This window comes from Desertivirga brevis (assembly GCF_017355835.1).
Window position 1 is genome coordinate 1 of the sequence record NZ_JAFEWF010000006.1, and the last position, 461,373, is coordinate 461,373.

The window sequence follows — 461,373 nt, forward strand, 5'->3', positions numbered from 1 at the left end:
CCGCTTTTAAACAAGAAAAAAGGCACTTTTATATCTGATAACGGCGCAATTGTCTGCTCTTTTGTACCTGTATCCCTTCAATCATTAACACCAGATCTGCCCAGCTTAACTCCTGTCTTTTAGGTAAAGGAAAGCTGCCTTGTTCCAGGCGTTTGTAGTATAATACAAAGCCTCCGTGTTCCCAGTGCAGTAGCTTTATATGGGTACGCTGGCGATTTAAAAAAACGAATACATCTCCGCTGGTAGCATTTCTGTTCAGTTCAGAAACCACCAGACCGCATAATCCGTCGAAGGATTTCCGCATATCACAATAGCCCTGATAAAGGAAATAACGATGAGAGGAGTTCAGGCTGAACATTAAGCCAGACGGATCAATTCAGAAAGAACCGGAATATGGGAAGCATTAATCTTAAGACGTACTCCGTTAGGATAGATTACTTCAATGCTTTCTGATATTGGTTTAACCTGTGGCTTTAGTGCAATGAAGCCCGCACATGCATTTTCTCTGCTGCGTGCCACCCAATTAGCAAAAGTAGTTCGCTTTACTCCAATCTTTTCGCAATAAGCTTTTTGTGTTAGTCCACTCTCTTTCCATTGCTGCACCGCCTGGCGCATTTGTGCTACTTTCTTCATTGAGCAAAGAAACAGTAGATTTAGGTGCAAGTAAAGATGGGGTTAGCCGGGCGCTTACCTACCAGATACTTAGAAGACTTGTAGCAAGTTTGAAAGACGGTCATACCAATATTTATTTACCTAGGGATTTAAGAGCTCAATACTTGTCAACTTCCCCGATTCGATTAAAAAGGGTGCAAGGAAGAATATTTATTGAATCACTGCTAAATGATACTTTGATAGGTGCAGGACTTTCTGAACGGGATGAGGTTCTTGAAATAAATGGTGTGAACGTGATTGATTACGGAAGGCGGAATATTATGCCATATGTATCCACCTCAACCCAACAAGAACTACTAAACCGGACCTATACAAATGAATTGCTCTCCGGTTCGGAGGACGAAGCACTGGCTTCACCAGCCAACGGACAGTTTGAGGTACGAAGTTGTCGGGGCGGTATTTTAATCGAAATTAACAATGCATCATTAGCTGTACTAGGGTACAAGCCTGAAGAACTAAAGGGGAAAAAATTGTTGGATCTTCTATATGAAGACGATAAGAGCAATGTTCTAGCGGCTCTTCAGGATGCCGAAAGAGGGCTAATTGTTTCCCTTTTAACAAATAATTTCTACCATAAAGCTGGCCACATACTCACAATAGCCTGGACAATTACTTGGGATGAGGAGGAAGCTTGTGCCTTTTGTATCGGCCGCGATGACACAGACAGGTCCTTGAGCCTGGAGCAATTGGAGAAACAAAAAAGGATTCTATCATTCCCTAGTCGAAAATAGCTCTGAGTTGCTCACTCTACTGGATGCTGAAGGGAATTATCTATTCACGGGTCCCTCTTCTTTCAAGATACTGGGTTATCGTCCTGAAGATTTGCTGGGCAAGTCCGGATTAGATTTGATCCATCCTGAAGACTATCCACGGATTAGACAGCTTTGGGAAGGCTTTAAAGAAAAGAAAGCTGGCAAAGTGATTGATTATCCTATACGGACGGCTTCAGGGGAATGGATCTGGCTAGAGATAGTGGCTGCAATCATCTTGATAACAAGGATATTAGAGCGATTGTCTTAATTTCCAGGGATATTTCTGATAGAAAAGCAAAGGACCTGGAAATAGCGAAAAATCAGCAAAAGTACCAGTCCTTATTTGATCACCATCCGGATATGGTCTACTATCAGGATAAAGACGGTTACATTCTTGATACCAATCCAGTAAATGCAAGGATCTATGCAAAGTATGGTATCTCAAAGGAATCCGTGGTTGGTAAGCACGAAACTTTTTAAAGCTTTTTCCCAGGTCGATTCCTCAACTACCCGCCAGTACGGTGGTACGGGATTAGGACTTGTAATAAGTGAGCGACTTATTCACTTGATGAAGGGGAAAATAAGCGTTGAGAGCGAGGTTGGAAAGGGAACCACATTCTCCTTCACCATCATTGCAGAGCCGGCAAGATCAAAAAATGCCAGGGAGCAAGCTGATGCTGTTTTTCTGCCTGGAAAGAAATTGCTACTGATAGACGATAACTTCACCAATCGTTCTAACATGAAATTGATGCTTGAAGAATGGGGTCTGTGCGTCAAAACAGCCGCTTCTGGCAAAGAGACCCTCGATATTGTCAAAGCAGGAAATTCTTTTGATCTTGTGATGTCAGATTATGGAATGCCCGGTATCGACGGATCTGCCTTGATCAAAGAACTTAATAAAATCTCCTTCCGGTCACCAATAATCCTGATGGCTTCTGCAAGCGATGGACGATTTAAAAGGCATGAACAAGTATCTGGGACAATTTTATCCAAGCCTATTAAACCTGCTCAGGTTTATAAGCTATTGCAGCAATATCTTGAAAATGATATAAAGTCTTTAAAGTCCTCCGTTAAAAGTTCTGGAATATTGGATGAGCGATTTGCTGCTGAAAATCCTTTAAGAATCCTACTCGCCGAGGACAATCTGATTAATCAGAAATTGGCGGTAAGGATATTGAATAAGCTTGGATATCACCCTGATGTAGCAAACGATGGAGTAGAAGCACTGGAAATGCTCCCCAAAAAAGAGTATGATCTTATCCTTATGGATGTCCTTATGCCTAATCTCGATGGTTTAGAAACAACAAAGAAAATTCGTCGCGAAGGAAAGTATAGACCTAAGATAGTGGCAATGACTGCTAATGCCTATCCTGAAGACAAAGAGGCTTGTTTGGCAGCAGGAATGGATGGCTATTTATCGAAACCAATACAAATGGAATCTTTTATTGCAGCTTTAAAAGAAATGTCGAGGATAAATAACACCAAGCTATTTAAGCAATACTAAGTGTAATGCTAAAATAGCTTGGTAATTTTTAAGGTTTGGAAACAATCGTAGGTAGAGATGCTCTGTAACCTCCTTTCAATCAAAGAGTAGATGAGGTTACAGAGCACAACCTAAATGGATCTCTAGAACTCCCAACGATAGAATAAATTTGGAAAAATCCCTAGAGCCTCGTATCCATTCTTCACCTCCTGCTTCTCCTCATCATACCATTGACCTGTCATATAAGTTTTTCCTGTTACGTTGAGAATATCCAGGCCCGTACTCCAGTTACTGGAGGTCCGGTTCTTTTTATAGGCGATCTTCAAATCTGGCTTGAAGTAAAAGGCGTCCTTCAGGCTATATGGATTTTGGTGATCACGTACCGTATAACCTTTTAGTTTCGACTGCGCTAAATCAACAGGAGTAAAATGAGCAGGACCTCCTGCAACCATCTTCACGTTTAGCTGGATCACATTATTCTTTCTGCTACCTACCTGCCATTCTTTACCACCAGCAAACGTTATGAGATATTTGCGATCGAAGGCAGTAGAATGTTCGCGACCGAGAATGTCAGTGTATAGAGAGCGGAAGAGGGAGCCGGTCAACATATAATACGAGCCCTTGTTGAAAAAACGTTCAACTGTAAATTCCAGACCGTAGTTTTTACCTTTTCCCTGGTTGAAAAGCTGGTTGCCACTATAATTAAAGCCAGATGCATTGATGCTTGAATACGTCCCCTCATCATTAAATCCTACTGGTACATCGAACAGCGACTGATAATACGTTTCTGCCTTGAAGCGGACACGTGACGAAAGGGTCCAATCATAAGCCATCACTAAATGGTGGGCTTTACTTAAGTCTAGATTTTTATTAGCCAGACTAGTGCCGCCTGAAGCAGAAGTAACTTGAGTGAAATACGTTGAAGGTGTTTCTAATCGGCTATGCAGTCCGTAACCTGCTGAAATACTTTTGTTTGCAGAAACTTTTAAAGATGCACTCATACGTGGTTCAATAGAGTAGTTTCCGTTCAGGTTATACCGTAGGAAATGCAATCCTGAAACCAGAGTTAAAGCATTTGTGGGACGAAATTTCCACTGCCCAAAGGCTTGAACATAAGAAGAGTTCCCTTTGCGGTCTAACAACACCTCACGTTCTCCCCGTAAGGAATCGATGGAAACCATTACATAATTATTGAAATTGAGAAGGGAAACATCTCCTCCAAGACGAATAGTGTTTCTATTACCCAAACGATAATTCAAATAGCTGCTAAACCGGACAGCAGAATTGGTGAAACGCTCTTCATCCCGCAAGTGAGCGATATAGTCATTTGACAGGGAGTCTCCCCGATATGAATTCCTGCTTAAGTTGTATGATAAGCCTGAGTAGATATATCCATTTCTAATATTATGGGTATAGGTTATTCCTGTAATTGCTACCTTACTGTTAGTCTTTTCACTAAAGCGGTTGTACTTGTTCTCTTTCCAAATTGTAGAATCTTTCTCTGCAGGAGAATTGTTAGTACCGTCGCCACCAACACCGTAAAAGGTAACCATTCCTCGTTTCACCGGGAAGTTCATATTGAAGATCAAGTCCTGATAAGAGGGGGCGAGGGAAAGTAAGCCTGCCTTTTCTGCAAGCGAAAGCGATGAATAACGGTATTTTAACAAATAAGAAGCCTTGCTTTTAGCAGAGAACGGTCCCTCGGCTCCAGCTTCGATACCTAAAGTACCTACCTGGAAATTGTATTCGCTCTTGTCTGGATTTCCTTTACGCAGGCGGATATCGAAAATTCCCGAAAGAGCATTTCCGTACTCAGGGGCAAAGGCGCCAGTAGAAAAATCGGAATTTGCCAGTACGGAGCTCGTAATCATACTTATTCCACCAAAGCTGGAACCTTCCTCTGAAAAGTGGTTAGGATTATAGGTTTCCATCCCAGCGATACGCCAAAGTAAACCTCTGGAAGAATTTCCCCTGATGATGATTTGATTATCTACTGCGCCACCTGACTGTACACCGGGATATACCGCAACTGCCCTTGAAGGGTCGTCAACGCTTCCCGCGTAACGCTGTGTTTCCTCTACCGAAAACATCCTGCTGCTAACCAGGGCCATATCATTTAAAGGACGTTCTTTCGCCGCTTTTTTGTTCCCAGAGATCGTAATTTCCTTAAGCATTGTCAGGGCAATTTCCATTTCCACATTTAGGATTGTCTGCTTTCCTGCAGATATTTGAACATCGGACAGATCAACAGGGGTATAACCTACTTTGGTGATCCGTAGATCAATTCTGCCTAGCGGGATTTTCTCCAGCTGGTAAAAGCCCCGCTCGTCAGACCTGGTCGAGGCGTTTGGAATTTGCTTTACGGTAACGGTTGCATTATTAACGGGAGCTTTTGTTTCCTTATCAATTAGTTGTCCCTTTACAACTTGCAGCGTTTGGCTAACTGCTTTGCCTCCAGTAACAAGGCTTAGAAATGTAATAAGAAAAAGGCACAAGAATATTCTAGAGTAAGTGCCGGAGTAGGATAGTAGGGTCATTTTTGTCTTAAAATTTAAAATGAGACAAAGAGAATTGCTTCTACCCCTATTGATACGAAAATTTTTTAAAGCCTGTTTGCTGAAACATAAGACTAAAGAACACGTAACATGTTCCTAATCAGTGTAAAGTAAAAGTAATGAGAATAGTTTTTGGGACCGCTTTCTATGGTAAAATAGCATCTTTAAGTCGGCAGTGGATAGAAACCAAATTTTTTCACGTATGGTTTATTCCTCTGTTTCCAATAAGTTCAATTCTCGTTACCTCAAAGGAATTCAATAGTAGAGGTGGAATTGAATTACCACTTTCGAGGAAGAGCGTATGTGCTACCTATATGCGACTCGTCACCCTTTTGTTTGTGCTATGGTATGCGGCGCAAGTTACTGGGATTTTTAGCCTATATTATTATTCAACCAGGGAAGAAGCACAGGTTGCATACCTGTGGCTGTGTGGTAAAACATTACTTTCTATCGCAGCTTGCATCTATCTTTTCTTCTTTTTTGGAAAAACGACACCAGAGGAAGCTCTTATAAGAGAAAAAGTAGGAAGGGTTACTGGAATTTATGCTCTTCCAGAATGGTTTGATTTCATCACTGCCAAAGACAAATTGAGGACTTTTTGTATGAGTACCAAATGAAGTACCCTGATTCAGATTGGCAATCTGATCTGCAAAGCACTAAACCGGACCAGGAAAAGATCCCTCATCTATACGCCATCGCATTATTTAATTGTATGGTGTATGATCTGCCGGAAAATGAACAGCTTTATTTTAAAGCAGATAGTTTATACAAGCCTCTGGCTGAAGATAGGTAAGGATTAACCGGGTTTCAGAATCCCCTTTCAATTTGAAAATAGTGATTAGCCTGATGCTCAATAAATAAACTTCTCACATAATCGCTAGAACCGTATATCCCCTTTAGGTAAGTCTGGTGCTACCGAAGCTTCCTTCTCTGCAGGTTTTGAATCAGCTTCTTTCGTTTTTTCGGCTTTTCTGCGTAGCCAGGCTATTTTAGCAAGACTGAAATGGCCCAGGTAGCCCATATCATGGTTCACGTATACCGGCAGCTCTGTTTTTACCACATTTTTAGCTTCTTTTGATTCGTTAAAAGGCAGTTGCCATAAATTCAAAATTTCTCCAGGGCTCCACTGGACAGTATTTATTGTTTCCCTTCCCCCTTCAAAACCAGCTTTATAGGCATAGATCGACATACTAACTGCCACTAGTCTCCCTTCTGGCAAGGCCTCATCAAACACTACGGCGCCACCTTCAAAAGCTCGGTCATAAGTGATCCTTATTTCTTTAGCGGCAATATTACTATACACCCTCTGTTTAAAATCAAAAGCAATCACGAGCAATCGGATGCCATATTCTTCGGCGTAGGGTGCTTTAATGTCTTTCTTTGCCATAGGAGGAAGGTTTACAATAACTTTATTATCTTCACTAAGCTCAGCTGAAGGCCTTATTTTCAGAACTTTATCTAATGGAGAGTTATTGTTGAATTGAAACCCTTTTAAAAAGCTTAGATCGGCGTCGTGAATGTCTCTTTCGCCTATTTCTTTTGTAGAAGCAAAAACAGCATTTCTTACAGCCTTTGTAAAACGGTTGATCATACCTCCATCATAGGCTTTGTAAGCCCAGCCGAAAGCTGTTCGGATCACTCTTGCTGTACTGCTGCACATACCGAATTCTAAACTTGCTTCTTTAGAATTAAGTGTTCTTTTAGCTTTTCTTTTAGGCTTCGACTGAATTACCTTTATGCCTCGCCACATGCGATACACATTGGGGCCGATAGAACCGCGAATATTTCCTTTTTTATCAACTGTAGCCATAAGGGAGGTTTTTTTAGTTAAAAAATCATTACTTTTGTTTTACAAAATTAACCAGTAAGAGCCTGTCTGTCAATGAAAAAGAGAGTGATTCTCGTCACTTTTCTCTTATATCCCCCAGTATATAAATAAGTCGTACGGTTAACCCCCGGTTGAAGACTAGTGCTTACCATGTTCTGTATGAAAGCATTTAGAAACCAGGACAAGGCTTTATTTTGTCCACGTTATTATAGTAAAAGGTGGACTCAATATGGATTTAATCAGGATTCAATTAGGGCTCATACAGAGCCAGGCCAGAAGCAGGGGAGATTCATTGTACTACTCGGTGAGAGTAAATATTAGTTTAGTTAAAAAAGGAGAAATTGTGGTATCCTCGATTGAAGGGATACTTTTTGTATGAGATGAATTTTCAGGATTTCAATTACCGAAGGCGATTCATTTTTCTTCCAATATGGCGAGATTTTGATCCCGTTTCCCTATCTCAAATATAGGATTTTTTTGAATGAGTGAAGTTTTCCGCAAAGATTTTTCAACCAGATGGTGATGAAAATTTATCAAGGATGTGCTTTTTATTTTTTTAAAATTTCAGCAAACAATAAGCTCTTTTTTGACTTTAATAAGCAGTCTGAAACGCAGGCTCTTTTTTGTTGAACATCTACCAAATCTTCAGCTCAAATAAACCAAGTACTTAAAGGAACAAAAAAAGAGCCAAGTCAAGACCTGGCTCTACATCTACCTATGAAAAACATGTCCTCTTGGAAAGGACACCATTAGTACGTTTATTTGAGCTTAGAAGTTACATTGAATATCTAATAATAATGCAGGAAAGCACTAAGTTTAAGTTCTCGCCCATCGCCATCGAGGGATTGAAAATGCAGGCGGCTGAAAAAGAGTCAATTGTATTGATTGAATTGCTGAGCCACAAATCTGTTATAGAAGATTTGCTGGTGAGTTACTATTTCAAATCGAGAGGAAGGATTTATAATGTGCGGATCAATAAACCTGTTTTAGATGAGAATTGCAATGGCACCTTTAAGACAACCTATACAGTTGGGCACTTTAATGCATGTGCCGATGTTGACAGCAATGAAGAAGAGAGCATGCAAATAGCAATTAGCGCAGATTTGGATTCTGGCTCAGTTATACTTACCGGCGAGTATTTCCCTGAAAGGGAGCCTGACGAGATTTGAGAACAATGGAGCCTATAACTCCATTATATCTTCGTTCCAAAGCTCTGGTTTCTCATTGATAAAATCCTTCATCATTTCGATACATTCAGGAAGGTTCAGGTCAACTACCTCTACTCCATGAGATTCCATAAATTCCCTTGCTCCGCTGAAGGTTTGTGATTCTCCAACAATCACCTTGGGTATTTTGAATTGAACGATCGTTCCCGCACACATAAAACAAGGCATAAGGGTTGAGTAAATTACGGTGCCTCTGTAACTACCTATTCTGCCAGCATTATTAAGGCAGTCCATTTCTCCGTGAAGAATAGGATTATTTTCCTGTACCCGTTTGTTATGCCCCTGGGCTACAACGTTTCCATCCTTCACCAGCACCGAACCGATAGGAATACCTCCCTCTGATTGTCCCTTCTTTGCTTCTTCTATAGCTAATTGCATGAATTCATCCATCACTTGAAAATTTTAATAAGATAACAATTATACTGGTTAACAGGATAAAACTTTAAGGGTTGTAAAAAAGTTATATCCCTAAACACTTATGAGAGCACATACAGACGAAGAAATTTTAGAGAAAGCTGCCGCTCAAGAGAAGCGCCAGGATATGGTAAAGGATAATAAAGTAGACATTGCTGTTGATCTTGATGATGAAAATGGAACTTGTCATACTTACGTAGTTACATTTCAGCAGGAGAACGATAGTTGGAAGTGTTTACAAATTGAAGAACTAAGTTCCTTATGATCTAAGTAATAAGGTGGTTAGGAACATTAACAATCTGATAAGCCTTTAGCATAAAAAAAGCGGCACTGGGGCCGCTTTATTCATTCTATAAAAAGTAATTTTATATAAGTTCAACACTTCTTTTAACAAAGTCTGTCAGATCAGAACCTGTCAGTAAGCCTTGGGAAAGTAATGCCAGATCAAATGCCTGCTTTGCAAGTTTTTGCTGCTCCTGCTCATCCGTAGCTGAAACGATACGGGAAATAAGCGGGTGATTTCCATTAACAGCTACTTTATAGTTGTCAGGCAAGCTTCCATAGAAACTCATTCCTCCACCCATCTGAGCCATATCTTTCATCCTGCGCATAAATTCGTCTTGTGTGATATGCACAGGCAGTTCTTCAGGACTTAAGCTTTCTATCTCTACCTTCATGTTTGGTTTGGAAATAGTGCTTTCGAAGATGGTTTTTACTTTTGTAGTTTGTTCTTCGGTTAATACGTGTGCCGGAGCATCGTCTTTCACGATCAGCTTGTCTACTACATCCGAGTCAACCCGTTTTAAAGTCGTTTTCTCCAGTTTTTGCTCAAGGTGACTAATGAAGTGGTTGTCGATAGGCGAGTTCATCAACAATACATCATAATCCTTTTTATTTGCAGACTGGATAAATGCGTCTTGCTTTGCAGCATCAGGGGTATAAAGATAAACTACAGTGTCGTTTTTATCTGTTTGAAGTGGCTTTACCTTTTCCTTGTATTCTTCTAGGGTAAAGTGTTCGTTCTTTGTATTGGTTAAAAGGGTGAAGTCTTTTGCTTTTTCATAGAACTTCTCATCGCTTACAAAACCATATTTTACGAAAAGACCAATGTCCTGCCATTTTTCTTCGTAGGCTTTACGGTCTTTTTTGTATAGTTCTGAAAGTTTATCCGCAACTTTTTTAGTGATGTAGTTATTGATCTTTTTAACGTTGCTGTCTGCTTGCAGGAAGCTTCTTGAAACGTTCAAAGGAATGTCTGGTGAATCGATAACACCATGAAGAAGCATCAGGAATTCAGGCACGATATCTTTTACCTCATCAGTAATGAACACCTGGCGAGAGAATAACTTGATCTTGTTGCGTTGGAAATCAAAGTCGTTTTTAACCTTAGGGAAGTAAAGGACACCGGTAAGATTGAATGGATAGTCTACATTCAGGTGGATCCAGAATAAAGGGTCTTCGCCGAACGGATACAATTCCTTGTAGAATTCTAAATAATCTTCGTCTTTAAGCTCGGAAGGTGCCTTAGTCCAGATTGGGCTAGGGTTGTTGATGATGTTATCAACTTCTACAGAAGTATATTTTGGCTTACCTTCTTCATCTTCACCATCGGGCTCTGATTCGGTTTTTGTTCCAAATTTGATCGGAACTGGTAAGAATTTACAGTATTTTTCAAGGATCTCCTGAAGCTTAAATTTACTTAAGAACTCCTCGGATTCAGCGTTAACATAAAGCGTGATGTCTGTACCTCTTTCTGTGCGGCTTCCGTCGGTGATTTCAAACTCCGTGCTTCCGTCGCAGATCCAACGTGCTGGTGCAGCACCTTCCTGGTAAGATAAACTATTGATCTCTACTTTGTCTGCAACCATAAAAGCAGAGTAGAAACCTAATCCGAACTTACCGATCAGTTCGTTCGCATCTTTAGCTTCTTTGAATTTTTCAACGAATTCTGTAGCTCCGGAGAATGCAATTTGATTGATGTATTTTTTAATTTCATCAGCTGTCATTCCGATACCTTTATCGGAAATGGTAATGGTCTTTTTCTCTTCATCGAAAGAAACCTCCACCTGTAAATTGCCCAATTCGCCCTGGTATTGTCCTAATGAAGACAGACGTTTTATTTTCTGTGTTGCATCAACTGCGTTTGAAACCAATTCCCTTAAAAATATCTCATTATCAGAGTAAAGGAATTTCTTAATTATCGGGAAGATGTTTTCGGTGTGAATCGAAATTGTGCCTTTTTCTTGCATAGTTGTACTGCGATTAGATCTTATTTCGTCCTGTTTCCTCAACTGGTGTTCCAAACGTAATCAGATTGTCAAATTGGCAGAAAGGAATTCAATTAATTAAGTCAGGGATCTCGGAACCTGTCGAAGCTTCTTCTGTTTTTCGGCACGCATTTGTGTTCAGTGACGAAGATCAAATTGCATTTCAAATCTAAGTTTATACATTTGCGCCCAATTTAGGTCCCCGGTCATGCCGACCGGGGTTAAAAGGGAACTGGGGTGAGAATCCCCGACAGTCCCGCTGCTGTGTTCTCCATAAAACGGAATTCATTCTAGAGCCACTGTTACAAAAATGGGAAGGCGAATTTCCGGGAGTAAGTCAGAAGACCTGCCTAAATAATATAATATTCAGGGCTTTCGGGGATTGAAGCTATGAGTGATGGTACCCTTCGTGTATTCTCATTTGTATTTATTTACCTCCTATGCTCGTCACATGTATGAAGAGTAAAAAAATTGTAGTTGCTGCCGGCCTGGGGCTTGCACAACTCGCGCTATCAGTGCGCGCTTCAGCACAACGGGATTCATTACTGAAAGAGGTAGTTGTTACAGCTACGAAACTAGATCAGAAGCAATCTCAAACTGGAAAGGTAATCTCTGTTATTACGGCGGAGGTTTTAGGAAGAAGTCTGGGTAAGACCCTTCCGCAGGTTCTGAGTGAACAGGCCAGCGTTCTTATTCCCGGAGCACAGGGTAATTATGGAAAAGATAAGACATTATTTCTGAGAGGCGCAGGAACTGCTTACACACCAATCTTAATTGATGGGCTCCAGGTGAATGACCCTTCTGCTATCGGCGCAACTTTCGATCTCAGACTACTACCGGTAGAGCAAATTGAAAGAATTGAAATTTTAAGAGGGGGACAATCTACACTTTACGGTTCGGATGCGGTTGCCGGTATCATTAATATTATTACTAAAAAGGGTGGCTCCAGTCCTTTAAATGCTACAGTTACGGCAAGTTGCGGGAGTTTTGGTACCTACAGAGGAGCTGTCGCTCTTTCTGGCGCAAGCAGCAAGCTTTCTTATAATCTGAACTATTCGCACCTGCAGTCTGATGGTATCTCGGAGGCAAAAGAGGTTGGAGGTCTGCCTTTTGATTCAGACCGGTTCATACAGGATGGGGTTAACGCCTCTGTAGGCTATAATCTTAATGAGAAGTTCTTTTTCCGTCCGTTTTTTCAATACCAATATTTCGATTCACAGTACGATAGCGGCGCATTTAGTGATGTTGACGCTTCAGGTATTCATAACGTGGCTTATACTCACTTCCTTTCTACCGGGTTGAGTTCCACTTTCAAGTCTGGCTCGTCGAAAGTCACTTTGAACTATAATTTCTCCAACACAGACCGTGTCTATAAAAGCTCTTTCCCGGGGACTTACGAAGGCAATATGCATTTGGCCGACTTGTTTTTGAATCAGAGACTAAGCTCCAAAGTTCAGCTTTTGGCAGGAGTAGAAAACCGGTTCACACGGGTATTTCAGTCAGGTGCAGAAAAGGAAAGACCTGAAGCTAATCTGATCAGTGCCTATGGCTCTCTTTCTGTAAATAGCCTTGCTGATCACTTGGATCTGGAACTGGGAGGGAGAGCAAATAATCACAGTGAGTATGGAGCAAATTATACCTATTCGGTAACGCCTTCTGTCAACTTCTTTGATAATAAGCTGCGTTTATTTGGTACGATCAGTACAGCATTTAAGGCTCCTACCTTAACTGAGCTATATGGAGCCTTTGGCGCAAATAAAAATCTTAAACCTCAAAAAGCCGACAATTATGAAGCAGGTTTTTCTATAAAGCCTGCTACACGGTTCGAACTACGTGTTACAGGGTATGAACGTTACCTGAAGGATGCTATCGTATTTGGTGCTGCCGGATATGAGAATATTGCTATCGAAGACACGTGGGGAGCCGAGATTGAACCTACTTTCACCAGCAGATATGTCGATGTTAAAGGTTTTTATGCTTTTTTGAAAGGGAAGAGCTTTACAAGAACGGAGACCGGGGAGAAGGTACTTATCTCGGAGGATCTGTTAAGAAGACCAAAGCATTCCGCTGGTGTATTTATAGGATTGAAGCCTTCTCAAAAGATCTATACGAGCATCAACTTCAGGAATTATGGAAGAAGGGCAGATGCTTATTTTGATGATCAAACCTTCAATACTATTTCACTGCGGCAAAAGGCTTACCAGTTACTTGACTTGTATGGCGAATACAAGTACTCTTCAAAATTCAAACTTTTCCTAAACGTGAATAATGTACTGGATGAGGACTATCAGGAGGTAGCTGGTTATTCTACCATGGGAACGAATTTTATGTTCGGCCTCAATTACATAATAAAATAAATAGACTCCAGGGCAGGGCAACCTAATCCATCTGCAAAACTACTGTAAAACGAATCGTCCACAGGGCGATTCGTTTTTTTCTTTCAGGAACATCACACTTCAGTCCTTTGGCCTAATAATTGTATTTTCTTTTGAGACGAGGTACAAAACCTCTTTTATCTCGAAAAACTACGCTCTATGGTATTTAATGCGAAAAAAAATTTCCGGCTCAGGGAGGAGCAGGAAATTGTCAATGAGAAAGAAGTAATAGACAATCATAACGAAGATTTAGAATCAGGCGAACCCGATTATTATTCATTTTGGGACGATACCAATGAGAATGATGATTAACTGTGCGTGTTCAATAGCTGAAGTATCATAGCATGAAAGATACACGCAGTTTAAATTATCCAAACCTATTGGCACAACAATTGGTTATCCCTAATAAATCATCTAACTATAAAAAATATGGCAACTAATTTCAATCCAGAGCACTCAGAAGGGCCAGTGGCCAGAATGATCGAAGAGCAAACAGCAAAGCTTCCATCTGATTTATTTTTATGGACTGCAGGTGCAGCAATTGCAGCTTCATTAGTTTTGCAGGTTGTTGGCAGAAAACCTAAAAGTTTATTTGTTGGCCAATGGGTAGCACCATTCTTGTTACTGGGCTTATATAACAAACTTGTAAAACTTGAAGGCCACGAAGGCGCTTAGTTTTAAAATAAATAATCCGGACCTGGTGTCCGGATTATTTATTTATAAGATGTTCTATTTTATCTTCCCTTATACCTTTAAGTAAATCATGCACCTAGGTTACTATCCTCAGTTTGGCAAATTTCAATAATAGCTGCTTATTGCCCAATCCCTGAAAAAATATCGTTGCTTTAATATCTGGTCTTGAGCCTTCAAGGCTTATAACCTTTCCAAATCCAAAGCGTTCGTGTTCTACTTCCATACCTACTTGTAAATTACTGGTGTCTGATGGCGTGAATCCTTCTGAAGGAACGTGTGCTTTGGGAAGAATTGCAGTAGTTTTCGGTGGAGCGGTAGCTGGTTTTGGTTTAGAGAATACGTCTTTAGTACCAGTAGAAGGCTGTCTGCTCCAGGCAGAACGCTCTCCGTCAAAAAATGGATTTTCAGCAGATGCTTTTTGCTGCTGTTTAAAGTCAAGTTCCAGGAACCTTGCATCAATCTCATCAATAAACCTGCTGGGTTCACAGCTGGTTAAATTTCCCCAGCGATAACGTGAAGTTGCATAAGAAATAGTAAGCTTTTTCTCAGCACGGGTTATGGCAACATAGAATAAGCGTCGTTCTTCCTCCAGGTCCGACCTTGAGTTAAGCGACATCTGGGATGGGAAGAGATTTTCTTCCAATCCTACGATATATACATGCGGAAACTCTAGTCCCTTGGAGGAGTGGATCGTCATTAGGCTCACCGTATCAGCATTAGGATCCTTGTCGTTATCATCGTTGGTTAAAAGGGCAACATCCTGCATAAAGACATCTAATCCTCTTTCCTCAATGTCTTCGCGTTCGCTGAACTCTTTAATACCGTTCAGTAACTCCTGAATATTCTCGTAACGGTTTAAGCCTTCAACCGATTTGTCTTCATAAAGGTCTTTTAGCAATCCTGAATGCTGCGAAATATGTAAGGCTGCATCGTAAGCTGAATTGTTCTTAGCGAGCACCTGGAAACTTTGGATAAGGGTTCCGAAGTTTGCTACAGCAGTGGCGCTTCTTGGCTCGAGGTATTGCTGCGCATTAACTACAACTTCCCAAAGGGTAACATTATTTTTATCTGCCGCTACAATGATCCTGTCTACTGTTGTATCTCCAATCCCGCGTTTAGGATAGTTGATTACCCTTTTAAGCGCCTCTTCATCATTAGGATTAAATGTAAGTCTGAAGTAGGCAATAAGGTCCTTGATCTCCTTCCGCTGGTAGAAGGAAAGTCCACCGTATATTTTGTAGGGAATATTAAGCTTTCTCAAGGCCTCCTCCATTGCTCTTGACTGAGCATTGGTACGGTAAAGGATAGCGAAGCTCTTATACTTGAGGCCTTTTAAAGAACGCTCCTGCATTATACTTTCAGCAACGATCTTTCCTTCTTCATTATCGCTAAATGCACGGGCAATCTTGATACGGTCGCCTTCCTCGTTTTCAGAGAATACATCCTTTTTCAGCTGATTGGTGTTATTCGCAATAATGCTATTGGCAACGTTTACTATGTTTTGAGTAGAGCGGTAATTCTGCTCCAATTTAAACACTTTCAGATCTGGATAGTCCTTCTCAAAATTAAGGATGTTCTGGATATTGGCACCACGGAAGGCATAGATACTTTGAGCATCATCACCCACCACACAAATGTTTTCTGTAATGGCTGCGAGCTTTTTTACAATCAGATACTGGGAAAAGTTGGTATCCTGATACTCATCCACCATCAGGTACTTGAACTTGTTCTGATACTTGTACAAGACATCCGGGTGTTCACGAAGCAATACATTGGTTTTGAAAAGAAGGTCATCGAAATCCATTGCACCAGCTTTAAAACAGCGTTGAGTATAGGTAAGGTATATCTCACCTAGTTTGCCTCTGCCCGATGAAAAGTCCTCGGCCTGGATATGCTCATTCTTCATGTATTCGGCAGGAGAGATGAGGTTATTTTTTGCAGAAGATATGCGTCCGTAAACGAAATTTGCATTATATAACTTGTCGTCCAGCTGATACTCTTTCAAAATCGCCCTTAAAAGGCTTTTGCTATCATCCGTATCGTAGATGGTGAAGTTGGAAGGGTAGCCAATTTTTTCAGCTTCCACTCTCAAGATCTTTGCAAAGACAGAGTGGAACGTACCCATCCATATATTTTTTGCCTCGGGACCAACCACACTGGTGATCCTTTCCCTCATTTCCTTCGCCGCCTTATTGGTAAAGGTAAGTACGAGGATGTTGAAAGGGTCAACTCCCGATTTAATTAAGTGCGCAACACGATAGGTAATGACCCGCGTTTTCCCTGAACCTGCACCTGCTACAATCATTACCGGGCCCTTGATCTGCTCAACCGCGGCCCTTTGTGAAGGATTTAAACCTTTTAAATAATCCAAACCTGCTCCTTTTTTGAAGGGTGCTAAATTAAGGAATGAACGCCATTTATCCTGATAAAAAGAGCGCTTGTTTTTAAACACCTTATCAGCAGAACTGAAGGCTGCACGCTGCTGCTATGAAGGACTTGGAGGTGTGACTTAAGTTAAATACTTTTAGCACGCTGGACCTTATATTGCGCTTGGCTTAAATTTTGCGCTGTAAGATTAAAAGAAATGCTTATGATCAAATATATAACTTATGTGTGTTTGGCCGCAACAGTCGGCCTGTTCGACATGTGCGCTGTAAATCCCGTTACGGGAAAAAAGCAAATTGTGCTTATGTCTGAAGAGCAGGAGCTTGCTATGGGAAAAGATGCTGATCCTCAGATCTTGCAGGAGTACGGCTTATATGAAAATAAGGAGCTTCAGGATTTTATCAATCAGAAAGGGAAGGCGATGGCTGCTGTCTCTCATCGCCCCAATATCCAGTATAACTTCCGTATCGTCGATTCTGATATCCTTAATGCTTTCGCCATTCCTGGGGGCTATGTCTATTTCACAAGAGGTATAATGGCACATTTCAATGACGAAGCTCAATTTGCGGGGGTACTTGGTCACGAGATCGGACATATTACAGCCCGGCATTCGGTTATACAACAGAGAAATGCTACACTTAGTCAGGTAGGACTGATCGCTGGTATGATAATCGCGCCTCAATTGGGCGACTTTGCTCAAACGGCCTCTCAAGGGTTGAGCTTATTGTTCTTGAAATTTGGCAGGGATGACGAACGCCAGGCCGATGATCTGGGAGTAGAGTATTCATCCAAGATAGGGTATGATGCTGAACATATGGCTGGATTTTTCAATACTCTAGACCGTCAATCAAAGCAAGGTTCGGGAGAAGCACTACCAGAGTTTTTATCAACTCACCCAAATCCTGCCGGGAGAAATGCGGCAGTTGCAAAGGCAGCAAAGGAATGGAAATCCAAACTTGGCCTAAGCAATCCACAGGTGAACAGAAACGCTTATCTGAAAAGACTGGAGGGACTTATCTATGGTGAAGATCCACGACAAGGCTTTGTAGAAAGCAATGTATTCTATCATCCCCAGTTGAAATTCAAGTTTGGTATACCAGCTGGCTGGGCTACTCAAAACTCCCCTTCCAGGTTCCAGATGGCTCCTAAAGACGGTGGTGCTTTAATGATATTAATGCTGGCTCCGGGTAAAACACTACAGGAAGCGGCTGCGAATGTGCTTAAGCAATACAATTTAACAACAGTTGATAGCCGTGAGACCACTGTAAACTCTTTGCCAGCCTATGCGCTGGTTGCTGATCAAAGGCAAGAACAGGGTAATACACTGCGAACCTTATCTTACCTGATCCAGTACGGTGATACTATTTATCATCTTATCGGCGTTACCTCTGCAGCCGACTTTAATAATCGTGTTAACCTCTTTACTTCTACGATGCAAAGTTTCAGTAAACTAACTGATCCGGCAAAGTTGAACAAGAAACCGGAACGCGTGCATGTGAAGACATTGAGTCAGGCTACTACTTTTGAACAAGCTCTAAAAACCTACAATGTACCAGCAAAGCGCTATCAGGAGTTAGCCATATTGAACGGTATGGAGCTTAAAGATCGCTTGGAAAAAGGAACACTTATTAAAGTAGTAGGCGAGTAATTTTCAATACAAAGAGAATGCAGAGAGTTAGCACCTTCCTTATGTTTAGCGGCGATATGTGTGGAAAAGCAAAGGAAGCAATAGATCTATATACATCGTTAATTGCCGGTTCTGAAATTAAAAGTATTGAATACTTTGAAGCTGATGAAGGCGGCGGAAACGAAGGCGATGTGAAGCATGCAGTATTTACATTGGGAGGCCAGGAGTACCTGGCCTTCGATAGTGCTATGGGGCACAAGTTTTCCTTTACGCCCTCCATTTCTATCTATGTATCCTGCGAGACAGAGGAAGAGTTGGATAGACTATTCAAGGGCCTTTCTCAGGATGGCGCCATCATGATGCCCCCAGATAATTATGGATTTAGCAGAAAGTTTACCTGGATAGCAGATAAATACGGTGTCTCCTGGCAATTGAACCTTGCCTAAGTTTTAACAAGCGGTATAGAATTCCTCTTTTTCTGTTGTATGCAAACGTATAACTCCAGAAAGTACAAGGTTTACCAATATTTTCTGAGCTCTTCTTCTGCTTAAATTAAGCATCTGGCTATATTCTTTAGCTGTTATACGTTCATTGTTGTCTAGGTATTCAAGCAAGGATTGTTCTTTCGACGAATACTCGATCAGCACACCCTCTTCCTTTGACTCTCTTTTTAAAACGTCTACTACTATCTTGCTTGCGAGCAGACTTTTATCCTTTACCCGGATGTAAACCCACCATTTCTTGTCTTCTCCGAGGGCATAGTGTGGCTTGGTGTCGCTTTCTTTAATATCAGCTACCAGTACTATTTTATCGTCGATATATACTTCTTCAAAATAGGGTTCTATAGCAGGTTTGCAATAGAAGGTGCCCGCTTTCTGAAGCATGTACTTTTCTTCTTCTTCGGACTTAACTCCCTTAATATCTCCATTATCTAATACGCCCACTAATAGCTTTCCACCCTTATTATTGGCAAATGCTACCAGCGTTTTAGCTATTTTCTCACAGGAAGTGATAGTTTTTTTGAAATCAAGCGATACCCCTTCTCCTTCAAAAATCAGCTGTTTTATATGATGCGGTCTTAATCGATTCATCTGGTATTTAAATCTCCCAGTTCTTTAATTGTTTGATTTCCCCTGTAAATACCGGATATATACTTCGTTCTTTACAAGGGCGCAGAGTTGTTGCTCTTTGTCGTAAACCTCTATCGTGTTTTGCTGTAGCAGCTTTCCAAACTCACTTAATTTAGTACAAATATCTAAGATCTCTGCTTCTGTAATATTAATTTTAAAATAAAGGTCCTTATACGCAGGCTTTACAAATTCAATCTCTGAGCGTTTTACCCAGATTTTGGTTCGTATCCCTCTGTTAGCCAAAAGTTCATGAAATAAGATAGGATGAAAAGCATCTGTAGCGCTAAAGATAGAACCTCCGAATATTGAACGGTTGTAATTAATATTTAATATACTTTTTAAAATTTTGACCTCTACACCTGTAAATCCTTTTTCGAATTTTTTCACCCACACACGTTGCAGTAATAGGGGCGGATAAAATCGTAATAGCCATTTTAAGGTATTTTCGGAGACACGCATGCCAACGAATATCTGCATTTAAAGCTTAGAGTTGAAATTTTTGCAGTCCTAAAACTAATATTGGCATGAACGTTGAATCTATACTTAGAGATTTTAAATACATGCTTATGGAGACGAGATTTCTTAAAGTTCTATTGGTTGTAATTGCTGCTTCTTTCGCTAACGCCTGCAGCAGTGGTGGTAATCAGGGAATGAACGAAGCTGGGTCGGCCGACTCGGATTCGATGGTGAATATAGATACTCAGTGGGTGGATACAACAGGTGCAACTGCTCCTGGAGCCACAAGAGAGGCGATGGATTCAGGAAGTTTAAACCAGGATACTTCTTCAATGAAAGGTCCGGGTAAAGTGCCAGTACCTAGTCCTTAGTTAGATTTTAGACTACTGCTAGCTGTGCCCTTCTCCCTTGTTGGTGTAGTCACCAACAAGAGAATCGCGGCTATTACACCTTTTCCGTTTTCAATTTTATTCGTAGTTTCAGCCCCTCCAATTATGAACGTATGAGTAAAATTGATTCTTCCAGAAATGTTATCTTTCTTGTTATTGTTGCAGCTCTGGGCTATTTCGTGGATATCTATGATCTTGTGCTTTTTTCGATTGTAAGGATAGAAAGCTTCAAGGACCTTGGAATAGCCGACGACCAGATGCGCGTAATGGGGGAGTATGTGATCAACATGCAAATGGGAGGTCTGCTGATAGGTGGTATTCTTTGGGGAATAATGGGCGATAAATTAGGGCGTATCAAAGTTCTTTTCGGTTCTATCCTAATGTATTCCCTGGCTAATATAGCCAACGGTCTGGTTAACGATATCGATACTTATGCCTTCGTAAGATTAATTGCGGGAATTGGGCTTGCAGGAGAGCTTGGAGCTGGGATAACGCTGGTAAGCGAAAGCATGAGTAAAGAGAATCGTGGGTATGGGACCATGATCGTTGCAGGGGTTGGATTATTCGGAGCAGTTCTGGCTAATCAGATACATGAGATGTACGATTGGCGTACCGCTTATTTTGTAGGCGGGGGATTAGGAATGGTACTTCTGTTCCTAAGGGTTGGAACTTTCGAATCCGGAATGTTCAATGAGGTTGCACATAAGAAGGTTGAAAAGGGGAATGTGATGCTGATCCTGGGGAAACCAAAGAACTTATTTAAATATCTGAACTGTATTTTTATCGGAGCTCCTCTTTGGTTTGTTGTAGGTATACTGGTAACACAATCGCCAGAAATAGGTAAAGCCTTAGGCGCAACTGAGCCATTGAGTGCAGGTAAGGGCATAATGTATACTTATATAGGTATTGCTATCGGTGATATCTTCGCTGGCTTGCTTGCCCAGGCTACTAAGTCGCGGAAAAAAACAATGTTTGTCTTCCACATATTGTCCATACTTGCTATTCTTGTTTACCTGTCAAGCAAGGGTATGGATAGCACCAGATTCCTTTGGTTATGTTTGTTCCTTGGGATATCGGTAGGCTACTGGGCTACCTTCGTAACTATTGCCTCTGAACAGTTTGGAACTAATATCAGGGCTACTGTAACTACCACTGTACCTAATTTTGTGAGGGGTGCTTTAATTCCTATTACTTTCCTTTTCGAATTTTTTGTTGAGAAGTTTAACATTATCACAGCCGCGTATATCCTGACTATACTGCTTTCTACCCTGGCTTTGTTTTCTCTTAGTCAGTTGCGGGAGAGTTTTGGTAAGGATCTTGATTACATTGAACAGTAATATTTAGCATCTTTGTCGCTATGATTAGCAAAGAAGAAATTGCCGCAGACTATCAGGTGATCCAGGACGAGATCTGTGCAGGATTGGAAGCCCTGGACGGGGGTGCAACCTTTCAGCAGGAACTTTGGGAACGAGAAGGAGGCGGCGGTGGCAGAACCCGCGTTATTCAAAACGGAAACATCCTTGAAAAAGGAGGCGTGAACTTCTCTGCAGTTTACGGGCAATTACCAGAGGCTGTGAAAAAGTCATTCAAAGTGGAGGAGGACGACTTTTTTGCTACAGGTGTGTCTATCGTTATTCATCCTAATCATCCGCTTGTTCCGATCATTCACATGAATATCCGGTACTTCGAAATGAATGAAGATATTCGCTGGTTCGGGGGCGGTATAGATGTTACCCCTCACTACGTATATGAACAGGATGCTCGCTTCTTTCATCAGTATCTAAAAGAAGTTTGTGACCATTATAATCAGGAGTTTTATTCCAGGTTCAAGAAATGGGCAGACGATTATTTCTTTATTAAGCACCGGGAAGAGACAAGGGGGATTGGTGGAATATTTTATGATCGTTTGAATCCTAAGACTGCGGGAATTGGCTGGAGAAAGATCTTTGAGTTTTCAAAAGAAGTAGGACGATCATTTGTGCCTATTTATAAAGAGTTGGTTAATCGTCATAGAAATGAGGTTTTTACAGAGCAACAGAAGCAATGGCAATACCAACGTAGAAGTCGCTATGTAGAGTTTAACCTGGTTTATGATGCAGGTACCAAGTTCGGGTTAGAAACGAACGGTCGTATTGAATCTATATTAATGAGTCTTCCGCCACAGGCCAATTGGGCGTATAACTTCAAGCCGGAAGCTGGAAGTGAAGAGGAAAAAACATTGTCTCTACTTAAAAAAGGTATCGATTGGGCCTAAGAAATTTAAAAAATATTTTTGTTCAATAGCGGGATCTTCTATATTTGAAAATAAGACATGACAATTAACAAAGTAAATATCGCAGTAGTCGTAGCAGTGGCCATTAAAGCCAGCTGACGGGGAGCGTATTTATTTTAAACATACAGCAAAAGCCCGTCCCGAAAAGACGGGCTTTTGTTGTTTTAAGCAATTATGAAATTAACAGTAGTAAATATTAATCTTTCAGTAGCCATTATTGCAGTGGTTGTGGCTGTCGTGTGTCCATGGCGGGAGGATTGATAATTAAAAACTTTAATAGTCGAAGCCTCCCGCCAAAAACGGGGGGTTTTTTTATGCAGAAAAAAAATCAACAGAATCAATATGACAGTAGAAACCCCACACTATCAATTTGCGGAAAGGGTACAGCAGGTACCGCAATCGTTTATCCGTGAAATCTTAAAAGTAACAAGCAAGCCCAACATTGTTTCTTTTGCAGGAGGGCTGCCTAATCCTTCACTCTTCCCAGTGCAGGAACTGGAGAATTGTGCCGCAAAGGTATTTCAGAAGAGGGGAGCGCAGGTTCTTCAATATTCTGAAACAGAAGGTTATTATCCTTTACGGGAATATATTGCAGCTCGATATCATCAGAAGTTTGGCTTAAATATCTCAGTAGATCAAATCCTCATTACCAGTGGTTCTCAACAGGCTCTCGATCTTTTAGGGAAGGTGTTTCTGGATGCCGGTGACAAAGTCCTGCTCGAACGTCCGACCTATCTCGGCGCCTTACAGTCTTTGTCCCTCTTTCAGGCGCAGTTTGAAGAGGTGACTTTGCATAATGATGGGGTGGATCCAGACGAGTTTGAAGAGAAAATGTTTAATTGTAATCCTAAGCTCTTCTATTGCATCCCCAACTTCCAAAATCCTACCGGTCTTCATTATTCTGAAGAAAAGCGAAGAATGGTTGCAGAGATTTCCTCCCGTTATCCTGCAATGATCATTGAAGACGATCCTTATGGCGATATTTCCTTTTCTGATAAAAAAGCCCTACCTATTTATGCCCACCTGCCCGAGAAAACTATCCTGCTGGGCTCGTTCTCTAAAACCGTTGCGCCAGGATTACGGGTTGGCTGGATGGTTGCCCACAGAGACATTATCCGGAAGGCAACGATAATGAAACAGGCTTCCGATCTGCATTCAAATAATTTATCCCAGCATATTCTGTTTGAGTTCCTTTCTACCTATGATCTGGACCAGCAAGTATTTAAAATAGTTAAGCAATACAAATACCAGAGGGACGTGATGTTGAGTTGCATAGAGGAATACTTCCCGGAGAACGTTCAGTACAATCGACCTGAAGGGGGAATGTTTACTTGGTTAAGTTTACCAAGCACGACCCATGCACGCGATTTCCTTGCCAAAGCGATCGAGCAAAACGTCATCTTTGTGCCGGGCGATAGTTTTTATGCTTCATCTCCGGATCCCCAGACCCTTCGTTTAAACTTTTCAAACGTTAGCGATACTGCAATGAGAGAAGCTCTTAGGAAACTTGGAACAATTCTGGAATACACTAACTGGTGATATTTAATTGAGAAGAGTCGGGGTTTTCTGACTCTTCTCAATTATGACTTTATTGCAGTACTTTAATAAATTTCAATTTCAGTTTTTAGTATCTTTGCGCCTTGATTATGAGCAGGAAAGTAGCATTCTATACGCTGGGTTGTAAGTTAAATTATTCAGAAACTTCAACAATAGGGAGACAGTTTAAAGCAGCTGGATTTGAAACTGTTGAGTTTACAGATAAAGCTGATGTTTACCTGATCAATACCTGTTCAGTAACTGACAATGCGGATAAGAAATGCCGTAAGGTGGTTAAGGAAGCATTAAAGCATTCACCAAATGCTTATATCATGATCGTGGGTTGCTATGCACAATTAAAACCTAAAGAGATCTCTGAGATACCAGGAGTTGATATTGTGCTTGGTGCAGCTGAAAAGTTTCAGCTTATCGATTACGTTAAAGACTTTACTAAACAACCAAAAACCCTGGTTTTCAATCAGCCTATTGAGGAAGCTAAGGAATTCGTAGCTTCTTATTCTTATGGCGATCGTACCCGTACTTTTTTAAAGGTGCAGGATGGCTGCGATTACTCCTGTACTTTCTGCACTATTCCCCTTGCTCGCGGGTCAAGCAGAAGCGATACAATTGAGAATATTGTTAAACAAGCCGAAGAAATTGCGGCTTCAGGAGTTAAGGAGATCGTATTAACAGGAGTTAATATCGGAGATTTCGGAATCAGGGAAGGAAAGAGGGAAGACCGCTTTTTTGATCTTGTAAAAGCATTGGATGAGGTTGAAGGAATTGAGCGGTTCAGGATCTCGTCTATAGAACCTAATCTTTTAACCAACGAGATCATCGAGTTTGTTTCTACATCAAAGAAGTTTGTTCCTCACTTCCATATCCCATTGCAGTCTGGTTCTAATAAGATTTTAGGACTAATGAGAAGACGTTATCGCCGGGAATTATATGTAGAAAGAGTAGCGAAGATCAAGGAGATAATGCCGGATTGTTGTATCGGTGTGGATGTGATCGTAGGTTTCCCTGGTGAAAGCAGGGAAGATTTTATAGATACCTATAATTTCCTGAACGATCTTAATATTTCTTATCTCCATGTGTTTACCTACTCTGAAAGGGAGAATACTCCGGCAGCAGAAATGGATGGCAGCGTACCCGGATCTCAAAGAGCAGACCGTAGCAAAATGCTCCATATCCTTTCGGATAAAAAGCGCAGAGCTTTCTATGAAACACAAGTTGGAAAAGATGCGGTAGTGCTGTTTGAAGGCGATCATAAGGATGGAATTATGAATGGCTTTACGGAGAACTATGTAAAAGTAAGAGCTAAATACGATCCCGTTGCAGTTAATGAATTAAGAAGGGTGAATCTTACCGGTATTTCTCCAGAGGGCGAAGTGGAGGTTGTGGAGCTGCAGGAAGAGCTGCATCATTAGTAGGGGTGAGCTCTTAGCTGTAAGCTTTGAGCTTTCTGCTTTTCGCCTTGAGCTTTCTTCTTTGAGCTTTCTACTTTTCGCTTTAGGCTTTGAGCTTTCTTCTTTCTGCTTTTCGCTTTGAGCTTTCTGCTTTTCGCTTTCCCCTTTCCATTCTTTATCTTAGCCGCATGTTTCCTACGCTATCTTATTTAATAGAATACTTAACAGGTATAAACATTCCCTTGCCTATACAAACCTTCGGCTTTTTTGTAGCACTGGCTTTTATGGCAGGATACTGGGCTTTTTCAGAGGAACTTAAAAGGAAGGAAGCTCTGGGACTTATACATCCTTTTACTCAGAAAGTGAAAGTAGGGGAGCCTGCCACTACATCCGAGCTTATAGTTAACGCTGTCTTTGGATTCGTTGTTGGTTACAAGTTGTTATATGGGATTTTAAATTACTCTGATTTTGTAAATAACCCTCAGGAGTTTATTCTTTCAACAAATGGTAATTTCATTGGAGGCATTCTTCTTGCTGCTCTTTTTGCTTATCTCGCTTACTCGGATAAGAAAAAGAATGCGCTTGATAAGCCGCGAGTGGTAGAGGAAACCGTGCATCCATATCAGCTAATGAGCAATATGATCGTATGGGCTGCAGTGTGGGGGTTTCTCGGAGCTAAGATCTTCCACAATCTCGAATATTGGGACGATTTTATGAGAGATCCTATAGAAGGGCTTCTGTCTTTTAGTGGCTTAACGTTCTATGGTGGTTTAATCTGCGGAGGTGCAGCTGTATTATACATTGCTAATAAGAATGGTATAAAGCCCATTCACATGCTTGATGTTGGCGGTCCTGGAATGATGCTCGCTTATGCGGTTGGCCGTATTGGTTGTCACATGTCCGGAGATGGAGATTGGGGTCTTCCCACACCCTCTGCTAAACCTGGATGGTTGAGCTGGGCGCCAGACTGGGTATGGTCCTTCAAATATCCCCACAATGTGATCAATGAAGGAGTTCCTATTCCGGGTTGTGAGGGAAGGTTTTGCCATGAACTTCCGGTGGGAGTTTACCCTACGCCATTTTACGAAGTGATCATGTGTTTAATTCTTTTCGCTATTCTTTGGTCTCTCAGAAAACGAATTCATGCCGTGGGTCTTATGTGGTTCCTTTATCTGATCTTAAATGGCATAGAACGGTTTTTAATAGAACATATTCGTGTTAATTCCCTTTATCATGCATTTGGAATGGCTTTCACACAGGCGCAGCTTATTTCATTCATTATGGTTCTGACAGGAGTAATTGGCTCTATATGGGCTATTAATAATCATCGCAAAACCCGTATGGGCGGAAGCTTGCAAACAGAGGGTAAAAGAAATTAGCGGTTCTTTGCGACCGATGAACAGCAAATTAAATATTCTCAAAAAAAAACATCTATAGCATAAAAATGGATCTACAAAGTTTAACAACCGAAGTAATCGTACTGGCGAAAGAAGTAGGAGGTTTTATACGTGAAGAAGCACAAAAGTTTGACGCAGACAGCATAGAATACAAAGGATATAATAACCTTGTCTCTTACGTGGATAAGACTGCAGAAGAGAAGATCGTAGCAAGGTTGTCTCAGTTATTACCTGAAGCAGGATATATCACCGAAGAAGAGACAATAAACAAAAAGGGTGAGGTGTATAACTGGATCGTTGACCCTTTAGATGGTACTACTAATTTCATCCATGGCTTACCGATCTTCTCCGTCAGTATCGCTCTGGAGCAAAATAAAGAGTTAGTTCTGGGCGTAGTGTATGAAGTGAACCTTAACGAATGCTTCTATGCCTGGAAGGATGGCGGGGCATTTTTGAATGGTAAGAAGATAAAGGTTACTAAGAATACAGAGTTGAATCAAACGTTGTTGGCTACAGGTTTTCCTTACTATAATTTCGAGAAGGAAAATCAGTATCTGAATGTAGTGCGTGAGTTTATGCAGCAGAGCCATGGAATTAGAAGAATGGGTTCAGCAGCAGTAGATATGGCTTACGTGGCATGTGGCAGATTCGACGGCTATTTCGAGTACAATATTAATCTCTATGATATTGCTGCTGGCGTAGTGATCGTTCGTGAAGCAGGAGGGACAGCCTTTAACTTTGCCGGAGATGATGAGTTTTTCGTTTCCCGGGAAGTTATAGCGAGCAACGGCTTAGTAGGGGAGGCTATGAAAGAGGTTATTCAGCGTAACTTTAATGCTTAGCAAGCGGTATTTGTTATAGTAAAAGAGAGCTAGTCTTCGGGTTAGCTCTCTTTTTATTTAAAGACCTTCCTGTTTTTATTAAACAACTCTTGCAAGGGTAGCTGTCTGCTGATTTACTAGCTTCTGCAGGGGACCGCTTGCCATCATCTTCATCATCATATTCAATTCTGCCGATAGAGTAATCACGGCTTCGGTAGTACCATCATGCAGGTCGACCACTACCCATCGCATATCTACGTTAAAAGGAACATCTGCTGCAGGAACGATGATGATACTGCTGTTCTCAATACGATTTGAAATTTTAAGGGCAAGATTCGCCATTCCCTGAACCGTAAAATTGGCACTGTCTCGATCTGAAGTCCAGTTAGTGATACTATCAGGCATTAACTGCTTATGGTTGTTGAAGTCAGACAAGAATTGGTACACTGCCGAAACTGGTCTGTTAATTCTTACTTTGCTTTCAAAGACTGTCATCTTGTTTTTTCTATTAGATATTCAATAATCGGCCGAGGCTTTATAAAACTAAAAAGACCTATAAGTTTGACGCTTATAGGTCTAAAGACCGTTTTATTTTATTTGTTTTTAATTATGTCGTTTTTTCAAGGCTATTTCCCCATTCGTTAGGGTTGATACGCCATTTACGTAATAACTCCTGATCGGCGTTATTAATGTAACTGTTTTCCGAAGCAAATTGAATTAATGCCTCGTAATTAGAAAGGGTTGAGAACCTGCATTTAGCTGCCTTGAAATTCTCTGTGGCGCTGTCAAGTCCGTAGCTGAAAATAGCTACAAGTCCGGCAACATCACATCCAGCCTCACGTAGTGCGCTGACTGCCTGTAAACTGCTTTTTCCTGTCGATATAAGGTCTTCTACAATTACAACACGCTGACCTGCAAATACCTCACCTTCAATAAGACTTCCTGTTCCGTGTTCTTTTGGTTTTGATCTTACATAAGCGAAAGGAAGTCCAAGCTCCTGAGCAACTAAAACACCCTGAGGTATACCAGCCGTTGCTACTCCTGCAATTAGGCCAACAGAACCAAACTCTTCCTGAACAAGGGCAGACAACTGCTGACGGATATATGTTCTGATAGAAGGATGAGATAGAGTTACACGGTTGTCGCAATAAATCGGAGATTTAATTCCGGATGCCCATGTAAAAGGTTTGTTGGGTTGTAATTTAATTGCTTTAATTTGTAACAAAAACTCGGCAACTTTCTTTTCAGTCTCACTTTTGTTGATCATGGTGCAAATGTATAAAAACTATAAGACTTATATTAATGATACTCTCTTAATTATCGCTGATTTTGTGCCTGAGGGCATTGGAAGTTTTCAACAAATAGAGATCAATACGTTTGATTTTAAGAGCTTCTACAAGCTGGTTAAGACTATGCCTGCCTCTACTTATTTGATCTTAGCTAAAGATCCTAAAAAGGCGTTCCGGAAAATTCGTAGTTCATTTGGAGTTATTCTTGCAGCAGGGGGCGTAGTTCAAAACGAAAAAGATGAGTACCTTTTCATCTTTAGAAAAGGAAAATGGGACCTTCCAAAAGGTAAGCTGGACGAAGGCGAAAAAACTAAAAAGGCAGCAGTGAGGGAAGTTGAAGAAGAATGTGGCATAAAGGTTTCTAAGCTGGGCGATAAGGCTTGTAATACCTGGCATGTATATGAGGAGCGTGGTCAGATCGTTTTCAAGAAAACGGCATGGTATTATATGAAGGCTAAGAACCAAAAACTTATTCCTCAGCTGGAAGAAGATATTACCGACGCCCGCTGGATCGCTCCTGCAGATTTTGGAATCGTGGAAAGAAATACTTTTCCCCTTATCAAGGAAATTATTAATCTGTTAAAGGTCTGAAAATTCAGAGGTGTAAGTAAGTTTAGAGGTAGGGCAAAGCTTCTTTCGGAATAAACTTGCTTACATCTCCTTTATGGCGCAGTATGTCTCTAACGATGGTGGAGCTTATGGAAGAATAGCCTGGATTACTAAGAATAAATATGCTTTCTATGGACGGCTCTAATGCATGATTCATTTGTGCAATAGCCTTCTCGTATTCAAAATCTGAAACGGTCCTTATTCCTCTTAGCAGGTAAGTGGCTCCTGTCTCCCTGCAAAAGTCGATAGTTAAACCTTCATAGGTTTTTACCTCTACCGTAGGTTCGTCGGCAAAAACTGCTTCTAATATTTGGATCCTGGTTTCAAGCGACAGCATTGGTTGTTTTGTGCTGTTCTTTCCAATACCAATGATCACTTTGTCGAAAAGGGAGATAGACCTTTTTAGAATATCGACATGGGCAATAGTAACCGGATCAAACGACCCTGGAAATAAAGCTGTTTTCATGCTGCTAAAGGTAAAAGCTTTTTATGGGAAATTCCATTTTTTAAGTCGTTTCCTTCAGTTCGAAAAAGCTGAAGGAGGAGTAGCCGTATTTGCGCTGTTCTACGAAGTTAGGGTGGTTATCCAGCCTCTTTACAGTAGGGTGTTCAACAATTAAAAGACCTGAAGGATTAAGTAAGCCTTTTTTAAAAACTAACTCCGGTATCAGTGGTATCTGGGGTATGTCGAAAGGGGGATCTGCAAAAATTAGGTCAAACCTTTCTGTCTCCTGCTCAAGGAATTTAAACACATCCGCCCTGTTGGCTTTTATTGCATCCAGGTTATGCTGTTTAGCTGTATTCTTGAGAAAGTTATAGCAACCAGTATTTTTATCTACAGATATCACTTCCTTACATCCGCGTGAAGCAAATTCAAGGGAAAGGTTGCCTGTGCCGCTGAACAGATCAAGCACTCTGAGGTCTTCAAAATCGTACTGATTGATCAGGATATTGAACAATGCTTCTTTAGCCATGTCGGTTGTAGGACGGACCGGTAAATTAGCTGGAGGAGTTATCCGTATGCCTTTTAATTTTCCTCCAATTATTCGCATAAGTACAAATTGAAGAGAGTAAAGAACTGGTGCCCGGGCACGCCGCTAAAGGTATTACCTAACTTTGCAAGGCGGATATTGCTAGCGAAAGAGATCTTATTATAGTATTTCTCAACCCGTTTATATAACAGATTTTCTTTGTCAATGTCTCCGGCTAGGATCACTTCGAAGTCTGTTTCCGTAAGTCCGAGCTGTTGGAGGACGAACAGCAGATAATAATTGAAATCATCTGGGGAGTGCAATTGGAAGATATTATAGAAACGGACTAGATGATTGTCTATGATCAACAACTCGAAAGAAGAGTCATTGAACTGAAGAATAAGCTTCTCTCCCTGGTAATTGTACATCATCCCATCTATAAGGGGTTCTGCTTGAGAATAAATGTGCGCGTTCGGATAACTTTCAAACAATGTTTCAGTCAGCTCCTCCTGAAGAGCGAACGCATTTCTAATTTCAGCTTTTTTAATATGGTTCACCTGAACCTTATCAGAAGCATTCTTTGCAAACAGAGCTTTATAAATAGCGAGGTTGGACGCTGAGTAAAGCTCGTCTGGAATAAAGGTGAAATTGAACGTTTCTGTCAAAATCTTAACCGCTTTGTAAGGCTGCTTCAGGTATTCATTTTCCGATAGCAGCTCGTCGATAGTCTCAGTAAGGGACATGTCTAAAGAGGTATCGAAAAGTACGGAAACTTGTTTACTAGCGTTAATAATAGCATACGAAAGCCTTTTGGGGCTTACTTTTATCAGTAATTCAGACTGTTCGGCCTGGCTTAAATCGAAGTTATAGTCTTTAAGGTGAATCGTACCTATGTTATTCATTACAGCAAAACTAATTATTTAATTGTGCATTTTTACATTTCATGAATTTTGCATCGCTGCTTAACACTCAGTTTTCCAATACTCCTACCCAACAACAACTGGAAGTTTTCCAACAACTTGAACGTTTTGTACATTCTCAGGCTGGCGAGGAATGCTTTGTATTGCGGGGTTATGCCGGGACTGGAAAGACCACAATAATTGGAGCCTTAGTGAAAGCCCTTCCCCGGGCCGGTATGAAAACTGTATTACTTGCACCTACCGGACGGGCAGCCAAAGTGATCTCTAACTATTCGGGTAAAAAGGCTTTCACTGTTCACAAAAGGATTTACAGGAAGAAGTCGGCAATGGATTTAAACGGAGGCTTTGTGCTCGGGCAAAACGTGTCGGTTGATACTGTATTTATTGTTGATGAAGCCTCCATGATCTCAGACGAGTCCGCCGATTTTAGCAGTAATAGCCTACTTGCAGATCTCATCGAATATGTTTTTATGGGGGAGAACTGCAAATTGATGTTGGTGGGTGATACCGCTCAGCTGCCACCGGTAGGCTCTCAGAGCAGTCCCGCACTCGATGTTAAATATTTGAAGGATAACTTTTATTTGAATCTTTTCACCTACGAGCTTACTGACGTGGTAAGGCAGCAAAAGACTTCAGGGATCCTGTACAACGCTACAAATATCCGGGAGTTGATCAGGATGGAGCAGGAGCTTTTTCCACAGTTGAATGTAAAAGGCTATAGGGATATCTATAGTATGACAGGCGAGAAGCTCCCCGAAGGTTTGCATTATGCGTATGACAAATATGGAATAGAGAATTCCCTTGTCATTTGTCGTTCCAACAAGAGCGCAAACAATTACAATCAGCAGATCAGGAACAGGATATTGTACAGGGAGGAAGAGCTGACAGGGGGAGACTATCTGATGGTAGTTCGGAATAATTATTACTGGCTGCAACAGCAGAATGAAAACAATACTTCTTTTATAGCTAATGGTGATATAGCTAAAGTGAGGAGGATGCGGAATATAGAGGAACTTTACGGCTTTCGCTTCGCCAATGTAGTACTAGAATTTATTGATTACCCTGATGAAGAGCCTTTAACATGCAAGATCTTGCTGGATACACTTTATACTGAAAGTCCTAATCTCTCCGGGGCTGATAATTCAAGGTTCTATCACGCGGTAATGGAAGACTATGCTGACATCCCCGATAAGAGAAAGAGGCTGGAGGAATTGAAGAAAAACCCGTACTATAACGCTTTGCAGGTTAAGTTTGCTTATGCTGTTACTTGCCATAAAGCTCAGGGCGGACAGTGGGATGCTGTGTTTATAGACCAGGGGTATCTGACCGAGGAGATGCTGAACACAGACTTCTTAAGATGGTTATATACCGCGGTAACCCGCCCAACTAAGGAATTATTCCTTGTTAACTTCAGTCACAATTTCTTTAGTTGAAATTGATGGTGAAAGTAGTGCCCTGATCCGGGATACTATCTACCTCTATCGTTCCTCCCATGGCCACCACCTGAGCTTTGGTTATATATAGTCCAACTCCTTTACTATTGGTATTACTATGGAAGGTTTGGTAGATACCAAAAATGTTTTCGCCGTGCTTCTTAAGATCTATTCCTAACCCGTTATCTCTAACCTCCATAAATATGCGACCATTATTGGTGAAGGTCTTCACCGAAATATGAGGCGCTCGTTTAGTGCTCCTGTACTTTATTGCGTTAGTGATCAAATTTTGAAGAATACTCTCAAGGTAGCTCTTCGGGTATTTAATGGATGGGGCTTCTGAAAAGTCGTAGTTCAAGGTAACGTTGGATTTTTTAATATCCGCAGAAAGGTTTTTGACCACCTGACTGTAAACCTGCTTGAAATTCAGTTGTTCGTGCACAGCATAAGACTCGTGTTTACTACGCAGCATTTCGATAAGATCATCCAGCTTAACAATCAAGTTGTCTGCTACTTCTTTGATGATATCCATCAGGTTGTTCTTTTCATCTTCCTCCTCAGACTCCTCGTACAATTGAAGAAGAGCAATAAGGTTTACACCAGGCGACCGAAGGTCGTGAGAGGCCACATAGGCGAATCGTTCCAGCTCGTGATTCTGTTTAATCAAATCCTGACTCAAACTTTGGAGTTCACTCTTTTGATCTTCGAGTATCTGGTTCTTTTTTTCGACTTCCTTAAATAGCTCAGAGATCTTCTCCCGGTTCTGCACAATGCTGATGAGCGATGAAATAACTATGACCAGCAACACCCAATTACTAATTACAGAAAAGACCTGCGTTCGGCGGGTTAGCTTCTCTATGGATGCATTGTTTTTGCTTAGTTTTTCTTTCTCTATTGTCGTGATCCGCTTTATAATCTGTCGCAGCTCTTCCATTGTTTTTTGGCTGGAGATGCTTTGCACTTTTAATAGAGCATTTGCTGATTGTCCCTTATTGTGAAGAATAATAGTCTCCGCCAGTTCATCCCTTTTGATTTTAATGAATTGATTTAATCTAAGAAGGTTTTTGTGCTGGGCAGGATTATCTGTTAAGGCAGAATAGAGATTGAGGTAAACAGTATTTAAGCCTTTGTCGGCCTCCTTGTATGGCCGAAGGTAAGAAGTGTCGTTAGTTAACAAGTATGCTCTCTGGCCTGCTTCTGCATCCTTTATATTCTCCAGTAGGAAGTTGGTTGTTTCAATAACCTCGTAGGTTTTTCTCGACGCTTCGTAATTCCTTGCGTTCCTTGAGGATTGCATTAGAAAAAATATCGTATTCACTACAATGATGACAATTGTAGCCCCAATTAAGTAGTAAATGCTTTGGGCATTCTTCATAGTCAGGTTTATAGAAAGTGCGGGAGCTTTGTTTCGTAAGTTATTATAATTCCCATTGGGGCATAATATACGAACAATCCCGAGGAAGCCTCGTAATTATCTCACTATCGGCTTGGAAAAATGGTTAAGTTGATTGATCTGAAAGAAGTAACATGCCATTTCCTTTAGAAATGGCATGTTTAATTTAGTTAGTATATACCATTTTAATGAATGTAGACAACTTATCTTTCATTTCTCGTCTGTCTACAATAAAATCAAGGAAGCCATGTTCAAGAACAAATTCGGAGGTCTGGAAGCCTTTTGGAAGATCCTTCTTAATAGTTTCCTTAATAACACGAGGTCCTGCAAATCCTATTAATGCCCCTGGTTCAGCGATATTTATATCTCCTAGCATTGCATATGAGGCAGTAACTCCACCTGTTGTTGGATCTGTCATCAAAGATATGTAGGGGATCCCAGCTTTTGACAAAAGAGCCAATTTAGCCGACGTTTTTGCCATTTGCATTAAGGAAAATGCAGCTTCCATCATTCGGGCACCGCCAGATTTGGATATAAGCAGGAAGGGGATCTTGTGCTCTATACTATAATCAATAGACCTGGCGATCTTTTCGCCAACAACAGAACCCATAGACCCGCCGATAAAGCTAAAATCCATACAAGCAACCACAAGATCTGCCCCATTGATCTTTCCATGTCCTGAACGAATAGCATCATTCAAACCTGTTTTTGTATAGCTTTCGGCTAATCTTTCTGTATATTTCTTAGAGTCAGAAAAATTTAAAGGGTCTCCTGATTTTAGATTAGCAAAAAGTTCTGTAAACTGGTTATCGTCGAAAAGTATTGAAAAGTATTCTTTAGATCCTATTCTTAAATGGTAACTACAGTATTGGCAAACGTATTTATGTTCCACCTGCTCAGCATAATGCAATGGTTTCTTACATTGCGGACATTTATTCCAAATGCCATCAGGTGCTTCTTTTTTATCTTCCGTAGAAGTGAAAATTCCTTTTTTCTCTCTTTTAAACCAAGCCATGTCTTTGGAAATAAGCGGGTACAAATAAACGAATTTTTTAAGAAAAGGATAGTTTTATTATCAAGTACACAGAAATTTCTGATTTTGGTCACTTATACTAAAACTAAAATTTATATTTTCGGCTTTTAGTAAAGAGGAAAAAACAAATGAATCTAAAAAATTACAAAGGAGTACTTTACGGCGACGCTGTACAGGAACTATTTGAACAGGCGAAGAAACACCAATTCGCATTACCTGCTGTAAACGTTATTGGAACGAATTCCATCAATGCAGTAATGGAGACAGCAAAAGCTGTTAATTCACCGGTAATTATTCAGCTTTCAAATGGTGGTGCACAATTTTTCGCTGGTAAATCTCTTAATAATGAGAAGCTTGATGCATGCATCCTTGGAGCAGTTTCTGCAGCTCGTCACGTGCATTTGCTTGCCGAGCACTACGGAGTAGCTGTAATCCTTCACACAGATCATGCTGCCAAGAAATTACTACCCTGGATTGATGGAATGTTAGCTCATGGAGAGCGCTTCCACCAACAAACTGGTAAGCCTTTATTCTCTTCACACATGCTTGATCTATCTGAGGAGCCAATCGAAGAAAATATAGAGATCAGCAAAAAATACCTTGAGCGCATGAAAGCTCTAGGGATGACTATCGAAATCGAGCTTGGTGTAACAGGTGGAGAGGAAGATGGTGTAGATAACTCGGACGTAGACAGCTCTAAACTCTATACTCAACCAGAAGAAGTAGCATACGCTTATAAAGAATTAAGCACAGTTAGCCATAGATTTACAATCGCTGCGGCTTTCGGTAATGTCCATGGTGTTTATAAGCCAGGTAATGTGAAATTACAACCTGTGATCCTTAAAAATTCTCAGGATTACCTGAAGAATGAATTAGGTTTAGAGGCAGAAAAGCCGATCAATTTCGTATTCCATGGTGGTTCCGGTTCTTCTCAGGAAGAGATCAGAGAGGCAATCTCTTACGGAGCGATCAAAATGAATATCGATACAGATATGCAATGGGCATTCTGGGAAGGAATTCACGATTACTACGAAGCGAAGAAAGACTATCTTCAGGGACAAATCGGAAATCCTGAGGGTCCGGATTCTCCAAACAAAAAATACTATGATCCACGTGTTTGGTTACGTAAAGGCGAAGAAACTTTTGTTAAACGCTTAACTCAGGCATTTTCTGATCTAAACTGTTTAGATGTTAATTCTAAATTGTAATTAGTTTAAAATGATTAATCTAACCCCCGTTGATGCTCAACGGGGGTTATTTTTTGAACATACTTTAGAGAGAGGAGTTTTCCTACAACATATGCAAATAAGGTAATCCAAGACATCAACATGGAGAATAAAGAAATTCAGGTAATTAAGGTGAATAGTCAGGAAAATCTAGAGACCGTATTTGCTATTCGAAGGGAGGTTTTTGTAGAGGAGCAACATTGTCCCCCGGAACTGGAATGGGAATTTGAAGAAGAATCTGTGCATTTTCTTGCTACAGTAAGTTCGGAGCCAGCAGGGGCGGCACGATGGAGACAAACAGAAAAAGGGTATAAGCTCGAACGCTTCGCAGTTTTAAAAGAATTTAGAGGAATGGGAGTAGGGCAGAAGCTCGTTGAGGCTGTTCTTACAGATTTACCCTCAAATGCGGAATACGTGTACCTTCATGCACAAGTAACCGCGATGGGATTGTATAAAAAGCTAAATTTTGTGGCTGAAGGAGACTTGTTTGAAGAAGCTGGTATACAGCATTATAAGATGGTACTGAGCAAATAGCAATATTGGAAATAAAATAATATGCCTGACTTATTGCCAGGCATATTATTTTATTTCTAGAATACGGTTTGTCCTTTTTGGCTTTTTTCATACGGCTCTTCCTCTATAAGGGGCTTACGCTTAAATTTACCAATGATTAAACGGGTTCCTCTGTCTAAACTAAAGTAACTCCATACCCAGTTTACAAAAACAACAAGCTTATTTCTGAATCCAACAAGGGTGATCAAGTGAACGAACATCCATACAAACCAGGCGAATACACCTTGGAAGCGAATTTTACCTATATCAACAACGGCTCTGTTACGTCCTACTGTTGCCATAGATCCCTTGTCAAAATACTTAAACGGCTCCGGATCTTCATTGTTAAAGATCTTCAGGATGTTCTTTGCAAGGTGTTTCCCCTGTTGTACTGCTACAGGTGCTACTCCTGGATGTCCGTTCGGAAATCCTTCTGTTTGCATTGCAGCACAGTCGCCGATAGCAAAGATGTCTTTAAATCCGTCGATGCGATTAAACTCATCCACCTTAATTCTTCCACCACGCACTATCTTATCCTGAGGTATACCTTCAGGGAATGCTCCCTTTACCCCTGCAGACCACAAGACGTTTTTAGTAATAATGTCCTGACCGTTTGAAAGCTTGATCACTTCACCATCATAGGAGTTTAGCTTAACGTCAGTAAGTACTGTAACACCCATCTCTGTAAGGAATTCGCGGGCATGACTTTGAGATTGAGGAGACATCGGGCCTAGAAGAACCGGTGCACCTTCAACCAGGTAGATATGTACCTGAGAAATATCTAGTTCCGGATAATCTTTTTTGAGGACGTGCCTTTTCAACTCAGATAATGCACCAGATAATTCTACCCCTGTCGGACCTCCACCTACAACTACGAAATTTAGCAGTCCCGCTTTTTTTGCAGGATCTGTTTCAATCAGTGATTGTTCCAGATTTTGCAGTAGCATATTCCTAAGGTTCAATGCTTCCGGGATAGATTTCATCGGCATTGTGTAATGCTCCAGCTCTTTTGATCCAAAGTAATTGGAGTCAGATCCAGTAGCCAGGATCAGGTAATCATAGAAGAATTCGCCGATCGTAGTAGTGATTGCTTTTCTTTCCGGATGTATTTTCTTTACTTCTGCAACACGGAAGCTGAAGTTTTTCTGTCCCTTAAATATTTTACGTAATGGAAATGCGATAGAATCAGCTTCAAGTCCGCCTGTAGCAACCTGATACAATAAAGGCTGAAATGTATGATAATTATGCTTGTCGAGCATTAGTACCTGTACATCTTTGTCCCTTAGATTTTTTGCTAATTGAATACCACCAAATCCACCACCAACGATTACTACTTTAGGGAAATTTGTTGAAGTGTTTCTTATTTCCATTTTTAGAATTTACAAGAACCTAATATTATTATAACCTTGATAAAGCTAAAATGTTGTGAGGTTGTGAACTTCTCAACAAAATTTACTTTTTGTTATATTTTTTGCAAAAATACGGTTTTTCTGTTAATAAAAAAGGCCTTTGCATTTGCAAAGGCCTTTCTTGTTGAATTTAATTTCCTTATTGTTTTTCTAATACCGGTGCTTTTGCCGCTTTTTTCTCCCTGATTAGCTCTACCACAAAAGGAGTAGCTACGAATAGAGAAGAATAAGTACCGAAAATAACACCGATTAACATTGCGAATGAGAAGCCTCTAAGGATCTCTCCCCCAAAGATGAAGATGATGATCAATACGGCAATTACACAGATACCTGTAACAACAGTACGGCTTAAGGTACTATTCAAGGCATTGTTAATTACTGTTGGCATGTCTTCGTCTTTAGAATGATGCTGATCAATGTACTCTCTTACACGGTCAAATACTACTACTGTATCATTGATCGAGTATCCCATTACGGTAAGGATCGCAGCAATAAACGCCTGATCAATATCTAATGAAAATGGAACAATACCGTTTAGTAAGGAGAATAATGCAAGTAACACTAAAACGTCATGGGCTAATGCTACGATTGCAGAAACCCCGAACTGCCATCTGCGGAAACGAACAAAAATATACAGGAAGATAATTACGATAGTTGCAATTACTGAATAGATCGCAGATACTTTAATGTCGTGCGCAATAGTAGGACCTACTTTCTGAGCATCTTTAATCTCATAGTTCGGGCTGATCTTTTTCAAGCCATCGTTCAGTTTTTTGGTTACTTCAGCTTCAGCTTGCTCTGATGACTCATCCACGCGGTAAGACGTTGTAATCTTTACCTCATTAGCAGAACCGTAAGTTTTTACCTCCGGAGCTACGCCAAATTCAGCCTCTAATGCATTACGAACATCGCCTACTTTTGCAGTTTTATCAAACTCAACAAAGTATGAGCGACCGCCCTTGAAGTCAACCCCCAGACTAAAACCTCTAGTGAAAATTGATACTAAACCAGCAAGAATGATTATGCTGGAGAAAATATAGAATTTCTTTCTACCTGCAATAAAGTCAAACTTAGAATCTTTGAAAAGATTTTGAGTTGCTTTGATAGAGAAGCTAATATCCTGTTGTTTGGAAAGCATCCATTCGAAAATTAAACGGGTGATGAAGATCGCCGCGAATAATGAAGTAAGGATACCGATCATAAGGGTAGTTGCGAATCCTACAATAGGACCGCTACCAAAAATATAAAGGATTACACCGGTTAAGAATGTAGTAATGTTTGAGTCAAGGATAGAAGACATCGCTTTTCTGAATCCTTCAGCGATAGCTAGGCGAGTTCCTTTACCTTCGGCAAGCTCTTCACGAACGCGTTCGTAAATAAGTACGTTAGCGTCAACCGACATACCCAGGGATAGAACGATACCGGCAATACCAGGTAAAGTTAATACGGCACCTAGTGATGCAAGTACTCCGATAAGGAAGAAAAGGTTCACCAAAAGGGCAATGTTCGCCACCCATCCAGCTTTACTATAATATAGAGCCATGAAAACAAGGATCACAATAACCCCTGCAATAGATGAGATCAAGCCTTTATTGATGGATTCTAAACCTAAAGATGGTCCTACGACATACTCACTTGCAATTTTCGCTGGAGCAGGTAAACGGCCAGCTTTAAGAACGTTGGCAAGGTCTTTTGTGTCTTCAGGTGTAAAGTTTCCAGTTATAGAAGAACTACCGCCTGAAATTTCGTTTTGGACAGTAGGAGCAGAGTATACATAGTTATCCAGCACAATCGCCACAGCCTTGTTGTCTGCTTTGTTGTTAGGATCTCCCGCTGCGTCACGAGTAATACGAGCCCATTGAGAAGCTCCAACAGAGTTCATGTACATCAACACCTCGTTGTTACCTCTCTGGTCAACATCTGCCCGTGCATCACTGATCACGTCTCCCTCAAGAGCAGGACCATTGGTGAAACCAGATGTTTTTAAAGCATAAAGCTCAAATACTTTAGTCTCTTCGCTGATCGGCTTAACTGACCATAGTAACCTAACGTTTGGAGGTACAATAGAACGAACCGCAGGTGAATTGAAATATGAATTGATCTTTGCAGTGTCTTTTTGAGCTGCATATCCTACAACGGCACCTGGGCGAAGACCTTGCTGACCGTTTTCAGCCTGATACGTAGCAGGAGCTAGAACCGCAAACAGTGGATTTTGTCTTGCTTGTTCAGCCTGATTAACATTTAGCGAATCTTTTCCCTTAGTTGCTGCACCTTTCTTGTTCCCAAGGTTGGCAAGCTTTCCACCTGCACTTGCTGTATCAGTAGCAGCTTTAGCGGATGCTGTAGTATCAGCTGATTTTTGAGAAGCAGCGATTGTTTTATTAACGTTCTCAAGCAAAGGGAAGATCTCTGCGTTTTCGTAGGTTTCCCAGAACTGCAATTTGGCAGATCCCTGAAGAAGTTTACGAACACGTGGGATGTCTACACTTGAAACACCTGGAAGTTCAATTAAGATCCTGTTTGTTCCCTGTTGTTGCTGAATGTTAGGAGAGGTTACTCCGAACTTATCGATACGGGTACGAAGGATATTGAAAGACCTGTCGATAGCATCTTTCGCTTGGTTTTGCAAGAAAGATAGAACATCCCCATTGCTTGCATCAGGCTTTATAAATGCAGCATTTTCTTTAGTTGAAAAAATTGAAGCCAGCTTACCGTTTGGATTTAGCTTCTCATACTCCTGTCCGAACAGGGTAATGAAATCCGTTTGCGAAGACTTTTGTCTTTCTGTTGCGTTTTTTAACGCCTGGTTGAAAGCCTGGTCAGGATTGTTATTGGAAAGATTCTTCACCAACTCGGTTAAAGAGATCTCCATCGTAACGTTCATACCACCCTCAAGGTCCAAACCTAGAGGAATCTCATTCTCTTTAACTTTAGAATAAGTGAATTTAGTGAAGCCAAGGTTATACACCGGCTGGGTAGCCATAGAATCGAGATAGGCTCTTTCTCTGGCAGGATCCCCCTTTGCATACTCCTTTGCATCTTTTTCAACTTTGTTAGCTACCCACGTAAACGACAGGGCATATAAACACCCGATCGTTAATGCTATAGCTACGAATTTAATCAATCCTTTACCTTGCATTTTAGTTTAGTAATAATTATAGAATATCTTATTTGTTAATAAGCCTTTTTTTGATAAGACGGCAAATCTAACTAAATTTTTGTTTTATAAAATTGTTAATTCAGAAAATATCAGGGGTTGCGTTAGCCCTTTTTAAGGGTTAAAAAGGAATAGCTGAAATCAGTTTTTTCGTCGGGTTGATGATCTTCCCGCTCTACCTCCTGCCACTGATTATTATCTAATTCTGGAAAGAAAGTGTCTGCTTCAAAAGCCTTATCAATTTTGGTTAAATACACCTTGTTTAATATAGTTAGCGCTTGTCTGAAAATGTCCGCACCTCCAATTATAAAAACCTCCTCCTCACCTTCAGCAAGTTTGACTGCCTGATCAAGGGAATCGGCTGTTTCTGCATCCTGGAGGGTGTAGCCAGGATTTCTGCTAATAACGATATTTCGTCGATTTGGAAGAGCTTTTTCCATGCTTTCATAGGTCTTCCTACCCATAATTACCGTGTGCCCTGACGTTATCTTTTTAAAACGCTTAAGGTCTGCCGGGAAGTGTACCAGGAGCTTATTTTCTTTTCCTATGCCGTTATTGGCATCTACCACCACTACTGCCGAGAGTATCATTTAATTTTATTTTAATTAAGAACTGATTAGACGGCAACAGGAGCCTTGATATGAGGATGATGTTCGTAGTTCTCCAACGTAAAATCCTCGAACTTGAAATCGAAGATCTCTTTAACTTCAGGATTCAGTTTCATCAGAGGCAGGGGTTTTGGGTCTCTGCTTAGTTGAAGCCGGGTCTGCTCCAGGTGATTGTTGTATAAATGTGCATCACCCAAGGTATGGATAAATTCTCCTGGTTTAAGATTGCATACCTGCGCCACCATCATGGTCAGCAAAGCGTAAGATGCAATATTGAAGGGTACACCTAAAAAGATATCTGCACTTCTTTGGTATAGCTGGCAGCTTAGCTTTCCATCTGCAACATAGAATTGGAAGAAGCTATGGCAGGGGGGAAGCTTCATTTTGTCAACATCAGCAACATTCCATGCCGAAACGATAAGTCGCCTGGAATCCGGATTGTTCCTGATCTGATTGATCACCTGGGTGATCTGGTCTATATGTCTGCCGTCGGGGGTAGGCCATGACCTCCACTGGTAGCCGTACACGGGTCCAAGTTCTCCGTTCTCGTCCGCCCATTCATCCCAAATGCTCACGCCATTGTCTTTAAGGTATTTTATATTAGTGTCGCCCTTCAGGAACCAGATCAGTTCGTGAATAATGGAACGCAGGTGCAGTTTCTTTGTAGTTACTAGAGGAAAGCCTTCCTCCAGATTAAAACGCATTTGATATCCAAAAACGCTTATTGTTCCGGTACCGGTCCTGTCATGTTTTTGTGTGCCGTTTTCCAGCACGTGCTTCATTAAATCAAGATATTGTTTCATTTTTTTTCCTCAGCCCATGCCTGCAGCTTTTGCTTTTACTCCCAGGTGGTTTACCTTATCCCACAAAGAAAATGTATTTTTACGGTCCTGCGAAAAATTGATATAACATTTCTGTATTAGATGATAGTTTTCCCCAACGCTAAGATTAACATAGGTCTCAATATACTAAATAGACGAACCGATGGTTACCATAATCTCGAAACCGTTTTTTACCCGATCCAGATAAAGGATGCTCTGGAGGTAATTCAATCTGAGGAATTAAGTTTTACCGCCACGGGGATTGAAATTCCTGGCCATGCTAATGAAAATCTCTGTCTTAAGGCCTGGCATTTATTAAAAAATGATTTTGATATTCCTTCTGTTGGGATGCATCTGCATAAAGGAATCCCTATTGGCGCGGGACTAGGTGGTGGTTCTGCTGATGCCGCTTTTTTTATTCGTTTAATGAATGAGAAGTTCGAGCTGGGTTTAAGCTTAGAGAAGATGCAAGCCTATGCGAGGCAATTGGGGGCCGACTGCGCTTTCTTTATCAAAAACGAACCTGTCTTTGCTTTTGGCAAAGGTGATGAATTTGAGGAAGTTCTTTTATCTCTTAAATCCTACTATCTGGTTCTAGTAATGCCCCCTGTCCATGTTTCAACCGGAGAGGCCTACCGGGGTGTAAAACCGCAGAGCCCTGAAAGATCATTAAAGGAACTGATAGAACTACCGGTAGGGGAGTGGAAGTATCACATCAAGAATGATTTCGAAGCATCAATATTCAATAACCACCCTTCAATACGAGGTGTAAAGTCAGCCTTGTATGAAGCAGGAGCGCTGTATTCGTCAATGAGCGGCAGTGGAGCTTCTGTTTATGGAATTTTTAAAGAAGAAATTTCCTTACCTGAATTAGAGATAGGTAATCAGGTATTCTATAATATTTGACAAGGTGTCTGGACGGTATGGCCTGGCAGGCTACCGTCCAATCCTCATTAGCTAATATAATCCCGGTCTTCCTCACTAAGGGTGGAAGTCTTTTTTAGATAAGGAGCTGTTTCGTCTTCGTCCACCTCATCCCTATAAGTTTCTTCTGCATCATGTTTTGAAGCTTTACGTGAAGATCCAGATCTTACTATAAGTCCCAGAATAAACCCTGCAGCAAGCATTGAACCAAGTACCCCCAGCTTCGGAAACTTGTGTTCTCCAAAAAGCCAAAGGTTCATATCATCGGTGTTATTTACCAGAATAGCAGTGACTGCAGCTGTAATTATAATTATGAAAACCGTCTTTGCCCTCATCTTTAAAAACTATAAGTCGCCATGAATTCGAATATAGGATTTTGATTAGGTTTCTCATTCAAAAAAATAATTCTTTCGCCAATATCGAAATTGGGAAGATAAAATCTTAGTAAGTTCATATCAGCTCTTAATTCCATTCCAAAAGATTTCGGGACGAATTCGTTTCCTCGTTTCACATCCTGGAAGTCTGAGAAAAATCCACCTTTAATTCTTTTTATATAGGCTAGGGGACCGAGCTCCCAGTCGGGGTAGAAGATTGGAAATCGATAGTTGAGAAGAAGGGTGTTGTCGGGCCGGCTTGATGTTCTTGAAAAACCGAATCCTCTAATTCTTTGAATGTCGATCGTGTTGTTGTAATCGCCATTTGATTTCTGCCAGTTGAAGGCTGCCTGAAAAGAATGATTTCTGAACAACCCTGGGAAAAAGAATGAGCTTTTGAAGGTAAAAAGATCTCCTTTGAAAAAGTTCTCGAATGGAAAATGCCGGTAATCCAAAGTAATACTCTGGGCCCATTTTGGAGCGAGATCTCTTGAGCTTCTTATACTGGTTCTTCTTGCATAAAACTGATAGTGCATCGGGAATTTTATCTCTGTTGGCAATGCTTGGAAGGGACGATCAATATGATACTTCCGGGAGTAGCTGGTCCCGGTTCTAAACCCTGCACTGTACCCATAATTAAATCTATTGAAGTTGAAGGGGATTGTTACCTCTCCTTTGATTTCATGTTCCCGCCAGGTAACAGGTGTAGTTTCTCCCTTTCGATAAATAAAGCCAGCAGAGTTAGTGTAGTCAATGGAAAGAACAGGATAATACTTTTTAAATTCGATTCCCGCACCGTATTCACTCTTCTTTAAATTGGAGTTATATTGGTAATCCCCATAAACACCAACTGTATTTAATTTATTATCAGACCGCAGTTCCAGTCCTGTGATTCCGTCACCCGCAAGCGGATAAATGCTATGGAAATAGAACAAGTTTTTAAGCTGAAGATCGGAGTAGTGTTTCGAGCTGAATCTTTTGTCAGGGATGCTGTCGAATACATCATCTTCTCCTTCCTGGTAATATATAGGCCTGGAATAATCAACAAAGGTATTTTCTACTTTCTTAATGTTCTCTCCCATTTTCGGGTTCCAGTCGAGTGCAGAAATATCGTGTCCTTTGTAAATAAAATTGTTAAATAAAAGCCGCTGCCTCTGGGTATCAAAAGATGGATTAAAGGCTCCAAGTCTGGACGAGGTTATTTGGTAGATTTCGCCATTCGTATCTAAGCGGTACAAATTATCTAATCCGTTGAAATGTGCCTTAAAAACGATCTGCTCATTTACGTAAATTGGTTTTAGTATCTCTTGCAATTGTAGGGGGATCAATTGCCGGAAGACTCCTGTTTTTCTATCTAGCTCAAAGAGGGTCTTTCCAGCAGTTGCGATACCTACCATCACAAGTTTGTCTCCTGACGAATTGAAGGACGGCATCTGTAACATGTAGTTTTGAGGACTAGAATATCGTTTTATTTCTTTACCCGATTGGACGTCCAACTCTACAATAGAGATACGATTGGAATACGATATATCTACTGCTGCGATAACATCTGTCTGGGGAGAAATGGCAGGAGCAAACATTCTTGAGCGATGTGTTAGTTGTTTCGCTTTTCTCGTTTTTATGTCGTAAATATTAATGACGTTGAAGGACTGCTGTTGGTATCTGGATGACGTTCTGGTCTCGTCCCACACGACCTTTCCTGAGCTGTAGTTAAACCAGATATTTTCCTGATATCCTATTCTAAAAACCTTTTCTGATTTTCCAGTTTTATCCATTATATAAAAAGACGGAGTCTCGGCTTTGCTTTCCTTTAGAAACAAAATTTTCCCGTTTTCAAGAGCAGTGGGAAAATGAAAATGAGATGGAACTTCATCTGTTCTTTTATTTAATGAGGAATATGTATTCGAGTTGTTTTTATTAACCTGATCCTGCCATAGATCTCTGAGCTCAGACATAGTTGAGTCGTGCAGTTTTTTTGTTGTGAGACCTGTGTATTTTTTAATCGAGTTACTAAGGTTATAGGGGCGAATAGGGAAGGAGGCCATACGGGAAAACAGGCTATCCATAATTCCACCTCCCTTGTTCCGTCTTAGTTTTGAATTCATAAAATGTCCTAGCTGATAGTAGCCGGGTGTGAAATCTTTGTACGAACCAAAATAGTTTTTTGAATAGCTAAAGTTTCTTTTGTTTAACAGATTAGATCGAAGGTATATGGGCCATTCAGGCTGTTTTCCCCGGCCGGCTTTTGTTAAGGATGTTTCGATATTTACAGCGTCTCCCTCGTAAAACCAAGGTGGTAAGTTTATTCCAAAAACAGCTAATGCAAGTGTCTCGAAAACTGGTGAATTGTACCTTCCCGTGAGTTTGTCAAATTGTACTATGTGCCGAAGTTCATGTACTGCCAAACTGTTCAACCAATTTTGGAAATCGAACCCTTGTGAGGGCATTGTATAGAACTCGGATCGTCTTGGAGCTAGTTGTACAAAACCATTCGAAGTTGTGCCTTGGTTCTGTAGAATAATGCTTATTTTCTTTGGTTTTTTGTTTAAGGATTTGCTCACTCTGGAGATTATACCTTCGAATGTGTTAGCCATTCTTTGTGCTTCAATCTCAATGTCCAATGGGTAAATGATCTGAAAGTTTTCTGTGTTAATTTGTCGCCATTTTAGCGAAGGAGGGTTCTGATCCGCGGAAAAGACTTGAGAAAAAGTAGTTGAAGAAGGGTTTATTGAAATGAATGCTGTAAGTAGGCTGATTAATAATCTCTTATTTACCATTTATATAGGCGAATTAATGTTTTGCTAAATATATTAGTAATTCTTATTTCTCTTTGAAGTCTTTATCTAACTATTTACTTTTAATTATTATAGCTAATCTTATGATTTGTACCGAGTTAAAGTATTGTTTTAGGTGGCTTAAAGTAGAGTGTTGAGGATTTTTATCTCATAAACAGCTTCTTCTTTAGCGTATTCTAATATAAATACTAATTCTGTTACTTAATGTTTTTTCTGCTTCTTTTATTTGTTGAAATGTCTTTTGTTCTTAATTCTAAAGAATGTTTTGGTTGATATTATTAGCGACTAAATTTATCCAAGGAAAGCATATGTTGTTTGGGAAACGAAGTTGAATTAGTGGTAGTTTTTGTTAAAGTCATAGGCCCTAATTTAGGCTTTTAATAGTATATTTTTATTTGATTGTATGACTCTATTTTTGATGGAAACCTGACTTTTAGTCTGGCTTTTTTTATGTAAATGAAGGTTGTATTATGGTATTTTTATTCCTTTATATTACAACTTGTGCTTTCTTTTTTGAGCTGTAATTTAAGTAACGATTCGCGATTTTTGGTGCGTTAGATGGTCTTTACATCTCGAGATTTTGATATAGTTTTCCGTCTTATCATAGTGGTGTATCTCGTGTTATTTATTTGGAGAGTGATGATGCTTTTGGTTGCTTTTTCTTATCGTTTACTTATCTAATATTAGTTGGTATGTTCCTGAGATTTTCGGTCATTTAAGCGAACATTTATTCTGAGAGTAGTTGATTTTAGGCGATTTTATTTGTCTTGTATTTACTCTGATTCACTTCTAATAGTACTGTTTTTTTGTTTGTACCTCCGGCCTATACCAAGGATTTTTTGACTAACAGATCTAGGTCGTCTATTGCTGTATTTTGCTTCGCACTGCGCATTAGTTAGTTTGATATTTCCTACGGTCTAACGCCGTCATTAGTGTATGGCAAGTTATGGCTTTTGCAACTCCTTGAGCTTTCATGTCCCTTTTTATTTTTCGATATCTTAGTTGTTCAAAGCTAGATTAAATGGTAATGGAAAGGCCTATTTGAGATGATCAAATAGGCCTTTAGGACATGTAATATGTAGTGTAACTCTTTTCTTCCTTTCGTCTTTGGGAATTGCTTTTGTTAATCGAATAATAATGTTTTACGTTTCAGGATGGTTGAATGAACCTTATTTTCTCAATTGCTTTCTTAGGTATGGATACAGAAAGATGGAGCCTATTATTAGGACAGTACCTGCATAGAAACCAGTGCTCATTTGTTCCTTTTTACCGAAAATTAAAAACGCTATGATTATGCCATAGATAGGTTCGAGGTTTGTTATCAGTGCTACCCTGAAAGCTGACAGTTCTTTCATTACTGATACCCCTGCCACATAGGCAACTGCAGTACATAATATACCAAGAACGAGGAGGAAGAATAGGTCTTTTTCGTTTAAAAGCATTGAGCTATTGAAGCCTCCCGTAAATAGAAAATATAATGTAAGCCAGCACCATGCGCCAAAAAGTTCATAGAAACTTATAATAGCTGGTTGAATGGTTTTAACCTGCTTTGAGTTGATTATAGAAAATACGCTTGCAGAAAGGGCACTCGCCAATCCCGTTAGGATTCCTAACGTATATTGGTGTTCAAATTTGAATATCAGGTATATTCCCCCAATAATAAAACAGCCTATAAGTACCTCCAGTTTTGCTATTCTGGATCTGTTAATTAATGGTTCCAAAATGGATGTGAATAGTGTTATAGAAGAGAGGCTGACAAGCGTTACTGATACCGTTGATATCTTTATTGAATAGAAGAATAGGATCCAATGCCCACCCAGAATTAATCCGGTAAGAAACAGCTTTACGAAGCTACTTTGATCCACTTTTAATGATGTCCTTTTTATCCTAAACCAGATATAGATACTCAGGAAGGCAATGAGTACGCGGTACCACACCAGATAGGTTGCCGGTATTGAAATAAGAGCCCCCAGGATGCCCGTGAAACCCCATATAAAAACAGTAAAATGCAGCGTCAACAAACTCTTGTTGCGCTGCATTGCAGATCGTAAATATGTCATTATTATTTAGGCGCTTTAGCCAGAAGATAAAAGCCGAGGATGCCGAAAATAGTATTTGGAATGAATACGGCGATAATAGGAGGAAGTCCCCCTTTCAGGGAAAACATTGTTGAGAATTGTATAAAAAGGATATAAGCAAAGCTTAAAAAGATGCCGATACCTAGAGGTAATCCTATCCCTCCTCTAACCTTCCTTGACGATAAAGAGACACCCATCAGTGTAAGCACGAAGGAGGACAGCGGATATACGTAGCGCTTGTATTTCTCAAGCTGTAGAATCTCCATAATTCCCGTACCGCGGATTTTTTCCTGCTCAATCCTTGTGTTTAGCTGCTTCATATCCATAGCTTCATAGATATTGTCAAATAGTTCAAAGTCGACCGGCTTAACGTCAATATCTACCTGTTTTTTCTCGCCATATGTCATAGACTCCTTTAGGTCATTGATCTTACGCACAGAGTATGTTTCCAGGTGCCATTTTCTCTTTAAAGAGTCCCACACTATGCGCTCAGCCATTGTTTTCTCTACAAGAGAATCTCCTTTAAATTTTTCGAGAGAAAACTTGTAGCCTATTTTCTGATTGTTATCGAAGTTTTCAATGTAGATATAGGTATTCTTGTCAAGTTGCATGTGCGTATACATCTTGTTGTTTTCGCTCTTAGGATTGATGTACTTGTTCTCGAAGTCAATCTTTAGCTGGTTTGTTTCAGGGATGATAAAGAGATTAAAAACCAGTGTAATGAAGAATATGATAAAGGAAGATACGAAGTATGGCCAGAGGAAGCGGTTAAAGCTTACACCACCGCAAAGAATGGGAACTATCTCTGTTTGATCAGCCATTTTCGCGGTAAAAAAGATTACGGCGATAAAGTTAATAAGCGGAGAAAGGAAATTCAGGTAGAAGGGAATGAAGCCCGCATAGTACTGGAAGATGATCTTCGACAACGGAGCTTCGTGTTTCAAAAAATCATCAAGCTTTTCCGATACATCAAAAATCACTATCACCACAGAGAAAATAACCATGGTGAAAAAGAATGTACCTAAATACTTCCTGATAATATACCAGTCAATAAGCTTTATATATCTGTTCAGCATAACGTTATAGTCGCTGGGCAAGCTGCTTTACCATTTTGTTCTTCCATTCGTAGAACTCTCCAGTTATTATCTTTTCTCTCGCTTCTCCTACCAGCCAAAGATAAAAATGTAAGTTATGAAGCGTGGCAATCTGAGCCCCCAATATTTCTTTTGCTATCATCAAATGCCTCAAATAGGCTTTGGAATAGGTTAAATCGGAAAACAAGTCGCTATCTGCATCAATAGGAGAGAAGTCATTCTTCCATTTTTCATTCCGGATATTGATTATGCCCTGCTTTGTGAATAGCATACCATTCCTTGCATTACGGGTAGGCATAACGCAATCGAACATATCGATACCAAGGGCAATGTTCTCAAGGATATTAACAGGTGTACCTACTCCCATTAGGTAACGTGGCTTTTCGTGAGGAAGTATGTTACAAACAATTTCAGTCATTGCGTACATTTCCTCTGCGGGCTCCCCAACTGATAGTCCACCGATCGCATTTCCTTCGCGGTTGAAGGAGGCTATCACTTCCGCCGACTTCTCCCGCAGATCTTTGTATACCGATCCCTGAACAATTGGGAAAAGAGTTTGGGAGTAACCATACTTAGGCTCGGTAGCGTCGAACCTGTCGCAGCAACGCTGCAGCCAGCGGTGCGTCATATCTAATGACTTACTCGCATAGCGGTAATCGCATGGATAGGGAGTACATTCATCAAAGGCCATAATAATATCGGCCCCTATGATGCGCTGAATGTCCATAACGTTCTCAGGAGTGAATAGGTGCTTAGATCCGTCAACGTGCGATCTGAAAGTAACACCTTCTTCTTTAATTTTTCTAACTTCAGTTAAGGAATATACCTGATAGCCTCCGCTGTCTGTCAGGATCGGTTTGTCCCATCCGTTAAATTTATGAAGGCCTCCGGCTTGCTCTAGAGTGTTTAACCCGGGGCGAAGGTATAAATGATAAGTATTCCCTAAGATGATCTGTGCCTTTATATCTTCCTTAAGTTCCCTTTGATGCACTGCTTTTACAGAGCCAGCCGTACCAACAGGCATGAAAATAGGGGTTTTTATAGTACCGTGATCAGTAGTGATCTCTCCGGCTCTGGCTTTTGATAAATTATCGGTTGCCTGTAATTTAAATTTCATTTTAAGCTTGCAAAAATAGCAAAATAGCCTGGTCTTTAACTTCTAAAATATTTTGTATATGTAAAATGTTGTGTAAAAAACAGACCTTTGCACTTTCTTTAAATAGTTAAGCATTGGCTGATTATCTCTACTTTATAATTTTCGTTCTATTTCAAATTGCTTTCCTTGTTCAGCTTTATTTTTTGCTGGTTATACAGAAGCGCCTTGGCAATTACAAACGAACAGAGAAGCCTGATAGTACGCTTCCTGTTTCTGTAATTATTTGTGCCCGCAATGAGGAAAAGAATCTCAGAAACTATTTGCCTTTTGTATTGGAACAAGACTATCCCGATTTTGAGGTGGTTGTTGTAAACGACTGTTCGGTCGACGAGTCAGACCTGGTGTTGAGGGATTTCTCCCAGCAGTACAAGAATCTTAAAGTTGTGACAATTAATGAGCACACCCGATTTAAGCACGGTAAGAAATTCGCTGTTACTTTAGGTATAAAAGCTGCTTCCAATGAACATCTCATTTTTACCGATGCGGATTGCAAGCCTGCGTCTCCCAACTGGATAAGGAGGATGCAGGAGAATTTTGGTGGGGCAACGGAGATCGTTCTTGGCTTCTCACCTTATATGGTCAAGAAAGGCTTTTTAAATAAATTAATACGGTTTGAAACCTTTTTTACAGCACTTAATTACCTCTCTTTTTCTCTTGCCGGCAAGCCTTATATGGGAGTAGGCAGAAACCTCGCTTATACTAAGTCTTTATTCTTTAGAGGAAAAGGGTTCGCTTCTCACATGCATATTCCTTCCGGCGACGACGACTTGTTCGTCAATCAGAACGCCACTTCTCTGAACACTGTTATAGAAATAGATCTTGAAAGTCAAGTCTGGTCCGAGCCAAAAACCTCTTTTTCTTCCTATTTTACCCAGAAGATAAGACATATGGGAGCGGGTAAGGCTTACAAAGCAAGTCATAAGCGTATGCTTTCTTTTCAGGCAGGATCAGCATTAGCATTTTATTTGCTTCTGGGGATACTTGTACTGATAAATGCACAATGGTACGTAATACTTTCCTTCTTTTTAATTCGCTTTTTGGTGCAGATAATTATTTATACTCCTGTTTTTAAGCGTCTTAATTGTAAAGATTTGATTTGGTGGTTTCCGGCATTGGATTTGATTTATAATTTTTATATACTCGTCCTAAGCATAATTTCTTTATTTAAGAAGAAGATCAAATGGAAGTAAACCCGAACTTTTCGGCTAACGCGTTAAACGATTTCAATCTCGTAGGAAGGGCTAAAGAAGGCGATCAAAAAGCGTATGCCGAGCTAATGCAACGGTACAAAGATTCAATTTATTTCATGGCGTTGAAGATGGTGAACAACAAGGACGACGCGATGGATCTAACAGTTGAAACATTTGGGAAAGCCTTTGAGAATATTGAGAAATACAAGCCCGATTTCGCATTCAGTACCTGGCTATTCCGGATCGCCACCAACAACTGTATAGATTTCATAAGGAAGAAGAGGATTAATCTGGTGTCGATCAACTCCATGGTTGATGATGAAGGAGATGACAGGCCCCTACAGATAAAATCAGACACACTCAACCCGGAAGAGACCTCGATAAAAAAACAACAGCAAGAACAGCTAAAGATAATCGTAGATAAACTACCTTTGCGCTATAAGACTCTGATCATGTTGCGTTACTTCGATGAGCAGTCGTACGAGGAAATTGCACAGCAACTAGATCTACCTTTGGGAACAGTAAAAGCACAGTTATTCAGGGCAAGAGATCTTTTGTCAAACATTATTAACCGCAGGAAGAAAGCCCCAGGAAGTGACTTCTGATATTATTTTTAATTATTTCCCAAATTTAACTGACACACAGAAAGATCAGTTTAATAAGCTCGAAGAGCTATATACTTTCTGGAACTCCCAGATAAACGTTATTTCCCGTAAGGATATAGAAAGTCTGTACGTTCGGCATATCCTGCATTCCCTTGGAATAGCCAAAGTTATCGAATTCAAGCCAGGAGAAAAGGTTATGGATGTTGGTACAGGAGGCGGCTTCCCGGGTATTCCATTAGCCATTTTATTTCCGGAAACGTCTTTTCACCTTGTTGATTCTATTGGTAAAAAAATAAAGGTGGTTACTGAAGTTGCCAAAGCTTTGGGACTCGAAAATCTTAAAGCTTCTCATGCGCGAGCCGAACAGATCGATGAAAAGTATAATTTCATTGTTTCAAGAGCTGTTACGCAATTAAAGGACTTTTATCCCTGGATAAGAGGTAAGTTCGACAAAAAACCACTGAACAAATTGCCCAATGGTGTACTCTACCTTAAAGGAGGTGATCTGGAACAGGAGCTGAAAGAGTCTAAATTGAAAGATATCGAGCTGTACCCCTTGTCGAAGTACTTTAAAGAAGACTTTTTCGAAACGAAGTACGTCGTTTATCTGCCTGCTCAGTAACGTACTTAAAATGCCTGTTTTATCCTACTGTCAACTATCTCTTTTTTAGTTTCTCAACAAGTTGGGTTAATTCTTTGATCTCATCCTCACTGATCTCCTTCTCGTCGACTAGAAAGGACAGGAGGTGTTTGTAGGAATTATTGAAGTAATTGCTGAAGATCTTATCGAAAGCGAAAGTCTTATAATCCTTCTCTGCAATAAGTGGATAGTAAATGTGAGAACTTCCGTACACTTTATGATTTACAAAGCCTTTTGTCTCTAAAACACGTATCACTGTAGATACGGTGTTGTAGGCAGGTTTTGGTTCGGGCATCTCTTCTATAATATTTTTAACGATGCCTTCTTTTAGTCGCCATAGAATGCGCATTACCTGTTCTTCTGCTTTTGTAAGTTCTTTAATAGAATTTTTACTCTTATCTTTCATGCTGGAAATTAACCGAACTATAAAAGTAGTTCGAGTATATAAAGGTATAAACTATAGAAATAGTCCGCAAACTATTTCTATAGTTTATTTTGTGGATCTTTGTTTTTCAAACCTAATGTCTCTATTACAGCAAATCGCATTAACTCTAATTCCGGGGGTAGGATCTGTTAACTCTAAGCTATTATTAAAGCATTTTGGAAGTGTAGAAGAACTGTTCACAGCCAGCAAAGCGCAGCTAACTGCAATTCCCGGAATAGGCGAGAAGACGGCCCATAATATCTTCCAGAAGGAGTTTTTCAAGCGGGCCGAGAAAGAAATGGACTTTATTGAGCGGTACAAGATCAAAACATTCTTTATTACAGACGATGAATACCCTCAGCGATTGAAGAATTGTTATGATGCACCTGTTCTTCTCTACTATAAAGGAAATGCTGATTTGAATCATAGTAAGATCATCAGTATTGTTGGGACACGAAAGGCAACGTCTTATGGAAAAGAGCTGACGCAAAAGCTTGTTGAAGACCTGAAGAAGCATGATGTTGTGGTGACAAGCGGACTGGCACACGGGATTGACGCAGTTGCACATCGGGAATGTCTTAGAAATGAAGTGCCGACAGTAGGAGTAGTAGGGCATGGGTTGGATCGCATATATCCCGCTCAACATCGTAGCATGGCAGAAAAAATGGTAGCTTGTGGCGGGATACTGACAGAGTTCCTATCTGAAACCAATCCCGACCGGGAGAACTTTCCAAAGCGGAACAGGATTGTTGCGGGCATGGCAGATGCGACCATAATCGTGGAGGCAAGTGTGACCGGTGGAGCCCTAATCACTGCAGATCTTGCTAATTCCTATAACAGGGATGTTTTTGCCTATCCGGGGGATGTTAATCATGAATACTCGGCGGGCTGCAATCATTTGATTAAAACTAACAGGGCAAACTTGATAACAGGGATTAAAGATGTAGAGTACCTCTTGGGCTGGGTTGCAACGCAGGAAGCGGAAACGCCCAAGCAACTAAGTTTGAACCTGGCACTGGAGCCGGATGAAGATAAGATTGCCAGGATTCTTTTTGCAAAGAAGATGGCTGGAATAGATGAACTGTCACTAGATGCACAAATGCCGCAGAGCAAACTGGTAGTGGCCTTACTTGGTTTAGAGATGAAAGGGGTAGTAATAGGCCTTCCGGGTAAAATGTATAAGCTTGCTTGAAAAGGTAAAAGGCATACAACTCTTCAAAATGTTCCACGTTCTACGTAGAACATTCTCTTGAACTTCAATGATTTAATTTGTTGTAACTTCAGTGCTCTTTCATCTGCTTCTGCTTATCTTATTTAATCATCGCCACTTTTGGGAAAATCATATAGTAATTCCTTTCCGGTATCATAGCTGATCATAGCCCAGTCATCGAAGGGAAATTCAATGAGGATCAAACCGCAGGTAGGGATGTTCGAAATATAAGAGCCACTTAAACCTACAGCAAGATTGGTAATGCCCGGATTATGTCCGAAGAGAGCGATAAAGTCCTTAGTATTATCAAGCTGATTTACAATTTTGAGCAGGTCATTAGCACTGGCCTCATATATGCCCTCAATTTTCTCAATCTGTTCCTTGTCTATATTGAAGGTTTTTGCGAAGTATTTAGCAGTAGTATATGCTCGTTTAGCGGGACTGCTAACTAGATGTTCAGGAACAATATGCTTTTGCAAAAGCCTTTCAGCCATCTCCGGGGCGTTTTTATGCCCTCTATTGTTCAATGGCCTGTCGAAGTCAGAAAGCTTAGGGTCGTTCCAGTCAGATTTTGCGTGTCTTATAAGTAGTAGTTTCTTCATAAAATATTTAAGCAAAAAAATAGCCCGGAAGTTTCCCGGGCTGTAAGTTTATTAAAATTAAGTTTTGTTAGAATGCGAAACCGACAGAAATTGAGAAGACGCGATTCTTTATTTTTAATCCCTCAAGATCTTCTTCCGACTTTGCAATGTCTGCTAATCCGAGCCCGTAATTAACGTTAAATAAAAGGCCGTTATTCAATTCTATACCTCCAAGGAAGTTAAGACCGAAATCTCCTCTTTTGTATCCACTATCATCTCCAAAGAAGTCCGCCTCTTCTCCGTCTGCTTTAGCTTTTCCAGCTATACCTACAGCTGCATAAGGCCCAGCGCCAAGAAAAAGGTGGCCAAAACTTCCTGTAGGAAATTTTGCTACTGCATTTACAGGAATTTCCAAATACATTGCATTTGCTGTGCCACCTTCGTCTCCTTTTACCTTAAAACCTTTTCCTGATATACCTAAACCAGGTTGGATAGAAATCCTTTCGCTAACTCCTAAGTCCGCGAACCCAAAGAAATGGAATGACGTGTTTGAGGTCGGTGATAAACTCATGCCTTCTGCGCTCCATTCTTGGTTCGCAAAATTCACCCCCGCTTTAAGTCCAAACTTTGTTTGTGCGAATAGGCTTGAACCTGCAACCAGCATCATAGCTGTGAAAAATAGTTTTTTCATTTTTTAAAAGATATGTGATAATTAATTTAATTGTGAGCAATGTGGGAAACAAGACGGTTAGGCCTCGGAGAAGAAATTCCAAATTGAATCTCTAGATTTTGTTATTAAATTCATTGTGATAGGATTCTATTTCGGCTGCAAGTATACAAATTTATACCGATTCTGCATCCCCATTTGAATCGGGTAAGAAATAATTAAAATCCTGGTGTTCTGTTCCAATTAACACCACTAAAAATTATAGGAGAACACCTAGGGAAATTGAAAGTGCTCTATTTTTGGCAGTAAAGCCTGGTTGAACGGCATCACTTCTAAATGTATTAATCATGCCAAGTTCATATTCGATGTTTACTAAAAGGCCATTTTTTAGTTCAAATCCACCTAAAAAATTTAATCCCAAGTCAGGCCTATTATAAAGCCCTTTTTCATTAAACAAATTATTGTTACCATAAACGCCAACTTCAAACCCTTCTCCTTTAATTTTACCTGTTAGTCCATATGCTGTATATAAACCTCCCCCAGTATAAAATTTACCCAGCCTTCTAATGGGAAGCTTAATAACTGCATTAAGTGGAATTTCTAAATAGATAAGGTTTGTGGTGGCGTTTACAAATTCTATATGTTTTAGCCTGTTGCCTTTTCCTGTGATACTAAGCCCAGGTCGGATTGAAATATCCTCCAAAATTTTGATGTCTGCAAAGGCTTGCAAATTGAATGAAGTGTTCGACGATGGGATAATAGTTCGTTCCGGTCTAATTTTTTGTTTTGCAAAATTCACACCTGCCTTAAGTCCAAATTTAGCTTGCCCAAATAATGCTGTTCCTGAAATGGTAAATATTGTTGTGAAGCAAAGGCTTAGAATACTCGTCTTTAGGTTTATCATGATTTAATTGTGTAAGTTTTGGCTTCGCATTTGCGACTGCCAACCACTAATGTTGCGTATTTCTTGTTGTTATACCGACTCTGCAATCCCCTTCGAATCCTGTTCATTCATACATTTAAAATGCCCTAAAGGGCATTTCTTATATCCGATCTTCGAACACGGTCTGCACTTTAGACCTTTTACTTCAAAAATCTTCTGTTCATCTGTTTTGTACGGATACATTCCAAGTTCGGGAACAGTGTTGCCCCATACAGAGATAATGCGCTTGTTAAAGGCTGCTGCAATATGCATCAGTCCTGTATCATGAGTGATAACAGTCTCTGCTTCTCTGACTAAAAAAGCCGACTCATCCAAGGAGAATTTTCCACATCCATTAAATACATGAGAGCCACTTTCCCTGGCAATTTCTGCACCTTGCTCCATTTCATCTTTCCCGCCGAGAAGCACAAGTGGCTTGTCAATAAGACGACAAATTTCGACGATCTTGTGAATGGGAAGCCGTTTCGTGGCATGTTGAGCGCCGGTTACAAAAGCAACGTAGTTAATATGTGAAGGCGGAAGTAATTCTGCTACATTTCGTTCTTTTTCAAGAAAGTAGTCAAGTCCTTTACCATCATTTGTAACCCCAAGAGGAGCTGCAGCCTCAAGATAGCGGTCAACAATATGCTTATCTGGCATTTTGTTGATCTTAAAGTTGACCAGAAGCCACTTTTCAATATTCAGTTTGTTAAAGGCCGAAGAGCGGACACCAAGTTTAAACTTGAGAAGTCTTGTCCGAAGGTTATTGTGAAGATCAATGACGTAGTCAAAATTTTCTGCCTTTAATTCCTCCACGGTCTTAGCTAACGGCTTTTCCAGGAGGTGAAGTTTATCAATATAAGGATTGCTGCTTAATACAGCTTTGAAATTAGGCTTACTAAGAAAGTGGAGTTCACAACCAGGTAACTGCTGCTTAACGCAACGGATCACCGGTGTGGTAAGTACTATATCTCCAATGGAACTAAAGCGTATGATTAAAATCTTCAATTCTTAAATTCCTTTCTTTTGTTTGAAGTAAGATGATATCTCAGTTGAGTTCAAAGCATTTAAACAATCTGCAGCAGTAACACCTCCCTTTCGGGCTGCTAAAATACCGTATCGGGTGTCGTAGAACCCCTTCTTACTGTGCGCATCAGGATTTATCGAAAGTTTCACTCCTTTTTCAAGAGCGTATTGATGCCAGCGCCAGTCAAGGTCGAGCCGTAGAGGATTGGAATTTATTTCAATGATAACTCCGTTAGCAGCGCAAGCATCGATCACCTTTTTATAGTCAATCGGGTATCCGTTGCGCGTTAGTAACATCCTTCCGGTAGGGTGACCGAGTATAGTTGTAAATGGATTTTCAACAGCTTTAATCAGTCGGCTGGTTGCCTTTTCTTCGCTCATTTTAAATACGGAGTGAATAGATGCAACAACAAAATCGAAGCGGGCTAAAATCTCATCCGAGTAATCTAAGGAACCATCAAATAATATATCCGATTCAATGCCCTTAAAGATTTGGAAATTTTCAATTTTCGCATTAAGCTTGTCTATTTCTTCGTGCTGTGCTCGAACCCGTTCTTCGGTTAAGCCCTTAGCGTAGAAAGCAGATTTCGAGTGGTCTGATATACCCAAGTATTGCAGTTTGAGCTCATCCCTGCAAAAAAGAGCCATTTCCTCCAAAGTGTGCACTCCGTCGCTCCAGGTACTATGATTATGAAGACTGCCTTTAAGATCTTTCCACTCCACCAGTTCTGGCATTCTTCCTGCTGCAGCAAGGTTAAATTCAAATATACCTTCTCTTAGTTCAGGTTCAATATAAGGAAGACCAGCTTTAGCATACAATTGCTCCTCGGTGTCAAAACTTTTGTCACTTCCATCAAGACGGCTGAGCAATTCTGCATTATGTCCTTCAGTCCCTGTTAATAAAGCAAGGTTATAACTAAACGTATCAGGACTACAAAAATTAAATAGAACCTTTATTCCCGTCTCGTGCTCTGTTTCTAGCTTTTCAGGACTTTCTGCGAGGACTTTTAAACTAGAGATTTCCTCTATGGAGGAAATAATTCCAGAAGGATCTCCTGAGCCTATCAGAAAGTCAAGTCCATCAATAATTTCACATCTTCTACGGTAATCTCCCACAAAAGAAAGCTGATCAACTCCAGCAAGTCCGGTTACTTCTTTTATCAATAACTCAGCAACTTCTTCCACCTGGGCGTACAAGTATCTGCCATTACTCGCTACCTTAAACTCGATTGCCTTCCTGATCTCTTCTTGCGTTTTTAATCCAAAGCCTTTAGCTTCTATAAGGCGATTTTCATTACAGGCATAGTAAAGCTCACCGATACTCTCAATTCCAAGTTCTTTCCAGATCACAAGAACTTTCTTCGGCCCAACACCCTTAATGCCCATTATCTCAACCACACCTGCAGGCGTTTCATTGATTAAATCGGCCATCTCCTGGATAGTTCCAGTTTGAAGTAATTCGATTACTTTGGAGGCTGTGCTTTTTCCTAAACCATCAATCTTCTCAATTTCTTCAGGACTCTTCTTTGCTATAGAGAAGGGAAGTTTATCTACTTTGAAAGCAGCCGTAGCCAGCGATTTTACCTTAAATGGATTTTCTTCATGAAGTTCCATTAGTTGACTAAACAATCTCAGGGTTCTCGCTATGGTTTTATTTTCCATCGGTTCAAAAATACATATATCCCTCAATGTCCGCTTAAAAACATCTCATCTTCTTTTAGTGTTCTCTGAAGAATTCACACTTGTATAAAAAATCTAAAGCATGTTAAACAAAGCGGTTAAAGTTCTTCTCTTATTCTCTTTAATTTTTGCGGGACTATATTATGCAAAACCGTTTTTGTTCCCTTTTACCCTGGCCGCTATAATTGCCATGCTGTTGTTACCACTGTGCAAGCGTATCGAGGGGAAGGGCTTTAGCCGACCAGTTTCAGCCATCTTCGGCCTTTTAGTTTTAGCCGGTGTCCTCGCCGGAATTGTTGCTTTATTGATCTGGCAGATGTCGGATATTGCAAAGGACTTTTCCGAAATGCAAGGGAAGGTTTCTGATATGATCCACCAGGTTCAGCGTTTTATTCAGGCTAAACTAGGCATAACGGCGCAGGAGCAGAAGAAGCTGTTGCAGTCGTCGGGATCCTCAGGAGGAAGTATGAGCAAAGTGGTTTCTAATACTCTTGGCTTCGCTGTTGACTTTATTCTGGTTGTAGTTTACATTTTCATATTTCTTATTTCAAGGAGCCATTTAAAGAAGTTCCTGCTTAAAATTGTTCCCGATGACAAGAGGTTGATGGCGGAGAAAGTAGTATTTGATACTACTCTTGTTTCTTACAAGTATCTTTCAGGATTAACCATGATGATCATTATGTTATGGATCCTCTATGGTATTGGCTTTTCCATCGCGGGAATTAAGAACGCAATATTCTTTGCTATTTTATGTGGTATCCTTGAAATTATACCTTTTGTTGGCAATCTAACAGGTACGGCCTTGACTGTATTGATGGCTTTAACTCAAGGCGGCGGAGCTGGACTAGTAGTGGGGGTTATCATCACTTATTTTGTTGTTCAATTTGTTCAAAGCTATATTATAGAGCCTTTAGTGGTGGGAGCTGAAGTTAATATTAATCCGCTTTTCACAATAATAGCCTTGGTACTAGGAGAATTAGTTTGGGGAATTGCTGGCCTCGTAGTGGCCATACCTTTGTTGGGCATGCTTAAAATAGTATGTGATAATATAGAGGAATTGAAACCTTATGGGTATTTGATAGGAGAGGAAAAGAAGAAGCAATCGGGAAGTCAACCCTGGATGGAAAAGGTTAAAAAGATATTCAGTAAGAAAGGATGAGAAAGCGAAGCAGTAAGGAAAATAGAAAGCCCGGCAGTGGTTGCCGGGCTTGTAATGCAATTTATTTAAGGCTGATATCAAATGGCATTCTCGCTTGAATACCCTTTAGGTTTATCGTGGCCTTCAATTTCTCGTAATATTCGTATTGTTCTCCAAGTTCTTTTTTTGCGAAGTATACTCGCAGCTTATCCTCCGACTTGTCAAACAAAGCACTCAGACCATCTTTTTGAACTGGATACGATACAATTCTGTAATCAGTTATCTTGGCCATTTTAGCTGCAGATCGTACAGCGTCATCGATATTGCCAAGTTTGTCTACCAAGCCGATCTTTAGCGCCTCCGAGCCGCTCCACACACGTCCCTGTCCAATCTCGTTTACATACTGCTGTGTTTTCTTTCTACCTTCTGCAACGCGTTTTGTGAAGGAATCGTAAATGCGGTTCACTTCGTTTTGAATGATCAATTTCTCTTCCGGAGTAAGTGGTCTGGTAACAGTTCCAAGATCTGCATGTGTTCCAGTTTTAACTCCGTCGAAGGTAATTCCGAGCTTATCGTTGAAGAAGTTCTGCATGTTCGGAATAATTCCGAATACGCCTATAGAGCCTGTAATAGTATTTGGCTGTGCGAAAATTGAATCTGCTGCACAGGAGATATAGTATCCTCCAGAAGCTGCAAGGTCTCCCATTGAAACAACCACAGGCTTAACCTTCTTGGTTAAAACCACTTCCCTCCATATTACGTCGGAAGCAAGAGCGCTTCCTCCAGGGGAATTAACACGTAAAACAAGGGCTTTTACTTTATCGTCCATTCTGGCTTTACGAATAGCCTTGGAAATTTTTTCAGAACCAATGGTTTCGTCGTTTCCTTCTCCGCCTGTAATTTCTCCCGAGGCGTATACTACTGCAATCCTGGTACTAAAATCACCCTCTTCACCAGTATCATTTTTAATATAATCGGTCAGCGTCACAGATTTTACCTCTTCATCTTTCTCTATTCCGCTCCTTGATTTCAGCTCGTCAAGTACCTCGTCTTTATAGCGCAAAGCATCCACCAGTTTGAAGGCTACAGCATCCTTAGGACTTCTTACTTTTAGTTGATCAGCCATTGCAAATAGAGAATCCTTTTGAATTTTCCTTGCTGTTGCTATTGAACTTAAATAATGATCATACAATGAACCCAGGAAGGAAGTTACCTGCTGTCTGTTGGGCTCGCTCATACGATCAAGTATAAATGGCTCAACGGCGCTTTTATAAGTTCCAACCTTAATGATTTGCGGCTCTATTCCGAGCTTCTCCAAAGATCCCTTAAAGAACATCAACTGAGAACTGAAACCGGTGAATTCTACAATTCCCTCAGGATTCAGATAAACTTTATCGGCTGCTGAAGCCAGGTAGTAAGTGTTCTTTGTGTAAACTTCGCTGTACGCCAGAATGAACTTTTTTGATTTTTTGAAATCCAAAAGCTCGTTCCTTATTTCCTCTACAGTTGCATATCCTGCCTGCAGACTGCTCAGGTCAAGGTAAATACCTTTAATGTTATCATCAGTTTTAGCTCTTCTGATTGCAGCTAAAATATCATTTAATCCTACACTTTTACTTCTTCCAAAAGCATTGATATCAAGTTTGCTAAATGGGTCATCATGGCCGCGTTCAACGATCGGATAATCCAAAGGAATATGTAAAACTGAGTTGGCCTTAACCTCAACGTCCTCATCAGCCTGAGAGGCGACAGCAATGACAACTAAAATGAGGATAAGTAATATGGCAAAGAAGGAAAACAGCACTCCAACCATAGAGGCAAATGCCATTTTGAAAAAACTTTTCATCCGCGCTGAACTTATTTATTTGTGCAAGTATACGTTAGATATAGATATCTTTGAAACGTTACAACATATATAAGAGATATAAGGTTTATGCAGGAAGTTTATTTATTGCTGGGAAGCAACATAGGAGATCGCGAACAATTCCTGCATCAGGCTACCCTTCTTCTAACGCAAGAGATAGGAGCAATAACGAAGAAATCTTCATTATACGAAACAGCGCCATGGGGATTAGAGGAGCAACCTGAATATCTTAATCAAGTATTAGTTTTAGTAACAAAGCTTCAAGCCAGGGAGGTTTTGAAAGCAGCTCTGGATATAGAGAAAATCCTTGGAAGGGAAAGAATTGAGAGATGGGGATCAAGGGTAATAGATATTGATATCTTGTTCTATTCGGATGAAGTTATTGACGAGGCGGATCTAAAAGTTCCTCATCCTTACTTTCATTTAAGAAGGTTTGCAGTAGAACCAATGTTAGAGGTACAACCTGACTTTATTCATCCTGTATTAAAAAAATCAATAAAATCTCTAGCTTTGGAACTTAGTGACCAACTGTACGTACAAAAAATAAATTTTAATAATAATGGCTGAAGGAAATAATAAGGGTTTTGAGATCGACATGACCTATCTGAGCGATATCGCGGGAGGTAGCGAAGAATTCATGATAGAAATGATCGATATTTTCATTGAGCAAACCCCTCTTTACTTTGATCAATTGTCTGAAGCTGTTGCCAACCAGGACTGGAAATCGGTAGGAGATGTAGCGCACAAAATCAAGCCTACACTTGCTTTTATGGGCATCGAAGAAGCAAAGGACATTATGGCTGATATCGAGCGCAAAGCTCGTACTGAAGATAATGTTTCTGAAATTCCCGGAATGTTTGCAGATATAAACGCAAGATGTGAAGATCTGTATGATAATCTGAACAAGATCAAGAGAGAATTAGAGGCGAAACTGTAATCGCCTCTATTCTTTTGATAATATTCTACGCCTCCTTTTATTAATTTGATCAATAGGAGATTCCCCTTCATCCGAAGCTTTACCTGATTATCCTGAATTGTACGATTGATAATACTATATAAAGTAGTATAATGATCGGTACTGCGGCGAATTTAAATATCAGGATAGCCAGGATTGATGCCAGGACCAGGACATAACGCAGCATATTCTCCTTATAATTCAGGTTCTTGAATTTAAGGGAAATAAGTGGAAGTTCCATAACCAGGGAAAGGCTCATCCCCAAGCTGAAAATAAAAAGGAAAAAAGGGTTTAAAATATAGGCCTTCCAAAAAGGACTTGAATGAGCAATAATCAAGGGTAACGAACCGATAAGCATAGCATTTGCCGGAGTCGGTAAGCCTATAAAGTTCTCACTTTGTCTTTCGTCTACATTAAATTTTGCAAGTCGCAGAGCCGAGAAAATAGCAATTAGAAAGGCGGAGTAGCCGATGTAATTGCTTACGCCTTCAATTTGTTCTCCCTTCAAAAATAGATGATAAACGATAACTGACGGTAACACCCCAAAACTTACCATATCAGCCAGAGAATCGAGTTCTTTTCCAATATCCGAATATGCCTTCAAAAAACGAGCGACTGCTCCGTCCAGGAAGTCGAAAACCGCCGCCGCCAAAATCGCATATGCTGCATAAATCAAGTTTTCATATCCTTTAACAATTAGTGAAGAGTTAAAGGCGAAAACAATTCCCAAACAGCCACTCAGCAGGTTCAAACATGTTATGGCATTAGGTATATGTTTTTTCATGTGTGGAGCATAATCATACACAACAAAAGATAAGGGTACAATTTTTAACACTGTACCCTTATCTTTTGTTGCTATATCTAGCCTTATTAACTATTCATTGAAACTAAGAACTCTTCATTGCTCTTTGTACCTCTCATCTGTCCTAACAAGAACTCCATTGCTTCCTGAGAATTCATGTCAGCAAGGTGATTTCTTAGGATCCAAATTCTTTGAAGCGTTTCTCTGTCATGAAGAAGATCATCACGACGGGTACTGGAAGCTGTAAGGTCAATAGCAGGGAATATACGTTTGTTAGATAATTTTCTATCCAACTGAAGTTCCATGTTGCCAGTTCCTTTGAACTCTTCGAAGATAACCTCGTCCATCTTAGAGCCTGTATCAATAAGAGCTGTTGCCAGAATAGTTAAAGAACCTCCATCCTCTATATTTCTTGCTGCTCCGAAGAAACGTTTCGGCTTATGTAGTGCATTTGCATCAACACCACCAGACAGGATCTTTCCAGAAGCAGGAGCCACAGTATTGTACGCACGAGCCAAACGAGTGATGGAGTCAAGAAGGATAACAACGTCATGACCACATTCTACCATGCGTTTTGCTTTCTCCAGAACGATATTGGCAATTTTTACGTGACGTTCTGCTGGCTCATCAAATGTAGATGAAACTACCTCTGCCCTTACGCTCCTTGCCATATCAGTCACCTCTTCAGGTCTTTCGTCAATCAGCAATATAATAAGATATACTTCCGGATGATTTTTTGCTATTGCGTTAGCAACATCCTTTAGTAACATTGTTTTACCTGTTTTAGGCTGAGCTACGATCAATCCACGCTGACCTTTACCAATTGGTGTGAACAAGTCCATTATCCGGGTTGATTGATTACCAGTGTCGGCATACAGGTTCAGACGTTCGGTAGGGAATAGCGGAGTTAAGTAGTCAAAAGGCACGCGGTCTCTAACCTCAGCCGGTACACGTCCGTTAATGGCTTCAACCCTTACCAATGGGAAATACTTTTCACCTTCTTTAGGAGGGCGAATGCTTCCTCTTACGGTATCTCCTGTTTTCAGACCAAATAATTTGATCTGTGACTGGGAAACATAAATATCATCCGGAGATGTAAGATAATTGTAGTCAGATGATCTAAGGAAACCATAACCATCAGGCATGATCTCAAGAACCCCTTCATTAACAATTACATTATCGAAATCAAGGTTTGTTGCAGGAGGTTGAGGAGCAGAAGATTGTGAAGAAGAACTGTAGTCAGAACTACGGTTCTCTCTTTCCTGACTGCGTGGATAACCATTATTCACGCTTCCATTAGCAGCAGGAGTTACTACTCTTCTTTCTATCCTTACACGTTCCCTTACCGGAGGCGCTTCTTGCTTAACTTCTTCAGCTGCTGGTTCTTCAACCACTTCTGCGGCAGCAGGAGCTTCCTCTGCAGGAGCATCAAATAATGTATTTTCTGTTTTACTTTCGCCGGGTGCTGATGCAACGGCTTCTACCTTCGGTTTAACTGAACGGGCGCGTTTTTTAGGCTTAGCTTCTTCTTCTTCAGGAGCTGATGTTTCAGCAGGTGAACTTTCAGGAGAGTCCTCACGTGCAGCAGCAATAAGCTGTTGTTGTTCTTTAATTTTGGTAATTAGTTCTGCTTTGCGTAATGAATCGGCATCCGCAATACCATAGGTTTTTGCAATCTCACGAAGCTCAGAAACAAGCTTATCGTTCAATTCAATAATTTCTCCCATTTATTTGAAATATTATTTTGGATTTTTTATCAGTAAGAATTTATCAGCATCCCAAGGGAAAAGAACTCGCAAAATGATTAAACGAAATTTCCAGTGATTTTTCCCTTCCGGATTGGAAGATAAAATTGAGATAACGCTACAATTCTACTGTATTAATTTGATAATAACAAAATTTAAAAAAAGTTTTTATCCGCGTAAAGGTTTTTCATTTACTTTGATCTGAAATTATGAAACGACAAGAGCTTATAGACCAAATCAGAGAAAAACAATCCTTTCTGTGTGTGGGGTTAGATACTGATATAAACAAAGTCCCCAAACATTTGCTTGAATTTGAAGATCCGGTATTTGAATTTAACCGGCGGATCATAGATGTAACGAAAGATCTTTGTGTTTCTTATAAAATCAACACGGCTTTTTATGAAAGTCGTGGCATTAAAGGTTGGGAGAGTCTAATTAAAACCTGGCAGTATCTTCCCAAAGATACCTTCAGCATAGCCGATGCCAAACGCGGTGATATCGGTAATACTTCTGAAATGTATGCGCAAGCATTTTTCAACGAACAATCATCGGGCATGAGCTTTGACTCAATCACAGTGGCACCCTATATGGGCTCTGATTCGGTAATGCCATTCCTCAATTTTGATGATAAGTGGGTTATCCTTTTAGCACTGACCTCTAATAGTGGAAGTGCAGATTTTCAAAACCTGACAGATACTGAAGATGTACAACTTTTTGAAAAAGTTATACAAACGGCCAACCAATGGGCTGGAGCTGATAAATTAATGTATGTGGTAGGAGCAACACGTGGAGAAAAATTTCTTGAAATCCGGAAGCATGCTCCTGATAATTTTCTGCTTGTTCCTGGCGTGGGAGCGCAGGGGGGAAGCTTACAGGAAGTTTGCAAATATGGAATGAACAAAGATTGTGGCTTGCTTGTGAATTCTTCGCGAGCTATTATATATGCCTCATCTGGAGAGGACTTTGCTGAGGTTGCAAGGGCAGAAGCACAGAAAGTGCAAGCGGAGATGGCTGAGGCCTTGAAAAAAAGCCCTATCTTCAATTTTTAATTAGTTCCAAAATTACTACTCATAGCTTTACGGGATAAGGTTTTCTATGAGCCTGCATCCAGACAATAGTAAGTCTATACTGGGTCTATACTTTTGATGTTACTTACGGACTCAGTATGGACTCATTATAGACACACTATAGACTCGTCTTAGCCTTGTCCCTTTTAAGTTCTTAGGCCACGAGACCAATTTTTCCTTCCTTTTTTCTCTCCTCAAGCTGCTGATTTTTCTTGAAAGTCTATTTGTTTTATTGAGGTAAGTTATTGTTTTTTAACGGCCTCAATGAGATCGCTTCGCTAAGTTTTAAAGGCCAAGAAGAACCTCCAAGCTACTTTCATCCTCCGTTTGTGGGTTTCTACTTATGGAGCTTTTTTCTTATTTCGGCCTTTTAAATTAAAAAATTTTCAGATAGTTTTACTGAGAATTAACCCTAAACTAGTCATGGCCTTTAATGAAGATTTTCTCCATTTTCTCTGGAAATACAGGCTCTTTTCTCAGCGTAATCTACAACTAACAACAGGACAAGAAATTGAAATCCTGGCAACGGGGGTTCATAACAAAAATTCAGGAGCCGACTTTGAAAATGCAAAGATACGGACAGGAAAAACAACCTGGGTTGGAAATGTAGAGATCCATTTACGATCGTCGGATTGGGATAAACATAACCATACAGGAGATAAAGCTTATAACAATGTTATACTACATGTAGTATATGAGGATGATAAGCCGGTATTTCGCAACGACGGAAGCCGCATTCTCACTCTTGAGCTTAGAGATCTTATTTCACCAGGACTTCAAACCAGGTATAAAGATTTGATGGAAAACCTTTCCTGGATTCCATGTGAGCAGTTATTCTCCAACGTTGCAGAGATCCACGTTGAAAACTGGTTGTTGCGGGTTTCTGTTGAAAGGCTTGAAGAGAAGATGGAATCAGTTTTGTCAATATTAAAAGAGAACCGCGGAAATTGGGATGACACCTTCTACATTCTGCTAGCCAGAAATTTTGGATTCAAAACTAATGCTCTGCCATTCGAACTCCTTGCTAAATCACTGCCGCAGCAAATTCTGTCGAAACATAAGAATAGCTCTTTTCAGATAGAGGCCCTTGTCTTTGGACAATCCGGCTTTCTTGAACATGCAGAGGACACCTATTCCAAAATGCTAAAACTTGAATACCATTTCCTACAGAAGAAATTTAAGCTGAAGCCAATAGATCAGCATTTATGGAAATTCCTGCGACTTCGTCCACAAAATTTTCCAACCCTAAGATTAGCCCAATTTGCAGCCTTAATTGTAAAGTCAAATCATCTTTTTTCTAAGGTTCTAGAGGTAAAAGAAACGAAGGAAGCCGTAAAGCTGTTCAGGGAGCTTCCGGTTAACGAATACTGGAGAACACATTATCGATTTGGGAAAAAGGTAGAAAAAGTTGCTTTTCATCTGGGAGACGAGGCTATTTACAATATTATATTAAACTCTGTCGCTATCACGCTGTTCGCTTATGGAAGGCATATAGGAAATGCGCAGATCGCCGACAGAGCAATAAGTTTATTAGAAAGTATTCCCGCCGAAACAAATCACGTGGTTGCAAGGTTTAAGAAGATAGGTGTGCTACCTATGAACGCGCTTAGGTCACAAGGATTATTGCAGTTGAAGAAATACTATTGCGATCAAAAAAAATGTTTAAATTGTGCAGTTGGAGCAAAAATCTTAAAGGTAACCTGATATGATACAGCGTATTCTGGAATATTTTGAAAGAAGATCCTTTGGCGTTTCCACTTATTTGGGACAACGTTTCAATATGTCTATCTCTAAAATCAGGCTTTTTTTCATCTACTCGTCTTTCCTGGCGGTAGGATTTCCCTTGATATTTTATTTTCTTGCAGCATTTGTTCTCGGTATCAGGACGTACATGAAGCGTATCCGCACCAGGATATGGGATTTCTAATTACTTAGGATCCTTGCAATTGCTACATGGCCGTTTGCAGCAGCCACTTCCGATGCCGTTTTTCCTCCACCTGTTTTTGCTGTAACATCTGCCCCAGCCTCAAGCAGCAGGATCAGGATTTCTATATTTCCGTAGTGGGCGGCCGAATGAAGTGGTGTTACTCCCGATGATTGAGCCACATTAACCTCAGCTCCGGCTTCCAGCAATATTTTAGTAATGTCTGCATTGTTAGCAGCTACTGATGAGTTAATTGGATAAACATTATACCCATTGCGTGAGGGAATATTGGGTTCTGCACCTTTTAATAATAGATATCTTGCTACCTCTTCGTTCCCAAAGTAACATGCTAGTCCGAGCGGTGTAAACCCGTCATCAGAAAATGTATTTATAAGATCAGGGCGGTAATAAATGATATTTGCTACACTGTCAAATTTTCCAACAGCCGAAGCTTCATAAATAGTAAGATCTTTAATGTAGGTTAATAGAAGAGCAGAAATCTTAGGTCTTTTACAATAGCAGGATAACATTAAAGGAGAGGCATTGAAACTGGTTTTAGCTGTTGCCAAATGAGGATAGGTTCTTAGCAGATCGTTTAATGCGTCGGTGTTTCCAGCCCGTATATATTCTTCAATTAGCTCTATATAACTCATCTAAAGCAATAATAGTAAAAAGCAAAAAGGTTTTACAAGTAAATTTGTAGCTTTAATAAAAATCTAATTCAGGTACGAAATATAATAGCCTTATATTTGTCTGTTCAAACCCGTCTATAATTCATGCCGGTAAAAGGAAATCAGTTTCGGTCAAACAGTTTTAGAGATGAGCAGGGAGCGGCTAAACCGTCATTCCGCGAGCGCGTCGTTAAAGAGAGAGAGAGAGAGAGAGTAAAGGAGAGGAAAGACGTCTTGCCTTCAATAAATATTGATTATGGCAGGCTCTACAAGATTACAGGTTTGTTTTTCCTGATAATGTCGCTCTATTTTCTTGTTGCATTTACCTCGTATTTATTTACCTGGGAGGATGATCAAAGCTTTGTTATTGATGCTAACGGAGGTTGGAACAATCTAATGAAGCCAGTAGAGGAGCTTGAAAGGGCTGGGGTAGTTAATCCGCAGGTTGAGAACTGGCTCGGGAAGTTCGGTGCTTTACTGTCTCACCAATTTATTTATGAATGGTTTGGGGTTGCTTCTTTCGTATTTATCGGGGTCTTTTTTATCATTGGCTACCGTCTTCTTTTTAAAGTAAGGCTAGCCTCGGTCTCTAAAACTCTTGGTTATTCCTTCTTTTTACTAATTTTCATTTCCTTAAGTCTGGCCTTCTTTCACGGATTCCTCTCCGAATATCCACATTTTCTTGAAGGGGAGTTTGGTTTCTGGTCAAACCGTCTGTTACAAGCCCAGATCGGCAATACAGGAACTTTAGGTATTTTGGCCTTCGCAGGACTTTCTGCCCTCATCATAGCTTATAACATTGACTTTAAAATTCCTAAAAGAGAGAAAAAGGCAGTGCAAACTGTTATTCCTTTCGGCGAAGAGGATGACCTGGAAGATAATGGGGATGAGCATGATATTGAGAACGAAGATGATTTCAGGACTTCACCTGTAGAATTTCCGGTAAAAGGAAACCGTATCCTTCATCAGGAGCCGCAGGTGGAGGATCTGCAGCGGCCTTTGAATAGAGAACCATTGCGCCAGGAAAGGATTGCTCCTCCAATTGTATTAGAGCCAGAGAAAGAGCCTGAATATAGTGTTCCAAAGCCTCCAGTATTTGAAACAGTAATAGGGGCAGGAACAGCTTCTGTTATTGGAGCGAGTGGTGCTGCCGTTCCGCCAGTTGCTTTTAATTTACCAAAGGAATCGACTAGGGATCTCGAAGTCAATGAAATTCCCGAAGAAGAGCTGCCTGTCTACGAACAGGAACTCAGTTTTGAGAAACCTGTTGAAGCACCTGTAATTCCCGATAAAGAAACCGAATTAGTTCTTGAAACTATTGTTCCTGATGAGGAACCTGAGCTCGAGATTGCGACAGTAACTGAAGAACCTACAGCGAAGAGTTTAGTAGAGCAATTCGGACAGTATGACCCGAAATTAGATTTATCGTCATACAAATACCCTAATCTGGATCTGTTAGAGAACTACGGAACTAATAAGATCAATGTAAATGCCGAAGAACTTGAAGCCAATAAAAATAAGATCGTTGAAACGCTGAATCATTACAATATCGAAATTGATAAGATCAAAGCAACAATAGGTCCTACGGTTACTCTATATGAAATCGTTCCCGCTCCTGGCGTTCGTATTTCCAAAATTAAGAACCTTGAGGACGATATTGCTTTGAGTCTAGCGGCTTTAGGAATTCGTATCATTGCGCCAATGCCTGGTAAAGGTACTATTGGTATCGAGGTTCCAAACTCTCATCCTGAAATGGTGGCAATGAGATCTGTACTGGCTACAGACAAGTTCCAGAATGCAGCGATGGATCTTCCGCTTGCTTTAGGGAAAACGATCTCTAATGAAGTCTTTGTAGCCGATCTGGCAAAAATGCCTCACTTACTTGTAGCTGGAGCTACGGGACAGGGAAAGTCGGTTGGTATTAACTCTATCCTTGTATCCCTGCTTTATAAAAAGCACCCTTCTGAATTGAAGTTCGTATTGGTGGATCCGAAGAAAGTAGAGCTGACTTTGTTCAGGAACATCGAGAGGCATTTCCTTGCCAAGCTTCCCGGAGAAGAGGATGCAATTATTACCGATACCAAGAAGGTAATTAATACACTTAATTCCCTTTGTATTGAAATGGATCAGCGATATGATCTGTTGAAAAATGGGCAGGTTAGGAATTTAAAGGAGTATAATAACAAATTTATCAACCGCCGATTAAACCCTGAGGAGGGTCACAGGTTCTTACCATTTATAGTGCTGGTAGTTGACGAGTTTGCAGATTTGATGATGACAGCGGGTAAAGAGGTAGAAACCCCTATTGCGCGCTTAGCTCAGTTAGCACGGGCAGTGGGTATTCACCTTGTGATCGCTACTCAACGTCCTTCTGTAAATATCATCACAGGAACAATCAAGGCGAACTTCCCTGCAAGGCTGGCCTTTCGCGTTCTTTCGAAGATTGACTCAAGAACCATCCTCGACAGCGGTGGTGCAGATCAACTGATAGGTAGAGGAGATATGCTGTTCTCTACAGGTAATGATCTGATACGTTTGCAATGTGCCTTTGTCGATACTCCTGAAGTTGAGCGTATCTCTGAATATATAGGAGGCCAGAGAGGATACTCATCTGCCTGGATGTTGCCAGAGTATGTGGATGAGAATGGCGAGGGTGGAAGCGTTAAGGATTTTGATCCAAGCGATCGCGATCCATTGTTTGAAGATGCTGCAAGATTGATCGTGATGCATCAGCAGGGCTCTACGTCCCTAATTCAGCGTAAGCTTAAATTAGGGTATAACCGGGCAGGCAGGCTGATTGATCAGCTGGAAGCTGCAGGAGTAGTAGGTCCGTTCGAAGGCAGTAAAGCTCGGGAAGTTCTTATTCCCGATGATTACGCGTTAGAACAGTTTTTTGATAATTTGAATAATTAAAACACTCATTAATAATATACACACATAGAAAAACGAAATGAAAAAATACATTCTTAGTGCTTTAGTTGTTGTTGGATCGGTGGTAAGCGTTTTAGCACAAACAGATGCAAAGGCTAAACAAATTCTAAGTGAAGTAAGTAAGAAATACCGTTCATACGATGTTATAAAAACTGATTTCACTTTCACTCTTGATAATCCTCAGGCTAAAATTAAAGAAACACAGTCGGGAACCCTATACGCAAAAGCTAAATCTAACAAGTATAAGGTGGTGATGAAGGGACAGGATCTGATCAGTGACGGTAAAACGCAATGGACCTACTTGAAGAATGAAAAAGAAGTTCAGGTTAACGATGTTGATAATAGTCCCAATGCGATAAACCCTGCGAAGATCTTTACCATCTACGAAAAGGGATTCAAATATCTTTACACGGGAGATGTTAAAGTTGCTGGGAAAACTCAGCATGTGATCGATCTTTCTCCTGTTGATACAAAGCGTTCTTTTTTCAAGGTGCGTTTGAATGTTGATAAGGCTACCAAGCAGATCAGCAATGCTATTATCTTCGATAAGAACGGAAATAAGTATACTTACGCTATCAAAGCGTTTTCCCCGAACGTAAAAGTTCCTGAATCAACCTTTGCTTTCGACGCCAAAAAATATCCTGGTGTAAGTATTGAAGATCTGCGATAAACAAAAATTAAATATTGTAAAAAGCGGTAGGCAACTATCGCTTTTTCTATTTCTACACCTTGGGTATAAACCTTTATTTTTATTTTTGGAGAATGGCCCTTACATATACACAGTATACGCTCGAAAAACTTGAACTCCTGCTGAAGGCTTTAGACTATAAAGTGCGTTATGAGAAAGGTAGTTTTAAAACCGGTGCTTGCGTGATAGAGAGCAGCAGGGTAGTAGTTGTAAATAAGTTCTCAACTATCGAGAGCAAAATCCTTTCTCTTGTAACATTGCTCCAACAAATTCAGGTTGATGAGAGTTTGTTAGACGAGAAGCAGATCGCTTTTCTGGCTTCATTAAAACAAACTACCTTACAACTGTGAAAATAACATTTCTAGGGACGGGCACATCGCAGGGAGTACCTGTTATTGGATGCGAATGTTCCGTTTGTACCTCTCCAGATTCTAAAGACAAACGCCTGCGGGTTTCTGTATTACTTGAAATAGACGATAAGGTTATTGTAATTGACAGTGGTCCCGACTTCAGGTACCAGATGTTAAGAGCTGGTGTAAAGCGGTTGGATGCTATTCTTTTTACACACGAACATAAGGACCATATTGCAGGGCTTGATGATGTTCGAGCGTTTAATTATTTTCAGCAGCAGGCCATGGAAGTATATGCTCACAAGCGTGTGCAAGAGAGTTTGATAAGAGAATTCTATTATGCCTTTGCCTCTGTTAAATACCCTGGTGTACCCTTGATCAACCTCAATGAAATCAGGAATGCTCCATTTAAGGTTGAAGGAATTGAGGTTATACCGGTAGAAGTAATGCATTACAAGCTACCTGTATTTGGATTTAGAATAGGAGATTTCTCTTACATCACAGACGCAAAAACAATCAGCCAAGAGGAAAAGGAAAAGCTGAAGGGCTCGAAGGTATTAGTGGTAAATGCTCTTCAAAAAGAAAAGCATATTTCCCACTTTACCTTAGACGAAGCGATCGCATTCGCAACTGAAATAAAGGCTGATAAAACCTATTTTACGCATATGAGCCATCGGTTAGGCCGGCACGAGGAGATCTCGCACGAACTGCCTGATTGTATTCAGCTAGCCTATGACGGACTTATCCTCGACTTGTAAATTATTTATTCAAGGTTGTCAACACCCTGGTCTGAATCCTGTTCATTCAGATCATTATGACCATCTTCCAGATCCCCGTAAGTTTCCTCGTAATCATCATCGTCTTCAGGTTCTTCATCTTCATCACCGTTTGGGTAAGATGCTTGCGGCTCTAGGTTATTGTAGTTTTCATCGCTTTCTTTAGCAGAATAAACAAGCTGGTTTTCTTTTTCTAATACTGGCAGTTTCATAGCAAATCTTTAGGTACTTTAAACTTTTGCGGCGAGGACAAGGCTAATCAGTGAAAGCTCTGTGATCTCGAGTTTTATAGGTAACTAAAATAGGCCTTTGCAGGTTTTATAAATCTTTCGTCATATTTATGCCTCTGATAATCTGTTGTTTCCAAAACGAGGGGCATAGTTTTTGAACTTAAAAGCCTGAATTTTGTTAACTTAACAGTTTTCCTTATAATGGAATGATAGAAGTCATTTCCTAACAAAATAATTATATATTTGGCCTTTTGAATTAGTAAGATGAATATAAGTTACGGAGCACGAAGAGAAGTAATGAAGCATATTGAGAAATATATGCTCGATAATATGCATACGTATCTTAAACCTATTGATACAATTTGGCAACCTACAGATTACCTTCCTGACGCAAGCAGGGAAGACTTTTTTGATGAAGTTAAGGAACTACAGGAAAGAGCCAAAGCATTACCATACGATCTGTTTGCTGTTTTAATTGGAGATACTATAACTGAAGAAGCACTACCAACTTACGAGTCGTGGTTAGCAACAGTAGAAGGTGTGTCAAATGATGAAGAAGGTGGTTGGATGAAGTGGTTACGGCATTGGACGGCGGAGGAAAATCGCCATGGTGATCTTCTGAACAAATATCTTTACCTGTCTGGCCGTGTAGATATGCGGAAGATGGAGATTTCCACTCAGTATTTAATTGCCGATGGTTTCGACATTGGAACCGACAGAGATCCTTACAGGAATTTTATTTATACAAGTTTTCAGGAATTAGCCACTAATATCTCACACCGCAGGGTAGCTTCGCTAGCTAAAAAGAGTGGTGATGGTTTGTTATCAAAAATGTGCGGAGTGATCGCCGGTGATGAGGCACGCCATGCTAAAGCGTACATGGATTTTATTACCCAGGTTTTCACTGTTGATCAAAGTGAAGCTATGATCGCTTTTGAGGACATGATGCGTAAAAAGATCGTTATGCCAGCGCATTTCCTTCGTGAAATAGGGCAAAAGGCAGGCGATGCATTTGAACATTTTGCTGATGCGGCCCAACGTCTTGGGGTATACACAGCCATGGACTATGTAGAGATCTTACAGGATTTAATTAAGGAATGGAAGATTGAGAATATTGGTGATTTGAACGATGCAGGTGAAAGAGCTCGCGATTACATTATGAAGTTGCCAGCCCGTTTAACAAGGATTGCAGAGCGAATGAAAGGCCAAACAGCCGAATATCAGTTTAGCTGGATTCACGCTATGTAAAATATAAAAAAAGGAGGCTTAGCCTCCTTTTTTGTTTAATTATCATTTCTAGGATCTTTCTCCTCAAGGATATTATTTTCGCCGCCTTCGCTACTTTCGTTATAGCTTCCTGCAGGAAATCCTTCATTTTCTTTTTTTTGCTGTTCCTGGTCTTCTTCAGAAGTGCCTCCATAAGAAACTTTACCTTCTTTAGAATCTGGATTTCCTTCAATTCCGGATGTTTGGTTTGAAGATGCAGAGCCTTGCTCCTGATCTTCATGCGAGTTCAATGACATGTTTTTTTAAGATTGATTATCGAGTGCATCAGATTTGTACTCTTCGTTTTCTTCAGTACCTTTTTCCCACACAGGCGAGTTACCATCTTCTGTAGGATTAGGATTTATTCCATTGCCGTTAGCGTGGTTGGTGATGAATTGCTCGGCTCTTGCCCCCGCTTTGTCTTTTAACTCTTCGGGAAGATCTTGCTTTATTTTTTCTCTTTCAGACATAATAGGTAGAATGTTACTACCAGTTAGAGCAAGTTATGTGCCTGTTTTAAATAGGCGAAGATGTAGTAGTGATGGTTTTAGTGGTTGGTTGGTGAATTAGCCCCGGAAGATTGACGGTCCGGAGCTAAGCCAAGAATATCATTATGGAAATAATAATGACAAGGAGAGCAATCTTTTATTGCTGCTGCTGCTGTTGTTGCATCATTTCCAGATGTTGCTGGAAACTATTAACCGGAAAAGTGCCGGAAGATATTACTACGGGAATGGTTTCAGGTTCTTTTTCTTTTTCCTCTTCTTCGTTACCATAAGATACGGTTACACGTACCTCCAATTTGTGTTCTGCTCCTCCTTTATATACGCCTTTTACCGGTGTACAATCAGGAAAGTTGCGGCCTACTGCAAGGCGAACATGAGTTTCATTTGCCACACAATTATTTGTCGGGTCAAAGCCTAACCACCCGTAGTTAGGAATATATGCCTCTGCCCATGCATGGGTAGCACCTTCACCTCTCATTCCGTTCTTATGGGGACATATATATCCGCTCACATACCTTGCAGGAATGTGCCTTAGGCGAAGCATAACCAGTAGGATATGAGCAAAGTCCTGACACACCCCGGCTCTCAGTTTCCAAATCTGATCGAGGGTAGTTTCTACTGTCGTAATTCCGGGAATGTATTTGAAGTTTTCGAATACGTATTTGGTAAAGCGCTTAGCAAGATCAAAAGGTGTTTCCTCCTGTATATCTCCTTCAGTTAAAGTAGCCTTCAACTCATCCAGGCCCTCGAAATGTTCTTGTTTAAGGTAGTCTACATATGGAATGTTGTGTTTTATCCTGTCAAGAACCTCCCATTGTTCATTTGCAAAAATATCATCAAGAGGAAGGGGCCGGGGCGTAGTTACAACTTGCAGCTTAGATATAATGAGTAGTTCAGAATGAGGTTCGCAATGTGTAAACGTTCCTACTTCGTTCCCATAATAATCTTTATATACCTCTACAGGGGGATCTCCACTGATCTTAAGATCATGTCTTAAAACCTCCTGATACTCATCGTTCACCGGAAATAGCACAATCTGGTTGGCACTATCCCTAACCGGTGTTTTGTAAGTATACTTCGTGGTATGCTTAATTTTAAATTTTGGCATGTGTATTACGAATATGCGAAATATTGTCCGTTTACCGAATTCCCTATTGAATACAAATCCTTCTTAATGGAGTAAAGGTAGTTGTGAAGCCCTTCTTCCTGAATTGTTTCTATAGTACTATACTTGATTCTGCTGTACAATCTTCCGATTAGAAATGAAAGCTCTTTAACGTCGGAAATGGTATTATTATTCTTTAACCGCTCAAAGTAGCGGTTGATATGTCCTACTGAATAAACTACAGATCTTGGAAAATCACTGTTAAGTACAACCATCTCCAGTACATTTTCTGCCTCAAATCCCTGTCTGTAGGTTTTTAAATAAAGTTCGTGCCCCCCGATAGACAGAAGCAAGTGCTTCCAATAAGTTGTATCTGTTAATAGGTCAGGATTATGATCAATGGTTCCGAACTTACTATCAAGGATATCAATACTTTGAATACTGCGCTCAAGATATTTACCGATATTCATAAAGCTTCGTCCTTCTCCTCTTTCCATGGTCACCTCTGCTGTGCCATAATAGAGCATTACTTGCTTGATCAGGATATCAAGCGCCGAGATTGGATCATCTTTACGGAAAGCCGCAATGAGGCGAGGATCTTTTACCAGGTGGTAATATTCATTGAGGCATTGCCACAAGTCCTTAGTAATGTGGTCCTGTACACTTCTTGCATTCTCCCTGGCCAGGGTGATGATGTTAGTAACAGAATTAGCATTTTCTTTTCCTGCAATCAGGTATAATAGTACTTCACGGCTGTTGTACTCCATTTGCTGGACATATTGTTTCTCCAATCCGGTATAGATCTTAATAATAGGTTTCCAGGAAAATTCTGAAATAGAATCCTGGGAGGATGCGTAATAGATCTTCAACATCCTTAAAATACCATCACTACGTTCAACGTAGCGACTTAACCAATATAAATTTGCTGCAACCCTGCTTAACATGTATGTTTAAAGTTTATGATGCAAGTACCCAGGTGTCTTTACTTCCACCTCCTTGAGAACTATTAACAACTAATGAGCCTTCTTTTAGTGCCACCCGGGTTAATCCTCCCGGCACGATCTCGATTCCGTCTGGTCCGCATAATGCAAAGGGACGAAGGTCGATCCTGCGTGGGTGCAGCTGTTTGTTTAGATAGCAAGGAGCGGCTGATAGATTTATAGTGGGTTGAGCAATAAACTGACGCGGATCTTTCAGAACCTCGGCTTTATAATTTTCAACTTCCAGATCTGTAGCGTTATATCCCATCAGCATACCATAGCCACCACTTCCATTGGTCTTTTTAATAACCATCTTGTCGATGTTGCTGAAGACATGGCCAAGGTGTTCGGGATTGTCTAACTGATAAGTGGGAACGTTCTTTAATAAAGGTTCCTCGTTCAGGTAATACTTTATCATTTGCGGCACGTAAGAGTAGATAGCCTTATCGTCTGCCACTCCATTTCCAACAGCATTAACAATAACTACGTTCCCTTTTCTGTAAGCACTCATCAAACCTGCAACTCCTAAAACGCTTTCAGGATTGAATACAAGCGGATCGAGGTATTCATCGTCTACACGACGGTATATCACATCAACTTGTTGCCTTCCATTCGTGGTTTTCATATAAACCTTATGATTATCCACTAGTAGGTCTTTGCCCTCAACTAATTCTACCCCCATCAATCGCGCAAGTGTGGTGTGCTCGAAGTAGGCCGAATTATAAATTCCGGGACTTAAAAGCACTATTGTAGGGTTAGATATCTGACGGGGAGATAAAGCCATCAGGTTTTTGTAAAGGATACTTGGATATTCTGTTACGCTTCTGACTTTGCATTGGGGAAGGAGATCAGGGAATAGCCGCTTAGTGATCTCCCGGTTTTCCAACATATAACTTACCCCAGACGGAGTTCTCAGATTGTCTTCCAGAACATAAAAGGTCCCGTCGAAGTCTCGTATAAGATCAATCCCCGCTATATGAACATAAATATCATGCGGAACAGAAACATTATACATTTCCCGGAGGTAGTGGGGGCAGGAGTAGATCATGTCGATCGGGATGATCCCGTCCTTCACTATGAACATGTTGCTGTAAATATCCTTTAGGAAAATATTCAAAGCCCTAAGCCGCTGCTTTATCCCTTTCTCAATAAAAGCCCAGTCTTCTGCGGTGATGATACGAGGAATAATATCAAAAGGGAAGATCTTTTCTATACCTTCACCACTGTTGTAAACGGTAAAAGTAATTCCCTGGCTCATAAACAGTCTCTTTGCTAACTCCTCTTTCTTGTTAAGGTCTTCTGCCGATTCGTTAGACAAATACTCGATAATTTTCTTATAAGGAGACCTTATCTCATGTTCCTGACTAAACATTTCATCCCACGTGCGTTGTTCAGGTACATAATTGTCTAGAAAATTCAAGCTCATCATATATTTAACTTAGCGTTTAGGTAAATATATGATAAATAAAATATGATTTGCTTAAATTTTATTGAATTAACTTGATAAAAGTGTAAAGAAAATCCGTTTTTCCTCTTTGTTTTTTATTTGACTGTCTTTTGGAGTCTAATTTTTCGGATAAAAATTAATCTTTTTCTAGGTTTTTTCTTAATTGTTCTGTTTTAGAGAGCCCGCATGATTACTTCGCAAGATTTTTCTATTTCTTCAATTTTAATAGTCAGGGGAGGTGCTATTCGAAGAGCAGTTTCACAATGCAAAAACCAATCTACTATAACTCCTTTTTCTAAACAAGCCTTACTTGCTGCTTCCACTTGTGTGAAATCATCCAGTTGGATGGCTAACATCAGTCCTTTGCCTCTCACTTCCCTTATCTTTGGATGTTTTAGCAGTTTACGGAAAAGCTCTTCTTTTTCAGCAACACCGTCCATCAGGTTTTCATCAAGTATTGCCCCTAACGTGGCTAAGCCAGCCGCGCAAGTAACTGGATGTCCGCCGAATGTGGTAATATGACCTAGAATAGGGTTGTCTTTCAAACAATCCATAGTCTCCGTGTTGGCTATAAATGCCCCCAGCGGCATTCCTCCTCCAATTCCTTTAGCTAGCAATAGGATGTCGGGAACAACCCCGAAATGCTCAAATGCAAAAAGCTTTCCGGTTCTTCCAAAGCCGGTTTGAATTTCATCCATGATCAATAATGTTCCAGTCTCCGAACACCTTGATCTTAGTTGCTGTAAATAGTTGTAGTCAGGAACCATGACTCCAGCTTCACCCTGTACCGTTTCAATAATTACAGCTGCGGTATCAGTGTCGATCAGATCAAGGTCGGCAAGAGCATTAAAATGTATGAAATCAATATTGGGTAGTAAAGGCCGGTATGCTGCCTTGTAGTATTCGTTACCCATCACACTTAATGCCCCATGGGTGCTGCCATGGTATGCTTTGTGGCAAGATAAAATTTTGCTACGTCCCGTAAATCGTTTAGCTAATTTCAGCGCTCCTTCTGTGGCTTCGGCCCCCGAGTTAACAAAATAAACCGAGTTTAATGAAGGCGGAAGTACTGATACGAGTTTTTCTGCAAACTTCACTTGTGGAGCTTGAACATATTCTCCATAAACTGCAAGGTGCATATATTTATCAACTTGATCCTTTATGGCCTGAACAACTTTTGGATGCCGGTGTCCTACATTACTTACTGCAAATCCAGAAACGAGATCAATATATTCTTTGCCTCCGGGCCCGTACATGTAAACGCCTTCGGCCCGTTCAATTTCAAGTAAACGAGGTGAGGAAGATGTTTGAGCATTATTTAGAAGGAATAACTGTCTTAAGCTTAACATAGAGCAAACTTAGACATTTGCCAAGGTTTAAGATAGAAGTTCGGTAAAAAACCTTCATGGGTAGAAGCTCAAAAAGGGGGATGGAAGTTTTTTAGGGTTCTTCTTGAACGAGAAAAAGCTTTGGCGTTTGTTGATATAGGAGCGGGAAATACTTGTAGAATTAAAAAGCCCCTGTGTTTGCAGGGGCTGAATTAATAAGAAAAACTAAAACTAAGTGCCTGTATTTTTTTAATGTATTTTTGATCTTTAACCAAGCCGACTTAATGTTTGCGCCTTTCGCCAAGCTCTTTGATCAGCTGCTGTCTGAAATCATTTTCTGCCTGATACAAAAGGTTCACCTTTTGAGGCGGGATAACTTCAGAAAATTGCTTCCTGTAATTTTTTCTTATTTCTAAAATGTCTGCCTCAAATTCAAGTTCATCAACCTGTTCACCTGACTTCTTTTGATCTTGCCGGGCTTTACGCCTTTCCATCACTACCTTGTGCAAGTCTTTTTGATAATTACGGTAAACGGGCCAGAAGCGCTGAGCTTCCTCGGGACTTAAATTAAGTCTTCGTGTTAAATATTCCGCTTTTACGGATTCCAATTGACCGTGCCCCTGCTGAGCATTAGAGTGTAAAGAAGGTATTAGAAATGTTAATAGTAAAAGTAATTTGAAAATATGCTTTTTCATGAATGTCTTTTTATAATGAAGTCTCAAGGTACTGCTCTATCTCCTGATCAGAAAATCCAGACTCCAGTTGCGGTTGTGTCCCTGTTTGTAAAAGATGCTCTGCAATTACTTCAGCGTCGCCTGTGGTGCTATTCACCTCAAGATAGTTAACAATTTCCTGGTCGGGCACCTGTGATAATGCTGAAGCTATATCTGAGTCTTGTTTTTTGGAGTAATTTAGAAAAATACCCGTTCCAATCATTACCGTTATACATGCTGCAGCAGCATATTGGAACCACGAACCTGAGAGCCTTCTGATCTTGACCGTTTTCCCGGGCTTTGTTTCAGACGTTCGTGCTAAGATCCGTCCTTGTAAATCCTCGAAGTAGTTATCAGGAACTGTAAAGGCATTACCATTCGAGGCTGTTAATTCTTCTATTGCAATACGTGATTCAATATTGCTTCCTAATGTTTCAAAGTATCCCTCTGGAAGAGTAAATCCATTCTCAGCAGGATCTCCCGCAAGTTCTTCCAGTTTTAATCTTAAATTAATCTGTTCGTTCAGGTTGTTAAAATAACCTTCAGGAACAGTAAACGCCCCGTCTTTCATTCCACCTGTAAGGCTTTCAATAGTAAGTCTTGCAGATATTTGTTCCTTAGAATCACTGAAATAATTATCCGGAACAGTGAATGGATTTGCTGCTTCCATAGCTGCAAGAATTGGGGCCTCCTTTTTCCAATCTTCGTTTATGTTATTCAAATCCATGATACTATTACTGATAGCTTTTAATATGAATGGTTTAATCAGTGCTCAATAAAAAACTCTCTATTTTTTTTACAGCCAAATGGAAAGAGGCTTTTAGAGCCCCTACGCTGGTCCCGGTTATTTCAGAGATCTCCTCGTACTTCAGATCATCGTAGTATTTCATGTTGAAAACAAGCCGCTGCTTTTCCGGTAATGTTAAAAGAGCCTGTTGGAGTTTTCTTTGTATTTTGTCTCCATTAAAATAGGTGCTTTCTTCCAGCTTGTCAGCTAGGTCATACGATACTTCATCCAAAGAAATATTGTTCTTCTGTTTTTTCTTGTTCAAAAAAGTTATGCACTCGTTTGTCGCAATCCTATACATCCATGTATACAATTGAGAGTCGCTCCTGAAATTGGCGAGATACTTCCAAACCTTCACAAAAATATCCTGCACAAGATCATCTGCGTCATCGTGGTCAATGACGAGTCTGCGAACATGCCAGTAAATTTTTTGCTGGTACTTAGTTAAAAGAAGGTTAAAAGCTTCATTTTTAGTTCGTTCGTTTGCAAACTTTTCAAGTATTTCTGAATCTTCTACCTGCTTCATATAGTATTAAACCTTTTATTTACGCTTAGGTTTATGATTGGTCCTAATATATAGGTTTTAAGCGCAAATTTACAAAGGTCAGATTTGGGACTTCTCGGGTTATTCTGCAGAAAAGAAATTCACTGTTTCTTCGCAAACTTCTTCAAGAACAGGAGGCAATATCTTTTCTGTCCAGGGGTGCCTGGCTCCGAAAACGTGATCACCGCCATTAACTACTCTCAAAAAACTTTTATTGTTCTGCCGATGCAGCTCCTGGGCTTGCTCAACCGGTACAGCAGTATCGCTGTCGCCATGAATAATCAGCCAGGGTTGCCGAATGGCGGAGGCAGCATTAGAAATATTTAACCTTTCGGAATTGTGTTCGAAATCTTCTAAAAGTGCCAAGTTCAATGGCATCTCCTGTTTTGTCCGGGCATTTGTAGTATAAATTACGCCTTCCCGTTTCCAATCTTCTTCCTGTTCAGGTTTCCATAGAGTATTAAAGCGACTAATCGAAGCCCAGGTAACAAGCTTGCTAATGCGGGGATCCTCAGCCGTCTGTATTATAGAAACACCACCTCCCCGGCTGTGGCCGATCAGAAAAAGCTTCTCTGGTGCAGGGAATGCCTCACCGCTAAGTACGAATGTGATCACTTCATCCAGATCGAAAAGCTCTCTGGAGAAAGTATTCTCTCCGAAAGCTTCCAGGTCGTTAAATATATCCGTTTGATCTTCAGTTATCCCGTTATGAGAGAAGTTAAACTTTAAAAAGCTAAAGCCCTTGTTATTGAAAAATTCTGCACAAAGCCTATGAGTACCCCAGTCTTTAAATCCTTTAAAACCATGCACGAAAATAATTATTGGTGCCTGTTCTTGCTGAGCAGGATAATAGTCGATAGGAATTGGTTTTGAGGAAGAACCTTTAATCTTTAGAGTTATCATTTAGAAGTTACCGCAGTGGGATAGAATGTTCTGCATGAACTTAACAAAGTTCTCTCCGCCCTGTTTAAAAAAAGCTTCCTCTGCCTCGGTTAAGGCCTCTTGGGAACTCGCCAGTATCTCTTTTCCTTTTTTAGTTAAGACCACAAGTTTAGCTCGTGCATCTCCGCTAAGTTTTTCTCTCTCTATAAAATTCTTCTTCTCAAGACTTGCCAGGATGCGTGATGTCATCATACGGTCTATCCTTGAGAATTTTGCCACTTGGTGTTGGAATACGGTCTGGTTGCTCTCGTTCAAATAATCGCTGATTCTTAACACTATAAACTGAGTGTAAGTAAGGTCAAAATTTGAAAGAGTTTGGTTAGCTATCCTCTGCCAGCACATCTCCATCTGCCATAGTAGAAAGCCCGGTGCATCTTCTACTCTGTCTTCCGCCTGTAAGGTAATAAGGTCTTTCTTCATTCTAAAAACGCATTCTAGCTCCTTTAATTCCCCAAATAAAACAAAAAATTATTTTTTAGGATAATTTTTGAATTACTTTTTCATCGGTTAAGAAGCTCTCATTTATATATCAAGTTTCCTTTTTATAGACAAAGTATTCTTTTGTTCACACATTTTAATTAATTCTTTAATACAAATTCAAAATAAATTTGTTCTTTGAACTTGCGTGATAAAAAATGTTTTGTAAAATCCACCGCTCTTTCTTAAAGTGCTAATTTTTATAATTAAAAAGGGTATTTTCCACTGGTAGGCGCAGTCATTTGCACTGTTAAAATTGGTTGAAGAAATTCTAACGCAGGCTTGTTTTAAGTTCTCATCGACCATCGGAAAATCCCAAAGGGAGGTTCTAATATTCCTTATTGTGCTATAAGAAAAAGCTCGTGAAACGGGATAAAGCAATTAAGGTTATGTCATAGAACAATTTAAAAACGGTCTAAATACGGCTGTTTGACAAAGGAATGACAGCGCTGATTTAGTCATTACCTACTTTTGTTACCGGTTTTACAAAAGAGATATCAAGCGTTGAAACACTTAAAAGTTTTAGCATTCACACACCAGCGGATAGATTTAAAGGAGTTGGGGAAATTAGTAATCTGTAATCAGACGCTGGCTGACAGGTTGAAGGCTGTTAAAGAAAAGTTTGATATAGACGAGATCTTTTACATCGGCACCTGTAATCGCGTGGAGTTCGTTTTCTCTACTTGCGATGACATAACGCCGGATTTTGTTAAAGATTTTCTTCTTTCATTCCAATTTTGTATTCCTTTAGAGCACATCGATGAATTTGTTAGCAAAGCATTTGTTTATCAGGATATTGATGCTCTAAGACATCTTCTTCGCATCTCCTGTTCTTTAGAGAGTTTAGTGGTTGGGGAGAAGGAGATCCTGGCCCAGGTGAGAAAGTGTTATGAAGCATGCAGGCAGGCCGGTTTTACAGGAGATTATCTCCGCCTGGTAATGAATCAGGTTGTAAAAGCCGCTAAAGAGGTTTATACTCAAACAAAGATCTCTAAAAACCCTGTTTCTGTAGTTTCACTTGCCTACCGTAAACTACATGAGTTAAAAATGTGCTCCAACTCGCGAATTCTTATTATAGGAGCAGGGGAGACCAATAGAAATATTTCCAAATACCTCCAAAAACATAAATATTCCAACTTCGCGGTTTTTAATCGTACTCTATCCAAAGCAGAAGAGCTTGCTAAAGATTTGAATGGAGAAGCGTTTAGCCTGGAGGAACTAACAGCATACAAAAAGGGTTTTGATGTTATCATTACCTGTACCAGTTCCATCGAGCCGATTTTAACTAACGAAGTTTACCAAAGCCTGTTAAATGGAGAAACAGATAAAAAGGTAATTGTAGACCTTGCCATTCCAAATGATACCAGCGCTGATGTTGTTGAGAATAATCCTGTAAATTTCATTGAAGTGCGTAGTCTTCAGGAGATAGCGAACAAGAATATGCAGGAACGCTATCAGGAGCTGGTACATGCTGAGATGATCATTGAGCAAAATATTGAAGAATTTAAGCCATTGCTAAAGCAACGCCGGGTTGAGCTGGCAATGCGTGAAGTGCCTATGAAGATCAAAGAGATTCGTAATGTGGCGGTAAATTCAGTGTTTGCTGATGATATTGAGCAACTTGACTCGAACTCCCGTGAGGTGCTGGAGAAGATCATTAACTACATGGAAAAGAAGTATATTAGCGTACCTATGGTAATGGCTAAGGAGATACTTGTTAATCATACATAATACAATTCGCTTTAAAGCAAGGATATTAGTATTATTTTTGCAGTCAAAGGCTAAATTTTCACAGTGAACAGAAAAGTAATTATTGGTACACGGGGAAGCGATCTTGCTCTGTGGCAGGCTAATTATGTAAAAGATCAATTAGCTAAAGCAGGACTTGAAGCTGAACTTAAAATCATAAAGACGCAAGGAGATAGTATCCTTAACCTTCGCTTGGATAAATTGGAGGGTAAGGGGTTTTTCACCAAGGAGTTGGAGGAGAGCCTTCTTAACGGGTCTATTGATATTGCAGTACATTCCCATAAAGACCTTCCTACCCAAAATCCTCCCGGTTTAATTATCGCGGCTGTGTCTGAAAGAGAGGATCCTGCAGAGCTCCTTCTAATCCTTAAAGATTGTGTTGATGTTAAGCAGAAGCTTTCAGTGAAGTTTGGAGGTATGGTTGGTACTTCTTCCAATCGCCGTAAAGCCCAGCTCTTAGCGCTTCGTCCGGATCTTGAAGTAGAAAGTCTGAGAGGAAATGTTCCTACCCGTATTCAGAAGCTTCGCGATGAGAATTATGATGCGATCATGATTGCAAAGGCAGGAGTGCAACGTCTGGGAATCGATCTAAGCGAGTTCTATGTTGAGGAACTTGAACCAATGGAATTTGTACCTGCGCCTGCTCAGGGAGTATTGGCTATTCAGATCCGTGAAACCGATAAAGAGCTTTTTGATACACTACAGGTAATTCATAACCCAGATATTGCTGAGCAAATTTCGGTGGAACGCAAAGTGCTTAACCTGTTTAATGGCGGTTGCCATATGCCACTTGGCTGTTATTGTCGGAAAGAGAATAATAAGTACCAGGTTTGGACTTCCAAGGCACAAACAGATGAGGATTTTCCCGACAGGCATTTTATTGAAGCTGACTCTACTGAAGGCCTTGCAGAAATAATCGTAGGAAAGTTTGCACCTGATCGCAGATTTCCATCAACGGTATTTATTACGCGTGATTTGCCGGAATCTTCTTATCTGAGAAAGGCTCTTGAAAAACATAATATCAGGTTAGAAGGAAAGTCTCTTATCAGGACCTTTCCTATAATTAATAAACTGGATTCTTACATCTTAAGACACGTCGACTGGATATTCTTCAGCAGTAAGAATGCTATTGAGTACTTCTTCAAGTTATCACCGGAAATAATTAAAAAGACGAAGTTCGGTGTTATAGGCAGAGCATCAGAAGAAACACTTCGTCGCTATGGAAGGGTACCTGATTTCAATGGTGAGGAGGAAGGAATTGATACAGCAGACATTGCAGTGCGATTTGCCGAAATTGCTGAGGGCGCTACTGTTTTATTTCCCGGTGCTAAAGATTCCTTGAGGACAGTTCAGCAGGCCATGACTCCATCGAGTAAGGTAATTGATCTGCCGGTTTATGAAACGGTTGAAGAAGAACATGTAGAACCGACAATGGCTGAAGTGCTTATTTTCACAAGTCCCTCCAATGTCGAGGCCTATTTCAAAGAAAACCTTTTAGAGCCAGGTCAGAAAGTAATCTGTATCGGTCGCTCAACAGGCAAGAAATTTGATGAAATGGGCGTTAAATACTCATTACCGTATTCGCCCGACGAGATTGGCTTGGCAGAAGCAGTGTTTGCCCTTTAAAGTAGGTTCCGTCCTCTCTAAAAAGGGGGAACTATGACGGATTGAGCCCATCACTCTGGAAATGGTAAGGGCTTAGGCGAAGTGGGAAAAGATTAAGAATATATTTAAAACATAAAGGCTAGCTTCCCTGGCCCCTTTGGAAGGCAGGGAGCTTAAGGAGCTTGTGGGGCATATAAAACTATGAAAGATAGCCAGTTTGCTGACTCTCCCTTTAGGGGAGCAGGTGGTACACGACCAAGAAGATTACGTAAAACACCAATAGTAAGAGAGCTGGTTGCAGAAACAAAGCTTTCTAAAGATATGTTCGTCTATCCTTACTTCGTTGTTCCAGGGAGCAATGTGGTGAAGCCGATAGAGGCAATGCCAGGTATAAACCATTATTCTATTGATACCCTTGTTAGGGACGTTGAGGATGGTTTAAAACTGGGATTGAACAAGATTATGCTGTTTGGAGTAGGTGAAGAGAAAAGTGAAGATGCACATACTGCTTATTCTGAAAATTCGCTTGTTGTTTCCACTGTAAAAGAGTTAAAGAAGAATTTCGGCGACGATCTTTATATCGTTACTGATGTTTGCGTGTGTTCTTATACCACCCATGGGCATTGTGGTATTTTGCACAATGACTATGTTCAGAATGATGAAACAGTAGAGGTTATTGCAAAAATGTCCCTGGCTCATGCTAATGCCGGTGCAGATATGCTTGCTCCTTCTGATATGATGGACAATAGGGTTGCCGCCATCAGACAACTACTTGATGCAAATGGTCAGGTAAATACAGCAATCATGGCACATGCAACCAAATTTGCTTCTGCCTATTACGGACCCTTCAGGGAAGCAGCAGACTGTGCACCTGGAAAGGGTGACAGAAAATCTTACCAGATGGATTTTCGTAATCCTACCGAGGCTTTAAAAGAAGCTTTACTGGACGAAGAACAAGGTGCAGATGTGTTAATGGTAAAGCCGGGACTTGCCTATCTCGATATTATTAGCAAGTTAAAGCAAAATACCCATACTCCTGTTGCCGTTTACAACGTTTCAGCTGAATATTCTATGATCAAGGCAGCGGCTGAAAAAGGATGGATAGATGAACAGAAGGTAGTAATGGAAACCATGTATGCTTTTGCACGGGCCGGTGCCAGCATAATTAATACCTATCATATAAAGGATATTTTAAAGAATAACTGGATATAACCCTTTTACCTTTAACCTCGAAAAAAAATGCTCGACTCTCTCAAAAAAATGTTCAGTTCTGAAGATGATGGCAAGCCGGTTTCTACAACAGGTAAACCTGATATCTCCCGAGAAAAATCAGCAGAACTATACGAAGAAGCTAAGACTTATTTTCCTGGGGGAGTTAATTCTCCCGTTAGAGCTTTTCGGTCTGTATACGGTACTCCTTTATTTATTGAAAAAGGAGACGGCCCTTTTGTATGGGATGCCGATGGCAACCAGTTCATTGATTTCTGCTGCTCCTGGGGGCCTCTAATCCTGGGGCACAACAGTGCCAGGATTCGGGAAAAAGTTACCGAAGTGATGCAGAAGGGAATGAGTTTTGGTGCGCCAACTGCTATTGAGAATGAACTTGCTCAACTTATTCTGAAAAATAATAAGCTGATAGAAAAGATCCGTTTTGTAAGCTCAGGTACAGAGGCCGTAATGTCTGCAATTCGTTTAGCGAGAGGTTATACTAAAAGGGATAAAATATTAAAGTTTGAAGGTTGTTATCATGGGCACGTCGACTCTTTGCTGGTAAAGGCTGGGTCAGGATTAGTAACCTTTGGGGAGACATCCTCTGCCGGCGTCCCAAAATCCTTTGCTGATGAAACTATTGTAATTCCTCTGAATGATAAAACGGCAGTAGAAGAGGCGTTCCGCCAGTTTCCTGAACAAATTGCCGCTATAATAATTGAAGGTGTTCCTGCGAATAATGGATTATTAATTCAGGACAAAGAGTTTGTTCAATTCCTTAGATCGATCACTACCCAAAACGGAAGTCTCCTGATCTTTGACGAGGTAATTACCGGGTTCAGATTAGGTTTCGAAGGAGCCGCAAAACATTACGAAATAAAGCCTGATATCATTACCTATGGTAAAATCATCGGGGGAGGTCTTCCGGTAGGTTGCTATGGTGCATCGGCAGAGATTATGGGGAGTGTATCCCCTGAGGGGCCCGTGTATCAGGCAGGCACCTTATCAGGGAATCCTGTAGCCATGGCTGCCGGAATTGCGCAGCTGACCGAATTGTTAAGATCTGGCTTCTATAAAGATCTGAATAACAAGGCTCAGGACTTTGTGGAATCTATTCGCCGGTTTGCTACTACACGAAATTATAAGTTCAAGATATTTTCCATCGGCTCAATTTTTTGGTTTGCTTTTACAGATAAAGAAATAAAATCTGCAGAAGATATAGACCCTGCGAGCATGGAGAAGTTTAAGATGCTACATAGAGAGCTTCTGAATCGAGGCATTTATCTTGGGCCTTCAGGATATGAAGTAGGATTTGTTTCTGCTGCTCATACCAAGGTGGAGCTCGAGAAAGCTAAGCGCGCAATTATAGAATCTTTAGATATAGTTTTTAGGACTTCACCAAAATCGCCGAAAGGAGAATAGTGGCTAACAATTCTTTTTCCAACTTTAGTTATATGCGAAAACCACTGGTGATCTTTTATGCGCTTGCAATCTACGTTCTGTCAGAGATCATTTGGTGGGCATATCTGCTGGTGTCCGTTCAACCAGAGCGGAAGGGAATGATCATCGGAGAGGGAGCCATATTTCTTCTCATCTTTTTTACAGGAGCTTACTATCTTCAGAAAACCCTTAAGAAAGAACGAAATCTCCACGAGCAACAAAAGAATTTTCTCCTTTCCGTTACCCACGAACTAAAGTCGCCTTTGGCTTCAATCAAGCTTTACATACAAACCATCCTGAAGCGAGAGCTTGATCGCCAGCAGATCAGCAGCTTTTTGAACAATTCCCTAAAGGATATTGAACGGTTGGATGATTTAGTGGAGAACATGCTTCTGGCTACCCGTATTGAAAATCATTCTTATTCATTCCCTAAGGAGGAGTTTGATTTTTCAGAAGTGATAGAGAAGGTGGCTAACCGTCTTCAGATCCATTCCTGCAGCAGTCAAATTATTTCATGTGAGTTAGAGAAAGGGATAAAGCTGAAAGGCGATAAGTTTGCTTTGACCCTGGTAGTTTCTAATCTTGTAGAAAATGCAGTTAAATATTCTCCCGCATGCGCAGAAGTGAAGGTGAAGCTGTGCAATAAAAACAATATTATACAATTTGCAGTAGAGGATAAAGGTATCGGAATAAGCGACCAGGAGAAAGCACGCATTTTCGATAAGTTTTACCGAGTAGGCAGCGAAGAGACCAGAAAAACGAAAGGAACGGGTTTAGGTCTTTATATTGTAAAACAAGTGCTTGAAAAGCACAAAGCTTACATTAAGGTTAAAAACAATAAGCCTACAGGAACTATATTTGAAGTAACTTTTAACTCACATGGCAACTAAACAACGTATTTTACTAGTAGAGGACGAAGATCACCTACTTGAAGCTATAAAATTAAATCTTGAACTAGAAGGCTTTAAAGTTACTACAGCAACCGACGGTAAAAAAGCGCTTAAGATATTTAAAGAAGAAAGATTTAATCTAATCATCCTTGATGTTATGTTACCCGAGATCGATGGTTTCCAGGTAGCAGAAACAATCCGTCTTGAGAATACCGAGGTTCCAATTATGTTCCTTACTGCAAAGAACACGAACGAAGACCGTGTTGCAGGTTTAAGAAAGGGAGCTGATGACTATCTTGTAAAACCCTTTAATCTGGAAGAACTTATTCTGCGAGTTCATAATCTTGTTAAGCGCAGTTTATCTAGCGAAGAGAAAAAGGAACTGAACACGTATAAGATCGGTGATAAGACCATCTATTTCAATTCTTTTGAATTAAGAAATGACGACGGTAACGTAACCCCGCTTACTAAAAAAGAAACTATGCTTTTAAAACTTCTTATTGAGAGAAGGAACGAGGCAGTTTCACGTGAGCAGATCCTGGAAACAGTATGGAATTACGATGTGTACCCTTCAACCCGTACTATTGATAATTTTATCCTGACTTTTAGAAAGTACTTCGAGCCAGATCAAAAAAATCCGAAGTATTTCCATTCTATCAGAGGTGTTGGATATAAGTTCACCGACACTCAATAATAATGATGACAACCAAAGCCCGCGTGTTAGTTATCGCGGTAGCTCTGCTTTTATTAGCATGGACCTTGTACGAAAAAACGTATGAGGTTTCTGCATTAGTAGGGTTAGGTATTGGGTATCTCGTCTGGTCTCATTTCCGGCAGGGAACTGTTGCCTTAGCGGCGAAGGCTTATCATAACAAAGACTTCGCAAAGGCGGAAGAATTACTTAAGGAAGTAAGGAATCCAGACATGCTGGCCAGGAACAGAAGAGGTTACTACGAGTTTATTTTAGGGAATATAACGTTACAAAAAGAGCATTTTCAGGAAGCTGAAACTCATTTTCAAATTGCAAGTCGCTTTCCTCTCAGAAATGAGAATGATAAGGGCATTGTTTTAGTTCAACTGGCAAACTTGAACCTGAGAAAACATGAGTTCGAAAAAGCTCAAGCTTATCTGGATGTTGCAAAAGAATTAAAGATCAGCTCCCGTGTACAGGGAATTGTCGACAGAATAGAAAACGAAATACGAAAATCAAAGTGATAAATACTCAGAAGGACTCGCTCTTCATCAGAGCAGCTCAGTCACAGCCAACAGAAAGGCCACCAGTTTGGATGATGCGTCAGGCTGGCCGTTTTATGAAAGAATATTGGGAGATCAAAAATAAATACAGCTTTTTGGAGATGTGTAAAACTCCCGAAATTGCTGCCGACGTAACGATGCTTCCAGTTGATCTGTTGGATATTGATGCTGCAATCCTTTTTTCAGATATCCTGGTAACGGGAGAGGCAATGGGTGGCGACCTTAGTTTCAATCAAGGGATCGGTCCTAAATTCGCTAATCCGGTTCGTTCCGAAGCAGATGTTGATAATTTGAATGTAGATTGCTTGGATAAACTACAATATGTAGCCGATGCAATTAAAGTGATTCAACAGCGCTTAAATGGTAAGATCCCTCTTATCGGTTTTGCCGGAGCTCCTTTTACTGTGATGAGTTACCTGGTAGAGGGTGGATCCTCCAAGGATTTCAAGCTCACAAAGTTGATGTTGCATAACCAACCCGACTTGGCTCATCGCTTACTTTCCAAAATTGCTAAGGTTACTACAGACTACTTGAATATGCAGATTGCCGCCGGCGTAAATGCTGTGCAGATCTTCGATAGCTGGGCTATGGCATTATCTTGGGATGATTACAAAGAGTTCTCTCACAGGTACATTACAGAGATTATTGCTGGTCTTAACCGTCAGGATATCCCCGTGATCTCCTTCTGTAAAGGAAGTTCTGTCTTCGCACCTTTAATGGCAGAGGCCAAACCAGACGTTATCTCTGTTGATTGGAACGCTGATCTGTTAGACATTAAAAAACGTTTACCTAAAGGCATCGCCGTACAAGGAAACTTTGATCCTCATATCCTTTACGCAGACAAAAAGGTTATCAAGGAAAGGATCCACAGGCTTTTTGAAAGAATGAAAGGAGAGAATGGATTCATTTTTAACCTGGGTCATGGTATTATGCCGGACATTCCTTTCGATAATGTGAAGTATGCAGTGCAGGTGATAAAAGAGTATAAATAACCATGAATTATCACGAATTAGCACGATCAATAGCTAGCTAAAAAATGAGAAAGCACGAATTACGCGAATTTCACAAAGCATGGATGACTAAAATGGATAGGTGACTAATTTGATTAGTTATAAAACTTTTTTTGTGCTATAAGAATTAGTGTTGATTTCGCGCCCTGCAAGATTAGTGTAATTAGTGAATTTCGTGTTTTCTCAATTAGTGTTTAATAGGGCGCTTTGCAGTTTTCGTGTAATTAGTGTAATTCGTGTTTCTTCAATTTGTGCTTATTCAATTAGTGTTTATTCTATGGAATACTATCTCTACATAAAGTCTGTTCACATCATCTTTGTCGTTAGCTGGATGGCAGGATTATTCTATATCGTACGCTTATTTATTTATCATATAGAAGCTAATGAGCGACCTGCTGAAGAGCGTGATCTTTTGCATAAGCAGTTCGAAGTGATGGAGAGTAAGCTTTGGAACATCATCACTGTTCCTGCAATGTTGCTCACTTTGGCATCAGGTATAGGAATGATCCTGGTTAATCCCTACTTGTTAAAGATGAATTGGATGCTGGTAAAGATCGGATTTGTAATAGGCCTTTTAATATACCATTTCATCTGCCAACGTATTATCCGTCAATTAAAAGGCGGTGATTTTCGTTGGTCATCTACCCAGCTTCGTTTTTGGAATGAGGGAGCAACGGTATTATTAGTAGCAATAGTATTCACGGTAGTATTAAAAACATCGATTGACTGGCTTTACGGTCTGATCGGGTTATTCGTATTTATCGTAGTAATTATGTCGGCTGTGAAAATTTATAAGTATTATCGCCTGAAAAATAATTCTAAAGAAGTTTAACACATTCAATCTGTAACTCAATACCAGAGATCTATGAAGAAACCTATACTCACGCTAATCATTATCCTTCACTCTCTTCTGGTAAGTGCACAGCTTCAGAATGATTCATTGGAGTATAGAGTAACGCCGGATACCCTGAAAGCGGGTAACCTGGAATTAAGCTTGTATAACTTCAATTTCCTCCGTAACTACGAGTACTTCAATAATTTCCAAGACGGGTACACCCTATTTGGAACCCAACTGGAACCCCGTTTGATCTTTTATCCGAATTCAAAACTTCTCATAAGCGCTGGTATACATATCCGTAAGGATTTTGGCAAAGATGGTATAGACAAAACCTATCCTCTTTTTACTATAAAATACAAGAATAAAAACACTTCATTTATTACTGGTGTACTCGAAGGCAACGTACATCACAGATTTATAGAGCCAATTTTTGACATCGAACGAAAAATAAATGCACCTGTCGAATATGGAACCCAGCTGGTAGTAAGCAAGCAGAAGTTGTTCCTTGATGCCTTTGTGAACTGGAACAGGATGATCGACCGCTATTCTCCTCTTCAGGAGCAGATCTTTGCTGGTGCTTCTGCCGATGTAAGCCTATGGAGGAAGGATGGCCTCAAATTTTCGTTACCTCTTCAGCTTCTCGTATTCCATCAGGGTGGGCAGATCGATACTGATCCCAGCCCGCTTAGGACTATAGCAAACACAGCTCTAGGGCTAAAACTGCAGTCAGATCGCACTACAGGTTTCGTCAGGCAGTTGAAAACTGAGAATTACTTCGTAACTTATTCTGAGTTTTCTCCTACCAAAACCGCGGTGTTCCAGGATGGGAGAGGGATTTTTCTGAACGCTTCCATTGGTACCAAATTCGGAAATCTTACAGGATCATACTGGGAGGGTAATCAATACCTTTCTGTTACTGGAATGCCTATCTATCAGTCTGTTTCTCAGCAAATTGATAATCCTGGTTATTCGGAAGACGTAAGAAGGCTGTTGTTTCTAAGATATACCTACCAACGACAATTAGTGTCTAATTTCTACCTTGATTTCAGAGTAGAACCGGTGTTCGACCTGAAAAACAGTGGTCAGAAAATGGATTTCTCCCATTCTCTATTTCTGGTTTACAAGCAGGATTTTAAGCTGTTTAAACGGAAATAATTTAAAGGGGATGCAACTATTTGCTGCATTTCATCCTCTAAACAATAAACAACATGAATTTAAGCCGCAAGTTGACAGTTGATGATTTGCTGTTTGCCCTGAAGAAAAATGACAGAAGGGCTCAGGAGCAATTATATAAACTGCTTGCATCCAAAATGCTGGGTGTATGCATGCGGTATGCTAAGGATACTTATGAAGCAGAAGATATGCTCCAGATGGGATTTGTAAAAGTGTTTAAGAAGGTGATGGAGTTCAGAGGAGATGGCTCCTTTGAGGGTTGGATAAGACGTATCATGGTTAATACCGCAATCGAGATTTACAGAAAGAATCAAAGGACATTGAATGTTGTGGATATGGATGAGGTTTACGATGCTCCCCAAACAACTTTTGATCTTAATTCGCTCGAAACAAAAGACTTGTTGAAACTCATCCAGCAACTGTCTTCCGGGTATAGAATGGTCTTTAACCTGTATGCAATAGAAGGTTATTCTCATAAGGAAATTGGAGAACAGTTAGGAATAACCGAAGGTGCGTCAAAGTCGCAACTCTCCAGAGCCAGAGCGATTTTGAAAGAAAAATTAATGAAAATGGAAGGTATTAAGTATGCAAACCATGTCGGATAAGGAATTTGATAAGCAGTTTAGGGATAAGTTCGAGGATTTCGAGTTTGAGCCATCCGCCTTTGTATGGGCTGACATAGAGAATGAACTTACAGCTTCCCGCAAAAGGACATTCCCGTGGTTTAGTGTGGCGGCAGCAAGCATGGCAGCGGTCATAGCAGCAGGAATCTGGTTTGCGCCACACAAGCAGCCAATGAAGCTGTATAGTAAGTTGAAAACAGAACACAAGGATACAGCTCTAAGGCAACAGCCGACGAATTCGGTTACTCCCGCATTTGCTGATTTAGAAACTAAGGAAGTGCCGGCTCTAGCCGAGAGTATTTCAAGTGCTCCTGAAAAGTTAACCAGAATAGAGGTTAAAAGAGGCAAGGCTCCTAATATTAGGGTAGTAGAGCCTGCTGTAAATGAACAAGGGTCACCGGATCTGAGTAACGCATCTGACGCGCACCAGGAAGAAGTCGTATCTATAACTGCGGCAAGTGTTCCTACTGAAGTGTTTTCTGCTAAAACAGAACCTCCCACTGTTTTGGCCTTCCATACTCTTCCGGAAGATACAACATCTGAAAGATCCAGATATAAGATCCGTTCTGTAGGAGATTTGGTAAACTTTGTAGTTAGTAAAGTAGATAAACGGAAAAATAAAATAATAGAATTCTCTAAGGATGATGAAGGGGAAGAGATATCGGGTTTAAACCTTGGAGTACTACAATATAGAACACGCAATAATTAACATGAAAGCTTATTTATTTACTTTATTATTAGCGGCAGGAAGCTTAACTTCTATAGCTCAGGATTCCTTAGCTGTTGACACAACAACTGTAAAAGAAAGTTCAAAGGCTAAAAAGTCTATCAAAGTGGTGGGCGTAGAAATTGGAAAGAGTAAAAGTGATTCAATAAGGAAACCATCTTCTAAATTTTCATTTCAGCTAACTTTTTCCAGGATAGATCTTGGTTTAGCCACTTTTCTTGACCGCGGAAGTTACACGCTCTCTGAAGAGAACAGCTTCCTGGAGAATCAGCAGTTCAAGACCAATAACTTCGGATTTGAATTCCTGCAAACGGGCTACCGTTTTAACAGTTACTTTAAAATCTATCTTGCCGCTGGCTTGGATTGGAACCATATTCGTCTGAAGCGTGATATTACTATACTTCCCGACGAACCTAAAATATCTTACAAGGAAGAGGATATCGACTTTAAGAAAAATCGCTTCTCCAGTAATTATCTTCGCATACCATTATCCTTTCAATTCAGATCCAAAGACGATGGCAGAGGGAATAAGGTATATTTTGTCGCCGGACCCGAGGTTGGCTTCCTGATAACAGGAAAAACGAAGCAGGTAAGCAAGGAGATGGGGAAGGTGAAGTTTAAAGATGATTTTAACTTCAATCCTTTCCGTTATGGCGCTTTTGCAAGAGCCGGCTATAACGGTGTTGGATTTTACGTTAAGTATTACGCTAATGATGTCTTTGCCGATAATCAGGGCCTCACAAAAGACTTCAAAAATCTCAATTTCGGTCTAACTGTGGGCTTCTAGGACTGGTGTAAGCTTTCAAACCCAACCTTATTTATTTCATTCATAAACTTAGAATCCCGTCAATAGGTTATACCTTTGCGCCATGTTCATGTTCTCTTCCTGAACCTGAACGTGGCTTTTTTATGAAGATATCCTGCGAAAATCCCGAAGAAGAATACAACTATACACTTTCTGATATTCCTGATCACCGGATGATAACGGTCGAAGCTGTAAGTAAGAAATATGCGGAAAATCCCTTTTCCGGTGTTAAATCTGCCAGTTTTACCATCGATAAAGGCCAGATCGTTGTTATCGTAGGCGAAAGCGGAAGCGGGAAGAGTACGCTTCTAAAGCTGGTCTACGGACTTATGTCGCCTGATAGCGGATTTGTGTTCTTTAAACATGAGCAGGTGCGTGGGCCCGAGAAAAAGCTTATACCAGGGCATGACTCAATGAAAATGGTGACGCAAGACTTTAGCCTTAATTCTTATGCTAAAGTTTATGATAACATAGCATCTATGCTGCCCAATACCAATTTAGCTTACAAGGCCTCCAAAACGGAGGAAATGCTTGCGTTAATGAGGATCAAGGACCTTGCTCAGAAAAGAGTGATAGACCTTAGTGGGGGGGAGCAACAAAGGGTTGCTATTGCAAAGGCTATTGTAACGGAGCCTGCTGTTCTATTAATGGACGAGCCTTTCAGTCATGTTGATACTGTTTTAAAAAGCCACTTGAGGGCAGACATACGGCGACTATCCCGTGAACTGGGAATTACGGTAGTGATCGTTTCTCATGATCCTGCTGATGGTCTTTCTATGGCCGACAAAATGATCGTAATGCGTAGGGGTGAAGTGGTGGAACAAGGAAGGCCTAAAGATCTCTATTATCAACCCACATCTTTGTACACAGCCCGGTTGCTTAGCGACTGCAATGTGCTGTCATCAACAGAAGCCGCAGCTTTAGATCTGCATACCACAGGCACACTTGCTATTTTTCCTGAAAATATCCGTATTGATCAGTCAAAGGCGGGAGATTATATAGTACGGGATGTTTTTTTTAAAGGTTTCTACAACGAAATCCTGGTAGAAAAAGCCGGAGTAAGTTTGAGGGTACTAATAACCGAAACGGTGAAAGTTAGCGTAGGTGACAAGGTTGAAATAACAATAGAAGATTTCAGAGAATTTATATCTGCTAATTAGCAGATATAAAGAAGATTGAGTGCCCAGAAGCGGATTCGAACCGCTACGCCCATAAGGCGCCACCCCCTCAAGATGGTGCGTCTACCAATTTCGCCACCTGGGCATTTCGAGGCGCAAATATATACTCTAGAATTTAATTTCCGAGAAAAAAATAAATTTCTTTCAATATCTACAGGTAAAGGTTATCAGCGTCAGAAGTTCTGGGATCTTCTGCTAGTATTTCCATCTTAGGGTTATCAATATAATCCGCATACCAACGTATGCCCTCAATAACCAGCAAAGGGTCGTCACCATTGTAGTGAGATGTTTCGAATACAAGCAGCTTTCCGTTATCAGTTCCGTAGAACTGCAATTCATCCGGGTTAGGTTCGAATTCAGTATCGTCCAAACAATAAACATGAATGCGTAAATCCCCATCCCTATGTCTAATCACATCCCTGCATGCATTATGAGGGTCCTTTACCAACAGAAAAACAGACTGATCCATACAACAATTTACTTAAAGTATAAATAGGGACGTTTTCAAAATGTTTCAAAATAGTAGTATTAGTACTTATTTTTCTAAAAAATCTGTAAAAACAATCCTCCCATATCAGTGCAATTTATGTTTTAAATCTTTCCAAAAAGGGGTAATAATGCTTGATTAATATTTTTCTGGCTGGAAATAAGTGGTTTAAGGTGCTTTGGTTGAAAAAGTGAAAATTGTACTTGCGGGAAATAGGTAATAGCCGTACATTTGCATCACTTTAAACGAAACGGTTAAACGTTTCAAACTAAAGTAGATTCCGTAGCTCAGCTGGTAGAGCATTACACTTTTAATGTAGTGGTCCTGGGTTCGAATCCCAGCGGGATCACGGAGAAATCCAAAAATAGTAAAAGCCTCTTAAAACAGGAGGCTTTTATTTTTAAAAAAGACATATAGCAATCAAATAATAAGATATTGATTCCGTAGCTCAGCTGGTAGAGCATTACACTTTTAATGTAGTGGTCCTGGGTTCGAATCCCAGCGGGATCACAAGAGGCGCCAAAAAGGCGCCTTTTTGCGTTTATAGCCTGTTCGTTCTGAGCAGGTTAGGGATTAATGGATCAAGCGGAATTCTTGGGGGGAAATAAATAAAAGTGTTTTTTTGTTAGTAATAAAAATACAAATAGTACCCGTCTTGCTGTCTGGTCGTAGAGATGCCTTGTTGGATAACTATTAATGCCCCTCAATAGCCTGCTGAACAGCCTTGGCATTGCTATATCGTTCTCGAAACGAACGGTCGTGGATCTTAAAGACAGGTTGTTTTTTAGTAACATACCATCCTTCGTCCATGAGTGTTGTACGAAGGACGCCTTCGGTCTGCGAACGGATCTCTACATTGATCGCAGCCTCTATCGTTGCAGGATAATCCTGATAGGTAGTAGCTGTCCCAGTTTAAACTTCGGCTACAGGCACGCAACTGTAGAAATCTCGACGCCCTGTAAAACTTTGACTTTTATTCGTGGAGATTGATTACTGCTGAACCGCAAACAAGACGATTATGCATAATTAAATTTTTTATATAAATTAGTGATATAAATCATATAATATATGACAACACGTGCTACCTTAAATGATGATACAGCAGGGACAACGACAACAGAAGTCACTGCCGTTAAAAGCGCATCATTCAGAAGCACAGCAGAAGGGCAGCGGGATGATATCTATAATTCGTTAATCGACTATTTCCGGAATTACACGAATTTCCCGCTCTCCCCATTCGAACAGAGGCTGATCAGGGATGCTTTCAAGCTCAAAAAGGTACGCCGCCGTCAGTTCCTGGTACAGGAGGGCGACGTCTGCAAATACATCTGTTTTGTGAAATCCGGAGCTTTACGGATTTACTCTGTGAACGAACGCGGACAGGAAGCTGTTGTAGCATTCGCTCTGGAAGGGAAATGGATGTCGGACTGGGAAAGCGTGGTGACGCAGACCCCTAGCCGATATTATATTGATGCGGTCGAAAACTCAGAGATCCTGCAGATAACACCAGCAGAACTGCATGCTTTGGAGGCAAAGATACCTGCTATAGACGAGTTTCTTCGGCTTGAGCAAAGATTAGTAGCGGTTACAACACAAAAAAGAATACATACTGCCATCAGTATGAATGCGGAAGAAAGGTACCAGGACCTGCTGGAGAACCATCCCGAATATTTTCAAAGATTTTCTCAAAACATGATTGCTTCTTACTTAGGTATTAAACCGGAGACCCTGAGCCGCCTGAGAAGGCGCTGAGTGACGTCGGTCTTCAGCTTTGGATATAATCGGATGATAACCGACAAACCATCCCGGCGATCCTACAACGTTCCGTCGGACAGCTCAAACGTGGTGTTATCATCTGACTGTAGTTACTATTACCCTAGAAAACAGCCCGACTGTCTGTCCTGTCATTCACTATTTTATTTTTTGATAAAAGTCAAAATATGGCATTTATCTCCCAATGATCTTTGTGATAAACAAAATCAAAAAAATGAAAACAGTATTAATTACCGGGGCAAATAAGGGTATCGGCTTCGAATCAGCACGCCAGTTATTGCAAAAAGGATTCCATGTCTTTTTAGGCAGCCGTAATTTAAGCAACGGTTTGAAAGCGGCAGAACAGCTAAAGGCAGAAGGACTAACCCACGTTGAAGCCGTTCAAATTGACGTCACCAATCTGGATTCAGTTAATGCCGCCCGCAAGGAAATAGGAAGCAAAGTCAGGACACTAGATGTGCTGATCAACAACGCAGGAATTAGTGGCATTGATATCGACAGCGAAGGACATATGGTTCCTCAGACTGCCATAGATACCGATATAAGTGTTTACCAGAAAGTCTATGACACCAATGTCTACGGTCCCGCGAGGGTGACCAAAGCGTTTATCGATCTTCTGAAAAACTCACTGGAACCACGGATCGTAAACCTTAGCTCAAGTCAAGGTTCTCTTACCCTGCACAGTGATCCTAATTACATATACTACCAAGTAAAGGGGGTAGTATACCTTTCTTCAAAAGCCGCTCTGAATATGTATACGGTTAACCTAGCTTATGAGCTACGTGATACGGCCTTCAAGGTGAATGCCGTTAGCCCTGGTTTTACGGCGACAGATTTCACTGGTAAGAATGGAGGGTCCGTTGAGGTGGCTGCGAAACGTATTATTAAATATGCGCTGATTGGCCAGGACGGTCCAACTGGAAAACTTTTTTGTGAAGAGACAAATCCGGATGGCACAGGTGAAATTCCATGGTAGGATGTTGAGTAAGATGCTGGCGCTGAGGCCAGCATCTTGTTATTTTGGAACAAAGGGCACTTTGAATAAGCGTGTAGTGGAAAGCCATTAAAAGACATGCTTATGTTTGAAGATAATAAAGGTTTAGTTTTCATTGTGGACATTAGCGGTTATTCACAATTTATCAGAGAAATAAGTCCATCAGAAGGGATTTCGGTTATTCGCCATTTATTAAAAGGAATAATTGAATCTAATTATCTTTCTTTTAAAATATCAGAAATAGAAGGTGATGCTATTTTATTTTATCATTTGGGTACACCGCCTTCAGTAACAGACGTGTTACAACAGTTTGCCCAAATGCGTAATTCTTTCAAAAAAATCCTCGGCCACTACCGTTTGAAATTTCCTGACATTTATGAACTAGATCTGAAAGCAATAGCCCACTACGGACACATGGTAGAATTTGAAATAGACCGTTTTTGTAAGCTCTATGGTAATATCCTGATAGATGCACATCGCTTATTAAAAAATAGTGTGCCTTCTAATGCCTACGTACTGTTAACTACTGATTATTTAGAACAGATGGGTGACTCTCCTTTAGATCATAGTACTACATATGGCACACATCAATGCGATATTTATGATGTAGGACCGCTTTGCTACACGTATTTTCCTTTTAACGATTTAAAATGAAGATAAGAACCTCTCACTTCAGGCAAAGTTGTTTTGGCAACTGCGGAAAAGTTTCATCTTCACTGCGCTTGGGAAAGAAATCGGTTTTCTATTGATTTTACTAAGGAGAAAAACTGCTTGAATATAGTGTTTATCAACACCGAGTATACGAATCCCAGCAGGATCACAAGAGGCGTCAAAAAGGCGCCTTTTTGCGTTTATAGTCTCTTCGTTCTCAGCAGTTAGGGATTAATGACCAAGCGGAACATTTGCGAAATAGTCAACTATAGCATAGATTTAATTAAAAGAAAGGTCAGATTTATCATTTTTATTCAAGCTCCGGAAGAATTAATTTATTTTTTTCATAGCTTCCGCTATAAATTCCTGTGTTAAGTCAGTTAATAGGAATATACAATTGCTTCTTATAGATGTTAATCTTTTGCTTGCATTTGCCAATTGGCACAATTTCAGAACAGGAATACTAACAGGTAAACAATTATACAAATGACTTATAACGCAGCAGCGAACCGGTACGCGGAAATGGAATACCGCCGATGTGGTAATTCAGGGCTAAAGTTATCAGCCTTTTCTCTTGGCTTATGGCATAATTTCGGCTTTGTTAACAATTTTGAAAATGCCCGGAACCTTTTAAAAACGGCCTTTGACCATGGAATAACTCACTTTGATCTTGCCAATAACTACGGGCCTCCATATGGTTCTGCAGAAGCGAACTTCGGGAAAATACTTGATTTGGATTTTCGCCAGTACAGGGATGAACTGATCATTTCTACTAAAGCAGGCTATGATATGTGGGAAGGACCCTATGGGAACTGGGGCTCAAAAAAATATCTTGTTGCTAGTTTGAACCAAAGTCTGAAGCGTATGAACCTTGACTATGTCGATATCTTTTACCATCATCGTCCGGATCCTGAAACTCCCTTAGAGGAAACGATGTCTGCACTCGATCTTATCGTTCGTCAGGGAAAGGCCTTATATGTTGGTATTTCAAATTATCGTCCCGAAGAAGCAGCGAAAGCATTTAAAATACTGAAAGAATTAGGAACGCCCTGCCTCATTCATCAGCCCAAATATTCCATGTTCGACCGTTGGGTTGAAGATGGACTACTAGATTTACTCGAGCAGGAGGGAGTAGGTTGCATCCCATTTTCACCACTCGCCCAGGGCTTGCTAACGGATAAATACCTTCATGGTATACCCGAAGATTCGAGAGTGGCTACGAGCGGTAAATTTCTAAATGAAAGTCACATTACGCCTGATAAGGTAGAAAAGGTTGCCAAACTAAACGGACTGGCAGAACAGAGAGGGCAAAAATTGGCCCATATGGCTTTGTCATGGCTGCTCAAGGACAGTAGAGTTACTTCTGTTCTTATTGGTTCGAGTAAGCCCGAGCAAATTGTAGATTCTATTAAAGCCTTACAAAATACTGAGTTCAGCGAAGAAGAGATCAATAGGATAAATGATATTTTAGAATAAAGATCCGCACGAACATACATAGCTCGTGCTATGGGTTCATTGTTCCGGACTTTTTCCGTCTTGTAAAAACTCAGTTGATCCTAAACCTATGGCGAAGGTATTTTCGGTAGTAAGAAATGTTCGTATTATTAACGTGAAAGGAACCTCTAGATCGGTTGGGGCAATGAAGGGGCTTGAGCAGAGCCCTATCCTTGGAATTAAGTTAAAAGATTGCGAGATTATAGCCGAACGCGGATTTTCAATAGAGCATGGCTACCAATGTAGATCTGGGCGGTCTGCGCATAAGGGGAGTGACAGGGGAGGCGATTGTGAAGACGAATGTAAAATAGCGGAGTTTCCATAACAAAAAGTCTTCCTTACATAAAAGGCACAGCCACAACTAGATCATAAAAATCTACAAAAATTATAGACTATAGAAAAAGTTCTTATTTTTGAGGCTGTTATGAGAACTTTTACCATCGCCATCCTCTTTGCTCTCCCCCTGATAGGGGCAGCCCAAACAAAGCTTCTCTTGCCAGATCTGCTGAAGCAGGGAAAGCTTGAAGTGTATCATCGCCAGATCAGCCTTGCTGCTGATGCAAATAAACCAGCAGTTTATCTTGACAGTAATGAAGGGGAGGGGATAGCATGGATAAAGGGGCAAACCTTCTCAGAAGGAACTATCGAACTAGATCTTAAGGGGAAAGACGTTTTTCAAAAAAGCTTCCTGGGCATTGCTTTTCACGGAGCAAATGATTCTACTTACGATGCCATTTATTTCAGGCCTTTCAACTTCAGGACTACTGATTCGGTGAGACGTATTCACGCAGTACAATATGTTGCTCATCCAACCTATCCCTGGAAAAAACTAAGAGAGGAGCAAAATGCTAAATACGAGAAAGCTGTAGAGCCTTCACCCGATCCCAACCAATGGTTCCACGCCAGGATCGTAGTAGAAGGTGATATGGTGTCTGTATATGTTAATAACACAAAACAACCCGCAATAAGCGTTAAAAAACTGAACGATCGACGCTCTGGAGCAATTGGCCTTTGGGTAGGAGACGGAGCAGATGGCACCTTTGCCAACTTAACGATTAAAGACAAGAAATAAACGAACGACATTGCTTTCCCCTGACTCTTATGAGAAGTCGTTTCTGTTCTACTAATGGGATAGGGGTAGGTAACACCATACTTTTTCGATGAAACATTCCATCAACAAAGAAATTAAGGCCAGCTTTTTAGCCTTTTCCGTTTTCGCCGCCATTTCTTGCGGACAAGCATCCCATTCCCAAACTACTTCAATAAATGGCCAGGAGAGCTCTGCAACCTCAATGCCTGTTGAAGTTAAAACAGACCCTAAGCATCCCGGGATGGTTTATGTTCCGGCCGGCGAATTTGAACAGGGGGGCGATAACGACCAGGCAGCAGAGGATGAGTATCCAAAGCATAAGGTTAAACTGAACGCCTTTTGGATCGATGCTACGGAAGTAACGAACGCACAATTTGCTGCATTCGTAAAGGCGACTGGATATGTTACCACTGCAGAGAAAAAGCCCGATTGGGAAGAGCTCAGGAAGCAACTGCCCGAGGGTACTCCAAAGCCAGATGAAAGCGTTCTTGTAGCTTCATCACTTGTGTTTAAAGCTCCAAAAGAACCTGTTCCTTTGTCTGATTATTCCCAGTGGTGGGAATGGAAAGCAGGGGCAGATTGGAAACATCCGCAGGGACCCGAATCCACTATAAAAGGCAAGGAAAACTACCCTGTGGTGCATATCTCCTGGTATGATGCCCAGGCATATGCGAAGTGGGCAGGAAAACGCCTCCCAACAGAAGCAGAATGGGAGTATGCTGCCAGGGGTGGTCTAAAAAATAACATCTATCCTTGGGGAAACCAACAGGTGAACGAAGGCAAGCCGAGAGCGAACTTTTGGCAGGGGCACTTCCCTGATAAGAACACCCAGGTTGATCAGTTCTACACTGCAGCTCCTGTAAGGTCATTCGCTGCCAATAATTATGGATTGTATGATATGGCCGGAAATGTATGGGAATGGACAGCCGATCTTTATAATAATAAATACTATGATGAAGTGCGGAACGGCGTTAACAACCCTAAAGGTCCTGCAAAAAGTTATGATCCGGACGAGCCTACTGCCTCCATACGGGTAATGAAAGGTGGCTCCTTTCTATGCAATGATTCCTACTGCTCAGGGTACAGGGTAGCCCGAAGAATGAAGAGTACCGAAGACAGTAGTATGGAGCATCTCGGTTTCCGTTGCGTAAGCGATAAGTAAAAAAATTACCATGTGTTCTGAAATTTGAACATCGGAAAACAAAATACCTTGTTTCCACTATTAGATTTGTCGGACGACAACGCAAAATAATTATGGAATCTCTAAAAGATAAAATAGCACTGGTAACCGGTGCCGGAAAAGGCATCGGTAAAGCCATCGCAATAGCCCTTGCAAACGAAGGAGCTCATGTAGGCTTGATTGCCCGTACAGAAAGTGACATTGCTGCCGTAGCACAAGAGATCTCGGCTCTGGGATTAAAAAGCGCTTATGCTACAGCAGATATCAGTAATCGTACTGAAGTTGAGGCTGCCGTGAATAAGATCCAGTCGGAATTAGGAAACGTAGACATCCTTATCAATAATGCCGGAACAGGAACCTTTGGTAAATTCCTCGAGCTGGAACCAGAAGTTTGGGAAAACCAGGTAAAAGTAAACCTATTCGGAGTTTACTATGCTACAAGGGCTGTATTGCCTCAGATGATCGAAAGAAAGTCAGGAGATATCGTTAATATCTCGTCCACAGCTGGAAAAACCGGTAGCCCGATAACCAGTGCCTACAGTGCGTCAAAGTTCGGCGTGTTCGGTCTTTCAGAAAGCCTGATGCAGGAAGTGAGGAAACACAACATTCGCGTAACAGCCCTGGCTCCAAGCACTGTGGTTACCGACCTTGCTTACAGCGCTAACCTCATTAACGGTGATCCGGAAAGAGTAATGCATCCCGAGGATTTCGCAGAGTTCATCATAGGCCATTTGAAGTTGAACAGACGGGTATTCGTAAAAGAAGCAAGCTTGTTCTCAACCAACCCGTAGAGGATTTACGATTTAGGATTTACGATTTACGAATTACGATTTAGGATTTACGATTTCGGAATTACGATTGGACTTGCTTCCAGTCAGCCTGAACGCGTTCTGCTTAAACTATTCGTAGAGTCAACCGAAGCGCCTCTACGGATAGTTTTAGAAAAAGAATGCATAATCCCCCAAATCAGTGTAATCATTAATAATCGGTGTAATCCCCACTAATCTAAAATAACCCCTGCGGACCAAAGCAGACCTTAAATCCTACCGAGGCAACCCCATACATATCCGGGATATTACTAAATGGCGCTCCTTTAGAAGCATCGTTATACCCGTCCAAACCTTCGCCGGTAGTAATGTTCAGCTGATAGTTAATGTTAAAGATACAACGTGTATAGCCCCAACGGTCGGTAATGTTAAAGTTCATTCCCGTATTGATCGGAACCCTTACTCCAATGCTTTTATTCGTACCCGGAAACACATAACCTGTACCCGGCTGCACCCGCACAATATCCCCATCACTGATCGTGTTCTGTATCACTCCTAAGCCAACCCCGGTATAGAGGGTCCGGATAGCGTAAAGGAAACCACTACGCTCAAAATCAACAACCTGACCAAGTTGCACCTTTACTCCCAACGAAGCGGCGTTATAATCATTCTTGAAATACCGTAAGTGCTTATCCGTTTCACGGTCCCCGCCAGAAAGCGTCCCTTTCTGCAATTCGACCCCAATCGACGTAAAGGGAGTGATATTATAATCGAAGTTAGCTCCGATAGTTGTAGCCAGGCGTTTTTTAGAAAGATCCGCAAAAGCCACGCTCGGTCCGATACTTGCTCCGGCCGATAATTTGTAATAATTGTACTGACTAAATGCTGTTGAAAATGTTAAACAAGAAATTATTACCAGTAGATACCTTTTCACAAAAATCCCTTTCTCTTAGTACTATGTTAGATGTGAGGGTTATAACGGGAAGAACTTGAGAAGGTTACAGGCAATTTAAACTCGGATGGTAATAAGTGCCCGGTATTAGTGTTCATTTGCGGCTCTGCGAATTTCACTGGAAACCTACACTGACACCCGGGCTTTGGCCGTTCTGAAAGAAAACTAGGCCTGGCCTTATTGGTAAAAAGCTATCAGGCTGGCCGGACACTTAAGGGAGCAGAAGATCTTTTGGCAGGCCGTCTACGCATAATTTCCCAACTGTTAAAGAGCAAGCCCTTTGTCTTAACTTGTTTCAATTGACAAGCGTCACAAACTCTCAGCCGCTTTTCCGGATTATAAAGCCAGTAATGAAGCCCGAGGTTACAACGATGAATTTTAAACATATATGAAGTAAATGTTAATATAAGGTGTTTTATATGTCTTTGTTTTTCAAATGTCTCCGATAATTTAGAAAACCTTACTTCTCATCATTTTGGAGGTCTTCAAAAGCATTTGTGATAAACAATACGCCATTAAAGGGCAAAACGTTACAAAGAACTAAATGTCAACCCTATTATCCATACATAATAGCAAAGGCAGGGCACCCAAAGGAGCCCTGCCTCATTATCATAATTTCTTCCTGTATCGTTTATTTGCTATCCGCAATTATTACTAACAGTCGCGTAGCTACCTGAACCAGAAACTGAAGTTCCTGAGTTGTTACAGCCCGCTTTAACAGAACAATTAGCCACATTTTCAAGCCAGATACCAATGTTGGTACAACCTGTGATCCTGGCGTTGTTCAAATGACAGTTGTTACTTCCGCTAAGTACAAAGTATCCGCGACCACACTGATCAGCGTTTAACATCTCTGTTGTTACCCTGCTACAGCTATTCGCCAAGCGCAAACCCGCATAACCGCCATTGTAACTGCAACGGTAGGCAGTTACGGTTCCAAGAGTACCATTAATGGTTTTATTTAGCAGTACTCCGCACTCGCCCATATTCCTTGCTACAAGTCCATACCCTTTGAATCCATCTACGCTGTAAGTTTCAAGACCGTGACTGCTTCCATTTTCAAACCGGCAGTCCTGAATGTGCACCCTGTACACCCAACGACCTTCTTCGTACGGACGGCTAGGGTGGCTGTCGATCCGGATACCAATGCTACCGCCAAAGATCCTTACATTCTGGATATAGATATCACTTGCTCTACTGGTACGGATACCCATATTGGTATTGTTATTCAGGATCATGTCATAGATCTTGATACCACCAGTTCCATCACGGTAAAATCCATAACCTGTGTGATTCTTGTTAAATGTAACATTATGACAATACAAGGTTAGGCCTGGTTGAAGGTTGATCTGGGAGGATAATGTTCCTCCTACCAAAACGTGAACTTCACGGTTACCTGTTCCAATACAATTGTTAATGGCTGTCGCCAGACTACTTGTGGTGCCCTGATCTACATTGTTAACACGCCAGATAAAGTTGCTGCCCGAAGCCCTTACCTCATTTACATAGGCCGAAACAGTGGCCGAATTTTTACTGTTCGCCGAATTAACAGCTTCTTCTTCTTTTAAAGGATTGTCTTGTTTGCTGCAACTTGTAATTACGATTGCTGCAGCAAGGGCTGCAAACTTCAGGAGGGTACCTCCAAGTAAGGTGTTTCTTTTCATTATTTAGATAATTGGTTTATAATCTGCCTACTCTTAAGATTTTCAGCTTCCTCTTTTATAAACGTGACTTAGAACCACTAGCTGGGTCAGGTTATGATGATGTCGTTATTACAGGTGGCAATTCTGATCAGACGCGACCCGTTTTTTAATTTTCCAATTGGTTCTTTTGACTCTCAATCCCAGCTTAATATATCTTGGTCAGTTATATACAATATAATGTGTTTTGTCTTAGTTTAACCTCTTGCAGGTCTCTTTGACATATTGTAAAGGTGAGGTTTACGAGGTCAAAATAGCGAGTAGTTTCGTTCGGAATAGGGGATACAGGCGTTCAAAAGTGTGCGTTAAACATAACATAAAGGCATTTTTTTCTCCAAAAAGCATTTTTCATACTGACATCCACAAATTTCATATTTGGATATTGGCCATACGGGATTGGGCAGAACCTGGGCTTAGGCGGGTCTGCCGGTATTGATCTTGATATATTCCGAAGGCGTAATTCCAAACTCTGCTTTGAAGCATTTCCTGAAATAATATACCTCAGAAAAGCCCACCATAAATGCAACTTCGCTCACGTTAAATTTCCGGTCCTTCAATAATTGCTTCGAGCGTTCCAGCCGCATCTCTTTGATCAGTTCAGCAATGCTTAATCCCGTTAGTGCTTTTATTTTCGCATACAGCTGGGTCCTACCCATTCCTGCCGCATTGCAAACATCTTCAACAGAGAGTTCACTGTTTTGCAGATGTTCTTCAATTAATTGCTTTACTTTCATCAGCAACTTCTCATCCGGTGAGGTGGGGATATTTATAGCAGGCTTTAGAGCGGCGGCTATGCGATATTTTTCTTTTAGTTGATTCCTTGCAATCAACAGCGATTTAACTCTTGCACCAAGAAGGCCCAAACTAAACGGTTTGGTGATATAATCATCCGCCCCCAATTCAATACCTTCTATCTTATCCTCGAGCGGCGACTTTGCAGTTAACAGTACCACCGGGATATGAGCCAGTCTCGCGTCAGATTTTATTCTTTTACAAAATTCGAACCCGTCCATTTCCATCATCATAATATCAGATACAATAAGGTCGGGAAGCTCCTGATAAGCTAGTTTTAGTCCCTCAACGCCATTTTCAGCCTCTAGAACCGAGTAGGCTGGTAGGAAAAACTCCTTCAGGTAGCTCCTCAGCTCAATATTATCCTCCACAAGAAGTATTGTAGGTAATAGTCCGTCAACCAGAGGACAATCAGGTGTAATTTTCAACTGAGTTCTGATGCTCGCAGAAATACCAGGAAAGTTGGGCAGATCGATATCGTCCAGCAACAATTCATTTTGTTCTACTGTGTCTTCCGCACCTGTACCCAAGTTAACCGGCAGCTCTACCGTGAAACAAGTTTCACCGTAATTCTTATTTAACCTGCTACTGGCTGCCCGTATACTCCCTCCATGCAGTTCAACCAAACTTTTACTGTAGGCCAAGCCAAGTCCCGTTCCACCCTGCCTGTTTCCCGATGCTTGTCTGAAGGGCCTGAATATAAGTTCCAGTTCCTCTTCCGGAATACAGATACCATTATTTATCACTTTAATCACAGCGCAAGCAGGATGCCCATCTTTGTCCTGATCCAGCTCAAAGCTTATTCTGATCGTACCCGAAACGGGAGTGAACCTTAATGCATTTGACAGAAGGTTGGAGATGATCTTTTCCAGCTTGTCTTCATCTACGGGGCAGGTGAATTGCCCTGGCTTATAGGATGAGATCAGTTTTACATTCTTAATATTGGCAAGAGGTTTAAAGGCCGAGACAACCCCAGTAAGGAAATGCACAAGATCCACTTTTTTCAGTTCCAGCTGGCTGCTTCCTGCTTCAAGCTTTCTAAAATCCAGCAGTTCGTTCACAAGTTTTAGCAGCCGGTCGCCACTGGCCTGCATGGTGGTCAATTGAGTACGGATTATCCGGTTTTCACCCAATAAAGCAAGCAGGCGCTCTATTGGCGCAAGAATCAAGGTGAGTGGCGTTTTTATCTCATGAGATATATTCGTGAAAAATTCCAGTTTGTTCTGGTGCAGCTCGTTCTCCTTTTCGCGTATCAATACCTCATAAGCAAGTTTGGATTGTAAACGGGTAAACTTAGTAGCATAATAATGATAGGTGAAAGCCCCTGCAACGACCAGAGATCCATATAGGAGATAAGCCCAGGTACTCGCCCAAAAAGGAGGTAGCACCTTGATATGAAGTGTGGCCGGTTTGGTGTTCCACACCCCGTCGCTGTTGGAAGAAATAACTTTAAATATATAGTTACCTGGTTCAAGGTTTGAGTAGGTTGCAATACGCCTGCTGGCATCCGTCTGCAGCCAGTCCTTATCAAACCCCTCCAGTTTAAAAGCGTATTTGTTCCCCTTTGGATTGGAATAATGCAAGCCAGAGAACTCAATCGCTATACTTTTATCACCCGAATTAAGCTCAATGTTCCTGGTAAGGTACAATGGCTTGAACAGAACAACGCGTCCATTTACCTTTTCATTTATACCCACCCGTTGATGCAGTATCTGAAGTTCTGTTAATACAGCTGCCGGAAGTGTTTTCTCCGGTAGAATACTATCAGGGTAGAACACATTAAATCCGTTGTTCCCCCCAAAGAAAAGCTTTCTCAACGACTCACTTTTGTAAACCGCCCCGTCGGAGAATTCATTACTCTGAAGGCCATCCTGTAAGGTGTAGTTCTGAACCTTGAAGTCTTTGGTGTTGAGCTTTGATATACCTTTTTTGTGACTGATCCACAGATTACCTTTTTCATCCTCTGTAATTGCAGCTATAGATGATCTCGGAAACCTTCCTGTCGACGATAAATTGGTGAATTGGTTTTTACTTGGATCATAACGGTCCAAACCGTTCCCTGTGCCGATCCAAACAATGCCTTTTCTGTCTTCATAAATACTGAATATCCGGTTGTCGCTAAGGGAATTGGACTGGCGGTTGTGAAAAAAGTGCTTAACTGCAATATAGCCAGGCGCTTTATTAACCTGTTTCAGAACGGTAATGCCTCCTCTTAAGCCTCCATTGCCTTCAGCACCTATCCATACCTGGCCTTTACTATCCTGCATGATCACCCTCGAAAATTTATCAACCAGGCTTTCCGCAATATCCAGGTGAACAAGCTTATTTTTCAAATGATCAAACACATAAACTCCATTCCATGTCGCAAACCACATGTTTTTGTCCCTGTCTTCAGTAATTCCAAACACTGAGATTTCTTTCAAGCCATCAACACTGTAATCTCTGAAAGTATTAGTAGAAGGATCATAGCTGTTCAAGCCAGCCTTTGTTCCAATCCAGATCAGTCCCCTGCTGTCGCAGAAAATACTTCGTATCTGGTTATCGTTTATTGTTTTCCTGCCGTCTTTAACAATATGCCTGAATTGCTGCCCCTGCATAACAGTGACGCCCTTATCCCGTGTGCCTATCCATAGGTTGCCTGCTTTATCTTCGCAAATTGCCCTTACATTATTATCAATAATTGACCGTGTATTTAAAGGGTTATGGTAATAATGCTCGAAGGGTTTTAAATTAAGATTAGCCTTGTTAATACCATTACTATAAGTGCCCGCCCAGAAAATGTTATGATCGTCTTTATAGATATCCGTGACGTAAGAATCGCTGAGCGACCAGGGATTTTCTACACTCTGCTGATAAGCCGTTTTCTGCCTTGTATTAACATTCGTTTCGATAAGGGAATTTGTCCGGGTATCAATATGCCACTTTACACCTTTGAATCCGATATTAACCGTTTCAACATGTCTTCTGCGCTCGGTAAGCTTTTCGAAAGCTAACGGAATCTTAGTTCTCGGAATCCTTTCAAAGTTGTCATGTTCATAGTTATACCTGCACAATTCATCATTATCGAAAGTGCGTATCCAGATGTTCTGGTCCTGATCCAGAACGATGTTGTGTATCCTGTTGTTGTTGATACTTTTATTGTCTCGCGGATCGTAGGTGTAGGTTTTGAACGAATACCCGTCATAACGGCAAAGACCATCCCAGGTACCAAACCACATAAAGCCGTATTTATCCTTAATAATTCCATGGATAGTGTTTTGGGCAAGACCATCCTGTGAACTGATATGTTCAAACTTCAAGTCTCTGCTCTGACAAAAGCTGCTTTTCGGAAATAGCACAAAAACGAACAGTAGAAAAGCAATAGATATTCCTTTACTTATATAATACATGAACGGCTTGAATGGCGACAAACTTGTTCCCCGAATTCACCATAGGAAGATGCTTTTTGGGGATGGTTAGCTTATATCTTGGTTTATGTAAATCTAAAAAAATCCTTCAGGTCTTAATAAAATTTTAATTCTTTCTTATGATGAATATTAAAATTCATACGCTGAGGTCAATTGACTGGCGCAGATCCAAACAATTTACCTACCAAATTTCTTTTCCCTCATAAGTATAAATACTTAAAAGAACCCGGCTCGTACGGAATTTACAAATAACAGTCACAACACATGCTCGAACTCCTTTGGTATAAGAACGCAGTAATTTACAGTCTCGACCTGGAAACCTTCCGCGATGGTAACGGGGATGGCACAGGCGATTTTGAAGGATTATGTAACAAACTGGATTACCTCCATGCCCTTGGTGTAGATACCATTTGGCTGGCTCCCTTCCAGATCACTCCCAATAAAGATAATGGTTACGATATCGCAGATTTCTACGGCGTCGATCCAAGGCACGGCTCCAGTGGCGATTTTGTCAACTTCATGCACAAAGCAAACCAGCTGGGATTAAGGGTGATCATCGATCTGGTAGTTAACCATACTTCCGATCAGCATCCCTGGTTTATAGAAGCGCGTTCCTCCAAAGACAATCCTAAGAGAGATTGGTATGTTTGGTCGGATGAAAGGCCGTCCGACTGGGATGAGGGTATGGTATTCCCTGGAGTTCAAAAGGCAACATGGACACTCGACAAGAAGTCCAAATCGTACTACTTCCACCGTTTCTACGAATACATGCCTGACTTAAACACGGATAATCCCAAGGTACGCGACGAGATCCTGAAGATAATGGGTTATTGGTTGCAGCTGGGTGTATCCGGATTTCGTATGGATGCGGTTCCCTTTGTGCTCGAATCTCCTGTACCAGGCGCCAAGGAATCGGTAATGCACTTCGAGTACTTAAAAGAAATGAGGGCTTTCCTTCAATGGAGTAAGGGGGATGCGGTGCTGCTGGGCGAAGCCAACGTTCTACCTGAAGAGAGCAAGAATTATTTTGGTGAAGCCGGAGATGGTATTCACCTCATGTTCAATTTCTTTGTGAATCAATACACCTTCTATGCTTTAGCTACCGGCGATACCAAACCTCTTGTAGACGCACTGTTAGCAACCAAAGAGATCTATCCGAAGAGCCAATGGGCTTACTTCCTCAGGAACCATGACGAGCTGGACCTCGGCCGCTTAACTGATGAGGAAAGGCAGAAAGTATTCGAACGCTTCGGTCCCGAGGAGGACATGCAGGTATACGAACGCGGGATAAGGAGACGTTTGGCCACCATGCTTGGAAACAGGCCCCAGATAGAGCTAGCATACAGCCTTATGTTTGCCCTTCCAGGCACTCCAGTGATCCGCTACGGCGATGAGATAGGTATGGGCGACGATCTCAACCTGAACGAACGCGACGCAGTAAGAACACCAATGCAGTGGACCAGTGATAAAAATGCCGGTTTCTCTACTGCAGATAAGCTGGTTCATCCTGTGATAGAAGAGGGAGTGTATTCGTACAGCCACATTAACGTAGAAAACCAGCGGCGCGATCCCGGTTCACTTCTAAACTGGACCACCGCACTTATCCGGGTAAGAAAGGAATGCCCCGAAATTGGCACCGGCGACTGGCAAATCCTCGACACCGGTCTCAACTCCGTCCTCGGAATGAGCTACCAATGGAAAGAAAGGAAGCTCTTCACCTGGCACAACTTCAATGAGAAACCACAGGAAATAGTCATCACCGCAAAAGAAGCCGGCAGCACCCGCCTCATCGACGTCTTCCACAATATCGAAAGTGTCGCTGATGCCAAAGGGAATCATACCATATTGCTGGAAGCGTTTGGGTATAGGTGGTTTAGGAGAGGGGAGGGGATTTAAAATCTAATTTCATTTATGTTGTGTAAATGTATCTCAGTACTTAATAACTTCTCAAGATGCTCTTAACTCTTTTTTCTTTTACTTTTCTCTTGATAGAAAAGTAACAAAAGATCAAGAAAAGAACGAAGCTTCAGCCCACTAGGCCCATTCTGGCCCGCCGTTCTTTTCGGGCCACCGCGCAGTACTTCGATCAGCTGCAGATCAACTCACAAGTTAGAACCCTGACTATCTTCTTCTTGTGAAATGGAGGGAAGAACTCTGGAGATCACTACAACCAGTGATCAAAGCGATTGTGCTTTGGCTCAGAGTTCGGGAAAAAATTGCCTTGGCAACAGGACGAGAGCGGAGGGAAGGTGTCTTAGCTGGTTTGCGAAGCGAAGGGCTTGTGCGAAACAGGGGCAAAGCACCGTGTGGTTGACAAGACAATTTGTGCGAAGACATGCGCGAAAAGAACTCCTTGCCAAAGCACGAGCGCTTCGATTGGTCGCTGTTCTGGCCACTATCATTCTGCCTCTCAAGGCAGAAAAGTATAAAGACAAAAACTCAAGGGATAAAAAGCATCAGTTGTTCAACAAGTGAGCAGAGTACGGCGCGGTGGCCCGAAAAGAACGGCGGGCCCGGGTTAGCCTTGCGGGATGAAGCTTCGTTCTTTTCTTGATTTTTGCTTACTTTTTATCAAGAAAAAGTAAGAAGAAAGAAAGTGAAAAGCAGAATGGGAAGTTATTAAATACTGAAGTTGGCTAAACAAAGAAATATTGAACTAAAATAGAATAAACAAAAAAGGCCATCCCTTACAGACAGCCTTTCAAAAAATAACATTAATAACTTGTTAGGCCACTACCTCTTTCCCTTTCAAAGCAGCAACAAATTCCCCGATCTTTTCCATATAGCCCTCTTCACCAAGCAATTTCACAAAAGCACTACCAACAATAGCGCCTTTGGCGTACTGACTTGCTTTGCTGAAGCTCTTATTGTCGGAGATACCGAAACCAACCATCGTAGGGTTCTTCAATCCCATAGAAGCGATGCGGGCGAAGTAACCTTCCACATCAGTATTTACATTAAGGTTCTTACCGGTAGTAGAGGATGAAGAGAGCAGGTAAATAAAACCATTGCTCAGCTCATCGATCTTGCGGATGCGGGCCTCTGAAGTAGTAGGAGTGATCAGGAAGATATTGCTTAATTTATGTTGCTCGAAGCAATCTTTATAAAGCTCTTCATACTCATACATCGGCAGATCGGGAACGATAACTCCGTCAACACCTACTTCCTCGCATGATTTGCAAAAGTTTGCAACACCGTATTGAAGCACAGGGTTTACATAGCCCATTAGTAACACAGGGATAGAAACACGCTTCCTCAGGTCCTTAAGCTGTTCGAATAACACCTTTACAGTCATACCATTTTCGATGGCACGTAAAGAGCTGTTCTGAATAACCGGACCATCAGCCAATGGATCAGAATAAGGCACACCGATCTCCAGGAAATCAGCACCAGCCTTCTCCAAAGCCTCCGCAATGTCAAGCGTGCTGTTCAGGTTAGGATACCCAGCAGTAAAATATATAGAAAGCAGATTTCCTTCTTTCTCTTTAAAAAGTTGATTGATTCTATTCATTTGATAATCATAATAATTATTGCAGTGTCCGGCTTTAAGTTCTCTGCTTTATGCTCTCTGCTTTATGCTCTTTGCTTTATGCTTTCTGCTTTATGCTCTCTGCTTTATGCTCTCTGCTTTATGCTCTCTGCTTTATGCTCTCTGCTTTATGCTCTCTGCTTCAAGCTTTCTGCTTTATCCTCTCTGCTCTCTGCTTCTTTTACAAATCAAAATATTTCATATACGTACTCAGGTCCTTGTCGCCGCGACCAGATAAACAAACCACCACACTCTCTCCATTAAACTTCATCTTGTCTAACTGGGCAAGGGCATGGGAGCTTTCAATCGCAGGAATGATACCTTCCAGGCGTGCCAGTTGATATCCAGCTTGCATAGCCTCGTCGTCTGTGATGCTTACATAAACACCGCGACCAGAAACATGTAAATGAGCATGCTGAGGACCAATACCAGGATAATCCAATCCTGCAGAGATAGAGTAAGGTTCAACCACTTGTCCGTCTGCTGTTTGCATTACCAAAGAACGGCTTCCATGCAGTACCCCGTCTTTACCAAGGGCAGTAGTAGCTGCAGATTCTCCTGTATCCACACCTTTACCAGCCGCTTCAGCAGCGATCAACGTCACATTTGGCTCATCAAGGAAATGGTAGAACATCCCGGCAGCATTACTTCCGCCTCCTACACAGGCAAGCACATAGTCAGGAGTTTCCTTGCCGGTCTTCTCCTTCAATTGCCATCTGGTTTCCTCGGAAATGATGGCTTGAAAGCGGGCAACCATATCAGGGTAAGGATGCGGTCCAACCACCGAGCCGATAATATAATGCGTATCAACAGGATTATTGATCCAGTCGCGTAAAGCCTCATTTGTAGCGTCTTTCAAAGTCTGACTACCCGAAGTTGCAGGGATCACCGTAGCTCCCATCATCTTCATACGCGCCACATTAGGTGCCTGGCGTTCGATATCTACAGCCCCCATGTACACCACACATTCAATACCTTTCAAGGCACAAACAGTAGCCGTAGCTACGCCATGCTGACCAGCACCTGTCTCCGCAATGATCCTTTTTTTACCCAGGCGCTGAGCAAGTAAGATCTGCCCGATCGTGTTATTGATCTTGTGCGCACCGGTATGGTTAAGGTCTTCTCTTTTCAGATAGATCTTCGCGTTGTACTTTTCAGAAAGTCGTTCAGCGAGGTATAAAGGAGAGGGGCGACCTACATAATCCTTCAGCAAGCTGTTAAACTCGGCTACGAAGGCTGGGTCATGCATGATCTCCAGGTATTGTGCTTGTAGTTCTTCTACGTTCGGATACAGCATTTCAGGAACATAAGCTCCTCCAAAATTTCCGTAGTATCCTCTTTCGTTTACGTGATAGCTCATAGTCTTTATTTTTCAATCAGGCAGGGATCTCTTTTATTCGGTTAAATACCGGCCTTAATTTATCGATGTCTTTTAATGCAGGTTCTAGTTCAAAGCGACTATTCAGGTCGAAGGCATAAAAACGCGTATCTTCCAGTTTTAGCGCCTCCTCAATATTATCAGCATCCAAACCTCCGCTAAGGAAATAAGGAGTGTTCAGTTTATAGCCTTTCAGCAGATCCCAGTTAAAGGTCTGGCCCGAACCCCCATGAAGTTTCGTCTTGGTGTCGAACAAGAAATAATCCACTAGTCCTTCATAGGCTTGCAGTATGCTAAAGTCGAACTCTTCATCCACTCCGAAAGCCTTGATGATCTCCAGTCCTGTAGCGGCAAGTTCCTTGCAAAGTTCCGGACTTTCAGCACCGTGCAGTTGCAGGGCATCCAAATCATATATCGCAATTTTAGCTAAGATATCCTCTTTCGAAGCATTAACAAAAACTCCGGTTATTTTTACCGTTTCCGGGATAGCTTCCAAAGTTCCCTCAGCAAGCTCGTCAACATATCGCTTGGAGGGTGGGTAGAATATTAAACCCATATAATCAGGTTGCAGATCCATCAGGTCCTGAATGTTCCTGAGGTCGCGCATACCGCATACTTTTATTTTAGGAGAGTGGGGAGCGTTCATAGATCTTTAAGCGTAGGTTACAGAAAGCAATTTCTCAAAGCTGTTTAAAGCCTTCTTGCCCATCAGCACATCCTCTGCCTCGTAGAAACAATCTGCGAATGATTTCTCAGGAGTAATGGTCCTGATCGCCAGCGCAGCATTGCAAAGAACTACATTATTTTGTGCCGTAGTGCCCTCTCCATTTAGCACTGCTGTAAATATCTTAGCAGAATCTTCAACAGAATGACCACCAGAAATAAGTTTCGGATCAATACGATCAAAACCAATGCTCTCCAATGTATAGATCTGTTCTCCATCATTAGAGAAAGTTTTGAAGCTTCCCGTTAAGGAGATCTCATCATACCCGTCTAAGGCATGCAGAATGCTATATCTTTTATTACTTTTCTGATACAAATAAGCGTAAATGCGGGCTAGTTCGAGACTGAATACGCCCACCGACTGGTACTTCGGCCTTGCAGGGTTAACCAGAGGGCCAAGCATGTTGAAGAATGTTTTTACGCCTAGTTCTTTGCGGATAGGCGCCATAGTTTTCATTGCCGGATGGAACAACGGTGCATGCAGGAAGCAGATATTCGCCTCCTCTACACTTTGTCTCAGTTTATCCGGTTCGTTGGTGAATTTATAACCCAGATACTCCATCACATTAGAAGAACCACAGCCAGAAGAAACACCATAATTACCATGTTTCGCCACCTTATAACCAGCCCCGGCAACCACGAAAGAAGCAAGGGTCGAAATATTGAAGGTATCCTTACCATCGCCACCAGTACCACACAGATCGATCAGGTCGTAACCCTCCAGTTTTGGATCAAGACAAAGGTCCAGCATAGCATCTCTAAAGCCCTCCAGTTCCTCGATGGTGATATTACGCATGCAATAAGCAGTCATAAAAGCCGCCATCTGCGAGTTATTGAACTGTCCCTTAGCAATATTGGTCAAGATCTCCTTCGCCTGGCTCTTAGTAAAGGTCTTGTGTTCAAATAGGTAATTTAAAATTTGTTTCATTTCTTCTGTATCCCCGTCGTTGTACTCAAAAGCAAAAAAAAAGGTTGCCTTTTGAGCAACCCTGTTTTTCTTTATACAATTATTCACACATAAAGATTGCCCTCAGCTTAATGCGAGTGCCACCAGATGATATGTGCAAGTGTTAAATTCATTCTTCAGCAACAAATATGAAAATATCTTTTCTTAGCTCCAAAGCTTTTTTTAAAATTTACTTTTTGAGGATGGGCTGGAGAGGGGGCACTATTTTTAAATCATTCATAAGGTTATCTATAAGCCGCATTATAGGAGCATTTTTATACCTTTGTTAAGGTGTCAGACAAAAATTTATATATAATAGCAGGATGTAACGGTGCTGGAAAGACAACAGCTTCTTTCACGATCTTGCCTGAAATTATAGATTGTAGAGAATTTGTCAATGCCGATGAGATAGCAAGGGGGTTATCGCCATTTCAACCGGAACAGGTAGCTTTTGAAGCTGGTCGAATTATGCTAAGCAGAATGGCTGAACTATTAGCTAATAGCAAAAGCTTTGCTTTCGAAACTACTTTATCTGCAAGGCATTATAAGAACACGATTGGCGCTGCAAAAGAAAAAGGGTATAGAGTTACGCTTCTTTTTTTCTGGTTGCAAAGTGTTGAATTAGCCAAGGAGCGTGTGAAAATTCGTGTCTCTGAAGGAGGACATGATATCAAAGAAGACATCATTGAAAATAGGTACAGGAAAGGAATTCAAAACTTATTTGATATTTATTTGAGTGTCGTTGATGAAGCCCTTATTTTTGATAATTCATTCGGCATGCCTGAACTCTTAGCTGAAAGCACTAAAGGAGGAATAATTATTGTAAATGAAAATAGGTTTGCAGAGTTAAGGAACTATTATGACACCAAGGGAAGAACATACTGAACTTCGCAATAAAATTCTACAAGGATTAGAAATTGCTTACAAAAAACTTATTGAGTATAAAAAACAGAAGAACTCTGTATTGGTGATTATTAGAGACGGTAAAATTACAAAAGTGAAGCCTTAGTTCAGTTCAGAATACTAATCGCCAAAGTTTCACAAAACCGTTCTTCTAGTTTGGCCAATATGCTATTTCTTAAACTCTTTGCCTAATTCTTTACACGTTTCCAGATAGTCATCCACAGTGTCTTCAAACAACTTCTCTGTCTCTGCCAAAGACTCTGCTTCGAATGTAACCAAATCTTCGATGTCCAATATCTTACCGTGAAAGATACTATCCTCATTACTATACTCTACAACTCCAATGTAACCTTTATAATGATGATACTTTGCATCCATAAAATACAACCTTTTTATATTTTAATACATATAAATCTATCCATTCTTCTCATTTTTATATCTAAAAGAATATAAACTTTTACAAGTACAGCTTTAAATCTCAATAATAAATTGCGGATCAAACCCCTCAACAATGTCAGCCTCGGAAAAGCTAATTTACCTTAACCCAAATTCCTGATGAAGTTTACTAAGGATTTGAACTTTCATTCTTAAACGTAGCAAATTTTCTAAAAAATAGTCTTTTCTTTAACTTCCTAAAGCCAGGCACCCTTCTCCCTGTTTCGTGTACGGAGCTCTATAAAGATATGGATGGAATTATTGGCATTTTTTTAAAAATTGTTCCCAACATTTAAAACCACCCGGCTCTCTAAACGTTCTTTGAATACGGCGCATAATTCATAAAGCGCTTCATAAAATCCTTAGTATATCAACATAACAAGTTTTCCTTCTTACAATGAATATTCTGGTTTTCTTTGTTAGCCACTGGTTTCTCTCGCTATTTTTTCAAACGTTTTTCCTGCACCGTTATGTCTCCCACAAGGCCTTTAGTATGAGTAAGTCATGGGAAAGAATTTTCTATTTCCTTACTTATATTACTCAGGGGACCTCTTTCCTTCACCCATACGCTTATGCAACCATGCATCGCGATCATCATGCCTTTAGCGACACAGAAAAAGATCCTCATTCTCAGCATTTCTTCAAAGATGTTTTCAAAATGTCGTGGGCAACGTTTTTAACGTTCAATGATCATGTTAGGCGGTCGAAAGATCCGGCATTAAAAGCAGGGGGAAGATACCCACAATGGAACACCCTCGACCGTATTGGTTCAAGCATTTTATCAAGGGTGGGATTTGGAGCGGCGTATATAGCTTTTTATATCGCCTTTGCTACTTCCTGGTGGATGTTTTTGCTACTTCCCATTCATTTTTTGATGGGACCTTTACATGGAGCTATTGTAAATTGGTGCGGACACAAGTATGGTTATTCGAATTTCAACAACCATGATCACTCCAAAAATACCAGTCCTTTTGGTTTTCTTATGCTAGGCGAGTTATTTCAAAACAATCACCACCGGTATCCCAACAGCGCCAACTTTGCCCAGCGCTGGTTCGAGTTCGATCCCGTTTATCCGGTTCTAAAGTTCCTTCATTTCGTGAAAATCATTCGGCTCAGAAATGCCTAAGCTTTAAAATGAATTCGACTGTAATCTTTCATTCCTTCATTCTCTCCTTCATTCCTTCTCTCATTCTCTCATTCATTCATTCACTCCTTCACTCATTCCTTCCTTCTCTCATTCCCTCATTCACTCATTCCTTCCTTCACTTCTTCCCCTTCAACAACTCCTTGATCTTCACGTCAACGATCAATCTGAACCAGAAGCCTTGAAGAAAGTGAAAAAGCACGCCGGTCTTTCCGTCCAGTATTCCCAGTTGAAAGATCATTCGATAGCTGAAGTAAAGGAAGGGGCGAAGTCCCAGGGGCATGCGCCACCAAAGACTTTTTAGCCAGGCAATCCGCTCGTCGGGACTACCAAAGAACTTAGGTTGTATGGTTTGGGTACGCAAGGCATTCATCCGCTCGATCTCCTCATGGGCAACCAGGTCGCTGTAACGGTTGTGTTTAGCAATCCAAAAGCTGATCTCGTTCTCCTTCAGGTTCTCTTCCAGGATATGGCCGTCCTTCCAAACGATCGTTTTACCAGGAACAATGAAGCGATGGTCCATATTCTCGTTCAAGTCGGAGAAGCCAACGCCGCGACGGAACATCTTCAACAAATACTTTGGATAATAGCCGCCATGCTTCAGCCATTTACCCTTGAAGAAGTTTTTGCGGTTGAAATAAATACCGTTCACATCCTTGAAATCCTCATCGCGGAAGTTCTTCAGCTTGTTAAATAGCTCAGGAGTAACGATCTGGTCAGAATCTAAACCAATGATCCAGGGTGTAGTGATCTGGAAGGTACTCAGAGCCGCATGCCATTGCTTGGGATGGTTCTCGAATTTATGGTAAGCCACCTCAGCCCCGTACTGCCTGCAAATTTCCAGAGTACTATCCGTACTGCCAGAGTCCAGCACATAAATAGGAGCACCAAGGTTTTTGATAGAAGCCAGTAATCTGGGAATATGGATTTCTTCGTTAAAAGAAAGTACGATAAAGGAAAACTCAGGCATCAGCGAATTTTGAAGCCGTAAATATCTGAAATTCTTTTTTAAGAATAGGTGTTGCCCCAAGGGCAAAAAAAAAGCATCCTCTTTTTAAAGAGAATGCTTCACGATTAAGATATAGTATTTTTTAAGCTACTGTCACATTTACCGCGTTAGGACCTTTACGGCCTTGCTCTACCTCGTATTGAACGCTATCGTTTTCACGAATGTTGTCAACAAGACCAGATGAATGAACGAAGATTTCGCTGCCACCGTTTGCTGGTGTAATAAATCCGAAACCTTTAGTTTCATTGAAAAATTTTACTGTTCCTTTTTGCATTTTATTATAATATGCTATAAAGGTAGACTAATTAATCGGTTATCAAAATAAAAGAAATAATTCATTTGTCACTTATTCTACTTCTTCGACTTATTTACAATCTGATAGATATCCAGGCGGCGGTCAGCTAAAGTTCTTACCGCTCCAAAGCTGTGTAACTCCCTTAACAAATCTACATCCACATCGGCAATAAGGGTAGTTTCCGTGTTTGGTGTAGCCTCTGCCTTAATTCCATTACTTGGAAACGCAAAATCAGAAGGGGTAAATACGGCTGACTGAGCATATTGAATATCCATGTTATGCACTTTTGGAAGGTTGCCAACACTACCCGCAATTGCTACATAGCACTCGTTCTCGATAGCTCTCGCAGCAGCACAATTCCTCACCCTGGTATAGCCGTTCTGCGTATCGGTAAGGAACGGAACAAAAAGGATTTGCATACCCTGTTCCGCAAGAAGTCGCGGTAATTCAGGAAATTCCACATCGTAGCAGATAACGATCCCTATTTTTCCGCAGTCGGTATCGAATGTGGTAATAGAGTCTCCACCCACCATACCCCATGCGCTTACTTCCGAAGGCGTAATATGCAATTTACGATACATTTCATGCGAACCATCTCTCCTACAAAGAAAACCTACATTCTGCAGAGTGCCATTTTCAAGAAAAGGCATACTGCCTGTAATGATATTGATATTATAGCTGATCGCGTACTCTATAAATTTATTCCTTAGGGGGATGGTAAAGTTAGCGATCTCACGCATGGCATCAGCACCGCTAAGATGGTTATAAGCGCTCATCAATGGTGCGTTAAACAACTCCGGAAATAGAACGAAATCACTCTTATAGTCACTCACCACATCCACAAAGAATTCAATCTGTTCTAAAAGAGATTCCAGATTAGGGAAGGGGCGCATTTGCCATTGTACAAGTCCCAGGCGGATAATGGATTTCGTAGAATTGATATGTCTTGCTTCCTCATTGTAATAGATATTGTTCCACTCCAACAGCGATGCATACTCCAGCGATTGAGTATCTCCGGGCAAATAACCCTTCAATATCTTCTTCACGTGAAAATCGTTCGCTAATTGGAACGACAGGGTAGGGTCATGTATTTCCTTGCCTTTAACTTTCAACAGATATTCTTTAGGCGTTAGTTGTTCTGCATAGTCTTTATACTTAGGAATGCGTCCTCCTGCAATGATCGCTCTTAGGTTATATCTCTCGCAAATATCTTTACGCGCGTCGTAAAGGCGTCTTCCAATTCGCATTCCCCGGTATTCCGGATGAACAAAGAAGTCGATACCGTATAGCACATCTCCTTTGGGATCATGGGTGGAGAACGTATAATTGCCGGTGATCTGGGCATAATTATGATTGTCGCCAAACTTCCCATAGTTTACTATAAGCGACAAAGCACAACCCGCGATGGCACCATTAACCAGGATACAGATCTGCCCCTCCGGAAACAACTCCACCAGTTTGCTAATATGCTTCTCACCCCAGAAAGACGCGCCTTCCCATTCCGAATAAGCCTCGATCATTGAAGCCTTCAAACCCAGGTAGTCGTCCTTCGTAAGTGTTCTTAATTCTATTTTTAAATCCTCGTTCTTTAAATCTTGCTCCATAGTATGATGATAAAAGGCTCATTAAAGCTATTAACAAAGAAAAACGCTCTTAGCCTACATGAGCCCAAAAAAAAAGCATCCTCCGGTTAGGGAGGATGCTTCACGATTAAAATATAGTATTTTTTAAGCTACTGTTACATTTACCGCGTTAGGACCTTTACGGCCTTGCTCTACCTCGTATTGAACGTTATCGTTTTCACGAATGTTGTCAACAAGACCAGATGAATGAACGAAGATTTCGCTGCCACCATTAGATGGTGTAATAAATCCGAAACCTTTAGTTTCATTGAAAAATTTTACTGTTCCTTTTTGCATTTTATTATAATATGGTATAAAGGTAGGCTAATTAATTGATTCCCAAAATAAAAGATCAGTTATTTCCCTTTGATGACATGGCTGTGATATACCAACAAGCAGCCTTCTTTTCTTTATTCCCAATTATCCCATCCCTCAGCCGGTCCAGGCTTCACTTTCGGGAACTCCCGCAAAACGGCCTTTCTACGAAACTCCATTTTATACATGTCGATACCCTCAGCCCAGAAGTCCTTAGCCACCTCTAGTACGTCGAAGCCTTGCTTTTTATAGAATTCGTAAGCCAGTTGTGAAGTACGCACCGTGATCGTTTTTACACTCTCTATTGCAGTTAATTTTTGAAGCCGGTATAGCACGAGCAGCTTACCCAGATTCCTTCCCCGGTAGTCGGGATGCATAATGTCCCAGCTCAGCTTACCAACAGTTTTTTTATCATCAAAGTTGATTCCCCCGCAGCCCACAATCTTATCTTCGCTGATCAGCACATAATACAGCTCTCTCTCCTGATCCAGATAATGTTCAAAGTCGGCCTCCTCTGCCGGAGCAAAATACTTCGGAGTGTTCAGTCTTAGTAAAGTCAACACCTCTTCCTTATCATCGACTGAATATTCCCGTATGCTAAAATTTTCCTTCATTTTTCAGGCAATATCCTCATATTTCTTTTAATAGCAAAGCGAAGGGCTTTTATGTGCAGCCTGGGACTCCTATTTCCTTCGCCTTTTTATCACCAGCGCATTCGCAACTTTCCTTTCACCAGCATGATCCCAGATCTTATTGTCGCTAGGGTAGCTTACGATACCATTATCAGGAAAACCGTTCACCCATAAGGCAGAAGAGCCTCCACCATCCATACTGATGGCATCACTACAGCCCATCCATTTCAAAACTCTCCCGAGTTCCATCAAGCTCATCCCGGCCGCATTCTTATCCCTCCCGTCAACCACAACAAAAAGTACCTTATTCTTTTTACCCAAGGCTATGGCCGAGCGGGGGTGACAGTAAGTATTGTGCGATACCGGGTCCAGTTGCTGAAGTTGTTTATCAAGCAGCATAACCGGACCTGTAACCAACACATCTTCACCGTCCAACTGCTTCTCCCAATCCTTGCTTCCATCCCACTTGGCAATAGCTACCTTACCCTCATTTATCACAATTGCACCCTTACGGTGAGGAGGACGTTCTCCATTTTTTGAAACAGCATTTGTATCAATGATCACTCCGTTAGACCGAAGGAAATCAACCGATCCACCCTTTTTTACATCAAAAAATCCGGCATTGATTGCCGCAATCGCCTTATGCTCTTTACCGAAATCACTAACTTTCTTCAGCAAGGTATCCTCATACACCAGATCAATAGGATGTTTGCGCTTTCTTTTTACCTCTAGGAAACTGATATACTGATTAGAGTGGAAAAGTACGCTATCCTTAAACCAATACTGCTTCAGCCGAATCCCTGGAGCCACTTTCTTTGTTTCCCATTTCGCCCTTACAACTGATAGAGAATCTGCCTGAGCATAAGAATCAGAAGGGGAGGTAAGTAAGAGAATACCAAGGGTAGTAATAATAAGTAGTTGATAGGGTAGCTTTAAACAGATCATCGTGGTTTCTACGGATTTTTCAACAAAAATAGTCTTTATACTCCCATATTTCATTTAGATGAAGACCCTTTCCAACCTTGGTATAATTTTTATTCGTTATTGGCCTTAAACAATACCTATGAAAACTAAAAATCTAACTACAAAAACCTCTTCGATCTTATCGAATTTAAAAAGCACATGTCAAAGGGGGCTACTAGGTCTTTCTATGGCGGTAATCTGCTTCTCTTCATGCAAAAAAGATGACGATGATAATCCAATAGTAAGTCCGAAAGGGCCAAAGCCAGCCTGGGCGCCTAATATTGAGCCAGAAATGCAGGCCGTTATCGAAAAATACGAAAGCTATGGCGTTCCTCCACTGGAAACCTTAAGTCCGGTTGAAGCAAGAAAACAGCCATCGGTGGCTAATGCGGTAAAAGATCTGATGAGAGAGAACGGCATAGCAATGCCAGCGGCAAATGTTGATACAGCAGGAAGAAATATCCCTGTTCAGGGAGGTATGATTCATCTGCGTATGTATACTCCAGCCTCTTCTTCCAACTCCATGCCCGTAATTGTTTATTACCATGGTGGTGGATGGGTGATAGCAAATACAGATACGTATGACGCATCAATACGTGGTTTAGCCTCAATGACTGGCGCTATCGTAGTATCTGTAGATTACCGACAGGCGCCTGAGTTTAAATTCCCTACAGCTCATAACGATTCATATGCTGCTTATCAATGGGTGTTAGCCAATGCAGCCTCATTTAAAGGAAATCCCGACAAGGTAGCTGTAGCTGGAGAGAGTGCAGGAGGTAACCTGGCAGCAGCCGTAAGTATGATGGCAAGAGATAACAGGATAAAAGTTCCTGTTCACCAGTTACTGGTATATCCAATTGCCAACTACAATTTCGATACGCAGTCTTATAACGAGTACGCCAATGCTAAACCATTAAGCAAGCCGCTGATGCAATGGTTTTTCGATAAATATCTGAGAACTCCTGCAGACGGTGCAAACCCGTGGATCTCTCTGGTAAATGCAAATCTTTCCGGCTTGCCTTCATCAACTGTAATCCTCGCCCAAATCGACCCGCTTCGCACAGAGGGAGAAATGCTGTCAGATAAACTCAAGGCCGCCGGAGTTCCGGTGATGCAAAGAACCTATTCGGGCGTTACCCACGAATTTTTTGGCATGGCCGCAGTATTGCCTGAAGCTAAGGATGCCCAGGGAATGGCCGCATCTGAACTGAAAAAGGCATTTGAAAAATAAACCGTTCAAAAATTTAATATAACTATTATGGAAAATAATCAAAAATATGCCCTTATAACTGGCGGAACAGCCGGTATCGGGTATGAACTGTCTAAACTATTTGCTAGTGATGGATATAATTTGGTACTTGTAGCCAGAAATGAATACGAACTGGCAAGAACTCAAACCGAACTTCAGGATGAGTATAAAATTCAAGTTCACACTATATCTAAAGATTTAATGCAGAGGGAAGCTCCCTTTGAAATCTATGAGGAAATTAAGCGGCAAGGAATAACTATTGATGTTCTGGTAAATGATGCGGGACAAGGCGTTTACGGAGAATTCGTAGATACCGATCTTGATCGTGAACTTGATATCATTCAGCTGAATATTTCAGCTTATGTGATATTAACTAAGAAAATCCTTCAGGATATGTTTATACGGGGTGAAGGTAAAATATTAAACGTAGGCTCTGTTGCCGGAGAAGCACCTGGTCCGTGGCAGGCGGTGTATCATGGCACTAAAGCATTTGTTAATTCCTGGTCCGAAGCTATCCGCAGCGAGTTAAAGGACACAAATATTACTGTTACAGTACTGCTTCCTGGAGCTACAGATACCGATTTCTTTAACAAGGCCGACATGACCGAGTCGAAGATAGTGCAGGAAGGTAAACTTGCCAATCCTGCTAAAGTAGCAAAGGATGGATATGAGGCTTTAATGTCTGGAGATGACAAGATCGTATCAGGACTTAAAAATAAGGCAATGGTTGCAATGGGGAATGTGATGCCCGACACCATGGTGGCTGAAAATATGAAAAGCCAGCAGGAACCCGCCAACAAGAAATAATCACAAAGAGGCTGCTTTTACAAATATAGGCAGCCTCTTTATCTTTAAAGCAGTAAGCATTTGACTGTAAAAACAATATCTAATTAATTGCATTTGTAATTTGTTAAATAGCTATTTTTACTTTATCAAAACGTCCCAGCTATTTAATTTCAGAGCCTTTTTCGTGATACTGGTGCTGGTACTGGTGTTTTGGACCAGCCTGTTGCAAAGCTATGTGCTGTTCCATACCATTGTAGAGCTTTTGTCAATCATTGTCACCTTTGCGCTCTTTATTATAACCTGGAACGCACGAAAAATTATCGGCAACCAGTTCCTTCTTTTTGTCGGCATTGCCTATTTATTCGTTGGTTGTCTAGACCTGTTACATACCCTTACCTATAAGGGGATGAATATTATTCCAGGCACTCTTTATTATGCCAATCAATTTTGGATTGCTACCCGGTTTTTAGAGGTCTGCACGCTGATTATAGGTTTTCGTTTCCTTAAAAGAGAGAAAAGGCTTAACACAGACTTGATTGTTCTTATTTATACTATTCTTTTTGTAGCTATTACCCTCTCCATACTCTACTATAAAAACTTCCCCGAGTGTTATATAGAGGGTCTTGGGCAAACCCACTTTAAAATCTACGCAGAATACATTGTAATTGGCCTTTTGCTATTTGCCATCTGGTTGCTTCACAAGAATAAGACAGCTTTTGACAAACAGATCTGGCCTCTGCTATTATGGTCGCTCATCTTCACAGTAATAAGCGAGTTTTGCTTCACACTCTATATATCCAATTACGGGCTTTCCAATCAAATCGGACATTATTCCAAGCTCATTTCCTTCTACCTTATTTATAAAGCAAATATTGAAACAGGATTCACTCATCCTACACAGTTGCTCTTTAATACCTTATCGCAGGATGAGAAGAAGTACCGAGCCCTTTCAGAGCACCTCAGATCCATACAGGTTGAACTGCAAAATTCCAATGAATCTAAAGACAAATTATTCTCCATCATTGCTCATGATTTGAAGAATCCCTTTGCTTCCATTCTCGCAGTTACCGATCTTATACAAAAACGGGTAGATACGATGCCGAAAGACAAACTGCTGCACTTTCTGAATATTATCCACCGTACGGTCCGTGAAAGCAATATTCTACTTGCAAATCTTTTAGAATGGGCTAAAATGCAAACAGGAATACTTGAGGCAGTTCCGCAGAGACTTGTTGCAGGCGAGCTTTTAGAAACCACTAAAAATTCGCTTGAATCAGTAGCCCTGGCAAAAGAAATCCAAATTGATATAGACGTTAAAACTGAAAAAGTGGTGTTTGCCGACAAAAACATGCTCCTTACAGCACTCAGAAATCTCCTTTCAAATGCAATAAAGTTCAGCCCCTCTAATAGCACTATAGTATTAGCTGTGAAAGAGGATGCAAATCATATAGCTTTTTCTGTTGCGGACAATGGAGTAGGCATATCTGAGGAGGCAATAGCGGCTTTCCTATCCAATGGCCGCTTGAGTTCGACACAGGGGACTGCAAGGGAAAAAGGTACCGGCTTAGGACTTATGCTCAGTAAAGAACTTATCGAAAAGAATAAGGGAAGAATGCATATAGAAAGCGAGCCAGGCAGGGGCAGCATATTTTCCTTTACCATTCCTGCAGATATAACCCCTAATTAAAAATTACCTCAAATCCTCGCCATCATCTTATACACCAAGGTCCTCGGAGCGTACCAGACCGCAGCCTTCAATCTTCTACCCACAGTGCCTACCTGCTTTCGGGTAATAACCCGGTTAACACCATAGTTATCTGAGCCACTTACCAGCAAACATTCCGGCTTAAAAGAGTGGAATTTTATATGAGGATAATTAATATCGAGCACCGCTTTAACCTTTTGGTCGGGCCGGCAATACTGTAGCAATAGAGCGTAACGAGGCTTATCAGTAGGGTTCTGAGTAGCATGCCATAGCCTGCCTTCAAACACAAAGAACTGACCATCTTTTATTGAGAGATCCACCAGGCGAGTATCAGGATCAATTTCTCTGGCAATAGCTTCAACCTTCTCATTGTTGCTCAGGTCTTTACCCTGCAGCTTCAGATCATCAGGAGTAAAATCAAAATCTTGAGATCCGGTAATTAATGTCATAGACTTACCTGGAATAACATTTTCCAAAGCCACCCATACCGAGATTCCTTCCCACTCACTATGCTCCAGGTCGATATGCCACGACAATTTCTTCCCCGGCGCCTGCTTAATGATCTGACAACCCGAAAGGAGGATATCTTGCCCAAGGATCGGTGTGATCTGATCAATAATAGAGGGGTGACAGGCAAGGTCGGCAATAACTGGGTTGATCGTATGCCGGCCCTTTAACCAGGGGAGAAGCCGGTCTGAAAAATTCCCAAATTGCCTGATAATTTCCTTGGCCCCTGAAGAATTTAAAAGATCGAACGGCCCCCAGTACCCAGTGTGATTAGTTTTCATAGCTCATGTTCAAAGGAATAAGTGATGAGCAATGTATGAAACTTATCGGGATATTAATGCCTTATTATCAGACTATTATTATTTAAAAAAGGTATGCTTATTAATCTGCAGGTATTGAATCAACATGATCGTCTTAGCATCCCTGATCCTGCCTTCAGCAACCATTTGGACGGCTTCGTCGAACTTAAGCTCCAGGACCTCAATATTCTCCTGCTCCTCCTCCAGGCCACCACCATCAGAAACTTTCATTCCCTTACTGTACTCCGCAATGAAGAAATACAATAATTCAGTAACTGAACCAGGCGACATATAAGCCTCGAATACCTTCTGTACTTTATCAATCCGGTAACCCGTCTCTTCCTCCGTTTCCCGGCGAATGCAGTCCTCGGGCTGATCCTTGTCCAACAAGCCCGCACAAGCCTCGATCAACATTCCATCGGTATTTCCATTAATAAAAGTAGGAAGCCTGAATTGCCTGGTTAAGATCAAGGTTTCCAGTTCTGGATTATAGAGCAGGATCACTGCGCCATTGCCGCGATCATAAGCCTCGCGTGTTTGGCTGATAGTTTCGCCACTAGAAAGTGTGCTTTCGTAAGTGTACCTTCTTAAGGTATACCAATTATCAGATAAAAGGGTGTTTTCTGTTATTTTGATATCTTTCATAAGTATTAAATCTTTTAGTTCAACTGACCATATCTTCGCAGTAAGTTCCTCAGTTTATCACCGGCACCCTCATTTAACTCTCCACCGTGAAAACATAGAATTCGTTCAGCTCCGATCTTCGCCAGCTTTTCGACAGAGCTAATCGCCGCGGGAAGATCAAGAGTATACTCAGGATTGGCAATGTCTGGTTCCCCATCTCCAATCACCACGGCATCTCCGGCAATAACGGTATTGCTCGGATGATGAAAAAGAGAAAGATGACCAGGGGTATGACCAGGCGTTTCAATAATAAGCAGATCAGGCCATGGACTTTCACCTTCAGAAAGAAAGCCATCTACTTTTGCTGCTTCAATACTCTCCAGCGTTTTCTGAAACTCCAGTGCATAAACTTTTTGCTGTTCATCAAGGGTTTCAAACAAAGCTTCAGCCTGTACTAATCGCGGAGCTCTTTCTCTTCCTTCAATAAAGGCTGCCTCAATAGCTGAAGAGTACACCTTTATCCAGGGATACCGGCACCTGATCCTCGAAAGCGATCCCACATGATCCAGGTCATGATGGGTAATTACAATAGCCGTAATTTCAGACATCGAGAAACCAGTCTCCTGAACAGCATTTTCAATCTTAGTAAGAAAACCCGGGTAACCGCAGTCAATCAAAATAAGATCCTGACCGCATTTAACTAAACTAGGGTAGATAATTTGTTTGCCTTGCTGCCCCTCGTATTTGAGGGCTAAACTGAATATTTGTGACACTATAGATTTTGCTTACACCCTTAACGTAAGCCCTGGCTGGTTTGTAACAGCTTTGTTTGCTAAATAGCATAAGCGATTACTTATCAGATGAATAAAAGTAATTTTGGAAAGCCATACCTACACATTAATCATCTTCATATTAGCTCCGATAGATGCGGAACAGATTCCCAGTCCTGATAATCATCCGATCACCAGGACTGGAAATTATCTTAAACACCCTTCTCCGGCAGTAATATAAAGCGGATAAAGTTTCCATTATCCAGATACTGCTTCGCTGCTGATTTCAATTGGGAAAGCGAAAGCTCGTTTAAAAGTCTCTCTGAGACCATCACATCCAGCAGGTTCTCCTGGTTCTCACTTTGCCGTGAAAGGTAGCTCAGCCAGAAACCATTATTCTTCAGGGCAAGCTCCGAACTTTTACGGTACGATGCCTTAAACTTCTCAACATCTTCAGCCTTCGGACCTTCCATGGCAAGCTTCTTAAGCTCTCTTTGTACAATTTCGATAAGATGATCGGTGTTGGCAGGACTACATCCAAAGGTGATCATCATGCCGAACCTTCCTGTAGGAAGTTTAGAATAAGTGGTCCTTACAGAGGGATTGTACACTTCGCTTTCCTTTTCCCTCAGCTCCTCCAATAGCCTTAACTGCACAACTTCCTGCAAAGCCTCCAGTGCCAATCTGTTTTGGGCATTCACCATCATATCCCCGCTTAATACCAAACGTACACTTGCCTTATTCTCCGTTCCCTTCAGCACCTTTTTAGTGATGTTTCCTTCGGGTGTTTTGGTATTGTGGTCCATAGCCTTTCTACCTCCAGACCGTACCGGTAACGAACCTAGGTATTGTTCCAGAAGGGGAATAATCGCCTCTGTATTGAAGTTTCCGACAAAAACAAAGGTGAAAGCTGATGCGTCAGAATAAAGGTCCCTATAATCGTTCATTACCTGATTGATTTTTACCCGCTCCAACTCTTCCGGTTTCGGAGGAAGTGCTCTCCCACTGAAATTATTCAGCACAAAAGCCATTGTATCTGCAAATACGTTTTCGGGACTAAGAGCTCGCACAGATAAAGCCTCCCGCGTTTTCCTTAGCATGGAATTGAACTGAGCGCTATCCGCCCTTGGCCGAGTAAATTGCAAATGCACAATCTGGAGCGCCGTAGCCAGGTCCGAAGGGGAAGCCATACCTTGAATCCCGTGCGATCTTTCTCCTACGTATGGCGAGGCATTAACTATTTTTCCATTCAATATCCTTGAAAGGTCAATAGGAGAGAAGCCTGCCAGTCCCATTCCCGGGACAGAACGAATAAAGTTGGCATGAAGAATTTCCTCATCCTTGAATGCAGAGATCCCTCCCGGGGCAAAGGCGTAGAAAGCAACCTCGTCATTCTGGAAATTAGTAGGCTTTAGCAGCACCTTAATCCCATTGCTTAAGGTGAGTTTCGTCAATTCCAATTGCTTTATTTCTTCCCGGTGCTTCACTTTCCCCGGGGCAGGTAATTCAGAAATAAGGCTGGCAGTAACCGCATTTTCGGATGGAGCCGACAAAGGCTGGGCCGCTAAAGTAGCGATTGTCCCCGTCACCGCAGCTTCATCTGGTAATAATTCAGATGCCTTTGCTGGGCCTAACACCAGGAAATCCCTGTTCGTATCTTTGATATAGGATGCACCCAGCTCCTTCAATTCCTGAAGGCTTATCGACGGCAATACCTGCTTCACAAACTGATATTCCCATTCCAGGCTCGGGATAGCCTCTTGATTAAGATAATTGTCTTTGCAGGCCTGCAGCAATCCTGAAGAACTACGATGTTCCTGGTCTTTAACTGCACTTTCCATACTACGCAAAAATTGGTTCCTCGCCCGATTAAGTTCACTCTGCGAAAATCCAAACCGTTTAACCTGCTCTATGGTCAGCCAGCTTTCTTTAAACGCTTGGTCCAATTTAGATTCATGGGCAGAGACCGTGAACGAAAACATATTAAGTCCCCCAAGGAAGGGCTCCACTGAAGCGCTGAAGGAATTGTACGCTGCATTCGGATTTTGATACCTGCTTTCCTTTATCCTGGTAGAAAGCATGCCATTGAATAGTTGCAATTTCAAATGAGCCACATAGTCTTCCTGCGTTACCACCTTTCGTCCAGGATGCTTGATCATTACCTGAATTTCAGCACCAGCCTTTTCCACATCCGTCACTTTCATGTACTGATTTTTCCCGGTTAAAGCAATACTGTGCCTCGTTCTGATTTTAGGAGTACCCGCTTTGGGGAGGTCTGAGAAAAGTGTTTTGATAATTTTTTCGACCTGTGCTACGTCAATATCACCCACCACGATCAGGGCCTGAAGGTCGGGCCGGTACCAGTCCGAATGGAAGCGTTTTAACTGTGCAGGCGTTAATTCCGATATCACTTTTTCCGTTCCAATAGGTAATCTTTCGGCATAAAGCGACTTGTTGAACAGCATCGGGAGGTATTGATTGCTCATACGCTCCTGCACGCCCATTTTCAGTCTCTTTTCTTCCAGTACAACGCCCTTTTCCTGTTCAACCTCCTTAGCATCAAAGGTTGCCTCATTTGCCCAGTCGCGCATTATTCTCATTCCTTTCATTAGCATGGAAGGATCTTTTAAGGGAAGCGGCAGCTCGTAAACCGTTTCATCAAAGCTCGTATGAGCGTTAAGATCCGCGCCGAACCGCACCCCCGATTTCTGCAATTGGGTTACCATGCTGTTTCCCGGGAAATGAGTAGTACCGTTAAAGTTCATATGCTCCATAAAATGAGCAATACCTCTCTGATTCTCCTCTTCAAGGATAGAACCCACGTCGTTAACCAGCTGAAGGTGCACACTCTTTTCAGGAAACTTATTCTTTTGAATATAATAACTGAACCCGTTCGGCAAACGCCCCTTTTTGATAGAAGGGTCGGCGGGTATGCTTTGTGCAAATGTTGGGCTTCCTGCTGCCGCCATTAGGGCCAGCAGGCTTAGTATCGTTCTTAAATTCATAGTTTTTTTTCTCACACTAAATCTTTTCTCCAACCCGCAACCGTAAGTATTTTTCGTATTGATCCTTCTTTAAAGCAAACCTCAGAAAGCCCAATTGCTTCTCCTCAACCTTCCGGTAGGCTTCCTGCTTCTCTTTCAAGCTTGCTTTTTTCTTGTAGATCTCCTGCAATTCCTTGTAGTTAGCCGGGAGAGACCATGCTATCTTTCCTTTTTGATATTCCTTCAAATCGAGGTTCTCCTCCAGGCCCTTCATATACCTGCTTGTATATTGCTCCAGGGTCATGCCCTTTAATAAGGCGGAGTACTTGGCATTCAAGTCGCGGGAGGTGATTTTCGCAACCAGGCCTTGCTCTTCTTCCGAAGGTCTTGCCCAATGCTCCTCACTTTCAGTAGCAGCAGTGGCGGTACTTTCCGTAGGTGCCCCCATCAGATCCTTAAGCCGTTGCTCCAATTCCTCATGCTGAAGCGCAAGTGCCACGATCTCTCCGTTTTGGTTAAACAATGCCAGATAGGGAATTCCGTTAAATCGATACTTTTCCATTACTTCCCTGCCCCCGTCTTCAGTACGTCCCTGAGCCCAGGGCATGTTTTCCTCCGCCACAGATTTCTTCCACATGTCATCCTTACGATCGAGTGAGACAGCCAGGATTCCCAGTCCTTTATCCTTATACTGAGCATAGAGCTTTTTTATTCCCGGTATACCCTCGCGGCAGGGAATGCAGTATGTCCCCCAAAAATCTACTAGTGTGTATTTAGCTTTTCCAAGAACGTTTCGAAAGGATTGGCTTTGCCCCTCAAGGGTAAGGAAGCGGAAGTCGGTAGCTGCCTGGCCAGGATCCAGCCGAGTGAATTCTGCAATGAACTCCTGTACTGCAGGGTTGTCTGGGTGACTTGCTTTCAAACCCTTTACAATTCCCGATACCAAGGCTTTGTCCTCTTCGCGATTTAAAAGTTGCAAAACGCAGATTACAGAGGGTATCTCAGCATTTTGTTCAGCAAGCGAGCGTAATGAATTGTAGTAATCAGGACCTGCCTTACGCCTTATTGAATCCGGCACACCGCCCGACATTGACGATTGGTACTTAAGCTTTGCCTTGTTCAGCGCGTTAAGCAGCTTATTCTCTGTTCCGCCGCCCTTTATCTCCGGCAAGCCATCCGGCTGATAAGTGATCTCGAGATTGTCATTGCCCAGCCAAATAGTATAGGACTGCTCATTATTTAGGGCCATAAGCCTGGCACTCGGCCTATTAACCATAAAAGTTTTAGAAAAGGACCCATTAGGGTTTATCCTGGTAGAATCTGCAGGTCTGGAAGCCCGTTCCTGCTTTTCAAAAAAATAAATCTGTCCCTTGCTTCCTTTACCCGCATTTCCGCGCACAAGCACCGACTTTTGCGCATAGGCAAGTGAGGGGAGTAAGAATAGAAGGCAAATAATCTTATTCATGTTCTTTATTTTTAATAGGATGCAGCAGCAAACCGCGTATCCTGTCTGCAATTTTTTGATCTATTTTAAGGTTCCTGGCAAGGATAATTCCCTCACTGTTAATGAGCCATGCCTGCGGAATCGTGATCGGACTTAGATCCCAGGTCTTCGCGAAACTGCCAACACCACGCATTCTCTGAAAATCCATTCCCTGGACGTCATAAACACTCAGCCATTTGATAGACTCGCGTTCCAATATCTGTTTGAACATAGCCTCGTCTGCGCCGAAACTAACAGCAAGAACGCTCAAACTGTCCTTACCCAGCTCTTCCCATGCCTTGTTAATATTGCTTTTAAAGGCCGGGAAATTTGGCATGCTACGTGTCCAGAACACAAGCAAAACATTCTTTCCCTGCAGGGAAGAAAGGCTCACAGGCCGGCCATCCACATCAGGAAGATTGAAATCCGGAGCCTTATTGCCTGGTTCAAGCCTTTTAGCTGTTGCAATTCTTTCAGCCATCTTCCGACCCAGGAAAGACCCTCTCAATTTCTTGCTGAAATGCTTAAACTCCTGTTCAACCAGCGGAAGCTCTATAATGAAAGGTCCCCTCTTTTGATAAAAGATATTAAAGGCTGCATAGCTATCAGGATGTTCAACTACGAAAACACTATCGGTTTCTTTTTTCTTCTTTAAGATAGGGTTCACCTTCAGCATCAAAGACTTCGCACCTGCCGTGTCGCGTTCCGACTGGTATTTCATATACAATTTCTCGTACGGCGCTAACTGGCTGTCCAGTTTCGCCTGCAGATTGTTGATCCTCTCCAGTAAGATCTGATTTTTGCTACCAGTGATAGTGGCTGTTTTTACTCCAGCGCTACTTTTAAAACGGATATCCGAAGGTTCGAGGTAAAACTCGACAGCATCGCGGTTCATGTACTCCTCATAGGTAACTCTCCGGTTATAGGTCGGATTGATCTCCAGGGTAGCCAATACAGGCTCTTTTACTTTGCCTTTAAATACAAAGGTCCCTTGTTGCAGCTGCATTGAATCAACTACCCTAACACTGTCGTTAAAATAGCTTAGCCGGATAAGGCCTGATCTTTCTTTCGATAATTCTCCACTGATCGTGAATGATTTTTGAGCATAAAGAGCTCCACCTGCTATCGTAAACACGATAGCAAGCAGGCCTTTTTTCCATAAATTCCTGAACATTTCTTGAGTTTATTAGAATGAAGTCATCTAAGGGTTATTCTCCATTCCAGGGTTTGAAACCATAATATTAGCAGGTAAACGAAGCACCAAGCGGTCCGGCTGCCTGAGGGTAAAAATGGTAGGATCGCCCGCAGTTGACGGATAAACTTTATGGGTAAATGTTATCCCCTGAAAAATAGGATCAACAGACATACGCCTCATATCGAACCAGCGGTATCCTTCAGCTGCAAATTCCCTTACACGCTCATCAAAAATGAATCGTATAAGCGCGTTCTGATTACCCGCTATCGTTGCAGGTACCTTTGCATCTGCCACCGGCATCCTTTTCGCCCTGAAAGCTTCCAGGTCCGAAACTGCAGCATCCAGACGGTTTAACCGTGCACGGCATTCCGCCAAAAGCAGGTATACTTCCGGCAGTCCCACACCAAACTTACTATAGGAAACTCCATACTTGCGTAATCTTCCCTGCGGATTCGGCAAACCTGTACTGTAAGTGGGGCTGTAAAACTTCAACCTCAGGTCGGAAGGGGAGTAGAGGGCAGCAGTTTCGGGACTAATAATGATACCGCTGTTGCCAAAAGCAAAAGGATTCCCGAAGGTCTTTGCCAGTACGGATTCCGTAAAATCATTATAGTTATTGCCAGGAGAGGTAGGGCCATTATTTGCAATAGGCAAAAAGGCGCCACCCGGAGCAAAGGTTACATTGTAATCGTACAGCCTGGCAGGACTGGCAGAGTTTGCATTATTCTTCAAGGCTGATTCCAGCAATGGCAGGGCAAGATCAGGTTTTCCCATGAATAGGTAAACCTTACCTAATAGTGCCTGAGCAGCAGGTTTAGAAAAGCGCGTCTTCATTACGTTCTCCATCGGCAGATTTTCAATAGCCGCAAGCAGGTCTGCAATAATGAAGTCGTATGTTCCCTGAACAGTCCCGCGACTAAAAAACGTCTCCATTGCGTCGGCCTCAGTAATGATAGGAAAGCCAGGATCGGTACTCGCAGTTGCTGCATTATAAGGCTTCGCATAAAAGTTAACCAGCTGAAAATAGATCCAGGCGCGGTTAGCCAGAGCTTCTGCCTGTAACGACTTTTTCCGCTGCTCTGTCCCTCCGGTTGAGCTCATTACGTCATTGATCACCAAATTGCAGGTATAAATTTGAGGTAAAAAGCTTCGCAAATCAGAAGGAACGTCCATTACCTGTTCATAGATTACATCATCCCACCTGAACAGGCGTTGTGTTTGCGGGTTGGCAGAATTGAAAAAGGTAGCTTCGGCGGCAATATCGTCGCCCATCAATACGGGCACCTGCCACCCTCCACTGTTCAGGTACTGATAAAAGGTGCTATTGTTCATCAAAAGCGCATAGTCTTCTGTTTTTTCAGCTATTTGCCTCCCTTTCGGGATCACTTCCAGAAAGTCCTTTTTGCAGGAGCTGAGGGAGGCGAAAATTAGTAAGAGACAATATATATATCGGGTTCTCATGTCTATTATTCCTAAGGTGAATCTTAAAGTGAAATGTTTGTACCAATGCTAATGGGATGCTCAAACGCCGGAGCTCTTCTTAAGCCGCTAACTAAGTCATGGTATTCCGGATCAATTCCATTCTTGTTCGCCTTCCAGATCATAAAATTGCCGGACTGAACAAACACACTTAATCCGTCAATCCTTACCTTTTGTAAAACGCTGCGCGGCATGGTATACGTAAGGGTAATATCACGCAGCTTCATATACGAAGCACTCACCACATTAATATCACCCTTTGTATAGTAGTTGATATCCCGGCGGAAATGCGCGTTTTGATCAGCCACATAAGCCGGTACATTTGTAAAAGCCTCGTCACCCGGTTGTTTCCAGCGATCGTTAAAATAGCTACTGATATTTCCGGTGAAGAGAGTAGTGGCGCCAGTAAGCCTACCGGTATAAAAGGTATTCACATCCCTTCTCATTACATGCCCCAAATTATAGATCATGTTGGCCGATAAACTAAAGGCTTTAAACCTGAAGGTATTGGAAACTCCACCGCTGTATACAGGGATCACTGTCCCCTGGAAAGCAACATCATCACCCACAGCTACCGACATTCGTTTAGTAACCGTACCATCAGCCAGTCTGATCGTCGGATCTCCCAAATTATCCAGCCCGGCATACTGATAAGCAAATAACGGATACATACTGTAGCCCGGGAAGTAGTTAGTCATTACCTTGCTGGCCCCCTGGTTCAGAAAAGGACTAATCGTGCCATAATTCACCAGTTTATTCTTATTGCGGCTCATGGTAATATTGGTAGCCCATTCGAAATTAGCAGAACGCAGGTTGGTAGTCCGCAAACTGAATTCAATCCCCTTGTTCGTCAGCTCTCCCAGGTTCCCGGTAACTGAATTAAAGCCCGTAAAAGGATTCAGAACAGAAGAGCCGAGCAGGTTGGTTGTCTTTTTACGGTAATGATCAAAGCTGAAATTGATGCGGTTATTCAACACGGCCAGATCAAATCCAAGGTTCTTTGTACGCGTGATCTCCCAGAGAAGACGGTTATTCGCGGGACTTTGAACGGTCAGCGCTGTTCCACCTATATTTTGCCCGAACTCGGCATTAAGGATATTGTAGTTAGAACCAGCGGCAGAATAAGGCGAGTTTCCGGCAATACCGTAAGTTCCGCGAAGAGCCAGGTTATTCAGCCATTTTACATCATTCAAGAAGCCCTCCCTTGAAGCGTTCCATTTTCCACCAATGCTCCAGGCAGGCTTGTTTTGAGTAGATTTATCCCGACCAAACAAGTTACTGTGATCTACCCTCCAGCTACCATCAATCACATACTTATGGTTGAAGCTGAAGCTACCAAGGGCGAACCACGACCTGAAGCGCTGTAACTCTTCTTGCTTGAAGAAGGGACTCTCGCTGAAAAATCCTCTTACTACCGAGTTCAAGCCGTTCCGGTTCAAGGTATAATCCATCATGGCATAACTTTGCAGTGCTGGATTATAACCACGCACGGTCGATCCATTGGTAATACTAAACTGTTCCTGAATTTCCTGTCCGCCCTGTAGCGTTAAATAATCTTTTCCCTTTCTTAAAGCCTGGTTAAATACCAACTGATTCCTTACCGTCCAATTGCGCTGGTCAACAGTGCTGGTGGAGAATTTTCCTCCCTCGGATGGAAGATAATACACAGGAGTAGAGCCAGCTGTAGGAGCAACAGTCATCGTTAGCAGTTCCCTTCGCATCCTGTAAGACTGCATATCGTCGTAACTACTGGATGTGGTAGGCGACTTTTGATAGCCGTAGGTCCCTTTAAAACTTAGCCCTTTCCAGATATCCACAGAAGCAGTAGCATTTAGCTGTACCGATAAACTGTTAGATTTCGTATTCCCGTAGTTCAGCTCGTCAAGAGGCACATAGTTCAAATTGATACGACTACGGTTTTGATAGTCCAGCCTTAACGCTTCCGACCAGCCTGTCAGGTAATTCATCGGTATAGAATTTCCGTTCTCATCCTGGAACAACTGATAGGGAAGAAAAGAATTATCGATAGCAATTGGCCTCAAAGCCGAGCTGATAGAATTGCTAAGGATCGAATTTACCGCAATCTTCACTCGTTTGCCAGGATTGATATTCTGACTGAAGTTTAATCTGTACGTATCGTTCTTGTCGCCAGGCCTGTTCGTTTGTGTGTTGTTGTAGGATAAAGATCCGTAGAAGGAATACCGGTCATTGCCTCCGGAGGCAGAAAGCGTTTGGTTAGAGCTGATGGCGTTGCGGTACAAAAGATCACTAATCTGACCCTTATTGCTGATAGAAGAAAGACTGTCTAAGCCTGCGTTCACCCGAGCCTGAGAAAGACCAGAGGGATTGTACAGGAACCACTCGTGCGGGGTAAGTACCGAGTTGGATAGCGATGCCAGAGGATAGCTCTGCGGACTAAAGATCTCCCTTGCTGCGCGAATATAGTCGCTGCTGCTTAGAACAGGTATGTAATCAAAATCAGGTTTTCCCTGGAAATTCACAAAGCTGTTGTAGCCTATCTTGAGTTTTCCGTTTTTGTTCCCTTTTTTGGTAGTGATAACAATTACACCATTAGCTGCCCTCGAGCCCCATATTGCTGCAGCAGCAGCATCCTTAAGCACGGTAATATCGGCAACATCATCCGGGTTAAGGGTGGAAATATCGGGAACGATCACATTGTTTACCACAAAAAGCGGATCCGGGTTCAGCTGAATACTACTAGTCCCCCGCACGATCCCCTGGTTCGGAGTTGAGCTACCATTACGTTGGCTAATAGTAACACGAGGCCCCTGCACAATCGTAAGTCCCGGAATAAGCCCTTCCAAACGCGTCAGTACATTCACCGTACCTGTACGGTTTTTAAACACCTCCATGTCAGGCTTTGAATAACTTCCCGTAGCACGTTCCCTGTTTATTTCCTGGAAGCCGTTATTGACAATAGTTACCTCCTTCAAAACCTCCGGATTAACGCTCATCATCACCCGTACATAGCTAGCAACAGGTATCTCTCGGGTGGCGTAACCGATATAGCTTACAATAAGAATGCTACCCTCTTCCACACTTCCGAAAAAGAACTCGCCGTTATTGTCGGTGGCGAAGGCTGCAGAGCCTCCTTTTATCCGTACAACAGCTCCCGCCAGGGGTCTTCCCAAACTGTCAATCACTCTTCCCCGTACACTGATAGGTAGTGTTAATGCATCCTTGATCTTGTCGAGCAGCGATTCCTCTTTCTGGCTGATAATGATCGTTTTATTAACAATAGAATATTTAAGCGGCTGACAATTGAAAACTTTATCCAAAACGTCTTTAAGCTCTGCATTCTTTACATCCAGACTTACCGGCCGGGCATCTTTTACCAGGGCGCGGGAAACAAAGAAATCATAGCCACTCTGTTCACTGATCTGATCGAACACTGTTATTAAAGCTGCCTCTTTTTCGGAAATGGATATTTTCTGGGCAAAGGACCTTGCAGATATCTGCAATATGGCACAGACTAACAGAAAAGTTGTAAGGTAAAACCGCATAAGAATTCTCCTTCTGGTTGCCGGATCCAGCCGTAGTTGCGAGCAGGATGCCAGGCGAAATTTTGGAAAAGAGGCTCCCCGCCCCTCTAAAAAATCAGGGTAAAAACTGTACATTTGTTAAGCATGGATTTTTTCCTGCTGCCTTACATTTTCCGATGGGCGGGCAACAGGATGTCAGAAATTTATTTAATAAGTGCTGGATCCATTTTAGAGTCAGGATAACGATTGCCCTCGTCGTCCTGGCTTTTTAGGATCACCTGTATGAACGAGCTAATTCATCACGGTAACCCTCCTTCCTTCCACTTTGAAGTGAACTTTGCCGGCACTTTCAATCACTTTAAGTACCTCAGTTAATTTCCTGTTCCGTGAAATTCTGCCATCAAAGGTCTCCGCGGTGATCTTGCCCTGGTATTCAACCGTCACATTATACCAGCGGGCGATCTCTCTCATGATAGTACGGATATCCTTACCATTAAATTTGAAATACCCATTCTTCCAGGCCGTCACCTCGTCCAGGTTGACTTTCTCCAGCTCAAGGTCCGTATCAGAAAGTATAGCCTGCTGTCCAGGAACCAATATTCTCGATCCCTTATCCGTGCTCAGCTTTACCGATCCCTCCAGAAGGGTGGTATGTAGAGCCGGTTCGTCTTTATATCCACTAATGTTGAAATGGGTACCCAGCACTTCAACCATTTGCTTTCCCGAATTCACGAAGAAGTGCTGCTTCATATTTTTGACTACCTCAAAGTAGGCTTCACCTTGCAGCTCCACTTTTCTTCCATTGCCAAACGATGCAGGGAATTTCAGCGAGCTCGAGGCATTCAACCAGACTTTGGTCCCATCAGGAAGTACTACCTGATACTGGCCTCCGGCAGGAGTGCTTATGGTATTGAAGCCTGTGTTACTAGAACTTCCTCCCTCCGTTACCACATAACTGATCTGCCCATCAGCAGTCTTCTTCACAGCAACATTTCCCTCGGTGGCGACAATTCCTGCAGCACTATTATCAAGCAGCACTTTACGACCGTCAGAGAGCGTAAGGATTGCTTTGTCGGCTCCAGGAGCAATGTCGTTGCGATAAACCGAAGCTGCAGGCACCTTCATAGAAATACGGTTCAGCAAAAAGTATCCACCTACACTTACAGCCAGTAGGATAGAGGCTGCTACAGCCCATCTTCTTAGAGGAACTATTTTTGGTTCCTTCACAGGCAAGCCTTTCCAGATCAGCTGCCTTTCTTCCAGCAGGTCTTCTTCAGAGAGATTTGTCTCTTCTTCCAGTCCCCATTGTGTAACCCAATTTAATAGCAGAGCTTTCTCTTCTTCAGAAGCAGTGCCTTGCCTGTATTTTATCAGTAGTTCTTTAGCCTCTATTTTTTGCATAGCTTTTCAGGATCTCAGCCTGATTTATGGATAAGACAAACTCAAATAGCCCAGGGGTTAGATGATTTTCAAAAAAAATAAAACAATTTTAAGAAAAGTGGAGGTATTGGAAGGTATTTTTAAAATAAAGTATGGTACTATCTGTAAAATAAGTAGAAAATAAGATATAAAATAAGTCCTAGGCGGGTTCTTAGGATTTTTAAAGCATTTTTTACCTGTCTTTTAACGGTTTCTTCTGAAATGTTCAATTTTTCAGCTATTTCTCGATGGCTTAGCTTCTCGTTTCTGCTCATTTCGAATACGATCCGCATTTTTAGTGGGAGGGAAGCAATCTCTTTTTCGATAATAGCGCGTAACTGCTTCTCGCGAATCAGACTATCCGTGTGTTCAGGCGCAGTATTAATGAAGCTTTGGAGGGAGTCGATGTATTTTGCTTTTATATTTTCGCGGGAAATAAAATTGAGGATCGAGTTATGTACGCAGGAATAAAGGAAGCCCCCTAAGTTGGAAACACTGTTCAGCGTTTCCCGTCGTTGCCAGATCATCGTAAAAACCTCCTGCACCACATCGCGAGCTTCCTCACGGTTCTGAAACTTCTTATAAGCGTGAATATATAATAAGCTGTTGTAACGGTTGTAAATTTCGGTATAAGCCCCTTTATCACCCGTTTTCAGCAATTCCGAAAGTTGATCATCCGAAAGCCCCCTATAAACCGCCATATTAAAGCAAAAACGAATATAAAGAAAAAATTTCGCACCCTCTATAATGTTACCTGTTCACTGACCGACTCTAGGCTGCACTGTAATATTCGAGAGCAAATTTGTACTTTAGTTATTCAACCAATATAAACTCCTATGCCTGGAAGAACCGGGATGATAATCCTAATCTATCTACTACCTTTTTGGTCATTTGCGCAAACGCTTAGAGGTACAGTTTACCGTGAAGGGACTGATAGCGTGTTGGTGGGTGCAAGTGTTTATTTTGGTGGGTCTACTGGCGGCACGATAACAAACGCACAAGGACAGTTTGCTCTGGAAGTGAAAGCCGATCCAATCCCATTAGTAATAAGTTATATCGGTTATTACTCCGTAACGATCAATAGCTACAATCCATTGCAACGGTTGAAGGTTTACCTTAAGCCGAAGCAGATAGAACTGAAGGAGGTGGCAGTAAGTTATGATGGCATGTCGCGGGAGCAGAAAATGAAGATCTTCCTCCGTGAATTTATTGGCGCATCCGAGTATGCGAAAAGTTGCGTAATTAATAATGCTGAGGACATAGATTTCAGGTATGATAAAAAAGAACGAAGGCTTAGCGCTTCATGCAACGCACCCTTGGATATAACAAATAAGAAGCTGGGCTATACAATTCAATATTTTCTGGACAGTTTCATGTATACTCCTGATCGGACCTTGTATGCAGGAAATTTTATTTTTAAAGAAGATAGTGAATCAAGAAACAATAGAAAAATCCGTCGAAACCGGGCATTAGCGTATGAAGGTTCCCGTATGCAATTTATTCGATCTCTCTGGAAGAATGATCTGGAGAAAGCCGGGTTTACCATATACAGAAAAAGGTACGAGGATATTTCTGCCGATACCATACTAGCTAGTACAAATCAGCACAAGTACCTTTTATCCGGGCAAAAAATACAGGTGCTGTATAAACAGAACCGGATGACGAGATCACAATTAACAGTGGGCGAGGATCACGCATTAATTGGCCGAAATGGTTTTTTCGATACGAGGCTTAGTTGGTCGGGAGCAATGGCAAATCAACGAATAGGAGATCTGCTCCCCTTTGAGTACGAACCCAGTGAGGGTAGCACACTTTATAAAAAGTAAGGATTTAAGTAATTTTGTAAAAGAAGAATCCGAACTATTAGGCAACCGGGACAAATGGATGTACATGCTTAAACATATGAGTAAGCTGGATAAAATACCGGCAATACTCAATCAGAGGATCTTTAAGAAGATTTTCCAAATATCGGAAGTATCTAAGCTCACAAAGGAGGAACGTATGGAATACGAATCAAGTTTAAAAGCCCGTTGGGATTACGAGAATGCCATAGCTTATACCGAGCAGGTAGCAAGGGAAGAAGAACGTGCCATTGCGGAAGCTAAACTAACGGAAGAAAGAGCTAAAGCTGAAGCGGACAAAGAAGAAGCTGTAAAGAAAGAAAGAACTATAGCCTTGGCGGCAATAAGGCAACTTAAGAAAACCGGAATGTCTAATGCTGAAATTGCCAAAGAAATAGGCATCTCTGAAAGCGAAGTAGAATAGGCATAATAGCATTCCTATCCGTAGAGCCAGAGCAGTCGCCTCTACGGATAGAAATACTCCCAACACCCCTTACTCCACTGTCACACTCTTCGCCAAATTCCTTGGCTGATCCACATTACAGCCTCTCAGAACCGCAATATGGTACGACAGCAGTTGCAGAGGTATAGTAGCGATCAGAGGTAAGAAAGCCTCATTAGCAGCAGGAATTTCAATAGTATAATCAGCCATTTTCTTCACTTCCTTATCACCTTCTGTAACAATAGCGATCACCTGACCTTTTCTTGCTTTAACCTCCTGGATATTGCTGATCACTTTCTCATAAGAAGAGTTCTGCGGAGCAATAACAACCACAGGCATCTCCTCATCGATCAAGGCGATAGGCCCGTGTTTCATCTCAGCAGCAGGATAACCTTCCGCATGGATATAAGAGATCTCTTTCAGCTTCAAAGCACCTTCAAGGGCAACAGGGAAACCAGTACCGCGACCAAGGAATAAACAGTTGGTAGAATTCTTGAACTTCTCAGCAATAGTTAAAATATGATCATTCGCCTCAAGGCATTTTTCTACTAATGCAGGGATCTCCTCCAGTTCTGTTAGCAATTGCACCCGCTCCGTTTGTGGGAGGGTACCACGTTTCTCAGCTAAGAACAAAGCGATCAACGTAAGAACCGTAACCTGGGCAGTAAATGCCTTGGTAGAAGCAACACCGATCTCAGGACCAGCATGCGTATAAGCACCAGCATCAGTGATACGCGGAATAGAAGAACCCACCACATTACAAACGCCCAGTATAGTAGCGCCTTTTTCTTTAGCCAGCTCTATCGCCGCTAAAGTATCCGCAGTTTCTCCCGATTGGGAGATCGCAATCACCACATCCTTTTCAGTAATGATAGGATTACGGTAACGGAACTCCGAAGCATACTCAACCTCAACCGGTACTCGTGCATATTCCTCGATCAGGTATTCAGCCACCAAACCAGCATGCCAGGAAGTACCGCAGGCAATAATGATGATGCGGTTGATGTTCTTCAATTTATCCGAATACTCGTTAAGTCCCCCCAGCTGGATTTTACCATCTTTCGGATAGATCCTTCCTCTCATACAATCTCGGATAGATCTAGGCTGCTCATAGATCTCCTTCAACATAAAGCTGTCAAAGCCGCCTTTCTCAAGCATTTCCAGCTTAAGCTCCAGTTCCTGGATGTAAGGAGTATCCACAATATTGTCTGTACCCTTAATAACCAGCTCATCCTTTTTTACATAAGCAATCTGGTTATCCTTCAGGTAGATTACGTTCTTCGTGTATTCGATAATAGGAGAGGCGTCAGACGCGATAAAATACTCACCATCTCCAACACCGATAACCATGGGACTCGCCTTTCTAGCCGCCACCAATACATCCGGTTCATCCTTGCTCATCACCACGATAGCATAAGCACCAACAACCTCGTGTAACGCAATCCGTACCGATTCAAACAGATCCAATCCTTCCGATTGTTGAATCTCTTCAATCAGGTGAACCAAAACTTCCGTGTCGGTATCACTTCTAAACTCATGACCCTTTGCCTGCAATGCCTCTTTCAGCACAGCGTAGTTTTCAATAATTCCATTGTGGATGATAGAAAGCCTTCTATCTCCAGAACTATGAGGATGCGAGTTACGATCAGAAGGAGCACCGTGAGTAGCCCAACGGGTATGACCCATTCCGATAGAACCAGATTTATCCAGATCTTTAGCAAAAGCCTCCAGGTCTGATACCTTACCCGCTTTTTTATACGTTCTTAAACCTTTTTCCTGATTGATTAGAGCGACACCAGCACTGTCATAACCACGATATTCTAATCTCTTTAACCCTTTAATGATGATGTCCCAGGCAGGACGATGGCCGATATAGCCTACTATTCCACACATACTTATATAATGGTATTTCTGATAATATTATTTAGATTGCCTCAACACCTCTTCATACATGGCAATGTACTGCTTCACCAGTTTCTCTTCGTTAAAATCTTTCCTGATAATTAAAGGAGCATTTGCCCTAATCTCTTCGATTTTCTCCCGACTGCTACTGATTTTAAAAAGCTGCGAAAGTAAGTCATCTTTAGTTCTTTCACAAACCCAGCCTAATTCCTTTGCCTCTACGTAATCCGCAAGCCCAACGTTACGGGTAAGTAAAACAGAAGTACCAACACTCAAACACTCAATAACAACATTAGCAAAATTCTCATCAAAAGAGGGGAGTACCATTACATCATGATCAGCCATCACGTCGAACTTCTGCTCGTTATTCACATGGCCCAGCCAGTTAATACCTCCGGAAATTCCAAGCTCTTCGGTAAACGACTTCAACTTACTTACATACACTTCCTCTCCGGAACCAGCAATATCAAGAGTCCAATTGGCCTTAAACTCCTTCAAGCTTTCAAACAGCAATTCAAGGCCCTTTTTCTCCTCAACTCGGCTAATAAATAATAGCCTGAGCGTGTTTTTCTCTCTCTCCTTGAGGAGGACTTGTTCCGATTGATCGGAAGGGTCGGGGTGAGGTGTTGTCTTCTCCCTCTCTTTTAGGAGGACTTGTTCTGATGAATCGGAAGGGCTGGGGTGAGGCGTTAATTCAGGAATACGCACAAAATTGGGTATTACAAACACCCCCTTCGGCTTCACAAGCCGTTCAATATCCCTTTTCTCCTTTTCGCTGGTCACGTGAAAATAACTATACTCCAATAATCCTTTACCTAAGAACCTATGTAGGTAATCCTTCAGTCCTGAATTTCTGTTGGTAAAAGAATATCCACTTAGAGTTCCTCTTGGTGAGAGTATAACAGGTATGTTTTTCCATCTCGCTATCCAGCTGGAGAACATGGAAACGAGGTTCCACCAGGCATGAACGTGTACAACTGGGCTTTCATTGCTTACTTTTGATAATTTAAGTTTCCTTGCGAGGGCAGAAAGCAGTTGAGGACTAAAATGAGTATGATCCTTGGTTATTCTAGGATAGTAAGTTACCTTAACTCCATCTACCAGAACGCTCTTTCCAAGTTCGACTTCAAGTTCACCTGGCCCGTTTGCAGAAGTTGTAACTACCTCTATTGGGTTGCCCTGTTTTGAAATCTCTTCGCTAAGTTTTGAGACAGACATAGTGGGGCCGCCATATATATAAGCCGGCTTGTATGAGGCATTTAGTTGGAAAATTTTCAAAAGTTGAATTTAAATTTTTGTATAATCGAATGGATTGCTTTTCTCAAGGTAATTAGTTAATCTAAGTCCTAGCCAAAAAACTATCATTGCAACAAAGCTCCAGAAAACACTATTAACCATAAATTCAGTTGATTCTCCACGCCAAAGTATTTGAAAGAACCCATTAAAGAAGATAATGCATCCTATCTCATATCCACCAAATAAACTTTCAGCTAAATTACACAAAGTCTGACTTACATACCCTAGGCTAAACATATAAATCAGAATTCCAATCAACCCTCCACTTAAATAGGCATCAACAATAGGCCGGGCCTTTGCTGATACAGAAGATCTGTCATCTACGACTCCCGCCGCGTACACCCTTTCCATAGCGATGTCTTCGGTTATTGGTTTATTCTTCCATAATGCACGAGGTATAATCAATAAAGCAGAGTTGGTGGCAATTTCAAGATTATAGTAAGGTATAATATCAGGTGTTGTCTGCACAAATTTCGTAAACATTCCAATCTCGCTTAATCGTCCTGTTAAAAAACTCCAGTTAGTTTCATCCAAAGATGATTCTTCGCTCAATAGTATTTGCAATGCTTCCTGACGAGCATCTTCTGCCGTACTTTCACCAGTCCAAGATTGCTTTCTGATAACAGTAGAATAAGTAGGAGCAATATAAAATAAAAGTAAAAAAAATGGAATTGCAGCAACAATTACCTCTTTTTTATAATATGGATATAATAAACAAAATAGAATAATGAAGTTTACAATTAAAGGTTCTTTGTAGCCACTTAAGCTTGCTACTGCTAAATTCAAAACAAACACTCCTCCGCCCCATGCTACTAAAATAATGTTTTTATTCCTGATACCTCTTACCAAAGTCACTGCACCGCAAAAAATCGTAACGTTGTAGAATCCTATAGAAAATTGAAACAGCCCGGGAAGTTTTTCAAATGCTAAGCTCACAATAAGAGCTATTATTCCTATTCGGACAGTCCATGTCTCGATTGCAATTCGATTTATCGGCCGATAATTTTCTATTTCCTTAGGAGTTTTCTTTTGAGCTATCAATAGACCTGTCACTAATGCAGCATGACCCAGTACTGAAAGTCTTTGACATTTAGCAACAAGTAGTAGCGACTCCTCTACAGCAGCTAGATCGACCTTTGCAATCTGCTCAAAATATTTATACCCCATAGAATCTATGAAATAGAAAATCGATGTGCAACACATGAAGCCAGCAAAGATTAATTGCTGAAGAAAAATTGGTCTCATTACCTGTTTTTCAACCGGGCGATCGGGATGTATGAACCTTCTTGATGAAAACCAGGTTTGATGAAAAATGAAGAATGAACCTAACCATGACACCATGAATGATGATGCCGGGGCGGCTTGAATTATAGTCGCTAATAGCCAAGGCAAATACAGGCTGATAATGAAGGAGGTTTTTAGTGGATACTTCATTAATAATTTTTTTTAACCTTTTCTAAATAATTACCCCAGATAAGAATTCTAAATACGATAATCATCATCACAAAGCTCCAAAAAATGCTATTAATCAAAAATTCTGTAGTCTCTCCTCTCCAGAGCAATTGAAAAAAACCATTATAGAAGATAACACAACCTGGCTCGTATCCACCGAAAATATTCTCGCTGAAGTTAGAAAGGGCTTGACTTATCATTCCTAGTATCAGCATGTAAATAAAAACGCCAAAGGTGCCAGCACTTAAATAACCATCAACAACCGGCCTGGTCTTTGCCGATACACTTGATTCTAATTCTACAATTCCAGCATTATAAACTCTTTCCATTGCTAACGCTTCTGTAATAGGTTTTCCAGGCCAGAGAGCTCTTGGGATTACCACGATTAAAGAATTTTTTACTATTTCGAACCCATAAAAGGGTATTTCCCTTGGAGTTGTATTCACAAAATCCTTAAACATATCTATTTCACTTAATCTATAGGTTAGAAAAAGCCAGTTGTTTTCTTTCAATATCTGAGGATCGGTTTCTAATACAGCACTAACTGCCGCTGATCTTGCGTCTTCAGCGCTTGCATTTCCAAACCATGATTGACTTCGAATTGTATTTGCATAAGTAGGGAGGAGGTAAAATAATATTATAAAAATAGGTACAGATACAACAAGGACTGTTTTTCTGTAATATGGGTATAGAAGACAAGTCAAGATGATTATATTTACGAGAATATGCTCTTTGTAACCGGTAAGAGTTGAATTAATCAGGTTTGCTATAAAAAGGCCACCGCCTATCAATGATAGGAAAGGCTTGTGTTCTCGAAAACCACGGACAAGAATGACTGCACCGCTAAAAATTGCAACGTTATATAGTCCTATTGAAAATTGATATAGGCCAGGTATGCGTTCCATCGCCAAACTCAGGATAAAGGTGATTACACAGACTCTAATTATCCAATCACCTTTAATTCTAGGATCGACAGCTTGGAACCAGGGTCGATTTTTTAGGTGATTTTTCTGAATTAATAACATTCCAGTAACTAAGGAGGCATGCGCTAGCAGCGATAAGCGTTGACAATATGCAATAAGTGCTAAGGGTTCATGCTCTTGAGCAATATTTATATCATCAATTTTCTCAAGATACATGTACCCTGTCTTATCTAAAAAATAGAATGCGGATGTACAGCACATAAATCCAGCAAATATTAGTTGCTGGAGAAATAAAGGCCGCATTATTTGTCTATATAGAGGGAAGTCCGGTAGTAGAAAGCGATTTTTCGAAAACCAAGTTTGAAAAAATATGAATATTGAACCAAACCATGCAATCCAATAAGATATGACTGGATAATCAAAGAATGCAGTTGAAATGAGCCATGGAATATAAAGGCTGAAAATTAGCGAATTTAATTGCACTTTATCTCGTATCATCATATAAACCTAATTCAAAAGCTTCTACTTGTTTTGAAAAGCTCCAAGATTGTATGATAGTCCTACTCTTCTCACCCATTATTTTTAACCGTTCTTTAGAGTTACAAAGCTCGCGTAATTTAATGCTAAGATCCAATAAGTTATCCGATTCAAAGATTAATCCATTCTCGGTTTTTACTAAGTCTTTAGCGCACCCCACTTTGTTAGAAACTAATATTGATTTACCAGAAGCCATTGCTTCATTAACAGCAAGCCCCCACGTTTCTCCTGGGCCTTTAGAAGGAAGGCAGAAGAGATCGCAACATTGATAGATCACAGGCATTCTACTCTGGTTTTGAAAGTCCAGGAAAGAAATTTTTAACGCATTACTATTCTCTAAATTGTTAGATTGTTTTTCTTTTAGTTTTGATTCTAAAACTCCATTACCAACAAAAAGTAAATGGACGTTTTTTAGATCTAGATTTAGAAATGCATCCATTAAAAGTTCTGGATTTTTTTTGGGTTCTAACTTACCTGCGAATAGTATAACTATTTCTGTATCTTCAATTCCCAAAGAATTTTTTAGCTCATCAACATCCTTTTTATGATCTTCTTCAAATCGGCTATTCTCGATGCTGTGAGGTGCAAAAGCTAACTGGGTTGGTTTCAGGCCGTATTCTACGAAATAATCCTTATTACATGAGCCAACATAAAATGCTCTATCAACATGTGAATAAATATATCTTAAGAGTAACTTTCTTACAATAGACTTCCAATTTCGCTCTAAGTCTAACAAGTTTGAATCCCCCCTAAACCAAATTTGCCTTTTTCCTTTGAAATGTCTAAGTACTTTAAAATGTGATGAATACGACCAACCATATACTAGTATCACATCAGGGCAAAATTCGTTAATTCTCTCAATTATTGAGGGATTGATAATGCCTTTAAAATGGTGGCTTCCTGGATCAGTAGAACTATTCTCAAGAAATTCGTAATTATAACCGTCAAGTAATGGTAAATCCCAATCCACGACTTTGCCGAATCCTGGATCAAATTTTTTCTTTATACTTTCTTCTCCCCAAGTATAAAAAACTTTTAAGTCGACTTTTTTAGCCAAAATTTTAAAGACAGGAGCATAATATTGGATGGGGTGTGTTGTTACTATCGCTACTTTTTTAGTTTCCATAGTTATAAAATGCACTTAAAAGTCATAGTAAAAACTACTTTTGTTGTATTGCCTCATTGAATAACTCTACTTGCATCTTTGTCATATTTTTGGCAGAGTAATTATTAAAAACTACCGATTTCGGATAGGTGCCGGAAACTAAGCCTGATGCTACCATAGTGAGATATATTTTTATTTTTTTTCTCATTTCTTGACGATCCATTGCAAAAGTTAAAGGCAAACCTACTTCGCATTCTTCAATTATTTTTGCAGCACTGCTCTTATGATGAAAAATGCTTATTAAAGGGCGTGCAGCCATTAGATAAGGATAAATTTTTGAAGCGGTATATTGCGGATCATCTGAGCCTGGAATAAATAATACATCTGCCGATTTTAAAGTATTAAGTGTCCGATAAAAGGAAATTCGGTCGGTTTGCTCATTTACATAGTCATTCAATCCGAATTGATCCGCAATAGGTTTTATTGTAGACGTTCCCGCACCAGCACTAGCATAACTAGTCCCGATAAAATACACTTTATAACGCTCAAAAACTTCGGGGTATTGTAGTAAGCCTTCTTTAAAAGCTTCAAAGAAGATTGAGACAGCAGGCTGCATGTCAAGCCCTCCTCGTCCAACATAAATTATTGAAATTTCGCCCTGTTTTTTATCAACAGCGCTTTTAAGCTCTTCCTTATATTTTTGTGCAATCTCGAAGTCTTTTTCGAAAGCTCCAAAAGTTATTACAGCACTTGGAGTAGACTTCAAAATAGGGTATCGTTGCTTTAACGTTTCTATGTAAGCTTGGGAGACGCTAATTAGCCCATCTACTCTGGCCATTGCTATCGGTTCTAAAAACTTGTTTAGTCGATAGGAAAACCAATATTTTGGAGGCCGCTGGCTTTTTTGTTTGTCTTGATAGTACTCAGAATGCCATGGATCTTGGAGGTCTATAACATAAGGGATATGATGTTTCCTCTTCCAGTAATTTCCTAAGATACAAACAGGATATTGCGTAGTAGAAAAGTATATTAGATCAAAGTTCTTCTCCTTTAATAATTTATCAACTTCTCTTTTAAAAAAATATAGCGATCTTAATGCAATGCTTCCCAGTCCTAACTTTGAAGTGATTTTTTTAGAGAATGCATTAACTGTATGAACTGGAATTTCATCAGGTATCGACTCTAGTAAGTAATAATCTTTATTAATGTCTGAATGAGATTCATCTACTGTAACAATTTCGGCTTCCCAGCCGAAAGATGAAAAATATTGAAGACTCATTCTTACCCGTTGCATATCTGCTGCATTGGATGGCGGAAAGTATGGTGATATTATAAGAACTTTCATGTAGGCTAAAGCAGCTTGATGGTGTTAGCTAGAGAATTTGCTATCTCAGACGCAGTTGGAGATGAATTTTTGGCTTTTCTAACTTCTTGTTGGATTAAGCTTAATTCAAATTCATTATTGCAATACTTTAAAATTTGTTGAACAAAATCATAAGGATTGTTAGCTGTTTCAATTACTTTTCCTTCATTCCAAAAATATCCACGCCTACCTGCTTCTGTGGTTACCAACGGAATTTCATACGCAATCGCTTTGGATAATTTCATTGATGCACCTCGAGAATACCAAAAAATAGGATTTAAAAATAGGCTCCATCCTGATATCCTGTTTTTAAGCTCCTCATCATTTAGACGTCCGAGATATCGCGCTTGAGAAAACTCTTTAGCTAGGTCCTGACCTATATTTTCAGGCCCTCCCACAATTTCTAGTGTTACATTTGAAACGTTAAGATTTTTTAAAGTCTGTAAGATTTCCTTGAGTGCTTCATAATTAGGAGTATGGTTCAGTGTTCCCACGAAGCCAACTATACCTAATTTTTTTTGCCACTGGACGGGTTCTTCATTACTAATAATTTGAGGGATTATAAAAGTCTTCTTTGCACTTAACCACCTCTCAATATGCGCTTCGGTTTCTGACATTGAGCACACCAAGTCCACGTAATACCTTCTGTATAAAGATTCGGTATACAGATTCAAACCTAATCTATAAAGTTCGACCACCTTAGAAGGTCCTCCTCTCCCTAATTTTCCTAAAACAATGTCGTGTAAAAAATCTCCTGTTTCATTGCCATGTGAAAGTATCACTAATTTAATCCGTTCTCCGAAGCGCTTCTTTAGCGGCTCGCAAAATCTGATGAGTTCGGACTTGTTGAAGAAAATAGTTTTGATACCCTCATTCTCGACTAGGTGCTCTAAAGTAGCCAGATATTGGGTTGGATTATACAATTTGTATCCATCTATACGTAATTTTCTGTAAAGACGATGCAAAGGATTGGTTGAGATCTGAACCTCGAAAACCTGAATCTCAAACTTTATTTTTAAGATATTAAGAAAATACTGTGAACATATCTGCACCCCTCCGGAAATTTGTGAATTCAAATCATGCGGATTTGTTATAAACAGAGCCTTGGGATTATTATTCATTTGTTATTGATCTTACTATTTCCAGATACTCCAGAGCTTGCTTCTCTAATGTCAAATTTTCCAAAATATAATCTCTTGGAGCCAATTCCGCACCCCGTTCCTTTTGGATAAACCTATCCAGTGCACGCTCAAAGCTTTCAATGGATTGAAATTTTTCTCCACACCGGCTATCCCAGTAGGGCACTGCGCTCACAGGACCAAATTGAACTTTGCTTGGAAAATACTGGGGATCCAACCAGAACTTTTGCTGATCCCAAGCAATTATCGGCGTGCCAGTCGATAATATTTGCTGATATGCCAAGCCCTGGGTTTCGTGTTCTACTAGAAAAATACAGTACTTGCTTTTGGAAATTTTGTGTTTCAATTCATGAGGCTCGTAATGCATGTATCTTATTGTAGTATAGCTAAATCCTCTTGCATCTAATGTCTCCTTTATCTTACCTATCAGGGAACGGCTCAGGTCTTCGTAGTTCCAACGGACTTTATCATATATCAAAAAATCAAATTCAGAAGTAGCTTTTATCGATGGGTGCCAGTAATTTGTGTCTATGCCTACTGGCCACGAAATCACCTTCTCTGGATAATAGGAATCAAACATTTCTTTCATCCATTCACCCGGCACTAATATTTTTTTTATATTTAAATGGCGTTTTATTAAGTCTACATCTTCCAGTGGGTGGGAAAAGACAGAAGCTCCTAAAAGAATCGGGTTTTTGAATTTCATTTTGTCCAAAAGGAATGTTTTCCCAATTATACAAGCCAATTCGTCAGGATTCTTTCTGATATAATTAAAGTCGTTGAATCTATAAGGAATCTTTAGTTTGTCTAAACCTTTCATGAGGTTTAATGCAACCATCATTTGTCCACCGGGTCTAGATTTACCTCTTACGATTCTTCTTATCAACTTTCGAACGAACCTGTCGTAAGGCAACCACCGATCTGATTCTGGTTCTTTGTAAAATATATTTAATGGTTTCAATTCAATCCGTATTTAAAGATTCTTCTTATTTTAAAAAGCTGTTCTGTTCTTTTGAATCCAATTACTTTATACAGAAGGTCTGTAGCTTTATTTTCTCCTTTTATATTTTCTGGGTTCAATTTCAATAACCAATTGTATGCTTCTTCAGCTTCTAGCAAGTTATCTTTAGCAATCCAGTGGATCAAAGGCATCAAGATTTTTGATGAGGCGTTTATTCGCCGCTTAGTTAGCTCTGATTGTTTATCAAGCGTATTTAAAATTTTTTTGTAAATATTTATATGCTGATAATTCTGGACTGCAGCCTGAAGTTTATTATTAAATTGTAACCGCTCATTCTTGTGGTGGCGGTGCAGCAATCCATTTATCTTTGCTACAGAAACTTTTGGTTTTTTTAAAGCGACTTCAAGAACAAAAAGACGGTCATCTCTGAAGGCAAAGTCTGGTCTATGGGGAATATCTTCTATAAACGTTTTCTTGAACAGGTATGCAGAGTAATGTGAACTATCGCTCTCTCCTAATTGTTGTGCTATGAAATCATCACATTCTATCCAAGGTTGTGAAAGTGTTATTTCATTTTTTTCATCTACTAGTGAATATCCACTTACCACAACGTCACAATTATCTTGTTCTGCAAGCTCAAACTGCTCTTCCAAGCTTCCTGGAGCAACCATATCATCAGAATCCAAGAATTTAATATACTTACCTTGCGCAATTTTAAAAGCTGCGTTTACGGCCCAACATTTACCCCAATTGCTTTGGGTCATCCTTACAATATTCTCCTGACTTGCAAGCCATTCTCCGGTTCCATCTGTGCTTCCATCGTCAACGACAATTATTTCTATGGAAAGCTTGGAGCCCATACAGCTGTTAACAGCTTGGGGTAAAATCCATAAGCGATTGAAAGTTGGAATAATTATACTTATATCCATTTTTTACTTAGCGATAGAAAATATCTGAATTATACAATTCTGTCCGATGTTTTTATTTCTCGGGTACCAAAAAATCTTCTAAATAGTGGTCGAAGCAAATCTTTCAGCGTATTTGAAATTCTCTCGGGATATTCGATCGTCAAGATTGCCTTCAATTTAATTCCAAAATTTAAATTTCCCCCTACTGCATGATAAAGCAAGTATGCTTCCCGGCGATATGGAAAATGGTTTGTATAGTAACCGAGAAAGTGTACAATTGCAGGGGATACCTTTTGGAATGGATACCATTCCTGATGTTTTGGATCTGGTTTTGGAGGATTTATCAAATAGCGTCCTCCTGAAAGCACGTTAATTTGATAGCCTCCCTGGCAAGCTAATGGATCACTCATCACTGTCCCGTCATCAATTAAAGGGGTTTGCCCATGTAGTTGCATTGCTAAAGCCATAATTACCTCGTCATTCGGTCGATTCCTTAATCGAACAAATCCTATAGCGTCGTATCGTAACTCTAGTTCCCGCGCAGTTTGATAAACCGCTTGAGAGATAGGATTTTTTTCTAAGTAATAGATGCCCCCGTTGAATTTTGGAATATGTGGAACCCTAAACTCGTTGCAAATTTTTTTTATGTCACCAAACCACTCACCATCTTTGATATAGCCTCCTACAACTGAAACTGAGTGCCCTTTAAACTTGTCGAAAAGATGACCAAGGTTTTCGAAAATTAAACAATCACTATCAATAAATAGCGTCTGCCCTTCCGGAGCCAATCTGTCAAGGTATAACTTGGAGGAAAACCCTTCTCCTAACTCCCCCGGCGCAATATTGATAATGTTTATCTTTTCTAGGATTTCGGTAGGAATTGAATTCCGATTATCGGTTACAATAAAAAAACTAATATCAGAATTATGGTGCCATACAATAAATGACCTGGCTAAGTTTACTGCTAAGTCTATATATAATTGCTTACCCGTTGCTATTGTTATAATGTTTCTTTTCACCTGAGTTAGGATAATATCTATTACGGAAGTTTAAAATACGTTTTTCCAAAGTCACTGAAATAAACCAACCCAGAAATATACTGGCAATGAAATAGATAATGAATAAAAATACTAAGTTTTGAGTAAATTTGGTTTGAATGTATGGAAGCATATGTTTAGCTACCGGAAGATGCCAAAGATAAATATTGTATGAATATAACCCAATGAATCCAATCATCCTGAATAAAGGAGTGAGAAACAGGTTAGACAGTTTATCAAATTTTAAGTCATGTAGATATAACACAAGAACTCCAAAAACTATCATTAAAAGAGAAAATCCAGGTCCAGAAATATAAACTGAGTTAACTGGAAAATATAAAAAAGGGAGAAAGCAAACAATGCTCAAAGCTAGTATGAATATTTTGTACTGTTTTAAGACTCGATTAACGAATTCTCTTTTGAAACTATACCAAAAAGATAGAAGCATTCCAAATGCGAAGCTATCTAATCGGAAATGTGTTTGATAGTATAAATAGTATACATTTCCTTTGCTACAAGAATATAATCTTAATGAGAGCGAGATTAAAATAATCGCCAAACAAGTTGTTTGGAATGTCGCACTGAAGGAATATGTTTTGATTAAGTTTAAAGCTGGGACTATAATTATCAATAATAGGTAGAAGTGCTCCTCCACCGAAAGAGACCAAGTATGGTCCCAAATTCTTGGCAAATAACTTTGTAAAAAGAGGACTTCATGTAAATATTTGCTTTGATTGTCGGAGTTAAAAGGAATCAAAAAAGTTGATACAATTAGAAAGAAATAAAATGATGGATAGATTTTTAAGCCTCGTCTCACCAAGAAACGACTTATATTAATCTTGCCAGTATTGCTAAGTTCTCGGAATAGCAATCCGGAAACTAAAAAACCGCTCAAAACGAAGAAAAGATCTACTCCCATCCATCCTATCTTAGTAAGGAATGATGAGATTTCAAAATGCCTAAATAGCACTAAAATTACAGCCAACCCTCTCAATAGGTCCAAACCTAAGCTTCTTTTCATCTGGCTTATTTTTTGACCATAAAAAAAGCATCTCTCCAAAATAAGTGTCTTACCGGTCCGATGTAATGCCGAGCAATTAACTTGGGTCTGTTCAATGGTCTAAGATCGAACTGGTCATCTAAGATAATTGAAAATTTTTCTTGCTCTAGCCTTGACGGACCAACCGATTTTTGCAGTGTTGCAAATATGGTTTGCTCACTGAAATGGTTTGATTGTTTTTCCAAAAAAGGTAACAATCGCTCGATGAGTTGGATATTTTCACTGGAAAAATTCTTTATCAACATTATACCTGCGCAATAATACGGAGCTTTATTAAGTAAACTTTCCAGCCTTGCCATTGAAACAAGTTGCTCATCGTAAGCTGGCTGAAAATCGAATGATAAATTTATGTTAGCGCCAACTGAATTTATAAGTTGTTGGATTAATTCAAAAGGATCTTGCAACCATAGAACATCGGTATCACTATAAAGTAATGGTTTCCCAATTTCTGCTATTTGTAAGATTGCTGCTAATTTTAGTCCCATAGGGTTCCTACTAGCAAAGTTAAACAGAGAATTTCGACCTTTCGCTTTATGATAATCTAAGCAATCGTTAGCTGTAATTAGCGTTAAACGATCTTTAGGAAACCATTTTATCTTTTCTTTGCAGAATCTTACATTAGTTGAATTATCTGTAATTACGAAGATATTCGGTGTTCTTGAAAAATTAGTATAAATGGATTTTAATACTTCTTGTAAAAAAGCAATATTTTTTGAACCACACAGTAAAACCATATTAAGATCCCAAGGATCTTTGCTTACTCGCTTCATGACGAATAAGTTTTGGAAATAGAGTACAGCCTTAAATAAAGTAGGAATTCTAAACGCTAAGCTGTTAGCGATTTTTTCTGGTAGTTTCAATTTAGTTCTTAAATCTCTTTTTAAATCCAATATTTAACCTCATAGCATAATCATAAACTTCTCGACTAGAGAATATTTTTAAAATAAGGTACGAACTTGCTACCAATACTTTTGGAATCATTAAAATTTTATTTTTTATTGATATATTTATATGCTGCCCGTATCCGGAGATATATTCTTTGCCAATGCTTGATGTCGAATCGTCAAGAGAATTTATCATATGGAATTCTCGTGCAGTACTCTCTAAGTACCCATCATGTTGAACATAGGACTGAGCATCGTTAATTTTTATTAAGTTGTTCAGCCTATTTTGCACCATAAAATCAGTCAGATAAGATTCGAACCCTAAAAGCTTCGTTGCTTCATTTTTATCTAATTTAAGCAAATCTGTAAAAGCTTTAAATAACGGGGCTGTCCGGCATAAACATGGGTTTGCAGAAAAACCGAATTTACTATAATATAAATCCTTATCACTTGCTGTTAAACCATCACTCTTCAATTCTTCTTTGCCAAGGACTACCTGACATAAGGAACTGTCGAGATCAAGCTTTTGAGCTAGCTCGTTTAGGTCAAAATTCAAGTTAAAGCACCAATCATCTTCTAACCAGAAAAAATAAGGTGACTTTACCAAAGAGAGGGCATTAATTATGCTCTTCACATATCCGCTCCGTTTATGATTTTGGACTATTATAGTAGGTTTTACTATGTCAATTACTGAACTGTCAACTTTTCCATCGATTGCTAAAATTACGTTCGAAAATAAATATCCGCATTTTTCTTGTAACGACGAAAATGTCTTGGGTAGTAAATGTTCTTTGCCTTCGCAAGTAAAAATAACTAGATCTATTTTACGGTCACTCATTTTAACTTTTGTTTATAGTATTCTATTTTTTTAACATTCTTCCAACCTAAGAATCTTGCCAGAGCTTTTTTCAAGCCCTTATTGTATGGTTTAAATTGAAACGAAGGATTAAGTTTTTTAGCAATTTGTTCTGCTTTAAAACTTAATTCAAAATTATGCGGGAAAAATGAGTATGCATTTTCCCAAAAAAGGCGACCTAATGCAATTTTAGCTCTAGGATCATCAGTTCTTTTTAAAAGGTTATTACACTTTGACAGATTGGCTTCCAACGCACTTAAGTCTGCTTTGGCCCCTCTTGCTTTGCTTAAGCTATTTCTATTAATAAACTTTCGATAATAACATATTGATTCTTTGGTATAAATAATTCTATCAGCTTCTAAAACTACTCTGCAAAAAAATTCGCCGTCGTCATCGACACTAAGTCGTTCGTCCCAAGGGCCAGCAGCTTCAATTAGGGCTCTTGGGGTTAACCAGGAATGAATAGTCACCATTCCGCCGAAGGTTGGACCAATTAAGCTCCCTCCATATAACTTAATAAGGAAGTCTATGCAATCAACACTACCTTCCCTATACCATTCATGATTTGGCCCTATGGAGTACGGTGAAACTCCATTATTGAAGTAAACAGTGGGACAAATAGAGAGTGTGTTATATTTGTCTTTAATGTTTAACAATTGATGCTCAATCTTACCCAGACTTAATAGATCATCTCCGTCTAAGTACTGTATATAGTCGCCTTTAGAAATTTTAAATCCTAAATTCCTCGCTGCACTTGCACCTTTATTTAATTGAGTTATTACTGTAACTCCTTTTGACTCATATTTTCGAGCAGTTGACAGCGTATTATCAGTGGAGCCATCATCAACTACAATAATCTCTTTATTTTGCCAAGTTTGATTTATTGAAGACTGGATAGTTTCTTCTATAAAATCCTCGCAATTAAAAGCTGGAATTATTATTGATACTAGGGGTGCTGACATTGCTTAAGATTCCTTAATGTGTAGGTGAATTAAAAATTTCTAACCACCTTTTTTTTGTTGATAGTTCCGATGGAGCTTGGTTGAATACAAACCAAGGTTCTAATAACTTTTTCTTATAAAGATCGGGGTTTTTATCTAACTCAATAATAGCATCAATCAAGTTTGAGAAGTCAAGTTTATTATATTTTAACCTCATTTTCGCTCCTCGTCCAAAAGCTTTTGCTTTTCTTTTAATTTTACTGCCGATACCTTGATAAAAAGATGGGCGGTAGTCTTGAAAATCCATTTGAGAGTTTCGTTCTATAAAGTCAATCAGAGGATTTGAATTAATTTTAATGTAGTCAGGCGCATTAAGAAAGCTTCGAGTGTTGAAAATCTCCGAGATGTATGGATCACCACAATAAATAGGCATGCTGTTTACCTGCATTGAATCGTAAAGTTTCTCCGTTTGGTAACCTGGATAACAATAGTTTTCGAAGGCTATTGTGAATTTATAAGGCAATAAAAAGCTTCTTTTACGTTCCCATATATCCCCCTTAAATAAAGTATCAATCGATGGCATGTTATTCATTGACTTTCCCGGTGCATCAACCCTTTTATATTTTGAGAGTTGTTTGAAAAAATCTTGTCTGTATCTTACTTCATGAGAATACAAAAAGTTGCAAAACTTGCTTTTTGTATCGAAAATTCTGTCAATGTCATTGTCAGTAAGATGCTTAATAAGAATTTTCGGATCCAACCCATGCCATTGAATCCGTTTGTAATTATTCTTTTTTATTTCTTCCTCCCTTGGAATACCGAAAGCCCATTCGCAGGCATTGAAGTCCGGGATTATATTTTCACAAAAATATCCAATTCTTATATAATTACCTTTTGGCGGAAGATTATCTCCGTACGGCCCAAATAAGACAAAATCTGGCGTGTCGGTTTCAACAAAGTCGAAGTCCTCCGTTACGTCGTTTAATATCTCATTAAGTGCGATAGTTTTATTTATTCCATTTTGGAACTTAATTTTTATAGTCTTTTTCAAGAATTTTTTAATCGTTTTATTAAAAAATAGAGTGGAATGATGATAAATGCCACTATAAGGTCCGAGAGTGTTCTGCTCAAAAAGCACTTGTAGTGCAACTTTAAGCGAATCGAGTCAAATACCCAGGGATTTTTGTTGTAAATACCGCTACCCATATGGATTATTGCGGGTGAGTAATTACCTTCTTTGATCCAAAATTTAAAATTAGGTTTATACTTAGCATTTAATAATGTTGGTCTTCCCTTGAAAATATTGAAAACTTTCTCAGATTCGAAATGAACAAGATCGCCCCATAAACTCCCGTCGTCTTCTATCGGAGTAACTCCCATTTTACTTAAAGCTATCGACATTATAGGCTCTTCGTTAAATCCGTGTTTATGATTCTGAAAACCTGAATTTGCTAGTATAAGCTGAAGATTATCTTGAATTTCAAAGCTCTTCTCTGATTTGTTTATGAAATATAACGCTCCACAATATCTAATAAGATATGGTAGTTGATAATTTCTTATTGTCTCATCTGCGTCCAGATCAACCCATATACCCTTAGTGATTTTTATACCAGAAACATTAATGCTTATGTTGGAGAAATTATTGAAAAATGAATCGATGGAATCGTAAATCAGTGAATCAGCATCAATAAAAATACTTTTTTCCGTTGGTGAAATTGTAGCTAATTTAAGCTTGTATTCTAAGCCTTCGCCAAAAATTTTTTTTTCTATAATCTTTTTCTGCACCCATGCTAAATCATAGGGGAGCTTGAAGTCCTCTTTTGAGACAATAAAAAATGGAATATCTACTCCGTTGTGTAACTTATAAGACCTAGCAAGAGCGAATGCTAACGCTAGGAATTTTTTTCCATATGCAACTGTGAAAAAACTCTTGTCAGTATCCATTGATAACTTTTGATAATTTATTTATTATTTTATCAATTGTGCTAACACTTTCCTTGCCCCACTTCTTTTCATATAAAGCCTTCATCCCGTCCGTAAAATCCGATTTTCGATCGCTTTCAATTGAATCATGAGACTGATTTCCGAGATGTAAGACTAGCGAATTTAAAACTAAGGCATGCTTGATTTTATGTTTAAGAAGAGTTTTTCCGTAGTCTTTGTCGGCATACCAAAAATCAAATTGTTCATCTAATAAGCCTATCTTATCCAATACATCACGTTTGACAAGAATACACCATCCGGTTAGAATACCCTTGAAGATATTTCTTTCATTTGCTATGATAAACTTTCTATTTCTAGACTTAATATTCTTATGAAAGTACTCGCAGAATGGATTTGCGGATTCAACTTTATTGTTAGAGTTAAATACCGCCAGAATCTCGGATGCCCATCCCTTTTTAAAGATCAAATCATTATTGGCAAGGCAGACGTAGGAGGCGCTCCCTGCTTCAATCCCTATGTTTAAATATTTGTGAAACCCAAATTTAGCATCAGGATAAATTGTAGTGGCATTTCTGTATTGATATGGTTGAAGTTGCTTATTTGACTCAATAACAATTGGATTGAATTTGATTTGATCTCTGTTTTCAGAGGTTATCAATGTCTCAATTGTTTGATCGGTTAAAGCCTTTAACCTTTCGTTTTTAGCGTAACTTAAGATTACTACATCAATATTAATAGCCATCTTAGATATATTTGAATGAAAAATCAACCTCAGCCCGACCTCTTACCTCCATAGGATACGGGATAATATTATCAATCAATTTCTTTTGAGTTACCTTGAATTGAATTAAGTTCAAGAAGTCTTTATACACTAAACTTGAGTTTACATGTAATGCAATATTGTAATTCCCAGGTAGTAGAGGAAGATGCTTAAATGTGCCTTCAATTGTAAGTGTTGGATTTGTAACTTGTTTATCGGAAAGCAATACGTTCCTCAGGTCAATAAAGGCAACTTTTTGATCAAATTCATCATATATATTTAATGCCACAGTATTGAAGCTGTTTGTAGTGCTACTTTCTAAAATGAGTTTAAAATCCAAATCATCATGACTTTCTATAGAATCTTTAAACACTCTAAACTCTTTTACTTTAATGTCCTGATTCAATGGATAATCTAGGAGTTCTTGTCTACTGAACTCCGTATCTATTCTTTTATAAGACGCAATAGCGTCAGTAGAAGAACCATCAAAGACTATCTGGCCATTCGCTAGAACAATTCCCTTGCCACACAGATCTCGCACTGAATCCATGTTATGACTAACAAACAACACGGTACGGCCTTCTCCTTTGCTGACTTCACCCATTTTCCCAAGACACTTCCGCTGGAATTCTGCGTCTCCCACAGCCAACACTTCATCTACAATCAATATTTCTGACTCCAAATGTGCAGCCACAGCAAAGGCCAAACGCACATACATACCAGAAGAATATCTCTTAACTGGAGTATCAATGTACCTTTCTACCCCTGCAAAGTCAACAATTGCATCAAAGTGTTTCTTAATTTCATGTTTTCTCATCCCCAGAATTGCACCATTCAGGAAAATATTCTCTCGACCAGTTAGTTCAGGGTGAAACCCCGTGCCAACTTCCAATAAGCTTGCAATCCGACCGCGGACTTTGACATTACCTGTGGTAGGAGAGGTAACCCTGCTAAGTAATTTCAGTAAGGTGCTTTTGCCCGCACCATTTCTGCCTATTATACCAACGGCATCACCCTGTTGAATTTGAAAGTTTAAATCTTTCAAACTCCAGACAATATCCGTGGTGCCTTTGGTTGTGCGATCGTTGGTTTCACCTATTCTAAGAAACGGGTCTTCTTTCCCCCTTACCTTTGCCCACCAGCGCTCGATATCCCGAGATATCGTCCCCGTAGTAAACTCTCCTAATTGGTATGCCTTTCCCAGGTTGCTGGCTTTAATAGCTATTTTGTTCATGTCGGTTAAATGGAAATACTAATATCTGGAATAATTATACAGTGTCGACAAATGTCTTTTCTACTTTATTGAAAACGATAAGCCCGACTGAAAACAGAACAATACTTGCAATGCAACTGTAGAAAAATGCTCCAATATAGAACTCTCCAGACCCTAAAAAACTATAACGGAACGTCTCAACCAAGCCAGCTAATGGGTTTAGAGAAATAATATCCCTATATTTTTCAGGAGCTTCTGATAATGGATAAATTACTGGTGTCGCATACATAAATAGCTGTACCCCAAATGTTACGAGGAAAGCTAAATCTCTATACTTTGTCGTCATTGCTGTAATTATCAGGCCCAGCCCTAAGCCTGTTAGAGCCATTAAAAGAATTACAATTGGGAATATAAAAATATAGAAATTTGGAGCTATATTTTCTCCTTTAATTATATAGAATAAAAGTAACGCGATAAATAACAAGAACTGAACGCCAAAGCGTACTAGATTAGAAAGAACAATACTTAAAGGCATTATCAACCTTGGGAAGTAAACTTTTCCAAAAATACTTGCATTATCTCTAAATACGGTACTAGTTTTTGTAAGACAATCTGCAAAGTAGTTCCAAGCCACCGTTCCTGCCATATAAAAAAGAGGAGCGGGTACTCCTTCTGTGCTAATACCCGCGAGATTGCTAAATATAAATGTAAATATAATGGTCGTGAAGATAGGTTGGATAAAGAACCATAATGGACCAAATATGGTTTGCTTATAAAAGGAGACGAAATCTCTTCTAACTAATAAGAACAGTAAATCTCTATAATGCCATACGTCCTTCAAATGAAGGTTGAACCAGCTCTCTTGAGGCTTTATCTCTAGATCCCACTTGTCGTCGTGTAATGTTTCTACTAAAGTTTGCATGAATTTTTGGTATAGATAATATTAGTGTAATGATAGGAACTTATGAATTAACATTAGCTGTTATTCGTTCTACTTCCAGCATAGCACTTTTCAATTTATCTTTGTAAGTAGTGTAATTAAAATGATTTAGTGCTAAGTATTGTTGTGTTTTTGGATGAGGTGGATTATGAAACACTGAGGCGATGGCTTTCCTGATGTCATTTTTATCAAACGGCTCTACTAGCGGACCAAGCCTTCCATCTAACATTGCATCTACACTACCATCTTTATTTCCCGCTATGACAGGCATTCCTGACGCCGCTGCCTCTATGAATACAATCCCAAATCCTTCCTTTACCGATGGCATAATAAAGAGATCACCTAGTAGAAAGTGGTCAGCTAGTTCCTCATCTTTCACAAAGCCCGCCAAAATCACCTGTTCTTGTAGGCATTCCTGTTCTATTATAGAACTTAATCGTGAGTATTCTACGTCATCGTATTTTCCAAGAAGGACGTATTTTAAGCGAAAATCCTTTTTGAGCTCAGCTAATGATTCAATTACCGTGTCATATCCTTTGTACTTTTCAGTAGAAACTAATCGACACAAGGTTATCATTACCTTTTCACCTTCTTTGATGCCATAGCGTTTCTGTAGGTACTCAGGCTTCTCGAAAGTGGTTGCTGGAACGTAAAATGGATCCAGACAATTATTTAAAACATCAATTTTTTTCTTAGTCGAAGGATAGGTATCTCCAATTCGTTTCTTAGTATATTTTGATACTGCTAAGATTTTGTAACATGACTTTAGTAGTCTTGCCTGGATTTTGGTAAGAGGGGCCCAAATTTCTATTCCATGAGCTATAAGGAAAATTTTAACAGAAGGATTAATAAATTTGATTAGTAAAGCCGGTAGAGCCAAGTTGATATGCGTGAGAATAAGAAACTCAGCATTTCTTCCTTGGTTAATAGCGTTCCAAATAAATTTGAATGTATCCTTACCAAAGCCTTTGTAGAATTCGGAGGGGCAGTAACGAGAATCATGATTTGTATCATACATACTCAGGTTCATAATACTTGCTCCAAGCTCTCTGGCAATATCATAACCTGCTTTCGCAAGGATACGACTTACTTTTTCAACTCCCCCCATATGGGAAAAGGCTACTAAGTTCAAAATTAGGATCTTCACGACCTGCTAAAAGTTAAAGTTAAATAATAGGCCCATATTTTTGACCAATGAATTTGATCCTGCTCAAAACCATTCCACAAAGATATACCTGGCCTTGTACCTTTTACAACTTCTTTAATTTGATCCATTTCGCCAAACCAACTTTGAAAAGGAAATGAAAAGCCCATTTTTTTTCTGTTCCAAATCTTTTCAGGTAAAACATCTTTGAATGAATCAATCAGAAGCTGTTTTGGAAGTCCTCCATGCTTATAAAGTATGGTAGGATCGATAGAGTAAACTGTATCTACGAAATCCTGATCAAGGAAAGGAACTCGCAGTTCTAGTGAGTGCCGCATACTCATATAGTCAGAGTCCTTGAGAAGCTGATTCTGCATATAGTAGTTGAATTCAAGCCAACTAGCAGCCTCTTCTTTCAATAAAGTTTCTGAATGATTAGGAGAGAAGTTTAAGCTATTTATTCTCGCTAATACTTCTTTCTCTGTCAAACCACATAAATTAGCGGCTTGTCCTGGGGTACAAAGGCCTCTTAGAGTCAGGTATAGACCAACTGGTTTCTTAATTTGTAACCATCCAAGCCTACGAAAGGGTAACGATGGAAGCATTCTCGAGAGCCCAAGAATAGATGCTGGCATTTGTTTTAGAAGGTAAAGTTGTTCGATTCTATTGAACGAAGGATAACCTCCAAACAACTCGTCACTGCCTAAACCTGAAATAACAGCCTTCAAGCCATTATCATGTGCACATCTAGAAATAAACCATGAATTGATTCCATCATCACTGGGCTGATCATAGGCTGCAATAATAGCGTTTAAGTTATTTTCTAAGTCTTTTTTACCAACTGTATAATTTCGGTGGTTACAATTTACTTTGTCTATTACTGCTTGTTGGTACTCCTGCTCACTGAAACCCTGTTCTGTAAAAGTAACGGAGAGTGTATGAAGTTGATCTTTAAGTTGTCCAGCAGCTAGGAGGGTCAAAAGGCTCGAGTCTATTCCTCCACTTAAAAATAAACCAACAGGAGCATCAGAAATTAGATGGCGATCAACTGCTGACTTTAATTTCTGCCGGATAGCGTCTTCAGCTTCACCTTTGGTTCTAATTTTTATTTCATGAAATTCTAATTTGCGAAACTTTTCAATTTTTACAATACGCTTGGCTAAAAGATCATACTGTAAGTAGCTTCCTTTCTCAAGCGATTGAACACCTCTTAGTGTGGTATATGGCTCTGGAATATGGCCAAAAGTGAGTAGTAACAACTTCCAGTTTGGGTTCTCTTCCCAGTTATGATTAATATTTACAAAAGCTTTGACTTCTGAGCTAAAAATAATTTGATCATTTTCAGGATTAGTATAGTAGTACAAGGGCTTAATACCTGCGGAATCTCGAACAAGATATACTTGTTTCTTGTTTATGTCATAGAGTGCAAAAGCAAACATTCCATTGAACCTTGCAAAGGCTGCTGTTCCCCATTCTAAATAACTTGATATTATAACTTCTGTATCTGAACCACTTTTAAATTTATAGCCTTTTTTGAGAAGCTGGTCTTTCAGTTCAAGAAAATTATAAACTTCTCCGTTAAATACGATCCAGCAATGCTCCTTAACATCAGTCATAGGTTGGTGTCCCAAGGGACTTAAGTCAAGAAAAGAAAGCCGTCGATGGCCAAGTGCAAGCTCGCCGTCTTTTGAAACATATATTCCTTCAGAATCAGGCCCGCCAGAACTCATGACATCACACATCGCTTTAACCTGAGTGTCAATGTTTTTTATATCTGAATTACCTGAAATAATTCCTGCTATTCTACACATAAATTGATGTGATCATCATACTCAGAAGATGGCTTCTGCCTCTGCTTTTTTAACTTCTTTTGAGAACTTAAGGTTTTAAGGCTCTATAATAAAATCTTTAAGTATAATCGCTACTTTTAGATCTGCCTAATACCACAATCCTCTAATGGTGTTAGTTAATGCACCAAGATTACTATGCGCCTAAGTCGCAATACCCTCGATTGAAAAACGGGAAACTGCCCAAGTGTCGATTAATAGTTTAATGAAGAAATGTATCTTGAAACTATTATTAATTGATATCCATTTGGTAAATCAAATCAATTTGACATTCGTGCTATTGATGCTAAAATTCCATTAATGTCTCAAAGTCTTATTTAACTCTTCTTCCAGATTTCCCACCATCTTGCCTTCTTGTCATCCATGTAATAACCTCCGCTACTGTAACTATTAGAATATTCTGAATAATAATACTGTGTGTAGTTCCCGTAATATGTTGTCTGATAGTAATTTCCATGAAGCATATCGTCTCCAAATGCATTCAAGACTATAACTACATTGTTCAAATGATACTCATTTGATAACTTATCAGGGATTGTTGCTGAATTATATTTAGAGGTTCCAGACCGAATAACAAATATATTTATGTCCGAGTTCCTAATTAAAGGAATAGAATCAGAAACCAAGCCGACTGGTGCAGTATCTATTAAGACATAATCGTATCGCTTATCTAGCTCGCTTAAGAGTTCTTTCATCATGCTTGAATGTAGCAGCTCAGATGGATTAGGTGGAACTGGACCCGAAGGAATAAAGTCTAAGGTTTCTAAGCTCGTTTTTGAAATAATAGAATCTAAATCTGCTTGGCGAGATAAAAAGGAACTTAAACCTTTTTTATTCTCAATGTTGAAAGTCCTATGCAGCTTAGAACGTCTTAAATCTGCACCTACCAGAATAACTTTTTTATCGATTAATGCTAATGTGCTTGCTAAATTTACTGAAACAAATGATTTTCCTTCTCCTGCCACCTCTGAAGTAACACAGATTATTTTCGAATTCTTTTCCGATGCTAAGAAACTTAAGTTAGTCCGAACAGATCTTACAGATTCTGCAAATGCAGACTTCGGTTGTTGCAAGGATAAAGCCTGAGTATTATTTTCATCGATAAATCCTGGAAATTTACGAATTACTCCAATAATTGGAGTATTCGTGTAGCTCATCACTGTATCTTTATCATATATGTAAGGATTTAATACCCGAGCAAGAAAAATGAGAGCAACGCCAGATAAAAACCCTAACAGGATTGAATTTGTATAAATTTTTGACGGAATAGGCGATATTATTGAATAGCTAGTGGCGAAATCAACTATAGTAGCACCTGGGACTACAGCAGCTCTTGTGATTTGAGCCTCCAATCTTTTTTCAGATAAATAGGAGAAAACTTTTTGATTGATGTCAAATTCAGACTGCAGTTTAGCAAAGTCTCTTTCGGCACTAGGTATATTATTTAATTCTTGTTGTGCTGAAGCAATTTGATTTTCAACATAGCTTTGTGTCTTTTGATTTCTTTCTCTTAGAAGTCGTATGTTATTTATAATCCCTTGTTTAATCTCACTTATTTGTTTATCAAGCTGTTGCACAGGTGCAGAGCTTTCGTTGAATTGTACAAGCTTTTTTTCTCTCTCTATAATTAAACTATTTAGCTGAGAAAGCAATCCCGAAAGTAGACCGCCGACTGCCCCCTCAAGATTAAAGTTTAGACTAACACGGTCCCTATTATTTTCTATTTGTTTTTGGAGCTGATCAATTGCAAGTTCTTCCAACTTCAAAGCTTGTTTTTGGCTTTGTTGATTGCTATAACGCTGCATGCTCAACTCTGTGCTTGAAGAAAGATCAATCATTCGATTCGCTTTTTTATACTTTTCTAAAGCTCCACCTGATTGTTGTACCTTGTTATATAGGAAACTTAGCTGCCTTTCAATAAAGTCAATAGTTTGAGATGCAGATGTTCCTCTTAATTTAACGTCGTAATCAACATACTCTTTCATTATTGAATTCAATAAATCCATTGCGAATACCGGATTCTTGTCAGAAAGTGTTAGCTGCATCACATTTGCGCTTTTGGCAGCTTCCTTTGTAAGAATATTGGATGCTCTACCTAAAAAATCAGCTTTTGTGTTGAATCTAAAGGCGTAATTAGCATCATCAGAGCTTGAGTAATTCCCTTTTACTTTAAAAGTAACACCTTGAAGTTTCACTACTTGCCCGTAAGTGTAGTTTTTTACTACATCATTTTTACCATCCTTGTATTTTAAACTGAAAGTGCTTTGATTTAGAGGAGTGATATCTATAAGTTTGTTTATGAAATCCGTAGAATCTTGTTCAAGTATTTCTATAGGAAATGGTTTATTGGGATAAACATCGGTGGTTCGCACTTTTCCTTTTAAAAGATAAGTTACTTTGTAATCAAGTCTTCCAATTGCGTTCAGTAAAACATCTCTAGATTGGATTACAAAACCTTCAGATTGAAGTTTATTATTCCTGCTGTACATATTTGAATTACTAGACAGCAAATCATTTAATTCAGTTCTTTTTTCATCAAACTTTAAGGAACCATTGGTTGAGTATACTGCAGGGGTGTACCATAGGTAAGAATAAGCTATTATCAACGCTATTATTACACAGCTTAATATCCAATACCAACGACTCCATATAATTCTAAATATTTTTGAGTAATCAATTTTTTGTTCTAGTATTTTCTTTTCGGAGTTATCTGGAGTATTCATTAACGAGAAAGATTATAAAGGATTACTGCGCTATTTAAAATAATTAACACTGGTTGGATAAATAACATTGCGTTTTGCAAACCTTCCGATGAAGAATAGACCTTACGAGGCTCAGCATAAAGTATATCGTTATTTTGAAGAGTTAATTTTGGATCAGCAAGGCTATTCAAACTTTTTAGATTCACATAAATAATTTCAGGATTTTTCTTGTCGCCCCTTATTATTTTAATTTTTTTTGTTTCAGCTCTTTCCGAAAAGCCTCCTGCTTGCCCCAATATTTCAGTAAAAGATGTGTTGTCTTTTTCAATAAGATAGTTTCCTTGTCTATTGAATTCACCCAGCAACGTTACTTTTAAATTTACTATGTTAAGTTCAATTATGGGATCTTTTAATAAGGTCTTAGAAAATAGATCTTGTAATTTTTTTGTCGCCTCTCTTCGGGTTAATCCACCTACATTGACTTTACCAATAACAGGAAGTGTTACGCTTCCATCATATTCCACTGTAAATGACGATATAGCCGACTGCCCACCAGCACTTCCTCCATTAGACGATATTGCTTGTGCACCAAATTCAACATTTTGTAAATTCCGTATTGATAACTGATCGTCAGGTTTAATTTTGTAATACACATCCTCGGGCCCTTTATTATTGGCAACGTAAACGGTCCTAAGCGTGTCAGTCACAACATCACTGGGAGCCGTAAATAATGCATGTTTGTAACGACTTGCACAAGAAGAAAACAATAAAAGAACGCTAAAAATAAGCAAATAGCTTTTCCTCTTCATGGTAAATTTCATAACCAGTATAAATAAGATATGCTCTTATATTTTATATAATTTTTCAAAACTAATGGATTTTTTTGACATTTTTACCGAAATAACTGAAACATTTTGAAAATATCAATTGTTACCGTCACCTACAATGCTGAGCGTTTTTTGGCAAATTGCATTGAATCTGTAGTTTCTCAAAGGCATCCAAATATAGAGTATATAATTATAGATGGAGCTTCAACTGACTCCACTCTACAAATCATAAGTCGCTTTAACGATCAAATCGCCAAAATAGTTACAGAGAAAGATAAAGGAATGTACGATGCCCTGAATAAAGGTATAAAAATGGCTACGGGGGATGTTGTTGGGCTGCTAAATTCTGACGATTTTTTTCCCAACAACGATGTTGTCGGAAAGATCGCTCAAGCTTTTGAAGGATCAAATGCTGATATCCTTTATGGTGACCTATGGTATGTTGATCAGACTGATACTAATAAAGCTCTAAGGAAGTGGAAATCCAAACCATACCAGCATGGTATGTTTCAGCGGGGTTGGATGCCTGCACACCCTACCTTTTATGCCAAGCGAGAATTGTTTGAACTGTACGGGTATTACCGTCTTGATATGGGGAGTGCTGCGGACTACGAGCTGATGATCCGTTTTATGCATAAAAATAAACTCAAATCAGTATACCTGCCCGAGCTAATGGTGAAGATGAGGGCAGGAGGGATGAGCAATAGTTCTGTAGAAGCCAGGATGAAAGCGAACCGCGCCGATCTAGAAGCGATGAAGATGAATGGGATTAAATATCCGAAATTGGCAGCATTTCTAAAGCCACTGAGGAAGATTCCGCAGTTCCTGAAATTGTAAGGACAAATCTCAATCTATAGAACTATCTAAAACATATTGAAACAACTCAGGTCTCTGTGCTTGATCTCTGAATAAACAATAAAAATACCTGACTTATGCTGGGGCAAAAGTCCCCTCTACTTTTATTCCATATGACAAAAGTGTACTTTCCAAATCTGAATGGGCTACGTTTTATTGCCGCTTTTCTTGTAATTATTCACCATGTTGAATTGCTGAAAGGTCTTTTCGGTATTAATAATAACTTTAATATGCCATTTTTTATGAAAATAGGGAAAATGGGAGTTGTTTTGTTTTTTATCTTGAGTGGGTATCTAATCACTTATCTATTACTTGCTGAATTAAATAAAACTGGCAAGATTGCGATAAAGGACTTTTATTTAAGGAGAATATTGAGGATTTGGCCAGTTTATTTCCTTGTAGTCATTTCTAGCTTATTTATATTACCTAAGTTTGAGTTTTTTGATATTCCCAGTTGGACATCGACATTGTCCGATGATTTTTATGCTAAGCTCATCTTTTCATTGCTTTTTTTAGCTAACATACCGCTTGCTTTATTCGATCCAATACCTTACGGCGCACAAACATGGTCGGTTGCTATCGAAGAGCAATTTTATCTGGTCTGGCCACTTATCATTAAAAGGACAAAAGGATCGCTAAGCGGACTTATCGGAGTTATAACGGTTTTTTTGCTCGTAAAGTTTTTACTTGTAATAGATAACCATTTCACTCATTTTGCTACACAATCGTTTAAGGCGGTTTGGGAAACTTTCAATCTTGACTGTATGGCTATTGGAGGAGTAGGGGCTTATTATAAATTTCATAAAAAAATCCCCGCTTGGTTCTATAATCCCGTATTTCAAATTTTTATTATTATATGCACAACTTTCATGTTAGTAAAAGGAATCACATTTCCATATTATTTAAATTACGATGTTTATGGTATTTTCTTTCTGTTGATTATAATGAATCTTTCGGAACAGTCGAGCATAGTCAACCTTGAAAATAAGCTATTGAACTATTTAGGGCAGATTTCTTACGGTATCTATATGTACCATATCCTCGCCATAACAATCGCAATTAAAGTTGCAGCCCTACTTGGGGATAAAAATGACTTGATAATTTATGGCTTGACTTTGACTATTACTATTGCGATCGCTGCTTTTTCTTTTAGATTTTTAGAAACACCGTTTATTAAACGAAAATCAAGATACACCAAGATAGTTAGCGGAGAGTCTGCTAGACTATAATTAAGATAAATCAGATCTTACTTGGGTAAAACTGCTATAATGGTAAAAAGCTGGGGGATTAATGTGACATTGGTAAATACTTTAGGCTTTTGCAGGCATTTAGTTAGAAAGGGCCTTTCCTAGCAAATAATATTAGGGAACACCTAACACTGAGTGTCTCCCTCTACTTCTTATGATTAATTTATAGTTTAAAAAACCTAGCAAGTATGAATACTCCTTGGCTGACCCATTCCTGGAACCACCTTTGAACCTTAAAATGTTATTTTCTTTAGTTGTTTTTGTTAATAGAAGAAATTTACGGCGCTTCATTTACCACTTTTCTTTCATCCTCAAAAGTTGCCTCTCATAGAGACAATAGCTAGCATAAGCAATTACAGTAATAAAAGAGATCTTGATTATCATAAGAACATAAATAGGCAATTGATTAAAATGCCTAAGTCCAGGCAGGTAGAAATACCATCCAATAAAAAGTTGCTGCCAGATATAAATGCTGTAGGACAGTACCCCAAGTTGTCTGAGTTTATTAGTCTGAAGTAACCGGGAGAGAGAGTTATCAGAAGCAAGATTCAGTAGGATTACTAGGGCAATCAAGATCGCACCAGCCCATTGCGATACATAAGGAAGATATAAAGGAGAATTTTTAATGTTAAAAAGTAGAGCCAACATGAAAAGGAGCAAGCTTTGAAAATGGGGGCCTTTCCAATGGTGTTTAATAACGCCTTTGAAGCTAAGTATTGAGGCAACTGCCCCAACCAACAAGATAATGGGCCCTTTCCAGAATGAATAATTAATGCCCTTCATTAAAAAATTAAATGGTCCACTTGCTCCTTGTAGATTTCCATATGTATAAATAATGGATAGTAGGGGAAACACGAGCACAATAAAAAGACACAGGAATAACGTACGATTGATGCTCAAGTATGTAATTAGGAGGGGGAATACTAGATAAAATTGCCACTCTACTGCAAGCGTCCAAAGGTGGGCAGTGAATCGTTCATTGGGAATAGGGAGGTTCTTAAGAAACAGAAAAGAGTAAAGAAAGTCCTTTTTCGAGATCATTACACCGCCGAGGAGACTAAGAGCGATCAACACAATCAAATACAGGTAAACAACAGGAATTATTCTTAAGGCACGCCGGAGGTAGAAATTGCGTAAAGAGATCCTACCGCGTTCACTCTTTTCTTTCAACAACTTGGTGGTGATCAGGAAGCCGCTAAGAACAAAGAAAATATCAACTCCGAAACGTGAATCAATTCGAATATGAAGAAAACGGAGGTAGTGGTTTAAACCAAAATGAACCAAGACAACTATCAGGATTGCTATTCCCCGGAGCCCATCTAACGAAGCAAAGTAGTCTTGCCTTAAGTGCTCTGGAATTGCGTTGCTTTCTTTGTTAAAAGGTTTCAAGTTATATTTATCAGCAAGTACTTTTCAAATATAGATAGAATAGGGACAGGATCAGAAATTGTCGCCTGAAGAATATTTGTCTTTGTGTCAGCGATGAGGATATTCTTATCTCCAATCGCCAAGGTTTTCGCTTGTCTTAAAAAAAAAAGCGGGTTTAGACTCGACTCTACCCCACATCTACCTATGAAAAATGCTGAGTTGGACAGCGCTGCAAATTAACAAAAAATTGGCTTGAAACGTTGGCATTGGGGGTTTTTGTAAGCAATCCTACTGTAATTATTTTCCGTAAGGTGTCCTTTTTTCTGTTTTACTTACAAAAACCATATAGAATGAGCAAGAGAAGATAAAGGGTATTCATGCTCCTTACTTAAGGATCAAAGCCGCCTTAAGGTTCTTCCTGACTAAAAAAAGCAAATTATACCATCAGGAAAATGCAGCGGAGTGTATAGAGTATAATTATTAGCTCGCTGAAGGTTTTCATCAAGCCGCCGGTCATTCCCTTGATAATGAAAAGAACACTATCAGTTTGTTCCTGCTACATCAGGCCATGGGACAGGCATATACGACCTGATCCGTGTATTTATGGGCTATCGTGCAGATATGCATAACCTCAGTCGCCTCCAGGATGTCTGCCTTTGTTACTGCCAGGAGGAAGAGCTTTACCCCAGGCAAAGGCCAGAAGAACAGCGATTGTTCCAGCTATTGCAGAAAAGCTATTCTGGGGCACGCTATAAGCAGGATTTGGAAGGTAACGAGAATGATGTGCAGAGGATCTATAACGAGGTTGGGACGTTTGTGATGAGGGTGTATGAGATGTGTGAGGGGAAGATAGAGGAGTTGGCGGGCTTGGATAAGTAGACTATATCAAATAGAAATATTATTATTTCAATAGCTCTATTTATGCTGATACTATCTAAGCCTTTTAGGAAAATGCATTTGAACTTTGGCACGGAATTCAGTAAGCCAAGAGTTTAAATCAAAGCTATTAGCCTCTTTTATTTCTTTCTTTTCAGAGGAAAGAAGGTAAGCGTAATTCTGGCTTAAAAGCAGGGAGGCCCTGTTATCTCCCGTTGTTTCGAATAAACTTATGGCCTCTTTTAATTTTGCATAGTTTATAATAATTGGCCGAGAGTAATCTCCATACTTAACTAGATCCTTACTGAGATTAACTAAAGGGCTACCTGCGAGCTGACCCACAGCCTTAAGCTGGTGAAATAACTCTACTAACTTTTTTGACGGTATACCGAACATCCAGTTACTTAGAATTGAATTCACTACACACTCTTCAGCCTTTATAATGTTCCCGAGCTTGTAATATTGTTCCGCTAATAGTGACCAACTATCAGAATATTCACTAAATAGAGAAACGGATGCCTCCAGCCGTTCGATGGCCTCTTCTGATCTTCCATTTTTTGCAGAAACTTTTGCCTTCATGTACAAGCTGAGAAAGTAATTTTTATCATTTAAATTGATAGGAGGCCCCTCTTGGCCGTCGGTATCATTATACCAACTTATAAAAGCTGAAAGATTTGGAAATACCGGATCAAGAAGATCTTCTTCGTGTTGAAATTCACAAACAATAGGCTCTTTGTCCTCTTTCCCAAGTTGCCAGTACAGGCCGTAGCAATCCCCATAACCACCGTTTCCTTCTTCAATTTCCATAAAGCCTAATGGTGGTATCAAGTAATTGTTTCCTGAATTGTTTACCAGTGTTACATTATGTATATCTATTGGAAGTTTCATTTCTCTATTTCAGTGTTATTAAAATGAGTTTTAAAAGATTGTTAATTGTTAATCTATCACCTATTTCAAAGTCTTCTGTAGACTTTCGCACTTATAAATTTTTACCCATCATATTTGCCTGAGCAAAAATGTATTTATTTCTCAAATTTAAATCCCTCTTCGCAATGTTTACCTTTTGTACTGCTTATAGGCTTACAGCAACTTCTAGTTCTTCATTTTTTTTATTTTAGCTGTCGCCAAAAAAAGCACACTAGTACCAAGTCCCTAAAAAAAAGAACTATGTCAACTATTTACCCACTTCAAGATTTAAATATTACGAATGGTTGGACTGTTGAACGGAACGTGTTTTACGACATTGGCCCGGATAGCAATGTATCCGAAGATGATAAATTTATTAATATTTACTGTCAGCAAGATATGTTGGCAATGAAGAAAGGACAAATACTGTTAGATCTTGGCTGGTATGGTGGAGAGGATTTAAATAATAAGAATGCCGGATACTGTATTTATCTGGTCAGGGGAGACTGCTGGGATGAAGGAGAACTTTTAGAAAAATTCAGATCAAAGAATAAACAGAGCATCATAGATAAAATTAATGAATTGATTCTGGCAGTCGATAACAATATATATGATAATTCCAGAGGACGCCTGGTGTACGAACACAACGAAAGTACCGGTATCTATGTAGGTGATTCGTACTCCTATTCTGTACTCTCCTCAAAATAGCTTTAGTAAATTGTAATTATGACTTTGACAGAGGACAGTATCGGCAATCCAATCGAAACTATAAACGTGAGCCCGACGCATATTGCAGAAGCACTGGCAAGTATTGATCCTGATACAAAGGCTTTCTTTATTTTAACTGAAACTTTATCCGGTTCTTACCTACAATGTGCTGGAAGTAAAGAAAGGCTACGTGTAGAAATGAGACTGTTTTCTGCAGAAAAGTTTAAGCATTATGTTATTGGAAAATTGCCAGCTAAAAACCCATTTGAGATAGTTTGGACTCAAATAGATTGTAGAGTAGGCCCGATAAGAATTCATACTTCAGAGTTGCTAACTCTTGCCGATGCCATTGCTCTTTTTCAAGGATTTCTTCTTCATAGTAAGGTTGATGGCAAGTATAATTTGAGAAATGTGACGAAGCAGTATGATTAAGAGCTAATTGCTATTTATGAATGGTAACATTAAGGGTCGAAGATTTTGTAAGTAAAAGATGAGGGAAAAAGAAGTTTTTGAGATTATAATTAGAGAGCTCGCCGAGTTGATGAGCAACGAAGGTTATCAGATTAAACGTAAAAAACTTTCATCTGATAAGTATGTAGTATTTAGTAAGTCTGAAGAAGAAAGAGAATTTGAATGGCAGCTCACCTTTCTTAGGTATGGAAGAGTCGCCATCCGGTTTGCGGTGTTTTTTAAAAAAGTAAATGAATTACTCTTATTAATTGATCCTCAGGGTAAAGCATTCAATAAAGAAATATTCTCAGTTAAAATCTTGAATTATCTTCACTCGGAAAACGTCGATGATTATCTACACTCTGGATTTCCGATAGATACCCCTTGTGAGAATGACATAATGCTTGGCCAAAACCTTGAGAATGTTTCAAAGGTCCTGTTTACCAGGTATTTTCTTGAACCCATTCCTGGATTAATCTCGAAATTAGGAAGTCTAAGTAAAGCTCATGATCTTTTGAATGGCAAAAATACGGTCGATCCTCAAGCAGGAGTTCTTAACTGGCTACTTTATTGTCCTCATACAATTTATCAAATCAAATCTTCCGTCTTAGTCGCTTTCCTGGAAGATAAAAATAAATTGAAGAGTCTGATTGACTTTTACCTAGAGTACCTGTCCGAAGACGAGGAGGACGATGATCTCGATGAGTTGAAGTTATTTTTGAAAGTTAATTTGTGGGCTACTACAGAGTAATTACTTATATATCATAAGTGAATCATGAGGATCAATGAAGCACCATAAATTATTAATAACTGAGTATTTATTAAGTTGGTTAAATTACTCTCCGTTTACTGCACTTCGATTTACGAACTAAAACTTTTTAATCTTGTATTTTTTGTTTTCGGGATTTCGAATTTTATAAACCAGTCTATCGCACCTGCTTTCTGTACATTCAATTCCAGAAGTATTATCTAGTTTCAGAATAATTGAATCTGCCTTAAACTCTAAATCTCCATCGTACTCACTGCAGCCATTTACCATAGATAAGTAAGAAATGTATATATAATTGCCTCTATACTCTACGGTGTCAGTCTTATTATTGAAGTCTTGAGAATAAATATTTCTTATGTATGCAGTATCAGCAGAAACCAGCTCATCCACATTCATAACGGTATAGTTTTTAAAATCAATCAGCTTTTCGTGCCTCTTGCGTTCAACATCTTTCCGTCTACAAGAAAAGACTGTTAATAGTAATATGGGAAAGAAAAACTTACTCATGTTGATGTTTTGTGGCCATTTGATTATAGGCTGCTTAAATTATCCTTTCAACCTATTTTTTAAGTAATATTGGTTTAACCAATCCCTTTCTTGAGTAGCAACCTCCGGCAACCGTTCAATTTGTGAGTAATTTTCAATTTCTTTTAAACACGCTTTGGTCAGCTCTTTATCGGGTGTTCCATATTCTAGTATGAAATGTGCAGTCCAGAGTTGAACCAAATACTGCCCTTCCATTAGATAATGAGAGAACTCCTCCTGCAAATTACTTTGGAAGTAAAGCAGTGCTATTTCTTTAAGTCTTGTATATTCGGGCAGGCTTTTACTCTTTTGATCTCCAGGCCTTATGCCGGAAAAATAGTTAGCCCTACAACCCCAAAGAAATACAGATTTACTTTTAATTTCGTCTATGCTCATCATAACTTATTTTACCGAAATTACGAGGATAGTACGGATTTTGAAACGTTAATTACCATATTTGGTAGGTAATTTACGCCTTGGCATCAAGCGCCGTCCCCTGGGCCAATCGTTTAGGCTAGTATTTGCTAAATTATCTCCTGCATTGTTATAAAGCACGACCTTCTTTCAAATTCAGGAGTTCCTTCCTCCCCGTAGAGATAGTTATTGCCTTTATTCAAATAGATTCCATCGATCGTGGCATTGTGTCCAAATTGGCTTCCACAATAGCCCTTAGTATAGTTAATATAGACGAAGCCTTTATAAAAAGTAACTTTGAACTCGCAATTATCACTTTCAGGAATATTGTAGATAAAATTATTACCGTAGAAGGGGATCGTATCTTTATCCACTTCTGCAATGTTTGGTCCTCGGTCAAGGTTTGTAAGAGACAAAATATGGATGGCAGCTTTTCCTACACCGACTTGGTTAAATTCAAAATCCCCGTTGTACCCGTATTCGCCATACTGGTAATGATAATTCCCACTGAGCTGGTTAGGATCAGGTTTGATGGAAGGATTGTTTATCACCGTGTCCTTCGGTAGAAGGTTCATCTGTAACTCCTTTTTGGTTTTTGGTGAAAACCAACTACCTTTAAACACATTTTCTTTCGGTATCCCTTCAATGATACCTGTTATCATTTCCGTTTCGTCAAACTCTAAAAGTCTGTACTTATCATCCTCTTCTATTGTTCCTAACAGCCTAATTGGTAGTTTAGCTCTCGTGTTTAAATACGTAATCTCTCCAATAAGGAGATTACTATCCCTTTGGTAATGGATAAAGATCGGTGTTGTGCCATTTAAGTTCCCAACCCAACAGATCTCTTTGTTAAGCAAGTTTTTTTTATTGGCTGTAATAACTGCCTGTTTAGATTTTACAATACTGGAATTACTGATTTTTTGATCATAGTTGTTGCAGGAGAGGAGTGACAAAGCAAGGGCGTAAATAATAATTCTCATTGTTAAAAGGATAATCTGTTGGACCCATACATTCACTCTACAGATGCAGTTTGCCGTTCAAATACCTTGATTCCTGTAATCCTCAAGTCACTCCACTTGTCCCATAATCTCTCGGAAGCGAAAAGTCCTCCAACAGGACTTAATATAAGATCTGATTTTATCATTTCTTTCTTTAGGCTTATATGCTCAACAGAAATTAAGGCATCGATCTCCTTCTCCTGTTGGAATTCTTGGTAATTGTTAATATTCAAGTATTTCTTGCCTAAGATGTCGGATCCTCGGTAAAAGGAGCTTTTTCTGAAATTTATGACGTCAACGTCTGAGTATGTCATCTGAAGCATAAAGAAGTTGTTGGGTACTTTATCACCTCTGCTGTCGAAGAGACTGGTCTTATAGAAACGGCAATTTGGCAAGTTGAGTTGGTCAAGCACAGCTTTCGCCTTCGTGCTTATAATAAATTGAAATTCTACTAGCTTAGGACTGTAGCTGATAACATCTGTAACCTTTGCTTTTTTTAAAAATTTCACATACTCGAATTCGAAATTCTCAGCAGGTGCCTGGTATTTATTAAGCTCATAAGATGTGAAACGGAACTGACTTTCAAGGATATTATAGGCTTCGGAATTTAAAAATGACTTAGGAATTATTTCACATTGATATATCCCATTTTTAACCCCAATTATCTCTGGGTCACTAGTTGTCATAAGTTTTAGATACTTCATTCAAATAAAGCTTGTTGATTCGGATATCGTTTTAAAGATAGTATTTTTTCATGCTATCAATCGTGCTTAAGCAAAAAAGGTCTTAGCATGCAAACTAAGACCTTTCCAATTTTTATCATCTCTCTTTATTCCCCCTCCACAGTTGCTGCCGAGACCGCCGAAGCTACCAACCCCGCAGTTACAAGATACCCTGCTGCGGTAGTAATGGCTACAGGTAAGGCAATTGGTGCTGCTAATACTGCTGTTCAAGCGGCTCCAAGAAGGAGGCCTATTTTCTTGACTTTCTTGAAAAAGGCGGGACTGGGTTCTTTCAGCCTGGTTTTGATGTTAAGCTTTCTTTTCATGTTCCTGGTATTTTAGTAAACGGTTTTCTAACTGCTCGATGCGAAACAACACAAGACCTTATCATTAAAACTCAACAAAGAACTGCCTCTTGTTCCCCAGATCGTTGATTACCTCAATGAACAGATCAAGAACGGTGTGTTACTACCCGAAGAACAACTTCTGCCGCCCAAAAAACAGGCGCCTTTGTTCAAGGTGAGTCACTATACGGTAAGCAGTGCATATGATATGATGACAATTTCGGGACTAATCTACAGGGTACCTGGACAAGGAACTTATGTAAGTCCTGGTGAGCCAGAGCCTCTCCGCGATATTCAAAATATTCTTAGCCATAAACCTTCCTTCAAGTTCAGACCTTTATCTAAACCTTCGGATGACAAAGACGATTCGCTAGCCTGGTTACAGGTGGGCCTTGAAAGTCCCGAATACAAGGATTTGAGGGATATTGAATTTGCAAGAAAATATCAAAAATGCAGTATGCTCCTGCTATGCAAAGAAGGGTGGGAATAAGACAAACGGACCAGAGCTAAAATCATTGCTGGTATCGCTGGTGAAGCAAAGAGGATTGCTAATTGATAATAACCAGCTCATCTACTCCGTAAAAGATGACTTCACAATCCTACAGTTGCTGCATACCCTGCTATTAAAGGGAGACAGGGCCGTGATGGTATCTAAAGTTGACGACCTTTATCACCGCCTGCTTGTCAACCTTAAACGAAAGGTGTCTTTTACAGGTTCTGATGATGCGGGAATGATCACTGCTAATCTAGAGCAGATTTGTTTGCAGGGAGATGTAAAGTTGGTGTTTGGTGCGGAGCAGGGTTGATTATGAGAGAGGTGTTGCTTTGAGCGAGGAGAGGAAACGACATTTACTGGAACTTTCTGAGCGCTACAATTTTGTGATCCTTGAAATTGATGATTACCCTGATTTATCGTACAGTAATGACACAGTCCCTCTAATTGCCAGAGCTGAAAAGCCCAGGGTGATCTATGCAGCTCTTTAACGGTAACTCTAAGTGCTGCACGAAACTTCAGATTGATCATAGCCCCAGCCACTTTTATTACAAGGTTGAAACCTGGCCAGGAAGGTTTAGGAGCAGACAAGGACTTAGCCCTGGAGGCAAGCCTTAGAAGTTTCATGAATACTCTCCAGCAGCCGCTGCACGTTAGAAAATTCAATAATAAGTACAGGCGATCGATGAGTTTCGTGCTTGAACTGATTAACTCGTATTTGTCGGGCTTTGTTAACTATTGTCCTCCCACAGCGGGGTTTGGTATTTGGCTCAACTTCCATAAGCCGGTATTAAAGGAACGTGTGGAGTCTATTTTACCATAAACACTCATCACCATGCATGACCGCACACGCATTGTTAAACTCGTTCATCAAGTAGTTACCTCCTGCAAAAACCTGGAGGAAAAAATGGACAAGATAATCGATCATCACAAACAGCAGGTGCCCCAGACTCAAAGTTTCACGAAAGACAGATGGTTAAGAGCCTCTGAAGCTGGCAGGATCATTAATCAAGACCGGAAAACCATTGTGAAATATGGAGATGATGGTCTGGTTGAACGGCGCTCTTCCATTCTTCCTTTTTCGATTAATAATTCGTAGGTACTAGGCATAAAGAAGTGCGAAGGCTTATTCTAAGTTTTCAATTTCCTCGATAGAGAGGCGTGTAGCGATAGCAATCTCTGCGACGGCCATGCCAAGGTTTTTTAAATAAAGAGCTGTCGTGCGTTTTTCTGCTTTTTTTTCAGCTTCCGCTCTGGCGCGTTCTTCCAGAAACAAGTGTTCAAGTCTGGCGCGCTCTTCCATTCTTCCTTTTTCTAATATTAATTCGTAAGTACTCATAACATCTTCCTGTATAGATGACGGTAATTCCTGTCTGGATGCTACTTCAATTTTTCTACTTGTTCAACGGGAATTTCAAGAATATCCGCTACTATCTGCACATTAAAATTACTTTGAAGCATCCTTTTTGCACTCTTGAGCTTTTCAGCCTGTTTTTCAGCTTCAACAGCTCTGGCGAGTTCAGCTTCCGCTCTGGCGCGTTCTTCCTGTAGCAGACGTTCCAGCCGGGCGCGCTCTTCCATTCTTCCTTTTTCTAATATTAATTCGTAAGTACTCATAACATCCTCCTGTATAGATGACGGTAATTCCTGTATTACTTGCTTTACTTGTTCCTCGGGAAGTTCCATTCTTCCCAGAAAGTACAACAATAATGCCTGCTTTAAATCGTGACTGCCTTCAGCTAGTCCTATTGACAGCACCGCTGTAAAGTTTCCTTGTAGCCAATCCTTATCGAAGCTGTACTTCAAAATAAGTAACGAAGCAGCCAAAAACCGATTTTCAAGGCCACGTAAATCCTTGTCGGGCAGCTCCGGCAGGTTGTGGTAAATGTACTGAAAATCGGGAATATAAGGAAGCAGTTCCTTTTGTAGGTCCCCAAAAAGTTCTGCCGACGTATGGTATTCCCACTTCTGTTTTCCGTGATAGAACAAAACCGGAATAATGGGGCTGAGCTGCTTGCTCCCTTGCTTTACCTGTTGCAGATAGCCTGAGTAAAGATAACTCCCAATTTGTAAGGGCGTGTATTTATCGCGATAGCTCTTGTGCTCTATTAGCAGGCACCTCTACCTTAGTCCGACTCCCGGCAATGTGGCAGGAGTAAACGACATCGGAAATGCTCCGGCGGAGCTCTCCTGATACTTAACTACACGGCTGCTGTTGAAGGGTGGAGAAGTCAAGCTTTTGTACAAGATGGTCAGGTAGGGTGGTAATCTTGATCCAGACGTGTTGGTACAAAAACCTTCACTAACGAAACTCTCAGACGAAGGATCAAAGCAGCCTGAAGGTTCTTCCTGGCCAATAAAAAACAAATTATACCATCAGGAAAATGCAGCGGAGTGTATAGAATATAATTATAAGCTCGCTGAAGGTTTCCATCAAGCCGCTGGTCATTCCCTTGATAACGAGAAGAACACCATCAGTTAATTCCTGCTCAATCAGGCGATGAAACAGGCATATACGACTCTGATCCGCGTATTTTTGGGCTATCGTGCAGATATTCATAACCTAAGTCGCCTGCAGGATATCCTCGGTGTAAGCTCTTCAGTCTTGGCTCTTTAGCCTATCTTACACCGAATAAGATCTGAGACTTTCACATATAAATAAGAGGTTATAACTATAGTAATAATTGAAAAAAGAAAGTTTGGAAGATTAATACCAAAGGTACTCATTTGTATTCCAAGAATAAAAAACCATGTAATGATTGCGGAAAGTAAGAAACGATAGCGCTTGTTGGTATTACCTATAATACCTAACACAATAAGCACTAGTCCTTCAATAATAGTAATTGGTAAGGCGAATTCTTGTGCACTTGCACGACTTGGATTATGGAGAATAATACCGAGGTATAGATAGCTCAATAGAGTTGCCACTAAAGCAACAAATAAGCCTGCTACAACAATTATAGCGAATAATTGTACAATATTTTTGATTACTAGCATCCCATTCTACGTTTTAATTCTTCTAAAGTAATTTGCCCAAAAATATATTCCTGCACATCTGCCCACTGTGGTCGGGAAATTATTTCGTGCTGACTGTAGTAACTAGCTTGGCCACCACTGTTGTTTATAAATTTAATCATATTTTCCTGAACATTTCTCCAAAGGTTGTCAGCAGCATCAAAACCCGCATGCCCCATATTCCCTAACGCAAATTGCCAGTCCCAAGTTCTGTCAACACCCATAATGTAGAAAGTAAACTCCTCCGAATTTGAATTTTTAAACACACCAAATTCTCGATTTCCGGCCACAGGATGTTCGTAATCTAATGGTGTTTCTAATGTGCTGAAATTGAATCTCGTTCTTGTTTCATCGCTATGATATTTGGAAAGGATTACTGAGCCCCCATTTAACATTGCTATGTGAATCACGGATCCGACTGACTGCTCAAATGGTTTGTTCCATTGCACTGCATCGCTAAAGCTTCCATCTTGATATGGGTAGAAGCCAACTCCAACTTTTGTTATGAAGCTATTAATGTTCATTCTGAAATACTCTGTCAAGCTTCTAGCAGTAAGACCTGTAGGTAAAGATTGAATCCGAATTGGAAAATAGTCCATATTGACTGCTGCACCTGTGGCAGAAGATAAATTCTGCACATTGAAATTATCCCATGGTAAATTTGGGGCTAGTTGTTTAACAAGATTAAGCCTATCTAGAACTTCCTGCGAAGGGGAAAAGCTTCCAACTCGTTGGTACATTGGTCCAGCCTGCTCAATGGGACAAAAATTTTAACATCACAGGGAATTAAATAATATGGATCTGCAGCGATTTTAGAACTTATTACGCTTTTAATTGCACTAATTGATCCTGCTGGGGCCGCTAAGCTTACCCCAATTGTTGTCTGCCCATTGCCCGAAATGTATGATCCCCCAGTAGTAATGGTAACATCACAAATTGTAGTTGTTTCTACACTTCCAGTATAGACCCAGTCAGTACAAGTTTTTTCTGATCCTGAATACCAGCAGGTTCTTGAGTACCAATCAACAACTTTAGTTCCACAATTTGCCCCTCCACCTCCTCCGCCGTCATTTTCAATAGGCTCTTCAATTGGTTGGGGACGAAGCGAACTAGTTTTATTTTTCTTATTCTTTTTATAATCTGATGGTATGCTAAAAGGTGCATTTCTATCGAAGAAAGGCTTTTTAACGATTGCTTTACCCACAATTTTTCCTAATTCATATTTCCAACCATTTACAAACTTGTTGTTCAATGTAGTAAAGATCACTAATCCTGAAAATGTTGAAGTTTTATGATTATAGGTATTATAACTTATACTATCAGCCGACATTTGGTTTTCTGGGATAATACGCATCAATGTTGATTCAAATCCGCCGGTTAACTTATCTTTCAGAATTAAAAGCCGTGTGAGGCCTCCTGTAGCTACTTCATCAGAAACTATCTGTCTGCCAAATACATTATTTGTTTTGAACGCTAGATTTTCATCTTCCTCTATAGGGACTTCAACAATATTATAGGAACTATCCGATTTTACAGAGGCAATTGGCCAAATAGGGGTTAGTTGTTGATTCTCATCGTTACTGGTAGTTGAAACTTGAATTTTAGATTTCCTACCATTGGTTATTGTTTCATAAAATAAGCGGGCTTCATTTACCGTGATTGCCTCTGCTGTATTTTGTACTTGAATAGGTTCTTTCTTACAGGTTATTCAAGAGAAAATTACTGTCATAATAAACAGTATCTTTAATAATTTATTCATGTAATAAGGTGATTTAGATCCAATCTAGCTAATAGAGCTCCGACTTGCAAATACTTTCCCTGAATTTACATCAATGGTCCTATTTACGTGATAAAGAATACTAGATATTACACGTATTAGTGTTATTTTTTTTCCTGACGAGGGGCAATTATGTGGCCGATATTAGAGTTTTTCGTGATTTCGTACCGAGGCTTCGTTTTTCATCTCCGGCGATCTTTCACTCGCAAGGGGATTCCCCAATGTATGACCGGGATAGGCTTAAAATGACGAGCCAACTTCTAGTTCAGTCCTTCGATTAAAGGTTAAAAAGGACAAAAGGCCTTCATTAGGTGCAGAGGCCTTTTGTTTGCATTATCATTCCCCCTCCACTGTTGCCGCCGACACCGCAGAAGCAACTAATCCCGCAGTTACAAAATACCCTGCTGCGGTAGTAATGGCTACCGGTAGGGCAATAGGTGCTGCTAGTACTGCTGTTCCGGCGGCTCCCAGGAGTAGGCCTATTTTCTTGACTTTCTTGAAAAAGGCGGGACTGGGTTCTTTCAGCCTGGTTTTGATGTTAAGTTTTCTTTTCATGTTCCTGGTATTTTAGTAAACGGTTTTCTAATTGCTCGATTCGCTTTTCGTGAAGGTTGATGCGCTCGGCAGTGCGACTGCTTTCCGACTGGGTGTTCGCCTTGATCAGCTCGGTATCCAACTTGATCTCTGAGAGGTTCAGCTCCATCTTCTGCACATCACTATGCAATTGCCGGGCGAAGAAGGCGATCAGGGAGAACAGAACGGATAAGACGCTACCAAGCAGAAGGCTCATATTGATATCTATCTGCATGATTTTAATTTAAAAAGGTTTGTAAATGATTGATCACTTCCAGTTGGGCATTTCCGGAAGCAATCATTTTCAGAAGGATAGGATACGCTTCTCTATAAGCGAAAGCAGATTGCTGTACCTGGAAGTCTCCTTTTACCACCGCCCAGGAGTGCCCCGTTAGCGGACAACCGGCTGTATCAGTAATGTAATTGCCAACATGGATGAATACCAGACTGAAGTTGGGAATACCGGAAATCTCCAGCATTCCTTTATGAAGGCCTGCATAGCTCTGCTTGTACCGTTGGTTCATACCTGCAGTGGTATTTAAGCGGAGTTGATACTTGCCTTCGGGAATGCAAGTGATCCCCCGGATTTTTTCTTTGCGGATGCTGTCTTCTAAGAGGAAGCACTGGAAGATGCTGTTGATATAGAGGTGGCTGAGGGTACTATTCTTCCCCGCGGCCACGCGGATGATTTTAATTGACATGAGAATGGAAATTTGGCACCTCACCCTATCCCTTCCGATAAATCGGAACAGGTCCTCCTCAAGGAGAGGGGAAAGCAAAGCGCTTTAATTAAATGAATCAGTTTAATTTGATGTACCTGGTTGGAGAGGCATTTTTGCGGTCGGGGCTGAGGAAAATGATATAGGCGTGAAGGGTGCCTTTCAGAAATCCCTCAGGGAGTATCAAACTCAAGCGTTCGTCTTTTTTCAGCGCTGTAGTTTCTGTATGCATCGAAGCCTCCGTTGTTTGGTTGTGGATGCCCAGGAAAAGGCTGCTGAAGTCGGTGGCTGTGCGGGTACGTTTAGCTTCCCATTCCAGGTGCAATACGGTTCCTTCCAACCTTGATTTCAGAATTTCCGGTGCTGCAAGGTTTCCCTGTGACAGTTTCACCTCCTGGTAAAGAATCTCTACTGTATCATTACATGCAATTAAGGAATGATGATAGAACCAGCTACGAGCGCAGTCGTATGGGGCTTTCTTCATCGTATCTTTCCAAACCTCATTGATCAATCCCTTAAATGGAAATAAAAACCTCTCCATTGTTTGGAGCTTCAAGCTGTTCAGCACCTGTGCCGGGCTTCGCTCTTTCTGTTTATCCGGCTTTGCCCGTATGTAAGGTTTGCGAGTCTTCCCATTGCAAAAGACCATGTCGCGGAACGATCCGCTGGGGATCCAAAGATTGCTATTTAATTTTGCCATATCGGTTGAAATAATGGCTGTCCCTGCACGGAGCTGGAACAGCCTGGTTTAACTATGCCTCGACAGTTACTACTCCTACGTAAATGCTTTTACTGATCTTTTCTCCTTTTGGAGTACTAAAGAAAAGCCATACATGTACCTCATCATTAGCAAAAGATGCCGGTAAGCTTACCTCTGCGGTATAATCTGAGCGTAAGAACGTGTTGTATACTGCAGCTGCTTGTCGCTTTACATCATAGATAAGGATGTTAACCTTGTCTGATGCTTCGGCCGCTTCGGCTACCCCTGGTTCTACCCAACTAACCTGGATCTTTGCTTCGGGAAGAGCCTCTACTTTAGCATCCAGGCAGGAAGTAAGACTTCCGGTGCTTAATGTAATAGCTGGATAATCGATGCTCAGGTCGGGGAATACTCCGGTGATCGCATCTTTGTTAACTTTTACAGCTACATTCACTGCTGTTGATCTGCCTGTGTAACTGTTGCTAAAACCGAGGTCGACCACTTTCTTGATCTGCATGATAAAGTCCTGCAGCATTTTAAACCTCGTTCTTACCTCGACCTGACTAAGGGTTGCCTCTTTGTTGGATCCCTTAGATCCTGCACGCAGGTAATTGATGTCTCGCCAGCTGCTGGCCACCATGTTTCCTAGTTTACCTGATAAACTTCCGAGAGGGTTGTTCTTTAATTCTGCCATTTTTTTAATTTTTAAAATGAAACCATTTGTTCTGCTTCCTCAGGCGTCCCCTCAGAAGCTTTCTTTTGCCCGTTGGTACCGTGGTGGACAGAACAAACGTACTGTGACTGAGGCCGGAAGAGAATTTAATCCCCCATTTTTCCGAACATTCCCGGATATTCCTGTTCGTTCCCTGATAATTCCTTAAAGGGTGCCCTGGAGGCTCCCGCTTCTGACCTTCTTCCTACATGCTTCGGATCTGGTGCGGTCTGCTTCCGATCAGTTGCTCATCACTTGCTGATAACATGCGGCTTCAACGCTCCATATCAGCGCCTGAACGGAAGCTGATGGCTAGAGATCCGAAGGGGGTAGGTAGGAGATACTTCCTGAAGGTGTAGCGTATGACCTTGGAGAGATGGATTTGCCTGGCCTAAATAGGTCTGCAGCAACAAACTACAATAGGTCACCCTTTTGAACAATTAGCTTAAATAGATTTGGGTTAAGTATCAGAGTTTATAATAATTTAATAAATAATTAACCTATTCTAAGATGAAACACAATTTCACCGAAACCTTACCAAAGAACTCCTTGAAACGGGAGAATGCCAGGATCAATGTGCTGAATAGATTTAGATGGATCAAAGCTTTGTCGCTCCAACTTAATAAGCAAAAGCGCATCCAACCTCAAATAACACACCACATCAAAGATTTGATCTGCAGTAAAATTTTGTCCGCAGGGGATCGCTTACCTCCAATACGGCCATTTGCTGATGCACTATCCATCCACCATAAAACCATAGAGTCTGTTTATAAAAATTTAGCATGGCAGGATTTTGTAGAATTTAGACCCAAACGCGGAACCTACGTTAAAGGCTGCACCTCTGGGTGTATTAAGGATATGAGGAAAGCTCTTAACCAAAAACCTTCTTTCCTCTTTAAAAATAAGCGACAGGCTCGCCGCCCTTTAGAAAATAAAGGCAGGGCATGGCTTGAACTGGGAAGTTTTTCTCCAAGCTCTGATGACCTCATGGACGAGAAGTTCGCTAATTTCTGTTATGATGCCATGAGGTTTTACAGTACGAGATCTGGTGGGAACAAAAGCAAAACCATCGATCTCCAGGAGTCATTACTGAAGCTTATAGAAGGCCGGTCAATGAGAGTAGAGGAACCCCAGTTCTTATTTACCAGACACGGAAAGGCTACCGTATTTGAGGTATTCCGTAGCCTTATTTATGATTCAGATTGGGCTGTAATGGTATCCTCTGCCGACTTACAATATTACCAGGCTTTATCGAACATCACTCATAATATAAGATTTACTGGGGCAGATAACGAGGGGATGAACACCGTCGAGCTGGAAAGTATTTGCAGGAGGAAGAAGGTGAAAGTGGTCTTGCTGCGTGCCTCGGCCGACTATGAAAGTGGATTGCCGCTAAGCAAACATAGAAAGGAGCATTTGCTGCACTTGGCTGAAAAGTATGATTTTGTGGTCGTAGATATCGACGACTATCCCGACTCCTATTATGGCAAGGTTAATTTCCCTTTGATCGGCAAGTCGCATAACACCAGGGTTATTTACATCAGCTCGATCACCATAAGCCTGAATACGTTGGAGAACTTCAAATTGGTAATTGGGCCTGCCGCTTTCATTGCAAGGTTAAAGGTTTTCCAGGAGTTTATGGAGTGTGGCACAGACAAGATCATGGAACGAGCGCTGCATAGTGTTCTTAGCTCTCAGGGGCAGTACCAGAAGGTTAAAAAGCTGAATGACAAATGCAAGAAATGGTTGGGGGATATTACGGAAGTGGTACATTTTTACCCTAAAGCTTTTACGCCTTGTTTAAAATCACTTGCAGGGTTTAGTTTATGGGTCGGTTTCAAGTCTCCTGCACCCAGGTTGCTGGTGGAGCAGGTATTTGCAGGATATGGTATAAGTACCAGGTTTAAAGGGAACCTTAAGGCAGTGAACCTGGCAGGTATCAAAATTGGATTTGCTTCTGGAGTGCCGTCCCAATTGGAACAAGCAATTGCGACGCTCTCCAAAAAACTTCAGGAATATCAATTAACACGTTAAATCTTATCATTAATTTAATCTAAGCAGTATGCACGAAAATACCCGTATATCCAAGTTGATCTATGCCATCAGAAGCGATGTTGAATCAGTTAGGAATGACATCCATATCCTCATAGAACTATTTAAGCAATACTTTCCGCTTTTACCTTTTGGATCCCCAAAAACCGAAAAAGAACTATGGATCACAGCAAGAGCCGCTGGTGAATTAATAAATGTAGACCGTAAAACCATCGAGGCTTATGCAAGGGATGGTAAAATAAGGAAAGACAAAATAAACGGATTATGGCATTACCTGGAATCGGATGTGCTGAAGTATGATAAGAGGACGGAAGAGCAGAAGAGGAAGGGGAGGTAGGAGGGCAATACTACTATGTCTAAGCGGGAGGCTCAGACCAGGGATCGTACCAGGCTTCTTAAAGTTTTTCTGTTTGTAGGTTAAGCTTTTTCTCTGGTTGTAGGTAAGCGGTAGCGGTCCTACAACCAGAACATCTAGGTGTACGTGAGAATTTCTACTATGGACGGAGGGAGACGCTCAGCCCAGGGGAGTGAAAGTGTAAGTAAAAACATGCTATGTAAGTGAATTTGTTTGTCGTTTTCAGACTTTGATTAATAATAAACTAGTTAAAGGGATAATTATTATCTTTTTTCGATACTACATCAGGAAATGTTTAACTAGCATATTGTTGGTCTTTTTCTAAACTATCGGTATGCGTTTTTAAGGAGGATTTAAGTAAGTAGTTATAGAACCCTTACAATTAAAAGCGTCTTTGTCTAATTCCTTATTTAAGTTTTTTGTATATCCTATGTTATTTAAGCAATAATAGGATCTTCTATAATCATTCCCAATTAACATTCCCATTTTGGAATCCGGGGAGATATGTGATGTGAGTGGAGAAGATTGAGGAGTTGGCGGGATTGTAGGTGGCATCCTCCCATTACACTGAGGATGAATAGGCAGGGAGGATAATTGTTTTTCAATTTTTCTTGCTTTTTATTAGCCTGTTAAGTAATTTAGTGCTAACAAATAATTGTGATAAGGTTTAGGTTGCCCTGCTGCTCTCAAAGCGGTAGGGCTTTTTTTATGGGCTTTGCCAGGAACGTAATAAGAAACAATAAAATTTATTATTACTGAAGCGGTAGTAACGACTTAACCGCTAGTTTCCATCACTCTTATCCTCTTGCCTGAAACAAGTTCCACAGCACTTTCTTCCAGAAGGGTCCTTCTTGAAAAACAATGGGACTAATGAGTTTAAAGCTTTCTTCTAACCTAATATATTGTTCGTCTGAAAAATTTGATTCATCATCAGCATCAAGTCCATTTTCGACCGTTATCTTTTGAATAAAGGATTGAAAGGCCAACAGGCATTGAGCTAGTTGTTCAATATTCTCATTCATCCTCATCTTAACCTCTAAATTTTCCTTGTCAACAATTACGAGCTCGTCATTATTACGGGTATCGAAGCAGATATGATCGCCATCAGCAACGCCAAAGAAAACAAGTTGTTGGTGGCCTTCCTTCAGCGGAGACCCATACAATTCTTCAGCAGTACATAGCTTTCCACCTATTGGCCGGAAGCTAAGGAATGGTGGTGCTGATACAGGAAATCCCACCCTCAAAAACTCTTTTGTGCTTTCCCGAAGATTGAAATTTTCAATCTCGCCGTTTGTATAAGTGATCCACTTTCTATAGCTCCCGGCAACTGATTTCCACTGTTGTTTAAATTCCGCTGGTGTCATACAAAAAAATCAAACCTAGTAATTATCCTGAAGAAATTCCTCATCTTTGAAGTGCGAACCCTACTGGAGAAATCCAGTTAACTTTTCTTATTAACAATATGCCCAGGCGAGCAGGCGTAAGTTCTGCATTCTTCCGGTCTCCGGTGGGGTTCGCAGCGACCTGGGCCATTATTTATTTTTCAAGAATGCGAACCCCGAAAAATGAATTAGTAGCAGAGGCACCAGGCTGTCTCTGCTACCGGCCGCTTCCTAACAAGCAGGCCCAAAAATCCAACCCCACTCATTCATTCAATCCTTCACTCATTAAGTCCGTCTCTCATTCAATCCATCACTCATTCACAACGAAAGGAGGGAAGCGATGAGAGTGTTGGATAATCCAGTGAAGTTATTTGCTACCCACAACCTGGAAGCAGAAGACGTACTTAAGGAGCTGATCATTGAACTTGTTGCCAGGACAGACATTGAAAAGGTGATTTGCTTTGCCCGAAGGATCAGCTGCAATACAAGTATCAGCAGCTTCGATCCGCTAAAGGTTAATGCATCTTGCCATTACTTCTTACTTGTAGTTACTGAGAGTATAGAACGGCAGGAGCATTTTTTACAGGATTACGTGAATGTCCATTTCAAATTAGGGAAGGTTACTCTGCTTGCTCACGGAAAGGAAACCGTTGAAAAGGCATTAGAAAATGGAAGCCGCTTCTTTACCTCGGTGTTCAGCCATGGTAGAATACTGTACAGTCGTACTGGGATATTGGAAACTAACGCCCTTCCTGATCTTGATCCAGACCTGCTGGTACAAAAAGCTGCGGAGTGTGTAGAGTATAATTATAAGCTCGCTGAAGGTTTCCATCAAGCCGCTGGTCATTCCCTGGATAACGAGAAGAACACCATCAGTTTATTCCTGCTACATCAGGCCATGGAACAGGCATATACTGCCCTGATCCGTGTATTTATGGGCTATCGTGCAGATATGCATAACCTCAGTCGCCTCCAGGATGTCTGCCTTTGTTTTTGCCAGGAGGAAGAGCTTTACCCGAGGCAAAGGCCAGAAGAACAGCGATTGTTCCAGCTATTGCAGAAAAGCTATTCTGGGGCACGCTATAAGCAGGATTTTGAAGTCAACGAGAATGATGTGCAGAGGATCTATAACGAGGTTGCTGCCTTTATTAAGAGAGTGTACGTGATGTGTGAAGGGAAGATCGAGGAGTTGGCGGGCTTGTAGGGGTTCCCTCACCCCAACCCTCTCCCACGGGGAGAGGGAGTAAAAAAGGCCTCGGCTCGATACTCAATGCCTGGGTCTTGTTACTGGTTGTAGGTTAAGCGTAGCGGTCCTACGACCAGTAACACTCATAACATAGAGAAGTGCGAAGGCTTATTTTAAGTTTTCAATTTCCTCGATAGAAAGGCGTGTAGCGATAGCAATCTCTGCGACGGCCATGCCAAGGTTTTTTAAATAAAGAGCTGTCGTGCGTTTTTCTGCTTTTTTTTCAGCTTCCGCTCTGGCGCGTTCTTCCTGTAGCAGGTGTTCCAGCCTGGCGCGCTCTTCCATTCTTCCTTTTTCTAATATTAATTCGTAAGTACTCATAACATCCTCCTGTATAGATGACGGTAATTCCTGTATTACTTGCTTTACTTGTTCCTCGGGAAGTTCCATTCTTCCCAGAAAGTACAACAATAATGCCTGCTTTAAATCGTGACTGCCTTCAGCCAGTCCTATTGACAGCACCGCTGTAAAGTTTCCTTGTAGCCAATCCTTATCGAAGCTGTACTTCAAAATAAGTAACGAAGCAGCCAAAAACCGATTTTCAAGGCCACGTAAATCCTCATCGGGCAGCTCCCGCAGGTTGTGGTAAATGTACTGAAAATCGGGAATATAAGGAAGCAGTTCCTTTTGTAGGTCCCCAAAAAGTTCTGCCGCCGTATGGTACTCCCACTTCTGTTTTCCGTGATAGAACAAAACCGGGATAATGGGACTGAGCTGCTTGCGCCCTTGCTTTACCTGTTGCAGATAGCCTGAGTAAAGATAACTCCCAATTTGTAAGGGCGTGTATTTATCGCGATAGCTCTTGTGCTCTATTAGCAGGCAAACCTCTACCTTAGTCCGACTCCCGGCAATGTGGCAGGAGTAAACGACATCGGAAATGCTCCGGCGGAGCTCTCCTGATACGTAACTACACGGCTGCTGTTGAAGGGTGGAGAAGTCAAGCTTTTGTACAAGATGGTCAGGTAGGGTGGTACGAAAATAATCCGTAGCCACCTGTCTGTCAGCAAGGATAGCCCGAACAAAACTGTCATGTGCGGAAGAAAGATCTGCCATTTCAAAATCCAATTTATGTAGATGCTATTGCAGCTAAAATGACCTGCGTCATTTCAACAATTTATAAAGGATATTGATGAGGTAATCTGCTTTGCCAGAAGGAACAGCTGTAACACCAGAATCAGCAGCTTCGGTCCGGCGAAGGTGGATGCACAAGCCCATTACTTACTACTGGTAATCACCGAGAGCATTGAACGGCAGGAGCATGTTTTACAGGATTACGTCAATGTCCATTTCAAATTAGGGAAAGTTACCCTCAATTGTTATCCCCAAATCAGCCTTAAAGGCCTCCCGAAAATAAGCAGCGATTTTCTTCCGCCAACTGTGATAAATAGAGCCCCTTTGTTCAGTTCTTGTTCAGTTATCCTACGCTCAATAACCTCAAAAACTGAATTTGACCTGAACCAGAATTGAAGGAGTAATGGCTGAGTTATCACCACGAGTCACAGGTTTTATCCTCTTGCCTGAAGCAAGTCCCACAGCACTTTCTTCCAAAAAGGCCCTTCAGAAAAAATAGTGGGACTAATAAGTTTAAAATTATTTTCTAACCAAATATATTGTTCGTCGGTAAAAGTGAAATTTACATAGGCGCCATCGCCATTTTCGATTGTTATCCAGCCAAGTCTCCGCCCACTTAAACAAAAGAATAGTAAAAGAAAAAGTAAATAACAGTAAAAGCCTTTCAAAAGTATTCCCGAAGCATTCTTAGCAAACAGTAAAAGGCAGGCGAAGGAAAAGCAGCCAGATACCATCACCAACGCGAAATAAAAGGCTAATATTTTTTGGAGTTCTTTAAATAACTCTTATATTCGCTCAAATTGTGATAAGGTTTAGGTTGCCCTGCTGCTCTCAAAGCGGTAGGGCTTTTTTCTGGGCTGGTGCCGGAGTAAGAACTGAATAATTTCAGCCATTCTCTCATTTTTTATTCATTCCTTCCAGTTCTCTTCGGGAATGCTTTAAGACTGGTTCGGAATCCCTACGACTCTCCTCCGACTCTCGGCCGAGTCTCCTCCGACTTAAGCAAAAGAACAGTAAAAGAAAAGGTAAACAATAGTAAAAGAAAAGGTAAACAACAGTAGAAGCCTTCCCGAACCGTTCCCGAAGCAGTCTTAGCAAACAGTAAGAGAAAAGACGAAGAAAAGACGAATAACGTCTATGCCAATATGTGGATTCTCTCGTACTAGTGGTAGGTTAGGCGGTAGAGGAAACCTCGACAGATAATTGATGTACAGGATCACAACAAATCCACAAGAGTACCCGAACAGTTCCACAAGAATTCCACACGTGCAGCACAACGGAAGCAAAGGCTGCCTACAATGTTTCCCGAACCAGTCTTAAAGGGCTCCCGAAGAGTAAGACCAGGTGAGTTCTTCAACTTAACATTCGTAACAGTCTGCAGGATCATTGTCTTTGCTTGAGCTACGAGGAAGTTCTGAGTGCTGCATATGGAGTAGAAGCACTGATTTGCTAACTACGAAATGACCAATATAATTAGTATATTTGTCACGAGGTGAATAAAGTTATGAAGGTTGCCAATTCAGAAAAACGTGTAGTGGTCGTCATTTGGAAGAACAAACAAGAAACGGAAGTTTTTTCCAACTTGAAGAACTTCTGTTTAAGCTATCCGCAGTATAACTATAACACGCTTAGCAATTATCTCAGCAAAGAGAAGATCGCTTACGAAAATGACTTTGTAAAGGTGGAGCGTAAAGTGATTGTATCGAAAGTTAAACCCCAATCGCAGGTAGTTAAGGTCAGGGCAATAGCACCTGTCGTGCGGAAGGTTGCATTAAAAGATGCGAATGATGATGAAAACGACCTGCGTTACTGGTTAAGTCGTCCGGTACAGGAACGCGCTGCAGCAACTACATTCCTGGTAATGCAGATGCTAAAGAAAGGTCAGCGGATGGATAAGACAGTCGTTAATAAAATAAAGCCGATGTCATGACATTAGCCGAAGACTTCGAAGATTTTATTAAATTACTTAATACGCACCAGGTTCAATATATGGTGGTAGGCGGCTATGCATTGACTTTTCACGGTAAACCGCGTTATACTGGAGACCTGGATATATGGATTGCCATATCAGCGGAAAATGCTTCCAGGCTGATCCAGGTTATTAAAGATTTTGGTATGGCGTCGTTGGGTTTCCAAAAAGAAGATTTTTTGAGGCCCGGCTATATTTCCCAGATCGGTTATCCGCCTTTACGCATAGATATTCTGAATGTTATTGATGGTGTCAGCTTTGAAGAAGCCTACCAAAATAAACAGACCATTATTGAAGGTGATCTCCAAATTGCTTACATTGGCCTGGACGACCTGCTGGCCAATAAATTAGCCTCAGGCAGGAAAAGAGATTTGGACGACGTTAAGGCAATCAGAAATATCGTTCCGGAGACAAAAACAAAGGCCCTTAAAAACAGAAAAGGTCCTAAACTTTGATCGGGCATCATACCCTCCCATTTTGCAAGTCTCATCCGGTTTATCGAAATTTGGCCCCAGGATTTCCTGAATATTCCTATAATAACCAGTAAACATTTAGATCAATCAGCCATTTTAGCATGTTTAATAAATTCGCAAGCATAGGCCTTTTTACTATCCTATGCAATGTTCTTTCTACAAACCTGAAGGCTCAGGAAGCGCAGCTTGATACGCCCCGTGTGCGGATTACAGCAACAGGAGATTTAGGTTACACAAAGGCACCCAATGGCGACAGGGTTCCCGACTATTCCTATTGCGGATATCAGAACTCTAATGAACCTATTCCGAATGTTCCGGTGAAGGTTATTGTTCCTTCTATGAAGGGGGATGCAACAAAGGCTATTCAATCGGCTATTGATTACGTGTCTTCTCTGCCACATGGTAAAGCCGGCTTTCGAGGTGCTATATTGCTGGAGAAGGGAGAATTTCAACTTGCAGGCTCTCTGGAAATAAGAGCAAGCGGGGTTGTTTTACGGGGAGCCGGACCAGGGAAGGGGGGAACAACCTTAGTCGCAACAGGTACAGGCAGGGAAACGCTGATCAGGGTGTTTGGAAGAAATGATAGAAAAGCAGAGGCAGCTGTTCCCTTGCAGAACGTTTATGTTCCGGTAAATGCCCTGACCCTGAGTTTTAAGTCGCCCCATAATTTTAAAACCGGCGATAAGATTATTGTAAAGCGGCCATCGACCCAAGAATGGATACAATCGATAGGAGCCGACAAGATCGGTTCCTATGTAAATTACCATTTAACGCATTGGGAGGCTGGTGACTTCGATCAGAATTGGCTGAGAAGGGTAGTAGCGGCAGATCAACATTCTATTACCATCGACCTTCCTCTCAGCAACTCGCTCGACCCGAAATATGGTGGCGGAACTGTTGCAAAATATACCTGGGAAGGACGAATCCGCAATGTTGGTGTTGAAAACCTGAACTGTGTTTCTGCTTTCGACAGCTCTAATCCGAAAGACGAGAACCATCGCTGGATGGCTGTAACGCTGGAGAACGTAGAGGATGCCTGGGTACGCCGTGTCGAAGCAAAGCATTTTGTAAGTTCCGCTGTAGCGGTTTGGGAAACTGCCAGTCGCGTTACTGTGGAAGATTGTAAATCTCTTTCGCCGGTTGGGGAGATAGGAAACTACCGCCGCCTTTCGTTCCAGACATTAGGGCAGCAGGTATTGTTTCAACGCTGTTATGCTGAATACGGCTATCATGATTTCTCGGTAGGCTTTTCTGCTGCGGGACCGAATGCTTTTGTTCAATGCTACTCGTATTTACCCTATAACTTCAGCGGCACGATAGGGGGATGGTCTACAGGAGTACTGTTTGATAAAGTGACGGTTGATGGGGGAAACTTGTTTTTGGATTACCGGGATGTGGATGGACAGGGAGGCGGATGGACTACAGCCAATTCACTAAGCTGGCAGGCAAGGGCAGCGAAGCTTTATTTATCAAACCCTCCCGGAGCGCAGAACTGGGCATACGGAAGCTGGGCACAGGGCTATGGGAACGGTTTTCACGAAAGGCCACATAGTTTTTTAAAGCCCGAAAGTTTCTATTATGCACAGCTGAAAGCCAGAACAGGGAAAGATTCGCCCGAATTGGATAAGATATTGGTCTACACCTCTTCATCCGGCTCAGCTCCCTCACCGGAGCTCGCGGCTCAATATAGCGAGCGTTCAAAGCGGCCTGATCTTACACTGTATACCTGGATCGACTCTATGATTGCCCGTTATCCATTAATATCTAATCTGTCGGGAGCACGAAGGCTGTCTGCGATTAAGCTTCCTGCTAAAGCAAGTCTTCCAAAATCTGCTCCGGCTATACGGCTTTCCGGAGGATGGATTGTAAAAGGGGGTGAAGTATTGGCTGGTAGAAAAGCCAGGACTTCGATGTGGAGAGGTTCAACCCGGCCGGGCGAAATAGCCAATGCAAATTTAAACCTTGTTCGCTTTGTTCCTGGTCGCACCGGTTCAGGATTAACAGACCATCTCGACTCGGTAGTTAGCGAGATGAAGGCTAAGAATATGGTAGCTATGCAGAACTTTCCGGCCTTGTGGTATGAGCGGAGGAGGGATGATCATGCAAGGGCCCGGCGTGCGGATGCTGATGTATGGGCTCCTTTTTATGAGCAGCCTTTCAGCCGCAGCGGTCAGGGGGAAGCCTTTGATCGCCTGAGTAAATACGACCTGACGAAATGGAATCCCTGGTACTGGTCTCGTTTAAAGGAATTCGCGCACCTTGCAGATCAGAATGGCCTGCTGTTTATCCAGGAGCACTATCTGCAGCACAACATTATTGAAGAAGGCGCACATTGGGCGGATTATCCCTGGAGAACAGCGAACAATATCAATAACACCGGCTTTGCTGAGGATCCTGCCTATGCGGGAGATAAACGTATTTACATGGCAGTTGAGTTTTACGATACAACTAACGCGGTCAGAAAGCAACTGCACAGGAATTACATTCGCAAAAGTCTGGATGAGTTTAAGGATAATAAAAATGTGGTGCATCACCTGGGACATGAATATACGGGTCCGCTGCATTTTGTACAATTCTGGCTGGATATCATAGCCGAATGGCAAAAGGAGAATAATAAAGAGGTGATGGTGATGTTACCCGGTACAAAAGACGTACAGGATGCTATTCTTGCAGATCCTCGCCGCTCTGAGCTGGTGGATATTGTGGAAGTTGTCCAGTGGCAGTATCGCAAGGATGGGAGTTTGTATTCGCCTACGGGAGGTCAGAGTCTTACGGAGCGACAGTATGCACGAATTATGGAGGTAGGCGAAACTTCTTTCGATCAGGTTTACCGGGCGGTAAGTGAGTTCCGTCTTAAATACCCCGGTAAAGCAATGGTTTATTCCCGTCAAGGCGGAGAATATGGGAGCTGGGGAGCGTTCATGGCAGGAGGTTCCCTGGCAAATTTACCGGTACAAAACAAACGATTTCTGCAGGAAGCTCTGAAGTTTAGCCCTTTGAAGATGAAGGAGCAGCCTTCAGGAACCTATGTGCTTGGCGAGAAGGCTAAGGGATATATCGTGTTTTCACAGGATGGATTGGTAAATATTAACCTTGACGATGATGCGAAGAAATACACCCTGAATTGGATAAACCCGGCTTCGGGAGAGATGATCTCTAAGGGAACAGTTATTACAAAGCAAGCTACTCTTCAGTCACCTTTTAAGGGGCCGGCAGTGGCATGGTTACAGTTGAAGTAGAGGTGGTAGCGGTCCTACGACCAGTTTGCTCCTGCAGTCGCACTATTGGGTCTGAGCGAGACGCTCAGGCCCAATAGAAGAGTTTTTTCATCTTCTTACTGGTCGTGACGTAAGCGGTAGCGATCCTACGACTAGTTTGCCTGGGGGCGCACTCTTAGGTCTGAGGGGGTAAATGTTTTAAACGAGGTTGAGGAGACTATTCAGCCCCCCTGATACATGAGGCGCTTCCAACTTCCGTAATTCTTGATTGCTAATCAAATCGTGTTCTTTCTCTTTTTCAATAAGTTTAAACCATTGAAGAGCCGGAATGAATTTGTTAGAGTGTATTTCTAAACGAATAATAAAACTTTCGTTCGGTTCTCGTCTGTTATTCAGATAATGACTTAATTGATATTCGCTCACGTTTACATCTAAGGCGAAATCCTTCTTCTTCTTATTAAGGACTTGAATGTATTGCTCAAGGAAGTAGCTAAAACGAAAACGAGGATCAAACTTGTCGCTGCTCAAATAATCTTCAAGCTGAAATTTCAATTGAAGCAATTTGTTTTTCAATCTGTCTTCATCACTCAACTGTTTTCTTCTTGCTTTTCTTTTCTCATTTAGTTCCGCATCTGCCAGTTTTTTATCTTCATCACTTATTGTCTGGGGAATGATAAACGCTTCTGCAATTTCTTTCCCTGATAGCCCATTTATTTTATCCCGTTTCATTTGTAGTACTTCCTTATTAAATTTATCAATTCGTTTCCCTCTAAATATATCTGCCTTCCGCCATCCAGGAAGCCGTACGCTTCAATATAATGATGTTTTAAACTTGTTTTAGGTAATAGGGATATACAAGGGAAATCTGAATGTCGCTTAATAGCCTCCCTTCCGGCAAAAGCAATCAAACATTTGGCCACGTCCATGTAACGCTTTTCTTTCCCAACGTGCTCTTCTGCGCAGGCTAATAGCTTGATCTCCAATCTTTGCTCTTCTTTATGATCATAAATGGCAATCAGCCCTAGTATCTCGTCTTCATTTTCAACAAGTACCAGCTTAAAAAGTTCGTTTTCATGCTTTAATGACTTCCAGTCGAAGAAAAAACGCTTCTTAGTAATCTTGGTAAAGTCGTTATGCTCAACCTTCTTAACCTTAACTGCAAGCGATCTATTACTAGCAGCCTCAATTACATTCATAAACAAATGTAGTAAAAATTTACATTTTTTGTAAAGTTTAATAGGTGCCAGTAAGAGTTCCCTCATTGCTGGTCGTAGGTTAAGCGGTTGCGGTCCTACGCTTGGGGTAACGCGAAAGCAAGCACTTAAAGTCAAAGAAAGCGGCTTTTCAACGAGGAAGAAGGATGGGCTTCAATTTCCTTTTTTACAATTGCTCGATCTCCTCTTTACTAAGGCCGGTCATCTCTATCATTTCAGAAAGAGAAGTGCCCTTCTTCTTCATCTTGCGTGCTATTTCAAGCGCTTTTTCCTGTTTACCTTCCACCTTACCTTGTTGCAAACCTTGTTCAATTGCGCGCCACCGGCTTGTTCTTAACTGTACGATCCTGGTACCATAGTGATATTTCCGGTGCAAATCCGGAGGATTGAAATTTTTGTTGTCCCATCGGGCTTTTAAACTGGCATCGTACATCTTCTTTTCCTCCTTATTTAATTTACTGTATTCTGCTATATTAAACAAATTCTCAAAAATTGAGTTGGGAAGAAGTGCTGGTATTTGCATCATTTGGCTGAGATGCTTCAGCAAATAAAGCCACCAGTCAAGATTACTTTCCAGTTCCTCCTCCGTCTTTACAAATTAGCTAATTCAATAAATGTGAAACCTAGTTTATCGTAAAAAATATCTCGTGTGTCCCTGTTACACAAGCAAATATCATGCAAGTACCCCTCGTTCTCAGCCTTCGATACGGTGAAGTTCTCCAAAAGCGAAATCACATAAACTTCCTTTAGTTCATAGTTCCATACTCGCCGATTTCGCTTAGATACCTGCTCGCAGATAAGTTTGGAAGCATAAGTCGAACGTGGCTCCGCCAAGTTCCTCTGTCTCACCAGGATGTTAGTTTTGGTTGTATACCAAATCGGTTATGATTTTCTGGCCACGAAGCACCTGATTCAGCAGATGTATCAGAAGTTGCTTATCTCCGCCTTCTCCAAAGATTCGTTTGAAGGCGACATCTACCATCGGGTCTATATAGCGGCCGGGGATGACTCTCATATTGAAGTGATTTGGTTAAATAGCTAAATTAGTGGAATCGAGACGCGGGAAAATGATTTTAATCACTAACAACCCTGTATAATAGGACAAGAATCCTTAGGATGAAAAGCATAAAAACCTTATTTATAATAACTCTTTTGTCGATCAACATTTCTTATGGTCAGCGGAAAACGTTGTTTTAACAGGCTTTTTTCATCGATACTACCTGAGAAAAGTAATTCAACAAAAGGATACTAGCGTGAAACTAGAAGAATTTTATGATTAGATCGCCGAGATTTTAAGCAGAAGAGCGTAATCAAAATTCCCTTATCGACTATTTATATTTTTTTTATTATTATCTTTTGGTTATTAAAATATTTAAGTAAGTTTAACATTGTTAAGTTTTTGCTTCATCTATCAATCAAAATTAATATAACTTAACTTTGAGGCTAAATTTTCAAGAAATACCGTTTTTTATTACGTGTATTAGCGGTGTTTAGGTGTTTTTTCTGTAATTTTCGTAGGTTTAAATTTAAATTTACTTCGAAAAAGAAAAAAGCGACAGTATAAAAAGTAATTCTGAACAAGAAATAAAGGAAATTAAGGCAGTTAGGAATTTTTATTAGAAGCTTATGATGAGTCCTGTAATAGATCTGCAGATCAATCCGGTAGTTAATAACAGTGAGATATCGGTGGAGGATAAAGAGAGGGCTTTGCTTCAGAAGGTTGCAGAGGGAGATGAAATTGCATTCAGAAGTTTTTTTTACAAATACCTTCCTCTTCTGCTACCCTATGTAAAGAAGTTTACCAAATCAGACCTGGGTGCTGAAGAAGTGATCCAGAATGCTTTTTTAAGAGTTTGGCTAAACCGGGAAAAGCTTGGCGAGATTAATAATACTAAAGCATGGCTCTTCAGATATGTCTCGAATGAATGCTTAAGCTATCTTCGAACGGAAAAAAGAAAGAGAGCGGAGGACCTGGAAAGCTGTAACCTCGACACCATTCCTTCAATACGTAAAGATTGTACCAACGAACAGCTTCAGCTGAATGAAGTGAATCATTTGATCAACCAGGCGGTCGAACTTTTACCTGCCCAGAGGAAGAAGATTTTCCAAATGAGCCGCACTGAAGGACTTTCCATTCCTGAAATAGCTTCTCAGCTTGATCTTTCAGCAAATACAGTGAAGAACACTCTTGTTACCTCTTTGAAATTTATACGCGAGTTCTTAAGCTCACATGGCTATCATTTCAGCATTTTCCTGCTACTCTTCTTAAAAAAATAAAAATATTTTATTTCCTGATAGTCCTTGTTCCTTCTACCGGCTTCTTAGCTATATAGAGACGAAGAAAGAACGACATGGATCAACAAAGAATCAAATATCTGCTTGAAAAGTTTTCCCGCGATGAACTGGTGGGAGATGAAGCAGAGGAATTTTTGACCCTCGTTTCTAATGCTCCCGAATCTTTCCTTCCGGATGTTTTTGAGGACCTTGATCGCATACCTCATGGAAGAATTTCTGAAAATAGATGGGATAGGATTGTTGACAGTATAGTGTCTGTCGATAAGCAGGAGCGGGTTCCTCAAAGAAGAAATAGATCTTTATCTCTATATCAATGGATTTCCGCAGTTGCTGCGATTATACTGATCATCTCTTTCTCAGTTAAACTATTCCTTGATAATAGTAAAGGAGCTGGCCCTGCGAGTGCCACAACTACTCGTGACGTCCAGCCTGGCAGTAACAAAGCCGTCCTGACCCTGGGCGACGGAAAGAAGATCATCCTGGATGATAGCCAGATTGGATTGATCTCAAAAGGTGGGACTACGGAGGTGATCAAAAAACGGGATGGACAATTACAGATAAATGCTTCAGCTCTTGGATCTGCAGGAACTTCCTCAATGATGGAAGTCTCTACGCCACGTGGTGGTACCTACCAGGTGATATTACCTGATCAATCCGTTGTCTGGTTAAATGCTGCTTCTACTATTCGTTTCCCCTCAGTATTTAGTAAAAGCGAACGACTGGTTGAAATTGACGGCGAGGCTTACTTTGAAATTAAGAAGGCTTACCATCAGGGCAGGAGGATCCCCTTCAGGGTGAAGTCGGGAGTTCAAACAGTAGAAGTATTGGGTACTCATTTCAATATCAATGCTTACAAGGAAGAAGGAGTTCTAAAAACTACTCTTTTAGAGGGTAGTGTCAGGGTGCACACTGGAGCCGGTTCCAAACTTTTGAAACCCGGGCAGCAGTCGGTTATAGGGCCTAAAGGGGCTGTAGAGATCTATGAAACCGATACAGAGGAAGCTGTTGCCTGGAAAAATAGTGCATTCTTATTTAATGAGCTCGAGATAAATGAGGTTATGAGACAAGTGGCACGATGGTATGATATACAGGTTGTTTTCGAAGATAGCTTGCCGGAGGAGCATTACAACGGCTATATCTCCCGAAATGTGCCTATTTCAAATGTGCTTAAAATGCTGGAAGAAACCGGCGATCTGACCTTCCGGATAAATAACGGAACAGTATATATCAAGGCAAAAAAGAAAAGATAATTAATGATCAGAATATGAAAAGAACAGGTACGTAACAAAACGGGAGATCTGACAAAAAGAATTCCGCCCAGGCGCCAACCAGAGCGGAATAGTATAACTGTTTCTGAACAAACAGTCCGTTTGGATCATCCCAGAGAAAAATTACTCCACAACTTATTAAGGTTAATAACCCAAACAAAAAACAAATGTATGAAATGTAACCAGCTTTTCTGCCTTGTCTGGCAGAAATCTCATGGCTATGCTAAACGGCCTCCTGCCCGAAATCTCTTTCGCCTCATGAAAATTACCGGAATTTTGCTTCTAGTTTTCAGCCTGCAAGTGAGCGCATCTGTTTATTCACAGCAAGTGGCACTAAATCTGAAAGACGCAACTTTACAGAGCGCCTTTACCCAAATCCGTAAACAAACAGGCTATTTTTTCCTCTACAAAACTGAAAATCTCAGGAATAAGAAGGTAAGTATTAATAAAGCCGGACAACTTCCTGCTGTGCTTACCGAACTACTCGATGGTCTGGATCTTACTTTTACTATTCAGGATAAAACGATCCTAATAAAGAAGGCGCTTGCCGAACAGGCGGAAATGCGTCCTGATTCAAAAAATATCGATGTAACCGGTAAGGTGACGGATGAAAAGGGGGTGGCACTGCCGGGAGCTTCAATAAAAATAAAAGGTACTACAACTGGAACCTCTGCTAATAATGAGGGGCAGTTCACTCTTCGTAATGTCCCTGAAAACGCAATATTAAACATCTCTTTTACTGGTTTTGATACACAGGAAATACGATTAAACGGAAGGACCTCCATTACTGTAGCACTAAAAGAGCAACCCACACAGCTAAATCAGGTAGTGGTGGTGGGTTATGGCACCCAGAGAAAGGGTAGCGTAACGGGTTCAATTGTGCAGATCGACTCGAAAGAGTTGAAAACTGCTCCTACGGCTAATCTCTCTTCCATGTTGCAGGGACGCTTACCGGGTTTGGTAACCCGCCAGACGAGCGGACAGCCTGGTGTTGATGGATCTTCTTTACTGGTGCGAGGGTATAGTACAACAGCTAATAGCAGTCCCCTGATCATTGTTGACGGTATTGAAAGAGAGTTTCCGGCTGTAAACCCGGATGAAATTGAATCCATTACAGTACTGAAAGATGCTTCTTCGATAGCTGTTTATGGGGTAAGAGGAGCCAATGGTGTAATTCTGGTGACTACCAAAAGGGGTGCAATTCAAAAGCCAACCATCAGTTACAACTCGGCCTTGTCCTTAAGTAAGAACACCAATTTTCCCAACTTTCTGAATGCGTCTGAATACGCTACATGGTTTAACCGGGCACAGGAGTTGGATGGGGTGAATGAAGCGGGAAGAAGGTTCACCTCTGAGGAGATCAACCGGATCACTAATGGAGATCCTCAAGGGATATTTACCAATACAGATTGGTTCGACTTATTATTCAAAAGCTCGGCTCCTGTTTATACGAATAACCTTTCGCTTACGGGAGGAACAGAGCAATACAAATATTTTGTGTCTGTAGGCGCCTATAACCAGCAGGGTATTATAGATCGTACTTCATACAATCGCTATAATGTAAGGGCTAATCTGGATGCGAACGTTACTAAAAGTCTGAGCACTACGGTGATGCTTGCTTTAAAAGATGATGCAGCGAAAGAACCGGGACTAAGTCCAGGGATAGGTAATGACTATGCATCGATCTTCAGTCAGGCGATGATGTCTTATCCTTTCCTTCCTGCCTATAATTCTGCAGGAATGCCTATAGGTAGTTTAAATGCTGCTAATGGTAACCAGAATCCATTAGCCGCCCGTGATCTGTCGGGCGACAATGAAACCCGTGGCAGTCGCTTTCAGGGCAGTATTGCCTTAAACTATAATCTGCCGGCTGTTAAGGGACTAAGCTTTAAAATGAATGCGGCTTTTGACAAGGGCTACACCATGAAAAAAGCCAGCCTGCTACCTTATAAACTTTCGGTTTACAATAATGCCCAAAAGAGCTTTGCTGAAGCATTTGCCCGCCATGCACAATCTGGAGATGCACAGGTGAACCAGTGGTTTAATAACAGCTGGCAAACTACACTTCAGCCTTCCATAAATTATAAGGGGTCATTTAATAAGCATAACGTAAATGCTTTGCTCCTTTACGAATATATGAGGAATGATGCGGAGTCGCTTTCAGGAGGACGACGGGGTTATCCGATAACCGACATTATGGATCTGAACTTCGGCGAGGAGGTAATTGCGAACCTGGTAAGAGGGGGACATAGTATGTATAACAGGGCAGGTTATGTAACCCGCCTGAATTATGACTTCGCAGGGAAATACCTGCTTGAACTTACAGGACGTTATGACGGTACTCCTAAATTGCCGGAGGACACCCGCTGGGGTTTCTTCCCTGCGGTGTCTGCAGGATGGCGTCTGTCGGAAGAACCTTTCTTTAAAAACTTTGCTCCTTTTGTCGAGAACCTGAAATTACGTGCTTCTGTAGGTAAATTGGGTAATGATCGCATAGGAGATTACCAATACCTGCGTACCTTGGGACTTGGAGCGGGTCCGGTGGTTATGATCGGTGATAAGCTCTCAAGACCTCTTAATGTAACACAGTTCCCCAACCCGAATATTAAGTGGGAAACCACTACAACCTATAACGGAGGTTTGGAAGCCAGTTTGTGGCGCGGCAAGCTTGGTATAGAGGCTGATGCCTTTTACAGGGTAACTAAAGATATCCTTCAAGCTCAAAGTAACCAAATGCCGGCGTCCCTGGGCGGCTACTATGCAAGTACAGTAAACTCGGGTGTGGTTGACGGTAGGGGCGTTGAGCTGGTATTGAGACATAATAACAGGATAGGCAATATTGACTACTTCTTGAAAGGGAATTTTGCCTGGGCGAAAAGCAGGATCATAGAGCTAACTGAGGACGCTAATATTCCGGATTATATGCGCAGGACAGGAAAGCCTATTGGGGTGAAATTCGGTTTTGTGGCAGATGGACTGTTCCAAAGTCAGGAAGAGATCGACAACAGCGCATTGTTTGGGCCAACTCGCGTAGGTGAGGTGAAGTTGAAGGACCTTAATGGCGATGGTAAGATCACCTTTGATCAGGACTGGACGGTGATAGGTCGTAGCGATCTGCCAGAGATCATGTTCGGCTTGAACGCCGGAGCAAGTTTTAAAGGTTTTGATTTTAACGTGTTCTTTCAAGGGGCTGCCCGTTCTGATGTAGCTTTATCCGGTTTATATGCAGATAAAGGGGTATATGATAATACCTTTTACACCATGGCCTTCTATCAGGATGGAAACTCTCCAAAATACCTTGTTGAGGATGCCTGGACTCCTGAAAATACGGATGCGAAATACCCGCGATTGAGTACCATTGCTACTCAAAGTGGTGGTAAGTTCTCCTCATGGTGGATTAAAGACGGAGCTTATTTGCGACTCAAGAGTATCCAATTGGGTTATTCCCTTCCAAAATCAGTAGTGCAGAGATTAAACATTCAAGGACTGCGGTTCCAGCTTTCAGGTAGTAATTTGTTCACTCTCAGTGGTCTTGATTACCTGGATCCTGAAATGCCGAGTGTAAATCAGGGCTATTATCCGCAGCAAAAGCTTTACGAGTTTGGTTTGAATTTAACCTTATAACGATCTGAAATTGAAGCTTAAGTGGATATCCTTCACAAGATAAATTGCTTAGCAGCTTCAGAAACATCATAACATATTATTGAGATGAAGATAAAAAATATTATCGGCGGACTTTTGATGGCTGGCTTGTTTCTTCAGGCTGCCTGTAAAGTAGACCCTGAGCTTACCTCAGTGTACGAAGAGTCGGTGGGTTGGACGAGTGAGGCTAACCTGGAGCTTTCATTGAATAAGTTCTACCCTCTTATAGGTCAATCTTATTACGAACCCCATATTACCCAGGATGCTTTTTCGGATATCTTAAAGATGAATATTCCGAATGCTAATCCTAATCTTTTTGTGCTCGGCTCTTCATTGATCACGCCCGGCTCAAATCCCCTGGGAAACTGGGATAATGCCTATACCTGGGTAAGGAATTGTAACGAGTTTCTTGACGGTCTGAGAAAGAATGGCAATAAGCTTCCTGAAGCCACAACGAAAAGGGCAGAGGCTGAAGTCAGGTTTTTCAGAGCGCATGTATACTTCGAGCTTGCTAAAAGGTATGGAGCCAGTGTGATCTTGTTAAAGGATCTACCTACAGAGGCTTACCATGCCAGAAGTGCTCCAGATGAGGTTTGGAACTTTATCGCTGAGGATCTTGACTACGCGGCACTTCATCTCCCCCCAACGGTGGAGGCCTCACGTAGAGGAAAATTAACAAAAGGCGCAGCTTTCGGACTTAAAGCGCGTGCAATGTTGTATGCTAAACGGTGGAAAGCTTCATCGGATGCAGTTCTGGAACTGGAGAAACTGGGGCTTTATGATCTTTTCCCCAACTATGAACAGCTCTTTAATCAGAAGAGATCTTCCCCCGTTGAGAATAAGGAGAGTATTCTTGAATTTGGGTATAAGTCGCCCGACTTTGGCTATTCCTTTGATTATTTCTACGCGCCTCCGGGAGATAGGGGATACGCTCAGGTAAGTCCCACTGAAAACCTGGTTTCAGCATATGAGATGGCGGATGGTACTAAGTTCGACTGGAAAAACCCGGCCCATGCTGCTAATCCTTATGTGAACCGTGAACCACGTTTTTATGCCTCTATTCTTTTTAACGGTGCCTCATGGAAGGGCCGCACGGTGGAAACTTTCGTTGGCGGGGCTGATGGTTATGCTATCGGTGGTGGTACAACCTCAACCGGATATTACATGAAAAAGTTCCTGGATGGTAGCATTAAAACTCAGACCGAGGGCTTTCGTGCAGGTGAACTCACCTTCTACTTTATGCGCTATGCTGAAGTCCTGCTTATTTATGCTGAGGCTATGGCCGAGCAGAATAATCTTGAGGAAGCACTTAGGGCTTTAAACAAGGTAAGGGCAAGGGCCGGCTTTACAAACCTGCTTACTGCCGGAAGTAAAGATGATTTTATGAAATTATTGGTACATGAAAGGATGGTTGAACTTGCTTTTGAAGGTCATCGTTTCTGGGACCTTCGCCGCTGGGGAATGGCACCAACCGTTCTAAATGGTACTAATGTTACGGGTACCAAGATAACCAGGAATGCCAACGGAACATTTACTTACGAACAAGTGGATGCCGACAATGGCAAGAAAAGGATTTACCCGGCAAGATACAACCGCTTTCCGATCCCTGCATCTGAGATCCAGCGTAATCCATTGATAGAACAATTTGATGAGTGGAAATAAATCAAGCACAATGAAAACAAGGAATTTACTATATATGCTATGCTCGCTGCCGCTGATCTTTGCGTCATGCGAGAAAGTGGACCTGAGAAAAGGGCAGCTTCAGGAAAAAGGCTTACTGAATTTCTCGGTTTCTATACCAGGTCAGGCTACTGAATACTCAGCTACGATCGCTGGACCATACAAGGATGGTGACACTGTTTATGTGAAGGTGCCCACAACAGAAGAGGCTCCGTTAAATGTAACGGCTTTAAAGCCAAAGGCAAGTCTCGAAAATAACAGCAGGATGATTCCGGCACTGAACGGAACGGTAGACTTTTCCAAACCCCTGGAGGTTACCGTGATCAACGGAGCAGGGGAGAGTAGGAAGCATATTATAAAGGTAGTCCCTACCTTACCGCGCACCACTTTCAGTAAATCGTGGTTTAAAAATTCCCAGGATCTAGGTGTTCTTCGTACCAATATCCCAGGTATCGCTGTTGTAGACAATAACTTGCTTGTGGCTGACTTTAACGCTGGTAGTACGGTGCTTGAGGCTGGAGTGAAAGTCTATGATCGCACAACGGGTACCTTCAAGAAAAATATTGCTCCACCTACAACGTATTGTATGCAAGTTGTTGCAGATGATGCCGAGCATTTTATCGTGAATCGTTACAATATCTATAGTGCAGGTTTTGTGGTTTACCGATATGATAATATAGATGCAGCACCGGTACAGATCCTGAACTATACGGCCGCACAGGGTTGCCCTGTGAACCTTGGTCGGAAGGTGACTGTAAAAGGTAACATTAAACAGGGTAGGGCTTTCGTTTATGCCACCACGAACGGTAATAATGATATTTACTACTGGCAGTTCCAGGATGGTGTTCCGGTAAATAATCTGCCAACCATTCTTAAGTATGCAGGCGCGCCTGCCTGGACTTTCGCAAACGTTGAGCGAAAATCCCTTGATGATAATTCAGATCATTACCTTACCTATTGTAATTACGTATCTCCCGATGCAAGTCTGGCCCAGGGAAGTCGTTTCCTGCAGTTCAATACGTCTATGGATGTAATTCAGATGAATACACAGAACCATTACTATAAGATCCTCGACTTTGAAGTGTTTGAAATAGGTAAAACGGTATTTATGGCTGCCCTAACACAGGGGTATTATGCATGGGATGCTACTCATATTAAGGTTTATGATATTACGGATCCTGAAAAGATGAAGTTAGTATCGGGTGCAGAGGGGTACACCGATTTCATGCTCTTCACCTCTGAAGCGTATGGCGGTACAAACTATAACCGCTGGGGTGATATTGCAGTATCTGTTAACGGAAATACGATTGATATTTACGGGAGTATGGCCACCAATGCTGCTTCAACTGCCGGGGTAATGGCTTACCGGATGAAGTATAACCCTTAATACAAACGATTTATAATTCAACGAAAGGTTCCGGAGCTTCCGGACCTTTTATCCTCTTTTTTAATCGGCTTTAAAAGTACGACATGAGATTTTATTGCACTAAATCAGGGCTGTTTTTTATAGCCTTAGCCCTTGCTATGTTTAATGTTTCGACAGTTGGGAACCTATATGCACAGTCTGTTAAAGGGCTTTTCCTTTCTTCCTACAAGGTAAAACCAGGTGTACCGGGTGCCCGGGTAGCTGTAGTGACTGACGCAACAAAGGCAAAGCTGAAAGTTAGATTGGATCGCGACACTTCTGGCTCGTTCAAGATAGTAAAGGGTAACCGGCTGAAACTTAAACCGGGGAGGGTATTGCCTCCCGGAGCAGAGGAGTTTGAGATTTCTGTATCCGCAGGCAGCAGGAAAAAGGATTTTGTGCTGGTGAAGGATGAATTTATCCGGAACAAGGTGGTGGCGCACAGGGGTGCCTGGAAGGATGCGGCAGTTCCGCAAAACTCCCTCAAATCAGAAGAACTGGCTATAAAAGCAGGTTGCGAAGCAGCAGAATTTGACATATGGCTTTCCGCAGACGGGATACCGGTAGTAGCGCATGATGCGATTATCGGGGGAAAGAAGATAGAAGAAAGTACTGCCATGGAATTACAGCAGGTGCACCTTGGTGGAGGTGAATATGTACCTACGCTTGAGCAATACCTCAGAGCTATCAAGGGCCAGAACAAGACTCGCCTTTTTTTGGAGATCAAGACATCTGGAAAGGGGCAGGAACGCTGCCTGGAGCTCGCGGAGAAGGCGGTAGATATGGTTCATGCGCTTAAGGTACAGGCTTGGGTAGACTATATCAGTTTCAACTATGGCGTTTTGCAGCATATCGCAGCTCTTGACCCTTTTGCTCAAACCGCCTATTTGTGGGGCGACAGAGATCCTGCTACGGTTGCAAAGGATGGGCTCACGGGCCTTGACTATCCCATTGAACATTTTAAAAAGAACCCTTCCTGGATAGCGGATGCGAAGAAGCTGGGGCTTTCAGTCAATAGCTGGACGATAAACCAGGAAGCGCCTATGCTCGACCTGCTGAAATGGGATGTGGATTATATCACCACAGACGAACCCCTGAAGCTCCTGAAACTTATCGAAGACCGCAAGAATGCTACGGCTGCGGGGAATTAACAATCAGATCATTAATAATTAGACGAATATGAAAATTACAGGAACTTTTTTAGATGAAATAAGCATCGATATTCCCCACCAGAACTGGGGTAGAGCCGAATGGGATGCAGATTTTTCGCACATGAAGTCGGTTGGTATCGACTCGGTGTATCTTATTCGCAGTGGTCTTCATCGCTTTATTACCTATCCATCGAAGGTACTCGTGAAGCAGGAGGGTTGCTATGAGCCTCCGGTAGACCTTGTTAAAATGTTCCTCGAGCTTTCTGATAAGCACGGGATGAACTTTTACTTTGGACTCTACGACTCGGGAAAATATTGGGCAAATAACCAATACCAGAAGGAGATCGACTTGAACATGAGGGTGATCGACGAAGTATGGAAGAACTATGGGCATTTCAAATCATTCAAGGGCTGGTACCTGGCTCAGGAGATTAGTCGTCGCACAAGCGGCATTATTGATCTTTACGCAAAGCTGGGTAAGCATTGTAAAGATATTTCTAACAACCTTCCCACCTTTATTTCGCCCTGGATTGATGGTAAAAAGACGGTACAGTCTTTCTCATCCACGCTAACTAAAGATGAAGCTGTAACCCTTAAACAGCATGAGGAGGAATGGAACGAGATCTTTGACGGGATAAGCAAGTTTGTGGATGCGGTTGCCTTTCAGGATGGACACGTTGAATTTCATGAGCTGGACGGTTTCTTCGAGATCAATAAGCGTTTGGCCAGGAAATATAAAATGGAATGCTGGACCAATGCCGAAACTTTCGACCGGGACATGCCGATCAAGTATCTTCCCATCAAGTTTGAGAAACTAAGAATGAAACTTGAGGCGGCCCGTAAAGCGGGATTCGACAAAGCGATCACCTTTGAATTCTCACATTTCCTTAGTCCGCAGTCGGCCTACCTCCAGGCTGGACACCTCTTCGACAGATATAAAGAATACATCAAAACCTTCTAAGCACCTCAGCAATGGATTTTAATAGATACAGCAGCATATATTTAAAGAATTTAGTGGATGAAGTTTTACCCTTTTGGCTGAAGAACTCTCCGGACAAAGAATATGGCGGTTTTTTTACCTGCCTGGATACTGAGGGACGCGTTTTTGATACCGATAAATTCATCTGGTTGCAGGCACGTCAGGTTTGGACATTTTCCATGCTATATAACCAGATGGAAAAGAATCCGCTTTGGCTGGAGACCGCTATCCATGGGGCAGAATTCCTTAAAAAGCATGGACGTGATAGTGCCGGTAACTGGTATTTCTCACTAAGCCGGGAAGGGGCACCTTTAGTGCAACCTTACAATATATTTTCAGATTGCTTTGCAACGATGGCTTTTGCTCAACTCTATAAGGCCAGTGGTGTTGAAGAATACCGAGAGATCTCTGTGAACACTTTTTTTAATATCTTAAAAAGACAGGATAACCCTAAAGGCAAATTCTCCAAAGCTTTTCCGGGAACAAGAGAACTTCAAAATTTCTCACTTCCGATGATCCTTTCAAACCTGGTGCTGGAAATTGAACATGTGCTGGATCCTGCAATTGTTGAGGCGACTATCGACAAGGGTATACACACCGTAATGGAGGTGTTTTATCAGCCTGATTCTGGTTTGATCCTGGAAAACGTTTATGCCGATGGCAGCTTTTCTGATTCTTTTGAAGGAAGGCTTTTAAACCCTGGTCATGTACTTGAAGCAATGTGGTTTGTAATGGATCTTGCTACCAGGCGTAATGACCAAAAGCTCATTGAAAAAGCGGTTAATATCGCCATAAACGCTCTTGAATATGGATGGGACAAGGAATTTGGAGGAATTCTCTATTTTCTGGATATAAAGGGTAATCCCCCGCAGCAGCTGGAATGGGATCAGAAATTATGGTGGGTACATGCGGAGGCTATTGTTTGTATGCTGAAAGGCTATGAGAAAACAGGAGATCAACGCTGCCTGAATTGGTTTAAGAAGTTGCATGAGTATACCTGGAAGAACTTTGTTGACGAAGACAACGGCGAGTGGTTCGGATACCTGAATAGAAGGGGCGAGGTTCTACTTCCACTTAAGGGTGGCAAATGGAAAGGCTGTTTCCATGTTCCCAGGGCGCTTTTCCTTGCACAGGGACTACTGAAAACCCTCGCAGAAAAGGAAGATAAGGTATTAAGCGAGATGTAACGATGGCTAATATTCCAATGCAAAAGGTCCTTTCTGCCGGGTACGACGGGGAGGAAAATAAAAGCTATACGCCGGCATTGATGTCGCTTGCCGTTCTGTATTTCATGATGGGCTTATTAACCTGCCTGAACGATACGCTGGTTCCCTTTTTTAAAAAGGGATTCAACCTTAGCTATTCTGAATCTTCCCTAGTACAGTTTTACTTCTTCCTTACCTATGCGATCATGTCGATCCCAGCTGGAAAAATAGTAGAACGCATTGGTTATAAGAATGGAATGGTATTAGGCTTCAGCGTTGCAGCACTTGGCGCAGCCTTGTTTTTTCCTGCATCCCTGATGCATCAGTATTACTTATTTCTTGCAGCACTGTTTGTGCTTGCGATAGGGATTGTGCTGCTGCAGGTGGCTGCTAACCCTTATATTACGATCCTTGGTCCTGCTAAAACTGCTTCGTCCAGGCTTACGCTGATACAGGGTATAGGTTCTCTCGGGACTACAGTAGCTCCTGTTTTTGGCGCCTACTTTATCTTATCAAGATTAGAGGATAATGCGTCAAGTGACGCAGTGCGCTATCCTTACATCGGAATTGCATTAGTCCTGCTTGTTATTGCCATGGCTGTGTACAACATGTCTTTGCCCAACCTAAGAGCCGAAACAGGGGAAAAGGATAAAAGTATGAGCATTGCCGGAATTATGAAATTCAGGAACCTTAAGTATGGCGTGGCTGGTATCTTTTTTTATGTAGGCGCGGAAGTTTCGATAGGTACTTTTCTAACTAATTATATCGCTGACAACCTGCAGATCGAAGAAGCTGCAGCCAATGGTTACGTATCATTCTATTGGGCTGGTATGATGTTAGGGCGATTTCTGGGCTCAGTATTGTTAAAGCATATCAGTCCCTCCAAAGTGCTTAGTTCTTGTGCAATTCTAGCCATTGCCCTGATACTGATCTCCATCAACACAAGCGGCTTAGTCTCTGTGTGGACGATGATCCTGGTAGGCCTATGTAATTCGGTAATGTTTGCTATTATCTTTTCGCTTGCGGTGGAAGGGTTAAAGGAATATACCACCATGGGCTCAGGTATCTTATCGGCGGCCATAGCAGGAGGAGCGATCATCTCTTATACCCAGGGTTATCTTATTGATCATTATTCATGGGTAATTGCTTTTATGCTTCCTGCCCTATGCTACGGCTATATCGTTTTCTACGGTATAAATGGTCATAAACCAGGCAATTAATTCTTTTACAGGGATACAAATAAAGGATTTGTTATGAAACGAAGAAGTTTTTTAAAGCAGGGCGGTTTAGCTGCAGGAGCTCTTGCACTACCTGCCGTTCTGAAATATTTATATACTCCGGAGATACCTACAGGAACCAGGAGGTTAGTAATGGTCCATTTAAAGGGTGGAAATGATGGTTATAATACCCTGATCCCTTATACGGATGCTGTTTATTATCAATCCCGTCCCTCTCTTGCTATTTCGGAGAAGAGTGTTGTTAAACTGGACCAAACTTATGGTTTGCATCCTGCTATGCAGCCAGTTGAGGACCTTTATCATTCAGGAAACATGCTTTTCCTGAATGCTGTAGCTCACCCTGAATTTGAGGCATCTCATCACACAGCATTTCAAAACTTTCATCCACTGCAGGAACTCGAAGCTGGACGTGGACCCTGGGAAGATTCATTTGTTAACAGGAACGGGGAGATACAAGCTCTGCCATTTTTGAATGTCGATTGCGGGCGTGCGGATTTTGCCTCCCTTTTCAACGAGGCTTATTGCTCTTTTTCGGCAGAGGACTTTAGTCAAGGACTGGAAAGGGTTTCTTCCTCCATATTGTCGGGTGCCGATACCCGTATTTATCATCTTTCCCTGGATGGCTTTGATACCCATCAGATGCAGACAACAAAACATAACCTTCTGCTAAAGGCCTATGCCGAGGGAATGCAGCGATTTGTTGAGAGATTAAAGGATACGGGTCTTTTTGAAGATACCCTTATTCTTACCTATTCTGAATTTGGGCGCTCTTTAAAGGAAAATAAAAAGAGGGGTACCGAGCATGGTAATGAAAATTGCGCATGGCTTATTGGCGGAAAGCTAAAAGAAAGTAGAGTAAAAAACCTTAAGAATTCTTCTGAGCTTTCCAATCCCGCCGTCCTGCTACCAGGTATCACTGCGGCCTGGTTCGATCTACGGCTTCCTCTTTTGGATGAAAACCTTCAATCCCAGTTTGGATGGGTTTAGCTCGCTTAATTATAAAACACACAATGCAATGAGAAAATTAAATATATCCTTAGCACTAGTCTGGCTGATACTAACATCACTGGCATGCAAACAAGCGTCTAAATCGGGTGAACTTCCTAAGCAGGAAAATGCTGTTCAGGACACATCCTCTATGAAATACCGTGCTTTCCACGGCGCCAGTATGCAGATCGACCCTACCTTTCCCTATTACAAAAACCGTTCAGTTGAAAGTATTGTGGAGGAGATCTCACTGGCGGGCTACAAATCTGTGCATTATTTTGTGGTGAATGAGAATGAAGTGAACGGTCCCTTGATCCATGCTTTCAGGGCTAAGGGAATCCCGGTATGGCTGATGGTGGTGGGCAACGGAACCTATTCTACCAAAGGTTTACCTCAGGGATGGGAGAATTGGAAAATGGAGATGACCCGCGAGCCGAATGGAGGCGGCTTTACCTTCTTTTCCCTTTTCAATAAAGATTTTACCAACTGGAAAAAGAGATCATTGGTTAAACTTATCAGCGATTATCCTTTTGACGGGGTGGAAATGGCGGAAACCTATTTCCCGGAATGGGATGCCATTCGCACCGGGAGATATGGAGATGTAGGCCCGGTGGCAAATAAGGCATTTAAGGAGAAATACAACCTTGAAATGCCTGATTTCAAAAACCCTTCAGCTGAAAATTACTATACCAAAAATAAGGAGCTCTATAGCAAATGGATGCAGTTTAGGGTAGACGGGGTGAATGACTTTCAAAATGAGATCTACAATGGCGAAGGAGGGGTGAGGAAAACACGACCGGATATCCTTGTTGCCACATGGAGCCTTGGAGTAGGTTCGGGGACTTCTGCCGTAGCGAAATTAAGGGAAGATCATGGATTGGATGCCGCTTCCCTGGTAGCCAAAGTAATGCCCGATCTTCATTTTATTCAAACACATTGGCCAGACTGGGTGAAGCCTGAAGCACAGCTGCCTGCCGACTATATGAAGAATTATAAAGCATTTGTCGATCCCATTAAGAATCGCTTTCCGAATATGCCTGTTGGCTTGCAAGCAGATCAGGGCTCAGTTAAAGATATGATAAAGTCTGCAGCCTGGGTGAAGAAGTTTGGTGAAGAAGCTGCGAAGAACGGCTATGTTACCTGGACCAGTTACGAGTATCACCTGGGCGGATATATTTACAGTGGTGCACCTAAGCCTGTGAAAATAGTCAGAGCAGGTGCAGACAGTATCATCATCTCTTTTAATAAAAGGATAGATGAGGCGAGTGGTACCAATCTGGCAAATTATCGATTACTGAAAGATGGAGCGGCCCAGCCTGCTGCTATTAAAAGTGTTAAGGTGGATGGCAATCGTGCTATTCTAATCTTAAATTCTTCTAACTCAGGCAATCTTAGTATAGCCCTGAATCACATTTCGGATACACCGGCATTGCGCCTTTACAAGGATACTCCGATGAACACCATGAAGGAAGAGGTGATTATGCTGCTTAAATAATTGAAGCTTATGAGAGTAGTTTTTAAACTTTTCTGTCTGTTGATATTCCTTGCTCCAATTTCTTCAAGGGCTCAGTTGGATAGCTCATTCAACACTACTTATTATCAGCAGAAGGTGAGCCAGTACCGGTTGTTTAAGCCGAAACATGAAAAGCGGAAGCCTGTAATGTTCATTGGTGATAGTATTACCGACATCGCCGAATGGAGCGAGCTATTTGGAACCATCCAAGTGCTGAACAGGGGGATCAGTGCAGATAATACTTTCGGCGTATTAAACCGTCTCGACGATGTGCGGCTAAGAAAGCCTTCTAAGCTTTTTATAATGATCGGTATCAACGATATATCGCACAGTATTCCCGACGAGAAGATCCTTGCCAATTACTGGCGTATCATAGAAACGGTAAGAAAGGATTCTCCAAAGACCTCTATCTATGTGCAGAGTATTTTGCCTACAAATAATGCCTTCAGCGAGTTTAAAAGACATCAGAATAAAGATGAACACATCCGGAAAATCAACAAGGCACTGGAGGAGGGTTCAAAATCATATTCCTATCAATTTGTAAATCTTTATCCTCTTTTTCTTAACACAGAAGGCAAATTGGATACGAAGTATTCGAACGACGGTCTGCATCTTACCGCTGCCGGCTATGAGGTCTGGAAGAACTATCTCCTGAAACTTAAATACCTATAGAAGAGCTTATGAGAAAGTATCAAATCTTCCTTTTTTTTATCGCGCTGTTACAGTCCCGGCATCTGCTGGCTCAGTCTAAGAACATCCATATCATTCCCGAGCCAGTGAGCCTTACAGTAAGAAAGGGGAATTTCAAGGTCGACCGCAACACTACCCTATATTGCCTGTTGGCAGATGAAAAGCTCGAAGGGGCAGCCAGGATATTTTTGTCTACACTGAAGAAGCAGACGGGGCTTACTCTGCCTTTTAAGAAGACCAATGGGAGGGAGGATAACCAGGGGATAAGGCTCTCGCTGAATAAGAAAGCAGATCCCTCCCTGCACCAGGAGGGCTACCGTTTATCTGTTGGTCCCTCATCCATACTGATCAATGCCAATACCCAGGCCGGAGTATTCTATGGTTTGCAAACGCTTTTGCAAATGATGCCTTTAGAAATGAAAAACGAGCCTTCTGTATTAATTCCCTGCGCCGAGATCTTGGATTATCCACGCTTTGCTTACCGCGGTCTGATGCTTGATGTTAGCCGGCATTTTTTTACCAAGGAGGAGGTGAAGCGTTATATCGATGAAATGGTGACGTATAAGTACAATGTATTCCATTGGCATCTTACTGACGATCAGGGCTGGAGGATAGAGATCAAAAGCTTGCCAAAGCTCAATTCTATAGGAAGTTGGAGGGTTCCAAGAACGGGACCATGGGGTAGTTTTTCGGATGCCCGGCCAGGGGAAAAGGCCACTGACGGGGGCTTTTACACGCAGGAGGATATTCGTGAAGTTGTGGCTTATGCCAGTGCAAGGTTTGTTTCTGTTCTACCTGAGATCGATGTTCCGGGTCACAGCCTGGCCATGATTGCTTCCTACCCTGAGCTGAGTTGTACCAAAATGCATTATAATGTTAGTCCGGGTACCGACTTCTACAAAAAGGAAGATAATGCTTTATGTCCGGGTAACGATGCCGTTTATTCCGTAATGAAAAAGGTTATTGATGAAGTTGCTGTGCTTTTCCCTTACCCTTTTATCCATATTGGCGGTGATGAAGCGTATAAAGGCTTTTGGGAGAAATGCGAAGCCTGCAGGAAAAGGATGAAAGATGAAAACCTGGAAAATAGTACGCAGCTCCAGAGCTATTTTATTCGAAGGATGGAGCGCATCATCAATTTGGCTGGAAAACAGATGATAGGCTGGGATGAAGTGCTCGAAGGAGGTAATTTGAGCAAAAACACCACCATCATGGCAAGATATGGAGCTTCCGGAACTATTGATGCAGTAAGGAAAGGACACCAGGCTATAGTAACACCATGGGGTTATGCTTACTGGGATCTGTACCAGGGAGACCCGGCCATTGAACCGCTGACCTATGGAAAGGGGAGACTTAAGGCGACGTACATGTATGATATAGTGCCGGACAGTATTAATGCTGGTCAAATTTTAGGAGGACAGGGTAGCTTGTGGACCGAGTTCGTTCCAACTTATCGCCATGCTCAATATATGACCTGGCCTCGTTCTTTCGCTCTGGCCGAGGGTTTATGGAGCCCTCCTTCAAAAAAGAACTGGGCCTATTTTCTGGAACGCATGGAAAGCCACTTCCAAAGATTTGATCACATGCAGGTGAACTATGCTCGCAGTGTTTATGATCCCTTTGTTCGTGTTGAAAAGGGGAACGATGGTCAATTGAAGGTTGCTTTGGAATGTGAGATGGAGGGTGCTGAGATCTTTTACACCCTTGACGAGACTCTTCCAGATCACTTCAGTAAAAAATATACCGGTGGCTACATCAGTTTTCCTGAGGGAGCAGCAAGGATACGGGCGATTACTTATCTAAAAGGAAAACCCGCTGGCAAGCTATTGAATGTGCTTATTAGCGACTTAAATAAAAGACTGACACAATGAGAAAATTACTTCTATCCTTTATATTCTGTTTGCTCCTTGCTCCCATAGTGCAGGGCAGCGATATTATTACGCTTAAATCAAAATACCTGCTGGCTACAGATACTGTTCTGTTGTTCAAGCCAGAGGGATATAATCAGAAGGATAAGTACCCTGTGGTGTTTTTCCTGCACGGTCATTCGGGCAATTACCGCTCTTATAGTACTTTTTCAGATCTCCAGGAGTATGCGGATAAATACTCCTGTATAATCGTTTGTCCCGATGGCTTGGAGAAAAGCTGGTACATAGACACACCTGGAAAGCAGGGGAAGAAATTTGAGCGGTTTTTTATGGAAGAGCTTTTACCCGAGCTTGGTAATCGTTACCAGATAGATAGTAGCAAGTTCTTCATTTCTGGTTTCAGCATGGGTGGCTTTGGAGCCATGTATCTGTTTATCAAGTATAATTCGGTGTTTAAAAGTGCGGGCAGCACTTCGGGAGTTTTAAACCTCCGTTTTTCGGGATTCAAAACCACCACTCTGGCGGAACTGCTGGGACCCTATTCAGATACCAACACTGCTTTCGATTCGTATTCTCCGGTGAATATGCTTGAGCAGCTAAAAGGCACCGAGAAGCAGATCATTTTCGATTGTGGCACCGAAGATTACCTGTACCCTGCCAACCAACAGTTTCGTGCACAATGTGATAAGTACAAGATAAAGGCGAAATATACGGTGCAACCGGGATTACACAATACTGATTATTGGAAGATCACCATCAAGGATCATATGGATTTTTTTTCTAAGCAGTTCTAGGCCTGACTGGAATGCAAATAAATTGATTAAAGAATTTTATTGAATGTCGAGATTAAATTTACTAGAGGAGACGCGGTATGAAAAATTGCCGGTCTCCATATATGAGGATCAACTTACCGCATCCAAGGTAATAGCAGAACGTATTGCAAACCTGATTAGAACCAAGGATGCTCGCGGGGAAAATACTGTATTAGGGCTGGCCACAGGGGCCAGTCCGGTGCTGGTGTACCGGGAGTTGGTGCGCTTACACCGGGAGGAGGGCTTAAGCTTTAGAAATGTGATTACCTTCAACCTTGACGAGTATTTTCCGATGTCCCCTGGTTCAGAGCAAAGCTATGTGTATTTCATGAAGGAACAGCTGTTTGATCATGTGGATATCGCCATGGAAAATGTTCATATTCCTGATGGAACACTGACGACTGAGGATGTGGCGGGTTTTTGCCTTGAGTACGAAAGGAAGATAAACAATTATGGAGGAATTGACCTTCAGATCTTGGGAATTGGAAGGACTGGACATATTGGTTTTAATGAACCTGGCTCGGCACCTAATTCGGGCACTCGCCTTGTAACATTAAATGAGATAACCAGAAGTGATGCTGCAAGGGATTTCGGTGGAAAACAGAATGTGCCCTTGAAAGCGATTACCATGGGAATCGGAACTATATTTAAGGCGAGGGAAATTATCCTGATGGCCTGGAGTGGCAAAAAGGCAGATATCATCAAGAAGTCGGTAGAAGGGGAGGTTTCACCCGAAGTGCCTGCAACTTTCCTTCAATTGTCTGAGAATGTAGAGTTTGTAGTTGACCCGGCTGCTGCTGCGATGCTTACTCGTAATGATACTCCCTGGTTGGTTAAGGACTGTACCTGGACGCCGAAGTTGGTGAAAAAGGCGGTAATATGGCTGGCGAGGACCATTAATAAGCCCATTTTAAAGTTGACAGATGAGGACTATAACAATCATGGTATGTCTCAGCTTGCAACAGAAATGGGACCAGTATATAATATCAACATCAGGGTATTTAACGAGGTGCAACATACTATAACCGGCTGGCCTGGAGGTAAACCGGATGCAGATGATAGCCAACGACCAGAAAGGGCGGTTCCGGCGAGAAAACGATCTCTTATATTTTCTCCTCATCCAGATGATGATGTGATATCCATGGGAGGAACCTTCATCCGCCTTGCGAATCAGGGGCACGAGGTGCATGTTGCCTATCAGACCTCCGGAAACACAGCGGTTTGGGACGATGATGTACTTCGCTTCGTTGAGTTTGCTATTGATTTTCAAAGATCACAAGTGGAGGATGTTGCTGGAATACAAGGGACTTATAATAGCATGCGGGCTTTCCTTGCTGAAAAACGTCCTAATCAACCTGACACGGCGGAGATTCAGACAGTAAAGGGATTAATCAGAAAAGGGGAGGCAATTGCTGGTGCCCGCTTCGCAGGCTTGCCGGATGAAAATATTCACTTCATGAACCTGCCATTTTATGAACTTGCTAAGTTGCAGAAAGTTGCCATTTATGAGGATGATATCCTGCAGACTATGGAATTACTTAATTCTGTAAAGCCTCAGCAGGTTTTTGCTGCCGGCGATTTTGCAGACCCTCATGGTACACATAAGGTGTGTTTCGATATTGTTTTGAAAGCCTTGCAGCGCCTTAAGATTACTGAATCTTGGGTTGAGGATTGTTGGCTGTGGCTTTATCGCGGTGCATGGCACGAGTTTGAGATCCACGAGATCGAAATGGCTGTTCCATTATCCCCCAAGGAGGTTGAGCAAAAAAGGTTAGCCATCTTTAAACACCAGTCGCAGAAAGACCGGCCAGTATTTCCTGGAGATGACTCACGCGAGTTTTGGGTAAGGGCGGAAGACAGGACAAGCGAAACTGCCGCCGCATATAACCGTTTGGGACTGGCGGAATATGAAGCAATAGAGGCGTTTGTACGCTGGAACATATGAAGTGTATAAAAGTGTAACCATTGTAGCGTGATTTGCATTAGCGCATAAGAAACGATGTCCCGTTCTAGAATACTGGTTGTAGGTTAAGCGTTAGCGGTCCTACGACCGGTGACGGATTTGAACTTTCATACAAAAAGCCCTGAGCTATGAGAGCAGCAGGGCAACCTAAACCTTATCACAATTTAATCTTTATACTATAAAAAACTGGAACAAGTTTCATTTTCATTTAATCTGACTACCTGATCATCGCCACATTTTTAAAGCCAACTCCTACTGATAATACGGTCTGCGTTACTAAACCGGTATTAATTTGAACACCTGTGTGCTGACCGACTTCCATACAAATATATACTACTTAGAGCTTCTCATTCCTTAAAATATCCTTAAAATATCTCCTTAATGGTAAGTTTTAAGGCTTCTTTAAGTTATTAAACGAATAATTGGAACAGTTTAACATGGAGCTGTTTCTGGGTTGACTACTCCTGCACTTTTACCGTCAAAAACTGGTGTGAGGAAAAGGACCCATTTCTAGTACCGTAGGAAAAAATCATAAAAAATTAATCTCGTTCGTAGTAACATCGGCCTTTCAGGTATTAAACTAGCAAGAGGCATTAAAAGTTAGAAATGATTAAAAAGATCAAAAACCTGTTTATACAACCTAAATTATATCTAAGTGAAATTACAGGCGTCCTTCTGCTTATTCTGGCCATCTATTTTATTAAAAGTCAGGGTGATGAGCTGAAGAACGTAAATACCTATATGCGGGAGGGCAATGCTTTTTGGATTACAGTTGGTATACTATTAAGTGCTGGCTATATTATCCTGCAGGCGTTGATGTACCAGTCGAGCTTTAAGGCGACTCAACTTAAAATTTCTCTGTGGGACTGCATCGTTTTGTTTTTAAAGAGGAATCTGATCAGTATTTTCCTCCCAGGAGGAAGCATTACGTCCCTCGCTTTTTTCACTAAAGATATACAGAAGGAGGCCCAGGAAGAAAACCGTACGAGGATCCATTTCGCAAGTACTATCTATGGTTTTACCGGTATTGTCTCGATCATTATCCTTGCCATTCCCGTTCTAATCTATTTGGCAATGAGTGGCGAAAGCTGGCAGAACGCTAATAATGCTGCGGCGATCCTTGTATTTTTTATTATTCTGATCATTTATCTTCTAACCTCTTATTTTAAAAAGGGCTGGGTATTTAGGTTAGTCGACCGTTTCGTGCCTCAAATAAATACGGAGTTTAGAGCTTTTCCTGGTTTTAAAAAGCAGTTTGTTTATGTAAACATTTATGCTCTTCTTATTGACGTGGTTGGCGTGGTTCACCTATACATTGCTATGTTGGCGATGGGCCACGATGCCAGCTGGAAGGTTTCGCTGATTGGTTACGTGGTTGCCACCTTACTATTAGTCATATCTCCGTTTCTGCGAGGGGTAGGAGCAATTGAATTTTCATTAACAATGATCTTAAAGCATTATGGATACACCACATCAGAAGCTTTAGCTATCACGCTTATCTACCGTTTATTCGAATTCTGGATTCCGGTTATGGCCGGAATAGCCAGCTTTGTTTTACGGAAGGGAAATATGGTCTTGAGAGTGATACCCGCCTTTCTCTTGTTCGGCCTGGGGATGATAAATATTATTTCCGTTTTAACCCCTTCCCTCGGTTACCGGGTTCGCTTATTAAGATCTTTCTTAACTGCTGATACCATTCATGCATCTAATTACCTTGTTTTTATAGCCGGGTTGCTGCTGGTGATCACTTCGGCTTTCCTGATCAGGGGATTAAAAAATGCCTGGCGCTTTGCAATTCTCCTTTGTTGCCTTTCTTTGATCGGTAATTTAACAAAGGCGATAGATTACGAGGAATCTATCCTTGCGCTGGCTGTGATATTCGTTTTATGGTTTACCAGGAAACAATATTATATCCGCAGTGATAAGCGTTTACAGACAGTAGGGGTAGGAACCTCCCTGCTTATCCTGGCCGGAATTACGGTTTACGGAATCACTGGTTTTTATTTCCTGGATAAAAAGCACTTTGGGATCGACTTCAACCTGGGAGATTCGATAGAGCATACTTTATTGAATTTTATTCTGATGGATATAGACTCCCTGAATCCGCTCACACGTTTTGCTGCTGCTTTCCTGGATACCATCCGGATTAGCGGGATTTTTTCCCTGGGTTTTATTTTGTACTCCCTGTTGAAACCTTATTTTATTTCGGTGAAGCATAGTGAGGAGGATTTTCTTCGTGCAAAAGGGCTGATCGAAGAGTATGGGTGTTCCCCTGTAGACTATTTCAAAACCTATGTAGATAAGCTGCTATATTTCGGTCGTAGGCGAAACGGACTTATCGCCTATAAAATGGCCAACAGTTTTGCCATTGTTTTAGAAGAGCCGGTTTGCCAAACCGTGGAAGACAAAGTGGTCTTGATAGAAGAATTCGAGGAGTTTTGTATCGAGTGTGGTCTCCGGCCGGCTTATTACCGCGTAGAAGAGAGTAGTTTGGGTCTCTTTGAAGCAATGGGAAAGAAATCTCTTATTATCGGACAAGAAGCTATTGTTGATCTCGAGAAGTTCAGCCTGGAAGGGAAAGACAAGAAATCTATGCGTAATGGCCTGAACAGTTTGCAAAAAAAGGGCTTAAAAACGAAGGTTTACCATGCGCCCGTTAAAGATGGTGTTCTTCAAAAACTAAAATACGTATCGGATGATTGGCTTAAAAGTACTCAACGTGAGGAAATTGTATTTACTCAGGGAATGTTTAGTTGGGAAGAGCTCAAAAACCAAACGATCATAACTGTAGAGAATGAGGATGAAAAGATATTCGGTTTTTTGAACATCATACCCAACTACGCACCGGGGGAAGCCACGTACGACCTGATCCGCAAAATTGAAGAGGCTCCGGGAGGGGTGAATGATGCCTTGATCGTCGCTCTGATCGAATACTGCAAAGGACAAAATTTCCGTTACCTCAATCTGGGCCTGGCTCCTTTGTCGGGTATTGACCATGCCCGGGACTTGCCGGAAAAGACGCTGAAGTTTGCCTACGAGAAGCTCCAGCAGTTCAGGCACTACCGCGGATTGAGGGATTTTAAAGAGAAATTTCAACCCATTTGGCATAACAAATACCTGATCTATGAACATCACTACGACTTGATCTCCTTGCCGAAGGCTTTAAATAAAGTTATGAAACCTTGATTTACAGATGCAGAGTTTAAAAAATATTATAGCTGTTATTATCCTGTGTACTATGACTGGCTTCACGGCCTTTTCACGAAGTGCCGCAGATCTACCTTTAAATGTGCTCAAACCGAAGACGGATAAAGGCGATAGGTTAATTCTGTTTGTTACCGGCGATGGTGGGTGGAATAGTTTCAGCGAGCAATTGGCGAAGGCTTATACTGCTCAGGGTGTTCCCGTTTTAGCATTAAATAGCCTTAAATATTTTTGGAAAAAGAAAAATCCGCAGGAAGCGGCAAACGACATTTCGGCTTTATTGAATAAGTATACCAAAGAATGGCAGAAGTCGGAGATCGTCTTGGTAGGCTACTCTTTCGGCGCCGACGTTATTCCGTTTATCTACCGGCGTCTTCCTGAAACCTTAAGGGATAAGATCGTGCTCCTCCAGCTGCTTTCACCCGCTTCTTTTACCGATTTTGAAATTCACATTTCAGATCTTTTTGGTTCCAAAAATCCTGTAAGATCAATGAACATAGGAGCTGAATTAAAACAGGCAGATGTGCCAACGCTATGTTATTATGGAAGGCAGGAAGCGGAAAAGCCTTTGGCAAATCAACAAAAGGAGGGATTTAAAGTTGTATTACTGCCAGGCGATCACCACTATAAGAACAGCTTCACGGAAATAGCCAAGGCTGCTGCCTCGAGGTAAAATAATTTTTATGGGATATGTATATGCGGTCTTTCCACATCAAGCTGTTATTCCTTTCTCTTGTACTATCCTTCCTCTTTAGTTCTTGCACTTTATTGTTTAGGTATCGCACCGTTAATCACAGAGGCGTTGAGAAAGAGGATTTTGGACTTCCGGTTATTCTTTATGGCTCATCAGCTCCAACTTCCAGGAAAATGGTGTTACTGCTTTCGGGAGACGGAGGCTGGCTTGAATTTAATGATAAGCTTGCAGTTGAGTTCTCCAAAAATGGGTATAATACTTTAGGGTTTAATAGCCGGACTTACTTCTGGCGATCACGAAGTCCGGAAGAAGCTTCCCGGGATTTAACCAAACTTATTGCTAGATATGCCAGGGCCTGGAATGCCACCCAAATCGTACTTGCTGGCTATTCCTTCGGTGCCGATGTAACCCCATTTGTCTATAACCGCTTGCCCGAGAATCTAAAGAAACGGGTAGTTGCTATTCAATTACTATCTCCTTTTTTATCAACAGACTTTAAGGTTCATTTTAGTGATCTGATCGGTCCGGGTAAAGATGATCGCACTTATAAGGTGAAAAACGAAGTAGCTAAGATCAGAATACCTGTTTACTGTTTCTATGGAGAGGAAGAAGAACCCAAGTCGTTGCTGGGCATAAAAAGAAGGAACTTTATCCTTACCCTGGTTCAGGGAGATCACGAATATGAAAATGCCTATAAGCAAATCGTGAATTCCTTGAACCGGTAAACGGAGGTTGTGGTAGGTGTAATAATTATCGTGGAAAATTGGGGATTACAATAGAATTAATGTAGACTCTTTTTCTAAAAAAGGAAAAGCACATAGCCACTAGGCCGGCGAGCTTGTACGTAAAAACTTTCCTATAGCTTTGTTTTTCAGGTCACTAATTTATCTTCTAAGATCGTCACCGTCAATTTCTTTTTTCGGTTAGTTTTTTGCTCAAAGAGCAATAAGTAAAGATTGTCGGGAAATTAACGCATCCCCAATTCTCTTTTTTCTTTTTTGTCCTTTTGATGAGTTTAGGACAATAGCTGTAAGATTTTTTAATGTTAACGCCGGATTCTCCCTGTATCCGTAATTCTTTTAATAATGAAGAGAGTTTTTAGAACTTTTGTATTAATTGCTTCCTGTGCTTTAGCCTCTCTGCCGTCTTATTCTCAGACGGTTCCGGCTCCAACAGTTGTTTCTCCGGTTAACTTATGTTTGAATTCAACGGCAGCGCCTCTTTCTGCAACAGGTTCAAATTTGCAGTGGGTGAACGAAGAAAAATTTGTTGTTGGAGGTTTAGCAGCATTAGCTGATCTAAGTTTAAACATAAATACTACCACTTCTAACAAGATCACTTATTTCAGTACAACTGCAGCTAATGTGATCATTACTTCGGTTGATTACACAAAACCATTGCTCAGCTCTGTTACTAATTTAAGACTCGGCATTTTTGATAGTAACGGGAACTTGATACAACAATCGACTACTAGAACATCAATAGGCGTACTCTCAGGAGAGGAAACTATCTCAAATGTGTTTAGTTGCAAGCTGGAAAAACCGGGAGTGTACAGCATTAGGATAGTGGAAGGTTCAGGAACGGTAACTGGTTCATTATTTACGTCGGATTTAAAGTCGGATTTAGTCAATATCACCGGCGTCTCTGGCACAGAGCGGATCTTTAGTAATATCAAGTACGTAACAACAACGCCACCAGTGCCATCAACCAAAGCCACCGGTACTTACAATTACTATGTTACTCAGACCATAAATGGAAAAACCAGTACTGCTGCTAACATAAAGGTGAATGTGACAGCTGCCTTAGCGCCTGTTGTTCAAAGTCCGATCACTTTATGCCAGGGCAGTGTAGCACCTATATTGAGTGCCACTGGTCAGAATTTGGTATGGACCAGAAGCATCAGTTCATCGATAGGAGGGTTGGCTGTGCATACTACTGAGCAAAATTTGATGGAACCGTATTGGTTCACTACAAGGCTGACAGCCAACAAAACTTTCTTCACCACTAATTTACCCTATTTGACCGTTAGGTCGGTCGACTACTACATTCCTGCCAACTCAAGCGTAAACGGTCTCAGGCTTGCTCTTTATAATGAGGCAGGGGATCTAATCGCCAATTCTTCAACTACTACTACTCTTACAGCTGGAGCAAGTCCTGTTAAGGTTACCAACGTTTTTAATTATACAATTAATGCTGAGGGAAATTACGCTATTGGATTTTCAGCAGGTGCGGGCGAAGTAGGAAGATCTGCTACAGCCACCAATTTTCCTGTCACGGAGGCCAATGGTGCGATCAGCATAACCGGTAATCAGTTTGCTTCAGATGTTTTTAACAATATACAGTTCTCTGTTGCAACAGAAAGTTCAACCAATCCCACACCTTCAACAAATTATGTTGGTACTACTACGTACTATGTATCTCAAACGGTAAACGGTTGCTCCAGCCAGCCAGCCACGGTAATAGTAAACGTTAATGGTGTTACTTCAACTGTTCCTGGTGTTGGGTGTGCAAACAGTACAGTTACCTTACGGGCGACCGCTTCTCCAGGGTATACATTAAATTGGTATGATTCACTTACAGGGGCGTCAAAAGGAACCGGCGAAACTTTTACAACACCGACAACGCTTACTCAAAGTAGAACGTATTATGTTTCGGCAACGAATGGCTCTTGCACAACCTCCCGTGTTCCGGTGCAGGCAATTATTGGAGGATATACCTGGAAGGGAACTACAAATACAAATTGGGATCTGCTTTCAAACTGGACCACCTGTGTTGCAGTTGCTCCCACTGCCAGTTCAGACTTGACCATTCCTGAAACCTCGAGGGTATTAACGCTTGAAAAGGATCTCACGGTTAATAACCTGATCCTTCAGGGAAATGCTAAAATTATTCTGAATGGAAAAACCCTTACTGTAAACTCTATCTCAGGTACAGGGATCATTGTAGGTAGTAGCACAAGCAGTTTGGTGATTAAAGGAAGTGCAGTAAGTCCTTCCTTGAAATTTGATCAAACTACTCCAGGTTCTACTAATGCTCTGCTTAACTTAAAGATCGAAAATAACTCAAATACCGTAAGCCTCGAAACTCCTCTGGTATTAAAAGGTTCCTTGAATATTACTGGCAATTCTGTTCTTAGGTCAGACGGTTATTTAGTTTTGGAAGCAACGAAAACGTCTAATGCCAACATCGGTTCACTTGCAGGCGGCGGTTCGGTTACAGGGAATGTAAAAGTACAAACGTATCTGCAGGGAAGTACTGCCTCCTATAGGAACTTCAGGACCCTTACTTCTCCTGTCTTTGACGTTTCAAGTCCGGCTAAGGGATACAAGATAGCGGGCTACAAGAGTAAGTTACTTGTGACTGGTCCGGGGGGAGAAGCTAATGGTTTCGATGCATCTCCAAATAATGGTTCAACCATTAAGTATTATAATGAACCAAAGAAAAATCGCGAAAATCAATATTTATACCCTGCCAATGCTACAACAGAAGCCATAGCTCAGGGAAAAGGAATTTACTTTTATTTCAGAGGAAATAAGTTGAATGCTAATGGAAGCAAGTTCGTGAAGGTGAACGGGGCCTATGGCACTCCTGAAGATGTTGTGATGGAATATATGGGCCAGATCAACTCGGGAAACATTTCCCCAACCATCACTTATACAAATAATCCTAATGAAGGAGCAAGCAACGGGTTTAACCTTATTGGAAATCCTTACCCGTCGGTGATCGACTGGGACAGCCCCTCAATTGAAAAGGTCAATATTGATAAGACGACAATCTGGGTGCAAAAGCAAAACGGCTCATTTGCTATATATAATGGTTCTGATAGCACCAACGGCGGTTCCCGCTTCTTACTGCCCGGACAAGGTTTCTTTATTAAAGCCACTGGAGCAAACCCATCCATCACCTTTAAAGAAGGTGCAAAAGCTGCAACAGTTGGGCCGCCGGTAAGGCTTATGGACCTGCGTAGTAATGGCTTGTTACTAGCTTCTAAAGGGGATGTACCACGGACACAGGCTTTGAAGAAAAGGGTTAGTCTCACCATGGTCAAAGACGAATATACAAGTGATGAAACGGTAGTGGTGCTCAATAATAATAACAGCAGCGATACGGATCCTGATGATATTAGTTATATGGGCGAGGCAGCTGTGAATCTTACTACCATAACTCCTGATAATAACTATCTGGCCATTAATTACCTGCCGGAAACAAGTGGGGAAACGGAAGTGAAACTGTATGCCACAGCTAGCGAGTCGGGTGAATACAAACTTTCCCTTACAAAACAGAGTGGCTTGGACGATTCCAGGATCTATCTCAAAGATAATTACACGAACAAACAGGTTGATTTAAAATCAGAGCCTACCTATAATTTCACGATCGACAAAGCTACTGCTGCTACGTTTGGAGGAGATAGGTTTAGCCTGGTGGTGAAGGCCCCGGTTACTTTGCCAATAGAGCTGTTAAGCATTGAAAGTACTATAGTAGGTTCTGGTGTTCAGCTAAAATGGATCACAGCTTCCGAGAAGAATAGTAACTATTTTGAGGTGGAAAGCTCGGTGGATGGAAAAGTATTTAAAACTCTTGCAAAGATAACGGCAGCCGGAAACTCTAACAGCAAGTTAAGCTATAGCTATGTAGATACTAAGCCTTTTGCCGGAATTAATTATTACCGCTTGAAAAAGGTAGATAGTGATGGTGAGTATGCCTTTTCCAAGGTTGTTGCCGAAAAATTCAGCCTGACTAATCAGGCATTAGATATCATCATTTTCCCCAATCCAGCAAGTGAAAGTATTCATATAAGTGGCAATCTGCCCGGCAAAACCGGCTTGAGCATTTATGCTTTGGATGGTCGCAAAATTATGGATTCAAATAACCGGACACTTGATGTGAGGAACTTACAAAAAGGTGGGTATATCATTGAAGTTGTAAATAAAGAAACAGGTAACGTCCTGAAAAAAAGTAAGGTCCTTATTAATTAATACTTAGAAATTGAAGAAGAAACTACTTGCAGTAATATTAATATTTATCCTTGGTCTTAGTTCAGTGGTTCAGGCCCAACCTCCGGGAGGAGGCTGTTCTCCGGACCCGGAAGTTGATTGTGATGATGACAACGGGCCTCTAGATTCCGGAGTATATTTTCTGTTAACAGCCGGTTTTGTTTATGGTGTAATGAAACTAAGAAGGGTGGAAGAATAAACGTTATGTCCCTTAACCTCTTTTACTGGTCGTAGGTAAGCGGTAGCGGCCCTGCCTCCAGTATGCTCTTTATCAGCAATCCTTTCTTAGAATTGATTGTGAAATACAGGCTCAATTTCCGCAATGTAACTGGCGCCGGTTACTGTTTGCATAATTGGTTGCGCTAATCCGCTTGCTCAGATTCTTGCATTTTCTACAGCTTCTGTATGGCAAATATTCCTGAGGTTTTCAAGGCCTGTATGGTTAACCCTGTCTATTGAAGTATTGAGGAAAAACGCCTTCCCATTGAACCTAACTTATACTATTTATTGAAAATCTAATAATTATTCCCGTATAGTAAGGTGACTGTGTTAAAAAAATATCGTATTCTTTAACCAATCCATTATTTATCGCATCTTTGGAAAATGGTGAGTAGCGAACAATTATAAAGTGAAATTGTTTGCAAATATTTTTTTCTAAGCGATTGAGCCTCTGCCAGTCTTTTATTAATTCTAATGCGGTTTATGAGAAAACCTTTACTTCTTGTTTTTTTATCATTTTTATCGATCTACAAATGCTTCTCCCAAACTAATCACGTTGTAATTAGCGAGGTGTTCGGAGCGGGGACTTCAACCAATTCGTATCGGGACTTTGTAGAGCTTTACAATCCTACTGGCTCAACCATCGACATGTCTGGATGGTCTATCCGGTATAAATCAGCTACCGGTACCGCTGCTTCGGCGTCCCTTACTTTTCCTGTTGGAACTAAAATTTATCCGTACGGCTATTTCCTTATTGGGCTTATGGGTTCTAACCCCAATGTTGATCCGGATTTAAGTGGGTCAATTGACCTGTCTGGAAGCACAACAGGTGGGGGGCACGTAGCATTATGTTTGAATGTTTCTACTGGTACTTCCCCGTGGCAGTACCAGGTGGTTGACTTAGTAGCTTGGGGAACTGGCAATACCCCAGAGGAAAGCGCAGCTCCTTCCCATCCAGCCCTTCCTGGTTCTATCGAGCGAAAGGCGCTTTCTACCTCAACGGCTTCCTCCATGACCGTAGGAACGGACGCTTTACTAGGAAATGGGTATGATTCTAATGATAATTCTAAGGATTTTATAGTACGCACCAAACAGGACCCGCAAAGCCAGAAATCTGGAGCCTACGAAAAGACTGGCCCGCCAATAGATAATTTAGGGTACCCTGCTGCAACTGATTTGACTGCGACTGAATTTAGTTTGCAAAGTAGTCTTGATGTCAAGGGAACTTCGTTTTATGTAATTCTACCTGATGGTGCTGAGGCGCCTTCAGCTACACAAGTAAAAAACGGACAAGATGCAGCATCGTTGTCCGTCCGATCTGGGAATTTAAGTGTAAGTTTTGCAAATAAGGTGTTCACAGTTGTGCTGTTACTACTCCAGCCAAATACTTCTTATGATGTTTATGTGGTATCCGAGAACGAGCAAGGTGTCTTGCAATCATCACCTGTCAAGTTAGATATTACCACACTCAGCAACGGTGATACAACTTCACCAACTATAACGTCGGTTACTGTACCTTCCAATGCAACTTATATAGCTGGTCAAAATCTTGACTTTACTGTTAACTTTGACGAAAAGGTTGATGTAGCTTCTGGAACACCAACACTAGGATTAACTATAGGAACAAGCCCGGTAACTGCTTCTTATGTTTCGGGAAGCGGTACTACAGCACTTCTATTTCGCTATACAGTTGCCTCGGGAGATGAAGATATCAACGGGATAAGTTTAGCTTCATCGATTACAGCAAATGGTGCTACATTGAAAGACGAGGCTGGAAATGATGCTATTCTCGGTTTAACTAATGTTGGTGTAACCGGATCAGTGAAAGTCGATGCAGTAGTGCCTTCATTAAGCACCGTCACCATCGCTTCAAATAATGCAACGAATACCTTGGCAAAAGAGGGCGATGTTATTACCTTAACAATAGCTGCCTCTGAGTATATCAATACACCAATAGTAAGGATCGCGGGTCAAAATGCAGCCGTTACAGGTTCCGGAACCAGCTATACGGCTACTTATACTATCACCAGTGCAACAACTCAAGGACCTGCGGCAATTGTTATCGCTTTCACTGATATCGCAGGAAATGCGGGAACCGATGTAAAAGCAACAACAAATAGCAGCGTAGTAACAGTAGATAGAACTGCACCATCGATTCCTTCTGGTTTATTATCAACTGCAGGTGACGCAGAAATTAATTTAAACTGGAATGCGAATACCGAAAGCGACCTCAAGTCGTATAAGATTTATGCGGGTACATCAAATAATCCAACAGTTTTTTCGGCAGAGGTTGATGCTCCAACTGCAGCAAAGCTTGAGAGCGGATTAACAAACGGAACGACTTACTATTACCGTTTAACAGCAACAGATAAAGCAGGAAATGAAAGCTCTTACTCTACAACAGTAAGCGCAACTCCAGTAGGATCCCAAACTATTACGTTCAATGCATTATCAAATAGAACTTATGGCGATGCATCATTTGATTTAGGGGCAGAAGCTTCTTCAAATCTTAAGGTTAGTTATGAGAGCAGTAACACTGCAATAGCTTCAATTAGTGGAAACTCTGTTACTATTCATAAAGCAGGTACGGTAACCATTACTGCTAAACAAGCTGGTAATAGCTCTTACCTGGCGGCTCCAGACGTTATGCAAACTTTAGTTATCAATCCTAAGGCTTTAACGATTACAGCTAATAAGGTAACTAAGATATATGGGGAAACCTTAACGGGAAAAATTGCTTCCACTGCCTTTACCCAAGTGGGGCTTGTAGGTACAGAAACGATTGGCAGTGTAAGCCTTGCTTATGGAACAGGTGCAGCACCAACAGCTGCTGTAAATACATATACAGAGCAAATAACGCCTAGTGCAGCAACTGGAGGAACTTTCACTCCGGCTAACTATAGCATTACTTATACTAAAGGAGATATCGTTGTTGATCCGGCTGCTTTAACCATTGCCGCTAAAAATGCAAGTAAAGCATATGGACAGACTTTAATAGCCACATCGGAATCTATAGGATTCGTTGCGATTGGTCTTCAGAACGGTGAAACAGTAGGTAGTGTAAGCATTGCATACGGAGCCGGAGCGGCCGCAGGTGATGCGTCAGGTACCTACATTGATGCTGTAACTCCAAGTGCAGCAACCGGAGGTACATTTACGCCAGCCAACTACACTACTACCTATGTTAAAGGTAATATCGTTGTTGCAGGTGCCAGTCAGACTATTACTTTCAATAGCCTGGAAAATAAAACTTATGGAGATGCAGCATTTAGCTTAAGTGCTACAGCCTCTTCAAACTTAACGGTGACTTATACAAGCAGTGATCCAGGAATAGCTTCTATTCATGGAAATAAAGTAACTATTCATAAGGTGGGGACAGTTACCATAACAGCTCAACAAGCTGGAAATGTAAATTTTTCTGAAGCAACGGATGTAGAACAAACGTTAAAGATTAATCCTAAGGCTTTAACAATCACTGCTAATAAAGCGACAAAAACTTATGGTGAGAGTCTTGCCGATGAAACAGGTTCAACAGCCTTTACTTCAAATGGGCTTGTTGGAGCAGAAACAATAGGCAGTGTGAGTCTGGCTTATGGAACTGGAGCAGCTGTAACGGCTGCAGTAGATACCTATATCAATCAGGTAACGCCCAATACAGCTATAGGTGGAACCTTTACCGCAGCTAACTATAGTATTACTTATGCTAAAGGAGATCTGGTTGTAAACAAAAAAGCAGTAGGAGTAACAGCAGTAGCTAAAAACAAAACGTATGGCGATACTGATCCTGAACTAACCTACAGTATCACATCTGGCACCCTTGTAGGCAATGATCAGTTCAGCGGAAGCCTAAGCCGCGAAGCGGGAGAGAATGTAGGTGAATACGCCGTTCAGCAAGGATCATTGGCACTAAGCAATAACTATGATCTTTCTTATACTGGTGCGAAACTGACCATTGGCAAAAAAGCAGTAGGAGTAACAGCAGTGGCTAAAAACAAAACGTACGGTGATACTGATCCTGAACTAACCTACAGCATCACTGAAGGCACCCTTGTAGGCAATGATGCCTTCAGTGGAAACCTAAGCCGCAAAGCGGGAGAGAATGTAGGTGAATACGCCATTCAGCAAGGATCCTTGGCACTAAGCAATAACTATGATCTTTCTTATACTGGTGCGAAACTGACCATTGGCAAAAAAGCAGTAGGAATAACGGCAGTAGCAAAAAACAAAACGTATGGTGATACTGATCCTGAAGTAACCTACAGCATCACTGAAGGCACCCTTGTAGGCAATGATGCCTTCAGTGGAAACCTAAGTCGTGATGCTGGAGAGAATGTAGGTGACTACACCATTAATCAGGGAAGCCTCGCGCTAAGCAACAACTACACGCTATCTTACACTGGTGCAAAGCTGACTATCGGAAAGAAAGCAATTACGGTAACAGCAGCAGCTAAGAATAAAACCTATGGGGAGGCAGACCCTGCTTTAAGCTACAACATTACTACAGGAACTTTGGTAGGTAACGATGGGTTCAGTGGAAGCTTAAAACGTGAAACAGGTGAGAATGTAGGTGAATACACTATTAACCAAGGAACACTTACATTAAGTGATAACTACACGGTTTCTTATAATCCAGCAAAACTGACTATTGGTAAGAAAGCAATTGCAGTAACAGCAGTAGCGAAGGATAAAACCTATGGTGAAGTTGATCCGGCTTTAAGTTATGACATCACAACTGGCGCTCTTGTAGGAAATGACGCCTTTAGTGGAGCCCTAACCCGTGATGCCGGAGAAGATGCAGGGGAGTACAAGATCACCCAAGGAACACTTGCCTTAAGCGATAACTATACGCTTTCTTATACTGCTGCGAAACTGACCATCGGAAAGAAAGCAATTACGGTAACAGCAGTAGCGAAAGATAAAACGTATGGTGAAGCTGATCCAGCATTAAGCTATGATATCACTACAGGTGCTCTGGTAGGTAACGATGCCTTTAGTGGAGCACTAACCCGTGATGCCGGAGAAGATGTAGGAGAGTACAAGATCACCAAGGGAACCCTTGCACTAAGCGATAACTACACGCTTTCTTATAACGCTGCGAAATTAACCATCGGAAGGAAAGCAATAACAGTAACAGCAGTAGCGAAGGATAAAACCTATGGTGAAGTTGATCCTGCTTTAACATACAACATTACTACAGGAAACCTGGTAGGTAGCGATGCCTTCAACGGAAGCTTAACGCGTGAAATAGGAGAGAATGTAGGCAAGTATGCTATTAATCAGGGAAGCCTTGCATTAAGTGATAACTATACGCTTTCTTATAACCCGGCTAAACTGACTATTGGAAAGAAAGCAATTGCAATAACCGCAGTAGCTAAGGATAAAACGTATGGTGAAGCAGATCCTGCTTTAACATATAACATAACAACAGGTGCCCTTGTAGGCAGCGATCACTTTAGCGGAAGCTTAAGTCGTGATGCTGGAGAGAATGTAGGTGACTACACCATTAATCAGGGAAGCCTTGCGTTAAGCAACAACTACACGCTTTCTTACACTGGTGCAAAGCTGACTATCGGAAAGAAAGCAATTACGGTAACAGCAGCAGCTAAGAATAAAACCTATGGGGAAGCAGACCCTGCTTTAAGCTACAACATTACTACAGGAGCACTTGTAGGTAACGATGCCTTTAGCGGAAGCTTAACACGTGAGGCCGGAGAAAATGCAGGAAGCTATTCCATCAGGCAAGGAACACTTGCATTAAGTGCTAATTACAATCTGTCTTATAACAGTGCCAACCTGACTATTGCTCAGAAGGCCCTTACTGTAACAGTAAACAATCAGACCAAGACTTACGGTGCACTTAACCCTTCATTAACCGTAACTTACTCAGGTCTGGTAAATGGTGAGACTACTCTTAACCCTGCACCAACTGTTACTACAGCAGTAACGGCAGCAACAGGAATAGGAAGCTATGATATCACCGCAATCGGAACTGCAGTAAACTATAATGTGACCTATGTAAAAGGTACATTAACGGTTACCAAAGCAGCGTTAACGATCACAGCAGATAACAAAGAGAAGATCCAGGGAATAGCAGTGCCAGCCTTAACGGCAAGCTACAGTGGATTTGTAAACGGAGAGGATAAGTCAGTATTGTTAACTCAGCCGGTACTTCATACGGATGTAGTTGCAATGACAGGACAAGGGGACTACCCGATCAACTTAAGCGGAGCAACTGCAGCAAACTATGCGATCACGCATATTCCGGGTATCCTAAAAGTGAAACCAGGTTTCCCGACAGGATTAAGCCTGGCCGCTTCAACAGTGTATGAGAATGCAGCAGCAGGAGCCCTTGCAGGAACCTTAAGCTCCACCTCAGACGATCCGACCACTACGTTTGCTTATACGTTTGCAGATGGAGCAGGATCGGCAGATAATACTAAGTTCAGCATTGTAGGCAATGAGATCAGAACTAATAGGGTACTGAACTTTGAGGAGAACGCGGTGTATTCTGTCCGTGTAAGGACAACAGCTCAAAACAGCTTGCTGTCACTTGAAAAAGAGTTCACCATTTCTATCCAAAACGTGAATGAGCAGCCTACGCTAAATAATATTGCAGCACAAACGATCTGTTATACTCCATCTCAGCAAACAATAGCGCTAAGCGGAATCTCAGCAGGAGAGGATCTGAACCAGACTACTAATGTAACGGTAAGCAGTACGAACAGTAACCTGTTCAAATCACTAAGCGTAACACAGGCAAGTAACGGAAATGCTCAGGTACGCTACACGGTAGCAGATGGAGCTTCAGGCAGCGCAGTAGTGAACGTAATGGTAACAGACAATGGCGGCACAGCTAACGGAGGAGTGAATACGATCCTGAAAAGCTTTACCCTGACGGTTAATGCCCTGCCAGTACCATCTATCACCACGAACAAAGGGGTAACCAGCATTTCTAAAGGTGATGAATTAGTTCTGAAAGCTCAAGGTGGAAGTACTTACCAATGGTCTAATGCCCCAGGAATCCTAAGTGGTGACAACACTGCTAACTTAACGATCCGTCCGGATGCTACTACTACTTACCGTGTGTTGGTAACCAATGCAAGTGGTTGCTCTGAAACTAAGGAGATCACTATAGAGGTAACAGAAGATTACGTAATGCTTAAAGGTACTAACCTAATTTCCCCGAACGGGGACGGTGTGAACGATGTGTTCAAGATCGAGAATGTTGACATGTATCCGAACAATGAAGTGAAGATCTTCGACAGAGCGGGCCGCCTGCTTTATACGAAGAAAGGTTACTCCAAAGACGGAGAATGGAACGGAACATTAAATGGTGCTCCACTGGCAGAAGATACGTACTACTACGTGGTAGACTTCGGTCCGAACAAGCCAAAGATCAAAGGATACATCACTATTGTAAGAGACTAGGAGAGGTTAAAAGTTAGAGCTTAAAGCAGAGAGCTGAAAGCACAAAGCAGAGGACACATAGCTGAAAGCTCAATAAAGGTTAAAAATGAAATTACAGGTAAACACAAAGAATATAAGATCAATCATCAGAGCAGGCGCCTTAGGCCTGCTGCTGATTGGTTTAAAAGCGGAAACAGCGAAAGGGCAGTTACATCCCCTGGGCTCTGTTTATTATCAGAATCCTTATCTGATCAACCCGGCATTAGCTGGCAAGGAAGAAGGTTTTTTTGCTAATGCGGCTTTTCGTCGCCAGTGGTCTAGTATGCCCGGCGCTCCTTCCACCCAGGCGTTAAGTTTTGAGTATGGATCTGGTAAGAAATCAGGGGTAGGGATAAACATGTACAACGATGAAGCGGGTCTTCAAAAGAGAACCCGTGTAAGAGGAACCTATGCTTATCAATTGCCGCTTGATGCAGATGGACAGAAACTAAGTTTCGGTGTATCTGTAGGGTACAGCGATGACCGCCTAATGCAGGAACGACTGAGCTCAAACGTGGATGGTTCTGATCGTTCGATTGCAGGCTACCAGGATCGTGATACGTATTTCGATGGCGACTTTGGTGCTGCCTACCAGGGCAAAAAGCTGGGACTGGAACTAGCCGTACCTAACCTGAAATTCTTCTTTAAGAAAGATCAGGCAGAGGGAAACATTGCCGACGAGTCAAAGCTTTACACGGCCGCCAGCTACAAGCTTTACTTTGCTGATGCTTTAGATGGAATGGGTTTGGAGCCGAAAGTGGCTTATCGCCAGATCAAGGGCTTCAAGGATATTGTTGATTTCGGAGCTAATATGACAATTGCAGAAAGCAAGGTGAATGTAATGGCTGTCTATCACAGTACCAGAAGTACCACAATCGGGATGGGTGTTAAATATCAGAAATACCTTGTGATCAGCGGGGTCTTTACTTCTGGGACAGCTGCTATCAGAGACTATACCAACGGGAACTTTGAAATGAACCTGAGGGTAAGTTTGGACGAAGTATTTAAAGTGAAGAAATAAACTATTATACGAGTATTAGGACTTTTTAAAAGCTTCTGCGGTAATGCAGGAGCTTTTTTAGTTTTTGCCCGACCGTTTTGAAAATTATTGATTATACAAAGAAAGGATAGCGGAGAAACTTCTGTTTAATATCCGCTTGCATTATATCAACAGAATTGGCTTCGGTTTACCATAACAATAACCGATCTTTGAGTTTTTAGCAACATGAACTGGATTTTAATTAAAGATAGTATGCCTCAACAGGGAGAAGATGTTCTGCTGTTTGATGGTGGTCAGATTTATTTTGGATATTTTAGTGAAATAGCCAATAAATTTATTGTAGGTGGTGATAAAGTAGCTGTCACAGATTTTACTCACTGGATGAAGTTACCAGCTTTTCCCGAGAAGTAACCAAGGCTGAAATTAGTAATCTCCACTGACCCTTAAGTGATCTTTGCTACATAAGGACATGTTTTAAATCATTTTTTTTCTTGCTGTATTACCGTAAGTTTGAATATGTTTCACAAGCAGTGAAAATTGAATTGTTTAATGAGTCTAAAAGAGGAACTGGAGTTACGCCAGTTCCTTGTTTTTCATAGGTATGTGTAGGGCACATATCGTTTTTGGAATACTGCCAAAACTGTACCAAAACTACCTCATCTCCTTGTGGGACCTAGGCGCCTATTGCTTCTTTGTTAATAAATTCTGCTTAAAATCAAGCCCATAGGGTTTTTATTGCCGTATACTGCAGTATTTGGAAAATCTATTCCCTTGGTTAGTTTTACGGATCTTCAAAACTTTTACCGTGAAGACTCTTTCTTTTTTTTTCCCGTTAGGGGGAATAAAGGCACGGGGAAGTTTCCACTAAAGCCTTCTGAAGAAGGCTTTAAATTCTGTTCCAATGCCTACTGTCGAGTTAACTTCGATATAGCCTTGATTATGCTCGATCATCCGCTTAACCATGCTTAAGCCGAGACCAGATCCAGTGCCTTGATCGGTTAATCTTTTAAAGGGTTGAAAAAGCAGGTTCAAATTCTTCTCCAGGTCTATACCGATCCCATTATCCTTTACGGTAATAATGGTATATTCCTTCTCTCTTCTGCTTGTGATTTCTACAGTTAGCGGCACGTCAGGCTTGCGGTATTTGATCGCGTTTGTGATCATGTTGTTCAGGAAGCTATTGATATGCGCCTTAAAATAGGGCAGATCTGGAGCTCCGGTAAAGTTAGTGCTAATACTTGCTCCAATCTTTTGCAGCAATTCCTGGTGCTCGCCAAGTACAGAATTGAGGGTGCTTTGAAGATCTACAACTTCTACTTTATCCGATCTTTTTTTCTTTATATCGACCAGTGTATTTAAGCCCTTCAATTGCTCTTTTAATTTGTCGGACGACTTCTTGATCTGCTGGAGGAGATAAACCTGCTTCTCTTGTGATTTCTCCTTCAGCGCAAGGTCGGTGAGTAAACTGATCGAAGTAAGTGGGGTTTTAAAATCGTGAGATACCACATTGACGAACTCATCAAGCTCCCGGTTGAGGAATTCCAGTTCTTCCACTTTATTCTTTAACTGATTCTCAACCGTGATAGTGCGGGTTACATCGTTTATAAGTAATAAACTGTGGGGTTTATCTTTTTCAAGCAAAAAGGTGGAAATGTTTATTTCCAGGAATTGACCATTTACTTTGATGATTTCATGAACCGACTCTGATCCTTCTTCCGTTTGCGTTGGATATTCTTCTCCCGGAAAGAGGTCGGCCCAGGTTACCTTGTATCTGAAATCCAGTCGTTTGTCGAAAAAACGCTTTGCCTTGATGTTGGCACTTATCACCTTTTTCTCTTTATCGAATACAATAGCGCCGATGGGAGCATTTTCGAGGAAGATACCTAATGTGTGAAAAGTGGCCTCCTTACTGGCTGCAGCGGGAAAAGAACTTTGCTGCTGAATCTTGCGGAAGCTGGCCCTTTGCTTTGTTCTGCTTATGCCGCTTTCTAATATGCTTGTTATGTCTTTCCCGAATTGATAAGGGACGACGGTAACATTTTTTCCTACGTTAAAGCCAAATTGAATAGAACGCCTCGTGTTTTGAATTTGCTCTGGGAATGCCAGAACTACGATCGATATCAGGGGATTTTGTTGATGTGCACGTTGTACCTGCTGTACAGGATTGATAGTTAATGGGCCTATTAAAAAAAGATCGCCATCTTGAAGCGTATTCTTATGAACATCTGAGTCCAGTTGCAGTACCGGTATAAGCTCAAAAGAATAGGAGGAAATGTCCTTGAGACTGCCGATCATCTCTCCGAATCCTATATAAAATATCTTACTCACTGGATCCTGATTAATCTGAGAAAATTGGCTGGTCTAATAATACTCTCCCGATCCAGGTATAAAGTAGATCAGTTGTAGGGGACATTACATGAGAAGCCCTGGCATCCCTTAACAGCATTCCGAGATAAGAATTGTTTTGGTATCCGAGCCCTCCAGCCAGTGTCATAGCTTCGTTAACCACATCTACACAGCAATTGGCAACTTCCGCTTTAGCACTTAATATGCTCAACATCGCTTCCTGGGGATTTCTGTCTCCTAGCTCTGCTGCGTGGTAAACTAGCCGGCGGGTCCGTTCTACATTAGCCCATAAAGTTCCTAAACGATGTTGAAGTAGCGACACATTTGATAAAGACGTGCCACTGTGTGAATAATAGCGTTTGGAGAGACTCTCTTTAACGTCGGATAAAGCCGCTTCTGCAATTCCAAGGTACGTACCTGCCATGGCCATTAAGAAATAGGGGGCTACTACATTAAATACATACCATAACTGGTCGCCTTTTTCGCCCAGTATATGACTGCCTGATATGTGAATGTCATTCAGGTGCATTAATCTGGATGAATTCCCGCGCATCCCTAGTCCGTCCCAAGGCTTTCCCCATTCAATACCCTGCTGGTCTTTGTCGATCAGCACACAGGAAAATTCGTCCTGATCTGCACTGGGACTTGCACCTAAGGTAGAAACAACATAAGAGTCGGCATGCCCTCCATTGGTAACAAATGATTTAGTGCCCGAAACAACAAATTCTTCTTCGGTAACGGCTATCAGAGCTGTTTGCGGAAAATAAAAATGCGCACCGGTACCGGTTTCGCTTAGAGCGAGTGTTGTGATGTGTTTACCCTCGGCAATAGGGACGAGGTATTGCTGTTGTTGCCACTCTGTAGCTTTTGCTGCGATCACAGCTGTTCCTACACAATGCATACCGAAACATAGTCCCGCTGAAGAATATGCTTTGCCAAGCTCCTCACTGACCCTCACAAGGGCAAGAAGTCCCTGGTCTAATCCACCGCAGGAAGCAGGAACAACAAGGCCGGTCAGCTTGCAATCTTTCAAAGCCTGCATAGTTTCTGATACCCAGGTTCCTGTTGCGTCAGCTTGTACAGCTTCTTTTGAGGCTATCTCTTTGCCGATAGCTGTGGCTTGCCCTATTAGTGCATCAATTTCCATCCTATCATATAAATAGCAAAAATGCAATTTGGTTTCTAATAATTCTCTACCTGAAGGGATCGTGAATTTGATGAGTTAGTGGGAGTTTTAAAAAAAAATTTAACATTTTTTTGGAATTTAATTTTAAGTCCATATATTAGCAGTCACAAATAATTGTGATAAGGTTTAGGTTGCCCTGGCGCTCTCATAGTATCAGGGCTTTTTTATGCGCTTTGCAATCCCTTTTCTGTCTTTTATTCCATCAAGATATTCAATAATTCACTGCTGTTGTCAATCGTCACCTTGCTTGTATCATTCTAAAAATCAATTCGGTATATTTGTGCACACTTAAGAAGAACATGCCTCAAGTTATACTAATTGATGATGATCTGGAACATCACAGTTTTGCGGAATCATTAATGAAAACTTACGATTTCTTTGACGATTTCAAATGCTATAATGATTCGAAGGCCGCTATCATTGATCTCGTAGATGCTCATTACGGTGAGCATAGGCTACCCGACATTATTTTGCTTGAGGTGAATATGCCCGACTTGCACGGTTGGGATTTTTTAGAGATGTTCGAAAATCTGAAGACCTTGCTGGCGAAGGATATTCCGGTTTTTATCCTTAGTTCTTCCATTGATCCAGAGGATAAGATTAAATCGGAGCACTTTTCAGTGGTAAAGGGATTCTATCAAAAGCCCTTAACTGCTGCCGTCGTGGAATCAGTAGTTTCGGAAACTCGGAGAGCTAATTTTCTCAAAAGATTATAGTTCTTCATGACCCCAAAAGCAGCAGGATTACCATCCATTTATTCTATCCTTCATTCCTTCAATCCTTCCTTTCTTCCCTCAATCCTTCCTTCAATTCCCTTCACATCGCTGAAAAAATTTCGCGGCATGATTTTTCTAATCGCTAACTTATCTAATCTACTTACGAAAACATGCCTCAAATCATTCTCATTGATGATGATTCTGCCTATCATCGTCTTGCTAAAAAAATGATGAAACGGTATAGCTTTTTTGAAAATGTAAAATGCTATACCCACCCTAAAACCGCTATCGCAGACCTTGTAGACGCTTATTATGGCAGTCACCCTTTGCCTGCAGTCATCCTGCTTGACCTAATTATGCCTGATGTGGATGGCTGGGACTTCCTTGAAATGTTCGAGAATTTACGAGGGCTGATAGACAAAGATATACCCGTTTTTATAATCACTTCTTCTGAGGATCCAATGGACAGGCAGAAAGCAGAACGGTTTTCTGTTGTAAAAGGGTTCTACAATAAGCCTTTATCGCCTGCCATCCTGGAAGCTATAATAACCGCAACGCGTAGAAATACTTTTCACAAATGATCTGGTGTGGAAAATCGGGGATAAGTTTGGAATTATGTAGATAATTCTCCTTGTGAATTACTCGTCCTCATTTAACTCCTTCATCACTTCAGCAAAAAGTTTGATAGATTTTTTCCGGTCTTCAAGGGCATAGGTAGGGGATACTGCAATCAGTTCATTTACCTGTGTTTCTTGTAGGAATTGCCGGATCTGCTTCTTTACCGTCGGTTTGGATCCAAAAAAGGAGTATTTGAGCATTTGAGACAGAAGAGGGTGCTTTAGCATATCCCTTAGTTCTGCGGTCAATTCTGTTGGTGGCTTTAAGGCTTCCGGAATTCCGGATAATACGCCAACAAACATACGGATCAATGTAGTGAAGAGTTGCTCTGCTTCGTGATCTGTATCAGCCACATAAACATTTATGCCTGCTATGGTATAAGGCTCTTGCTGGAATTCAGAAGGTTGGAACTCTTCTCGATAGATTTGCAGTGCGCTTAGGAGATGGGTGGAAGCAAAGTGACTTGCAAAAGCATAGGGGAATCCCTTTTTTGCTGCTAAATGCGCACTATCGGTGCTCGAGCCAAGGATGTAAAAGGGTACGTCTGTCCCTTCGGCAATTCCGGCCCGTACTTTTGAAAACTGGTTTTCTATAGAAAAATACTCCTGCAATTTATCTACTTCCTCGGGAAAGGAATGGGCGGCCTGCATAAAATCCGATCGTATCGCTTGAGAGGTTTGAGGATCTGTACCGGGAGCTCTGCCGAGACCCAGATCGATGCGGTCAGGATATAAATGGGCTAATGTTCCAAATTGCTCTGCTACAATTAATGGTGAATGATTAGGAAGCATTATACCTCCGGAACCTACCCGTATCTTCTCTGTATTCTCGGCAATATAGCCTATTAGTATGGAGGGCGCACTACTACCTATATAGCTGGAATTATGATGTTCGGCAAACCAAAAGCGCTTGTAGTTATTCGATTCGGCTTCTTTCGCTAATTCAAGGGAATTATTAAGTGTTTGCTTGATCGTGCTACTTTGCGGAACAAGGGCAAGCTCTAAAATGGAGTACGCTATATTTTGTTTGACCATAAGATTTGCGATTTTGCATTTAAACGTGCAAATCTAATCTAAACACCTACCGAAAGCATCAGCGCTAAGTCTGCTTATTGCCAGCCTTATGCAAGTTTTAATTGCTTATAACTAATTCGACCAAAAACGGTAGTAGGGTTTACGCTCCAGGTATTTGTTCCTTCAATCCATTATTTGCCTGCATTGGGCTGTACTTATCAAATATAAATTCCCAAACATGGTGGAAATGCCGTAAATTGTTCTACCTTTAGCAAAACAGCTACCAGCTCTCTTATTACCCTAGCGGGAAATACCTCTTCTGATCCGGTACTTCCTGATACTAATTCTGCTTTTATCAGACAAGATTATGAAGGAATAGATTTCCCACGTCCAATCATTTCTGAAAGACCAGCCGGTCAGTAAAAGAAAAAACACTAATAAATAATATATCTATGAGTAAAGATAAAGGCGGCAAGAATATTAAAAAACCTGCCAGCACAGAGACAAAGAAAGCCGAGTCGGACTACCAATCGGGTAAGAAGTCAAAGGCAGAACCAACAACAGGAATTAAAAAGAAATAAATTGACAGAATCAACAGTAAGATTTCAGGCGCGGATGTATATGTTCGACCTGGATAATTGTGCACAGGAATATTGGTTTAAGGGGCATGAAGGATGGAACCTTTGTTTGGCTTCAAGTGAACAAAAAGCTGAACTGGAACGCAGGTATCATCCAACTATGTCGGCAAAAGGACTTCCCGAGGATTTGATCCAGCTGTACCGGTTGGTTTCGACCGGACTGATTAAAGCTAATCCGAAGGTCATTCCTACAGACCATTCGGAACAAATGTCTCCGGCTCCCGAATTCCTGATTGCCTTTAATCAAAACAGATTAAGGTAGATCTTCTCGAGAGAAAAAAGCCATCTTATTGAGGCCTCGAAAAAAATTAAGATACTCAATAAAACGGTTAAACCTTAGGATCAACTTCTCTAATTGGACGATGGATCACCTTTAGTGTGGCCATCATCCTGCAGAAGGATAGAACGCAGCATATTGATATAACGCTGATTTTCTGATACTCTTTTACTTACAGTAGGAGGGTCGAGGTTAGCTAGTGCGTATTTAGTAAGCATTCTTTTTTGCTCCTCTAATAATCGTAGCGATGCCCATAAGGCTTCCTCCGTTTCTTTGGATTTTTGATGGAAGAGTGCTTCCGCACCGAAGGCATGACCGGCATGGCAATTTGAGTATGACAGAGTTGCTGAACAACGGAAAGACCTCTGTAAATGGAGAGTTTTTTCCTGAAGTGGCTAAAAAATATTTAGGTACTGAAAGCTTTTATAGCTTGTCAGGCTTGGAGATGCCGGATGCAATTAATGTTCAGGTTGGGCAAAATAGCAGTAAGCCCACGATTTTTACCGTTCAATGCTATAGGGATCAAGAAACAAATGAACCTATTTTTACATTGCTCAGTAAACAGAAGACCACTTAGGTACTAATACAAACCTTTTGGCATATAACAAGGAGGGTGATTTTAAAGGTTTGAAAGATTCTGAAACAATGCAGGTTGGACAATGTTGAATTCATAACATTATGATTAAAGCAGCAAAGAAATTAATTCCGGGACAGAACCTGAGATACGTGGGAAAAGGATTTCCTGGATTTAAAAAAGGGCAACCTTATATGGTCTTTGTAGAATATAAGGGCATCCATCAGATGTTGGTAAAGTATAACGACCTTAACATCATTGTAAACAGTTACCATACTGAGCCTTTATAATCACCAAATAATTATGTAAACAAAAAAGGGCTGCACTAGCATGGCACAACCCTCCCTCTAATACCTGATAGATCTATCTTACAACTATCGGAGTCATAGACGTACTGTAGCTGATCGTTTTATTCGAAAGCTCATTGATGTTTCCGCTAACTACCACGTTGGAAAACGTATTTGTGATCATTCCAAGCCAGGTATATCCTACCTTCCATTGATTGTTATTAATGTAAATGTTTTTACTTCCGGCTAATGCCTGGGCACGGATACAGTGACAATTAGTATACACAATGTTATTAGATACTGTAATGTCAGACACTGTGCGAGTAGCATTATAGGTACCTAGAACGATTGCAGAGGAGTTACCTTTTGATGCGCGGGTATCAACTGTATTGTTCTGGATCTTTATATTGTTCAGATTGTAGCTTCCGCCTCCTAATTGTATCCCTCCAACATTATCATTCTTGGTTTTAACATTATTGTAAGCAATAGTTACCATCGTTGCATCTTCCTTGAAGCCACCCGAGATTGCAATGCTTCCTGCTGTGATGGTGTTATAGGTTAAGTTATTATGGGAACCAAAGATCTCCAGACCGCTACGGTGATTTCCTGAACCGCCATTCATCACGTTCTTGGTAATGGTTGAATTCATGAAATATCCTGAGATACCGTTTCCACCGCGACCGTTAGGGTCGTTAAAGGTGTTGTTCGAAATAGTTGAATAGCGAACATAAGCTGCAGCACATTCAATTGCGAATTGAATTCCATTCGTGTTATTGAATGTATTGCCGGAGATATTAACGTTGATGTTATCCTGGCTTTGTAGCTGGAAACCTGGCGAAGATGCATTTTGCAGTCCCCAGCGAGTGAATTGATTGCCAGTTACTACCACATCTTTGGTGCCTCTTAGCTCTACTAAGCTACGACCAGCATCGGTGAATTTACAATTGATCACGCTAAGGCCGGTCACTTGGTAGGCGTTTAACCCTTTTACTGTTAAAGTACCTGCATCGCGGCTTCCTGAGAAGGATACGTTCTCGAAAGATACAGTTTTAACATTATCTGTTACATACATGGCCACTAACTGGGCTCCTGTATTACCCGCAAAGTTGGCGTTCAATTTGATATTCTTGATCTTTACGTTGCTTTTTTGCGTTGGTATTCTGAATACTCTTCTGCCAGCTGTAGAGCCATTGTTCAAGAAGATCTCGGTGCTTTCGCCCTGACCCTGAATAGAGGCATTACTAGGAATGATTATCTCGTTAGAGATAAGGAATTTTCCGGCAGGTAAGACCAGGGTTTGTCCCTTGGATGCATAAGAATTAACTAAATTCTGTAATGTTGCACGATTATCGGTTGATCCATTCCCATTTAGACCAACGGCATTCGGTGCCAATATTCCTGTGCGGCTGGTAGTAGTACTTGTTGAAACTGTTGCTACTTTTTCAGTGATTTTGAACTCTTGTTCCTCAGCAGGAGTAAAATTGTCTTTTTTGCAAGCGAAGATGCTTAGGGCTGTAAAGACGAAAACCCCTTGATAAAACCTTTTCATAAACAAACTCATAGACACTTGTAGACACCCTTACGCACTTAATTGCAGGACTGTTACAAAATTTTTAATTAAAGAAAATAGACTCTAAACTCTTTAACTTTTAGAATAATATGTGTGCCAAACTGAGAAGAACACTGCTTGAGAGGCGCCAGAGGCCGTTTTGAGGGATTTGTTTTACTAGAAGAAAAATTAAAATTGTGGAAACATTCAACAAAGATCGTTGTTTCTTTCGTCTGTTATTTTGAAGAAGGGGGGAGTGGCAATTACATAATTATGACATTCGCCCTGTTAATTCTTCAGCAGAACATTTGGCAAACCCGCTTTTGCTTTTACAGGAAGCCTGAACCAAAATCTGGCTCCTTCGCCTAATCTACTCTCTACCCCGATATCTCCGTGATGGGCTTTAATGATCTCGGAAGAGATATACAAACCCATGCCTAAACCTGAAAAGTTCTGCGAAGTGTTTTCAACACGGAAGAATCGTTGAAACAGTAGGGGGATCTTTTCAGCGTCAATGCCTATTCCCTGATCAACCACTGAGATTTCCACCTGATCTTCAATTTGTTCTGCTTTTATTAGAATGTCTCCTCCGTTCGGTGAATATTTGATGGCATTAGTGAGCAGATTTACCAGCACTTGCTCAAGCCTTACCTTATCACCTTCAATTGCCTGCGAAAAATCGCCTTCCAGCCTGACCGTTCTATCCTTTTTTTCATAATGGATCTGGTCTATCGCTTCTTCTATCAAACTTTTCAAATAAAATGTGGAGATATTTATGAGAAGCTTGCCTGCCTGGATTTTGGTAACATCCAGCAGGTCGTTTACTATCCAGGTTAGTTTTTTGATCTGTCTGTTTGCTATTGCTATAAATGGTTGTGTTTTCGAACCATCTGCCGATCTGCTTAAATTGTTTTCTACAATTTGCAGGGCCCCTCGAACACTCGTAATAGGTGTTTTGAGTTCGTGCGCTGCGATGGTCATAAACTCATCTTTTTTATTCATCAGATCGATGGTGTTAATGAGTTGTTTGCTGTTATTGATATCAGTGATTTGAGAAATGAAAAAATCAGGACTGCCATCTTCGTTCCTTACCAGGGAAACTGTAAGCAAGGCCCAGGAAAGAGCCCCATCTTTCCTGATGTAACGTTTTTCCATCTGATAGCTCTTGATTTCGCCCCCGAGCATCCGTTCAATATTATGCTCATCATCACTTAAATCATCAGGATGAGTGATCTGTTGGAAGCTAAGGTTAAGCAGTTCGGCCTCAGTATATCCTAAGAAGTCGAGTACGGCATGATTAACTTTTAGCCATTTCCCTTCTGCAGACACTAAGGCCATTCCTACAGCCGAGAAATTGAAGACGTTCGAAAACTGCAGTTCAGCTTTCCGCCTTTGTCCCGACACTGTCTCTACATCTTCTGCTGTTCTTAAGTGCAGAAGTTGGGGCATGATCTTATAAAGGGCGTAAACAGTAAACAAGGAAACGACGCCGGTTATAAACTTTAATAACGCGCTGAAACGGTAAGCGGGCCACCAAAATATTAGGGCATCCATGAGATGTGTTGAGCCACATAGCAGGATAAAAGCAATAAACAACCAGATGATCTTGGGAAAAGGTACGTCTTTTCGCCCTGTAACTAGTTTAAATAGAAGAAAGGGAATGGCAAAGTACGCCGCCCAGATCATTAACTCTGCAACGATGTAAAGCCAGCCATGAAATCCAGTCCACAGTCCGCATCGCCAACGTGCTGGCCAGAACTCAGTGGAAAATATATCCGAAAAAAAATTTAAAACGTCCTGCATTGTATAAGGTAGATCCAGCGGATCAAAAATAGTGTAATTAATTCTTAAAAAATTTATTAAATATTGGTCAAAAATTGCCAACTTCGCCTTTGGATTATTATCCTCCGCCGTAAAATAATTCTATTGGCTTACTGGGATATCAGATAAGAAGCTATAAGGCTCCGCTTTGAGCCACAATCGATAGGTATTGAAATATAAAGGGCGGATATGGGACCCAACCCTATTTTATTAACGCAATTTTAATACGGAATTAACAGTTCAAATGTTACAACATTGAATAAGATTTCGTGATATTTTTCTATGATCCGTGGATTTTTATTTCTCCGCGAGTAAATTTGTAATCCTAGCCGTTCGGGTTCACTTCTCCAATCTGTTCTGTCCATCATTTATTCCCTCACTCGTTGTCTCTTCCCTTGCAGTTTATTCTAGTATGTTTTTTCGAATTATTCTTTGTTTTTAACTTATACTTTCTACCTTAGTGGTCACAAAAAATTGTGATAAGGTTTAGGTTGCCCTGCTGCTCTCATAGCTACAGGGCTTTTTATTTTAACAGATCTACTAATCAAAAGGCACTTTTAGTAGCTTCCCCATCAATAGTAATGCTTTCGAATGCTGCGGGATTGCAGGAAAAATTTTCATAAGCATAAGCTTGAGAACGGAGGATGAAAGTGAATAACAATCATGTGAGAAAATCAACTTTGTCGCAAATACCCCCGCAGATTGTCGAGATTGCTCATTTCCTAATTTGAAAACCCTAAGTACATTTGTAAAGGCCAGCAGCTTTAGTGTTAACCATTTAGGCTTAATTTACCTATGAAACAGGCAGACATCGATAATCAAGTATTAGTGGCAAAGTCGGGCTCTTCTATTTGGCAGGACCTCAAAAATGCAGTTATGGGTACGGAAGCTGATTATACCCAAATTGGACTTAAAAAAGCGATCTTTCTTCTGGCTGTACCGATGATCCTTGAATTGGTCATGGAGTCGACCTTCGCCGTAGTAGATATCTTTTTTGTAAGCCGGCTTGGTGCTTCGGCTGTTGCTACGGTAGGACTTACAGAAACATACCTCTTTCTGTTATATTCTATTGCTATGGGACTTTCCATGGCCATTACAGCTACCATTGCCAGGCGAGTTGGCGAAAAGAGGGGCGAGGATGCCGCGGTGGCTGCGGTTCAGTCGGTTTTCCTGGGAATATTAGCTTCGGTACCTTTTGCTTTGGGAGGTATTTTTTATGCTAAAGAGTTGCTTGGTCTAATGGGAGCAGACCAATGGTCTGTTAACCACGGGTATCGTTATACCCAATGGATGCTTGGCGGGAACATAGTAATAGTGCTACTATTTGTGATTAACGCAATTTATCGTGGAGCGGGAGATGCTGCTATTGCTATGCGTATTCTTTGGATCTCTAACGGATTAAATATTATTCTTTGTCCCCTGTTGATCTTCGGTTACGGACAAATTCCCGCACTAGGTATAGAAGGTGCTGCAATAGCTACTAATATAGGCCGGGGTGTTGGAGTGCTGGTACAGGTCTGGTTGCTGCTGAAGGGAGGAAAGCATATAGCAGTGAAGCTTTCGCAGGTTCGTTGGCATTTAAAGGTAATGGCTGGCATTTTTCGTACTGCACTTGGGGGTATTGGCCAGATGGTGATTGCAATGACCTCCTGGATATTTTTGATGAGGATACTTGCAGAAGTAGGAAGTGAAGCGGTGGCGGGTTCCACAATAGCTATGCGAATCATGATGTTTACCATGATGCCTGCCTGGGGTATGTCGAATGCAGCTACAACGCTTGTAGGGCAGAACCTCGGCGCAGGCAACCCCAACCGGGCAGAATCTGCGGTGTGGAAAACAGGCTTTTATAATATGATATTTCTGGTTTGCGTTTCCGTGGTCTATTTCTTTTTCAACCGTTCCCTGATGCAAATCTTTACGGCGGATGAGAATGTAATCAAAGTAGGAGCAGAGTGGCTGCGCATTCTTTCCTTTTCCTATTTCGTATACGGCTGGTGGATGGTTTCGACCTCGGCTTTCAATGGGTCGGGAGATACACGCACCCCAACACTTATTAATCTTGTATTCTTTTGGTTGATACAGATCCCATTGTCTTACGTGTTAGCTATCCACCTCAATCTGGAACAAACCGGGGTTTTCTGGGCCGTGTTTGTATCTGAAACCTCTGTAGGTATCTTTACCCTATGGTTGTTTAGTCGCGGTGGCTGGAAGAAAACGCAGGTTTAGGAATCAATTCATCTGAATTAAAGTCATTGGGTTGTAGAATAATTGACCAAAGTATTCGATAAGTTGAAGCTTATGTTTTTGTTTTTTAATATTGCTGCATCAAATTCTGGCGATTGTATAGGGGATAAGAGAACATGGTGGCCGGATCAATTGATCAATAATAGGCACATCATGAATCTAAGAAAAGGCTTTTTCCTTCTGATACTTACACTTATCTGCTTTGATTTACCATCTTCCGCTCAAGAGGAGGATAAACAGCGGTCGTGGTTGGGCCGCCAGGTGAACCGGATGTTCAATGATACAGCATCGGCGGGAGAATCGACCCTTACCATTTACCCCACAGCGGCCTATGCACCCGAAACTGGAGTAGAGTTGGGAGCATCAGTGCTTAAGTTATTCAGGGCTAAAAAGGATTCCTTGAACCGGCTGAGCGAACTGCAGGCCTTTGTTTTTGGGACGTTCAATGCTCAGTATGGGCTTTGGCTGGATAATGCTATATATACCGACAAGGATAAATGGTTTTTTCTTGGAAGAGCCAGGATTCAACGGTTCCCTATGTATTATTATGGTATTGGTCCGACTGCTGTAGGAGACCGCTATGCTGTAGTGGATGCTTTTAATGTGGTGTTTAAACAGCGGGTTTTGCGTAAGCTGGCAAATAATTTTTTCTTAGGCCCGGAGATGGATTTTCAGAACCTTTCGTCGGTAGAATTCGAGCAGCCAGATGTAGCTTTCGACCTCCCTACCGGAAGTAATGGGTATACAAATCTGGGACTAGGAGGGGCCTTGGTCTATGATAACCGGCACAATGTTATGAATGTAAGAAAAGGGCTTTTTAGTGAGATTTCGTATTTACGTTACTTATCATCATTAGGTAATTCCTTCAACTATAATAATATTAACCTGGATGTTCGTTCTTACAATCCAGTTGGAAAGAGAAATGTATTGGCTTTCCAGATGATCGGGAATTTCCAAACCGGTAATGTGCCATTCAACCAACTGGCTTTGATGGGTGGAGACATGATGATGAGAGGGCTTTACCAGGGAAGGTTTCGCGACAAAAATATGATTGCTATTCAAAGCGAGTTCAGAATGCTTCCTTTCGCTTTTCACAAACGCCTTGGAGGCTCTATTTTTGCTGGTTCTGCCGTGGTCGGCCCTCGTCCTGATCAACTGTCTCTTAGTAATGCCCAGGTGTCTGGCGGCTTTGGTCTTCGTTATCTACTGTTCCCTAAAAAAGATATTTACATCCGCCTGGATCTCGGTTTTTCTAAAGATGGAGCAAACTTTTATATCTTTAACGGAGAAGCATTCTAACAATCCCCCGTTCATTCATGCACTCCTTCTAATAGTACAAGCCCTGGGGGCCGAAACAGAACTTTAAGCTAAAAGACGCTACTCCATACATATCTGGAATATTGCTCCAGGGAGCACCAAAAGATGCATCATTATAGCCATCCATTCCCTCGCCCGCGGTTATATTTAGCTGGTAATTGAGATTGAAAATATATCTGGTGTAGCCCCATCTATCAGTAATATTAAAGTTCATGCCTGTATTTAGGGGGAACGTAATATCTGTGCTTGAATTTGTTCCCGGAAATTTCCAGCCGGTACCTGGTTGTATCCTGACGATCTTATCGTCCTTTATGCTGTTTTTTATTACACCCATTCCTATACCCATGTAAAAATGCCTCATGGCGTGAAGAAAATTGCTGTTTCGGAAGTCGACGACCTGGCCCAGGTGAATTTTAGTACCAAAGCTTAGTGAGCTGTAATTGTTCTGGAAGAACCTGTGATGCTTGTCTTTTTCCCGGTCGCCTCCGCTAAGTATTCCTTTTTGAACCTCAAAACCAAGGGATGCAAAAGGTGTGATGAAGAAGTCGAGGGACCCTCCCAGCGTTGGTGCGGGAATTTTTTTAGATAGGTCGGCAAATGCAGTGTTAACACCAGCGGTTCCCCCTGCGGCCATACGGTAATAATTGTACTGGCTGAAGGTGTGAGTGAAAGAAAGACAAGCAAGAAATACGAGTAAACCCCTTTTCATTATTCAATTAATGTGTATTCTGATAAAGTAAAAATGCCTATTGCGATAGGTTTGGGAGTAAATGTACAAGAGTGCCGCCTGCCTTTAAACTAAAGTGATCACAATCATTAATTGTTCGTTTTTGATCAACTGGGTGCATGATCTTTATCATTTTTTGCGAAATGTATGTGATTCTGCATCTGTTGAAACTTGGTAGTCTGCTATTGGAGAATCGAAATTAGGGAGCGGATGAGATCCAATGAAACCAAATTATTGCCTTCCAAAAGAAATAAAGCAGATAACAAAATGGAAATTATTAAACTGAAAATTTAATAAATAACATAACATTACTATTCCAAAAAAAATCCTTATCATAGTGCTGCTTGTAAATATTGAATAGCCCCGGAAATAAGTGGGCGTATTGATTGAGGTTTAGAATGGGCGCATCACGCGCTATTAAAAGGGATTTATGATTTTCTGGAATTTGATTGCAGGTGCTGCAAATCTGTTTCTGTTGATTTTCTGCTTTCATCTGTTCTTCTCGAATAGGGGAAACCGGCTCTTTAATCGTCTGTTGATGCTATCCTTCCTGGCCAGGGTAGGGCAGGATGTTATTTTCATGCTGATCAATTCAAGGATGCTGACAGATTATCCCTACCTGATTAAAATGCTTGCCCCTGTTAGTTTTCTTGCCCCTGCTTGTTTCTTCCTTTACATTCGATCTTTTGTAAACAGCGAGATCCAATTAAGAAAACAAGACTTCTGGCATTTTGTAATTCCCATATTGATCCTGATTGAAACCATTTATACTCTGTTTTTCTCAGGGATCGACTCCCGGATTGTTGCAAGAGAAGCGATGGAGAAGGGACTGTTTTTTACTGAGGTCAAAAATGGATTATTTCCTGTCTACTATTATTATTTTGGCAGGCATGCCTTGTTTCTTGGATACCTTTTATTGAGTTGGAGGGAGTTTGCCAATTCAGAGATAGTAAAAAGGAGAGAAGACAAGGAAAGGAAGTGGATGTTCGCAATCCTGATCCCCACCTCTTTGGCCCATATTACTAGTATATCTCTCTTTATTTCGCATTGGGCGTCTGAAATTCCAATTGTTCACAGCCTGATACCTGTTATTATTACCACGAAATACCTTACACTTCTTGGATTTATAATTTACATGGTCCATCAGCCTTCACTGTTATATAACTACCTCTTATTGCGCGGACCGGGCCTTAATTATCCTTTGTCGAACCCCTTTGAAAGGGAAGGACTAGCGGTATCAGAACCAGGCAAGGAAGACCAAGAGCTATGCGGAGAAAAGGTAATTAGGAAATCCAAGATTTCGGAAGAATATGGGCAGATCTATATTGAAGCAATTTGTACCTATATGGAAAAGGAGAGACCTTTCCTGAATAGTAACTTTCAGATGCTTGATCTTGCAAAGGACTTGGCTATTCCCTCGCATCATTGTTCTTATGTAATTAATAATGTTTTGGGGAAGAACTTCCGTGATTGGGTTAACGCCTATCGTGTTCAGTTTTTTATTGATGTTTATCCTTCCAAATCCTCGTCTATGACTGTCGACGGCATTGCGTTTGAATCTGGTTTTGCCAGTGTTTCTACTTTCTACAGAGCTTTTAAGAAGGAAACTGGATTGATGCCACTGACCTTTTTTAAGGGATCGGAGCAGATTTCTTAATAATAGAAATATCTGAATAACTTCCTCTGACCGTTCTCCTGAGCGGTTTTTCTGTTAAAATACTTGCAAAATTAGATAGTGATAGAGCTTCAATCGGCAATTCGGCATTATTGAGTAATGGCTTTAGTATTTTTGAATTTCTAATCAAAAAGTATTTTTCTATCGTTTGTAACGCATCCTTATGCCAAAGATCAACCGCTGCAAATTTGACTTTCACTATTGGAGATATAATCCCGAAGGTAGAATTAGGTTCTGTGACTGTTGCGGCCTTGAGCAGTCGCGTACCCGTAATCTGCTGTTCGGCCGTTGGATGATAAAACAGAGGAAGATGAAAATGACCTAGCTCTTTTCCAGTTTGATCCTAGTCCCGAAGACCTCAAAAAGCTGACGATAGAAGAGCTTATTAGTTTATAATCCCTTTCAGCAACAGTGGCTGGTATTACCATTTGATTGCATTTCCCTGGCGCCGTATTCCGGCAATAAATTCGATGAACGTAGTCTAAGTGAGGGATTGATTAGGTTAACAAAGTTACCTCGAATTAACAGAAAGTTCTATTGATTCAAGGTAACATTTCAGGTAGTTGTAGGGGCGCAACTCCTTTTACAATGTCATTGAACAAAAATAGTTGTTCTTTGTCTGTGGCTCGCATTGTAATCTTGCTAAAAAAATCTGTTGTTTTATAACAAAAAGGTGCTTAAGAATAAAGATAATTAAAAGAACCTATAAAAAGATCTTTTAAGGCGAAAAAAGGTTCTGTCTTCAGATATTCTTTAGTTGTGTAGGTATCAAATGGAAGTGACAATGTGTTTATGGAAGAAACAGCGAGGTTAATTAATAAAAATGCGAGTGTACTTATTTTATTTGATATTCAAACCTTGGCAGTAAAAGGCTTAACCATGCGTTTTGCAGTTCATCGTAATTAAGTTTGGCTTTAGCGTAGACCTGGAAATTTACCTGAAGGGAGGTACTTTTACTTAGCACGGGTTCAGAACGAGAAATTGTTTCGTGTCCTCAGCATGATTTAGTATGTTAGCCATTCAATAACCCTAAATTGAAATGCTAACCAATCGTTTATTTACCAAGAAGAATATCTTCCTTTCTACCCCTCTAAAGAAATGCTTTTTAGCTGTTGCTGTTATGGCATTGTTTAATAAACAGGGGGAGGCGCAATCAAATAATTCGTTTTTTAAGGATAAGGATCTGATGCAGGTGGGTACCTATTACTATCCTGAACAGTGGCCGGAGAGTAATTGGGAAAGGGATATCAAAAAGATGTCGGAGCTTGGATTTGAGTTTACGCATTACGGAGAGTTTGCATGGGCGGTAATGGAGCCCGAGGAGGGGAAGTATAATTTTGAATGGCTGGATAAGGCAATAAGTCTGGCGGCAAAGTATAAGGTGAAAGTTGTTCTTTGTACACCTACACCTACGCCTCCGGTATGGCTTACGCAAAAGCATCCGGATATTTTGATGGTGAATTCAGATGGACGTACCATCCAGCACGGAGCAAGGCAACAGGCTTCGTGGTCATCAAAGAAGTACCGGGAGTATATTGAGAAGATTGTAACGGTTTTAGCTAAGAGATATGGAAACAATCCAAATATATGGGGCTGGCAAATTGATAACGAGCCTTCCCATTATGGAAATGAATACGACTATAGTGATAATGCGCAAAAGTCGTTTCGCATCTGGCTAAAGAAGAAATATCAGAACATTGATAATTTGAACAAGTCGTGGGGTAATGCTTTCTGGAGCATTTCGTATAATAATTTCGAGCAGATCAGGATTCCGAATGGAAAGGAGCTTGTTGCTCAGCCTAACCCTCATGCGGTTCTTGACTTCAAACGTTTTACTGCCGACGAGGCAGCGGATTTTGTGCTTTATCAGAAAGACCTTCTGCGTAAGCATGTGAAACCTGAACAATGGATCACCACCAATTTGATGCCTACTTATCCGGCTGTTGACCCCCTTCGAATGAAAAGCCTGGATGTTCATAGTTATACCAAGTATTTGGTGGCCGGTTACGATAATGGGCAGGGGGAGCAGGGTTTCCGCATGGGATCTGCGAGTAGTATTGGCTTTTCTAATGATCTTTTCCGTTCAATCAATGGTTTGAGTGGGGTAATGGAACTGCAACCGGGGCAAGTAAACTGGGGTTTGTTCAATCCTCAGACTATGCCTGGTGCTGTAAGGATGTGGATGTATCATGTCATGGCAGGAGGGAACAAGTTCGTTTGTAATTACCGGTTCCGCCAGCCATTATCTGGAGGGGAGCAATACCACTATGGTATAATGAAAACGGATGGCGTTACGGTTAGTCGCTCCGGCGATGAATATATTAAAGTGATAAAGGAACTTGAAGTGCTGCGAAAGGCGTATAAGCCAGCAGCTGTTCCGGCCATATTAAATAAACGCAAGGCCGCGATCCTTTACAGCATTGATAGTCGCTGGGAGATGGACAACCAGCCTCAAACCAATCAATGGAACTATATGGAGCACGTGAACCGTTATTACAATGGTTTGAAAGCTTTAGGGGCACCCGTTGACGTGATCGATGAAACCAAAGATCTTTCTGCGTATCCTTTTCTTGTAGTACCTGCATTTCAGTTGTTGGACAACACATTGGTGGAGCGTTGGAAAACTTATGTGCAAAATGGAGGTAACCTGATTATTACGTGCCGCACGGGGCAGAAAGACCGGGAAGGGCACTTATGGGAAGCTTCGTTTCAGCAACCCATTCTGGAACTGATTGGAGCAAAGGAAATTTATTATGACCATTTACCTGTTTATTTGATGGGGAAAGTAAGTGCCGGCGATCTTTCTTTTGACTGGAACAACTGGGGAGATATCCTCGACCCTGCGTCTGGTTCCGTATGGGCTAAATATGAAGATCAGTTCTATAATGGAAAAGCTGCTGTATTGAACAGAAAGGCGGGAAAGGGGACTGTTACTTATATAGGCACTGATACAGACGACGGGAGGCTGGAAAGGGAAATTTTACGGAAAGTTTATCAGCAGGCGGGAGTTTCAACCTTGAATTTACCGGAAGGTGTCATTGTAGAATACCGAGATGGGTTTTGGTATGGTCTGAACTATTCATCGAAGGTTCAGCAAATCCCTGTACCGGCAAGCGCAAAGATTATTATAGGTCAGAAGGCTTTGAAGCCAGCTGATGTAGTGGTCTGGCAAGAGTAAGATTATTTTAGAGTGGTTATTTGTTAAACTGTAGAATTTATCCGCAATTTAAAAAATAACCGCTCTGAATCCGACCTTAAATCCAAAAGTCGTCATCATCTTGAGAATTGTCGTTGTTCTCTGACTTATGGTCAGGTTCGGCCCAACCACGTAAGTCCTGCGGAAAGTTCAGTTCGAACAATAAGTTTTTTTGTGGTAGTTGCTCGAACGCCAGGGGAACCTGCGTAGCATGCAAGCCAACTGTAACATTACGATGATATTCCAACGCTATCAGGTACTGAAGGAACTCATCAAATTTTTCGTTCGATAAGCCCTTCATTATCTTTACGAAAGCATCTTTGACGTCGCCGATAATTTCCGGCGGAACTTCTTTCACACCTTCCTCTGTTACCTTAAGGGAAGTCTCAAGCATGTTTTGGGGAGTAGCTTGAGGCACCAGCTGGTTTATTTTGAGAATTATATCTTTTACTTCCATCACGTCGTTTCGATAATTTATACCATAATTATGCCAACCCAAGAAAGGAAATATGTAAATGTTGTTTTTTTAAAATCAATTCTTTCACTAACTTAATTGCGGTTTAGGTCTATGAGAAAAGTATTGATTGTAGAAAGTGACGAACAGGAGGCTGCCCATGTTGCAAGACTGCTAACTGAGCTAGGGCATGAGGCTGTGATTTGCTCTGCGGAAAAGGCGCTTGCTATTCTATTTATAGAGTTGGAACCTGATATTGTAATTATTTATAGAAAGCTTTTCTTGAAGAACAGGCAGTTATTTATCGCCCAAGAGCGGGATAGGTTGTCGGACGCTTTATTGCTTGTTACCTCGGGAGCCTATTTAACCCCGGAAAGGGTGCAGGAATTGGGTGTTGACGGGTTCCTTCACAAACCTTTTGCACTTAAGGAACTGGAAGAGGTGCTAGGTAAATTTGAGCTTGAAAGGATGAAATAATACAAAGGCTTGTATTGAAGTTGAAACAGAACCGGTTCTGCTACGCATCCTACGTCTGGATCCTCTTAATAAATATGCCTAAAAAGAAAGCCAGCGTTTTTTGAATGCTGGCTTTTATAGTTTAGGAGATTCCTATTTGGTGTCCGTAACTCTTTTAAATGTGTTTTGGATGGTGTAGCTTTTGATTTGGGATTTGACCACTATGGAGTCTGCATACAGCTTTCCTTTAGCCTGAAGAACATTGTTGGATCCAAAGTCTAATTTGAAACTGAAGTCATTGCCCTTAATCTGTCCTTCCTGAATGTCAATCTCATCGCCAGTCGCAGCTGTGATCACTCCGGTTAGCTTTTCGCCTTCAGCTTTGAGGTGATATGTAATTTCTACATCTTCTCCACTCGGAACTTTCACTGTCCCTTTCCACACTCCAGTGAGGTCGCTGACAAAACTCATACACATTGCCGCCACCACTAATGTCATTGAAATAAACACTTTTTTCATCTTCAGAAATTATAAGTTAAAGTTAATGCTAATCTTTTTGATGTCAATATGTTCAGGGCGATTGTAATGTCAAAAACACATTGTCTATTCATAAATGGTTGTTTTACGGTATATTGCTTTGAAGGTTTGCTATAAGATTAAGTTTGTAGAATTTTAATAAGCAGTGAGGTTATGCATTAGGCTAATGAAGAGACCTTTTAGTAGAACCCCGCACTTTCAATTTGCGTAAAAAGGATTCAAACGAAATGATATGATCAGAACGGTAAAATTGATGCTCTGTAAGGCGGGCTTCCATAAATGGAGGTATAAGAAGGATGGAACTAAAAAGAAATGTTCCAGGTGTTTTAAACGCGTAGCCCTTAAACAGGAGAAATTGTAAGTTATCCCCTTCATACTTTCCTAAACCAAATACTCAAATAGCGTTTGATCTTTATTGATCTCCTTGTAGTCGAAATTTAACGCTTCCATACGCCCAATTAAAGGTGCATAATCATCGGCATGCTTTAGCTCAATGCCTACCAGTGCAGGTCCGCTTTCTCTATTCGTTTTTTTAATAAATTCAAACCGGGTAATATCATCACCAGGGCCAAGGATCTCGTTCACAAATGTTTTAAGGGCCCCAGGCCGCTGAGGGAAGCGGATAACGAAATAATGTTTTAAGCCTTCATATAACAGGGATAGCTCTTTGATTTCCTGCATCCGTTCGATATCGTTATTCCCTCCACTGATCACGCATACAACCTTCTTTCCTTTAATTTGATCGGCTACCAAGTCTAATGCAGAAACGGATAAAGCTCCTGCGGGCTCAGCTACGATGGCATCTTCATTATACAGTTTTAATATTGTGGTGCATACCTTCCCCTCAGGAATCAGGATCATTTTGTCAATCACCTGCTGGCAAATAGGGAAGGTAATGTCCCCGGCCCGTTTTACCGCCGCTCCATCAACAAAACGATTGATTTCGGCTAGCGTATACGGCTCCTTGTTCTCAAGTGCTTTATGCATGGAAGGGGCACCCTCCGGTTCTACCCCAATTATCCGAATTGACGGGCTAACTTGTTTAAGGTAAGTTCCTGCTCCTGCTGATAGGCCTCCGCCTCCCACAGGAACAATGATAACCTCAGCCTCCGGCAGGTCCTGGTATATCTCTACCCCTACAGTTCCCTGGCCTTCAATGATTGCATGATTATCAAAGGGCGGAATAAAGGTCATTCCATTAGCTTCTGTATAGTTTAGCGCTTCCTTAAGACAATCGTCGAAGGTATCACCAACGAGAACGATGTCTATCATTCCATCACCATGCATTCTTGTTTGATTAACCTTTTGCCTGGGCGTGATCTCCGGCATAAAGATTACTCCCTTAATGCCAAGCTTCCGGCAGGAGAAAGCAACTCCCTGCGCATGGTTGCCTGCGCTCGCACATACTACCCCCTTCTCCAATTGCTCCTTTTTCAGCTGACTGATCATGTTATAGGCGCCCCGTAACTTGTAGGAGCGTACCACTTGTAAGTCTTCCCGCTTTAAATAAATATCGCAGTCGTACTTTTCAGAAAGCCGAGCATTATGTTCTAAAGGGGTTTTCTTGATTACTTTCTTGAGTCGTAGAAGAGCAGAAACGGGATTTATGTTGGGGAAAGAGTTATTCATTAGGCAAATCTAAGTGAAATGGGATAGAAATAAAGGTGATTGAAGAAGTTTGTCGCTAACGCAGACAGTGGTTGTAACCCTGTTGTAGATTTAATGAAAGGTGTTTGGTGGAAGGTGGGCGATATTCCCGCAGAAAAGTCGACGGACAGCGTCTTCAACGACTCTCCGTGTGGCTCTTAATAAAATAAAAAAACCGCTACCTGATGTAGGGCAGCGGCTTATTATTATAGGTTGTTCTTTTATCCTAGATATTTTTTGCTAACCAGTCACCAACTTCGCTGGTTTTGTAGGCTTTACCTTCTTTACCCGCAAGATCTTCAGTAACGATACCTTCAGCTAAAGATTTGTTTACAACTTCTCTTATGGCTTCAGCTTCTGCTTTTAAGCCGAAGGCGTCTTCGAACATCATAGCAGCTGAAAGAACTGTTGCCAGAGGGTTTGCAATGTCTTTACCTGCAGCTTGTGGATAAGAACCGTGGATCGGCTCATAAAGCGAAGTATGTACACCTTTAGATGCTGATGGCATTAATCCCATAGAACCTGAGATTACAGACGCCTCATCAGTCAGGATATCTCCGAAAAGGTTTTCTGTGATGATCACATCATAGGAACTTGGCCACTGAACTAAACGCATAGCAACTGCATCTACGAATTCATAAGAAACTTGTACTTCAGGATAGTCTTTCTCCATATTTTGTACAGTTTCTCTCCATAAACGAGAGCTTTCCAAAACGTTTGCTTTATCTACACAGCATAATTTTTTGCTACGGGTAAGCGCTAACTCGAAACCTAATTTAGCCAAACGTTGGATCTCTTCGCGAGTGTACGTACAAGTATCGAAAGCTGTATTGCCATCGTCTTTACGACCTCTTTCGCCGAAGTAGATACCTCCTGTTAGCTCACGTAGAATGATTAAGTCTGTACCTTCGATTCTTTCTCTTTTTAAAGGAGAGTTATCAATCAAGGAAGGGAAGGTGAAAGTAGGACGTACGTTGGCGAACAATCCAAGTTTTTTACGCATTTTCAATAAGCCCTGCTCCGGACGAACTGTTGCCTTAGGGTCATTGTCGTATTTCGGGTGACCGATAGCTCCGAAAAGAACTGCATCAGCAGCTAAACAGATTTCGTGAGTTGAATCAGGATAAGGTTCTCCAACTGCATCAATTGCAGCTGCACCAGTTAAACCTTCTGTCCAGCTAACTTCGTGACCGAATTTACCTGCTACAGCGTCAACAACTTTAACTGCCTGAGCAATTACTTCAGGACCTATTCCATCTCCTGCTAATAGAGCAATGTTTAGTTTCATCTTTTATATATTATGCCTGGCCCTCTAAATCCCAAATGGGAGTACAGATGGCTTAAATTGATTTGCTTGTCTGAGGTGGCTTTTCGTTATCATGGATGTGCTTTCACAAAGCATTTTCTTAAGCCGCCGCAAAGTTATAAGAATTGCTTAAGGCAACAAAGAACTCGTGAGAACAAATGCAGAATAAGTGGATTTGAGGCAGGAATGCTTGATGTCGATGGTAATAAACCCAGATCGCACAAAAAAACCTCTAAGATTTTTAAGCTTAGAGGTTTAATATGTAAGTTATATTTATACGACTCGTAACTCAATCGTAAATTTAAAATCGTAACTCGTAAATCAAATAATGTTCAACATCTTCTGTGTAGCTTTAATTGCACATACCGTTTGATCTGAATCAAGTCCTCTTGTCTTAAACGTTCTACCCTCATGTTCCCAAGTGATCACAGTTTCGCATAAAGCGTCAGTGCTGCTCCCAGGGGCGATGCGGACGGTATAGTCTGTAAGATTGGGCAGCTTCAAGCCTTTCTTATGATATACCTTATTCAAGGCTTTCATGAAGGCGTCAAACTGACCATCCCCCTGAGCATTCTCTTCGTATACCTTGCTGTCAATACAAATAGATAAAGTGGCCGAAGGACGAAGACCTTTAGCATGGGTAAGTACGTAGGATTCAATTTTTACCTTCTCCTCGTACATACTGCTATCGAGTACGTCAGATATGATATATGGGAGATCTTCTTTCGTAACGATCTCTTTCTTGTCACCTAATTCAATAACCCTTTGCGTTACTTTTTTTATATCCTCGTCAGAAAGTTTTAAACCCAGCTCCTGAAGGTTCTTTTCAATGTTTGCCTTGCCGGAAGTTTTCCCCAGGGCATACTTCCTTCTTCTGCCAAAGCGTTCAGGCAGGAGGTCATTGAAATATAAATTCTTTTTATTGTCGCCGTCGGCGTGGATTCCGGCTGTTTGGGTAAAAACATATTCACCCACAATAGGCTTATTTGCGGGAATTCTTACCCCAGAGAAATTTTCCACCAGCTTGCTAACCTTATAGATAGCTTCTTCCTTGACCGAAATTTCAGCTTCGGGAAGAAAATCATTAATCACAGCAATAACACTCGCCATCGGCGCATTCCCAGCTCTTTCACCCATTCCATTCACCGTAAGATGCAAGCCATCAATACCTGCCTTTACCGCTTCAAGTACATTTCCAGTTGCAAGGTCATAATCATTATGCGCATGGAAGTCGAAATGAATAGCCGGGTACTTTTCTTTCAATGCAGCGATAAAACCAAATGCTTCAGAAGGGGTCAATACACCTAATGTATCTGGAAGCATGACCCGTTTTACAGGTTGGGAAGAAAGGAAATCAAGGTATTGCCAAACGTACTCAGGCGAGTTACGCATTCCATTACTCCAATCCTCAAGATATACATTTGTTGATATGCCCAGACTTTGCGCTGCATCGATCACTTTAGAAATGTCGGCAAAGTGCTGCTCCGGGGTCTTTTTAAGTTGATGAGTAAGATGGTTTAGAGAACCTTTAGTAAGGAGGTTTTGCACTTTTACTCCCGTTTTCTGCATCCAATCAATAGAAACTCCATTATCAACAAAGGAAAGAATCTCGATGCGGTCTATATACCCATTATCTGTTGCCCATTTGGTAATAGCTTCTACCGCCTGAAACTCTCCCTGCGATACGCGGGCAGAGGCAACTTCAACACGATCTACTTTCAATTCTTCCAGTAGCAGTTGAGTGATGGTAAGTTTTTCAGAAATAGAAAAAGACACACCAGAGGTTTGCTCGCCATCACGGAGAGTAGTGTCCATTATTTCAATTTTCTTTCTCATTGGATTTTTGTGATTACAAAGATTGAAAGATGATTACACCGAAGTAAGGATGATACAGATATTAGGTAATTACACACGTACACGGGTTGCAAAGATATTAAAACGAAACACCGATCGAACTAAATCAATCGGTGTAATCCTTTATAATCAGTGTAATCCTTTTTAGTCGGTGTAATCCCTCCTAATCGGTGTAATCCTAAAAAATATTAGAATGGACGTTCAGCAGCAAACTCCTCGATTTCTCCCTTAATGTTCTGAAGATAGTCGATATCGTCAAAACCGTTCTGCATGTTGTCCTTTTTGTAAGAGTTAATATCGAAGCTTTCTTTCTCTCCAGTTGCAAGAAGGGTGATTGTTTGCTCTGGTAAGTTGATCTCTAACTCGGTGTTAGGATCAGCAAAGATAGCAGCGAAGATCTTCTCTAAGAATTCAGGACTAACCTGAACTGGTAATACTCCAATGTTCAAGCAGTTACCTTTGAAGATATCCGCGAAGAAGCTGGATACTACAGCACGGAATCCATAATCGTATACTGCCCAGGCAGCGTGCTCGCGGGATGAACCAGAACCAAAGTTCTTTCCACCTACAAGGATCTTTCCGGTGTAAGTAGAGTTGTTTAATACGAAATCAGCTTTAGGAGTATTATCCGGGTTGTATCTCCAGTCACGGAAAAGGTTATCACCAAAACCTTCGCGTTTAGTAGCTTTTAAGAAACGTGCAGGAATGATCTGGTCAGTATCCACATTCTCAATAGGAAGAGGAACTGCAGTACTTTGTAGTATAGTAAATTTATCGTAAGCCATTTTTATTGAGGTTGTAAAGTGAAAGGTAAAAGGTTAAAGGTTCTTGTTTGATTCCTTGTAAGAGGTTATCAAACGTTTACTTTAAACTTCTCGCCTTTCAGCTTTTATTAAATATTAGTCTTTAGAGCAAAAGGTAGTATAAAGCAATTGCTTATAGCTTTTACCTTTAAACTTTCTCCTTTTACCAGTCTTAAGCTAATTCTAAAGTTTGTTCTTCAATTAAAGTTCTAGGATCTGTTACTACTCCTGTAACGGCAGCAGCAGCTGCAACCAAAGGACTTGCAAGCATTGTTCTTGCACCTGGTCCCTGGCGACCTTCAAAGTTTCTGTTTGAAGTACTTACTGCATACTTCCCAGCAGGAACTTTATCGTCGTTCATTGCAAGACATGCAGAACATCCTGGCTGACGAAGTTCGAAACCAGATTCTGTTAAGATATCAAGAATTCCTTCTTCTTTGATTTGCGCTTCAACAATGTGTGATCCTGGTACTAACCAAGCAGTTACATTATCAGCTTTCTTACGGCCTTTAACTACTGATGCAAAAGCTCTGAAGTCTTCAATACGACCATTTGTACAACTACCTACGAATACATAGTCAACTGGTTTGCCGATCATTGCTTCACCTTCATGGAAACCCATGTAACCTAGAGATTTCTCGTATGTTGCTTTTCCTCCTTCAACTTCTTCAGCAGTTGGAATAGACTTAGAGATACCCATACCCATACCTGGGTTAGTTCCGTAGGTGATCATTGGTTCGATGCTGCTTCCATCGAAAGTATATTCCATATCGAATACAGCATCTGCATCAGTTTTCAACGTTTTCCAGTATTCCATTGCTTTATCCCATGCTTCACCTTTAGGTGTAAACTCGCGACCAGCTATGTAGTTGAAAGTAGTTTCATCAGGAGCGATCATACCACCGCGTGCACCCATTTCGATACTTAGGTTACAAACAGTCATACGACCTTCCATACTCATTTTCTCGAATACTTCTCCCGCGTACTCTACGAAGTAACCAGTAGCTCCGGAAGTGGTCAGTTTAGAGATGATGAACAAAGCAACGTCCTTAGGAGTAACACCTTTACCTAAAGAACCTGTGATATTGATCCTCATTTTCTTAGGCTTTGGCTGCATGATACACTGAGAAGTAAGAACCATTTCTACTTCAGAGGTACCAATACCGAAAGCGATAGCACCAAAAGCACCATGAGTAGAGGTGTGAGAGTCGCCACATACGATAGTTGCACCTGGAAGGGTAATACCGTTCTCGGGACCAACAACGTGAACGATACCGTTTTTCTGGTGACCCAATCCCCAGTGGCGGATACCAAACTCATTTGCATTCTCCTCTAATTGTTTCAACTGGTTGGCTGAAAGAGGATCTGCTACCGGTAAATGCTGATTAATTGTTGGGGTGTTATGGTCTGCTGTAGCGAACGTACGCTCAGGATACAGAACGCTTAATCCTCTGCTTTTCAATCCAAGGAATGCTACCGGACTGGTAACTTCATGAATCAAATGGCGATCAATAAAGAACACATCCGGACCACCTTCAATCTTACGTACCACATGCGAGTCCCACACCTTGTCAAATAATGTCTTGCTCATTTCTACTTTTAGTTTTACTATTTCCTTTAACGACCCTTATTGTACAAAGGGTACCTTTATTAAGTCATTTTGAAGCAATTACTTCAAAATTATTTCAATGCTTTATTGTTTAACGACAGACAGCGTTGCAATGTCTGCCTGCGTTTTCCTGCAACGCGCAGTTGGGGCAGGGGTAGTGCAAGGTTTAAACAAACTTGTTCAGCGCATCCAGATACGCGTTAGCCGAAGCTCTGACGATATCGGTACTGAATCCATAACCCATGTATGATTTATCTTCGAACATCACACGCATATCTACTTTGCTCACATCATCGCTGCCACCGTGGATCGAATGGATATTAAATTCCTTAATCTCGATATCTTTCTTCAGGATGTTCAGGATGGCATTGATCGTTGCACTTACGGGACCGTTCCCTGTTGCTTTTGCTGTGTGATCCTCACCATTGAAATGAAGATTGATCTCCGCTTCAGGTTGCTCCTGATCGCCTGTAGTCACTTTTATTGAATTAATGCTGACACCGTTCTTATAATTAGTTTCGTCGGCACCCATTAATTTCAATAAGTCGTCGTCCTTAACCTCTTTCTTCTCATCCGCAAGTTCAAGGAACTTTTGATAAGTATGATCAAGATCGATTTTTTCGATCGTATACCCTAAACGCTCCAAGTGATGCTTTAACGCCGCACGGCCGCTACGGGCTGTTAATACGATATCAGCCGAGTCAATACCCACATCTTCAGGATTAATGATCTCGTAATTTTCACGATGTTTTAAGAAACCATCCTGATGGATACCTGAACTATGAGCAAAAGCATTTTTACCCACAATTGCTTTGTTCGGCTGAACAGGCATGCGCATCATGCGGCTCACCATTCCGCTTAATCCATATAAATGTTTCGTGTTAATATTGATTAGCTTGTGATAACCCAAAGCTTTATGGGTGTTCAGGATCATTACAACCTCTTCCAGCGACGTATTTCCTGCACGCTCGCCGATACCATTAATGGTACATTCTACTTGGCGGGCACCATTATGCAGGCCGGCTATACTGTTTGCCGTAGCCAAACCAAGATCATTATGGCAGTGAACAGAGATAATAGCCTGATCTATGTTTTTAACGTTCTCTTTAAGGAATTTGATCTTCTCCCCGTACTGCTCCGGTAAACAATATCCGTTAGTATCAGGAATGTTAACCACAGTTGCTCCGGCAGCAATTACTGCTTCGATCATCTGCGCCAGGAACACGTTATCAGCACGACCAGCGTCTTCTGCATAGAATTCAACATCTTCCACAAATTGCTTCGCATACTTCACCGCCTCAACACCACGCTCAAGGATCTTCTCACGGGTACTGTTAAACTTGTACTGAATATGCATGTCGGAAGAACCAATACCCGTATGGATACGCGGACGTTTAGCAAATTTGAGAGCTTCTGCTGCACAATCAATATCCCCTTTATTTGCACGGGTTAGGGCACAAATAATAGGCTCACGAATAGCCTTGGATAATTCAACCACACTTTGAAAATCGCCAGGACTAGAGATAGGGAAGCCAGCTTCAATAACATCAACTCCGAGTTTCTCCAGCGCCTCAGCGATTATGATCTTTTCAGGAGTTGTTAATTGAGAACCAGGTACCTGCTCGCCGTCACGCAGCGTAGTATCAAAAATATAAATACGGTTTGGATCGTGTAACATCGTTTTTGTTCTGTTGATTTAGTGGTGGAGATGCATTTTCTTTACATATTTCTTGTTTCAGTGAATACCATCCCCGGGTATTACTAAACTCTTAAATTCCAATTTTAAATTAAACAGCCTTCTTCGATAGTCTCTATGGCTACAACTTTGCCTTCATTCAGAACTATCCGTTTTTCAAGGCAGGTGGGGAGTGCCGAGGCAAAGTGGCCGACATAAATTATAGTCATGCCATTCACGCTCAATTCATCCACCAGCTGATTGAAGTACGCTGTTTGCTGCTGATCTAATCCCTGACAGGGTTCATCCAGGATCAATAGTTCCGGATTTTTGATAATCGTTCTTGCCAGTAACACCAGCCGCTGTTTTCCCAGCGGTAGGTTGCTAAGCAAGTCGCTTTTATTTTCTGTCAAATCAAAGAAATCGATCAGTTCATCAACCTTTGCACTTTTCGAAAAAGGTAATTGCCTGTACAAGCCCACTGAATCATAAAATCCCGAAGCAATACTTTGCCAAACAGTTGATGTTGCATCAAAGTACCAATGAAACTCAGGAGAAATAATACCTGTATGTTGCTTGATATCCCAGATGCTTTCGCCACTTCCTCTTTTGTTGCCGAACAGATAAAAATTGTTGGCATAAGATTGAGGATGGTCGCCGTTTATTAAACTCAGCAGGGTCGATTTCCCTGAACCATTTGGCCCCTGCAACAGCCACTTTTCACCTGCTCTAACTTCCCAGTTTATATTTTTTAATACCTGCTTTTCTCCATAACTAATGTTCACATCGACCATCCTGACGATCTCATCGGAGGTGTAGGAAGGCCTTTCCTTTAAAAAAACTGGTAATTCTCTTGATTGTCTTGTACCAGAAGCTGATATTTCTTCCAGTGAATTCAATCTTTTTAATTGCCCCTCAACTATTTCTGCGAAGCAATTTAAGCTCCTGGGGAGTTCTTTATCATTACAGATCAGGATATAGTGTAATCCTTCGTCTGATAAGTTATCTAGTAAGCTATTTAATTTTGTGCGTGATAAAGCGTCAAGGCCCGTGTAAGGCTGATCGATGATCAGCAATTGTGGCTTCAACCATAGTGCTTTAATCAACTGTAATTTCTTATGTTCGCCGCTTGATAGTTCAAGCAGTTGCGAATTTTGAAGAGCTGAAAAATTCAGAGCCTGCAATAGCTTCTCCAATCCCTCAAACTCTAAGTTTTTTTCTTTGCCGTAGTGCTGCAATTCTGCATTTACGGTGATGGTTTCGTTTGCTTGTAGGCTTGTATATCGCTGTTGATAGTAGAAGTTGGATAAGCCTTCTATATTTTTAAAGCGGTACCAGCTTTCTACAAATAATACTTCAGCCTCTAAAGAGCTTTCTTTATCAAAATCAATTCTTACGTGTCCAGCTGCCTTCTGTAAACCAGCAATCACTTTCGCTAAAGAAGTTTTCCCGCTTCCGCTCGTTCCCCCCAATAACCAGTTTTCACCTTGTTCAATAGTCCAATTTAAATTGTTCAATACCTGCTTTTGTGCAAACTGAAGATTTAAATCCCGGATCAAAACAAACGCTTCAGCACTCGCCCGATCTCCTGACGCTAAATCCCCTAACGGAGACTTTGACTTGCTATCGTTCATGTATTGATGGTTATTGTTTGTCAAAGGAGAATTATCTTATTATAAATCCCTCTCCCAAGAGAGAGGGATTTTAAAATTTTGTATTCACGCCTCGCTAGTTTTCCCTTTAAAAGGCCTACCCCGATTTAACACCAGGACCTAAATACTTATACCGTCTTAATTGCTTTCATTGCGGTCATTGCTTTACGCAATTTAGTACCCACAATCTCTACCTCATGATTACGAAGAGTTTCGTTGATTGCAACTAATTGCTGATTATCAACTGACCCGTCTTTACCTTCATTGAAGTTTTTACCCACTAAGTCAGTGTCAACTTTCTTCATGAAGTCAGCTAATAAAGGTTTACAAGCCTGATCGAACAAATAACAACCGTACTCTGCAGTATCAGAAATTACACGGTTCATTTCGAACAATTTCTTACGAGCGATAGTATTCGCGATAAGTGGAGTTTCGTGTAAGGACTCGTAGTAAGCAGATTCAGGTTTGATACCTGCTTCAACCATTGTTTCAAAAGCTAATTCAACTCCAGCTCTAACAAAAGCCACCATCAATAAGTAGTTATCAAAGTATTCTTGCTCACCGATTTTTACATCACCTGCAGGAGTTTTTTCAAAAGCAGTTTCACCTGTTTCAGCTCTCCACTTCAACAAGTTTGCATCACCATTAGCCCAGTCTTCCATCATTGTACGGCTGAATTCACCGCTCATGATATCATCTTGATGCTTTTGGAACAAAGGACGCATAATGTCTTTTAATTCTTCAGAAACCTCAAAAGCTTTGATCTTAGCAACATTGCTTAAACGATCCATCATACCTGATACACCACCATGTTTCAGAGCTTCGGTGATCACTTCAACACCATACTGAACTAATTTAGAAGCGTAACCAGCATCGATACCTTTTTCAACCATTTTGTCGAAAGAAAGGATAGAACCAGTTTGTAACAAACCACAAAGGATAGTTTGCTCGCCCATCAAATCAGATTTTACTTCAGCTACGAAAGATGAACGTAAAACTCCGGCACGGTGACCACCAGTACCAACGCAATAAGCTTTAGCCCACTCTAAACCTTTTCCTTCAGGATCGTTTTCAGGGTGAACAGCTATAAGGGTAGGAACACCAAATCCTCTTACATACTCAGAACGCACTTCAGAACCAGGCGATTTAGGAGCCACCATGATCACAGTAATGTCTTTACGGATCTGCATACCTTCTTCAACGATGTTGAAACCGTGAGAGTAAGATAACGTAGCTCCTTGTTTCATTAATGGCATTACAGCGTTAATTACAGACGTGTGTTGCTTATCAGGAGTAAGGTTGATTACCAGGTCGGCAGTTGGAAGTAGTTCTTCGTATGTACCAACGGTGAAATTATTGCTTGTAGCGTTTTTCCATGAATCCCTTTTCTGTTCGATAGCTTCTTTACGCAATGTATAACTAACATCTAAACCACTATCTCTTAAGTTCAAACCTTGATTTAAACCTTGAGCTCCGCAACCCACGATTACGATTTTCTTTCCTTTAAGTGCGTTAACACCGTCAGAAAATTCAGAATTGTCCATGAATTCGCATACACCCAGCTGGTTTAATTGTTCCCTAAGGGGTAGTGTATTGAAATAATTTGCCATTTTTTATTGCTTGATTTCTATTAATTTTTGTTAAAGTTTTTTGTATTTCCCTTTTCGGTCAGTCACGCGAAGCCTTCAAATGCTTAAGTGTAAGCGGCTTCATATAAGCGGCGCTAATTTAGTGCAAATATTTAAATTAGAAGGTATGAGCCGGCTATTAGCTGTGAGCTGTTAGTTATCAGCTGTGAGCTATGAGTTATCAGCCAGCAGGACTAGGCCCATTGCTCAAAGCTCAAAACTCATCGCTCACAACTACATCGTAAATACTTTGTCAGCGCTGTTCAGATACTCGTTTTCACTTACTTCCTGACCTGGCTCCAGCTGTTCGAATTCGCGAAGCTTTCTGTTGAATCCTTCACTATCTTTAATAATGGCAATACGAGCACTGCGAACGAATTCAATGAGACCGTAAGGTTGAAGCTTTTCAATTAGGGCATCAGTTTCGCCGCGGTGGCCAGTAGTTTCAAATACAGTATAATCATGTCTGATCACCACTGCACGAGCTCCATTTTCACGAAGAAGACGTTCTACTATAGCTTTCTCTGCAATTTGATCAGTAGGCACTTTATATAAGGCCATTTCCTGCCAGATCACATCTTCGTTGCTGTTGTAATACACCTTCAGAACCTCAACCTGCTTTTCGATCTGCCTGCAAACTTTACGAACTACAGCCTCAGTTTCAGTAATTACGATATTGAAGCGATGAATACTTTCGATTTCAGAAGGAGAGGTATTTAAACTCTCGATGTTGATCTTTCTTCTGCTGAAGATTATCGCAATACGAGTAAGAAGACCGATCTGGTTTTCGGTATAAACTGTGATGTTATATTCCTGCTTCTCAGGGTTTGGAATGTAAGCTGTCATGATTTGAATTTTTTTGTGTTTAGCTTTCGGCTTATTTCAACCTTATTTCACTCACGCTGCAACCTTGCGGTACCATTGGGAATACGTTATTCTCTTTGGTTACCATTACCTCAAGCAAGAAAGATCCTTTTACATTCAACATTCTTTCCAAGGCTGGCCTTAAGTCCTCTCTTTTGCTTACGCTGGTACCAGGGATACGGTATCCTTCGGCAACTTTAACGTAGTCAGGACTAGTGATATTTACGAACGAATAGCGTCTATCATGAAATAATTGCTGCCACTGACGTACCATTCCAAGGAATTGGTTGTTCAGGATTAGGATTTTAACGTCCACATCAAATTGCATAATTGTACCTAATTCCTGGATCGTCATCTGAACCCCACCATCACCGATAACAGCGATAACCGGGCGATCGGGAGCTCCAAACTTAGCACCGATAGCAGCAGGCAGACTGAATCCCATAGTTCCTAAACCTCCGCTGGTTACGTTGCTGCGTGTTTTGTTCAATTTTGCATAACGGCATGCCACCATTTGGTGCTGACCAACATCGGTTACAATAACAGCTTCACCGCCAGTAATCTCGTTGATCTGCTGAATAACCTCACCCATGGTCAGCTCTTCGCTAGTTGGGAAAAGCTCGTCTTTTATTACCTGTTCAACCTCCTGACGGGTAAATTCATTAAACTTCGCCAGCCATTCTGTATGTTGTTTAGATTGAACCAGCTCTGTCAATAGGGGAAGGGTTTCTTTACAGTCACCCCATACAGGAACAGTAGTCTGAACGTTTTTATCAATTTCTGCAGGATCTATATCTAGATGAATAACTTTTGCCTGTTTAGCATACTTATCAAGGCGACCGGTTACACGATCATCGAAGCGCATCCCGATAGCGATCAATACATCGCACTCGTTTGTTAATACATTTGGCCCGTAGTTTCCGTGCATTCCCAACATCCCAACGTTAAGAGGGTGATCAGAAGGAATTGCACCAGCGCCAAGAATTGTCCAGGCAGAAGGAATACCTGATTTTTCAATAAAAGCTGCAAATTCTTTTTCTGCGCTTCCTAAAATCACACCTTGCCCCCAAAGAACAAATGGTTTTTTGGCTTCATTAATAAGCTTTGCTGCTTCCTCAATGTATTCTTTACGAACGATCGGCTTGGGACGATAGCTACGGATATGATTACAGAAGTTGTATCCTTTGTACTCGAACTTTTGTAGCTGAGCATTCTTAGTAATATCAATTAAAACCGGGCCAGGTCTTCCTGTTTTCGCGATATAAAAGGCTTTAGCTAAAACCTCAGGAATTTCATTAGCATCAGTAACCTGATAATTCCATTTAGTAACCGGAGTAGTAATGTTTATCACGTCGGTTTCCTGGAAAGCATCAGTACCTAGAAGATGCGCAAACACTTGTCCTGTGATACAAACTAGCGGTGTACTATCAATTTGAGCATCCGCTAAACCTGTTATAAGATTTGTTGCACCCGGGCCACTGGTAGCGAAGACAACACCGACACGACCGGAAGTACGTGCAAATCCCTGCGCTGCATGAATACCACCTTGCTCATGGCGAACCAGGATATGGTTAAGCTTTTCAGTATAATCATATAAGGCATCGTAAATAGGCATGATCGCGCCACCTGGATAACCAAAAACGGTCTCCGTACCTTCTGCTATCAGTGCTTCTAATACAGCCTGCGAACCTGTTAGTTCGATGCTTGTCTTCTGATCTGCAGTTGTTGCTTCCTGTTGTGCTGTCTCCATTGTTATTAGATTTGAGATTTGAGATATTAGATTAGAGATCTTGCTCGTTACTTCTTGTATCTTAAATCAATTGTCTTTTCGTTTTTTAATTTTTATTCCAACTTCTAATGATCGTCATGTTAAGGGCGTTAGTAAAGAGTTCCCCTTTTAGCAAGCCTATCCTGATTTTCGCCCGAAGCTAAGGGGCTACAAGTCCGTTACGCAACCTTCGGCTGCAGAACTTACCTGTTTGGCATATTTATAAAGCAAACCTTTTTTAACTTTCAGCTCTGGCTGTGACCATTTAGCTCTTCTTTCTGCAATCACTTCTTCTGAGACTTTTAAAGTCATCAAACGATTAACCGCATCTATCTCAATAATGTCATTATCTTGTACTAGTCCTATTAATCCACCGTCGTAAGCTTCCGGTACGATATGTCCTACTACGAAACCATGTGTTCCTCCACTGAAACGCCCATCAGTGATAAGAGCAACTGATTTTCCAAGGCCAGCACCAATTAGTGCAGAAGTAGGCTTTAGCATTTCAGGCATTCCCGGACCACCTTTCGGACCTACGTTACGGATAACTACAACATCCCCTTTTTGTACACGGCCTGATGATATACCTTCGATCAGTTCTTTTTCACCATCAAAAACACGTGCAGGTCCCTCAAAACGCTCACCCTCTTTACCTGTGATCTTCGCCACACTACCACCTTCTGCAAGGTTTCCGTAGATGATCTGCAAGTGACCAGTTGCTTTGATCGGACTTTCTTTCGGAAATACGATCTTTTGAGTTTCGAATTCAAGAGAAGGAACCTCAGCAAGGTTTTCAGCAAGAGTCTTTCCTGTACAGGTTAAGCACTCTCCGTGTAACCATCCTTGCTCAAGGCAATATTTCATTACCGCAGGAACTCCACCGATCTTGTGCAGGTCTTCCATCATATACCTACCACTTGGCTTCATATCTACTAATAGAGGAATACGATTAGAAATAGCCTGGAAGTCATCTTGTGTAAGGTCTACATCTACACTTTTTGCAATAGCAAGGAGATGTAGTACAGCATTAGTTGAACCGCCAAGAACCATGATCGTAACGATAGCATTTTCAAATGCCTCTTTAGTCATGATGTCTTTTGGCTTGATGTCACGCTCCATAAGAAGACGTATAGCCTTACCAGCAGCTAAACATTCCTGTTTTTTGTTCTCACTTAATGCTGGGTTAGATGAAGAATAAGGTAAACTCATTCCTAAAGCTTCAATGGCTGCCGCCATTGTGTTTGCGGTGTAAATACCACCGCAAGCACCGGCGCTCGGGCAAGAGTTTTTTATAATTTCTTTAAAGTCAATTTCGTCAAGCTGACCAGCGATCTTCTTTCCTAAGGCTTCGAATGCTGAAACGATGTTCAGGTCTTCGCCTTTATAATGTCCGGGAGCAATGGTCCCTCCATACACCATAATAGATGGACGATTTAAACGGCCCATAGCTATTAAAGATCCAGGCATATTTTTGTCGCAACCAGGAAGAGCAATTAATGAATCATAGTATTGTGCACCACAAACCGCTTCAATTGAATCGGCAATAACGTCACGACTTACTAAAGAATAACGCATCCCATCTGTGCCGTTACTCATACCGTCACTTACACCAATAGTATTAAAGATCAAACCGACAAGATCTTCAGCCCATACACCTTCTTTTACGATCTTAGCAAGATCATTTAAGTGCATATTACAGGTATTACCATCGTAACCCATACTGGCAATTCCCACTTGTGCTTTTTTCATGTCTTCGTCAGTTAAACCGATCCCGTAAAGCATCGCCTGCGCAGCCGGCTGAGTCGGATCTTGAGTAAGAGTTTTGCTGTAGCGATTAATCTCATTTACTACTGTTGTGCTTTCTGTGTTATCAGACGCCATGTGGTTTTTTTATTTTTAATGTTGTGGTTTTATCGTCTCAAACAAACCCCGTTTACAAAAAAAGCGCCTCCGTTTTTGTCGAAGGCGCCTTTGTATTTTTGTTTTACATCACCTTCGACTGGACCTCATCCAAGAGCACAATGACAACGTTCACCAAAAGGAGAACATTGATAATGTTAATGCTAATTATGTGGTTAAATCCTCGGGCCATATTTGTCAAATCCAGGCTTGTTGTTTTGTTTTCTCAAGGTAGGAACAAGAATTTTATTAGTCAATAGGGTAGAGTAATAAAATGCAATTAGAATAAAATTTTATCAATTTAGATTAAGTAGAATATAATTCTGTACATCTTGGATTTGATCTTTATTTTATTCTTGATGCATATACCAAAAGCGACTTTGGTATACGGTATGTTTTTGTGTAGATCCAGAGAGGAAAACGAAAATTCTTCGTAAAAAGCACTTATATAAGGAAAAACCTGTATAAATCTGCTCATTAATGGTAAGGGTTTTCATTTTTTGACTGCGTCCTTTTTGGGGTTCGATTGAAGTGGAACGAGCAGGAACTCAATAAAAAATACCAATAAAAAAACCGGATAATTTCTTACCCGGTTTTCTACGAATGTCGTTTCGACTTTTTATTGTCTTACACCTTCTGCAAGCAACATTATTTTGTTGTCAAGTACTTCAACCACTCCGCCATGAATGAACATGCTTTCTGATTGTTTGCCTGTGCGGATCGTTACATTACCATCTTCTAAAATAGAGATGATAGGTGCGTGATTGTTCAATACTTCAAAAGATCCGTTTACTCCTGGTACTGTTACAGAAGTTACATCGCCTTCGAAGATCGTTTTATCTGGTGTTAATATTTCTAATCTCATTGGTGCTTAGATTTGAAATGTGATACTAAGCGTTAGCTTCAGCAAGTAATTTCTTACCTTTTTCTACTGCATCTTCGATTGTACCAACAAGGTTGAATGCTGCTTCAGGGTATTCATCCACTTCACCATCCATAATCATGTTGAAACCTTTGATAGTATCTTTAATGTCAACAAGTACTCCTTTAAGACCTGTAAATTGCTCTGCTACGTGGAAAGGCTGAGATAAGAAACGTTGTACACGACGTGCGCGGTGTACAGTTAGTTTATCTTCTTCTGAAAGCTCGTCCATACCAAGGATCGCGATGATGTCCTGAAGTTCTTTATAACGTTGAAGGATCTCTTTTACACGTTGTGCAGTATTGTAATGATCACTACCCAAGATCATTGGACTTAAGATACGTGAAGTTGAATCCAATGGATCCACAGCTGGATAGATACCAAGCTCAGCGATCTTACGTGAAAGTACTGTTGTTGCATCCAAGTGGGCGAAAGTTGTAGCTGGCGCAGGGTCGGTCAAGTCATCCGCAGGTACATATACTGCTTGTACTGAAGTGATTGAACCACGTTTTGTTGAAGTGATACGCTCCTGCATTAAACCCATTTCAGTTGCAAGTGTAGGTTGGTAACCTACCGCAGAAGGCATACGGCCTAATAGCGCTGATACCTCAGAACCTGCCTGAGTGAAACGGAAGATATTGTCGATGAAGAAAAGGATATCTTTTCCTTGTCCTTGCTCATCACCATCACGGAAATATTCTGCAATAGTCAAACCTGAAAGAGCAACACGTGCACGTGCACCTGGAGGCTCGTTCATTTGTCCGAATACGAAGGTTGCTTTTGACTCTTTAAGTTCTGCCTCATCGATCTTAGAAAGATCCCATTCGCCTTTCTCCATACCATGCATGAACTCTTCACCATATTTAATGATGCCTGACTCAAGCATCTCACGAAGTAAGTCGTTTCCTTCACGAGTACGCTCACCTACACCGGCAAATACAGAAAGACCACCGTGACCCTTAGCGATATTATTGATCAGCTCTTGGATCAATACTGTTTTACCTACACCCGCACCACCGAACAATCCGATCTTACCACCTTTAGCGTAAGGCTCAAGAAGGTCGATAACTTTAATACCAGTGAATAATACTTCTGTTTCAGTAGAAAGATCTTCGAAACGTGGAGGTTTTGCGTGGATAGGGCGACCATTTGCTTTTTCAAGTTCAACGATACCGTCGATTGGATCACCTACAACGTTAAATACACGTCCTTTTATACTGTCTCCAATAGGCATTTTGATCGGAGCACCAGTGTCAACTACGTCCATTCCGCGAACAAGACCATCTGTAGAGTCCATCGCGATTGCGCGTACGCGGTCTTCTCCTAAGTGTTGTTGAACCTCAAGGATGATTTTTTGACCATTAGCCTTAGTGATAACCAAAGCATCAAAAATTTGAGGAAGCTTTGCGTTTTCTGCGAAGCTCACGTCAACTACGGGTCCGATAATCTGCGCTATTTTTCCAGTGTTAGGCATATAAACTTTTAATGAAAAATTTGTTACTCAGTTAAATAATCACTTTACGTGACACTCATTTTGGTGCCGCAAAAATACGTTTTAAAAAAGAAAATCAAATGACTGTTTAAAAGATTTTTGAGATGTCAAGAACTTTTTTTAAAACCCTTCCAATTTGATGCTGTTACCATTATATAAATAGGAGAAATTATGAACGCGATCAGGATAAAGGATGATTTAAATCACTATACAAGATATGTGGGAGCCGTTATTTTTCTAATGTTTATCAACCTGACAACATTTGCTCAAAGGGTGAATGCTGAGGACGATGAGAACAGGAGCAATAACAACAAAGCGACAACGGAGTTTAATTACGATACAAGGGAAACCCCCTGGTATCTGCAACCATGGGTATGGGCACTTGTCGCCGCGGTTGTCATTCTATTTATTGCCTGGGCTACCAAAGGTAGTATGAAGAGGAATATTGAAAATGATTCAGAAACGGGAACCGCCCACTAGAGATAATATTTTTTGAGGTCATAAAGGAGTTTCAGCGATGAGGCTCCTTTTTTATTTAAAAATGATAGAATGATAGAATGATAGAATGATAGACGGGCAGAATGATAGAAGGACTGAATGTTAGAAGGATAGAATGTTAGAATGAGTGAACAATGATGTAATAAAGGGAGCCTAATGCTTAGACTCCCTTTATTACTATAAATATGCGTTTTGTCTTAAGTAATGATCAGCAATAGTCAGTGCTGCCATTGCTTCGACAATTGCTACTGCGCGAGGTACTACACAAGGGTCATGACGCCCCTTACCTTTAATCTCGGCTGCGTCTCCTTCCTTATTAACCGTATTTTGGTTGTGCATGATAGTTGCTACAGGCTTAAAGGCTACCCGGAATGTAATGTCCATGCCGTTCGCGATTCCACCCTGGATACCACCTGAGAAATTTGTAAGTGTGCTCACAGGTTTTCCATTTGAAGAAGGTTGAAAGATATCATTATGTTCAGAGCCTCTCATCTCAGACCCTTCAAAGCCGGAACCGTACTCGAAACCGTGAACAGCATTGATACTTAGCATGGCTTTCCCAAGATCTGCATGAAGCTTGTCAAACACCGGCTCTCCTAAACCGACAGGACAGTTACGGATAATGCATGAAACCTTTCCACCAACTGTATCGCCAGCTTTACGAACAGAATCAATAAACTCTATCATTTCATGAGCTGTTGCGGGGTCTGCACACCGAGCAATATTGCTTTCACGGATATCAAGTAGCTCATTTAAATCAGAAGGATCAATATTTGGGGCAGTTATAGTCCCAACTGAAGATACATGAGCGAAAACTTCTACTCCTTTTTGTTTTAGGAACAGCTTCGCTATCGCACCAGCCGCTACACGTGCTGCAGTTTCCCTGGCTGACGAACGACCGCCACCCCGGTGATCTCTTATTCCATATTTCGACTGATAGGTATAGTCGGCGTGGGAGGGGCGGAAAATATCTTTGTTATGATCATAGTCCTTGGACTTTTGATCTTCATTAGGAATAACCAATGCAATAGGGGTGCCCGTGCTTTTTCCTTCAAAGATTCCGGAAAGGATCTGTGCAGTGTCACTTTCTTTTCTTTGAGTAGTTATCTTGGATTGACCAGGCTTGCGTTTATCCAGTTCACTTTGAATAAATTCAAGGTCAAGTTCAACATTAGGAGGGCAACCATCAATGATTACTCCTATTGCTGCCCCGTGCGATTCCCCGAATGTTGTGATGCGGAACAATTGTCCGAATGAGTTACCTGCCATTTGTGAAATGTGAGTTGTGAGTGTCACAAAATTCAAAACGCGAAACAGGTGTCCCGTTTCACGTCTCAAATTTCTTGACTAGTATTTAAATCCAGCTTTTTTAAGATCCTCCCAGAATGATGGGTAAGATTTGCCCACCACTGCCGGCTCCTCAATTTCAAGCTGTTTTATTTTTAAAGCCAAAGGTGCAAAAGCCATTGCCATCCTATGGTCTTCATAAGTTTTGACTGTAATCTTATCAGGGAAATGAAGGCCTGCACAATCTAAATGATAATGTTCGTTCTCTTCATTTAACTTTACCCCAATCTTAGCAAGCTCATTTTGAAGAGCAGCAATGCGATCAGTTTCCTTGATCTTTAATGTTTCAAGTCCGGTAAAAGTAGCATTATGCCCTAGTACCGCACTAACCACAATCACCGTCTGAGCAAGATCAGGGCAATCTTTCAAATCAAAAAAGTTTCCCTTAATCTCGCTGGTGGTTTTGCTTAACTCCAATCCTTCAGGAGTAAATCGTGTAGTGATACCGAAGCTTTCCATGATCTGACAGATCCGGCTATCTCCCTGTAAACTGTTCTCCTTCAAATATGGAAGTGAAATAGAGCTTTCTTCAGATAAAGCTACGATGGAGTACCAGTAGGAAGCTGCACTCCAGTCTGGTTCAATTGTAATTGCTGAAGATTTAAACTCTTGAGCAGGGATAGAAATAATCGAACCGTCCCACTGATGAGAAATTCCTGCTTCAGCCAGCATGGCCAGTGTCATTTCTACATAGGGCCGGGAGGTTAATTCACCGTCAATAGTCAGTTCGAGGCCCTGAGAAAGGGAAGGTGCTACCAATAATAATGCGGTAATAAATTGAGAACTGATGTTCCCTTTTATGCTGATCTTATGTGTCTTTTGTTCGAACGAAGGTTGGAACTTTAAAGGTGGGTAACCTTCTTTTTCAACATACTCTATTTCTGCTCCAAGACTGCGAAGTGCATCTACCAGGATGCCTATCGGACGTTGTTTCATCCTTTCGGTTCCAGTGATCACAACTTCCTGACCCGTGGTTGCAAAATAAGCGGTAAGAAAACGCATTGCTGTACCAGCAGGACCGATATCTACTGTAGGAATTCCTGAAGCAACGGCGTTGGTCCTTCTGGCCTCCAGAATAGAATTCAGGGTTACTGTATCATCAGCAGAGGAAAGGTTTTTTACTTCCACCTTTCCTTTGCTTAATGCGTTTAATATCAAGGCCCTGTTGCTCTCACTTTTTGAACCCGTAAGATACGTGGTGCAAAAAGTGTTCTTTTCGGGCTTTGAAAGTATTAACACAGGATGACTCATGTTATTCTACTACAGTTTTATCGTTCATGATCGCAGTTTGTTTCTTAATAGACTCGCCGTGGATCAATTCTAATAATTTTGTAGTAAACTCTTCGTCCAGATTAAGTGCTTTTGCGAAACTGGCACGTTTTTCTAACACTTCGTCCCAACGGTTAAGCTGTAGGATAGTGATATCGTTATCTCTTTTGTACTCACCGATCTTCTCAACAATTTTCATTCTTTCAGCAAGTTTCTGAATGATTTGGTCATCAAGTTTGTCGATTTGCTTACGAAGCTCAGCTAATTTATCAGATACAGCAGGGTTTTTAGCTTCAGGTGTACGAACTGTTAAATGATCGATAAGATCAGATAAAGCAGCCGGAGTTACTTGTTGTTTAGCGTCAGTCCATGCAACAGATGGATCGATGTGAGATTCGATCATCAAACCGTTCATCTCTAAGTCTAACGCTTTTTGAGAGATGTAAGGGATTAACTCACGGTTACCACAAATGTGACTTGGATCGCAGATAACTGGTAAGTGAGGAATTAATGATTTTAATTGTATAGTAATTTCCCACATTGGCTCGTTACGGAAAGATGATTTCTCGAAAGATGAGAATCCGCGGGAAATAGCAGCTAATTTAGTGATACCAGCTCCATTGAAACGCTCTAATGCACCAACCCAAAGCTGAAGATCAGGGTTAACAGGATTTTTAACCATTACAGGAATGTCAACACCTTTTAAAGCATCAGCAATTTCCTGAACAGTGAAAGGGTTTACCGTTGAACGTGCTCCAACCCAAAGGATATCAACACCTGCAGCTAATGCTTCTTCTACGTGTTTTGCATTCGCCACTTCAACTGTTACAGGTAATCCTGTTTCTGCTTTAGCTTTCTTTAACCACTCTAAACCGATGCTTCCAATACCTTCAAATTCTCCCGGACGGGTACGAGGCTTCCAGATACCAGCACGTAAAACAGAGATCTTCCCTGTATCGGCTAATAAACGTGCAGTTGATAATAGTTGCTCTTCGGTTTCAGCACTACAAGGGCCTGCAATTACAAGCGGCTGGTGCTTTGGTGTTAACCATGCGCTTAATGGTTCTATGTTCAAATTCAGTTTCATACTATCTAATAATTTAAAAATTTAAAAATCTCTGTTGTCTGGTTTTAGTTGTGAGCTGTCAGCTCATAGCTCAAATCTTTACACCTCGTCGTTCTTAAGATACTCTCCTAGAATCGTGAAATTAATCGTATATCTAAGTACTTTGCGCAAGGCCTCCTCATACTTCTTATGATCCTGCCACTCAATATCCACATAGAAGTTGTATTGATTCCTTTTTCCCAAAACCGGCATCGATTGTATTTTACTGAGGTTAATTTCGTTTTCAGCAAACGCATCCAATACCCTTACTAGCGAACCTACTTCATCTGATACCTGAAAGGAAAAGGATGCCTTATTCGCTTTTTCTATTTGAATATCTTTATTATCGGTAAGGATAAGAAAGCGGGTGTAATTTTTTTTATTTGTTTCAATACGGCGTTCCATTACCTGAAGCCCGTACATCTCTGAAGCTAACTTATTGGCAATTGCTGCTGTGTCTGTTAACTGTTCATCACGTATCCGTTTTGCACAGGCAGCAGTGTCAGTGCTTTCAACGATATTCAGATGAGCGTGCTCATTGAAGAAGTCATCGCATTGACGAATGGCGATAGGGTGGGATTCGACACGTTTGATCTGATCAAACGTAACACCTGGAAGTGCTAACAGATGAAGCTGAATATGAAGATAAACTTCACCAACGATAGTGAACTGGTAGTCGCGAAGAAGTGTGTAGTTAGGAAGAAGACTACCTGCAATTGAATTCTCGATTGCCATCACTACAAAATCCGCCTCTTTCCTTTTCAGTACCTCACATGTGTGTTTGAACGAATTGCATTCAACCGTCTCGATGTCATTACCAAAAAATTTTAATGCGGCTTCTTCGTGAAATGATGCCTTGATCCCCTGTATGGCTACTCTTTTCTTCTCCATTTAGCTTAAAAAAAAAGTCCCGGCTGTTGGGCCGGGACTTTGTATATGAGTTCTTTTAGTCAAAACATATTAGTCCCGGCTTTTACCTAAAGTAGTAAAAGTAACCGAACCAATATGTAGTGTTGTTTTGCATTTCTTTTTCGTTGTGCCAAAAGTAAATGTTTGATTTTGAATTGGCAAGGAGAAAATGAAAAAATGTTCTAGGCGAGGGCTTTTATAATAGCCTCTGCTTTTAGTAGACATTCTTCGTATTCTTTTAAAGGCTCGGATGCATAGGTTATTGCGCTTCCAACCTGGAATGAAAGGTATTGTGTACTCGAGTTATAGAGAATAGTACGTATAACAACGTTAAAGTCAAAATCGCCATTGGGTGCAAAATAGCCAACAGCCCCCGAGTACGTTCCCCTCTTACTTTTTTCAAGTGCCTCTATTAGTTCCATTGCCCGCAATTTAGGGGCTCCGGTCATAGAGCCCATAGGAAAAGCTGCTTTGATAATTTCAGCGTTATTTAATGAAGGATCTGCTTCAGATATAATGGTAGAGATCATCTGGTGGACTTGCCTGAAGCTGTAAATTCCAAAGAGTTCTTCGACTTTCACACTCCCAGGCCTCGAACACTTAGTAAGATCATTCCTAACGAGATCCACGATCATCACGTTTTCAGATTGCTCCTTCTGGTTATTCCTAAGAGCGATTTTCAGGCGCAAGTCTTCTTTTTCATCAACGCTCCTTTTTGCAGTTCCCTTGATAGGTTGAGAGACCAGCTTACCGCCACGGCGACAAATAAATCTTTCAGGAGAAGCAGACAAAATATAATTGCCTTCGAATTTAAAGAAGCAGGAGAAAGGGGTAGGGGAGATAGTATTCAGCTTTTGAAAGGTCTTTAAGGGATGAATCATCTGGCCTTCTGCATAGAATTCCTGGCAGAGGTTCATCTCATAGATGTCGCCCCTTAGGATATGTTCCCTTACTTTTTCAACCGTCTGGTAATATTCGCTGAAATCAAAACGGCTTTTTATTTCGATAGAAATTGCCTCACATGGTTCTTCCTTTATTATCTGCGAGTTAATTAACCTAAAAACTTCGTCTTCTTCAGTCGACTCCAAATAGCAAGTATTTTTCTGTATGCGTATAAGATGCAATGGCTTGAAAAAAAACAGGTCCGGAAAGTGAACCTTATCTGGATTGTTCGATGTCAGAGATTCAACGTCGTTTTTTAGATCGTAGCCCAGAAAGCCAATTGACCATTCGCCAGGGGTAATAAAGGAGTTTAGTTGCGCAAATGAATTTTCAGCAGAGGATCTCAGTTCTTTTCCTGAACCAGCTGCTATAAGAAGATCAAAGGACGAATATGGATCCTGGTAGGAGTTGGAGTCAAAATAACAGGCTGTTTCAAATGAAACAGCCCATTGTAATGCTTTTTGTTTAAATATTATGAGTTCTTCCGGAGAAAGAGTAATGGTTTTCATAGCCGGAAAAGGAAACTCTAGTTCAATACTAAAGTTTGCACACGGTCAGGTCCTACTGAAAGATATTTCACAGGGACACCAACGTGTTTTTCAATGTATTGCACGTAAGCAGCTAATCTTTCAGGAATTTCGCCGATGGTCTTAATTCCTGTTAAATCTTCATTCCATCCGTCAATTTCTTCGTAGATAGGCTTGGCTTCTACAGAACAGATATCGTAAGGCATGTAGTCGATTTTCTCGCCATTGTATTCGTAATGGGTACAAGCATAGATCTTTTCAAATCCGCTCAATACATCCGCTTTAGTCATAACCAATTCGGTAACGCCATTGATCATGATAGCGTACTTTAAAGCAGGGATATCGATCCAACCCGTACGACGTGCACGACCAGTAGTAGCACCGAATTCGTGACCGATACGGCGTAATTCTTCTCCAACTTCATTGTCCAGCTCAGTAGGGAAAGGGCCACCACCAACACGTGTACAATATGCCTTGAAAATACCTATAACCGCACCGATCTTATTTGGGGCAATACCTAAACCTGTGCATGCACCAGCTGTTGTAGTGTTGGATGACGTAACGAAGGGATAAGAGCCGAAATCAACATCTAATAAAGTACCTTGTGCACCTTCTGCTAATACGGTTTTGCCTTCACGTAAATATTGATTCACCAGATGTTCACTGTCCACCTGAGGGATCCCTCTTAAATATTCGATAGCATCAAAGAATGCTGCTTCTTTTTCTGAAAAATCAGGTACTTCACCGTAATGCTCCAGAATCGACTTATGTTTGTTCACCAGCTTGTCGTACTTCTCTTTGAAGTTAGCAAGCATGATATCGCCAACACGTAAACCATTGCGCCCTGTCTTATCCATATAAGTTGGACCAATTCCTTTTAAGGTAGAACCAATTTTGCCTTCACCCATTTTGCTTTCCGATGCAGCATCAAGCAATTGGTGTGTTGGAAGGATTAGGTGGGCTTTACGAGCAATAACCAATTTTCCTTCAGCAACCGGATCAAAACCGCTTTTCTTTAGATTCTCAAGCTCTCTTCTGAGGATAATAGGATCAATAACAACACCACCACCGATCAGGTTCATGGTTTTTTCGTTAAAAATTCCTGAGGGAATAGTGTTCAGAACATATTTCTGATTGTCAAATTCCAATGTATGTCCGGCATTCGGGCCGCCCTGGAATCTTGCAATAAGATCATATTTAGGGCTTAAAACGTCAACGATTTTGCCTTTACCTTCGTCTCCCCACTGGAGCCCTAAGAGTACATCAACAGCCATTAATTTATTTATAAGGGTATTAATTTTTTACGTAAGATTCGCAATAGCCTTCTTTCAGCTTCCCGCAGTTACCATAAAGGTTGAGAGAGTGATGTTTTATGTCAAACTTCAAAAGATCTCCCATCATACTTTGTATTTGTCCAACACGTGGATCGCAAAATTCAACTACTTTACCGCAGTCGATGCAAATAATATGGTCGTGTTGTTTGTATCCATAAGATTTCTCGAATTGGGCCATGTTTTTTCCAAACTGATGTTTGGTCACAAGATCACATGCTACTAATAGTTCGAGAGTATTGTAAACAGTTGCCCTGCTTACGCGGTACTTTTTATTTTTCATGTGGATATACAATGATTCCACATCAAAGTGATCTGTTCTTGAATAGATTTCTTCAAGTATAGCAAAACGTTCGGGTGTTTTCCTAAGGTTTTTATTTTCAAGGTAAGCCTCAAAAATCTTTTTAACCATTGCTATAGTTTCTTCTACGGGCATAAACGGTGCTTAACAGCTTCCAAAGTTATCCAAAAAAATAGGAATATATCAAAAAAGATGAATTAGGTTTTGAACATTGCAAAACCTAATTCCAACACTATTAAATTATTAAGATGCTTTATGCATGCTTGCAGATTCTGATTCGAATCTTGTAACGGAGGTAACTCCCCGCACCTGACGTAGTTTTTTGATCAGGTTTTCGAGATGTTGGGTGTCGTTTACGTATACCATAATTGAACCCTCGAAAATACCTTCATCACTATCTACGGTAATTGAACGCATGTTTACCTTAAAATCGTTTGATATTACCGTAGTGATCTTATTTATAAGACCCACTTCATCAATTCCCGTAATACGTAAGCCAGTCAAAAATGCGAGCTCTTTTTGTGAAGTCCACTTTGCTTTAACTACCCTGTATCCATAGTTCGCCATTAGTTTAGTCGCATTAGGGCAGTTCGTTCTGTGGATCTTAATTCCGTCGTTAATGGTTATGAAGCCAAAAACATCATCTCCGGGAATAGGATTGCAACAGCTCGAAAGTTTATAGTCGATCTTCTGGAGGTCTTCGCCGATCAATAAGGTATCACTGTCTTTGGTTTTAACCTTATTCATGATGCCTTCCAGCTGAGCCGCCTCAATGGTTTTTGGACTGTTCTGCTCTACCGTGCGTTCAGAGGTCTGGAATTCCTTAAGATCCTTGAGGTCGATTTTTCCCAGCGCGACGTTATAGAAAAGGTCGAGGGTGTTCTGGAATTTAAAGTAGAAAGCGATTTTGTGGATATTGTCAGAATTGTAGGTGATCTTGAGTGATTTAAGCTTACGCTCAAGTATTTCCTTTCCTTCCTCAGCCACCCTTCGTTTTTCTTCTTTAAGGCTCGACTTGATCTTTGATTTTGCTTTTGCAGTAACTACAAAGTTAAGCCAGTCTTCTTTCGGAGTCTGCTTGCTAGAGGTGATGATCTCTACCTGGTCCCCGTTTTGTAATTTATGTGATAGGGGTACAAGTTTATGATTCACTTTAGCTCCTATACATCGGGCGCCAAGATCAGAGTGGATTTCGAAAGCAAAGTCTAAGGCTGTAGCATCAGTTGGAAGTTGCATTAAAGCTCCCTTCGGCGTGAAAATGAATATCTCATCCGAGAATAAGTTCATTTTGAAGTCGTCAAGGAAATCAAGCGCATTCGAATCAGGATTTTTTAACATTTCCCGCACCTTTTGGATCCATTGGTCTAATCCGCTGTCAGAAGAAGATTCCTTATACTTCCAATGAGCTGCAAAGCCTTTCTCAGCAATTTCGTTCATCCTTTGTGTACGGATCTGCACTTCTACCCATTGTCCTTTCGGGCCCATCACGGTCGTATGGAGCGATTCATAGCCATTACCCTTAGGCGAGGATATCCAATCTCTTAACCGGTCAGGGTTAGGGCGATATAGATCAGTTACAATAGAATAAGCCTTCCAGCAATCTGCTTTTTCATTCTCCAGCTTACTGTCAAGGATTATACGGATAGCGAAAAGATCATACACTTCCTCGAAAGGAATCCCCTTCTTACGCATCTTATTCCAGATAGAATGGATCGACTTAGGTCTTCCATAAACTTCAGCCTTTAGTTCCTGGTCATGAAGGATCTCACGAATAGGCTCGACAAAGGTCTTTATGTAAAGCTCCCTCTCTGCCTTTTTCTCATTCAGTTTCCTTGCAATGAATTTATAAGTTTCAGACTCCATGTATTTCATGGAGAGATCTTCCAATTCAGATTTTATAGCATAAAGCCCCAAGCGGTGCGCAAGGGGAGCATATAAATAAACAGTTTCAGAAGAAATCTTCAACTGCTTATCGCGAGGCATAAACTCCATGGTTCGCATGTTATGGAGCCTGTCTGCTAATTTTATCAGGATCACCCTTACATCATCTGCCAGGGTAAGTAGCATTTTTCTAAAATTCTCGGCCTGAAGGGAGCTGTTATAATCAAAAACTCCCGAAATTTTTGTAAGGCCGTCAATAATGCGGGCCACTTTTTTTCCAAACTCCCGCTCAAGATCTTCAAGGGTGATGGCGGTATCTTCAACAACATCGTGAAGCAATGCACAAACGATAGAAGTTGTACCAAGGCCAATCTCCTCAGCAGCAATTTGGGCTACAGCGATCGGATGGTAAATATAGGGCTCGCCGGATTTGCGGCGCATATCTTTATGACTGTCCAAAGCCATGTTGAAAGCCTGACGAATAAGGCGTTTGTCGCCTTTCTGCAAAGTAGCTTTACTTGCTTTCAAAAGGGCTCGGTAGCGTTTAAGGATTTCCTTCTTTTCAGCTTCCAGATCTATCACTAATTCCTTCATATTCAATTTTTAAGTCTTTGTCAAAAAATACAAAGACCTATAATTTTCTTAATCTTTTAGGGTTACTATTCCGTATATTGGAATATTAATTATAAACGAACCCCTGGTGCCAAAGTACAAAAAAATTATTCAAACCAATGTGCTCAGACCTTCTGCTCGTTTTGCTAATTAACAATATTCAGTTATCAAGGTGTATTTTTGTTCTTTCTAAAATATGAAAAAAAATCTGTTACTAACCGTTTTTTCATTGTTTTTGACCTTCTCGTTATATGCGCAGTTTGATCCGAAGGCGAAGGGAGAAAACGATACGATCAGAGTTGCTATAACCAGAACTGACGATGGGGAAGTAATGCCATGGATCGTACTTCGCGAGGTACCTATTCGCGCTTTCAGAACATACCCTAATGCTGACGCAAGGATGAAATTTAACAGGTTGCGCTATAATGTACTGAAAGTTATGCCTTATGCTGTTTTTGCAAGGGAGAGGTATAGAAGATTAAACGAACAATTAGCCATAACGCCAAATAAAAGAGAACAAAGACGCCTGGTAAAAGCCTGTGAAAAAGAAATAAAGGATATGTTTAATCGAGAGGTTAAGAATATGTCGATAAGTCAGGGTGAAATCCTGATCAAGCTTATAGACAGGGAAACCGGCCGCACAACATATGAGCTGGTAAAGGATTTAAAAGGCGGATTAACTGCTTTCTTTTATCAATCTGTAGGAAGCGTTTTTGGTCACAATCTGAAACAGCGCTACGATCCTCAGCAGGAAATGCAGATAGAAAGTATTCTTCAATCTGCAGGGTATTACGGATCTCCGACAGCCAGGCTGTAATCATTTTATTTTCATGACAAAGCAGGAGCGATCTTTGCTTATGTTTGATCCTTGATTAGCGAACAGTCAAGGATTTTTTATTTACATGAAATTAGATATTCTCGTTTTTGCTGCTCATCCTGATGATGCAGAGCTGGCATGTGCCGGTACTATTTTAAAGTATAAGGCAGAAGGAAAGAAAGTTGGCATAATTGATCTTACCAGAGGGGAGCTTGGTACAAGAGGTTCGGCGGAATTAAGAAAGGAAGAAGCCGCAGTTGCTGCCGAAATACTAGGCCTAGATGTTCGCGAGAACCTGGGCATGCGCGATGGGTTTTTCAGGAACGATGAGGAACATCAGATCCAGATTATTGAGAAGATCCGACAGTACCAACCGGAGATCATTCTGGCTAATGCGATACATGATCGCCACCCCGACCACGGCAGGGCAGGAGCCTTGTTAACCGACGCAAGTTTTTTATCAGGACTGCCTAAAATTCAAACGTTCTTTAACGGTAAAAGTCAGGAAGCATGGCGCCCCCGTCTTTTCCTTCAATTTATTCAAGACGCCTATATAGAGCCTGACATTATTATCGATGTATCTGAATTTTGGGACGATAAAGTCAAATCGATTCAGGCATATAGATCCCAGTTCTTCAGTTCTGATTACGACAAGGATGAACAGCAAACGTACATTTCCAGTCCTCAGTTTATGAAGGTTGTTGAAGGCCGCGCAAGAGAACTCGGAAAGCACATAGGCGCAGGTTTCGCTGAAGGGTATACATCCAAGAAGCTGTTGGGCGTAAATGATCTGTTTAATTTAAGATAGTATTTTCCTCATCACTTCTATTCCTGCGTCAATATCTTCTTCCTTGATAATAAGGGCAGGGCGAAATCGAATGGAAGAAGTGCCGCAGCCAATGAACATGGTATTGTTTTCTAAACCTTTGCGGATAAATTTATCCCGTTGGATCTTATCAGGAAAATCAAAGGCGGTTAGCAATCCATGTCCTCTTATATTACTGATCAATTGAACGTCCTGTGCTATTTCATGCAGCTTCTGTTGAAGATATGAACCCGTTTTTGCTGCATTTTCTACCAATCTGTCTTTTGCTATGATCTTCAGGATTTGGGAGGAACGAACCATGTCTACAAGGTTACCCCCCCAGGTCGAGTTAAGACGTGATGGAACATTGAAAACATTATGCTCGATCTCATCAACTTTCCGGGAGACAAGGATTCCACAAACCTGCATTTTTTTACCGAAGGCAATAATATCAGGGCGGGCCTTCTCTCCAAAGTGCTCGTGACACCAGAACTTTCCTGTTAAACCTACACCTGTTTGTACCTCATCGTAGATCAGGAAGCATTCGTTTTCATCAGCAAGAAGACGCACCTGTTCAAGGAATTCTTTTCTGACGTGATTGTCTCCTCCTTCCGCCTGTACGGGTTCAATAATAATAGCGCATATGTCGTCTTTATTCTCTGCAAAGGCTTGCTTGATCTGTGCAATAGCTTTCTCTTCCCGCTCTAGTAGCTCAGCAAGGTTATTTTCGTTTAAAGGAAAATGAATAGATGGAGTACTTATACGTGGCCAGTCGAACTTGGCAAACCATTTAGTCTTGTCTGGATGTGTATTGGTCAGGCTTAATGTATAGCCGGTTCTGCCATGGAAGGCATGTTCAAAATGTATTACCTTAAATCCTTTCTCCTCAGTATATCCCTTTCGGAAGTTCTTCTGTACTTTCCAATCCATCGCAGTTTTAAGAGCATTCTCGATGGCTAATCCACCGCCAGCAATAAAAAAAGCATGAGGAAGGTAATCCGGGATTCCTACACTTGCAAATGTTTGCACAAACTCCGCATACTGTTGGGTGTATATATCTGAGTTGGACGGATTTGCCAGCGCAGCAAGCATTAGATTTTTCTTAAATTCTTCATCATTCAGCATATCCGGATGGTTATATCCTAATGGAACAGATGCAAAACAGGTGAAGAAGTCGAGTAGACTGCGTTCGTATTTCGAGTCGTACATGTAAACTCCCTGGCTTTTCTCAATGTCATAGATCAAGTCGTATCCATCGGCAAGGATATGTTTACCAAGTACTTTATGAACGTCTTGCGGAGGAATATTTAGCTGGTACATAATTCCGTTTTAAGCAAATGTAGAGAATCAAACAGAAGAAAGAACCACTACTTTAAAATTTAAATTTCTCTTTCATTCCCAGGATCCCAAATAGTCCCCCGGTATGAATTGCCAGAATTTTACTTCCAGCCTTTATTTCCCCTTTCGTGATTAGGTCAGTAAGAGCAAACAGCATTTTTCCTGTATAAACTGGCTCTATCATAATGCCTGTTTTGGTAGTGAAAGTCTTTACGAATTCAATCAGTTCAGGGTTTGTTTTCGCATAGCCCCCGAAGTGATAGTTGTCGTGAAATTCGAAATCTTGGTCTTCTAACATCAGATTGCGGATATCTGTCTTAAGAAAATCAGCTCCCTTAAGTACGGGTACCACATGTACCATTGCAGGATGTTTATACGTTAAAGTGCCGTTTATTAAACCAGCAGCAGTAGTGCCTGTTCCGGCTGCAATAAAAATATGGTTGTAAGTACCCCTTAGTTCACGAATAATTTCAGAGCAGCCTTCAGCTGCTTCCCGACCTGCACCTCCTTCGTCAACAAAAAAAGCAGCTTTGTCATTTCCGAAGTACTTTTCGAAGAGGGCTTCCTTTTCGCGATAATCTTCCCGATCAGTGAAAATAAGGTTCATGCCGAACATCCGGCAGAAAAAGAGAATATCACTTGAAACCTCTTCTCCCCTTACAAAAGCTGTGCTTTTAAATCGGAATTTTGCAGCCGCACATGCAGTAGCGAGGAGATGATTTGACCAGACACCTCCAAAGGTGACAAGATGTGCCTTTTCTTCTTTGTTGGCTTTTATCAAGTTATATTTCAGCTTACGCCATTTATTTCCAGAGATAAACGGGTGGATCAGATCATCACGTTTTAACGTTAACTGAATATCGTGTATTTCGATTTCTGGAAGTATAATCTTCTCCTCTGGACTGTAAATATCGAACTGGAACATCTGGAAACAAAAAAAGCTCCTTTTGGGGAGCTTTTAAAATATAAATTAACCTTAAATTGTTATTTGCCGAAACCTAAGCCAAGACCTAAGTTTACATAATTGTAGGCACCTAGTGTGTATGAACCATAAACACGGAACAATAGCAAATTAACTGTTAAACCTGCACTTGCTTTGAAGTTATTAATGTATTTCTCGTTAATGCTAACAGGATCTTTGACTGTTGAATAACTAACCACACCGGCTGTCGATGTTCCAGTGTATCCCGACGCATATTCATATGTACCTTTAATGCCCGCATCTGTAGTAGAAGTTTGATAACCTACAGCTACAAATGGAACAAATAGTAAGAACTTTTTTGAAAGAATAGCCTCAGCATTAATTCCCGAGAATTTAGCTTCAATTCTCTGGTCGTCTGGTGCGTTTCCGAAACGATCTTTAACCTCCAGATCGTAGCTGTATTTGAACTGGCTCCACCCTAGAGCTACTGCAAGATCGAAAGGAACTAATTTGTTAACTTTTTTAGATGCAAACCTTAGAGGCTGGAATTTAATACCACCGCCGATCATACTAAATTCGCCGAAATCTGGAGGGGCAATTGGAGGTAAGTATCTGACGGTCGCTTCAAATCCTTTAACCAAACCAATACTAGCCTGTAGTTGAGGTGCAGGTATTGCAGATTGAGTAGGATTTATACCTTGTGGTAGATTAATCGTTACATTCTGAGTGCCATTTTTTAGAGGTTGTCCATTTTCATTTAAAACTATCATTGTAGGACCTTGCATTTCTTCCCCTGCGATAGTAGGTGCCATAACTTTGTTTGGATCTGCTGGTCTTAGCCTTTTTAGGCCTAGTGTTGACACATCAAATGATTTGTCTTTACCTGGTATAATAGCACCAGTTACACCAGCTCTGAATTCAAATTTACCAAGTTGTTTAACACTACCTGTGTTGGTCCATCCAGAATTCAAGCCTAAACCAACACCTTTAAAAAATGGGTTTAAATAAGCTTTAGTTAAAGCTGTAGCGTCTTCAGGCGAACCTGCGATTAATTTTCCGATCTCCTCTTGAGCATTCGAGGACGTAGAAAAAGCCATACTGCTTACTAAAAGCAGGGCACTAACTTTAGTAGAAAGTTTCATCAAATTAATTTACTTTAATGGTATATATTATAATGTTTAGCCTCTCACCCAGGCTTTTAAGTTACATGATGCTCACGTAATACTATTTCATTTTGGCGCCATAAAGGTCTTAAAAAAAAGTCAAAACAAAAATACCTAGTTGTTGGTATTCTGACTTTTCTATTCTTCCTTGTTTATAATTCCTAAAGTTTAATTTTGTGGCATGTCAGAACAGATGGAATTCCTTGAGCCTGAAGAACAGGATTTGTATGAGCATTTGAGGCTTGTGGTCGATAAGGGCCAGTCCTTACTTCGTATTGATAAGTTCCTTATGCACAAGGTTGAGAATGCTTCGAGGAACAGGATTCAAAATGCAATTGAGGCTGGAAGTGTTCTGGTGAACGAAAAGCCGGTTAAGTCTAGTTATAAGGTTAAACCGCTTGATGTCATCTCGGTGGTATTACCGCACCCGCCCCGGGATACAGAGGTTTATCCTGAAAATATCCCTTTAGATATTATGTATGAAGATGACGATGTACTGGTACTAAATAAGCCTGCAGGATTAGTGGTTCATCCTGGCTATAATAATTACACCGGAACTCTGGTAAATGGCCTTGTGTACCATTTTCAACAATTGCCGCAGTTGCCTGGAAATGATGGCCGGCCTGGCCTGGTACACCGTATAGATAAAGATACCTCTGGCTTGTTGCTAATCAGTAAAAATGAAAGGTCTATGGCTTACCTGGCAAAGCAGTTTTTTGATCATAGTATCGCAAGAAAATATAATGCAATGGTTTGGGGCGACCTGTCTGAGGATGGAACGGTAACCGGGTATATTGGCAGGAGTATGCGTGATAGAAGAGTAATGGATGTTTATGACGATGAAGACAAAGGGAAATGGTCTGTTACGCATTATAAGGTGCTCGAAAGATTTGGCTACGTCACTTTGATCGAGTGCCAGCTGGAAACCGGACGAACGCATCAGATACGTGCACATATGCAGCACATTGGTCATCCTTTATTCAATGATTCAACTTATGGAGGAGATAAGATCTTGAAAGGTACGGTGTTCAGTAAATACAGGCAGTTTATTGACAACTGCTTTGAAATTATTCCCCGGCAAGCTTTGCATGCGCGCTCCCTGGGCTTTTTGCATCCCACGACCCGTCAGTTCATACATTTCGAGTCTGATCTGCCTGCTGATTTTCAGGCTGTATTAGCGAAGTGGCGGGCCTATACAGCTGCAAATAAACAGGAACAGGGATAAAATGCACCGCTAATAAATGATTATTTATAAAGCCATTAACATCATATTATTTAATTTTACGGCTCGCCGGGTTAACAGAGGTATTAGAAAAAGGTCTATTACCCGAACTGGCAGGTAGACTATGAATTTTATCAATTACAACGGAAATATTTACCCTGCCGATCAGGCTGTCCTGACTATCTCCAATAGAAGCTTCAGATATGGCGATGGATTATTTGAATCCATGAGGGTTATTAAGGGAGAGCTTGCCTTCGCCGAATTACATGCAGAACGTTTACAGAAGGGCCTGAATGCGTTGAAGTTTGAGGGCTCCCCTATTTTGGATGCTGATTTCCTGAGATCGAAAACAACGGAACTTCTCAAAAGAAATCAATATGGTGAAAATGCTCGTGTGCGTATAACCGTCTACAGAGATGGAGATGGATTATATAGTCCCGAGAGTAATCGTTTTGCTTACGCAATCGAAATGACGAAGTCTAATGAAGCTTACTTTCTTCATAATGCCCGTGGTTTAATTGTCGACGTTTATCAGGAAGTAACCAAGCCAGTCAATTTTCTTTCTAATCATAAAACCTGTAATTCTCTACCATTTGTGATGGCCGGCTTGTACCGCAAGCAGCACTCGTTAGATGAAGTTTTCATTCTGAATCAGTATGGTTTTTTATGCGAGGCTATGAGCTCAAACGTATTTGTATATTATGACAAGCAAATATATACACCTGCCTTAAGCGAAGGTTGTATAGCTGGCGTTATGCGTTCCGTAGTAATGGATATTGCTGAAGGAATGGGAATGCCGGTTATTGAAGCTCAAATCAACCCAGATATTCTAAACGCCGCAGATGAAGTTTTCTTAACTAATGCCTCGCGGGGTATCCAGTGGGTAATGGGTTTTAATAATAAGCGATACTTCAACAAGCTGTCCAAAGAGTTCTTAGACACTCTTAATGCTCGTATTTGGCAAGGGTAATTTATATTTTGAATCTAATTACGTGTTGTTTCTACTGGCATGTTTATTGTTTTCATAGGTATAAATACTTGTGAAAATTTATGCCTATGAAAACTTTGAAAAGACTAAGTAAAGCCGGGCTTTGGATGAAGGCCTTACTAATAACCATAAATATATTATTTGGTGGGGGAGAAACTGCCTACGCCCAAACAACAGTACCTGATAGGGTAGATGTAAACATTAATACCAATGCCGATGGCTGGTACGCTCAACCCTGGGTATGGATTGTAGGAGTAGCACTATTTATAATTGTAGTTATTGCTATTACACGAAGCGGAAGCAGGGAGTTTTAATCTCTCTGCAAAAGAATTAGTTTCAGGTCTCTATGCAATAAGTCTGAAACTGCTTCTTCTTTAGGGGAGCATTGTTGATATTTGAAGAGTTTAACCTCGCAAGATAAATGAAAACAGTGCTCATCACAGGTAGTAACGGACTGCTTGGACAAAAGTTAATCACTATCGCCCGTTCCTTTGAAATTTTAAACCTTGTCGCCACCTCAAAGGGACACAATCGCTATCCTTTTTCCGAAGGATACACCTATGCTGAGATGGATATTTCCGACGCTTCTGCAATTGAAGAAATCGTTTCCTTTTACAAACCTGATATTATTATTAACACTGCCGCAATTACCAATGTAGATATTTGCCATGTAGAAAGGGTACTTTGCCGGGAGATTAACGTGGAAGCTGTTAGAAAGCTGGTTGCTGTTTGTGAACAAAAACAAATTCATCTCATTCATTTATCTACAGATTTTGTGTTTAATGGTAATGATGGACCATATGCTGAAGATGCCCGGCCTGATCCCATTAGCTACTATGGAGAGAGTAAATTTGACGCCGAAAATTTGGTTAAGGAATCTCCATGCATGTGGACCATTATTCGCACTGTTCTAGTTTATGGTATCACTGAAAATATGAGCCGTTCAAATATTGTGCTGTGGGTGAAATCTTCTCTTGAGAATGGTACTCCAATAAGAGTGGTTAATGACCAATGGAGAACACCTACCTTAGCTGAAGACCTTGCTTTAGGGTGCTTGCTTGCTGCAGAAAAGGGGGCACAAGGTGTGTATCATATTTCTGGTAAAGATATGTTGAGTGTCTTTGGAATAGCCGAAAGAGTGGCTGATTTTTGGGGCCTTGATAAATCGCTTATCGTCCCGGTTTCCTCTCAATCGCTGAATCAAGAAGCGAAAAGACCATTGAAAACCGGTTTTATCCTTGATAAAGCTATTAGGGAGCTTGGCTATTCTCCACGAGGATTAGAGGAAGGTCTTAGCCTCATGGACGATCAATTAAAAGGGTTATGTATTAAATAACTTTTTATGAATCGATTTTTTGCAAGTTTATGAAGATAAACTGTAGTTTTATGAATTACCTTGTATATGAAAATTCAAGTACATAAATCTAGTCATAATGGATAATACATCTTTATTGTTAACAGTGGTTGGAGCTGTAATAGCTCTGTTTATATTCTTATACGTTCTTCCTGTGAACCTCTGGTTTACGGCCCAGCTTTCCGGCGTGCGCGTTAGCCTTCTGAATTTATTTTTAATGCGCTTAAGGAAAGTGTCACCTTCGCTTGTTGTCAATGCGATGATCACTTCAACAAAAGCCGGTTTAAATATCACTTCAAATGATATTGAAACACACTTTCTCGCCGGAGGGAATGTGAATAGTGTAATAAAAGCCTTAATTTCTGCCGACAAAGCAAATATTCCTCTGAATTTCAAATTGGCAACTGCAATCGACCTGGCAGGACGCGATGTGTTCGATGCAGTGCAGTTATCCGTAAATCCACGTGTAATAAATACGCCTCCCGTAGCGGCTGTAGCGAAAGACGGAATTCAATTAGTAGCTAAGGCAAGAGTAACCGTAAGGGCAAATATCAACCAACTAGTGGGTGGAGCCGGTGAGGAAACCATTTTAGCTCGGGTAGGAGAAGGTATTGTTACTACGATCGGTTCCTCTACAAGTCATAAGCAAGTATTGGAAAATCCTGATCGCATATCGAAGGTGGTTCTTGACAAAGGGCTCGATAGCGGTACCGCTTTTGAAATACTATCCATCGATATTGCTGATATCGATATTGGTGATAATATCGGTGCTAAACTTCAGGCAGACCAGGCAGAAGCAGATCTGAAAGTTGCTAATGCAAGGGCTGAAGAGCGGAGGGCAATGGCTGTAGCTTCAGAGCAGGAAATGCGGGCAAAAGCGCAGGAAGCAAGGGCAAAAGTGATTGAGGCAGAGGCTCAATTGCCATTAGCAATGGCAGAAGCTTTCCGTTCAGGAAATTTGGGTATAATGGATTATTACAAGATGGAGAACCTCAAGTCTGACACGGAAATGAGGGATTCAATAGCTAAACCTGGAACAGGAAAAGGTAGACCGGGAAGTTAATATCGAAAAAGGTAAACGAGGACAGCCGGTGAGGCTGTTCCCGACGTTTTGCTGCGGAGCTACCGAGATTAAAGGCTTTCATAGAGCGGCTTTCTGCTTGTTTTACTAAAAATAATGTATTTTTTTTTCTTTGTTTTTCAGTTACTTAGCTTTAGGATTAGGCTTGGAGTTTAAAAAAACTTAAAAAGAATTTCATTCTTACAAAACAAGCGCTATCTTTGCAGCACAATAAACAAACGGACTTGTAGCTCAATTGGATAGAGCATCTGACTACGGATCAGAAGGTTAGGGGTTCGACTCCCTTCAAGTCCACAAATAAATGAAAGCCTTTTCGTCCAGTATCGGAAAGGCTTTTTAATTTTAAATCAATTTCGAATAACAATCTGAATGCTTAATCTAGTGTTATTTGGCCCTCCGGGTGCCGGCAAGGGAACTCAATCCCAGAAGCTTATTGAAAAATACCAGCTTGTACACCTTTCAACAGGAGATATCTTAAGGAATGAAATCGCAAATGGAACAGAACTTGGACTTGAAGCTAAAAAGCTGATGGATCAAGGAGTTTTAGTTCCGGATGAAGTTGTTATTGGCATGATCAGCAATAAGCTTGATGCTAATAAAGACGCAAAAGGATTTATTTTCGATGGGTTCCCGAGAACAGTTGCACAAGCGGAAGCTTTAGATGTACTTTTGAAATCAAAAGATACAGCTATCTCTGGAATGGTTGCCCTTGAAGTGAACGACCAGGAACTTGAGAAACGTCTCTTGTTACGTGGTAAAGATTCAGGTCGTCCTGATGATGCAAACCCGGAAATCATTCGCAAGCGTATTGAGGAGTATAACACGAAAACCGCTCCTGTAGCTAACTTTTACAAATCCCAGGGTAAATATGTAAGTATTAATGGAATTGGCGACATTGAAGGTATCTTCAGTGAATTAACGAAAGTTATCGATTCTTTTTAATAATTACTCAACAGATATTTAGCGGATACGAAGTGAACCTTCTATCCGCTATTTTTGTGAAAGCGCAAAACTTTCATGCCAGTTGTAAACTTTTACTCAAGCGGATTTTTGTATCCAAAACAATAGGTATTACTTAATAAGTATCAGGTAAAGGCTAAAAACTAATAACAGTACTAAATCTCCTCCAAAGGCTTAAAGATGTCGCAAGGTTCAAATTTCGTTGATTATGTAAAGATCTGTTGTCGTTCAGGACACGGAGGCTCTGGTTCTGCTCATTTACACCGTGATAAGCATACAGCTAAAGGTGGTCCTGACGGTGGTGATGGTGGCCGTGGTGGGCATATCATACTAAAGGGAAGTACGCATATCTGGACTCTGCTTCATTTAAAGTATAGGAAGCATGTTATTGCAGAAAATGGAGAATCAGGGGGAAGTGCCTTAAGGACGGGGAAAAATGGCAAAGATGAAATTCTTGAAGTTCCGCTGGGTACTATCGCAAAGAATGCGGAAACTGGAGAGGTGCTTTTTGAGATCACACAGGATGGAGAAACCAAAGTTTTAACCGCAGGAGGAAGAGGAGGACAGGGAAACTGGCATTTTAAAACCCCTACCTTGCAAACACCCCGCTTTGCACAACCTGGCGAGGCCGGTAAGGAGGAGTGGATAGTTTTAGAGCTTAAGGTATTGGCGGATGTTGGTTTAGTTGGTTTTCCAAATGCTGGTAAGTCAACTTTACTATCTGTGATGTCGGCAGCTAAGCCAGAAATCGGTGACTATCCCTTTACTACTATTGTCCCAAATCTCGGAATCGTATCCTATCGTAGTAATCGTTCTTTTGTCATGGCCGATATACCTGGTATAATTGAAGGGGCATCAAAAGGAAAAGGACTGGGACTGCGTTTCCTCCGGCATATTGAACGGAACTCTGTACTTCTTTTTCTGGTGCCTGCAGATACTAGCAGAAGTATTAAGGAAGAATATGAGATCCTTCTGCACGAGCTGGAGGAATATAACCCAGAGTTGATGCATAAGCCAAGGGTACTGGCTGTAAGCAAATCGGATCTTTTGGATGATGAGTTGATGCAGGAAATGAAGCAGGAGTTTCCTGAGCTTCCCTGCATATTCATTTCTTCTGTTGCTCAAAAAGGCTTAATGGAGCTGAAAGATATGCTATGGAAAGCCATAGAGCAATAAGTTAAAAAAACGAACGGATCAGAGAGCTGGCTTTAAGCTATTACCCGCTCTCTGACCTTTATAGCAGGATTCCCCTGATAAACGGAATAGGCCTCCAGATTTTTGGTAGCCACTGAACCTACAGTAAGGATGCTGTGAGATCCACAGACTACTCCCGGACATACAGTTGCTTTAGCTCCGATCCAAACACCTTCTTCTAATACGATCCCCCCTACAATCAAATCGAAAGCTTCTTTCTTAAAATTATGATTTCCGGTAAGCAGCAAGGCTCCTTGGGATATACAAGCATTGTCTCCGATCTTGATCTCCGTTAAATTATCAATCCACACATCTTCACCTATCCATACATAATTTCCCACTTCCAGTAACCATGGGTACTTCACACTTACACCTGGCTTTACGTTTACGCCCTTTCCGATCTTTGCTCCAAATGCTTTAAGAAAAAATACTTTAATGCCGCTGGCAAAGAAGATGTTTGATTTTATGAATATTGCATTGACCCATATCCATAACAGACGTTTTATCGGGCCTGCTTTTGGGGAATACCATGAATTATTGTATCGGGCCAGATCCGTTTTAACCATTCTATAGATTTAATTAGATGTTCTTATTGATTCAATGGAACCCGATAACACTTACTCTTTCTGCTAACCTTTTTCCTCGCCGGTTTTCCGGGCCCAAAAATAGATAAAGCTTAATAATATCAGGTATAGAATAATATTGAAGAGATCATGATGATCAATAACACCTCTGAAAATAGAGCCTTTCCAGTATAATGCAAGCATTATAAAGCGTAATACATTCAGCGTCTGAATCAGGAGAAGTCCCGCAGGAAGGAACCAGAGCTTCGATTGGTACGGCTTCGGCCAGGCTAGCACAAAAGCAGTAAAAAAACTCATTACACCATATCCCAGGCAGGAGTAAACCACTATTACACCACCATGACCAGAAACCCTGAGCCAGAAATCTGTGGTAAAGGTGCTATAACCAAACTTCTGCAAGATCCATTCACTGGTCTGGATCAACACATATCTTAATCCTGATATATAGTTAAAATGCTCCTGAAGAATTGGTGCATAAAAAATGCCTCCTTCAGAGCTTAAGCCGATCAAGAATAAATTTAAATAGTAAAGGAACCCGAAAGAACCCGCCAACAGGATTAGAAACTTGTAGACCTGGTCCTGCCATACTTTTTGAAGAAGAGCGTTCATTTAACAATAAGCATTAACGTGCTTTAACGAAAGTTGGAGTATGGGGTTTCAATTATTGTTCTTTTGTATTTGGTACTGGATACTAGTTAAAAAAAAAAATATTAACGCTTTTTATTACCTGACTGCATCCGTGACGGACAAAACACAATGAGGTATTAGCACAACAGGCTAGAAAGAAGTTTTATTACTCGTCATTCGTTTGAAGTTGAGCGAACTTTTAAAGGAAGAAGTTTTTTAGGGAAATCTGTACTGGCTGAAATGTTGGTAGCCTGAAGTCACAACGCATTTAGTCCTAGAAGTACCTGGAAGGACCAAATTTATACTTTAAGCTAAGAGTTAATGTATTATACATATCATTCCTGCTTCCTGGCGTAGAGTATCCGTCTACCTGATCGCCTAAAACGAAGTTATACTGGTATCGTATTCCCGCTACTATTCTTTTTCCAAAACCTGAATTGTCGATACCTGTACTTAAAGGGACAAAAATATCCTTGTTGGAATTTGAGCCGCCAAAAATGGGATCGTCTGATTGCCGATAGATCTGCGTTTGGTTATTTTGAATTACTCCTACGCCTGCAGAAGCAAAAATACCAGATATTACTCTGCTAAAACCAGATTGAGCGGAATATGAATGGCTGTTCTGCACTGTCAACCCGCCCACATACATTTTCATGCTTATGGCGCCCGACTTATAGCTATTAGAGAAATTACGTTTGCTTGAGGGATCCTGGCCTGATATAGTTCCTGTCTGTCCTTCCACAACACCCGCTAAAAATGGTGTAAGGTAGTAGTCCATATTGACAAGGTAGGTTCTTTTGGATTGTGAAGATTGGAGGTCACCCCGCATTTGCGTAATTCCTGCCCCTGCTCCTATACTTAGGCGGCGATAGCTCTTTTGAGCAAACATGAATAAAGGGATGAAAAGCAGAATTGACAGAGTAAAAAATCTTCTCATGTATGTGGTTTTTTCGTTAGGCAGATGTCCCATAAAACATGAAAATTATGCCAAAAGATATTAGATAGCATTATTTGGATCTAGGTGAAGTTCTTGCTCCTAGGAAAGTTGATATGTGTACAGCCTTGAGTACAGTTTGGCGATGTCAGGAGCTCTGAAAAGGCAACAGTTAATTAGTATTTGCAGGTGAAGACACCTGCAAATAAAGATCGAGAAAGGCACCCATCAAGGTGCCGTCACAGGTAAAACCAGATTGATTGAATTAATAAACTCCTACGGTACCAAACCTAAATTTTACACTCAAAGTTACTGCACTGTAGAAGTCCCGTTTACTTCCTGCAGGAGAGTAGCCATCAAGTTGGTCCCCAAGAGCAAAGTGACCCTGATAAGAGATCCCTGTGATGATCCGGGAGTCGAAGCCGGAGTTATCAATTCCCAAAGTGACAGGAATTGCTGCATCTGTACTTTTGTTTGCACCATAAGTACTTGCATTATTCATGTCTCGAAAAATATTCTTCTGGTTGCTGGCAATCACACCTAAGCCTGCTCCTCCGTATATCCCTTTTACAATATTTTGTATAACTGCCTTTGCACCAATAGGGTATCCTCTTTGTCGCATAAATTGCCCGGCGTGAACCCTTGTAACAAAGAATAAAGACTTGAAATGATTCTGATAGAACCTGGAATCAGGTGCCGCTCCGTAAAATTTGCCTGATTGAATTTCCAAACCGCTTTGAATGTAGGGACTAAAAAAGTAGTCCATATTAGCCGAAATAAGATCTTTTGAACTGGAGTTTGGTAAATCTCCCTGGTTCTTCGTTAACCCCGCGCCAAAACCGAGGCTATACCTGTAGAAATTTCGTTGAGAAAATGAGACGAATGGCAATAGCATTACCATTGCAAGGGTAAATGTTTTTTTCATAGTGGTAGATGTGAAAGTAGATGTTGATAAAGTTAATAAATTTCCAAAAAATTTAAAGAAGGAATTTTTCGGAAGATAAGATTTTTATGAATTTGTAAAATTTGGCTTTACAAAACCAGCCTTCTTTTAGTGATTTCAAATTCAAGCTAGTACAAATTGAGGTTTTTATTATCGACGGCTGCAATTACAAAACGAACGGTCGGGATCCACCCGACCGCTACATCTACCTATGAAAAACTATCCTGTTGAGCAGGATAAATCTTAAATATCTTTCGGTGCATCCTTAACGGGTAGCACAGGTTGTTCACTTTTTTCTTTTGATTCTGCGGGAGGAGGTTGAAAGCTAGCTTCTTCTTTATTATAATCTAAATCTTCAGGCTTCAATACTGCTTCTTCATCATCCTGCGGATGCTTAAGATCTTTGCGTACGGAATCTTTAGGCTCAAACTTCTCCGGTTTATCGCTTTGGTTATTAATCATTAGTTTTAATAGTATAACTCTAAAAAAGTAAAATTGTTTTAATTTCTTATTAATAATTGTTATTCAGCGACTTAAAAGTCGAAATACTTTAACTCAAACAGCGAAAAACTACAAATATGCTTCCTTCCACTGCGTTTCACCGCACCTTTCACACGGTGCATCATTAGGGGCCGTCGTTTTCCTTTGATTACCGCACTCGTTGCAAACGGAAGTGGATGCGTCTAATTGCTGTATTTGCTGAAAATCCAGGTCATATTTGGGCAGAATGGAAAGACCAGGTTTTGCCTCATTCTCTTTCACAAGGCTAAAAGACCCTCCAGCTTCTAAGTATAATCGTTTTACCTGTCCTAAACTTGTAACAGAGGAGGAACGAAGTTGGGCAAATAAACGCTCTCTCGTAATCCTGTTATCTTTCATTTGTTTAAGATCCATCTTTCCGTCAGACACAAGAATGGATAATTTATCCTGAGTAATAGCTTCCATTTTCTGGGATTTCCGATTAATGTAGGTAACAAACCACTGCACAAACACAACAACAATGGCAACTACTGCACAAGGTAGAAGACCTCTTTCCGGTGTCATCATCGGTACCCCTATTGCCGCAGCTAAAGAAACCATGGCAATAAGCTCGTTCCTACCTAGTTGCGATGCCATTCTTTTTCCCATTAGCCGCATGGAGATCATGAGTAGGATGTAGATGAAAAGCGTTCGTATAATAAGTTCTATAAAGAATCCTCCCGGTACTTCTCCGATCAGTATCCGTCTCCAGTCGTCAAGATGTATTTGATATGGTTCCATGAATAGTTTTTAAATTCTTTGTTACGCTATTACTGCTTCAGTCCATTCTTTTTCGCCGCAGTTTTCGCAATTTGAATCATGATTGATAGTAGTGTTTCCGCAATTACAACAAGCCATGAGATGATCCTTTTGAAGGAATGAGCCTAATTCCTGATCTTTTTCGGGCACCAACGGCAAACCCGGTTTCGAGCTTTCTTCTCTGAATATGCTCATTATTCCGCAGCCTTCCAGGTACGCCCTTTTAACTGCTCCGAGATTATAAATATTGCGGCGGCGTAGCTGGGCATAGAGTTCCTGCTTCGTCATTTTGGTAGCGTCCAGTTCTTTTAGTTCAATAACACCATCTTTTATGAGCATGCTCGAATGCCCCTGGCTTAATTTTTCGAAGGATGAACTTTTATAGCCCCAAAGGTTGAAGCCCCGGTAGAACAATAAAGCAACAATTAATACCAGTACCCCTTCCAAGATCCCTTTTTGTGGATCCTGCATTGGAGCTGATATAATAGCACCGAGGGTTACCATAACAGCTGTTTCTGTCAAGGTTAGCTGCCCGCTCATTCTCTTTCCAAGGAGACGAACGATGATAAGCAATGTTAAATACACAATTGCAGATCTCATAAGAACTTCCAAAAGGAACTCTTCCGGAGCCTCACCAAAAAAAATGCGTTTCCAGTCAAGGAATTGAATATCTTTCTTTTCCATAATGATTTTTTGCAGGCACGTTTTGTGCCAAATTTTTAGATGTGCGGTGGATTGGTTTGAGGAATTATATATTTATCCCCTCGTGACAATAGGTCAACTCCCAGACCTTTTATAGAAACAGAAGTATGCTCTCCGTAATTAAGCACGTTAGAATTTTTAATCCTCTGGCCATCAATTACGACCACTACTCCACTACCTATAACCTCGGCCTCTAAACCGTTCCTTATAATTAGGCCTGTGTCTTCCTCTATACCCAGACCAATACACGCAGGATTAGTAGCAATTACCTGGGCCATTCTTACAAACCTTCCGCGGTCTACGAAATGAGTGTCGATACAAACGTCCTTCAGAAATTCCAGTCCCGTAGTCACTTTAATTTCGCCACTAATCTGCTGCACTTCTTCATTCCCGGCATAGATCATCGGAGTAGAAAGGGCCATGGCTCCAGCACTTGTCCCAGCGATTACCGTTCCTTCTCTTATGTATCGCATTTTTAGCTCAAAAAGGAGAGGTGTTCCACCATAAATAGTAGTTAATTTCAGTTGGTCACCACCGGTAAAAAAAACGCCATCAGCTTTTTTTATACGTTCTATACAACTTTCAGATTCTTTAAGCGCATCACTCCTGTTATCATGATGAATTTGATTTACTTCCCGGGCTCCAAGCTCTCTAAATGCCTTGTTGTAATCCTCAAAGAGTTCGGCAGACACACTGCTCGCAGTGCTAATTACTTCAATTACCGGAGCATCTTTACCTATTAATTTAATAAAGGTCTTTAATATCTCCAACCTTTCAGGATTGTCTTTTTGAATTTCTTTTTCTAATTCCTCGCCCCGGTTTTCCTTTCCCCCGATCACCACTAACAGGCCTTTAGGTACCGGGCATTCATTAATTGGCTTTATCTTCATAATGTCCTCCGCAAGGAAGAACGAGTGCTAGAATTTAAATGTTTGTTGGTGTAAAAAATACACGTAGTTGTACGGAAGAGCAGGGAAATACGTAAAATGCCAGTTAAGATTGTAGATGGCTCTTAACAAAGAGCTTCTTAAGGCTGTGACGGAAGGTTTCGATATAATACCAATAAGGCATTTAGCCTTATTGGTATTATAATATTATCGAATTAGGTTATTATAAAAATCGAGACTCTCTAGAATTTTATCCTCTGTCAGGTAGTTATTGTAATCGCACACTCCCAGATCCTTCAACAAGGCAAAGCCGATATTACCTGAAGTGTTCTTTTTATCGTTTTTCATGAAGTCGATAATAGCGGGATAAGTGTCTTCAGTAAAAGCGTAGTCAGGGAAGATCGACCTTATAATTTCAATCAATTCCTTCAGGCCGCTTTCACTCAATGTATTGTATTTGTTAGATAAATATGCTTCGCAGATCATTCCTGCTGCTATGGCCTCCCCATGTAGCAACGGATCTTTATCATTTAGCAATGAGTAACTTTCGATAGCATGGCCGATAGTATGTCCGAAGTTGAGGGTTTTACGAAGCCCTTTTTCATAAGGATCGGTAGTAACCACACGGTTTTTAATCTCGATGGAATGGTAAACCAGCTCAGGAGTGATCGTTTCTGGCGAAATTGCTTTTAGTTGTTCCAGATAGCTCTTGTCGGCAATAAATCCATGTTTAATTACTTCAGCAAAGCCAGATACCAGTTGACGCTTGTCAAGAGTTTTAAGAAACTCTGCAGAAATAAAAACTGCCTTTGGTTGAGCAAAGGTTCCCACAATATTTTTAACACTTCCAAGATCAATACCCGTTTTTCCACCAACAGAAGCATCCACCTGCGAAAGTAAGGTCGTAGGGATTTGGATGAAATCGATGCCACGTTTAAACGTAGAAGCTGCGAAACCTCCCATATCCGTAATTACACCTCCTCCTAGATTTATCATCAGGCTGTTCCGGTCTGCGCCAAAATCCAGCAGGTTTTGCCATACTCCTATACAGTAGTCGATGTTTTTATTTTCCTCACCCGGATCAATCTCAATTATATCGTAAGTGTCTAACTCAGGAATGTGTTTCTGAATTACCGGAAGGCAATGCTCTGACGTATTAGTATCGGTAAGGAAGAATATTTTAGTGTAATTGGAACTCTGAAGAAGGTTTTTAAGCTCTTTTAGGTCAGTGTCAAAGAAAACGGAATAACTGTTACTCGGTATTGGAAGCATATTATTTTACAATGATTTTATTATTTTCAAACTCGACCACATCTCCGCGTTTAACTTTAAGGCGTTTTCTTGTGTCAATCTCCCCATTATACTTCACTAATCCTTCGCTTACTACGATCTGCGCTTCTCCCCCGGTCATTACTAAATTTGTGGCTTTTAGTAGTTGAATTAAAGGAATAAATTCGCCTTCCAGTTTAAACTCTATCATAATGCAAACTTAAGAAGAATTTAGGAGTTTGATGTTTTATTTACGATACCCTTGTATGATAGGTCAATGCATGGATTGTCTAATTGTTGCGTTAATTTTTACATTTGATTTCTCAATTAGTAGGCTTTGTTAAATTTTGAAAATACTGAAATTGCGTTCAGACAGAAGAATGATGATGAACTGAAGCAGTCTTACCGCTTGTTCAAGTTAATGAACAACGGGTTTTTGGCCAAATTAGGACCGAAGATAATCGAGCCGGCTTTACGGTGCGGACTTCCAATTTCCCCCCTCATCAAAAGGACACTCTTTAAACAGTTTTGTGGTGGTGAAACTATCGAAGAATGTGAAGAGACTATAAGCCAATTAGACAAAGGCTATGTTGGAACTATCCTGGATTATTCGGTAGAAGGCGCCGTAGGCGAAAGTAGTTATACAACTACTGCTGATGAAATTGTTGAAACTATCCGTCGTGCAAAAGATGATCACCGAATTCCCTTCGCAGTTTTCAAGCCTAGTGGAGTTATCCGGTTCAGATTGCTTGAAAAGGTAAGTTCAGGAAAGCCCCTCTCAAACGCTGAACAGGTGGAGTATTTTAAAGCCAAGGGGCGAATTAATCATATTTGCAAAACTGCATATGATATAGAGGTGCCGGTAATGTTCGATGCTGAAGAGTCATGGATACAAAAAGGTGCCGATGCAATAGCTTTAGACATGATGAGGCTTTATAACAGAGACCAGGCCATCGTTTACAATACTTATCAATTATACCGTAACGACAAGCTTTCAGGCTTGCAGTCAGACGTATTTCTGGCTGAGCGTGAAGGGTTTATTTTGGGAGCAAAGTTAGTGCGCGGAGCCTACATGGAAAAAGAGCGGGCGAGGGCGCAAAGAGAAAACTTACTTTCCCCAATTTACAACAGTAAAGAGGAAACAGATAGGGCCTTTAATGAGGCATTGACGTTCTGTATAGAAAATTTAAAAGATCTTGCGCTCATAGCCGGAACCCATAATGAAGAAAGTTGCCTGGTCCTTACCGAACTGATGAAGAAACATAACTTACCGGAGGACCAGTCTAATATTTACTTTGCTCAATTACTTGGGATGAGTGACAACCTGAGCTTTAATCTAGCCTATCATGGCTACAATGTGGTGAAGTATGTGCCTTACGGGCCGGTGAAAGCTGTTCTTCCCTACTTGTTTAGACGAGCAGAGGAAAATACAGCAATAAAAGGCCAGATGGGAAGGGAGCTAATGTTCCTTTCTAAAGAGAAGAAACGAAGGGGGATCTAAAACTGAGGGATGACGCCTATTTATTGAAATAACCCGTTTTTCAAAAACAACAGTTGGAAGGTTCTCTTAGTCGTTTAAATAAAAATAGCCTTCCAACTGTGCTGAACTAGCCCGGTGTATTCAATTTTTTAAGCAATTCTTCAGAAATATCATCCGAATAAACACCGTAACCATTCACAAATACCCCTTTTATATGGTATTTATCTGATTCTATACCGTAAACAACGGAGTTATCTGCAGGATCAGACATTCCTTCAAATCTATATAGTTCTGTGATCGTAAAGTCTTCAGGTTGAAGATATATATTTTCAGAGCTGCTATGTAGTACTCCGTTAGCCAGGTTGAAATCCAAGTTGAAGCCTCGACTCTTTAATCCAGCGAGTGCTTCGGTTACTGTTTGATAATTCTCCATGCTTAAATAACAATGTCTTTCTGACTTTTGTTTAATTTGTGTGCTAGTGAAGAGATACTCTTTATCAGTAATATCAAAAGTGATTTTTAAAGAAGACCTTCCCTGTACATATACTTTTCGAGACTGTCATTTTTAGTCATTAGATAAGTATTGAACCCCATTTCTTTAGCTGTTTTTAAATGTTGGGGACTATCGTCGATGTAAAGTGTTTCTTCTGGAATTAGATTACTGTCAAGCGATACAAACTCAAAGATCTCCCGATCAGGTTTTCTCAAGCGTATTAAATGCGAATAATACACCTTCTCGAAAAATAAGTCGTTCGAATCTACATTATATTCCATCTTCAAATACTTGTTGATGTAATCTAAATGGATCTCATTGATATTGCTTAAAAGAAAAGTACGGTACTTTTCCTTGGCTTTAAGCAGGATCTCATGATTAACGGGAGGAATACCAATTAGTAATGAATTCCAGGCACTGTCAATTTGCAAGTCTGTCAAATCCGGCTTTCCAGTAATCCTTCTTATTCCGTCTCTGAATTCCGCAGATGAAATGTTGCCTTTTTCAAATTCATTGAAAATGGGATCGTGACCTGTATGGGCGAAGAACAACTCAACATTTCTTATTCCAATTTCAGTGAACGAGTGTTGCGTTCTTTCGAAGTCAATATCAAATATAACGTTTCCGTAGTCGAAGATAATGTTCCTGATATTTTGCATTCAGCAAAAGTACAAGCTCACTAGAAAATAAAGGAATATGTTATTATTTAGGGTTGTAAACAATTGCCAGACCAGCTGTGCCCGATTGATAAGTAGGACTTATATGTAGGTTTTTCGGCTTAAAACCAATTTTGTTGTTTACAAATTTCTTGATTTTAGGATAAACAAAATAAGAAAGATCTGTTGACAAGATACCTATCCCTGCACCCGCCACTACGTCGCTGAACCAGTGAACATTATGGTAAAGACGTAGAGCCCCCGTAGTTGCAGCTATCGTATAGGCTGCAATACCGTAGATAGGGGAAGCATCTTTATATTCCAATCTCATAAACTCGGCTGCAGAAAAAGCGGTTGCAGTATGTCCGCTCGGGAAAGATCGATTATTTGATCCGTCGGGGCGTATCCTGCCGGTTGCAGTCTTAAGCTTGTGTACAGTTTTGCTCATGATAGTGTTCGAAATTGCGTAGAGGGCAATCCTGTCGAAAAATTTATTCTCACTTTTAAGGCCAACAGCATTCAAAGCAAATACGGAGTAAACCGGAAGGTATTGCAGCTTATCTTCAAGTTTACGACTTATAGGACGGTTTTCCTCAGCTAACACCTCGCTGCGGATCTTAAGGTCGAAGGTTTGTAAAGCAGGACTATTCTTCGCCACCATGCCGAATCCGAACATCGTAGCTGGAACAAGGTACTGAGCAGATCGGCTTATGAAACCAGGTTTTTTCTGCACCGGGAAGAAAGGAGTGCTATTGCTATTTACAGGAGGTATATCTAAGGTTTCTTCAATGGCTATCGAATCTACCATCTCCAAAATCATTTGGGCATTCGATACAAAAGGAGCAATAAATAGCATTGCCATGCAAAAAATCTGTTTCATCACGGGCTGAAATGATCTTATCAAAAAGGAAAACTTTCTGTAAGAGGTAAATTTTTAATTTTCTAAACTCTGAATTTCAATTAGTTGAAATTTAATGGCTTATACTGAAAAATGTCTGACGGGGTTATAGAAAAAGAAATTATTTTTGCAGACGCAAAATAGTAGGGGAACTGTGATATAGGTTCACTTAAAGTTAAGTGTGTTGTAGTATTATCTAAGGAATCAAACTTTTAAGCATTTCATTCAGATGAGCCTTGTTACAATAGAAATAGATCAAAATAGTAAAGTGTCAAAAGTAGAGCAGGTTGCCCAGGCAATTGTTCATCATATTGAAAAAGGAGCTCTAAAAAAAGGAGAGAGGTTGCTATCAATCTCCGAATTTAGCAAGCAGTATAAAATCTCAAGAGACACAGTTGAGAAGGCCTATAAGTTATTAAAGGATGAGGGTTACATAGAAACCGTTCCAGGTAGAGGGAATTATATAGCTGATAAGAAGGATAATAAGCTTAAAGTGCTGCTGCTATTCAATAAACTTAGCTCATACAAAAAGAACGTCTATTATTCATTAGTAGAAGCTTTAGGAAAGAAAGCCAAAGTAGACCTGCAGATATATCATTACGACGCCGATCTTTTCAGAGAGATAGTTGAAGCAAGTTTAGGAAAGTATCATTACTATGTTGTAATGCCTTACTTTCTGAAAAAGGGCAAAGAAGTAGACGGGTTAGAGCTTGTTCGCTTAATTCCCGAGGATGAACTTATCCTTCTCGATAAAAATCTTCCACAGTTGGGAGAAGCGCATAGCGTTATTTATCAGGATTTTAAGAGGGATATTTATGAGGCTCTCGAAAGCGATCTTGAAAGCTTGGAAAAATACGATGATATCATAGTGATCTTTCCTCCTGATAAAAATTACCAGAGAGATATTAGTTTAGGAATTAAAGCTTTTTGTAAAGACCATGACAAAGGATTCCTTGAAGTGGAAAATCTTTCAAAGGTAAATCCGGGAAGAAATGAACTTTACATAACCTTGGCTGAATCTGATCTTGCTGACCTTATTAATAAAGTGAAGCAAACCTCTTTGGTCATTGGAGAAGATGTGGGGATTATTTCTTTCAATGATACAATATTGAAGGGGCTATTAAATATTTCGGTAGTAACAACTGATTTCGAAAACATGGGAGGTGCTGCCGCTAATCTTATCCTTAAGAAGCAAAAACAGCAGATCAGAAATCCTTTCCATTTGATAAAAAGAGGCTCACTGTAGTGATAGTGGTTAGCTATTTAACGGATCCTTAAATTTATATTCGTCAATTGTTTAGCTCGTTGATCACAATGGTTAATTAAGATCCTGACGATAAACAGGTCAGATTCTTGTTAGGGTCTTAGTTCCTAGGTGGAAATCCTGCAACTGGAGGCTAGAAGGGGATTGCTAAAGTACCTCCTATTGATACAAGTACGATTTAACAATCGGGAAGGCGATTTTAAACCAAACAGTATAGTCATCAGGAGAAGTTTGTAGAAGTTTGTCAACTTCCTCTATACTTAACCACTTGTAACTATCTACTTCATCAGGATTAATTTCAAACTTGCTATTGTACTCCCCGGTAAAAAGATGGTCGAATTCGTATTCCTGTAAGCCATTATCAAAAGCCGTTCTGTAAGTAAAAGATCCTATCTCTTCTAGTGTGCAAGTGAAGCCCATTTCTTCCTGCAGCCTTCGTGTTGCTGCAGCCATATTGCTTTCGCCTGGTGCGGGGTGACTGCAACAGGTATTTGTCCATAGACCAGGTGAATGATATTTTTGGAATGCTCTTCTCTGTAATAGCATTCTCCCATCGCGGTCGAAAATAAAAACTGAAAAAGCCCGGTGAAGTAAACCTTTCAAGTGAGCTTCCATTTTCTCCATTCGTCCAATCTCATTGTCGAGCTCGTCTACTAATATAACTTCACTTATGTTCATGCCAGCTTATATAGAACGCCAAAAGTATAAAATATTGATAAGGTGGCCACTAATTCAATTCTGTTATATCCAATTTAATTGATTTCTTACACCAGCTTTAAACACGATAACGAGCTTCATATGATTAGGAATCCGAATTCTTTCTTCCATAATCCTACTTGCATTCGCTTTTTTTACTTTTTGAAATAGAGCAAGGTAATACCTGTAAGCAACGTAAACACCAAACCGGGCACTAATTGGGAGGCGTTTTATTCCAGTATAAGCCATCTCAAAATCAGCGGCAATCTCGTCTTCAATCGCTTGTTTTTGTAATTCATTAAATGAACCTTTCTGGAAGCCGGGGAAGTAGGCTCTGTTCAGATCCTCAACATCTGCCTGCAGGTCCCTCAAAAAGTTTATTTTCTGGAATGCCGCACCTAGAGCCCTTGCATAGTCCTTCAGTTCTCCGAAAAGCTTCTTGTCTCCATCACAAAAAATGTACAGACACATTAAACCTACCACTTCTGCCGATCCGTAAATGTACTCTTCGTATTCATCACGGTTAAGGTAATACTGTTTTTTTAGGTCGGTCTCCATACTTTTAAAGAATGCTTCGACTAGACCTAGATCTATGTTGTAGCGATGCACTGTTTGCTGGAAACTTTGAAGAATAGGATTTAAACTGATCTTATTAGTAATAGCCAGGAATGTATCCTTTTTGAATTCTGCAAGGAGGGTCTCCTTATCAAAATCGTGAAAAGTATCTACGATCTCATCAGCAAGCCTTACCATCCCGTAGACTGCATAAATTGGCTTTCTTAAGTCGGTCCTCAATAATTTGATGGCCGAAAAAAAGGAAGTACTGTATTCTCCGGTAACAGCCTTGCTGCAGTTGTAAGATACATGGTCATAGAGAGCGGCATTGTTCATCCTGATCATTTAAGCTAAGTAGAAAACCACAGTTAAGTATTATAGTTTTAAAATTAAACAAATTTAGTGTATTTTAGTTCTATATTTACTCAATTTTAGTATTTATTTGTTCCAATGTCTTACTTGCTCCTAAAAGATATACTTAATTACGTCGAAATCTTTGATGCAGATTTCGAAGGGGAAAAGAATTTGCCAAACTTTTCCAACTGGCTACACAAACAATTCCCCTTAAATGCTAAAGACACAGGGGAGGCAGTAAATTGGGAGGGTAAGGCGGAGGGGAGAAGCGCCGAGAGTGCCATAAATACCTCATTGGTTCATCTGTTCCGATATGCAAAGATCTATAGTAAACTAGCTGTAGCTGATTCTCCTTTTGCAAGTATTGATGAGGTAGTATTTCTGCTTAATCTTCTACACAAAGGAAGTATGAGTAAACAGCAGCTAATAGATTTGAACATTCACGAAAAATCAACAGGAATTCAAATAATAAACAGGCTAATATCGAGGGGCTTTGTGAAGGAAGATGTGTCAGAATCAGATAAAAGAAGCCGTTCTTTAACAATCACAGGCATTGGTAAAGATGCTTTGGATGCTAATATGGAAAAAGTGCGAAAAGCAAGTAGGATAGTCACCGGCAATTTAGATAATAACGAAAAGCTACAATTAGTTCATTTGTTGCAGAAGCTTGAAAATTTCCACGAGAAAAAGCTCAGGGCAGGCAGGCCTGAAAATTTTGAACTTTAGAACAGAAACCATCTCCTCTCAAACACCATTTGAAAATTCTCCCATTGCTCTTGCAGTGACAGATTCTAACCAATAGGAAGCCTTATCGATCGCCGAAGCTTGATCCTCCGCATATTCAATTATAGAATAAACCCTAATTATCCCTGCAGCTTTATATTCTTCAACCCGGAGCTCATTCCTTCCGCAAACCACTATCAAGGGCTTGTTATGCTTTTTGCAGAGAGAGGAAATGCCAGAAATTACCTTACCATTTAAACTTTGATGATCTAGCTTCCCTTCTCCTGAAATTACAAGGTCAGCTCTTTGTATTTTTTCTTCTGCTCTCGAGTGTTCCAGTACAAGTTCGATTCCTGATCTTAATTTGGCTCCCAAAAAGGCTATAGCCCCACCTCCTAGTCCACCTGCTGCACCCGACCCTTGTATTTTTTGAAGGTCTATTCCCTGATCTCTTTTTATAATTCCGGCAACATGAGCAAGACCTTCATCCAGCTCCCTGACCATTATAGCATTTGCTCCCTTTTGAGGCCCGAACACGTATGCTGCCCCGTTTACTCCATGAAAGATATTGGTAACATCACATGCTACCTCAATTTTTAAAGTGCTTAAGTCAATCGCGTTGCTGCTATCAATACTTTCAATTCTGCCCAGATTTTGTCCAATAGGCATTAGCCCTTTGCCGCTATTGTCATAGAATCTAAAACCAAGCGCTGCAGCCATCCCCATTCCTGCATCATTTGTCGCACTTCCTCCAATACCTAATGTGATCCTCCGGGCTCCTTTTTGTATTGCATCTTTAATAAGTTCACCTGTACCATAAGAACTTGTAAGGGCAGGGTTCCGCTCTCCGGAATTCAGTAGTAAGAGGCCTGATGCTTTAGCCATCTCGATAAAAGCCGAATTATCGCCGGAAATCAGGTAGCTGGTGTCAACAGGTCGAAATAAAGGATCCAATACTGTAAGATTTCTGATTTCGAGAGAAGCATTTTGTGTTAATGCCTCAAGTAGCCCATCACCTCCGTCCGATAATGGTAGCTGCACAACCTCTGTAGTCTTTGAGTTCGAGCTAATTGCTGTTTTAATTGCTTCGCATGCTTCAATAGAAGTGAGAGATCCTTTAAATTTATCGGGTGCGACTATGATTTTCATTTGATCTCCTGATCTTAGATGTAAATTTGCTCAATTTCTAATTTTTAAGCCTTATTGCTATTCAATTTTTTTTGAAATTGTGATAATTTCCCAATTTTTTCGCGTTAGCCTTTACATAAGACCCAAAATGATCGTATTTTAACTGCGTTTTTAAGATAGCGTTAATGCCGGAGAAAGAAGTTAAGCCAGAATTATATGTGATTGGTGCTGGGCCAGGTGATCCTGAGTTGATTACTTTGAAAGCCTACAAAGTTTTACAGAGAACAAAAGTTATTCTTTATGATAATCTTGCAAATAAGGAGTTATTGGACCTCGCTCCGGCAGGTTGTGAATTGATTTACGTTGGAAAACACCCATATGGCGAATACACCCCGCAGGAACGTATTCATGAGTTAATTAAAGAGAAAGCATTGGAGAAGGGATTGGTGGTGCGGTTGAAAGGTGGGGATCCCTTTATCTTTGGGAGAGGTTTTGAAGAAATGCAATACGCACGGGAGCATGGCATTGAAGCTTTCTTCATTCCTGGTATCACCAGCATGCAGGCTTCAGGCTTTGAAGATATTCCGCTTACTCACCGTACTGTAAGCGAGGGTATATGGGTGGTTACGGGAACTAAAAAGGATGGATCTCTATCTAATGACCTTCGATTGGCTATGCAAAGCAACTCGACGGTAGTGATCTACATGGGGATGAAAAAGATAGCAGAGATTGCAGCTACCTATGTGAGTGAAGGAATGGGCGAAACTCCTGCTGCAATTATTCAGCATGCTACCCTAAGCAAACAGAAATCAGCTAAAGGAAAGGTCAAAGATCTCGAAAAAATGGCTCAGGAGAACGGCCTTACTCACCCGGCTATAATCATAATAGGTGAAGTTGCAGGCCTTCAGAAAATTCCTTTACAACAATAATGTATGGTCTGGCTGATTTTTGGAAGTATTATTTGAGATTCTTCCATAAAAAAAATTATCTTGTGCTTTCTTGTAAGGCTCTCAAAATACCTCCGGGAACTAACCACTGGGTGACTCAGTATCAGGGCATATAATAGTCCTTAACCAAAGAAACAGAAGCGAGCATGGATTACAAGTCCTTAAAAATTGTTGTTTTATATCTGGTAGCGGCTCTGGCCTGGATTATTTTGTCTGACCAGGTCTTGAAGCTTGCCGCTGCGGGAATGACGAGCGGTGAGCTATCGTTCTGGCAAAGTGTTAAAGGGGTAGGATTCGTATTGTTTACAGCCTTTATTCTATATTCCCTTGTAAAGAAGAATAACGAAAACTTAGCTACTTCTGAACGTCAATACCGGGAACTCTTCACCGGTAACCCCAGTCCCATGTGGATATATAATCTTAGTAATTATCGCTTTGTCGAAGTGAACCAGTCCGCAATTGAGAAGTATGGATACAGCCGGGACGAATTCCTTAAAATGACAGTGTTAGATATTCGGCCAGAAAAGGACCGGGCTGCGGTAATAGAATTTATAAAAAAGATTCAAAACCGCCAGGGTAATTCAGGATACTGGACTCATCGTAAAAGATCAGGGGAGGAGCTTTCAGCTTCTATCAAGTCATTTCCCGTTACCTTCAATGGTCAGGAATGTGCTATGGTTCTGGCTATAGATATCACGGAAAGGATTAATCAACAAAGACAATTAGAAGAATCTTATCGTAAAGAAATAGAACTTAATGAAGCACTTGCCACGCATATAGATTTAATCAAGCAGTCTAATGAGGAGAAACGCAGGATGGGGGAGATCATCGAAAAGATTAATAATTTCGTGATCATTGCCGAAATTAATGGCGACATCCGCTGGGCAAATAAGGCATTTCTTCAGTTCTCCCAGTATACTATGTCAGAAATAATGGGAAAATCTGCACAAAGTGTTCTTATAAGTGCCGGCAATCAGGTTGACGCAGTTGCAAGTCTTCTATCCGCATTAAATAATCAACAATTTTTTTCTGCCGAGATATGCGGTAAAACAAAGGCGGGCGAAGAATATTGGGTACAAACGGATATCTCTCCTATTTATGACGAAGAAGGTAAATTGGACTGCTATATCGCCGTTCAAACCTTAATTACCGAAAGGAAACAGCGAGAGGAAAAGATACAACAGCAAAACAAAACCCTAAGACAGCTGGCCTGGGTAAGTTCCCATGAACTCAGAAAACCCGTATCTTCTATTATCAGTCTGATTAATATCTTAAAAGATACCGAGGACGGCCCTGAGAAATTAGAGTGTATGCGTTTACTTGAAGATTGCGCTAACGAGCTTGATAACCTTGTAAAAGATATTACGAAAAAAGTAAATGTAGCCGAAGGAGAACAACCCTTAGTTTAATTTTTTCATATTTAACTCGCTAAATTTCTTATTCTTGGCAGCAAAGTATTCCCATACGATGCTCCCTTGATATAATCCTGAAGGATTGAATTTCTTATAGTTTATGCCCTTTGTTTTGCGAAGGTTCTTTCTAAGACCTTTAAAAAAAGCTACATGAGCTTTATTGATTGCACCCGCCTGTTTGAATTTTCCCTCTGTTATAAATTTCAACAGAGAAATAAAGTCGAGCCAGAAACGAATGAACAGGGTAAAAAACCTCTTTTCTGGAGGAAGGTTCTTTAACAACATGAACAGATTATTCCTGAAGTTCAAATAGGTTTTGAAAGGATTCTCAGCTTGTAAAGTTCCTCCGCCAACATGGTAAACTACAGATTTAGGGCAATATAATATCTTATATCCTTTGATCTTTAGTCGCCAGCATAGGTCAATTTCCTCCATATGTGCAAAGAAGTCGCCATCTAGACCACCAACCTCGATCCATGCCGAGCGACGAATAAAAAAAGCAGCACCGCTTGCCCAGAATATCTCCGACGATTGGTCGTACTGTCCATCGTCATCTTCAAGAGTATCAAAAATGCGGCCTCTGCAGAATGGGTAACCATATTTATCAATGAAACCGCCTGCGGCTCCGGCATACTCAAGTTCAGCTTTGTTTTTGAACCCCCTAAGTTTAGGTTGTGCTGCCGCCACAGTCTTGTCCTCTTCCATTACTGCTATAACAGGTTCAATCCAGTCAGGCTCCACTTCAACATCCGAATTGAGGAGAACAAAATATTCAGCCTCTACATCTTTTAAGGCTTCATTATATCCTGCTGCAAATCCATAGTTCTCTTGATTCTGTATGATTTTTACAGAAGGGAAATGGGCTTGAAGAAATGTTATAGAATCATCTGTGGAAGCGTTATCTGCTACTATGATCTCTGTAGAAGGATAGCTTGTTTTAAGCACCGAAGGCAGGAATTGCTCTAAATACTTTCTGCCATTCCAATTTAATATAACAACAGCTACTTTAGGTAATAAACTCATTTTAGATCTTCGGGCTTAAATTTCCAGCGTCTATGCGACCACAGCCATAACTCTGGCTTTGCTTTTATATAGCTTTCCAGTTTTTGAGTATGAGTGATGGTTATCTCATGATCAGCGGTTTGTTTGGGATCTTCGAAAAGGGTGGTGAAGGTGGCTTGGTAATAACCCCTTCTTACTCGGTCTATCTGGCAAAATATTACAGGATTTCCGGTTACTTTTGCGATCTTTTCTACTCCGAGAAAAACTGCGGTGTCTTGGTTAAGGAATTTAGTGAAGAACTGCGACTCATCTTTTGTTGGAGTTTGGTCACTCACAAAAACGGCAACGAAGGTCTTGTTCTTATGTTCTACAATTTTCCTCAATGTGAGCTTCATTGGAACCATCGTGGTGCCAAAACGGCTTCTCATTGCATTCATAAACTCCCCAAACTTCACATTCTGTAGTGGTTTATAAATTACAAGAACATCATTTGAAAAACTGGCTTTAACGGATAAATTTCCCCATTCCCAATTACCGTAATGCCCTCCGGTTAATAATACAGATCTCCCTTGCTGAAGGAACTGATTCACCACCTCTGGATTTACAAACTTAAACCTCCTGGAAATTTCCCGGCGAGTCATCGTCAGCATCTTGAAAGATTCCAGGATATTGTCACAAAGGAATTTGAAGTATTTCTTTTCAATCTGTCTCAGCTCTTCCTCCGATTTTTTAGGAAAAGAGTTTCTAAGGTTGGGCATAACTACGTGACGCCGGTACTTAATAACGTAATAGAGGATGTAATAACAAAAGTCGGACAGCAGATAAAGAACAGGGAAGGGGAGCAGTGCAAGCAGGTATAAAGAAAATTTAGTAAGACCCCAAAGAACCTTCTTCATCTGTAAGTTTTATGATTAATTTCGGCGAATCGGACTACAAACATAGTACATAGAATGAATAAAGGCGCAATCTTTCCGTTATTTTACTTACCGCCCATCGAATTTTTTACGAAGCTCCAGTCAACCCAGGGACAACTTCTTCTCGAAAAAGAGGAGCATTTTCCAAAGCAGACGTACAGGAACAGGGCTTCAATTTGTTCTTCAAACGGAAAACTTGATCTGGTTGTGCCGGTGATCAAAGGATCAAAGAATCAAACTAAAGCTAAAGACGTTAGGATAAGCTACGATTTTAACTGGCAGCGGTTACACTGGCTTAGCATACAGGCTTCTTATCGTAATTCGGCGTTTTTTGAGTACTATGAAGATGAATTAGCTCCTTTTTATCATACCAGAACCGAATTTCTGTTCGACTATAACGATGGCTTACTAAAGGTAATAATGAAAGCCCTAAGGCTGAAGATAACTTTTGATTACACCGAAAACTACCAAGGGACGTATCCTGAATTTATAGATTATCGCAATTCTATTCATCCAAAGTTGGTTTCAGATTATGAAAGTAAGGCTTATTATCAGGTGTTTGAAGATAAGAACGGCTTTATTCCCAACCTAAGTATTCTAGATTTGTTATGTAGCAAAGGCCCGCAAAGTTTACAGTTTTTATAGCTAGGATGTCTGGAAAATTTAGAAGAATAATAGGACGAAAAAAAAAGGCGCTACCACCCCCGGGTACTAGTCCTGGTGTTTTTCATGTAACAGAGGATGCATTAATACCCCGCATTACCATCTATTCATTTTCACAGTCAACCTATGGTGAGACCAATGCTGCTGGATTCGAGGAGCTGAAAGAGTTCCTTCATGAACATTCAAAAGAAAACCATTGGATTGATATTCAGGGATTGGGCGATAATAATTTACTTACTTCTCTCAAAGATCATTTTTCTATCAGTGCCCTGGTAATGGAAGATATTGTCCATACCCGTCAACGGCCAAAGCTCGAAGAGTATGAGGATTATGTCTTTGCTATTAGCCGCATGATCTGCTTGGCAAAAGAGGGTGGGATAGAGAATGAGCAGGTCTCTTTTATCCTTACCAAAAATATTCTGTTCACCTTTCAGGAGAATTACGACGATTGCCTCGACCCCGTAAGGAAGAGATTAAGAGAAGGAAAGGGAAGTAGCAGGGCTGCCGGACCGTCGTATTTGATGTATGCCCTGATGGATCTGATCATTGACAATTATTTTTACATTCTAAATAAGATGGGTGATGAGCTGGATTCTTTAGAGGACCGGCTTTATGCAAAGCAGGATAAATCCATAACGGTAGAAGCCCAGCAAATAAAACGGGCCCTGATAACAATAAGAAGAGCTGCATGGCCAGAGCGGGATAAGGTAAATGATATGATACGTAGCCAGTCGCCCTTAATTACCAAGAACACCCGCTTCTTTCTAAAAGACCTCTACGATCATTCTATTCAGGTAATCGATCTCGTCGAAAGTTATAAGGAGCTAAGCACAAGTTTGATTGATATGTACCTATCATTCGTAAGTAACCGTACTAATGAGGTGATGCGGCTATTAACAGTAATTTCATCTGTATTTATCCCATTAACTTTCATCGCTGGTGTTTACGGTATGAATTTTGCCCGGGAAGATCCTGAAACCGGGAAGGTATTAGATAAAAATATGCCCGAGCTTTATTCAGAGCATGGGTACCTTTACACCATACTTGTAATGGTTATCATTGCGCTATTACAACTATTTTACTTCTGGCGTAAAGGATGGTTGAAATAGACCGTTAAACTAATGTGAAATTTTAGTTTTCTTGATGTAGGAGGCCGCTTAAAGGCTCCATTTTATTATTTTAGCAGGCGATGCAGTCTTTCGAACTTGATAAATCAGATATTCTTAAAATAAAACAAGCGCTTGAGGGCAATGAAGAGACCCTGAAGACCTTGTTATCGGAATATCATGCTTCGGAAATTGCTATTCTCTTTGAAAGTCTTAGTCAGGAAGAACGAGAGCATATTATCAATATTTTGCCTTCTGAAATTGCATCAGAAGTCATTTCAGAGATGGATTATGAGATCCACCCCGAAAAGATCCTCGAAAATCTGGACCCCGAGAAGCGTTCAGAGATCATGGAGGAGCTGGACTACGATGATGCTACAGATATTATCAGTCAGCTGCCCCAGGAACAGCAGGATAAGATCCTGGAAGGTCTTGATGCAGAAGACGCTTCACACATACGTAACCTTCTGAATTATCCCGAAGATACTGCAGGAGGGTTGATGAACACCCAGGTGCTCAAGGTAAACAGCAGTCTTACCAAGAAAGAAGCACTTGACGAGATCATCCGGTTATCTGAGGAAATGGAAGAGTTCTATACCATTAATGTGGTTGACAATAGTAACAAGCTGGTTGGTATAGTTTCGCTGAAGGATATTATTAAATCCCGTTACACGGTTCACATAAGGGAGCTGGTGAATGACGACTTTGTATTCGTAAGAGCAGACACTGACCAGGAAGAAGTAGCAAAACTGCTATCGCAATATAATCTTACCAGTATCCCTGTTGTAGATGATAATATGCATCTTTTGGGTAGGATCACTTTCGATGATGTAATTGACGTATTACAGGAAGAAAATACCGAAGACATCCTGAAAATTTCCGGGGTATCGGAAGATGAAGAACTAAGTGGTAATTGGAAGGAAGCGGTGAAAAGTCGCTTACCCTGGCTGGTTCTTAACCTGGGAACAGCATTCCTGGCCTCCTCGGTCATCCGCCATTTTGAGCCAACTATTTCTAAGATCGTAATTCTTTCCGGTTATATGACTATGATTGCCGGTATGGGAGGAAATGCGGCCACTCAGGCACTTGCAGTAACAGTAAGACGGATCTCCTTAAATGACCTTACCGATAAGCAAGCCTATCAGACAGTTATTAAAGAGTTAACAGTTGGATTCATTAATGGCGCTGTTAACGGTTTTATTGTATTCCTCTTTGCTTTGTTCTATGATGCTAAGCCAATGCTTGGTTTGGTGATCTTCCTTGCTATGACCGGAAACCTGCTTATAGCTGGAATAACAGGAGCTTCCATCCCCTTATTCCTGAAGAGAGTAGGAATTGATCCTGCAATAGCTTCGTCTATTATCATTACTACTTTTACCGACGTATTTGGCTTCCTGCTGTTACTTGGTCTCGCAAGTAAACTCTTGCTCTGAATTTTCCCCTTTAACCTTTTACCTTCAACCTTTCCGCCTTTCACCTTTTCTACTAACTTTGCAGCTCTTACAATATAAATGTTATGACTGAAATCAGGCACGATTGGACTAAGGAGGAGATATCAGAAATTTACCATAGCCCTTTATTAGATTTAATATTTCGAGCAGCAACAGTTCACCGGGAGAATAAAGACTATTCTGAGGTTCAGATCAGTAGCCTATTGTCTATCAAAACCGGTGGGTGTTCCGAAGACTGTGCTTATTGTCCTCAAGCGGCGCGTTATCAAACTGATGTTAATGTTCATGCTTTGATGTCTTTGCCTCAGGTAACCGATGCCGCAAGAAGAGCGAAAGAAGGTGGAGCATCCCGTTTGTGTATGGGCGCAGCATGGAGAGAAGTGCGTGATAATCGTGATTTCGACAAAGTTATTGAAATGGTGCAGGCTGTAAATGCTATGGACATGGAAGTTTGCTGTACTTTAGGAATGCTTACGGAATCACAGGCACAACGTCTTGCTGATGCGGGACTATATGCATACAATCATAACCTCGACACTTCCGAAGAAGATTATAAACGTATTATCACTACCCGTACATACGACGACCGTATCAAAACCATAGAGAATGCGCGCAAGGCGAAATTAACCGTTTGCAGCGGTGGCATTATAGGTTTAGGTGAAACGGTGGATGATCGTGTTTCTATGTTAAGAACACTTGCTAATATGGCAAAACATCCCGAGTCGGTCCCTATTAATGCATTAGTACCTGTAAAAGGAACTCCACTAGAAAATCAGCCTTTAGTACCTATCTGGGATATGGTAAGAATGATTGCAACAGCACGAATTATAATGCCTAAAACAGTAGTACGTTTATCTGCGGGACGTACCCAGATGAGCCTTACTGATCAGGCCCTTTGTTTTATGGCTGGTGCTAATTCCATATTTGCTGGAGATAAACTTTTAACCACTCCAAACCCCTCAGTGAATGAGGATATGCAGATGTTTGAAATACTGGGATTGAAACCAAGGGAAGCTTTTAAAAACGGCCGGCCTCAGGTAGCATCTAAAGAAGAAGAAATTACTGCTTAAAATATTTTTTTTCGAAAAGCGTCTCCCCGGACGCTTTTTTCAATTAATAAAAAGATCTATTAGCTTGAAGAACATAGTACTTTTAATGCTTTCTGTGTTGCTCGTTAGTGCATGTAATAATGATAAAAATGCTACCGAAGCAGCCGGAAGACCTTCCTACGAAAAAATTATAGGTACGAGATTTATCGAGGTTAGAAGGCAGTTTGATAATGGTTATAGCTTCAACAGCTACGGATTTCAACAGGAACCCGAATGGGTGCTTGAATTTTTATCTGAAGACTCTGTTAAGATCTATAGTCCTTTTGAAAAGAAATTTCTCCATTATCCTGTATTCTTCGATCACGACTCTATTTTTAATATAGCCCGCGAGTGGGTCAAGCTAAGACACCTAAGCAAAGACAGCCTTATTTTTCAATTATTACAGGTGGAACAGAAAGTGGTCAAAAAGGACCGGTCGAACGTATCCATGAAGTTCTATTCTAAGGAATACCTGGATAAGAAACAACTGGATCCCAGGGAACTGCAAAAACCTAAGGCTCGAGACACGGCCTTCGTTCGCACATTGGTGGAAAAGGCTAATAAATATGCCGATAAACCAGATAGTGTATTAGCCGCACGGGAACCCGTGAAATTGATTAGTAAAAGCCCCGCCATTACTATCAAACAATCACATGGAGTGAGGGATATAATGGACCCAAGCCGGGCAGAAGAGTATCTAAATCCTGAATACTCTATAATTATAGACGGGGCTTATAAGGATTTTACTCACAACTTTACAGTAGTGGTAGATGAGAAAGGAAAAATGCATCTGGGTCGCTTCGCTGTATCTGAGGAATTCGTAGAGTCACGGACACGGGTTTTAAAAGGAATTATTGATGTGTATCTTCATAAATACCTTACAATAATTCCCGGTAAAACTTTAGGCATCCCTCATGCCAGTGAAATCAGGATCTATCTTAAAGGCAAAGGGCGGAAGTGATGCCATAGATTTGCCTTCAAGACCTATAGATGTAAATCATTGCACTATTCTTACCATTACCCCATGTGTCAAAGCAGCCAGCATAGGATTCCTTTAGCAAGCCGTAACAGATTTACTTTAAGGCAGCAATATATCCATTGAAACTAATTGGATCCCTATTACTGTTCAGTACTTGTAATGTTGCATAGCCCTGGCCTGAAACGGATATATAAAAACGCCTTACATTAGAATTCTGATCGTTTATCTCAACAGTTATATTCTTAGAACCCTTTTTGCCATTAGCGGCATTATAATTAAAATTAGTACTGTTAAATATCAATGGCGATTCGCTAGGATTCATTGGAGCTGTAAAGGCTCTTCCAAAAAAGGGTAAATAGCTCTGTAATGTATCTTTATTAATTACCAGTTCGTAATCCGAGGTAAGATTAATTGTTCCTCCCCTAAGTGGTTGAACGGTTTGCGCCTTGAACGAGAAACGTTTTGAATCTAGGAGCTTCTGAACTTCTGCTGCCTTTATCTTTTCCCTGGTCTGCTTCTTCGTTTGAGCCGAAACTGTATGTATACGGATCGTCAACAAAAATATAAGGTAAGCGACGAAAAATGTTTTAGTTCTCATAACATTATTTTCTTTCATAACGGTCTTTTATTTTTTTTAGTTTGAATGATATTTTAATGTTTTCAAGGCATCTGCTAACCTTTAGCCATTCATGGGTCAGTTAAAAAACGCCCGGTTTCTGCTTTTTATGTCCGATGTTTTTATTTCAGAGGCCAGTTATTCAGTATTGGACTACCCTAGTATCCTTATAGTTTAATCGCCATTTTCACAAAGTAAATCCATTTTCGTTAACGATTTACTAATAAAGAATTATAAGCGTTGTTAAAAAAAAATTCCCCGCCTTAAGGGCGGGGATTATAGGTTTACAGCTGGACAGCTTAAGCTTGTGGTTAATATCTTTCCCTTAAGATATGTAATAATAGTTTGAAAATCAAAGAGCTTAGCGAATATTTTTTCTTGATGAGTAGAGCAAGATTAGAATTACACTATTGGTCTTGCTGGAACACCTTTTGCTACTTTTTAAATAAACTATTAATATGGACGAGGAATTAGAATTCGAAGAAAATAATGTACAGGAGGGGCCATTTCATATTGAAGTGGACTTGTATGAGACTGGTGATTACAGCAGATTATTGGTTGTTCCCAGTAATGACAATTTCGTAGTTGTACATAACGACGAACATCTTTGTACATTGGCTCATGTTTGCGAGGAACCGGATTGCTGGCAGCAGGAAGACGGTATGCTGGATGACGAAATGGTTGAGAAAATTGGGGAAGCAATAAAAAGTTATACGGTCTGATAAAGGAAATGTCCGATTGCAGTAGGAGAGGAGCTTACAGGTTGCATAACCTGTAAGCAGAAAAGTGTTTATGCATAGTCCTCCAGCATTCCTTTCCCTTGCCGAAGGATCTCGAAGTTTCCTGAAGTGCAATCAACTACGGTGGAAGGGATATTCCCTCCAGGTCCACCATCGATAACAATATCCACCAATTTGCTGTATTTTTCGTGAATCAACTCCGGATCTGTAGAGTATTCAATGATCTCGTCATCGTCATGGATAGATGTTGACAGGATCGGGTTACCCAGTTGCTTTACAATCTCTCTTGCTATTTCGTTGTCAGGCACCCTGATGCCAACAGTCTTTTTATTTGAACTCAGCAATTTCGGAACACTGGTAGTTGCTTCAAAAATGAAAGTAAAGGGCCCTGGAAGTGCCTTTTTTAGCAAACGGAAGGTTGATGTATCAATAGGCTTCACATAATCAGAAATGTGACTCAGATCGTAACATATGAAAGATAAGTTGGCTTTCTCGGGTTTCATTCCCCTTATCTGGCATATTTTTTCTATTGCCTTCTGATTAGTTATATCGCACCCCAGGCCATAAACCGTATCGGTTGGGTAGATGATTAATCCTCCTTTTTTCAGCACATCAACAACCTGTTGAACGGCTTTGGGACTCGGATTGCTTTCGTAAATCTTTAAGAGCATGCGTCAGAAAATAAAAAATCTTGTAATTCTACCTATTTATAAAAACAAATCGGTTAAAAAGTTTAAACTTATTCTGCATCAATAACCTCCATGAGCAGAAACCCACAAACGGAAGATGAAAGCTTTATGGAGGTTCTTCTGGCCTTTAAAACATAGCGAAGCCATCTCATTAAGGCCGTTAACTACAAACATTTACCTCAATAAAACAATTAGACTTTCAAGAAAAGTCCAATACACTGTCTTCTTCCGGGAACCCTGTACAGGTTAGTACCCAATTCTGCTTCAAATCACTGTCGGTCAGCACCTCATTAATGCTCATATAAACACTTCCCGACCTGCACCTTGCAGCGCAGGAGCCACAAACGCCTCCTTTGCAACTATAGGGCAATTGTAGACCTGCTTTTAATGCTGCATCCAAAATGTTGCTGCCGGAGGGAACCTTAATGGAGGTAGAATGCGAATCGATTTGAATTTTTACAGTTCGCTCAGGAAATGTTTTGGAAGGTGCCGTTCCCGACTGCATGATAAAGGGTATATAACTCTCTTTTTTAATGTTTACCTTATTAAACCCCATTAAACCTATGGTAAACACCAACATCCGCATGTATGCGAAGGGGCCACATAGAAGGAAAATAGCCTCAGGCCTATCGTAAACAAGGGCTTTCTGGATCAAAACTTCTGCGCTTATATTGCTTAAACGGCCGCGGTTTTCCAGTTGGTCTTCAGGATCAGAGAATAGTTTTATAAGGTTCAACCGTTTATATTCAGAAGCGATGCCTTCTATCTCCTCCAGAAAAAGAGCTTCTTTCTCATTTCTATTGCTATAAATCAGGTGGATCTTACTTTGAGGTTCCGTGTATAATAGCGTCCTGATTTGCGGCAGAATTGGTATGATACCACTACCTGCTGCGAAGCAAAAAATATCCCTCGCCTTTTCAGTCTGCGGCTCAACCAAAAAGCGTCCTGCCGGTGGCAAAGAATAAACAAGGTCGCCGGCTTTCCATTGTTGTAGAATAAATCTTGATATAGCCCCGTTTTCAACCTTTTTTACTGTGATCTTTAGCGGTTCTGAGGGTAAGCTAAGGATTGAATAAGAACGTCTTATTTCCTGTTTTTCTGTTTGTATTATAAAGGTTAAAAATTGCCCTGCTTTATACCGTAATTGAGAACAGTCGGTTAATTCTAGCTGATAGGTCTTTGCCAGGTAATTCTCCTCAATTACCTCAACTATTCTGAACTCTAAAAGCATGTTCTTTTTCATTAATTGAAAAACCAATATCCATCTGGAAAGTTCACAGCTGTCATCTAACCTGGCTATAATTATATAGGGGTTTTACCTTAAAATTTACAAATTGTCCTGACGATTCTCCTGCGGCAATAGCAGCCTTGTAATTTTCCCAGAGATCTTCATCCACCTGGTAGTAGTGATAAATTTTTTGAGGATAAAAGGCAACCTCAAGCGTTTTCTTTTCCTTGGAATAATCAACGTAAACAGTTGTTCCCGATAAAGGTGTAGCTATCTTCTCCTTTGTATTTAATAAGGGTACTTGGGTCATTGCTTTATCTTTAAGTAAGCAAAAGCAATGATTGTTCCGCATTCAAGATTTTTATAAATAATAAAAGCCCTTTCGGGCTTAATTATTTATTATTAGAATTCTGCATTCTTAGGTGTTCTGGGGAACGGTATTACATCCCTGATATTTGTCATACCTGTTACAAATAATACCAGGCGCTCAAAACCAAGTCCGAAGCCCGCATGAGGTGCCGAGCCAAAACGGCGGGTATCTAAATACCAGCTTAATTCTTCTGCCGGAATATGCATTTCCTCCATACGTTTCTCCAGCAGATCCAGACGTTCTTCACGTTGGGAGCCGCCAACGATTTCACCAATACCAGGGAATAAGATATCCATCGCTCTGACTGTTTTGCGTCCTTCGCTGTCAACTTCGTTCTGGCGCATGTAGAATGCTTTAATTTCAGCAGGGTAATCAGTAAGTATAACCGGCTTTTTAAAGTGTTTTTCTACAAGATAACGCTCATGTTCTGATTGAAGATCCGCACCCCATTCCTCAATAAGGTATTTGAACTGCTTTTTCTGGTTAGGCTTAGAGCTTCTTAAAATATTAATTGCCTCCGTATAAGTGATACGTTCGAAGTCGTTCTCAAGACAGAAGTTAAGTTTGCTAAGAAGGTCTAATTCTGAACGCTCACTCTGAGGCTTCTGTTTCTCTTCCTCCTGCAAACGCCCCTTCAGGAATTCCAGTTCTTCACTGCAATTATCCAGGGCATACCTGATGACATACTTCAGTAGGCTTTCTGCCAGATCCATGTTTTCGTTCAACTCGTAAAAGGCCATTTCTGGCTCAATCATCCAGAACTCTGCAAGGTGGCGTGTTGTATTTGAATTTTCAGCTCTGAAGGTAGGACCAAAAGTGTAGATTTCTCCAAAAGCCATTGCTGCAAGCTCACCTTCCAACTGACCAGAAACAGTAAGATTGGTTGGTTTTCCAAAAAAGTCTTCTTTGTAATTTACTGATCCATCTTCATTACGAGGGATGTTATCAAAGTCAATAGTTGAAACCCGGAACATTTCTCCAGCACCTTCAGCATCAGAACCCGTGATAATAGGGGTGTGCATATAAACAAATCCTCTGTCGTTGAAGAATTTATGCACCGCATAAGCTAAAGCGTGACGAACTTTAAAAACCGCATTGAAGGTGTTTGTACGAAAACGCAGGTGCGCAATCTCTCTTAAAAATTCAAGACTATGTTTCTTAGGTTGCAAAGGGAATTTCTCCGGATCACTGTCTCCTAATATCTCAAGGCTTTCAACCTGAACTTCTACACGCTGACCTTTTCCCATAGACTCCACTAATTTACCAGTTACAGAAACTGCAGCTCCGGTAGTCAGCCTCTTTAGCAAGGTTTCCTCAGTACTGGTAAAATCAACAACTGCCTGAATATTATTAATAGTAGAGCCGTCATTAATTGCAAGGAACTGATTATTTCTGAAGGTTTTTACCCATCCTTTAACAGTAACAATTTCACCATAACTGGTTGAATTCAACAGATCTTTAATTTTAGTACGGCTCATGCGATTGATTTTTTAGCTCCGCAAAAATACAAATCCCTTTATCATTTAAAACTTTATAGTACTCCTTAGCACTTATTTAAGCTGGGAAAATATACGCAAGGGTTTACTACCGCCATTTTTATAAATAATAAAGGGAATTGATGCTCGTTAAATCCTTATACGTGACACGTACCCTACATTACATCCCATGAAAACAATTTTTGAAGATCTATCACTTTGCTCGGTGCAGATCAAAGTGGTAGACTTTCGAGAATCCTATCTTCTAAATATCTCTGGGTACTCTTCTTTCGAAGGTGTGGAAAGGTCTTTGTGTAGTCCTTGACTTCGTTGGTCAAGTTTTCAGCCTTGTTCATGTAATAATATTTTATGGGTATAAGGCTTTGCATATCTTTGAAATGTCAAACAAACAATAAAAGAGTTTTAGTTGACAGATTAAAAAGATGAGTAAATAACATTAAAATATTCTTTTAACTTAAGCATTATTACCAATCATTTAGGGCAACCTAAACCTTATCATTTTTAAACATCTACCTGTTTGAAAGACTTTCAGAAGCAAACTATCACTAACTAATCGGAGTTAGGCAGTTTAGTTATATTACGTTTTGTTTTGAGAAGCCTCTCATTAAGTTTTTGGGTAAAGTTCCCTTTGTAGGAAGAGCCCACGATGATCTTCTCATGGTCATTCAAAAAAATCTGATTCCCATCTACCGCAGTAATCTTATTGATATTCACTATATAAGATTTATGAACTCTTATAAACTTATCCTGGGGAAGGCTCTCTTCGATTTCTTTCAGAGTAAGATAGGTGAGGTGACTGCAGTTCTCCATGATCAGAGAAATATAGTTCTGAGAGCCTTCGATATAAATAATATCATCATACTTCACCTTAACGATCTTCTTGCCGCTCGAATCCTTTTTAATGAAGAAGTGGTCGTTCACTTCTTTTAAGCTCTTGAGGCTTTTATCCAATTCTCTGAACCTTATTTTCTTGGACTTAATTACAGTGCGCAGAAAGCTGGAATATTCAACAGGTTTAAGAATATAATCTATGGCATTCATTTCCAGAGCCTCAAATGCAAATGTTGGTGAGTCTCCGGTAATGATAAGGGTCGAAATATTACTAAACTGAATGGTTTCGATAAAGTGATCTTTAGCCAGGTTAAAATCAATAAAGATGATATCAGGTTTCGTTATTACAAAGATATCAACAAGATTTTTTGGACTATTATAAGCTCCAACCAAAGTCATATGATCTACAAGTTCAATATAGCCTTTCAGGGTAGCTATACTAATATTGTTATCAATTATTGAACAAGTAAACATTTATATAAAACTAAATACTATATATGAAGGATGAGGTGCAGCCATGCTTAAAAAAACAAATAGTATTCTTAAGTTAGTTTAAATAGGAGATCTAGTAAAAATGTTTCACCTTTAACGGCTCATTAAAACCTAGTGCTCTTCGGGATGAGACTTTCCATTGTGACAAGTGTTACAACTAACTTCCATTGCAGCATGATTGAACACTTCCTTTTTGCCGCCAAAATATTTTAAATTGATCTTGTTTGTCATCTTCATCATTTCCCGGGCCGATAGCTTCTCAGGTTTCTCATCACTGGCAAAATCCAGCTTATTTGATCCATCCGCGGATTTAGCGTGACAAAAATTACATTTTACCCCTAGCGACTTACTATAATGGCGCATCACTTTGTCCATATCCTCATGGCTTATCTTCTTAGGAAGTACCTTTAAGTTTTTATACTCAGGTTCTTTTTCGGCCGGCATGGTGGCTGAGGTAACAAAGATTATCGTAGAGATAGATGCAATAACAGCGAGAGTTCGTTTCTTTAGCATATTTGGTTTGCGTTCGCTAAAAATAGGAAAATTGACTTTTAAAAAACAATTAAAGTTTAACGGCACGAAGCATTTCTCTTTTACCGGGGGCGCCTTTTGCTTTTTCAATGCTGAACCCAAGGGCCTTCATCGAGCGTTTAAGGTTTCCTGTTATTGCATAGGTTACAAATACTCCGCCCGGTTTTAAGTACCTGCAGCAAAGTTCTAAGGCTATATCAGACCACATTTCGGGCTGGTGGACTGCAGCAAAGGCATCGAAATAAAGTACATCAAAAAGACTATCTGAAACGAAGTTTTCAAGTTTCGTATAAGCAATCTTTAATCTGCAATTATTATTCAAGGCTTGTTCCTTATTAAGTGCTTGCTGATAATTTTCCAGGAAGCTTTTCCATAAGCCCTCACTTACATACTTTCCATAACCCGTTTGGCCTAGCAGTTCGTTATTTAAAGGATAAGCTTCTATACCGCAATAATTAAGATTTAAGTTAGTGTTGGTGCAATAATCAGCCGTTAAAAGAAAGTTGAGTCCTGTGCCAAATCCCACCTCAAGGACAGCTACTTTTTGGGCACCTGTTCTTTCTTGCCAGTACTGAAGGCCTGATTTCAGGAAAACATGTTCACTCTCCTGAAAAGCTCCATGTCTTGAATGGTAATGTTCTCCTACAGCTTCGTTCCAAATAGTTTTGGATCCGTCTGCTGTTTCAACTAATCGTAAATATTGGCTGTCCATCTAAAAAAACAAGTATAAGCTCCAATAATAACTAAAATCATGTTTTTTAATTAAAGTTCTGCGTAATTTTGCGGCTATGTACCAGTTAATAAAGCCCATTCTTTTTCGTTTCGATCCAGAAAATATCCATCATTTTGTTACCGCGGCTCTTAAAACTGCCAACAAGGTTTGGGGTGTTAAATCTCTTCAACAAGGCATGTTCCATTTGAATGATCCAGCTTTGGAGAGAGAAGTCTTCGGATTGAAGTTTAAAAATCCAGTAGGTTTGGGAGCTGGTTTCGATAAAAACGCTTCAATGATTTCAGAGCTTGCAAACTTTGGTTTCGGGTTTATCGAAATAGGTACAGTTACTCCATTGCCTCAGCCAGGTAATGATAAGCCAAGGATGTTTCGTCTTCCTGAAGATCAGGGACTCATCAACAGGATGGGATTCAATAATCAGGGAGTAGAGGTAGTGGCTCACCGTTTGAAGCAACTCAAGAGAGATGGACTTATCATTGGTGGAAACATCGGTAAAAATAAAGTAACACCGAATGAGGAGGCAGTGAACGACTATATCAAATGCTTCGATGCATTGTTCGATGTGGTAGATTATTTCGTAGTGAATGTCAGTTCTCCGAATACTCCCGGACTAAGAGAGCTTCAGGAGAAAGAGCCTTTAAAGAAGATCTTACACACCCTTCAGCAAAGAAATTCGAAAAACGATGTTTCCAGGCCTATTCTATTGAAGATTGCCCCTGATCTGACAAATGCCCAATTGGATGACATTGTGGAGATCGTTACTGAAACTGGAATAGCTGGTATCATCGCCACCAATACTACTTTGTCAAGAGAGGGACTCCGCTCTGACGATAGCTTGAAAACACAGGCAGGGGGACTTAGCGGAAAACCTCTTACCAAAAGATCTACCGAGGTGATCAGGTATATTTCAGAGAAGTCGGGCAAAGCTTTCCCAATTATCGGAGTGGGTGGCATTCAGACTGCCGAAGATGCCATTGAGAAATTGGAAGCGGGAGCTGCCCTTGTTCAGGTTTACACAGGCTTCATCTATGAAGGACCTGCTATCGTTAAAAATATCAACAAAGGACTATTAAAGAGGATAAAGAATAGCGGCATTTAAGAGCCGTTATTCTCTTTCCAATCCTTAAAAGGATAATCGGTAAGCCGGGAATTATAATATCTGGTGTCTCCGGTAACATCTATAGTTATCCAATCCGGCAGGCTGTACACTTCATCTTCGCTTGCTAACTCTATTTCCGCCAGGATCAAGCCTTCGTTATCTCCATAAAACTCGTCAACCTCCCAAATTTTCCCATCAAAAGGTATTTTATAACGGGTTTTCGAAAGTTCCGAGCTGCAGAAATTGTCTAAAAGCTCTATGGCGTCGGCCAGGGGGATTTCATATTCATATTCCAGCCGGGAAATGCCTTCTACTGATCCTTTAATGGTAATGTAAGCATTACTATCTGTCAACCTTACCCTTACAGTTTTCGCTGGGTCTTTAAGTATATATCCCTGTCTATAGAACTCTCCCCGGGGTTTTTCAAAATTTGCCCACTTATCCTTGTTTAACAGATACTTTCGCTCAATTTCAAATTTCATAGTCAACTATTAATGAACAGGAGGTAAAATTAGTTTTTGAAATTGAAATATAACATCTGGTGTTTGAAGTTACCTCAATTAAGGAAGATTTCTTTGTCGGGGAAGAAGCACCTGTTCTCACCAGCATAATGTTCCTCGTCGGGGATATTCAGTTCAGGATAAGCTTTGAAAATATAAGCTGCCATTTCCTGCCTGATAACCCTATCAAGGTTTTTGATCGAATCAGCAGGAAGCAGCCCTTTGTTAGCCCTCACTGAATCCAGAAGGGTTCGAAATTGAATTATTACCAGGTCCCCTTTTAATTTCTCGAATAGATCATCATTGTTACTCATCATTTCCCTTTTCTATTGGTACTGTATACGGTAATGAGTGATACTAATGTTTCACCGTGGTATTGTTTTACGTTAATTGTTAGGCATGTTAAATTAAGGCAGAATTGTATATAACAATTAGGCTTATTTGGCATTATTATAGAGTAGAGGATAGAGGCCATCTACCGCATTTACCATGAAAAAACGAATTTTTATTATCGAGAAGGACGATGACATCCTCCAGGTAATTGAGCACCTTTTCAGGGAGGAAGGATATGAAGTTTTTACTGCTAATTCAGAATTCGGTATCTTTGAAAAGATTAGGAACAGTCGGCCTCATGCCATTTTGCTCGACGTAATAAGTACTACTCCCCAGGGAACAGAGCTTTGTCGTGCATTGAAATCTGAAGAAGGGATCCGTCACATTCCTGTGATCGTTCTCTCAACCCATCTGAAAGTCGAGATGATGAAGGGGGATTGTGCAGACGATGTTCTGTCGAAACCTTTTGACATCGCCATGCTTGTTGAAATAGTTGAAGGGCAATTAATGGACTTCGCCCGGTAGTCCCAGGCCTGCCCGGTCGTCCTGATCCAATTTCATTTCCTCCCCTTAATCCCAGCTTATTTTATGATAACAACAGGATACCCAAGTGTATCCCAAAGGGACACCAAATCGTGAATATTTGCTCAATATATCCTCGATAAATCCTCGTTGAGTCCTCCTTTTACAATAAAAAGGAGGACTCAACGGAGAAACAGGGACCAAAAATCGCCAAAACATTTTCCTTTTGATAAACCTTTGGATGCTTTTTGCCTGAGGATAGAAGGGAATGAGGATTTCATAATGCTTAAGTCTTCTTTGTAGAAATATTTATATCATATTGATTAAGATCATTTTTATTTAGGGAAATTATTCAAATCTTGTATTATGGGCAAAATTGACAAGAAAGGCGTTATACATGGAGGCGTAGATAACGTCTCCTACCGTACTTATCGAGGCCAGCAGATCGTGCAGATGAAGGCCGGGAAGGTAAAACAGACTATTGCAACCAAGGAATCAGGACTGGAGTTCGGCTTGTGTGCCAGTACTGCCAGGGTGATACGGGAAGCTTTTCACCGTACCTATAAGGGAGGGTACGATGGCCCTATGATTAACCGCTTTAATTCTGTAGTTCAAAGTGCTGTCCGTGCTTGTAGTACTAAGGCCCGGTGTCAACGGAACCTGCATGACGCTGACTTGTCCTATTTAACGGGTTTTCAATTTAATAATAATTCTCCTTTAGATAAGGTGTTGAAAGCAAGGCCTGAAGCTATTATGGAAGAGGGGACTGTGGCCGTCTATTTGCCAGCATTTTCGCAGGAAGATATAAAAGGGAAAGTTGGGGAATATTACATTGTCCGTTTGTTATTGGTTTCCTTTGACTTCCATAAAAAGGTATACAGGTATCTGGACTGTAAGGAAATTAAAGTTGATAGCAAAGGATTTGAAGGGGGGAGGATTGGATTGGAAGGCCATATACCTCAAGGCAGTGTTGCGATTTTAAGCATGTCTGTTCATGCTTATGTTAATGACGTCTTTGATGGATCAAGGTCCCTTAATTCAAAGGAATGGAGCCCCTCTGAAATAATTGGTGCCTGGCATATGCCTGCTTCAGAAGAGCAAGAGCATTTAGAAACCAAAGATTTAAATGCAAACGGTTTTATTGTAGATGTTGATATTCCTTTTGAAATTACTGATCCCTTGAAGAAGTTAAAAGAACTCTATAAAAAGAAAAACAGGGCCGATCAATTAAAGGCAGCACTTCCGAAAGCTAGGTGGAAAGTCCCCGAAGATGATTTCCAGTTGCCCGAAGGTGAGATCTCGTTTAAGTAAGAACATAAAAAAAGCCTCCGGGTAGGAAGCTCTTTTTATACTTGTAAATTCTATTAACCTAGGTAAGATTTTAAAATTTTACTTCTGGACGTGTGACGAAGGCGTTGAAGCGCTTTGTCTTTAATCTGACGAACACGCTCTCTGGTTAAGTTGAATTTCTCACCGATCTCTTCCAATGAAAGAGGATGATTTGTTCCAAGACCAAAGAACAGTACGATGATCTCTCGTTCACGTTCAGTAAGCGTTTGAAGAGATCTTTTGATCTCCTCAGAAAGTGATTCGTTGATCAGGTTACTATCTGTATTTGGATCATCATTTTCCAATACGTCAAGAAGAGTGTTCTCTTCTCCCTGAACAAATGGTGCGTCCATGGATACATGGCGACCTGAATTACTTAAAGTGTCAGAAATCTTGTCAACTGTTGTTTCCAGGATGTCTGCCAGTTCTTCAGGAGATGGCTCACGCTCATATTCCTGCTCAAGCTTTGAAAAAGCCTTGCTGATCTTACTTAATGAACCTACCTGATTTAATGGTAAGCGTACAATACGCGACTGTTCAGCGATCGCTTGCAGGATTGACTGACGGATCCACCAAACAGCGTAAGAAATAAATTTAAACCCTTTTGTTTCATCGAAACGTTTTGCGGCTTTAATCAAGCCAAGATTTCCTTCATTGATCAGGTCACCAAGTGTTAAACCCTGATTCTGGTATTGTTTTGCAACAGAAACAACGAAACGTAAGTTGGTTTTTGTTAAGCGTTCAAGTGCAGCTTGATCGCCTTCACGAATTTTTTGCGCCAGGATAACTTCTTCCTCGGCAGTGATCAAATCTACCTTACCAATCTCATGCAGATATTTATCGAGTGATTGAGACTCGCGATTGGTAATTGATTGTGTTATTTTGAGTTGTCTCATTAAAGTAGGATACCCCTTTCTTAAGCGTGTGCAAAGTTAAAAAAATTTACTGCTTTAACGTGCTGAAATGAAAAAAGTTGTAATAAAAAAATATCAATAATACAACTTCTATTTAACAATAATCATTCCATAGCCGCTTAAAATTCAATTTGTTGAGCTTTTTGACAATTCTATAACTCCTCTTCCCGCTCGAGCATCAGGATGGCAGCTTGGGGGACAATAAAGTACTTTTCATTCTGATATACTACTTCAGTTGAAGCATTTTGAAGGAATATTGCAAGATCCCCTTCCTTCGCCTGAAGAGGAATATATTTCACTTTTTCATCCCGTCCCTTCCATAGATCATCTTCGTCAGCAGGGAGAGGTATGGGGTAGCCAGGACCCGCTTTTATAATATATCCTTGTCTTACTTTCTCTTTTTCCTCCACTCCCGGGGGAAGGAATAAGCCTGCAGCTGTCTTTTCATCAGGTTTTAATGGTTTGATCAAAAGCCTGTCTCCAACAACGACGAGTTTCTTTATTTTATTATCCGGTGTTATTTGCATTTCTGTTGTAAATAAATCAAAAATATCAGAAATCAAGACTAGGAATGGCAGTTTTTAGCGACTCTTTACAAAGATGACATTCGGCTAAATATCTGCAAGCTTAAAGATATCTTCTGCCCTGAAACCTTTTTCTGTTTCTTTGAGGCTTATACATTCATTCACAGCATCATGCTCTAACAGCAAAATAAAGTTTTTATCAAAGGCCTCCTGAAGGAACTTCTTTTTTTCCTCCATTGCTGTCAGTGGAAATACATCATAGCTGGCAACATAGGGGACTGGCAAGTGCCCAAGTGTAGGGAAAAGGTCGGCTGCAAATAAGATCTTCCTGCTTCTGTAGTTAATTATGGGAAGCATCATAGCTTCTGTGTGGCCATAAGTGAATCTTACCTCAAAGTCATTGCCAAAGGGCATGTCTCCTTCTTGAATGAGCCTTAGCTGCCCGCTTTCGTGTAAAGGAAGAATATTCTCTTTAAGAAATGAAGCTTTCTCCCGGTCGTTCGGGTTCAGGGCCCAGTCCCAGTGCTTTTGATTGCTCCAAAAGGTAGCATTCTTAAAAGCTGGAAGAAGTTTATCGCCATGCTTTTCTACAGCCCCCCCAACATGGTCAAGGTGTAAATGGGTAAGAAAAACATCAGTGATATCGTCTTTTGAGAAACCATTAGCAGCCAGGGAGCTTTCAATACTAGTGCTTCCATGCAAATGGTAATGGCTGAAGAACTTTTCGCTTTGTTTATTGCCGATACCCGTGTCGACAAGAATAAGTCTGTCTCCATCCTCAATTAGCAAAGATCGCATGGCGAGGGGACAAAGATTATTTTCATCCGCGGGGTTAGCTTTCTGCCAGATGCTTTTGGGCACTACACCGAACATAGCGCCTCCATCAAGTTTAAAATTCCCAGTCTCTATTGAGTAGAGCTTCATTTTGATTTACGATTTTAGATTTACGAATTACGAATTACGATTTCGGATTTACGAATCATGTGAATCCGTTTTTCAGCACGCTTGTTATTTTCTGCCCGCTTCAAGAAGGCTTCGGAATTTGTGAAGAACATATTTCCAATTCGGGATTTGCGACTATTATTTGAAGCAAAGGTAGAGTAGGTACCTTTTGAAAAAAATGATCTTTTACCAGATTAAGCTTTCGACGTGAGTTTTAAGCCAAGGATCGATAGGATCAGCAGGAATAGAAAAAATAGGCGCCAGAAATCTGAAGGTTCCTTAAAGAGAGCAATGCCAATCAGCGTAGAACCGGCAGCGCCAATTCCTGTCCAAACCGCGTAAGCTGTACCAATAGGAAGGGTTTGGACTGCTTTATTAAGAAGAAGGAAGCTTAAAGTAATGCAGATAAAGAATCCGACACTCCACTTCCAGTTACTGAAGTTATTAGAAAATTTCAGGCAGGTTGTAAAGCCAACTTCAAACAATCCTCCAAGTATTAAATAGAACCAAGCCATTTGATTTACGATTTTTTGATTTTCGATTTACGATTTTTTAGGCGACTCAATAGGGCTTCGCCGGTTACGATTAACATGCAGAGCTGCCGTTAGTTGTTGAACTATTTAATTCAATAGGCAGCTAAATAAAAAGACCTGCTTCTCAGCAGGCCTTTTTATTTATATCTGAACTGAAAGTCATTTAACTCAGTTTTACCTTTCGGCTTTTTGCTTTTACCTTTCGGCTTTCGGCTTTCCGCTTTCAGCTTTTACCTCTACAAGTGAATCACTTCACCGTAAGCATCAGCAGCGGCTTCCATAACAGCTTCACTCATGGTTGGGTGAGGGTGAACAGATTTAATGATCTCCATTCCTGTCGACTCTAATTTACGAGCAACAACAACCTCAGCGATCATCTCTGTAACTCCTGCACCGATCATGTGTGCTCCAAGGAATTCACCGTATTTTGCATCGAAGATAACTTTTACGAAACCGTCTTTAGTTCCAGCTGCACTTGCTTTACCTGACGCAGAGAATGGGAACTTACCAACCTTAACTTCGTAACCAGCTTCCTTAGCAGCCTTCTCTGTGTAACCAACTGAAGCAATTTCAGGGATACAGTAGGTACAGCCGGGGATGTTGTTGTAGTTTAAAGGCTCAGGATGGTGACCAGCGATCTTCTCAACACAGATGATACCTTCAGCAGAAGCAACGTGTGCTAAAGCCTGGCCTTTAACGATGTCACCAATAGCGTAAACACCAGCAACGTTAGTTTTGTAGAAGTCGTCAACAATTACACGACCCTTGTCAAATTTAACACCAACTTCTTCTAAACCTAAGTTTTCGATGTTAGGAGTAATACCCACAGCTGAAAGAACGATATCAGCCTCTAGGATCTCAACTCCTTTTTCAGTTTTAACCTGAGCTTTGCAACCAGAACCTGAAGTGTCTACAGACTCTACAGTAGCCTTAGTCATAATATTGATACCAGCTTTTTTCAGGCTTCTTTCAAGGTGTTTTGAAACTTCTTCGTCTTCAACAGGAACGATACGGTCCATGAATTCAACTACAGTAACTTTAGTACCCATAGCGTTATAGAAGTACGCGAACTCGATACCGATAGCGCCAGAACCAACCACTACTAAGCTTTTAGGTTGCTCAGGTAGGTTCATTGCCTGACGGTAGCCAATGATCTTTTTACCGTCTTGTTTCAAGTTAGGCAATTCTCTTGAACGAGCACCTGTAGCAAGGATAGTATGTTTAGCTGTGTATTCTTTAGAAGTACCATCAGCTGCTTTAACGTCAATTTTGCCGCCTTTTTTGATTTTAGCGGTTCCCATGATCACATCGATCTTGTTCTTTTTCATCAGGAACTGAATACCCTTACTCATTCCTTCAGCAACACCACGACTACGTTTGATTACCGCACCAAAATCGGCCTCGCCACCCTGAACTTTGATTCCATACTCCTCTGCATGTTGAAGGTATTCAAATACCTGTGCACTTTTTAAAAGTGCTTTAGTTGGAATACATCCCCAGTTAAGGCAGATACCGCCAAGTGATTCGCGCTCTATTACAGCAGTTTTTAAACCCAGCTGTGCTCCGCGAATTGCAGCCACATAACCTCCGGGGCCGCTACCGATAACTATTAAGTCGTAATTCATTCTATAAATTATTTTTAATGTCTGAAGAACCAAGCCAACGCAACGCAATAAGCAGAAGGTTCAGCAGGATTCCTATTTAATCGAAGATAACGGCGGCAAATCTACAAATTGTGAGGGTTTTACGAAAAAGAAATACTTTCCTGATTGTAAAGTTTTAAAAAATAGAACTAATAAGTTTTCCATGTGTAAAAGCACGGGGTATGAATTGCTGAGAAATGTTTTAGTATTGTTATTTTTTATTAACTTATTAAATATTTGTTTACTTTATTGTAATATAATGTTAAATAGTCCCCGAATGTTGTGAAATTGAGAAATATAAGCAATCTTTGTATTAATAAATCACATTAATTATTATCTGGAAATTTTTATGAGGAAATTTTACGCGCCTTTTATTGTAGTAGGGCTTATTATGTTCTGCGCAATATCTGGGTTCGCTCAGGGTTTAGTAAAGGGAAAGGTAATTGATGCTATTACAAAGGAGACACTGCCCGGCGCTTCAATCAGCATCAAAGGAACCCAAAAATCAACATCAACAACGCTAAATGGTAATTTCTCAATTAAGGTTGAGACTGCTGATGCTGAGTTGGTGATCAGCTATGTAGGATACCTGCAAAAAACGGTATCGGTTGCTAATGTATCAGGAACGAAAGATATCGGAAACGTTACATTAGAATCAAGCGCGGCACTTAGTGAGGTTGTTGTAACGGCTAATAATACTGCAATCGATAGAAAGACGCCAGTAGCTCTTTCTACTGTAGGGTCTGTGATGATTGAAGAGAAAGTAGGGCAGCAAGAGTTTCCCGAATTACTGAAATCCACTCCAGGAATTTATGCATCTAAAGGATCTGGAGGTGGTTATGGTGATTCTCGGATCAATATCAGAGGTTTTCAAAGTGCAAATATAGCTGTAATGATTAATGGTATCCCCGTTAATGACCCTGAATCAGGAAGGGTATTTTGGTCTAATTGGGCGGGGCTAACAGATGTTACACGTTCAATGCAAGTTCAAAGGGGACTCGGGGCTTCCAAAGTGGCAGTCCCATCTTTGGGTGGTACCATAAATATCTTAACAAGAGGGACTGAAGCCAACCAAGGAGGGTTTATTCAACACTCTATGGGTAATAATAACTTTAATAAAACTTCATTCTTATACTCTACTGGTTTAGGAGAAAACGGTTGGGCTTTCTCTGCGATGGGTTCTAAGACAACCGGGGATGGTTGGTTTGAAGGATTAAGTTTCGAAGCTTATAGTTATTTTTTCAACGTTTCAAAGTTAATTAACAAGGAACATACTGTTTCCTTAACAGGTTTTGGTGCACCTCAATACCATGGCTCCAGATTCGAACGTTTTGGAATTCAATATTATAAAGATGCTCCTCAGGGAATAAGGTTTAATCCAAATTGGGGTGTTTTAAATGGAAAAGATAAGACAATCAGTGGGAATTTTTACCATAAACCACAAGCTTCATTAAATCATTATTGGACGATAAATGAAAACTCTTCGTTATCTACTGCGCTTTACGCTTCTATTGGTAGGGGAGGAAATGAGTTCCCAAATAATGCTAATTTATTTTTAGGTACAAGAGTTGGTGATAGATATTCTCCTGTTGACCTGGATGCCTTAGTGGATCAAAATGTTGCATCTCCTGATGGAAGGGCTGTTGCTTATCTTCAATCGAACAGAAACAATCATGTTTGGTATGGATTGCTTAGTACGTATACAAAGAAGCTTAATGATAAGATTGATTTGTTAGCGGGATTAGATTTAAGGAACTATAAGGGGATAAAATATAATTCTGTAAGAAATCTTTTAGGTGCCCAATATGTTCTTGACGCTACTGCTAACGTCAATAATCCTAATAATATGGCTAGAAATGGCGATAAGATAGGATTTCATAATGATGTAATCGTTCTTTGGCAAGGTGGTTTTTTACAGGGTGAGTTTACCGAAGGTCCCTTGTCTACTTTTGTGTCTCTAGCTGCTTCTAATACATCTTATAAACGGAAGGATTATTTTAGATATCAAAATACTGATCCTCTAAGGGAAAGTGATTTTGTAAACTTTTTTGGATTTCAGACGAAGGGTGGAGCGAACTATAATTTGACCGCTAATCACAATGTTTTCGCAAACATTGGTTACTTTGAAAAAGCTCCATTTTTTAGCGCAGTTTTTGTAAGTAATCAGAATGTTCCTAATAAGGACGCCGAGAATGAGAAAATTTTAAGCTATGAGTTGGGCTATGGTTATAGAAGCCGCTCTTTTTCAGCTAATCTTAATTTGTATCGTACTGCTTGGAATGACAGGTCTACAACCAGAACGGCAGTTGGACAAGATGGCAACTATTATACAGTTAACTTTCTTGGTGTAGATGCACTCCATCAAGGTCTGGAACTAGACTTTAAATATAATCCTTTCAGAAAGTTAAGCTTTAATGGTATGCTTTCCATCGGCGACTGGACTTGGAATAGTAACCTTGACAAGGTTGAAGTTTTTGATGCGAACAATAATTTTGTAGCATCTGAAGGCCCAATATATACAAAAGGAATTAAGGTTGGAGATCAGCCTCAAACTACGGCTGCACTGGGATTTGATTTTACAGTCGCTGAAGGGGTAAAACTAGGGGCTGATTATAATTACTATGCCGATTTTAGTTCTTCGTTTATTCCGACAGATGTTATTAAACCAGGTTTAAAACCTTGGAAAGTTCCGAATTATTCTTTGTTAGATCTAAATGCTGTTATACGCTTTAAAATGGCAGGATTAAATTCATCACTTATCTTAAACGTGAATAATGTTTTAAATACAGAGTATATCTCTGATGCAAATGCAATTTTTGACAGAAATACAGGGGTAAGTGATGCTGTTAACTCCAATGTTTATTTCGGAGCTGGCAGGCAATATACAACAAGCTTAAAAGTTAATTTTTAAAAACGAAGATTATGAACAAATTTATATATCTACTGCTTGTAACCATAGCGAGTGGCTTCGTAGCCTGTGATCCTATGGAAGACGCCTACGAGCAGTTAGATTCTCTTCCCAGATTAGAATCTGAATTGAGAAGTGTAAATGTTACACTGACAGAAGCGAATTATAAGTCCCTGAGCGGAAAACCAGGAGTACCAGGCTACGTAAGTAGTAGCTATTATTTTCTAGATGAAACAGAGGCCGCTAATTTAATTCCTCTCTACTTAAACACTGCCTATTTACACTTGGAGGAGCGTGACGCAGTAAATGTTACCTATAATCAACTTGTTTTTCCATTTACAAATAATACTGTTTCAGAGAGAGTTTCATATACCCTCGTGGATGCAGATTATGCTTTAGGTGGAACAACCTTTAGGAATTTTGACCGCTGGTTGCAACTTGAAACGTTTTTGAAAGCCAAGTATCCTGATAATAAAGAAGGACGCTTGGCGACCTTAACTTTTGCATGGTTTAATTCAAATGTAAGCTCAACCGCTCAAACCAGAACAGATGCCTATTATTATAAAAATGGAAAATGGTGGGATGCTTACCTTGTTTCTACAGAGGATTACGTTTCTGTAGACAGAGGAAGATTTGGTAATTTTATAGCTGCTGATCAAACGATATTACCAGACTATTTCAACAAATTTTTAAAAGCTAAAACTTTGTCTCCAAAGGTCAATGATGTACAATACGTAAGTTTCGCTAATCGTCCCGCTTCAACAACAACTCAAGATGTTATGGCAATGATCTTTGACGGTTCAAATTGGGTGGCTTTTACAAAAAATATTACTATTCCAGCTGTTTTAAAGTTTGTTAAGAAAGGAAATACCTTTGTTCCTGACAGAACAATAGCCTATACCTTTGTTGCTGCAGATTACCAGTGGGTGGGAGACGATGCAAATAATATCGGCACTACAGCCAATAGAGCTAACTTAAGACAGTTTGGAAACTTCTATCAAGTTGGAAACGGAACAGATACAAGATATTGGACAGATGCTCAAGTTCAAGCAGGAATCGCTGCAAGATTAAAATCTTTATTTCCAAATGCGGATACTGGACAGAAGTACAGAGTCTCCTTCGTGAAGTATACCGGTAGTAATACCACCTTTAATTGGACTTTCGAGAAAAAGGATTCTGGAAATTACGAGTATTTACCTGACTAATATGTTTTGAATGCAAAATAGTCGTCTTTTTTGAGACGACTATTTTGTTTTTAATATCTACCCAAGCCTGTTATTAAACTCATTAACATTTATTCATGCGATTTAAACTATTACTAATATCCCTTAGTATAGCTATTACTGTGTCTGCTTGCTCGAAAAAGACGAGGGTTGCGGGGGATGATTCAGGGGAAACTCCAACAGACACTACAAAAACGAATAATCCTTCAAGTCCGGCTGATACTGTTCCTTATACTCTTGTAGAAAATTTTGAGGCGGGAACAAAAGGTGGTTATCCAGCCGGAGATGTTACGCTTAGTACAGGTACCTGGAATTTTTCAGAGGCTTTGATTGGAGATCTTGCAACGGATAAGAAGATCGGAGATAAGTCCGCACGCTTTAGAGCTTCTGGTACTCTAAGTATGAACTTTGATATCAGGAACGTTAAAAAGATCTTTATTAAGCATGCTAAGTTTAATAATGATGCTAATACTACATGGCGTCTTTTTATTTCTACTAATCAAGGAGCCGATTATAAACAGCTGGGTTCTGACATATCTGAAACGAATACTTCTTTAGCCATTGATTCTTTTGCCGTCTCTGACACGGGAAAGGTTAGATTTAAGATTGTTAATAGCAGTAGCGCTATTCGCATCAATATTGATGATATTACCTTTAAAGGCATTGGTAATTCGGGTGTTACCATACAAGTTCCGGATACTGCTCCCGTAGATACGACAAATACTACAGAAGTAGCGGCTCCACGTGATATAACTTTTGGTCCGGATGCTCCTCCTTTACTTGGTGATAATGGAAATATGATGTTGGGAAATCCTTCAGGTGCCGAGGCTAATATCGTTTTTGCAAATAATTACCTTATTGATCATAAATACTTCGCAGAATCTTATAGCAGTACCAGAAGTACGCCTAACTGGGTTAGCTGGCATATTGATGCCACTAATATCACCGGGGCTGTAAAACGTCAGGACAATTTTGCTGCTTTGGCTAGTTTGCCTTCTGGTTGGTTTTTGGTTCAAAGCAATAGCTATTCCAGTAGTGGGTTTGACAGGGGACACAATTGCCCTTCTGCTGACCGTACTTCCAGTTATGATGCGAATTCTGCTACTTTCTTAATGACCAACATGATCCCGCAGGCACCTGAGAATAATCAAAAGACATGGGCTGGTTTCGAGAATTACCTAAGGGGACTAGTTACAGCTGGTAACGAGGTCTTTGTTATTATGGGAAGCTACGGAACCGGGGGTACTGGCTCTAAGGGTACCTTCAGTACAATAGCAAATGGCAGTGTGACGGTTCCCAGCAATGTTTGGAAAATAGCTGTTGTAATCCCTAATGGTTCTAATGATGCGGGGCGGATCAATTCTTCTACAAGGGTGATTGCAATCAATACACCTAACACCAATTCAATAAATCAGGATTGGAAGTCATACATTGTAACTGTTCAGGAGCTAGAAACTGCAACAGGATACCAGTTCTTCACTAACCTCCCGGTAGACATTAGAGCAACATTGAAGTCAAAAAGGGATTCAGGAAATTAAAAGATAAAATCATTATTAAATGAGGCTCATTATAATTTTAATTGGCCTCTTCTTTTTTGGTTTGATTTGTAATATAGCTGGGATAAACGAATATTTGTTGTAAATGAAAGTTTATTTCCTCTCAGGCTTAGGCGCAGACAGACGGGCTTTTCAAAATGTCTGCCTTCCTCCAGGCTATGAAATAGTTTATTTGGATTGGATTGAGCAATACGAGGAAGAGTCGGTCGAATCTTATGCAAAGAGAATGTCTTCTAAGATTGATGGTACTGAACCTTTCATATTGGCAGGGCTTTCATTCGGTGGTATTGTTGGCATCGAGATATCCAAATTCCTTCCACCGCAGAAGTTGCTCCTTATTTCTACAGTGGCGAGCTATAAGGACCTTCCATGGCTTTATCGAAAAGCTGGCGATCTAAAGTTATACAAGTTCCTGCCCGAAAGGAGGTCTTCACTCATTAAACCTTTTCTCTACTGGTTCTTTGGTCCCTTAAACGCATCTGGAAGGAAATTAATAGATGCTTTTTTTGGGCAAACGCATCCGAAGCATATCAACTGGGCTTTGGGAAGGATTAGCATGTGGAGGAATGCAGAAATTAACGTCCCTTATGTACATATCCATGGCAAAAAAGACCGGGCATTTCCTATACGGTTTATTAAGGCAGATTATGTGATGAATGGTGGTCACCTCTGTGTTTTTTGTGAATCAGAGGAGGTCAATGCCGCCTTTAGAGAAATTCTCGATTAATATTTTTTACGTACCATTATAAATCGAATATTTTAGCAATTTGAAAACGACGACTTCGTACGGAAATCAAAATTTCCTCCAGCTCCGAAGCTGATCCTTGGTGCTACTACAGTACCTGCGAACTTACTCTTTAGATTGCTTCCGAAGGTAATTCAAATCATATGCTCCTTGAGCAATTGATCTAAATATCAACTCTGTTCATCGAATTTTGTCCGTCATTGGTGTAAATTTTTCAATGTTAATTTGCAAAGTGTTATTCTTGTGATGACTTTTTAAAAGGGAAGTGTAGAAGGATCCAGTGTTGAAATTCTGAATCCAATCACCACTTTGCTCAAAAACCTTATGATTTTTACTGATAAACAGTCTTCTTATTGACTAATTTATATGGAATATTTTAAGGTTGTTCAGTTCGTAAAATATTGATAAATGAAATATTCATTTGAAACTATAAAAGGTAATCTGCTTCTGTTTTTTGTCATATTACTGGTACCTACCCTATTTTTTTCAATTTTAATAATATCATTTGATCGGTCCCTGAAATCAGAACTGCCAGAGTTTATGAGGGAATCTTTCGTATTTCCAATGGCAGTTTCAGTTTTAACAGCCATAATCATAGCATTAGCCAAAAAGAACTTATTCTGGAGGAAAATGGCGATAGAAATTGACTTAGAAAGCAAACAGATAACGATAAATGGTGAAGCAAATTTTTTTAATGATCTTGAATATTTCGAGTTCCGCCCTGGTTCCGCAATCACTACGGGAATGAGCAGATCGGTTCTTTTCTTGAAGTTTAAGAAAAGAGAAACTGTCATGATCATGCCATGCAAATCCTCAGATAGGATTGGTGACTATGATCGTTTCGTTAAGGATTTTAATGAAATATTAGCATCGCTTCAGTTACATCCAAGAAACAAAACCATCAGTAAGGCTGGAAAAGTTGTCATTTCAATAATTTGCCTTATAGCTATTGCAGCTTGTATTTTTCTTGGGATAGATAAAGGTGCAAAGGCAGTAGCTAGAGTGTTACCCAGCGTAATGGTTTTAATTGCAATTTGTGGAGTGTATCTCAGTTATAAGTCTCCAGCCAATACAAATCAAGCAAATGGAAAGTGAGCTGGCTGGGAACTTCCTTCATCAAACATTCCTCCTGTTTGTTAATTTTTAACAGGAATTCGAGGATTAAACATTCTTCTTACTTAAGTTATGCAATGATCCGGGTTCCATAGGAATAACATACTATTTTAGCAATATGAAAACGACGAATTATTATAACACGTTTATAGAGGTGGCGGAGGATTGTCCAGCCACAAAGGGGGAGGAGCCTTCTATAAAAGCTGAAAATAAAACAGTCGCAGCAATTCAGTATCATCTTATGATCAATCAGCCTTATACCTATACCTCTGATGATATTCTTTTTGCTTCCTATGCTGAAAAGAACAATATCCGGGAGGAAGACAGGTTAGTAGAAAGGGAGAAGTTTTTTTCGAAATCTCAGGCTTGTCTTCGTGCCTCTGCCCTTGCTAAAAGATATGGTTGGGGAATTCATTTTGATGGCGAGGGGAAGGTTGGTTTGTATGGATTGAACTCGGATGAATATAAAAAATTTATGGAGGACGGTACGCTCAAACATCTGAAGGCAATGCGTTCCAATAGAAAAAAATAAGCTTATGACAGCACTTGCAGAGCAAAAATTACTTAGTAAGAATATTAATCCAACAGCAATGCGCTTGCTTGTAGTTGATTTTCTGCTGCAGGGAAAGGTTGCTCTTAGCTTAAGTGATATCGAGAAAGGCTTATACCCCTCAGACAGGATCACGATTTACCGCACTCTAAAAACCTTCGTCGAGCACGGACTTATTCATTCCATTGATGACGGAACAGGCACTCCCAAATATGCCTTATGTTCTGATCAGTGCGATGAAACCGGGCATCATGATCTTCATGTTCATTTTTACTGTACCCAATGTAAAGCCACCCACTGTTTGCCAAAAACCAAGGTGCCTATCGTCAGCCTTCCAGAAGGCTACGCTTCAGAAGAAGTAAGTCTTGTGATCAAAGGCTTATGTGGTATCTGCAATAAAGATTAATGCAATACCATTGCATTAGCCATTCACGTTACTTTGTGTTATGGCGCATTCACATCATTCCGACTGTTGTAATCACGAACCGGCATCTGCTACCAAAGTAGTAGCAGTACCGCAAAAAGATGAAAGTAGCTGGCGCTCTCACCTGGATCTGCTCGGGGCTCTCGCCATTCTGGTTGTCATGCTGGTTCTGCTTTATGGATTCAAAATACAATTTCCTAACCTGGTCAACCTTATGATCTACGGAACTGCCTGGCTGTTGGCAGGTTGGTCTGTAATGAAGATGGCTTTTCGTAAAGTTAAGCGGGGCGACTTTTTCAATGAATTTGTACTGATGACAGTCGCAACCATCGGGGCGTTTTTATTAGGAGAATATAGTGAAGGTGTTGCCGTGATGGTCTTTTACTCTATCGGCGAATGGTTTCAGGATGCTGCGGTGAGCCGGGCTAAGCGAAATATTAAAAGGCTGATGGATGTGCGGCCTGACCAGGTAACTGTTTTAAGGAACGGAAAGTCGGAGATCGTAAATTCATCAAGCGTTAAACTAAATGAAACCGTACAGGTTAAGGCAGGAGAAAAGGTGGGACTGGATGGAGAATTACTGTCGGAAACTGCTTCTTTTAATTCGACTGCCCTGACTGGCGAAAGCAGGCCTGACACAAAGACAAAGGGAGAGCTGGTGCTGGCCGGTATGATCAATCTAAACACCCCGGCTGAGCTTAAGGTAAACGCCCTTTTTAAAGACAGCCGTTTAAGCAGGATTCTCGAGATGGTTCAGGACGCCACAGCGAGGAAGTCGCGTACCCAGTTATTCATTTCCCGGTTCGCTAAAGTTTATACACCGATAGTGTTCTTCCTTGCATTTGCGTTGTGTGTACTGCCGTACTTTTTTGTTGCCGACTATAACTTCAATACCTGGTTCTACCGCTCTCTTGTATTTCTGGTTATTAGCTGCCCTTGTGCACTGGTGGTATCAATTCCCTTAGGATATTTTGGAGGGATTGGCCTCGCTTCAAGAAATGGAATCCTTTTTAAAGGAGGAAACTTTCTGGATGTAATAGCTAAAACAAATGTGGTAGTGATGGATAAAACTGGCACCCTCACAAAGGGAGTTTTTAAAGTAATTAGTGTGGAAGCCGAAGGGCTCGCTCCCGACCGTTTAGTATACCTTGCAGGGTCACTAGAAAGCCTTTCAAATCATCCTGTAGCCAGAGCTATCGGCGAATATTATGGAACCAGGGAGAAAGGGATAGTTCGCGATGCTGAAGAAATTCCGGGAATGGGAATTAGAGGTACAGTGGATGATCAGATAGTTACGGCAGGAAACAACAGGCTTTTAGAGCAGTACGGAATTTCTTACCCTGTAGGTCTGAATGATATTTCCGATACCATTGTTCTTGTTGCTATAAACGATAAGTACGCTGGATATTTCAGGCTAGGGGATGAATTAAAGGAGGATGCGAAGAGGTCAGTAACAGATTTAAAGAAGGCCGGGTTGAAGGTGGTGATGTTATCCGGCGACAAACAGACAGTTGTTTCTGAGGTAGGTAGGGAATTAGGTATAGATGAAGCCTATGGAGATCTTATGCCGGAGGACAAGGTGAATAAATTGCAGCTTCTGAAACAGAGGTATAAGGTAGCAGCCTTTGTTGGAGATGGGATCAATGATGCACCGGTACTGGCTTTAGCAGATTCCGGGATTGCTATGGGGGGACTAGGAACTGATGCTGCTATTGAAACCGCTGATATCGTTATTCAAAACGATCAACCTTCAAAAATATTAACAGCAATCCGGACTGGTAAAATCACCCGCTCTATTGTTTGGCAGAACATCGTGTTAGCTATGCTTGTAAAAGTTCTGGTATTGATATGGGGAGCAGGAGGAATGGCAAGTCTCTGGGAAGCCGTAATTGCAGATGTTGGGGTTGCTTTGCTTGCCATTTTAAATGCGGTAAGGATCCAAAGGATTTCTTTAGGATAGATTTTTTTAAAACATTTTTCCTGGAGAGAAGTAATTTCTCATGCGAGGATATTTTTGCCCGGGAAAAAGCTTCATGAGCAGAAGCTCTCGAATGGAGGATGAATGTAAATTGAAGGTTCTTTCTGACTAAAAAACAATCAGACTTTCAAGAAAAACCTTATGTTCGTAGTATAATCACAATTCGAATATTTGTAATTGCCTGAGTAGAAACTGAGTCTTATCTGAATCCTTTGGAAAATGCGAACCATATAAGTGCTATGAACTTTGATAATTTATTTTATCAAAGTCCCCAACCTATGTTAATATTTGATATTGATACCCTTCAAATATTAGAAGTTAATACTGCTGCCATATTGCATTATGGTTATAGTCGTCAGGAATTTTTGTCATTGAGTACAAGAGATTTGCGGGTATCAGAAGAAAGAGGCTCGTTTGACAAGCTGAAAGGTCTTTTTAAAGGGTCTGAAAATGTTTTTGCAGAAGGACAGCATCTGCTAAGATCTGGAAGCGTAATAAATGTTCAAATCGTTTCCTATATAGTCGAATACAAGCAGAAGAAGTGCCGGTTAGCTCACATTAATGATGTGACATCTGTAGTCAGGCAAGCCAGGAACTTTGAGATCCTTGTCTCCATTGGTCAGTCTATTTCTCAGGAACTTGAGCTACAATCCATCATTCAAAAAGTAACCGACGCTTCACTTCAACTAAGCGGTGCCGACTTTGGAATCCTGTTCTATTATCCGGCACAAAGTCCCAGTCAGGTCGAATTTACTTTTGCCTTGTCAACAATTTCAATAGATGTGCAACGACAGTTGGGCGATATTAAGCAGTTTCAGAGCTTGATAACGAATGAGGTAGTTAGGGTGGCAAGTGCGAGCGAACTTGAAATTGGGAGTCTGAAATTATCTGAAAGAGTCGGTATCCGGAAGGAGGAGAATCCTTGGACCTTCCAAAGTTTTATGTCGGTTCCGATCACTTCAAAATCAGGTGAAACGATAGGCTCTCTTATGTTAGGTCATAGACATAAGAATGTATTTACAGAGGAGGCGGAAAAAATGGTTTTGGGAGTTGTAAGTCAGGCAACGGTAGCCCTAGATAATGCAATGCTTTTTCAAAAGCTCGTATCAGCGAACGATGAGAAGGAACGGCTTCTTGAAAAAGCGACAGAACAAAACTTCAAAAAAGACGAATTTTTAAGTGTAGCAAGTCATGAACTGAAAACTCCGGTAACAAGCATGAAAGGTTATCTTCAAATCCTTGAAAAGCAATTAGCAAAAGAAGGTAACCAGTTATATTTGGATCTGCTGCAGAAGGCAAATAAACAGGTAAATAAGATCATTCACCTGGTTGGCGACCTTTTGAATTTGTCTAAACTGGAAGCAGGTAGGTTGGAGTATAATTTTTCAAATTTCAAGATCTCTGAAGTTCTGGCTGATTGCATCACTAATATCAAGAACGCCGAACGGAAACACAATATCAGAGTTTTTGGAGATCAAAGTTCTGTAATATGTGCAGATAGGAACAGGATTGAACAGGTGATCATCAACCTCATTGATAACGCCATTAAATACTCACCTGAAGCAACAGAAGTGTTAATAGGTCTTTCAGAGGAAAGAGGATATTTCAAGTTAGAGGTGAGGGATTTTGGACCAGGAATTCCGGAAGAAAAGCTACGTTTGATCTTTGAACGCTACTATAGGGGAGAGGAAAACTCCTATAAAACCTCGGGATTGGGCCTTGGTTTGTATATCTCCAATGAGATTATAAAACGGCATCAGGGAAGAATGGGCGTAGAGAGCGAGCAGGGCAAGGGCTCTACTTTCTCGTTCATAATACCAACGGAGCAGGACCTTGAAGGTAGCCCGAAATAAACTCCAGACATATTTCTAGTTCAACTCCATTGAGCGGCGATTGTATTTGTTCCGGTATTCTATAGGAGAGAGTCCGGTGATTTTTTTAAAGGTATTTCGAAATGCTTTTATATCTGTATAACCCACAGTAAACATTACTTCATTCACGTTCATCCCGGAAGATTCCAGGCTCTTTTTGGCTGCTTCGATCCTTACTCGTTGAATGTATTCAAGAATAGAATTCGATGTAGCCTTTTTAAATCTTCGTTCAAAATTACGGCGACTGATTGCCACCATATCCGCTAATTGATCAACCGACAGTTTTTCTTGAAGATTACTTTCTATAAATTCTTGCACTTTGCCTATTTGCTGGTCATCGTGTTCTTTCTGCCCGCTAAAGATCATGAAAGGCGACTGGCTGTTACGGTCGATATCGATCATGAATGTTTTTGCAGCAAGAATTGCTGTATCTCTACCGGCGTACTTCTCTACAAGATAAATGATCAGGTTCTGAAAGGAAAGTGCTCCCCCACTGGTATAAATTCCTCCCTCGTCTGTAATGATCTTGTCGGGAAGCAGGTCAATCTCGGGAAAGAGAGCTTTGAATTGAGAAGCAGCGCTCCAATGGGTAGTGCATTTTCTGCCATTTAGCAATCCCGTTGAGGCCAGAAGAAATGAGCCAATACAGAAGCTGGCTACTTCTGCTCCACTTTTGTACTGCTTAAGGATCCATTCTCCCAGCTTTGCATTAAGTTCAAGCCCCTTATCAATGCTTTCTTGTATGGCCGGGATGATTACAAGGTCGGTGTGTTTCAAGTCCTGGATCAGAATGTCAGGATAAACGCGATACAGGCCTTTCTTTACTTTCGGCTCTTTTTGTAATCCAACCAACTGAACTTCAAATAGCTCGTGGCGCCCCAACCGGCTTAAAAGGTCGTTAAGTGAAGAAAATATTTGATGAGTAGCCTCAATATGAGTAATGCTGCAATCGCCCTCAGGAATAAGGATACTGATGTGTTTTAAACGGCCCATAACAAAAGCAATTAATATTGCCTAAGATAGGGATCATTGTTAAAATTACAGAACGCTTTGATCTGATCTTCTGGGCCATTAATGAAAGCGATTTCATATTTAATAAAACAAATTGGATGCAGTACCCTTGTTATTTTACACTAATGATTGATCTTATGCATTTACCTGAAGAAAACCAGCAAGTAAATTCCGGAAATACTGAGAAACATCCGGGCAATGATATAGAGACTGTTACCTCCGAAAATGAAAATATGCATCCTGTGCCTGAGCCAGGTGATGACGGAGAGAAAGAGAAGAAACAGGGCTAACCTAAGCACCGGGTAAACCAGAAAGGCCACTTTTTAAGTGACCTTTCTGGTTGTATCATTAAATCCTCTCGGCGTTAAAACCCACACCTTTCAGAGCTTCCACAATTTCTTCTGGTTTCGAATCGCCTTCTATAACTAAAGTTTTCTCCGGATCCTGAAGATCAACCTTCCACTTGTCAACTCCTGCTTTTTCATTTAATACTGGTGTTACTGTACTGATACAGCCCATGCATTTAATATTGGTTTTAAATTTTAGTGTTTCCATTTTTTGTTCTTGTTCAAATTTGATTAATAGTTTTTATCTAAAAAGCTTCTAGCCTCGCTGCCTTCGGCATTTATTTAGTCAATTGCTTGCCCTTTAGTCGTCAACATCAACTCCTAACCGACGGTTCTTTGAAAGAGGTTGAGACGCTAGCCGCATAGCTTTAAAGCTTTGTTGCTCGTAGTCGCAAGCTGTTGGTTACTACAGATACTGAACTTAGCGCCATTGCTGCCCCTGCTATCATCGGGTCGAGAAGGAAGCCATTATATGCATAAAGAGCTCCAGCTGCTACTGGTATCCCAATCACGTTATATATGAATGCCCAGAACAGGTTTTGGCGGATAGTTGCCACTGTTTTCCGGGACAACTTTAATGCCTTAGGTATCGATTGAAGGTCGGAAGTTATTAAAGTCATCTTTGCAACATCCATAGCAATGTCAGAGCCTTTGCCCATAGCAATACTAACGTCGGCCTGTGCCAGGGCATGAGAATCATTTATACCATCTCCAACCATTGCTACTACCTTTCCTTTTTGTTGAAGCCGCTTAACAAAGTCGGCTTTTTCGGAAGGAAGCACTTCTGCTTGGAACTTACTTATTCCCACTTGCTTTGCTATTGCGGTTGCTGTTTGAGCGTTATCTCCCGTTAGCATCACCACTTCGATATTCATACCTTGTAATGCTTGTATCGCCGCTTTGGAGGTAGCTTTAATTTTATCTGCAATGGCAATTACAGCAAGAACCTTTGTGCTACTGGCAAAAAAGATCACCGTGTTGGCCTGCTGCTGCAGGTCGTTGGCATGAGCATTTAAAACTGCGTCTATTGAAATGTTGTTTTCTTCGATCAGCTTCCTGTTGCCTGCAAAATAAGTATCAGTTCCGGCTAGCCCTTTAACACCCCGTGCTGTGATACTCTCAAAAGAATCAAGCGTAAGGCTGGTAACACCTTCTTCTTTCAGACTTTTAACTACGGCTTCAGCCAGTGGGTGTTCAGATTGTACTTCCAGGCTATACAGTATACTTGTTAATAAGCTGAGATCTGCCGCTTCTTCAGTCCAATGGATAGCATTTACCTGTGGCTTACCTTCGGTTATTGTCCCGGTCTTATCCAGGATAACTGCATCTACCTTATGTGCAAGCTCAAGGCTTTCTGCATCTTTGATCAGGATATTGTTCTCTGCTCCTTTACCTACACCTACCATGATTGCGGTAGGAGTTGCCAGTCCCAAAGCACAGGGACAAGCAATAACAAGCACAGTAACGGAGGTCAAAAGTGCATGGGTAAAAGCATTTTCTCCTCCCAGAAGCATCCAGGTAATAAAGGTAAGGATGGAGATGATGATAACCGTGGGTACAAAAATCCCGGCAACCTTGTCCACCAGTTTCTGTACAGGCGCCTTACTACCTTGCGCTTCCTGCACCATTTTTATGATATGTGCCAATAAGGTCTCGCTTCCCACTTTTTCCGCTTTAAACTGCAGACTTCCTTTCTGATTTACTGTTCCTGCAAATACTTTATCGTCTTTCTGTTTAGAAACCGGTACTGGTTCTCCGGTGATCATACTTTCATCTATGTATGAGGTTCCGGACACTACGATTCCATCTACGGGAACTTTTTCGCCTGGGCGAAGGATAATGATGTTGCCTTCCACTACCGACGCGGTGGGGATTTCCTCTTCCTGACCGTTCACTAAGATCCGCACTGTTTTTGGTTGCAGGCCCATCAGTTTTTTAATTGCTGATGAGGTGTTTGATTTTGCCCTTTCTTCTAATAGTTTTCCCAGGCTGATGAAGACAATGATCACTGATGCTGCTTCAAAGTATACGTGAGCGTGCAACCCTCTGCTATGCCAGAACTCAGGATTAATAGTATTGAAAGTACTGAACAAAAAGGCAATCCCCGTGCTAAGGGCAACAAGTGTATCCATGTTTGCTTTTCCATGTTTTGCCTGCTTCCAGGCATTGATGAAAAAGTTCCTGCCGAACCAGAAAAGAACCGGAATTGTAAGGACCATGGAGATCCAGGGACCATAAGCGAAATCCATGAAGAACATTCCCAGGATCACTACAGGAACAGAAAGAGCTCCCGCCCATATCGTCCTGTTCTTCGTTTCCTCGTAGTTCTTTAACTGGATCTCCTCCTGCTTAGCAGATGGATCTTCCTCATCAATGATCATATCATATCCTACAGAACGCAGTGATTTTTGAAGCTCTGCCGGGTTAGTTTCTTTTTCATCAAATTCAGCCCAGGCGGTTTGAGTTGCGAAATTTACTCCCGCGTCAGTCACGCCTTTTGCTGATTTAAGCATAGATTCTACGCTCACTGCACATCCCGCGCAAGTCATCCCGGTTACCGGGAAGCTTTTACGTGTGCCTTTATGTATCAAAGTCTGACTTGTCATAACCTTAAAATTTATACTACAAAAGTACTTCCAATCAGCGTTCTGGGTTTTACACTATTTTACGGATAGTGTATAAGATTTTAGTCCCGGAGAGATCAGAGTAGTTATAATAAAGGATGTAACTGTCTTTTTATAATCTAAATGTCATTCTAATTTTTATTCCCTTAGAAGCTTTCTAAATAAAAATATAAAAGATAAATTTGTCTTTAATTAATAACAACAAAATGGAAACAGCAGATATCCTAAATGTAACGGTAATAGAACCACGTTTAAAACATCCAACAATCTTCGATAAGTTCGATTCTATGAATCCTGGTCAGGGATTCATTATTCACAATGACCATGATCCTAAACCATTATACTACCAGTTACTGGCAGAGCGTGGACAAGTGTTCAATTGGGAATATTTAGCCAACGGTCCCGAAGTATGGCAGGTAAGGATCACCAAAAAAAATGAAGGGGATGAGGAAGTGACGGTTGGCGAGCTGGTAGCTAAAGATTTTCGTAAGGCGCAGGTTTTTAAAAAGTTAGGAATTGACTTTTGCTGCGGTGGAAAAAAGACCTTGTCTGAAGTTTGCGATAAGAAGGGAATTGATATTCACAAGGTAGAGGCAGAGCTTGCTGCAATTGATAATCAGGGCCAGGCATCAGGTCAGAATTTCCAAAGCTGGGAGCTTGACTTCCTGAGTGATTATATCATCAATAATCACCACAATTATGTTCGTGAAAGTATTCCGTTCTTAAGCGAGATCTCACAAAAAGTAGCCCGTGTGCATGGCGACCGCCATCCTGAGTTAGTGAAGGTGGCCGAGGTGTTTGCCGGAATTGCACATGACCTGAGCATGCATTTGATGAAAGAAGAGAATATTCTTTTCCCTTATATAAAAGAGATGGTGCTTGCCAAGAAAACCGGCCAACCTCTACCGGTTTCTCATTTTGGCCAGGTGGCAAATCCGATAAACGTGATGGAGATGGAACACGAAGGGGCAGGAGAGGATCTTACTGAAATTCGTACGCTTACTAATGACTATCAACTGCCAGAAGATGCCTGCACATCTTACAGGATCCTGTTCCAGAAATTGGAAGAATTTGAGAATGATCTGTTTCAGCACGTTCACCTGGAAAATAATATACTATTTCCAAAGTCACTCGAATTGGAAAAAAGCTTAAAAAATTAGTGTGGTTGCCGGGCAGATCCTCCCATGTCTGTCCCGGCTAAATAAAAAACGTTATGAAGAGGAATGTAAACTTGCAGGAGCTATCGCGTGATCATCATCACGGCTTGCTTTTAAGTTGGAAGATCAGGGAAGGCATCAAGAGAGACGCAGAATTAAGAGTGATTAGGGAGTACGCAGAGTATTTCTTTGCGGAAGCTTTATTGCCTCATTTCAGGGAAGAGGAAGAATTGATCCTGGGTTATTTAAGCGATAGGGATAAGTTGAAGATCCAGACCATCAGGGAGCATCAGGAGATTGAGCAGTTGGTCGCAAGGCTAAGCGAACCGCATAGTATTCAGACAACCCTGTTGGAAATTGCAAGGGTGCTCGAAAATCATATTCGTTTTGAGGAAAGAACCCTTTTTCCTTATATCGAGCAATACCTGAATGAATCAGAGCTTGCTGAGATTGGCGAAACGATCAAGGAGGACCATTCAATATTCAAAGACACTTATCCCTTTCAATTCTGGAAGTATGACAATTAATGGGAAAACAACAATTAAGGCCTTGCTGGAGGTTAACCAGGACGAGGTGATCCAGGCGCTGGAAAAGCTTAACAGAAATTTCAGGCGTTTGAGAAATCCTGCCTTGAGGAAATTACTCGCAAAAAGAGTGTCTATATCCGACGCATGCCGCATTGCCAATTGTAAAGAAGAAGAATTTTTAAAGAGCATGAAAGAGATTGGATTTGAGGTGAATAACGGTATTGTGGAAATGGAAGTGGAGCCTTCTGATGCTTTTGTAATACCTGATAAGAGTCTTGTTGTAGAATTAGATGTCCGCCCTGTAATATCAGCTAATCAGGATCCGCTTAAAATAATTTTACAGCAGATCGAAAGGCTTAATGAAAACCAGTGCCTTAAACTTATTAACAGTTTTGAGCCGCTTCCCTTGATCTCACTCCTGGGAAAAAAAGGTTATGAGAGTTATACCGAGCGGGTTACTGAAAATGTAGTGATCACCTATTTTAAGAAGTCGGCCCGCAAACCGAAAGAGGATAAAAAGCCTGATGAAACATGCTTGCTCGATGCCTTTATCTCATTTGATAATATGCTTGCCCGGTACCGTGGAAAATTGAAGGAGATCGATGTAAGACATTTAGAAATGCCGGGACCGATGGTCACTATCCTTGAGCAACTGGAAACGCTGAAGTATGACGAGGCCCTATTCGTTCATCATAAAAAAGTGCCTGTCTATCTTATACCACATTTAAGTGATAAGGGCTTTGAATATCTGATCCAGGAAGAGAATAGCGGCAAGATCTCCCTTTTAATTTATAAGCGATGAAAGTTATTAAAAAGCAGTCGGAAAGCCTTTATAAGATTGTGGTAAGCCATTACCTGTTTTCTGCACTATGCTTTGTTATGCTTTCTTTGATGCTTTTTACTTCCGTTGCAGAATTATCAGGGCATTATTTTAATCCCAAAATCTTGGCTATTACGCATATGGCAGCCTTAGGCTGGGGTACTACTATTGTTTTTGGAGCATCATATCAGCTTATTCCGGTAGTGTTTGAAAAAGACTTGTATAGTTACAAACTTCCCTGGATAAGCTTCATAACATTTATCGCAGGATTGATCCTGTTGGTTTGTTCTTTCTGGACCTTTGATCCTGGCATCTGTATGCAGCTGGGAAGCTTGCTTTTACTTTTTTCGATCATTCTATTTGCATTGGTGGTAATTCTTACCGCCAGGGCAAATAAAAAAGAAGCAAGTATACAGCAGGAGTTTATGGTTACCTCGACACTCTGGCTTTTAGGCACTGCGCTTTTAGGTGTGCTATTGGTCTTTAATTTTAGGTTTGCTTTCCTGCCAAAAGATCATCTTCATTTTTTAAAACTGCATGCTCATATGGGTATTGCTGGTTGGTTTTTGTTGTTAATTATAGGGGTAAGCTCTAAGCTTATCCCTATGTTTTTAGTCTCAAGGAAAACGAATGATAAGCTTTTGAGCTGGTGTTACTATTTGCTAAATGGAGCACTTATCCTTTTTCTGGTGGATACCTATATCTACGGTATTAATACAAAGACCTTCCTGATCGTGTTGGTTCTTGTTGCGGGTATCCTGTTGTACTTAAAATATGTTTTTGATTGTTTCAGGTCGCGCATCAAACAGCATATTGAGCTACCCATCACAAATACCATCATATCACTAGGTTTGATGGTAGCCGGAGTATTTGTATTGCCCTTGATCATCTATTACCAGTTGAAACAGGATCCGCAATCAGTACATTATACTACGCTTTACGGGTCTTTACTTTTCATGGGGTGGATCAGTTCGCTTATACTGGGACAGGCTTTCAAAACACTTCCCTTCATCGTTTGGGCAAGCAAATATGAACATCTGGCTGGTAAGAGCAAAACTCCTCTGCCTGCCGATCTTTACAGTAAGCCACTTTTACAAGTACAAACAGTTTTATTTGTGGCTTTTTGTCTGGCTTTTTATCTGGGTTATAGTTTAAAACTAGAAATTCTCATGTCGGCTGGGATCGGGTGTTTGATCCTGACTGCTTTTGTTTACCTGGTAAACCTGCTGAAAGTACTGTGGCATAAGACCAGGGTAAACTCCGTTGTTGAATAAAAATTGAATTTTAAGAGGGGATATGGAAATAGATATAAAAGACAAAACTTCATTTTTTAAGGCACAGATACAGGAATCACTAAGGACTGTGCTTGATCCGGAATTAGATGTGAACATTATCGACCTGGGTTTAGTTTATGGTATAGACGTAAATGAAGCAACAAAAACCATTACGGTCACCATGACGCTCTCTTCGCAATTTTGCCCAATGGGAGATGCGATCTTGCATTCGGTGGAAAATTGCCTCGAGCACTTTCATCCCAGCTACATACCAAAGGTAGAGCTGACCTGGGAACCGAGATGGAGCTATGAAAACTTAACCGAAGAAGGTGTAAAGCAGCTTGGAAGACGATGACAGCTATACAAGGAAAGAATTATACATTGTGGGGCTTCGGGGGTTTTATAGTTCTTTCGTTGTTTGGAGTTCTGCTTCGCTTGATGTCTGTGAGTCCGATTCCTGGCCTCAATTATTCCTTTATCCTCCATGCGCATTCTCACTTTGCCTTTGCAGGCTGGATATTCTTATCGGTAGCCGTACTGATCATTAAGGTAATATCACCCGGCAACATGTCCGCTCATTACAAAAAGATCCTTGCTTTAACAATAATAACTGCTTTTGGGATGCTGATAAGCTTTTCCTTTCAGGGCTACAAAGCAATATCTATAGCATTTTCTACACTTTTTATTATTGTAAACTACTGGTTTGCTTACAAGGTATGGCATGATAAGTATTTGGAGACCTCAGGCAAACCTGTATTTCGCCTACTTCTGAAGGGTGCTCTGATCTTTCTCTGTCTTTCATCCCTCGGTCCCTTTACTTTAGGCCCCTTAATGGCAATGGGTCAAAAAGGAACTCCACTTTACAACGATGCCATTTATTTTTATCTCCATTTCCAGATGAATGGCTGGATGACACTAAGCGCGCTGGCGATTTTCTTCAATAGCTATTTAAAAAAGGGAGAGGGCTCTAACGAGTTATTGCTCTGGTTAAAGATCTTTATCTGGTCAGTTTTACCTTTGTTTTTTCTGTTCACACTTTGGAGCGGTCCCTCTATTGTACTTAGAATAATTGCGCTAGCCGGAGCCGTCACGAACTTTATTAGCTGGCTGATGATCTTGCGGTACCTGAATAAGCGGCCAGGAAAATTACCTTATCTGGTGAACATCGCCCTGCTTGCTTTATCCCTTAAAATATTCTTTCAGGTATTGGTTGGATTTCCGGATATTGGAAACTGGGTTTTTTCGAACAGGAATTTGATTATAGGATATATTCATCTTCTGGCTTTAGGAGGCCTTATGCCGATCATTCTGAATGCATTAATTGATTCTGGTCTTTTACCTGACACTGTTGGCGTTCAAAAAACTAATATTCTGTTTGTTTTAGCAGTTGTTGTATATCTCGTACTGTTATTTATGCAACCTTTATTAGCTTTGTTTGGAATTTTGATCCCCAACTTTCAGGTTGTGTTGCTGGTGATGGCTATCAGCTTTTTACTTCTGGGAATAGTATGGTTCGTGCTGTGCTATAGATCAGGCAATGTTGACAGAAGGATTTCTGGCCATAAGAAATAATGGGTCTGTTTTAAAAAATATGATACTTTCCAAATCTTGCGAATACGCTATCAGGGCAGCAGTTTACGTAGCCTATAAAACTCATAAAGGAGAAAAAGCGGGTATTGCTGAAATATCAGAGGCTATCGGTTCTCCTATGCATTTTACGGGAAAGATCCTGCAGGAGATGTCGAGACAAAAGGTGATCTCTTCTATAAAGGGTCCTAATGGAGGTTTTTTTATCACCGATCCTACGTCTGTTTACCTGGTTGATATCATTCGTGCCATTGATGGGAACGAGCTGTTCAGTGCCTGTGTAATGGGACTGAAAGCATGTTCTGATGGTAAGCCTTGCCCTATGCATGAACAGATTAAACCGATAAGGACACAACTTTTGATCGAATTTAGTAAGAAGTCGGTTTATGAGCTGGTACAGGAATATGAAGAGAATAAGTATTTTTTGAAATAGGGGGAAATAAAAAGGGCCTGAAACCAGTTCAGACCTTTCAGTTATATCCAAGCTAGATACTTTTATTTATTCTCAAGTGCTTTAAGCCTTCCTTCCAGCTCTTCAATTTTCTTTTGCTGCTTGTCGAACGCTGACTGTTGTTCCTTAATTGCATTGATCAGAACAGGAACAAGTTCAGTGTAATTTACAGAGAGCTTTTCCTTTGCTTCATCACCGCTTACTATTTCCGGAATTACGGTCCTTGCCTCCTGGGCAATTAGTCCGAGTTGTTTTTCTTTGCCACGACTGGGGTCAATCCAGTTATAGGAAACAGGTTTTAAGGCCAGGACGTCTTTCAACCCGTAGTTAAGATCATTAATGTTGGTTTTAAGTCGGCGGTCTGATGGGGTGTTAAAGGCATTCGCCAGAACCTTAGAGTTAACGGACAATAAGTAGTTTACATCTGTTGGGGTGTTGATAGTTCCGTTGGCGGTTGTGTTATAGCCAATTCCAACTATTCCAGACGCTGTTATTACCATTCTTTCTGTACCATCAGCACTGTTATTGGCGTTGTAGCTATTACCACCATTTGTGAAAAATATCACGCCTTTACTTGGTGCACCGTTCCCTATGAAAAACCATTCCGGTGTTGAAGAATACAGGTATGCAGTGTAGGGCTGATTGAGAATGTTGGACTTAGTTGTAATATAACCCGAACTGTTTATTCCCATATCAACATAGTGGTCCGGATTACTGGAAGAGGCTACTACATCTGAGCTGGCTTTATTACCCGGCGACATGTTTTGCACTCCTATTTGCAAATAATCGTCAATGCTTCCAATTGCATTAATAACGTTATTATAACTACTTCCTCCGTCAACTAATAGTTTTTCCGGATATTTTACGTTAAAATTTGAACTCCCAATCCCCACCTGGCCATTGCTTTTAATTCGCATTCTTTCGAAATTATTTGTCTTAATTGGCAGGTCCGTATCGCTAATAGTTCCGAGGAAATTTGTGCTTCCGGTAAGAGTATTCCCAGACAAAGACCATGCATTAGTACTTGGCGTTGCCACAGGATCATCTGCTGAAGCAACTCTTGCCCATGCTGTGCCAGTCCAATAATAGTAACCCGGCGTAACTGTTCCAGCTGTAGCTTTATTATAAACGATCAGCGATTCTTTTGGGGAAGGAATTGTAACATTGTCTGTTTTGCCTGTTAGAAACACCCTTGGTATCAATAAGCCTTTGTTTGTGTAATCAATATCAAGTCCTGCTGAGGCATCCGGGGGCGTCCCAGTAGCATTTATCCCCACATTTTGTGCCTTTGCTTTTGCCGCAACCAGAAATAGAATTAATGTAGTTAGTTGGTAGATTTTCCTCGCTCCCATATCGTTCTCCTATTAGGCGATTTTACGAAGCTCTGTACCTATTGTTACAATAAATTTAGAAGGGAGGTTAGTAACCTGTCACAAGTCTTTTGTTTTAAAGATCCTGGTAGCCAGAAATATAGGTAACACCGTCCAGCTTAGTTGAAAAATCAGGCTGAAAGCGATTCCTGCTCCACTCCCAAAGAAATCCCTGTATAAAGCTCCTGTATATCCCATCAACGCCGAGATGTCGAGTTGCAGAAGGATGAGGATCCGTGCCAGATCTATGGGGTTTAATGCAGTAAGGGCAATCATAGCTTTTTCAAGGGGATAGTCAGAGAACGAGTAAAGAAACATTAATACCATTGCATCGAATATGATCGAGCAATAGAACCAGATGATCAGCGACATTCCTATTCCTTTAGCTTTGTCCCTCGTTTTGGTAGAGGCAAGGAAGGCTAATGATACAAAGCTCAGGCTTAGCAGGCAACCCGAAAGCATAAGCATAAGTCCCGTAACCGAGAACGCGAATAGTGCCACAGGAATGCAAATTCCGATAATGTAGGATCCCAGGATAGAAGCAGCGATGCCGATGAACTTGCCCCATAAAATTTCATGGCGACTTATCGGTTGGGAAACTAAAAGCTCAGTGAATTCTGTGGCGTTGAAATAATAGGTGGTTGCATAAACGATACTCACAAGAGGCACGATGATCATTACAATAGTGGTTATACTGATCAATCCCTTGGTCACGTCTGCATCAGACATGAATATACTACTACTTATGGCAGCTAAAAGTAATGTATAAGTTATCAGCACTTTGCTGCGGATAATATCAAGTATGATATATTTTGCAATTTTAAACATAAGCTAAGCGGCTAATATTTTTGTTAAAGCCTTACCAAGTCTGTTCTCGCCCGTTTCTGATTTTAGTACCTCCATAGATTTATAAAATCTTATCTTTCCATCCAGCAGGTACATCACCGTGTCTGCTAATTCGTCGGCTTCAGTAAGTATATGTGAGGTGATAAGGATTAGTTTGCCCTGGTTCTTTTCCGCCAAAATCTTCTCTTTAAGTACTTCCGCTGCGATCGGATCTAATCCGGCCGTAGGTTCATCCAGGATCAATACATCGGGGTTAAATAGGAAGGCCAGGGCGGCACTTACTTTTTGTCGGGTTCCTCCTGATAGCGTACTCATCGTTTTATGGTACATAGACTTTAAATTGTAGCTTTCTATCAGGTCGGTGTCGAGCTTGGATGTCACCTTTCTTAGGTCCTGCATCATATCGAACAGTTGCCCGATCTTCATATTGTCCGGATAGCGGCCTATTTGCGGCATATAGCCTAGGTGTTTTTTATACTCAAAAGTTCCGGTAACAACCTTATCCCTGAAAAGGATATCCCCTTTGTCTGGTATCACCATTCCCAGAATTGATTTAATCAGGGTTGTTTTGCCCGCGGCATTTGGGCCGAGAACGGAGACCACTTTCCCTTTTTCAAAAACGCAGTTGATCCCTTTTAGTACCTCCAGCTTTCCGAAGGACTTCCTTAAGTCACGTAATTCTATCAAATCTTCCATGGTCGCATTTTTGGATTGTTGTCTTTAACAGATTCCGGCGTAAGTGAAGGAATTGCACGTTCTACCTTATCAAGTAGATTCACCATAAAACTTCTCATAAGCATCACACTTTGCGGGATCTGTTCTATTAATTGGGCATAAAGGCTGATCGGATGGTAGGGGATATCGCCTACACCATTTTTATCAAGATCATAGCCTTCGTATTTGTCCCAGTAATTGTTGTCGAAATGGTTTAAGTTCAAACTGCCGTTTGTTGTAACGTCAAAGGAGTTAGCCTTGAAGTTATTCTCTTTAAATTCACCATTCACGCAATTAGCCAGCACTCTCATCGCCCATCCATTGTTAATGAACTGGTTATTGCCGGCTTTAATTCCTTCGCAACCTTCCATGTAAATTCCGGTGGTATTCCTGATAAACCGGTTATATCTTATTTCACAGTTGGAGATGTCTTTTAGAAGTAAGCCATAAATAGAGCTGCCCCAGTTTTCCAGGAACAGATTATTAAACATCCTGATGCGTTTTGAATACATTACAGCTACTCCCGAACCATTTTTTTTGAAAGTGTTGTGTTTGTAAAGGTTATCATCTGAAAACATGAAGTGAAGGCCGTACCGGATATTCTTTTCACTCTTATTATTGCTGATAGAGCTCTTTTTTACGAATTCAAAATAAATCCCGTCACGGTGTTTAGTCGAGTAATTATTGTTGATCCGTATATTCTGGCATTGCCACATATGAATTCCATTGCCTGAATTCTGCACGCTATTGGTGCCCTGAGTGCTGTTATTGTAAATGGTGACGTGCTTACTGTCGGATACATAGATCCCAAAGAAATTATTGATTAGCCTGTTGTTACTGACGGTTACAAATTCCGTTTTATGGATCCTGATACCTGCGTAATCCCTTAGAGAACCTACTTTCGAGTTCCTTATAATAAAGCCGTCAAACTTAACACCTCTCGCAAGTATTGTAACCACTTCTTCCCTGAAGCCTGCATCAAGTTCAGGATAGTCTTTTCCAAGGATAGTAAGGGATTTATTAATTACGGTATTAAACGAGGAATAAATTCCTTTACGAACGATAATAGTATCTCCATCTTTAGCCAAAGCTATAGCCTCTTTCAAATTGTTGACTCTGCCGTTTTTAATCACGTTGATCGTGTTTGCCGAACTAAGGGCAGAAACAAGAAGAAAGAGAAGATGGAGAAAAGGGACTTTCATTTTTAGCGGCTTCTTAAGAGCTCTGTCCAGCTCATGATCTTTGCGTCGGCATTTTGTTTGTTGTTCTCAGCTAGTTGCTTTGTTGGAAAAGACGCGATATTTCCTCCCATTGGCGATTTAAAGGCTTTGTCTTTTAGAAAAGTTACTGAAGATGCTTCAATAAGCTGGCCGGGAGCTGCAGTATTTATTGTTAAATAGATGGTCTCAGGATCATCAAGTTCTGCATTTCCGATATGGACAAAATCGACCATGCATTCAGCGGAATCGAATTTGAATACCTTTCCTTTTGCCGTAACTATTTCGGCTCCATATCTCTGATCCATAATGGTCATCTTGCAATGTTCACAGGCATCGCTTCCGAAACGGATCTCTTCTGGTTTCTTGCCGCAGGCAAAAAGAAGGAGAAGGAATGTTAGTTTCCAGATTTTCATTTTAGTCTTTTTGTTAACTGGTGTTCATAAATTATTACCACGACAACAATCGCCCCGGCAATTCCTACTATTATTCCTCCGATGGCAGGAAATGAACCTGCTAGGAAATTAAGCAGCTGCTTATAGCCTATTAGGGGAGGCTGATAGCTCATCCCTTCAACTTTGATTGCAGCCCTTGGATCAAGGTTGTGACCGTAGTTGTATTCCCAGAAGTAGAAATCAACGAAACCGGCAATTGCAAATACAATAAGAAGGGCCATCCAGATATGAAGTAGTCTTTTACTGTTTCTTATAGCTGCTATAAGTCCGGTTAGTATCAGTATCCCGAAAATATATGGGAGTATCTTGAATTCAATGAATTCAGAAACAACGATATGCTGCATCCCGATGTAGTGATTAAGGCCATTGATCTGTTCAACATTGCCAGTTATTCCATTCAGCCATATTTTCATTTCGAGACCCTCCGGGTATTGGGGAGCTTCAAGAACTATTTGCCATAAAGGAAGAAAGTAGGCGCTTAGCATCATTATGGTACTTAAGCCTATCAGCATCCGGGATCTTTCCTGCATAATCGTATTATTAATTCTCGCAAAAACGGGGTTTGAAGCACAATTTCTTAGGTTAGCCTCATGTAATCGATCTTCAGCTCCGTCCCGTTTCTGCAAGAATGTCTTTAATGTTATTCCTATTTTTTTGCGAGAGGATTATCTCCGAGCTTATAAGAGATCGGGATATTAGAACCTTGATCCGAAACTCTTATGTATCCTGACATTTCCTGGTGTAGTGCCGAGCAGAAGTCGGTACAATAGAATGGGAAAATACCAGAGCGGTCGGGATTCCATTTAAGGGTCGCTGTTTCTCCCGGCATGACCAATAACTCTGCATTATTAGATCCTTTAACGGCAAAACCGTGGGGTACATCCCAGTCCTGTTCCAAATTGGTCACGTGGAAGTACACTTCATCTCCCATTTTTATGCCCTCAATATTGTCTGGTGCCAGGTGTGAGCGAATTGCTGTCATATAAATATCTACGCGATTCCCTTTACGCACCACCCGTGCATCCTTCTCTGCTTTGGTAGCAAACGCATGATTATTCTCTTCCAGCTTGAAGAACTTAACAGAGTTCTTCTGGACCTTCTCCGCAGGGATGGTTTGAGCGTAATGAGGTTCACCAATCGTTGGGAAATCCAGCAATAACTTCATTTTATTCCCTGTTATGTCGATCAGCTGAGCAGATTGGGTTAACTCAGGGCCTGTTGGCAAATACCGGTCTTTAGTGATCTTATTTAAAGCGATCACATATTTACCATAAGGTTTACGAGAGTCGCCACCCGGAACCGAAAGGTGTCCGATCGAATAATAAGTAGGAATACGGTCAATGATTTCGCGGGTGTCAATTTTCCACTTTACAATCTCAGAGGAAACGAACATAGAAGTATAGGCATAACCCTTTCCGTCGAACTCGGTGTGTAATGGTCCCAGTCCTGGTTTTTCTACTTCACCTTCCAAAACAGCATCATATTTCAATACCGGAATTCCATCAAAATCTCCATCGTATTGTTTGCCATCGATCGCTTTAAGCATCTTTTTGAAAGAGAAGACCGGGATCACCGCTGCCAGTTTTCCACTCGCTACAAATAGTTCCCCGTTCGGTTCTACGTCAACTCCGTGCGGAGATTTAGGACATGGAATAAAATAGATCAGGCCAGGATGTTTCTGCACGTCCAGCATAGTAACCTCATTCATCATTGTGGAAGTTGCTGAGTGCGTTTTTTCATTCCAAACGTTATGCGCGTATTTTGCCGGAACTTTAGATCCTTTGCCCTGGGCAATAAGCTCCTCCGCTTTTTTCCAATTTACAGCCATAATGAAATCTTTGTCGCGCTGACTTGCATTTACTTCAAGCAAGGTATTTGCCTGCTCTGTATTGTAGCAGGTGAAGAAGATCCAGTCGTGAGAAGGACCTTTCCCAGCCCGGGCAAGGTCATAATTGAAACCGGGAACAATCAGCTGGAAGGCGATGTTCATTTTACCGCTGGTTTTATCTACTTTGATAAAGGTTGCGGCGCCCTTGAATTGCTTTTTGTAATCGGCAATGGAAACATTTTTAGCAGCATCCAGAGGGATACTGAAACGGGTGTTCCCCACTACGTATTCGGTATTTTCTGTACAGAAAGGAGAGGCATGGTTTCCTCCTACGTTCGGGAGTTCAAGGATCTCGTCTGTTTTGAATGTAGCGAGGTTAAGTCTTGCAATACGCGGTGTGTTATTGGCATTAATAAATAGCCAGCGGCCATCATCTTCTCCATTTGTTTTTGATAACTCCGGGTGATGGGTATCGTCCCAGGGAACAAAACCATGTGAAGTATTCAGCATTGGTTTTGTTTCTTCTGAATAGCCATAACCATTTTCAGCGTTTTGGGAGAATACAGGAATTACTTTCAGCATTCTGCCGGACGGGATTCCGTAAGTTGCTACCTGTCCGCTAAAACCACCGGAGGCAAACATGTATAGCTCATCATATTTTCCGGGAGCCACATAAACCTTTTTAGCTGCGTCTTCATCTGCTGCCTGACTAACCTTTCCGGGCTTGCAGGCTGTGAAAGTGAGTGCTGTTAACGCCGTAAATAACAAGGCGGGTTGATAATTGAATTTCATTTTACTATCGTTTAAATGTTTCCTGTTATTGGTCGTTTTTTCGGAAGAATTCAAGTACCTGACGAGTTTCCTCGTCGCTTACATTTTGGAAGGTCATTTGTACCAGGTGCTTTTCAAAAAGAGCTTTAGCAACAGGGTCATTTTTGGTCATTTCCTCAGGATTGGTGATCATATTCATGATCCACTCTGGGGTGCGACGTTGTGTTACTCCTTTCAAACCTGGTCCCACCAGCTTTTCTCCTGTCATTTTGTGACATGCTGCGCATTTAGCGGTGAACACTGCTTCTCCTTTAGAGGCCATTGCAGCATCTAAGGTTCCTATCTCTACAGAGCTAAACCGTCCTACTCCTTTACTGTCACTTTTGTCTTCAGGATTGCTGACAGCAGAAGTCTCAGTACTGGCAGGCGGGGTGGCGGCTGAAGCCTGGCTTTGTTGAGATGAGGATGTTTCGCTACTTCCGCAACCATAAATAGCTGCAGCAAGAAGGAAGATGAAGAGGCTGGAAATTGATTTTCGTTTCATTGTTATGTTGATTTGTTTGTTAAGGATATTCTTGTCTTTGTTAAGGCTAATAAGCTTTATAACTTTCTACAATATGACTCATCTCTATAAAAGACAAAAGTATCTTTTATTTATATAAAGACAAATTTATCTTCTATTATTTTTATGAAAGTCTATTTGTATTTTAAGGGCCACAAAGAACCTCCAAAAACTTTCATCCTCCGTTTGTGGGTTTCTGCTCATGGAGGTTTTTCTTGAAAGTCTAATTTTTTTATTGAGATTATTAATTGTTCTATAAGGCCTCAATGAGGTCGCATCGCTAGGTTTCTAAGAGGCCAGAAAGAAGGATCAAAAACTTTCATCCTCCGTTTGTGAGCTTCTGTGAGTTCACAGCGATTGCGAAACTATTAAGATCTGTCTTTTTAGACCTAAAATCCATTGCTCTTTGCTGAATGATAATGTGAAGTGTAACGAGAATTTTGTGAATTGAATACACGCCGGGAAAAATGGATACTTCTATATTTGTCCCAGAAAATTGGAGGATTCTTCTCTTATTTTTGAGCTCATTACATTTTTTATAACCAAATTCAGGCAGTAGCCATTTTTTTTAACCAAGATGTCAACGTTGGCATTCGTCATTTCTTTTAAACCAATAAGATCATACTTAAATAATTATTACATGTCATTATCAAGAACAGCCTTTACACTTAATAGCTTTAAAGCTGGGAGAAAAGTAGTTCGGGGCGTATTTTCGCAAGCCGCTTTACTGCTATTATTCCAGCCTCTTTTTGCCCAGCAGGGTAGGACGGTCAGCGACCTCTCCGGAAACAACTGGAAGTTAGTGCTGGATAGAAAAGCCACCTGGATCAACGACGAGCTTTATGCGCCGCCTGTGGCACTTAAAAAGCTTAAGCCAAATTTACCGGTAGGGGGATGGGCCGCTCTGGAAAAGGAACCGGGGATTGTTACTAAAGTGCCGGCAACTGTAGAGCAGTTTCATTGGGGTGCAAACGGCAACAGCTATGGCCTCTCCGGTAATTATTTGGGAGTATCATGGTTCACAACCACCGCCGAGGTTCCGTCCAGCTTTAAGAATAAAAGGATAGTACTGCACTTTGAAAGCGTGAGATTCAGGGCAGAAGTATTTGTGAATAAGAAGCTGGTGGGGTACGATCTCGTTAATGGTACGCCCTTCGATGTTGACATAACAGATGCTGTAGTCCCGGGTAAACAGAACGAAATCGCTGTAAGGATTACTGATCCCAATGGAAATTTTGACTGGAGGGATTCCCAGAATTTTATGTGGGGTAATTACAGAACTAATCCCACACATGGTTTCGGTGGGATCACAGGCAAGGTGAAACTTGTTGCTACAGATAAACTTTATGTCGAGGACATCTTCGTAAAAAATAAACCTAAGGCAAATGAGGTAGATGTGCAGGTAACCACGTTTAATCAATCCAAGGCCATTACAGGAAATCTTCTTATTCAAATTAAAGAGGCTAAAGGTGACCAGAAAGTAGTTTTTGAGAAAACCTATCCATTAACATCCCTTGCCAAAGGCAGGGCCGTGAATACGTATACGATCGCGCTCAACGATGCAAAGCTATGGAGCCCTTCTAGTCCCGACTTGTATAACGTTGTTGCCAAGCTCAGCGGAGCCGACAAGAGTCAGGATGAGTATCAGCAGCGGTTTGGCTTCAGATGGTTTGAAGTAAGGGATATTGACGGCGATAAGCAGTTCTACCTGAATGGAAAGAGGTTTTTTGCACTAACATCTATTAGCTGGGGCTTTTGGCCAGTGAATGGTATCGCCCCGAGCGACGAGTTGGCTAAGAAGCAAATCGAGATAGCTAAGAGGATAGGACTTAACATGCTCAATTTTCATCGTACCATAGGGCAACAAAATGTTCTAGATTATGCCGATGAGCTGGGCCTGCTTTATTTTGCTGAACCAGGGGGAAACCAATATCCTGCCGATCGTTACAATGCCACTGATGCAATGGGAAAAATGCAGGCTGATTTTTATTTTGCCACGAGGAACGAGAAACTATTCCGCATGATCAAAAGGGACCGGAATCATCCATCCCTGGTTATCTACAATATGCACAATGAGCGCGGAGCACAACCTCAGAAGCAGGACAGCTTACAAATGCTGGCTGCCCACAAACTAGATGAAACACGGATCATCACCTATAACTCATCTAATGGAGATATAAAAATAGGTCCGGACCCTCGCTTCAAATTGCATTTATTACCCTATGATTTTACTTTCAGGGACTATGGATGGTTTGATCAGCACCATGCAGGAGGGCCTGGAACTTACCATGATAATTTATATAAAGGACCCAAAGATTTTCTGAGATATTTCGACCATAAGGATGAGATTCAGTACTGGGGAGAGGAAGGTGCAATCGGCACGCCCCCACGGCTTCAACTGATCAGAGATGAAATTTTGAAGACAGGCGCTAAAATAGGTTGGGAGTCTGCCGATTACCTGAAGTGGTATGATGCTTATGATACCTTCCTCAAAACAAACCTAGGCTTTAGCAAGGCCTTTCCTAATGTTGATTCACTCACTAGAAATATGGGGAATGTGGCCTACTACTACCAGGGTAGGGTGATTGAAAATGTAAGGATCTCAAACCAGACCGATGGATATGCAATAAATGGCTGGGAAAGTATGAAGCTGGAAAATCATTCGGGCATCGTGGATAATTACAGGAACGCGAAAGGAGACCCTGAACTCATTTCCAGGTATATGAAACCGCTCTACGTAGCCGTAAAGATGAACAGGAAAGTGCTGGAAGTAAAGGATACCTCTATTGTCGATTTCTTTATTGTTAACGAAGCGGGAATTAAGGGCAATTTTGATTTACATATTTCTGTAGTTGGAAGCGATGGAAAGGTAATTAGTCAGAAAGCAATTCCTGTTAAAGTAACAGGAGGTTCGACTTACGGAGAGCTACTGTCGGCCGGTTTTGCTGCTGTACCTCAAAGTCCTGGTTACACCACTTTAAAAGCCGTCTTGAAGAATAAGGATCAGGTTGTAGCTGAAGGTGATGATAAAATGTTTGCGGTGGCGCTGAACAAAGAGGGTATTCCTGCAAATGGCCAGGTTGCAGATACAAGTGGAGTGGTGTCGGCGTTCATGAAATCTGCTAATATTAATTCATTCAAAGAATTTAAATCCGGCAGGCCCTCCGGCAAATACATGATCGTTGGCGCCTTTGATCCCCAGCAAACAGGAAATCCTTTGGTGACTGAGATCTTAGAGTGGGTAAATGAAGGAAATACTTTGATCGTGATCGGGACTATTGAGAAGTGGGCCACCTTCTTAAACAGGAAGGAGATAGTTGATTACAGGGGAAGCAGGGAGCTTAGAAGCACCTGGTACGGAGGCAACTACTTTGTGAAAGAGCATGACTTATTAAAAGGCCTGCCTCAGAACTGTGTTTTTAATTGGGAATACCAAAGCCTTGCTACATACAATAAAGCGCGGCTAGGATTGAAGATCGAAAACGGGGAAACCGTTGTAGCCTGTGTTGCGGACCATAAGCCTGAAGTGTATTCTGCACTAAGTATCTTACCGCATGGAAGAGGTCGGATCATCCTTTCATCCCTGGATATCTTATCTACAATTAAAGACGTGAACGTAGGAAAAAGGGCAGAGGGAGACGGTGAAAATGCAGCCATGACAACCTTCAACAACTCGTCTAAGAACAGGGCGAATATTGTAGGACAGCAGTTGTTATTGAACATGATAAAGTTTGCCGATCAATAGAGGAATTGGATTTTAGATGTGAGAGGGTGAGAGGTTAGATATGAGATATGAGTTGTTGGGATTTGAGATGTGAGATGTTAGCTATGAGACTTTGTAGAGTCTCATAGTTAATAGTCTCAGATCAAAGGTCCCGCGGAAACTGCCTTAAGTTGACTTGTTGTTCTGCCTTAACAAATAAAGTCACTGATGCTTAGCGTATTATTTTTCTTTGTTTTAGCAATTTGCAGAAATTTGTTTTTGTAGTTTGCTAGAAAGATATTTTTCCTATATTTGCACCACGCTTAGCAAAAGGGCTCAAGAAAATGAAAACCTTTGTCAAGAGCATTTAGAAAGCGTTTTTAGTTAGATTTCCCAATTTCAATTCTAATTAAAATAAACAAGTTCGGGGTGTAGCGTAGCCCGGTATCGCGCCACATTTGGGATGTGGAGGTCGTAGGTTCGAATCCTGCCACCCCGACTTAAAGCCAGTCAAACTGGGTTCAAAAGCCTCTAAATTAAATTTAGAGGCTTTTGAACGTTTAAACGGATCATAGCAATCTTCCCTTCTCAATTTTCACTGTCGAAGCGGACCTTGTTTGCATTGTTTTAACTTTTTATATTTACGAAAAGTATCTCTCATTCTATGGCAATACTGTATACATCTCTTCCTGATTATGTGCGCGGCCATGTTGAAGGCATTGTCGTGATAAAGCACTGGCGTGGGAGAACGGTCATTACAACGTTTCCTGATATGAGCAGGGTGGTTTATTCTGAGAAGCAAAAAGCAGAGCAAAAACGCTTCGCAGAGGCTGTGGCCTACGCTAAATCCATTATCAGGGATCCGCAGAGGAAGGCTGCTTACCAGGCGAAATTACCGCGGGGCAAGAAGGTGTTCAATGCGGCAATTGCCGACTATATGAGAGGAAGAATAGACGAAGAAGATAACAGTTCTGGTTTAGGTCAAGTTCAGGTATCCTACGCTCAAACGCCGCTTATACTGAATCAGAACCGAAGCAGGCCTGAGCCAGACCTGCAGTTGAATAAACCCGCTGTTCTGCGGCCTCTTTTAACCTTAAATTCGGGACCACCCGGAACATCTCATTGATGGGGCTCACTTTGTTGAAGTATTTTTCCAGGCATTATTATAAAATCATTAGCTTTTTTTAGAAGTAGCTGGGTGTTCTATGTCAACTACATTTTAAGTGAAGGCACTGCTACTCCCCAAATAAAAAGTTCTCTATGTTTTCATAGAGAACTTTTTGTTTGATGCTATTCCTGGCTCAGGTCTACTTGATTCCCGCATTATAACTGCTAATCTCACCTGTGTTGCTACCAATCATTTTGATTGCAGTAATTAGGTCCTCAACTTTAAAAGGTTTACTGATATACTGATTCATTCCTGCTTTAATACAAGCTTCCCGGTCTTCTGGCATAGCATTAGCCGTCATGGCAATGATCTCTGGTTGATAGATCGAGTTCTGTCGTATGAACTTTGTAGCCTCCAGTCCATCCATTTCAGGCATAAGCATATCCATGAAAATTACATCGTATTCTTTTCTTTCCAGCATCTCTACTGCTTCCTTGCCATTGTTGGCTATTTCTGGCTGATACCCAAGTTTATTAAGGACTCTTATTGCCAGCTTTTGATTAATAAGATTATCTTCTGCAATCAAAATATCAAGTGGATAAGTAGAAGCAAGATCCTGCAGGGCATTGACTTGCTTTGTTTCTGCTACCTGAAGAGCTTCTTTTTCTGGTTTAAGTTCTAACTGTACAATTTTAAATAGTTGTTGCTGTTTAACAGGTTTGCTTAACACAGAGCTAAATAAATGAGGGTACTTAGACTTGGTTTCATCACCTACAGAACTTAATAAGACTATTGGTATTTCCGGCAACAGCTTTTTTATTTCTTCCGCAAGTTGAATGCCATCCATTTCCGGCATTTGCATATCGGAGATAATTAGGTTGTAATTTCTGTCTTTAGCTAGTAATTCTAAAGCTTCTTTTCCCGACAATGCCGTGGTAACCTCCAATTTGCCCCATTCTAACTGCCCTTTCAAGACAGAAAGATTAGTTTTGTTATCATCGATCACTAAAACTCGTTTCCCTTCGGTATCTCTTCCGAAATTCACATAAGTTTTAACTGAAGAGGTTGCCGGTCTTGTAAGGATATTAAAATAGAAGGTTGTGCCTGCACCAACCTCAGAGCTAACTCCTATTTCACCACCCATTAGTTTCACTAGTCGTTCACTGATGACCAGTCCCAGTCCTGTACCTCCATACTTTCTTGTTGTAGAGGAGTCGACTTGAGAAAAGGCCTTAAATAACCTTGAAAGTTTATCGTCAGGGATACCGATACCAGTATCTTTTACTTCAAATCGAATAGATATATTGTTATTCCCAGCATTTTCCAATTCTACATTTACAAAGACTTCACCCTTGTGGGTAAATTTCATTGCATTACTTACCAGATTAAGCAAAATTTGGCGTATCCTCAGGCTATCGCCCAGAAGCATCACTGGTAGACGATGATCTATCTTATATACCAGGTCTATACCCAGATCAAAAGCCTTTGTGGCAAAAACGTCCATTACATTTTCTACACATTGGCAGAGATCAAAATCATGTTGTTCGATTTCCATACTACCCGATTCTATCTTTGAAAAATCGAGGATATCATTAATTACTCCAAGAAGAGCATCTCCGGAAGTGGTAATAACTTTTACGTATTCCTGCTGTTCGGAATTCAGAGGAGTTTGAGATAAAAGGCCAGCCATACCTATCACCCCGTTCATAGGTGTTCTGATTTCATGGCTCATCGTTGCCAGGAAAATACTTTTTGCTTTGTTTGCTTTTTCTGCTTCTTCTGTCTTTTCCTGAAGATCAGAGTTTAGTACCATCAGGTGCTCTGATTGAGCCTGCATTTCTTCTGTCTGAGCTTGTAATTCTTCAGCCTGGCTCTGCAGTTCTTCGTTCATTGCATGCAGTGCATCCGCCTGTTTTTCCAATTCTACTGACTTTTCTACTAATTCAGAGGTACGCTCGTTCACCTGTTCTTCAAGGTGCTTTTTCTGTTTTTTAATCGTTGCTAATCTGTACCTGAAGAATGAATAAACAGATAAAATAAGGAATAGGATCACTGCGGCTCTAAACCACCATGTTAACCAGAAAGGCGGGGTTATAATGATCTTTAGTTTCACCCCCTTATTATTCCAAACCCCATCACTATTTGCTGCCCTTACATGAAGGGTGTAATTTCCAGGATCTAAATTAGTGTAATGTATCTTCCGGTGGTTATTCAGATAGTTCCACGCTTTGTCGAATCCCTCCAAACGGTAAGCATAGAGGTTTTTGGAAGGATTACTGAAATCGAGGGCTGATACCTCAAACGAAAAGATATTTTGGTGGTAAGAAAGAGTTATCTCTTTAGTCTCATAGATCGGCCTTAATAACGGAGAATTTTCCTCTCCAGGAAGGACAGTTTTATTGAAGATCTGGAAATTAGAAATAACCACCGGTGGAATGTTCTTGTTAAATCTTATTTGAGATGGATTTATAATATTGCAACCTGAGGTCCCTCCCAGGTAAATTTCACCCGTGCTGGCCCTTAATCCTGCACCTGCTTTAAACTCAGCTCCCTGCAGGCCATTAAACACATCATAATTAACTACTTTCCTAGTCTTTGGATTAAGTCTGCAAACACCATTGTTTGTACTGACCCACAGGTAGCCATAATAGTCTTCTGTAATATAGTTAACAGTGTTATTTGGTAACCCGTCTTCCAAAGTAAAGGTGGTGAATTTCCCAGTTCCCGGATTGAATAAATTCAATCCTCCCGCAAGTGTACCCACCCACATATTACCTTTTCTATCCTGGTAAAATGACAAAACCACATTTTTGCCCAGGCTGCTGTTTCCCGGATCGTAATGTTTGAAGCTTTTTGCCGAGGGATTGTAAATACTGACACCAGAAGCAGATCCTATCCAAATGTTTCCTTTCGAATCCTCGAAAAAGGCCCTGATATAATCGCTGAATACAGAGTTTGAGCCATAGTAATTATTGTAGTCAACTTTATACTTCTTGATCAATCCTGTCTTTGGATCCCGTACATTCACGCCACCTCCATTAGTTCCGATCCATACATTTCCTTTACTATCTTCCATTACTGCAAACACAGCCTGGTTGTTTAGCTGATCTGGGCCGGGACCTTCTGTAATATGTTGTACCTTCCTGGTAATTACGTTTATCCTGTCAAGGCCTCCCATGTACGAACCCATCCATAGATCGTTGCTTTTTTTACTTCTGGAGAGACAAAGGACTGATGAACTACTAATAGAATTTAAGTTGCCCGGAATACTGGTTATGAATTCAAACTTTCTTTCTTTTCTTTTATAATAGTTCAATCCGCCGCCATCGGTACCGATCCAAATGTTCCCATTCCTTTCCTCTGCAAAAGACGTAACAACATTAAAATTAAGGTTGTAGTAATCATTTGCTTTGTTCTTTAAACTCTCAAAAAACGAGATATTCTGATCGTAGATATTTAAACCTCCATCATAGGTAGCTATCCAAATTAAGCCTTTATTATCTGCGTAGATGGCGTTAACTGTATAGTTCCTTAGACTGGTAATATCATTCACATCACTTTGGATATGCCGGGCTTTTCCAGTGAGAGGGTCAAACACCTCAAGAGAAGATTGGGTGCCTGCCCAAAGAATTCCATCGGAAGAAACTGCTAAAGCGGTTAAATGGTCATTTCCAATTGATTCAGGATTGGAAAGATCATTTTTGTAGTATTTATACGAGTGGTTTTTTATACTAAAGCTGCATAATCCTCCGCCATTCGTTGCCATCCAAAGATTTTGCGCCTTATCTTCCACTATGGCTTTGATAAAACCTGAGCTGTTATTGCCATTATTACCAGGTTTATTAAGGAATCTTTTAAAATTCTTCCTTACAGGGTTCCATAGGTTTAGCCCGTCTCCCGTGCCGATCCAAACGTTTGATCTGGAATCCTCAAAAATTGTAGTTATATAATGATTGCTTATGGTCGAAGTGTTATTATTGTCAGGTATGAAGCGGGTAAATTTCCCAGTTTTTCGATCCAATTGATGAAGTAGCCATTCTGTGCCAACCCAAAGGTTTCCTTTATTATCCTCATAAACGGCTGTTATGTTATTTGAGGCAAGTGACTGTTTATCATCGGCTTTAGCTTCATAAGTTTTGAATGTTTCTGTTTTTTCGTCGAAGACACTTAAACCCTGGTCTGTACCAACCCAAATGGCACCACGGTTATCCTGGTAAACACAACGAATATTGCTCGAGCGAAGCGTTTTAGGGTTTTTTATGCTATTGCGATAAACGGTAAACCTATACCCATCATACCGATTAAGTCCATCTTGAGTGCCAAACCACATAAAGCCTGAGCGATCTTTCATTATGCAAGTCACCGTGTTTTGAGATAACCCTTCCATAGTTGAAAGATGTCTAAAGTATACGCCGTTCCATTGGGCGAAAACACCTGAAGTTAAAAGAAGGAACACGGAGATAAGGCAAATAAGAAATAACCTTCTCGCGGAATTATCACTCATCGTTTCTGTTGAATTAGCTATTGTTATAAAGCTTATGGATTAGAGGAGGGAATTAATACAGTACACACCATAAATAGTACACCCGGTCCTTATACTCGAAAGTGGAAAAAACGTTTCACCGGTATTGTAATTTATTGTATTCAAAAATAACTCATGTAAACTTCTTGTTAATAAACAGTTATCGTATTAGTTTCTGGAAGGATGGAGCTTTTGGACTTAAAGTATAGAAGAATTAGTTAGCTAAACCAGCCCTGGAATAGATATTAATTCCACATCAGGGAATTTAAACAGCTAAAAGCTATTACAGGAAAATATTTTTTTAATGCAACTAAGAACTTAAACATGAAGTATACACACCCTATTGGGAGGGGAAGATGCTGCAATTATTCACTGCAAAATCCAAAATTTTCAATTAAAATTTGAATATGCCACTGGGGCTGTCAGGAAATGGAATTAATGATAAGAAGCTGCACTGTTAGAAAATACCTTAACCTTTTATTTGTTCTTTGGCTTTGGCTTTATCCCAGTACTTTAACTTACGCTCAAAATAAAGTTACGGGTAGTGTTGTTGATGCTGCTACCAATAATGTTCTGCCCGGAGCTTCGGTAAAAATTAAAGGCTCTACCTCAGGAATTAGTACCGATATGCATGGACGGTTCTCTATTAGTGCCAGGGAAGGCGATGTTTTGATCGTAACAATGGTTGGCTTTGCACCTGTTGAGATTGAGATAGGAACTTTTGTGCCGCTCAAAGTGGAACTGAAACAAGATGTTACAGTCTTGCGGGATGTTATCGTCGGCGTGGGTTATGGAACAATGAAAAAGACAGATCTAAGCAGTTCGCAGGTCAGTATCGGAGCCAATGAAGTTCGTCGCACTGTTAATACTACTATAGAACAGGCAATCCAGGGAAGGGCAGCAAACGTTTATGTTACCTCAAATAGTGGTCAGCCAGGGGCCGCACCCTCTGTAATTTTCAGAGGCTTTAACTCAATTTCCGGCAATAATCAACCTTTATATGTAGTAGATGGAGTTCAATTTAAACCAGATGACGGGGATGGAACCTCAAATCTGCTTGCCGGTATAAACCCGGATGATGTCGAAACAATTAACTTGTTGCAGGGGCCATCTGCAACATCTGTATATGGAGCTTCGGGAGCAGCCGGAGTGGTTGTGATCACCACTAAACGGGGTAAAGCCGGAGCAACCAACGTTGCGTTTAATTCACTTTATACAATTCAAGATGAGCCTAAGCTGATTCGTGTAATGAACCTTAAACAGTGGGCTGAATATCAGAACGAATATGCAAAAGCGAATTACGGCCCCGCTGATCCTTATCTTGCCGATCCATCTATTCTGGGTGAAGGAACCAACTGGCAGGACGCCCTTTTCAGAAAAACCCTACTCAGGAAAAGTACGTTCTCCTTAAGTGGCGGTAATGAACAGACTACGTTTTATTTTTCGGGAGAGTATTTTAACCAGGAAGGTGTCGCTAAAGGGTCTGGCTTCAATCGATATTCGGTGAAATTGAACCTTGATAATCAGGCAAAACTATGGTTGAAAGTAGGAGCGAGTTTAGGGCTAAACAGGACGAGGGAAAAACTGAATATTTCAGAGAGCGAAATATTAAAAATTGCTATCAGTCAGAATCCGTCAATACCATTGAAAAATGCAGATGGATCATGGGGCGGGCCAGATGTACAGCAATATCAACAGACCAATCCAGTTGCCCTTGCCGAAATAAATGACAATACTAATGTAAGGAAAGCTGCTTTGGCCAGTGCCTATGCGGATATCAACTTTTCAAAGAAATTCGTTTTTCATAACGAATTAAATGGCAGGTATGATCAGCTGGGTAATTATCGATTTAATCCTTCTTACAGATTTGGCGGGTATGAAAACCCAATAACCAGGTCGTCCCGGTCAAATACCAATAATTTTTGGTATAGTTTTCACAGCAGACTTGAATATAAAAATGCTTTTAAGAAGCATTCTATAACAGGGATGCTAGCTCATGAGTTTCAGGAAAATGGATACGATGGGGTTAGTGGCTCGCGATCCAAGTTTGTAAATAACGAGGTTCAGGAATTAAATGGCGGTGATGCCTCTACGGCAGTAGCCAACAGCTCCAGGGGTAGCGGAGCGAGGGAATCTTACTTTGGCCGGATCAATTATGTTTATAATGATAAATACATAGCGCAGTTTACCTACCGTGCCGACGGCTCTTCTGCTTTTGGTGCCGATAATCGCTGGGGATATTTTCCGGCAGGTTCGATTGCCTGGAGAATTTCGAGAGAAAACTTTATGAAAGATATTCCGCACCTGGATGAATTGAAATTACGGGCGGAATATGGGGTTTCAGGGAACTCGAATATTTGGGGACCGGGCTACTATGGTTCTCTTTCTGCAGTTCCTACACCATGGGGCACAGGATTTCTTGCTTCAAATTTCCCAAACCCTGAGCTTCGCTGGGAGGCTTCTAAAACCTGGAACGCCGGCTTTGACCTTCATATGTTTAGAAACAGACTTGAAATTATCGCTGATTTTTATCTCAAGGATATTGACCATCTGCTCACTAAAAACCAGTATCCATATTATTCAGGTGGAGATGTTGATTACTCCCCAGGATATATTGATTTTCCCTGGACCAATATTGGTTCTATGAGGAATAGGGGGTTCGGGATAACGGTTAACTCTGTAAACCTGGTGAGAAAAAATATTACCTGGAAAACCAGCGCTAATGTCTCGGTTGACCGCAATAAGGTTACAAGCTTATATTCTGATAAGGGAATATGGGCAAACCTGGGTTCTCTACGGGCAATTACACAGGTAGGTATGCCTGCAGGTTTATTTAACGGCTATTTGGCAGAAGGTTTATTCCAAAATCTCAATGAGGTGCAAATGCATGCACTTCAAACAGAGAATTCTGTTAAGGCGCACAGAGATGGGACTTGGGTAGGGGATATCATCTTCAAAGACCTGAATAACGACGGGGTTATTGATGAAAAGGATAGGACTATCATTGGTAACCCATGGCCTAAATTCACTCTTGGGTTCAACAACTCAATAGGCTACAAGAACTTTGATCTAAACTTGTTCTTCACTGGCAGTTTCGGAAATGATCTTTACAATTACAATAGAAATCTTAACGAAATTCCTGCATCACAAGGTACAAGCAATAATTATTACGCTTCATCATACAACTTTGCCAGACCCAGTAGCTATAATTTAAATGATTCGGATGTCCATTTACTGAATTCAGGGAATAGGATTCCTCGACTTGCTGGCGGAAATGGAAACAGCAGGGCAAATACCTGGTATGTAGAGGACGGGTCATATGTCCGCTTAAAGAACATTGCCTTAAGTTATAAGTTCTCAAAGTCAATGCTTGAAAAAACACGAGTGATAAGTGGTCTTACTGCCACCTTTAACATTCAGAACGCCTTTACTATTACTAAATACACAGGCTATGATCCAGAGGTGGGACTAAGTCCCTATAATGGAACTTTCCTGATAGGAGCAGACCAAGGCAGGTATCCTTCTACCCGCATGTATACGTTCAATTTAACTGCAAATTTTTAATAGCTAATGAAAGAGATATCTAAAATAATTATTCTTTCGGCTCTTTTATTTGTTGTTCAGGCTTGTAAGAAAGACTTTCTTGAACGACCGCCAGTTGATACACTTACCGACGGAGTATTTTATAAAACTGAATCTGAAATATTGGCCGCCACAGCACCCCTTTATAACATTGTTTGGTTTGATTATAACGATAAGGCAGCACTTGCGATCGGAGATGCCCGAGGTGGAAATATGGTTTCCAATGACCGTTCTGCCTTTTACAAATTCAATGTGTCGTCAACCGATCAGACAACTCTGCTTCCCGCCTATAAAGCTTTCTATAAGATTATCGGTCAGAGCAACCTGATTATACAAAATATTAACCGGTATGCGTTAAATGCCCCCGAAGCGGCTAAAAAAGCCGGGATAGCAGAAGCGAAGTTTATGCGTGCGCTCGCTTACTACTATTTAGTAATGAACTGGGGTGAAATACCGGTGATCTACAATAATTCTATCCAATTAAGTGATAAGAATATCAGACGAAATACAAAAGAAAGTATTTGGGCTTTTATAATCCGGGATCTTCGTTATAGCGCTGAAAATTTGCCCCCTGTGCAATCCCAGCAGGGCAGACTCACCAAATATTCAGCTGAAGGGATGTTGGCAAAAATGTATCTGACTCGATCCGGACTCGGCAGAACTAAAGGAAACAGGAATCAAAGTGATTTAGACAGTGCCAGGATTTATTCGGCTGATGTAATAAAAAACAGTGGTTGTGAACTGTTGCCGAATTATGGTGATCTATTTAAAAGTGCCAACAATAACAGTTCAAAGAATAATAAAGAAAGCCTTTTTGCTCTTCAATGGATGAATGCCTCAGAGCCATGGGGAATCAATAATTCATTCCAGGCATATATGGCGTTCAGTCCGGATATCACTGGTACCGGTGATGGGTGGGGTACCGCACATGGGGCATCAGCTAACCTGATCAAATATTTTGTAACAGAACATCCCGAAGACTCTGTGAGACGTAAAGAAACGTTTATGTTCCCGGAAGACCTGTATGCCGAGCTAAACAAAAAAGCAGGGGGAACAAGGTTTACTAAAACTGATGTGGCAAACGTAAAAAAGTATATCATTGGCACTCCGGATGACAACGGAGGGAAAGGACTTTTCATGACTGCCTATATTAATACTTACATGTTACGATTGGCCGAGGTTTACCTGATCTACGCAGAAGCAATACTTGGTAATTCCACAACCACCAATAATTCCGAAGCGCTGAACTATTATAACCAGGTGCGCGCCAGGGCGAAAATGCCAGTAAAAAGCCAGATCTCATTTACAGATATTTTTTGGGAAAAAAGGATTGAAACGCTGATGGAAGGTACAGCATGGTACGAGATTGTGCGATGGTACTATTTCGACAAGACAGGAGCCCTCGAATATATTAGTAAACAGGATAAAGGTTCTTATACCATTAACTATAATCATGGGACTCAGCCCAGAAGCTATACGGCTACTTATAATAGTGAGTATTATTCAGCAACGAATAAAAATTTTGAACTTCCTATCCCTGAATTAGAGATGGCTAATGCCCCTTCGCTGCGATTAGATCCGGTTCCTTTCGATTTAAATAAATTATCAGACTGATAAGTTTCTGCATAAAATGACAAAAAGACTTTTTAATACTGCTCTCCGGTTATTATTCCTGTTGTTGATTGCAGTCCAATGCCTATTGCTTCCTTCATGTGTGAAAGAAAAGGAAATAGTATTCTCAGGTGTGCCGGAAATAACCGGCGTAAGAATGGTAGATCCAGCAAAAAAGGATAGTACTTTTAGGCAGGCGGTACCCGGCAGTTTGATTGTTATTGAAGGCAAAAATTTAGGGGGAGCGAAATCAATTTATTTTAATGATTACCCAGCCCTCTTCAATCCCAATTATAATACCCCTGAACATATAATCATTACAATTCCAGCGGGTGCACCTACAGAAGCCACAAAAAGTGACGTCAAAAGCCAAATTAAGGTTGTTACAACACACGGAGAAACAACCTTCTCCTTTACTCTGGCAGCTCCTACGCCAGTCATTTATTCTGTATCTAATGAAAATGCTATCTCAGGCTCATCCATTACCCTTAAGGGGGCCAATTTGTACTTGCCGGAGAAAATAGTATTTCCTGGGGGTATCGAAGTGACTACAGGGATTGTTACAAGTCCGGACGCCCAGACAGTTAAGGTGACCGTTCCGGCTGGCGTCAGTAAAGCCGGACCGTTAGTATTTATTAACAGGTTTGGAACAACCACTTCAAAAGGTATTTTTAATGATCGTGTTACAGGCGTTCTGGATGACGCCGATGCAATTAATAATTTTTCCTGGGGCGCAGAAAAAACAGCTGATGCAACTCTTTTTCCCGGAGCCCTTGGCAGTTATTACAGAATGACCTTTAGCAATGTTTCAGCTTATAACTGGAATTGGTGGGAGTCAGGACGTTCAATCAACCTGAACTCCATCACCTGGCCAGTAGACAGGTCTGGAAGTGTGAGTGATTATGCTCTAAAGTTTGAAATCTTCGTAAAACAGGGCTGGAGTGGTGGAACCATCTTGATCCGGAATGAGGGGTCTTGGAAATATACTATCCGCTATGCTCCATGGAAGATGGATGCGAGTACCAGCAAAGAGTTTAAAACCGACTCATGGCTAACCGTTACCCTTCCATTAACAGAATTTCGCCTTAAAGCGGATAATATTGATGGCTCCGGAGCTTCTGCTGTAAGGATTTCTGATCTTGTTGGTGATACCGATATGAAAAGAGAATTAGGAATAATGTTTATCAATGATGGACCGGCTGCGGTAGCATCGTTTGATGCTGCAATAGATAATATAAGGATTGTAAGGAAGGAGAATTGAGATCAATTACCAGGAAAAACCGGAACACTTGAAATCGTATTTGATCATTTGGCGGCTTTGGATTATCAGAAATAAGGATGGGCTTGGTTTCAACCGGGTACTATACCTTATTCTCTGTATGCTTTTTCTCTGTTATTCAAAGACTTTTCCTCAGCTGAACGAGCAGAGATATCATTGGCAGAACGTGGCAATCGGGGGCGGTGGTTTCGTTTCCGGAATCATCACATCTAAAGAACATCCTGGGCTTATCTATGCCCGGACAGACGTAGGAGGGGCTTATCGCTGGAACCCGGAAAACCGTAGCTGGGTACCCCTAATGGATTGGGTATCTGAACAACAACAAGGGATGCTGGGAGTTGAATCTATGGCTATCGACCCTCAAAATCCTGCGGTCGTATACGCCTTAACAGGTACTTCCTATTTAAATAAAGGAAAAAGTTATATTCTTAAATCTCTTGACTTCGGTGATCATTTTTCAATTATCGAGGTTACATCTCAATTCAAAGCACATGGTAACGGAATGGGAAGACAGAGTGGTGAAAAGCTGCAGGTGGACCCACTTAATAGTTCCATTTTGTATTGTGGTAGTAGGGGAAATGGATTGTTTAAAAGCCAGGATCAGGGCCTGAGCTGGCAGAAGCTTAATTCTCTAAATGTTACAACTACAGATAATGGTAATGGAGTAAGCTTTATAATTCTGGATAAGTCCAAAGCCTCAATTGGCAAAACAGATAGAATTTTTGCCGGTATTTCCCGGGCAGGTGCAGGTAAGAACCTTTACCGAAGCGATGATGCAGGGGAAACCTTTTCGGCAATTGACAATCCCCAATTAGGTGAGGGATTGATGCCTCAAAGAGCTATACTTTCAGGGGATGGAACACTGATCATTACCTATGGAAATGGGGCAGGACCCCATTCATCTTCAACTGAAACTGTAAATAGGGGACAGATCTGGAAGTATAATATTAATGATAATACCTGGTTAAATATCACTCCACCTGCAATTAACAGAGCTTTTGGGGGAATAAGTGTGGATCCGCATAATCCGAAACGACTAATAGCTTCTACAATAAACACCTATGTTAAACAAGGCAAGCATTCGGGCGATCGTATCTTCCTAAGTAATAATGGGGGCGAAAGTTGGACCGATATCATTGCCAAAAGAGGCTTTTTGCTGAACACCAACGGTTTTCATTGGGCACAAGACCTTTCTATTCATTGGGCCGGATCTATTGAATTTGATCCTTCACACCCCGAAAGGGTCTTTGTCACTTCAGGAAATGGCATTTTTGTTAATGATAAGATCAGTACTGCGAATGAATGGAAGTTTGAGGTAAGGGGACTGGAAGAAACGGTTCCACTTAACCTTGTTAGTGTCCCCAATGGTCCTCTCATTTCAGTAATCGGTGATTATGATGGGTTTACGCACTATGATCCTTCTAAGTATCCATCTATTCATAGTCCCTCAATGGGTACAACAACTGGGCTTGCTTATGCCTATAATAACAGGAGAAAAGTGGTAAGAGTAGGGACAAGCTTATTTTATTCTCTCGATACAGCAAAAAGTTGGACAAAAACCACTTCTGTAAAAGGCGCATTCGGGCAGGTCTCGATTTCGACGGACGGGAATATAATTGTTCACAGCCCCGACAAGTCGAATACGAGCTACCGGACAGCAGATGATGGAATATCCTGGACGAAAATTCAAGGACTTGAAGTTATTAATGCTCACACGGTTTCAGATGGATCAAGGTCGGATAGTTTCTATGCGTATGATCCGGCAACTGGGTTTATTTTAAGAAGTATGGATGGAGGATGCACGTTTAAACCGGCTGGAAATGCAGGAAAGGGTGGGTCAAAGGTAATTCGATCGGTTCCTGGAAAAGCAGGGCATATTTGGATTGCAGGTAATAAAACTGGCTTACTCCGATCTGTAAACTCAGGAGAGACATTTTCCAGAATAGCATCAGTTTCCGTTTGTAGTGCGGTGGGAGTCGGAAAGGAGGCACCCGGAAGCAATTACGAAACACTTTTTATCTATGGGGTAGTTGACGGGGTTCAGGGGGTATATAGGTCAATTAATGAGGGTAAGTCGTGGATCCGCATAAGTAATGACAAAGCAAAATTCGGTGGCCCTGGTAATGGACAATTTGTAATGGGTGATATGAATGTGTATGGCAGGGTTTATATGAGCACGGGAGGGCGGGGAATAGTATATGCAGATCCCTAATAATTTAAGATGTTGTGATATGCAATACAGGTCTTTACTGGATGCCATGAATTAAATAAAGCAACATAACAGAATGCAGTCCCAAAACTTATATCCTGTCGTCAACTGGAGGATTGCCCAATAGTAAGAAAACTATTTGCTGAATGGATTCTAGTGGCTTTTAAACAAAAGTTATAGAAAATACAACAAATTTATGATAGGGATCCGGCTGTCTGTCTTATCTTTGAAGAACCACAATCATTTTTTAATTTAACTGATTAACCAATTAATACCATTCGGTTTCGCTTGGCGGACTGTGAAACTTACCTATTATAAAGTTCATGACTAAGAGGAGAATCATTATACGTTGCCTTGGTTTCTGTCTTTTATTGTTTGCGTTTATTGTTAAGGCTTATTCGCAAGATGAGAGGCCGCAGTTTACATCTATTACTGTGAATGAGGGCTTATCTTCTAATACAATCAATGCTATTGTGAAAGATAAATATGGTTTTGTGTGGTTTGGAACAGACGACGGGCTGAACAAATTCAACGGACTGGAATTCACTGTATATAAGAACAACCCTGCCGACAAAGCAAGTCTCAGAAATAATGAGATCAGTTGTCTGCATGAAGACAATAAAGGAAGGCTTTGGATTGGTACAAATGGCGGAGGGGTTAGCCTTTATGACCGAAAGCATAATAACTTTATAAATTTTAGCAGTCAAACAACGGGGCTTAGCAGTAATGCAATTGCTTCTTTATCCAGCGATAATAGTGGAAACCTCTGGATTGGTACATACAGCGGCTTGAATGTGTTCAATGTAGAAACACGGAAAGTGACAAAGATGAATGTTGGTCCCAGGAACAATGCAAGCTCCGGATTTAGCCCTATTACTGCACTTTATCGCGACGTTAAGGGACAAATGTGGATCGGGACTCCGAAGGGCTTATACTTGAAGAATAGGAGTTCACAGACGTTGTCACGCTTTGTACATCGGACAGAGGATCCTTCGAGTATTTCTGATGACGCAATTCAGGCTATAAGTGGGGATAGTAATGGAACGGTTTGGATAGGAACAGAGAATGGTCTTAATAAGTATATTAATAGCTCAAGAAGTTTTATCGGGTATTTTACCAAGCCAAATGCTCCCGGTAGTATAAGCAGTAACTTTATTTGGGTGCTGGCTGCCGATAGAAATGGGCATTTGTGGATCGGTACTGAGGAAGGGCTTGATATAATGGATGTCGCAGATTCAAAAGTCGTCAGTATTAAGCCCGACAGTCGCAATAAGCATAGTATCAATAACAAGTCGATCCGTAGTATTCTGATTGATAATCAAAATATCTACTGGGTAGGGCTTTTTCAGGGCGGGGTGAATAAGTATGACCAGAACCTGTCGACATTTAACCTGGTACAGAGCAATAAGTATGATCCCTCGGGATTGAATGCACCGATCGTAACTGCTTTTGCCGAGGCAAATAATGAAAACATCTTTGTCGGTACAGATGGAGGTGGATTAAGCGAATTCAATAGGAAAAACGGTAGTTTTCGCCGGTTGAAACTGCTGGGAAAAGAGAACTCAACAATTCTCGCTCTGGAGAAAAGCGCTGGAAAACTATACGCTGGAACCTATTCAAAGGGACTTTTTATTATCGACCCGGAAAGCGGGAATTACAGACAATTGAAAAAAGGCCCTTCTCCGTCTGATCTTAATCACAATGATATTTTTTGTATAAAGGCCGACTGGGCGGGAAATATTTATATCGGAACTAATGGCGGCGGAATAAATATCTATGATCCTAAATCCGGGATCATTACCAAATATGTAAACGACTATAAATTAGAGCGTAACAATAATTACCCACTAAACAATGGGATAAGGGCATTTGAAGAGGATGATGAAGGCCATATGTGGATAGGCACTTATGGTGGAGGGATCTCTGTATTTAACCCTAAAACAAAGAAGTTCCGCTTCTATACTAATACTCAAGGAGGAATTACCAGTAATGTTGTTTTATCCCTGCTTAATGATCATAAAGGCAATATGTGGATAGGAACGTTAGGTGGGGGGCTTTGCGCCTTAAATATTAAAACTAATCGCGTTGTATCTTATACTGAAAGAAATGGACTTGCGAATAATGTTGTTCATAAGATCATTGAAGACCCAAGTGGCTTTATCTGGCTTAGCACCAACAAAGGGGTTTCAAGGTTTGACCCCCGGACCGGAAAAATAAAGAACTATAACCGCTATAACGGTCTGCAGCAAAGCTCATTTGTTACAGGGGCGGGGTTAGAGGCTTCAAACGGCGAAATATTTTTTGGAGGCCAGAATGGCTTCAACTACTTTAATCCTACCCATTTAAAAACCAACCACAATATACCAGACGTCGTTTTTACCGATCTTAAGATATCAAATAAGTCTGTAGGACCAGCCGACAAAGGCTCAAAGACAAATGGTGATATATTATTAGCAGAGGAAGCTAATATAGATTATAAAGAAACCTTTTCAGTATCGTTTGTAGCTCTCAATTTCAGTATAGCTGAGCAGAACCAGTATGCGTACAAGCTGGAAGGCTTTGATAAGGACTGGAACTATTCTGGTACTAAAAATTTCGCCACCTATACTAACCTTGATCCGGGAGAATACGTTTTTAAAGTTAAGGCAAGTAATAACGACGGATTATGGAATGAGAAGGGAGCAGTGCTTAAAATTATTATTCATCCTCCTTTTTATCGCACAAAGCTCGCCTACTTTGTTTACCTGGTGCTTTTTCTTTCCCTCTTGGCTTATTCAAGGCACAGAGGAATTAAAAGATTGAAGACAAAATTTGCCTTGGAACAGGAGCGGATACAAGCCAGGCAGTTGATTGAGCAGGAACGCAGGGAAGCAGAAAGGTCGAATGAACTTAACCGCCTTAAAATTAAATTTCTCACTAATTTAAGTCATGAATTCAGAACTCCGATTTCGCTGATCATGGGTCCGGTAGAAGACCTGCTCAACCGCCAGTGGGATGAGAAAGCGAGTACTCAGCTAAATATGGTCAAGCGAAATGGAAGAAGGTTGCTTAACCTTGTTAATCAATTGCTTGACTTTAGAAAAATGGAGGAGCAGGAGTTGAAACTTATCCCTGCGCCAGGGGATATAGTACCCTTCCTTAAAGAAATTTCAGAATCATTTAAAGACCTGTCAGAAAGAAAAAAAATAAGGTTTAATTACCATTCAAATTTAGAAAGCTTGCATGTCTGGTTCGATCAGGACAAAGTTGAGCGTATTTTATTTAATCTGCTATCAAACGCTTTTAAGTTCACAGAGGCAGGAGGAGATATATTCCTGGAAATAGATTCTAAGAGTTACGGTAATGACCGTGCTATGGCCTTGCTGGAAATTAAGGTAAGAGATACAGGTATCGGGATTGCTGCAGAAAAGAAGGATATAGTTTTTGAACGCTTTTTTCAGATCGATACTGATGCTGCCATATTAAATCAGGGTAGTGGTATAGGTTTATCGATAGCAAGGGAATTTACCAGGATGCACGGAGGTGATATTTTATTGGATAGCGAAGAAGGAAAGGGAAGTACCTTTACTGTTACGCTGCCTCTTTCCCTGGCTGCGGAGTCCGAAACTGCGGAAAAATCACCTTCCAGAGAAGCTGAACTAGAAATTGAATCTTTGGAGACGGATGAAAACACTAGTATTCAAACAGATCATTTTATAAGTGATGAGCGCGACCTGCCCACCATACTTTTGGTCGAAGATAATGAGGATTTTCGCTTCTATTTAAAAGATAATTTGAAAGTTCATTACCGGGTGATAGAAGCTACTAATGGTAAGGAAGGATGGCAGAAAGCCCTGGCGACCCACCCCCAGCTTATAGTTAGCGATATTAGTATGCCCTATATGGATGGAATAGCTTTGAGCAGAAAGGTTAAGCAGGATAAACGAACCTCACATATCCCGCTAATTCTGTTGACGGCACTAAACGCGGAGCAGGAACAGGTAAGAGGATTGGAGACAGGGGCAAATGACTATATGACGAAGCCTTTTAATTTTGAGATTTTAAACGCCAAGATCCGTAACCTCCTTCTTCTGAATAAGACACTGAAAGAGACTTACACCAAACAGGTAAAAGTGCTCCCGACAGAGATCGATATTGAATCTGACAATGAGAAGTTCGTGAACAAGGTGTTGCGTTATATAGACGAGAATCTAAATGACCCCAAATTGTCTGTAGAGGATCTAAGCAAGCATATTGGTATGAGCCGGGCGACGCTATATCATAAGCTTTTGGAAGTTACCGGGCAATCTCCTGTTGATTTTATCCGGTCGGTGAAGTTAGAACGCGCCGCTATCTTACTTGAGAAAAGTGACTACAACGTGGCCCAAATCGCTTACATGACAGGTTACTCTTCACCAACTTATTTTACAAAGTCGTTTAAAACTAAGTACAATATGCTTCCTACCGAATACTCCAGCCTGAAGCGTGGAAATAGGAGTAGCCTTTAACGAAGGTTCCTTTTGATCCAGTCTAAAATCTGATGTCTTGTTTGAGTAGACACCCAATGTTCGTTTACCGGCGTGATAAGGGCTTCCTTTTTCGAGCCAAGACTGTTGTAAACGATGTAGCTGGTAGTGGGAGGGCATACATTATCGTTATAACCCCAGGTCATAAAAACCGGAACTTTTACCTGCTTGGCAAAATTAACCACATCGTAATATTCCAGGGTTTTTAGAACCTCAGGAGTATCTGTGCCTTCAAAGTTTTTAAATAAATGCGGGTAACCTCCAGCTCTTCCAGCTTTGTATCCGGCCATGTCACTCAATGCCGGGTGATTTGCCGAACAGGCAGTTATCCGTGAGTCAAGGCCTGTCGCTACCAGAGCCAAAGCTCCTCCCTGGCTTCCACCCTGTGCGATCACATTCTTTTTATCCCACTGGGGTAACGATGTTAAATAGTCGACAACCCGGAGGCAGGAGAGGTAAACTTTTTTCATGTAATAGGTGTCTCTATTGCTTATCCCATTTACCAGGTAACTATTGTTACCATTCCCAAAAGCCTTGCTGATCTCCTGATACGTAGAGTCGCTAAGGTCGGGTCTTATTCCGTGGATCTCCATGTCAAAGCGGATAACTCCACTCTCCGCATAAAAATTGTCCTTTAAAGGATTCATTGGTTTTATTCCCGCTCCCGGAGGCGACAATACAACAGGATATTTGCCTTCCTTCTTAGGCATAGTAAGATAACCGTATATGTAATTCCCCTTTTTGAAAGCTTGTAACTTTACCAGGTAACAGTTCACTTTATCGTTAGAGTACTGGGGGGAAAACGTTCTTTCTACTTCCATAGGGCATTTCGCTGCCTCCTCCTTTGCTTTATTCCAAAATGCAGAAAAATCTGTGGGTAGCTTTGTATAAGGCTGAAGCCGCTCTGGCTCGAAGCCAACCTTAATATGGTGTTTGTATTCTTCGCCTTTAATTTTCACCGACAACTGGCAATCTTTGAAACCCGGCTGTGAAAGAGTGCCCAATGAGATAATAGCCTTTCCGTCTTTTAAGGTCACTTTCCCATTTTTATCTGCGGGCATAAGCTCTGGGCCTATGCTGTAGCTTATCTCCAATTTATCTTTAAGGATCCCAAACTCGTAGAGGGCTACCTCAACCTTGGCCTCTTCGTTCAAGTTGTACAGCCAATTGCTATGGTCGGGAGTAGCTACCCATAAAACGTCGCTTTGATATGGATAATTCTGGGCAAGAGCGCTGTAAATTGATAAAATAGTAAGAATTAAAAGTAGGGCCTTCTTCACGATTATTAAAATTGGATTAAAAAATAGAGCTGGCTAAGATAGAAAATCCTCTTTTAATAGAACTAGCCGGAAATACTAATTAAGGCTTGCTAAGACCTTTCAATAGGATCCCTGCTGTTGCCAGAACCAAGCCAGCGGCAATATATTTGCGGTGTGCCTTCGGCTTCCCAGGCAATCCCCATCCTCCATGAATACCTGTTCCATAATTAACGGTATTGAATAAATTGCCATTGGTGCTTGATGCAGGATCCGCATTTTTAAGATAAAAATCTATAAATCTTTTGGTAGCACCACGCGTAAGGGATGGGAATAATTTGTAGGCAAGCCAAAGCATAGTACTGGCACTGCCCATATGGATTTCTGGTCGTGGATGTTCAATTAAAGAGGCCACAGCAAGAGCCAGTCGGTTTGGATCGTAAACTGGAGGGGCAGGACGCAGGACCTTACCTGTATAATTAGCAGCATGCTGAATTCCAGGTGTATCTAAGAAAGCAGGGAACATATCACATACGTGAATGTCAGGAAATGAACTAAGTTCTGCTTTAAGTGCTGCAGAAAAGCCCTTTAATCCAAATTTGCTGGCAGAATAACTTACCCCAAACGGTACAGGCAAGAACCCTCCAACAGAAATATTGTTAATCAAAATGCCACTGCCTTGCTCTTTAAAATAAGGGAGCACAGCATGAGCACCATATATATACCCAAGCAAATTGATCTTAATTACCTGTTCATGTACTTCCGTAGGTGTTTTACCGAATTCGCCTACAGCAAGGACGCCAGCATTATTTACCCAGACGTCAATTCTGTTTCCAAACTGTCTTGCCTGATCTGCCAGTTTTATTAGGTCTTTTGGGTCTGTAACGTCGACCGTTACCGCAATCGCGACAGAGCCGAGGGCGACACATTCACTAACCACATCCTGTAAAGCTTCTTCATTTCGTGACGAAAGGATCAGATTAGTACCATATTGGGCTAATTCTAAGGCAATTGCTTTACCCGCTCCACTGGATGCCCCTGTAATTACAACCGTTTTTCCTTTAATGCTGCTATTATCTTTCATAGATTATATTTAGCCTTTAGGTTTAATTATAAAGTTATGATTTAACCTCGCCGTAAGCAGAATGTTTTCTTATTGTGCCTTCGATTTGCTTTCCATGCGTATTTTCCTAATTGCCTTTAATGGAAACATTTCAGGTATGGAGACTCCAATAAGGGCAGTAATAGGAATGAAAAGTATGGTGAATAGTTGGTTAAATTAGACCGTTGAGTAAAACGGGCCAAAACATGCTTTATTTTTGGATTCTGAGTTCGAAAACAAAATTTAAGGATATTAATAATAGAGGATGAAGTGGATTACTAGAGAACGACCCAAGATCGATAGGATAGCCTGTCCCTGGCTGATCAAGAATTTTATAGATCCAGAGGCTGAGTTTATATATGTTCCGTTCACTGATGTAAAAAGATTAGCCTCAGAATTAGATGCTATTCCATTTGATGTCCCTGATGTAGAGTACACTCACTACGAGGAAGAGTGCACCTTCGACTATCTAATAAAAAAATATAAAATAAAGGACCCTAATATTCATACCCTCGCTCGTATCGTACGGGGAGCTGATACCGATCGTCATGATTTTGCACCCCAGGCAGCAGGTCTATGGGCAATTTCAGCTGGTCTGGCCTATAATATTCAGAATGATCACGAGCTTCTGGAAGCCGGGATGCTGCTTTATGATGCCTTATATTCCTGGGCTAAGCACTTACAGAACGTTAAGCACACTGAAAGTAAGAACGAACAACTTTTATTGCAGGTTTACAATAAACTTCTTGAGGAAGGCTATGGAAAGGGGAGGAAAACTCCGAAATGGGTTAAGGAAATAAAGGATGCTATCCAGGATCAAATTGATACCAACTTATCATTGAGCCTCTCCGATATTTCCAGGGAGTTGAATATTCACCCGGCTTATCTTTCAAGAGAGTTTAGTAAGCATTTCGATAATCTTAGCTTCGGCGACTATATCCGGAAGATGAGGATAGAGAAAGCGATAGAATATTTAAAAGGGTCAGATTATTCCCTGACTGAAATTGCTTATCTCACAGGTTTTTCCGATCAAAGTCACTTCAATCGTATATTTAAAAAGCACACCCGAAAAACACCAGCAGCCTTCAAAAAGGATCTTAAAAAATAATACCGGGGCTGGGATAAATACTTCTTTCAGGAAACAAAAGAGTGTTAACTCAAACATTGCAGCAAATAGCAAGGTTAGTGTTCTGTGTTAATTTTTTTAAACTAATGAAGGAAAGTAAAGGAATATCGGTAATAATGCCTGTTTATAACCAGGCTTCTTTTATTCTAAGGGCAATAGAAAGTCTAAAAAAGCAGGAGTTCAATAATTGGGAATTGTTATTGATAAATGATGGGTCCTCTGATCATCTCGAGGACATAATCAGTCCTTACCTTGCTGATCAACGAATCCGTTATTTTGTTAATCCGGTAAACAAGGGACTTGGGTTTTGCCTGAATAAGGGACTGGAAAATGCACGGCAGGAATTCATTGCCTACCTTCCTGCCGACGATCTTTACTATAAAAACCATTTACAGTCCTTATTTAACAAGCTTATTGAAAACCCGGGTGCCAACATGGCCTTCTCGGGAATGAGACATCACTATAATCGCTATTGCCAACAAAAATTAGATGGTTATTGGTATCAGCTCGTCCAGGTTCTTCACCGGAAAACTGCCGACAGGTGGATGGAGAGGGATGAACTGGTTACGGACGACCTGGACAGGATGTTTTGGAATGATCTGTTGCAACGGGGAAATCCTATACCTACTAATGAAATAAGTTGTGAATGGGTGGACCACCCACAGCAGCGGCATAAGATACTTCAAGAGCCTGTTGGAGGGATAAACCCTTATAAGTTGTATTATAAAGTGAAGCAACCACTACGTTATCATACAACCGTCGGCAATTTCATTGACGAGGTTTCCTATTTCGAACGTTTTCGTAACAGAAGAGATACTCCGCTTTCTAACGATCCTTTAAAGATAGTACTCGTTGGAGAACTTGCTTATAATTCCGAAAGGGTACTAGCGTTGGAAGAACAAGGCCATAAATTGTATGGCTTATGGATGAAGGATCCTTATTGGTACAATTCCGTTGGCCCTTTACCTTTCGGTCATGTAGAAGATATTCCTTATGAGAACTGGCAGAAGAAGATTGAGGAGATACAACCGGATATTATCTATGCTCTGCTTAACTGGCAAGCTGTTCCAATTGCACATGAAGTTTTAATAAATAACCCTGGAATTCCTTTTGTCTGGCATTTTAAAGAGGGGCCTTTTATTTGTTTGGAAAAAGGCACCTGGAATGAATTGATCGACCTGTATTCCAAGTCGGATGGGCAGATCTACTCAAGTCCCGAAATGAGAGATTGGTTTACACAGTTCCTCCCTCCGGAAGCCAATAATGATTTTATCCTGGATGGAGATTTGCCGAAAAAGGAATGGTTTAAAACAGAGCTTTCACCAAGATTATCTGAAAAGGATGGAGAGATCCATACCGTAGTTCCTGGGCGTCCTATAGGCTTGCACCCACATACAGTGGCAGAACTGGCGAAGCATAAGATACACTTACATTTCTATGGAGATTTTACTCACGGACAATGGAAGCAATGGATAGAGAAAACTCACTTGATGGCGCCCGGGTATCTTCACACTCACTCTAATGTTACCCAGGAAAACTGGGTTAAAGAATTTTCTCAATATGACGCAGGATGGCTCCATTTTTTTCAGAGCGAGAACAATGGCGAGTATATGCGAGCAAATTGGGACGACCTGAATTACCCAGCAAGAATGGCAACGCTGGCTGTAGCTGGTTTGCCAATGCTACAGAGAGATAATACCGGACATATTGTAGCTACTCAAACCCTGGTTAAAGAGGAAGGGTTGGGCGTGTTCTTTAATACTATGGAGGATTTGGCTGAGCAGCTTAAGGATAAAGAAAACCTTGATCGTATAAGACAAAATGTTTGGGAGAAAAGATCATCCTTTTCATTTGACCATCATGTTCCCGGTCTAATTGCATATTTTAGAGAAGTTATTGCTGAGAAGCATGCCAAAGAGATTTCAAATAAAGTCAGCGCCTGAGATCAGGTGAGATTAATAAGAACCAAGGTGCTAACGAAAGTATGAATTACTTCGTCAGAACCTTGGTCTTAGTTGTAGTCGTAAATCGTAATTCTTCAAATCTTAAATCCTCAGGCAGTCCTGCTTAGGAAGTACTCCGGAGCATTCACTTCCCTATTCTCGATTGTGGTGGGCAATTCGAGGTGATATGCGCCAGATGGAATGATCCCAAAACCCCCGTATTTCTCCATCAATCGAACCTGCGCCAGAACATCTTCACCACAATGTTCTTCCGGTAATTCTTCCCAAAAATCAAAACCTCCTGTTTCTTTAAGTTTGGCGGTATCATAGAGGATGCATCCCCCCACCCAGGCCACTTTGTATTTTTTCTGATCCTCCGGTTTAATATCAAGCCGTTTCGCTACATGATGGATGTTTGCTGCATTATGAAGAGGATAGCGTTGCCACTTCTCTGTTCCGGGCCGTACTACTTCAGGCTGTACCTGTCCCTCCCAAAATTCGATAAGCTGCTGGTGAGGGCGGATGTCATTCAAATAGCTCAGTCCTATCAGTGCCATGCCTGCAAAACCCGTTTTTTCTTCCTCCAATGCCTTTACCATGCGGTCGATGACATCGGGTTCTAATACCACATCATCATCAAGGAACAAAGAAAAGTCCCCTGAGGAATTTTCCAACAGAAACTGCCTTTGATGGGCAATTCCTTTTTTAGGAAAATTCTGAAGGATCTTTATAGGATTTCCATGGAATTCAATCAGCCGGCTTATAGTTTGAATAGTCTGATCATCACCGACAAAAACGTCGCTTTGATCTGAAACCACCACTTCAAAATCTTTGAATGTTTGGGCCGAAAGTGCAGTTAGTGTTGCAACCAGGGCATTCGGCCGGTTATATGTAGGGATTAATACAGATACTCTCATATTTATGCTGCTTCTGATTGGTTTTCTATTTTTTCCTCTGAAATTCTTAATTCGATCAACTCCTCTATAGATTCCCTTACGGCATCAACACTAACCTCTGCAACAAAGGAAGTATCATGCTTACAGGTGCCAGGATCATCTTTCCCGAACTTAGCAGAGGCAAGACCACATAATGGACAATTAAGGATACCCGACAATAAAGATCTGTTATAGCTGGTGCTCATTGGAAGGCCAGTAATTAAGTTGCCGAACCAATAAATGCCCACGGTAGGTGTTTTCAAAGCGCGGGCAAGATGTAAGGGACCTGTATCATTTGAAATAAGAAGATCAGCCAATGACAGCAGCCCTGTCATCCCCGATAGTTTCAATTTATTGCACAAGTTGATCACCTGATCTTTCGCCTGCACATGTTGCATAACTTTATCTACAACTTCCTGTTCAAAAGGCACTCCTGTAACATAAACGATGTAGCCTTTCGCTGCAAGGTCATCTGCTATTTCAGCAAAATGCTCCCCTGGCCATCTGCGCCGCAGATCTGATGCTCCCGGATGTATTACAGCAACTGGTTTCTCAGGAAATCCTATAATGTTTCTTGCTTCCTGAATATCTTCCGGTGTTACACTTGCCGCAGGCTCAATTTCGGTAGTTTTGGCTCCAACTTTTGCAACTACTTCCAGATACCTAAGCACCTCACTGAAATAATAAACATAAGGTACAGATATGTCTAATGCTGCAGCAAAAGGAGTTTTTAACCCCACTGTTAATTTGGCTCCCAGTTTCAGCAGGAAAGGATTTGAATTACCTCCTCCACCGTGAAGCTGAAAGGCAATGTCAAAGTGTTCCTTTTTCATTTCGTCGTAAAAGGCGTTCATCTCGTCCTGATCAGGCTCAAAACCTTCACGTTCGCTTATTCCCGGATAAGGAGGCACAACAATAACGCGATCAACAGGCCCGGGTCGTCCATCGAGGTATTCTTTGTGCCAGGGCCTTCCAAGTAATACAATTTCGGCATCCTGAAATTTGTTGCGCAGGGCCTGTAGCGCAGGCAAGACGAAAATGTAGTCGCCTAGGGCATTAGCCCTTAGTACAGCAATTTTCTTTGGATTTGGAATGTTAGTCATAGGTAGTGATTCTTTATTCTAAATTATCAGGCCGGGTGCAAAGTCCCAGTAATTCTGCCGTATCAACAACATGGCCTTCCATTGCTTTCTCAACGTCTTCACGTTCTGAAGCTGCTGGCAGGTCGAGCATGGTGTCAAGGGCGTAAACTCTGAACCAATAATGATGGGTTCCCTGGAAGTACCGCGGGCATGGACCTTCATAGCCAAAAGTGTGATTATTGCAAAGACCTTCCACGCCGCCTGCAGGTACTTTACCTTCCTCAAAATTCTGAGTGACTGCAGGAATGTTAAATACCATCCAATGTGTCCATGGCTTTGGGGTGGCATCTACATCTTCAATGATAAGCACAAAGCTTTCTGCAGCTGCAGGTACATCTTCTAACTGAATTGGAGGGTTAATGTTCGGACCCAGGCATGTGTAAGGAGTAGGAATTTCCTGATTGTGTTCGAATACTGTTTTTATCTTCATATGTTTTCTGATCGTGGTTTCAGAACAACATTTGCGGATAAAAAGTTTAATTCAGAGTGAAATTAGGAGGATTGTGGTAAATACAGTCCGGTTGTAGAGATCTCCATAAACCTGTCGGGATGGGCCAGTTGGCTGAATCCAAATTGCTTATATAGGCCATGGGCATCCATTGTTGCCAGCATCCATCTTCTCAGACCCTGTAAGGATGGATGTTCTTTAATGAATTCCATTAACTTTTTTGAAACCCCTCTTTTCCGGTATGGGGGCAAAACAAATACATCCGCAAGGTAGGCGAAGGTAGCATAGTCAGACATAATCCGGGCAAAGCCAATCTGGTTGTCATTCAAATAGACACCAAAACAAAGGGAGTTTTCAATAGACCTTTCAACAATTTCGAGAGGGATGTTTTTGGCCCAGTAAGATTCTTTGCTAAGGTAGCTATGGATCAGAGGAATATCTAATTTAGTTTTATCGGTGGAAATGAGTAGTTGCGGCATGGGGGGGAATGAAGGATTGAAGGATTGAAGGAATGAAGGAGTGAAGGAGTGAATGAATGAATGAATGAAGGAGAGAATAATAGAATGAAAGCAGGAGTTTTTTCAGCGTTCCTGCCTTCACATATCGTAAATCGTAAATCAAAAAATCGTAAATCTCCTCACGCTCGCATATTTATATACTGAAGGGGTTGCCCAAAATCTTCTTTACGGCAAAGCGCAATTACAGCCTGCAAATCATCGATCTTTTTTCCCTGCACGCGTACTTGATCGTCCATAATAGAGGCTTGAACTTTAATTCCGCTGTCTTTAATTGCTTTTACAATTTTCTTGGCGGCATCTTTATCGATTCCCTCTTTAATCTTTATTTCTTTCCTCAACATGTTTCCTGAAGCGTATTGTTCTTTTCCCATATCCAGGGCTTTAGGATCGAGGCTTTGTTTAACCATCCTTGTTATGATCGAGTCCTGAATAGCTTTCAGGCGCATATCATTCTCGGTAACTATTGTGATCTGGTTTGTTTTTTTATCAAGGTCGACTGTGCTTTTAGAATCGTTGAAATCAAAACGGTTTAGAATTTCTTTCTTAGCGTTATTGATAGCATTATCTAGTGTTTGAGCATCAATCTTACTTACAATGTCAAATGAAGGCATATGAGTGATTTGAGGGTCTAAAAATATGTGCTTAGATTTAATAATAAAACAAATTTGTTAACAAAAGTATTTAAGAAAATAAAAAGCATGAAGAAGAAATCTGAATCAGGCAAGTCTGCTAAAAAAAGTGTTAAAAAAACCGAGAAGAAGGAGCTTGAAAGTGGCTTAGCTCAAAAATTCCTTGATGCTGTTAATACTTTAGGTCACGATGCAGAACGGATTGCGAAGGATATAAAAAAGATGAGTAAGCAGATAGCAGACAAGCTATCTGAAAAGATTAAACAAGCCAAAGAGGAAGAGAAGAAAGCATCGAGGAAGAAACCTAAGAAGACCAATACTGCTAAGGAAGAAGATAAGTCGCCCAAAAAGGAGGAGAGTAAGACACGAGCTGAAAAGGTTGTGGCTAAAGTTGCCTCTAAGAAAAGTAAAGCGCCGGTTATCCAAACAGAGGAAATGCCGGCAATTGATGATTCGCCTTCAGAAAATCAAGGCCGCGTTCGGGGAGCTAGAACGAAAGTTGAAAGTACTCTAAAGACTGAACCTGAGGAAAAGCCTGTAGCTCGTAAAGGCAGGACCAGGGCTAAAGCAAATTCTGCACCAGCTGAAGCAAAACCGGCAGCTAAAAGAACCCGCAAAACGGCAGCCGCCAAACCTACTGGATTAGACGGAAATGCTCAGGAAATCCCAAACAATAATAACGAGGCAGGGAATCAGGAATAAAAGCTTTGTTAAGGGGTTTTACTTAATTAATATTAACTTAACAATTAATTATACAGTTTTGCAGTCCCGCTCCAATAGTGCGGGCTGTTTTGATTTTCAATGCCCAAGCAAAAAATTCTTTTTACTAATCGTGAAATTAGCTGGCTGTACTTCAATGAGAGGGTATTACAGGAGGCTGCGGACAAAACTGTACCTTTAATTGAACGTGTCCGTTTCCTTGCAATTTTTTCATCCAACCTCGACGAGTTTTACCGTGTTCGGGTTCCCACGCTAAATAGACTTGCAAACGTCAATACTAAAGCAAAGGAACTTATTGGGTACAATCCGAAAAAGATTCTTAAACAGATCAAGGAAATAGTAGTAAGGCAAGAGCGACGTTTTAATCACTTGTTTGAGGATGAGATTATCAAAGAGCTGGCAGAGGAACGTATCTTTATTATAAACGAGAAGCAGCTTAATGTTACAAGGGGAGATTTTTTAAGGAACTATTTCCGGGTGAAGCTGCTTTCAACACTCGTGCCTATAATGCTCGAGGATGATAAGCCTTTCCCGGAGCTGAAAGACCGGGCCATTTATTTCCTAGTAAAGCTGTCTAAAGAGAATGAGAAGGTCAAGTACAGCCTTATCGAAATACCAACCGATAGCCTTGAACGATTTGTTGTTTTGCCGGAAACCAATAACCTGAAGTTTATTATCCTGCTCGACGACATAATCCGCTATTGCCTGGACCAGATTTTCTTCATTTTTGAATACACGTCCATTGAGGCTTATTCAATCCAGCTAACACGCGATGCGGAGCTTGAGCTAGATAAACATGTTAGTGAGAAGTTTATTGAAGCCCTAAGTAAAAGTCTTCAGAAACGGAAGAAAGGGAAGCCGATGCGCCTATTGTATGATAACAATATGCCCCTGGATATGCTTACCTATCTGGTTGAAAAACTTCACCTAAGCGCCGAAGGGCTTATTCCTGGTAACCGGTATCATAACTTTAAAGACTTTATAAGTTTTCCGAACGTTGGCCGGAAAGAGCTGGAATACCCCAAGGATCCTGTTTTACCTGTTAAAGGACTTGATCCCGGAAGGAGTATCTTTAGCCAGATCGCCAAAAAAGACTACCTCATCAGCTTACCTTATCAGTCTTTCGATTATATTATACATTTCTTGAGAGAGGCAGCGATCGATCCAAAGGTAACAGAGATAAATATTACCCTATACCGTCTGGCCAAGAATTCGCGAATAATAAATGCCTTAATCAATGCCGCTAGAAACGGAAAGAAAGTAAATTGCCTTGTAGAGCTTAAAGCCCGCTTTGATGAGGAGAATAATATTAAGTGGACCAAGCGGCTCGAGGAAGGTGGGGTGATCGTCAATTACGGATTGCTTGATTATAAAGTGCATTCTAAAGTCTGTCTCGTCACCAGAAAAGAGAAAGGGCATTTTATTCACTACGCCAATCTTTCGACCGGTAACTTCAATGAAAAAACTTCTGAGATTTATTGTGACCATAGTTTATTTACAGTTAACCAGGACATAACTTCAGAATTGAGGAAGTTATTCAGAGGGCTGGAAAAGAAGGTTTTTTATAAGGACTATGATTGCCTCATCGTATCTCCACTACAAACACGCGAGAAGATCTATGCATTGATTGATCAGGAGGTAAAAAATGCAAAGGCAGCAAAAACAGCTTACATGATCTTGAAAATGAACAGTCTGGCTGATGAGGAGATGATCGAAAAGCTGTACGAAGCAAGCGCTGTTGGAGTTAAGATAAAGTTGATTATCAGGGGAATGTGTTGCCTTATTCCAGGGATAGAGGGTCTGAGCGAAAATATAGAAGTGATCAGTATTGTTGATAAGTACCTTGAGCACGCCCGCGTTTGGATCTTTGGAAATGGGGGGGAGGAAAAAGTTTATCTTTCATCGGCGGATTTTATGACACGCAACCTTGATCACCGTGTGGAAGTAGGCTTTCCAATTTTGGATCCTCTTATCAAGAAGGAGATAAGGGATATTATAGATATCCAGTTGAAGGATAATACGAAGGCAAGGGTAATTAACCGCTATAACAACAACCAATATGTGAGGGATAAATCCAAAGCTGGCTATAGGGCACAGACGGATATATACACATACCTAAAATATAAAAATTATTAATATTGAGATACGCAGCTATTGATATCGGGTCTAACGCGGTGCGTTTGCTGATAGCAGATATAATTGAAAAGGATTCTGAAGTAACCTTCAAAAAGAATACTTTAATACGCGTTCCTCTTCGCTTGGGAGATGATGCATTTCTCGAAAAGGAAATTTCAGTACGAAAGGCCGATGATCTAGTGAAAACAATGACAGCCTTTAAGCAACTAATTGACGTTTACAAGGTTGAGGACTATATGGCGTGTGCCACGTCTGCTATGCGTGAAGCTCAGAATGGAAAGCAGTTGGTAGAGCGGATAAAGAAGGAAGCGGAAATTGATCTCGAAATTGTTGAAGGTCAAAAGGAGGCTAATATTATCTATTCCAACCATATCGAGGAATCCCTGGATAAGCAAAAGAACTATTTGTATATTGACGTTGGCGGTGGAAGTACTGAGCTTTCTGTATTTGCTGAGGGGCAAGCACAGGCCTCCAGATCCTTTCCTTTAGGTACAGTTCGGATTTTAGATAATGCCGATAAAGAGGAAACCTGGGATGAAATGAAAGAATGGATTAAAGTTAACACAAAGAGCTACAAAAATCTTATTGGAATTGGTACCGGAGGCAATATTAACAAGCTTTTCCGCCTTTGCGAAGAGAAGGAAGGTACTGCTTTAAGTATATCGAAGCTTAAAAGCATGTATGATTACCTCAATTCATTTTCCCTTAAGGAACGTATTAACGTTTTAAACCTTAATCAGGATAGAGCCGATGTTATCATTCCGGCATGTGAAATTTATCTTACTGTAATGAAGTATGCAGGAGTTAAGCAAATACATGTGCCCAGGGTCGGGATGGTAGATGGAATTATTAATCAGCTAATTGAGAAAAACCTTGTGAAAAAAACTTCATGAGGTGAAGCGCGCAAAACGGAAAATAAAAGAAGTTTGACAGCTATGCCTGCTTAATAAAAGCAAATTAGACTTTCAAAAACCAGAGATTAAAACAATTAATAACGGAAATAAAAAAAGGTGGAGGTATTAAAACCTTCACCTTTTTTTATTTAATTTCTACACGGCTGAAGAATAAAAACCTTCAAGCAAATTGACCCTCTGTTTGCGAGCGCATGCTAGCAAAGGTTTTATTATAAAGACCAGCCTTACATATGCTGCATGTCTCTTAATGATTTAATTTTGTCGTGAGACTCTTTTAATGCAGCTTTTTGGGTTAAGATCATTTCCCGGATGTTAGAAGGTAGTCCTTCGCTCTCTAACGCCATCCTATAGGCTTTTTGGGCAGCATCTTCACCAAATTCACAATTCTCAAGTACTGTTTTACGATCTCTTCCGGTAAACATTGCTTTTAGGTCCATCCATGCACGGTATATCTTTCCGCTGTTTGTTGTACCTGTATCGACTTTATCACCTAAGGCAGAGATCTCACTCGCCAAAGCCATTTTATAAGTCTGGCTTTCTGCAATCATGCCGGTAAACAGCACTTTAAGATCAGAATCGCTGTCTGTCAGTTCTTCAATTGCTTTTTGATATCCAACAATTCGGTCATTGTTAATTTCTACCAGATCGTTTAAAATAGTGGTAGTCATATCATGAGTCGTTTCCATATTAGTAGGTTGTTTTGTTGGAAAAAGAAATGCAAGTACTGTTCCAAAAACAGGCTTCTTTTGAAAAAAAATATTAAATGCCTAAATCTGCCCCATATGGGTCTTTCACTTTATTTCCCGACTTCAAATCACTTAATTTCTCTTTTGAATTATTATAGACATCATCAGCCCATCTCCCGATTTTTTTTCTTGATTGTTTTCCTTCATCCGGAGCCAAGAGAATGGCTGCAATTGCTCCTGCTGCTGCTCCTGCCAGTAGTGCCAGTAATATTTTTGAATTATCCTTCATGATGTGTTTTGTCTGTAGCCTGATCACCAATTCTGGTGATCCATGAGGCCAGTGAAAAATTAGTTAAAACTTCAATACAGTAATCGCAAAGGTATTTTTTCCCTTGAAATTTGCAAAAGCAGTTTACAATTATTACAATGTATCTTTTGCAAAGTTTGTACGACGCACCGAAAGAGTTTTAAACAGATTATCCCATACTTTAGTATAGAATCCAAAGTTTATTGAACGGCTTTTGTGATGTTCAGAATGGAAAGCAGGAGAGACGAATATTCGCAAAAACTGGCTTTCGGGAGCCTGGATGTTTATACCCAGATTGGCTACAATTCCCATAATAACGTGAAAGACCAGGAAAAGAATGATCGAAAAGATATTTAAGCTAAAGAACGAGAGAAAGGCTAACCATAAAAAACCTAGCATCAGGCTTTCTAGTGGATGAATTACAAAAAGGCTAGCGGGAGTTAATTTCTTACTAGAATGACTTATATAATGTATCTTATCAAAGAATACCTTCCTGTGAAGGATAAAATGAAAAGACCAGGTTAGCAGGTCCATTACAAGTACAATAAGAATAAAATCAGTAACTATACTAAAATCGAAAGAGAGACGGATTCCTATTGTCCCTAAACTATAGAATAGAAATCCAAGATAAGTGATAATTGTATTGATAAGAACCGTCAAGCAAAAGAATTTGCCTTCACGCTTGTCGGGCATTTCGAAGGTTTTCCCCTGCGTTTTTAGTAATAGTACCCCCATTAATACAGCTAAAAGGGCTAGTATTATGTTTTCAGCAAGAAGCAGAAGGAATAATTCCCATATAGGGCCATGGTAGAAGAGTAAGAGCGAGTAATTCATCGGTTGCACAAAGATACTTTTGTAGCTTAAATTGTGCAACCTAAATCTTTAGTCTTTAGATGTTTAATTGTTGTCTCCGAAAATTTCTATATTCAGGCAACAATAAATTATGTTAATTTAATCTAAAAGGAGACTTCCCGTCGATCTCTTTGTCGAGAATAGAATAGATCTCCTTTTTGCTTATAGGTTTTAAAAAATATCCACTTACGCCATTATACCGTTTAAACATTTCTAAGTCCTTAGGATCCACTGATGCTGTGCAGATATAAATTGTAATAGCTTTGTTAGCCTTATCTATTTTAATAAATTCTTCTAAAAATTGCCAACCGTTCAAAACAGGCATTTTCAGATCAAGGAATATTACATCCGGAAGTTTTTCCTGATAGCCCCAATTACTCTTAAAAAAACTAAGTGCGCTTTCTCCATCATCAAATTGCAAAACGTGATCAATCAGCTCTGTCGATTGCAGAACTTTATTGATTGTGAATTGAAAGAGCTTATCGTCGTCTATTATGCTAAATGTGGGAATTTTCTTTTTCATTGTTAACGCATGTGCCAAACGCACAAATAAATAAGTACGAGCGTTCCTATTTATACGTAATAACATACCACTATGTTACAGCTAGTAATTTTACGGTTACTATTCGGGGAAATGAAATCTGTCGCTTTTTATCCTGTTTATAAAAAGTAGTTTTGCATCGCAACACTTGACCAACCAAATGAAGACACTACAAAAACACACACTGGCAATTATGGCTTGCGGTATTGCCATGACACATGTAGGCTTTGCCCAGCAAGCCGACTCGGTTTCCTCTGCAAAAACAACTGATGACAAACCTAAAACGGAATTGAAGTATAATCTTTCCAGAGACGGTTCAAAGTACATAAAAGCAACCTTTCTTAATCAAGTTTGGGTACGATGGAATGAGAGCAATCCTAATACTGCGGTTCTCGGAGAACACAAGGATCACACACTTGATATAGGATTACGTCGCACGCGGATGCAATTATTTGGTCAGGTTTCAGATCGTGTTTTCTTTTATACGCAATTTGGAATGAACAACTTCAACTTTCTCTCCCAGAACGCGGGGAACAGGAAGTTGCAGGCTTTCTTTCATGATGCCTTGGGCGAGTATAAAGTGTTTAAATCCAGCGATAAATTGAAACTTGGAGGCGGCTTAACCATCGCTAACGGATTAAGCCGGTTTACCCAACCTAGTGTAAGCACTATAATGACCACGGATGTTCCTGTTTTTCTGCAAACCACCGTTGATCAGACAGACGAGTTTGCAAGGAAGCTTAGCCTTTACGCGCGCGGACAATTAGGGAAAATAGATTACCGCCTTATCTTATCAGATCCATTTCCGATTCAAACAAACGGGCAGGCGGCTCCGCCAATAAGAGTTAACAGTGCAACCTTCGCCACCACTGGGCATCATAAGCAATATCAAGGTTTCTTTGCTTATAACTTCTTTGACAAGGAGCCAAACGTTACTCCGTACATGACTGGTACTTATCTCGGGGATAGGAAGGTTGTTAATCTGGAAGGCGGATTTATTTACCAGAAAAAGGCTACCTGGTATCTTACGGATAATGGCACTACAAGTTATGACGATCTGGCAATGTGGTCTGTTGCTGCTTATGCAGATATGCCTTTAAAAGATAATAAGTACGCGCTCTCTGCTTACCTGGGATACTTCGACACCGGTTACGGAAAAAATTACGTTCGTAATAACGGTATTATGAACCCAGCAAATGAGTCAACCCCCGGTTCTTCCGTTTATGGAGGTGCATTTGGAAATTCTTACCCTATGTTTGGAACAGGCGAATCTATCTATGCTCAGGCGGGAATACGTTTACCCAAAGATCTGCTGGGAGAGAATGGAACATTAATGCCTTATGTATCATATAGGTATGCCAAGTATGATGCTTTAAAAGATGCCTTCAACGTTTATGATGCGGGTGTAAATTGGTTAATTAATAAACACCAGTCGAAGGTATCACTTAATTATCAATTGCGTCCTGTTGTAAATACCGGTGGGGAAGTAAACCATAACGCCAGTTCTGTCTGGCTTCAATATCAGGTTTCTTTCTAACGAAAGGTCCTCATAATTCTATTACCCAATCTCGCATCAAATATTAACTTTGCACCTCAAATATTTGAGAATGACAACGAAAGAGATAAGGAAAGCTTTTTTAGATTTTTTTGCAAGTAAACAACATCAGATTGTACCCTCAGCCCCCATTGTAGTAAAGAACGACCCTACATTAATGTTCACCAATGCGGGAATGAACCCTTTTAAAGAAATTTTCCTTGGTGAGGCCCCAATTAAATACCCGCGGGTTGCCGATACTCAACGTTGTCTTCGCGTTTCAGGTAAGCATAATGATTTGGAGGAGGTAGGTATTGATACGTACCACCATACCATGTTTGAAATGCTTGGGAACTGGAGCTTTGGTGATTACTTCAAAGAGGAAGCTATTGAATGGAGCTGGGAACTTCTTACCTCTGTTCTAGGTATTCCTAAAGATCGTTTATATGTAACTGTTTTCGAAGGTGATGAGAAAGAAGGTCTTCCAAAAGACCAGGAAGCTTACGATTTCTGGAAAAAGTGGATAGCCGAAGACCGTATCCTTTTAGGAAATAAAAAGGATAACTTCTGGGAGATGGGTGATACAGGTCCTTGTGGTCCCTGTTCTGAAATTCACGTAGACTGCCGGACTGATGAAGAGCGCGCCAGAGTAGATGGCAAAGCTTTGGTAAATAACGATGATCCTCAGGTGATTGAAATCTGGAATAACGTATTTATGCAGTTTAACCGTTTAAAGAACGGATCACTGCAACCTCTTCCTGCACAGCATGTGGATACAGGAATGGGACTGGAGCGTTTAGTACGGGTATTACAAGGTAAGTCATCAAACTACGATACTGACACTTTCCAACCTTTGATCCAGTTTATCTCTCAGCAGAGTGGAATTGCTTACAACATGGGCGAGAGTGATGGTAAAACAGACATCGCCATGCGTGTGATGGCCGACCATATTCGTGCTATCGCCTTTGCGATTGCCGACGGCCAGCTTCCTTCCAATGTAAAAGCAGGTTATGTGATCCGTCGCATCTTAAGAAGAGCAGTCCGTTATTCTTATACATTCCTTGGCTTTAAAGAGCCATTTTTCAATAAACTGGTTCCAATCCTTGCAGATCAGTTCGACGGAGTATTCCCCGAGCTAAAAGCACAGCAGGACTTCGTTCAGAAAGTAATTCTAGAAGAAGAGGTATCTTTTCTTCGTACGTTGGCTACCGGGATTCAGCGTTTTGAAAAGTACGCAGCTGAAAATACCAGTATCGCAGGCGGTTTTGCTTTTGAGTTGTATGATACTTTCGGTTTCCCTATTGACCTTACGGATCTGATGGCCCGTGAAAAAGGTATCTCTGTGGATATGGAAGGCTTCAACAAAGCATTGGAAGAGCAGAAAACCCGCTCGCGCGCTGCAACAGCTATTGATACTACCGATTGGGTGATCGTAAACGAAGGTGAGGAAAACGAGTTTGTTGGATATGATTCCCTTGAGTCTGAAAGTAAAATTCTTAAATACCGTAAGATAACTGCAAAAGGAAAAGAACAGTATCAGATCGTCCTGGATAAAACACCTTTCTATGCCGAAAGCGGAGGCCAGGTAGGAGATACCGGAACTTTAACCTCTAATTCGGTAAACAGCTCTACTATTCAAATTACAGATACGAAGAAGGAGAACGCTTTGATCGTTCACTTCACTGATGAACTTCCTGAAGATCCTTCTGCTGCTTTCATCGCAAGAGTTGACGAAGCAAAACGCCTTTCTACTGAAAACAACCACTCAGCAACCCACCTATTGCAGGCAGCCCTTCGCCAGGTTTTGGGAACACATGTGCAGCAAAAGGGATCATTGGTGCACGCGGATTACCTTCGTTTCGACTTCTCGCATTTTGCTAAAGTTACAGATGAGGAAATTGCCCAGATTGAATCCATCGTCAACAATCGGATCCGCGAGAATATTGCTAAGCAGGAGGAGAGAACAGTACCTTACCAGGACGCAATTAACAGGGGAGTTACAGCCTTATTCGGTGAAAAGTATGGTGAATACGTTCGTGTGATCACCTTCAATCCTGAGTATTCAATGGAGCTATGTGGCGGTACCCATGTAAGTTCTACAGGTCAGATCGGTTTCTTCAAAATAATCTCTGAGGGAGCGGTAGCTGCGGGTGTACGTCGTATCGAGGCAATTACCGGGAAAGCAGCAGAAAGCTACATAACAGAACAAAATAAGCTGGTTAATGAGATAAAAGCACTGCTAAAGAACCCTAAAGACATTGCAAAATCTATCGAGAGCCTTCTCGAAGAGAACGCAAAGCTTAAGAAGGAGATAGAAAAGAGCATCCTTGAGAAGGCTGGAAACCTTAAACATGATCTGGCTGCAAAAGCTCAAAATATCAACGGCGTAAATCTTATTGCCGAGCGCGTGGATTTACCCAATGCGGATGCTGTAAAGAACCTTGCCTATCATTTAAAGGATATTGTAGAAAACCTTTTCTTAGTTCTTGCAACAGAAAATGATGGCAAGCCGGGAATTACAGTAATGATCTCAGAGAAACTGGTAGAGGAAAAAGGCCTACACGCCGGAAATATCGTAAGAGAATTAGCGAAAGAAATTAAAGGAGGCGGTGGCGGTCAGCCATTCTTTGCCACAGCGGGAGGTAAAGATGCAGCAGGTTTAGGTGCTGCCTTAGAGAAAGCAAAAGGCTTAATAAAATAGATTGAAAAGCGCAGGAAACTGCGCTTTTTTCTATTTATAGTCTCTTATTTCCAATCAAAATCCAGGCTTTCTCCTGCTTCTCTGATAGAGATTTTATCCAGGTCAGAAAGAATAGGGATTCTTCCGAGTATTTTCACGCCTGAATAAGCGCTGAGATACGATTCAGAAGATGTATCCGTCTCTCCACTGATAATAATACCTTTTAAATCTATATTTCGTCCTTTTAAAACTTCAATACTTAGCAAGGTATGGTTGATGCTGCCCAGGTAGTTACTTACAACCAGTATCACTTCAGCATCAAGTTTCTCTATCAGGTCGACAATAAGGTGTTTTGCATTCAATGGCACCATCAAACCACCAGCTCCTTCCACAAGAAGCCGGTTCGTTGTAGCCGGTAAACGTATGGCATCGAAATCAATTTCCACTCCGTCTATTGCAGCCGACTTATGAGGAGAAAAGGGTTGTGTTAGCCGGTAAGCTTCAGGATGAAATACCGTTTGACTGTTTGAAATCAGGTTTCTAACCTTTATAGTATCTGAGTTATCCAAGTCACCCGACTGAATAGGTTTCCAGTAATCAGCCTTCAATTTTTCTACTAAAACAGCAGAAACTACTGTTTTGCCTACATCGGTTCCTATACCGGTTACGAAAAGAGGTTTCATAAGTTTTGCTTTAAGATATCCAATAGACCATTAATTTCTGACTCCGTGTTAAACGAATGAAGACAGATCCTTAACCGCTCTTTTCCGGCAGGAACAGTGGGATGAAGGATTGCCCGTACATTATAGCCTGCCTGTTTGACAATCCCTTCCATTCTTTTTGCATGATCATTACCCTCTGCCATCAGACACTGTATAGGAGAATTACTATCAATGAAGGAATTGTATAGCCCACCTGCTTCTGATCTGAAAAAATTGATCTTAGAGCTGGCGATAGCTGGGTAGTCACCAGCCTCCAAATATTTATAGGCCTCAGAAATGCTGATATGATTTAAAGGCGGAGCGGAAGTAGTGTAGATAAACGACCGGGCAAAGTTGACAAGGTAGGAGCGGAGATCTACTGATCCTAACACAATAGCTCCATGGCATCCAAGTGCTTTACCAAATGTAACTATTCTCGCAAAAACCCTGTCCTGCAGATTTCGATGATGCACCAATCCCTCGCCTTTTGCTCCAAAAATTCCTGTAGCATGCGCTTCATCCACGATAACAGCAGCCTCGTACAGGTCGGCGAGGTCCAGGATAGCCTCGAGTGGAGCCATGTCCCCATCCATTGAGTAGATGCTCTCGATGGCAATATAGATCCTGCCTCTAGCGCTTTCCAGCTTCTCCCTTAAACTCTCGAGATCATTATGCCTGAATGAATAACGATTTGCAAAGCTTAAACGGGCGCCATCAATAATAGAAGCATGAATCAGTTCATCCGCAATGATCGTGTCTCCACGCTGAGGCAGAGAAGAAAAAATGCCCACATTCGCATCGTAACCAGAATTGAACAAGAGACCGGCCTGGGCACCATGAAATACCGAAATAGAGGCTTCTAATTGTTCAGTAAGATAATCATTTCCACTTATTAGTCGCGAACCGGTAGATCCTGACAATGTTCTTGTAGCTGCAAGTGCCTCGCGGATATTATCCTGCAACAGGCTTGACCTTGCAAACCCAAGGTAATCATTAGAGCAGAAATCGATCAGAGAATGATCGGTGCTTAGGGTCCGGTAAGAATTATTCGTTTCTCGATCTTCTAATCTTTTTAAAATGTAATTCTCTATCGGCTTCAACGTATGCGTTTGTTTGCCAAAAATAAGAGGCCTTGCATGAAAAGCAAAAAAAAAAGCGTGCCGTCCGAAAGGAACAGGCACGCTACTTAAACAACAATTAACAGTTACACTTACTTTCCGTTCTCGGCTTCCCCTCTTTTCCCATCTCTATATTTCTTGCGGAATTCACCTCTGCGATCTTTCGCATGCTCCCTGCGCTGTGCTTTCAGATCCTCATATTGCTTGCGCTGGTCATTATTCAAAACCTTGCTTATTTTGTTATCGCTTTCCTGAAAGAGCTTCTTGGCTTGCTCGAAATCTTTCTTGTCGCGTTTCTCACCAGAGCTATGAAGTTTTTCCATCTCCTTGGCCCGCTCAAGGTTTATTTTATATATCTGGTTCTTCTGTTTGTCATTAAGAGAAAGCTTTTTGTCCAGAACATCAGTGACATGCTGCGCCCTTTGTTCAGGCGTCTTATGCTCTCTCTGATGTTTTCCTTGTCTCTCTTGTGAAAATCCTGCTGTAGCTAAGCCTGCAAATAATAGGGCTGTTAAAATTAATTTCTTCATATCTAATGTGTTTTATAGCAATAGATGCTTATAAGTGGGGAAGGTTTAAGAGCTTAAGTGTTAAAGAATGTTAAGGCATAAGACAAACGGATTCTTGATCCGAGTCCGGAGTTAAAGAGTTTTTAAAAAATGTTGCTTTTATAAAAAAAATAAGTAATTTTATAAATGTCTTTGTGACATTTAAAGTTTTAGATTTCATCCCTTATACATTTTATGCTAACCTGGATTCCCAACTTCGTTTCTCAAACCCCTTGCGACGCACAGCTAAAAAAGATAATTATTTCAAGTATTAAAAGAGGCGAGTTGAAAAAAGGAGAACTGTTACCTTCTAAAGACGAGCTTTATCGTTACAGTCAGGCTTCTAAAGTCTTTATTGGAAAAGCTTATCGCGAACTAAAGCAAATAGGAGTAATTAGTTACCGAAAAGGGAAAGGGTATTTTGTAAAGTAAAAATAACCTTATTAAAGTTTTTAGCTTCCGACCATTAACCTTCAGGTACTTTTATAACCAGATTTAAATGTCATCAGGACGTTTTTAGCTTTTCTTATTTTTTAGCCAACGAGGGGTTAGGTAAAAATATTGAAAGGGCCTATTTTAAAATTCTATTCTTGTAAGTATTTGTTTTTTAATTGTTTATAATTCTTCTGTAGTGTATTAGTAGGGGTGTCCATTAATAGGTTTTAGCTGCTTGTACAGCTAAAGTAGGGCCTCTATTTTTTTGAGCGAAAGAATCCTGTTCTACATTTGACCTAACCAAGCGGAAGGTGATCCGCGAAAATATAAACCAGTTTACTCATTTTATTTTTTGTCTTATGAAAGGAAGATTTACATTCTTTTTTCTCATTTCCCTGTTATTCCTGGTACCCCTTACGGTGGACGCACAGGAAATCCAGGTAACGGGAAAAGTAATCTCTAAGAGTGATGGCTTACCACTGCCAGGGGTATCCGTAACCGTAAAAGGTGCTAACCGGGGAACAAGCACCGACGCTGCCGGTAATTTTAGAATTTCGGCGCCAAGTGGAGCAGTATTAGTTATTAGTTCTTTAGGCTTCGATTCCCAGTCAGTAACAGTTCGCGACAACAGGGCATTGTCGATCACTTTGATCGAAAACACAGCAGCACTAAATGAAGTGGTCGTAGTTGGATACGCCACCCAGAAGAAGAAGGTAGTAACCGGTGCCATTTCGAGTGTAAAGGCTTCAGACATTGAGTCGCAACCGATCACTCGTGTTGAGCAAGCTCTTCAGGGACGCACTTCAGGGGTAAGTATTGCAGCAAACAATGGTCAGCCAGGCGAAGCAGCAACCGTTCGTGTTCGTGGTATTACCAGTTTTAATAACTCTAACCCACTTTACGTAGTTGACGGAATTGTGGTAGACAATGGTGGAATTAGTTACCTGAATGCATCAGATATTGAATCTATCGATGTGTTAAAGGATGCTGCTTCCGCTGCCATTTATGGAACAAGGGCATCTGCCGGAGTTATCCTGGTTACCACCAAAAAGGGTAAAGCTGGGAAAAACACGCTTAGCTATAATGGATTCTACGGAACATCAGCACCGACACGCCAATTAAGCATGCTTAATGCAACCCAATATGCGACGCTTAGAAATGAGGCTGCAGCTGCTGATGGTAAAAGTCTTCCTTATGCTAACCCTTCATCCTTGGGCCAAGGCACAGATTGGCAAGCCGCAATTCTTAACGGTAATGCACAACGCCAAAACCATGAGATCAGCTTAAGTGGCGGAAGTGATCGCTCAACCTTCTACACGTCCTTCGGGTACCTGGATCAGGAGGGTATAGTAGCCAGCGATATTTCTAAATATAAGAGGATTAACTTTCGTGTCAACTCTACCCACAAGCTATTCAAAAACCTTACCATAGGAGAGAACCTGGGATACGCGTATAACAAGACCGTGGGCCTTGGAAATACAAATAGCGAATTTGGTGGGCCCCTTGCTTCAGCTATCCACCTTGATCCGCTAACTCCGCTGGTTGAAACAGACCCCACAAGGGCTGCCTCTTACGATGTAAGGGCACGCAGAAATTCTCAGGGTTTTCCTTACGGAATCTCACCTATTGTAGGGCAGGAAATGACCAATCCCTTAGCCTATATCTCAACGAGATTAGGGAACTACAGCTGGGGACATAACATTGTTGGAAATGTCTACGGTGAAATTGAAGTAATTAAAGGTCTGAAGGTGAGGTCTTCTTTTGGGGGTAAAATGTCCTTCTGGGGACAGGAAAACTTCACTCCAGAGTTTTACTTAAATACTTCCAATATTAATCCTACTACTCAGTTTTACCGCGAGAGCAACAACCGGATCGATTGGAACCTTTCTAACACGGTGTCTTATTCTACCTCATTAGGGAAACACAATATCACAGGCCTTGTTGGTCAGGAAGCTTATCAGGATGGTAGCTCCCACTTTAATGGTGTTAGATACGACGGCATCCCCGCTACAACTTTCGATGAGGCTTCATTTAACTATTCGGTACCAACAACCCAAAGAACCGCTTCTGCTGGCGACGGTCAATATCATAGGGTTGTTTCATTATTTGGTCGTTTAAATTATAACTACGATGAGAAGTATCTGCTGGAGGGAATTCTTCGTAGAGACGGTTCTTCCCGGTTTGGAGCAAATTATCAGTATGGTATCTTCCCTTCCTTCAGTTTAGGCTGGGTGCCTACCAGAGAGGCATTCTGGCCTGAGAACAAGTTCGTTACCTTCTTGAAATTAAGAGGAGGCTATGGTGTGGTAGGTAGTGATAATATCGGTGATTTTCAATTTGTTTCTACTATTGGTAGTGGAAGAAATGCAGCCATTGGTACAAGCTCGTATGAAACAGGCTATAGTCCAAATGCACCTGCGAATCCTGATCTTCGTTGGGAAGAAACTCGTTCCTCAAACATCGGTTTAGAGGCTACTATCTTAAAGGATTTCCGCTTCACCTTCGACTGGTTCAGCAAGAAAACTGTTGGTATCCTCCAAAATCCCAGAATTCCTTTCTATATCGGTGCTATTTCAAACCCTGCTTCTAACGTGGCCGACATGAAGAATAGCGGTTTGGAGTTTGAACTGGGTTGGAATAGGAAGTTAAGGCAAGTGAATTTAAGCTTCGCCGGGAATTTTTCAACCCTGCGTAATGAAGTTACTTATTTAGGACGGGGCCTTACCTTTATTGATGGTACTGTAGGCTTCCAAAATATGGCTTACGGAGTTACCAGAACGCAGGTTGGAGAGTCTTTTAACTCTTTCTACGGATTCAAAACCCAAGGCATTTTTCAAACCCAGGAGGAAATTGATTCTTATGTAGGTGCAAAGGGAAAGGTTCAACCTAATGCTAAACCCGGCGACTTTAGATGGAAGGATGTTGACGGAGATGGTGATATTGACGAAAACGATAGAGAGTTCCTTGGTGTATCTATCCCTAAATACTCTTTCGGGTTAACGGCAAATGTAAGCTGGAAAAACTTCGATGTAATTGCATTCGGACAAGGTTCAGGTGGAAACAAAGTGTTCAGCGGCCTAAGACGATTTGGTATTACAACATCTAACTGGCAAACAGAAGCTTTAGGTCGCTGGACTGGTCAGGGTACCTCCAGTTCTTATCCTCGCCTTTCAGAAGCCGACCCTAATAAGAACTTCGTGAACCCTTCTGATTTTTACTTGAATAACGGCAACTTCTTCCGAATCAAAACATTGCAGGTTGGCTACTCTCTGCCCAAATCCATAATTCAAAAAGTAAGTCTGTCAAGACTAAGGGTTTATGTAATGAGCGAAAACCTGTACACTTTCACCAATTACTCAGGCTACGATCCTGAAATTGGAGGCCAAGCTTTCGGTATTGACCGGGGAGTTTATCCTCAGGCCCGCTCATTCATGTTAGGTGTAAATGTTGGATTATAATTCTTAGAAGAATGAACAAGTATTTAAATTATATAAGTGCATTAGCTGTAAGTACCCTAATGTTAAGTTCTTGCAGTGATTTTCTTGAGGTGAAACCCAGGGGAACAGACCTTGAATCAAATTATTATCAAAACCAGGATCAGGCATATAAAGCACTAGTGGCAGTTTATGATGTTGTGGGCTGGCAAGGTGGAAATCTTGTGACCAAAGAAGGTGTGGCAATGGCTGCATCGGATGACCATTATGGAGGTGGAGAAGGTGCGGGGGACCTGAATTTTGTGAACATGGATAAATTCCTGATAAGTCCCGCGCAAGGTCCTCAGGAGGACTTGTGGAGGAAGGGCTTCTCCGGCGTCTTCCGCGCAAACATCTTGTTGGAGAAGATCCCCAGCACCGCTATGGACGAAAATCTGAAGAAGAGATACATTGCAGAAGCAAAAACATTACGTGCCTTCTTCTATTTTGACCTTGTCCGTTTGTTTAAGAACGTGCCCTTATATACAAAGAACATTACCACTGACGAGATGTACAATGTTACCCAGGCGAGTCCGGCAGAGGTTTATGCTCAAATGGAAACCGATCTAAAAGAGGCCATTGCAGAACCCGGTCTACCAAATAAGGTGGTAGCGGCAACAGAGGGAGGTCGTTTTACAAAAGGAACCGCTCATGCATTACTGGGTAAAGTTTATCTGTGGCAGAAGAAATGGGCAGAAGCTGCTGCTGAGTTCAAAGAAGTGAATGGTACACCTGGCCAAATGAATCCTACTTATGGGTATCAGTTATTAGGAGATTTCGGCAACTTGTTTAAAGGGGGCAATACCTACAAATTCAATTCAGAGTCAATACTTGAGATTACTCATACCACACTTTCTGGCGGAACATGGGGAGGCGGTGGTGCTGCATCCACCGAGGGAAACATTCTCAACATTATGAGCGGCCCGAGGGGGTATACCGCAAAAACAGCTGGTGCTCCTGATTACTATAGCGGATGGAGCTATTTTCCAGTTACGCAAAGCCTATTCGATGCCATTCACTTTGATCCCCGTTATAAATATACAATTGCAAACCTGGATAGTCTTAAGAGGAATGGTATCGCCGATTACAATGCCGCGGCTGGTGCACAAAATACAGGTTACTTTATGGAGAAATGGATTGCCCGCAACTCTAACCTTCCTACGGGAGCGGGAGATCGCGATCTTAACTGGGGGCAGAACATGTACGATATCCGTCTGGCTGATACTTACCTAATGGAAGCAGAGGCTTTGGTGATGGGTAATGGAGACCTAACCCGGGCAGCTTCTTTATTAAACGCCGTCAGAGCCCGCGTAGGTTTAGGTCCGGTTGCTGCAACCATGGAAAATATAAAAAGAGAGCGTCGTTTGGAATTGGCAGGTGAAGGTCAGCGTTGGTTTGATCTGGTACGTTGGGGAGATGCTCCTACTGTACTTGCCTCCGAGGGCTTTGTAGCAGGAAAGAATGAAATCCTTCCAATTCCTTTGCGCGAGATGGATAATACCAAAATTGAACAAAGCAAAGAATGGGGCGGAACCAAGTAAAAACCTTGATCTTTTTAAATTATGAAACTGAGATTTGATCTTACAAAAGCATTTGCAGTAGTTGCAATGGCTTCAACTATAGCAATTTATTCTGCATGTACACCTGATGACGCAGGAGATGGAAACGGTTTGGACTCGCCAGACCTCGTAGCAGATTTCACAATAACTCCAGTAGCGAATAGAGCTAACTACTATGTTTTAAAAGCTAATACAGACGGGGTGATCAGCGTAAAATGGAACTTAGGAAAAGGTGCTTCGGATCCCGCTGCAGGAAAGACTGTTGATACCGTTTTCTATCCGGATGCCGGCACTTACACAATTACCCAGATAGCCGTAGGTAAAGGTGGTGTGCAGAAGTCAACCACTAAGCAATTAAACGTTCCGACTTCAGATCCTGAAGCAGGTAACCTTATCCTCGATCCAAAAATGGATGATCCAACAAAATGGACTGTAACCAGGAGAGGAACAAACGCAAATGTACAATTCGCCGGTGGTAAAGCAGTATTTACAGGTTCCGCTTTTGATGGCGTAGCTATATCCCAACCCGTTCAGCTTGTCGCAGGTAAGAAATACAAAATAGATATGACAGTATCAGGAGGTGGAGCTGTCGACACCTGGATGGAAGTTTACCTTGGAAAAGGAGTTCCAGCTAATGGCGCCGATTATAATGAAGGTGGTAAGATCATGGGATTAAGTACCTGGGACGGATGCGGTAATTCGACTTTTAACGGACAACTTGCCCAAATAGGTTGTACTGGTGATAGAAGAAATGGGGTGGTAACAGTCAACTCTTCCGGTACTTACTACCTCGTGATCAGGTCAGGCTCTGGTAGTACTATGGGACCTAATGGTATTTCTCTTGATAACATCGAATTAAGAGGTACTAAATAAGCAGAATGGTTTTCATCAGCAGGGAAGTGGATTAATTGAAGTCGCATCTCTGCTGATGATTGTTTAAATGCCTTAATTCCCTCAATAGAAAATAAAACTTTAGTGACCACTACAGGCTTAACAAATGAAAAAAGTAATACGAAATACTATCGCACTTAAATTCTTGCTGTTCTTTCTATTTGTTGCTTTTGCAAGTTGTAAGAAAAAAGATGCGGCTGGGCAAGAGGTGAAGCCGCCTGTAACAGAAGAAAAGCCAGTGGCAACAGATGTCAGCTTTTGGCTTACTAATCCCGATAAAACAGCCCTTTTTAAAAAGCAGAATGTTAGCCTTCTATTCTCTGCTCCTAATACACAATTTACTACTATCGATGTAGATACTACACAAACGTTCCAAACTATTGATGGATTCGGATATACACTCACTGGTGGTAGTGCGATGCTGATCAATAGCTTGCCGGTAGCTACAAGAGATGTACTGCTCGAAGAGTTATTTAAGCGAGATAGTACTCATATCGGAGTAAGTTATCTAAGAATAAGCATAGGTGCCTCTGATCTAAGTGATTCTCCATTTACCTACAATGATCTCCCAAGTGGGCAAACCGACCTGAATCTCACTCAATTTAATATTGATCGCGAAAGGGCGGATCTGATACCAGTATTAAAGAAGATCCTTTCTATTTCACCAGGTATTAAAATTTTAGGCTCTCCCTGGACTGCCCCGACATGGATGAAGACAAATAATAATTTTGTTGGTGGAAGCCTGAAGCCTGAGTATTATAGTGTCTATGCTAATTACTTTGTAAAGTATATCCAGGCAATGAAGGCCGAAGGTATTACCATAGATGCAATCACACCTCAAAATGAGCCACTTCATGGGGGAAATAATCCAAGTATGGTGATGCAGGCTGCAGAACAGGCAGCATTTATACGCGATCATCTCGGGCCAGCTTTTAGAAATGCTAATCTGGCTACAAAAATTATCGTTTATGATCATAACGCTGACAGGCCCGATTACCCTATCGCTATTCTGAACGATGCCCAGGCAAAGAGTTTTGTTGATGGTTCAGCTTTTCACCTTTATGGAGGCAATATTAGCGCTCTTAGTGCAGTGCATGATGCACATCCCGACAAGAACATTTATTTCACAGAGCAATGGGTAGGTGGCCCCGGAAACTTTTCGGGCGACTTGAAATGGCATGTGGAGAACCTGATCATCGGAGCTTCAAGGAATTGGAGTCGTAATGTGTTGGAATGGAACCTCGCCGCCGATCCAAGTTACCGTCCTTACACCAACGGAGGTTGCAGTACCTGCCTGGGTGCACTAACGGTTAACGGATCAACTTTCAGCCGCAATGTTTCCTATTATATCATCGCTCATGCTTCCAAATTTGTAAGACCGGGTTCTGTGCGTATTGCCTCTAATATGGCTAATAATTTACCAAATGTGGCTTTTAAAAATCCCGATGGTAAAAAGGTACTTATCGTTCTTAATACATCAGCGGCAACCGAAAACTTTAATATCAAGTTCAATAACAAAACAACAACAGCTACCCTGGCTAGTGGAGCAGTTGGAACCTTTGTTTGGTAAACATTCATGAAACCATCGCTAAACACAAACTTAAATGAATAAAGGACTCATAGCGTTATTGCTTTCAGTATCAGTATCTGGCCTGTTCGCCCAGAAGACAACAAAGACAAGTTTCTCAAAAGCTACCGTTTATACTACGGCAGACAAGTCGAACCTCAGGATCTCGGAGTCGGGCACACTTTCATTCTCTGAAATGAAGCAGCCTCTTGAAACTCAGCTGGTGATCTTTATAGATCCAACACACTCCTTTCAAACAATCACAGGAATTGGAGGAGCATTAACAGATGCTTCTGCCGAAACCTACGCCAAACTTCCCCCCAATGTACAGAAGGAATTTTTAACAGCTTACTATGATAAGGAGAAGGGTATTGGTTATTCGTTTGCCCGTACCAATATAAACAGTTGCGACTTTTCAAGTGATACCTATACTTATGTTGTCGATAATGATGCCGCATTAAAATCATTTGATCTGTCTCATGACAAGAAATACAAAATTCCTTTTATTAAAGCTGCAATGCAGGCTGCGGGAGGAAATCTTCCAATGTTTGTTAGTCCCTGGAGCCCGCCGGCCTGGATGAAGGATAACAACAACATGCTTAAAGGTGGCAAGCTGAAACCAGAGTTCCGCCAGGCATGGTCAAACTATTACGTGAAGTTTATTAAGGGTTACGAAGCACTGGGAATTCCGGTTTGGGGATTATCCGTACAAAACGAACCTATGGCTACACAGAGATGGGAATCCTGCATTTTCACAGCTGAAGAGGAGCGGGATTTTATTAAAAACCATCTCGGTCCAACCCTGCATAAAAATGGTCTTGCAAACAAGAAGCTGATCGGCTGGGATCATAACCGCGACCAGGTTTATCAGCGGGCCAGCACTATCCTTAATGATCCGGAAGCAGCAAAATACGTTTGGGGTATTGGCTATCACTGGTACGAAACATGGACCGGTGCAGGGATGAACTTTGCGAATGTTAAGCTGGTAAACGAAACCTTCCCTTCTAAAAACCTCATCTTCACAGAAGGCTGTATCGAAAAGTTCGACATCAATAAAGTGAACGAGTGGTGGCTGGGAGAGAGGTATGGTACCTCTCTCGTAAATGATTTCAACAGTGGAACTGTAGCCTGGACAGACTGGAATATTCTTTTAGATGAGAAAGGCGGGCCAAATCATGTTGGCAACTTCTGTTTTGCTCCTATCCATGCAGATACCCGGGATGGTAAGTTAATATACACCAACAGTTATTATTATCTCGGACATTTCTCCAAGTTCGTTAAGCCTGGGGCAAAACGTATTGCAAGTTCAGCCAGCAGAGATTTCCTATCCACAACAGCTTTCCGTAATACCGATGGGAGTTTAGCGGTAGTTGTTTTAAATACTACTGATCAGAGCTTGCCATATCATCTATGGATAGATGGGAAAGCCGCACAAACTACAAGTATGCCTCACTCCATCTCCACCGTTATAATTAGGTAAAAGCTTCTATTATAGATTGGTTCGTCGATTGGTTGGCGCCGGCTGTATGTGCAGCCGGCTTCCTTAACACGGGCCTAGAACTTCAGAATATGAGAAAAATTTCAATCTGTATCCTTTATTTAACACTCTCTTTGTCAGTTTTATACGGTCAGAAGAAGGCCGGGAGTGAGGTATGGTTAACAGATCCCGATCATTCCATTTTATTCCGGCAGCAGCTCAAAGGATTTTCCTTTAGGAAGGCAGACAAGAAGCTTCCTCTGATACAGGTCGATGCTAAACAGAGTTACCAGGAGATTGACGGCTTTGGTTTCGCATTAACAGGTGGAAGTGCGCAGCATATCATCAAAATGAGTCCGCAGGCAAGGGCCGCACTCTTGAAAGAACTATTTGCAAATGATGGAAAGAACATAGGCATCAGTTACCTGAGAGTAAGTATAGGGGCATCAGATCTTAACGAAAAGGTTTTCACTTACAATGACCTTCCTGATGGTCAAACTGATCCTAAATTGGAGAAGTTTGACCTGGGGGCCGATAAGCAGGATGTAATTCCTGTACTAAAAGAGATCCTGGCCATAAACCCCTCTATGAAGATAATGGGCTCTCCCTGGAGCCCTCCATCCTGGATGAAAACAAATAACGACAGCAGGGGCGGCCAGCTCAAGCCAGAGTTTTATCAGGCCTATGCACAGTATTTCGTCAAGTACATTCAGGCCATGAAGAACCAAGGTATCCGTATTGATGCCATCACAATTCAGAATGAACCCCTTCACCCCGGAAACAATCCGAGCTTACTGATGGTAGCGCCAGACCAGGCATTATTCGTGAAAAAACACCTTGGTCCAGCTTTCAAATCGGCAGGCATCGATACCAAGATTATCGTTTACGATCATAATGCCGACCGTCCTGATTATCCGATTAGTATCTTAAATGATCCCGACGCAAGACAATATATCGATGGCTCTGCTTTCCATCTCTATGGTGGTAAGATCGATGCTTTAAGTGATGTCCACGCTGCACATCCTGATAAGCACATTTATTTTACTGAGCAATGGATAGGTTCTCCTGCAAACTTCAAGAGGGATCTAAACGAGCACGTCGAAAAGCTCATCATAGGGGCAAGCCGCAATTGGAGCCGTACCGTTATTGAATGGAACCTTGCTGCGGATCCGAAAAACGATCCCCATACCGATAGAGGGGGCTGCGACAGATGTTTAGGTGGAATCACCATTGATAAAGATTCAGTTAGTAGAAACGCGGGATATTATATCATAGCCCATGCCTCTAAATTCGTTAGTCCCGGTTCCGTGCGCATCGCTTCTGGAAACGCTGATGGGCTTCCTAATGTAGCCTTTAGAACACCTGCAGGTAAAACAGTTTTGATCGTCTTAAATACAAGTAACGGAGCCAAAAGATTCAATATAGCTTCTTCAGGTAAAGCAGCAATCACAAGCTTAAATCCTGGTGCCGTAGGCACCTATATCTGGTAAAATAAAAATCTGAACAAATGAAAAAAAGAAGTATAATACTTAGTTCAGTTCTTACCGGAGCTGTGCTTTTGATAAACTCAATAACGCCCGTTCCTGCAACAGCTCAGGGATTCCTGAAAGCAGAGGGAAAACAGATTGTAAACGAAAAAGGAGAAAACGTTCTGCTCAGAGGTATGGGATTAGGTGGCTGGATGCTGCAGGAAGGCTATATGCTGGGTTTGAATGAGGAGGGGCAACAGTACCGGATAAAAGAACGGATCGAGTCGCTGATCGGAAAGAAGCAAACCGAAGAGTTTTACGAGACTTGGTTGTCTAATCATACTACCCGTGCTGATATAGATTCTTTGAAAGCCTGGGGTTTCAATTCCGTGCGCTTGCCTATGCACTATAATCTCTATACTCTGGCAGTTGAAGAAGAGCCCGTTGCTGGTAAAAATACCTGGCTATCTAAAGGATTTGCTTTAACTGATTCTTTGCTTGCCTGGTGTAAGGCAAACCAGATGTACCTGATCCTGGACCTGCATGCCGCTCCTGGCGGACAAGGTAATGATCTTAATATATCTGACAGAGATCCGGCAAAGCCCTCTCTATGGCAGAGTGATGCTAATCAGAAAAAAACGGTAGCATTATGGAAGAGGCTTGCTGAGCGATATGTCAATGAGCCATGGATCGGCGGGTACGATATCATAAATGAACCCAACTGGGGCTTCCAGAATCCTGAGAAAGACAAAAATGGCACAGGCGAACAAAAGAACGAGCCTCTCAGGAAATTGATGGTTGATATTACAAAAGCAATCCGGGATGTAGACAAGAAGCATATCATAATCATAGAGGGTAACGGCTGGGGAAACAATTACAATGGAATCCTTCCTCAGTGGGATAACAATATGGTTCTAAGTTTCCATAAGTACTGGAATTTCAACGATCAGAAATCCATCCAGCAAATTATCAACTTCCGCGACAAGTATAATATCCCAGCCTGGCTGGGAGAAACCGGGGAGAATTCGAACGTTTGGTTTACCGAAGCTATCAGCTTACTTGAAAAGAATAATATCGGCTGGTCTTGGTGGCCATTGAAGAAATTAGGATTTAATAATCCACTACAGATCCGTACTAATCCTAATTACGAACAAGTGCTTAAATACTGGAATGGAAACGGAAATAAGCCGGGGGAAAGCAATGCATACAGTGGGTTACTCGAATTAGCCAGGTATACCAATATCAGTACAAATATTTTGCATAAGGATGTAGTTGATGCTATGATCCGTCAGCCATTCACTTCTGAAACTCGTCCCTACATCTCTCATGTCTTAAATGGTAGTCTGAAAATCAATGCGGCTAACTATGATCTTGGAAAAAGCGGACATGCCTACGCTGATAAAGACACAGCAAATTATCATATTTCAACTGGTAAGCGGTCATCAGGTAATAAAGGGGGGGCCTATCGTAATGATGGCGTAGATATCCGCAAATCCTTTGAAGGTTACGAAAACTATTTTATTACCGATATAGAGGATGCAGAATGGCTTCAATATTCTATAAATGTTACCAATGCCGGAAAGTATCATATTAAACTAAAAGTTGCTTCAGACAAAGACGATGCTAAAGTATCGGTTTTAAACGGAAGCAATATTCTCGCTAAAGAGGTCTCTATTCCTAAAACCGGAGGTGCCGAAAAATGGGATTTGGTAGAGATCAAGAATATCAGCTTAAACAAAGGTAAAAATCAATTAAGGATAGCTGCAGACAGAGGCGGTTTCAATCTCTCTGCAATTGAAATAAATAAAGCGAACTAGGGCGTCATTCTCAAACTTAATTATTCATTGGTCAACTTGCTTACATCAATAAGAGTGCGGTTCTTAGCCGCGCTCTTTTATTGTAAACGAGCATTTCATTGATTAATATTTCTTAAAAAGTAAAAATCCCCTTCCGAATTAGAAAAAAGCATTTATATTACAGCTTCTTTAGTTCATTTGTTAAGTATTTTCATGATGAGTATCAAAAGGTTTCCATAGACCTTTGATCAATTAGTGAATTAAGAAGATTTTTATCAACCATTTAATTTAATAAAGTAAAAAAGGAGTACATGATGGACAAACCTATAGTAGTTGGGGCCTGTATTGAGGATGCATTTATTTCTGCGGGACTAGTTAACCTTGAATCAAGGGAACTTGTTCAAAGTAGCTTGAGGCGAAAAAGAGTGAACCCTTCAGGAAGTAAGGAGGAAATAATTTCAGCCTGGTCTGGGGTATTAAAAGAGGTAATGAGCATGCCTGGTTTTTCATCTGGAAAAGTTGGTATAGGTATTCCTGGACCAGTAGAGTATGAAGAGGGAATTTATCATACCCTGAATAAGGACAGGTATGGTAACCTGGAAAATCAAAATGTAAAACAGTTGCTTTCAGAACAGACCGGAATTGCTAAGGAGGATTTCAAGCTGATCAATGATGCTGCTTCTTTTTTTCACGGCGAGGTATTTGGCGGGGCTGTCCGGGGATATAAAAAGTCATTTGGATTAACGCTTGGAGTGGGACTCGGTTCTGCTCGTTATGATAATGGAGTGCTCGAAGATGCCAACCTTTGGAATATGCCTTTCGCTGATGGCGTTGCCGAAGACTACCTTTCTGTAAACTGGCTGGTTAATCGATTTAAAGCTCTTTCAGGTATAGAAGTGTTAGACCTGGTAGAAATGAAGCGATACGCTCCAGATCCAAACGTTCAGCAGGTATTCGATGAATTTGCTAGTAACCTTGCCTCGTTCTTACTGGAAGTGATTAAAACAGAAAAGCCCGAGGTAGTGCTTATAGGGGGGCATATGGAAAGTTCTAACAAATATTTCTTCGATAAAGTAAAAGAAACCGTGTTGTTAAATGGAGTGAAAGTTCCGATTATGAGGGCCATTTTAGGTGAAAAAGCGAGTGTGATTGGAGCGGCCTCTACTTGGTTTAGCGAAGGTAAATTACACGTTTAATTGATAATCTTCCCCTTTTACCAGCCCTAGAAGGGGAAGAATGTTTTAATTTAGCGCTTTATGAAAATCATCATCTACCAATTATTTATACCTGCTTGATCTTATGAAAAAGAACCTACTTACGCTGCTGTTTTTTGTACTGTGCTTAAGTGCATTCAGTCAGAAAACGGAATATACTCAACTTAATAACATCCGCTATTATCCTGATTCGCTTAATCAGGCTGATAAGTACCTAAGCAACCAATGTGTCTTGGATATCTACTACCCAAAAAATCAAAAGAGCTTCAAAACAGTGGTATGGTTTCACGGGGGAGGTTTAACAGGCGGAAGGAAAGAAATTCCTTCAGCACTCAGGGACAAAGGTATTTGTGTGGTAGGGGTAGGGTATAGACTTGCTCCAAATGTAAAGGCGCCTGATTATATAAAAGATGCTGCGGCTGCCGTAGCCTGGACATTCAGGAACATTCAAAAATATGGCGGAGATCCCTCATTAATTTTTCTTTCCGGCCATTCTGCAGGTGCTTACCTGGTTGACATGGTTACTCTGGATAAGCAATGGTTAAATACTTACGGTATTGATGCAAATAAAATAGCAGGACTTATCTCCCTGAGTGCCCAAGCAATCACTCATTTCAATATCCGTAAGGAAAGAGGACTGGCAGATACAAAAGTGATCGTAGATAGCCTGGCTCCTTTAAACCTCGTTAGGGCAGATGCTCCTCCCACCCTGCTTGTTACCGGCGACCGGGAGTTAGAGATGTTAGGGCGGTACGAAGAGAATGCCTACTTGTACAGGATGTTTAAACTAGTAGGGCACAAAGATGTTCGTCTGCTGGAATTACAGGGGTATGATCATGGAGGTATGGCAGAACCGGCTTTCCCTTTACTTCTTAAAGAGATGGATAGGGTTTCCCAACTCAGGAAATAGTTATTTGGCAGAGCCCTTACCGGTACGCTCTGCCTGCTTATTTCTCCAATATCTGAACCAGATATCCATATAAATTAATCTCGGGATTAAGGTTGAGCTTTTTGCGAAGGCGATACCTGGCAACTTCCACAGCCTTTGGGGTGATGTTCATCAGCTGAGCAATTTCTTTCGTCGACAAGTTCATTTTTATGAAAGCGCATAGTTTGAGTTCATTTGCTGTTAACTCCGGGCACACCTTCTGTAAATTTTTAAAGAAGTCTGAGTGAACTTTGTTAAAGTGAGAATTGAACTGTTCCCAGTCCTTTTCACCTTTCTCTACATCAGCAATCAGGCGATGAAGTCTCTTGAAATTAGCTGAATTTCCATTGTTTTCGCTTCCTTTTGAAACAACAGCCAGTTCATCTTTTATTTTCTCAATAACTTTCCCACGTTGAACCAAATGCATCACCATATTGGTCAGTTCCCGGTTTTTGAAATCAATATCAGCTTCCAGTTTTTCATTCTTCAAACGAATGATCTCTTTCTCCGTTTTATCCCGTTCAAGTTGATTAAGGTAATGCAGCCGCTCCTGTGCTTTGATGTGTTTCTTTTGTTGCCATTTCAACAGACGCGAAATCAGGAAAATAAAAACAAAGACATAAAGAATATAGCTCCACAAGCTTCTGTACCAAACAGGCGTAATGACAAAACTATAAGCAACAGGGTCAGACTCAAGTCCCGAGTTGTCCCTGGCCTTTACCTTAAAAGTATATTTTCCCGCAGGCAAACTGGTGTAATCTTTTTCGCTCTTACTGCTCCAGGGCGACCAGCTTTTGTCTATTCCTTCCAGAAAACAGCTGTACTCCACATTGCTCTGCTCATTATAAAAGGTAGAGGAAAACTCGAAATGCAGGAAGTTTTGGTCATGACTTAAAGAAGGAATACTTTTTCTCGCCTGCCTGGCTACAATGCTTCCCTGCTCTGTAAAATATCCGCCATGAATAATGCTATCTTTTTCTCCGATGATTTTTACCTGACCTAGTAAAACCCCTAGCTCTTTTTTTGTTTGTTTGAACTTATCATAGTTTATATGTAGAACGCCTTTGGTTGCTCCTATGAAAATATTGCTGCTATTGTAGGGATAGATAGATTCAAAGCCGCCCACTATCTTTTCCTTTATTTCAGGGAAGTAAGTCACCTGTCCTTTTTTCTCTTCTGTTAATTCAACTACCCCTACTTCTTTTGCCCGTGTTACAAACCAAACATTCCCATCGTTGTCTTCTTTCAAATATATTACCGGAATATTGTTGAAATAGGGCTTGAAGAAGGATGAGAAAACAAACCGGTTTGAGGCTTCGTCATATTCATAAATACCCTTTTCGGTAGCAATAGCAATCCTGTTATGTACCCGGTAAACGTAATTATATAAGGTAGAAGGCAAACCATCTTGTTGAGTATAAAGGGTATATTTAACCACGTTTCTCAAATCTGGAGACAGCTGGATCTTATAGATGCCATGATAGGGGTGGGATGCCCATGCGATATTAGTAGCGTCGTCGTATACCAGGAACCTTAGCGATTCATTAAGTCCATTTACGGTAGTGGAAGGTGCAAATTGTCCATCCTCGAAGTTTAATAACTGCAAACTGCTATAAGCACCGGCAATCACTTTTTGAGTAGGGTACACCTTCGAGAAAGGTTGAAGGATCCACACACCCGATTTTGAATAAAGGGAGTTTATTCCTTTCTCATTTAAATTAAAAAGACCTCCTTCATGCGCAACCAACAACTTGTTATTTATTTCCTCTACATTCCAGATCTGACCGTGCAAGTCAGGAACTTTACTGAACTCTCCTTTGCTTAGGCTAAGGTCGGTTTTGCCACTCTCCAGATTGGTGTAATAAAGACCGTTGGATGATCCGATGTATAATCTGCCATTAAAAACCTTTGTGGTAAAAGTTACCTGATTAGTTCTGTTTGGACGGATGTATTTTATTGCACTATTTATTGCAATCATATCAATACCGTCATCCAGTCCCAGCCAGAGGGATCCGTTGGAATCCACAAAGGTGGCACGGATATTATCATTTTGCAGGCCCTCGGGGTAGGAGTAACGTTGCACCAAGTTGCCCTGTTTGTCGAGAATAAGCAGGCCAGAAGAGGCAGTTCCAAGAGCTATCCAATCGGTTCCGATATTTGTTCCACTATAAACGCGGTCGGCAAGAAGGATCTTATCGAGGCCTGTGGGTTTACGTGTCAATTTTTCTCCGGCTAAAGTGAACAAGCCATCTTTCATAGTGCTAAAAAGGACTATATCTTTACTGTAGGATAGTACGGAAGTGATCGTAGTTCCGTTAAGGCTTGAAGTGCCCGGAATAGGCTTCCATACTCCATTTTCAAAAAGGAATACTCCTCTGTCCTTCGACTGGGCGTAAACCTTATTACCTACATTACCTAAAAAACTCCATTCAAAGTCTGGTTTATACACATTTACAGCTCCCTCTTTATACCTGATTATACATGATAAAGAGCGAAAGAAAACTTCATCCCTAACTATAGCTATATTCCAGATATGGGCCATAGTCCTTTGTTTTTCGGGGATCAGGTTTAGAAGAGAATGATATTTCAGCACTCCATTCTTACCGGGAAAGAAATATCCTAGCTCGTCCTCGCCTCCTACATAGATCCTGTTTTTAGAATCCACTTTCACAGACTTAATCCCCGTAAGGTTTGGTAAAGAGAACTTGTTCCAATACCTGCCATTAAAAGTTAGCAAACCCTCTTTATTGCCAAAATAGAGGATTCCCTGCTTATCCTGGGTTACTGCATAGTTTTGGATCCCGCTTTTATATTGATCTGCACTATAGTTAAGAATTTTAGGAGAGGCTATCTGGCTCTGGCCAATTAGATTAAGCGATGCAGTAAATAGAAAAAACACAAGAACAATGCGTACCATCAAATCGCTTGCTGAAAAATAAAGATTAACAATAGTCTTAAAGGTTAATTTTGTCACCGGATCCTTACAGATTCGTATAGCTCGAAAAGAGCGGTTAAAGTAAGAAATCTTTTCTGCATCCAACAGATAACATTATCACAGAAAGCGCATTTTTGCCCCTACATTACCACTACAGATTGAAGATAAGTAAAAGAAAACCCAGATATTGCAAGCTGACTTATTCCTATTGCAAGCTTTTATCTCTGATAACAATGGTAATCAGGATTGCGAAAAGGAGGGTGAGGAGTGAAAAGTATTTTTCGAAATCAGTCTTTGCGAAAAGGTTGCCTATTGTGTTAAGAACAAATACTACGAGGAAAAACCAAAGGATGAAGGAAATTACTACTTTCGGAAGGCTGAGGCTGATAAGTTTACCTTTTACCATTAGGGTCAACCCTAGCACGACATTAATTAAAATTGAAACACTTTCAAAAACATACATTTCCTGGTCATTCTTTAGTCGCCCGCCCCAGGTAATGCTGTATGGTATTACCTTAAATATAATCAGGAAATGGAATGCAATAACTGCTACTAAAATAAGCAGCAATACATTTATGGCTTTATTTGTTCTTGTCATTGTAATTGCATCAAGTATTTAGGCCAAATAAAGCTAAAAATCAGGAAAAATACAGGAGCTTTAAGGGCTCCTGTTAAGAATAACTTTACAAAAAGATACCTCCGGATACTTCGATACGCTGACCATTGATCCATTTCGCATCCTCCGTACATAGAAAGGCGACAACCCCTCCGATATCATCTGCAAGACCAACACGGCCGAGAGCTGTTAAAGAAGAGATATGATCGTTAATATCCTTATTATCTCTTACCCTACCTCCACCAAAGTCAGTTGCGATCGCTCCCGGAGCAACTACGTTTGCAGCAATTCCCCGCGGACCAAGCTCTTTCGCCAGGTATCGGGTTAATACTTCAACAGCCCCTTTCATTGAGCCATAGGCAGAGGATCCCGGAAACGAAAATCGTGCAAGCCCAGAAGAGATATTGATGATCCTGCCGTTGTCATTTATGTGGTTTAATGCCTTTTGCGTAAAAAAGAAAACCCCTTTTAAGTGGATATTAAAAACTTCATCAAATTGTTCTTCGGTTGTTTCAGCAAAGGGGGCATACAAGGCTGTCCCTGCGTTATTGATCAGGAAATCAAAAGAGCCTTGCTCATTCTGAGTTTTTAGCCAGGTGTTTAAGCGACCAAAAAAATCTCCGAAGGATTTTGTGTCGGCAGTATTCAATTGAAATGCTTCTGCCTGTTGTCCTAAGGCGCGGATTTCCTCAACCACTTTGTCGGCTTCGACCTTATTCTGGTTATAAGTTAGAGCTACGCTTATCCCTTTTTTTGCAAGGCTAAACGCCATCTCTCTGCCAAGACCGCGACTTCCGCCAGTTACTAAAGCAATTTTGTTCTGTGTATTCATTTGAGGTATCTATAAGTCAAATTTTAATAACACAAAAGTGCTCTATAGTTTGCGGCCAAGTTTGCATTGTTCAAACCGATGCTTGCAAAATTCAAACATATAGATCCACTAAATCTTCATCTATTCACGGGCAACCTTTCAGGCTTTATTTCGCTCAACTTTTTTATCCGGGTCCAGCATATCCATTAACTTCAATCCCAGCAAACCGCTGATCGGACCTTCACTACCATTTGTATTACCGCCGATCAACACATCAGGAATGATCTTCACTTTACCTTTACCAAGCTCCTCCGTGATCTTAAACTTCGTAAAATTGTCACCGCCCATCGCCCTTACTTGAAGCTCATAAGCTTCCGCGGTAGATTTACCTATGGCCATGATCTTTTCTGCTTCAGCTAAACCTGTTTTTGAGATCTTTTCCGCTTCGGCACTGGCGTTAAGTTTTGTAGCTTCAGCCTGTGCTGCCGCCCTCAACCGGGTTGCTTCTGATTCGGCACCTGCCCGCATTTTAGTCGCCTCAGATTCAGCATTTACCTGAAGTTTCAAACTGGCAGCTTCACCTTCCGATTTTTTAACCGCTGCATCCGCTGTGCGTTGCGCAATTTCAACACTTTGCTGTGCCTTTACGATCTCTTTCTGCATATCTGCGATAGCCGTTTCTTTCTCCATACCCTGCCGTTTCTCTTGGGCCAGCTTCTGGGTTTCGTAAGTTTTTTCTTCCTCTTCAGCTATTTTACGGTTTGTTAATGTACGCATCAAAGCTTCCGGAGGAACAATATCACCAATAAGAGTATCTACAGCTATCACATTATATTCTTCCAACACCTGGCGTATATGTTCCCTGGCCGATTCCTGACGCTCCTTACGGGTGGTCAGGAAAGAAATAACGTCACTATCTTGTGCCGAGTTCCTGAAATAGTTACCGATAGTAGGCTCAAGTACCTGGGAAACCAAATTGGTCATGCTGCCGAAACGGGCGATAACTTTAGGAGCCTCATTGGCTGGAACGTGAATGATCTGTGCCACATCCAGATTGAAGGGGAAACCGTCACGGGACCTTACTGTTATCGTTGATAAGTTTTTATCCAATGCGTGAGACTCACTTCTGGCGTTTGCCCAGTTAAGAACAAGGTTCGTTGTAGGCACACATTCCACATTCATAGTATAGGCATTAATTGGATATTTACCCGGACCTAAAGCTTCCATCCATACACCTCTGTAACCCTTACCTACAATATTACCATGCTTAAAAGTATCTCCCGTTACGTCGGCTCCATCTTCTCCGATAAAGGAAATGACAACGCCAACGTGGCCGATCGGAACGGTAGTCATTGGAATTTCTTCAATTTGAACAGCCCATTTGTTAATATTGTAGGAACCAGCAAGTACGATCTGCGGTTGCAAACCTCTATTTCCTTTCAGCTCCAGGAAGGTATCAAAGTCCTGGAAGTTATTATGTCCATCAACAGTTTTACCAGCTATTTGTCCCGCCGAGATTGGAAGACCATCCAGCGTGGTAACAATTCCCACCATGTTTTCACGGATGATGGTCATATCGATAATAGAAATATCAAAAGCAAATGTGTTGATACGGTAGGTACCCGCTGTAATAATAGAAGTTTGCCTGCCTTTCTGCCCTCCGTTAGCGAGGAATGCTCCTGCATCCTGAAAATTGTCACATTCAACCCTTCTGCCCAAGATGTTTCCGGTGGGGATCTCCGCTCCATCTTTCGATAATATCAATCCCACTTTGCCATGTGGTATAACCGTAAAGGGTTGTAGCTCCACACCGTACTGCCATGGCCACATATTCCAGTAAAGCCCCGGAGCAAGAGTTCTCGCCTGGAAACCCGCTTCTCCTTTAGTTGCGATAATACGCCCATCGGGCAGCTCCTTATTTGGCCCATAAAGAACAAACTTCTTGGTCACCAAACCGATGCGGTCTTCCGGAACTATAACCATCCCAAAGAAGAATCTGAGAATAGGCTTGTAAAAAACAATACATAGCACGAGTATTAACAGCCACCCGTAAGCTAGAACTTGCATAAAATTATCCATCTTATTTTTGAATGTTTAGATTGCTGCAAGGAGGGATGCTATTGACGTGCCAGGAAATTGAAGAGGCTCTGGACGTGTTTAAAGGCTGCTTTTAACCTTTTATACGCCTTCTCTCTTTTCAAAATGGAAGTAGTTTTTTCAAATTGAAAAACTGATTTGTTTTATACAGGCTCTAATTTATATATTAGAAAATCAAAGCTTATCATCCATGCAATATCTGTTTCCACCTAAACCTTCAGACATTCGCGAAGGAATTACCAATGTAAGTCCCGCGTTTAAAAAGGAAGTCGTAAAAGTTTTTCTGCTTTGCGTTTTATTCCTACTCTGGTATTTAGTCCTTTTAGCTGGAACTGTGGGAATAGCGTTCCTGTTTGGCTTCCTGGGTATCCTTTTAGTAAGCGAAGTGCAGCATTTTGCCACCCTGATGATTGCAATAGGAGCAGTTGTGATGGGGGTAATGCTGATCGTATTCATGCTTAAAGCGCTCATTTTAAAAAAGACAGACCCGGTGCCAACAGTAGGGGAAGTAACACCGGAAACCGAACCTGTTTTTTACGAATTTATTAAAAGAGTATGCGATGAAACCAGGGCACCATTCCCAAAGAAGATCTACCTGGTTGAAGATGTGAATGCATTCGTTAGCTACGATTCAACATTCCTCAGTTTACTGTTCCCGGCAAGAAAAAACCTATATGTTGGTTTAGGCCTGATAAACAGCTCAACCATCAGTGAGCTCAAGGCTGTAATAGCGCATGAGTTCGGGCATTTTTCCCAGGGAAGCATGAGGTTTGGAAGTTATGTGTATCATTTTAACCAGATTATTTACAAGATCGTAGCGGATAATTCAGGATACAACGCTACGATCGAAAAATGGGCAAGTTTCAGTAACTATTTCGCGCTGTTTGCTAATATTAATATGGGAATAATAAGAGGGATCCAGTGGCTGATGGTGAAGTGTTATGAGATCCTGAATAAGGGATACAGAAGCTTGGCGAGACAAATGGAGTTCCATGCAGATAGTGTTGCAGCAAGTGTAGCCGGTTCTGCTCCCCTAATTACCAGCCTCTACCGGATTGACCTGGCAGTTGAAAGCTATCAGCATTTGCTTAATTATTACAACCAGTCTATTAAGGATAATTTCCGCGCGGATAATTTGTATACCCATCATTTTAAGTTGATGCAGTTATTAGCGCAAAAAGAAAATGTTCAGCTAAAGAACGGTTTTGCGATGGTGGATGCAGAGACCATAAATAAATTAGGAAGGAGTAGGGTGGTGGTGAAGTATCAATGGGCATCCCATCCATCTACAGCAGACCGTGAAGCAGCCTTACTTAAACTGAGTATTCCCTCAGAAACAATAGATGAATCAGCATGGAAGCTGTTTGCAGATCCGGCAAGTATTCAAGTAGCTAATACTGAAAGAATATACCAGAGTGTAAGTTTCTCCTCCGAGCCTGCTTTGTTGGCAGTGGAGGAGTTTGAGTTGAAGTATCAGGAATATCTCAGTTCTACGAATTACCAGCCCGAGTATAAAGGATATTATAATAACCGGAACGTGGCGACATTTGAGACCAGCCTTGATAGTTACATTCCTGAAGACCTCTCTATCGAGGATTTGTTTTCCGAGGAACATTTAAGTTTGCCAAAGACAATTGCCCAAATAGAAGGAGATATTACCGTCCTTGATTCTATCTCTGCAGTAGGGACAGGGTTCAAGAGTTTCGATTTTGAAGGATTAAGATACCCCATAGGCGATGCTTATTCTATAACCAATCATCTGAAAAATGAACTACAGGAAGTTCAGAAGAAAGTAAATAAACATGATCAGGAGATCTATTACATTGCACGGCGGAATGCTCTAGGGCAGGGAAAGGCCGAAGAGCTTGAGCATGCTTTTGGATCAATGTTCAGGCAAAGTGAATTAACTGAAGCAGATGTTCGTTTATATAATGAAATGGCGGAAGTAGTAGCTCCTGTGTATTCCACGCTGCCGATCGAAGAAATAAAGGCCCAGGTAATGATAATCATTCGTAAAGAAAAGGAGTTGAAAAAACGAATGACTGAGATCCTGGAAGATCCGAAGATCGGCGAGGTGGATTCTTTCAAAGACCATCTGACATCCATCAAAGAGCTATGCGAAAGCACCCACTTGTACTTCAATGAAGGCAGGTATCTCAATGAACAGCTCGATTTACTCAATACTGCTGCTAATGCATTCTTAAATGTAAGCAGCGAGTATTATTTTATGGTGAAAAAAGAAGCATTAGAAGTTCAGCTAAGGATGTTATATCCTAGTCGCATTTCAGTAGGATCGTAGGGATACGCAGCGAATTGTCATAGAATTTCAAGGAAAATGAAAGAGCGTAACTCGGAAATTTTCTTAGCGTAGAACACAGCATATTCAATAAGAATAGAAGATTTTCATAGTGTTAGATTAGTGGGTTAGGTTGATAAAAAGCGAGCGGTATTACTGCTCGCTTTTTTGATTTTGGAGCTTTTTGAATTTTTTCTCCATCAAATTCAGCGGCTTACAGAAATCATCTAATTCATTTTTGAATAATTCAAATGAATAACTACATTTGCACTCGCTAACAATTAGCAGCGCTCATAGCTCAGTCGGTTAGAGTAGAAGACTCATAATCTTTTGGTCCCAGGTTCGAGCCCTGGTGGGCGCACAGAACAGAAGCTTCCAGAAATGGGAGCTTTTCTTGTTTTAATGGTGTCATAGGGAGGTTTGATAGAAATATCTTGGATCAATCCAAACAGCGGAATTAATAATAGTACTTATGAAGTAGTAACAGATAAGACTGGTTTAATATCCATACTTATCACTAGCAAGTCTTCTATGAATCTAGGAACTCTAAATCATCGCTATTAATTTGGCAAAAGCATGGCCTGTTGAAATAACAATATGGAAAACAGTAATAAAAAGTACCACACAAGGATATGCCCATTGTTTATAGGTCAATGCTAGCTTATAATTTCGCTCACGAATGCTTCTGTTAAAAATATTTGAGTTTTCTAATGCATTTTTAGCAGCATACGGGAATAAGGATCTGAAGCATAGCAGGTAAAATATTATTATTCCCATAATAATTTTATCTTCATTTACGAATACGTGAGGGAATGAGACTAATTCCAGTAAGTTTAAAAGATGTTCCATTTTGTATGTCTTTGTTATAAAACATCGGCTTTTTCCATTAGTTTAAATACCTAGGAAATTTACATGGAACAATAATTGAACAATAAACCGTAAATTTGAATATGCTTTCGCAGTTTGAAAAATACAAAGGAATTCGTCCAGGAGCCATTCTGGATCATGAGCTAAGAAAAAGAAAGCTCAGTATAACCTCCTTTGCCTTTTCAATTCAGGAGGACCCGCGTACTATTGAGGCTATTGCACATGGCGAAATTTCTCTAGATACTACCATCGCCACTAAAGCAGAGAAAGCCTTAGGAATTGATACAGGTACCTTCATGGAATTGGACCAGTATTACGAGGCCAAAATCAAGCTTGAAGCCGAGAGAAGAAAGTTGCATCCTAATCTTTCAATACTCAGGAGTATCCTTTTTTGGGATACAGATATAAACCGGATCGACTGGGAAAAGCATTCTAAATTTGTTATTCAAAGAGTGTTCGAGCGTGGTAATGAAGCAGAGAAAGAAGAAATTACGAGATTCTATGGGTTGGAAAAAGTAAATGCTGTCCTAAGTCAAAAGTTTCCTACGGGTGAAATCCATGTAATGGGGCATTTAAAAGTTCGGTAATGCTTTATTGGAATACTGTAAATTACTTATTAAAGTCAAGCCTGGTTGCATTAATGAACGCAGAAGAACTCCAGACAAAAAGGAGCAAATTGTCTCGACACTGTCGAGACAATTAAGTTGGTCGCATATTCACAGTTGAAGGAGATACATTATACAGCCCTTCTTTAGAAATTTACCGAACAAAATATTTCACCTCATGCGCTTCCCAAGCTGCCGGAACCTCCAGCTTATCAATCAGATGCTCTATGACATTTCCGGGAACCATTTCCTTCCGTTTTGCATTTTGCTGCATAACCGTTTGATACGGAACCTCAATATAGACTATGGCGACTTTAGCACCATAAGAAGTAAAGAGTTCAACTAACTGCGAACGCATCTGCGAAGTAATATTAGTTGCATTCCAGACAAATCCTTTCTTCTTTCTTAAAAGGCTTTTCGCCATCTCTTTAGCTTCCTGAATCACTCTTCCATTAGCCTTCTTATCCGTGGGAGAAATTCGCTTTTCCCTCCGGAAATTATCCAAAGAAATTAAAGGCATCTCGGACAAATTTTTTTTTTTGCAAATAAGTATCTTTTCCTGCACCGGGTAATCCCGATAACAAGATAACTTCTGCTTCCGGTTCATCAAAAGGAACATAGTCAACCAGACTTTCTTCTTTAGCAAGATAATACATTCGGGCATGAGAAGAATGAAAGAATTTCGCAGCGCCCCAGCAGTTGTGCTCTCTGCAGTACTCTTCAAAGCAGTCAATCCGGTACAGCAGATCTTCCTGATCCTGGCAGTATCGTCCCAAGGCGTCTGCTCTTGCTAATAAAGCCAGCCATTCTGTATTTACCTCATAACTTGCTTTTATCAGAGCTTTCAGCGGATCGGGTCTTTCCAGAAGCCATAAAGGTAAACCGTGATGGCGTACCAGGCCGACAATTTGTTCCCTAATTAAGAAAGGTGTTGAAATTTCTCTGTACAATATCTGACGGGTTTTCATCGCTCCCTTTCGGGCATGGCCATGAGCAGTAATACTTCCGTCTGCCTCCAGAATGGTCGCACTGTACTTTTCAACGTCGTGCAATAGTGCCGAAGCCCAAAGGATTTCCTGTTCCTGAGGCAAAAGACTTTGAAAGCCAGGAAGAGCTCCTAAAGCTTCTAATACCATTTGCGTGTGAATGGCAACATTGCCTTCAGCATGATGAAGAGGATCTTGAGGCACGCCCTCCATGCGAGTAACCCAATCAAAATTTTCTTTGAGATAATTCCAATCCTTACTATTACTAATAGTCCACATAATTACCTCCTTCCTGATTTAGTTTCGCTCGTTTCCAGTTCCTGGTCCAATGCTCGTCCGTTTTAACATGCCCTTTTCTAACGTATTTGAAAACGTTCTCTGAAAAGCTGTCTACTGAATAAGACTGTGTATTACGACTTACAATACCTTCAATCGTTGTCGGTTTCCCAGTTTTGATATCAAAGGGTTCGAAAATACCTCTTCCCGAAGCAAGGTTCAGAACTTCCAGCTCCAAGATCTTTAGGTCTGATACGTTGGTCTGAATTTGTAATTCAGGTACATTAGGAAGATCAAGCATATTCGCATAGAACTTCGTTTCCTCCCAGCTTAACCACCGATCATGTTCCCGTACCCCGAATACATAAAAATGATGATCCAGATTCCTGTATTCAATAGAGTGAACTGCATACAGGTTTTCCAGAAATATTTCCAGATGGCCCAGGTCGTGTTTGATCAATTGCCAGAACCTGCGCAAACTCTCTGTCCATGGAGAAACAGTTGGAGCTGCATGAGAGCGGGCGAATACGCCTAACCTTGACAGACAGTTGTTTTCTCCGTCAAGCTTCTCGGTATGAACGAGCTCCGGAATGTCTTTTATAAGTTCCCAGTAATTATGTTGAATCCTGTCGTCGCTGGTTGTGCCCGGCGAAAAAGGATAATGATATGTCCTGCCATATTTTTTTGAAATAGCCATGATGTTTAAGATTAAATAAAACAATAAGAGTCATCTCTTCCCCGGAGAGAGGAAGTCATTCTTTAAATAGAATGTATGTATGACATTACATGGCTCAAATAATATGAGGGTTTTGATGGGGCAAAGATAGGGAAAAGAGTTGTAAGGTTATAATATGCTCGGAAAGGCATTTATCGAGTTTGTATGAGAACATCCTACAGAAAGTAGCGCCTTGCCTTGGTTTCTGTGTTAACGTCACTTTTAATAGTTACGAGATCTTACTTTTTTTCCTTTAGTTTTTTTGATTTTTTTTTAAAGACAAAAGGAGGTTTATATTGTATCTTTAAGGACTATTGGTAGGGGCAATTCTTCCCTCTAAAAAACCAAACAAAATTTAGCGACCTTATAGCGATCTTACAGCGATGTTATAGCGACCTTATAGCGATATTTATTGTGGGAACATTGGTACATCATTCCTACCTGATTCGTACCAAAGGGCAGACAGATTCGAGGAAGAGGGCAGGAGCGGAGTCGGGACCTTGCCGCGGCCCCGAACGGGGGTCAAAGCAGTTCCGAACAAATACCGGCTGCTTTGAAAGCTTGTCTCCTTTCCTTTCCCTGTTTGGTAATAATCCTTTCAGAAGAAAACCTTTGTAAGGAGAAGCTCACAACGGATGCTGATAATTTTGAGGGTTGGCCTTCAGTAGTCCATTTTTTATATTTATTCCGCTTTCAATTATTAATGGTAGGGTAACGGATTAGGGCATTGCGATTAACAGGGATCGGAATATTTTTTTTTGAGAAAATTAATAATATTTTTTCCACTGCGCAAAAAGGCTGCGCAGAGATAAGTTTTCTTTGTATCGTTAAAAGAATCAAAACATGCTGTTAACCATTACCAATCGCAAACAACCAGCTTCGGATCTTAGCTTCCTGCTCCACAAGCACCCAGCCAAAGTTCAGAGTGTTGAACTATCTGCAGGTAAAGCCCACATCTTTTATGAAAGAGCCGATAATGAAGAGTGTACTGCTGTTCTTTTGCTAGATATTGATCCGGTGGGACTAGTAAGAAATGACGGGCCTAACGGGAACGACTTTGCTTTGGAGCAGTACGTTAACGACAGGCCTTATGTGGCCAGTTCATTTATGAGTGCAGCTATTGCCAAAGCCTTTTCTTCCGCTCTGAACGGAAGATGTAAAGACAAGCCGGAGTTGGTGGATCAACCTCTTTCCCTTGAAATAAAACTGGCTGTTTTACCTGTACGTGGTGGAGAAGAATTTTTACGCAGATTATTTGAACCATTAGGGTATGAGGTAAATGCAACCAACCACACTTTGGATGATACTTTCCCTAAATGGGGACAAAGCAGGTATTATACCGTTATTCTTAAAAACGAGATAAGCGTCCAACAACTATTGTCGCACCTTTATGTGCTAATCCCTGTTTGTGATAATGACAAGCATTACTGGGTAAGTCAACACGAAGTTGAAAAACTGCTCGAAAAAGGACAAGATTGGTTAGATACTCATCCTGAAAAGGAAATAATTGTAAGACGCTATCTGAAACATCAACGTTCACTTGCCAATAAAGCACTTGAAGTTTTAATAAGCAAAGACCTCGAAGATGTAGTGCCAGAAGAAGCTGAGCTAGCAGGATCAGAAGAACCTGAAAAAGTGGTTCGCATCCACGAGCAGCGATTAGTTGCAGCTAGAGATGCTCTGCTTTCAGCAGGTTGTAAACGTGTTGTAGACCTGGGTTGCGGAGAAGGTCGTTTGATGAAACTGCTTTTGGCCGAGAAAGCGTTTGAATATGTTTTGGGGATGGATGTTAGTTACCGATGTCTGGAAATAGCAAAGGATCGACTGAAACTTGAAAGATTATCCGAAAAGCAATCAAATAGAGTGCGACTAATACAGGGTTCTTTGACCTACCGGGATAAACGGATTGAAGGCTTTGATGGCGCTGCTCTTGTAGAAGTGATCGAGCATCTGGATCGGCCTAGACTGGCAGCTTTAGAAAGAACTGTCTTCGAATTTGCGAAGCCGGGAATGGTGGTATTAACAACCCCAAATGCTGAATACAATGTCCGGTTTGAGGATTATGAAGAGGGTAAAATGAGGCATTCTGATCACCGGTTTGAATGGACACGGAAAGAGTTTGAAACCTGGGCTAGTGGTATCGCTGAGAGGTATTCTTATGAAGTAAGCTTTAGTCCGGTTGGGGAAGTAGATCCTGAAGTTGGAGCGCTAAGCCAAATGGCAGTATTTAAATTAAAAGCAGAGAAGGAGGAATCCTTATCATGAAAGATAACAGAATAATTAAAGTTCCCGAACTATCATTGATCGTACTGATAGGTGCCTCAGGGTCGGGTAAATCGACCTTCGCAAGAAAGCATTTTAAAGAAACTGAGATTGTTTCTTCGGATAAATGCCGTGGGATTGTTAGTGATGATGAGAATAACCAGGCAGTTTCTGCTGATGCCTTTGCCTTGGCAAGATATATCACCGGCCTTCGGCTAAAGAACGGGCTCCTTACCGTGATTGACGCCACCAACGTTCAGGAGGATGCCAGGAAAGACTGGGTAAAGCTTGCGCGTGAATACCATGTGCTGCCGGTTGCAATCATTTTGAATGTAGCGGAGAAAGTATGTGTAGAGAGAAATGCATTAAGGCCTGATCGTAATTTTGGCAAACATGTAATTCCACAGCATATCTCACAATTGAAGCGAAGCATTAAAAAGCTAAAGCTCGAAGGCTTCAGGCATGTTATTGAGTTAAGGTCGCTGGAAGAAGTAGAAGCTGTTTGTGGTATCGTTCGAGATCCCCTTTACAATAATAAAAAGGAAGAAAAAGGACCATTCGATATTATTGGCGATGTGCACGGATGCTTCGATGAATTGATTGAGTTGCTTGGCAACTTGGGGTATGTTCATAATGGTACGTCCTTTTCTCATCCTGACGGAAGAAAAGCTGTTTTCTTGGGCGATCTGGTAGACCGGGGGCCAAATACTCCAGCTGTGTTAAAGCTGGTAATGGAAATGGTAGGAGATGGAGCGGCACTTTGTGTTCCGGGAAATCATGATATAAAGTTGGTGCGCTGGTTAAATGGTAAAAATTTGCAGGTTAAACATGGTCTTGCAGAATCGATCGAGCAATTGTCATTAGAAACCCAGGAATTCAAGGATAAGGCAAAAGCATTCCTTGATGCACTGGTAAGCCATTATGTTTTGGATGAAGGAAAGCTCGTTGTTTCCCATGCCGGGTTAAAGGAGAACATGCAGGGGAGAGGTTCCGGCGCTGTTCGAGAGTTCTGCTATTATGGCGAAACAACCGGGGAAATAGATGAGTTCGGACTTCCGGTACGACACAATTGGGCTGCCGAGTATTCAGGTAAGGCCATGGTTGTGTACGGTCATACACCTGTTCCTACCCCTCAATGGCTAAACAAAACTATTGATATTGATACCGGCTGCGTGTTTGGTGGCTCACTTACGGCTCTTCGATATCCTGAAAAAGAACTGGTTTCGGTAAAAGCAGCAAGGGTTTATTGTGAGCCAATTCGTCCGCTAATTCCTGAAAAGAAAGCCAACCTGAGTTTACAGCAAGAGCACGACGATGTATTGGATATAGCCGAGCTAACAGGAAAACAAATAGTTGAAACAAAATATGCTCACAACGTTACCATCCGCGAAGAAAATGCAATAGCTGCGCTCGAGGTAATGAGTCGCTTTTCCGTAAATCCGAAATGGCTGATATATCTTCCCCCTACAATGAGTCCCTGCAAAACCAGTGAAGAAGGTAATTATCTGGAATATCCGCTGGAAGGCTTTGATTATTATAAAGCAGCCGGGGTAAAAAAGGTGATATGCGAAGAAAAGCATATGGGCTCAAGAGCCGTGTTGATTGTTGGAAAAGATGAAGCCGTTATCGAGCGGGTATTTGGAATCAGGGATGAAGGGATCGGAACAATTTATACCCGGACTGGTCGTGCTTTCTTTAATGAGAAGGAAACAGAACAGGAGCTACTGAAACGAGTAAACGAGGCTTTAATAAGATCAGGCTTCTACGAAAAGATGGAAACAGAGTGGGTTTGCCTGGATATAGAGTTAATGCCGTGGAGTTCTAAAGCTCAAGCTTTACTCGAAACACAATACGCTTCTGTAGGTTCAGCGGCTGACCATGCACTGGAAGAGACAATGAAGGTTTTAAACAATGCTTTGGAAAGTAATGGAGCGCTGGCAGAACTAAAAGAACGCTATAGTCATAAATTGGAGCAGGTTTCCGACTACAAGAAAGCTTATGGCCGCTACTGCTGGGACGTAAACATGTTAGAGGATTATAAGATTGCGCCTTTTCATATTTTGGCTACCGAAGGCAAAGTGTGGATCGAACAGAACCACGAATGGCATATGGAAACCATTAAGTCCTTTTGTGCAAGTGATCCAGCAATTCTGCTCGCAACTCCCTATTTGATCGTAGATCTTGAAGATGAGGAAAGTGTAAATAAAGCCATAGAATGGTGGATATCGTTAACGGATGAGGGAGGAGAGGGGATGGTGATCAAACCTTACAATTTTATTGAACGGGATAATAAAGGTGTGGTACAACCGGCAGTTAAGGTAAGAGGAAGAGAATATTTGCGGATAATCTATGGACCGGAATACACCTCTGAAGAAAACCTGTCTAGACTAAGATCACGTGCACTTAATGCAAAAAGGTCTCTGGCTATGCGGGAATTTGCATTAGGAGTAGAAGGGTTGGAGCGATTTATTAACAAAGAACCGCTGCGAAGAGTGCACCAATGCGCTTTTGGAGTACTCGCTTTGGAGAGCGAGCCGATAGATCCCAGGCTGTAAACGAAAACGCAGACAGTGGTTGTAGACTCTGTCTGTCGTTCTTTTTGAAAAGTATATATTATGACCTTTGAAGCACTATATCTGCAAAATCAATTTATCCTTCTGGATTGTATCAGTGGAAGCAAAGCCTACAACCTGGCCCTTCCATCATCCGATACCGATAAAAAGGGCGTCTTCATCTTACCCCAGGGGGAGTTGTTTGGCTTCGGGAAACCTCAGCAATTGAACAACGAGAGCAATGATGAGGTGTATTTCGAGCTGCGACGGTTTTTGGAACTTCTGTTAAAGAATAATCCGAATATACTGGAGCTATTAAGTACTCCAGAAGAATGCGTGATCTACAAACATCCGCTAATGGAGCTGATAAGGCCGGAACACTTTCTTTCAAAGCTTTGTCTGGATACGTTTGCAGGATATGCAACCAGCCAGATCAAAAAAGCCAAAGGACTTAACAAGAAGATCAATAAAGCCTTCGAATTGGAAAGAAAAAGTGTCCTTGACTTCTGCTACGTGGTGTACAGCAATGGCAGTGTTTCGCTTAAGGAATGGTTACAGGAACAGCAGTTCAGACAGGAAGAGTGCGGCCTCTCGAAATTGCAGCATTTTAAAGATGTGTATCTGCTGTATCATCAGAGTCAGCTGAAGCAGGGTGAAACATTTTACGGTATTGTTGCTGGACCAGGGTCCGCCGATGTACAATTAGCCACTGTTCCGAAAGGAATAGAACCTCTTGCTGTCATGAATTTCAATAAAGATGCTTACTCAATTTATTGCAGGGAGTTCCGTGAGTACTGGGAGTGGGTGAGGAAACGTAACGAAGCCCGGTACCAAAGCACTTTATTTCATGGCAAAAGTTACGATGCTAAGAATATGATGCATACTTTCAGACTGCTGAATATGGCAGAAGAAATTGCACTTTACAAAGAAGTAAGGGTTAGTCGGGATGATCGTGATTTTCTTTTAAAGATTAGATCAGGGGAATTCGAATATGAGGAACTTATACAAATGGTAGAGGAAAAGATGGAGAAGATCAAAGTAGCGTATGAACATTCGCAGTTGCCGTTAAAGCCGGATGAACAATATGCTGAATCCTTGTTAATTCAGTTAAGGGAATCGTTTTATAGGTTATAAAGGAGATGAACATCAAGTTAATTCCCAAGACTAAGGAAATTAGGTACTGGATTCCCTTCACACTAAACTTTCTCATCCATTTACATCTTGTAATAGTAAATGAATAAGGTTCTACTTGTCTTTTTCTTTATTTTTCAAGCCTCTCTGAAAGCGCAAAATGCCCATTTAACTTCCAATCCTGCTACACTTTTAAGTAACTATATTAAACACCAATCTTTATCTGGCTCTGAGGAAATAGCAGGCAGATACTTTATGCATTTATGCAGACAAGTTGGTTTAAGTATTACTGATTTTAGTGCAGACGAGTCGTCCTTAAACTTTGCAGCGTCCATATACCCGCTTAGTAGTAAAAAACCTAATATTATCCTGCTAAATCATATAGATGTTGTTCCCGCTCCTGATAGTGGCGGCCTGTGGAGGTATCCGCCCTTTTCGGGAACAATAGCCGACGGTAGTGTTTGGGGGCGCGGGGCAATTGACAACAAAGGCATGGCTATTATGCAATTATTAGCCGTAGCTGATTTAGTTAAGGAAGCTAAAACAAGAGGATTCGATCATAATATCACGATCTTAACCGTATCAGCGGAGGAGACAGGTGGAGTACTGGGAGCCAAATTTGTAACAGAGAAACATCTGGAGGAGTTAAATCCAGTGGTGGTATTGGGAGAAGGAGGGTCTGGAATTTCAAAGATCTTATCCTCTGATCCGAATACGAAAGTGTTCGGTATCGAGATAGATCAAAAGAACAGGCTCTGGCTGGAATTACAGTTGGCGGTTGCTTCTGCAGGTCATGGTGCAGTTCCTCCTCATGAATATAGCAACAAGTTAATGGTCAGGTCATTAAACAGGCTGGTGAAGCGGAATCCAAAAGTTGTAGTAACAAAGCCGGCG

At 41.0% G+C, this 461,373-nt stretch carries 413 protein-coding genes, 6 tRNA genes, 2 pseudogenes and 1 riboswitch (1 of these 422 only partly in view); of the genes and pseudogenes, 202 read left to right on the forward strand and 219 right to left on the reverse strand.

Translation table 11 applies throughout. The features are described from left to right. Positions 1-28 precede the first annotated feature (28 nt). Positions 29-358: an IS66 family insertion sequence element accessory protein TnpB gene (gene tnpB, locus J4N25_RS15185; RefSeq protein ID WP_207422641.1), complete on the reverse strand. Its 330-nt coding sequence runs from the start codon at positions 356-358 to the stop codon at positions 29-31. Then, positions 358-633 (reverse strand): IS66 family insertion sequence element accessory protein TnpA, encoded by a 276-nt coding sequence (gene tnpA / locus J4N25_RS15190; RefSeq protein ID WP_207422642.1) that lies wholly within the window; start codon positions 631-633, stop codon positions 358-360. Before tnpA ends, tnpB begins: the two co-directional genes overlap by 1 nt. Here tnpA and J4N25_RS15195 point away from each other — a divergent pair. The 4 genes from J4N25_RS15195 to J4N25_RS15210 are packed head-to-tail and all read left to right on the forward strand — an operon-like array spanning position 633 to position 2,928. Further along, on the forward strand, positions 633-1,403 hold the full coding sequence (locus J4N25_RS15195; RefSeq protein WP_207422643.1) for a PAS domain S-box protein: 771 nt from the start codon (positions 633-635) through the stop codon (positions 1,401-1,403). The two genes, tnpA and J4N25_RS15195, sit on opposite strands and share 1 nt — an antisense overlap. 7 nt (positions 1,404-1,410) lie before the next feature. Continuing rightward, on the forward strand, positions 1,411-1,692 hold the full coding sequence (locus J4N25_RS27170) for a PAS domain-containing protein (RefSeq protein ID WP_207422644.1): 282 nt from the start codon (positions 1,411-1,413) through the stop codon (positions 1,690-1,692). Continuing rightward, entirely contained in the window at positions 1,626-1,904 is a 279-nt protein-coding gene (locus tag J4N25_RS15205) for a PAS domain S-box protein (protein ID WP_207423163.1), read from the forward strand. The genes J4N25_RS27170 and J4N25_RS15205 overlap by 67 nt, the downstream gene beginning before the upstream one ends. Further along, a complete protein-coding gene (locus J4N25_RS15210) occupies positions 1,882-2,928 on the forward strand; it encodes a response regulator (RefSeq protein WP_242695904.1) in 1,047 nt (348 codons plus the stop codon). Before J4N25_RS15205 ends, J4N25_RS15210 begins: the two co-directional genes overlap by 23 nt. 122 nt (positions 2,929-3,050) lie before the next feature. Here J4N25_RS15210 and J4N25_RS15215 read toward each other — a convergent pair whose 3' ends face one another. Beyond that, positions 3,051-5,444 (reverse strand): TonB-dependent receptor, encoded by a 2,394-nt coding sequence (locus tag J4N25_RS15215; RefSeq protein WP_207422646.1) that lies wholly within the window; start codon positions 5,442-5,444, stop codon positions 3,051-3,053. 137 nt (positions 5,445-5,581) lie between these two features. On the opposite strand from J4N25_RS15215, the gene J4N25_RS15220 reads away from it, so the two are divergent. Together J4N25_RS15220 and J4N25_RS15225 are read left to right on the forward strand one after the other, a co-directional pair. Further along, positions 5,582-6,079, forward strand: a complete 498-nt coding sequence (locus tag J4N25_RS15220; protein WP_207422647.1) for a hypothetical protein — start codon at positions 5,582-5,584, stop codon at positions 6,077-6,079. Further along, on the forward strand, positions 6,076-6,255 hold the full coding sequence (locus J4N25_RS15225; protein WP_207422648.1) for a hypothetical protein: 180 nt from the start codon (positions 6,076-6,078) through the stop codon (positions 6,253-6,255). Before J4N25_RS15220 ends, J4N25_RS15225 begins: the two co-directional genes overlap by 4 nt. A gap of 84 nt (positions 6,256-6,339) precedes the next feature. On the opposite strand, the gene J4N25_RS15230 is transcribed toward J4N25_RS15225, so the two are convergent. Beyond that, positions 6,340-7,272, reverse strand: a complete 933-nt coding sequence (locus tag J4N25_RS15230) for a hypothetical protein (protein ID WP_207422649.1) — start codon at positions 7,270-7,272, stop codon at positions 6,340-6,342. A gap of 815 nt (positions 7,273-8,087) precedes the next feature. Between J4N25_RS15230 and J4N25_RS15235 the strand changes: the two genes are divergently transcribed. Then, positions 8,088-8,459 carry a hypothetical protein gene (locus J4N25_RS15235; protein ID WP_207422650.1) on the forward strand — a complete coding sequence of 124 codons (372 nt, stop codon included), beginning with the start codon at positions 8,088-8,090 and terminating at the stop codon, positions 8,457-8,459. A gap of 12 nt (positions 8,460-8,471) precedes the next feature. Here the strand turns inward: J4N25_RS15235 and J4N25_RS15240 are convergent, their stop codons facing one another. Continuing rightward, entirely contained in the window at positions 8,472-8,906 is a 435-nt protein-coding gene (locus J4N25_RS15240; protein ID WP_207422651.1) for a nucleoside deaminase, read from the reverse strand. Between the two features lie 88 nt (positions 8,907-8,994). Between J4N25_RS15240 and J4N25_RS15245 the strand changes: the two genes are divergently transcribed. Further along, positions 8,995-9,195 (forward strand): hypothetical protein, encoded by a 201-nt coding sequence (locus J4N25_RS15245; protein WP_207422652.1) that lies wholly within the window; start codon positions 8,995-8,997, stop codon positions 9,193-9,195. 100 nt (positions 9,196-9,295) lie between these two features. On the opposite strand, the gene htpG is transcribed toward J4N25_RS15245, so the two are convergent. Continuing rightward, positions 9,296-11,179 (reverse strand): molecular chaperone HtpG, encoded by a 1,884-nt coding sequence (gene htpG, locus J4N25_RS15250; RefSeq protein WP_207422653.1) that lies wholly within the window; start codon positions 11,177-11,179, stop codon positions 9,296-9,298. Between the two features lie 197 nt (positions 11,180-11,376). After that, a riboswitch (cobalamin riboswitch) is annotated at positions 11,377-11,565 on the forward strand. A gap of 87 nt (positions 11,566-11,652) precedes the next feature. On the opposite strand from htpG, the gene J4N25_RS15255 reads away from it, so the two are divergent. From J4N25_RS15255 to J4N25_RS15265, 3 genes are all read left to right on the forward strand, one after another. Beyond that, positions 11,653-13,554, forward strand: coding sequence for a TonB-dependent receptor plug domain-containing protein (locus J4N25_RS15255; RefSeq protein ID WP_207422654.1), 1,902 nt, complete (start codon positions 11,653-11,655; stop codon positions 13,552-13,554). 177 nt (positions 13,555-13,731) lie between these two features. After that, positions 13,732-13,884, forward strand: coding sequence for a hypothetical protein (locus J4N25_RS15260; protein WP_207422655.1), 153 nt, complete (start codon positions 13,732-13,734; stop codon positions 13,882-13,884). A 117-nt stretch (positions 13,885-14,001) separates the two neighbouring features. Continuing rightward, positions 14,002-14,247 (forward strand): hypothetical protein, encoded by a 246-nt coding sequence (locus J4N25_RS15265; RefSeq protein WP_207422656.1) that lies wholly within the window; start codon positions 14,002-14,004, stop codon positions 14,245-14,247. 94 nt (positions 14,248-14,341) lie between these two features. On the opposite strand, the gene J4N25_RS15270 is transcribed toward J4N25_RS15265, so the two are convergent. Further along, entirely contained in the window at positions 14,342-16,636 is a 2,295-nt protein-coding gene (locus J4N25_RS15270; protein ID WP_207422657.1) for an ATP-dependent helicase, read from the reverse strand. 219 nt (positions 16,637-16,855) lie between these two features. Here J4N25_RS15270 and J4N25_RS15275 point away from each other — a divergent pair, with 219 nt between their 5' ends. Together J4N25_RS15275 and J4N25_RS15280 are read left to right on the forward strand one after the other, a co-directional pair. Beyond that, on the forward strand, positions 16,856-18,298 hold the full coding sequence (locus J4N25_RS15275; protein WP_207422658.1) for a M48 family metalloprotease: 1,443 nt from the start codon (positions 16,856-16,858) through the stop codon (positions 18,296-18,298). Between the two features lie 17 nt (positions 18,299-18,315). Then, positions 18,316-18,723 (forward strand): VOC family protein, encoded by a 408-nt coding sequence (locus J4N25_RS15280; RefSeq protein ID WP_207422659.1) that lies wholly within the window; start codon positions 18,316-18,318, stop codon positions 18,721-18,723. A 3-nt stretch (positions 18,724-18,726) separates the two neighbouring features. Here the strand turns inward: J4N25_RS15280 and J4N25_RS15285 are convergent, their stop codons facing one another. Both J4N25_RS15285 and J4N25_RS15290 read right to left on the reverse strand, forming a co-directional pair. Beyond that, positions 18,727-19,368 carry an AlbA family DNA-binding domain-containing protein gene (locus J4N25_RS15285; RefSeq protein WP_207422660.1) on the reverse strand — a complete coding sequence of 214 codons (642 nt, stop codon included), beginning with the start codon at positions 19,366-19,368 and terminating at the stop codon, positions 18,727-18,729. A 24-nt stretch (positions 19,369-19,392) separates the two neighbouring features. Further along, the gene (locus J4N25_RS15290) at positions 19,393-19,884 is read right to left on the reverse strand and encodes a YiiD C-terminal domain-containing protein (RefSeq protein WP_242695905.1); all 492 of its coding nucleotides are present in this window, start codon (positions 19,882-19,884) and stop codon (positions 19,393-19,395) included. Positions 19,885-19,973: 89 nt separating this feature from the next. Between J4N25_RS15290 and J4N25_RS15295 the strand changes: the two genes are divergently transcribed. From J4N25_RS15295 to J4N25_RS15325, 7 genes are all read left to right on the forward strand, one after another. Then, positions 19,974-20,234 (forward strand): hypothetical protein, encoded by a 261-nt coding sequence (locus J4N25_RS15295; RefSeq protein ID WP_207422661.1) that lies wholly within the window; start codon positions 19,974-19,976, stop codon positions 20,232-20,234. Positions 20,235-20,365: 131 nt separating this feature from the next. Next, positions 20,366-21,589 carry an MFS transporter gene (locus tag J4N25_RS15300; protein ID WP_207422662.1) on the forward strand — a complete coding sequence of 408 codons (1,224 nt, stop codon included), beginning with the start codon at positions 20,366-20,368 and terminating at the stop codon, positions 21,587-21,589. 20 nt (positions 21,590-21,609) lie between these two features. Beyond that, a complete protein-coding gene (gene hemF, locus J4N25_RS15305; RefSeq protein WP_207422663.1) occupies positions 21,610-22,506 on the forward strand; it encodes an oxygen-dependent coproporphyrinogen oxidase in 897 nt (298 codons plus the stop codon). Positions 22,507-22,866: 360 nt separating this feature from the next. Then, positions 22,867-24,063 carry an aminotransferase-like domain-containing protein gene (locus J4N25_RS15310; RefSeq protein WP_207422664.1) on the forward strand — a complete coding sequence of 399 codons (1,197 nt, stop codon included), beginning with the start codon at positions 22,867-22,869 and terminating at the stop codon, positions 24,061-24,063. A gap of 107 nt (positions 24,064-24,170) precedes the next feature. Next, a complete protein-coding gene (gene mtaB, locus J4N25_RS15315) occupies positions 24,171-25,490 on the forward strand; it encodes a tRNA (N(6)-L-threonylcarbamoyladenosine(37)-C(2))-methylthiotransferase MtaB (protein WP_207422665.1) in 1,320 nt (439 codons plus the stop codon). 167 nt (positions 25,491-25,657) lie between these two features. Continuing rightward, complete coding sequence (locus J4N25_RS15320) at positions 25,658-26,848, forward strand: prolipoprotein diacylglyceryl transferase (protein WP_207422666.1); 1,191 nt, start codon at positions 25,658-25,660, stop codon at positions 26,846-26,848. A 65-nt stretch (positions 26,849-26,913) separates the two neighbouring features. Beyond that, positions 26,914-27,708: an inositol monophosphatase family protein gene (locus J4N25_RS15325; RefSeq protein WP_207422667.1), complete on the forward strand. Its 795-nt coding sequence runs from the start codon at positions 26,914-26,916 to the stop codon at positions 27,706-27,708. Between the two features lie 78 nt (positions 27,709-27,786). Here J4N25_RS15325 and J4N25_RS15330 read toward each other — a convergent pair whose 3' ends face one another. Then, positions 27,787-28,182, reverse strand: a complete 396-nt coding sequence (locus tag J4N25_RS15330) for an SRPBCC family protein (protein WP_207422668.1) — start codon at positions 28,180-28,182, stop codon at positions 27,787-27,789. A 112-nt stretch (positions 28,183-28,294) separates the two neighbouring features. Further along, positions 28,295-28,954, reverse strand: coding sequence for an orotate phosphoribosyltransferase (gene pyrE / locus J4N25_RS15335; RefSeq protein WP_207422669.1), 660 nt, complete (start codon positions 28,952-28,954; stop codon positions 28,295-28,297). A gap of 7 nt (positions 28,955-28,961) precedes the next feature. Between pyrE and J4N25_RS15340 the strand changes: the two genes are divergently transcribed. Beyond that, complete coding sequence (locus J4N25_RS15340) at positions 28,962-29,567, forward strand: NUDIX hydrolase (RefSeq protein WP_207422670.1); 606 nt, start codon at positions 28,962-28,964, stop codon at positions 29,565-29,567. Positions 29,568-29,589: 22 nt separating this feature from the next. On the opposite strand, the gene coaD is transcribed toward J4N25_RS15340, so the two are convergent. The 3 genes from coaD to J4N25_RS15355 are packed head-to-tail and all read right to left on the reverse strand — an operon-like array spanning position 29,590 to position 31,458. Next, the gene (coaD, locus tag J4N25_RS15345; RefSeq protein ID WP_207422671.1) at positions 29,590-30,051 is read right to left on the reverse strand and encodes a pantetheine-phosphate adenylyltransferase; all 462 of its coding nucleotides are present in this window, start codon (positions 30,049-30,051) and stop codon (positions 29,590-29,592) included. A 40-nt stretch (positions 30,052-30,091) separates the two neighbouring features. Beyond that, positions 30,092-30,637, reverse strand: a complete 546-nt coding sequence (locus J4N25_RS15350; RefSeq protein ID WP_207422672.1) for an RsmD family RNA methyltransferase — start codon at positions 30,635-30,637, stop codon at positions 30,092-30,094. After that, entirely contained in the window at positions 30,628-31,458 is an 831-nt protein-coding gene (locus tag J4N25_RS15355; protein ID WP_207422673.1) for a DUF3822 family protein, read from the reverse strand. Before J4N25_RS15355 ends, J4N25_RS15350 begins: the two co-directional genes overlap by 10 nt. A 41-nt stretch (positions 31,459-31,499) precedes the next feature. Between J4N25_RS15355 and J4N25_RS15360 the strand changes: the two genes are divergently transcribed. Continuing rightward, complete coding sequence (locus J4N25_RS15360; protein WP_207422674.1) at positions 31,500-32,909, forward strand: ATP-dependent DNA helicase; 1,410 nt, start codon at positions 31,500-31,502, stop codon at positions 32,907-32,909. Here J4N25_RS15360 and J4N25_RS15365 read toward each other — a convergent pair. Both J4N25_RS15365 and accD read right to left on the reverse strand, forming a co-directional pair. Beyond that, the gene (locus J4N25_RS15365; protein ID WP_207422675.1) at positions 32,902-34,284 is read right to left on the reverse strand and encodes a sensor histidine kinase; all 1,383 of its coding nucleotides are present in this window, start codon (positions 34,282-34,284) and stop codon (positions 32,902-32,904) included. The genes J4N25_RS15360 and J4N25_RS15365 overlap by 8 nt on opposite strands. 184 nt (positions 34,285-34,468) lie before the next feature. Then, the gene (gene accD, locus J4N25_RS15370; protein WP_207422676.1) at positions 34,469-35,317 is read right to left on the reverse strand and encodes an acetyl-CoA carboxylase, carboxyltransferase subunit beta; all 849 of its coding nucleotides are present in this window, start codon (positions 35,315-35,317) and stop codon (positions 34,469-34,471) included. Positions 35,318-35,463: 146 nt separating this feature from the next. Here accD and fbaA point away from each other — a divergent pair, with 146 nt between their 5' ends. Further along, positions 35,464-36,543: a class II fructose-bisphosphate aldolase gene (gene fbaA, locus J4N25_RS15375; RefSeq protein ID WP_207422677.1), complete on the forward strand. Its 1,080-nt coding sequence runs from the start codon at positions 35,464-35,466 to the stop codon at positions 36,541-36,543. A gap of 120 nt (positions 36,544-36,663) precedes the next feature. Beyond that, positions 36,664-37,095, forward strand: coding sequence for a GNAT family N-acetyltransferase (locus tag J4N25_RS15380; RefSeq protein ID WP_207422678.1), 432 nt, complete (start codon positions 36,664-36,666; stop codon positions 37,093-37,095). A 56-nt stretch (positions 37,096-37,151) separates the two neighbouring features. Here the strand turns inward: J4N25_RS15380 and J4N25_RS15385 are convergent, their stop codons facing one another. The 4 genes from J4N25_RS15385 to J4N25_RS15400 all read right to left on the reverse strand — a co-directional run bounded on the left by J4N25_RS15385 (position 37,152) and on the right by J4N25_RS15400 (position 43,090). Further along, positions 37,152-38,483 carry an NAD(P)/FAD-dependent oxidoreductase gene (locus J4N25_RS15385; RefSeq protein ID WP_207422679.1) on the reverse strand — a complete coding sequence of 444 codons (1,332 nt, stop codon included), beginning with the start codon at positions 38,481-38,483 and terminating at the stop codon, positions 37,152-37,154. Between the two features lie 178 nt (positions 38,484-38,661). Then, a complete protein-coding gene (gene secDF / locus J4N25_RS15390) occupies positions 38,662-41,661 on the reverse strand; it encodes a protein translocase subunit SecDF (RefSeq protein WP_207422680.1) in 3,000 nt (999 codons plus the stop codon). Positions 41,662-41,783: 122 nt separating this feature from the next. After that, positions 41,784-42,269, reverse strand: a complete 486-nt coding sequence (locus tag J4N25_RS15395) for a dihydrofolate reductase (protein WP_207422681.1) — start codon at positions 42,267-42,269, stop codon at positions 41,784-41,786. A 26-nt stretch (positions 42,270-42,295) separates the two neighbouring features. After that, a complete protein-coding gene (locus J4N25_RS15400) occupies positions 42,296-43,090 on the reverse strand; it encodes a thymidylate synthase (protein WP_207422682.1) in 795 nt (264 codons plus the stop codon). A 120-nt stretch (positions 43,091-43,210) separates the two neighbouring features. On the opposite strand from J4N25_RS15400, the gene ispE reads away from it, so the two are divergent. Continuing rightward, a complete protein-coding gene (gene ispE / locus J4N25_RS15405; RefSeq protein WP_207422683.1) occupies positions 43,211-44,014 on the forward strand; it encodes a 4-(cytidine 5'-diphospho)-2-C-methyl-D-erythritol kinase in 804 nt (267 codons plus the stop codon). Between the two features lie 47 nt (positions 44,015-44,061). On the opposite strand, the gene J4N25_RS15410 is transcribed toward ispE, so the two are convergent. The 5 genes from J4N25_RS15410 to tgt form a co-directional block, all read right to left on the reverse strand. Then, the gene (locus tag J4N25_RS15410) at positions 44,062-44,367 is read right to left on the reverse strand and encodes a hypothetical protein (RefSeq protein WP_207422684.1); all 306 of its coding nucleotides are present in this window, start codon (positions 44,365-44,367) and stop codon (positions 44,062-44,064) included. A 2-nt stretch (positions 44,368-44,369) separates the two neighbouring features. After that, positions 44,370-47,000 carry a TolB family protein gene (locus J4N25_RS15415; protein WP_207422685.1) on the reverse strand — a complete coding sequence of 877 codons (2,631 nt, stop codon included), beginning with the start codon at positions 46,998-47,000 and terminating at the stop codon, positions 44,370-44,372. Between the two features lie 1,370 nt (positions 47,001-48,370). Further along, positions 48,371-49,261: a DMT family transporter gene (locus J4N25_RS15420; RefSeq protein WP_242695906.1), complete on the reverse strand. Its 891-nt coding sequence runs from the start codon at positions 49,259-49,261 to the stop codon at positions 48,371-48,373. Between the two features lie 2 nt (positions 49,262-49,263). After that, positions 49,264-50,355, reverse strand: a complete 1,092-nt coding sequence (locus tag J4N25_RS15425; RefSeq protein WP_207422686.1) for an LptF/LptG family permease — start codon at positions 50,353-50,355, stop codon at positions 49,264-49,266. 4 nt (positions 50,356-50,359) lie between these two features. Then, positions 50,360-51,490 (reverse strand): tRNA guanosine(34) transglycosylase Tgt, encoded by a 1,131-nt coding sequence (gene tgt / locus J4N25_RS15430; protein WP_207422687.1) that lies wholly within the window; start codon positions 51,488-51,490, stop codon positions 50,360-50,362. Between the two features lie 113 nt (positions 51,491-51,603). Here tgt and J4N25_RS15435 point away from each other — a divergent pair, with 113 nt between their 5' ends. The 3 genes from J4N25_RS15435 to rsmG are packed head-to-tail and all read left to right on the forward strand — an operon-like array spanning position 51,604 to position 53,946. Continuing rightward, complete coding sequence (locus J4N25_RS15435; RefSeq protein ID WP_207422688.1) at positions 51,604-52,719, forward strand: glycosyltransferase; 1,116 nt, start codon at positions 51,604-51,606, stop codon at positions 52,717-52,719. Next, a complete protein-coding gene (locus J4N25_RS15440) occupies positions 52,710-53,324 on the forward strand; it encodes an RNA polymerase sigma factor (protein ID WP_207422689.1) in 615 nt (204 codons plus the stop codon). Before J4N25_RS15435 ends, J4N25_RS15440 begins: the two co-directional genes overlap by 10 nt. Further along, positions 53,314-53,946 (forward strand): 16S rRNA (guanine(527)-N(7))-methyltransferase RsmG, encoded by a 633-nt coding sequence (rsmG, locus tag J4N25_RS15445; RefSeq protein WP_207422690.1) that lies wholly within the window; start codon positions 53,314-53,316, stop codon positions 53,944-53,946. Before J4N25_RS15440 ends, rsmG begins: the two co-directional genes overlap by 11 nt. Before the next feature lie 34 nt (positions 53,947-53,980). Here the strand turns inward: rsmG and J4N25_RS15450 are convergent, their stop codons facing one another. Further along, a complete protein-coding gene (locus J4N25_RS15450; protein ID WP_207422691.1) occupies positions 53,981-54,370 on the reverse strand; it encodes a BlaI/MecI/CopY family transcriptional regulator in 390 nt (129 codons plus the stop codon). Between the two features lie 115 nt (positions 54,371-54,485). Between J4N25_RS15450 and dprA the strand changes: the two genes are divergently transcribed. Beyond that, positions 54,486-55,580 carry a DNA-processing protein DprA gene (dprA, locus tag J4N25_RS15455; protein ID WP_207422692.1) on the forward strand — a complete coding sequence of 365 codons (1,095 nt, stop codon included), beginning with the start codon at positions 54,486-54,488 and terminating at the stop codon, positions 55,578-55,580. A gap of 122 nt (positions 55,581-55,702) precedes the next feature. On the opposite strand, the gene J4N25_RS15460 is transcribed toward dprA, so the two are convergent. The 5 genes from J4N25_RS15460 to J4N25_RS15480 form a co-directional block, all read right to left on the reverse strand. After that, complete coding sequence (locus J4N25_RS15460; RefSeq protein WP_207422693.1) at positions 55,703-56,200, reverse strand: SixA phosphatase family protein; 498 nt, start codon at positions 56,198-56,200, stop codon at positions 55,703-55,705. Between the two features lie 67 nt (positions 56,201-56,267). Continuing rightward, positions 56,268-56,870 (reverse strand): outer membrane beta-barrel protein, encoded by a 603-nt coding sequence (locus J4N25_RS15465; RefSeq protein ID WP_207422694.1) that lies wholly within the window; start codon positions 56,868-56,870, stop codon positions 56,268-56,270. A 235-nt stretch (positions 56,871-57,105) separates the two neighbouring features. Next, entirely contained in the window at positions 57,106-57,750 is a 645-nt protein-coding gene (locus tag J4N25_RS15470) for a porin family protein (RefSeq protein WP_207422695.1), read from the reverse strand. A gap of 69 nt (positions 57,751-57,819) precedes the next feature. Further along, a complete protein-coding gene (locus J4N25_RS15475) occupies positions 57,820-58,776 on the reverse strand; it encodes a glycosyltransferase family 9 protein (protein WP_207422696.1) in 957 nt (318 codons plus the stop codon). Positions 58,777-58,779: 3 nt separating this feature from the next. Next, positions 58,780-60,456 (reverse strand): DNA polymerase/3'-5' exonuclease PolX, encoded by a 1,677-nt coding sequence (locus J4N25_RS15480; protein WP_207422697.1) that lies wholly within the window; start codon positions 60,454-60,456, stop codon positions 58,780-58,782. 100 nt (positions 60,457-60,556) lie between these two features. On the opposite strand from J4N25_RS15480, the gene J4N25_RS15485 reads away from it, so the two are divergent. Beyond that, positions 60,557-61,633 carry an AI-2E family transporter gene (locus tag J4N25_RS15485; RefSeq protein ID WP_207422698.1) on the forward strand — a complete coding sequence of 359 codons (1,077 nt, stop codon included), beginning with the start codon at positions 60,557-60,559 and terminating at the stop codon, positions 61,631-61,633. A gap of 61 nt (positions 61,634-61,694) precedes the next feature. Here the strand turns inward: J4N25_RS15485 and sppA are convergent, their stop codons facing one another. Beyond that, on the reverse strand, positions 61,695-63,458 hold the full coding sequence (gene sppA, locus J4N25_RS15490; RefSeq protein WP_207422699.1) for a signal peptide peptidase SppA: 1,764 nt from the start codon (positions 63,456-63,458) through the stop codon (positions 61,695-61,697). An 87-nt stretch (positions 63,459-63,545) separates the two neighbouring features. On the opposite strand from sppA, the gene folK reads away from it, so the two are divergent. Continuing rightward, a complete protein-coding gene (gene folK, locus J4N25_RS15495) occupies positions 63,546-64,043 on the forward strand; it encodes a 2-amino-4-hydroxy-6-hydroxymethyldihydropteridine diphosphokinase (protein WP_207422700.1) in 498 nt (165 codons plus the stop codon). Continuing rightward, positions 64,036-64,413, forward strand: a complete 378-nt coding sequence (locus J4N25_RS15500; RefSeq protein ID WP_207422701.1) for an Hpt domain-containing protein — start codon at positions 64,036-64,038, stop codon at positions 64,411-64,413. Before folK ends, J4N25_RS15500 begins: the two co-directional genes overlap by 8 nt. A 79-nt stretch (positions 64,414-64,492) precedes the next feature. Here the strand turns inward: J4N25_RS15500 and pssA are convergent, their stop codons facing one another. Next, positions 64,493-65,215 (reverse strand): CDP-diacylglycerol--serine O-phosphatidyltransferase, encoded by a 723-nt coding sequence (pssA, locus tag J4N25_RS15505; protein WP_207422702.1) that lies wholly within the window; start codon positions 65,213-65,215, stop codon positions 64,493-64,495. An 86-nt stretch (positions 65,216-65,301) separates the two neighbouring features. Then, a complete protein-coding gene (gene rho, locus J4N25_RS15510) occupies positions 65,302-66,960 on the reverse strand; it encodes a transcription termination factor Rho (protein WP_207422703.1) in 1,659 nt (552 codons plus the stop codon). 227 nt (positions 66,961-67,187) lie between these two features. On the opposite strand from rho, the gene pyrF reads away from it, so the two are divergent. From pyrF to J4N25_RS15525, 3 genes are all read left to right on the forward strand, one after another. Further along, positions 67,188-68,027 carry an orotidine-5'-phosphate decarboxylase gene (pyrF, locus tag J4N25_RS15515; protein WP_207422704.1) on the forward strand — a complete coding sequence of 280 codons (840 nt, stop codon included), beginning with the start codon at positions 67,188-67,190 and terminating at the stop codon, positions 68,025-68,027. Positions 68,028-68,468: 441 nt separating this feature from the next. Further along, positions 68,469-69,749: a DUF2851 family protein gene (locus J4N25_RS15520; RefSeq protein WP_207422705.1), complete on the forward strand. Its 1,281-nt coding sequence runs from the start codon at positions 68,469-68,471 to the stop codon at positions 69,747-69,749. Between the two features lies 1 nt (position 69,750). Continuing rightward, positions 69,751-69,972, forward strand: coding sequence for a PspC family transcriptional regulator (locus J4N25_RS15525; RefSeq protein ID WP_207422706.1), 222 nt, complete (start codon positions 69,751-69,753; stop codon positions 69,970-69,972). Here the strand turns inward: J4N25_RS15525 and J4N25_RS15530 are convergent. Further along, a complete protein-coding gene (locus J4N25_RS15530) occupies positions 69,969-70,622 on the reverse strand; it encodes an ankyrin repeat domain-containing protein (protein WP_207422707.1) in 654 nt (217 codons plus the stop codon). The two genes, J4N25_RS15525 and J4N25_RS15530, sit on opposite strands and share 4 nt — an antisense overlap. A gap of 123 nt (positions 70,623-70,745) precedes the next feature. Between J4N25_RS15530 and J4N25_RS15535 the strand changes: the two genes are divergently transcribed. The 4 genes from J4N25_RS15535 (at position 70,746) to J4N25_RS15550 (ending at position 75,367) form a co-directional block, all read left to right on the forward strand. Beyond that, complete coding sequence (locus J4N25_RS15535) at positions 70,746-73,553, forward strand: FtsK/SpoIIIE family DNA translocase (RefSeq protein WP_207422708.1); 2,808 nt, start codon at positions 70,746-70,748, stop codon at positions 73,551-73,553. 37 nt (positions 73,554-73,590) lie between these two features. Beyond that, a complete protein-coding gene (lolA1, locus tag J4N25_RS15540; protein ID WP_207422709.1) occupies positions 73,591-74,241 on the forward strand; it encodes an outer membrane lipoprotein periplasmic chaperone LolA1 in 651 nt (216 codons plus the stop codon). A gap of 92 nt (positions 74,242-74,333) precedes the next feature. Then, positions 74,334-74,609 carry a hypothetical protein gene (locus J4N25_RS15545; protein WP_207422710.1) on the forward strand — a complete coding sequence of 92 codons (276 nt, stop codon included), beginning with the start codon at positions 74,334-74,336 and terminating at the stop codon, positions 74,607-74,609. Continuing rightward, complete coding sequence (locus J4N25_RS15550) at positions 74,606-75,367, forward strand: MBL fold metallo-hydrolase (protein WP_207422711.1); 762 nt, start codon at positions 74,606-74,608, stop codon at positions 75,365-75,367. The genes J4N25_RS15545 and J4N25_RS15550 overlap by 4 nt, the downstream gene beginning before the upstream one ends. A 5-nt stretch (positions 75,368-75,372) precedes the next feature. On the opposite strand, the gene J4N25_RS15555 is transcribed toward J4N25_RS15550, so the two are convergent. Next, entirely contained in the window at positions 75,373-75,597 is a 225-nt protein-coding gene (locus J4N25_RS15555) for a hypothetical protein (RefSeq protein ID WP_207422712.1), read from the reverse strand. Positions 75,598-75,879: 282 nt separating this feature from the next. Here J4N25_RS15555 and J4N25_RS15560 point away from each other — a divergent pair, with 282 nt between their 5' ends. Beyond that, complete coding sequence (locus J4N25_RS15560) at positions 75,880-76,863, forward strand: acyl-ACP desaturase (protein WP_207422713.1); 984 nt, start codon at positions 75,880-75,882, stop codon at positions 76,861-76,863. Between the two features lie 35 nt (positions 76,864-76,898). On the opposite strand, the gene J4N25_RS15565 is transcribed toward J4N25_RS15560, so the two are convergent. From J4N25_RS15565 to J4N25_RS15615, 11 genes are all read right to left on the reverse strand, one after another. Next, entirely contained in the window at positions 76,899-77,138 is a 240-nt protein-coding gene (locus tag J4N25_RS15565) for a hypothetical protein (protein ID WP_207422714.1), read from the reverse strand. A 6-nt stretch (positions 77,139-77,144) separates the two neighbouring features. After that, positions 77,145-77,351: a hypothetical protein gene (locus tag J4N25_RS15570; protein WP_207422715.1), complete on the reverse strand. Its 207-nt coding sequence runs from the start codon at positions 77,349-77,351 to the stop codon at positions 77,145-77,147. A 175-nt stretch (positions 77,352-77,526) separates the two neighbouring features. Then, on the reverse strand, positions 77,527-78,495 hold the full coding sequence (locus tag J4N25_RS15575; RefSeq protein ID WP_207422716.1) for a transglutaminase family protein: 969 nt from the start codon (positions 78,493-78,495) through the stop codon (positions 77,527-77,529). Between the two features lie 5 nt (positions 78,496-78,500). Further along, positions 78,501-79,436 carry an alpha-E domain-containing protein gene (locus J4N25_RS15580; RefSeq protein WP_207422717.1) on the reverse strand — a complete coding sequence of 312 codons (936 nt, stop codon included), beginning with the start codon at positions 79,434-79,436 and terminating at the stop codon, positions 78,501-78,503. 13 nt (positions 79,437-79,449) lie between these two features. Continuing rightward, complete coding sequence (locus J4N25_RS15585; protein ID WP_207422718.1) at positions 79,450-80,901, reverse strand: circularly permuted type 2 ATP-grasp protein; 1,452 nt, start codon at positions 80,899-80,901, stop codon at positions 79,450-79,452. 191 nt (positions 80,902-81,092) lie between these two features. Then, the gene (locus J4N25_RS15590) at positions 81,093-82,268 is read right to left on the reverse strand and encodes an aspartate aminotransferase family protein (RefSeq protein WP_207422719.1); all 1,176 of its coding nucleotides are present in this window, start codon (positions 82,266-82,268) and stop codon (positions 81,093-81,095) included. 260 nt (positions 82,269-82,528) lie between these two features. Then, positions 82,529-82,942 carry a hypothetical protein gene (locus J4N25_RS15595; RefSeq protein ID WP_207422720.1) on the reverse strand — a complete coding sequence of 138 codons (414 nt, stop codon included), beginning with the start codon at positions 82,940-82,942 and terminating at the stop codon, positions 82,529-82,531. Positions 82,943-82,952: 10 nt separating this feature from the next. Next, positions 82,953-83,687: a hypothetical protein gene (locus J4N25_RS15600; protein ID WP_207422721.1), complete on the reverse strand. Its 735-nt coding sequence runs from the start codon at positions 83,685-83,687 to the stop codon at positions 82,953-82,955. A gap of 34 nt (positions 83,688-83,721) precedes the next feature. Then, on the reverse strand, positions 83,722-84,273 hold the full coding sequence (locus J4N25_RS15605; RefSeq protein ID WP_207422722.1) for an RNA polymerase sigma factor: 552 nt from the start codon (positions 84,271-84,273) through the stop codon (positions 83,722-83,724). A gap of 99 nt (positions 84,274-84,372) precedes the next feature. After that, a complete protein-coding gene (locus tag J4N25_RS15610; protein WP_207422723.1) occupies positions 84,373-85,194 on the reverse strand; it encodes an alpha/beta hydrolase family protein in 822 nt (273 codons plus the stop codon). Beyond that, positions 85,195-85,653 carry a MarR family winged helix-turn-helix transcriptional regulator gene (locus J4N25_RS15615; protein WP_207422724.1) on the reverse strand — a complete coding sequence of 153 codons (459 nt, stop codon included), beginning with the start codon at positions 85,651-85,653 and terminating at the stop codon, positions 85,195-85,197. Between the two features lie 561 nt (positions 85,654-86,214). On the opposite strand from J4N25_RS15615, the gene hemA reads away from it, so the two are divergent. From hemA to J4N25_RS15685, 14 genes are all read left to right on the forward strand, one after another. Continuing rightward, positions 86,215-87,441 carry a glutamyl-tRNA reductase gene (gene hemA / locus J4N25_RS15620; protein ID WP_207422725.1) on the forward strand — a complete coding sequence of 409 codons (1,227 nt, stop codon included), beginning with the start codon at positions 86,215-86,217 and terminating at the stop codon, positions 87,439-87,441. A gap of 63 nt (positions 87,442-87,504) precedes the next feature. Further along, positions 87,505-89,085, forward strand: coding sequence for a hydroxymethylbilane synthase (gene hemC, locus J4N25_RS15625; RefSeq protein WP_207422726.1), 1,581 nt, complete (start codon positions 87,505-87,507; stop codon positions 89,083-89,085). A gap of 180 nt (positions 89,086-89,265) precedes the next feature. Next, positions 89,266-90,276 carry a porphobilinogen synthase gene (gene hemB, locus J4N25_RS15630; RefSeq protein WP_207422727.1) on the forward strand — a complete coding sequence of 337 codons (1,011 nt, stop codon included), beginning with the start codon at positions 89,266-89,268 and terminating at the stop codon, positions 90,274-90,276. A 27-nt stretch (positions 90,277-90,303) separates the two neighbouring features. After that, on the forward strand, positions 90,304-91,695 hold the full coding sequence (gene hemL, locus J4N25_RS15635) for a glutamate-1-semialdehyde 2,1-aminomutase (protein WP_207422728.1): 1,392 nt from the start codon (positions 90,304-90,306) through the stop codon (positions 91,693-91,695). A gap of 32 nt (positions 91,696-91,727) precedes the next feature. Then, complete coding sequence (locus J4N25_RS15640) at positions 91,728-92,603, forward strand: sensor histidine kinase (RefSeq protein ID WP_207422729.1); 876 nt, start codon at positions 91,728-91,730, stop codon at positions 92,601-92,603. Continuing rightward, entirely contained in the window at positions 92,593-93,297 is a 705-nt protein-coding gene (locus J4N25_RS15645) for a response regulator transcription factor (protein WP_207422730.1), read from the forward strand. Before J4N25_RS15640 ends, J4N25_RS15645 begins: the two co-directional genes overlap by 11 nt. Before the next feature lie 2 nt (positions 93,298-93,299). Next, positions 93,300-93,818: a hypothetical protein gene (locus J4N25_RS15650; RefSeq protein ID WP_207422731.1), complete on the forward strand. Its 519-nt coding sequence runs from the start codon at positions 93,300-93,302 to the stop codon at positions 93,816-93,818. Further along, entirely contained in the window at positions 93,815-94,849 is a 1,035-nt protein-coding gene (gene hemE / locus J4N25_RS15655) for a uroporphyrinogen decarboxylase (protein WP_207422732.1), read from the forward strand. Before J4N25_RS15650 ends, hemE begins: the two co-directional genes overlap by 4 nt. Positions 94,850-95,144: 295 nt before the next feature. Further along, positions 95,145-95,699, forward strand: a complete 555-nt coding sequence (gene hemJ, locus J4N25_RS15660) for a protoporphyrinogen oxidase HemJ (protein WP_207422733.1) — start codon at positions 95,145-95,147, stop codon at positions 95,697-95,699. 33 nt (positions 95,700-95,732) lie between these two features. Next, positions 95,733-96,860 carry a lipid A deacylase gene (locus J4N25_RS15665; protein ID WP_207422734.1) on the forward strand — a complete coding sequence of 376 codons (1,128 nt, stop codon included), beginning with the start codon at positions 95,733-95,735 and terminating at the stop codon, positions 96,858-96,860. Positions 96,861-96,913: 53 nt separating this feature from the next. Further along, positions 96,914-97,483, forward strand: a complete 570-nt coding sequence (locus J4N25_RS15670) for an RNA polymerase sigma factor (protein ID WP_207422735.1) — start codon at positions 96,914-96,916, stop codon at positions 97,481-97,483. Beyond that, positions 97,473-98,210, forward strand: a complete 738-nt coding sequence (locus tag J4N25_RS15675; protein ID WP_207422736.1) for a hypothetical protein — start codon at positions 97,473-97,475, stop codon at positions 98,208-98,210. The genes J4N25_RS15670 and J4N25_RS15675 overlap by 11 nt, the downstream gene beginning before the upstream one ends. A 1-nt stretch (position 98,211) precedes the next feature. Continuing rightward, positions 98,212-99,015, forward strand: coding sequence for an outer membrane beta-barrel protein (locus J4N25_RS15680; RefSeq protein ID WP_207422737.1), 804 nt, complete (start codon positions 98,212-98,214; stop codon positions 99,013-99,015). Positions 99,016-99,137: 122 nt separating this feature from the next. Then, positions 99,138-100,193, forward strand: a complete 1,056-nt coding sequence (locus tag J4N25_RS15685; protein ID WP_207422738.1) for an ABC transporter ATP-binding protein — start codon at positions 99,138-99,140, stop codon at positions 100,191-100,193. Positions 100,194-100,213: 20 nt separating this feature from the next. On the opposite strand, the gene J4N25_RS15690 is transcribed toward J4N25_RS15685, so the two are convergent. Both J4N25_RS15690 and J4N25_RS15695 read right to left on the reverse strand, forming a co-directional pair. Continuing rightward, a tRNA-Leu gene (locus J4N25_RS15690) sits at positions 100,214-100,296 on the reverse strand. A gap of 66 nt (positions 100,297-100,362) precedes the next feature. Continuing rightward, positions 100,363-100,680 (reverse strand): hypothetical protein, encoded by a 318-nt coding sequence (locus J4N25_RS15695; RefSeq protein WP_207422739.1) that lies wholly within the window; start codon positions 100,678-100,680, stop codon positions 100,363-100,365. A gap of 294 nt (positions 100,681-100,974) precedes the next feature. On the opposite strand from J4N25_RS15695, the gene J4N25_RS15700 reads away from it, so the two are divergent. From J4N25_RS15700 to J4N25_RS15745, 10 genes are all read left to right on the forward strand, one after another. Beyond that, positions 100,975-101,047: transfer RNA gene (locus tag J4N25_RS15700), tRNA-Lys, on the forward strand. 88 nt (positions 101,048-101,135) lie between these two features. Next, a tRNA-Lys gene (locus J4N25_RS15705) sits at positions 101,136-101,208 on the forward strand. A gap of 558 nt (positions 101,209-101,766) precedes the next feature. Then, complete coding sequence (locus J4N25_RS15710; protein ID WP_207422740.1) at positions 101,767-102,450, forward strand: Crp/Fnr family transcriptional regulator; 684 nt, start codon at positions 101,767-101,769, stop codon at positions 102,448-102,450. 235 nt (positions 102,451-102,685) lie between these two features. Further along, the gene (locus J4N25_RS15715) at positions 102,686-103,447 is read left to right on the forward strand and encodes an SDR family NAD(P)-dependent oxidoreductase (RefSeq protein WP_207422741.1); all 762 of its coding nucleotides are present in this window, start codon (positions 102,686-102,688) and stop codon (positions 103,445-103,447) included. A 102-nt stretch (positions 103,448-103,549) separates the two neighbouring features. Continuing rightward, a complete protein-coding gene (locus J4N25_RS15720) occupies positions 103,550-104,119 on the forward strand; it encodes a DUF2652 domain-containing protein (RefSeq protein WP_207422742.1) in 570 nt (189 codons plus the stop codon). Positions 104,120-104,602: 483 nt separating this feature from the next. Continuing rightward, complete coding sequence (gene mgrA / locus J4N25_RS15725; protein WP_207422743.1) at positions 104,603-105,592, forward strand: L-glyceraldehyde 3-phosphate reductase; 990 nt, start codon at positions 104,603-104,605, stop codon at positions 105,590-105,592. A gap of 88 nt (positions 105,593-105,680) precedes the next feature. Next, a complete protein-coding gene (locus J4N25_RS15730) occupies positions 105,681-105,935 on the forward strand; it encodes a hypothetical protein (protein ID WP_207422744.1) in 255 nt (84 codons plus the stop codon). A 99-nt stretch (positions 105,936-106,034) separates the two neighbouring features. Further along, complete coding sequence (locus J4N25_RS15735) at positions 106,035-106,682, forward strand: 3-keto-alpha-glucoside-1,2-lyase-like domain-containing protein (protein WP_207422745.1); 648 nt, start codon at positions 106,035-106,037, stop codon at positions 106,680-106,682. Between the two features lie 88 nt (positions 106,683-106,770). Continuing rightward, on the forward strand, positions 106,771-107,862 hold the full coding sequence (locus tag J4N25_RS15740) for a formylglycine-generating enzyme family protein (RefSeq protein ID WP_207422746.1): 1,092 nt from the start codon (positions 106,771-106,773) through the stop codon (positions 107,860-107,862). Between the two features lie 92 nt (positions 107,863-107,954). Next, positions 107,955-108,671 (forward strand): 3-ketoacyl-ACP reductase, encoded by a 717-nt coding sequence (locus J4N25_RS15745; protein WP_207422747.1) that lies wholly within the window; start codon positions 107,955-107,957, stop codon positions 108,669-108,671. A gap of 214 nt (positions 108,672-108,885) precedes the next feature. On the opposite strand, the gene J4N25_RS15750 is transcribed toward J4N25_RS15745, so the two are convergent. From J4N25_RS15750 to J4N25_RS15760, 3 genes are all read right to left on the reverse strand, one after another. After that, complete coding sequence (locus J4N25_RS15750) at positions 108,886-109,581, reverse strand: outer membrane beta-barrel protein (RefSeq protein WP_207422748.1); 696 nt, start codon at positions 109,579-109,581, stop codon at positions 108,886-108,888. 656 nt (positions 109,582-110,237) lie between these two features. Then, positions 110,238-111,263, reverse strand: a complete 1,026-nt coding sequence (locus J4N25_RS15755) for a hypothetical protein (RefSeq protein ID WP_207422749.1) — start codon at positions 111,261-111,263, stop codon at positions 110,238-110,240. 449 nt (positions 111,264-111,712) lie between these two features. Continuing rightward, positions 111,713-115,480 (reverse strand): hybrid sensor histidine kinase/response regulator transcription factor, encoded by a 3,768-nt coding sequence (locus J4N25_RS15760; RefSeq protein ID WP_207422750.1) that lies wholly within the window; start codon positions 115,478-115,480, stop codon positions 111,713-111,715. A gap of 282 nt (positions 115,481-115,762) precedes the next feature. Between J4N25_RS15760 and J4N25_RS15765 the strand changes: the two genes are divergently transcribed. Further along, positions 115,763-117,394 carry an alpha-amylase family protein gene (locus tag J4N25_RS15765; RefSeq protein ID WP_207422751.1) on the forward strand — a complete coding sequence of 544 codons (1,632 nt, stop codon included), beginning with the start codon at positions 115,763-115,765 and terminating at the stop codon, positions 117,392-117,394. Between the two features lie 243 nt (positions 117,395-117,637). After that, the gene (locus J4N25_RS15770; RefSeq protein ID WP_207422752.1) at positions 117,638-117,973 is read left to right on the forward strand and encodes a hypothetical protein; all 336 of its coding nucleotides are present in this window, start codon (positions 117,638-117,640) and stop codon (positions 117,971-117,973) included. 250 nt (positions 117,974-118,223) lie between these two features. On the opposite strand, the gene trpA is transcribed toward J4N25_RS15770, so the two are convergent. From trpA to trpD, 4 genes are all read right to left on the reverse strand, one after another. Beyond that, positions 118,224-119,009, reverse strand: a complete 786-nt coding sequence (trpA, locus tag J4N25_RS15775) for a tryptophan synthase subunit alpha (RefSeq protein ID WP_207422753.1) — start codon at positions 119,007-119,009, stop codon at positions 118,224-118,226. A gap of 199 nt (positions 119,010-119,208) precedes the next feature. Then, positions 119,209-120,387: a tryptophan synthase subunit beta gene (gene trpB, locus J4N25_RS15780; protein WP_207422754.1), complete on the reverse strand. Its 1,179-nt coding sequence runs from the start codon at positions 120,385-120,387 to the stop codon at positions 119,209-119,211. 16 nt (positions 120,388-120,403) lie between these two features. Then, the gene (locus J4N25_RS15785; protein ID WP_207422755.1) at positions 120,404-121,051 is read right to left on the reverse strand and encodes a phosphoribosylanthranilate isomerase; all 648 of its coding nucleotides are present in this window, start codon (positions 121,049-121,051) and stop codon (positions 120,404-120,406) included. Between the two features lie 6 nt (positions 121,052-121,057). After that, complete coding sequence (gene trpD / locus J4N25_RS15790; RefSeq protein WP_207422756.1) at positions 121,058-122,056, reverse strand: anthranilate phosphoribosyltransferase; 999 nt, start codon at positions 122,054-122,056, stop codon at positions 121,058-121,060. Between the two features lie 309 nt (positions 122,057-122,365). Here trpD and J4N25_RS15795 point away from each other — a divergent pair, with 309 nt between their 5' ends. Further along, on the forward strand, positions 122,366-122,959 hold the full coding sequence (locus J4N25_RS15795) for an ATPase (protein ID WP_207422757.1): 594 nt from the start codon (positions 122,366-122,368) through the stop codon (positions 122,957-122,959). Continuing rightward, positions 122,934-123,083, forward strand: coding sequence for a DUF8506 family protein (locus J4N25_RS27250; protein WP_500784468.1), 150 nt, complete (start codon positions 122,934-122,936; stop codon positions 123,081-123,083). Before J4N25_RS15795 ends, J4N25_RS27250 begins: the two co-directional genes overlap by 26 nt. Positions 123,084-123,145: 62 nt before the next feature. Here J4N25_RS27250 and J4N25_RS15800 read toward each other — a convergent pair whose 3' ends face one another. Then, a complete protein-coding gene (locus tag J4N25_RS15800; protein ID WP_207422758.1) occupies positions 123,146-123,355 on the reverse strand; it encodes a type II toxin-antitoxin system HicB family antitoxin in 210 nt (69 codons plus the stop codon). 454 nt (positions 123,356-123,809) lie between these two features. On the opposite strand from J4N25_RS15800, the gene J4N25_RS15805 reads away from it, so the two are divergent. Continuing rightward, positions 123,810-124,538, forward strand: coding sequence for an acyl-CoA desaturase (locus J4N25_RS15805; RefSeq protein WP_207422759.1), 729 nt, complete (start codon positions 123,810-123,812; stop codon positions 124,536-124,538). 139 nt (positions 124,539-124,677) lie between these two features. On the opposite strand, the pseudogene J4N25_RS15810 reads toward J4N25_RS15805, so the two are convergent. From J4N25_RS15810 to J4N25_RS15835, 6 genes and pseudogenes are all read right to left on the reverse strand, one after another. Next, positions 124,678-125,526 (reverse strand): annotated as a pseudogene (locus J4N25_RS15810) (glycosyltransferase family 2 protein); the annotation flags it as partial. Between the two features lie 121 nt (positions 125,527-125,647). Next, positions 125,648-125,839, reverse strand: a complete 192-nt coding sequence (locus J4N25_RS15815; RefSeq protein ID WP_207422761.1) for a cold-shock protein — start codon at positions 125,837-125,839, stop codon at positions 125,648-125,650. A 77-nt stretch (positions 125,840-125,916) separates the two neighbouring features. Beyond that, complete coding sequence (locus J4N25_RS15820; protein ID WP_207422762.1) at positions 125,917-127,464, reverse strand: carbon-nitrogen hydrolase family protein; 1,548 nt, start codon at positions 127,462-127,464, stop codon at positions 125,917-125,919. A 123-nt stretch (positions 127,465-127,587) separates the two neighbouring features. Beyond that, positions 127,588-127,779, reverse strand: a complete 192-nt coding sequence (locus J4N25_RS15825) for a cold-shock protein (RefSeq protein WP_207422763.1) — start codon at positions 127,777-127,779, stop codon at positions 127,588-127,590. Between the two features lie 113 nt (positions 127,780-127,892). Beyond that, positions 127,893-128,411 carry a GNAT family N-acetyltransferase gene (locus J4N25_RS15830; protein WP_207422764.1) on the reverse strand — a complete coding sequence of 173 codons (519 nt, stop codon included), beginning with the start codon at positions 128,409-128,411 and terminating at the stop codon, positions 127,893-127,895. A 69-nt stretch (positions 128,412-128,480) separates the two neighbouring features. Beyond that, complete coding sequence (locus tag J4N25_RS15835; protein ID WP_207422765.1) at positions 128,481-129,374, reverse strand: phosphodiester glycosidase family protein; 894 nt, start codon at positions 129,372-129,374, stop codon at positions 128,481-128,483. Positions 129,375-129,492: 118 nt separating this feature from the next. Here J4N25_RS15835 and J4N25_RS15840 point away from each other — a divergent pair, with 118 nt between their 5' ends. The 3 genes from J4N25_RS15840 (at position 129,493) to J4N25_RS15850 (ending at position 133,114) form a co-directional block, all read left to right on the forward strand. Then, positions 129,493-130,623 carry an alpha/beta hydrolase gene (locus J4N25_RS15840; protein ID WP_207422766.1) on the forward strand — a complete coding sequence of 377 codons (1,131 nt, stop codon included), beginning with the start codon at positions 129,493-129,495 and terminating at the stop codon, positions 130,621-130,623. Between the two features lie 27 nt (positions 130,624-130,650). Further along, positions 130,651-131,448 (forward strand): SDR family NAD(P)-dependent oxidoreductase, encoded by a 798-nt coding sequence (locus J4N25_RS15845; protein WP_207422767.1) that lies wholly within the window; start codon positions 130,651-130,653, stop codon positions 131,446-131,448. A 163-nt stretch (positions 131,449-131,611) separates the two neighbouring features. Further along, positions 131,612-133,114 (forward strand): sensor histidine kinase, encoded by a 1,503-nt coding sequence (locus J4N25_RS15850; protein ID WP_369410860.1) that lies wholly within the window; start codon positions 131,612-131,614, stop codon positions 133,112-133,114. A gap of 8 nt (positions 133,115-133,122) precedes the next feature. Here J4N25_RS15850 and J4N25_RS15855 read toward each other — a convergent pair whose 3' ends face one another. The 10 genes from J4N25_RS15855 to J4N25_RS15900 all read right to left on the reverse strand — a co-directional run bounded on the left by J4N25_RS15855 (position 133,123) and on the right by J4N25_RS15900 (position 148,096). Beyond that, complete coding sequence (locus J4N25_RS15855) at positions 133,123-133,920, reverse strand: phytanoyl-CoA dioxygenase family protein (protein ID WP_207422768.1); 798 nt, start codon at positions 133,918-133,920, stop codon at positions 133,123-133,125. Positions 133,921-133,998: 78 nt separating this feature from the next. Further along, the gene (gene nudK, locus J4N25_RS15860; protein ID WP_207422769.1) at positions 133,999-134,583 is read right to left on the reverse strand and encodes a GDP-mannose pyrophosphatase NudK; all 585 of its coding nucleotides are present in this window, start codon (positions 134,581-134,583) and stop codon (positions 133,999-134,001) included. A 14-nt stretch (positions 134,584-134,597) separates the two neighbouring features. Further along, entirely contained in the window at positions 134,598-135,335 is a 738-nt protein-coding gene (locus tag J4N25_RS15865) for an MBL fold metallo-hydrolase (protein WP_207422770.1), read from the reverse strand. A gap of 209 nt (positions 135,336-135,544) precedes the next feature. After that, the gene (locus J4N25_RS15870) at positions 135,545-138,337 is read right to left on the reverse strand and encodes a M16 family metallopeptidase (protein ID WP_207422771.1); all 2,793 of its coding nucleotides are present in this window, start codon (positions 138,335-138,337) and stop codon (positions 135,545-135,547) included. A 16-nt stretch (positions 138,338-138,353) separates the two neighbouring features. After that, a complete protein-coding gene (locus J4N25_RS15875) occupies positions 138,354-139,781 on the reverse strand; it encodes a thioredoxin-like domain-containing protein (RefSeq protein ID WP_207422772.1) in 1,428 nt (475 codons plus the stop codon). After that, positions 139,774-140,973, reverse strand: coding sequence for a DUF4369 domain-containing protein (locus J4N25_RS15880; protein ID WP_207422773.1), 1,200 nt, complete (start codon positions 140,971-140,973; stop codon positions 139,774-139,776). The genes J4N25_RS15875 and J4N25_RS15880 overlap by 8 nt, the downstream gene beginning before the upstream one ends. Positions 140,974-141,000: 27 nt before the next feature. Further along, entirely contained in the window at positions 141,001-142,455 is a 1,455-nt protein-coding gene (locus J4N25_RS15885) for a RagB/SusD family nutrient uptake outer membrane protein (RefSeq protein ID WP_207422774.1), read from the reverse strand. A gap of 23 nt (positions 142,456-142,478) precedes the next feature. After that, entirely contained in the window at positions 142,479-146,111 is a 3,633-nt protein-coding gene (locus J4N25_RS15890) for a SusC/RagA family TonB-linked outer membrane protein (protein ID WP_207422775.1), read from the reverse strand. 156 nt (positions 146,112-146,267) lie between these two features. After that, a complete protein-coding gene (locus tag J4N25_RS15895) occupies positions 146,268-147,377 on the reverse strand; it encodes a FecR family protein (RefSeq protein ID WP_207422776.1) in 1,110 nt (369 codons plus the stop codon). A 137-nt stretch (positions 147,378-147,514) separates the two neighbouring features. Then, on the reverse strand, positions 147,515-148,096 hold the full coding sequence (locus J4N25_RS15900) for an RNA polymerase sigma-70 factor (RefSeq protein WP_207422777.1): 582 nt from the start codon (positions 148,094-148,096) through the stop codon (positions 147,515-147,517). 135 nt (positions 148,097-148,231) lie between these two features. Here J4N25_RS15900 and J4N25_RS15905 point away from each other — a divergent pair, with 135 nt between their 5' ends. Both J4N25_RS15905 and J4N25_RS15910 read left to right on the forward strand, forming a co-directional pair. Further along, positions 148,232-149,221 (forward strand): carboxypeptidase-like regulatory domain-containing protein, encoded by a 990-nt coding sequence (locus tag J4N25_RS15905; protein WP_207422778.1) that lies wholly within the window; start codon positions 148,232-148,234, stop codon positions 149,219-149,221. Further along, on the forward strand, positions 149,193-149,660 hold the full coding sequence (locus J4N25_RS15910) for a PD-(D/E)XK nuclease family transposase (RefSeq protein ID WP_207422779.1): 468 nt from the start codon (positions 149,193-149,195) through the stop codon (positions 149,658-149,660). The genes J4N25_RS15905 and J4N25_RS15910 overlap by 29 nt, the downstream gene beginning before the upstream one ends. A gap of 69 nt (positions 149,661-149,729) precedes the next feature. Here the strand turns inward: J4N25_RS15910 and glmS are convergent, their stop codons facing one another. From glmS to J4N25_RS16025, 23 genes are all read right to left on the reverse strand, one after another. After that, positions 149,730-151,571: a glutamine--fructose-6-phosphate transaminase (isomerizing) gene (gene glmS, locus J4N25_RS15915; protein WP_207422780.1), complete on the reverse strand. Its 1,842-nt coding sequence runs from the start codon at positions 151,569-151,571 to the stop codon at positions 149,730-149,732. 27 nt (positions 151,572-151,598) lie between these two features. Then, the gene (locus J4N25_RS15920) at positions 151,599-152,858 is read right to left on the reverse strand and encodes an XrtY-associated glycosyltransferase XYAG1 (RefSeq protein WP_207422781.1); all 1,260 of its coding nucleotides are present in this window, start codon (positions 152,856-152,858) and stop codon (positions 151,599-151,601) included. Positions 152,859-152,867: 9 nt separating this feature from the next. Continuing rightward, complete coding sequence (locus J4N25_RS15925) at positions 152,868-154,310, reverse strand: exosortase Y-associated Wzy-like protein (RefSeq protein ID WP_369410861.1); 1,443 nt, start codon at positions 154,308-154,310, stop codon at positions 152,868-152,870. After that, a complete protein-coding gene (locus tag J4N25_RS15930) occupies positions 154,310-155,752 on the reverse strand; it encodes an exosortase Y-associated Wzy-like protein (RefSeq protein WP_369410862.1) in 1,443 nt (480 codons plus the stop codon). The genes J4N25_RS15925 and J4N25_RS15930 overlap by 1 nt, the downstream gene beginning before the upstream one ends. Beyond that, the gene (locus tag J4N25_RS15935; protein ID WP_207422784.1) at positions 155,736-156,914 is read right to left on the reverse strand and encodes a glycosyltransferase family 4 protein; all 1,179 of its coding nucleotides are present in this window, start codon (positions 156,912-156,914) and stop codon (positions 155,736-155,738) included. The genes J4N25_RS15930 and J4N25_RS15935 overlap by 17 nt, the downstream gene beginning before the upstream one ends. 34 nt (positions 156,915-156,948) lie before the next feature. Beyond that, the gene (locus J4N25_RS15940; protein ID WP_242695907.1) at positions 156,949-158,238 is read right to left on the reverse strand and encodes a glycosyltransferase; all 1,290 of its coding nucleotides are present in this window, start codon (positions 158,236-158,238) and stop codon (positions 156,949-156,951) included. A 5-nt stretch (positions 158,239-158,243) separates the two neighbouring features. Then, positions 158,244-159,377: a glycosyltransferase gene (locus J4N25_RS15945; protein ID WP_207422785.1), complete on the reverse strand. Its 1,134-nt coding sequence runs from the start codon at positions 159,375-159,377 to the stop codon at positions 158,244-158,246. Beyond that, positions 159,370-160,356: a glycosyltransferase gene (locus J4N25_RS15950; protein ID WP_207422786.1), complete on the reverse strand. Its 987-nt coding sequence runs from the start codon at positions 160,354-160,356 to the stop codon at positions 159,370-159,372. The genes J4N25_RS15945 and J4N25_RS15950 overlap by 8 nt, the downstream gene beginning before the upstream one ends. Then, positions 160,353-161,285 (reverse strand): glycosyltransferase family 2 protein, encoded by a 933-nt coding sequence (locus tag J4N25_RS15955; RefSeq protein WP_207422787.1) that lies wholly within the window; start codon positions 161,283-161,285, stop codon positions 160,353-160,355. The genes J4N25_RS15950 and J4N25_RS15955 overlap by 4 nt, the downstream gene beginning before the upstream one ends. Before the next feature lie 29 nt (positions 161,286-161,314). Then, complete coding sequence (locus J4N25_RS15960) at positions 161,315-162,283, reverse strand: hypothetical protein (RefSeq protein ID WP_207422788.1); 969 nt, start codon at positions 162,281-162,283, stop codon at positions 161,315-161,317. Beyond that, positions 162,249-163,322: an acyltransferase family protein gene (locus J4N25_RS27175; protein ID WP_207422789.1), complete on the reverse strand. Its 1,074-nt coding sequence runs from the start codon at positions 163,320-163,322 to the stop codon at positions 162,249-162,251. Before J4N25_RS27175 ends, J4N25_RS15960 begins: the two co-directional genes overlap by 35 nt. Before the next feature lie 5 nt (positions 163,323-163,327). Further along, positions 163,328-164,251, reverse strand: coding sequence for a putative nucleotide-diphospho-sugar transferase (locus J4N25_RS15970; RefSeq protein ID WP_207422790.1), 924 nt, complete (start codon positions 164,249-164,251; stop codon positions 163,328-163,330). Further along, complete coding sequence (locus J4N25_RS15975; protein WP_207422791.1) at positions 164,223-165,083, reverse strand: glycosyltransferase; 861 nt, start codon at positions 165,081-165,083, stop codon at positions 164,223-164,225. The genes J4N25_RS15970 and J4N25_RS15975 overlap by 29 nt, the downstream gene beginning before the upstream one ends. Further along, entirely contained in the window at positions 165,080-166,063 is a 984-nt protein-coding gene (locus J4N25_RS15980; protein WP_207422792.1) for a glycosyltransferase family 2 protein, read from the reverse strand. The genes J4N25_RS15975 and J4N25_RS15980 overlap by 4 nt, the downstream gene beginning before the upstream one ends. A 13-nt stretch (positions 166,064-166,076) precedes the next feature. Beyond that, entirely contained in the window at positions 166,077-167,093 is a 1,017-nt protein-coding gene (locus J4N25_RS15985; RefSeq protein WP_207422793.1) for a glycosyltransferase family 10 domain-containing protein, read from the reverse strand. Continuing rightward, positions 167,090-167,986, reverse strand: coding sequence for a hypothetical protein (locus J4N25_RS15990; RefSeq protein WP_207422794.1), 897 nt, complete (start codon positions 167,984-167,986; stop codon positions 167,090-167,092). The genes J4N25_RS15985 and J4N25_RS15990 overlap by 4 nt, the downstream gene beginning before the upstream one ends. Continuing rightward, positions 167,976-168,728 carry a glycosyltransferase family 2 protein gene (locus J4N25_RS15995; RefSeq protein ID WP_207422795.1) on the reverse strand — a complete coding sequence of 251 codons (753 nt, stop codon included), beginning with the start codon at positions 168,726-168,728 and terminating at the stop codon, positions 167,976-167,978. The genes J4N25_RS15990 and J4N25_RS15995 overlap by 11 nt, the downstream gene beginning before the upstream one ends. Before the next feature lies 1 nt (position 168,729). Beyond that, complete coding sequence (locus J4N25_RS26810; RefSeq protein ID WP_242695908.1) at positions 168,730-169,980, reverse strand: ABC transporter ATP-binding protein; 1,251 nt, start codon at positions 169,978-169,980, stop codon at positions 168,730-168,732. 34 nt (positions 169,981-170,014) lie between these two features. Continuing rightward, positions 170,015-170,881 (reverse strand): ABC transporter permease, encoded by an 867-nt coding sequence (locus J4N25_RS16005; RefSeq protein WP_207422796.1) that lies wholly within the window; start codon positions 170,879-170,881, stop codon positions 170,015-170,017. A 40-nt stretch (positions 170,882-170,921) separates the two neighbouring features. Further along, entirely contained in the window at positions 170,922-172,046 is a 1,125-nt protein-coding gene (locus tag J4N25_RS26940) for a glycosyltransferase family 4 protein (RefSeq protein ID WP_207422797.1), read from the reverse strand. Next, positions 172,043-173,854 (reverse strand): asparagine synthase (glutamine-hydrolyzing), encoded by a 1,812-nt coding sequence (gene asnB / locus J4N25_RS16015; RefSeq protein ID WP_207422798.1) that lies wholly within the window; start codon positions 173,852-173,854, stop codon positions 172,043-172,045. Before asnB ends, J4N25_RS26940 begins: the two co-directional genes overlap by 4 nt. Before the next feature lie 353 nt (positions 173,855-174,207). Then, positions 174,208-176,613, reverse strand: a complete 2,406-nt coding sequence (locus tag J4N25_RS16020) for a GumC family protein (RefSeq protein ID WP_207422799.1) — start codon at positions 176,611-176,613, stop codon at positions 174,208-174,210. Next, the gene (locus tag J4N25_RS16025) at positions 176,613-177,401 is read right to left on the reverse strand and encodes a polysaccharide biosynthesis/export family protein (RefSeq protein WP_207422800.1); all 789 of its coding nucleotides are present in this window, start codon (positions 177,399-177,401) and stop codon (positions 176,613-176,615) included. Before J4N25_RS16025 ends, J4N25_RS16020 begins: the two co-directional genes overlap by 1 nt. 105 nt (positions 177,402-177,506) lie before the next feature. On the opposite strand from J4N25_RS16025, the gene J4N25_RS16030 reads away from it, so the two are divergent. Both J4N25_RS16030 and J4N25_RS16035 read left to right on the forward strand, forming a co-directional pair. Then, positions 177,507-178,256: a glycosyltransferase family 2 protein gene (locus J4N25_RS16030; RefSeq protein WP_242695909.1), complete on the forward strand. Its 750-nt coding sequence runs from the start codon at positions 177,507-177,509 to the stop codon at positions 178,254-178,256. Between the two features lie 95 nt (positions 178,257-178,351). After that, on the forward strand, positions 178,352-179,503 hold the full coding sequence (locus J4N25_RS16035; protein WP_207422801.1) for an acyltransferase family protein: 1,152 nt from the start codon (positions 178,352-178,354) through the stop codon (positions 179,501-179,503). A 309-nt stretch (positions 179,504-179,812) separates the two neighbouring features. Here the strand turns inward: J4N25_RS16035 and J4N25_RS16040 are convergent, their stop codons facing one another. Beyond that, a complete protein-coding gene (locus J4N25_RS16040; RefSeq protein ID WP_207422802.1) occupies positions 179,813-180,910 on the reverse strand; it encodes an acyltransferase family protein in 1,098 nt (365 codons plus the stop codon). A 582-nt stretch (positions 180,911-181,492) separates the two neighbouring features. Here J4N25_RS16040 and J4N25_RS16045 point away from each other — a divergent pair. Then, complete coding sequence (locus tag J4N25_RS16045) at positions 181,493-181,768, forward strand: hypothetical protein (RefSeq protein ID WP_207422803.1); 276 nt, start codon at positions 181,493-181,495, stop codon at positions 181,766-181,768. A 51-nt stretch (positions 181,769-181,819) separates the two neighbouring features. Here J4N25_RS16045 and J4N25_RS16050 read toward each other — a convergent pair whose 3' ends face one another. Next, positions 181,820-182,653, reverse strand: a complete 834-nt coding sequence (locus J4N25_RS16050) for a tetratricopeptide repeat protein (RefSeq protein ID WP_207422804.1) — start codon at positions 182,651-182,653, stop codon at positions 181,820-181,822. A gap of 279 nt (positions 182,654-182,932) precedes the next feature. Between J4N25_RS16050 and J4N25_RS16055 the strand changes: the two genes are divergently transcribed. From J4N25_RS16055 to J4N25_RS16065, 3 genes are read left to right on the forward strand one after another with little or no spacing between them, the layout of a single operon-like run. Next, positions 182,933-183,379, forward strand: coding sequence for a hypothetical protein (locus tag J4N25_RS16055; protein WP_207422805.1), 447 nt, complete (start codon positions 182,933-182,935; stop codon positions 183,377-183,379). An 18-nt stretch (positions 183,380-183,397) separates the two neighbouring features. After that, entirely contained in the window at positions 183,398-183,811 is a 414-nt protein-coding gene (locus J4N25_RS16060) for a hypothetical protein (protein WP_207422806.1), read from the forward strand. A gap of 58 nt (positions 183,812-183,869) precedes the next feature. Beyond that, on the forward strand, positions 183,870-184,580 hold the full coding sequence (locus tag J4N25_RS16065) for a hypothetical protein (RefSeq protein WP_207422807.1): 711 nt from the start codon (positions 183,870-183,872) through the stop codon (positions 184,578-184,580). Positions 184,581-184,697: 117 nt separating this feature from the next. On the opposite strand, the gene J4N25_RS16070 is transcribed toward J4N25_RS16065, so the two are convergent. The 4 genes from J4N25_RS16070 to J4N25_RS16085 form a co-directional block, all read right to left on the reverse strand. Next, positions 184,698-185,105 carry a hypothetical protein gene (locus tag J4N25_RS16070; RefSeq protein ID WP_207422808.1) on the reverse strand — a complete coding sequence of 136 codons (408 nt, stop codon included), beginning with the start codon at positions 185,103-185,105 and terminating at the stop codon, positions 184,698-184,700. 39 nt (positions 185,106-185,144) lie between these two features. After that, entirely contained in the window at positions 185,145-185,522 is a 378-nt protein-coding gene (locus J4N25_RS16075; protein ID WP_207422809.1) for a hypothetical protein, read from the reverse strand. A gap of 125 nt (positions 185,523-185,647) precedes the next feature. Next, positions 185,648-186,517, reverse strand: a complete 870-nt coding sequence (locus J4N25_RS16080; protein WP_207422810.1) for a hypothetical protein — start codon at positions 186,515-186,517, stop codon at positions 185,648-185,650. Between the two features lie 32 nt (positions 186,518-186,549). Beyond that, a complete protein-coding gene (locus J4N25_RS16085; protein ID WP_207422811.1) occupies positions 186,550-187,221 on the reverse strand; it encodes a hypothetical protein in 672 nt (223 codons plus the stop codon). Between the two features lie 105 nt (positions 187,222-187,326). Here J4N25_RS16085 and J4N25_RS16090 point away from each other — a divergent pair, with 105 nt between their 5' ends. The 6 genes from J4N25_RS16090 (at position 187,327) to J4N25_RS16115 (ending at position 189,193) form a co-directional block, all read left to right on the forward strand. Further along, positions 187,327-187,599 (forward strand): hypothetical protein, encoded by a 273-nt coding sequence (locus J4N25_RS16090; RefSeq protein WP_207422812.1) that lies wholly within the window; start codon positions 187,327-187,329, stop codon positions 187,597-187,599. An 84-nt stretch (positions 187,600-187,683) separates the two neighbouring features. Beyond that, positions 187,684-188,091 carry a GntR family transcriptional regulator gene (locus J4N25_RS16095; RefSeq protein ID WP_369410868.1) on the forward strand — a complete coding sequence of 136 codons (408 nt, stop codon included), beginning with the start codon at positions 187,684-187,686 and terminating at the stop codon, positions 188,089-188,091. After that, a complete protein-coding gene (locus J4N25_RS16100; protein WP_207422814.1) occupies positions 188,033-188,407 on the forward strand; it encodes a hypothetical protein in 375 nt (124 codons plus the stop codon). The genes J4N25_RS16095 and J4N25_RS16100 overlap by 59 nt, the downstream gene beginning before the upstream one ends. Beyond that, positions 188,391-188,585: a hypothetical protein gene (locus J4N25_RS16105; RefSeq protein WP_207422815.1), complete on the forward strand. Its 195-nt coding sequence runs from the start codon at positions 188,391-188,393 to the stop codon at positions 188,583-188,585. Before J4N25_RS16100 ends, J4N25_RS16105 begins: the two co-directional genes overlap by 17 nt. A gap of 32 nt (positions 188,586-188,617) precedes the next feature. Continuing rightward, positions 188,618-188,917, forward strand: coding sequence for a hypothetical protein (locus J4N25_RS16110; RefSeq protein WP_207422816.1), 300 nt, complete (start codon positions 188,618-188,620; stop codon positions 188,915-188,917). Between the two features lie 12 nt (positions 188,918-188,929). Continuing rightward, complete coding sequence (locus J4N25_RS16115) at positions 188,930-189,193, forward strand: hypothetical protein (protein WP_207422817.1); 264 nt, start codon at positions 188,930-188,932, stop codon at positions 189,191-189,193. Between the two features lie 27 nt (positions 189,194-189,220). On the opposite strand, the gene J4N25_RS16120 is transcribed toward J4N25_RS16115, so the two are convergent. The 10 genes from J4N25_RS16120 to J4N25_RS16165 all read right to left on the reverse strand — a co-directional run bounded on the left by J4N25_RS16120 (position 189,221) and on the right by J4N25_RS16165 (position 195,572). Continuing rightward, positions 189,221-189,433, reverse strand: coding sequence for a hypothetical protein (locus J4N25_RS16120; RefSeq protein ID WP_207422818.1), 213 nt, complete (start codon positions 189,431-189,433; stop codon positions 189,221-189,223). 41 nt (positions 189,434-189,474) lie between these two features. Then, on the reverse strand, positions 189,475-190,209 hold the full coding sequence (locus tag J4N25_RS16125; RefSeq protein WP_207423150.1) for an Rpn family recombination-promoting nuclease/putative transposase: 735 nt from the start codon (positions 190,207-190,209) through the stop codon (positions 189,475-189,477). Positions 190,210-190,462: 253 nt separating this feature from the next. After that, positions 190,463-190,654: a hypothetical protein gene (locus J4N25_RS16130; RefSeq protein WP_207422819.1), complete on the reverse strand. Its 192-nt coding sequence runs from the start codon at positions 190,652-190,654 to the stop codon at positions 190,463-190,465. A 430-nt stretch (positions 190,655-191,084) separates the two neighbouring features. Continuing rightward, entirely contained in the window at positions 191,085-191,849 is a 765-nt protein-coding gene (locus J4N25_RS16135) for a hypothetical protein (protein WP_207422820.1), read from the reverse strand. Further along, the gene (locus J4N25_RS16140) at positions 191,804-192,463 is read right to left on the reverse strand and encodes a hypothetical protein (RefSeq protein ID WP_207422821.1); all 660 of its coding nucleotides are present in this window, start codon (positions 192,461-192,463) and stop codon (positions 191,804-191,806) included. The genes J4N25_RS16135 and J4N25_RS16140 overlap by 46 nt, the downstream gene beginning before the upstream one ends. A gap of 759 nt (positions 192,464-193,222) precedes the next feature. Further along, positions 193,223-193,441 (reverse strand): hypothetical protein, encoded by a 219-nt coding sequence (locus J4N25_RS16145; RefSeq protein ID WP_207422822.1) that lies wholly within the window; start codon positions 193,439-193,441, stop codon positions 193,223-193,225. Continuing rightward, positions 193,425-193,694, reverse strand: coding sequence for a hypothetical protein (locus J4N25_RS16150; protein ID WP_207422823.1), 270 nt, complete (start codon positions 193,692-193,694; stop codon positions 193,425-193,427). Before J4N25_RS16150 ends, J4N25_RS16145 begins: the two co-directional genes overlap by 17 nt. 4 nt (positions 193,695-193,698) lie before the next feature. Further along, complete coding sequence (locus J4N25_RS16155) at positions 193,699-194,160, reverse strand: DUF5675 family protein (protein WP_207422824.1); 462 nt, start codon at positions 194,158-194,160, stop codon at positions 193,699-193,701. A gap of 97 nt (positions 194,161-194,257) precedes the next feature. After that, complete coding sequence (locus J4N25_RS16160) at positions 194,258-194,878, reverse strand: DUF6266 family protein (protein ID WP_207422825.1); 621 nt, start codon at positions 194,876-194,878, stop codon at positions 194,258-194,260. A 52-nt stretch (positions 194,879-194,930) separates the two neighbouring features. Continuing rightward, positions 194,931-195,572 (reverse strand): DUF6266 family protein, encoded by a 642-nt coding sequence (locus tag J4N25_RS16165; protein WP_207422826.1) that lies wholly within the window; start codon positions 195,570-195,572, stop codon positions 194,931-194,933. A 16-nt stretch (positions 195,573-195,588) separates the two neighbouring features. Here J4N25_RS16165 and J4N25_RS16170 point away from each other — a divergent pair, with 16 nt between their 5' ends. From J4N25_RS16170 to J4N25_RS16180, 3 genes are all read left to right on the forward strand, one after another. Then, complete coding sequence (locus tag J4N25_RS16170; RefSeq protein WP_207422827.1) at positions 195,589-195,759, forward strand: hypothetical protein; 171 nt, start codon at positions 195,589-195,591, stop codon at positions 195,757-195,759. 341 nt (positions 195,760-196,100) lie between these two features. Continuing rightward, entirely contained in the window at positions 196,101-197,624 is a 1,524-nt protein-coding gene (locus J4N25_RS16175; RefSeq protein ID WP_207422828.1) for a GntR family transcriptional regulator, read from the forward strand. Between the two features lie 28 nt (positions 197,625-197,652). Beyond that, a complete protein-coding gene (locus J4N25_RS16180) occupies positions 197,653-197,979 on the forward strand; it encodes a helix-turn-helix domain-containing protein (RefSeq protein WP_207422829.1) in 327 nt (108 codons plus the stop codon). An 815-nt stretch (positions 197,980-198,794) separates the two neighbouring features. Here J4N25_RS16180 and J4N25_RS16185 read toward each other — a convergent pair. Further along, positions 198,795-199,361 (reverse strand): SUKH-4 family immunity protein, encoded by a 567-nt coding sequence (locus J4N25_RS16185; RefSeq protein ID WP_207422830.1) that lies wholly within the window; start codon positions 199,359-199,361, stop codon positions 198,795-198,797. 358 nt (positions 199,362-199,719) lie between these two features. Between J4N25_RS16185 and J4N25_RS16190 the strand changes: the two genes are divergently transcribed. Continuing rightward, positions 199,720-200,583, forward strand: a complete 864-nt coding sequence (locus tag J4N25_RS16190) for a HEPN domain-containing protein (RefSeq protein ID WP_207422831.1) — start codon at positions 199,720-199,722, stop codon at positions 200,581-200,583. Positions 200,584-200,733: 150 nt separating this feature from the next. Here the strand turns inward: J4N25_RS16190 and J4N25_RS16195 are convergent, their stop codons facing one another. Continuing rightward, on the reverse strand, positions 200,734-201,678 hold the full coding sequence (locus J4N25_RS16195) for an Rpn family recombination-promoting nuclease/putative transposase (protein ID WP_207422832.1): 945 nt from the start codon (positions 201,676-201,678) through the stop codon (positions 200,734-200,736). A 1,522-nt stretch (positions 201,679-203,200) separates the two neighbouring features. On the opposite strand from J4N25_RS16195, the gene J4N25_RS16200 reads away from it, so the two are divergent. The 3 genes from J4N25_RS16200 to J4N25_RS16210 all read left to right on the forward strand — a co-directional run bounded on the left by J4N25_RS16200 (position 203,201) and on the right by J4N25_RS16210 (position 207,377). Then, the gene (locus J4N25_RS16200; protein ID WP_207422833.1) at positions 203,201-203,626 is read left to right on the forward strand and encodes a hypothetical protein; all 426 of its coding nucleotides are present in this window, start codon (positions 203,201-203,203) and stop codon (positions 203,624-203,626) included. After that, positions 203,623-204,120 (forward strand): nucleotidyltransferase, encoded by a 498-nt coding sequence (locus J4N25_RS16205; protein ID WP_207422834.1) that lies wholly within the window; start codon positions 203,623-203,625, stop codon positions 204,118-204,120. Before J4N25_RS16200 ends, J4N25_RS16205 begins: the two co-directional genes overlap by 4 nt. Before the next feature lie 119 nt (positions 204,121-204,239). Further along, the gene (locus J4N25_RS16210) at positions 204,240-207,377 is read left to right on the forward strand and encodes a DUF6298 domain-containing protein (protein WP_207422835.1); all 3,138 of its coding nucleotides are present in this window, start codon (positions 204,240-204,242) and stop codon (positions 207,375-207,377) included. 177 nt (positions 207,378-207,554) lie between these two features. Here J4N25_RS16210 and J4N25_RS16215 read toward each other — a convergent pair whose 3' ends face one another. The 5 genes and pseudogenes from J4N25_RS16215 to J4N25_RS26955 all read right to left on the reverse strand — a co-directional run bounded on the left by J4N25_RS16215 (position 207,555) and on the right by J4N25_RS26955 (position 209,585). Further along, positions 207,555-208,085, reverse strand: a complete 531-nt coding sequence (locus J4N25_RS16215; RefSeq protein ID WP_207422836.1) for a hypothetical protein — start codon at positions 208,083-208,085, stop codon at positions 207,555-207,557. After that, on the reverse strand, positions 208,082-208,552 hold the full coding sequence (locus J4N25_RS16220) for a hypothetical protein (protein ID WP_207422837.1): 471 nt from the start codon (positions 208,550-208,552) through the stop codon (positions 208,082-208,084). The genes J4N25_RS16215 and J4N25_RS16220 overlap by 4 nt, the downstream gene beginning before the upstream one ends. A 184-nt stretch (positions 208,553-208,736) precedes the next feature. Continuing rightward, positions 208,737-209,003 (reverse strand): Rpn/YhgA-type helix-turn-helix domain-containing protein, encoded by a 267-nt coding sequence (locus J4N25_RS27255; protein ID WP_500784469.1) that lies wholly within the window; start codon positions 209,001-209,003, stop codon positions 208,737-208,739. Between the two features lie 18 nt (positions 209,004-209,021). Beyond that, positions 209,022-209,419: pseudogene (locus J4N25_RS27260) on the reverse strand (PD-(D/E)XK nuclease family transposase); the annotation flags it as partial. Between the two features lie 7 nt (positions 209,420-209,426). Next, complete coding sequence (locus J4N25_RS26955; protein WP_255537112.1) at positions 209,427-209,585, reverse strand: PD-(D/E)XK nuclease family transposase; 159 nt, start codon at positions 209,583-209,585, stop codon at positions 209,427-209,429. A 611-nt stretch (positions 209,586-210,196) separates the two neighbouring features. Here J4N25_RS26955 and J4N25_RS16230 point away from each other — a divergent pair. From J4N25_RS16230 to J4N25_RS16340, 23 genes are all read left to right on the forward strand, one after another. Next, positions 210,197-210,847 (forward strand): RNA polymerase sigma-70 factor, encoded by a 651-nt coding sequence (locus J4N25_RS16230; protein WP_207422838.1) that lies wholly within the window; start codon positions 210,197-210,199, stop codon positions 210,845-210,847. A 74-nt stretch (positions 210,848-210,921) separates the two neighbouring features. Continuing rightward, entirely contained in the window at positions 210,922-212,115 is a 1,194-nt protein-coding gene (locus J4N25_RS16235) for a FecR family protein (protein WP_207422839.1), read from the forward strand. 189 nt (positions 212,116-212,304) lie between these two features. Continuing rightward, a complete protein-coding gene (locus J4N25_RS16240; protein WP_207422840.1) occupies positions 212,305-215,757 on the forward strand; it encodes a TonB-dependent receptor in 3,453 nt (1,150 codons plus the stop codon). Positions 215,758-215,841: 84 nt separating this feature from the next. Beyond that, entirely contained in the window at positions 215,842-217,437 is a 1,596-nt protein-coding gene (locus J4N25_RS16245) for a RagB/SusD family nutrient uptake outer membrane protein (RefSeq protein WP_207422841.1), read from the forward strand. Positions 217,438-217,447: 10 nt separating this feature from the next. After that, positions 217,448-218,842: a DUF5018 family protein gene (locus tag J4N25_RS16250; protein ID WP_207422842.1), complete on the forward strand. Its 1,395-nt coding sequence runs from the start codon at positions 217,448-217,450 to the stop codon at positions 218,840-218,842. Positions 218,843-218,925: 83 nt separating this feature from the next. Continuing rightward, positions 218,926-220,011 (forward strand): glycerophosphodiester phosphodiesterase, encoded by a 1,086-nt coding sequence (locus J4N25_RS16255; protein WP_207422843.1) that lies wholly within the window; start codon positions 218,926-218,928, stop codon positions 220,009-220,011. 28 nt (positions 220,012-220,039) lie between these two features. Then, complete coding sequence (locus J4N25_RS16260; protein WP_207422844.1) at positions 220,040-220,972, forward strand: DUF4434 domain-containing protein; 933 nt, start codon at positions 220,040-220,042, stop codon at positions 220,970-220,972. A gap of 11 nt (positions 220,973-220,983) precedes the next feature. Continuing rightward, positions 220,984-222,177: a n-acyl-d-glucosamine 2-epimerase gene (locus J4N25_RS16265; protein ID WP_207422845.1), complete on the forward strand. Its 1,194-nt coding sequence runs from the start codon at positions 220,984-220,986 to the stop codon at positions 222,175-222,177. Positions 222,178-222,179: 2 nt separating this feature from the next. Next, on the forward strand, positions 222,180-223,415 hold the full coding sequence (locus J4N25_RS16270; RefSeq protein WP_242695910.1) for a sugar MFS transporter: 1,236 nt from the start codon (positions 222,180-222,182) through the stop codon (positions 223,413-223,415). A gap of 33 nt (positions 223,416-223,448) precedes the next feature. After that, positions 223,449-224,420, forward strand: coding sequence for a DUF1501 domain-containing protein (locus J4N25_RS16275; RefSeq protein WP_207422846.1), 972 nt, complete (start codon positions 223,449-223,451; stop codon positions 224,418-224,420). 28 nt (positions 224,421-224,448) lie between these two features. Further along, on the forward strand, positions 224,449-225,915 hold the full coding sequence (locus tag J4N25_RS16280) for a hypothetical protein (protein ID WP_207422847.1): 1,467 nt from the start codon (positions 224,449-224,451) through the stop codon (positions 225,913-225,915). Between the two features lie 9 nt (positions 225,916-225,924). Next, positions 225,925-226,605: a GDSL-type esterase/lipase family protein gene (locus J4N25_RS16285; protein ID WP_207422848.1), complete on the forward strand. Its 681-nt coding sequence runs from the start codon at positions 225,925-225,927 to the stop codon at positions 226,603-226,605. An 8-nt stretch (positions 226,606-226,613) separates the two neighbouring features. Further along, positions 226,614-228,494 (forward strand): beta-N-acetylhexosaminidase, encoded by a 1,881-nt coding sequence (locus J4N25_RS16290; protein WP_207422849.1) that lies wholly within the window; start codon positions 226,614-226,616, stop codon positions 228,492-228,494. Beyond that, on the forward strand, positions 228,491-229,285 hold the full coding sequence (locus tag J4N25_RS16295) for an alpha/beta hydrolase (RefSeq protein WP_207422850.1): 795 nt from the start codon (positions 228,491-228,493) through the stop codon (positions 229,283-229,285). The genes J4N25_RS16290 and J4N25_RS16295 overlap by 4 nt, the downstream gene beginning before the upstream one ends. 43 nt (positions 229,286-229,328) lie before the next feature. Continuing rightward, positions 229,329-231,248, forward strand: coding sequence for a glucosamine-6-phosphate deaminase (nagB, locus tag J4N25_RS16300; RefSeq protein ID WP_207422851.1), 1,920 nt, complete (start codon positions 229,329-229,331; stop codon positions 231,246-231,248). Positions 231,249-231,872: 624 nt separating this feature from the next. Then, positions 231,873-234,452: a phosphatidylglycerol lysyltransferase domain-containing protein gene (locus J4N25_RS16305; protein WP_207422852.1), complete on the forward strand. Its 2,580-nt coding sequence runs from the start codon at positions 231,873-231,875 to the stop codon at positions 234,450-234,452. Between the two features lie 7 nt (positions 234,453-234,459). After that, positions 234,460-235,143: an AcvB/VirJ family lysyl-phosphatidylglycerol hydrolase gene (locus J4N25_RS16310; protein ID WP_207422853.1), complete on the forward strand. Its 684-nt coding sequence runs from the start codon at positions 234,460-234,462 to the stop codon at positions 235,141-235,143. Between the two features lie 23 nt (positions 235,144-235,166). Further along, entirely contained in the window at positions 235,167-235,889 is a 723-nt protein-coding gene (locus tag J4N25_RS16315) for an AcvB/VirJ family lysyl-phosphatidylglycerol hydrolase (RefSeq protein WP_207422854.1), read from the forward strand. Between the two features lie 360 nt (positions 235,890-236,249). Beyond that, the gene (locus tag J4N25_RS16320; protein WP_207422855.1) at positions 236,250-240,140 is read left to right on the forward strand and encodes a DUF8693 domain-containing protein; all 3,891 of its coding nucleotides are present in this window, start codon (positions 236,250-236,252) and stop codon (positions 240,138-240,140) included. Positions 240,141-240,150: 10 nt separating this feature from the next. Further along, entirely contained in the window at positions 240,151-240,357 is a 207-nt protein-coding gene (locus J4N25_RS16325) for a hypothetical protein (RefSeq protein ID WP_207422856.1), read from the forward strand. A gap of 503 nt (positions 240,358-240,860) precedes the next feature. Beyond that, a complete protein-coding gene (locus J4N25_RS16330; protein WP_207422857.1) occupies positions 240,861-247,805 on the forward strand; it encodes an MBG domain-containing protein in 6,945 nt (2,314 codons plus the stop codon). A gap of 85 nt (positions 247,806-247,890) precedes the next feature. Next, positions 247,891-248,844, forward strand: coding sequence for a PorP/SprF family type IX secretion system membrane protein (locus J4N25_RS16335; RefSeq protein WP_207422858.1), 954 nt, complete (start codon positions 247,891-247,893; stop codon positions 248,842-248,844). 204 nt (positions 248,845-249,048) lie between these two features. Continuing rightward, positions 249,049-249,234, forward strand: a complete 186-nt coding sequence (locus tag J4N25_RS16340) for a DUF551 domain-containing protein (RefSeq protein ID WP_207422859.1) — start codon at positions 249,049-249,051, stop codon at positions 249,232-249,234. 453 nt (positions 249,235-249,687) lie between these two features. On the opposite strand, the gene J4N25_RS16345 is transcribed toward J4N25_RS16340, so the two are convergent. Beyond that, complete coding sequence (locus J4N25_RS16345; protein WP_207422860.1) at positions 249,688-251,151, reverse strand: sensor histidine kinase; 1,464 nt, start codon at positions 251,149-251,151, stop codon at positions 249,688-249,690. Between the two features lie 10 nt (positions 251,152-251,161). Then, the gene (locus tag J4N25_RS16350) at positions 251,162-252,316 is read right to left on the reverse strand and encodes an acyl-CoA dehydrogenase family protein (protein ID WP_207422861.1); all 1,155 of its coding nucleotides are present in this window, start codon (positions 252,314-252,316) and stop codon (positions 251,162-251,164) included. A 338-nt stretch (positions 252,317-252,654) separates the two neighbouring features. On the opposite strand from J4N25_RS16350, the gene J4N25_RS16355 reads away from it, so the two are divergent. Beyond that, positions 252,655-253,071, forward strand: coding sequence for a response regulator (locus tag J4N25_RS16355; RefSeq protein WP_207422862.1), 417 nt, complete (start codon positions 252,655-252,657; stop codon positions 253,069-253,071). A 170-nt stretch (positions 253,072-253,241) separates the two neighbouring features. Continuing rightward, on the forward strand, positions 253,242-253,652 hold the full coding sequence (locus tag J4N25_RS16360; protein WP_207422863.1) for a response regulator: 411 nt from the start codon (positions 253,242-253,244) through the stop codon (positions 253,650-253,652). Between the two features lie 57 nt (positions 253,653-253,709). Here the strand turns inward: J4N25_RS16360 and J4N25_RS16365 are convergent, their stop codons facing one another. Then, positions 253,710-254,723, reverse strand: a complete 1,014-nt coding sequence (locus tag J4N25_RS16365) for an LLM class flavin-dependent oxidoreductase (protein ID WP_207422864.1) — start codon at positions 254,721-254,723, stop codon at positions 253,710-253,712. Between the two features lie 431 nt (positions 254,724-255,154). On the opposite strand from J4N25_RS16365, the gene J4N25_RS26960 reads away from it, so the two are divergent. Beyond that, the gene (locus J4N25_RS26960) at positions 255,155-255,283 is read left to right on the forward strand and encodes a hypothetical protein (RefSeq protein WP_255537113.1); all 129 of its coding nucleotides are present in this window, start codon (positions 255,155-255,157) and stop codon (positions 255,281-255,283) included. Between the two features lies 1 nt (position 255,284). After that, complete coding sequence (locus tag J4N25_RS16370) at positions 255,285-255,602, forward strand: hypothetical protein (RefSeq protein WP_207422865.1); 318 nt, start codon at positions 255,285-255,287, stop codon at positions 255,600-255,602. Positions 255,603-255,691: 89 nt separating this feature from the next. Here J4N25_RS16370 and J4N25_RS16375 read toward each other — a convergent pair whose 3' ends face one another. Beyond that, on the reverse strand, positions 255,692-255,835 hold the full coding sequence (locus J4N25_RS16375; protein WP_207422866.1) for a hypothetical protein: 144 nt from the start codon (positions 255,833-255,835) through the stop codon (positions 255,692-255,694). Between the two features lie 29 nt (positions 255,836-255,864). Here J4N25_RS16375 and J4N25_RS16380 point away from each other — a divergent pair, with 29 nt between their 5' ends. Together J4N25_RS16380 and J4N25_RS16385 are read left to right on the forward strand one after the other, a co-directional pair. After that, on the forward strand, positions 255,865-256,194 hold the full coding sequence (locus tag J4N25_RS16380; protein ID WP_207422867.1) for a hypothetical protein: 330 nt from the start codon (positions 255,865-255,867) through the stop codon (positions 256,192-256,194). 101 nt (positions 256,195-256,295) lie between these two features. Next, a complete protein-coding gene (locus tag J4N25_RS16385) occupies positions 256,296-256,481 on the forward strand; it encodes a hypothetical protein (RefSeq protein WP_207422868.1) in 186 nt (61 codons plus the stop codon). Between the two features lie 73 nt (positions 256,482-256,554). On the opposite strand, the gene J4N25_RS16390 is transcribed toward J4N25_RS16385, so the two are convergent. Together J4N25_RS16390 and J4N25_RS16395 are read right to left on the reverse strand one after the other, a co-directional pair. Next, positions 256,555-258,027 carry a glycosyl hydrolase family 28-related protein gene (locus tag J4N25_RS16390; RefSeq protein WP_207422869.1) on the reverse strand — a complete coding sequence of 491 codons (1,473 nt, stop codon included), beginning with the start codon at positions 258,025-258,027 and terminating at the stop codon, positions 256,555-256,557. Positions 258,028-258,315: 288 nt separating this feature from the next. Further along, entirely contained in the window at positions 258,316-259,830 is a 1,515-nt protein-coding gene (locus J4N25_RS16395) for a sensor histidine kinase (protein ID WP_207422870.1), read from the reverse strand. 813 nt (positions 259,831-260,643) lie between these two features. Here J4N25_RS16395 and J4N25_RS16400 point away from each other — a divergent pair. Next, on the forward strand, positions 260,644-262,074 hold the full coding sequence (locus J4N25_RS16400; RefSeq protein WP_207422871.1) for an MATE family efflux transporter: 1,431 nt from the start codon (positions 260,644-260,646) through the stop codon (positions 262,072-262,074). 171 nt (positions 262,075-262,245) lie between these two features. Next, on the forward strand, positions 262,246-263,391 hold the full coding sequence (locus J4N25_RS16405) for a BamA/TamA family outer membrane protein (RefSeq protein WP_207422872.1): 1,146 nt from the start codon (positions 262,246-262,248) through the stop codon (positions 263,389-263,391). Between the two features lie 28 nt (positions 263,392-263,419). On the opposite strand, the gene J4N25_RS16410 is transcribed toward J4N25_RS16405, so the two are convergent. Next, a complete protein-coding gene (locus J4N25_RS16410; protein WP_207422873.1) occupies positions 263,420-264,118 on the reverse strand; it encodes an outer membrane beta-barrel protein in 699 nt (232 codons plus the stop codon). Positions 264,119-264,566: 448 nt separating this feature from the next. Between J4N25_RS16410 and J4N25_RS16415 the strand changes: the two genes are divergently transcribed. Then, on the forward strand, positions 264,567-265,793 hold the full coding sequence (locus tag J4N25_RS16415) for an AraC family transcriptional regulator (RefSeq protein WP_207422874.1): 1,227 nt from the start codon (positions 264,567-264,569) through the stop codon (positions 265,791-265,793). Here J4N25_RS16415 and J4N25_RS16420 read toward each other — a convergent pair. After that, entirely contained in the window at positions 265,768-266,010 is a 243-nt protein-coding gene (locus tag J4N25_RS16420) for a hypothetical protein (protein ID WP_207422875.1), read from the reverse strand. The genes J4N25_RS16415 and J4N25_RS16420 overlap by 26 nt on opposite strands. 840 nt (positions 266,011-266,850) lie before the next feature. Between J4N25_RS16420 and J4N25_RS16425 the strand changes: the two genes are divergently transcribed. After that, the gene (locus J4N25_RS16425) at positions 266,851-268,989 is read left to right on the forward strand and encodes a beta-galactosidase (protein WP_207422876.1); all 2,139 of its coding nucleotides are present in this window, start codon (positions 266,851-266,853) and stop codon (positions 268,987-268,989) included. Between the two features lie 76 nt (positions 268,990-269,065). Here J4N25_RS16425 and J4N25_RS16430 read toward each other — a convergent pair whose 3' ends face one another. Further along, positions 269,066-269,464 carry a hypothetical protein gene (locus J4N25_RS16430; protein WP_207422877.1) on the reverse strand — a complete coding sequence of 133 codons (399 nt, stop codon included), beginning with the start codon at positions 269,462-269,464 and terminating at the stop codon, positions 269,066-269,068. A gap of 111 nt (positions 269,465-269,575) precedes the next feature. Here J4N25_RS16430 and J4N25_RS16435 point away from each other — a divergent pair, with 111 nt between their 5' ends. Continuing rightward, positions 269,576-269,938: a response regulator transcription factor gene (locus tag J4N25_RS16435; protein WP_207422878.1), complete on the forward strand. Its 363-nt coding sequence runs from the start codon at positions 269,576-269,578 to the stop codon at positions 269,936-269,938. Between the two features lie 132 nt (positions 269,939-270,070). Here J4N25_RS16435 and J4N25_RS16440 read toward each other — a convergent pair whose 3' ends face one another. Both J4N25_RS16440 and ilvA read right to left on the reverse strand, forming a co-directional pair. After that, a complete protein-coding gene (locus tag J4N25_RS16440; RefSeq protein ID WP_207422879.1) occupies positions 270,071-270,436 on the reverse strand; it encodes a hypothetical protein in 366 nt (121 codons plus the stop codon). 399 nt (positions 270,437-270,835) lie between these two features. Further along, the gene (gene ilvA, locus J4N25_RS16445; protein ID WP_207422880.1) at positions 270,836-272,083 is read right to left on the reverse strand and encodes a threonine ammonia-lyase IlvA; all 1,248 of its coding nucleotides are present in this window, start codon (positions 272,081-272,083) and stop codon (positions 270,836-270,838) included. 39 nt (positions 272,084-272,122) lie between these two features. Between ilvA and J4N25_RS16450 the strand changes: the two genes are divergently transcribed. Beyond that, a complete protein-coding gene (locus tag J4N25_RS16450; RefSeq protein ID WP_207422881.1) occupies positions 272,123-272,263 on the forward strand; it encodes a hypothetical protein in 141 nt (46 codons plus the stop codon). 64 nt (positions 272,264-272,327) lie between these two features. Here the strand turns inward: J4N25_RS16450 and leuB are convergent, their stop codons facing one another. The 12 genes from leuB to atpD all read right to left on the reverse strand — a co-directional run bounded on the left by leuB (position 272,328) and on the right by atpD (position 289,555). Next, entirely contained in the window at positions 272,328-273,389 is a 1,062-nt protein-coding gene (leuB, locus tag J4N25_RS16455) for a 3-isopropylmalate dehydrogenase (protein ID WP_207422882.1), read from the reverse strand. Between the two features lie 339 nt (positions 273,390-273,728). Next, on the reverse strand, positions 273,729-275,243 hold the full coding sequence (locus J4N25_RS16460; RefSeq protein ID WP_207422883.1) for a hydroxymethylglutaryl-CoA lyase-like TIM-barrel protein: 1,515 nt from the start codon (positions 275,241-275,243) through the stop codon (positions 273,729-273,731). 206 nt (positions 275,244-275,449) lie between these two features. Beyond that, positions 275,450-276,046, reverse strand: a complete 597-nt coding sequence (gene leuD, locus J4N25_RS16465) for a 3-isopropylmalate dehydratase small subunit (RefSeq protein ID WP_207422884.1) — start codon at positions 276,044-276,046, stop codon at positions 275,450-275,452. Between the two features lie 190 nt (positions 276,047-276,236). Further along, a complete protein-coding gene (leuC, locus tag J4N25_RS16470; protein ID WP_207422885.1) occupies positions 276,237-277,655 on the reverse strand; it encodes a 3-isopropylmalate dehydratase large subunit in 1,419 nt (472 codons plus the stop codon). A gap of 184 nt (positions 277,656-277,839) precedes the next feature. Continuing rightward, on the reverse strand, positions 277,840-279,351 hold the full coding sequence (locus tag J4N25_RS16475; RefSeq protein WP_207422886.1) for a 2-isopropylmalate synthase: 1,512 nt from the start codon (positions 279,349-279,351) through the stop codon (positions 277,840-277,842). Between the two features lie 104 nt (positions 279,352-279,455). Then, positions 279,456-280,982 (reverse strand): ATP-binding cassette domain-containing protein, encoded by a 1,527-nt coding sequence (locus J4N25_RS16480; RefSeq protein ID WP_207422887.1) that lies wholly within the window; start codon positions 280,980-280,982, stop codon positions 279,456-279,458. A gap of 146 nt (positions 280,983-281,128) precedes the next feature. Further along, positions 281,129-282,610 (reverse strand): ketol-acid reductoisomerase, encoded by a 1,482-nt coding sequence (gene ilvC / locus J4N25_RS16485; RefSeq protein WP_207422888.1) that lies wholly within the window; start codon positions 282,608-282,610, stop codon positions 281,129-281,131. Positions 282,611-282,862: 252 nt separating this feature from the next. Further along, complete coding sequence (gene ilvN / locus J4N25_RS16490; RefSeq protein ID WP_207422889.1) at positions 282,863-283,474, reverse strand: acetolactate synthase small subunit; 612 nt, start codon at positions 283,472-283,474, stop codon at positions 282,863-282,865. Positions 283,475-283,505: 31 nt separating this feature from the next. Next, on the reverse strand, positions 283,506-285,242 hold the full coding sequence (gene ilvB / locus J4N25_RS16495; RefSeq protein ID WP_207422890.1) for a biosynthetic-type acetolactate synthase large subunit: 1,737 nt from the start codon (positions 285,240-285,242) through the stop codon (positions 283,506-283,508). A gap of 186 nt (positions 285,243-285,428) precedes the next feature. Continuing rightward, complete coding sequence (ilvD, locus tag J4N25_RS16500) at positions 285,429-287,141, reverse strand: dihydroxy-acid dehydratase (protein ID WP_207422891.1); 1,713 nt, start codon at positions 287,139-287,141, stop codon at positions 285,429-285,431. A 637-nt stretch (positions 287,142-287,778) separates the two neighbouring features. After that, entirely contained in the window at positions 287,779-288,024 is a 246-nt protein-coding gene (atpC, locus tag J4N25_RS16505) for an ATP synthase F1 subunit epsilon (protein ID WP_207422892.1), read from the reverse strand. A 25-nt stretch (positions 288,025-288,049) separates the two neighbouring features. Continuing rightward, entirely contained in the window at positions 288,050-289,555 is a 1,506-nt protein-coding gene (gene atpD, locus J4N25_RS16510; RefSeq protein ID WP_207422893.1) for a F0F1 ATP synthase subunit beta, read from the reverse strand. A gap of 189 nt (positions 289,556-289,744) precedes the next feature. On the opposite strand from atpD, the gene J4N25_RS16515 reads away from it, so the two are divergent. Next, the gene (locus J4N25_RS16515) at positions 289,745-290,053 is read left to right on the forward strand and encodes a hypothetical protein (RefSeq protein ID WP_207422894.1); all 309 of its coding nucleotides are present in this window, start codon (positions 289,745-289,747) and stop codon (positions 290,051-290,053) included. A 195-nt stretch (positions 290,054-290,248) separates the two neighbouring features. On the opposite strand, the gene aroC is transcribed toward J4N25_RS16515, so the two are convergent. The 8 genes from aroC to J4N25_RS16555 form a co-directional block, all read right to left on the reverse strand. Beyond that, positions 290,249-291,340 carry a chorismate synthase gene (gene aroC / locus J4N25_RS16520; protein WP_207422895.1) on the reverse strand — a complete coding sequence of 364 codons (1,092 nt, stop codon included), beginning with the start codon at positions 291,338-291,340 and terminating at the stop codon, positions 290,249-290,251. Positions 291,341-291,418: 78 nt separating this feature from the next. Next, positions 291,419-292,669, reverse strand: coding sequence for a 3-phosphoshikimate 1-carboxyvinyltransferase (gene aroA, locus J4N25_RS16525; protein WP_207422896.1), 1,251 nt, complete (start codon positions 292,667-292,669; stop codon positions 291,419-291,421). 1 nt (position 292,670) lies between these two features. After that, entirely contained in the window at positions 292,671-293,774 is a 1,104-nt protein-coding gene (locus J4N25_RS16530) for a bifunctional 3-deoxy-7-phosphoheptulonate synthase/chorismate mutase type II (protein ID WP_207422897.1), read from the reverse strand. 78 nt (positions 293,775-293,852) lie between these two features. Then, positions 293,853-294,683, reverse strand: a complete 831-nt coding sequence (locus J4N25_RS16535) for a prephenate dehydratase (RefSeq protein ID WP_207422898.1) — start codon at positions 294,681-294,683, stop codon at positions 293,853-293,855. Between the two features lie 200 nt (positions 294,684-294,883). Next, positions 294,884-296,152 carry an anthranilate synthase component I family protein gene (locus J4N25_RS16540; RefSeq protein ID WP_207422899.1) on the reverse strand — a complete coding sequence of 423 codons (1,269 nt, stop codon included), beginning with the start codon at positions 296,150-296,152 and terminating at the stop codon, positions 294,884-294,886. 17 nt (positions 296,153-296,169) lie between these two features. Continuing rightward, positions 296,170-297,444: an adenylosuccinate synthase gene (locus J4N25_RS16545; protein ID WP_207422900.1), complete on the reverse strand. Its 1,275-nt coding sequence runs from the start codon at positions 297,442-297,444 to the stop codon at positions 296,170-296,172. 19 nt (positions 297,445-297,463) lie between these two features. Further along, the gene (locus J4N25_RS16550) at positions 297,464-297,937 is read right to left on the reverse strand and encodes a Fur family transcriptional regulator (protein ID WP_207422901.1); all 474 of its coding nucleotides are present in this window, start codon (positions 297,935-297,937) and stop codon (positions 297,464-297,466) included. Between the two features lie 108 nt (positions 297,938-298,045). Continuing rightward, the gene (locus tag J4N25_RS16555; protein ID WP_207422902.1) at positions 298,046-300,277 is read right to left on the reverse strand and encodes a RelA/SpoT family protein; all 2,232 of its coding nucleotides are present in this window, start codon (positions 300,275-300,277) and stop codon (positions 298,046-298,048) included. Positions 300,278-300,491: 214 nt separating this feature from the next. Between J4N25_RS16555 and J4N25_RS16560 the strand changes: the two genes are divergently transcribed. Further along, the gene (locus tag J4N25_RS16560; RefSeq protein WP_207422903.1) at positions 300,492-301,112 is read left to right on the forward strand and encodes a DUF4294 domain-containing protein; all 621 of its coding nucleotides are present in this window, start codon (positions 300,492-300,494) and stop codon (positions 301,110-301,112) included. Between the two features lie 85 nt (positions 301,113-301,197). Continuing rightward, positions 301,198-301,920, forward strand: coding sequence for a bacillithiol biosynthesis deacetylase BshB1 (gene bshB1 / locus J4N25_RS16565; RefSeq protein WP_207422904.1), 723 nt, complete (start codon positions 301,198-301,200; stop codon positions 301,918-301,920). Here the strand turns inward: bshB1 and lat are convergent. Genes lat through J4N25_RS16580 form a run of 3 tightly spaced genes read right to left on the reverse strand, consistent with a single transcriptional unit; the run spans position 301,912 to position 305,319 of the window. Then, positions 301,912-303,237 carry an L-lysine 6-transaminase gene (lat, locus tag J4N25_RS16570; RefSeq protein WP_207422905.1) on the reverse strand — a complete coding sequence of 442 codons (1,326 nt, stop codon included), beginning with the start codon at positions 303,235-303,237 and terminating at the stop codon, positions 301,912-301,914. The two genes, bshB1 and lat, sit on opposite strands and share 9 nt — an antisense overlap. A gap of 52 nt (positions 303,238-303,289) precedes the next feature. After that, the gene (locus J4N25_RS16575) at positions 303,290-304,180 is read right to left on the reverse strand and encodes a 1-aminocyclopropane-1-carboxylate deaminase/D-cysteine desulfhydrase (protein WP_207422906.1); all 891 of its coding nucleotides are present in this window, start codon (positions 304,178-304,180) and stop codon (positions 303,290-303,292) included. A 59-nt stretch (positions 304,181-304,239) separates the two neighbouring features. Next, positions 304,240-305,319, reverse strand: a complete 1,080-nt coding sequence (locus J4N25_RS16580) for a DUF6588 family protein (RefSeq protein ID WP_207422907.1) — start codon at positions 305,317-305,319, stop codon at positions 304,240-304,242. Positions 305,320-305,521: 202 nt separating this feature from the next. Between J4N25_RS16580 and J4N25_RS16585 the strand changes: the two genes are divergently transcribed. The 8 genes from J4N25_RS16585 to obgE all read left to right on the forward strand — a co-directional run bounded on the left by J4N25_RS16585 (position 305,522) and on the right by obgE (position 312,121). Continuing rightward, positions 305,522-306,565: an RluA family pseudouridine synthase gene (locus tag J4N25_RS16585; RefSeq protein WP_207422908.1), complete on the forward strand. Its 1,044-nt coding sequence runs from the start codon at positions 305,522-305,524 to the stop codon at positions 306,563-306,565. 121 nt (positions 306,566-306,686) lie between these two features. Next, positions 306,687-307,532: an aminotransferase class IV gene (locus tag J4N25_RS16590; protein WP_207422909.1), complete on the forward strand. Its 846-nt coding sequence runs from the start codon at positions 306,687-306,689 to the stop codon at positions 307,530-307,532. Between the two features lie 86 nt (positions 307,533-307,618). Next, entirely contained in the window at positions 307,619-307,864 is a 246-nt protein-coding gene (locus tag J4N25_RS16595; RefSeq protein ID WP_207422910.1) for a hypothetical protein, read from the forward strand. 107 nt (positions 307,865-307,971) lie between these two features. Further along, positions 307,972-308,886, forward strand: a complete 915-nt coding sequence (locus tag J4N25_RS16600) for an SDR family oxidoreductase (RefSeq protein WP_207422911.1) — start codon at positions 307,972-307,974, stop codon at positions 308,884-308,886. Between the two features lie 97 nt (positions 308,887-308,983). After that, entirely contained in the window at positions 308,984-309,967 is a 984-nt protein-coding gene (gene floA, locus J4N25_RS16605) for a flotillin-like protein FloA (protein ID WP_207422912.1), read from the forward strand. 238 nt (positions 309,968-310,205) lie between these two features. Continuing rightward, positions 310,206-310,279, forward strand: a tRNA-Arg gene (locus J4N25_RS16610). Between the two features lie 75 nt (positions 310,280-310,354). Continuing rightward, positions 310,355-310,927: an adenylate kinase gene (locus J4N25_RS16615; RefSeq protein WP_207422913.1), complete on the forward strand. Its 573-nt coding sequence runs from the start codon at positions 310,355-310,357 to the stop codon at positions 310,925-310,927. Positions 310,928-311,125: 198 nt separating this feature from the next. Continuing rightward, entirely contained in the window at positions 311,126-312,121 is a 996-nt protein-coding gene (gene obgE, locus J4N25_RS16620; RefSeq protein WP_207422914.1) for a GTPase ObgE, read from the forward strand. Positions 312,122-312,153: 32 nt separating this feature from the next. Here the strand turns inward: obgE and J4N25_RS16625 are convergent, their stop codons facing one another. The 10 genes from J4N25_RS16625 to J4N25_RS16670 all read right to left on the reverse strand — a co-directional run bounded on the left by J4N25_RS16625 (position 312,154) and on the right by J4N25_RS16670 (position 319,574). Beyond that, complete coding sequence (locus J4N25_RS16625; protein WP_207422915.1) at positions 312,154-312,705, reverse strand: WcaF family extracellular polysaccharide biosynthesis acetyltransferase; 552 nt, start codon at positions 312,703-312,705, stop codon at positions 312,154-312,156. A gap of 63 nt (positions 312,706-312,768) precedes the next feature. Next, positions 312,769-313,332, reverse strand: a complete 564-nt coding sequence (gene xrtY / locus J4N25_RS16630; protein WP_207422916.1) for an exosortase Y — start codon at positions 313,330-313,332, stop codon at positions 312,769-312,771. A 292-nt stretch (positions 313,333-313,624) separates the two neighbouring features. Then, the gene (locus tag J4N25_RS16635) at positions 313,625-314,287 is read right to left on the reverse strand and encodes a hypothetical protein (protein WP_207422917.1); all 663 of its coding nucleotides are present in this window, start codon (positions 314,285-314,287) and stop codon (positions 313,625-313,627) included. 262 nt (positions 314,288-314,549) lie between these two features. Further along, positions 314,550-315,209 carry a hypothetical protein gene (locus tag J4N25_RS16640; RefSeq protein WP_207422918.1) on the reverse strand — a complete coding sequence of 220 codons (660 nt, stop codon included), beginning with the start codon at positions 315,207-315,209 and terminating at the stop codon, positions 314,550-314,552. 261 nt (positions 315,210-315,470) lie between these two features. Next, complete coding sequence (locus J4N25_RS16645; protein WP_207422919.1) at positions 315,471-315,689, reverse strand: hypothetical protein; 219 nt, start codon at positions 315,687-315,689, stop codon at positions 315,471-315,473. Positions 315,690-315,797: 108 nt separating this feature from the next. After that, entirely contained in the window at positions 315,798-316,487 is a 690-nt protein-coding gene (locus J4N25_RS16650; protein WP_207422920.1) for a DUF421 domain-containing protein, read from the reverse strand. A 21-nt stretch (positions 316,488-316,508) separates the two neighbouring features. Then, positions 316,509-317,189: a DUF421 domain-containing protein gene (locus tag J4N25_RS16655; protein ID WP_207422921.1), complete on the reverse strand. Its 681-nt coding sequence runs from the start codon at positions 317,187-317,189 to the stop codon at positions 316,509-316,511. 35 nt (positions 317,190-317,224) lie between these two features. Beyond that, complete coding sequence (locus J4N25_RS16660; protein WP_207422922.1) at positions 317,225-318,097, reverse strand: cyanophycinase; 873 nt, start codon at positions 318,095-318,097, stop codon at positions 317,225-317,227. Between the two features lie 204 nt (positions 318,098-318,301). Continuing rightward, positions 318,302-319,366, reverse strand: a complete 1,065-nt coding sequence (gene aroB / locus J4N25_RS16665) for a 3-dehydroquinate synthase (RefSeq protein ID WP_207422923.1) — start codon at positions 319,364-319,366, stop codon at positions 318,302-318,304. Position 319,367: 1 nt separating this feature from the next. Beyond that, positions 319,368-319,574, reverse strand: a complete 207-nt coding sequence (locus J4N25_RS16670; RefSeq protein WP_207422924.1) for an RNA-binding S4 domain-containing protein — start codon at positions 319,572-319,574, stop codon at positions 319,368-319,370. Positions 319,575-319,700: 126 nt separating this feature from the next. Here J4N25_RS16670 and J4N25_RS16675 point away from each other — a divergent pair, with 126 nt between their 5' ends. Then, entirely contained in the window at positions 319,701-320,864 is a 1,164-nt protein-coding gene (locus J4N25_RS16675; protein WP_242695911.1) for a proline dehydrogenase family protein, read from the forward strand. A gap of 106 nt (positions 320,865-320,970) precedes the next feature. Here J4N25_RS16675 and J4N25_RS16680 read toward each other — a convergent pair whose 3' ends face one another. From J4N25_RS16680 to J4N25_RS16690, 3 genes are all read right to left on the reverse strand, one after another. Beyond that, positions 320,971-321,276 (reverse strand): phosphoribosylpyrophosphate synthetase, encoded by a 306-nt coding sequence (locus tag J4N25_RS16680; RefSeq protein WP_207422925.1) that lies wholly within the window; start codon positions 321,274-321,276, stop codon positions 320,971-320,973. An 86-nt stretch (positions 321,277-321,362) separates the two neighbouring features. Beyond that, the gene (locus tag J4N25_RS16685) at positions 321,363-321,995 is read right to left on the reverse strand and encodes an HAD family hydrolase (protein WP_207422926.1); all 633 of its coding nucleotides are present in this window, start codon (positions 321,993-321,995) and stop codon (positions 321,363-321,365) included. Positions 321,996-322,038: 43 nt separating this feature from the next. Beyond that, positions 322,039-322,872, reverse strand: a complete 834-nt coding sequence (locus tag J4N25_RS16690) for a phosphatase PAP2 family protein (RefSeq protein ID WP_207422927.1) — start codon at positions 322,870-322,872, stop codon at positions 322,039-322,041. Between the two features lie 247 nt (positions 322,873-323,119). On the opposite strand from J4N25_RS16690, the gene J4N25_RS16695 reads away from it, so the two are divergent. Continuing rightward, positions 323,120-324,136 carry a GntR family transcriptional regulator gene (locus tag J4N25_RS16695; protein ID WP_207422928.1) on the forward strand — a complete coding sequence of 339 codons (1,017 nt, stop codon included), beginning with the start codon at positions 323,120-323,122 and terminating at the stop codon, positions 324,134-324,136. Positions 324,137-324,313: 177 nt separating this feature from the next. On the opposite strand, the gene idi is transcribed toward J4N25_RS16695, so the two are convergent. Beyond that, positions 324,314-324,832, reverse strand: coding sequence for an isopentenyl-diphosphate Delta-isomerase (gene idi, locus J4N25_RS16700; protein ID WP_207422929.1), 519 nt, complete (start codon positions 324,830-324,832; stop codon positions 324,314-324,316). Positions 324,833-324,895: 63 nt separating this feature from the next. Beyond that, complete coding sequence (locus tag J4N25_RS16705; RefSeq protein WP_207422930.1) at positions 324,896-325,741, reverse strand: phytoene/squalene synthase family protein; 846 nt, start codon at positions 325,739-325,741, stop codon at positions 324,896-324,898. 114 nt (positions 325,742-325,855) lie between these two features. Here J4N25_RS16705 and J4N25_RS16710 point away from each other — a divergent pair, with 114 nt between their 5' ends. Continuing rightward, on the forward strand, positions 325,856-326,485 hold the full coding sequence (locus J4N25_RS16710) for a MarR family winged helix-turn-helix transcriptional regulator (protein ID WP_207422931.1): 630 nt from the start codon (positions 325,856-325,858) through the stop codon (positions 326,483-326,485). Positions 326,486-326,503: 18 nt separating this feature from the next. Here J4N25_RS16710 and J4N25_RS16715 read toward each other — a convergent pair whose 3' ends face one another. After that, a complete protein-coding gene (locus J4N25_RS16715) occupies positions 326,504-327,631 on the reverse strand; it encodes a glycerate kinase (RefSeq protein ID WP_207422932.1) in 1,128 nt (375 codons plus the stop codon). A 164-nt stretch (positions 327,632-327,795) separates the two neighbouring features. Here J4N25_RS16715 and cobA point away from each other — a divergent pair, with 164 nt between their 5' ends. Beyond that, entirely contained in the window at positions 327,796-328,539 is a 744-nt protein-coding gene (cobA, locus tag J4N25_RS16720; protein ID WP_207422933.1) for a uroporphyrinogen-III C-methyltransferase, read from the forward strand. Between the two features lie 164 nt (positions 328,540-328,703). Continuing rightward, the gene (locus tag J4N25_RS16725; RefSeq protein WP_207422934.1) at positions 328,704-329,966 is read left to right on the forward strand and encodes a PAS domain S-box protein; all 1,263 of its coding nucleotides are present in this window, start codon (positions 328,704-328,706) and stop codon (positions 329,964-329,966) included. Here J4N25_RS16725 and J4N25_RS16730 read toward each other — a convergent pair. Both J4N25_RS16730 and J4N25_RS16735 read right to left on the reverse strand, forming a co-directional pair. Beyond that, the gene (locus J4N25_RS16730; protein WP_207422935.1) at positions 329,958-330,992 is read right to left on the reverse strand and encodes a glycosyltransferase family 2 protein; all 1,035 of its coding nucleotides are present in this window, start codon (positions 330,990-330,992) and stop codon (positions 329,958-329,960) included. The genes J4N25_RS16725 and J4N25_RS16730 overlap by 9 nt on opposite strands. Continuing rightward, positions 330,989-331,867 (reverse strand): lysophospholipid acyltransferase family protein, encoded by an 879-nt coding sequence (locus tag J4N25_RS16735; protein ID WP_207422936.1) that lies wholly within the window; start codon positions 331,865-331,867, stop codon positions 330,989-330,991. Before J4N25_RS16735 ends, J4N25_RS16730 begins: the two co-directional genes overlap by 4 nt. A 54-nt stretch (positions 331,868-331,921) precedes the next feature. Here J4N25_RS16735 and J4N25_RS16740 point away from each other — a divergent pair, with 54 nt between their 5' ends. The 5 genes from J4N25_RS16740 to J4N25_RS16760 all read left to right on the forward strand — a co-directional run bounded on the left by J4N25_RS16740 (position 331,922) and on the right by J4N25_RS16760 (position 337,154). Then, complete coding sequence (locus J4N25_RS16740; protein WP_207422937.1) at positions 331,922-332,530, forward strand: WbqC family protein; 609 nt, start codon at positions 331,922-331,924, stop codon at positions 332,528-332,530. Between the two features lie 5 nt (positions 332,531-332,535). Then, positions 332,536-333,657, forward strand: coding sequence for a magnesium/cobalt transporter CorA (corA, locus tag J4N25_RS16745; RefSeq protein WP_207422938.1), 1,122 nt, complete (start codon positions 332,536-332,538; stop codon positions 333,655-333,657). A gap of 80 nt (positions 333,658-333,737) precedes the next feature. Beyond that, a complete protein-coding gene (mgtE, locus tag J4N25_RS16750) occupies positions 333,738-335,087 on the forward strand; it encodes a magnesium transporter (protein WP_207422939.1) in 1,350 nt (449 codons plus the stop codon). Between the two features lie 83 nt (positions 335,088-335,170). Further along, positions 335,171-336,175: a biotin synthase BioB gene (gene bioB, locus J4N25_RS16755; RefSeq protein WP_207422940.1), complete on the forward strand. Its 1,005-nt coding sequence runs from the start codon at positions 335,171-335,173 to the stop codon at positions 336,173-336,175. Positions 336,176-336,239: 64 nt separating this feature from the next. Beyond that, positions 336,240-337,154 (forward strand): BAR domain-containing protein, encoded by a 915-nt coding sequence (locus J4N25_RS16760; protein ID WP_207422941.1) that lies wholly within the window; start codon positions 336,240-336,242, stop codon positions 337,152-337,154. A gap of 112 nt (positions 337,155-337,266) precedes the next feature. Here J4N25_RS16760 and J4N25_RS16765 read toward each other — a convergent pair whose 3' ends face one another. After that, positions 337,267-337,770 carry a DUF4251 domain-containing protein gene (locus J4N25_RS16765; RefSeq protein WP_207422942.1) on the reverse strand — a complete coding sequence of 168 codons (504 nt, stop codon included), beginning with the start codon at positions 337,768-337,770 and terminating at the stop codon, positions 337,267-337,269. Positions 337,771-338,246: 476 nt separating this feature from the next. Between J4N25_RS16765 and J4N25_RS16770 the strand changes: the two genes are divergently transcribed. After that, positions 338,247-338,510, forward strand: coding sequence for a hypothetical protein (locus J4N25_RS16770; protein ID WP_207422943.1), 264 nt, complete (start codon positions 338,247-338,249; stop codon positions 338,508-338,510). Between the two features lie 68 nt (positions 338,511-338,578). Here the strand turns inward: J4N25_RS16770 and J4N25_RS16775 are convergent, their stop codons facing one another. The 7 genes from J4N25_RS16775 to mnmC2 all read right to left on the reverse strand — a co-directional run bounded on the left by J4N25_RS16775 (position 338,579) and on the right by mnmC2 (position 344,877). Further along, on the reverse strand, positions 338,579-339,199 hold the full coding sequence (locus tag J4N25_RS16775; protein ID WP_207422944.1) for an L-threonylcarbamoyladenylate synthase: 621 nt from the start codon (positions 339,197-339,199) through the stop codon (positions 338,579-338,581). Between the two features lie 217 nt (positions 339,200-339,416). Further along, positions 339,417-340,460: a flavin reductase family protein gene (locus J4N25_RS16780; protein WP_207422945.1), complete on the reverse strand. Its 1,044-nt coding sequence runs from the start codon at positions 340,458-340,460 to the stop codon at positions 339,417-339,419. 40 nt (positions 340,461-340,500) lie between these two features. Next, positions 340,501-340,755 carry a KTSC domain-containing protein gene (locus J4N25_RS16785; RefSeq protein ID WP_207422946.1) on the reverse strand — a complete coding sequence of 85 codons (255 nt, stop codon included), beginning with the start codon at positions 340,753-340,755 and terminating at the stop codon, positions 340,501-340,503. 92 nt (positions 340,756-340,847) lie between these two features. Continuing rightward, complete coding sequence (gene asnS / locus J4N25_RS16790; protein ID WP_207422947.1) at positions 340,848-342,293, reverse strand: asparagine--tRNA ligase; 1,446 nt, start codon at positions 342,291-342,293, stop codon at positions 340,848-340,850. A gap of 567 nt (positions 342,294-342,860) precedes the next feature. Next, on the reverse strand, positions 342,861-343,616 hold the full coding sequence (locus tag J4N25_RS16795; RefSeq protein WP_207422948.1) for a LytR/AlgR family response regulator transcription factor: 756 nt from the start codon (positions 343,614-343,616) through the stop codon (positions 342,861-342,863). A gap of 129 nt (positions 343,617-343,745) precedes the next feature. Next, a complete protein-coding gene (locus J4N25_RS16800; RefSeq protein WP_207422949.1) occupies positions 343,746-344,147 on the reverse strand; it encodes a c-type cytochrome in 402 nt (133 codons plus the stop codon). Between the two features lie 49 nt (positions 344,148-344,196). Next, positions 344,197-344,877, reverse strand: coding sequence for a tRNA (5-methylaminomethyl-2-thiouridine)(34)-methyltransferase MnmC2 (gene mnmC2, locus J4N25_RS16805; protein ID WP_207422950.1), 681 nt, complete (start codon positions 344,875-344,877; stop codon positions 344,197-344,199). Between the two features lie 76 nt (positions 344,878-344,953). Between mnmC2 and J4N25_RS16810 the strand changes: the two genes are divergently transcribed. Next, positions 344,954-345,997: a quinone-dependent dihydroorotate dehydrogenase gene (locus J4N25_RS16810; RefSeq protein ID WP_207422951.1), complete on the forward strand. Its 1,044-nt coding sequence runs from the start codon at positions 344,954-344,956 to the stop codon at positions 345,995-345,997. Here J4N25_RS16810 and J4N25_RS16815 read toward each other — a convergent pair. Continuing rightward, entirely contained in the window at positions 345,994-346,479 is a 486-nt protein-coding gene (locus tag J4N25_RS16815) for a CYTH domain-containing protein (RefSeq protein ID WP_207422952.1), read from the reverse strand. The genes J4N25_RS16810 and J4N25_RS16815 overlap by 4 nt on opposite strands. Before the next feature lie 74 nt (positions 346,480-346,553). After that, positions 346,554-346,814 (reverse strand): hypothetical protein, encoded by a 261-nt coding sequence (locus J4N25_RS16820; protein ID WP_207422953.1) that lies wholly within the window; start codon positions 346,812-346,814, stop codon positions 346,554-346,556. 172 nt (positions 346,815-346,986) lie between these two features. Here J4N25_RS16820 and J4N25_RS16825 point away from each other — a divergent pair, with 172 nt between their 5' ends. Beyond that, complete coding sequence (locus J4N25_RS16825; protein ID WP_207422954.1) at positions 346,987-347,355, forward strand: response regulator; 369 nt, start codon at positions 346,987-346,989, stop codon at positions 347,353-347,355. A gap of 363 nt (positions 347,356-347,718) precedes the next feature. Further along, positions 347,719-348,663, forward strand: coding sequence for a hypothetical protein (locus tag J4N25_RS16830; RefSeq protein WP_207422955.1), 945 nt, complete (start codon positions 347,719-347,721; stop codon positions 348,661-348,663). A 53-nt stretch (positions 348,664-348,716) separates the two neighbouring features. Here J4N25_RS16830 and J4N25_RS16835 read toward each other — a convergent pair whose 3' ends face one another. From J4N25_RS16835 to lpdA, 5 genes are all read right to left on the reverse strand, one after another. Further along, complete coding sequence (locus tag J4N25_RS16835; protein ID WP_109415596.1) at positions 348,717-349,577, reverse strand: sigma-70 family RNA polymerase sigma factor; 861 nt, start codon at positions 349,575-349,577, stop codon at positions 348,717-348,719. 170 nt (positions 349,578-349,747) lie between these two features. After that, positions 349,748-350,122: a co-chaperone GroES gene (locus tag J4N25_RS16840; protein ID WP_207422956.1), complete on the reverse strand. Its 375-nt coding sequence runs from the start codon at positions 350,120-350,122 to the stop codon at positions 349,748-349,750. A gap of 84 nt (positions 350,123-350,206) precedes the next feature. Beyond that, positions 350,207-351,043 (reverse strand): MBL fold metallo-hydrolase, encoded by an 837-nt coding sequence (locus J4N25_RS16845; RefSeq protein ID WP_207422957.1) that lies wholly within the window; start codon positions 351,041-351,043, stop codon positions 350,207-350,209. 212 nt (positions 351,044-351,255) lie between these two features. After that, positions 351,256-351,576, reverse strand: coding sequence for a DMT family transporter (locus J4N25_RS16850; RefSeq protein WP_207422958.1), 321 nt, complete (start codon positions 351,574-351,576; stop codon positions 351,256-351,258). A 254-nt stretch (positions 351,577-351,830) separates the two neighbouring features. Then, positions 351,831-353,219, reverse strand: a complete 1,389-nt coding sequence (lpdA, locus tag J4N25_RS16855) for a dihydrolipoyl dehydrogenase (RefSeq protein WP_207422959.1) — start codon at positions 353,217-353,219, stop codon at positions 351,831-351,833. 367 nt (positions 353,220-353,586) lie between these two features. On the opposite strand from lpdA, the gene J4N25_RS16860 reads away from it, so the two are divergent. The 9 genes from J4N25_RS16860 (at position 353,587) to J4N25_RS16900 (ending at position 365,587) form a co-directional block, all read left to right on the forward strand. After that, complete coding sequence (locus J4N25_RS16860; RefSeq protein ID WP_207422960.1) at positions 353,587-356,148, forward strand: TonB-dependent receptor; 2,562 nt, start codon at positions 353,587-353,589, stop codon at positions 356,146-356,148. Positions 356,149-356,159: 11 nt separating this feature from the next. After that, the gene (locus J4N25_RS16865) at positions 356,160-357,350 is read left to right on the forward strand and encodes a hypothetical protein (RefSeq protein WP_207422961.1); all 1,191 of its coding nucleotides are present in this window, start codon (positions 356,160-356,162) and stop codon (positions 357,348-357,350) included. 95 nt (positions 357,351-357,445) lie between these two features. Next, positions 357,446-358,906, forward strand: coding sequence for a DNA/RNA non-specific endonuclease (locus J4N25_RS16870; RefSeq protein ID WP_207422962.1), 1,461 nt, complete (start codon positions 357,446-357,448; stop codon positions 358,904-358,906). 103 nt (positions 358,907-359,009) lie between these two features. Beyond that, a complete protein-coding gene (locus tag J4N25_RS16875; protein ID WP_207422963.1) occupies positions 359,010-359,651 on the forward strand; it encodes an alpha/beta fold hydrolase in 642 nt (213 codons plus the stop codon). Positions 359,652-360,077: 426 nt separating this feature from the next. Continuing rightward, positions 360,078-360,764 (forward strand): hypothetical protein, encoded by a 687-nt coding sequence (locus J4N25_RS16880; RefSeq protein WP_207422964.1) that lies wholly within the window; start codon positions 360,078-360,080, stop codon positions 360,762-360,764. A gap of 136 nt (positions 360,765-360,900) precedes the next feature. Further along, positions 360,901-361,314, forward strand: a complete 414-nt coding sequence (locus J4N25_RS16885; protein ID WP_207422965.1) for a DUF6157 family protein — start codon at positions 360,901-360,903, stop codon at positions 361,312-361,314. A gap of 4 nt (positions 361,315-361,318) precedes the next feature. Next, positions 361,319-361,738, forward strand: a complete 420-nt coding sequence (locus tag J4N25_RS16890) for a Fur family transcriptional regulator (protein ID WP_207422966.1) — start codon at positions 361,319-361,321, stop codon at positions 361,736-361,738. A 40-nt stretch (positions 361,739-361,778) separates the two neighbouring features. Beyond that, on the forward strand, positions 361,779-363,716 hold the full coding sequence (locus tag J4N25_RS16895; RefSeq protein ID WP_207422967.1) for a heavy metal translocating P-type ATPase: 1,938 nt from the start codon (positions 361,779-361,781) through the stop codon (positions 363,714-363,716). A gap of 257 nt (positions 363,717-363,973) precedes the next feature. Next, positions 363,974-365,587: an ATP-binding protein gene (locus J4N25_RS16900; RefSeq protein ID WP_207422968.1), complete on the forward strand. Its 1,614-nt coding sequence runs from the start codon at positions 363,974-363,976 to the stop codon at positions 365,585-365,587. Between the two features lie 15 nt (positions 365,588-365,602). Here J4N25_RS16900 and J4N25_RS16905 read toward each other — a convergent pair whose 3' ends face one another. Next, positions 365,603-366,598 carry a GlxA family transcriptional regulator gene (locus J4N25_RS16905; RefSeq protein ID WP_207422969.1) on the reverse strand — a complete coding sequence of 332 codons (996 nt, stop codon included), beginning with the start codon at positions 366,596-366,598 and terminating at the stop codon, positions 365,603-365,605. Positions 366,599-366,615: 17 nt separating this feature from the next. On the opposite strand from J4N25_RS16905, the gene J4N25_RS16910 reads away from it, so the two are divergent. Further along, positions 366,616-366,906: a hypothetical protein gene (locus J4N25_RS16910; protein WP_207422970.1), complete on the forward strand. Its 291-nt coding sequence runs from the start codon at positions 366,616-366,618 to the stop codon at positions 366,904-366,906. Between the two features lie 58 nt (positions 366,907-366,964). Here J4N25_RS16910 and J4N25_RS16915 read toward each other — a convergent pair whose 3' ends face one another. After that, positions 366,965-367,171, reverse strand: coding sequence for a heavy-metal-associated domain-containing protein (locus J4N25_RS16915; RefSeq protein WP_207422971.1), 207 nt, complete (start codon positions 367,169-367,171; stop codon positions 366,965-366,967). A 160-nt stretch (positions 367,172-367,331) separates the two neighbouring features. Then, the gene (locus J4N25_RS16920; protein ID WP_207422972.1) at positions 367,332-369,569 is read right to left on the reverse strand and encodes a heavy metal translocating P-type ATPase; all 2,238 of its coding nucleotides are present in this window, start codon (positions 369,567-369,569) and stop codon (positions 367,332-367,334) included. Positions 369,570-369,793: 224 nt separating this feature from the next. On the opposite strand from J4N25_RS16920, the gene ric reads away from it, so the two are divergent. From ric to J4N25_RS16955, 7 genes are read left to right on the forward strand one after another with little or no spacing between them, the layout of a single operon-like run. Next, the gene (gene ric, locus J4N25_RS16925) at positions 369,794-370,747 is read left to right on the forward strand and encodes an iron-sulfur cluster repair di-iron protein (RefSeq protein WP_207422973.1); all 954 of its coding nucleotides are present in this window, start codon (positions 369,794-369,796) and stop codon (positions 370,745-370,747) included. A gap of 53 nt (positions 370,748-370,800) precedes the next feature. Beyond that, on the forward strand, positions 370,801-371,271 hold the full coding sequence (locus tag J4N25_RS16930; RefSeq protein WP_207422974.1) for a hemerythrin domain-containing protein: 471 nt from the start codon (positions 370,801-370,803) through the stop codon (positions 371,269-371,271). Then, a complete protein-coding gene (locus J4N25_RS16935) occupies positions 371,261-372,073 on the forward strand; it encodes a DUF2249 domain-containing protein (protein WP_207422975.1) in 813 nt (270 codons plus the stop codon). The genes J4N25_RS16930 and J4N25_RS16935 overlap by 11 nt, the downstream gene beginning before the upstream one ends. Continuing rightward, a complete protein-coding gene (locus J4N25_RS16940; protein ID WP_207422976.1) occupies positions 372,070-373,365 on the forward strand; it encodes a hypothetical protein in 1,296 nt (431 codons plus the stop codon). The genes J4N25_RS16935 and J4N25_RS16940 overlap by 4 nt, the downstream gene beginning before the upstream one ends. A gap of 22 nt (positions 373,366-373,387) precedes the next feature. Further along, the gene (locus J4N25_RS16945) at positions 373,388-373,720 is read left to right on the forward strand and encodes a metal-sulfur cluster assembly factor (protein WP_207422977.1); all 333 of its coding nucleotides are present in this window, start codon (positions 373,388-373,390) and stop codon (positions 373,718-373,720) included. Further along, complete coding sequence (locus J4N25_RS16950) at positions 373,717-374,937, forward strand: hypothetical protein (protein WP_207422978.1); 1,221 nt, start codon at positions 373,717-373,719, stop codon at positions 374,935-374,937. The genes J4N25_RS16945 and J4N25_RS16950 overlap by 4 nt, the downstream gene beginning before the upstream one ends. 19 nt (positions 374,938-374,956) lie before the next feature. Next, positions 374,957-375,385, forward strand: coding sequence for an RrF2 family transcriptional regulator (locus J4N25_RS16955; RefSeq protein WP_207422979.1), 429 nt, complete (start codon positions 374,957-374,959; stop codon positions 375,383-375,385). A 62-nt stretch (positions 375,386-375,447) separates the two neighbouring features. Here J4N25_RS16955 and J4N25_RS16960 read toward each other — a convergent pair whose 3' ends face one another. From J4N25_RS16960 to J4N25_RS16995, 8 genes are all read right to left on the reverse strand, one after another. Further along, complete coding sequence (locus J4N25_RS16960) at positions 375,448-376,755, reverse strand: tail fiber domain-containing protein (protein WP_207422980.1); 1,308 nt, start codon at positions 376,753-376,755, stop codon at positions 375,448-375,450. 78 nt (positions 376,756-376,833) lie between these two features. Further along, the gene (locus J4N25_RS16965; RefSeq protein WP_207422981.1) at positions 376,834-377,601 is read right to left on the reverse strand and encodes an ABC transporter permease; all 768 of its coding nucleotides are present in this window, start codon (positions 377,599-377,601) and stop codon (positions 376,834-376,836) included. Between the two features lie 3 nt (positions 377,602-377,604). Next, complete coding sequence (locus tag J4N25_RS16970; RefSeq protein ID WP_207422982.1) at positions 377,605-378,315, reverse strand: ABC transporter ATP-binding protein; 711 nt, start codon at positions 378,313-378,315, stop codon at positions 377,605-377,607. After that, positions 378,303-379,535 carry a nitrous oxide reductase family maturation protein NosD gene (nosD, locus tag J4N25_RS16975; RefSeq protein ID WP_207422983.1) on the reverse strand — a complete coding sequence of 411 codons (1,233 nt, stop codon included), beginning with the start codon at positions 379,533-379,535 and terminating at the stop codon, positions 378,303-378,305. The genes J4N25_RS16970 and nosD overlap by 13 nt, the downstream gene beginning before the upstream one ends. Positions 379,536-379,537: 2 nt before the next feature. After that, on the reverse strand, positions 379,538-379,966 hold the full coding sequence (locus J4N25_RS16980) for a nitrous oxide reductase accessory protein NosL (protein ID WP_207422984.1): 429 nt from the start codon (positions 379,964-379,966) through the stop codon (positions 379,538-379,540). Then, positions 379,963-380,535 carry a hypothetical protein gene (locus J4N25_RS16985; RefSeq protein WP_207422985.1) on the reverse strand — a complete coding sequence of 191 codons (573 nt, stop codon included), beginning with the start codon at positions 380,533-380,535 and terminating at the stop codon, positions 379,963-379,965. Before J4N25_RS16985 ends, J4N25_RS16980 begins: the two co-directional genes overlap by 4 nt. A gap of 116 nt (positions 380,536-380,651) precedes the next feature. Then, a complete protein-coding gene (gene nosZ / locus J4N25_RS16990; RefSeq protein WP_207422986.1) occupies positions 380,652-382,625 on the reverse strand; it encodes a Sec-dependent nitrous-oxide reductase in 1,974 nt (657 codons plus the stop codon). Between the two features lie 25 nt (positions 382,626-382,650). Further along, on the reverse strand, positions 382,651-383,148 hold the full coding sequence (locus J4N25_RS16995) for a c-type cytochrome (RefSeq protein ID WP_207422987.1): 498 nt from the start codon (positions 383,146-383,148) through the stop codon (positions 382,651-382,653). 658 nt (positions 383,149-383,806) lie between these two features. Between J4N25_RS16995 and J4N25_RS17000 the strand changes: the two genes are divergently transcribed. From J4N25_RS17000 to J4N25_RS17010, 3 genes are all read left to right on the forward strand, one after another. Next, positions 383,807-386,911, forward strand: a complete 3,105-nt coding sequence (locus tag J4N25_RS17000) for a glycoside hydrolase family 2 protein (RefSeq protein WP_207422988.1) — start codon at positions 383,807-383,809, stop codon at positions 386,909-386,911. A 383-nt stretch (positions 386,912-387,294) separates the two neighbouring features. Continuing rightward, positions 387,295-387,368: transfer RNA gene (locus tag J4N25_RS17005), tRNA-Pro, on the forward strand. 165 nt (positions 387,369-387,533) lie between these two features. Further along, positions 387,534-387,995, forward strand: a complete 462-nt coding sequence (locus tag J4N25_RS17010) for a hypothetical protein (protein ID WP_207422989.1) — start codon at positions 387,534-387,536, stop codon at positions 387,993-387,995. 181 nt (positions 387,996-388,176) lie between these two features. Here J4N25_RS17010 and J4N25_RS17015 read toward each other — a convergent pair whose 3' ends face one another. Next, positions 388,177-392,481 (reverse strand): hybrid sensor histidine kinase/response regulator, encoded by a 4,305-nt coding sequence (locus J4N25_RS17015; protein WP_369410865.1) that lies wholly within the window; start codon positions 392,479-392,481, stop codon positions 388,177-388,179. A gap of 456 nt (positions 392,482-392,937) precedes the next feature. On the opposite strand from J4N25_RS17015, the gene J4N25_RS17020 reads away from it, so the two are divergent. From J4N25_RS17020 to J4N25_RS17040, 5 genes are all read left to right on the forward strand, one after another. Then, a complete protein-coding gene (locus tag J4N25_RS17020; protein WP_207422991.1) occupies positions 392,938-396,063 on the forward strand; it encodes a SusC/RagA family TonB-linked outer membrane protein in 3,126 nt (1,041 codons plus the stop codon). Between the two features lie 6 nt (positions 396,064-396,069). After that, positions 396,070-397,695, forward strand: a complete 1,626-nt coding sequence (locus J4N25_RS17025; RefSeq protein WP_207422992.1) for a RagB/SusD family nutrient uptake outer membrane protein — start codon at positions 396,070-396,072, stop codon at positions 397,693-397,695. 16 nt (positions 397,696-397,711) lie between these two features. Further along, the gene (locus tag J4N25_RS17030; RefSeq protein WP_207422993.1) at positions 397,712-398,953 is read left to right on the forward strand and encodes a glycan-binding surface protein; all 1,242 of its coding nucleotides are present in this window, start codon (positions 397,712-397,714) and stop codon (positions 398,951-398,953) included. A gap of 118 nt (positions 398,954-399,071) precedes the next feature. Next, positions 399,072-401,183, forward strand: coding sequence for a hypothetical protein (locus J4N25_RS17035; protein ID WP_207422994.1), 2,112 nt, complete (start codon positions 399,072-399,074; stop codon positions 401,181-401,183). Positions 401,184-401,503: 320 nt separating this feature from the next. After that, positions 401,504-405,667, forward strand: a complete 4,164-nt coding sequence (locus tag J4N25_RS17040; protein WP_207422995.1) for a hybrid sensor histidine kinase/response regulator transcription factor — start codon at positions 401,504-401,506, stop codon at positions 405,665-405,667. Here J4N25_RS17040 and J4N25_RS17045 read toward each other — a convergent pair. Together J4N25_RS17045 and J4N25_RS17050 are read right to left on the reverse strand one after the other, a co-directional pair. Beyond that, a complete protein-coding gene (locus tag J4N25_RS17045; protein WP_369410866.1) occupies positions 405,664-406,965 on the reverse strand; it encodes an acetylxylan esterase in 1,302 nt (433 codons plus the stop codon). The two genes, J4N25_RS17040 and J4N25_RS17045, sit on opposite strands and share 4 nt — an antisense overlap. 79 nt (positions 406,966-407,044) lie before the next feature. Beyond that, positions 407,045-408,025, reverse strand: a complete 981-nt coding sequence (locus tag J4N25_RS17050) for an SDR family oxidoreductase (RefSeq protein WP_207422996.1) — start codon at positions 408,023-408,025, stop codon at positions 407,045-407,047. Between the two features lie 283 nt (positions 408,026-408,308). On the opposite strand from J4N25_RS17050, the gene J4N25_RS17055 reads away from it, so the two are divergent. Together J4N25_RS17055 and J4N25_RS17060 are read left to right on the forward strand one after the other, a co-directional pair. Further along, positions 408,309-409,151 carry a chromate resistance protein ChrB domain-containing protein gene (locus J4N25_RS17055; protein WP_207422997.1) on the forward strand — a complete coding sequence of 281 codons (843 nt, stop codon included), beginning with the start codon at positions 408,309-408,311 and terminating at the stop codon, positions 409,149-409,151. Positions 409,152-409,255: 104 nt separating this feature from the next. Beyond that, the gene (locus tag J4N25_RS17060; RefSeq protein WP_207422998.1) at positions 409,256-411,112 is read left to right on the forward strand and encodes a glycosyltransferase family 2 protein; all 1,857 of its coding nucleotides are present in this window, start codon (positions 409,256-409,258) and stop codon (positions 411,110-411,112) included. Between the two features lie 110 nt (positions 411,113-411,222). On the opposite strand, the gene J4N25_RS17065 is transcribed toward J4N25_RS17060, so the two are convergent. The 5 genes from J4N25_RS17065 to J4N25_RS17085 all read right to left on the reverse strand — a co-directional run bounded on the left by J4N25_RS17065 (position 411,223) and on the right by J4N25_RS17085 (position 414,766). Further along, complete coding sequence (locus J4N25_RS17065; RefSeq protein WP_207422999.1) at positions 411,223-412,029, reverse strand: glycosyltransferase family 2 protein; 807 nt, start codon at positions 412,027-412,029, stop codon at positions 411,223-411,225. Between the two features lie 2 nt (positions 412,030-412,031). After that, positions 412,032-413,150 (reverse strand): glycosyltransferase family 9 protein, encoded by a 1,119-nt coding sequence (locus J4N25_RS17070; protein ID WP_207423000.1) that lies wholly within the window; start codon positions 413,148-413,150, stop codon positions 412,032-412,034. Between the two features lie 13 nt (positions 413,151-413,163). Beyond that, positions 413,164-413,619 carry a YbhB/YbcL family Raf kinase inhibitor-like protein gene (locus J4N25_RS17075; protein WP_207423001.1) on the reverse strand — a complete coding sequence of 152 codons (456 nt, stop codon included), beginning with the start codon at positions 413,617-413,619 and terminating at the stop codon, positions 413,164-413,166. A gap of 62 nt (positions 413,620-413,681) precedes the next feature. Continuing rightward, complete coding sequence (locus J4N25_RS17080; RefSeq protein ID WP_207423002.1) at positions 413,682-414,116, reverse strand: GNAT family N-acetyltransferase; 435 nt, start codon at positions 414,114-414,116, stop codon at positions 413,682-413,684. A gap of 158 nt (positions 414,117-414,274) precedes the next feature. Next, positions 414,275-414,766 (reverse strand): YajQ family cyclic di-GMP-binding protein, encoded by a 492-nt coding sequence (locus tag J4N25_RS17085; RefSeq protein ID WP_207423003.1) that lies wholly within the window; start codon positions 414,764-414,766, stop codon positions 414,275-414,277. A gap of 87 nt (positions 414,767-414,853) precedes the next feature. Between J4N25_RS17085 and J4N25_RS17090 the strand changes: the two genes are divergently transcribed. From J4N25_RS17090 to J4N25_RS17100, 3 genes are all read left to right on the forward strand, one after another. Further along, positions 414,854-415,486 carry a hypothetical protein gene (locus J4N25_RS17090; RefSeq protein WP_207423004.1) on the forward strand — a complete coding sequence of 211 codons (633 nt, stop codon included), beginning with the start codon at positions 414,854-414,856 and terminating at the stop codon, positions 415,484-415,486. Between the two features lie 99 nt (positions 415,487-415,585). Beyond that, entirely contained in the window at positions 415,586-417,640 is a 2,055-nt protein-coding gene (ppk1, locus tag J4N25_RS17095) for a polyphosphate kinase 1 (protein ID WP_207423005.1), read from the forward strand. A gap of 2 nt (positions 417,641-417,642) precedes the next feature. Then, positions 417,643-418,533 (forward strand): Ppx/GppA phosphatase family protein, encoded by an 891-nt coding sequence (locus J4N25_RS17100; RefSeq protein ID WP_207423006.1) that lies wholly within the window; start codon positions 417,643-417,645, stop codon positions 418,531-418,533. Positions 418,534-418,778: 245 nt separating this feature from the next. On the opposite strand, the gene J4N25_RS17105 is transcribed toward J4N25_RS17100, so the two are convergent. The 4 genes from J4N25_RS17105 to J4N25_RS17120 all read right to left on the reverse strand — a co-directional run bounded on the left by J4N25_RS17105 (position 418,779) and on the right by J4N25_RS17120 (position 420,922). Further along, the gene (locus J4N25_RS17105; RefSeq protein ID WP_207423007.1) at positions 418,779-419,240 is read right to left on the reverse strand and encodes a ferritin-like domain-containing protein; all 462 of its coding nucleotides are present in this window, start codon (positions 419,238-419,240) and stop codon (positions 418,779-418,781) included. Between the two features lie 73 nt (positions 419,241-419,313). Next, positions 419,314-419,529 carry a YtxH domain-containing protein gene (locus J4N25_RS17110; protein WP_207423008.1) on the reverse strand — a complete coding sequence of 72 codons (216 nt, stop codon included), beginning with the start codon at positions 419,527-419,529 and terminating at the stop codon, positions 419,314-419,316. A gap of 132 nt (positions 419,530-419,661) precedes the next feature. Continuing rightward, complete coding sequence (locus tag J4N25_RS17115; protein WP_207423009.1) at positions 419,662-420,381, reverse strand: sterol desaturase family protein; 720 nt, start codon at positions 420,379-420,381, stop codon at positions 419,662-419,664. Between the two features lie 112 nt (positions 420,382-420,493). After that, a complete protein-coding gene (locus J4N25_RS17120) occupies positions 420,494-420,922 on the reverse strand; it encodes a response regulator (protein WP_207423010.1) in 429 nt (142 codons plus the stop codon). Positions 420,923-421,100: 178 nt separating this feature from the next. On the opposite strand from J4N25_RS17120, the gene J4N25_RS17125 reads away from it, so the two are divergent. Together J4N25_RS17125 and alaS are read left to right on the forward strand one after the other, a co-directional pair. After that, on the forward strand, positions 421,101-422,477 hold the full coding sequence (locus tag J4N25_RS17125; RefSeq protein ID WP_207423011.1) for a hypothetical protein: 1,377 nt from the start codon (positions 421,101-421,103) through the stop codon (positions 422,475-422,477). Between the two features lie 70 nt (positions 422,478-422,547). Then, on the forward strand, positions 422,548-425,175 hold the full coding sequence (gene alaS / locus J4N25_RS17130) for an alanine--tRNA ligase (RefSeq protein ID WP_207423012.1): 2,628 nt from the start codon (positions 422,548-422,550) through the stop codon (positions 425,173-425,175). A gap of 44 nt (positions 425,176-425,219) precedes the next feature. On the opposite strand, the gene bioD is transcribed toward alaS, so the two are convergent. The 3 genes from bioD to J4N25_RS17145 form a co-directional block, all read right to left on the reverse strand. Continuing rightward, complete coding sequence (bioD, locus tag J4N25_RS17135; RefSeq protein WP_207423013.1) at positions 425,220-425,837, reverse strand: dethiobiotin synthase; 618 nt, start codon at positions 425,835-425,837, stop codon at positions 425,220-425,222. Next, positions 425,834-426,955, reverse strand: coding sequence for an aminotransferase class I/II-fold pyridoxal phosphate-dependent enzyme (locus J4N25_RS17140; protein WP_207423014.1), 1,122 nt, complete (start codon positions 426,953-426,955; stop codon positions 425,834-425,836). Before J4N25_RS17140 ends, bioD begins: the two co-directional genes overlap by 4 nt. Positions 426,956-427,065: 110 nt before the next feature. Further along, positions 427,066-427,503: a DUF4890 domain-containing protein gene (locus J4N25_RS17145; RefSeq protein WP_207423015.1), complete on the reverse strand. Its 438-nt coding sequence runs from the start codon at positions 427,501-427,503 to the stop codon at positions 427,066-427,068. Between the two features lie 213 nt (positions 427,504-427,716). On the opposite strand from J4N25_RS17145, the gene J4N25_RS17150 reads away from it, so the two are divergent. The 10 genes from J4N25_RS17150 (at position 427,717) to J4N25_RS17195 (ending at position 442,312) form a co-directional block, all read left to right on the forward strand. Continuing rightward, complete coding sequence (locus J4N25_RS17150) at positions 427,717-427,953, forward strand: GntR family transcriptional regulator (protein ID WP_207423016.1); 237 nt, start codon at positions 427,717-427,719, stop codon at positions 427,951-427,953. A 362-nt stretch (positions 427,954-428,315) separates the two neighbouring features. After that, positions 428,316-431,414, forward strand: a complete 3,099-nt coding sequence (locus J4N25_RS17155; protein WP_207423017.1) for a SusC/RagA family TonB-linked outer membrane protein — start codon at positions 428,316-428,318, stop codon at positions 431,412-431,414. 11 nt (positions 431,415-431,425) lie between these two features. Then, entirely contained in the window at positions 431,426-432,970 is a 1,545-nt protein-coding gene (locus J4N25_RS17160; RefSeq protein WP_207423018.1) for a RagB/SusD family nutrient uptake outer membrane protein, read from the forward strand. Positions 432,971-432,991: 21 nt separating this feature from the next. Then, the gene (locus J4N25_RS17165) at positions 432,992-433,861 is read left to right on the forward strand and encodes a hypothetical protein (protein ID WP_207423019.1); all 870 of its coding nucleotides are present in this window, start codon (positions 432,992-432,994) and stop codon (positions 433,859-433,861) included. Positions 433,862-433,985: 124 nt separating this feature from the next. Beyond that, positions 433,986-435,449, forward strand: a complete 1,464-nt coding sequence (locus tag J4N25_RS17170) for a glycoside hydrolase family 30 protein (RefSeq protein ID WP_207423020.1) — start codon at positions 433,986-433,988, stop codon at positions 435,447-435,449. A 34-nt stretch (positions 435,450-435,483) separates the two neighbouring features. Then, positions 435,484-436,926 carry a glycoside hydrolase family 30 protein gene (locus tag J4N25_RS17175; RefSeq protein ID WP_207423021.1) on the forward strand — a complete coding sequence of 481 codons (1,443 nt, stop codon included), beginning with the start codon at positions 435,484-435,486 and terminating at the stop codon, positions 436,924-436,926. 89 nt (positions 436,927-437,015) lie between these two features. Next, the gene (locus J4N25_RS17180; protein ID WP_207423022.1) at positions 437,016-438,413 is read left to right on the forward strand and encodes a glycoside hydrolase family 30 protein; all 1,398 of its coding nucleotides are present in this window, start codon (positions 437,016-437,018) and stop codon (positions 438,411-438,413) included. 17 nt (positions 438,414-438,430) lie between these two features. Next, positions 438,431-440,209 (forward strand): cellulase family glycosylhydrolase, encoded by a 1,779-nt coding sequence (locus J4N25_RS17185; protein WP_207423023.1) that lies wholly within the window; start codon positions 438,431-438,433, stop codon positions 440,207-440,209. Between the two features lie 290 nt (positions 440,210-440,499). Next, entirely contained in the window at positions 440,500-441,384 is an 885-nt protein-coding gene (locus J4N25_RS17190; RefSeq protein ID WP_207423024.1) for an ROK family protein, read from the forward strand. 103 nt (positions 441,385-441,487) lie between these two features. Continuing rightward, positions 441,488-442,312, forward strand: coding sequence for an alpha/beta hydrolase (locus J4N25_RS17195; RefSeq protein ID WP_207423025.1), 825 nt, complete (start codon positions 441,488-441,490; stop codon positions 442,310-442,312). Positions 442,313-442,349: 37 nt separating this feature from the next. Here J4N25_RS17195 and J4N25_RS17200 read toward each other — a convergent pair whose 3' ends face one another. The 4 genes from J4N25_RS17200 to J4N25_RS17215 form a co-directional block, all read right to left on the reverse strand. After that, complete coding sequence (locus tag J4N25_RS17200; RefSeq protein WP_369410867.1) at positions 442,350-445,304, reverse strand: triple tyrosine motif-containing protein; 2,955 nt, start codon at positions 445,302-445,304, stop codon at positions 442,350-442,352. A 166-nt stretch (positions 445,305-445,470) separates the two neighbouring features. Continuing rightward, on the reverse strand, positions 445,471-445,863 hold the full coding sequence (locus J4N25_RS17205) for a hypothetical protein (RefSeq protein WP_207423026.1): 393 nt from the start codon (positions 445,861-445,863) through the stop codon (positions 445,471-445,473). Positions 445,864-445,948: 85 nt separating this feature from the next. After that, positions 445,949-446,713 (reverse strand): SDR family oxidoreductase, encoded by a 765-nt coding sequence (locus J4N25_RS17210; protein ID WP_207423027.1) that lies wholly within the window; start codon positions 446,711-446,713, stop codon positions 445,949-445,951. A 138-nt stretch (positions 446,714-446,851) separates the two neighbouring features. Continuing rightward, positions 446,852-448,771 carry an SPFH domain-containing protein gene (locus tag J4N25_RS17215; protein ID WP_242695912.1) on the reverse strand — a complete coding sequence of 640 codons (1,920 nt, stop codon included), beginning with the start codon at positions 448,769-448,771 and terminating at the stop codon, positions 446,852-446,854. A gap of 208 nt (positions 448,772-448,979) precedes the next feature. Here J4N25_RS17215 and J4N25_RS17220 point away from each other — a divergent pair, with 208 nt between their 5' ends. The 3 genes from J4N25_RS17220 (at position 448,980) to J4N25_RS17230 (ending at position 452,539) form a co-directional block, all read left to right on the forward strand. Further along, positions 448,980-451,088, forward strand: a complete 2,109-nt coding sequence (locus J4N25_RS17220; RefSeq protein WP_207423028.1) for a M48 family metallopeptidase — start codon at positions 448,980-448,982, stop codon at positions 451,086-451,088. Between the two features lie 284 nt (positions 451,089-451,372). Then, a tRNA-Ile gene (locus tag J4N25_RS17225) sits at positions 451,373-451,446 on the forward strand. 589 nt (positions 451,447-452,035) lie between these two features. Continuing rightward, the gene (locus tag J4N25_RS17230) at positions 452,036-452,539 is read left to right on the forward strand and encodes a DUF6922 domain-containing protein (protein ID WP_207423029.1); all 504 of its coding nucleotides are present in this window, start codon (positions 452,036-452,038) and stop codon (positions 452,537-452,539) included. A 172-nt stretch (positions 452,540-452,711) separates the two neighbouring features. Here the strand turns inward: J4N25_RS17230 and J4N25_RS17235 are convergent, their stop codons facing one another. From J4N25_RS17235 to J4N25_RS17245, 3 genes are read right to left on the reverse strand one after another with little or no spacing between them, the layout of a single operon-like run. Then, entirely contained in the window at positions 452,712-453,077 is a 366-nt protein-coding gene (locus J4N25_RS17235; RefSeq protein WP_207423030.1) for an ATP-binding protein, read from the reverse strand. After that, entirely contained in the window at positions 453,055-453,822 is a 768-nt protein-coding gene (locus J4N25_RS17240) for an HD domain-containing protein (protein WP_207423031.1), read from the reverse strand. Before J4N25_RS17240 ends, J4N25_RS17235 begins: the two co-directional genes overlap by 23 nt. Next, complete coding sequence (locus J4N25_RS17245) at positions 453,809-454,516, reverse strand: RNA ligase family protein (RefSeq protein ID WP_207423032.1); 708 nt, start codon at positions 454,514-454,516, stop codon at positions 453,809-453,811. The genes J4N25_RS17240 and J4N25_RS17245 overlap by 14 nt, the downstream gene beginning before the upstream one ends. A gap of 861 nt (positions 454,517-455,377) precedes the next feature. Between J4N25_RS17245 and J4N25_RS17250 the strand changes: the two genes are divergently transcribed. The 4 genes from J4N25_RS17250 to J4N25_RS17265 all read left to right on the forward strand — a co-directional run. Beyond that, positions 455,378-456,799, forward strand: coding sequence for a 3' terminal RNA ribose 2'-O-methyltransferase Hen1 (locus tag J4N25_RS17250; protein WP_207423033.1), 1,422 nt, complete (start codon positions 455,378-455,380; stop codon positions 456,797-456,799). After that, positions 456,796-459,351, forward strand: a complete 2,556-nt coding sequence (locus tag J4N25_RS17255) for a polynucleotide kinase-phosphatase (protein WP_207423034.1) — start codon at positions 456,796-456,798, stop codon at positions 459,349-459,351. Before J4N25_RS17250 ends, J4N25_RS17255 begins: the two co-directional genes overlap by 4 nt. 60 nt (positions 459,352-459,411) lie before the next feature. Next, entirely contained in the window at positions 459,412-460,482 is a 1,071-nt protein-coding gene (locus tag J4N25_RS17260; protein ID WP_207423035.1) for a DNA polymerase beta superfamily protein, read from the forward strand. Positions 460,483-460,581: 99 nt separating this feature from the next. Continuing rightward, positions 460,582-461,373 carry the 5' portion of a M20/M25/M40 family metallo-hydrolase gene (locus J4N25_RS17265; protein ID WP_207423036.1) on the forward strand. It continues 621 nt past the right edge of the window, so the window shows 792 of its 1,413 coding nt (coding positions 1-792); it begins with the start codon at positions 460,582-460,584; its stop codon lies beyond the right edge, outside the window.

Bases quoted from the DNA above. Each gene is read 5' to 3' on its own strand.
- J4N25_RS15225 (WP_207422648.1), top strand. From the start codon at position 6,076: ATGAAGTACCCTGATTCAGATTGGCAATCTGATCTGCAAAGCACTAAA.
- J4N25_RS16980 (WP_207422984.1), bottom strand. From the start codon at position 379,966: ATGAAAATCTGGAAACTAACATTCCTTCTCCTTCTTTTTGCCTGCGGC.
- J4N25_RS16235 (WP_207422839.1), top strand. From the start codon at position 210,922: ATGGATCAACAAAGAATCAAATATCTGCTTGAAAAGTTTTCCCGCGAT.
- bshB1 (WP_207422904.1), top strand. From the start codon at position 301,198: ATGAAATTAGATATTCTCGTTTTTGCTGCTCATCCTGATGATGCAGAG.
- J4N25_RS16615 (WP_207422913.1), top strand. From the start codon at position 310,355: ATGCTTAATCTAGTGTTATTTGGCCCTCCGGGTGCCGGCAAGGGAACT.
- J4N25_RS15730 (WP_207422744.1), top strand. From the start codon at position 105,681: ATGGCGAAGGTATTTTCGGTAGTAAGAAATGTTCGTATTATTAACGTG.
- J4N25_RS16695 (WP_207422928.1), top strand. From the start codon at position 323,120: ATGAGCCTTGTTACAATAGAAATAGATCAAAATAGTAAAGTGTCAAAA.
- J4N25_RS15365 (WP_207422675.1), bottom strand. From the start codon at position 34,284: ATGAAGAATGCCCAAAGCATTTACTACTTAATTGGGGCTACAATTGTC.
- coaD (WP_207422671.1), bottom strand. From the start codon at position 30,051: ATGAAAACAGCTTTATTTCCAGGGTCGTTTGATCCGGTTACTATTGCC.
- J4N25_RS15940 (WP_242695907.1), bottom strand. From the start codon at position 158,238: ATGAAAGTTCTTATAATATCACCATACTTTCCGCCATCCAATGCAGCA.
- aroA (WP_207422896.1), bottom strand. From the start codon at position 292,669: ATGAGTCATCCTGTGTTAATACTTTCAAAGCCCGAAAAGAACACTTTT.
- J4N25_RS15740 (WP_207422746.1), top strand. From the start codon at position 106,771: ATGAAACATTCCATCAACAAAGAAATTAAGGCCAGCTTTTTAGCCTTT.
- J4N25_RS15580 (WP_207422717.1), bottom strand. From the start codon at position 79,436: ATGTTAAGCAGGGTTGCAGCAAATTTATATTGGTTAAGTCGCTACGTT.
- J4N25_RS16165 (WP_207422826.1), bottom strand. From the start codon at position 195,572: ATGGCAGAATTAAAGAACAACCCTCTCGGAAGTTTATCAGGTAAACTA.
- J4N25_RS15815 (WP_207422761.1), bottom strand. From the start codon at position 125,839: ATGCAAAAAGGAACAGTAAAATTTTTCAATGAAACTAAAGGTTTCGGA.
- J4N25_RS15260 (WP_207422655.1), top strand. From the start codon at position 13,732: ATGGTATTTAATGCGAAAAAAAATTTCCGGCTCAGGGAGGAGCAGGAA.
- J4N25_RS15425 (WP_207422686.1), bottom strand. From the start codon at position 50,355: ATGCTGAACAGATATATAAAGCTTATTGACTGGTATATTATCAGGAAG.
- J4N25_RS16195 (WP_207422832.1), bottom strand. From the start codon at position 201,678: ATGGCAGATCTTTCTTCCGCACATGACAGTTTTGTTCGGGCTATCCTT.
- J4N25_RS15800 (WP_207422758.1), bottom strand. From the start codon at position 123,355: ATGGATGCAAAGTATCATCATTATAAAGGTTACATTGGAGTTGTAGAG.
- J4N25_RS16940 (WP_207422976.1), top strand. From the start codon at position 372,070: ATGAAAGTTATTAAAAAGCAGTCGGAAAGCCTTTATAAGATTGTGGTA.
- J4N25_RS16640 (WP_207422918.1), bottom strand. From the start codon at position 315,209: ATGAAAAAAACATTTACCCTTGCAATGGTAATGCTATTGCCATTCGTC.
- lpdA (WP_207422959.1), bottom strand. From the start codon at position 353,219: ATGAATTACGACTTAATAGTTATCGGTAGCGGCCCCGGAGGTTATGTG.
- J4N25_RS15665 (WP_207422734.1), top strand. From the start codon at position 95,733: ATGAAGAAACCTATACTCACGCTAATCATTATCCTTCACTCTCTTCTG.
- asnS (WP_207422947.1), bottom strand. From the start codon at position 342,293: ATGAGCCGTACTAAAATTAAAGATCTGTTGAATTCAACCAGTTATGGT.
- J4N25_RS16405 (WP_207422872.1), top strand. From the start codon at position 262,246: ATGAATCTAAGAAAAGGCTTTTTCCTTCTGATACTTACACTTATCTGC.
- J4N25_RS16320 (WP_207422855.1), top strand. From the start codon at position 236,250: ATGAAGAGAGTTTTTAGAACTTTTGTATTAATTGCTTCCTGTGCTTTA.
- J4N25_RS16250 (WP_207422842.1), top strand. From the start codon at position 217,448: ATGAAAACAAGGAATTTACTATATATGCTATGCTCGCTGCCGCTGATC.
- J4N25_RS15415 (WP_207422685.1), bottom strand. From the start codon at position 47,000: ATGGCTAACACATTCGAAGGTATAATCTCCAGAGTGAGCAAATCCTTA.
- J4N25_RS16670 (WP_207422924.1), bottom strand. From the start codon at position 319,574: ATGATAGAGTTTAAACTGGAAGGCGAATTTATTCCTTTAATTCAACTA.
- J4N25_RS15805 (WP_207422759.1), top strand. From the start codon at position 123,810: ATGAATATTCTGGTTTTCTTTGTTAGCCACTGGTTTCTCTCGCTATTT.
- J4N25_RS16965 (WP_207422981.1), bottom strand. From the start codon at position 377,601: ATGTTTAAAATTGCAAAATATATCATACTTGATATTATCCGCAGCAAA.
- mgrA (WP_207422743.1), top strand. From the start codon at position 104,603: ATGACTTATAACGCAGCAGCGAACCGGTACGCGGAAATGGAATACCGC.
- J4N25_RS17145 (WP_207423015.1), bottom strand. From the start codon at position 427,503: ATGAAGAAATTAATTTTAACAGCCCTATTATTTGCAGGCTTAGCTACA.
- J4N25_RS15900 (WP_207422777.1), bottom strand. From the start codon at position 148,096: ATGGCGGTTTATAGGGGGCTTTCGGATGATCAACTTTCGGAATTGCTG.
- J4N25_RS16155 (WP_207422824.1), bottom strand. From the start codon at position 194,160: ATGTCAATTAAAATCATCCGCGTGGCCGCGGGGAAGAATAGTACCCTC.
- J4N25_RS15450 (WP_207422691.1), bottom strand. From the start codon at position 54,370: ATGAAAGATAAGAGTAAAAATTCTATTAAAGAACTTACAAAAGCAGAA.
- J4N25_RS17080 (WP_207423002.1), bottom strand. From the start codon at position 414,116: ATGCCGCAACTACTCATTTCCACCGATAAAACTAAATTAGATATTCCT.
- J4N25_RS16150 (WP_207422823.1), bottom strand. From the start codon at position 193,694: ATGCAGATAGATATCAATATGAGCCTTCTGCTTGGTAGCGTCTTATCC.
- pyrF (WP_207422704.1), top strand. From the start codon at position 67,188: ATGAAACGACAAGAGCTTATAGACCAAATCAGAGAAAAACAATCCTTT.
- J4N25_RS15870 (WP_207422771.1), bottom strand. From the start codon at position 138,337: ATGAATTTAAGAACGATACTAAGCCTGCTGGCCCTAATGGCGGCAGCA.
- J4N25_RS15480 (WP_207422697.1), bottom strand. From the start codon at position 60,456: ATGGAAAATAAAACCATAGCGAGAACCCTGAGATTGTTTAGTCAACTA.
- J4N25_RS15610 (WP_207422723.1), bottom strand. From the start codon at position 85,194: ATGATAACTCTAAAGATTAAAGGTTCTTCCTCAAAACCAATTCCTATC.
- asnB (WP_207422798.1), bottom strand. From the start codon at position 173,854: ATGTGTAGAATAGCAGGAATTATTTCAGGTAATTCAGATATAAAAAAC.
- J4N25_RS16060 (WP_207422806.1), top strand. From the start codon at position 183,398: ATGACTTTGACAGAGGACAGTATCGGCAATCCAATCGAAACTATAAAC.
- aroB (WP_207422923.1), bottom strand. From the start codon at position 319,366: ATGCTTCCAATACCGAGTAACAGTTATTCCGTTTTCTTTGACACTGAC.
- J4N25_RS17070 (WP_207423000.1), bottom strand. From the start codon at position 413,150: ATGACTAACATTCCAAATCCAAAGAAAATTGCTGTACTAAGGGCTAAT.
- J4N25_RS17120 (WP_207423010.1), bottom strand. From the start codon at position 420,922: ATGAAAAAGAAAATTCCCACATTTAGCATAATAGACGACGATAAGCTC.
- J4N25_RS15570 (WP_207422715.1), bottom strand. From the start codon at position 77,351: ATGTCTGAAAGAGAAAAAATAAAGCAAGATCTTCCCGAAGAGTTAAAA.
- J4N25_RS16020 (WP_207422799.1), bottom strand. From the start codon at position 176,613: ATGAATACTCCAGATAACTCCGAAAAGAAAATACTAGAACAAAAAATT.
- trpD (WP_207422756.1), bottom strand. From the start codon at position 122,056: ATGAAACAAATTTTAAATTACCTATTTGAACACAAGACCTTTACTAAG.
- J4N25_RS16395 (WP_207422870.1), bottom strand. From the start codon at position 259,830: ATGCAGGACGTTTTAAATTTTTTTTCGGATATATTTTCCACTGAGTTC.
- J4N25_RS16260 (WP_207422844.1), top strand. From the start codon at position 220,040: ATGAAAATTACAGGAACTTTTTTAGATGAAATAAGCATCGATATTCCC.
- J4N25_RS16635 (WP_207422917.1), bottom strand. From the start codon at position 314,287: ATGAGAAGATTTTTTACTCTGTCAATTCTGCTTTTCATCCCTTTATTC.
- J4N25_RS16995 (WP_207422987.1), bottom strand. From the start codon at position 383,148: ATGAAACGAAAATCAATTTCCAGCCTCTTCATCTTCCTTCTTGCTGCA.
- J4N25_RS17160 (WP_207423018.1), top strand. From the start codon at position 431,426: ATGAACAAGTATTTAAATTATATAAGTGCATTAGCTGTAAGTACCCTA.
- J4N25_RS15465 (WP_207422694.1), bottom strand. From the start codon at position 56,870: ATGAAAAAACTATTTTTCACAGCTATGATGCTGGTTGCAGGTTCAAGC.
- J4N25_RS16575 (WP_207422906.1), bottom strand. From the start codon at position 304,180: ATGTTCCAGTTCGATATTTACAGTCCAGAGGAGAAGATTATACTTCCA.
- idi (WP_207422929.1), bottom strand. From the start codon at position 324,832: ATGAACATAAGTGAAGTTATATTAGTAGACGAGCTCGACAATGAGATT.
- atpC (WP_207422892.1), bottom strand. From the start codon at position 288,024: ATGAGATTAGAAATATTAACACCAGATAAAACGATCTTCGAAGGCGAT.
- J4N25_RS16600 (WP_207422911.1), top strand. From the start codon at position 307,972: ATGAAAACAGTGCTCATCACAGGTAGTAACGGACTGCTTGGACAAAAG.
- bioD (WP_207423013.1), bottom strand. From the start codon at position 425,837: ATGAAACCTCTTTTCGTAACCGGTATAGGAACCGATGTAGGCAAAACA.
- J4N25_RS17215 (WP_242695912.1), bottom strand. From the start codon at position 448,771: ATGGATAATTTTATGCAAGTTCTAGCTTACGGGTGGCTGTTAATACTC.
- J4N25_RS17035 (WP_207422994.1), top strand. From the start codon at position 399,072: ATGCTTTTTCTCTGTTATTCAAAGACTTTTCCTCAGCTGAACGAGCAG.
- hemL (WP_207422728.1), top strand. From the start codon at position 90,304: ATGCTCGACTCTCTCAAAAAAATGTTCAGTTCTGAAGATGATGGCAAG.
- J4N25_RS15645 (WP_207422730.1), top strand. From the start codon at position 92,593: ATGGCAACTAAACAACGTATTTTACTAGTAGAGGACGAAGATCACCTA.
- J4N25_RS15875 (WP_207422772.1), bottom strand. From the start codon at position 139,781: ATGAATAAGATTATTTGCCTTCTATTCTTACTCCCCTCACTTGCCTAT.
- tnpA (WP_207422642.1), bottom strand. From the start codon at position 633: ATGAAGAAAGTAGCACAAATGCGCCAGGCGGTGCAGCAATGGAAAGAG.
- J4N25_RS16360 (WP_207422863.1), top strand. From the start codon at position 253,242: ATGCCTCAAATCATTCTCATTGATGATGATTCTGCCTATCATCGTCTT.
- ispE (WP_207422683.1), top strand. From the start codon at position 43,211: ATGATAGTTTTCCCCAACGCTAAGATTAACATAGGTCTCAATATACTA.
- J4N25_RS17000 (WP_207422988.1), top strand. From the start codon at position 383,807: ATGTCATTATCAAGAACAGCCTTTACACTTAATAGCTTTAAAGCTGGG.
- J4N25_RS16915 (WP_207422971.1), bottom strand. From the start codon at position 367,171: ATGGAAACACTAAAATTTAAAACCAATATTAAATGCATGGGCTGTATC.
- nosZ (WP_207422986.1), bottom strand. From the start codon at position 382,625: ATGAAATTCAATTATCAACCCGCCTTGTTATTTACGGCGTTAACAGCA.
- J4N25_RS17030 (WP_207422993.1), top strand. From the start codon at position 397,712: ATGACAAAAAGACTTTTTAATACTGCTCTCCGGTTATTATTCCTGTTG.
- J4N25_RS16190 (WP_207422831.1), top strand. From the start codon at position 199,720: ATGAGAGTGTTGGATAATCCAGTGAAGTTATTTGCTACCCACAACCTG.
- J4N25_RS16645 (WP_207422919.1), bottom strand. From the start codon at position 315,689: ATGATTAATAACCAAAGCGATAAACCGGAGAAGTTTGAGCCTAAAGAT.
- hemB (WP_207422727.1), top strand. From the start codon at position 89,266: ATGAAAGATAGCCAGTTTGCTGACTCTCCCTTTAGGGGAGCAGGTGGT.
- folK (WP_207422700.1), top strand. From the start codon at position 63,546: ATGCAGGAAGTTTATTTATTGCTGGGAAGCAACATAGGAGATCGCGAA.
- J4N25_RS16725 (WP_207422934.1), top strand. From the start codon at position 328,704: ATGGATTACAAGTCCTTAAAAATTGTTGTTTTATATCTGGTAGCGGCT.
- bioB (WP_207422940.1), top strand. From the start codon at position 335,171: ATGACTGAAATCAGGCACGATTGGACTAAGGAGGAGATATCAGAAATT.
- J4N25_RS16210 (WP_207422835.1), top strand. From the start codon at position 204,240: ATGTTTAATAAATTCGCAAGCATAGGCCTTTTTACTATCCTATGCAAT.
- J4N25_RS15885 (WP_207422774.1), bottom strand. From the start codon at position 142,455: ATGAGAACCCGATATATATATTGTCTCTTACTAATTTTCGCCTCCCTC.
- J4N25_RS15525 (WP_207422706.1), top strand. From the start codon at position 69,751: ATGATACAGCGTATTCTGGAATATTTTGAAAGAAGATCCTTTGGCGTT.
- accD (WP_207422676.1), bottom strand. From the start codon at position 35,317: ATGGCTTGGTTTAAAAGAGAGAAAAAAGGAATTTTCACTTCTACGGAA.
- J4N25_RS17015 (WP_369410865.1), bottom strand. From the start codon at position 392,481: ATGAGTGATAATTCCGCGAGAAGGTTATTTCTTATTTGCCTTATCTCC.
- J4N25_RS16625 (WP_207422915.1), bottom strand. From the start codon at position 312,705: ATGGTTAAAACGGATCTGGCCCGATACAATAATTCATGGTATTCCCCA.
- J4N25_RS15400 (WP_207422682.1), bottom strand. From the start codon at position 43,090: ATGAAACAATATCTTGATTTAATGAAGCACGTGCTGGAAAACGGCACA.
- J4N25_RS15670 (WP_207422735.1), top strand. From the start codon at position 96,914: ATGAATTTAAGCCGCAAGTTGACAGTTGATGATTTGCTGTTTGCCCTG.
- J4N25_RS16285 (WP_207422848.1), top strand. From the start codon at position 225,925: ATGAGAGTAGTTTTTAAACTTTTCTGTCTGTTGATATTCCTTGCTCCA.
- J4N25_RS15840 (WP_207422766.1), top strand. From the start codon at position 129,493: ATGAAAACTAAAAATCTAACTACAAAAACCTCTTCGATCTTATCGAAT.
- mtaB (WP_207422665.1), top strand. From the start codon at position 24,171: ATGAGCAGGAAAGTAGCATTCTATACGCTGGGTTGTAAGTTAAATTAT.
- J4N25_RS17190 (WP_207423024.1), top strand. From the start codon at position 440,500: ATGATGGACAAACCTATAGTAGTTGGGGCCTGTATTGAGGATGCATTT.
- J4N25_RS15330 (WP_207422668.1), bottom strand. From the start codon at position 28,182: ATGACAGTCTTTGAAAGCAAAGTAAGAATTAACAGACCAGTTTCGGCA.
- J4N25_RS16540 (WP_207422899.1), bottom strand. From the start codon at position 296,152: ATGAAAACCATTACTCTTTCTCCGGAAGAACTCATAATATTTAAACAA.
- leuB (WP_207422882.1), bottom strand. From the start codon at position 273,389: ATGAAACTAAACATTGCTCTATTAGCAGGAGATGGAATAGGTCCTGAA.
- J4N25_RS15340 (WP_207422670.1), top strand. From the start codon at position 28,962: ATGTATAAAAACTATAAGACTTATATTAATGATACTCTCTTAATTATC.
- J4N25_RS15235 (WP_207422650.1), top strand. From the start codon at position 8,088: ATGCAGGAAAGCACTAAGTTTAAGTTCTCGCCCATCGCCATCGAGGGA.
- J4N25_RS15215 (WP_207422646.1), bottom strand. From the start codon at position 5,444: ATGACCCTACTATCCTACTCCGGCACTTACTCTAGAATATTCTTGTGC.
- xrtY (WP_207422916.1), bottom strand. From the start codon at position 313,332: ATGAACGCTCTTCTTCAAAAAGTATGGCAGGACCAGGTCTACAAGTTT.
- sppA (WP_207422699.1), bottom strand. From the start codon at position 63,458: ATGAAAAGTTTTTTCAAAATGGCATTTGCCTCTATGGTTGGAGTGCTG.
- lolA1 (WP_207422709.1), top strand. From the start codon at position 73,591: ATGAAAAAATACATTCTTAGTGCTTTAGTTGTTGTTGGATCGGTGGTA.
- J4N25_RS15890 (WP_207422775.1), bottom strand. From the start codon at position 146,111: ATGTACAGTTTTTACCCTGATTTTTTAGAGGGGCGGGGAGCCTCTTTT.
- J4N25_RS16765 (WP_207422942.1), bottom strand. From the start codon at position 337,770: ATGAGAACTAAAACATTTTTCGTCGCTTACCTTATATTTTTGTTGACG.
- J4N25_RS15590 (WP_207422719.1), bottom strand. From the start codon at position 82,268: ATGTTAAGCTTAAGACAGTTATTCCTTCTAAATAATGCTCAAACATCT.
- J4N25_RS15545 (WP_207422710.1), top strand. From the start codon at position 74,334: ATGGCCCTTACATATACACAGTATACGCTCGAAAAACTTGAACTCCTG.
- J4N25_RS16415 (WP_207422874.1), top strand. From the start codon at position 264,567: ATGATTTTCTGGAATTTGATTGCAGGTGCTGCAAATCTGTTTCTGTTG.
- J4N25_RS16170 (WP_207422827.1), top strand. From the start codon at position 195,589: ATGAAACCATTTGTTCTGCTTCCTCAGGCGTCCCCTCAGAAGCTTTCT.
- J4N25_RS17020 (WP_207422991.1), top strand. From the start codon at position 392,938: ATGATAAGAAGCTGCACTGTTAGAAAATACCTTAACCTTTTATTTGTT.
- J4N25_RS16895 (WP_207422967.1), top strand. From the start codon at position 361,779: ATGGCGCATTCACATCATTCCGACTGTTGTAATCACGAACCGGCATCT.
- J4N25_RS15205 (WP_207423163.1), top strand. From the start codon at position 1,626: ATGGATCTGGCTAGAGATAGTGGCTGCAATCATCTTGATAACAAGGAT.
- J4N25_RS27250 (WP_500784468.1), top strand. From the start codon at position 122,934: ATGACACCAAGGGAAGAACATACTGAACTTCGCAATAAAATTCTACAA.
- J4N25_RS16660 (WP_207422922.1), bottom strand. From the start codon at position 318,097: ATGAAGATAAAGCCAATTAATGAATGCCCGGTACCTAAAGGCCTGTTA.
- J4N25_RS15555 (WP_207422712.1), bottom strand. From the start codon at position 75,597: ATGAAACTGCCAGTATTAGAAAAAGAAAACCAGCTTGTTTATTCTGCT.
- J4N25_RS15575 (WP_207422716.1), bottom strand. From the start codon at position 78,495: ATGCCAAAATTTAAAATTAAGCATACCACGAAGTATACTTACAAAACA.
- J4N25_RS16930 (WP_207422974.1), top strand. From the start codon at position 370,801: ATGAAGAGGAATGTAAACTTGCAGGAGCTATCGCGTGATCATCATCAC.
- J4N25_RS16365 (WP_207422864.1), bottom strand. From the start codon at position 254,723: ATGGTCAAACAAAATATAGCGTACTCCATTTTAGAGCTTGCCCTTGTT.
- J4N25_RS16390 (WP_207422869.1), bottom strand. From the start codon at position 258,027: ATGAAAAGGTTTTATCAAGGGGTTTTCGTCTTTACAGCCCTAAGCATC.
- tnpB (WP_207422641.1), bottom strand. From the start codon at position 358: ATGTTCAGCCTGAACTCCTCTCATCGTTATTTCCTTTATCAGGGCTAT.
- J4N25_RS16935 (WP_207422975.1), top strand. From the start codon at position 371,261: ATGACAATTAATGGGAAAACAACAATTAAGGCCTTGCTGGAGGTTAAC.
- J4N25_RS16680 (WP_207422925.1), bottom strand. From the start codon at position 321,276: ATGGAGAATTATCAAACAGTAACCGAAGCACTCGCTGGATTAAAGAGT.
- J4N25_RS15855 (WP_207422768.1), bottom strand. From the start codon at position 133,920: ATGAAAACTAATCACACTGGGTACTGGGGGCCGTTCGATCTTTTAAAT.
- J4N25_RS17185 (WP_207423023.1), top strand. From the start codon at position 438,431: ATGAAAAAAAGAAGTATAATACTTAGTTCAGTTCTTACCGGAGCTGTG.
- mnmC2 (WP_207422950.1), bottom strand. From the start codon at position 344,877: ATGGACAGCCAATATTTACGATTAGTTGAAACAGCAGACGGATCCAAA.
- J4N25_RS16955 (WP_207422979.1), top strand. From the start codon at position 374,957: ATGATACTTTCCAAATCTTGCGAATACGCTATCAGGGCAGCAGTTTAC.
- J4N25_RS16065 (WP_207422807.1), top strand. From the start codon at position 183,870: ATGAGGGAAAAAGAAGTTTTTGAGATTATAATTAGAGAGCTCGCCGAG.
- J4N25_RS17085 (WP_207423003.1), bottom strand. From the start codon at position 414,766: ATGCCTTCATTTGACATTGTAAGTAAGATTGATGCTCAAACACTAGAT.
- J4N25_RS15615 (WP_207422724.1), bottom strand. From the start codon at position 85,653: ATGAAGAAAGACCTTATTACCTTACAGGCGGAAGACAGAGTAGAAGAT.
- J4N25_RS16280 (WP_207422847.1), top strand. From the start codon at position 224,449: ATGAGAAAATTAAATATATCCTTAGCACTAGTCTGGCTGATACTAACA.
- ilvD (WP_207422891.1), bottom strand. From the start codon at position 287,141: ATGGCGTCTGATAACACAGAAAGCACAACAGTAGTAAATGAGATTAAT.
- J4N25_RS16460 (WP_207422883.1), bottom strand. From the start codon at position 275,243: ATGAGAAAGAAAATTGAAATAATGGACACTACTCTCCGTGATGGCGAG.
- J4N25_RS16585 (WP_207422908.1), top strand. From the start codon at position 305,522: ATGTCAGAACAGATGGAATTCCTTGAGCCTGAAGAACAGGATTTGTAT.
- J4N25_RS15760 (WP_207422750.1), bottom strand. From the start codon at position 115,480: ATGTATTATATAAGTAAAGGAATATCTATTGCTTTTCTACTGTTCGTT.
- J4N25_RS17150 (WP_207423016.1), top strand. From the start codon at position 427,717: ATGCTAACCTGGATTCCCAACTTCGTTTCTCAAACCCCTTGCGACGCA.
- J4N25_RS16080 (WP_207422810.1), bottom strand. From the start codon at position 186,517: ATGAGAATTATTATTTACGCCCTTGCTTTGTCACTCCTCTCCTGCAAC.
- J4N25_RS26955 (WP_255537112.1), bottom strand. From the start codon at position 209,585: ATGAGAGTCATCCCCGGCCGCTATATAGACCCGATGGTAGATGTCGCC.
- J4N25_RS16265 (WP_207422845.1), top strand. From the start codon at position 220,984: ATGGATTTTAATAGATACAGCAGCATATATTTAAAGAATTTAGTGGAT.
- J4N25_RS15880 (WP_207422773.1), bottom strand. From the start codon at position 140,973: ATGTTCAGGAATTTATGGAAAAAAGGCCTGCTTGCTATCGTGTTTACG.
- J4N25_RS16050 (WP_207422804.1), bottom strand. From the start codon at position 182,653: ATGAAACTTCCAATAGATATACATAATGTAACACTGGTAAACAATTCA.
- J4N25_RS16115 (WP_207422817.1), top strand. From the start codon at position 188,930: ATGCATGACCGCACACGCATTGTTAAACTCGTTCATCAAGTAGTTACC.
- atpD (WP_207422893.1), bottom strand. From the start codon at position 289,555: ATGCCTAACACTGGAAAAATAGCGCAGATTATCGGACCCGTAGTTGAC.
- J4N25_RS16835 (WP_109415596.1), bottom strand. From the start codon at position 349,577: ATGAGACAACTCAAAATAACACAATCAATTACCAATCGCGAGTCTCAA.
- J4N25_RS17055 (WP_207422997.1), top strand. From the start codon at position 408,309: ATGAAGTGGATTACTAGAGAACGACCCAAGATCGATAGGATAGCCTGT.
- J4N25_RS16830 (WP_207422955.1), top strand. From the start codon at position 347,719: ATGGGCAAAATTGACAAGAAAGGCGTTATACATGGAGGCGTAGATAAC.
- J4N25_RS15520 (WP_207422705.1), top strand. From the start codon at position 68,469: ATGGCCTTTAATGAAGATTTTCTCCATTTTCTCTGGAAATACAGGCTC.
- J4N25_RS15835 (WP_207422765.1), bottom strand. From the start codon at position 129,374: ATGATCTGTTTAAAGCTACCCTATCAACTACTTATTATTACTACCCTT.
- J4N25_RS17245 (WP_207423032.1), bottom strand. From the start codon at position 454,516: ATGGCTATTTCAAAAAAATATGGCAGGACATATCATTATCCTTTTTCG.
- J4N25_RS15325 (WP_207422667.1), top strand. From the start codon at position 26,914: ATGGATCTACAAAGTTTAACAACCGAAGTAATCGTACTGGCGAAAGAA.
- J4N25_RS15300 (WP_207422662.1), top strand. From the start codon at position 20,366: ATGAGTAAAATTGATTCTTCCAGAAATGTTATCTTTCTTGTTATTGTT.
- J4N25_RS15440 (WP_207422689.1), top strand. From the start codon at position 52,710: ATGGAAGTAAACCCGAACTTTTCGGCTAACGCGTTAAACGATTTCAAT.
- J4N25_RS17025 (WP_207422992.1), top strand. From the start codon at position 396,070: ATGAAAGAGATATCTAAAATAATTATTCTTTCGGCTCTTTTATTTGTT.
- J4N25_RS17235 (WP_207423030.1), bottom strand. From the start codon at position 453,077: ATGCCTTTAATTTCTTTGGATAATTTCCGGAGGGAAAAGCGAATTTCT.
- J4N25_RS15650 (WP_207422731.1), top strand. From the start codon at position 93,300: ATGATGACAACCAAAGCCCGCGTGTTAGTTATCGCGGTAGCTCTGCTT.
- J4N25_RS15925 (WP_369410861.1), bottom strand. From the start codon at position 154,310: ATGAAGTATCCACTAAAAACCTCCTTCATTATCAGCCTGTATTTGCCT.
- J4N25_RS15485 (WP_207422698.1), top strand. From the start codon at position 60,557: ATGTTAAACAAAGCGGTTAAAGTTCTTCTCTTATTCTCTTTAATTTTT.
- J4N25_RS16175 (WP_207422828.1), top strand. From the start codon at position 196,101: ATGAAACACAATTTCACCGAAACCTTACCAAAGAACTCCTTGAAACGG.
- J4N25_RS16715 (WP_207422932.1), bottom strand. From the start codon at position 327,631: ATGAAAATCATAGTCGCACCCGATAAATTTAAAGGATCTCTCACTTCT.
- J4N25_RS16865 (WP_207422961.1), top strand. From the start codon at position 356,160: ATGAACAAATTTATATATCTACTGCTTGTAACCATAGCGAGTGGCTTC.
- J4N25_RS16590 (WP_207422909.1), top strand. From the start codon at position 306,687: ATGAATTTTATCAATTACAACGGAAATATTTACCCTGCCGATCAGGCT.
- J4N25_RS15395 (WP_207422681.1), bottom strand. From the start codon at position 42,269: ATGATACTCTCGGCAGTAGTGGTGGTAGATGCCAATAACGGCATAGGA.
- J4N25_RS16135 (WP_207422820.1), bottom strand. From the start codon at position 191,849: ATGTACCAACGAGTTGGAAGCTTTTCCCCTTCGCAGGAAGTTCTAGAT.
- hemF (WP_207422663.1), top strand. From the start codon at position 21,610: ATGATTAGCAAAGAAGAAATTGCCGCAGACTATCAGGTGATCCAGGAC.
- J4N25_RS16860 (WP_207422960.1), top strand. From the start codon at position 353,587: ATGAGGAAATTTTACGCGCCTTTTATTGTAGTAGGGCTTATTATGTTC.
- J4N25_RS15935 (WP_207422784.1), bottom strand. From the start codon at position 156,914: ATGGAAACTAAAAAAGTAGCGATAGTAACAACACACCCCATCCAATAT.
- J4N25_RS16355 (WP_207422862.1), top strand. From the start codon at position 252,655: ATGCCTCAAGTTATACTAATTGATGATGATCTGGAACATCACAGTTTT.
- J4N25_RS16310 (WP_207422853.1), top strand. From the start codon at position 234,460: ATGCAGAGTTTAAAAAATATTATAGCTGTTATTATCCTGTGTACTATG.
- trpB (WP_207422754.1), bottom strand. From the start codon at position 120,387: ATGAGCTATCACGTAAACGAAAGAGGATACTACGGAAATTTTGGAGGA.
- J4N25_RS15220 (WP_207422647.1), top strand. From the start codon at position 5,582: ATGAGAATAGTTTTTGGGACCGCTTTCTATGGTAAAATAGCATCTTTA.
- J4N25_RS16970 (WP_207422982.1), bottom strand. From the start codon at position 378,315: ATGGAAGATTTGATAGAATTACGTGACTTAAGGAAGTCCTTCGGAAAG.
- mgtE (WP_207422939.1), top strand. From the start codon at position 333,738: ATGCAGTCTTTCGAACTTGATAAATCAGATATTCTTAAAATAAAACAA.
- J4N25_RS15975 (WP_207422791.1), bottom strand. From the start codon at position 165,083: ATGAGTGACCGTAAAATAGATCTAGTTATTTTTACTTGCGAAGGCAAA.
- J4N25_RS16140 (WP_207422821.1), bottom strand. From the start codon at position 192,463: ATGCGTATTATCCCAGAAAACCAAATGTCGGCTGATAGTATAAGTTAT.
- J4N25_RS16890 (WP_207422966.1), top strand. From the start codon at position 361,319: ATGACAGCACTTGCAGAGCAAAAATTACTTAGTAAGAATATTAATCCA.
- trpA (WP_207422753.1), bottom strand. From the start codon at position 119,009: ATGAATAGAATCAATCAACTTTTTAAAGAGAAAGAAGGAAATCTGCTT.
- J4N25_RS16305 (WP_207422852.1), top strand. From the start codon at position 231,873: ATGATTAAAAAGATCAAAAACCTGTTTATACAACCTAAATTATATCTA.
- rho (WP_207422703.1), bottom strand. From the start codon at position 66,960: ATGGGAGAAATTATTGAATTGAACGATAAGCTTGTTTCTGAGCTTCGT.
- J4N25_RS16130 (WP_207422819.1), bottom strand. From the start codon at position 190,654: ATGAATATCTGCACGATAGCCCAAAAATACGCGGATCAGAGTCGTATA.
- J4N25_RS16160 (WP_207422825.1), bottom strand. From the start codon at position 194,878: ATGGCAAAATTAAATAGCAATCTTTGGATCCCCAGCGGATCGTTCCGC.
- tgt (WP_207422687.1), bottom strand. From the start codon at position 51,490: ATGAAATTTAAATTACAGGCAACCGATAATTTATCAAAAGCCAGAGCC.
- J4N25_RS16055 (WP_207422805.1), top strand. From the start codon at position 182,933: ATGTCAACTATTTACCCACTTCAAGATTTAAATATTACGAATGGTTGG.
- J4N25_RS16735 (WP_207422936.1), bottom strand. From the start codon at position 331,867: ATGAAGAAGGTTCTTTGGGGTCTTACTAAATTTTCTTTATACCTGCTT.
- dprA (WP_207422692.1), top strand. From the start codon at position 54,486: ATGTCTCTATTACAGCAAATCGCATTAACTCTAATTCCGGGGGTAGGA.
- J4N25_RS15275 (WP_207422658.1), top strand. From the start codon at position 16,856: ATGATCAAATATATAACTTATGTGTGTTTGGCCGCAACAGTCGGCCTG.
- J4N25_RS16480 (WP_207422887.1), bottom strand. From the start codon at position 280,982: ATGAACGATAGCAAGTCAAAGTCTCCGTTAGGGGATTTAGCGTCAGGA.
- J4N25_RS15470 (WP_207422695.1), bottom strand. From the start codon at position 57,750: ATGATAAACCTAAAGACGAGTATTCTAAGCCTTTGCTTCACAACAATA.
- J4N25_RS17205 (WP_207423026.1), bottom strand. From the start codon at position 445,863: ATGACAAGAACAAATAAAGCCATAAATGTATTGCTGCTTATTTTAGTA.
- J4N25_RS17105 (WP_207423007.1), bottom strand. From the start codon at position 419,240: ATGGAAACGACTCATGATATGACTACCACTATTTTAAACGATCTGGTA.
- J4N25_RS16900 (WP_207422968.1), top strand. From the start codon at position 363,974: ATGAACTTTGATAATTTATTTTATCAAAGTCCCCAACCTATGTTAATA.
- ilvB (WP_207422890.1), bottom strand. From the start codon at position 285,242: ATGGAGACAGCACAACAGGAAGCAACAACTGCAGATCAGAAGACAAGC.
- J4N25_RS16650 (WP_207422920.1), bottom strand. From the start codon at position 316,487: ATGGAACCATATCAAATACATCTTGACGACTGGAGACGGATACTGATC.
- J4N25_RS15360 (WP_207422674.1), top strand. From the start codon at position 31,500: ATGAATTTTGCATCGCTGCTTAACACTCAGTTTTCCAATACTCCTACC.
- J4N25_RS15285 (WP_207422660.1), bottom strand. From the start codon at position 19,368: ATGAATCGATTAAGACCGCATCATATAAAACAGCTGATTTTTGAAGGA.
- J4N25_RS16685 (WP_207422926.1), bottom strand. From the start codon at position 321,995: ATGCAAAATATCAGGAACATTATCTTCGACTACGGAAACGTTATATTT.
- J4N25_RS17165 (WP_207423019.1), top strand. From the start codon at position 432,992: ATGAAACTGAGATTTGATCTTACAAAAGCATTTGCAGTAGTTGCAATG.
- J4N25_RS15640 (WP_207422729.1), top strand. From the start codon at position 91,728: ATGCGAAAACCACTGGTGATCTTTTATGCGCTTGCAATCTACGTTCTG.
- J4N25_RS15385 (WP_207422679.1), bottom strand. From the start codon at position 38,483: ATGGAAATAAGAAACACTTCAACAAATTTCCCTAAAGTAGTAATCGTT.
- J4N25_RS15735 (WP_207422745.1), top strand. From the start codon at position 106,035: ATGAGAACTTTTACCATCGCCATCCTCTTTGCTCTCCCCCTGATAGGG.
- J4N25_RS15410 (WP_207422684.1), bottom strand. From the start codon at position 44,367: ATGAGGGCAAAGACGGTTTTCATAATTATAATTACAGCTGCAGTCACT.
- J4N25_RS15955 (WP_207422787.1), bottom strand. From the start codon at position 161,285: ATGGATATAAGTATAATTATTCCAACTTTCAATCGCTTATGGATTTTA.
- J4N25_RS15280 (WP_207422659.1), top strand. From the start codon at position 18,316: ATGCAGAGAGTTAGCACCTTCCTTATGTTTAGCGGCGATATGTGTGGA.
- J4N25_RS16535 (WP_207422898.1), bottom strand. From the start codon at position 294,683: ATGGAGAAGAAAAGAGTAGCCATACAGGGGATCAAGGCATCATTTCAC.
- J4N25_RS16555 (WP_207422902.1), bottom strand. From the start codon at position 300,277: ATGAAGGAATTAGTGATAGATCTGGAAGCTGAAAAGAAGGAAATCCTT.
- lat (WP_207422905.1), bottom strand. From the start codon at position 303,237: ATGTACCAGCTAAATATTCCTCCGCAAGACGTTCATAAAGTACTTGGT.
- J4N25_RS16330 (WP_207422857.1), top strand. From the start codon at position 240,861: ATGAGAAAACCTTTACTTCTTGTTTTTTTATCATTTTTATCGATCTAC.
- J4N25_RS16815 (WP_207422952.1), bottom strand. From the start codon at position 346,479: ATGAAATTTGAAATTGAGCGAAAGTATCTGTTAAACAAGGATAAGTGG.
- J4N25_RS16840 (WP_207422956.1), bottom strand. From the start codon at position 350,122: ATGCAAATAACACCGGATAATAAAATAAAGAAACTCGTCGTTGTTGGA.
- J4N25_RS15820 (WP_207422762.1), bottom strand. From the start codon at position 127,464: ATGGAGCAAGATTTAAAGAACGAGGATTTAAAAATAGAATTAAGAACA.
- J4N25_RS16435 (WP_207422878.1), top strand. From the start codon at position 269,576: ATGAGAAAAGTATTGATTGTAGAAAGTGACGAACAGGAGGCTGCCCAT.
- J4N25_RS16385 (WP_207422868.1), top strand. From the start codon at position 256,296: ATGATTAAAGCAGCAAAGAAATTAATTCCGGGACAGAACCTGAGATAC.
- ric (WP_207422973.1), top strand. From the start codon at position 369,794: ATGGAAACAGCAGATATCCTAAATGTAACGGTAATAGAACCACGTTTA.
- J4N25_RS16400 (WP_207422871.1), top strand. From the start codon at position 260,644: ATGAAACAGGCAGACATCGATAATCAAGTATTAGTGGCAAAGTCGGGC.
- J4N25_RS17090 (WP_207423004.1), top strand. From the start codon at position 414,854: ATGAAGAAGAAATCTGAATCAGGCAAGTCTGCTAAAAAAAGTGTTAAA.
- J4N25_RS17175 (WP_207423021.1), top strand. From the start codon at position 435,484: ATGAATAAAGGACTCATAGCGTTATTGCTTTCAGTATCAGTATCTGGC.
- J4N25_RS15380 (WP_207422678.1), top strand. From the start codon at position 36,664: ATGGAGAATAAAGAAATTCAGGTAATTAAGGTGAATAGTCAGGAAAAT.
- J4N25_RS17260 (WP_207423035.1), top strand. From the start codon at position 459,412: ATGACCTTTGAAGCACTATATCTGCAAAATCAATTTATCCTTCTGGAT.
- J4N25_RS17170 (WP_207423020.1), top strand. From the start codon at position 433,986: ATGAAAAAAGTAATACGAAATACTATCGCACTTAAATTCTTGCTGTTC.
- glmS (WP_207422780.1), bottom strand. From the start codon at position 151,571: ATGTGTGGAATAGTAGGCTATATCGGCCATCGTCCTGCCTGGGACATC.
- J4N25_RS16945 (WP_207422977.1), top strand. From the start codon at position 373,388: ATGGAAATAGATATAAAAGACAAAACTTCATTTTTTAAGGCACAGATA.
- J4N25_RS15785 (WP_207422755.1), bottom strand. From the start codon at position 121,051: ATGAACGCTCCCCACTCTCCTAAAATAAAAGTATGCGGTATGCGCGAC.
- J4N25_RS16240 (WP_207422840.1), top strand. From the start codon at position 212,305: ATGAAATGTAACCAGCTTTTCTGCCTTGTCTGGCAGAAATCTCATGGC.
- J4N25_RS16475 (WP_207422886.1), bottom strand. From the start codon at position 279,351: ATGTTACACGATCCAAACCGTATTTATATTTTTGATACTACGCTGCGT.
- J4N25_RS16550 (WP_207422901.1), bottom strand. From the start codon at position 297,937: ATGCCCGTAGAAGAAACTATAGCAATGGTTAAAAAGATTTTTGAGGCT.
- J4N25_RS17060 (WP_207422998.1), top strand. From the start codon at position 409,256: ATGAAGGAAAGTAAAGGAATATCGGTAATAATGCCTGTTTATAACCAG.
- J4N25_RS16410 (WP_207422873.1), bottom strand. From the start codon at position 264,118: ATGAAAAGGGGTTTACTCGTATTTCTTGCTTGTCTTTCTTTCACTCAC.
- J4N25_RS17110 (WP_207423008.1), bottom strand. From the start codon at position 419,529: ATGAAGGATAATTCAAAAATATTACTGGCACTACTGGCAGGAGCAGCA.
- J4N25_RS15460 (WP_207422693.1), bottom strand. From the start codon at position 56,200: ATGAAGAAACTACTACTTATAAGACACGCAAAATCTGACTGGAACGAC.
- J4N25_RS16845 (WP_207422957.1), bottom strand. From the start codon at position 351,043: ATGAAGCTCTACTCAATAGAGACTGGGAATTTTAAACTTGATGGAGGC.
- J4N25_RS15755 (WP_207422749.1), bottom strand. From the start codon at position 111,263: ATGAAAAGAAACACCTTACTTGGAGGTACCCTCCTGAAGTTTGCAGCC.
- J4N25_RS15560 (WP_207422713.1), top strand. From the start codon at position 75,880: ATGAATATAAGTTACGGAGCACGAAGAGAAGTAATGAAGCATATTGAG.
- J4N25_RS17220 (WP_207423028.1), top strand. From the start codon at position 448,980: ATGCAATATCTGTTTCCACCTAAACCTTCAGACATTCGCGAAGGAATT.
- J4N25_RS15990 (WP_207422794.1), bottom strand. From the start codon at position 167,986: ATGGATACTGACAAGAGTTTTTTCACAGTTGCATATGGAAAAAAATTC.
- J4N25_RS16730 (WP_207422935.1), bottom strand. From the start codon at position 330,992: ATGAGTTTATTACCTAAAGTAGCTGTTGTTATATTAAATTGGAATGGC.
- htpG (WP_207422653.1), bottom strand. From the start codon at position 11,179: ATGCAAGAAAAAGGCACAATTTCGATTCACACCGAAAACATCTTCCCG.
- J4N25_RS16800 (WP_207422949.1), bottom strand. From the start codon at position 344,147: ATGCTAAAGAAACGAACTCTCGCTGTTATTGCATCTATCTCTACGATA.
- J4N25_RS16430 (WP_207422877.1), bottom strand. From the start codon at position 269,464: ATGGAAGTAAAAGATATAATTCTCAAAATAAACCAGCTGGTGCCTCAA.
- J4N25_RS15695 (WP_207422739.1), bottom strand. From the start codon at position 100,680: ATGGATCAGTCTGTTTTTCTGTTGGTAAAGGACCCTCATAATGCATGC.
- J4N25_RS17230 (WP_207423029.1), top strand. From the start codon at position 452,036: ATGCTTTCGCAGTTTGAAAAATACAAAGGAATTCGTCCAGGAGCCATT.
- J4N25_RS16545 (WP_207422900.1), bottom strand. From the start codon at position 297,444: ATGGCTGTTGATGTACTCTTAGGGCTCCAGTGGGGAGACGAAGGTAAA.
- J4N25_RS15845 (WP_207422767.1), top strand. From the start codon at position 130,651: ATGGAAAATAATCAAAAATATGCCCTTATAACTGGCGGAACAGCCGGT.
- J4N25_RS16560 (WP_207422903.1), top strand. From the start codon at position 300,492: ATGAAAAAAAATCTGTTACTAACCGTTTTTTCATTGTTTTTGACCTTC.
- J4N25_RS16740 (WP_207422937.1), top strand. From the start codon at position 331,922: ATGAATAAAGGCGCAATCTTTCCGTTATTTTACTTACCGCCCATCGAA.
- J4N25_RS16075 (WP_207422809.1), bottom strand. From the start codon at position 185,522: ATGATGAGCATAGACGAAATTAAAAGTAAATCTGTATTTCTTTGGGGT.
- J4N25_RS16335 (WP_207422858.1), top strand. From the start codon at position 247,891: ATGAAATTACAGGTAAACACAAAGAATATAAGATCAATCATCAGAGCA.
- cobA (WP_207422933.1), top strand. From the start codon at position 327,796: ATGCCGGAGAAAGAAGTTAAGCCAGAATTATATGTGATTGGTGCTGGG.
- J4N25_RS15230 (WP_207422649.1), bottom strand. From the start codon at position 7,272: ATGGCTACAGTTGATAAAAAAGGAAATATTCGCGGTTCTATCGGCCCC.
- J4N25_RS16380 (WP_207422867.1), top strand. From the start codon at position 255,865: ATGCCCATAAGGCTTCCTCCGTTTCTTTGGATTTTTGATGGAAGAGTG.
- J4N25_RS16025 (WP_207422800.1), bottom strand. From the start codon at position 177,401: ATGAAGAGGAAAAGCTATTTGCTTATTTTTAGCGTTCTTTTATTGTTT.
- ilvC (WP_207422888.1), bottom strand. From the start codon at position 282,610: ATGGCAAATTATTTCAATACACTACCCCTTAGGGAACAATTAAACCAG.
- J4N25_RS15585 (WP_207422718.1), bottom strand. From the start codon at position 80,901: ATGATGAGCTTGAATTTTCTAGACAATTATGTACCTGAACAACGCACG.
- J4N25_RS17125 (WP_207423011.1), top strand. From the start codon at position 421,101: ATGAAGACACTACAAAAACACACACTGGCAATTATGGCTTGCGGTATT.
- J4N25_RS16180 (WP_207422829.1), top strand. From the start codon at position 197,653: ATGCACGAAAATACCCGTATATCCAAGTTGATCTATGCCATCAGAAGC.
- J4N25_RS16205 (WP_207422834.1), top strand. From the start codon at position 203,623: ATGACATTAGCCGAAGACTTCGAAGATTTTATTAAATTACTTAATACG.
- J4N25_RS16090 (WP_207422812.1), top strand. From the start codon at position 187,327: ATGCAAACTAAGACCTTTCCAATTTTTATCATCTCTCTTTATTCCCCC.
- leuC (WP_207422885.1), bottom strand. From the start codon at position 277,655: ATGAGCAAGACATTATTTGACAAGGTGTGGGACTCGCATGTGGTACGT.
- J4N25_RS16220 (WP_207422837.1), bottom strand. From the start codon at position 208,552: ATGAATGTAATTGAGGCTGCTAGTAATAGATCGCTTGCAGTTAAGGTT.
- J4N25_RS15680 (WP_207422737.1), top strand. From the start codon at position 98,212: ATGAAAGCTTATTTATTTACTTTATTATTAGCGGCAGGAAGCTTAACT.
- J4N25_RS17255 (WP_207423034.1), top strand. From the start codon at position 456,796: ATGAAAGATAACAGAATAATTAAAGTTCCCGAACTATCATTGATCGTA.
- J4N25_RS17240 (WP_207423031.1), bottom strand. From the start codon at position 453,822: ATGTGGACTATTAGTAATAGTAAGGATTGGAATTATCTCAAAGAAAAT.
- J4N25_RS17115 (WP_207423009.1), bottom strand. From the start codon at position 420,381: ATGAATTACTCGCTCTTACTCTTCTACCATGGCCCTATATGGGAATTA.
- J4N25_RS27175 (WP_207422789.1), bottom strand. From the start codon at position 163,322: ATGAAAAGAAGCTTAGGTTTGGACCTATTGAGAGGGTTGGCTGTAATT.
- alaS (WP_207423012.1), top strand. From the start codon at position 422,548: ATGACAACGAAAGAGATAAGGAAAGCTTTTTTAGATTTTTTTGCAAGT.
- J4N25_RS15825 (WP_207422763.1), bottom strand. From the start codon at position 127,779: ATGCAAAAAGGAACAGTAAAATTTTTCAATGAAACTAAAGGTTTCGGA.
- J4N25_RS16690 (WP_207422927.1), bottom strand. From the start codon at position 322,872: ATGAAACAGATTTTTTGCATGGCAATGCTATTTATTGCTCCTTTTGTA.
- ppk1 (WP_207423005.1), top strand. From the start codon at position 415,586: ATGCCCAAGCAAAAAATTCTTTTTACTAATCGTGAAATTAGCTGGCTG.
- J4N25_RS16290 (WP_207422849.1), top strand. From the start codon at position 226,614: ATGAGAAAGTATCAAATCTTCCTTTTTTTTATCGCGCTGTTACAGTCC.
- J4N25_RS15295 (WP_207422661.1), top strand. From the start codon at position 19,974: ATGGAGACGAGATTTCTTAAAGTTCTATTGGTTGTAATTGCTGCTTCT.
- floA (WP_207422912.1), top strand. From the start codon at position 308,984: ATGGATAATACATCTTTATTGTTAACAGTGGTTGGAGCTGTAATAGCT.
- J4N25_RS15765 (WP_207422751.1), top strand. From the start codon at position 115,763: ATGCTCGAACTCCTTTGGTATAAGAACGCAGTAATTTACAGTCTCGAC.
- J4N25_RS16595 (WP_207422910.1), top strand. From the start codon at position 307,619: ATGAAAACTTTGAAAAGACTAAGTAAAGCCGGGCTTTGGATGAAGGCC.
- pssA (WP_207422702.1), bottom strand. From the start codon at position 65,215: ATGAAAAAACATATACCTAATGCCATAACATGTTTGAACCTGCTGAGT.
- obgE (WP_207422914.1), top strand. From the start codon at position 311,126: ATGTCGCAAGGTTCAAATTTCGTTGATTATGTAAAGATCTGTTGTCGT.
- J4N25_RS16270 (WP_242695910.1), top strand. From the start codon at position 222,180: ATGGCTAATATTCCAATGCAAAAGGTCCTTTCTGCCGGGTACGACGGG.
- J4N25_RS15600 (WP_207422721.1), bottom strand. From the start codon at position 83,687: ATGGATTTGAATAACATAAACGAAGATTGGAAAAAGGAGGCCCCAATT.
- J4N25_RS15770 (WP_207422752.1), top strand. From the start codon at position 117,638: ATGGAGGGAAGAACTCTGGAGATCACTACAACCAGTGATCAAAGCGAT.
- J4N25_RS15355 (WP_207422673.1), bottom strand. From the start codon at position 31,458: ATGAATAACATAGGTACGATTCACCTTAAAGACTATAACTTCGATTTA.
- J4N25_RS16785 (WP_207422946.1), bottom strand. From the start codon at position 340,755: ATGACCCAAGTACCCTTATTAAATACAAAGGAGAAGATAGCTACACCT.
- J4N25_RS16870 (WP_207422962.1), top strand. From the start codon at position 357,446: ATGCGATTTAAACTATTACTAATATCCCTTAGTATAGCTATTACTGTG.
- J4N25_RS16255 (WP_207422843.1), top strand. From the start codon at position 218,926: ATGAGATTTTATTGCACTAAATCAGGGCTGTTTTTTATAGCCTTAGCC.
- J4N25_RS16215 (WP_207422836.1), bottom strand. From the start codon at position 208,085: ATGAAACGGGATAAAATAAATGGGCTATCAGGGAAAGAAATTGCAGAA.
- J4N25_RS16070 (WP_207422808.1), bottom strand. From the start codon at position 185,105: ATGAGTAAGTTTTTCTTTCCCATATTACTATTAACAGTCTTTTCTTGT.
- J4N25_RS15420 (WP_242695906.1), bottom strand. From the start codon at position 49,261: ATGACATATTTACGATCTGCAATGCAGCGCAACAAGAGTTTGTTGACG.
- J4N25_RS16810 (WP_207422951.1), top strand. From the start codon at position 344,954: ATGTACCAGTTAATAAAGCCCATTCTTTTTCGTTTCGATCCAGAAAAT.
- J4N25_RS15830 (WP_207422764.1), bottom strand. From the start codon at position 128,411: ATGAAGGAAAATTTTAGCATACGGGAATATTCAGTCGATGATAAGGAA.
- J4N25_RS16245 (WP_207422841.1), top strand. From the start codon at position 215,842: ATGAAGATAAAAAATATTATCGGCGGACTTTTGATGGCTGGCTTGTTT.
- J4N25_RS27255 (WP_500784469.1), bottom strand. From the start codon at position 209,003: ATGTACGATGCCAGTTTAAAAGCCCGATGGGACAACAAAAATTTCAAT.
- J4N25_RS15350 (WP_207422672.1), bottom strand. From the start codon at position 30,637: ATGCGAATAATTGGAGGAAAATTAAAAGGCATACGGATAACTCCTCCA.
- J4N25_RS17065 (WP_207422999.1), bottom strand. From the start codon at position 412,029: ATGAGAGTATCTGTATTAATCCCTACATATAACCGGCCGAATGCCCTG.
- J4N25_RS15290 (WP_242695905.1), bottom strand. From the start codon at position 19,884: ATGCAGATATTCGTTGGCATGCGTGTCTCCGAAAATACCTTAAAATGG.
- J4N25_RS16350 (WP_207422861.1), bottom strand. From the start codon at position 252,316: ATGGAAATTGATGCACTAATAGGGCAAGCCACAGCTATCGGCAAAGAG.
- aroC (WP_207422895.1), bottom strand. From the start codon at position 291,340: ATGGCAGGTAACTCATTCGGACAATTGTTCCGCATCACAACATTCGGG.
- fbaA (WP_207422677.1), top strand. From the start codon at position 35,464: ATGAATCTAAAAAATTACAAAGGAGTACTTTACGGCGACGCTGTACAG.
- J4N25_RS15320 (WP_207422666.1), top strand. From the start codon at position 25,658: ATGTTTCCTACGCTATCTTATTTAATAGAATACTTAACAGGTATAAAC.
- J4N25_RS16340 (WP_207422859.1), top strand. From the start codon at position 249,049: ATGAACTGGATTTTAATTAAAGATAGTATGCCTCAACAGGGAGAAGAT.
- J4N25_RS16950 (WP_207422978.1), top strand. From the start codon at position 373,717: ATGACAGCTATACAAGGAAAGAATTATACATTGTGGGGCTTCGGGGGT.
- J4N25_RS16875 (WP_207422963.1), top strand. From the start codon at position 359,010: ATGAAAGTTTATTTCCTCTCAGGCTTAGGCGCAGACAGACGGGCTTTT.
- nagB (WP_207422851.1), top strand. From the start codon at position 229,329: ATGTCGAGATTAAATTTACTAGAGGAGACGCGGTATGAAAAATTGCCG.
- J4N25_RS16820 (WP_207422953.1), bottom strand. From the start codon at position 346,814: ATGATGAGTAACAATGATGATCTATTCGAGAAATTAAAAGGGGACCTG.
- J4N25_RS15710 (WP_207422740.1), top strand. From the start codon at position 101,767: ATGACAACACGTGCTACCTTAAATGATGATACAGCAGGGACAACGACA.
- J4N25_RS16440 (WP_207422879.1), bottom strand. From the start codon at position 270,436: ATGAAAAAAGTGTTTATTTCAATGACATTAGTGGTGGCGGCAATGTGT.
- J4N25_RS16850 (WP_207422958.1), bottom strand. From the start codon at position 351,576: ATGGCTTGGTTCTATTTAATACTTGGAGGATTGTTTGAAGTTGGCTTT.
- J4N25_RS16880 (WP_207422964.1), top strand. From the start codon at position 360,078: ATGAAATATTCATTTGAAACTATAAAAGGTAATCTGCTTCTGTTTTTT.
- J4N25_RS15685 (WP_207422738.1), top strand. From the start codon at position 99,138: ATGAAGATATCCTGCGAAAATCCCGAAGAAGAATACAACTATACACTT.
- J4N25_RS15930 (WP_369410862.1), bottom strand. From the start codon at position 155,752: ATGATGATACGAGATAAAGTGCAATTAAATTCGCTAATTTTCAGCCTT.
- J4N25_RS16705 (WP_207422930.1), bottom strand. From the start codon at position 325,741: ATGAACAATGCCGCTCTCTATGACCATGTATCTTACAACTGCAGCAAG.
- J4N25_RS15310 (WP_207422664.1), top strand. From the start codon at position 22,867: ATGACAGTAGAAACCCCACACTATCAATTTGCGGAAAGGGTACAGCAG.
- J4N25_RS17075 (WP_207423001.1), bottom strand. From the start codon at position 413,619: ATGAAGATAAAAACAGTATTCGAACACAATCAGGAAATTCCTACTCCT.
- J4N25_RS16885 (WP_207422965.1), top strand. From the start codon at position 360,901: ATGAAAACGACGAATTATTATAACACGTTTATAGAGGTGGCGGAGGAT.
- J4N25_RS16770 (WP_207422943.1), top strand. From the start codon at position 338,247: ATGGACGAGGAATTAGAATTCGAAGAAAATAATGTACAGGAGGGGCCA.
- J4N25_RS16315 (WP_207422854.1), top strand. From the start codon at position 235,167: ATGCGGTCTTTCCACATCAAGCTGTTATTCCTTTCTCTTGTACTATCC.
- hemJ (WP_207422733.1), top strand. From the start codon at position 95,145: ATGGAATACTATCTCTACATAAAGTCTGTTCACATCATCTTTGTCGTT.
- J4N25_RS16530 (WP_207422897.1), bottom strand. From the start codon at position 293,774: ATGAAACTGAATTTGAACATAGAACCATTAAGCGCATGGTTAACACCA.
- J4N25_RS16580 (WP_207422907.1), bottom strand. From the start codon at position 305,319: ATGAAACTTTCTACTAAAGTTAGTGCCCTGCTTTTAGTAAGCAGTATG.
- J4N25_RS16120 (WP_207422818.1), bottom strand. From the start codon at position 189,433: ATGAGTACTTACGAATTAATATTAGAAAAAGGAAGAATGGAAGAGCGC.
- J4N25_RS15905 (WP_207422778.1), top strand. From the start codon at position 148,232: ATGCCTGGAAGAACCGGGATGATAATCCTAATCTATCTACTACCTTTT.
- J4N25_RS16775 (WP_207422944.1), bottom strand. From the start codon at position 339,199: ATGCTCTTAAAGATTTACGAAAGCAATCCGAGTCCCAAAGCCGTTCAA.
- nudK (WP_207422769.1), bottom strand. From the start codon at position 134,583: ATGAAAGATATCAAAATAACAGAAAACACCCTTTTATCTGATAATTGG.
- J4N25_RS15715 (WP_207422741.1), top strand. From the start codon at position 102,686: ATGAAAACAGTATTAATTACCGGGGCAAATAAGGGTATCGGCTTCGAA.
- J4N25_RS15265 (WP_207422656.1), top strand. From the start codon at position 14,002: ATGGCAACTAATTTCAATCCAGAGCACTCAGAAGGGCCAGTGGCCAGA.
- J4N25_RS16960 (WP_207422980.1), bottom strand. From the start codon at position 376,755: ATGGGAGCGAGGAAAATCTACCAACTAACTACATTAATTCTATTTCTG.
- J4N25_RS16295 (WP_207422850.1), top strand. From the start codon at position 228,491: ATGAGAAAATTACTTCTATCCTTTATATTCTGTTTGCTCCTTGCTCCC.
- J4N25_RS15245 (WP_207422652.1), top strand. From the start codon at position 8,995: ATGAGAGCACATACAGACGAAGAAATTTTAGAGAAAGCTGCCGCTCAA.
- J4N25_RS15720 (WP_207422742.1), top strand. From the start codon at position 103,550: ATGTTTGAAGATAATAAAGGTTTAGTTTTCATTGTGGACATTAGCGGT.
- J4N25_RS15255 (WP_207422654.1), top strand. From the start codon at position 11,653: ATGAAGAGTAAAAAAATTGTAGTTGCTGCCGGCCTGGGGCTTGCACAA.
- J4N25_RS16085 (WP_207422811.1), bottom strand. From the start codon at position 187,221: ATGACAACTAGTGACCCAGAGATAATTGGGGTTAAAAATGGGATATAT.
- J4N25_RS16905 (WP_207422969.1), bottom strand. From the start codon at position 366,598: ATGGGCCGTTTAAAACACATCAGTATCCTTATTCCTGAGGGCGATTGC.
- J4N25_RS16780 (WP_207422945.1), bottom strand. From the start codon at position 340,460: ATGAAAAAGAACATGCTTTTAGAGTTCAGAATAGTTGAGGTAATTGAG.
- J4N25_RS26810 (WP_242695908.1), bottom strand. From the start codon at position 169,980: ATGAACAAAATAGCTATTAAAGCCAGCAACCTGGGAAAGGCATACCAA.
- J4N25_RS16515 (WP_207422894.1), top strand. From the start codon at position 289,745: ATGAACGCGATCAGGATAAAGGATGATTTAAATCACTATACAAGATAT.
- J4N25_RS15605 (WP_207422722.1), bottom strand. From the start codon at position 84,273: ATGAAGCAGGTAGAAGATTCAGAAATACTTGAAAAGTTTGCAAACGAA.
- J4N25_RS16795 (WP_207422948.1), bottom strand. From the start codon at position 343,616: ATGTTTACTTGTTCAATAATTGATAACAATATTAGTATAGCTACCCTG.
- J4N25_RS16230 (WP_207422838.1), top strand. From the start codon at position 210,197: ATGATGAGTCCTGTAATAGATCTGCAGATCAATCCGGTAGTTAATAAC.
- J4N25_RS15675 (WP_207422736.1), top strand. From the start codon at position 97,473: ATGTCGGATAAGGAATTTGATAAGCAGTTTAGGGATAAGTTCGAGGAT.
- J4N25_RS16920 (WP_207422972.1), bottom strand. From the start codon at position 369,569: ATGACAAGTCAGACTTTGATACATAAAGGCACACGTAAAAGCTTCCCG.
- J4N25_RS17250 (WP_207423033.1), top strand. From the start codon at position 455,378: ATGCTGTTAACCATTACCAATCGCAAACAACCAGCTTCGGATCTTAGC.
- J4N25_RS17010 (WP_207422989.1), top strand. From the start codon at position 387,534: ATGGCAATACTGTATACATCTCTTCCTGATTATGTGCGCGGCCATGTT.
- J4N25_RS16200 (WP_207422833.1), top strand. From the start codon at position 203,201: ATGAAGGTTGCCAATTCAGAAAAACGTGTAGTGGTCGTCATTTGGAAG.
- J4N25_RS17040 (WP_207422995.1), top strand. From the start codon at position 401,504: ATGACTAAGAGGAGAATCATTATACGTTGCCTTGGTTTCTGTCTTTTA.
- J4N25_RS16275 (WP_207422846.1), top strand. From the start codon at position 223,449: ATGAAACGAAGAAGTTTTTTAAAGCAGGGCGGTTTAGCTGCAGGAGCT.
- J4N25_RS16005 (WP_207422796.1), bottom strand. From the start codon at position 170,881: ATGCAAACTTTAGTAGAAACATTACACGACGACAAGTGGGATCTAGAG.
- J4N25_RS16425 (WP_207422876.1), top strand. From the start codon at position 266,851: ATGCTAACCAATCGTTTATTTACCAAGAAGAATATCTTCCTTTCTACC.
- J4N25_RS16045 (WP_207422803.1), top strand. From the start codon at position 181,493: ATGGGCTATCGTGCAGATATGCATAACCTCAGTCGCCTCCAGGATGTC.
- J4N25_RS15595 (WP_207422720.1), bottom strand. From the start codon at position 82,942: ATGAAAAAGCATATTTTCAAATTACTTTTACTATTAACATTTCTAATA.
- J4N25_RS17050 (WP_207422996.1), bottom strand. From the start codon at position 408,025: ATGAAAGATAATAGCAGCATTAAAGGAAAAACGGTTGTAATTACAGGG.
- J4N25_RS26960 (WP_255537113.1), top strand. From the start codon at position 255,155: ATGAGTAAAGATAAAGGCGGCAAGAATATTAAAAAACCTGCCAGCACA.
- J4N25_RS16035 (WP_207422801.1), top strand. From the start codon at position 178,352: ATGCTGGGGCAAAAGTCCCCTCTACTTTTATTCCATATGACAAAAGTG.
- J4N25_RS15995 (WP_207422795.1), bottom strand. From the start codon at position 168,728: ATGGCTATTAATATTGATGTAGTAATCTTAAGTTACGCTAAAAACGAA.
- J4N25_RS15530 (WP_207422707.1), bottom strand. From the start codon at position 70,622: ATGAGTTATATAGAGCTAATTGAAGAATATATACGGGCTGGAAACACC.
- secDF (WP_207422680.1), bottom strand. From the start codon at position 41,661: ATGCAAGGTAAAGGATTGATTAAATTCGTAGCTATAGCATTAACGATC.
- J4N25_RS16710 (WP_207422931.1), top strand. From the start codon at position 325,856: ATGTCTTACTTGCTCCTAAAAGATATACTTAATTACGTCGAAATCTTT.
- ilvN (WP_207422889.1), bottom strand. From the start codon at position 283,474: ATGACAGCTTACATTCCAAACCCTGAGAAGCAGGAATATAACATCACA.
- J4N25_RS16185 (WP_207422830.1), bottom strand. From the start codon at position 199,361: ATGACACCAGCGGAATTTAAACAACAGTGGAAATCAGTTGCCGGGAGC.
- ilvA (WP_207422880.1), bottom strand. From the start codon at position 272,083: ATGAATAACTCTTTCCCCAACATAAATCCCGTTTCTGCTCTTCTACGA.
- J4N25_RS15535 (WP_207422708.1), top strand. From the start codon at position 70,746: ATGCCGGTAAAAGGAAATCAGTTTCGGTCAAACAGTTTTAGAGATGAG.
- J4N25_RS16655 (WP_207422921.1), bottom strand. From the start codon at position 317,189: ATGGAAAAGAAAGATATTCAATTCCTTGACTGGAAACGCATTTTTTTT.
- pyrE (WP_207422669.1), bottom strand. From the start codon at position 28,954: ATGATCAACAAAAGTGAGACTGAAAAGAAAGTTGCCGAGTTTTTGTTA.
- J4N25_RS15565 (WP_207422714.1), bottom strand. From the start codon at position 77,138: ATGTCATTGAACTCGCATGAAGATCAGGAGCAAGGCTCTGCATCTTCA.
- J4N25_RS16375 (WP_207422866.1), bottom strand. From the start codon at position 255,835: ATGCTTACTAAATACGCACTAGCTAACCTCGACCCTCCTACTGTAAGT.
- J4N25_RS15240 (WP_207422651.1), bottom strand. From the start codon at position 8,906: ATGGATGAATTCATGCAATTAGCTATAGAAGAAGCAAAGAAGGGACAA.
- J4N25_RS16985 (WP_207422985.1), bottom strand. From the start codon at position 380,535: ATGCAGGAAAGATCCCGGATGCTGATAGGCTTAAGTACCATAATGATG.
- leuD (WP_207422884.1), bottom strand. From the start codon at position 276,046: ATGGCTTACGATAAATTTACTATACTACAAAGTACTGCAGTTCCTCTT.
- J4N25_RS17180 (WP_207423022.1), top strand. From the start codon at position 437,016: ATGAGAAAAATTTCAATCTGTATCCTTTATTTAACACTCTCTTTGTCA.
- J4N25_RS15500 (WP_207422701.1), top strand. From the start codon at position 64,036: ATGGCTGAAGGAAATAATAAGGGTTTTGAGATCGACATGACCTATCTG.
- J4N25_RS17195 (WP_207423025.1), top strand. From the start codon at position 441,488: ATGAAAAAGAACCTACTTACGCTGCTGTTTTTTGTACTGTGCTTAAGT.
- J4N25_RS16145 (WP_207422822.1), bottom strand. From the start codon at position 193,441: ATGAAAAGAAAACTTAACATCAAAACCAGGCTGAAAGAACCCAGTCCC.
- J4N25_RS15945 (WP_207422785.1), bottom strand. From the start codon at position 159,377: ATGAATAATAATCCCAAGGCTCTGTTTATAACAAATCCGCATGATTTG.
- corA (WP_207422938.1), top strand. From the start codon at position 332,536: ATGTCTGGAAAATTTAGAAGAATAATAGGACGAAAAAAAAAGGCGCTA.
- J4N25_RS16825 (WP_207422954.1), top strand. From the start codon at position 346,987: ATGAAAAAACGAATTTTTATTATCGAGAAGGACGATGACATCCTCCAG.
- J4N25_RS17155 (WP_207423017.1), top strand. From the start codon at position 428,316: ATGAAAGGAAGATTTACATTCTTTTTTCTCATTTCCCTGTTATTCCTG.
- J4N25_RS15980 (WP_207422792.1), bottom strand. From the start codon at position 166,063: ATGTCAGCACCCCTAGTATCAATAATAATTCCAGCTTTTAATTGCGAG.
- J4N25_RS15895 (WP_207422776.1), bottom strand. From the start codon at position 147,377: ATGCAAAAAATAGAGGCTAAAGAACTACTGATAAAATACAGGCAAGGC.
- J4N25_RS17210 (WP_207423027.1), bottom strand. From the start codon at position 446,713: ATGAATACACAGAACAAAATTGCTTTAGTAACTGGCGGAAGTCGCGGT.
- nosD (WP_207422983.1), bottom strand. From the start codon at position 379,535: ATGAAAGTCCCTTTTCTCCATCTTCTCTTTCTTCTTGTTTCTGCCCTT.
- J4N25_RS15745 (WP_207422747.1), top strand. From the start codon at position 107,955: ATGGAATCTCTAAAAGATAAAATAGCACTGGTAACCGGTGCCGGAAAA.